A 444,886-nucleotide genomic window follows, 5' to 3' on the forward strand; every position below is an offset into this window, starting at 1 on the left:
CGGCAAGGTTCATCAGGGCGATAGCCACTCGCAGATCACGCGGCCGGCGCCCATGCTTCCAATTGTGCGAAACGGCGATGATCCAGTCATACTTGGTCATCTCCGCTAGCGTCTTCTGCCAGGCTCGCTTGCGCTCAGGATTGGCCATTGGCACCGCCCAGCCGTTCGACAAGGTTGGCAAGTAGCGACCGCTCGCTTTCCTCAGCCGCCTGCAGAACCTTGAACTGTTCAGGCGGCAGGTGCAGTTGGATGACGCTTTCAATAAGATCGCGAAGGCGCTGGGGCTCGATCGCATCCAGTTCGACAGAAATGTCGCCGAACCCCTTGGAACGGCTGTCTGTGGTCTTTGTCGGCCGACTGGGCAGGCTCCAGGCGACGATCTGCTCCATGGTGACGGCGATACGCTCGAAATGGATTTCGGCCGCCGGCGCCAACTCCCTCAGCGTCTGCTCGATCTTCTCCCCGGCATTGACGCCGCTGGGGTCGAAGTCCCCGCAATGGTAGATAAACGTAGGGACGTCCAGACTGGCGATGTACTCGGCCGCACTGTGAAGAAACGACAGGCTGGCATAGCCGCGGGCGACCATAAGCGGCACGTCGTAGAGGGCGGTTATGGGCTGCACGACGCCGGCAAGCGCATCCTTCTCCAGCCATACCTCGACATATGAGCCGGCATCGGTCCACAGCGACTTGCGGTAAAACCTTGCCGTATCGTTGAGGGCCTGCTCGATGTTGTCGAAGGTGCGCGGCTTACGTTGCCATCGCGTGTTGTCGGCCAGCCAGTCGTAAGGCAGCATTCCCGACTTACGCATCTGCACCAGGTCTGTTTGGACCTTGTTGTAACCAGCCTCGCTTTTCTCGACGATGTTGCGGACCGTTGCCTGGTAGAAGACTTGGCGCACCGTCATGGGCTTCATCTCCCAGACGATATTCCACAGGCAGCGGCGGCGCTCTGCCATATCGGCGCGCGTGGCGCGGCCTCGTTTTATCTGGCTAGCCGGATAAACTCGTTTCGAGGAGGTTTTGCGGGCCGACATGAAAATGTCCTCGAAAATATCGGCAACAGCGCCCACTACCGCAATACGCGGTACCGATGGTTTTCCTTGAAAATCGGTAGGATTACCGCTATTTTCCGAAACATTGCCTGCTTCGAAATCTGCCCGGTTGCCGCCTGCCAGCGGCGCCGGGTTTTCCACATCAGGCGGCTGCATCGGCGCCTCCCGATCGGATCTTGTTGGCCAGGGCAAGCGCTCGGCAAGCGCCTTGCGGCCCGACCTGCGGGAAGCGCTCCCGGATCTCAACTACTGCCGCGCGTGGCCGCTTCTGTTTGGGCGTTTCGAGTACCCATCGGGCAATTTCCTGAGTCAGGAAATCAGGTTCACGATCTTGCTGTTCCATCACGCCGCCTCCGAAGTGGAGCGACGCGGCGCCGACAGCTTCCTCTCGACATAGGCATCAAGAGCCTGGTCGGTGTAGACGGCGCGGTTCCCAAATATCTGATATTCCGGGCCGCCTCCGGTTGTTGCCATTTTCTGAAGGGTCTTCCAGCTCGTCTTCAGACCGCGCTCCGTCAAGAGGCGGGCAGCCTCCCGACGGTCGCGATAAGTTGGAGTGTTCATTGCTTTTCCCTCGCTAGGGCTGGTTAAGTTTGCGAGGGAAAGCGATGCCCCAAATGAGGACGTGCTTTTAGGGCGACAATGGCCGAGGAATTGTCGCGGCAAATTGAGAAATGCGGCCCTAGTCGAGCCCCATGCTCTCCAGAGTGGTGTGTAGTTTTGCACCGAGATGGGGAAGGTAATCTTCCACCACGAACCGGCCGCTCTCGGCCTTCATGTCATCGCTATGCCCGCGATCTGCTACCTTGTTGAGGCGATTCATGCGTTTCCAGTCTCGGTAAAACCGATTGGCAATTTCCGCTGCTTCGGTCGACGCCGACGGTTTCCGGCCTCGCTTAACTCGATCCCGGAGCTTACCTTCAAGACATAGAGCTAGAACCTCTCGATGCTCGGCGTTGATTTCATTTCCCGAGCGCAAATAGGCAATCATCAAGCCGGGGTTGCCCCGGCTCATCTGAATTACCGCCCAATGAAATGGAAGATCCCGGGCTACCATCTTCTCCTGCTCGAGAACCTGCGATTCGGCAGACTCCTGGAACTCGCGAAACACTTGCAGCCAATGCTGTTGCAGGCTTCTGCCCATCTCCTTCCAATCGACACTTTGCGCCTTCATGATTTGCCGCCCGCCAACGGCACCACTTCTGCCGGCTTCTTCTCGATATTTGAGGCCATGCCGGCGAGCGCGACGGATGCCGCGGACTCGGCAATCGCCTGCCGGGCTTCCTGCGCCCAATGAATGTACTTCTGCGAGGTCGCAAGGTTGCGGTGGCCGAGCGCCGTCATGATCGCTGACGCCTGCGCGCCCTGCATGGCCATGTGACTGGCAAGGCTGTGCCTGAGCCCATGAAGGCCAATGCCAGCCGGCAGTTTCGCCTCGGTTCGGATAGAGTGCCAGGGCTTATTCAAGGCGAGCGGGCCGTCTCCCTTGGCTGGCCGGAAAACGAAGTCGTCGGCCTCGCCCTTCGCTTGGCGCGCGATGATGGCCTGTGCGACCGCCGGAAGCCCGATGATACGATCCTCGCCGGTCTTGCGCCCCGTCTTGTGCGAAGCGGGAGGCAGCGTCACAAGGCCCCGCTGCAGGTCGACATGTTTCCACTGCATGCCGGTCACTTCGCCTCTACGGGCGCCGGTGAGCGCGATCAGGCGAACGGCGTCGGCCACAGGCTGGCGGACGCGCTTTTCGCCCTCCATGGTGTCCAGCGCCTTGAACAGCCGCCCATAGGCCTCAGCGTCGTCGAGAATGGTTTTGCGCTGGCCATCGCTTCCGACCTTGACCAGCGCCGCCGGGTTTTCGGTCGCAAGCTGCTCGGGAATGGCCCATTCGAAGATCGAGCGCAAAAGGCGAATCGACTTGCGCGCCGCGCCCTCGCCACCGGTGACGCGCGAGAGCTTCCTGAAACCGATCTTCTCACGCTTCGCTGTCTTGCCATCGCGGATCGAGGCAAAGGCCTTGCTGACATCGTTCGGTCTGACCGCGGGAACCGCCATATGGCCGAGCAGCGGCCGAAGGTGGCGATCGATCCGCCCGGTGTCGGTCATCCGGGTTTTCTCGGCCTTGCTCTTGAACGTCTCCGATTCGACGTATGTATCGAACAGGTCGTTCATTTTCGCTGCGTGGCGCTTGTCCTTCTTTTCGCCGGCAGGATCTCGACCGTTGAAAACCGCGTTACCATGAGCCTCAGCCATGGTCCTGGCCTGCTCGGCCGTCACCTTGCCGTGCTTGCCGATGGTGATCCGCCGCGATGCGCCGCCGGTTGTCCGGTATTGGTAAACGTAGCTTTTGACGCCGCTGGGAAGCACAAGCAGGCCGAAGCCTTTCAACTCATCGTCCCAGACGAAATAGGGCTTCTCTCCCTTGTCCGAGGCGTCCACAGTTCGCTTGCCGATCTTGGCCATGTAAGCACCATGTAAGCAGGAATGAGTAAGTCACGGTAAGAGAGATACTCGACTTCCGGCCACATGGTAAGGGGCTTATCGTTCAAAAACAGCAATTTAGTGTGGATAGGTAAGCGCATGTAAGCGAGGGAAACAGGACTGGACCTGCCCTGTCACGCCGGAGGTCGCGGGTTCGAGCCCCGTCACTCGCGCCATTTCCCTCAAGGATCGCAATCCTTGGCACAGGGAAATGCCGACATGAATTGTCAGAATCCACTTTCAGAAATGAAGGGCCAAGGCGCGGTCTTTCCCGCCCTATCGCCGGTTTTGTAGCCTGGCGGTCGATGAGCATTCGCCGTCGCTGCGCGAATCGTGCGCGGCCGAAAAATTCAGCCACGCCTGCGCGGCAATCTGGCAAACGCGAGGCCACTCCAATAGGCTGAAAAGCAGCTCCTGGAACGACTCGGGCTTGAGCCGCGTTTGACGTTGCGAATCCCACTTGCGGATTTGCCCACAAAGCGCTGGATTCATTTCGCAGGTAGCGGAGTTGCATTCGTAGGCTGCCTGAACGGCATGGAGGACTTATCGTGTCAAACGCACCAAACATTTCTATGCGCACATTATTCACGCTCATGTACCTGGGCGGCGCGACGACGGTCGCCACCGCCCTTTTCCCGGCGACCGCGTCGGCCGACCGATTGCAGCCATGCGCGCGCGAGGGCGGGCTCTGCCGTCTGCCGTATCCCGCCGAAGTGGTCTACGGCGCCCGGGGCCGCACGACCTCGCGCTATTTCGACCGAGACGCGGTGCCGTGTTCAAATCGCGTTTTTGGCGATCCGGCGCCGGGCATCCCAAAGTCGTGTTTCATCGTCATGCGCGGCCGGGACCAGTCGGATGACAATTACGACGAACCCCGCCGCGAGAGATGGGCAGCCTGTGCCGATGAAGGCGACTACTGCGATTTCTATGGCCGCAAGGTGGTCAGGTACGGGGCACGCGGCCAATTCACGCAGGACGTGTTCCGCAACGGCGTCCAATGCGACAATGATACGTTCGGCGATCCCGCTCCCGGTCGTGAAAAGCGCTGCTACGTCAGGCAATAGCTGATCGGGCTATCACTGGATGGACATCCAGGGCAGTTTGCCGTTTCATGGAAACAGCGAACTGCCCTAACACTTTGTTTTGGCGCAATTCCATTGGCGCAATTTCAAGGGGAAAGCGCTACGCACTTTTCATGGGTTTGCGCTGGGATTAGAACAGCCTGATGGCCCGGCTGCCCCGCATGCCTCAACCCTTCGCCAGCAGCGCCTCGACCTCTTGCAGCGTCGGCATTGACGGCGCGGTGCCGGGTCGCGTCACCGAGATGCCGGCGACGGCGCAGGCGAAGCGCACCGCCTGCAGCGGCTCCACGCCTCGCGACAGCGCCGCCGCGAAGCCGCCGTTGAAGGCGTCGCCCGCGCCGGTGGTTTCGACAACCGGCCCGGCGCTGATGGCTGCGACATGCTCGGAGCGTCCCTTCGAGTGCAGGAGCGCGCCCTTGTCGCCGAGTGTGACGATGACGGTCCCGACGCCCTTTTCGAGCAGCTTGCCGGCGGCGACCCGCGCCTCATCGACCGACGAGACCTTCAGTCCGGTCAATTCCTCCGTCTCGGTCTCGTTTGGCGTCAGATAGTCGCAGAGCGTGTAGATACGGTCGGGAAGCTTTGCCGCGGGGGCAGGGTTGAGGATGGTTGTCACCCCTGCCCCGCGCGCGATCTCCAGCGCCCGCATCGCGGCATCGATCGGCTGTTCGAGCTGGGTAACGAAGACGCCGGCGCCACGAATCAGGGCGGCATTGGCCTCAATATCGGCCGGCGAGATCAGCATGGCCGCACCCGGACTGACGATGATGGCGTTGTTGCCGCTGCCCTCCTCGACGAAGATGTAGGCGGCGCCCGTATAGCTGTCCGGCGTGTCGATGACGGCGCTTCTCACGCCGGCATCCTGCCAGGTCCGCTTGGCCATGTCGGCGAAGGCGTCGACGCCAAGGCGGGTCAGGAAGGTGGTGTCAGCGCCGAGCTTACCGGCGGCCACCGCCTGGTTCGACCCCTTGCCACCCGGGCCCAGCTTGAACGAATTGCCGAGGATCGTCTCGCCCATGCGCGGCTGGCGATCGGCGCGATAGGCGGTATCGGCGACGAAGACGCCCAATATGACGACAGGCTTTCCGGCTGCCATATCCCTACTCCGCATCCGGCGGTACGACGCCCTTGCGGAAGGCAAAGCAGCCGTAAAAACGGCGTTCGCCGGTCTGGATGACGCAATAGGCCTGCTTGGCGCGCTCGTAGAAGGCGTAGCGCTCGACCGGCAGCATCGGCCAGGACTTGCCTTCGGCCGCGTCGATTTCCTTTTGCACTTCCTTCTGGACCGGCGGGATCTCGTCCGGCTTGCTGACGATTTCCATACGCGCGGCCGCGTCGTCGACGAACGTATCCAGCGGATAAAGCGACAGCACTGCCTTGACCACCTCGGCGGCCGGCGCATCGATGCGCAGCAGCCGGCCGAGCGCCGTCTGACGCGCCACCGAATCGGAGGGGAAGTTGGTGTCGGCGATGATCAGGTCATCGCCATGGCCCATCGCCCGCAATGCCTGGAGCACGTCGGCATTGAGCAGCGGATTGATGCCTTTGAGCATGATAGTCCTCGTGATGTCCGTTGAAATCAGAGACGCTTGCCGGTCTCGGCATCGAAAAGATGAATGTGGTCGAGCCTGGGCTTCAGGGTCAGCGTGTCGCCGGGCTTGAAGTCGTGGCGCTCGCGAAACAGCGCCACCATCTCGCGGTCGCCAAAGCGCAGGAACACAAGCGTTTCCGAGCCGGTCGGTTCGACCACCGAAATCTTCGCCGGTACGCCATCGGGATGGATTTCCAGATGCTCCGGGCGCACGCCATAGACGACGGCCTGCCCGTCCTGCGCGGCATTGTCGGCAATCGGGAACAATGTGCCTGATATGTCGACGCCGGGCTTGTCGCCCTTTCGCACAACGCCCTTGAGCAGGTTCATCGACGGCGAGCCGATGAAGCCGGCGACGAAGAGATTGGCCGGCCGGTCGAACAGCTCCAGCGGCGCACCGACCTGCTCGATGCGGCCATCGCGCATGACGACGATCTTGTCGGCCATTGTCATGGCCTCGATCTGGTCGTGGGTGACGTAGATCGTGGTGGTCTTCAGTCGCTGGTGCAGTTCCTTGATCTCGGTGCGCATCTGCACGCGCAGCTTAGCGTCGAGGTTGGACAGAGGCTCGTCGAACAGGAACACCTGTGGATTGCGCACGATGGCGCGGCCCATCGCGACGCGCTGGCGCTGGCCGCCGGAGAGCTGCCGGGGATAGCGCTTCAGATAGGGGTTGAGGTCGAGGATATCGGCGGCGCGCTTGACCCGCTCGGCGACCACGGCCGGATCGGTTTTCCGCAATTTGAGGGCAAAGGCCATGTTCTGCTCGACCGTCTTGTGCGGGTAGAGCGCGTAGTTCTGGAACACCATGGCAATGTCGCGTTTTGCCGGCGGCAAATGGTTGACGACGCGGTCGCCGATGGCGATCGTGCCGCCGGAAACGGTCTCCAGCCCGGCCACCATCCTGAGCAGCGTGGACTTGCCGCAACCCGAGGGGCCGACCAGCACCACGAACTGTCCGTCAGCGATGTCGACGCTGACTTCGTGCAGAACCTTGACGGTTCCAAACGCCTTGGCGACCTTGCTGATTGCGACTTGAGCCATCTCTCCCCCATCGGCTCCAACTGGCCGTAGGCGCAGAAGCTAACCAACGCGCCCTGTCAGGGCAAGTCGGTCTCTTATAGATAAAAACCGTTCTCGTTGACACGGCGTTTGGTTGCGAGAATAGTGGCGGGTGCTGGTCCAAATGTCGGCACCGATCCGCAGGGAATTTCAATCGACGCAGGGTGGGGTCCTGCCTAATTCGTATCCGAGCCGGTAGCACAGTTGTGCTTCAGCGTCCGACAGGTGGCCACATCCATTCACACTGATTCTGGGAGGAATAGTCGATGAGAACAGGTCTTTACGATAGGCTGGTCCGGGCCGGCGCCACGCGGCGCGACGTCTTGAAGGGTGCGGCCAGCATGGCCGCGATCGCGGCGGCATCCGGCGCCGGGCTTGGCGCCTTGACGCGCCCCGCTGCCGCCGCAAGCGAACTGCGCTCGAAGATCCTGCAGATTCCCGGCGTTGGCAAAGGTCAGCCGACCGATGCCGATTTCCAGAAGGTCGGCGAACTCTGCCTCGAGGCCACCAAGGCCAATGTCAAGGAAGGCGAATTCGCCGGCGTCGAGCTGACCTTCATGGGCCTCAACAACCAGAACCTGCACAATGTGCTGTTCCGCGGCTTCCTGAAGCCGTGGGAGGCCTATACCGGCGCCAAGATCAGCTGGATCGACCTGGCGCAGGCCGACTACAATGCCCGCCTTCAGCAATCGATCGCCACCGGCACCGTCGACTTCGACATCATCGAGATGGGCGCGCCCTTCGAAGGCGATGTCTGCGGCAAGGGCCTGACCTCGGAGATGCCCGACTGGGTCAAGAAGCAGATCGATTTCGACGACCTGGTCAACTACCTGAAGCCGCCGGTCGGCACCTGGGACGGCAAGCAGTATCGCGTCACCATCGACGGCGACACGCACAATTTCAACTACCGCACCGACGTGTTCGCCGATGCCGACCTCGCCAAGCAGTGGAAGGATGGCGGCGGTGAAGGCGAATGGGGCGTGCCGAAGACCTGGCAGCAGGTGCAGGCCGTCACCAAGTTCCTCAAGGGCAAGAAATTCAAGGGCCAGGACGTTTACGGCTATCTCGACGCGCCCAAGCCATGGGGCGGTTTCGGCTTCTACTTCCTGGGCAGCCGCGCCACCGCCTACGCCAAGCATCCCGACGACAAGGCCTGGCTGTTCGACGCCGACACGATGAAGCCGCGCATCAACAATCCGGCCTGGGTGCGCGCCATCCAGGACGTGATCGACGCGCTGCCGTCGGAACCGGCGGACCAGATCAACGCCGACCCGAACACTACCGGGTTCCAGCAGTTCCTGGCCGGCACCGGTTCGATGATCCCCTGGTGGGGCGACATCGGCTCCAACGTCAAGACCAACGATTCCTCGGTCATCGGCGATGTCACCGGCTTCTCGATCCTGCCGGGTTCGGACGATGTCTACAATTCCAAGACCGGCAAATGGGAGAAGCTCGCCAGCGGGCCGAACTATTCGCCGAACTGCGCCTATCTCGGCTGGGGCGTCTATGTCATGGCTCGCGTCGACAAGGACGAGAAGAAGAAAAAGGCGGCATGGTCCGCCGCCGCTCATCTCGGCGGCAAGGACCTGTCGATCTGGACGGCGATGTATCCGTCCGGCTTCCAGCCCTACCGCAATTCGCATTTCGACATTCCGGAATGGGTGGCGGCCGGCTACGACGAGGCCTTCATCACCTCGTATCTGAAGTCGGAAGGCGACAGCTACAACCATCCGAACGCGGCGATCGAGCCACGCATCCCCGGCATCTTCCAGTATTATTCCGCCGCCGAGGACATTCTGGCCAACACCTTCGCCGGCAAGATGAAGGCACAGGAAGGCGCCGATGCCATCGCCGCCGCCTGGGAAAAGCTCACCGACCAGATCGGCCGCGAAAAGCAGATCAAGCTCTACAAGGCCTCGCTCGGCCTGGCCTGATCGTAGCGTGAACCGGGGGTCCGGCGACGAAAGCCGCCGGACCCTGTCTTGACCGGCATCGCCGGTCGCGAAGTGCCTTCTGCAACTGGATGAGACGCGTGGCTGACCAGATTTTGCCCACCAATGATTGGCCGGCAAACGCCGTCCCATCCGACCTGATACCGCCAGGCCGCAAACGCTTGGGCTGGGCGGTGATGGCCGCCGCAACGCTCGGCCTGCTGGCAACGATCCTCGTCCAGATCCTCTACAAGAGCGAAGTCGACACGATCGGCTTCGAGACATGGCGTCCGGTGGTCTATGCCTATGTGCTGTGGGGCGTGGCACTCGGCATCGGCCAGGTGCTGACGCGCGGCGAGGACGGCCAGCGCGCGCTGTTCCTGCTGCCGGCGCTGCTGTTCACCATCGCCATGGTGATCTTCCCGACGCTGTTCGGCTTCTACATCGCACTCACCGACTGGAACCTCTCCTCCTTCAGCGGCCGCAGGTTCAACGGGCTCGACAATTTCTGGCAGATGCTGGGCGATCCCTACTATCGCAACGCGCTGTTCAACATGGTGCTCTACGTGCTCGCCGTGCTGGTCGAATATGTCATCGCCTTCGGGCTGGCGCTGCTGCTCAACGCGCAGATCCGGGCGCGCAAATTCTTCCGCGTCGTCTTCCTGATGCCGCTGATGCTGTCCCCGGTCGCGGTGTCATGGATGATCGGCAAATCGCTGATGGAGTACCGGTTCGGACCGGCGGCAACACTGGCGCGCCATCTCGGCTGGGACAATCCCGCCTTCTTTTCCGATCCCATCATCGCCCGCATATCGATCATGATACTAGATGCCTGGACCTTCATCCCGTTCATGATGATCATGCTGCTCGCCGGCCTGCAGGCGATGTCGCGCGAGGTGCTGGAGGCCGCGCGCGTCGACGGCGCGACCACCTGGCAGACCTTCTGGCAGGTCACTTTCCCGCTGATGTTGCCGGTTTCGGTGACGGCGGTGATCCTGCGCATCATCTTCAAGCTGAAGCTGGCCGACATCATCATCACGGTGACCTCGGGCGGCCCCGGCGGCGCCACCGATTCCGTCTCCAGCTTCATCTACCGCGAATACCGCGACCGCTCCAATGTCGGCTACGGCACCATGCTGGCGATGGCCTATCTGGTCATCATCGTCGTGTTCGTGACCTGGCTGTTGAAGCTTGCCAACCGCTTCGTGCGCAACGTCAATTGAGTGGCCGGATCATGAGCGTTCAGACCACCGAATACACCGTCTCCGAAATCCGCTCTCCGGCGAGCTTCATCACCAGCCGCGTCTTCATCTATGGCGCGCTGGTGTTCTGGGCCTTGATCTGCCTGTTCCCGATCTACTGGACGATAACGACCTCGTTCAAATCGGCGGTCGACGTCACCCAAGGCCATCTGATCCCCTTCGTCGACTTCCAGCCGGACTGGAAAGGCTGGCGCTCGCTCGGCCTGTCGCCGGATTCGATCTTCCAGACCTCCACGGTGCGCGATGAGTTCTTCAAGCGCTTCATGAACTCGGTCATCACCTCGGTCGGCGCGTCGAGCCTCGCCATCGTCATCGGCAGCCTCGCCGCCTACGGCCTCACGCGCTACCGCTACAAGTTCGCCTGGTTCAAGAACGAGGACATCTCCTTCTTCTTCCTGTCGCAGCTGATCCTGCCGCCCGTGGTGCTCGCTCTGCCCTTCCTGGTGCTCTACCGCGAAGTCGGCCTGCTCGACACGCGCATCGGGCTGATCCTGCTCTACACGCTGATGGTGCTGCCGATCGTCATCTGGATCATGCGCGACCAGTTCAACTCCATCCCGGTCGAGCTGGAAGAAGCAGCGCTCGTCGACGGCCTGTCGATCTGGGGGGCGTTCTTCCGCATCGTCATGCCGATCGCGCTGCCGGGCATGGTCGCCGCCTTCATCCTGGCAATGGTGCTGTGCTGGAACGAATATTTCTTCGCTGCCCTTCTGACCTCGACCGATGCCAAGACCATCCCGGTCATGGTGGCGAGCCAGACCGGCTCGCAAGGCATCAACTGGTGGTCGATGGCAGCCCTTGCCACCGCCGCGATCGCGCCGCTGGCGGTCATCGGCATCGCGCTGGAACGCTATCTCATCATGGGCATGACGGCGGGAGCTGTGAAGTGACGAACCAATACTGGTTCGCACGCAACATCCGTGTCGGCTACAAGGGCTACGACCGCTACGGCAAGGGCGTCATGCCGATCGCCTGGCAAGGTCGAGCCGTCATCGCCGGCTTCGTGCCATGCTGTGCGGCGGCCTGGTCATGGCCCTGGAGGGATTCTACGGCTTGGCATAGCCCTCTATGTCGGCCTGGCGATAGCCGGCGCCGGGACGTTCATCTGGGCCGTTGCCACCAAGAGCGATCCGGGGACAGGTCGATTGCCGATTACCGGGCGGAGCGGCTGAAAAAACCTTTAGGCCTTCAGGATAGCGCGCAGGTGATCCATGATCATGGCGACGCCCTTGTCCCCAAGCTCAGCCGACGCATCCTTGGCGCTCGCCGTATACCAGCCGGTATTGTCGGCGAAGCGAGCGGCATCGACAACCTCCGGGCATAGCGCCAGCATCAGTGATGTCTCGCCGATGCCGGCATGGTCGAACGGATATTTGCCATTCATGGCGGCCGGCATCAGCGGATGCACCTGCACCCAGTTGAAGAAATTTTCACCGGCGGCATGTCCGGCATAATAGTCGGCCATGTCCTTTGAGCCCCACCACCCCTCGCCGCGCTGCTTCTCGAGGAAACGGAAGATCGCCTGGCGGCCGGCGGTCTTGAAGGCGAGATCCGTCGGCATGCCGGCGGCGAAATTCTCGGTCTGGTGGTGGATGATGGCGTGGATGTTGCGGAAACCGATGCGCAACAGGCTGTAGAACAATTCCTCGCCGAACGGCGCCAGCTGATTGCCGCCGACCTGGACCGAGCCAGTGCCTTCCGGCGGCGCCACCGCGTAGCTCGCCGCACCGTAGTAGAAGGGCGGCAGGATGACGAAATCCCTCTCCTTCTCGAACAGTTCCAGCGTCTTGATGACGGCCAGCGTGTCCATGCCGACTGCCATGTGCTCGCCATGGTATTCGAGCACGCCGAGCGGCAGGGCGACCGGCCAATTCTCGGCGATCGCCTTGCGGATCTGGTGCGGCAGCATCAGTTCATAGCGCATGATCTATTCCATATTGGTGTGGCGTGCGCGCATGGCTTCGGGCGACGCGCCGGTCAGGGATTTGAGCTTCAGCACCATCACCTCGAACAGCAGGAACAGCGCCCCTTCGAACAGCGAGCCCATCGGCAGGACCGAAGTCTTTTGCGGCCCCTGGTCATTGGCCATGGTCTGGGCCGGGATCAGCAGCGTGGCGTCGGCAAACCCCGCCGCGCTGCCGCCGGGCTGGGCGGTCAGCAACAGATTGGTCGCGCCGGCATCGCGCGCGACGCGCATCAAGGCCAGCACCGTCGAGGTTTCTCCCGGTCCGGAACTGGCCAGGAAGACGTCACCAGGCCGCAAGGGCGGCGTGGTCATGTCGCCGACCACCGAGACCGGCAGGCCGAGATGATAGAGCCGCATGGCGAAACCCTTGACCTGCAAGGCCTCGCGGCCGCAGCCATAGACGACGATCTGCCTGGCTTCGGCCAGCAGCTTGCAGGCGGCGTCGATCTGGCTGTCATCCACGCGCGCCAACACGCCGCCGAGTTCGTCGAGCGCGGTCTTGAACAGATTTTCGTCCTGGTCGCTCACGACAAACCCACCCCAAAAATCCTCCTCGGATTTTTTACGAACAGCTTGATTTCATTCATGCTAGCAACCGCGAAAATGCGTGTCCAACGCCGCGCGGCGCTTTTGCCTAATCACAGGCGTGATAGTGTCATGTCAGACAAATCAACCCCGGGAAAATTGCAAGACATGAAGACACGGCATTTCGACCGCATCGGCAATGGCGGCCTCACCTTTACGGAGCTCGGCTTCGGCACGGCACCGCTCGGCAATCTCTACCGCGCCGTTTCGGACGAGGATGCCAAGGCCACGCTCGACGCCGCCTGGGAGACCGGCTGCCGCTACTACGACACCGCGCCGCTCTACGGGCTTGGCCTGTCTGAAACACGCCTCAACCCCTTCCTGCGCGGCAAGAAGCGCGACGACTATGTGCTGTCGAGCAAGGTCGGCCGCCTCATGCGCGCCTGCCCGCCGGAGCAGCGCACCGGCATCGGCAAGTTCTTCGACACGCCATCACGCCAGGAGGTCTACGACTACAGCTATGACGGCGTCATGCGTTCGTTCGAGGCCTCGCTCGAGCGGCTTGGCGTCGACAGGATCGACATACTGTTCGTGCACGATGTCGACATCTTCACCCATGGCAGCAAGGAGGCGTCCGACCGGCGCATCGAAGAATTCATGCGCTCGGGCTACTATGGACTGCTGTCGCTGCGCGACCAGGGCGCGATCAAGGCGTTCGGCGGCGGCATCAACGAATGGCAGGTTGCCCAGACATTGGCCGAGCGCGGCGATTTCGACCTGTTCCTGCTTGCCGGGCGCTACACGCTGCTGGAACAGGAGGCGCTGACGTCCTTCCTGCCGCTCTGCCAGAAGCGCGGCATCGGTATCGTCCTTGGCGGCCCCTACAATTCCGGCATCCTGGCGACAGGACCCAAGCCCGGCGCCTATTACAACTATTCCGAGGCGCCGAAGGACATTCTCGAGCGGGTCGCCGGCATCGAGGCTGTCTGCAAACGCCATGACGTCAGGCTGATCGAGGCGGCGCTGCAGTTTCCGCTGCTGCATCCCTCTGTCGTCTCGGTGATCCCAGGCGGCCAGCGGCCGAGCGAAGTGGAAGGCAACCGGGCACTGCTCGACGCGAAATTGCCGGCTGCGCTGTGGGCCGACCTCAAGAAGGAGGGCTTGATGCGCGACGACGCGCCGACCGCATAGGAGCGTTGCCGCCCCCAATTCGGGCCAAAAAATGAAAAGCCGGGTACCGGCGTCGGGCACAAAAAATGAAAAGCCGGGCAAGCCCGGCTTTTCTGTCTCTGAAAAGAAAAAACGCTTAGTTGACTGCGTCCTTCAGGCCTTTGCCGGCCGAGAACTTCGGCACGGTGCGTGCCGGGATCTTCACTTCGGCGCCGGTCTGCGGGTTGCGGCCGGTCGAGGCCGCACGCTTTGACACGGTGAAATTGCCAAAGCCGACAAGCCGGACATCGCCGCCCTTCTTCAGTTCGCCGGTGATGACGGAAAACACCGCATCGACCGCCGACTGCGCGTCACCCTTCGAAATGCTCGCGGCGTCGGCGACAGCGGACACCAGTTCGTTCTTGTTCATAAAAATTCCCTTCCATGAGAACACCGGAACTAACGACTCATCCGGCAGGAAACGGACTTTAGAAAGAAGCGCTGCCGCAACCAAGTCGAAAAGCCCGGAAAAAGTGGAAAAAAGCCCGGAAATCCGGGGTTTTTCACATGAAAAAGCCGGGCGCGAGGCCCGGCTTTCCGTTTGTGCACTGCAACCTTAGAAAGAATCTAATGTGCAAGCGACTTTCCAGCGTCATCGGCACTGTCGGTCGTGGCCGGCGGATTGACCGGTTCGACCCATTCGATCGGCTCCGGCATACGCACCAGCGCATGGCGCAACACCTCACCGACGCGCGAGACCGGAATGATCTCCATGCCGTTCTTCACATTGTCCGGAATCTCCGCCAGATCCTTGGCGTTGTCTTCCGGGATCAGCACCTTCTTGATGCCGCCGCGCAGCGCGGCGAGCAGTTTCTCCTTGAGGCCGCCGATCGGCAAGATGCGGCCGCGAAGCGTTATCTCGCCAGTCATCGCCACATCGGCCCGGACCGGAATGCCCGTCAGCACCGACACAATGGCTGTCGCCATGGCAGCACCAGCGGACGGACCATCCTTCGGCGTGGCGCCTTCCGGCAAGTGCACGTGGATGTCGCGCTTGTCGAACAGCGGAGGCTCGATGCCGAAATCGAGGGCTCTTGAGCGGACATAGGAGGCCGCCGCCGAGATCGATTCCTTCATCACATCGCGCAGATTGCCGGTCACCGTCATGCGGCCCTTGCCGGGCATCATGACGCCTTCGACCGTCAGCAGTTCACCGCCGACTTCCGTCCAGGCAAGACCGGTGACGACACCGACCTGATCGTCAGCCTCGACCTGACCGAAACGATAGCGCTGGACACCAAGGTAATCGGCGAGGTTCGCCGCCGTGATGCTCACCGTCTTCTTCTTCGTCTTCAGGATCTCGGTCACGGCCTTGCGCCCGAGCTTCATCAGCTCGCGCTCCAGGCTTCTGACACCCGCTTCACGGGTGTAGGTCTGGATGATGGCACGGATCGCATCCTCGCCGACGGAGAATTCCTTCGGCTGCAGCGCGTGATCGCGGATCACCTTCGGCATCAGGTGCCGCTTGGCGATTTCGATCTTCTCGTCCTCGGTGTAGCCGGCGATACGGATGATCTCCATGCGGTCCATCAAGGGCGCAGGGATGTTCAGCGTATTGGCCGTCGTCACGAACATCACGCTCGACAGGTCGTATTCGACCTCGAGGTAATGGTCCATGAACGTCGAGTTCTGCTCGGGATCGAGCACCTCGAGCAGCGCCGACGACGGATCGCCACGGAAGTCCTGGCCCATCTTGTCGATCTCGTCGAGCAGGAAGAGCGGGTTGGACTTCTTCGCCTTCTTCATCGACTGGATGACCTTGCCGGGCATCGAACCGATATAGGTGCGCCGATGGCCACGGATCTCGGCTTCGTCACGCACGCCGCCGAGCGCCATGCGGATGAATTCGCGGCCGGTCGCCTTGGCGATCGACTTGCCAAGCGAAGTCTTGCCGACGCCGGGAGGGCCGACGAGGCACAGGATCGGCCCCTTCAGCTTCTTCTGGCGGCTCTGGACGGCCAGATACTCGACGATGCGGTCCTTGACCTTGTCGAGGCCGAAGTGATCGGTGTCGAGCACGTTCTGGGCGTAGGCCAGGTCCTGCTTGACCTTGGAGTTCTTGCCCCACGGGATCGACAGCAGCCAATCGAGATAGTTGCGCACGACGGTCGATTCCGCCGACATCGGCGACATCGTCCTCAGCTTCTTCAACTCGGCTTCCGCCTTTTCGCGGGCCTCCTTGGAAAGCTTGGTCTTCTTGATGCGCGCCTCGATCTCGGCGGCCTCATCGCGGCCGTCCTCGCCCTCGCCGAGCTCCTTCTGGATCGCCTTCATCTGCTCGTTGAGGTAGTATTCGCGCTGCGTCTTCTCCATCTGGCGCTTGACGCGCGAGCGGATGCGCTTCTCCACCTGCAGGACGGAGATTTCGGCTTCCATGAAGCCCATCGCCTTTTCCAGCCGCTCCTTGACCGAGAGCGTGGCCAGCATTTCCTGCTTTTCAGGGATCTTGATGGCGAGATGCGAGGCGACCGTATCGGCGAGCTTGGAATAGTCGTCGATCTGGCTGGCGGCACCCACCACTTCAGGCGAGATCTTCTTGTTCAGCTTGACGTAGTTCTCGAAGTCGGTGACGACCGAGCGGGCCAGCGCCTCAACCTCGACCTCCTCCTCTTCCGGCTCGACCAACGCGGTGGCGCGGGCCTCGTGGAAATCGGGACGGTCGGTGAACGAAACGATCTTGGCACGCGAAGCGCCCTCGACCAGGACCTTGACGGTGCCGTCGGGCAGCTTCAGCAATTGCAGCACATTGGCGAGCGTGCCGATGTCGAAGATGGCATCGGGCTCGGGATCGTCATCGGCAGCATTCATCTGGGTGGCAAGCAGGATCTGCTTTTCCTGACCCATCACCTCTTCCAGCGCCTTGATCGACTTTTCGCGCCCGACAAAGAGCGGAACGATCATGTGCGGGAACACCACGATGTCGCGCAGTGGGAGAACTGCGAAGACGCCGTCGCTGGGAGCCTTGGATATTTTGGCCATTGTCCAACCTTTCATGTCGCGGTCGCCATCAGGCCAACCGCGAATCTTATATTAACGACCGGGGATCGTTCCGCCTACCACCGTTTGTGACGGGAGTTTTACAGCACAGAAATCGGGCACCTCGGCCTTCTCGTGTTAGGTGGATGCAAGCAGGGCAAAGATCAAGAGTTAACATCGCCTGCAATCCACTCCATCGCCGAGGTCGCGTGCTCTACACAGCAAAACGGCGCCGCGACGGCGCCGTTCCACAAAAATATGCGGTGAAGTGCCATTTCAGGCACTGACGTTGCCCTTCTTTTCCTTCTGTTCGGAATAGATGTAGAGCGGCCGGGCGCTGCCGGTCACCACTTCTTCCGAAATCACCACTTCGCGCACGCCTTCGAGCGCCGGCAGTTCGAACATGGTGTCGAGCAGGATCGCTTCCATGATCGAGCGCAGGCCGCGCGCGCCGGTCTTGCGCTCGATGGCGCGCTTGGCGATAGCTGACAGGGCGTTCTCGTGGAAGGTCAGGTCGACATTTTCCATCTCGAACAGCCGCTGGTACTGCTTGACCAGCGCGTTCTTCGGCTCGGTCAGGATCTGGATCAGCGCCGGTTCGTCGAGGTCCTCCAGCGTCGCCAGGACAGGCAGACGGCCGACGAACTCCGGAATGAGGCCGAACTTCAGGAGGTCCTCGGGCTCGACCTGGCGGAAGATGTCACCGGTGCGGCGGTCCTCCGGCGAGGCGACCGTGGCGCCGAAACCGATCGAGGTCTTGCGGCCGCGATCCGAGATGATCTTGTCCAGGCCGGCAAAGGCGCCGCCGCAGATGAACAGGATGTTGGCGGTGTCGACCTGCAGGAATTCCTGCTGCGGATGCTTCCTGCCGCCCTGCGGCGGCACGGAAGCGACTGTGCCTTCCATGATCTTCAGCAGCGCCTGCTGCACGCCCTCGCCGGACACGTCGCGGGTGATCGAGGGATTGTCGGACTTGCGCGAAATCTTGTCGATCTCGTCGATGTAGACGATGCCGCGCTGGGCGCGCTCGACATTGTAGTCGGCCGACTGCAGGAGCTTCAGGATGATGTTCTCGACGTCCTCGCCGACATAACCGGCTTCGGTCAGCGTCGTGGCGTCGGCCATCGTGAAGGGCACGTCGATGATGCGGGCCAGCGTCTGCGCGAGCAGCGTCTTGCCGCAACCGGTCGGGCCGATCAGCAAAATGTTGGACTTGGCCAACTCGACATCGTTGTTCTTGCCGGCATGCGCGAGACGCTTGTAGTGGTTGTGGACGGCCACCGACAGCACGCGCTTGGCGTAGGGCTGGCCGATGACATAGTCGTCGAGAACCTTGAGGATCTCCTGCGGTGTCGGCACGCCCTCGCGCGACTTCACCATCGAGGTCTTGTTCTCCTCGCGGATGATGTCCATGCAGAGTTCGACGCATTCGTCGCAGATGAAGACCGTCGGACCTGCGATCAGCTTGCGCACCTCATGCTGGCTTTTGCCGCAAAACGAGCAATAAAGCGTGTTCTTCGAGTCACCGCTGTTGTTGCCGACCTTGCTCATTTCCCTGTCCTTTCATCGCCGCCCGCCGATGGTCTGGCTGAAAGGGCGCATACTCTATTTATCGCGGGAATCCGCCGCCGCCAGTGTCCCGGCTCCCGCAACGTATTCCGTACGAAACACAAATCAGAAAACGTGGCAATGATTCGCAGCAACCCCACACAAAGCTAAGCCGTCGAAAATCAACATAGCCTTAACGTAGGCAATCCCGACCGTCGAGGGAACAGCCAATTGTGGCCGAAATGCCGCAAGACGCGCCAAAAGCGCGTGATGGTGTCATCCAACTGCCACCAAGCCCTTATGCCACGGCGCTCTCAGCCGGCTCGCGCGACGAAATGACCTTGTCGATGAGGCCGAAATCCTTGGCTTCGTCGGCGGTCATGAAATGGTCGCGGTCGAGCGTGCGTTCGATCTCCTCGTAGCTCTTGCCGGTGTGCTTGACATAGACCTCGTTGAGACGGCGCTTCAGCTTGACGATATCCATGGCGTGGCGCTCGATGTCGGAGGCCTGGCCCTGGAAGCCGCCGGACGGCTGGTGAACCATGATGCGGGCGTTCGGCGTGGCGAAACGCATGTCCTTGTGGCCGGCGGTCAGAAGCAGCGAGCCCATCGAGGCCGCCTGGCCGATGCAGAGCGTCGATACAGCCGGCTTGATGAACTGCATGGTGTCGTAGATCGCCATGCCCGAAGTGACCACGCCGCCCGGCGAATTGATGTAGAGGTTGATTTCCTTCTTCGGATTCTCGGCTTCCAGGAAAAGAAGCTGCGCGCAGACCAGCGTCGCCATGCCGTCCTCGACCGGACCGGTGATGAAAATGATGCGCTCCTTGAGGAGGCGCGAGAAGATGTCGTAGGCCCGCTCGCCGCGATTGGTCTGTTCGACCACCATCGGAACGAGGTTCATGTAGGTTTCGACGGGGTTTTTCATCGGTTATCTCTTATCTCGCGGTGGGATTCCGGCGCCGGGAATGCTGGCAGATCGGGCAGAATCGGTTCTGGATCGTTGTTCCGTAGATAGGATGCCGGCTCATCCTTGTGCAAGGCCGACCCGTCCTAGCCATCTGGGTAAGTCGAATCAAGCTTTACGGCCAAGGATTCGCATCGCTGACGCCTGCACCGGTTCCGGAGCAGACGGTACCGGGCCGCAACGTAGCAGTTTCTTAACCGCGTCACTTAACGAAATGCGCCGAAACCGCTTTTCTCAGCGGCGTCTTCCCCTACAATTCAACGTTGAACTTGTGCGTACGGTTCAAACAGGGGGAGTGTCATGTTCAGGAGAAGCGCATCCTTCGCCATTGCCGGGCTGGCCATGCTTGGCACGACTTCGCAGACGGCGGCCGGCGGCCGCGCCGTGGAATGCTACGAACCGGTCCACACGCCTGACGTCTACGACACGGTCTATGAAGACGTGATGGTCAGTCCGCCCGGCCAGCAGGTCGACTACACCCCGCCGATCTACGGCACACGCGAACGCGTGGTGATGACGGTTCCGGCACAAGTGACCTACGAGGTCGTGCCTGCCGTTACCCGCACCGTCTACCACACGGTGAGGGTCGATGGCGCCGGCTATTCCTGGGAATGGCGCGTCATCCATGGTCGCAGGGTTCTGTGCAAGATCTGGCACAAGGCGCGCTACGAACGCGTCGCCGAGACGGTGGTGATCCAGCCGGAGCGCACAAGGCGCGTCGTCATTCCGGCGCAATACGACCAGATCGCCGAGGAAGTGCTGGTGCGGCCGGAGCGAAGGCGCATCATCGATGTCCCCGCCTCCTACCTGACCGTCGCGCGGCGCGTGGTGGTCAGAGAAGGGTCGTCTGGCTGGCGGCGCGTGCATATTCCGAGGCACTGCCAGGACTAGGCCACCTCCGCCCGCAGCCACGCCTTCAGGCCGTCGCTATCGCCATCGCCGACAGCCGCCGCAACGCGCCTGCCGACCGCCGCGCCGAACTTGTAGCCATGGCCTGAGCAGGCCGAGACAACAAGGCACTTACCTTTCGCATGCGCCATGAATTTTTCGTCGGCGGTGAAGGTGTAGGCGCAGGTGACCACCTCGGTCACCTCATACTCCTGGATGCGGGCGATTGGTGGCGAAAAGAGGTTGCGGATCGCCTCCCCCTCGCCCGGCACAGGCTGACGGTTCCAGTCGGCGTCGCTGGTCGACACCCTGTGCAGACCTGAGCCGAATTTCATGCCGGCGCCGCCGGAAGGCGGGATCACGTAGCCATCGACCGCGCCGCCGACGTCGAGGACGACCGGTGCCGCCTCCCAGGCCGCCTTCAGGTCGGCCGGCGGTTCGGCATAGGCAAGGGCTGTCCGATAGGTCTTCAGTTCACCGTCCAGTTCCGGAAACAGTTTCAGCACCCAGGCGCCAGCAGCGACGACGATGCGGTCGGCCTGCATGGTTTCGCCGCTTTCGAGCACGATGCGGCCAGTTTCGGAGTCGATCGCGGTCACCTTGCTGTGTTCGTAGACATTGGCGCCATTGGTACGCAGCCAGGCGGCAAGGCCGGAAGCGATCTTGCGGCAATGGAGCGCGCCGCCTTCCGGCGAATAATAGGCATAGCGGAACGTGCCCGGCTCGATGAAAGGCCAGCGTTTGACGGCGGCGTCTGGTTCGAACAGTTCGAAGGGAAAATTCCCCTCTTCCAGGCCCTCGCGGTATTCCTCGGCCTCGTCGCCCGGTTCGCGCGAAATGCAGACGAATCCGCGCGCATCAAGGTGGCTTTCGCCGAGATCGGCCCACATCTCGTCCCAGGCCTCGTAGGCTTCGGTGATCAGCCGGCCATAGCCGCTTCGGGCGCGGTAGGCGCGGCGGATGATGCGGTGATGATCGCCGGACGCGGCCAGCGGATTGGGGATCGGCCCCTGCTCGACGATCGACACGCTGTGGCCGGCCTTGACCAGCGACCACGCCGTGGAAAGACCGGCAATCCCCGCGCCGACAACGATCACGTTCATCGTTCACGCCTTCCGCAGCCGCATTGGCTGGCTCAATTCATTGGAGTGCGGGCGCCAACATACGGTCTGGAATGAGGCTGGCAAGCCGCGCTATGGGTCTGGCATGACCAATTCGACGCTCCCCTATCTTGCCTTTGATCCAGCCACTCGCCAGTTGCGGCTCGACCCGCACGAGCCGGCTTTCTTCCTGAACCCGTACGAGGCTTACGCCTTCCTGCACGGCGTCTCGAACGCCTTCTTCTGGGAGGAATTCGGCTTCTGGTGCTTGGGCGGCTTCGACGATGTCAACCGGCTGCTGCGCGACCGCCGCTTCGGCCGCCAGAACCCGGCCGGCATTCCCGACAGCCGTGGTGTTGGCCAGGACCGCAGCCATCTCAAGGCGTTCGACGGCATTGAAGCCAACTCCATGCTCGAATTGGAACCGCCGGTGCACACGCGGCTGAGAACGCTGGTCAACCGGGCCTTCGTCTCGCGCCAGGTCGAGCGGCTGCGGCCGCGTGTCGAGGCGCTCGCCAACGAGCTGATCGACCGCTTTGACCCGGCCGGGCCGGTCGACCTGCTTCCCGCCTTCGCCTCCCCCCTGCCGATCACCATCATCGCCGAAATGCTCGGCGTGCCGGTCGAGATGGGGCCGCAACTGCTCGACTGGTCGCATCAAATGGTCGCCATGTACGTTCATGGCCGCACGCGCGAGACCGAGGAGACGGCCAATCGCGCCGCGGGCGAATTCACCGATTTCCTGCGCGGCTACATTATCGAGCGACGCAAGAACCCCGGCGACGATCTGCTGTCGCTGCTGATCTCGGCACAGGAGGACGGCCAGAGGCTGTCGGAGGACGAAATGGTGTCCTCGGCCATACTGCTGCTCAATGCCGGCCATGAAGCGACCGTGCATCAGGCCGGCAACGCGGTGCGCTCGATCCTGGCGCAAGGCGGCGATCCCAGCCGCTTCTTCACCTCGGCGGAAGCGACAGCCGCAACCGTCGAGGAATGCCTGCGCTTCGACGCCCCGCTGCACATGTTCACGCGCTACGCCTACCAGGAAATCGAGATTGCGCCCGGCATCGTCGTGCAGCCGGGCCAGACCATCGGGCTTTTGCTCGGCATGGCCAATCATGATCCGCGCGCCTTTGCCGAACCGCAGGCCTTCCGGCCGGACCGGAGCGACCAGAAGAACGTGTCCTTCGGCGCCGGCATCCATTTCTGCATCGGCGCGCCGCTGGCGCGGCTCGAATTGCAGGTGTCGCTGAAGACTTTGTTCGAGCGGCATCCGCGGCTGCATCTTGCCGAACAGCCCCGCTTCCGCGACACTTACCACTTCCATGGGCTGGAAATGCTCGCCGTCGACTTCTGAACGATCGCGGGCCTGGGGCTGCGCGATGAGACTGTTCTGGAGACCGGCGACGGCGTTCGCATTGGCGTTTCTATGCGCCAGCCTGGGCACGGCGCGTGCCCAGCAACAGCCGGAGAACATCCCGTGGGAGAACAGCATGGCCATCGCGCAGAAGATGGCGATAGGCCTCCTGGAGCGGCAGACCGGATCGAAGGGCCTGCCGCTGGCATCCTTCGCCATCGAGGTCGATCTCAATCTTGACGGCTTGCCTGAGATCTTCGCCTACCGCTATGCGCCGGGCTGCGACGGCGTCAATTGCGGCAACTTCCTGTTCGTCCTGGAAGGCGACAGCTATCAGGAGGTTCTCGGCGACATTCCCGGCGCGCGGCTGGTGCCGCAGGACAAGATCGCGCTCAGCCCCTTCAAACGGAACGGCTTTTTCGACATCCAATCCGACACGATGACTATCGGCTGGGGCGGAAAGCGCTATGTCGACGCTTCCACCCTTCCCGCTTCGACGCTTGATGGCACCGCTTTCGTGGCGGCCTGCCAGAAAAACAAGTTGAGCGAACAGCCGTCGCAGGGTGAAACGGAGCAGGTGAGCGCCGCTTGCCAATGCCAGTTCAACCGATTCCAGAAGGTCGGCTTCACGCAGGCCGACCTTGACGCCTATGCGGCCTCACTCATGGGCGAAGATTTCGACTATCCGATAGGCGACAAGGAGGATGCCTGGCTCGCTCTATCGAAAAGCGCCCAGGACGTCGCCACGGGCTGCGAGGTCGCGAGCGGCAAAAGCCAATGGCCGCCGGCCTATTTCGACCATGGCGACCAGCCGCAGCAGAAGCTGAATTTCGGCGCCTTTCTCGACGCCTGCCCGGCGCAGGATTTCATCATGACCAACCACAAGATTGGCTCGCCCGATCGCGCGCTCGCACTATGCGGCTGCGTCGCCCGCGAAATCCCGACCTATGGCGTCAGCCAGCAGGGGCTCGACCTCCTGGCGCAATATTATCGAGACGAGATCACGGACGCCGATATCGAAGCCCAGGACGCCGATCTGCTGACCGCGCATGACAAGGCGTCGGAAGCCTGCCTAAGCCAGTTTCCGGCGAAGTGATCACAGCTTGATCACATACTCCTTGCGGGTGGTTTCAAGCACTTCCCAGCTGCCCTTGAAGCCCGGCCTCAGCACGAAACTGTCACCCGACTTGACCGTGCGCGCTTGCCCACCGTCTTGCGCGATCACCGAAACGCCGGACAGGATGTGGCAGAATTCCCACTCGTCATAAACGATGCGCCATTTGCCGGGAGTCGATTCCCAGATGCCGGCATAGAGGCCGCCGTCCCGCTCCTCGACGTTCCAGGTGCGGAATTTTGGATCGCCCGAGATCAGGCGATCCGGCGCGGGCGCGCCGGATTCGGGTTCGACGCTCTTGGTGTCGACGGAAAGAAAAGCGGCCATCAGCAATCAAACCTTGGCGAGTGCCTGTTCGAGGTCGGCGACAATATCGGTGACGTCCTCGATGCCGATCGAAAGCCGCACGGTGTCCGGGCCGGCGCCGGCCTTGACCTTCTGCTCGTCGGAGAGCTGGCGGTGCGTGGTTGACGCTGGATGGATGACCAGCGACTTGGTGTCGCCGACATTGGCCAGATGCGAGAACAGTTCCAGCGCCTCGACGAATTTGACGCCGGCCTCGTAGCCGCCCTTGAGGCCGAAGGTGAAGACGGCGCCGGCGCCCAGCGGTGAGTATTTCTTCTGCAGCGCGTTGTTCTTGTCGCTGGGCAGGCCGGGGTAGTTCACCCAGGCGACCTTGGGGTGGTTGGACAGCCAGCCGGCGACCGTGACGGCGTTGTCGCAGTGACGCTGCATGCGCAGCGGCAAGGTTTCCAGGCCAGTCAGGATGAGGAAGGCGTTGAAGGGCGAGATCGCCGGGCCGAGATCGCGCAGGCCAAGCACGCGCGCAGCGATGGCGAAAGCGAAATTGCCGAAGGTTTCGTGCAGGACGAGGCCGCCATATTCGGGGCGCGGTTCCGACAGCATCGGGTACTTGCCCGACTTCGACCAGTCGAAGGTGCCACCATCGACAATGACGCCGCCGATCGAATTGCCATGGCCGCCGATGAACTTGGTCAGCGAATGCACGACGATATCGGCGCCGTGCTCGATCGGACGGATCAGATAGGGCGAGGCCAGCGTGTTGTCGACGATCAGCGGCAAGCCATGCTTGCGGGCGATGTCGCCGATCTTCTCGATGTCGACGAAAGTGCCGCCCGGATTGGCCAGGCTCTCGATGAAGATCGCCTTGGTCCTGTCGTCGATCTGGCTCTCGAAGGTCGAGATGTCGTTGGTGTCGGCCCAGCGCACTTCCCAGCCATAATTCTTGAAGGCATGACCGAACTGGTTGATCGAGCCGCCATAGAGCCTTGTCGCGGCGACGAAATTGTCGCCCGGCTGCATCAGATTGTGGAAGACGATGACCTGCGCGGCGTGGCCGGATGCGACCGCGAGGGCAGCCGTGCCGCCTTCGAGTGCGGCGACGCGCTCCTCGAGCACGGCCTGCGTCGGGTTCATGATACGGGTGTAGATGTTGCCAAACGCCTTCAGGCCGAACAGGGACGCGGCGTGGTCGGCATCATCGAAGACGAAGGAGGTCGTCTGGTAGATCGGCGTGGCGCGCGCGCCGGTGGCCGGATCGGGCTTGGCGCCGGCATGGACGGCGAGCGTGTTGAAACCGGGCGTACGGGTCACTTAAAACCTCCCTCGAGAACCTTCTGAAAATCGCCGAGCATTCTTGGCGAAGCCGGGCATGGAATGCAAAGAAGAAAATACCCTTCGGCGTGGGACCTTCGACCAAGCTGCAGGAAAATACGGCGCTAGCCGGAATAATTTTGCGCTTCTCGCTCGCGGCCTATTTCTGACGCACGCCGAAACTCTGGAAGCCCTGGCGCATCAGCGGCTTCTTGGACGACAGCACCCCGGAATTGACACCGGTCCAGCCGATCTCGCCGGAGAGCTTGCCGTATTCGATCTTGGGGCAGCGGTTCATCACCACCTTGATGCCGGCGGCCTCGGCGCGAGCGGCGGCCTCGTCATGGCGCACACCGAGCTGCATCCAGATGACTTTCGGCAAGGGATCGAGCCGCAATACCTCGTCGACGATGCCCGGCACCGCGGTCGCGGCGCGGAAGATGTCGACCATATCGATCGGCTCCGGAATATCGGCCAGACTGGCATAGGTCATCCGGCCGAGGATTTCCTTGCCGGCCTGGCCCGGATTGACCGGAAACACCGAAAAGCCCTTGGCCAGCAGGTATTTCAGCACGAAATAGCTCGGCCTGACGTCATTGGCCGACGCGCCGACCATGGCGATGGTCTTCACCGAATTGAGGATGCCGGCGATGTAGGTGTTGTCGTAGCTATCGTGATTCATGCCTCGTCCTCATACAACGCCTCGGCGAGAAAACCATCCGGGTCGTTGCTGAAATCGCGCAACATGCGGAAGTGGTCCGTATCACGAAAGTCGGCGGGCTCGAGCCCGAAGCGGCTGATGCGGAACAGCCGCGCGCCGGGACAGGCCATCAACAATGGCGAGTGCGTCGCCATGATCACCTGCGCGGTGCCGGACTGGTCCATGCGCCGCAGCATCTTCAGCAGCTCGATCTGGCGCGACGGCGAAAGCGCGCTCTCGGGCTCGTCGAGGATGTAGATGCCTTGCCTGCGGCAGCGCTCCTCGAAGAAGCGGATGAAACCCTCGCCATGCGACCAGGACAGGAAATCCGGCGGCGTCCCGCCCGATTCCCTAGCTGCCTCGTCGAGGTAACGGGCAACGGAATAGAAGGATTCGGCGCGGAAGAACCAACCCGCGGTAACCTTCGGCAGCCAGTGGCAACGAAAATTGTCGGCCAGTGCGGCACCGCTCTTGTCGATGGCACGAGAGTGGTCGACCGGGCGGTAACCCTTGCCGCCGCCGGCCTCGTCATAGCCGGCCAAAGCACCAATCGCTTCCAGCAGCGTCGATTTGCCGGTGCCGTTCTCACCGACGATAATGGTGATCGGCGTGGTGAATTCGAGTTCGAAGTCACGGCCGCGAAACAGCGGCAGGTTCCAGGGATATTTTTCCCAGTCCGCGACCCGCGCTGGGTCAAGCAGGACGCGCTTGAGGTATGGTGCCTTGAGCCGCGTCAGCTGTTTGCGGTAAGCCATCACCCGGGCAACGAAATCGTGCCGTCTTGCGCGATCGGAAAGGCCGGATTGTGCGCCACTTCCCAGACGTGCCCGTCCGCATCGGCGAAATAGCCGTACCAGCCACCCCAGAAGGCGCGGCCGGCCGGCTTGACGATACGGCCGCCGGCTTTCTCGGCCATGGCGAGCACCTCGTCGACCTCGGCGTCGGAGCGGGTGTTGTAGGCGAGATAGACGGCGGACGGCGCTCCGGCGAATGTAATGCCGGAATCCGCCTCGGCACTGGCGCGCGGGAACAGCCCGAGAATGACCCCGCCCATCTGGAAGAAGGCGACGCCGTCCGTTATCGCGGCATGCCGTTGCAGACCCATGGCTTCGTAGAAGCGCACGGCGCGATCGAGATCGTCCGTGGCGATGGTGACGATGGAGATGCGCGGCTCCACGGCTACTCGTCCGTCCATTCCGGCTTGCGCTTGCCGATGAAGGCGCCGATGCCTTCCTCGGCGTCCCGCGCCAACATGTTCTCCACCATGACGCGGCCGGTATGGGCATAGGCGTCCGCCAGGCCCATTTCGGCTTGCGCGTAAAAGGCCTCCTTGCCGGTCTTGACCACCAAAGATGATTTGGAAGCAATGGTTTGCGCGTATTTGGTGACGATCTGATTCAGGTATTCGCGCGGCACGACGCGGTTGACCAAGCCGAACTCCTTGGCGGTTGCCGCGTCGATCGTCTCGCCGGTCAGCAGCATCTCCATCGCCTGCTTGCGCGAGACGTTGCGCGACAGCGCCACCAACGGCGTCGAGCAGAACAGGCCGATATTGACGCCCGGCGTGCAGAAGGTCGCCTCATGCGAGGCGATCGCCAGGTCGCAGCTGGCGACAAGCTGGAGGCCGGCGGCCGTCGCCAGGCCGTCGACTTCTGCGATGACCGGCACGGGATGGCGCACGATCGCCTGCATCAGCTGGGCGCAAGCGGCGAATGTCTCTTCGAAGAAAGCCTTGCCGCGATCGGCGTCGGCGCGGCGCGCGGTCATTTCCTTGAGATCATGGCCGGCACAGAACACTTTCCCGGCCGCCGACAGGATGATGACACGAACCGCCTTGTCAGCCCCGGCGCGGTCGAGTTCCGCCGTCAGCGCCGCCATTACCGCTAGCGACAGAGCATTGGCCGGGGGATTGGCGAGGGTGAGCCGCAGCACGCCCTTGTCCAGCCTGGTCGTGACCGGCCCCTCGGCAGCAACAGGCTTGATGGCAAGTATTTCGGCCATGGCTAAGGTCTCCGCGATTCCGGTCGGGCTTACGGACTATCTAATATCGGATCGGCTTTCATCCAACACCCATCGCTTGCGCCAGAAGGCCGAAGATGTTGCCAGCAACGCCCTGCCGCGTTCATACAGGCTTGGCGTAAAAGCGAGATACCGACATGCCCGCCCAGACCAACCTCAAGCCGATGCTGACCGCAGCACAAGTCAATGTGCTGATGGAAACCGTCTATCCCCAGCTCAACGAGCAGTTCAAATATTATGAGGCCATCGACGTTTTCCCAGGCGGCTGCACCGTGCGGCTCAATGCCGGCGAGCGGCATTTGCGTCCGGGCGGCACGGTGTCCGGTCCATCGCTGTTCACGCTGGCCGACATTGGCGGCTATGTCTGCGTGCTTTCCCATGCCGGGCCGGATGCGCTGTCCGTGACGGTTAACCTCGACATCAACTTCGTGCGCAAGGCCGAGGCCGGGCCGATCGATGGCCATTGCCGCATCCTGAAGCTGGGAAAGAGCCTGATGGTGTTCGACATCGACATCGTCGCCGGCCCGCAAGCACACACGATCGCGCACGCCACCGGCACCTATTCGATCCCACCGAAGCGCACCGGTGATGTGGTAAAATAATACCTTTTTACTAAGCTATTGTTTTTACTTCCGTTTCTTCGCTAGATGGCTTTTTGATCGGCTTGACGCGCAATTCCCCGTCGCCTATAAGCCCTCACGAAGCAGCGGCCCGCAAAGGCCGCCGTTTTGTTATTGGCGGCGGGCAAGCGTCTCATCGCCAATCCAAGCAACAAGAAACGCCTTCTCTTTGAAGGTCAAAACCGAGAGCAGAAAACATGACAACCTTTTCGCAGAAGCCTGCGGATGTGGTGAAGAAGTGGATCCTGATCGACGCCGAGGGTCTCGTCGTCGGCCGTCTCGCCACTGTCATCGCCAATCATCTTCGCGGCAAGCACAAGCCGACCTTCACCCCGCATGTCGACGACGGCGACAATGTCATCGTCATCAATGCCGACAAGGTGGTGTTCACCGGCAAGAAGTTCACCGACAAGGTCTATTACTGGCATACCGGCCACCCCGGCGGCATCAAGGAGCGCACCGCGCGCCAGCTGCTCGAGGGTCGCTTCCCCGAGCGCGTCGTCGAGAAGGCCGTTGAGCGCATGGTCCCGCGTGGTCCGCTCGGCCGTCGCCAGATGAAGAACCTGCGCGTCTATGCAGGCGCCGAGCATCCGCATGTCGCCCAGCAGCCAGAAGTCCTCGACGTGGCCAAGCTGAATTCCAAGAACAAGAAGGTCGCATAAGATGGCTGAGCTTTCCTCGCTCGCAGAACTGGGCGCCGCCACCGGCAACACCAATACGCAGGCCGCGGCACCCGTCCACGTCCAGAAGCTCGACAAGTCGGGCCGCGCCTATGCCACCGGCAAGCGCAAGAACGCCATTGCGCGCGTCTGGGTGAAGCCGGGTTCCGGCAAGATCGTCGTCAACGACAAGGAATTCGCGACCTATTTCGCGCGTCCGGTCCTGCAGATGATCCTCAACCAGCCGATCATCGCCTCCAACCGTTCGGGCCAGTATGACATCGTCGCCACCGTCGTCGGCGGCGGCCTCTCCGGCCAGGCCGGCGCGGTGCGTCACGGCATCTCCAAGGCGCTGACCTACTACGAGCCGGCGCTGCGCGCCGTGCTCAAGAAGGGCGGCTTCCTGACCCGCGACAGCCGCGTCGTCGAGCGCAAGAAGTACGGCAAGGCGAAGGCCCGCCGCTCCTTCCAGTTCTCGAAGCGCTAAGCGCTCCGCAGTTTGGGCAATCGAAAGGCCGCCTCCGGGCGGCCTTTTTGCATTGCGAATCCCTATCCTGCGGAATGATCCGCGTCGCGGATGAACAGGAAGGCGCAGAGCGCCGAGAACGCCACGGCGAGCGCGGAGGCGAGGAAAGCAAGCTGCATGCCCTGGATCGTGCCCAGCGCCAAAGCGGAGCCGAACAGCGCGACGCCGATCGCCCCACCCGACTGGCGCACCGTGTTGAGCACGCCCGAGGCTGTTCCCGAGATTGCCGTCGGCACGGACGACAGCAACGCCGTGGTCATGGCGGGCACCGCAAGACCGATGCCGACCGGCAGAAACAGCAGCCGCCACAGCAGCGACAGATAAGAGGTGTCGGCCTGGATCAGCGCCATCAGGCCGAAACCGGCCGCGCCGATAAGCAGGCCGATCGCCATCGGCGACCGAGGGCCATACGTCGCGGCGATGCGTCCGGCGGCAATGTTCGACACGGTGACCGCCGCCATGAACGGCAGGAAGGCGAGCCCGGTCATTTCAGGCGAAAAATGCCTTTCCTGCTGGAAATAGAGGCTGAGCATGAAAATCGTGCCGTAGAGCGTCAGATTGACCGCCAGTCCAACGAGGCTGGTCGCCGCCGGCACGCGGCTGGCAAATAGCTTCAGTGGAAACATCGGCGCCTTGGTCCGGCTCTCGACCAGCAGGAACAGGCTTCCGGCCACTGCAGCCACGGCCAGTCCGCCGATAACCGGCAATGAAGCCCAACCGGACGAGCCGGTTTCGATGAAGGCGCCGGTCAGCGAAAACAGCGTCAGCACGACAAGCCCCTGCCCGGCCCAGTCGATCGGCGGCTTTTCAGCCTTCAGCGGCGTTTCGCGTAGAAACCGGTAGGCCATCCAGATGGCAAGAGCGCCGATGGGCAGGTTGACCAGGAAGATGCTTGCCCAGCCGAGCGACCCGACCATGAAGCCGCCGAGCACCGGCCCGGCCGAAAGTGCAACACCGCCAGCCGCCGTCCACAGGCCGACGGCCCGCGCGCGGCGCGCCTTGTCCGAAGCGTAGGCACGGTTGAGCAGCGCCAGCGAACACGGCATCAGCAAAGCCGCACCCGCGCCTTGCACGGCGCGCGCCGCGATCAGCACCCAAGGGCTCCCTGCCAGGCCACAAACCAGCGAGGCGATGCTGAACAGCGCCATGCCGCCGACGAACACCCGGCGGGCGCCGATCCTGTCGCCGAGCGCACCGCCGGCGAGCAGCAACGAGGCGAAGGCAAGCGTGTAGGCATCGACCACCCATTGCAGGCCGCCTATGCCCATCGAAAGTGCAGCGCCGATCCTGTTGAGGGCGACATTGACGATGGAGACATCGAGCTGCACCACCACGAACCCGAGACTGGTCGCGGCGACAGTGGCGGCATAGGTGGCGCGGGGCTTGGAAACGATGGTGTCGGTCATGCCTTGGCATAACGGCTTCTCGCTGACACCGTTCCGTCAGGAGAGGCCAGCCTGCGACAACCAGTCAGGGATGCCGATCCCGGCAAATCAATTGATGCTGGCGGTCGCGGCGGGTTCGATGCGTTCGCCCGTCCCGGCATAGGGCACGCGGTAACCGTTCGCCGCCAGCCAATCGATGGCCGCCTTCGGTTCGTCGGTCTGGATGATGGTGGCGCCGCGATCGGCCCAGAAACCCCAGGCTTCGCGCGGCAGGCTGGCCTGGACCGCCAATTCGTCGCCACGGCCGCCTGCGAGAAACCCGCCGGGCTTGTTGACGATGGCATAAGTGTCGGCCCAGATGTGCCAGTTGCCCCGCACCGCGGCCGCGCGCATGCGCGTGCTGAACAGCGGTCCGCCGGTTTCGGTCAGCGTCTCGGCGCCAGCCCGCCAGTTGATCAGCTCGATCGCGCGCGGCGAGAAGGCGTGGTCGACCGTTTCGGCGAAACCGGCATCATGCACCGCGTCATCGGCGATGATCGGCTTGAACTGGACGCCGCCGCCGATCGCGGCCATGGCGGCCTTCACCGTGGCAATCCTGGTCTGGTTCCAGAGGTTCTCCTTGACGATGACCTGGTCGGCCATGCCGAGATCGCGCGCCACCGCGATCATGCCCGGCAGGTCGCCGACTTCGAGCTTGTTGTCGAGATTGATCAGGATCCGGTCCCTGGTCGCCAGCAGCATCTCGCGCAGCGTCGAAACCCTCTCGTCGGTGACGGCGCGGGTGCCCTCGATCACCAAGCGGCAGGTCTTCAGTTCGGCCAGCGTGTATTTTGCCACCTCGCCGTTGCAGGTCGTGGTGCGGTCGAGCCAGCTGTCATGCATGACGACGAACGCGCCGTCCTTCGAGCGCCTGATGTCGACCTCGACGATCTCGGCGCCCATGGCGATCGAGCCTTTGACGGCGGCGAGCGAATTTTCCGCATAAAGCGTCTTGCCGGCCTGCATACTGCCTGCGCGATGGGCGGCCACCATGACATGGTCGCGCCACTGGTTGGCATGCTCGAAGCGGTCGAGGATCTGCCTGGCGCGGCTTTCGTCCGCAAAGGCCTGACCAGAGACGGCCGCAAGGGTCGTGCAAAGCAGAAGGCTCAGCCAGATCGTCCGCATTCGAGAATCGCTCCTTGCCGGATCGAAGCCGGGATAGGCGATGCCCGTGACATCTGGGTGAACGAAGCCGGCTAGCGGATGGTCGCGATATCTGGCGTCAAATGCGCTTCGAGAGCCGGCGGAACCAGGCCATCGCCGGCATTTCAATGAAACGCCAGGTGATCCACGATGCGGCGATGGTGGCGACGAGCATGATGACGATTGCAACCGTTCCGGCCCAGCCGGTGCCGAAGCCCGTCGCCGGCGAGCCGCGCAGCACGATGTCGCCGACCAGGCCGAGGCCAAGCTTGTGCTCGACGAGCCCGGCAACGTTGATCAGGCGCGCCTGCACGAAGATGTGGACCATGTAAATCGAGTAGGACAGCGCGCCGAGCGTCAGCATGACCGGCGCCCGTAGCAAGGCGGAAATCCAGCCGCCTTCATGGGCGAAGAGAAACAGCGCCAGCGCGAACACCAGGGGTGCCGCGATGCCGAAATCATTGCTGCCCGCCAGCGACACGAAAAACACGATGGCCGCCACCATGACGATTTCGGCAAGGGTCCAGCTCAGCCGCGGGCCGCTTCTGGCGAGGAGCTGTCGTGCCCCTGCAATGGAATCATGCTGAAACCAAGCCAGCAGGGCGCCGAGCGAGAAGCCGTAGAGGCAGCGGATGAAGCCGAAATCGTAGGATACGTCCATATGATGCGTGGAGAAACCAAACAGGAACAGCGGCGCGGTGACGGCGGCGGCGAAAAGCCATATCCAGGCACGCGCGCCGGCGATGAAGACCACGCCGGCAAACAGGAGATAGGCGAAGAACTCCGCCGAAATGCTCCAGCTTGGCGCATTCCAGGTCAGATGATCCTCGAAGCCCATCCCTTGCAGCAGGAGCAGATTGGCAAGCAGGCTCTTCAAATCGAAACCGCCGGTGAAGGGGGCAGCGCCGGTGCCATGCAATTGCGGCAGCATCAGCCGCAGCAGTTCGAAGCCCGCAAAGGCCGCGAGCATGATGACATGCAGCGGATAGATGCGGCCGAACCGCACCAGCGCGAAGCGGGCGACCTCTATCGGCTGACTCAGCCGATCCGCATAGCTGCTGGCGATGACGAAGCCGGAAAGGACGAAGAAGAAATCGACGAAAAGATAGGACGAACCGATGAAGGCGCTCTGCGAGATCGCGGAAGCGGTCGGGAAATGAAACAGCGCCACAAGCAGCGCGCAGATGCCGCGCCACGAATCGAGAACCTGGAAGCGCTCGCCGGCTATCGTGCCGGCATGGGTCGACACCACGCCATCGGACGGATTAAGAAACGCGGCCTGCGTCATGATGGGACAAATCCTGTCTTGCCGTGGCACCCGGGCGGCGCCGTTTCGTCTCCCCAAGCTGTGACTGGCATCTTCCATGCCGGTTCTGTAGTTGTTGCACCCCGATGAAAACGAGGACCAGTAATGGCGACCAAGAACATCGACCATGCCTTCACCGCCCGCTCCAAAACGGGCGGCGCCCTTGAGCCGACCTATTCCGGCGCGCTGTCGTTCATGCGGCGCAAATACACCAAGGACGTGAAGGGCGCGGATGCGGTGGTGTGGGGCATTCCCTTCGACGCCGCCGTCACGAACCGGCCCGGCGCCCGTTTCGGGCCGCAGGCGATTCGCCGCGCCTCGGCGATCCTCGACAATGACCCTCAGTATCCATTCTCGCGCGATCTGTTCGAACATCTCGCGGTGGTCGACTATGGCGACTGCCTGCTCGACTCCGGCAACCACCAGAAAACCCCCGGCACGATCGAGCGCGAAGCGGCGAAGATCCTGAAATCAGGCGCCTTCCTTTTGACGCTGGGCGGCGACCATTTCGTCACATGGCCGCTGCTCAAGGCACATGCCGCCATCCACGGACCGCTCGCTTTGGTGCAGTTCGACGCGCATCAGGATACCTGGGAGGATGACGGCAAGCGCATCGACCACGGATCCTTTGTCGGCCGTGCGGTCAAGGAAGGCATCATCGATCCGGACCGTTCGATCCAGATCGGCATCCGCACCCACGCCCCTGATACGTTCGGCATCAAGATCCTCTACGGCCACGAAATCGAGGAGATGCGTGCCTCCGACATCGCCTACGCCATCGTCGACCGCACCGGCGGCAAGAAGACCTACCTGACCTTCGACATCGACTGCCTCGACCCGGCCTATGCGCCCGGAACCGGCACGCCGGTGGCCGGCGGCCCGTCCTCGGCGAAGATCCTGTCGACGCTGCGCCAGCTCAACCAGGTCGATATTGTCGGCGCCGATGTCGTGGAGGTTGCGCCGGCCTATGATCACGCCGATATAACGGCGATCGCCGGCTCGATGGTGGCCATGCAGTATCTCGGCCTGCTGGCTGAACGAAAGGCACGGCAGGAAGAGATGAACAACGGCAATCACAACGGTGCCGCGGTGAATCACGGCAACGGTATATAGTCTCGGAATATCAGGGAATTTGATCAGGTCATGAAACCGAAAATCTTCATCGACGGCGAGCACGGCACCACCGGCCTGCAGATCCGGGCGCTGCTTGCCGAGCGTGGCGACCTGGAGATCATTTCCATCCCCACCGAGCGCCGCAAGGAGACGGCGGCGCGCGCCGAATTCCTCAATGCGGCCGATATCGCGATCCTGTGCCTGCCGGACGATGCGGCGAAGGAGAGCGTCTCGCTGATCGCCAACGACACCACCAAGGTCATCGATGCATCGACCGCGCATCGCGTCGCCGAAGGCTGGGCCTATGGCTTCGCCGAGATGGACAAGGACCAGGCCAGGACGATCGCCACGGCCAAGCGCGTCGCCAATCCCGGCTGCTGGCCGCAGGGACCGATCGCCACGCTGAGGCCACTGGTCACGACAGGCCTGTTGCCGGCGGATTTCCCCATCACCGTCAACGGCATTTCGGGCTATTCGGGCGGCGGACGCCCGATGATCGAGGACTACGTCGCCAAGGGCGAGGACGCCTCGGAGTTCCTGCCCTATGGCCTCACCCTGCAGCACAAGCATGTGCCGGAACTGCGGGCCTATGCAAAACTGTCACATGACCCGATCATGCAGCCGGCGGTCGGCAATTTCGCCCAAGGCATGATCACAGTGGTGCCGCTGCAGCTCGGCGGCCTCGAGCATGTGCCGACAGGCGCGGAGCTTCATGCAGCCATTGCCGACCATTTCGCTGCCATCAAGGGCGGCGTGGTCGAGGTGGCGCCCTATGCGCACCTGGAGCGCATGCCGGAGATCGATCCCGAGATCTACAACGGCACCAACCGCATGAAGGTCTATGTCTTCGCCAACGACAAACGCGCGCAAGCGCTGCTGCTGGCGGTCTACGACAATCTCGGCAAGGGTGCCTCGGGCGCAGCCGTCCAGAACATGGACCTGATGCTCGGGCTTTGATGGACGCACCAGTTTTCCCGGCGCGCTGGAAAATCAGCGCGCCCGAACTCATTGCCGAGACCTTTTCGAGCCGCATCTGGAAGGTTGTTCGCGGCGACGGCTCGCCGGCCGTCGTCAAGGCGCTCAAGCCTTTCGACGATGTCGCCGACGAATTGCGCGGCGAGCATTTCCTCGCCTGGCGGCGCGGTGAAGGCGCGGTGCGCCTGCTTGGCCGCGACGGCCACAGCATGCTGCTGGAATATGGCGGCGACACCTTGCTTACCCAGGTTCTCGATGAACAGGGCGACAATGCCGCAACCGGAATCGCGGCTGAGGTGATGGCGAAACTGTTTTCGCCGTCGCATCACCCCTTTCCGCCCGAGCTGCAGCCGCTCAGAGAGCGGTACGCCAGCCTGTTCAGGAAAGCCGCAACCGACCGAGACGCGGGTCATGCCAGCATCTATGTCGAGGCAGCGTCGATCGCCGGACGGCTGCTGGATAATCCGCACGATATCAGGCCCTTGCATGGCGACCTGCACCACGACAACATCCTGCACGGACCGCGCGGCTGGCTGGTGATCGATCCGAAGGGCGTGCTCGGCGATCCCGGCTTCGACGCCGCCAACATGTTCTACAACCCGCTCGACCGCGACGCGCTTTGCCTCGATCCCCAGCGGATCGCACACATGGCCGAAGTCTTTGGCAAGACGCTGGGGCAGTCGCCGCCGGCAATACTGGACCATGCCATCGCCTATGGCTGCCTGTCCGCGGCCTGGCACCACGAGGATGACAATACGGTCGAGGAAAACCGCGAACTGTCGATCGCCAAGGCGATCCGGGCGGTGCGGGCGAATTTCTGACCTGAGGGACGGGCCGAGCGGCTCGGGATCAACTCCTGAGCACGATCTCCTGCGGCAAGGGATAGGCGCCCTTGGTGCCGCGCCAGTGCGCGGCAGCGAAACCCAGCACGATCAGCGCAAACCCCTGATGTGTCAGCGCCATATGCAGCGGCACCTGCATCAGCAGTGTGCCGATGCCGATCGAGGCCTGCACCAGCACCAGCACAAACAACAGCGTCGCGCGGCGGGCATGGGTTGAGCCGGGCAGTCGACGACGCGTGGCGATCATGTGCCAGAGCGCGACGGCGAAGACCGTATAGGCGCCGAGCCGATGGATGAACTGCACCGTCTTCGGGCTTTCGAAGAAGTTGCGCCATGCCGGCTCGAGGATCAGCAGATCGCCGGGGATGATCTTGCCGTCCATCAGCGGCCAGGTGTTGTAGCTCAGGCCGGCGTCGAGCCCGGCGACCAGGCCGCCGAGATAGATCTGGATCAGCGCCAGGAACACGATGAAGCCGGCCAGGCGCTGCGTCGAGCGATCGGCGGCGGGCTCCGAATGCGGCGCCAACCCACGCGCGACGACCATGGTGGCGGTGAAGATCAGCGCCGCCAGCGTCAGATGCGTCGCCAGCCGGTACTGACTCACGGACACACGGTCGACCAGGCCTGAGGCCACCATCCACCAGCCGATGGCGCCCTGCAGGCCGCCGAGGAGAAGAATACCGACGAGTTTCGGCCCAAGGCCGCGCTCGATGCGGCGGCTCACCCAGAAGAACAGCAGCGGCAAGGCGAAGACCAGGCCGACGCTGCGCGCCAGCAGACGGTGCGCCCATTCCCACCAGAAGATCGACTTGAACGCCTCGATGCTCATGCCCTTGTTGAGCTCGGTGTATTGCGGGATCTGCTGGTAGCGCTGGAATTCCTCCTGCCACTCGGCGTCGTTGAGCGGCGGGATGACGCCATGGATCGGCTGCCATTCGGTGATCGACAGGCCGGACTCCGTAAGCCGCGTGGCGCCGCCGACCAGCACCAGTGCAAACAGCACCAGAAGCACGACATAAAGCCAGCCGCGCACAAGCGCGCGGTTGTGCAGGTCGCGGTCGCGGGCGACGTATGGGTGGGCGGCTGATATGGCAGCCATGATCTGTCCAGTCCGGTTGAATGTCGCGGATTGGTGAACCATAGCATCCGTGCTGGCAAGACCATGCAGCGCGGCACGCCGTCGCGCCCGATGTCGCGGGTTGCGCGTGTCCTGCGTTCGGCCTAAGCGGTAGCGATCAACGAGGCCAAGCCATGCCCATTCGCCTGAAAAAGCTGATCGGAATGTTCCTGCTGGTGGCACTGGTCATCATCTATGCGCTGGTCGCATCGATCTTCGCCGTCGCCCGGCTGTCGGAGTCCAGCGCGTTGGTGCAATTCCTGTTCTTCCTGCTCAGCGGCCTGCTCTGGGTGCTGCCGGCGATGGGCATCATCAAGTGGCTGATGCTGGAGCCGCGCTCGAAAGGCTGAAACGGGCTGCCTTGGCTCGCAGCTCATACGCTGCTGGATCAACGCGCAAGGCGGATTGACGGCAAACCCGGTCAGATGGTGACGACCATCTTGCCAGCATTGGCGAGCGGCGTCGTCACGCCCGACAGCATGGTGCGGATATGGGCAAGGCTCTGGTAGCGGCCATTGATCGAAATGCGCGGCAAGGCATGCAGGAAGCCGGCATGTTCGGCGCGCAGCACGCCATGGCGGGTCGTCACGGCGGAGACATAGCCGGCGTCAGCGACAAAGCCGACTTCGCGGCAGCCGACGGCGCTTGCATAGCCATAGGGATAGGCGAAATGGAGTGGTTCGCTGCCAAGCTCTGCTCGCAACATGCCCTTCACGGCGTCGATCTCGCGCCGTGCATCGGCCTCGGAAAGCCGCTTCAGATTGCTGTGGTTGATCGTATGGGCGCCGATCGTAACCAGCGGATGCGCGGCGACGGTGCGGATCTCATCCCAGTTCATCAGCGTCCGCAGGCGCGAGGCGTCCGCGTCGACGCCGTTTGAACTGGCGAGATCGCGCAGCACGGTGCGCAGATCTTCCTCACGAACCTCGGTGGCCAAGTAGGCGTGCAGCCGGGTTATGGCCTGGCTTTTCCTGGCCGGGGTCGCGCAATCGATCACCGCCGGACCATTCGAGGTCGACAGAGTCAGGCGGTCCGACGCGTTGACGATATCCTCGGCCACATCCCACCATAGATCGGCGGTGCCGTCGATCAGCCCCGGCGCCACATAGATGGTGATCGGCGCGCGGTGCTTCTCCAGCACCGGCAGGGCCTCGGTCATGTTGTCACGATAGGCATCGTCTGCGGTGATGGTGGCGAACCGGCCGCCCTTGCCGCCTGCCTTGATGCGCTGCACGGCCTCGTCCATCGAGACGAAAACATAGCCGTCCGCCTTCATGTCGGCGATCACCGCATCAAGGAAACTCGGCGCGATGTTGAGGTGGCGGTTGACGCTGTCGGGTTTTTCCGGTGTCGCAGTCACGCGGTGCAGCATCAGGATGGCACCGATGCCGCCGACAAATGGCCTGGCCAGTGGTGCGAGGCCGGTATAGCGAGCGACGTTGAGCGCCAGTTTCCGGATTGCCTCCCCACCGTCGATCATTCATTCACCTTTTGCGCCTAGGCTGATCCAAGCACGGAATACGCCTGCGCGCCCCCCAAATCGGGATCAATACGCCTTAAGGATTGAGGTATGGTTGACGCAATGGCGTCATTTGACGGCAATCGGCTTGCGGCGACCGAGGCTTCGCCACGCGCCCTGCCGAAGGATGCCGCCGGGCCATCGGTCTCCGTCGTGGGTGCGGACGGGCTGGCGGCCTATGCGGAATTCTGCCGGTCGGCGCTTTATGCGCCGGCCCAGGGCGCAACATGGATCCTGAACTGGGCCGCGCAGCTCGAGCCCGATCTGTTGGTGGCGACGCTCACTCTCGGAGGCAAGCCGGTCATCGCACTGGCGCTGGAGGTTGTCAGCCAGCGCCCGTTCCGGGTCGCCCGTTTCATGGGCGGCCGCCATGCCAATGGCAATTTCGCGGCCGCTGACCCGCAATGGCTGGCCAGGGCGGAGAGCGCGGTCGTCGGCTCAGTGTTTGGGGCCATTGCCAAGGCTAGGCCCGACATCGATCTCATCGCGCTGGAACGATTGCTGCCCGATCTCGACGGCATCGCCAATCCGCTCGCATCGCTCGATCATTTCTCCAGCCCCAATCTTTCGCTGGCCGTCGACCTTGGCGGGGGCTTCGATGCGCTGCTGCTGCGCGCCAGCGGCAAGCGCAAACGCAAGAAACATCGGTCGCAGATGCGCAAATTCGACGCCGTCGGCAGCCATCGGCGCATCGAGGCGTGCAGCCCGGACGAGGTGGAGAGATTGCTCGACGCCTTCTTCGAGATGAAGGAGCTCCGCTTTCGCAAGATGGGCATTGCCAATGTCTTCGGCGGCGACCAGACACGCGCCTTCTTCAGGGCGCTGTTCACGCAGGCCCTGGCCGAGGACACGCCCTCTTTCGTGCTGCATGGCTTGGAAGTCGCCGGCAAGCTACGCGCCGTCACCGGGTCGAGCCGCTCCGGGAAACGCCTGATCTGCGAGTTCGGAGCGATCGCCGAGGATGATCTCGCATCCAGCAGTCCCGGCGATTTCCTGTTCTTCGACAACATCCAGGAAGCCTGCGAGACGGGTTTTACCGTCTACGATTTCTCCGTCGGCGACGAACCCTACAAGCGGCAGTGGTGCGATATCGAAACCCGGCATTTCGAGGTGCTGGTCCCGCTGACGCTGAAGGGCCGTGCGCTGGCGCAGACGCTTCGCCAGGGCGCGCGGCTGAAGGCCTTCGTCAAGAACAGCCCGACGATCTGGAAGCTGACCAAGATGCTGCGCCGCAAGGCAGCCGGACAGGCAGCGCCAGCTGCCACCGACGACGAAAACTAGCCGTCAGAAATTGAGAGCCTCGCGAAGCGCCGGGCCCGCCCTGACGCGCAGATCGAGATCGGCCTCGATATGGTCGATGTGGTGCAGCATCAGCCGGCTGGCCCGTTCGCAATCGCTGCTCTCCAGCGCACCGACAATTTCCGTGTGCTCGCTGTGCCCGCAGGCCGACACGCCAGACCGCCCGTAAAGCGCGATGACAAGCGAGGAGCGCGCGACCAGTTCCTCCATGAAGCGCTGCAGGATGGCGTTGCCGGCGACCGAAGCAAGCAGCAGATGAAAATCGCCGGACGCCTTGATCTCGGAACGCCGCGCGGTCGGACCGCGCTCGGCGATGAAGCGGCCCTCCTCGTCGAGTTGCGCCCTGAAGGCGGCGATGTCGGCTGATGTGACGCGCCCGCAGGCGGCAATGGCAATGCCGGGCTCGATCAGCCGGCGCGAGGCGAACACCTGGCGCGCCTCCTCGGGCGAGGGGTTGGCGACGAACGCGCCGCGGTTGCGCTCCGTGCGCACCAGGCCTTCGAAGGACAACATCTGCAGTGCCGCGCGCGCCACGGTGCGCGACACGTCAAACAGCGTGCCGACCTCGCCCTCCGACAGCTTGGTGCCCGGCGCCAGCCGGCGGTCGACGATGGCGTCGCGCAGATTGTCGCGGATCGCCTGCGCGCGATCCTGGTTGGCGCTGTCGGCGGAATAGATGTGATCGGCAATATTCATGGCGATGATGTTCCCGCACCCTTCTAACGCGACTCGCCGTCTGCGCACGAGAGGCAAAGTGAACACAAAGCCAAAAAATATTGCATACGATTTTTGTGCAGATCGCGCACAATCGCCCATAATTTGTGCAATGCACAAAGCCGCCCGCCAGATAGGCAACGGCCGACAGGCCTGATTTTCTAGACAATTCAAATGTTTGGCCAGTCACCCCGATATTGGCACGCATGATGCATTGGTTAATGCGACCAAACGGGGAAGCCTGAATGTCCAAAGCCGCCGAGATCGACATCGTGTCCGTTTCGAAAGTCTATGGAACGACGACCGCCGTCGAGGATATCAGCCTGAAGATTCCGGCGGGCACCTATTGCTGCCTGCTCGGTCCCTCCGGCTGCGGCAAGACCTCGACGCTGCGCATGATCGCCGGCCACGAAAGCATTTCGTCGGGTGACGTCCGGCTCGGCAACACCGTCGTCACCGACCTGCCGCCGGCCAAACGCGGCACGGCGATGATGTTCCAGTCCTATGCGCTGTTCCCGCATCTCGACCTCATCGACAATGTCGCCTTCAGCCTGAAGATGAAGGGCGTCGACAAGGAGAAGCGCCGCGCCAAGGCGCTCGACATGCTGAAGCTGATGCAGATGGAGGCCTATGCGACGCGCCGCCCGGCGCAGCTTTCCGGCGGCCAGCAGCAGCGTGTCGCGCTCGCCCGCGCTCTGATCACCGATCCCGAAGCGCTGCTGCTCGACGAGCCGCTTTCGGCGCTCGATCCGTTCCTGAAGATCCGCATGCGGGCCGAGCTGAAGAAATTGCAGACGTCGCTCGGTATCACCTTCGTCCACGTCACCCACAGCCAGGAGGAGGCGATGGCGCTTGCCGACCTGATCGTGGTGATGAATGACGGCCGCATCGAACAGGCAGCGCCGCCGCGCGACGTGTTCGAGCGGCCGGCCACGGCCTTCGTCGCGCGCTTCATGGGCGACCACAATGTCATCTCCGGCCGGGTCACCGGCAGCCGAGACGGCATGGTCGTCTTCGACGTCAACGGCGGCGGTTCGCTCGCCACCAGCGGCGCAGCACAGGAAGTGGGCGCGCCGATCGACATCGCCATCCGTACCGACCATGTGCGCATCGGCGAGGCCCCCGCGCCCGGGCTCGGCTTCACCGGCATCGTCGCCAACATCGAATATCGCGGCGCCACGGTGAAGCTCTCCGTCACCGGTGCCGGCATCGACGACTTCACTGTCATCATCGACGATTCCGACTTCTTCGCCAAACCCGTCGCCATTGGCGATGCCGTACCGCTCGCCTGGGATGCCGAGGATGCGATCGTCCTCGGCCACCTTCATTCATGACATCAACCAAGCAAAAGAAGACAGGGGAATAGACATGACAGACACAATACAATCCAAGACTGGCATCTCCCGCCGCTCGCTGCTCAAGACGGGTGCGGCCGCCGTCGGCCTCGCCGCCGGCTCGGGCGTCATCACGGGCTTCCCGACCATCTGGGCGCAGTCCAACATCACGCTGCGCCAGTTTGGCACCGGCGTGTCGAACCTCAACGCCATTGCCGACAAGTGCAAGGCTGACCTCGGCATCACGCTGGAGATGACGGCAACCGATTCCGACGCCGCCGCCCAGCGCGCTGTGACCCAGCCCGACAGCTACGACATCGCCGATATCGAATACTGGATCTGCAAGAAGGTGTTCCCCACCGGCGTGCTGCAGCCGATGGATGTCAGCAAGCTGAAATATTACGACGAGCTGGTGCCGCTGTTCAAAACCGGCAAACTCACCCCCGACAGCGTGATCGCCCAGGGCACGGCGCCGCACACGGTGGGCTATGTCGAGGCGCAGGACTCCAAGACCTTCGCCAAGGCGCCGACCAACTGGTTCACCATGGTGCCCACCATCTACAACGCCGACACGCTGGGCATCCGCCCCGACCTCGTCGGCCGCGACATCACTACCTGGGCCGACATCATGGACCCGGCCTTCAAGGGCAAGACCGCCATCCTCAACATCCCCTCCATCGGCATCATGGACGCAGCCATGATCATGGAAGCCATGGGCAACATTAAATATGCCGACAAGGGCAACATGACCAAGGACGAGATCGACAAGACGATCGACTTCCTGATCAAGGCCAAGCAGGGCGGCCAGTTCCGCGCCTTCTGGAAGTCCTTCGACGAGAGCGTCAATCTGATGGCATCGGGCGAAGTGGTCATCCAGTCCATGTGGTCGCCGGCGGTGGCCGCCGTGCGCTCCAAGGGCATCCCTTGCCGCTTCCAGCCGCTCAAGGAAGGCTACCGCTCATGGGGCGGCGGTCTTGGCCTTGCCGCCCACCTCAAGGGCGCGGAGCTCGACGCTGCCTACGAATACATCAACTGGTACACGTCGGGCTGGGTTGGCGGCTACCTCAACCGCCAGGGCTACTACTCGGCCAACATGGTCTCGGCCAAGAAGTTCATGACCGAGGACGAGTGGGGCTACTGGATCGAGGGCAAGCCGGCCAAGGGCGAGATCAAGGCACCGGACGGCACCGTCATGGAGAAGGCCGGCGCCGTTCGCGATGGCGGCTCTTTCGAGGAGCGCATGGGCAAGGTCGCCTGCTGGAACTCGGTGATGGACGAGGACCGCTACATGGTGAAGCGCTGGAACGAGTTCATCGCGGCGTAAGGAACAAGCGCCTCTCCTCTTCCCCTTCTCCCCCTGGGGAAGGGGAAGGCAGCTCCGCCCGGACAGCAAACCCGCACCGAGAGCCTAGATGACAGTCGCCCTCGAACGCCCCACCATAGCCGCCAGTCCCACCGGGCGTCGCCGCCGCTTTTCGCTCGGTGCCGTCACGCCCTATCTGCAGTCGGCTCCGCTCGCGCTGATCCTCGGCGCGTTCCTGCTTTTGCCCATCATCATGATCGTCGTCGTGTCCTTCTGGGATTACGACTTCGCAGCCATGTATCCGGATTTCCTGACAACCAACTATTCCGACGTGCTGGGCTCCTGGGTCACCTGGAAGACCTATCTCAATACCATCAAATTCGCGGCCATCGTCTGGGCGCTGACCTTGTTCATCGGCTTCTGGGTCGCCTATTTCCTCGCCTTCCACATCCGCACCACGGCCATGCAGATGGTGCTGTTCCTGGTCTGCACCGTGCCGTTCCTGACCTCCAACATCATCCGCATGATCTCGTGGATCCCGGTGCTCGGCCGCAACGGGCTGATCAACTCGACGCTGGTGCATATGGGTCTGGTGCCAAAGCCCATCGAATGGCTGCTCTATTCCGAATTCGCGGTCGTGCTGGCCATGGTGCATCTCTACACGCTGTTCATGGTGACGCCGATCTTCAACACGCTGATGCGCATCGACCGCTCGCTGGTCGAGGCCGCGCGCGATGCCGGCGCCTCCGGCTGGCAGGTGCTTTGGAACGTCATCATTCCACTGGCCAAGCCCGGCATGGCGATCGGCACCATCTTCGTCGTCACGCTGGTGATGGCGGATTTCTCCACCGTGCAAGTGATGTCGGGCGGCCAGAGCGCTTCCGTGGCGCTGATGATGAAGAACCAGATGTCGCTGCTGCAATATCCGGCCGCCGCCGCCAACGCCGTGGTGCTTTTGGTGCTGGTGCTCTTGATGGTCGCCGGCATTCTGCGCATCGTCGATATCCGCCGGGAGCTTTGACGTGAGCCACGAAAAACGCACCCTCGAATTCTACGTGCTGGCGGCCTTCTTCGCGCTGTTCGTGCTGTTCCTCTACGGTCCGCTGTCGGCGATCCTGATCCTGTCGTTCCAGGGCGAGACCGGTGGCCTCACCTTCCCGCTCAACGGTGTGTCGCTGCACTGGTTCGCCAATCTGTTCGAGCGCCAGTCGGTCGGCGATTTCGGCGGCAGCTTCAAGCGCTCGCTGGTGCTCGGCTTGATGGTGATGATCGTTACCGTCGTCGTGTCGCTGCTGGCAGGCCTTGCCTTCCGCCGGAAGTTTCGCGGTGCCACCGCCCTGTTCTATCTGGCGGTCGCCAGTCTCGTCGTGCCCTCCATCATCATTTCGCTGGGCATCGGCGTGGTCTTCCAGCAGGTCGGCTTGCGCCCGGCCTGGTATACATCGGCCTTCGGCGCGCATCTGACCTGGACCCTGCCGTTCGGCGTGCTCATCATGTTCGCCGTCTTCAACCGCTTCTCGCCGGCCTATGAGGAGGCCGCGCGCGATCTCGGTGCCACCTCCTGGCAGACCTTCGTCCATGTCGTGCTGCCGATGATCGCGCCGAGCCTGATCGGCGTCGGCCTGTTCGGCTTCACGCTCTCCTATGACGAGTTCGCCCGCACGTTGATGACATCGGGAACCTTCAACACGCTGCCGCTCGAGATCTACGGCATGACCACCAATGTCACGACGCCGGTGCTCTACGCGCTGGGCACGGTGACCACGGTGTTCTCCTTCCTGGTGATCCTGGCGACGCTGGGCGCCATACTCTATGTCGGCCGCCGCCGGGCGAGAGCATGACCGTGCAGATCCTGGTGGTGAACCCCAACACGACGGCGAGCATGACCGAGACGATCGCGGCGACCGCACGCGGCGTCGCCGGCGCATGGACCGAAATCATCGCTGTCACCTCGTCCACGGGGCCGGCCTCGATCGAAGGCTATTATGACGAGGCGCTGGCCGTGCCCGGCCTTTTGATGGAGATCGCCGCCGGCGAACGCCGTGGCGTGCAGGCGGCGGTCATCGCCTGCTTCGACGACACCGGGCTCGACGCCGCGCGGGCCATGGCCGCCATTCCGGTCATCGGCATCTGCGAGGCGGCACTCAGCATGGCCTCCTTCATCGCCCAGCGCTTCACCGTCGTCACCACCACCGAACGCTCGCGCGTGCCGGTAGAGGGGCTGGTTCAACGCTACGGCATGGCGGGACGAGCGCGCGTTCGGGCCGCCGACATTCCGGTACTGGCGCTCGAGGATCCGGCATCGGGAGCGGTTGGCAAGCTGCGCGACGAGATCGCCCGGGCCGTGGAGGAGGATCGTGCCGAGGCGATCGTGCTTGGCTGCGCCGGCATGGCAGACCTTGCGCACCAGTTGCAGGCGGATTTCGGACTGCCTGTCATCGACGGTGTCGGCGCCGCGATCAAGCAGGCCGAAGCGCTCATCGCGCTCGGCCTTTCGACATCGAAGCGCGGCGCCTACGCCAGCCCGCTGGCCAAGCCTTATCGCGGTATGCTGAAATCGTTCTCGCCCGGAGCAGTCGCCGCGGAGTGAGCACCATGTATCGAACCATCCGCACGCTGTCGCTGGGGGAATTGTCCGGCCTCATCGACTGGGCGGCTGCGGAGGGCTGGAATCCCGGCCTTGAAGATGCGGCGATGTTTCAGGCGGCGGACCAGGAGGGCTTCATCGGTGCCTTTGTCGGGGACGAAATGGTCGCCGCGATCTCGGCGGTGGCCTACGGGCAGGATTTCGGTTTCATCGGCCTTTACATCTGCCGCCCGGACATGCGCGGCAAGGGCTACGGCAAGGCGGTCTGGACTGCGGGCATGGACAGGCTGGCCGGGCGCACCATCGGCCTCGATGGCGTCCAGGAACAGCAGGCCAACTACCGGAGCAAGCGGTTCATGCCGGTCTACGAGACCATCCGCTACAGCGGGCGCCCTGCTTCCCTGCCCGCCGCCGCCGAGCGGCCTCGTATCGTGACCGCGCAGCCGGTGCCCGACATCATAGCCTACGATGCGCATTGCTTTCCTGCGCCCCGGCGCTCATTCCTGCAGCGATGGCTGCTGCCGCCACATCATGCCGTGGCGGCGATCACGTCGCGGGGAACGGCCGGCTATGCGGTGGCGCGAGCCTGCCGAAGCGGCTTCAAGATCGGCCCGCTTTTCGCCGACAACGTGCAGACCGCGCTTGAATTGCTCGGGGAGCTGGCGGGCGCATGCGAGGGTGGCGAATTGAACATCGACGTGCCGACTACCCAGGTGGATTTCATCGCGGCGCTCGAGGCGGCCGGTTTCTCACCGACCTTCAGCACCACCCGCATGTACAGGGGCTCGCCGCCGAAGCTCGATGCCAAGAGGGTGTTCGGCGTGACGACTCTGGAGCTGGGATAGGCCGAGCGCGCGGGTTTCAGGCCGCGGAGCGCCGTCCCGGAGTGCCCGGCGGCTCGTGGCCAAGCGGCGTCACCAGCGTCAGGTCGGGATAACCGCTTTCGATCAGCTTGACCGCGGCCTTGGTGACCTCGTCATCCGGTTCAAGCATGGACAGGAACACCTCGGTGGCTTCGGCTCCCAGACGACTGATGCCTTGCGCGTCGGCCGGCCCGCATTCGACCACCACCAGATCATAGGCGGTGGTCAACGACTGCATGATGATCGGCAGCCGGTCGGCGGCGCGCATGGCGCGGACCGGATCGGCGGTGCCGACGGGAATGACGTGGCAATCAGAATAGAGATCGGCATGGATCACGTCGCTGAACTGCGCCTGCGAGGCGAGCAGGTCGGTGATCCCCGGGAAAAGCCCGCTGTCCAGCATCGGCCGCGAAGCAGCGCCCGAGGCGGTGAGGTCGAGCAGCAGGACGCGCAGGCCGGCGTCGGACACTTCGCGCGCCACCAGGATCGCCGAAGCGGCTGCCTCGTCGCCTTCGGGCGAAACGAATATGGCGCGGGCGGCTCCGCTGGCGATCAGCTTTTCCGCAGCCTTCTCGATGTCGATCTCACCTAGCACCGAGCGCGGCCTCTGGGCCTCGACAACCGGCTCCGGCTCGGCGACCGATTCGACTTCGGCGACAGACTCTGCCTTGGCGGCAGGCTCGGGCTCGGCAACGGGCCGCGGCTGCATCACCATCTGCGGTTCCGTGACCGCTTCGGGCCATTGCGCCTCGGCGCCACGATCGACGAACCCGCTGGCGACAGCCGGCTCCAGGCGGGATGGCTCAGGGGCGTCCGGCTGCTGGCGCGCCGTTGCCGGCATAGCCACTTCGTCGATCGGCGCAAAACGGGCGCCTGGGGCCGGGCGCATGGCGCGGCCCGAGAAGAGTTCCCTGAGCAACGTGAATATGGCCGCCAGCAGAAGCGAAGCCGCAGCAGCCGCGCCAACGATCGGCCCAACCTTGGGGAAGTATGGCTCGGAGGGCACCGAAGCCGGTGAGGCGACGCGGGCGTCGACCGGCACATAATTGCGGTCCTGACGCGAAGCTGCCTCGCGGTAATTGGTCAAATAGAGCTCGAGCTGCTGGCGCTTGGCGGCGGCGTCGCGCTGCAGCGCGTCGAGATCGACCTGCTGCTCACCGGCTTGCGCCGAAGCCGCCTTCAGTTGGTTGACGTCGGAGACGAGCTGGCTTTCGCGCGCCTTGGCGGCATCCGCCTGCATCACCAGGCCCTTCATGATCTTCTGGGCTTCGTTGCGTATCTGCGCGTCGAGATCGGCGAGCTGTGATTTGGCGGCGCGAACGCGCGGATGATTGTCGAGCATCGTCGTCGACAGATCGGCGATGGTGGCGCGCAGCTCGGCCTGCCGTTCCCGCAAACGCTGGATCAGGTCGGACGACAGCACTTCGGGTAGCGAATCCAGCGAGCCGCCATTCTGCAGCGCCTTGCGCACGCTGTCGGCGGTGCCTTCGGCCGCGGCGCGATTGGCCCGCACCCGCGACAATTCGGTCGACAGCTCGGCCAACTGCTGGGTGGCCAGGGTGGCATTGTTGCCGCCCATCAGCAGGTCGGACTGCGCGCGGTAGGCCGCGACCTTGGCCTCGGCATCCCTGACCTGCTTCGACAGGTCGGCGATCTCGGGCGCCAGAAAGTCCGCGGCGGCGGTGTTCGATTCGCTCTTGGCCGCGCCCTGCCCCGCAATATAGGCAGCGGCAATGGCGTCGGGGATGGCGGCGGCGAGCTTGGGATCCTCGGAGGAGAACTCGATGGCGATGATGCGGGTCTTTTCAACGCCGAAGACGTTGAGCTTCTCGCGCATCTTCTTCAACACGCGTTCGTCGGCCGGAACATCCATCGGATCGTTCTTCAGCCCAAGCAGGATCAGCACGCGGCTGAGCGCCGACATGTTGACCGTTTCGTCGAACTCACGCAGCCGCGCCAGGCCGAGTTTCTGCGCCACCTGCTTGAGGATTTCGTTGGACGAAATGATCTGGACCTGGGTGGCGACGCCTTGTTCATCCAGGATCGGCTTGTCGCCATCATTGTTGCTGCCGGCCGGACGGGTATAGATGGATTCGCGCGGGGCGATTTCCACCTGCGTCTGGGCCTTGTAATGCTTGGTCGCGAATGAAGCGAACGCAAACGCCAGACCGGTCACCACCAGAACGAAGAGCAATATGCGCAGCCAGTTCCTCGCCAGGCTGGCGAAGAGCTGCCTGAGGTCAACGTCGACATCTGCGGCCGCGGACTGAACGGACATGCATCCCTACTCCGAAACTGGGTCAGGACGCACCGTAAACAACTATGGTAACTCAGCCGTTAAGATCACGGTAATCCTCCATTAGGGATTACTGGCGGCGCCCCAAGAAAAACGATAAAAATGGCAAGACCCCTGCTTCGTGCAGCGCTATCGGCCGGCTCCTTTACCGGCCATTAACCCTAACAGGATGATAACGGACCCGATCCCAGATGTTTGCTGCGACGCCGCAGCGGCCAGTCGAAGGTACGTATCCGATCATGAAAAGCACTGCTTCCCTCTTTCACGCTCTGCTTGCCGTATCGATGCTTGCCGGCTGCTCCAGCTACCGCCCGACGCCGGCAGCCTTCCACGAGGTCCTCGACCAGCCTTACCGTCTCGGTGCCGGCGACCGTGTCCGCGTCACCGTGTTCGAGCAGGATGGCCTGACCAACACCTACAGCGTCGACCAATCCGGCTACCTCTCCTTCCCGCTTGTCGGCGCCATTCCGGCGCGTGGCCACACCGCGCAGCAGATGGAAAAGGAGATCGCCGACAAATTGCAGCAAGGCTATCTGCGCGACCCCGACGTCTCGGTCGAGATCGATCGCTACCGGCCGATCTTCGTCATGGGCGAAGTGGGTGCCGCCGGCCAGTATTCCTACGTGCCCGGCCTGACCGTGCAGAAGGCCATCGCCATTGCCGGTGGCTTCTCGCCGCGCGCCAACCAGGAAAGCGTCGACATCACCCGCGACATCAACGGCAAGGTGATGACCGGCCGCGTGGTGACATCCGATCCGCTGCTGCCCGGAGATACCGTCTACGTCCGCGAACGCCTGTTCTGACAGACACCACGTGGCGGACAAGCTCAGGATCGTCCACTGCTTTCGTTCACCGGTCGGAGGAATTTTCCGGCATGTGCGCGACCTGACCGAAGCACAGGTCGCCGCTGGCCATGTGGTCGGCATCGTCTGCGATTCGACCACAGGCGGGGAATTCGAAGAGCGCCTGTTCGAGCAGATGAAGGACATGCTGGCGCTCGGCATCCATCGCACGCCAATGCAGCGCCATGTCGGCCCGGGCGATCTCGCCTCGGCCCGGCGCACCTACAGGATCATCAAGGAATTGCGGCCGGACGTGTTGCATGGGCACGGCGCCAAGGGTGGCGCCTATGCCCGTCTGTTCGGCTCCTTGTTGCGGGTATCAAGGTCTCGCGTAGCCCGCCTTTATTCGCCGCATGGCGGCTCCCTCCACTATGACGAAACGACAGCCACGGGGAAGCTATTCTTCGCGCTGGAGCGCTCCATGGCGCATTTCACCGATTGCCTGCTGTTCGTCTCGGACTACGAGCGGCGAACCTATCGCAGGAAGGTGGGCGAGCCGCCGATCCCCAACACACTGGTCTACAACGGACTGCGCGCCGCCGAATTCGAGCCGGTACTCATCGGACCCGATGCGGCGGATCTGCTCTATATCGGCATGATGCGCGACCTGAAGGGACCCGACATCTTCATCGACGCTTTGGCCGCCGCCGGCCCGCGGCTTGGCCGCGCACTGAGCGCGGTGATGGTCGGCGACGGCGACGACCTGCCGCGCTACCACGCGCAGGTAAAGCGCCTGGGACTTCAAGGCCATGTCCGCTTCCTGTCGCCGATGCCGGCCAGGGAAGCCTTCGCACTTGCCGAGCTCGTCGTCGTTCCATCCCGTGCGGAAGCCATGCCCTATATCGTGCTGGAAACACTTGCCGCGGCAAGACCGATGATCGCCACCTCCGTCGGCGGCATACCGGAGATCTTCGGTTCCGGCTCCCCTGCCCTGATCCGCCCCGATCCGGCCGAACTGGCCGGCAAGATGAGCGAGGCGCTGGCCGACCTTGCCGCCTATGGCGCCCTGATGCCCGATGGCCCTGGCCTCAGGGCGCGCTTCGGTGCCGACGTGATGGCCGCAGAAATCGAGAAGGCCTATTTCGCCGCGCTCGGCAGGTAACGCCTGAGCGTTTCCAAAGCCACGCGTTGTTTCAAGGGTTTCTTAGCTCTCTTTTGCTATTCACCCTGGGGAAGCTTGCGGACTGTTCCATGAATGAGATCGATCCCGCGCGCCGCTTTTCACCCGAAGCGGTGCGTAAATTCGACGGCCCGACCGATGGCGATGCGCCCGGCGGCATGAACGATGTCGCCCGGCAGGTCGCGTCGCAATACCGGCGCGATACGATGTCGCCGATCATGGTCAGCGGCGTCCTGCGCATGGTCGAATTCGGGCTGCTGTTCCTTTCGGGGCTCTGCGTCTATTTCTACTTTGTCGGTTTCTTCAACTATCTCGCCTGGCAATATCCGGTGACCATCGCCACCGCGTCGTTCCTCGCCGTGGTGCTGCTCGACGTTACCGACTGCTACCAGGTGGTCTCGCTGATGCGGCCGATCGCCAATTTCGGCCGCATCCTGCTGGTCTGGGCCGGCGCCTTCGCCCTGATGGCATTGACGGCCTTCGCCACGAAGATGTCAGAAGACTATTCGCGGCTTTTGTTCGGCACCTGGTTCGTCGTCGGCTTCGTTCTCTTGTTCGGCCTCAGACTGGTGATGTCGAGGCTGATCCGGCGCTGGGCGCGCGACGGCCGCATGGAGCGGCGCGCCGTCATCGTCGGCGGCGGCAAGGCGGCGGAAATCCTGATTCGCTCTGTCGAAAAGCAGCCCTACAACGACATCCGCATCTGCGGCATCTTCGATGACCGCTCCGACAAGCGCTCGCCGCCGATCGTTGCCGGTTATCCCAAGCTCGGCACAATTTCGGAATTGATCGAGTTCGCCCGCATCGCCCGCATCGACATGCTGATCGTGTCGCTGCCGCTGACCGCCGAGACGCGCGTGCTGCAGCTGTTGAAGAAGCTGTGGGTGCTGCCGGTCGACATCCGGCTTTCGGCGCATTCCAACGCGCTGCAGTTCCGTCCGCGCGCCTATTCCTTCATCGGCTCGGTGCCGATGCTCGATATTTTCGACAAGCCGATCAACGATTGGGATTCGGTCGCCAAGCGCGCCTTCGACATCGTCTTCTCGCTGATCGGCATCATCGTCTTCTCGCCGGTGATGCTGGCGACCGCGATCGCCATCAAGCTCGACAGCAAGGGACCGGTGCTGTTCAAGCAAAAGCGCCACGGCTTCAACAATGAGATCATCGAGGTCTACAAGTTCCGCTCGATGTACACGGACCGGTCGGATCCGACCGCCAAGCAGACGGTGACCAAGAACGATCCGCGCGTCACCCGCGTCGGCCGTTTCATCCGCAAGACCTCGATCGACGAACTGCCGCAGTTCGTCAATTCGCTGCTGGGTACGCTGTCGCTGATCGGCCCGCGCCCGCATGCGATCGCCGCGCAGTCGCACAACCTTCTCTACAACGAGGTGGTCGACGGCTATTTCGCTCGCCACAAGGTCAAGCCCGGCGTCACCGGCTGGGCGCAGATCAATGGCTGGCGCGGCGAGATGGACACCAATGAAAAGATCCGCATGCGGACGGAGTACGACCTCTACTACATCGAGAACTGGTCGCTGCTGTTCGATCTCAGAATCCTGTTCCTGACGCCCATCCGGCTGCTCAACACGGAAAACGCCTATTGAGCGCGATTTCCCCTGAGCTGCCGCAGGCCGCGGTCAACGCCAAGCTGATCGCCCTGATTTCCTCCAGTGCGGTGGTGGTCGGCATCCTTCTGTCCGGCTTCGTCATCAGCGAGCCGGCGCCCTACGAAATCTACATGGCCGGGCTGATCGCCATCTGGGCGCTCTTCGGCCTGCGGATTTCGCGCGCGGCCATGCCGCTTCTGGTGCTGCTGGTGACGATGAACATCGGCGGGATGATCTCCATGACGCAGATGACGGACCTCGCCTTCACGCCGCTCTATCTCTCCGTGTCATTGTTTCTCGCCTTCAGCGCGGTGTTCTTCGCCTCGGTCACCGCCACGCAGCCAGGCCTCTACCGGCCGATCTTCAATGCCTATGTCGTCTCGGCGGTGGCGACCTCGCTGCTTGGCATAGCAGGCTATTTCCATGCCTTCCCCGGCGCCGAAATGTTCACCAAATACGACCGCGCCGCCGGCGCCTTCCAGGATCCCAACGTCTTTGGGCCGTTCCTGGTGCTGCCCGGCATCTATCTGCTCTATCTGATCCTGACAGGATCGATCGCGCGCATGCCGCTGCTGGCGGTGCCGCTGCTGATCATCGCATTGGGCATCTTCTTCTCCTTCTCACGCGGCGCCTGGGGCATGTTCGCCGTCTCTGCCGTGCTGCTCACCGGCTGCCTGTTCCTGCAGAGCGCTAGCGGCAAGTTCCGGCTGCGCGTGGTGATCATGACCATCGCCGCGCTGGCACTGCTGACGGTCGCCATCATCGTCATCCTGCAATTGCCCGGTGTGTCGGAGATGTTCTCCAGCCGCGCGCATCTTGAACAGAGCTATGACACCGCCCGCCTCGGCCGCTTCGCCCGCTACGGAATCGGCTTCCAGATGGCGATGGAGCATCCGTTCGGCATCGGGCCGCTGGTCTTCGGCAAGATGTTCGGCGAGGACACGCACGACATCTGGCTGAAAATGCTGATGGACTATGGCTGGCTCGGCTTCGTGTCGTTCCTGACGCTCGTCGTCTGGACCATGGTGGCCGGGTTCCGCATCCTGCTGCGCGACCGGCCGTGGCAGCCCTATCTGTTGTGCGCCTATGTCGCCTTCATCGGCAATATCGGCCTCGGCACCTTCATCGACATCGACCACTGGCGCCATATGTATCTGCTGCTCGGGCTGGTGTGGGGCGCCATCGCGCTCGAATACCGCCATCAGCGGCTGTCGCGGCCGGCATATCGAGGCGCGCCGGCGATCGCATCCACATCCGCGTAATAAACGCCGAATTTCGGTTGACCCGGGCAGGGTTATCACGATACATCGCGCTCGGTCCGGAGTGTAGCGCAGCCCGGTAGCGCACTTGACTGGGGGTCAAGGGGTCGTCGGTTCGAATCCGGCCACTCCGACCATTTTAAGACAAGGACTTGTCCCCAAAAGTCCACCTTCATTTTCCATCTCTAGGGTAACGCAGGGGGTAACACTCTCCCTTTCGGTGACGTCCAGCGAGCTGGCGGCGCATCGTTCGCGTCTGCCGGTCGGTCAGGACTTCTTATCCCCGTTTGGATTTGGCACCGGTGCCTCTCGCACATCTCGCGGTGGTGGATCGACATGTTCAAGCTCCGATGGCGCTTGATTGTCACGATGAGGGACTGGTGTCTTCTTCCGGTCGGGCTCCTTCGGTGGAGGATCTTCGATTTTGTTTTGCATATCCAGTTTCCTCCAGCCCCCACCGGCCGCGGGAGTAGCTGCGGCGCTGCAACAGGGAAACCGAATCGTCAGCCTCTTGTTCCCGTTGTGCCCGTTAAAGGCCCGCCACCGTGAGGCAGCGGTTGCTGGCGCGGAATGAGGCTGAGGAATGACGCTGAAATTCGTCAGGCGCACCTTGCGCTTGTGGCACTACACCTGTCGGCGGTAGCCCTTCATGCGGATGTGCTCTGGCTCTACATCGGAGTGAGCAGACGCTTCGGGTCAGCCAGCGCAGCGCTTCCTCGAGCCAGACTGGTCAGGCCCAGCGGCCACTGCTGCTAGTCCCCGCTACGACCAAGCCGCTGGGCCGCTCCATAGAAGAAAACCTCACCGGTATGCGGGCCCTTTGTCCGGTCATTGCCCGCCCCCCTTCGAGAGGTTGCCTGCGCGTCGGGGCCGACCGATCGCAAGTTTCACCAAGGTCGCGTCGGACGCACGGCCAGAGCCGAGCGGAGCTTTACCCAGAGCCGCCTGGGCTCAGGGAGCAGGTGCGCCTTCGTGAATAGATTTCCTGACCTCGGAACGGAACTCAGGCGTATCGTGTTCCCCATGAACAGACACAGCGTGTTGTACCGCAGCCTCGATCAGTTCATCCTCCCGATCCGCGGAGATAGCAACGGTGCATTTCATTTCGCTCGGGAATTCTCGGCAGTCAATGTATTTGCGTGCCATCGGTTCCTCCTGGAAATCTCGCCGTTTTCGGCGACCAAACAGCATACTCCTGCCCGCTGAGGCAAACAATCTACGTCTATGGGGTGGGGTCGTCAGCTTTTCGGCCATGCGGAGCATCGCTCGATCGCTATTGACAGACATCGATCCATTCGGCGCCGGTGAGGTCGACCATGCGCTGCGGGCTGAGCCGCACGGCCGCATTGGTGGCTCCGGCGGCAGGCACCACTTCTTCGAATTCGCGCAGCGACATGTCACAATAGACAGGCAGCGGCGACGGCAGGCCGAAGGGGCAGACACCGCCGACCGGATGGCTGGTGGCGGCAACCACTTCGTCCGCGTCCAGCATGCGCGGCTTGCCGCCGAACTGGTCCTTGAACTTGCGGTTGTCCAACCTGGCGATGCCGCTGGTCACCACCAGCATGGTGCGCTCGCCGACGCGCAGGCAGATCGTCTTGGCAATCTGCGCCGGCAGGACGCCATGCGCCTGCGCCGCCAGCGTCACCGTCGCCGAGCTTGCTTGCGTGACAATGACCTCGATGTCAGCTGCATGAGCGGCGAAGAAGGCACGAACGGAGTCCAGGCTCATATCGAAAAAACCACGGTTCAACCTCGGTACATGGCAGGCGCGATTGGCGCGGATTTGGATGCCGCAGGTATAAACACGCGCGATCTGTAGATCGGCAAGCCCGGTCTGATGGAGAACGCCGTCACATCAACAAGAAACCCGCCAGGCGGGCCTTGACGGGTTCTTTTGTATGGCTGGTCCAGGCCTATGGCAGGGGTCGGCCTTGCGCGGCCGGTATCGGCGCGGCGGCAGCGATGAGGGCGTCCTGAGGCAGGCGAAGCGCGGACGCAATACGACGCAGCTTCGACGGATCGGCCGCCCGGCCGTTCTCGATGTCCTCGATCTCGCCGACCGAGAGGCCGCAGGTCAGGGAAAGCTCTTCCACACTGTATCCGCGGGTTTCCCGCATGGCTCTGAGGGTGGTGTAATTCGGCCCGATCTCACTGGCTAACGGTTCGGAGAGGGCGTGGCTTTTTGCATTGTTGGGCATTGGCAACTCCGCTGGCTGAAAGAGTTTGATCAAAATGGAGCGTTGCCTGAGACGAGCAGGAACATGCCCGCTCGCCAGCGATTTGCCAAGAGCCAAACAGGCCGTCACGCTATCGTGAACCGGACCCCGCAAGGCGATCCACGCACGTCGACGCCCATCAAGTTCTTTTGAACGGCCCGGCACCTTTTTGCCCGGAGGTTTAGGCCCACCTGTTCGTTGTTCTGATGCGCCGGCGTGAAAACCATCCGGTTTCAGCCGGCCCGTTCCCAGAAGGATCCCCAATATGAACTTCAAGACGTCCCTCCTCGTGCTCGGCACGATTTCCAGCCTTTTCATCGCCGGAGCGGCGACCGCCCAGGCGGCTGACACGCTACGCGTGCGCGGCACGGTGGTCAGTTTCGAGCCGTCGCTGCTGACCGTCAAAACCCGCCAGGGCGACACCTCCGCGATCAAGCTCAATACCGGGTGGAAGATCTCCGGCGTCGCCAGCGCCTCGCAAAAGGACATCAAGCAGGGCGACTTCCTCGGCATCGCCTCCGTCTCGAAGGCGGATGGCGGCAGCGGCGCGCTGGAGGTGGTGATTTTCCCAGCCGCCCTGAAAGGCACCGGCGAAGGCGACCGTCCCTGGGATCTGCAGCCGAACAGCCGCATGACCAACGGCACCGTGGCCGACGTCACCGACATAAGCGGGCGCGCCGTGACGCTGACCTACGACAACGGGCAGACCAAGAAGATTTCGATCCCCGACGACACGCCCGTCGTGACCTTCGCCCCAGCCACGCCGGCCGATCTCAAGCCGGGCGCAACGGTCTTCGCCACCGCCCAGCGCGAGGCTGACGGGACGCTGAGTTCCAGCCGCGTCGTGGTGGGAAACAATGGCGTGATCCCGCCGATGTAGCCAAAATCAGCGGCAAGAGCCGGCTTTTCGGCCCTCACAATAAAGTGTCGGGAAGCCGGTTCCCCAGAAACACGCCGGAAACAAAATTCTACAATCGGGAAATACTGACGAAAAAAATCAGGAGCGTAATTCCATTCGCGGCGATCGGGCCATCGACCCGATTTTAAGATCTGCCGGCGAAAGAAGGAAACGATCCATGAAGAAGTCCCTCCTCTCGGCCCTCGGGCTTGCAGTTGCACTCGCTTTCACGGCGCCGGTCATCGGTGCGACGAGCGCCGATGCGGCCCCGATGGCAAAGCATCATCGTCATCACCGCGTCCATCATCACCATGTTCGTCATCACCGCGTTCACCACTACGTTCATCACCGCCACCATGTGAAGAAGGCCTACTAAATACAGACTGCCAACGAGAAGACCGGCCTCGGTTTCTTGTTCAAGGCTGGTCTTCTCCTGGTCATGCAATGCCAAGCCCGAGACCGGGCTTTCGCGAACAGGGCCAGGCATCCCGATGATGGCCAGGCCGATATCTCCTGGACAGACAGCATCGTTCTGCCGGTCGCGCGATTGCAGCTCACGCTTCGCCAACCCGCCCTTGTGACGCGATTTTTCCTGAAGCAGAGCTATCTGCCCAATCCCGCCGCGTCCGTGCGCTCGCCATGAGCCGCGATACCTGCCCCGAGACCGCCATGCCGACGCGTGCTGGGGCGGCTGCCGCTCTGATCACATCCCCGCACGCCCATGCCGATGACATCCCCCGCGCGTCCATGCCGACGCGCTCCGTACGGGATGCCAAAGCACGGCTGATCACTGGCGCGCAAAGCCCCTGCCGAGGGCGGCGCGCATTTTTATCCACGCCCGCATGAACCTTTCCTTCGAGGGCGGCACTAAGCCTGCATGGACGCCGGCAAGGCGATCCCCAACCAGACGGACGCCGGAAAGGCGATCCCCAATCAAACGGAAGGAAATGCAGAAATGACCAACATCTCGAGCTTCAAGCGCCTCTCGCTCGCTGCCGCCATCGCCATTTCGGCAATCGGCTCGATGTCGATGACGAATTCGGCTTTCGCCAACGGCACGCACCCCACCGGCGACGGCGGCGCGGTTTGCAAGGGCGCCGGCCACTGTCTGGTGCTCTCGATCGAGTGCAAGGGCACCTATACCGACGCCACCGATAAGAATGGCACGGTCTATGGCAAATGCAGCCAGACCGCGCAGGTTTCGCCCCAGGCCAAGATCAAGCTCGCGAAGTAACCACTGACAGCGAAGAGAATGGCGGCTCACCCTCCAAGGCCCGCCGCCATTTTCTTGTTTGAATTCCTTGTCTTATGACCGAGAGCGCCCCTTAGCGCCGGCTGAACAGCAGGCTGGCGACCAGACCGAGCACCACAAGCCCAACCGCGGCGGCCGCAGCCGGATGGTCACGAGCCGATTTCTCGACCACCCTGCCCTGTTTGCGGATTGCCGGCATCGCATCGCGCAGGCGGCCCGCGAGATCCGAATACGTGTCGAAAGCGGCATCGCGGCCATCTTCATAGTAGGCGCCACCCCGCTTTGACACCGCCTTGCGCAACGCCGCGAGTTCCCTCGAGAGGGCCGCGACCTGCTTTTCGAGGTCGATGTCCGAAAGGGTCGAAAAAGATGCCATCATGCGTTTCCTTGTCTTGCCATGCGACGTCGTCTTGCTGAACGACGTCTTGCAGAAGGAAACGTAACGCCTCACCCCGAGGCGGGTTCCGGTATCGAGGCTTCAATGCGCTTCGCGCTGATGTCAGCGCACCTGGTCAAGCAGGCGCTTGCATTCCAGGAGGTCGAACAGCGCCTCCTGCAGCAGCGCGCGATTGTCGCGCGAGAGTTTCGACGAGTCCGGCTGAACCGGGCCTTCCTCATCGCTCTTGCCCAGGCCGAAAAAGCGGCGGCTCGGCTTGACCCTTGGCTGACCTACCAGCTCGTCATCGCCGCCGCGCGGCTGTGCCGCCGGCGTCAGAGGCACCTGATCGGCCTGCTTTCGTTGCGAGATCGCCTCGACGGCGGCCATGTCCCCATTGCCGATTGCAACCAGGAAATGATTGCCGTTCTCGCGCAGCAGCTTCTGCACGCCCTTGATGGTGTAGCCTTGGTCGTAGAGCATGTGGCGGATGCCCTTGATCAGTTCGACATCCTGCGGCCGGTAATAGCGACGGCCGCCGCCGCGCTTCATCGGCTTGATCTGGTTGAAGCGTGTCTCCCAGAAGCGGAGCACATGCTGTGGCAGGTCGAGATCTTCGGCGACCTCGCTGATGGTACGGAAGGCGTCAGGGCTCTTGTCCATGGGCGAAATCCTCACGCTGGAGCGTGATCCGGAACGGTCTTCAGCGAGATCAGGCTCAACAAAGAGAAGCTCATTCCGTTTGCGCGGAATGGATCATACGCGGAACACCAATCCGGCCATGCTGCCGAATCGGGCCTTATTTCAGCGGTTTGTGAAGCAATATTCAAGCCCGGCGTGATCGCGGGGCAGGTTTTCAACCGTACAATGAAGGCTATTTGCCGCCCTTTGCCTTGCTGTTCTGGTGAGAGCGCAAGATGCGGTTCTTCAGCACGTTGGACGATTTGAACGTCATCACCCGGCGTGGCAGGATCGGCACCTCTTCGCCGGTCTTGGGATTGCGCCCGATGCGCTCGTTCTTGGAGCGGACATGGAACGTCGCGAAAGACGACAGCTTGACCGTCTCGCCACGCACAATGGCTTCGCAGATTTCGTCCAGCACGGCTTCGACCAGTTCGGCGGATTCAGTGCGCGACAGGCCGACCTTTCGGTAGACGGCCTCCGCCAGGTCGGCACGCGTAAGTGTCTTTCCCCCCATGCGACCGTCCCATCAGTTCAAAACGTAAAATCGGCACAACAACGGCAGAGCCTAAGTAATTGATCCGGCAAGGTCAAGGACCGAAACCGAGCCGTTCGGCACTTACCAGCGAACCAGAACGGCGCCCCAGGTGAAGCCGCCACCCATCGCTTCCAGGAGGACGAGGTCGCCCTTCTTGATGCGGCCATCGGCAACGGCCACCGCCAGCGCCAGCGGCACGGAGGCCGCCGAGGTGTTACCGTGCAAATCGACCGTAACCACCACTTTTTGCTCTGCTATCCCGAGCTTCTTGGCGGATGCGTCAATAATTCGTTTATTGGCCTGGTGCGGCACGAACCAGTCGAGATCGTCGGCCGATATGCCGGCGGCCGAGAAGGTTGCCTCGATGACGTCGGTGATCATGCCGACCGCATGCTTGAAGACTTCGCGGCCTTCCATCCTGAGGTGACCGACCGTTCCCGTGGTCGACGGTCCGCCGTCGACGAAAAGCTTGTCCTTGTGCACGCCGTCGGAGCGCAGGCTGGCCGCCAGGACACCGTGGTCGGCAATCGTGCCAGCTCCCTCGCCCGCCTCCAGGACAAGTGCCCCTGCGCCATCGCCGAACAGCACGCAGGTCGAGCGGTCGCTCCAGTCGAGGATGCGTGAGAACGTTTCCGAGCCGATCACCAGCACACGTTTGGCGAGCCCCCCACGGATGTAGAGGTCGGCTGTCGTCATCGCATAGACGAAGCCCGAACACACCGCCTGCATGTCGAAAGCGAAGCCGTGATGCATGCCGAGCCGGTTCTGGATCTCGACCGCGGTGGCCGGGAATGTGTTGTTGGGCGTCGACGTTGCCAGCACGATCAGGTCGATGTCATCAGGCGTCAGCCCGGCATTGGCAAGGGCGGCACGTGCCGCGGCCTCTCCCAGGGAAGCCGTCGTCTCGTCGTCGGCCGCGATATGACGCTGGCGGATGCCGGTACGCTGGGCGATCCACTCGTCCGAGGTTTCAACCATGCCCTCGAAATCGGCATTCTTCATGATGCGGCGGGGCAGCGCGGCGCCCGTGCCGCGCACGACTGATCTGATCAAAGTTCTTTCCTATTCCTTCGCGTCGGTAACGACGTCGGATTTCCGGGATGACAGGGCACGCGGGTTGCGCGCATGAAACAGGTCCAGGTCGGCTTCGATGCGGTCGAGCAGATTGTTGCGCACCATGTCATAGCCGAGCTCGATCGCCGCGGCGAACCCGTCCGAATCGGCACCGCCATGGCTTTTGACGACAATGCCGCTCAGCCCCAGGAAGACGCCGCCATTGGAGCGGCCGACATCCATCTTTTCGCGCAGGCGATCGAAGGCGCCCTTGGCGAAGACATAGCCGATCTTGGCCATCAGGGTGCGGCTCATCGCGGCGCGCAGATAGCCTGCGATCTGGCGAGCGGTGCCCTCCGCGGTCTTCAGCGCGATGTTGCCGGCGAAGCCCTCCGTCACCACAACATCGACCGTACCCTTGCCGATATCGTCGCCTTCGACAAAGCCATGATAGTTCATCGAGGCCATGTTGGCCTCGCGCAGCATGCGCCCTGCCTCCTTGACCTCTTCCTGGCCCTTGATCTCTTCGACGCCGACGTTGAGCAGGCCGACGGTGGGCCTAGCAATGCCGAATACGGCGCGCGCCATGCCGGTGCCGAGAATGGCAAAATCAATGAGCTGTTGCGCATCGGCGCCAATGGTGGCGCCGACGTCCAGAACCACGCTTTCGCCGCGCAATGTCGGCCACAATGCCGCGATCGCCGGGCGATCGATGGTGGCCATGGTGCGCAGGCAGAATTTCGACATCGCCATCAGCGCGCCGGTGTTGCCGGCGGAGATACAGGCGTCAGCGGCGCCCGACTTGACCGCTTCGACCGCCTTCCACATCGACGACTTCCAGCGCCCATGGCGCAACGCCTGGCTGGGCTTGTCGTCCATCCTGACCGCGATCTCGCAATGGAAGAATTCGCTCACCTCGGCCAATTTGGGGAACTTGGCCAGTTCGGGGCGCACAAGTTCCTCACGTCCGTAGATGACGAAGCGGATGTCGGGACGGCGAGTCGCGACCGTCATGAGCGCCGGAATGACCACGGCTGGTCCGTGATCGCCGCCCATGGCATCGATGGAAATCCTGATCACGCGGTATTTATCTCACGGTTATGCGGCAGGTCGCTTTAGTGATCGCGAAGGTTCGGCGAAAATAGCGGTTTTGGGTTTTCACACAACCGACTTTTCCATCGCGGGCGAGGTTTTCAGGATTTTCCCAGCAAGGATCGCAGTTTTTGCTGAAATTCATTCTCCACCGCTTCGGTCTCGCCGCCGGCATCCAGCGACGCGCCCGACTTGCGCGGATAGGGGTTGATCGCCAGTCCGAAGAACTGCTCGGCGAGAGCGCCGACATCGATCGTGTCGCCGGAGAATGTTTCGGGGCTGTCGGGACCATCCGCATCGAGCAGGATCTCGCCACCGCCCTCGAACCGCTGCCGCCCAAGCTTGGAATCCTCGGGCAGCAGCAGCGCCTCGACCGGCTCGTCGATATGCGCTTCAACGGGATCGAGCGTGACGATGCAGGCCTGGGTGATATCGGCCTCGACACGGCCGCTGACCTTGATGCCATTGCGTTTCCAGGAAGCGACGAGGAGTTCGGCGCGATAGGCTTCGACCGACAGCAGCCCGTGCTCCTCGGCAAGCGCGGCGCGCTGGGCGGCATCGGCCTCGATCACCACCGGCAGGCCCTTCTGCGGCAGCCGGGCGACATTCGCGAAAAAGGAAACCGGGCTAGGCGGATCAGCATGTTTCATCAAGCACCTCCCTTGGCGAGCGGAAACACCGCCGTGCCGGAAACGATCGATTGCGACGGCTGCGCGGCCAGTTGCCGGCAGGCGTCGGCGACATAGTCGGCCAGTTGCGACGCCTCCGGCCATGGACCGGTATCGGGCCGGACATTGCGGGCAAGCGCCGCGGTCAGCCCGTCACGATCGCTTCTTTCCAGCGCATCATCATAGGCGGCGGTGCGGCCATAGAACATCTTCGCCAGTTTCTTCATGCGCTTGGGCACGCCGACATCGCCAATGCCGAGTTCCCGCAGCGAATGATCGACGTCGAGAAAGAACTCGTCGATCAGCACCTGGGCGATCTCCTGCGCCACGCCGCCCTCGCCACGCAAGCGATGCTGGAACAGGAACATATGCAGCGAAAGCATCTCGAAACGGCCGAGCGGTGTGTCCGGCACATTCCAGTGGGAATAAAATACAGTCTGCCGCGCCGCCGCCACGATTTGTGCGTAAAGCGCGTCCGTTATGGCGCGGTTGGCGTGGCGTTCGCGACCAAAAAGGCGCTGGAACATGGGGATGGTCTCCCGGGGACCGTTTGTTGAATTGGCCTTGTTGCATCGGCAGGCAAGCTGGTTTACCGGTTTTGCGGCCCAGCGCAAGTTGCGGCGATATAATGGAGAATTGTTGTTGCGCGCGCTGAATTTCAAGTCGACCTTCTCGTCCAGGCCTGCCGGCGCAATCTCGCTGCTGCTCGTCGTTTCGGCGCTTTCGGCGTGTCACACCAACAAGATGATCGGCGACCTCAATCCGAGCGAGACGTTCACGCAAGGTTACGTCTACGATCAGCAGGCCGTCGATTCGGTGCCCGTCGGTTCCAGCCGTGAGCAGGTGCTTCTGGCGCTTGGCACGCCGTCGACCACGGCGACTTTCGACAACGAGGCCTTTTATTACATTTCGCAGACGCGCAAGCGCTATGTCGCCTTCGATAAGCCCAGGCTCGTCGACCAGAAAGTTCTGGCGGTCTATTTCGGCGCCGATGGCCGCGTCACCCAGATCGCCAATTACGGCATGAAGGACGGCAAGATCTTCGACTTCATCTCGCGCACCACGCCGACTGGCGGCAAGGACCAGAACTTCCTCAGCCAGATCATCAACGGCGCCAGCAAGCTGGCGCCCGGCATCCCCGGCGGCGGCACTCCCTGATCATCAGATCCTGCTTCCCTCTGGAAGGCAGCAACATCTCAGGCGACCAAAAGCCCGTGGGAGCGATCTCACGGGTTTTTGTTTGGCCAAGGTGAGCCAGGACGGCCAGCACGGGGCAAGCCGGCGTCAAAAACCAGCGGGTCTTGGGGTTTGAAGTGAGCAACGGGCCTGATCCGGGCCAAACAAAAAACCCGCGGGGATCGCTCCCCGCGGGTTTTATCTAACGGCCAGGCTCCGTTCAGCCGTGCGCGAGCACGGCCAGAAGCAGGAGCGCGACGATGTTGGTGATCTTGATCGCCGGGTTGACCGCGGGGCCGGCGGTGTCCTTGTAGGGGTCACCGACCGTATCGCCGGTCACCGAAGCCTTGTGCGCTTCGGAACCCTTGAGATGCTTGACGCCGTCCTTGTCGACAAAGCCGTCCTCGAACGACTTTTTCGCGTTGTCCCAGGCGCCACCGCCCGAAGTCATCGAGATGGCGACGAACAGGCCGTTGACGATGACGCCGAGCAGCGAGGCGCCGAGGGCGGCAAAGGCCGAGGCCTTCGACCCCGAGATCAAGAGCACGCCGAAATAGACGACGAGCGGCGCCAGCACCGGGAGCAGCGACGGGATGATCATTTCCCGGATCGCCGCCTTGGTCAGAAGGTCGACGGCTCGTGCGTAGTTCGGCTTGGAGGTGCCGGCCATGATGCCGGGATCCTCGCGGAACTGCTTGCGCACCTCCTCGACGATGGCGCCCGCCGCGCGGCCGACGGCCGTCATGGCGATGCCGCCGAACAGATAGGGGATCAGGCCGCCGAAGATCAGGCCGGCGACAACGTAAGGGTTGGAGAGATCGAAGGAAATCTCGCCCATGCCCTGGAAGTAGGGATATTTGTCGCCGTTGGCGGCAAAGAACTTCAGGTCGTTCGAGTAGGCGGCGAACAGCACCAATGCGCCGAGGCCGGCCGAGCCGATGGCATAGCCCTTGGTCACGGCCTTCGTAGTGTTGCCCACGGCGTCGAGCGCGTCGGTGGAGTGGCGCACTTCCTTGGGCAGACCGGCCATTTCGGCAATGCCGCCGGCATTGTCGGTGACCGGGCCGAAAGCGTCGAGCGCAACGATCATGCCGGCGAGGCCGAGCATGGTGGTGACGGCGATCGCCGTGCCGTAGAGGCCGGCGAGCTGGTAGGTCGAGATGATGCCGCCGACGATGACGATGGCCGGCAGCGCCGTCGATTCCAGCGAGACCGCGAGGCCCTGGATGACGTTGGTGCCGTGGCCGGTGACCGACGCCTGGGCAATCGAGTTGACCGGGCGCTTGTTGGTGCCGGTGTAGTATTCGGTGATCACCACGATCAAACCCGTCACCGCAAGCCCGATCAGGCCGCAGATGAAAAGGTTCTTGCCGGTGATGACCATGCCGGCGACCGTGCCGATCTCGCCCCAGCCAAGGCATACCGAGGTGGCGACGCCGAGGCCGACGATCGACAACAGGCCGGTCACGATCAGGCCCTTGTAGAGCGCGCCCATGATCGAACCGTTGGCCCCGAGCTTGACGAAGAAGGTGCCGACGATCGAGGTCAGGATGCAGGCGCCGCATATGGCGAGCGGATAGAGCATCGCGGCGCCGAGAATGGCGGTGCCGCCGAAGAAGATGGCGCCGAGAACCATGGTGGCAACGACCGTCACCGCATAGGTTTCGAACAGGTCGGCGGCCATGCCGGCGCAGTCGCCGACATTGTCGCCGACATTGTCGGCGATGGTGGCCGGATTGCGCGGATCGTCCTCGGGAATGCCGGCTTCGACCTTGCCGACGAGATCGCCGCCGACATCGGCGCCCTTAGTGAAGATGCCGCCGCCGAGACGGGCGAAGATGGAGATCAGCGAGGCGCCGAAGCCGAGCGAGACAAGCGAGTCAATGACGATGCGGTCATTGGGCTGCAGGCCCATGAAATGAGTCAGGATGAGGTAGTAGATCGAGACGCCGAGCAGCGCCAGGCCCGCCACCAGCATGCCGGTGATGGCCCCCGACTTGAAGGCGATGTCGAGACCGGCGGCCAGACTGTTGGAGGCCGCCTGTGCGGTGCGCACGTTGGCACGCACCGAAACATGCATGCCGATGAAGCCGGCAGCGCCCGACAGGACGGCGCCGATCAGGAAGCCGATCGCGGCGGTGATCGAAAGCAGCCACCAGGCGAGCAAGAGCACGACCACGCCAACGATGGCGATGGTGGTGTACTGGCGCGCCAGATAGGCTTGCGCGCCTTCGCGGATGGCGGCGGAGATTTCCTGCATGCGTGCGTTGCCCTGGTCGGACGCAAGGACCGAACGTGTCGCCCAGATAGCGTATAGGACAGAAAGCAAGCCGCAGGCGATGACGGCGGAAATAATGGTCATTGCCGATTTTTCCTCGATTGTTGGCCCAAATGAACCCCTCCCTGGGCCGATGAGACAAAGATGGAATCCCGCGCACGGAATCCGCCTCTTCGCATCGGTGTATGCGAAACAGTGCCGCGAACGTCAAGATATTGTTCAGTTTTTGCCCGGCTTTCGCCCAAAAGACAAAAGTCGCGACGACCCTGCCTGGCGCGGTCCTCATTTAGATCGATTGAAATGACCCAAATGATCATGTCGACAGGCCGTCAGCATCCCGAAGGACTACTCCGCCTCACGTCCCATGCGCCGCGCCGCATAGCGCTCGATCGCCGACAATCCGTCATAGATCAGCACGGCAAGGGCCGCCACGATCAGGCCGCCCTGCAGGATGAAAGCAAGATTGTTGGACAGAAGGCCAGCGATGATCACCTCGCCCAGCGTCTTGGCGGCAACCGTCGAGCCTATGGTGGCGGTGGCCAGGCTGATCACCACCGAGAGTCTGATGCCGCCCAGGATGATCGGCGCGCTGAGCGGCAGCTCGACCTTGGTGAGCCTTTGCCAGCCGGTCATGCCCGCGCCGCGCGCCGCCTCGACGACATTGGCCGGCAGCGTCGTCAGCCCGGTCAGAGCATTCTCGAAGATCGGCAGCAGGCCATAGAGAAACAGCGCGATCAAAGTCGGCTTCTCGCCGAAGCCGACAGCCGGCACGGCGAGCGCCAGGACCGCCACCGGTGGGAAAGTCTGGCCGATATTGACCAGGCTGCGCGACAGCGGCAGGAATTCGGCGCCCGCCGGCCTGGTGACAAGGATGGCCAGAGCCACCGCAACGATGGTCGCGGCGACGGTGGCGATCAGCACCGTGCGCAAATGCAGCAGCGTCAGCGTCAGCAGGCTGCCCTGATTGTAGATCACCGGCGCGTTGTTCTCGGTCAGCGGCTTGAGCATCGGCTCAAACCAGCCCGGACTGGTGACGAACGCCACAAGCAACACCACCAGCGCAAGCCTGAGCAGCAAAGGCAGCCAGGCTTTCATGCCGGCCTCGCCGCCCGCTTGACCAGCCCATCCACAGTAACGCGGCCGAGCGGCTTGCCGTCGGCGCCTTTGACCGGCAGCGCCGGCCGGCCTGTCCATAGGAGTTCAGCCAGCGCATCGCGCTGGCTGGCATCGCCGGGGATGGCTTCGCCCTCGGCGGCGCCGTTTTCCACCGCGTCACGCACCCGTCCGAGCGACAGCAGCCTGAATGGCCTTTCGCTGGCGCCGACCAGGGTCTCGACGAAGCTGCTGGCCGGGTTTGCCAGGATCTCGGCGGGTTTGGCGTATTGCACGAGCTTGCCGGCATCCATGACGGCGATCTTGTCGCCCATATGCACGGCCTCTTCCATGTCGTGGGTGACGAGGATGATGGTGGTGCCGAAGCGCTTCTGGATCGCCAACAGATCCTCCTGCGCCTTGGTGCGGATGATCGGATCGAGCGCGCCGAACGGCTCGTCCATCAACAGCACGTTGGGTTCGGCGGCGAGCGCGCGGGCCACGCCGACCCGCTGCTGCTGGCCACCGGACAGTTCGTGCGGGTAGCGCGGTCCGAATTCCTGGGGGTCGAGCTGATAGAGTGTCATCAGCTCATCGACGCGCGCCCTGATGCGATCCTTTTCCCAGCCAAGCAGGACCGGCACGGTGGCGATGTTCTGCGCCACGGTGCGATGTGGAAACAGGCCGTGGCCTTGGATTGCATAGCCGATGCTTCGGCGCAGTTCGTAGCCCGGCACCGAACGATTGTCGGCGCCGTCGAGCTTGATAATGCCAGCGGTCGGTTCGACCAGCCGGTTGATCATGCGCAGCAGCGTCGTCTTGCCCGAGCCCGAGGTGCCGACAATGACGGCGATGGTACGTGGTTCGATGACCATCGAGACGTCGTCGACGACGGTGGTCGTGTCATAGCGCTTGGTGATGCCTTCGATCTCGATCATGCCGTTTCAACCCTGCGCTTGGTGGCGGTCATTTCGATCACTGCGTCGAGGATGATGGCGGCGGCGAAGGCGAGCGCCACGGTCGGCACCGCGCCGAGCAGCACCAGGTCCATCGCGGTCTGGCCAACGCCCTGGAAGACGAAGACGCCAAAGCCGCCGCCACCGATCAGCGCTGCGATTGTGGCGAGGCCGATGTTCTGCACCAGCACGATGCGGATGCCGGTGAGGATCACCGGAAAGGCCAGCGGGAATTCGACGCCGAACAGGCGCTGGCGGTCGGTCATGCCCATGCCGCGCGCCGCGTCGTTGGCGGCGCGCGGCACGCCAGCGAGGCCGACCACGGTGTTGGCCACAACCGGCAGCAGCGAATAGAGGAACAAGGCGACGAAGGCCGGCGCGGTGCCGATGCCGCGAATGCCGAGCGCGGCCGCTCCCGGCACATGCGTGGCGATCCAGCCGAGCGGCGCGATCAGCAGGCCAAACAGCGCGATCGAAGGAATGGTCTGGATGATGTTGAGCACGTTGAGCACTCCGGCCCGCAGCCTTTCGACACGATGACAGAGTATGCCGAGCGGTAGGCCGACGACGACCGCCGCAAGCAGCGAGCCAAGCGCCAGCGTCACATGCTTGGAACCTTCGGCCCAGAAACTGTCGGCGCGGTTGGCGTATTCCTTCAGGATGGAAAGGTCGTTCCAGGCTCCCGACACTAGCAGCAGCCCGATGGCCACGGCGGCGGCGACCAGTACAGCGACGCGGGCCCAAGGCGACAAGTTCAGGCGCGTCAGCACGTCCGCCAGCAAAAGCGTGAAGGCGAAGATGAGTACCCAGAACCCGGAGGCCGGCGATACCCTGGCAAGGGTGTTGCCGGCCGGCGTCAAGAATGTGCCGGCAACTCCGACGAGCAGCGCGAGCGCGGCAAGCGCCACGACACTGGCCGCAAGGCGCAGCATAAGCGGTGTCCTGAAGAGCGCCATGAGCGCCGCGACGATCACGATAGCCATCAGCAATGGCCCGGCGGTTGCTGGCAGCGCCTCGAGAATCGAGCGCGCCTGGCCCGGAACGATCCGATTGGCGCGGAACGTGGCGAAGGGAGCGAGGAACGCCGCATAGGCCGCGATCGCGGCAATGACCACGCCGAGCTTGTCGAAACGGATCTTCACGCCCTTCCCCGTCGATCGTTCCGGCGCGCCACGCGAGCGGCGCGCCGGAATCGTCCTACTTCAGAAAGCCGTTTTTCTTCAGGAAGTCCTCGGCGACGCCCTTGACCGGTTCGCCGCCAACCTGCACGCGGCCGTTTAGCTCCTGTAGCGTGACCAGGTCGAGCTTGGCGAAGACCGGCTTCAGCAGCGTCTCGATCTCGGGATGTTGCTTGAGTACGGATTCACGGATGATCGGCGCCGGCTGGTAGACCGGCTGAACGCCCTTGTCGTCCTCAAGCACGACAAGGCCGGATGGCGCGATGCCGCCATCGGTGCCGTAGACCATGGCGGCGTTGGCGCCACTGGTCTGGTTGGCGGCCGCGGCGATGGTCGCCGCCGTGTCACCGCCCGAAAGCGTGATCAGCTGGTCCGGCTTCAGCGTGAAGCCGTAGGTGGTCTGGAAGGCCGGAAGGGCGGCCGCCGAATTGACGAACTCGGCGGAAGCCGCGAGCACCACCTTGCCGCCGCCGGCGACGTATTTGCCGAAGTCCGAAAGCGTGACGAGCTTGTTCTGGTCCGTCACTTCCTTGCGCAGGGCGATCGCCCAGGTGTTGTTGGCCGGCGCCGGCGACAGCCAGACGATCTTGTTGGCGTCGTAGTCGAGCTTCTTGGCCGTCTCATAGGCCTTGGCGGCGTCCTTCCAGACCGGGTCATCGGCCTTCTCGAAGAAGAAGGCGGCGTTGCCGGTGTATTCGGGATAGATGTCGATCTCGCCGGCGGTGATCGCCTTGCGCACCACCGGCGTGCCGCCGAGCTGAATGCGGTCCGATGTCTTGATGTTGTTGGCGTTGAGAACGAGCTGGATGATGTTGCCGAGCACGCCACCCTCGGTATCGATCTTCGAAGAGACGACCACCTGAGCACTGGCGGAAGTTGCCGTGATGGCCAGCGCCAATGCCGCGCCGGCGAAACCCTTGACTGAAAACATTGTGAAAACCCTTTGCTGTGAACCGGAATGCGGCGGCCGCATATGAGCATGGCTTCAACGGCCAGTCGGGGCACACGGTTTCATAACAATAGGCACAGACGCAATAATTTTGTTTCAGATCGGCAAATTCAACCGAAGCAATCCTGACAGCATCATGTCAGCTCGACAGCAGTTCAGGGATCAGGTGCGCGCGTTGCGCGGGGCCGTCAACTTGAGCGCGCCGAGGGCCACGAAGCACAGAACTGTGACCGGAAAGATCATCCAGTTCAGCATCTCCCAACCCCAAGCGTTGTAGACCATGCCCGACAGCAGCGACGCGCAGGCGACGGAGCCGAACAGGACGAAGTCGTGGAACCCCTGCACCTTGCCCTTTTCCGACGGCCGGTAGCTGGCCGCGACCATGGCGGTGGCGCCGATGAAGCCGAAATTCCAGCCAAGGCCGAGCAGGATCAGCGACGTCCAGAATTGCCACAGCGCCAGGCCCGACAAGGCAACGGCAGCACAGCCGATGAGCAGGATCAGGCCGATGGCGACGATGCGCTCGGCGCCGAAGCGATGGATCAGCGAGCCGGTGAAGAAGCTCGGCGCGAACATCGCCATGACGTGCCAGGAAATGCCAAGCGTCGCATCGTCCTCCGACAGGCCGCAGCCGACCATGGCCAGCGGCGCGCCGGTCATCACGAAGCTCATCAGCGCATAACTGCCGACGGCGCAGAACAGTGCGGCGACGAAGCGCGGCTTGGTGACGATTTCGGACAGGGGCCTGGCATCGCCGCCGGAAACGTCAACCTTGCTCGCCGCCTTCGCCGGCAGGCGCAGAAACGACAGGATAATCGCGCCCACGGCTGCCAGCGGCAGGATGGAGGCGAACGATCCGGCAAACATCACCGGTGCGAACAGTTCCCGGGTGAAGATGACGATCTGTGGCCCGAGGATGGCGGTGATAATGCCGCCGGCCAGCACAAAGGAGATGGCGCGCGCCTTGAACTGCGGCGGCGCATTGTCGGCGGCAGCGAAGCGGAATTGCTGGACGAAGGCTCCACCGATGCCGATCACCAGCAACGCGAACGCGAACAACCAGAAACTACCGTGGAAAAGCGCCAGCGTGGCAATCAGACCGCCAAGCGCGGTGACGACAGTCCCGGTCATGAAGCCGCCCCGCTGGCCCAGGTGGCGGATAATGGCCGCGGCGGGTAAGGCGCCGAGAGCGACACCGACATTGAAGCCGGTGATCGGCGCCGTCGCCAGCGATTTGTCGGCACCGAGCAGGTATTGGCCAGCCAGCGCGCCCATCGAAATGGCGATGGGCGCCGCCGAGCCGATGATCGCCTGTGAGGCGGCGAGAATCAGCGCGGTGCGCCGCGCCTCCCTGCCCGTCTCAATGGCGATAGCCGTCACGATGCGTCCTTGCCGCGCCCCTCGCCGCGCACCCGGCGTGACACGCGGTCGAGCACGGCATTGACCAGCTTCGGCTCGTCTTCCTCGTAGAAGGCCTTGGCTATGTCGACATATTCCGAAACGATGACCGCCACCGGCACGTCTTCGCGCTTCATCAATTCATAGACGCCAGCGCGCATAATGGCGCGCAGCGTCGAATCGAGCCTCGACAGCGGCCAATCATCGGTCAGCGCCTGGCGGATGACTGGATCGATGGTTTTCTGGTTCTCGACGACGCCGGTCAGGATGGCGCGGAACCATTGGGCGTCCGCCTCGCGATAAAGCGCGCCGTCGACTTCCTTGCCAAGCCGGAACGCCTCATATTCGGCGGTGATCTCGAAGACGCCGCTGCCGGCGACATCCATCTGATAGAGCGCCTGCACGGCGGCCAGACGGGCCGCGCCACGCTTGTTGGCATGGCGCACAGTGGGCTGTCCGGGCGAAGCGGGTTCGCTCACGATCGCGCTCCCAATTGTTCCTTGAGCGCGATCATGGTCAGCGCCGCACGCGCGGCAAAGCCACCCTTGTCGCCTTCCGAGCGCTTGGCCCGCGTCCATGCCTGCGCATCGTTCTCGGTGGTCAGGATGCCGTTGCCGACGCAGACCGAGTCCTGCACGGACAGGTCCATCAGCGCGCGGCTGGATTCATTGGCGACGATATCGAAGTGATAGGTGTCGCCACGGATGATCGTGCCGAGCGCGACAAAACCATCGTAATTTGTGCCGCCTTCCGCCGCGCCATCCAGCGCGAAGGTGATCACTGCGGGAATTTCGAGCGAACCTGGAACGGTGACGACGTCGTAAGTCGCGCCCGCTTCCTCGAGCGCGCTCGTCGCGCCGTCGAGCAGCGCGTCGGCAAGGTCGTCGTGAAAGCGCGCTTCGACAATCAGCAGATGCGCCTTCGCCTTCGGACGAATGAAGGCTTTGCCGTGTTGGGATGTACCAGCCATAAAAGTCTCCGGGGGGTTGCCGGTGACTTAGGCCGAAGCCAGATTGATCGCAAGCAGAAGATTGCTGGAGGGTGCCAGACGCGTTGGACCGGCCGGTTCGGCAGACTTGCTAGAGCCCCTCTTTCGCCGCCTCGATCAGCCGCGCGGCGTAGCGGGCCATGGTGTCGATCTCGAGATTGACGCGGTCGCCGAGCTTGCGCTCGCCCCAGGTGGTCACGGTCAGCGAGTGGTGGATCAACAGCACGTCGAAGCGGGTGCCCTCGACCTTGTTGACGGTGAGCGACGTGCCGTCGAGTGCGAGGGAGCCCTTTGGCGCGATGAATTTGGCCAGATGGCGCGGCGCCTCGAGCGTGAAGCGCACCGCGTCGCCCTCGTCCTTGCGCTCGACGATCTCGGCGGTGCCGTCGACATGGCCCGACACGATATGGCCGCCGAGCTCATCGCCGATCTTCAGCGCCCGTTCGAGATTGACCTTGCTGCCGGATTTCCAGCTCGAAGCCGTGGTCAGCCGCAAGGCCTCTTCCCAGGCCTCGACCTCGAACCAGCGCGCGTTCGAGCCATGTTCGGGCAGCGCCGTGACCGTCAGGCATACGCCGCCGCAGGAAATCGAGGCGCCGATGGCGATGGTTTCGGGGTCATAGGCGGTATCGATGCGCAAGCCGACGCCTTCGCTGAGCGGATTGATAGCCGCGACGGTGCCGATATCGGTGACAATTCCGGTAAACATCGATGCTGATCCCTAGAGCATGATGCCGAAAAGTGTGAAGCGGTTTTCGGACGACATCATGCTCTATCTCTTTGATTTAGAGCCGGATTCAGATTTCAGGTCGAACAGACCTGAAATCATCCGGCTCTAGAGGTCCCTTACCCATTCGGCGTAGCTGTCCTCGCCGAAGCGCATCTCGCGCAGTTTGCGGAAGCCTGCCGGGATATGGTCTGAATCAACGGGCGATGCAATGCCATCCTCGCCGATCGCCTCCGGCCCCTGGAACAACAAGATGCGGTCGACCAGATCCTCGTCGAGGAATGCCTTGGCGACCTGGGCGCCGCCCTCGACCAGCACGCTGGCCATGCCAAGCGCCGCCAGGTCTTCGAGCAGTTCCGGCAAGGCGACGACGCCGTCATGGGTTTCCGTGCCGATGAAGCGTACGCCGGCGCGTTCGAGTGCAGCGCGACGGTGCGGATCGGCCTCAAGACACGCAGCGACATAGAGCGGCACGCGGTCGACACCGGAAACCAGCTTCGAGGCTTCCGGCAGCCGGATCTGGCGATCGAGGATGATGCGCGCCGGCGAACGGTTTTCCAGCCCCGGCAGTCGCACAGTCAGCGCCGGATCGTCTTCCAGCGCCGTGCCTATGCCAATCAGGATGGCGTCGGACTCCGCGCGCATCAGATAGACATCGCGACGCGCGATCTCGCCGGTGATCGCAACCTGGCCGGCGCCTTTCCTGCCGATCTTGCCGTCGCTCGAAAGCGCAAGCTTCAGCGTCACTTCCGGGCGTTTTCGCAGAGATCGAATCAAATAGCCTGCCATCTGCTCGGCGGCTTCCGTGGCCAGCACCTTCTCCACCACCTCGATGCCGGCGGCGCGCAGGATGGCATAGCCCTTGCCGGAGACACGCGGATCCGGATCGCTGGCAGCCCCTACGACGCGCGCAATGCCGGCATTGACCAGGGCATTGGCGCAAGGCGGCGTGCGGCCGTGATGGGCGCAAGGTTCCAGCGTGACATAGGCGGTGGCACCACGCGCGAGCTCGCCGGCCTCGGCCAACGCCTCGGTCTCGGCATGCGGCCGGCCCCCAATGGCGGTGACACCGGTACCGACGATCATCGGCCCCTCGCCGTCATCGCGCACGATCAGCGTGCCGACAGAAGGGTTGGTGGAGGTGCGGCCGGCATTCCTGCGCGAAAGCCGCAAGGCGGCGGCCATGAAACGACGATCAAGGGCCGCTTGTTCGGCCTCGCTCAGTTGCGATGCTGCCATGCTCAGCCGGCGTCCTCTTCACTCTTGTCTTCGTCGCCCTTCAACTCGCCCAGGAGTTCATGGAAATCCTTGGCCTCACGGAAATTGCGGTAGACCGAGGCAAAACGCACATAGGCAACGTCGTCGAGCGACTTCAGCGCCTCCATGACCAGCCGGCCGACCTCGCCGGAGGCCACTTCCGTCTCGCCGGAGCTTTCGAGCTGGCGCACGATGCCGGTCACCGCGCGGTCGATGCGTTCGGGATCGACATTGCGCTTGCGCACCGCGATCTCGACCGAGCGCAGCAGCTTGTCGCGGTCGAACGGCACTTTCCGGCCCGACTTCTTGACCACGACCAGATCGCGCAACTGGACGCGCTCGAAGGTGGTGAACCGGCCACCGCAATCGGGGCAGATACGCCGCCTGCGGATCGCCGCGCCATCTTCGGCGGGGCGCGAGTCCTTCACCTGCGTATCTTCGGACTGGCAATAGGGACAGCGCATGGAGAGCCTTGGGTTCGCGAATCTGGTGAGGCGAAAGGCTTAGAGCCTTTCCGACCGGGATTGAAGCCGTTGCGTCTCTTCAACGGACTGCAGCATCAGAGATAGCGAGGCGCGAGGAAGATTGCCAGCGCGGCAACCAGCCAGACGGCGATGCCGCCGGCAACAGCCAGGCGATAGTCGACCTTGTCTATGAACAACCAGCAGGCGCCGAGGAAGGCAAGATAGGCGGGAATTGTCTTCATTCCGGCAAGGCAGGCATCGCGAAAACCGCCCGGATCGCCTTTGGCGCCGACGGCGAGCAAGGCAATGACGGCAAAGGTCGGCGCCAGCGGCAGGATACCTGGCAGGACATTGCCCCGTTTGGACGCCCAGACGATCAGCGCCGTCACCAGCCCGCCGACCACACCCTTCCAGACGATGTCCATCCGCGGTCCCTACCGCGACCAGGCCGTCACGGCGCGACGTCCTTGGTCGGGAAGCCGCAAGACGTCCCGAGGTTGCGGTAGGCCTTGGTGAAGCCGTCCATAGGGATGCTGGCGAAGGCCTGCTTGCCGAAAGTCACGTCGAGCGAGACGACCTGACGCATGGCTCGCAGTAGCGCGAGACTGGTCTTGGCCTGATTGTCGACCGTCCAGCTCGGACGGCCGATGCCGGCATCGTTGGAATAGACCGTTGCCGAAACCTTGACCCCGGGATCGCCGAACGTCGCCGCGATCTTCTTGCCGGTCGGCAGTTGCTTGTTGTCGACGGTGAGCATGATGGCCGGATAGGCATTAGGCGGCAGCGCATCGCCGGTCGAGATCGACAAGGTCAGCGTACCCGAATTGCCGCTCGCATCGTAGAACGCCGTCGAAGCCGCGCAGGTCTTGTGCGCATCCTGGCCGGTATCGAGTGTATCGACCATGGTTGTCCATCGGCCGAAGGTGCTTGTGAAAGGCATGTCCGGAGCGGGCTGTGTCTGCGCCGAAGCAGGTCCACAGACGGCCAGCCATCCCACAGCGCCGAGCAAGGCGATACGAAAATTGCGCATCATCGTTTCTCCAGTTCCATGCGCCACCCGATCAGGGGTGGCGCACCGCCGGCGGATAAAAGATGACGCTTCGCGCCTGGTCAATCGATAAGGATGTCAGCCGAGATAGGGATAGAGCGGAAACCGATCGGTCAGCGCCACGACCTTGGCCTTGACCGCCGCCTCGACCGCGGCATTGCCCTCGTCCGAATTGGCGACCTTGAGACCATCCAGCACTTCGGCGATCAGCTTGCCGATCTCGCGGAATTCGGCCTGGCCGAAGCCGCGCGTGGTGCCGGCCGGGGTGCCGAGACGCACGCCCGAGGTGACGAAGGGCTTTTCCGGGTCGAAGGGAATGCCGTTCTTGTTGCATGTGATGTTGGCGCGGCCAAGGGCTGCCTCGGCGCGCTTGCCGGTGGCGTTCTTGGGGCGCAAATCGACCAGCATCAGATGGTTGTCGGTGCCGCCGGAGACGATGTCGAGGCCCGTCTCCTTGAGGCTCGAAGCCAGCGCCTTGGCGTTGGCGGCCACACTCTCGGCATAGACCTTGAAGCTCGGCTTCAACGCCTCGCCGAAGGCTACCGCCTTGGCGGCGATGACATGCATCAGCGGGCCGCCCTGCAGGCCGGGGAACACCGCCGAGTTCATCTTCTTGGCGATGTCTTCGTCGTTGCACAGGATCATGCCGCCGCGCGGGCCGCGCAGCGACTTGTGCGTGGTGGTCGTCACCACATGGGCGTGCGGCAATGGCGAGGGATGCACGCCGCCGGCGACCAGGCCCGCAATATGCGCCATGTCGACCATCAGGTAGGCGCCGACCGCATCCGCGATCTCGCGAAAGCGCTTCCAGTCCCAGATGCGCGAATAGGCGGTGCCGCCAGCCAGGATCAGCTTCGGCTTGGTCTCATGCGCGGTCTTCTCGATCGCGTCCATGTCGAGCAGATGGTCTTCCTTGCGCACGCCGTAGGAGACAACCTTGAACCACTTGCCGCTCATGTTGACCGGCGAGCCGTGGGTGAGATGGCCACCGGAATTGAGGTCGAGGCCCATGAAGGTGTCGCCGGGCTGCAGCAGCGCCAGGAACACCGCCTGGTTCATCTGGCTGCCGGAGTTCGGCTGGACGTTGGCGAAATTGCAGCCGAACAGCTTCTTCGCCCGCTCGATGGCCAGTTCCTCGGCCACGTCGACGAACTGGCAGCCGCCATAGTAGCGCTTGCCCGGATAGCCCTCGGCGTATTTGTTGGTCATGATCGACCCCTGCGCCTCGAGCACCGCACGGGAAACGATGTTTTCCGAGGCGATCAGCTCGATCTCATGACGCTGGCGGCCAAGCTCGTTACGGATGGCGCCGAAAATCTCCGGATCGGCGTCTTCCAGCGTGGTTTCGAAGAAGGATTCGAATTTGTTCGACGCTGCCGCTGCTGTTGCCATGGCCTGAAATCCTCCGGTTCGGGGCAATTTGCTTATGCTTATCGTTGCCCCAAAACCGCTGCACACTTTTGGGCGACACGCATTGCCGCGCCATTAACACAGTTGTTTTCGACCCGCCACGTTTGCGGCGCGAAATTTGCTGGCCGGTTTGCGGCAGAGACTGCAAATCCGCGGCCGCTGAGCACCGCCGGTGCTATTTCCGTGTCTGCCTGCCGTTCAAAAGGGCTTCTGTCAGGGTGATCTCGGTGAACAGCGCCCGCGCTGTGTGGTCGTTGATCTCGCCCCGGCGAAGCATGGCGCGCAAGGCGTCACGCTCGGCGGCGATGCCGGCGAGCCTCAGATCGATCTCCAGCCTTCCCGCCTCGCGCACCTCGGCGCGCGCCTCATCGGCCTCGTCGGACGCCGCGATGCGGCGCCGGTAGGCAGCGACAATGCCGTTGGCGGCAGCGAGCTTGAGGCCTGGCACATCGCCCTCCTCTTCATCGGTCTGCGCGATGCTTTCGAGGTGGGCGATCGCCGCCTTCGCCGCGCCGACACGCGCCATGCGTTCCTCGGCGGCGCCGGCGTCTTCGCCGGGCTCGACCAGGCCGCGCGCGATCACCGGCAACGCCAGGCTGGCGATGACCAAGGAACAGATGATGACGCCGGCGGCGAGGAAGATGACCAGGTCGCGCGCGGGGAATGGCGAACCGTCCTGGAGGGCCAGCGGCAGCGACAATATGCCGGCCAGCGTGATGGCGCCGCGCACGCCCGCAACCGATCCGGCGAGCCGCACCCGCAGGCCGAACGGTTCGGCCTGCCGCTTGCCGAGCCGCGCCGCATAACCCGCTGTGATGTCGCCAATCCAGATCCAGACGAAGCGGAGCGCGATCAGGCAAAGGGTCAGCAGCAGAACCGTCAGGACCGGCTCCAGAAGCCAATGGCGGCTGGACAGTTCGGGCGGCACCTTGCGAATGATTTCGGGAAGCTGCAGGCCAAGCACGATGAACAGCGCGCCGTTGAAGACGAAGGAAAACGTCGTCCAGAGCGAGATCGTCTGCATGCGCGCCGAGACGCCGAGAAAGCGGAATATCCCGGTGCTCCCGGTCAAGAGACCGGCGGTCACCGCGGCCAGGATGCCCGAGGCCCCGAAATGCTCGGCGCCGAGATAGGCGACGAAGGGCAGCAGAATGGTGATCAGCACCTGCGCCTCGGCCGGCACGCCGCCTATGCGGTTCAACAGTTGCAGCGCCTTGGCGGCGACGAACAAGGCCGCCACGCCGGCGAGGATACCGACCGCCACGGCGTAGACAAAACTCAGCGAAGCGGCGGCAAAGGAAAAACTGCCGGTCAATGCCGCCGCGACGGCAAAGCGGAACATGACCAGGCCCGACGCATCGTTGAGCAGGGACTCGCCTTCCAGAATGTGCATCAGCCGCGCCGGGACGACGTTCCTGTCGACGATCGAGGAGACGGCCACCGCATCGGTCGGCGACAGCACGGCCGCGAGCGCGAAGGCAACGACCAGCGGAATGCTCGGCACGAGCCAGTGCAAGGCATAGCCGAAACCGACAATGGTGAAGAAGACGAGGCCGATGGCAAGGTCGAGTATCGGCCCGCGCAGTGCCATCAGCTCGCGCTTGGGCGCGCCGAAAGCATCGCTGAAGAGCAGCGGCGGAATGAACACCAGTAGGAACAGTTCCGGATCGATCTCGACATGGATGCCGCGCACCGGCCAGGCAAGGGCAGCACCTATGGCGATCTGCAGGACCGGCAGCGGCACCCGCACCAGGCGCACCAGCGCGCCTGAAACGGCGACGAAGACCAACACGACGAGGACGAAGATGGCGGCTTGCATGGCGCGATTCCGGCTGTTTAACGAACCATGCGCAATCGCCGGTCTCGCGTCCAGACAGCGCCGGGACGGCAGTGACCGATGGGGCAGCAGACCGTATGGCCGGCATCACAAAGGCGGTGGCGCGGCTGGTCAACCAGCAACTGATCTAACGATCCACAAACGAAAGGCCGCCCATTCGGGCGGCCTTTCGTCAGAATTATCAGTCTTTTAGAGCGAAGAGGTAATCTGCAGTTCGCTGGCGCCGTCCAAAGCGTAGACGTCGTCGCGGAACTGGACGACGCCGGGTCCGGTCGACCAGGCCGAGAGATAGAGGAAGTGCACCGGCACCGGGTTGGTGACCTGGATCGGCGTGTTCTGGCCGGTCTTGATCGCCGCCTCGAAATGCTGACGGTCCCAGCCGGGCGTGTCGCGCAGGATCCAGGTGACGAGATCGCGCACGTTCTGGACGCGCACGCAGCCCGAGGAATCGAAGCGCATCATCTTGCCGAACAGGCTCTGCTGCGGCGTGTCGTGCATGTAGACGCCGTCCGGGCTCGGGAAGTTGATCTTGACCGACGCCATGGCGTTTTCCGAACCGGGATCCTGGCGGAACCGGTACTTGGCCGCATCATCCGTCGACCAGTCGACATTCATCGGATCGACTTCGCTGCCATCCGGCGCGAACAGGCGGATATGGCTGTTCTTCAGATAGTTGGGATCCTTCCGCATCAGCGGAATGATGTCCTTGCGCACGATCGAGACCGGCGCGTTCCAGTATGGGTTGACGATGATCTCGTTGATCTTGGAATTGACGATCGGCGTCTGGCGATCGATCTTGCCGACGATAGCGGTGTGGCGGAGCACGACACGGTCATTCTCGACGGCTTCGATCTGTGCGGCCGGAATGTCGACCAGCACATAGCGGCTGCCGAGCGTGCCGGCCTTCTCCTTCAGCCGCTGCAAATTGGTCTGCAGCTGGCCAAGCCGGACCTGCGCCGAAACATTCATCGCCGCATAGGTGTATTTGCCCATGGAACCGTCAGCCGGCAAGCCATGGCGCAGTTGGAAGCGCTTGACGGCCGAGTCGACATAGGAATCGAAGGCCGTCGAAATGCCGGCGCTCTGCGACAGGTCGCCAGAGACGATAAGCCGCTTGCGCAGCGGGACGACATCCGGGTCATCGACGCCGAGTTCCAGTTTCTTGGTCGCGGGAACCTCTACCCAGCCGCCCTGCCCGACAATGTTCTGATACTGCGCGACCGCCTGCTCGGTAAACGCAACGGTCTGCGTGCTGAAGATCGGCAGTGTCGAGGCCACCTTGCCGCCTTCGCTGGCGCGGGCATCGAACTGGTCGTCCCAATTGCCGCGGGCCGAGGATTTCAGGATATCCCCGATCACGTCCTGCGCGCTCGCGCGGCCGGCCACCATGGTGGCGGCGAGCAACGAGGCTCCGGAAAGGAAAAAGCGGCGGCTGGTTCTCATGGACGTTCCAGACATTCTTGTAGCATTCGATCAGGGGCGATTTTGCCCGCACTCTAAAGTTGGCAATCTTAACAATTAGCCAACCATGTCCGCATCGGTTCGGCCACAAACGCGTGACGCACCGTCCGGTTCCAGGTGAACACATGGCCTTGACCGCAGCTTCACCGGCATCCTCGGTCCCATTGGAATATGGCGGCAACGTGGCCTTGGCCCGCAATTTGCGCCGCCCGGCATGGCGAAATGAAAGGGGCGTGGTTTTTCGGTATCGAAGCCGCCCTGTCGGGCATCGTCAGGGCCGGGGCGCCAAGCGCAGGAACCGCGACGTTTCATCCGCGCAGACGGCTAGGGCCCTGGGTTGGTCTTGGCTTCCAGTTCCGAACACCGTTGCAGCACCTGGTACTCGGGATACCGCAATATCTTGTTGTCATCGAGCTTGAGCAACAGCGCGCGTCGCTTCTCGACACTCTGCTCATCATCCGAGCAGGTCATGTCCAGGATGACGGCGTCCAGGCCCCTGAGCTTCTGGACCCTGTCGAGGGTGCACCCAACTTCCCACATGTCCGCCGATTTGTCGGTGAAGGTTACCCTGGAATCATTGTTCTCGCACGGGCTGCTGCCTTCGATGGCGAAGGAATCTTTCCACCATTCCTGCGCGAAAGCCATCGCCGATGCCGCCAAGAGCACCGCGGCAACCGAACAGATTTTGCAGCAGCTGCTCCGACCCATCATGCCCCCTTGTACGGCGACACTAGCATTGTGGAGGCGAAAGCAAAGTGCGCGGCGGAACTCGCCGCTCACGGCTCCAAGTGCTGCATCGGTCAAGCGACGGCCACGCCAACTGCTGGCCGGCTGTCCGTGATCAGAAAAAGGGCCGGTGCTTTCGGCACCGGCCCCTGACTGAAGGTCGCTGTTCGGGCCGTGCTTCTGCGGCACGGCTGCCGTTCGTGGATGGCTTACATCCGGTAGGCGATGGTGTCGTTCCAGAAGCGGTCGAGCCGCTGCAAGGCGCGGTTCATCTGCTTGAACTCGTCGGTGTTGATGCCGCCGACCTGCTCGATCGAGCCGACATGGCGCTCGTAGAGACCGGCGACGACGTCGGCCACCTCATTGCCCTTCGGGGTCAGCGAAACGCGGACCGAACGGCGGTCGATGCGCGAGCGCTGGTGGTTGATGAAGCCGAGATCGACCAGCTTCTTCAGATTGTAGGAGACGTTCGAGCCGAGATAGTAGCCGCGCGAGCGCAGTTCGCCGGCGGTCAGCTCGGAATTGCCGATGTTGAAGAGCAGCAGCGCCTGGATGGCATTGATGTCGGAACGGCCATTGCGGTCGAATTCGTCCTTGATGACATCAAGCAGACGGCGGTGCAGCCGCTCGACCAGCTGCAGCGATTCCATGTACAGCGAACGGATAGCCTCGCGGCGATCGTCGGAAACGTTGGCGGTCTTCGCCGCCGGACGCGAATTGATCATTGTCTTTGCCTCTCGTTTGTCGCCCTGGTGATTTTTTGTTTTTCACCTTGATCGCGACACTATCGAATACTCATAAAATTCGACTTAAACGCTAGGGCTAACAAGAGCTTACCGGTAAGAGGTTTCGGAAGAGGCTTAACGAACGGTCACCCGAGTAAGGATAATTAACCTAAAGGCTTAGGCACTTATCGCAGGGCTCAATCCGGTCGTTTGCCAAGTCGTCAACGGCCTCAATGGCTTAGTGCCGGACGGGGCGTTTCTGCAGCCAGATGACGACGCGAAAGACGATGTAGAGCAGCGCCACCGCCGCATGCGAGACGACGATCAGCGGCCGATGGCCAAAAAGCTCGGGAAAACCGGCATACATGACGGTCTCGGTGACCGCGCAGATGAACCAGATCACCGGGCCCCACGAGGCCAGCATCCACAACCCCGCCGCGGCAAAGGGGAAAAAAACGGCGAGCATCACCGCCGCCACCTGCCAATGCACCGGCATCAGGTCGAAGCGCCACAGCGGGCCGGGATAGAAGCCGATCAGCTTGATCCAGTACAGGATGCCGAACAGCAGGCAGTAGCCGGCGATGACGCGCTGGAACCAGGCGAAGATCACCTCGACCGTCGAGGGCTGCAGCACGACGCGTCTCGACGTCACCTCGCTCATAGCAGGAGTTCCCGTTCGCCGAGCGGGGCGAAATAGGCCTCGACATCCGCCTCGCCGACCGCGTCGAGCGTTGCCGGCCGCCATTGCGGCTTCGACCCCTTGTCGATGATGGCGGCGCGGATGCCTTCGTAGAAATCGTGGCCTGCAACCATGCGGTTGAGGATGCGGAACTCCATCTTCATGCACTCGTCCATCGACAAGGTCTGCCCGGCGCTGATCTGCCGCCAGGCGACGCGAAGGCTGGTGGGCGAGCGCGTGCGCATCGTCGCCAGCGTCTTTGCCGCGAATTCGTCGGTGCCCGCCGCGCGGTCAAGACTGTCGATGACATCCTGCAGCGACGGCTGAGCGAAATGGCGAGAGATCGCTTCCAGCGCCGCCCTGTCGGTCTCCCGCTTTGCCGGGACGAAGAAACCGCGCAGCACCGATTCCGGATCGCCGGTCAGCACCAGCCGATCAAGAAAGCTGGCCTGGTCCTCGGCCTTGATGGTGTGGGTGGCCAGCCCCGACCACAGCGCATCGCCATAGCGGATGCGGTTGCCGGTCAGGGCCAGGTACATGCCGAAGGAGCCACCAAGGTCGGGCAGCAAATGACTGGCGCCGACATCCGGGAAAAAGCCGATGCCGACCTCCGGCATGGCGAACTGGGCATTCTCGGTCATCACCCGGTGCGAGCCGTGAAAGGAAATGCCGACGCCGCCGCCCATGACGATGCCGTCGATGAGCGCCACATAGGGTTTCTTGAAGCTGTTGATGTGGGCGTTGAGCCTATACTCGTCGGCGAAGAACTCGACCGGCGGCTTTCCAGCCCGGCCGGCTTCATAAATGTGCAGGATGTCGCCTCCGGCCGAAAACGCCCTGCCCTCGGCCTTGACCAGGACGACGTCCACGCCATCGTCGCACTCCCAGGCATGCAGGGCCTTGCCCAGCGCCCTGACCATGCGATGGGTGACGGCATTGAGCGCCTGCGGCCGCGTCAGCGTGACGACACCGGCCCTGCCCGAGCGCTCGAAGCGAATTTCGTCGCCTCCATCAAAATCCATCGCCAGAGAATCCCTCCCCCGCGCCTGCGGGACTGAAGTGCTAAAGGCGCCGCATGGGTGCGTCAATGGCAGCAGCCTGTGCACCGTGGTCTTGGCGACTGGCGCCGGCCGATGCTACGAAGATCGCCGCCGTTGCAAGCGACGCGCCGATATCGCGCGCAGACGGCGTCGGAGAACAGTTGGCCATGCCCGGATTTCTTCGTGCCGTGCTTTTGACGGTCGTACTTGTGACAACCGGCTTTGCACCGCGTGCTGCATTCGCCATCACGACCGACGATCTCTACCAGTCTCGGACCATCGTCACCGGCCAGGGCGAGGTGAACCGCCGGATAGGCTTCAAGGATTGCCTGGACCGGGTCCTGGTCAGGGTTTCAGGCGATCAACGCCTGCTGGAGAAACCCGAAATGGCGGCTCTGCGCGACAAGGCCGGCGATTTTGTCGACGCCTTCCGCTACCACGACCGGCTGGAGGGCATTCCGATCCATGACGAGCAAGGCACGCATGACCGGCCGCATGATCTGACCTGTCTCTACAAGCCCACCACGGTCGACAAGCTGCTCGCACAGCTCGGCAGCAAGCCCTGGCTTGGCGAGCGGCCAACGCTCGCCGTCTTTCTCACCGTCGAACAGGGCGCGAGGCATTTCGCGCTCAGCGCCGAGGAAGAGCGTGGCAAGACGATGCGCGAGTCTTTCGTCAATGCCACCGATCCGCTGTTGATGCATGTCGTATTTCCGAAGGCGGTACAGCTGGCCGAGCTGGACGAAAAAGGGCTGCGCACCGACGACATGGCAAGGCTGGATCTGCTGGCCAAACAGGCCCGTGGCGCGCAAGCGCTCGCCGGCAGCATCGTCTGGAGCGACAAGGATCTCGGCTGGATCGCCGATTGGCGCCTCGCCGATCACGGCAAGACCTATCGCTGGCAGGTGCGTGGCGTCAGCTTCGACGAGGCGTTCCGCGTGGCAATCGGAGGCGCTGCGCAGATTCTTTCGGGTAATGGCCAGCCCTGACCGGATAGATATGGCGGGACGCGCCCATCTCTGCTTTGCCGAGCATCGGCCTACAAGGCGGAGATTGGCGACTTCGGCCTGGCACAATCGTGTCGCATTGGTCAGCGGCAAGGGCTCGTGGTAAAACCCGCTGATCCGGAGTATTGGCCATGAACAAATTCACCCCGACAAAGCCAGCCGGCGCGCGCAGCGTCGACGACGTGACCGGCAGCCGCCGTCTGCGCCGCATGCGCAAGGCCGACTGGTCGCGCCGCCTGGTACAGGAGAACCGGCTTTCGGTCGACGACCTGATCTGGCCGATCTTCGTTGTCGAGGGCAGGAACGTACGCGAGCCGATCGCCGCCATGCCGGGTGTCTTCCGCCTGTCGGTCGATCTTGCCGTCAAGGAGGCCGAACGCGCGGCCAAGCTCGGCATTCCGGCACTCGCCACCTTCCCCAATGTCGAACTGGCCCTGCGCGACCAGACCGGCTCGCACATTCTCGATCCGGAAAACATCATCAACCGCGCCACCCGTGCGATCAAGGACGCGGTGCCCGGGATCGGCATCATCACCGACGCCGCGCTCGACCCGTTCACTAGCCACGGCCATGACGGCATCCTGCGCGACGGCATCATCGTCAACGACGAAACGGTCGAACAGGTCGCGGCGGCGGCCGTCATCCAGGCAGCGGCCGGCGCCGACATCATCGCGCCATCCGACATGATGGACGGCCGCATCGGCGCCATCCGCGACGCGCTCGATGCCAACGGCTTTCAGGACGTCGCGATCATGTCCTATGCGACGAAGTTCGCCTCGGCCTTCTACGGCCCCTATCGCGAGGCGGTCGGCACCGCCGGCCTGCTCAAGGGCGACAAGAAGACCTATTATATCGACCACGCCAATTCGGACGAGGCGGTGCGCGAGGCCGAACAGGACATTGCCGAGGGCGCCGACATGCTGATGGTCAAGCCCGGCCTGCCCTATCTCGACATCATCCGCCGGCTGAAGGACGAGTTCCAGATGCCGACCTTCGCCTACCAGGTGTCGGGCGAATATTCGATGATCAAGGCGGCGGGCGCCAATGGCTGGATCGACGGCGAGAAGGCGATGCTGGAATCGCTGCTCGCCTTCAAGCGCGCCGGCTGTGACGGCATCCTGACCTATTTCGCGCCCGAAGTGGCCGAAATGCTGAAGGGGTAGACCGGCCTCCCCGGCAAAGCCTTTCAGTAGACGTCACCAGTCTTTCGACCGGTCGGCGGTTCTTTCGAATTCCAGCAGACAAAAACCGGCAGCCGCGGCTATGATAGCCGCACGGCCGGAGGCGGCCGGCAGCCGCACCTCGCCCGAAGGTATGGCGGACGCCTCCAGAGGATGCTTCTGATCCATTTCATGGTTGGGCGATCGGCGGCCGTCCCAGCGGCCGGTTGTCATCCGAACCGATCATCACGAAACAATAGGGACACCGCTTGGCGGCGAGATCCGGGTATGTGTCTTTTCGCCTTAGAAAATAGCGCTTGCAATTCGCAACCGGTTTGCTAAACAACAACCGATTGCAAAATACAACTGGTTATCGAGGAGGCTTTCATGTCCAAGCTGCGTGTCAACGCATTCACCCTATCGCTCGACGGCTATGGCGCCGGTCCCGATCAAGATCTGCAAAATCCGCTCGGCATCGGCGGGGAATCCTTGCACAAGTGGTTTGTCGACACCCGCACCTTCCGCAAGATGGTGCTCGGAAAAGATGGCGGCACCGCCGATGTAAACGATGGGTTCGCGGAGCGCAGTTTCGAAAATGTCGGCGCTTGGATTCTCGGCCGCAACATGTTCGGGCCGATCCGCGGCGAATGGCCTGACGACAACTGGAAAGGCTGGTGGGGCGACAACCCTCCCTACCACGTGCCGACTTTCGTGCTGACGCACCACGCGCGGGCACCCATCACGATGGAAGGCGGGACGACCTTTTATTTTGTGACCGACGGCATCCATTCGGCGCTCGAGCAGGCGAAGGCGGCGGCTGGCGGCAAGGATGTGCGGATCGGTGGCGGCGTCGCCACCATCCGGCAATATCTGCAGGAGAGCTTGATCGACGAGATGCATCTGGCAATCTCGCCGGTGCTGCTTGGCAAGGGCGAGCACCTCTTCGCCGGCCTGGATATGTTGAAGCTCGGCTATCAATGCACCGAGCAGGTGGCGACGGCGCTTGCCACGCATGTGGTGATCAAGCGGGGTTAGCCACTTTCTCCCCGTTCCACGGGGAGAAATGCCCGGCAGGGCAATGAGTGGCGGCGCCGACGTTTGGAGGTTAGAGCGTCCGATGGCAATAAATTCATCAACGCCAGCGCGGCCCTTCGGCGTTCGTTGTTCGAAAAGCCAAGCAGTTGGCTTTTCGTCTGCTGCGCAGACCACTCCTCACCTCCCCGTGACACGGGGAGAATGAAAAGGCGCTCAATACTTCTCCGGCACGTAAAGCTCGCGCGGCAGCGTCTGGCGCTCGTATTCGGGATTGAAGACGCGTTCCGGCAGCGTGATCTCCTCGTGCGGGACCTCTTCATACGGCATCTGCTTGAGCAGATGATCGATGCAGTTCAGCCGCGCCCGCTTCTTGTCATTGCCCTCGACGATGAACCAGGGCGCCTCGGGAATATTGGTGCGGGCGAAGGTCTCTTCCTTGGCCTTGGTGTACTGCTCCCAGCGCACGCGCGATTGCAGATCCATCGGCGACAGTTTCCACTGCTTCATCGGGTCATGGATGCGCATCAGGAAGCGCATCTGCTGCTCCTCGTCGGTGATCGAGAACCAATATTTGACCACTGTGATGCCCGAGCGCACCAGCATCCGCTCGAACTCGGGGACGTCGCGGAAAAATTCCTCGACCTGACCCGCATCGGCAAAGCCCATCACCCGCTCGACTCCGGAGCGGTTGTACCAGGAGCGGTCGAACAGCACGATCTCGCCGCCTGCCGGCAGATGCGGAACATAGCGCTGGAAGTACCATTGCGACTTCTCGCGTTCGGTCGGCGCCGGCAGCGCAACGACGCGGCAGATGCGCGGGTTGAGCCGCTGTGTTATGCGCTTGATGACGCCGCCCTTGCCGGCGGAGTCGCGGCCCTCGAAAATCACCACCAGCTTCTTCTTGTGGTAGGCGACCCAGGACTGCAGCTTGATCAATTCGGACTGCAGCGTGATCAGGTCGCGAAAATATTGCATGCGGTCGATCGAAGGCGGATGCGCGTTCTTGTAGATCTTGGCGATCTCCATCGACAGCGCCGGCTCCGACATTTCGAGCTCATAGTCTTCGTCGAGCGTGTCGGCGAGCTCGGCTTCGAGCCAGTCCTTGGCGGGAGAATTCTGTCTTAGCTCAGTCATTTGCACTGCTCCGCTTGCAAGCCCCGTCGGTTCCCGTACGGCGCCCAAATTGCTGGCTGGCGGCCTGGAAAGGGAACACCTGAGCCGACTTCAATATAGACCGGCAGTGACGGTTTTATTGCAGCCCGGGCGCGATAGCGACAGCCGGGGTGTCTACCATGTCCAATCGATCCATCACCATGGCATGGCGACAAGTCGGCCGAATTGTCCTACAAATCCCGGCTCGCATTCTGGGCTGCCCCTTGGCCCCGCCCCAATTCAACGCAATCGCGAGGGCTGACATGGAATACCGCACCCTTGGCCGTTCCGGCCTGAAGGTTTCGACACTGACTTTGGGTACCATGACCTTCGGCGGCACCGGGTCCTTCGCCGCGGTCGGCAACAGCGATCTTGCCGAAGCCAGGCGCATGATCGACATGTGCATCGACGCCGGCATCAACCTCATCGACACCGCCAATGTCTATTCGAACGGCCTGTCGGAGGAGATCATCGGCGAAGCGCTCGGCGGCAAGCGCAGGAACGACGTGCTCATCGCCTCCAAGGCGCGCATGCGGATCGGCAGCGGACCGAACGACGAAGGCCTGTCGCGCCACCATCTGATCCGCGAATGCGAGAAGAGCCTGAAGCGGCTGAGGACCGACGTCATCGACATCTATTTCGTCCACCAGTGGGACGGGCTTACCCCGGTCGAGGAAACGGTCGCGGCGCTCGACACTTTGGTCAACCAGGGCAAGGTGCGCTATATCGGCTGCTCCAACTGGTCCGGCTGGCAGGTGATGAAGGCGCTCTCGATCAGCGACAGCCGCCACCAGCAGCGCTTCGTCACCCAGCAAATCCACTACACGCTGGAGGCGCGAGAGGCGGAATATGAACTGCTGCCGATCTCGGTCGACCAGGGACTGGGCGCGCTGGTCTGGAGCCCGCTCGCCGGCGGCCTGCTGTCCGGCAAATACCACCGCGACAGCCCGACCGCACGGCAACTCGCTGGCTGGTCCGAGCCGCCGATCCGCGACGAGGACCGGCTCTGGCGGATCGTCGATGTGCTGGTCGAGATCGGCAAGGCTCGCGGCGTATCGGCCGCTCAGGTGGCGCTGGCCTGGCTGCTCGGCCGCCCCGCCGTCTCCTCGCTGGTGATCGGCGCCCGCAACGATGCCCAGCTCAAGGACAATCTCGCTGCCGCAAGCCTGGCGCTCAGCCCTGAGGAACGCCAGCGCCTCGACGCGGTCAGCCGGCCGCCCGTGCTCTACCCCTATTGGCACCAGCAACTGACGGCAAAGGATCGCTTCGGCCCCGCCGACATGGTTCTCGACCGTAGCGTGATCTGACCACCAGGCGGAGGCGCTAGCCCTGGATGAAGCGCCACAGTTCGGGATCGGGTTCGATCTGGCCGCTGAGCACGAAATATTTGTAGAGCACGAGCAGGGAGATCGCCTGCTCGTCCCGCTCATTGGAGAATTTCCGGCAATAGGCGTTGGCTGCGGCGATGATGCGCTCGGCCTGCGCCGGATGCCGTTCGAAATAGCGCACCTTTTCGCTGAGATCGGCAAAATCCGGATCGAGCGGCACATAGTGGACATTGGCCTCGAGCTGCCGCTCCGCAAACCATGTCTCGTATGTCGGTGGCGGCATCAGGCAAAGCGACTTCGAGTTCAAGATCCATTTGAGGTTGGTCGCCACGTCATTGCCCTCCAGCGAGACGATGTAGCGGTAGCGCTGGTGCTGGCTGATGCTGAGAAAGGGCTTGGCGTATTCGGCCGGTGCGTTCGGCTTGTGCGAGCCGGCATCGCAGAATGGCAGGTCGCGCACCGCTTGCAGAAACCGTGTCCTGATCGGATTGTTGAGATCACCACGCCAGACCACCATAGGCAACTTGTCGGCGAACGAGATGGCGTCAGCCGGCATCTGGAAGTGGCGGAACTTGTCGAGCTTCATGATGACCGCGTTCTGGTCGTCATCACGGATCGGCCGATCCTTGACGATCGTCGGCACCTTCGGTACGTCCCTGACGTCGCCGAATTCGACGTCGATGAGGAATCCGGGATCGAAATAGCGGGCGAATTCCTTCAGGTCGTAATAGTACATGGTAGGCGTGAAGGGCAGTTTGCTGATGCGCACCGCATTGGCGCTTGGCGCGAAACCATCCTGCAGCTTGTTGTAGTCATTCAGCCGCCGCCGCGCCGCCTCGTCGGAAAGCATGGCCTGTTCGAGGCGAGCAGCCAGCCTGCGGCGGAACAGGGCTTGTGGAATGACATCGCGCACGACGTTTCGCGCATAGTAGAAAACCCGTGCCGACGTCCGCGCAATTGTGGCCATGATTCACTTGGTCAAAACAAACGGGCAGCTCTCAAATACGCTGGCGCCCCGCGTTTCCTACATCATTATGGCGCCGATCTGGCAAGCCCCCACGGATCTCCGGGGCCGTGCACGCGCACTGTCGTTTCAGCTGTTGTGTTTGACGGCTAATGCTCCTAGGCAGGATCAGAGCCGCAAGGCAGGTCAAAAGGAGCCGATATGGCGCGAGCACCAAACTACGATCAGGAACGCAAGGAACGCGACCGGCAGAAGGCGGCGAAGAAGGCAGAAAAGCTGGCGGCCAAGGTTGCCGCGCGCGAACGTTCCAAGCCCGAGGCAGAGATCGAAAACGAAACGGCGGAATGACGGCAAAAGGCCCGCATATGCGGGCCTTGCCTCAATCCAGCCAATGGCTCTGCGTCAGGCAGGAGCCTTGTCGCTGACAAAAACGTCCACTTCGCGCGCCGCGGCGATAAAGGCACGCCGCGCGTTCATGGCCGGCTTGTCGCCGGCCAGCGCATCGTGGCAGGCCTGCAGCGCCGCGCGATGCTTGGGACTGCGCTTGCCGGGCCAGCTGTTGAGGAGGTATTCGGATGCCTCGCGGGCCGTTCGCAAGAGCTGAGTGCTTCCCGCCGTGACGGACTTGACGGTCACGGGTGTTTCAAATCGGTTGTTTTCCATCGCCGCTCTTACGCCATCGGCGTCCGTGAAGCGAGGCCGAAAGTGGGCTTGGCGTGAGGCGTCGCCTGTTTTTGCCGGCGAGCGCCCTGCCCTATAGCGGTGCTAAGCAGCCACGACGGCAAATCCCCTGGCGCGAAGGCCGCGTCGGTCGTTGGCGAGCGACGTCACAAGCCGGTCGCGGCTGCCGACGATGTGGGCAGAAAGCAGGCGGGCTGCCTGATCGGCATCGCCAAGGCGTGCCGCGGCCAGAATGGCTCGGTGTTCGGCCCAGGCGCGACCAAGGGCCGCTTCGTCACGCACTTCCAGCCAGCGAGCGCGCGACAGGCGCGTCATGGCATCGCGCACGGCCCTGAACAGAAATTCGTTGCCCGACAGGCGCGCCAGCTCGATGTGAAAATCCATGCCGACACGATGCCACTCCTCGCGCGGCGTATTGTCGTCGCAGGAATCGAGCATCCCCTCGATGACGTCGATGGCGCTGCTTTCGGCATGCATGCATGTCAGTCGGACAGCCGCGACCTCGACTGCTTCGCGATAGACCGCGATCTGCTCGAGCTCGGCAAGGTTGATGGGCGATACCGTCCAGCCGCGGCCATCCCTGCCCACCAGCCCCTCGGTCTCCAGCCGCAGAAGTGCTGCCCTAACGGGCGTGCGCGAGGCGCCGAAGCGGCCTTCGATCCAACGCTCGGTCAATTTCTCGCCTGGACCGATCTCGAGCCCCAGGATCATCTCGCGCAACTGCCGTTCGACATTCTGCATCTGCGACATAGCGCTTCCTTGTTCCGAAGCCGCATTGACAGCAGCTGGGTTGGAGTTCATGACGGATACCAGTTTGGTATCCCAAAATGGTATCCGCAACAAGCGCTGATATCGAGCAGGCAGGACATGACACAGGAAGACACGCAAAGCGGTTACAACATCCACTGGCGGCGCAATCTCGCCGTCTGTTTCGCTGGCTCGTTCAGCACGCTCATCGCCATGACCCTGCTGTTGCCCTTCCTGCCGCTTTATGTGGAACAGCTCGGCGCGCAGGCTCATGCCGCCATCGTGCAATGGTCCGGCGTCGCCTATGGCGCCACCTTCTTCGCCGCGGCCTTGGTCGCGCCATTGTGGGGGCGGCTGGGCGATCGCTATGGCCGCAAGGTGATGCTGGTGCGCGCCAGCTTCGGCATGGCGATCTGCATGTCGCTGACCGGCATGGTCGAGACGGTCTGGCAATTGGTGCTGCTGCGCCTGCTGATCGGCTTTGCCGGCGGCTATTCCTCGGGGTCGACCATACTGGTGGCCATGCAGACGCCCAAGGACCGTTCCGGCTGGGCGCTGGGCGTGCTGTCGGCAGGAATAACGGCGGGCTCGCTGGTCGGCCCCCTGCTTGGCGGTACGCTGCCGCCAGTGATCGGTATTCGCGCCACCTTCCTTCTGTCCGGAGGCGTCATCTTCCTTGCCTTCCTGGCAACGACCTTCCTCATCAAGGAGACACCGCGCCTGAAGCCGGTAAAGGCGGGATCGGCAGCCAGGTCGAAAAGCGGCTGGTCACGGATTCCGGACAAGCGCCCGGTCGTGGCCATGCTGATAACCGGCATGCTGCTGGCCTTCGCCAACATGTCGATCGAGCCGATCATCACCGTCTATGTGCAGCAGCTCATCGAGGATCCGAGCCGGGTGACGATGGTCGCCGGCGTGGTGATGTCGGCGGCGGCGCTGGGCACCATCCTGTCGGCGTCCTGGCTCGGCAAGCTCGCTGACCGCGTCGGCCACTGGAACGTCGTCGTCGGAGCGCTGGCCGTCTCAGCCCTGCTGCTCATTCCGCAAGCCTTCGTCACCGATGGCTGGCAACTGATCGGGTTGCGCTTCCTGATGGGTCTGGCGCTCGGCGGCTTGCTGCCTTGCATCACCAGCGTCATCCGACACAACATCCCAGACGGCGTCGGCGGCAATGTGCTTGGCCTGGCGATCTCGGCGCAGTATGTCGGGCAGGTTGCGGGACCATTGACCGGCGGCTTCGTCGGCGGTCATTTCGGCATGCGGGCGGTGTTCCTCGGGACATCGGCACTGATGGCCGGCGGCGCCGTCTACAACTGGATTGTCCAGTCGCGGCGCACACGGCGTATGGCGCTGGAAGCAAGTGAGTCCTGAGAGCGTTAGAGGGAGCTGGCCAACATGAATTCCGCCGAACCAACCGCCAGCCGTCTCCTTGTGCTTACCGGCGGTCTCGTCGGCGCGGCGGGCGTGGCGCTCTCGGCGGCGGCCGCGCACCGCGGCGGCGCCTTCACCGGCACGGCCGCGTCGTTCCTCTTGATGCACGCGCCGGTCTTCGTCGCTATCGGCCTCATCGGCGCGAATCGCTGCCTGCGCATCGCGAGCCTCGTCCTGCTTGTCGGGCTCCTGCTTTTCGCGGGCGATCTCCTCGCCCGCGATTTCCTCGGATCGAGACTGTTTCCGATGTCGGCGCCGATCGGAGGCACACTGCTCATCGCCGGCTGGCTGGGGATAGCGATTTCCGCCCTTGTACGCCCGCGTTCCTAGGCCAACCACGCAGGCATCAATCCCTGGGACGTTCGGTACGAAGCCAAAGATCGCGATTGCGCGCGGCCGGCTTCGTCAGGCGCCGCATCTTCGGCCGCTCCGCGGCCGGCGTGATGCCCCAGTAGTTGCGATAGATGTCCTCGAACAGATGTTTGATGGGATGCATGGTCTTTCTCCGTGGAATTGAATCGATCCAATCGGCGAACAAAAAAATCGCCGATCAGCTGTGCTTGCGCTCCACAAGGAATCGAAGGTCGCGAATCCATGGTCCGGCCCTGCCCCGGAGCCTGGAGCCGTTGGCGCCCGGCCCGATGCTCCAGTGGTTGCGATAGATGTCCTCGAACAGATAATTCACGGGATGCATGGCGCACCTCCCCTTGACATTCAGCAGCACAAATCTGCGACTTGGATCGATTCAAACATAGGTCTTCATGCATCTTCGGTCAAGCAAAATTTGAATCGATCCAACGAAAGTGCTAGATGCAGATCGGGAACGTGCTAAATGCATGTCAGGAGGCACGCACAATGGCGTCACTCACCGTAGGCAATCGAAGACCCGTCCGGCTGGCCGACATCGCCAAGGCCGCCGGTGTTTCGCACGGCACCGCATCCAATGTCTTCAGCCGCCCCGAGATCGTGCGCGAGGAAGTCCGCGAACGGGTCAAGGCGGCGGCCGAGGCGATGGGCTATGGCGGACCGGACCCCAAGGGCCGCCTGTTGCGTGCGGGCAAGGTCAACGCCATTGGCGTCGCCACGGCCGAACCCCTCTCCTACTTCTTCGACGATCCCTTCGCACGCGTCATGATGGCGGGCATCTCGCAGGCTTGCGACGCGACAGGCGCCGGCATCTCGCTGGTCTCGGCCGCCAACAACGAGCAGCTTGCCTGGAACATCCAGAGCGCCCTGGTCGACGGCTTCATCGTCTTTTGTATCGAAGGCGGTTCACGCCTGGTGCAGTTGGCACGCGAGCGCAAATTGCCTTTCGTGGCGCTCGACCTCGCTTCCGAGGATGGGTCGGTCGCGACAATCGGCATCGACAATGTCGCCGGCGCGGCCATGGCGGCGCGCCATCTCACCGGCCTCGGGCACCGCCGCTTTGCCGTGCTGGCGCTACAGTTTGTCGACGGCAGGACAGGCCCCGTTTCCCCCGAGCAGGTGCAGACCGCGGTTTATGCGGGGACGCGAGACAGGCTCACCGGCTATTTCCAGGAGCTGTCGCGGGTTGGCGTCGACACATCCAAAGTGCCCGTCTACGAGACCGCCAACGATGCGACCAGCACGATCGCGGCACTCGAGGCGATCTTCGGCGTCGCCGAACCGCCCACGGCGATCCTGGCAATGTCGGACAGGATGGCTTTGGTGGCGCTCGAATGGCTGAGCGCGCGCAAACTGAAGGTCCCCGACGATATTTCGATCGTCGGGTTCGATGGCGTTCCGGAAGCTGCGGTGTCCGAGCCGCCATTGACCACCGTCGCCCAACCGATTGCCGAAATCGGCCGTCTCGCCGTCAAGGCGATCCTGGAAAACGACGGCACGACAAATCGCAGGCAACTGCCGGTCGAGCTGATCGTGAGAGCCTCGTCGGCTCCTCCACGCGGCTGAACCACCCGCCACTCAACGATTGGCCCTCGCCACCGCCGAGATGCCGAAAGACGCACGCACCGGCGTGACATCTTTTCGCGACGTGCGGACCTTGCCCGAGCCGCCGATGGTCGACAGCCATTCGAGATAGAAGGCGAGCGCGAACTGCATGGCGATGCCGGCCGAAAGCAGCAGGGTGTCATAGGCAAGCCCGCCCGGATTGATCAGTTTCATCACCTGCGCGACCATGGCGATCACCGTGCCGGCGATGAAGACCGGCAGCGAGCGTTTTCCCAGTATCGCCAGTGGATGGTCGTGGCTGGTGCGGAACAGGTTCGACAGTGCCGGCAAGGCGACGATGAGGTAGCTGACCGCCAGTATATGCAACAGCCGCGGCAGCGACAGGAAGGTCTTGTCGAAGCCACCGATCACCACGGGAAGCTTGAACCACGTTATCTGCCCCCAAAGTGGGCTGTGCACCCAGACCAGCGCCGTCGCCACATAGGCCGCGGCCGCGCCGACCAGCCAGCGGTTGACCGGAATGACGCCGCCGCGCCTGACATGCAGCATGGCGGCAAGGCCGATATTGAACAGGAACTGCCAGGACAGCGGGTTCAGGAACCAGAAGCCGGGTTCGGGATAGTTGGGCGGAGCGATCTGCCAGATGCCGGCAATCAGCCACAGCGCACCGGACGCGGCAAGTGCCGCGGCAGGCCGGTAGCTGATGAGCAGGACGAAGGCCGGAGCCATCAAAAGCAGCGCGGCATAGACCGGCAGGATGTTGTTGTAGCCAAGCTGATGGCCGAGCGTGACGATGCCGACCAGCACTTCCGGCGTGTTTTTCATCAATGGTTCGATGTTGATCAGCTTCAGCAGCTCCGGGCGCCTGGTGAACACCGCCACGGCGCAGAACAAACCGATCACCACCATCGTGGTGACGATGTGGGCGACGTAGAGCACGCCTGCGCGCCGCCACATCTTCAACGTGGCCAGAAGCCGGTCACCCGGCCGGAACTTCGTGCCGTAGGCAAGCGCGACCGAGATGCCGGAAATCAGCACGAAAGCCTCCGCCGCGTCCGAGAAACCGAAATTCTTGTAGGTCAGGGTTTCGAAAGCCGTGCCGGGCACATGGTCGATGAAAATGATGATCAGGGCCAGCGCGCGCAGCACATCGATACGCGTATCGCGATCCGAGATACGCGTATCGCGTTCAGGGATACGCAAATTGCGATCCGACAAAACAGGGGTAGTCATCGACAAAAGGCCTCAAAGCTGGTTGTTCATGTCCAGCAATGCGACCCCCGGCGCACCGCTTCGATTCCTCCCACGCGGAGTATATCGGCGCATAAACGGGCCGGAATGCGCCCGGTTCAATCAACTTTCGCGGAGCATGAAAATATTGCGTTTTGAAGCCGGCAAATTGAGCGGAACCTCATATAATCAAGAGGATGAGGGATGATCGGCGACGGCATTGAAAACGCCCCCCTGGTCACGGATATGGCCTTTGCCTACCGCCTCCTGGGCGCTGGCAGAGACAGCCGTCAGTGCCTGTTCCTGCTGCATGGGTCGGGTGTCGACGAGACCACTTTGGTGCCGCTGGCAAGACGGATCGCGCCCACCGCCACGCTGGTCGCGGCGCGAGGCCGCATCCCCCAGGAAGACGGTTTCCGCTGGTTCGAGCGGATAGACCCGACGCGCTTCGAACAGAAGAGCATCCTTGCCGAAACGGCGGCTTTCGCGACATTCGCGAGCGAGGCCACCAGCCGCCATGGGCTTAATCTCGATCACGCAACTTTTCTCGGCTATTCGAACGGCGCCAATCTGGTTTCCAGCCTGATGCTGCTACATCCAGGCATCGTCCGCCGAGCGGCGCTGTTGCGGCCTATGCCCGTGCTCGACCATGTGCCCGCGACGGACCTGGCGGGAACAAGGACGCTGATCATCGCCGGTGCCACCGACGAAACCTACGGGCCCTTCGCGCCGGCGCTGGTGACGCTGCTCAGCCGGCACGGCGCCGAGATCGACGCCCGGATCATTCCCTCGGGCCATGAAATCGGCGATCCGGACGCCGCCATCGTCAGGCAATGGATGGTGGGGCCGGCTGCCGTGGCGTAGGCCCAATCACAGGCCGCGACCCGTGCCCGCGCTCCGGCAATCGTCAGGAGCGCCAGAGCCCTACCGCCCCATCCTGTTCCAGGCATCAAGCCCGGCGATCTTGTAGGCTTCCGCCAGCGTCGGATAGTTGAAGGTGTTGTTGACGAAGAAGTCGACGGTGCCGCCGAGATTGATGACGGCCTGGCCGATATGGATGAGCTCGGTGGCGCCCTCGCCGACAATGTGCGCGCCGAGCAGGCGGCGTGTTTCGATCGAGAACAACAGCTTGAGGAAGCCGGTGTTGACGCCCATGATGTGGCCGCGCGAGGTCTCGCGGAAACGCGCGACGCCGACCTCATAGGCGGCCCCACTTTCACGCACCTGTTCCTCGGACTGACCGACGGTCGAGATCTCCGGCACCGCATAGATGCCATAGGGGAACGTTTCCGGCGGCGGCGGCAGGGTCACGCCGAAAGCGTGGCAGGCGGCCACCCGGCCCTGCTCCATCGAGGTCGAGGCGAGGCTCGGAAAGCCGATGACGTCGCCAGCGGCGTAGATGTTGGGGACGCTGGTCTGGAAGGTCTGCGGATCGACCTTGATGCGGCCTCGGGAGTCGGCCTCGATGCCGACCACGTCGAGACCCAGGCTGCCGACATTGCCGGTGCGGCCAGCAGCGTAGAGCACGACCTCCGAGCGGATGGTGCGGCCATCGGCCAGTTCCACCTCGGCCGCCTCGGGCTTGGAGCGGATTTCCTTCACCGCGCTGCCAAGCCTTATCGTCATGCCGCGATCGCGCATCTGGTGGATGAAATCGTCGACGATCTCGCGGTCGACGAAATCGAGGATGGAATTGCGCGGCTCGACCAGCGTCACCGGCACGTCGAGCGCGGAAAAGATCGTGGCGTATTCGACGCCGATGACACCGCCTCCGATAACCGTCAGCGTGCGCGGCAAGTGGTCGAGTTCCAGCATCTCGTCGCTGTCGAAGATGCGGGTCTTGTCGAAAGGCACATCGCGCGGCCGGTGCGGCCTGGTGCCGACCGCGATCAGCGCATTGGCGAATCCGACTTCGCTGTAGTCGCCATTGTCCGATGTCAGGCTGACCTTGTTGGGGCCGAGAAATTTTACCGAGGCGCGTGCGCTCTTGACGGTATTGCGCATGAACTGGTGCTGTAGCACCTCAACCTCGTGGTCGAGCGTCTTGTGCAGGCGCTCGATGAGGTCGCCGACGGAAATGTCCTGCTTGACCCGATAGCCGCGTCCATAAAAACCGCGCTCGCGCCAGCCTGAGAGATTGAGCACGGTTTCGCGCAGCGTCTTCGAGGGAATCGTGCCGGTGTGCACGGAGACGCCGCCAAGACGCCGGCCGCGGTCGACCACCAGCACCGATTTGCCGAGCTTGGCCGACTGCACCGCGGCGCGGCGGCCGGAGGGGCCGCTGCCGATGACCAGCATGTCATAGTCCATAGTGCCCCGTCCCTCTGCCCTTGAGCGCTTTTGTTGCGCCGCAGCAAGCTAATGCTATCCGCACGGCAAATTCAACCGATTCGGATTGTGTCTCGCGTCGCTCTTGCCTTGCGCCCGGGCGAGAACCCCGACCTTGATTCCGACACAGGCCTTTACCATTTCATTTACGAGCGGCCCGCACCCTATGTCGGGCCCTGTTACGAGGAAATGACATGAACGCGCGCGTTCTCGACGGCGAAATCATCAACACCCGGCTTGACGATGTCAGGGCCTATGAAGGCGTGCGCACAAGGCGCATGCTGGCCTTCGTGGTCGACTACATCATCGTCGCCCTGCTCACCATTCCTTTTGCCATACTGGTGTTCTTCCTCGGGCTTTTGACCCTCGGTCTCGGCTGGATGCTGTTCGGCGTCCTCGTGCCGGCCGTCGCCATTCTCTACATCTGGAACACGCTGGGCAGCGCCGACCAGGCGACCACCGGCATGAAGATGATGGGTATCCGCCTCGATCGTCTTGACGGGCGGCCGATCGACGGGCTGACCGCGGTCGTCCATTCCGTGCTGTTCTGGGCGGGCAACGTCATCCTGTCGCCGCTGGTTCTGCTGGTGACCTTGTTCTCCGACCGCAAGCGCACGCTGCACGACCTTTTGCTCGGCACGGTGGTCAGCCGCACCGGCCGCTGAAGGCGTTTTCGGGAGCGCTTCCGCCTTGTCGGCGCAAATGTGAAGGCGTTCGCATGCCCGCATCTTCACAATCCTGTTGAATTTTTCGCTTTCCGCGCCAAAGGTAGAGCGACTCGAAGGAGTGTTTCCAAGACTTAAATGACGCAGCATCCGACCCAGTCGCCGCAGTTCTTCCTGACAGCGCCGTCGCCGTGCCCCTATCTCGACGGCCAGTTCGAGCGCAAGGTGTTCACGCATCTGGTTGGCGACAAGGCGTCGGAGATGAACGACCTCTTGACGCAAGGCGGCTTCCGGCGCTCGCAGAACATCGCCTACCGGCCGGCCTGCGAGACCTGCCGCGCCTGCGTTTCGGTGCGCATCCTCGCCCAGGAATTCACCGCCAGCCGCAACATGAAGCGCGTGCTGCAGCACAATTCCGACCTCGTCGGCGCCATGCACAATGCCGAGCCGTCGACCGAACAATATTCGCTGTTCCGCAGCTATCTCGATGCCCGCCACCGTCGCGGCGGCATGTCCGACATGACGGTGCTCGACTATGCCATGATGGTCGAGGATACCCATGTCGACACCAAGGTGATCGAATACCGGCGACGTGGGCCCGACACCTTCATCACCGGCAAGGGTCAGGGTGAACTCATCGCGGTGGCGCTCACCGACAAAATGGCCGACGGCCTATCGATGGTCTATTCCTACTTCAATCCCGATTTCGAGGAGCGTTCGCTCGGCACGTTCATGATCCTCGATCACATCGCCCGCGCCAGGGCGATGGGCCTGCCCCATGTCTACCTCGGCTACTGGGTCAACGGCTCGCGCAAGATGAATTATAAGATGCGCTTCATGCCGCAGGAGCATCTCGGCCCCAAGGGCTGGGAACGCTACACCAACGAAGCGGTTTCACGCTGAGTTTTTCCACGATCCACGCTTAAACAACTTCAAGGCAGGGATGCTGGTCTTTCAGCCGGTCGGCTGGGGAGAGTGCGCCATTGCAACGGTCAGCCCTCGGCCTGCATCTCATTGCGAAAGTTGCTGCATGTCCCCGCACCGCGATCACCAGAAGGGTCTCTTGATAACCGCCATCGGCGGGCTGACGCTGACCGTCGACATACCACTGATCCGCCTCGCCGATGGCGGCGCATGGACCATCATGCTGCTGCGCACCAGCACCACATTCGTCGCGGCGATGATCATCTGGTCGGTCTGGCGGGCACTCAGCCGAAATGCCCCGCCGCTCATCCCCGGCTGGGCCGGCATGATCGTGGCGACCTTGTATGGGCTGACAGGGATCAGCTTCGTCACCGCCGTCTATCACACCTCGACCGCCGACCTGGTGTTCATCCTGGCCTTCAACACTGTATTCGCAGGGCTATTGTCCTGGATATTCCTGCGGGAAAGACCTCGGCTGGTGACCATCGCGGCGATGCTGATCATGATCCTGGGCGTGCTGGTCATCGTCGGCGGCTCGGTCGGCACCGGCAAGCTGTTCGGTGATTTCATGGCGCTGTGCTCGGCCTTCTTCATCGCGGTCGCCATCACCATCTCGCGCGCCAGCGGCAAGGACATGGGCTTCACCTCACTCGTCGGCGTGCTTCTGCCGATGGCGCTCGCCGCCCTCATGGTGTCAGGCGAAGGCTTTCACGTGAACGCGCCCTGGTGGATCATCTTCAACGGCGCCGTCATCATGCCGATCTCGTTCTTCTGCCTCGCCGCCGGGCCGAAATACATTTCGGGGCCGGAAGTGGCGATGTTCTATCTGCTCGAAACCGTGCTGGCGCCGGTCTGGGTGTGGATGATCTTTGCCGAGACACCGACCCGCAACAGTCTGATCGGTGGCGCGATCCTTATCGTCACGCTGGTCGCCCATTCGCTCTGGCAACTGCATGACGGCCGTAGGCAGCGGGGTGACCTTGCGGTGCACCATCCGGTCTAACCTGTAATTGATGGGCCCAGCGCAAGTTGCGTTTCGGGATCAAGCGCTGGCCTTCTTCGCCACGCCGGGTTCCGGCAGGATTTCGATTTGCGGCGGCCCGCCTTCGATCTCGGCCGCCGAGTCGGCGGTCAACTCGTCGACCAGTTCCACCTCTCGCAGCCACTCGCGCCAGATGGCGACCAGCAGCGCCATCAGCACCGGGCCGATGAACAGGCCGAGGAACCCCATCGTCTTGACGCCGCCGATCAGACCGAAAAAGGTCGGCAGGAAGGGCAGCTTTATCGGCCCGCCGACGAGCTTCGGGCGCAGTGTCTTGTCGACGATGAACAGTTCGACCGCGCCCCACAGGAACAGCGCCAGACCGGCCATGGGCGAGCCGCTGGCGGCGAGATAGATCGAGACAAGGGTGAAGGACAAAGGCGCCCCGCCGGGGATGAGCGCCATGACGCCGGTCAGGGCGCCAAGCGTCACCGGCGACGGCACGCCGGCCAGCCAGTAGGCGATGCCCAGCACCAACCCCTCGCCTATGGCGATGACGGTCATGCCGGTCACAGTCGAGGAAATGGTCGCCGGGACGACGCGCGAAATCCGCTCCCATCGCGTCGGCAGGATGCGTTCTCCCAGGCGATCGACCTGACCGGCAAAATGCTCGCCGTCACGATAGGCGAAGAACAGGGCGATCATCATGAACAGCAGTGTCAGAAGCAACCCAAAGGCACTGCCGCCTGCGGCGAGCGCGCCGCGATAGATGCTGCCTATGTTTGCGCCGCTGATCAGCTGGATCAGTTCACCAATGCCGCCGGGATGACCAAAATTGGTGGTCCATTGCTCGTTCAGCCAGTCGCCTATGACAGGCATCGTCGCGATCCAGTGCGGCGTCACGGCACCATGCCGATTGGTCTCGATCGCCCAGCCGACCCACTCGCGCACCTCGTTGATGGCGTAGGTGCCGGCAAGCCCGATCGGTATCACCAGGAAGGCGAGGATGAACAGGATGGCCAGAGTGGCGGCGATGGTGCGGTTGCCACCGACGCCGGTCAGCAGCCGCTGGTAAAGCGGCCAGCTGGCGAAGGCGATGACGAGCGCGGCCAGCACCGGGAACAGGAAACCATGGAAGAAATAGACGCCGGCGGCGACGATCAGCACCAGCAGCCAGCGGGCCGCCGACAGCGGCGGAATGACAGCCGACCGCAGCGGCGTCGACAGGCCGAACAGGCGCTGCTGCCGTTCCGGTTTCTGCATCCTGGATTCCTTCAAACGCCCGTCTCTCCCAAACACCTTTCCCCGTTATGCACTGATATAGTGCAGCAATCGTGACGATACTCCAAATGATTGGGGTGCCTTTCTTCCTTCTCCCCCTGCGGGAGAAGGTGGATCGGCGCGATAGCGCCGAGACGGATGAGGGGGGTTCCAGCGGAGTGAGGCGTTGGCGTTCCCTGGAACACCCCTTGTATCTGCACGGAGGAGACTTTGTGCGATGGAAGCGACTGAGCCTCGAACCGGACGGCCATCCGATTCGAGGCTTGGCGAAGTCGCCCGACACCCCTGCGGCTACAACCGTGGATGAGCCTGGGATCTTCGTCTTCGTCACGCACGACCGAATAGTCGCTTGGCTCCAATCGCACGCACAAGGCAGGTTACCGTGAACACGACCCTCTGTGGAATAGATATTTCGAAAGACTGGCTCGACGCTCATATCGAGCCGATGGGAGCGGCAAACCGCTTCGCCAACGATGCGGCAGGCATCGCCGATCTGGCCGCCTGGTGTCAGAACCATGATGTCGAACTCGTCATCATGGAGGCCAGTGGCGGCTACGAACGGCTGGCCTTCCTGCTCTTGTGGGAGATGGGCCAACCCTGCGGCATGGCCAACGCGAGGAGCGTTCGCTACTTCGCCGAGGCAATGGGTTTCCTGGAGAAGACCGACAGAATCGATGCCGCCGTGATTGCCCGTTATGGTGCCGTCAAGCGGCTCAAGCCGACGCCGCCGCCGAGCGCGGCCCAGCAGCGGCTCAAGGCGCTGGTTGCGCGGCTTTCCCAGGTGGGAGGAGATCTCACCATTCAAAAGCAGCGCAAGAGCACCGCCGACGCCGAAACTATCGCCAGCCTCGATGAAGTGATCGCGCTGCTTGCGCGCCAGAGCCGCAGGCTCGAAGGTGAGATCGCCACGCTCATCGATGACGATCCGCTGTGGGCATGCCTCGACCGAGCCTTCCGCTCGCTCAAGGGTGTTGCCTCTCGCACCGTGGCGCGGCTGATGGCGCAGTTGCCGGAGATCGGCATCCTCTCCAACAAGGCCATCGCCAAGTTGGCCGGCCTGGCGCCGATCGCCAATGACAGTGGCAAGCGCAGCGGTCGAAGACCAGTGCGCGGCGGTCGGGCAGGGCCGCGCGGCGTCCTCTTTCTCGTTGCCAGCATCGTTGCCAAAGCTTTCAAGCAACGGTTGCAGACTGCCGGAAAGGAGAAAATGGTCATCCGCATTGCGCTCGCCCGCAAGCTGCTCGTCATTCTCAATGCAAAAGCACGCGACGCGCGTAACGAATTCGCAAATGCAACTTGACACCTCAGATAGTCGCTCATCCGACCTCGCTTCGCGAGGCCACCTTCCCCCACACAGGGGGAAGGAAGAGACGCTTAGCTACCCGAACTTGCCCGTCCTCGGAAAACCCTTCGGCACCATGCGGCCGGCCGACGCCCGGGCGCCGATCCATTCGGCGAGTTCCTCGCGCGACCTTGTGAAGGTGCGGTCGGCCGAGTCCTGCCAGGACAGGCCCGTCTCCAAGGTGAACGGTTTGAGATCGAGCAGGCCGCCATCCTTGTATTTCTGCAGCCGCACGCCCTTGCCGCGGCCCATCTCGGGAATTTCCGAAAGCGCGAACACCAGCATTTTCCGGTTCTCGCCGACGATGGCGAGGTGATCGCCGGTAACCGGTACGCAACGCTTGGCCTCGTCCGGCGCCTTGACGTTCATCACCTGCTTGCCCTTGCGGGTGTTGGCGACAACTTCCTCCTCCGACACGATGAAGCCGTTGGCGTCATAGGAGGCCAGCAGCAGCTTGCGCTTCGGATCGTGGACGAAGGCGGTGACGATGTCCTGGTCGTTGTCCATGTCGACGATGATGCGGATCGGCTCGCCATGGCCGCGCCCGCCCGGCAGCCGGTCGGCGCCGATGGTGTAGAACTTGCCCCCTGTCGTGAAGACCAGCACCTTGTCGGTGGTCTGCGCATGGAAGGCGAGCTTGAGGCTGTCGCCCTCCTTGAAGGTCAGCGTCGAAAGGTCGGCCAGATGCCCCTTCATCGCCCGCAGCCAGCCCTTTTCCGAAACCACCACGGTGACCGGCTCGCGCTCGATCATGGCGTGGGCGATGTCGGTCAGGTCGTGCTCGGGGGCATCGGCGAACTGGGTGCGGCGCTTGCCGAGTTCGGTCTCCGGGCCGAACTTGTCTCGGATGTTGGTGACTTCCCACTTGATCGTCGACCATTGCTTGGCATCGGACGCCAGCAGCGCCTCGATCTGCTTCTTCTCCGCGCTCAGGCCGTCGAACTCCTTGCGGATCTCGAACTCTTCCAGCTTGCGCAAGGCGCGCAGGCGCATGTTGAGGATGGCTTCTGCCTGGGTATCGGTGAGCGACCAGCGGGCCATCATCACCTGCTTGGGCTCATCCTCCTCGCGGATGATCTTGATCACCTCGTCGATGTTCAGATAGGCAATCAGGTAGCCGGCGAGGATCTCCAGCCGTCTTTCGATCTCGCCGAGGCGATGTTTCGAGCGGCGGATCAGAACGTCGCGGCGATGGTCGAGCCATTCCTGCAGCACGCCCTTCAGCGACAGGACGTTGGGCACCTTGCCGCGCGACAGCACGTTCATGTTGAGCGGGAAACGGCTTTCAAGCTCAGTGAGCTTGAACAGCGATTCCATCAGGATGCCCGGGTCGACGGAACGGCTCTTGGGCACCAGCACGACGCGGATGTCTTCCGCACTTTCGTCCCTGATGTCCTCGAGCAACGGCAGTTTGCGCGCCATCAACAGCTCGGCGATCTTCTCGATCAACCGCGCCTTCTGCACCCCATAGGGGATTTCGGTGACGACGATACTCCAGGTGCCCCTGCCTTGGTCCTCCTGGCTCCATTTCGAGCGGACACGGAAGCCGCCGCGGCCGGTCTCGTAGGCTTCGAGGATGGAAGCGCGGCTGTCGACGATGATACCGCCGGTCGGGAAATCCGGACCCTGGACGAAATCCATCAGCTTCGAGACCGGCGCATCGCGATGCTCGATCAGGTGCAATGCGGCGTTGCAAAGCTCGGCCGCGTTGTGCGGCGGGATCGATGTCGCCATGCCGACCGCGATGCCGGACGAGCCGTTGGCCAGCAGGTTCGGGAAGGCGCCGGGGAGCACCACGGGCTCCTCGTCTTCTTCATTGTAGGTCGGCCGATAGTCGACGGCATCCTCGGTGATGCCGGACAACAATTCGGTCGCCACATCGGTCATGCGCGCTTCGGTGTAGCGCATGGCGGCAGCGTTATCGCCGTCGATGTTGCCGAAATTACCCTGCCCGTCGACCAAGGGATAGCGCATGGAAAAATCCTGCGCCAACCGCACCAGCGCGTCGTAGATCGACTGGTCGCCATGCGGATGGAACTTGCCCATCACCTCGCCGACGATGCGGGCGCATTTGGCAAAACCCTGGTCGGGGTTGAGCCTGAGCAGCCGCATGGCGTGCATGATGCGGCGGTGGACCGGCTTCAGCCCGTCGCGAACGTCGGGCAGCGCCCGGTGCATGATGGTCGACAGCGCATAGGCGAGATAGCGCTCTTCCAGCGCCTTCTTCAGATCGACCGGTTCAATGTGATCACCACCGCCATTTTCAGGCGGCAAAAGCCTTTTTCCCATGGGCTGGGACTAGCTGAGCGGGTGATTCGCGGCAAGAGGCCGACAGACATACCCGCCGTTCTGCAACATGAAACCGCACGCCTGGGGATGTCGACCAACATCAGCCTGTTACATCAGGCCTCTATGGCCAAGCGTGATGATATCGGGCAACCGGCTCTTCATGACAAATTCACCGATTTGCGCCAAGACGGTGGGATCGAGTTTGCCTTTCACTGTGATTTTCGACCATGGTACCGGGATACGCCTTTTTCCCGTCCAGTTCGTCACGGAATGGTGATGGTGCAAAAAATTGAAAAACAATTTCAGGACACTCTCAGGGACCTTGCGATGACAATCAAACGCTCAACTCTCCAGAAACTGGCTTTTTCGACCTTCTTGCTCACGCTGCCGCTGAATGCGGCCCTTGCCCAGGATGCCGCAGTTGCCGACCGGCTGAAGGCGGCGCTGGCGGCACAGGGCGTCGACATCTCCTGGACCGGCGTGACCGGCGACAACACCAGCATGGTGCTGCAGGGTGTTGCCATCAAGCCGGCGGCGGAAAAGGAAGCCCTCACCATCGGCGACGTCAAGCTAGAGAACGTGACCGCGGCCAATGGCGGCTTCGATATCGGTACCGTCTCGACCTCGGCCTTCGAACACGCCAAGGACGGCGTCACCCTCAACCTCAGCCCCTTCGTCATCCATGACATGACGGTTCCGGCCGATGGCGCCACCGGCCCGCTGGGCTCGCTGATGATGTACAAGTCCGCCGAACTCTCCAACATGACGGTCAAGGTCGCCGACAAGACCGCCTTCTCGATGGACGGGCTTGCCGTCGAGATCACGCCGCCGGCGGACGGCAAGGCGATGGAATTCACCGCCAACACGGAAAAGTTCAACGCCGACCTGACACTGGTCGACGATCCCAAGTCCAAGGAAGTCATCAACGCGCTCGGCTACCAGAACATTTCGGGCAATCTCGAAATGGCCGGCACCTGGCAGCCCTCGGACGGCAAGATGGAACTGTCGAAATACGACATCTCCGTCGAGAATGCCGGCACGCTCGGCATGACCTTCGACCTCGGCGGCTACACGATCGACTTCATAAAGTCGCTGCAGGAAATGCAGAAGAAGATAGCCGCGCAGCCTCAAGGCGCCGACAATTCGGCACAAGGCATGGCCATGCTCGGCCTGTTGCAGCAGCTTTCGTTCAACAGCGCCTCGATCCGCTTCGACGACGATTCGCTGACCGGCAAGGTGCTGGAATATGTCGGCAAGCAGCAGGGCATGTCGGCCAAGGACGTCGCCAACCAGGCCAAGGCGATCGTGCCGTTCGGCATGGCGCAGCTCAACAATCCGGAACTGACGGCGCAGGTGACCGCGGCGGTCAGCAAATATCTCGACGATCCGAAGAGCCTCGAAATCTCGGCCGAGCCGCCGGCATCGGTGCCGTTCGCGCTGATCATGGCCGGCGCCATGTCCAACCCGCTCGACCTGCCGAAGACGCTCGGTGTCAGCGTCAAGGCCAACGAGGACTGATCTAAGCGGCCTCAGCATACAAAAATAGCCCGGCAGCGATGCCGGGCTATTTTTTTGAATTATCGAATCGAAAGAATCGGTTCTGGCTGGTTTTTAAAGTCTCGCCCGAAGCTGGCGATCAGGCGTCCTTCTTGGTCGGTGCGACACGCAGCGCCAACTCGCGAAGCTGCTGCGGGCTGGCTTCCGACGGCGCGTTCATCAACAGGTCGTAGGCCTGCTGGTTCATCGGGAACATGGTGATCTCGCGCAGGTTCTTGGCGCCAACCAGCAGCATGACGACGCGGTCGATGCCGAATGCCGCGCCGCCATGTGGCGGCGCACCATACTGGAAGGCACGATACAGGCCGCCGAAACGCTCCTCGACCGTCTGACGGTCCAGACCGACCATCTCGAAAGCCTTGACCATGGTTTCCGGCAGGTGGTTGCGGATGCCGCCCGAGGCAATCTCGAATCCGTTGCACACCGCGTCGTACTGGAACGCCTTGATGCTGAGCGGCTCCTGGTTATTCAGGGCGTCAATGCCACCTTGCGGCATCGAGAACGGATTGTGAGCGAAATCGATCTTCTTCTCGTCCTCGTTCCATTCGAAGAACGGGAAGTCGACGATCCAGCACAGTTCGAATCGGTCGCGATCGACCAGGTTCAATTCCTCGCCCGCGCGGGTGCGCGCGGCACCGGCAAAAGAAACGAATTTCTTCGGATCGCCGGCGACAAAGAAAGCGGCATCGCCGTCGGCAAGGCCGAGCTGCTGACGGATCGCCTCTGTGCGCTCTTCGCCGATGTTCTTGGCGAGCGGACCGGCGCCTTCGAGCTTGTCGCCCTCCTTGCGCCAGAAAATGTAGCCAAGGCCCGGCTGGCCCTCGCCTTGCGCCCAGGAGTTCATGCGGTCGCAGAAGGCACGGCTTCCGCCGGTCTTGGCCGGAATGGCCCACACTTCGGCCTTCGGGTCGTTGGCCAGAATGTTGGCGAAGACCTTGAAGCCGGAATCGCGGAAATGGTCGGAGACGGCCTGCATCACGATCGGGTTACGCAGGTCCGGCTTGTCGGAGCCGTATTTGCGCATGGCTGCATCATAGGGGATGCGCGGCCAGTCCTTGGTGACGGGCTTGCGGTCGGCGAAAGCCTCGAAAACGGAGGTCATCACTGGTTCCATCGTCGACAGCACGTCGTCCTGTTCGACGAAGCTCATTTCGAGGTCGAGCTGATAGAACTCGCCGGGCAGACGATCCGCGCGCGGATCCTCGTCCCGGAAGCAGGGCGCGATCTGGAAATAGCGGTCGAAGCCCGACACCATGATCAGCTGCTTGTACTGCTGCGGCGCCTGCGGCAGCGCGTAGAACGTGCCGGGATGGATGCGCGACGGCACCAGGAAGTCGCGCGCGCCTTCTGGCGACGAAGCCGTCAGGATCGGCGTCGAGAATTCGGTGAAACCGACCTCGCCCATGCGTTTGCGCATCTCGGCAATGATCTTGGTGCGCGCCACGATGTTCTTGTGCAGCGTGTCGCGGCGCAGGTCGAGGAAGCGGTACTTCAGCCTGATGTCCTCGGGATAGTCCGGCTCGCCAAACACCGGCAGCGGCAATTCCTTGGCAGCCGACAGCACCTCGATTTCGCGTGCGAAAATCTCGATCTCGCCGGTCGGCAGGTTGGCGTTGACCGTCTCCGGCAGGCGCGCCTTGACCTCGCCGTCGACACGGATGACCCATTCGCCGCGCACGGTCTCTGCGACCCTGAAGGCCGGCGAATCGGGGTCGGCGACGATCTGGGTCAGGCCGTAGTGGTCGCGCAAGTCGATGAACAGCAGGCCGCCATGGTCGCGCACGCGATGCACCCAGCCCGACAGGCGAACGGAAGAGCCGACGTCGCTCTTTCTCAACTGGGCACAGGTATGGCTGCGGTAACGGTGCATTGTCATTGGTAAAGTCCGGGGTGCTGGGTGGCAGGCCAAAGCATCAAAGCCCGGCCCAAAATTTGCGCGAAAAGCGCATGGGAGGCCGGATTTGTCAAGGCAAGGAGACATCGGGCCGTATCCAGGTTCGACCGCCAGGGACGAAGCAAGATATCGAAGTGTTCATCGCACATGCGGCGTCGTGGAAGTAGCTCGCCGCCTTCAAGCAAAGTGGATTTCGGCGCCCTGGCGTTCGAAATCGGCGAGGATCGCGGCCGGCGCGGTCTTTTCGACCACCAGATGGCGGATCGCTTCGGCGCCGGCGACGCGATAAGGCGCCGCGGTGGCCAGCTTGTCGTTGGTGACGGCGATGACGATGCCGGCGCTGTTCCTGGCCATGGCCCGCTTGACCTCGGCCTCGGCCGAATCGAATGCCGTCACACCGCGTGAGGCATCCAGGCCGCACGAGCCAAGGAAAAACAGGTCGGCGCCAAGCTGTGCAATGGCGGCCAGCGTGTCGGCGCCGACGCAGGTTCCGAGGTCGCGGACAAACCTGCCGCCAAGCACGGTCAGTTCGACCAGGGGATGGTCGGACAGCGCCGAGGCGACGCCGAGCGAATTGGTGGCGATGGTCAGTTCGAGGTCGCAGGGAATGGCCTTGGCGATGGCGGTGTTGGTGCTGCCGCCGTCGATGAACAGGGTCTGACCGCTGGAGAGCAACGCCATGGCCGTGCTCGCCAGCCGCGCCTTCTCCTCGACCGCATGGCCGCCGCGCAGACCGATGGGGGCCGCGGCAAAGGGCGCCGCCGCAACCGCGCCGCCATAGACCCGGCGACAGTGCCCGGCTTTCGCCAGTTCCCTGAGGTCACGGCGCACCGTGTCCTCCGAAACGCCGAAGCGGCTCGCCAGTTCGCCCGCCAGCACACTCCCCTCCGCCGCGAGGCGGTCACGGATAAGTTGGCGCCGTTGATCGGTCAGCATTGCCTGTTTCGCCTGATCTTATTTCTCTGTGCACGTTCTTGCATGTTCTGCACGTTTATGCAAGGAGTGGCCGACTGGGCTGTCGCACAAGCCAGCCTCCCTTCCTTTGAAAGCGCCGCCATGAGCTTTGGTCTCAACCTTGCCCCGCAACACCGCGTCTATGCCGGGTTCGCGATCTATTCCTTCGCGATGGGCAACATCTTTCCCCGGCTGCCCGACATCAAGCACGCCATGGGCATTGGGGACGGCACGCTCGGCCTCAGCCTGATCGGAACGCCGATCGGCACCTTGACGGCACTGACGCTCGCGACGCCGCTGCTCGAGCGCGTCGGCTTCCGCCGCGCGCAGCTCGTCCTGGTACCACTGCTGGCGCTTGCCTATGCCGTTGCGGTGCATGCGCCGGGGCCGCTCGCGCTTTTCCTCATGCTCTTTCCAGTCGGCCTGATGATCGGCAGCGTCGAGATCATGCTCAATGTCGAGGCCGACCGGACCGAATTCCTGGTCAAGCGTCGCATCATGAACCGCGCGCATTCGTTCTGGAGCATGGGCTTTTTCGGCGCCGGCCTGTTCGGCGGGGCTCTTGCGCATCTCGGCATATCGCCGCAACTGCATCTGGCGCTGATCGTGCCGATCGTCGCGATCTCGATGGCGCTGTTCCTCGGCGGCTATCAGCCGGCGCCGAGTCGCTTCGTCGGCACCGGCAAGAAGGCACCCATGCTGGCGCGGCCGACCCTGCCGATCCTTGTTCTCGTCGCGGTGACACTCTCGGCGATGCTGATGGAAGGCGCCAGCATCGACTGGTCGGCGATCTATATGCGCACCGTGTTCGAGTCCGGCCCCTTCGTCGCCGGTTTCACCGTGGCGCTGTTCGCCTTTTCCCAGGCAACCACGCGCTTCTTCGCCGACAGTTTCGTCGACCGCTATTCGCCAAGCGGCGTGGCGCGGGTGCTGCTGGCAATGATGGCGACCGGCGTGCTGGTTGTCTTTTTCTCGCCCGCGCCGTTCTTCTCCATACTGGGCTTTGCGCTTCTGGGGATCGGTACCAGCGCCCTCTTCCCGCTGGCGATCTCGGCTGCCGCCCAACGGACGGATCGACCGGCTGCGATCAATGTCGCGGCACTGTCGCAGATCTCCTTCGTCGCCTTCCTGCTCGGCCCGCCGCTGCTCGGCTTCGTCTCGGACCATTGGGGCATCCGCTCGGCCTTTGGTATCGGCATTCCGTTCATTATCCTCAGCCTGCTGACCGCGGGATCGCTTGGCCGGCGGCCGGCCGCCGACAAACCGGCCGCTTCGGTGGATGAGCCGCTCGAACCGACGCGTGACAAGATACTTGCGCGGGCAGCAGAGGGGTGACTGAAGGTTTCCCTCGCCGCGGACGGGACGGCCGGCCAGGTAAGATCGCGTCGCGAAACTGAGGTCGGCAGTTGGACCATACGGACCTGCGTCCGCTCCAAACCAGGCAATATAGTGGGGGCGCTGCAGAACCGCGATTGATCCTGCAAGCGGCAATTGCCGCTGGCATTGGTGGGAGGGATAGTTCAAGAAGGGATCACCGATACGTGATCGCCTTTTTCATGTCCTCCATCCGCCCGCTGATCCCGCTTCTTCTCGCCGCAGGCATCCTGCTCGGCGGCAATGGGTTGCAGAGCACGCTGATTGCGCTGCGCGGCGCGCAGGAGGGGTTTTCCGCTTCCGACATCGGCCTGATGGGCACGTTCTATTTCGCCGGCTTCCTGCTCGGCTGCCTGGCCATCACCCGCATCATGAAGGCGGTCGGCCATATCAGGGCGTTTTCGGCGCTGGCCGCGATTGCCTCGGTCGGCACTCTGCTTTTGGTGCTGGTGCTCGATCCAGTGATGTGGTGCGCGGTGCGCTTTGCCGGCGGCTTCTGTTTTGCCGGGCTGTTCACCATCGTCGAAAGCTGGCTGAATTCCGGCGTCACCAACAAGGACCGCGCCCGCGTGCTGGCGATCTACCGGATGGTCGATACCGGCTCGGTGACATCGGCCCAGTTCCTGATCCCCGTCTTCGGCGCCGGCGGCTTCACCATCTTCGCCATCATGTCGATCATGATCACGCTGTCGCTGGTGCCGGTCTCGCTCGGCGACCGTTCCAACCCGACGCCGCCGGAGGAGGTCAAGCTCGACCTGGCGCGCGTCTGGCGCATTTCGCCACTCGGCTGCTTCGGCTGTATCGCCGTCGGCGTCACCAACAGCGCCTTTCGCACGCTGTCGCCGGTCTATGCCGAGCAGATCGGCATGTCGGTCGCCGATGTCGTCACCTTCGTCAGCGTCGGCATCTTCGGCGGCGCCATCATCCAGTATCCGCTCGGCTACCTCTCCGACCGATGGGACCGGCGCCGGGTGCTGTTGCTGACGACCTGCTGCGCGATGCTTTCAGCCCTGGCGCTGGTGTTCATCGCCGGCAGCAATCCGCTGCTCAACTTCATCATCATCTTCATCTTCGGCTGTTTCGCCATGCCGCTTTATTCGCTGTCGGCGGCGCATTCCAACGACCGCGCCGACACGGGGGAGTTCGTGCTGATCAATGCGGCGCTGATGCTGTTCTATTCCTTCGGCGCCATCGGCGGCCCTTTCGCCGCCTCGACAGTGATGCAGCATTTCGGGCCGAGCGCGCTGTTCGTGTTCAGCGCCACCGTCTATGCGATCTTCATCGCCGTCATCCTCTACCGCATGCAGGCACGCTCCGGCGTGCCCGTGGGCAAGCGCGGCCGCTTCATCGCGCTGCTGCGCACGTCGACCGTTTTTGCGCGGCTGGCTAAGCGCAATGGCGATTCCGATGGTCCGGGAAGCCGATGATGGCTGCGCCAAAGCTTGACGAAAGCCTTTCCGGCTGAAATCTAGGAAGACCTTACTCCTGCCAAAAGCGATTTGATGCACGTCATCACCACCCAGAAAGAACTCGAGACCGTTCTCGCCGCTTTCGAAAAGTCGGATTTCGTTACCGTCGACACCGAGTTCATCCGCGAAACGACCTTCTGGCCGATCCTGTGCCTGATCCAGATGGCGGCGCCTGGCGTCACCGCGCTGATCGACCCGCTGTCGCCCGACATCAACCTCGCCCCGTTCTTCCGGCTGATGGCCAACGAGGCCGTGGTCAAGGTCTTCCACGCAGCGCGCCAGGACATCGAAATCATCGTCCATCTCGGCGATCTCGTGCCGCACCCGGTGTTCGACACGCAGGTCGCGGCCATGGTCTGCGGCTTCGGCGACAGCGTTTCCTACGACCAGCTCGTGCAGCGCATCACCGGCGCGCGGCTCGACAAGTCGTCGCGCTTCACCGACTGGCGCCACCGGCCGCTGTCCGACAAGCAGCTCGACTACGCGCTCGCCGACGTCACCCATCTGATCGAGGTCTATCAGCATTTGAGCGCCGAACTGGCGCGGGAGAACCGCGCCCACTGGCTGAACGAAGAGATGGACGTCCTGACCTCGCGCGAGACCTACGATCCGCATCCGGAGGACGCCTGGAAGCGGCTGAAAATGCGGCTGCGCAAGCCGCAGGAACTTGCGATCGTGCAGGCCGTGGCGGCATGGCGCGAGCGCGAGGCGCGCGAGCGCGACGTGCCGCGCGGCCGCGTGCTCAAGGACGACGCGATCTACGAGGTGGCGCAGCAGGCGCCGCGCGACGCGGCGGCCCTCGCCAAGCTGCGCACAACGCCCAAGGGCTGGGAGCGCTCCTCGACGGCGACGGCCCTGCTTGGAGCGGTCAACACCGCGCTGGCCTTGCCCAAGGAGCAGATGCCGAAACTGCCGAAGAATTTCCAGCCGCCGGAAGGCTCGAGCGCCGCGGCCGAACTGTTGAAAGTGCTGCTCAGGATCGTCGCCGAGAAGCAGGGCGTGGCCTCGAAAGTGCTGGCCTCCAGCGACGACATCGACCGCATCGCCGCCGAGGGCGAGGACGCCGACGTGCCGGCGCTGCAGGGCTGGCGGCGCGCCGTCTTCGGCGAAGCGGCACTGAAGCTGGTGCGCGGCGAGATCGGCATAAAGTTCGACAAGCGTAAAATAGCGGTGTTCGACCTCTAGAGGCTTCTGGCCGATGGGTTCGGATCAGGACGAGAACCGGCGATACGAGGCGATCGACGCATTGCGTGCGATCGCCGTGATGCTGGTGCTGATCTTCCACTATACGTCCCGCTTTCCCGCCGACTACATCGGGTTCGACCACCAGATGACGCTGCCATGGCAAGGGATAGTTGGCGTCTTTCTCTTTTTCATTATCAGTGGCTACTGCATCGCGATGACAGCCGAGCGGTCTGAGACCGTGTGGGTGTTCTGGCTGCAGAGATTTACGCGGCTGGAGTCCGCGCTCATCGCCTGTATCGCGACCACGCTTATTGTGGTTGCGGCTCTGGGTCTTCCGGGAAGAGAGGTTTCAGCGCTCGACGGCCTGAAAAACGCAAGCTGGGTAACCCTGTTTGTTCCAACGCCGCTGGTCGACGGCGCCGACTGGTCACTGCTTGCGGAAGCAAAATTCTACTTTGTGTTCGGCCTCATCTTCTACCTCTGGCCAAATCGCGTGCTCGTCCTTTTCACCAGCTTTACCGTTCTGGGCGCAATTGCATATTTTTCCGGGTTGTGGAGAGACCATCAGGCTCTGATTTTTCCCTTCAAGGGCATCGCCATGCCGTATTTTCTGTTCCCCTACAGCCTCTTCTTTTTGATGGGCATCGCGGCGAGGCGATCGACCCGAACCGTGCAGACGGTCGTGACAGCCGGGTGCCTGGTGGTTGTTGTCAAACTGTGGGGCGGTTCAGCATTCAGTGCCTGGGTCATCGCGCTTTCAATTGTTGGGGTCATCGGGGTCCAGCTGCGCGATATCAAGATCTGGCGAAGCGTGAGCTACATCGGCTTGATCAGCTATCCTCTGTATCTTCTGCACCAGAATGTCGGTGTCGCGATCATACGATGGCTGGCTCCATGGATCGGCTCCCCGTATCTTCGGATCGGCATAGCGTTCTGCACCGTGGTCGCCATTGCAGCATTCGTCGCGTGGACGGTCGAGCATAGATTTCGGCGGAGGATCGAAATCTATGCGTCGCGCTTGATGTCGAGGGCTGCAACCCCCGCGTGACCCTGCCTCAGACGAGGCCTAGCAGGTGCAGCGCGAACCAGATCCAGGCCAGCGCCAGCACCACCGCGCCAGCGAAGAAAGAACGGCTGCGCAGCCGCAGATTGTTGCTGGTCAGGTGAACCCAGGCATGAAAATAGCGCGTCAGGACGAAAATCCACGCCAGCGTCAAGGTCAGATAGTTGACGCCGTTGGTGACGTGCAGCGTAAGGCACAGCACATAGAAAAGCACCGGCAGTTCGAACTGGTTGCAGAGATTGGCGGCAACGGTGACGCTGGACGCCGGCTCGGTCGAGCGGGCCTTGTACTGTCCGACCTTGGCCTCACCTGATTTGATTGCGCCATATCTGCGGCGCCCCAACACGCCGTAGACGATGTAGACCAGAGCCACATGCGCCAGAACGGGCCAGAAGATCGTGGTCTGGTTCATGACATTCCCCTGCCCTGTCCGGCATCATGCTTAGAGTGTTCCACCGTCTTCACGGAAACGGCAAACCACTCTAACTCTTTGTTTTGTCGCAATTCCCCAGGGAAAGCGCTACGCGCTTTTCCTGGAATTGCTCTAGCGTCTCTGACCCACCAGCCAGAAAGCGGCGATGACGACCACCGGGATGGCGAGAAGCGCGAATTTGGTGACGATCAGAGCCGAAGCGAAAGACAGCGAATCCGGATTGGCCGACAGGAAATCGGACAGAAGCCGCGCCACGGCGATGTTCTGGGCATAGTCGGCCAGCGTGTAGGGCAGCACCAGCACCAGCGCGAAGATCGACTGCACCTGCCCGGGAAGCTCGCGGAAGTTCTGCAGGCGCCGGCCAGTGGCCAGGACCAGGCTCACCAAGGTCAGCGACAGCAGCGCGGGGAACAACAGATCGAAGGTCAGATAGTGCCAGACCAGAATGATCTCGCCGCCGCGCCGGCCGAGCGCCGTCAGCCAGGCCATGCCTTCGTCGGGTGTGAAACCGAAATAGCGCATGTCGAGCGACGGCAGGCCGCCGCTCAACTGGCGGAAATAGAAGAACTCCATCACCGTCATGGCGATGAAAACCGCCGCCGACAGGAAACACAGTGCGGCCGCGTGGCGTGGCAGCCGCAGGACCGTCGCGGTCAGGCTCCGCCCGAGCCCGTATTGTTCAGGCTCCGCCGGGATAGTTCGGGCTTTCGCGGGTAATCGTGACGTCATGGGCGTGGCTTTCACGAAGTCCGGCGTTGGATATGCGCACAAAAGTGGCGCGCTCGCGGAAATCGGCAAGGTCGCGGCCACCGACATAACCCATAGCGGCTTTTAGGCCGCCCGCAAGCTGGTGCAGCACGCCAGACACAGGTCCTTTGTATGGAACCTGGCCTTCAATGCCTTCCGGCACCAGTTTGAGGGTATCGCGCACCTCGGCCTGGAAGTAGCGATCGGCCGAGCCGCGCGCCATGGCGCCGACCGAGCCCATGCCGCGATAGGCTTTGAAGGAGCGGCCCTGGTGCAGATAGACCTCGCCTGGGCTTTCGTCGGTGCCGGCCAGCAGCGAGCCGATCATGGCGGCGCTGGCGCCGGCGGCGAGCGCCTTGGCGAGATCGCCGGAATATTTGATGCCGCCATCGGCAATCACCGACACACCCGATTTGTGCGCCGTCTCGACCGCCGACATGATGGCTGAAAGCTGCGGCACGCCGACACCGGCAACGATGCGAGTGGTGCAGATGGAGCCCGGGCCGATGCCGACCTTCACGGCGTCGGCGCCAGCATCGATCAGCGCCTGCGTGCCTTCGGCGGTGGCGACGTTGCCGGCCAGGATGCGAACCGAGTTCGAAAGCTTCTTGGCGCGCGTGACGGCGTCGAGCACGCGCTGCGAGTGGCCATGCGCGGTGTCGATGACCAGAAGGTCGACGCCGGCGTCGATCAGGCGCTCGGCGCGCTCAAAGCCATCGTCACCGACACTAGTGGCGGCCGCCGCGCGCAGGCGGCCCTGCGCATCCTTGGTGGCGTGCGGGTTGAGCTGCGACTTCTCGATGTCCTTGACGGTGATCAGGCCGACGCAATTGCCCTGCTTGTCGACGACGACAAGTTTTTCGATGCGGTGCTGGTGCAGAAGCCGTTTGGCTTCGTCCTGGTCGACATTTTCCTTGACCGTGATGAGGTTCTCACGGGTCATCAACTCATAGACCTTCTGCGCCGGGTCGGAGGCAAAGCGCACGTCGCGGTTGGTCAGGATGCCGACCAGCCGGCCGGTCTTGTGGCCGCCCGTGCCGCCATTCTCGACCACCGGAATGCCCGAGATCGAATAGGTGCGCATCAGCGACAGCGCATCGGCGAGCGTGGCGTCCGGACCGATGGTGACCGGATTGACCACCATGCCGGATTCGAATTTCTTCACCTGCCGTACCTGCTCGGCCTGTTCGGCCGGCGAGAAATTGCGGTGGATGACGCCGATGCCGCCGGCCTGGGCCATGGCGATGGCAAGGCGCGCCTCGGTGACGGTGTCCATCGCGGCGGAGAGGATCGGCACGTTGAGGTCGATGTCGCCTGCGATGCGGGTGCGGACATCGGTTTCGCCGGGCATGACCTCGGAGTGACCGGGCTGCAAAAGCACATCGTCAAAGGTCAGCGCCAGTGCGCCTGTGGACGTTTCGATGATTTTTGCCATGGCCAGCCCTTTAGAATGCGGAAAAAGCGCTGGACCGGAATGGACAGCGCCGACTCTCATCTTCCCTTTCAGGATTGGCGCTGGCTGGTAACACGTCGCGACGCGGATGAAAAGCCGATCGTTGCATTGCACAACAGCGTCTTCGACCATTTGATTGCGCCACCCGTGGTTGCGGTCGCACAAAAGTGACAGCAATTTAACACGACATCGGTGTCCAGCCATGATAACCGCCCCCTGTATCGGTTCGCCCCCGGCCGAATAGAAAATTTGAAAACGGTCACGCTTGTGAATCGCACCATTCCGCTGATCCTGGCGGTCGCACTTTTCATGGAAAACATGGATTCGACCGTCATCGCGACATCGCTGCCGGCGATCGCCATCGATATCCATACCAGCCCGATCGCGCTCAAGCTGGCGCTGACGGCCTATCTTGTGTCGCTGGCGATCTTCATTCCAATCAGCGGCTGGATGGCCGACCGCTTCGGCGCCAAGAACATTTTTCGCGCCGCGATTGCGGTGTTTATCGTCGGCTCGGTCGCCTGCGCCTTGTCCGGTTCGCTGCCGGCCTTCGTGGTGTCGCGCTTCCTGCAAGGCATTGGCGGCGCCATGATGACGCCGGTCGGGCGCCTGGTGCTGGTGCGCGCCACGCCCAAGAGCGACCTGGTCGCCGCCATGTCGTGGCTGACCGTTCCCGCACTGGTCGGACCGCTGGTCGGTCCCCCGATCGGCGGCTTCATCACCACCTATTTCACCTGGCACTGGATCTTCCTGATCAATGTGCCGATCGGCCTGGTCGGCATCTGGCTGGCGACGCGCTTCCTGCCGGAAACCGAATCGATGGAGACGCCGCCGCTCGATTTCATCGGCTTCGTGCTGAGCGGGCTTGCGGCATCCGGCGTGGTCTTCGGCCTGTCCGTGGTCAGCCTGCCCTATCTGCCGCCGGCCACCGGCTTCATCACCGTGGGGGTCGGGCTGCTGTCGGGCGCGCTCTACCTCATGCATGCGCGGCGCGCCAAAAATCCGCTGCTGGCGCTCGAACTGTTCCGCAACCAGGTGTTCCGCTCATCGGTGCTTGGCGGCTCGCTGTTTCGCATCGGCATCGGAGCAGTGCCGTTCCTGCTGCCGCTGATGTTCCAGATCGGCTTCGGGCTGACGCCGTTCCAGTCTGGCATGATCACCTTCGTCTCGGCGATCGGCGCCATCGGCATGAAATTCGTCACCGCGCTGATTTTTCGCGTTGCCGGCTTCCGCCGCGTGCTGATCGTCGGCTCGCTGGTCGCCGCCGCATCGATCGCCATCTACGGCCTCTTCACCCCCGAAACGCCTTACGTGCTGATGCTGGCCATATTGCTGGTCGGCGGCTTCATCCGCTCGATGTTCTTCACCGGCGTCAACGCGCTCTCCTATGCCGAAGTGTCGGCCGAAGACACCAGCAAGGCAACACCGATCACGGCGGTGTTCCAGCAATTGTCGATCGCGCTCGGCGTGGCGCTGGCCGGCGGCATTCTGGAAGTCTCGACCTCGATCCATGGCGGACCGCTGACGCTGGGCGATTTCCACATCGCCTTCTTCATCGTGGCGGCGGTATCGGCGGCGGCGTCGCTGTCCTTCATGCGGCTGGCGCCCGACGCCGGCAATGCCGTCTCCGGCCATGGCCGCCTGACGACGCCCAAGCCGCTGGAACCCGTGAGATCGCCGGGGGAGTGAAGGCCGGCTCAGCGGTCAGCGTCCCCCGGCCCTTCGCTATGGCTCCGGGCGCTCGAGTCCTTCGGAACGTCCACTGGACGTTCCGATCCGCCTGACGGCGGACCGGACTCTCGCCCCTTAAAATCTTTGGCCAACAGATAAAGCTCGACCGATTCATCGCGCGAGGCCGGCGGCTTGACGTGGTGGACGGAGCGGAAATTCTTCTTGAGCATGGAGAGCAGTTCGTTCTCGGCGCCGCCCTGAAAAGTCTTGGCGAGGAAATGGCCGCCCGGTTTCAGGACGGACAGCGCGAAATCGGCCGCCACCTCGCACAGATGCATGGTGCGGATGTGGTCGGTGCGCTTATGGCCGGTGGTTGGCGCCGCCATGTCGGACAGCACGACATCCGGGTCCCCACCCAGCGCTTCGGCGAGCTTGCGCGGCGCATCCGGATCCAGGAAATCCATCAACAGCACCGGCGCGCCGGGCACGGCGTCCATCTCCAGATAGTCGATGCCGACGACATGCGGTTTTTCCGCCGTCGATTTCGTGCGTGCGGCCGCGACCTGGCACCAGCCGCCGGGGGCGGCACCGAGGTCGATCACCTTCATGCCGGGCTTCAGCAGATGGTGCTTGTCGTCGATCTCGATCAGCTTGTAGGCCGCGCGCGAGCGATAGCCGTCGGCCTTCGAGCGCTGGACATAGGGATCGTTGATGTGGCGCTGCAGCCAACGTCGCGACGATTCCTTCAGGCCGCTCTTCTTCTTGATCCGCGTCTTCAGCACGCGAATGCTGGCCGATCCTGGATTTTCCGGTTTCTTGGTCATTGTCGGCCACGCCCATCGTTGCGCCAGACGCCGTCATCGGCCATCAGCTCGCTCAATATGCCTTCGCGCAGGCCACGGTCGGCGACGCGCAGCCGCTCCGAGGGCCAGACGGCGCGGATCGCTTCGAGGATAGCGCAGCCGGCCAGCACCAGATCGGCGCGGTCGGCGCCGATGCAAGGGTTGGCGCAGCGCTGCTGGAAATCCCAGCCGACCAGTCGTTCCACCATGCGGTCGACGCTGTCGCGGTCCATCCACAGCCCGTCGACCCGACGACGGTCGTAACGCTCGAGATCTAGGTGGACGCCGGCCAGCGTCGTCACCGTGCCGGACGTGCCGAGCAGATGGAAATTCGGGCTGGCCTTGAGGTGGCTCAGCCGGTCGCGACCGTCGAAGCTCGCCAACCGGCCGGCGACATCGTCGACCATGGCGTTGAAGATCTCGCGCGTGACGGTACGGCCACCAAAGCGCTCGGCCAGAGAGACGACGCCGACCGGCAGCGACGTCCACGAGACGATATGGTTGGCGAGCCGCGGCGAGCGGCGGCCGGTGAGATCGATCAGCGCGATCTCCGAAGAGCCGCCGCCGATGTCGAACAGGACGACGCCCTGCGTGTCGCGCTCGACCAGCGAGCCGCAGCCGGACACCGCCAGCCGCGCCTCGGTCTGGCGGTCGATGATCTCGAGCTTCAGGCCGGCCTCGCGCTCGACGCGTTCGAGGAATTCGACGCCGTTCTCCGCGGAGCGGCAGGCTTCCGTGGCGATCAGCCTGGCCTTCCTGATCTTGCGGCTGCGCAATTTGTCACCGCAGATCTTCAGCGCCTCGACGGCGCGATCCATCGCCGGCTGGCCGAGCCGGCCATTGGCGGTGAGCCCCTCGCCCAGCCTGACGATGCGCGAGAAGGCGTCGATGACGCGGAACTGGCCATGCCGTGTGGGAACGGCGACCAGCAGCCGGCAATTGTTGGTGCCGAGGTCGAGGGCCGCAAAGACCGGCAGCTCATGCACCGGCGGCCGGCGCGTGCCCTGTTCGGGGCGCGGCGCTTGAGCGACGGGGGAGATTGCCGGCGCCGTCGGCTGCCTCGCTTCCAAAGCCGGGGCGGCCTGGCCTGGCACCGGCGATCGATTGCCCTGCGTTTCGTCGCGCGCAAAAACCTTGCGCCCGCGCCTTCGCTTGCGCCGCTTCTTGGGATTGCCCTTCTGGTGATGGGGCGCGTCGCCCGCCTGCCCAGCGGCGGAGCGCGGCTCCGTCGAGCGGCGTTGCTGCCAGCCGGCAGTCCCCGAGCCCGATGGCCCTGGGGAAGCGCTGGACGCGCCCAGCTCCGACGCGCCTGCGCCGGTGTCGCGGTCTTCCACTGTCGTTCCTTCCGGCGCCGCGCGAACCGGTGAAGGACGCAGCAGGCGCTTTGGCATGTTTCAAGTTGCCGCCAGACTAACAGTGCCGTGGCCGATCACCAAGAGCCGCATGCCGAATTTTGCCGGCTGGGCGAGACGGCCCTTTTGCGCCACCGCGTAATGTACCTGCAAGGCTGGATTGGTAGCGCGGATGCCGGCGAAGACAACGCTGGCCGCAGCCGATGCCTTGTCGCCTGCCGTTTGCGGTGCTTTCGCTGCGGGCAGATCTTGCCGGCGGCCGGCGCGACATGTGTTCGCGGTTGAATAGCCGGCTTCAATGAGGCATTTCTGAAATGAATGGAAGTCACCGGGCGGCCGGGCTCCCACCATCAAGCGAAAAGGAAGCGGGCACGCAGCGCATGGCAGTCAGGCAATGAACTGGAAACGCTATTTCTGGCCGGTCGTCGGCATCGCCGCGGTGATCTTCTCGCTGCTGCTGCTCTGGCATGAACTGCGCGGCATTTCGCTCGACGATGTCTGGGATGGGCTCGCCGCCATCCCAACCCGCGGCTGGCTGCTGGCGGCGCTGAGTTCCGTCATCGCCTATGCCGCGCTCGCCGGCTACGACCACATCGCGCTGCTGCATATCGGCAAGCGTGTGTCGTGGCTGTTCGTGACGCTGTGCTCCTTCACCACCTATGCGCTGTCGCACAATATCGGCGGATCGGTCTTTTCCGGCGCCGTCATCCGCTACCGTGCCTATGGCACAAGGGGCCTGACCGGCCAGGATGTCGGCGTGCTGGTGGCGATCTGCTGGATCACCTTCGTGCTGTCGACGATTCTCGCCTCCGGCCTCGTTCTGGTGTTCGAGCCTCAGATCATCGATCGGTTCTCGGGCGTCGCCCATCATGGCCTGTCGGAAGCGGCGGGCATCGCGATGCTGCTCCTCGTCGCCGCCTATATCTTCGGCAGCTGGCTGCATCTGCGCCCGCTGAAGATCGCCAGCTTCCAACTGCACTATCCGGCACTGCCGATCGTCGCCAGGCAATTGCTGATCGGCCCGATCGAACTGATTGCCGCCGCGGCGATCATCTTCTTCGCCCTGCCCGAGGTGCACAATCCCGGCTATTTCGTCGTGCTTGGCGTCTTCCTCGTCTCCTTCTCGATCGCCCAGATCTCGCACGCGCCGGGCGGACTCGGCGTGTTCGAGGTGGTCTTCCTCACCGGCCTTTCCGACATGGAGCCGGTCGGCGTGCTGGCGGCGCTGCTGGTGTTCCGGCTGTTTTACCTGATCATCCCGCTGATTCTGGGCCTGGGCGTGGTGCTGTTCTTCGAGCGTTCGCAGTTCAGCCGGACAGAGAGCTGAGGCGCGGATGGGATTTTGTGCCCGCCCGCGCACCTGAACCCCGGCGTCTGAAACCAGCTGTCAAAACGGAGCGATTGATCCACACAGCAGGCTTGACTATTTTCCGCTGGCGGCTACAAGGCAGCGCTCAAGCGGCTCAGCCGTTCGGCCCGCGCGGTCCATGACCGCGCTTGCTGGGGAATAGGTTAACGGTAGACCCACGGACTCTGACTCCGTTAGTCCTGGTTCGAATCCAGGTTCCCCAGCCACTCTTTATTCATAATTTGAATCAGCAGCTTACACAGAACTTTGTGTCCTGATGCAGGCCATTCCAGGTCACCCGTTCAGGTGGTGAGCGCGGCTGTGGTCGACCTTCGCAGATATAAAAGCAATTGCTAATATAATGGAAAGGTGCCAGCATTGGACTCCGCGTCGCGTATGGGAGGATGCCATGGCCGATGGTGGAATGAATGTCACCAAGTTTGAATCCAAATCTCACGACAACCCGGATGAGGTTCGCTCGCCCGCCAAGACACGCGTCGAGGTGGTGCGGCTTCCAGGCTTTACGCTCGGGCGGCTCAATATGGAGCCGGGATGGAAATGGTCCGAATGCGTGAAGCCGGTCGTCAAGACGGATAGCTGTCAGGTATCGCATGTCGGCTACGTCGTGTCCGGAACCATCACCATCAAGATGAATGACGGGACTCAGAAGACGTTCACGAAGGGTACGTCGTATACCATCCCGCCCGGCCACGACGCCTGGGTGGAAGGCAACGAACGCTTCGTCTGCATCGAAGTCATGAGCGCCGAGCAATACGCCAAGCCGGCGTAGGGCAGGCTGCAAACCTGCTGGCTAAAAGGCTCGCGTCGGGCCGCGAGACTGTTGGCGCGGCATGAATATGTAGCGAACAACCGCCGCGCCCATCAGCGCGGTGACATTGTCGTGGTTGCGCGCCGGTCGCCTCATCCCTTCCACATTGTCGATCGAAGAACAGCCTGCATATGCTCCGGGAGGTCGAGTTCGCCGTGCGCCTCTATCTCCAGAAGATATCGGGCCTTGGCCAGGCGATCGCCTTCCTCGACCGCGGCATGGCCGCAGATGGCGAGCAGCGCCCTCTCCTCCTCCCGGCTGGCTCCGCCGGAGTCGCCGCCTAAATCGTGCAGCGCCTTGCCGAACGCCGCATATGCAATCCTGTGCGCCTCAATCAGCTCTCGCAATCTATCTGACGGTTCCTGGTCTCGGCCCGGCGACCCTGTGGCGCGTGCGGTTGCCGCAACCGTCGAGGCGACGGCTGCGCTGCCGGAGTGGAAAAGCAAGGCGCGGCGGTTGATCCTGGACGTGGCGAACTCTCCCATTGCTTCGATGGCTATCAGATCGATGACATGACAGACCGTAACACGACGGCTTGCACATTCTTGTCAGGATGGAAGGCCTCAAGGCAGCCGACAGCAAGCGCGGGCTGGCTGATGCCGCCGCACCTGAAACAAGCTTCCCGTCCGAGAACACGCACGGCGCGTCACTTTGGGCGGCTTGAGGCAGGTGAGATTTCCGGAGTGAAAAAGATTGATGGTGGCAGGTGCGTTCCAATGGCTAAGTTGCGTAGAAGTTTCCAGCACGAGGCCGGATAATGGTCACTGACACCGAGTTCATTCACGAAAGCATCCGCCAAGGCTGCGTGACGCTTGCCGATGGTGAATTCCTCATCGACAGGCTGGTGAAGTATGTCGGCAACGGAAGGATCCGTTGGCATGTCGAGTTTCGTGGGCATCGCGTCGAGTTCACGACCGGCCAGATCAAGAAGCAGCCGACCTTCCGCAGGAAGATGCTCGAACAGGCCGGTGTGCTGCCGCCGCAGCGCGCGGGTTTCGATTATAGGCGATGGGCACTCGATCTGAGAAAGAATGCCATCGAGCTTCCTTGGCGGGATCGACCGGTCGATGCCGGTTTCTCGATCGACAGCCTTGTCAGTCTTGGAGGCGACCGCTGGACGGTCGACTATCAAGGCAAGGTCATCAAGTTCACGACGACCAAACTGCGCAGGCAAACCAGTTTCCGCAAACGCATGCTGGCCAAGGCCAAGGTGCTGCCACCCCAACTGGATCCGGTCGCCTATCGGAAGTGGATGGACTGGCTGATTCAAAACGCCACGGAGGCCGCACCGCAGGCCAGCGATGCTTTGATGAGCGAGAAAAGCTGGCTCGACGACCTGCCGGAGCTGGCCGGCTGGCAAAGCGAGGCGCCGCGCGAAGAGACCAACTAAGGGCGGCGCGCCACCGACAATCCCTTCACCCAAACCGCGCAGGGGGGAGCGCCTGCAGCAAGGTTGACGCGCGTTGGTGGTATGACCATAACACCAGCACGGTCTGATGGCGGGACGGTGACGCATCGGTCTGCAAAACCGACGTAATGGATTCAATTCCCATTCAGACCTCCATTTTCAAAGCCGCCCACGCCACGCACAAGCAGGGTGGCTTTCTTGTCAGAGACGCCAGCCTACCCTCTTAAACAGCGGCGGTGCCACCATGGCGCTTGCAACGCTTGGAGGCACACATTGATGGCGAGGGAATCCAGCCGCGGCCGGCTCACCGTGGCAACGCGGCTCCTCCGCGAACTCGAAGATCGGGGCGACAATCGTTTGGAAACAGGCCAAATGGCCCTCCAAAACGCCTTTTTGTTGCGCTGTAGCAACATGCTTTGGGGAAAGCGTGCGCTTCAACCATGCAATTGCGTTCCGTAAGGGAATTCCTGTGATACTGATACATAGAGCTCGGGTCAGGCATAGCTCCAGGCGGGGACAGACTATGAAATACATTTTGGCAGCAGCATTTTTTGGCGCCACCCTTTCCTCGGCCATGGCGGCCGATGTTGTGAATGAACTTCCGGTCGCTTCCACGTATGATTGGACAGGCGCCTATATCGGCGGCCAGATCGGTTACGCTTGGGGCAAGGACCATATCCAGGACGAGAACATCGCCAGCGGCGATTCAGATTATTCGGATAGCTTCAGGCTCCGTGGGGTCACCGGCGGTATTTTTGCCGGCTATAACATGCAATGGGGCAATATCGTCGGCGGCGTCGAAGGCGATATCGAGGCCTCCGGAATTGTCGGCCACAACCCGGACTGGCCGTTCGGAACTGACGACAATACCCATATCGACGCCCAGGGCTCATTGCGCGGGCGCCTGGGTTATGCCTTTGACAACTGGATGCCCTATGTCACCGGCGGTTTGGCGCTGGGAGACATTCACACGAAGTTCGAAGACGGGCCGGCAACGGATTCCAAGTCGACAATCAAGGCCGGCTGGACGGTCGGCGCGGGCCTCGCTTACGCTTTCAACAAAAACTGGGTCGGCCAGGCCGAATATCGCTATACAGATTTCGGCAAGGTCACGACTGCAACCGATAACACTGACTCGGGTTGGGAAGAGCACGAACACCTCAAGACCAACGAGGTCCGAATCGGGATCGCCTATAAATTCTGATTTGCAGATCCTGTATCAGGTCGCCCGCACAGCAGTTCCAAATATCGGTGCGTGTCCCGTATAATGGCGCCATTATATGGTGATGCGGATATGCGGGTGAAAATAGCCAAAGTGCAAGTTAGTCCGGATCGTGCCGAAGGTCAGAAAGCTTTGGGCACACCGACTGCGCTTGTCTGACGAAGGCAATGAGTCAGACGAGCCGGGAAATGGACCACTTCAACCTCGGCACCTATCGCCGCTCGATCTCCACCCGCTCCACTGAGACCCAGCGCTGGTTCGATATCGGGCTCAACTGGTGTTACGGCTTCAACCACGAGGAAGGCATCAAGTGTTTTGAGAAGGCGTTGCAGACCGATCCCGGCTGCGCGATGGTGCATTGGGGCATCGCCTATGCCGCCGGGCCTTTCTACAATCTGACCTGGAAGGAACATGGCGAGGCCGAGGCCAACAGCGCGACCAGGCGCTGCTTCCAGCATGTCCAGTTGGCGCGCGCCCATGCGGCTGGCGCCAGCGAGATCGAACGGCGATTGATCGAGGCGCTGGCCTCTCGCTTTCAGAAGCCGCACAAGGTGAGACCACAGGATTTCGAACGATGGGATGATGCCTATGCCGCCGCGATGCGGCGGGTTTACCACGATTTTCCCGACGATCATGATGTGATGGCGCTGCTGGTCGAGGCGCTGATGATGCGCACGGTGCGGCGGCTGTGGAACCTCAAGACGGGGGAACCGGCACCGAATTCGGACGTGCTGGAAGCCCTGGAGGTTTGCGAGCGGTCGATCCGGCTTGCCGACGAGGCAGGTGCCTCACAACACCCGGCGATCCTGCACCTGCACATCCATCTCCTGGAAATGTCGACCATGCCGGAACGCGGCTTGCGCTCGGCCGACCGGCTCGGCGAAATGTGCCCGGATGCCGGGCACATGAACCATATGCCTGGGCATATCTACGTGCTGTGCGGCGACTATGAGAAGGCGAGGATCGCCAGCGAAAAGGCGGTCCGCGCCAACGACCTCTATCTCGCCTATGCCGATGAGCCGACCTATTATCTGCTCGGCTGCTGTCACGATCTGCATCTGATGATGTTCACATGCATGTTCCTTGCCCAGTATCGGCCAGCGCTGTGGGCCGCCGACAAGGTGCGCAGCCTAGTGACGCGAGACGTGGTCGGCATCCAAGACCGCCCAAAACTCACCCAGACCGTGGAAGGCTATCATGCGATGAAATCGCATGTGCAGGTGCGCTTCGGCCGCTGGCAGGAGATCATCGACGAACCGGCGGTCGAAGAGCCCGGCCTGTATGTGCTGACGGCGGCCATGCAGCACTATGCCAAGGGTGTCGCGCATGCGACGCTGAGGCAATTCACGGAAGCCGAGCGCGAGCGCGACCGGTTCCACCGGCATATGGAGACCATTCCGACCGAACGGCGTTTCCTCAGCAACCCGACCCGCGCCTCGCTCGCTGTCGGTGCCGCCTTGCTCGACGGCGAGCTTGCCTACCATCAGGGCCGGCACGAGGAGGCCTATGGCCATTTGCGCCAGGCAGTCGAGCTGGATGACAACCTCTCCTACACCGAGCCATGGGCGTGGATGCACCCGCCCCGCCATGCGCTGGCGGCACTGCTTCTCGACCAGGGCCACATGCAAGAGGCCGAGCAGGTCTATCGCGACGATCTCGGCCTCACCGGCAAGGTGCAGCGCTGCGCCCAGCACCCGGACAATGTCTGGGCGCTGCACGGGCTGGTGGAATGTTTGCGGCGGCGTGGCGAGAGCGAGGAGTTGCTGGCCCTGCAGGCAAGACTCGCCACGGCGCTGGTCAAGGCGGATGTGGCGATCAGCTCGTCATGCCTGTGCCGAACGAGCGTGCAGCGCGGCTGCTGTCACTGAGATTCCGATCTGACGATGTTCCTATTCGAAGCCAACCTTCAGGAGATGGAAGCCCGAGCCGCCACCGCACAGACCGAGCCTTGGATCACGATCTTATGGCCGCGGCGCGGCGGCATCAGCCGATCAGGCCAGGCTGAATGAACGGCTTTCCTCAATTAGCGCAGAGCAGTCGATCTCATCATGAAATTGGGCGTATGCATCAGGTGCAAGCCAGGAAGCGTAGGACCGAAGCCGCTTGAGCCTGGCCGTTTTCTCGAGCCGCGCCAGCCGCTCATCTTCGGCTGGTTGGGTGCGAGCCGGCCTCTTGTTCCTCTCGGCAGGATCATACATATCGACTATCCTCGGTCGGAGCCTATGAAGAGGCCGCTCAATGAGGGAGTTGGCCCACTCACCGGAATATGGACCTGTTGCTCCGGCGGTCCGCTCTCCAATTGGGCTGGATGCCACCACAAGCGCGGATGAAAGTCGCCATCCATTTTGATGAAGCTGCCGCAATTGGCCGGGCTCGGCAGAGCCATCCTCAAGCGTGATCACCCCCGACCCAGTTCGTCAGGCATGTGTCGGACGAGCGCGCAAACCATTCCGTCGTTGAAGTGGGCTGTCGCCCTCATGTGAATGGCGCCGTCCGCTACGAGAATATCTGCGCCAGTTCGTCGATGCTTGCGCCTTCCTTGACCTGGCGCAGTTCGACATAACTGACCGCGGCGGCGATCGACAGCACCATGGAGATCACGGTCTGCACCAGCGCGGCGCCCAGCTGCGCCAGAATCCCGCCAAACAGGACGAAAACCAGCAATATCCCCCACTGGATGACCATCGCGATGATCATCAATATGAGAAACAGGCCAAACAGCGACCAGCGGTTTCCCTTGGTCAGGGCACGGCTGCGTGACATCGAGCCGAAAACGCCACGCCGCTCCTGGATCAGGACCGGCACCGACATCGACCATCCGAGCCACAAGATGATGCCGGGCACGATCAGGGCCAGCATGGCAAGGACCGAGCCAAAGGCGACGAGGAAGCCAATCGCCAGCGTCGGCAGCAGGAAGCGGATCGCAATCTGAATACAGTCGCCGAAGGAGGGCCGCCTGCCGTTCAGGTCCTCGATCGTCGCCCGGACCAGTGACGACTGAAGCAGCATGGTGAAAACGAAGGAAACCAGCCCGGCGACGAGGCTGAGATAGGAATTGCGGAACATCGCATGGGGATCCGCCATCGCACCCGGATCACCACGCAACATCGCGTCGACCTGCGGCTGGCTCCACAACCGGACAAGCAGCGTCGGCACGCCGGCGAACAGCGCGGCAAGGCCAAGGCAAAGCCCGATGTTGCGGCCTAAGACGGCAAAGGTGTTGTTGAACACCCTGCCGATCTCGAACCGGCCGGGTTGTCCCAATGTCGCAGTGGTCATGATATTCCCCCGAGCCGCCGCAACATCCAAACAACCAACCTCGAAAGTAAATCTGCCAAGATTAAAAGGCTTCGTCCAGTGGACTTGCAATTGTCCAGGCGTATTGCCAGTGTCGACACCGAACCGCAGGTGCAGAGGGGCGAGCGGGTGACAGTCGCACAGCCGCAGGACGCCGAATGGCTGGCAAAGATACACAAGCAGTTGCTTGCGGACGATTCCATCCAGTTTGACTTGCCGACACTGGTGCAGCCCGAGCCGCCGGAATGGCTGCGGCCTTTTCTGGAGGCATTGGCGAAGATCGGCCCTTACATGATCTACCTGTTCTGGGGCGCGGTGATCGTCGGCGTCGCGGTCATCGCGCTTCTCGTTGCCCTCGAAGCCAAGGGCGTGGCATGGCGCCTGCCGTGGCGGCGCGCCCGTAAGGAGGCAGAGGCGGAGGAGGCGTGGCGCCCGAATGCGAGTGCCGCGCAGATCCTGCTGTCCGAGGCCGACGCACTCGCCGCGCGCGGCGAGTATGACGAGGCGGTGCATCTTCTGCTTCGCCGCAGCGTCGCCGACATTGCCGGGCGGCTGCCCGACTTTCTGCGCCCGTCGCTCACTTCACGCGACATCGCCAGCGCCACATCGTTGCCGGCGCGGGCACGCAGCGCCTTCAGTGAGATCGCGCGCATTGTCGAGGCAGCGCTGTTTGCCCGCCGGCCGGTCGGAGCGGAAGGCTGGCAGCAGGCGCGTGGCGCCTATGAACGCTTCGTCTTCAGGGATGCCTGGACATGAGCGCGCCAGCGGTCGACGCCGCGCAGGAACCGTTCAGCCGCAAAACCCTGTTCTGGGGCATCTTTGCCAGCTTGCTGGCCGCGGCGGGGTTCTTCCTGCTGTCGACCTACGCGCCGGACTTTCGCCAGCCAGAAGGCGGCGGCACGCCGCTCTCCAAGGGCGGCTCCGGCTATGCCGGGCTCGTCGAATGGCTGAAACTCGCCAATGGACAGGCGCCACTCATGGCGCGCAGCGAGGAATCGCTCGGCTCCGGCCTGGCGTCCGAATTCCTGCTGATCGTCACCATCGCGCCAAACAGCGACCCGGCCGCGCTGGCAAGGATCATCAAGCTTCGCTCGGGCAAGACCACGCTGTTCGTGTTGCCCAAATGGATCATCTTGCCGCTGCAAGACCATGAAGGCTGGGAGATGAAGCTCGAACGGCTGCCCGATACGGTCGTCAACGACTGGCTCGGGCGCATCGCCAAGGCCAAGCTCGGCGAAGGCAAGAGTTCGGTCGGGCAGATCGACGTCGCAGGCCGCATGGTCACCGCGCCGGAAGACCTGCAATGGGTGGCGGATGACCACCCCTTGATCGCGGCGGGCAACGGCAAGGCCATTCTCACCGAGCTCGACGACGAGCCGTTCTACATCCTGACCGACCCCGATCTGATCAACAACGCGGCGCTGAAGGATCCGCAAAAGGCGGCGGCGGCACTGGACATGATCGCCATGCTGGAGCCCGGAAAGGGCGCCGTGATGTTCGACCTGACGCTGCATGGCGTCGGGCAGAAATACGATCTCGCCAAGCTTTTGGTCGAGCCACCCTTCCTGGCGCTGACGCTGTCGGTGCTGGCGGCGGCCGCCCTTGCCTTCCTGCATGGGCTCGGCAGGTTCGGACCGCCGCGCTCCGAGGCCCGGGCGATTGCCTTCGGCAAGCGGGCGCTGGTCGACACCACCGCGATGCTCCTGAAGCGCGCCGGGCGGCTCGGGCAGCTCGGCGATCGGTATGCGACGCTGATGCGCGCGCGTGCCGGCGCATTGCTAGGCGCGCCGCAAGGCTTGCCGGGCGAAGCGCTCGACCGCTGGCTCGATTCCCGCGACCGAAGCGAAACGCAGGGCTTCAGCCGCCGCTTCAAAGCCGCGAGCGAAGCCAGGACCCTGGTGCAAATGCATGAGGCAGCGGAAGCGCTGCATGAATGGACGACAAGGAGGCTCGGTGAACGTCGATGATGTGAAGGCCCTGGCGACCGCGATCAGGGAAGAAGTGGCGAAAGCGATCACCGGGCAGCGCGACACGGTCGATCTGATGCTGACGGCATTGTTTGCCGGCGGCCACATATTGCTGGAAGGCCCGCCGGGAACCGCCAAGACCATGACCGCGCGATGCTTCGCGCAAGCACTTGGCGTCGCCTATGGCCGCATCCAGTTCACGCCCGACCTGATGCCTGGCGATATCGTCGGCTCCAACATCTACAATTTCCAGAGCGGGCAGTTCACGCTGACGCGCGGGCCGATCTTCTGCGACCTTTTGCTCGCCGACGAGATCAACCGCACGCCGCCGAAGACGCAGGCCGCCCTTCTGGAGGCCATGCAGGAACACGCCGTCACTTTCGACGGCACCACGCATGCGCTCAGCCAGAACTTCATGGTGGTGGCGACGCAGAACCCGATCGAGCATCAGGGTGTCTACCCCCTGCCCGAGGCGCAACTCGACCGCTTCCTGTTCAAGCACCGGGTGAGCTATCCCGATCTCAAGGAGGAACAGGCTATCATCGTGCATCACGGTGGCGGCACCGCCTCGCATGATATCGCGCAATACGGCATCAAGGCGCAGACGGACCGCAAGACGCTGGAGGCGGCACTTGCCACGGTTGGTGAGGTGACGCTGGTTGACGATGTCGTCGGCTATATCGCTGCCCTTGTGCGCCGCACGCGCGAAAGCCCGGACCTCGAGGTTGGCGCCAGCCCACGGGCGGGCGCCATGCTGGCGCGCGCGGCACGCGCCAGGGCGGCTCTCGACGGCCGCGCCTATGTCATCCCCGACGACGTCAAGGCGCTCGCCATACCCGCGCTGCGCCACCGCGTCATCCTGTCGCCGGCGGCGCAGATCGATGGGCGGCTTGTCGAGCAGATCGTGTCCGATCTCGTCGACCAGACGGAGGCGCCGCGTTGATCTACCCGACCGGCAGAGCGGTGTGGGCTGCGGCGGCCGGGGCGATCCCTGCCTTCCTGATCGCGCTTGCGCTGCCGCATGTCTGGTATCTGGGCCTGCTGTGGATCTGCGCGCTGCTGGCATTTCTCGCTGTCGACGCGGCGGCCGGGCGTGGGCGTGCCTCGCTCAGCGCCAGTCTCTCGGCGCCGCCGCAGGTCGGCGTCGGCGGACGCTTTACCGTGCACGTCGCGGCCAGCCTCGGTCAGCGGGCGCGCAGGCTGCAAGCGCGTGTCGGCCACGATCAGCGTGTGGAGCCGGTCGGCCGCACAGGCGGCGCGTTGCCGGCGAACGGCGGCACGCTCGATCTCGAATTCACGGCGCGCCGCCGCGGCATCGCCAGTTTCGACCGAGTCTGGCTGCGCTGGAAAGGCCCGTTCGGACTGACCTGGAACCAAGTGGTCCTGCCGATGGACCGCAAGGTGGCGGTGCTGCCCGACGTCAGCAGCGCGCGCGATGAGGCCATCACCTTGCTGCAGCGCTCCGCGCTGGCCGACGGCCACGCGCAGAGGCGAGCCGGCCAGGGCCGCGAGTTCGAGGCGCTGAAGGACTATCAGCCAGGCATGGGCCGGCGGATGATCGACTGGAAGCGCAGCGCACGCCACGGCAAGCTTCTGGCGCGTGAGTTCAGGGTCGAGGAGAACAACAACATCGTGCTGGCGATCGACAGCGGCCGGCTGATGTGCGAGCCGGTCGACGGCGTGCCGAAAGTCGACCGGGCGGTAACGGCAGCACTTCTGTCGGCCTTCATTGCGCTCAAGGGCGGCGACCTCGTCAGCCTGTTCTCCTTCGATGCCACGCCCCGCGTTTCGAGCGGCGCGGTGCGCGGCTCGCCGAGTTTCACGATGATCCAGAAGCGCGCGGCCGAGATCGACTATTCCAGCGAGGAGACCAATTTCACGCTCGCGCTGACGACATTGGCGGCCAAGCTCGACCGTCGCTCGCTGGTCATCGTCTTCACCGATTTCGTCGACCCGATCAGCGCCGAACTGATGCTGCGCACCGTCGGCCGGCTGACCGAGCGGCATCTGGTGCTGTTCATGCTGATGAAGGATGTCGAACTGGAGACGCTGGCCGACATGCAGCCCACGAAACCCGAGGATGTGGCCCGCGCGGTCACCGCCGGCGGCCTGCTTCGGGAGCGGCAAGTGGTGATCGGGCGACTGCGGCTGCTTGGCGCGCATGTGATCGAGGCCGACCATCAGCGGCTCGGTCCGGCCCTGGTCGAGCGTTATATCCAGCTCAAGGAGGAAAACCTCCTATGACGCTGCCCGCAGGCACCGATGCCGTACGCCAGTCGCTGGCAAGCTTCCGCCACGAGCGCGAGGCCGACTGGAAGGCGTTCGAGGCGCTGCTGGCCCGCGTCGAAAACCGTGCGCCGCGCACGCTTTCGGAAGACGAGTTGCTGTCGCTGCCCTTGCTCTATCGTTCGGCGCTGTCCTCGCTCTCGGTGGCCCGCGCGACGTCGCTCGACAGCGCGTTGATCGCCTATCTGGAGGCGCTCAGCCTACGCGGGTACTTCTATCTCTATGGCGCGCGACGCAGCTTGAGGCAGCGCGTCGGCGATTTCTTCCTGCGTGACTGGCCGGCGGCGATCCGCGACCTGTGGCGCGAGACCTGGGTGTCGGTCGGACTGACGGTGATCGGCGCCATTGCCGGCTACTGGCTGGTCGCCTCCGACAAACGTTGGTACGACGCCATTATCGCGCCCAGCCTTGCCGGCGGGCGCAACCCGGATTCGTCTGCCGAAGTGCTGCGCAGCGTGCTGTACGATGGCGGCAGCAGCCACTTCCTGTCCGGATTTGCCGCCTATCTGTTCACCCACAACACGCAGGTGGCGATCCTGGCCTTTGCTCTCGGCTTCGTCTTCGCGGTGCCGAGCGTGCTGATCATCCTTATGAACGGATGCATGCTGGGCGCGCTGTTCCAGGTCTATGCGGCCAAGGGGCTGGGCTTGGAGCTCGGCGGCTGGCTGTCGATCCATGGCACGACGGAACTGTTCGCCATTGCGCTGGCGGGCGCGGCCGGCATGCGCATCGGCACGCGCATCGCCTTCCCCGGCGAACTGACCCGGATGGCCGCCGCCGCCCAGGCCGGGCGGGTGGCGGCGACCGTGATGGTCGGCGTGATGATGATGCTTCTGTTTGCCGGCCTGCTAGAGGGCATCGGCCGGCAGACGATCACCAGCGATGCGGCGCGCTACGCCATTGGCGGCGGCATGCTGGCCTTGTGGATCGCCTATTTCTACCTGTTCCGGATGGTGCGGCATGGCAACGGCTAGGAACCCTGCCGAGCTGATAAGGCCGCTGATCACGCCGGAAGGTGTCGACCTCAGGGTCAAGCTGGCGGACGCCGGTACGCGGGCTTCAGCCTTCCTGCTCGATGTGGTGATCATCGTCGCTGCCGCCATTGCGGTCACCCTCGTCGTCATCTTCGGCCTCGGCGGCCTTGGTGTGAAGGAGGCAGAGCCGCTCTTCATCGTCTGGATCATCTTCATCTTCCTGCTGCGCAACGTCTATTTCATCGCCTTCGAGGCGGGACGGCGGGCCGCGACGCCCGGCAAGCGGATCGTCGGCGTGCGGGTCGCCTCGCGCAGCGGCGCGGGTCTCACCATCGATCAGGTCATCGCACGCAACCTGATGCGCGAGATCGAGGTTTTCCTGCCGCTGTCGATCATCGCCGCGCGCGGCGGCGCCGGCGTCGCCGACACGCTGTCGACGGTTTTCGGCCTGGTGTGGGCGTTGCTGTTTTCGCTGTTTCTATTGTTCAACCGCGACCGGCTGCGCATTGGCGACCTGCTTGCCGGAACCTGGGTGGTGGAGACGCCGAAATTCAAGCTGGTCGAGGACCTTTCGCAGCGAAAGGACCCGGTCGACAAGCGCTTCCATTTCAGCCCGGAGCAGCTCGACGCCTATGGCATCGCGGAATTGCACAAGCTGGAAGAAGTGCTGCGCCGCGACGACTATTCCGCGATGAAGGCAGTTGCCGAGACCATCGGCCGCAAGATCGGCGCGAAGGTCGAACCGTTCGATTCAAAGGCCTTTTTGACCGCCTACTACGGTGATCTGCGGGCGCATCTCGAGCGCAAGCTGCTGCTCGGCAACCGCAAGGCGGACAAACACGCGCGGTAGCGCGGGGCCAAGCCGAGTTTGGCCTGCCCTACCTCAGCCACTTCTCATAGTCGGCCACCAGCAGGTGCACCGGGGCGACATCCTCGTCGATGTTGGAGAAGCGGCCGATCGGCTCGCGGAAGACATTGTCGGTGAGATCGTCGTTGACGGTCGACACCTCGCCGATCAGCACGTCCTTGCCCTCGGCCCAGAAGGCATGCCAGACGCCAGGCAGGAGCGTGACGCTCTGGCCCGGGTCGAGCTTCAGCAAACCGCCCGCCGGCAGCCTATGGATGGTTCCATCGACCGGCACCGACACCTCGGCCTTCGGGTCGATGCCGCCGTCGCGATCGTGCATGAACAGTTCCAGCACCAGCTTGCCGCCGCCACGGTTGATGATGTCCTCGGCCTTGATGTTGTGGCGGTGCATCGGCGACAGCTGGTCCTTGCGCGAGATCATGATCTTCTCGGCATAGAGCATGCCCATGCCCTTCTTCATATCCTCGTAGCGGCCGTTGCGCACGGTAAACAGGAACAGGCCGAGTTCGTTGAATTTTTCCTGGCCGTAATCGGTGATGTCCCAGCCGAGACGCGAGGTGTAGATGGCCGAAGAATCGACCTGGCGCGCCTTCATCTCCTCGGGCGACCAATAGGCGAAGGGGGGCATGATGTAGCCGAACGAGCGGATGAAAGCGTCGGCTTCGCGGATGATTTCGTTGATGGCGGAACGTTTCATGATCGTGACCCTTCGTGTCTACACGCTTTAGGTTGTTGCATGTCGTCATCCCAAAACCGCTGGGCACTTTTGGGCGTCATGCATTGCAAATCGCATAGCCGAACGCCGCTGCGGTGTCGATCCATCTCACTGCCTGCCGTGCCCTTCGCCATGCAGGGATGGCCCAGCGATCCGGTCCGCTGGCCGCGTGACATCAAGCACTTTCAGGCTCATAAACCCTGCGAATTCTCACAGGAATAGAAGATGCCGACCGTCCACGACCTTGATACGCCGTCGATCCTGATCGACGGCGCGCGCGCCGAAGCCAACATCGCCCGCGCACAGGCCCATGCCGACAAAAACGGACTGAAGCTCAGGCCGCATATCAAGACGCACAAGCTGCCCTATTGGGCGAAGAAGCAGGTGGCGGCGGGTGCCGTCGGCATAACCTGCCAGAAGATCGGTGAGGCCGAGGTGATGGCCGATGCCGGATTGTCCGATATTTTTCTGCCCTACAACATTCTCGGCCGCGCCAAGCTGGAACGGCTGAAGGCGCTGCACGGCCGCGTAACCCTGTCGATCACAGCGGACAGCACGGAAACGCTGGAAGGGCTGGCGGCGGCTTTCACCGATACCGGCCATCCTCTCCAGGTTCTGGTCGAATGCGACACCGGCATGGGCCGCTGCGGCGTGCAAACGGCTGATGAGGCGGTTGCGCTGGCAAGGCTGATCGACAAGGCCGGTGGCCTCGCCTTCGGCGGGCTGATGACCTATCCTGCCGCTGGCCGCGCGGCCGAGGCCGAAGCCTGGCTTGCGAAAGCCAAGCAGGCGCTGGCCGCTTCGGGCCTCGCTTGCGAACGTATCTCCAGCGGCGGCACCCCGGACATGTGGCGCTCCAGCGATACATCAGTCGTCACCGAATATCGCCCTGGCACCTACATCTATCTCGACCGCTATCAGGTCGCCAAAGGCGTCGGCACCCTCGACGATTGCGCGCTGACGGTGCTCGCCACCGTCGTCAGCCACCCAACGGCAACACGCGCCATCCTCGATGCTGGCAGCAAGGCGCTGTCGAGCGACACGCTCGGGCTAAAGGATTTTGGCGAACTGCTCGGCGCTCCCGATGCAAGGGTCACCGGACTCAGTGAAGAACATGGCACTGTCACGCTTTCCGGTGATGCGAAGCTGCGCATCGGCGAGCGCGTGCGCGTGGTGCCCGACCATTGCTGCGTCGTCACCAATCTGTTCAACGAGGTCAACCTGATCGACGGCGAGCAGGTGCTCGAAACGCTGCCGGTGGCAGCGCGGGGGAAAATGGGTTGAGTGGCCTTCCCTTCTCCCCCTGTGGGAGAAGGTTAAGCCCGCTCCGCCTGCCGAGCCGCTACCCGCCGCATGGCGATCACCCGGCGGCGGCGGATTTCGGTGCGCATCGCCATCAGGTGCAGCGTGAAGAACAACGCCGTGAAACCGACGGCCATGACTAGCAGCGGCCAGAGCAGGCTGGGGTCGATGGTCGGGCCGTCCATCCGGAACACCGAGGCTGGCTGGTGCAGCGTGTTCCACCAATCGACCGAGAATTTGATGATCGGGATGTTGATGAAGCCGACCAGCGTGATGATGGCGGCGGCCCAGGCGGCGCGGCTTGCATCGTCGAGCGCACGGGTCAGCGCGATGATGCCGAGATACATCAGGAACAGCACGAAGACCGAAGTCAGGCGGGCATCCCAGACCCACCAGGTGCCCCACATCGGCTTGCCCCAGATCGAACCGGTGATCAGCGCAAGTGCGGTGAAGACCGCACCGATGGGAGCCGCCGATTTCAGCGCGACATCGGCCAGCGGATGCCGCCAGACCAGCGTGCCAAGGGCTGAGACCGCCATCAGCGAGTAACACATCATGGCGAGCCAGGCGAAGGGCACATGGATGTACATGATGCGCACGGTGATGCCTTGCTGGAAATCCTCAGGTGCGGCGAAGCTCATATAGAGGCCGACCGCAAGGATGAGCGCGGCGATCGTCGCCAGCCATGGCACGACCTTGTCGGCCAGCCCAACGAAGCGCGTCGGGTTGGCAAGGTCCATCCAGCCGCTCAGGCGTGAAGTCGTATCGCTCATGCGGCATTACATAGACCGACAGCGCGATCGGGGCAATCGAGCGGTGGTGTCGCAGGCTTGGTTACCCTCCCCCTTGTGGGAAGGGTCGCTGCGAAGCAGCGGGTTGGGGGCGGCGCTGCCCCCACCCGGATCTTCGGTCCGGCCTCCCCACGAGGGAGGTAAAAGATGATGCTTACGCGGCCTCGCCCTGCACGGAGCGGCTGAGGCGGCGGACTTCCTCGTCGTTGAGCAGGCCGCCGGCACGCAGCAGGCTGGCGAAGCGGCCGTTCCGCAGCGACAGCTCGGCGAAGCCACCCATTTCGACCACCCTGCCCTTGTCCATGAACACGACCAGATCGGCGTCGCGAACGGTGGTCAGGCGGTGGGCGATGATGAAGGTGGTGCGGTCGCGCCGCAATTCGTCGATCGCTTCCTTGACGCGGTCCTCAGTCTCGACGTCGAGCGCGCTGGTCGCCTCGTCGAGCACCAGGATCGGGGCGTCCTTCAATACCGCGCGAGCGATGGCGATGCGCTGGCGCTCGCCGCCGGAGAGCTGGCCGCCACGTTCGCCGACCACCGTGTCGTAGCCATTGCTCTTGGCCAGGATGAAGTCCTGCGCCGCAGCCGCGACGGCGGCGGCGTGAATCTCGTCGTTGCTGGCTTCGGCACGGCCGACGCGGATGTTGTCCTCGATCGAGCGGTTGAGCAGTCCGGCATCCTGGAACACCGTGGCGATCGAATGGCGCAGCGACTTGCGGGTCACGGTGCGGGTGTCGATGCCGTCGATCAGGATGCGGCCGCTCGACGGCGAGAAGACGCGCTGCAGCAAATTGATCAGCGTGGTCTTGCCGGCACCCGTCGGTCCGACGATGGCGACGGTCTGGCCGGCCTGAACCTCGAAGGACACATCGCTGACGCCCTGCCCCGAATTGGCGAATTCGAAGTTGACATCCTCGAAGCGGACATGGCCGGTGACATTGGTAAGGTCGCGCAGGCCATCCGGTTCGGCGGCATCGGCGGCCGAGTCCTCGAGCTTGTAGAACTCCTCGAGCTTGGCGCGAGCTTCCGAAATCTGGTTGGCGAAAGCCGACATCTGGTCGAGCCGCGAGATCAGCAGCGTGGCGAAGCCGGTGAAGGCGATGACATCACCGACGCGCAACTGGCCATGGGTCACCAGATAAGCGCCGATCAGAAGCACCACCATCATCGAGATGGTCGACGACAGACGATTGAGCGCATTGGCGATGGCCCACCAGTCGAGCACCGGGTTCTGGGCGTCGAGCAGGTTCTTGACATAGCGGCGCAGAGTCTCGGCCTCATGGCCAAGGCGGTTGTAGCTCTGGAGAACGGCGACGTTGCTCACGGAGTCCGTCACATGGGCGAACACCTTGTGGTAATGGCGCTCGACGGCTGCCTGGCCCGCCTTGGTGCGCTTCATCACCAGACGGCCGATGCCGACATAGAGCACGCCAAGCGCGAGCAGGACCATCGACATGCGGACATCCATGCTGAGCGCCGTCGGCACGAGAAGGACGAGCGCGACAGCCGTGGACAGATGCTGGCGCATGAATTCGAGCCATAGGCTGAACAGCGTCTCAACAGCACGCAGCAGCGTGTGCAGGGCGTTGGACGTGCCGCGCTGATGATGCCAGGCAAGCGGCATGGTGATGACGCGCTCGAAGGACTGGCACAGCACTTCGCTACGCCGGGCGTGAGCAAAGCGGTCGGCGCCGCGCGCAACCAGGACGAAAGCGATGACGTTGAAGGCGCCCAAACCGGCCCACACGGCAAGCGTGGAGAATACAGAGCCATGCGCGGAGATGGCATCGATCACCCGGCCAAACATGATCGGCTCCAGGATGGCGATAGCGGCAAGTGCGACATTGGCGCCGCAAATCAGCGCGACGCGCCTCTTGTCGGCGGCCAGATAGCCCAGCGCTCTCCAATAGATCTGCAGAAGTGACACTTCAGCTACTCCGCCAATTCTCTACTGTGCTCAATGCGGTATTGTGCACTGCACCATTGCTTGACACGTAACGGTTGACGCGTCGCAAAACAATGCCCGTCTATCGCTTCCGTTCCCATTTTGCGAACAAAAGATGACGACGATGCGAAATCTGACGTGATCACCTAACGGTTTGAGATAAAAGGTGAAATGCCAGCCTTGCGGCAAAATCATGGCAGTGGCCGAGCGCTGCCACATTTTTAATCACCGCAGGCTTGCATGAAGTGTCAGGCAATGCCTAGCGGATGCCGTCGCCGATCGCACGCAAGTAAACATTCGCGGCGTCGCGCGCCCCGAAGGACGCGCGACCTATTGACTTAAGGTATTGATTTTACGCCGGTATCTTTACCACGACCTCGGTCTTGGTACCAGCTTTGGGTTCGAAGGAGGCGGACTTTGTTTTCGAGCCGTCGACTTCAAGCGAGATCGTCTTGGTCTTTTTGTCGCGAACGACATGAACCTTGATCTCGGCGCCCAGCATCTTGAGCGAAGCCTGGTAGCCATCCCAATGGCTGGGCAGCTTCGGCCGGAACGTGATCTGCTTGCCGCGCCGTTCGATGCCGAGAATGCCTTCGACCGCCGCCCGGTAGAGCCAGCCCGCCGAGCCGGTGTACCAGGTCCAGCCGCCGCGCCCGCCCTTGTCGTCTCCGGCATAGATATCGGCCGCTACCACATAGGGTTCGACGCGGTATTGCTCGGCCGAGGCCTCGTCGGATGCGTGGTTGACCGGGTTCAGCATGGAGAAGCAGCGATAGGCCTCGTCCGTCTGCCCCATCTCGGCCAGCGCGATGACGAACCACGTCGCCGCATGCGTGTACTGGCCGCCATTCTCGCGCACACCAGGCGGATAGCTCTTGATGTAGCCGGGGTCCTTCTGCGTCTTCGAGAAGGGTGGCGTGAACAGTTTGACGATCTTGAGCTTGTCGTCGACGAGCAGGCTGGTCGCCTGCTGCATAGCCGTCGTCGACCGCGCCGGGTCGCCCTCGCCCGAAAGCACGCTCCACGACTGGGCGATGGAGTCGATCCTGCACTCTTCGGAGGTACGCGACCCCAAGGGCGTGCCGTCGTCAAAACTACCGCGCCGGTACCACTCGCCGTCCCATGCCGTGCTCTCAAGCGCCCGCTTGAGCGCCTCGGCATGCTTCGCCCAGGCCTGCGCGCGCTTGCTGTCGCCCTCGCTCTTGGCGACGAGGGCGAAGTCGCCTAGCGTCTTCAGCAGGAACCAGCCTAGCCACACGCTCTCGCCCTTGCCGTGCTCGCCGACACGGTTCATGCCGTCGTTCCAGTCGCCGCCAAGGATCAGCGGCAGGCCGGCAGGACTGCTGCGCTTGATGGCAAGGTCGAGCGCACGCGCGCAATGGTCGTAAAGCGACACCGTCTTCTTCGAGATTTCCGGGGTGAAGAAGGCATCGTGTTCGCCCTCGCCCAGCGCCTGCCCGTCGATGAAGGGCAGTTGCTCCTTGAGGATGGCGGCGTCGCCGGTCACACTGAGATAGCGCGCCGTGGCGTGGGCCAGCCAGACCACATCGTCGGAGATCATGGTACGCACGCCGGCTCCGGTGCGCGGCAGCCACCAATGCTGCACGTCGCCCTCCGGGAACTGCCGCCGCGCGGCGTTGAGGATCTGGTCGCGCGCCAGCGTCGGATCATGCGCCAGCAGCGCCAGCGTGTCCTGCAGCTGGTCGCGGAAGCCGAAAGCGCCGCTTGCCTGGTAGAAGGCCGAGCGGGCGCGGATACGGCAGGCAAGGCTCTGATAGGGCAGCCAGTGATTGACCATGGCATCGAGCGCCTTGTCTGGCGTCTCGACCTGGATGGTGTCGAGGAAACCGCGCCACTCGCGCTCATTGTCGGCCAGGCGCTGGTCGAAATCCTTGCCACGGTGCGCCTGCACCAGCGCGCTCGCCTGCGCGGGGGTGTCGGCATCGCCGAGCAGCCAGAGCAGCGTGACGTCGCCGCCGGCCGGGATCTCGACGTCGCGGGCGATCGCCGCGCAGGGGTCATCCCCGGCTTCGACACGGCCCGACAGGGCCGCGCCGGTCAGCACCGCCTGCGGCAGCTCGCTGGACCCGTGCCGGCCGAGGAATTCGGAGCGATCCGCCGTCACCGAATGAGCAGCGGCATCGGCGGCGAGGAAAGCCACCCGCTCGCTGAAATCGAGCCCATAGGGGTTTTGCGCCAGCAACGCGCCCGTCGCCCCGTCGCGGGACGGGACGATGGTGGCGGCCGTCCGCGACCGATGCCCGCCAAGCACCCATTCGGCGTAGGCATAGACGCGCAGCCGCGCCGGCACCGCGCCTGAATTCTGGATGCGCAGCCGCGTGATCTTCACCGGATCGACGGGGTCGACCACATGGGTCAGGTCCATCGACAAAGGCCCACGCTTCGAGCGGAAGGTGGAGAAGCCCTGGCCATGCCAGGCCTCGTAGGTCATCGAGGGATCGCGCACCACGGCGGCGATCGGCGAGAACGCCCTGCCGCTAGCCTGATCGTAGATATAGATGCCCTCTCCCGGCCGGTTCGAGACCGGATCGTTGGACCACGGCGTCAACTGGTAATCGCGGCTGTTGCGGCTCCAGGTGAAGGCAGCACCCTCGGCCGACGTATGGAAACCGAACGAGGCGTTGGAAACGACATTGATCCAGGGCTGCGGCGTGGTGCGCCGGCCAGCCAGACGCACCACATAGTGCCGTCCGTCGCCGTCGAAACCGCCAAAGCCGTTCCATTGGCTGAGGCCAGAGCCATCGGCGCTGACATCCGCCACTGACTGCGAGGCAAAGGCATGCGCCGCCGGGATTTCGCGCGGAGCCGGCAATCCGGTGGACGGCAGGCCGTCGCGCGCCTGCAAGGCAGCCGCCTCGGCCCGTTCGATCTGATCGAAGATGGTGCCGTTGCGCGTATGCAGCACCACCCGGGCGACGGCGAGCAGCGTCTTGTAGGTGGTCTCTTCCATCAGGTCGCGGCGCACCGCGAAAATGTGCTGGCGGGGACCGAGTTCCTTGCCGCGCAGACGGCTGTTTTCGCACAGCGTCTCGACCGCGCGCTGCAGGTCCTGGACATAGGACGAAGCCTGCTCGTTGACGACGACGAAGTCGATCATCATGCCGCGGGTGCGCATATATTCCTGGAAGCGCAGCGCCTGGGCGACGATTTCCAGATCGGCGACGTCGCCGATCCTGACCAGGAAGATCGGGAAATCGCCCGAGATGCTGGTCGGCCACAGGCTCGACTGTTTGCCCAGGCCCGAAGCGAGGGATTCGGCCGGCAAGCGCAGGAACGCGTCGGGGTATATCAGATAGCGCGCCAGTTTCTGCACATTGGCGGCATCGGTCAGGCTGAGGCCCATATGGCGGGTCTGCACCTGGCTGCGCGTCCAGGCAAGCATGGCCTGGCGGGCAAAGCTCTCCTGATGGTCGAGGCGGTTTATCGCTTCTTCCAGCTCGGTGCGGTTGGCCCCGACCACGGTCCAGAAGGTCAGCGATATCTTCTTGTTGGCGGGCACGCGCACCTGGCGGCGCAGCGAGGCGATGGGATCGAGCGTAAAGCCGGAATGGCCGCCGAGCCTGGCGCCCGGATCGAAAGCCGCGGCATCGACGATCGAGCGGCCACGGCCGATGAAGGCGCGCCTGTCGGTCTCGGCCTCGGCATCGCGCGCCGGTCCTGACGGATCGGTGACGAAATGCGCCAGCGTGATATCGGGCTCGCTGGTCTCGCGCTTGCGGCGCGTGGCGAAGATCGCTCCTTTATTGGCGGCGATTTCAGTCTCCACGAACATCTTGGAGAAGGCCGGATGCGCGTTATCGGAGGCCTCCAAACCCAGTACCAGTTCGGCAAAGGACGTCACCTCGATGAAACGATCGGACGTGCTTTCATTGTAGAGCGTGATACGACGGCCTTCGCCATTGCCTTCGGAAACGACGATGCATTCGACCTCGGAGCGCAATGTGCCGACCAGTTTGACGAAGCTCGCCTTGTCGTCGGAGAACAGGGTCTGCACCTTCTCCTCTGCCGCGCGCTTTGGCTCCGCCGTTGCCGACCACCAGTCGCCGGTGCTGACGTCACGCAGGAAGATGTAGGAACCGAGACGGTCCTCGACCGGGTCCGGTTGCCAGCGCGTAACGGAAAGATCGCCCCAGCGGCTGTAGCCGGAGCCGGTTGCCGTCACCATCACCGAATAACGGCCGTTCGACATCACATTGGTCGAGCGGAGCGACCGCAGCGGATCGAGCACGATGCGGGTGTCGGGGCTCTCGGTTTCGGTCTCGTCCTTGGCGCGCTCGTCCGCCTCGGTCCTGACGGTCGCGGTCGGGATGTCGCGCGGGGCCCTTTCCTGCAGCAGGAGTTCAGCCGATTCAATGACCGGGTCGCTGTGGAAACGGTCGCGCAGGCGACCCTCGAAGATCGCGTCGGCGACCGCCGCGATCGACATGCCCGAATGGTGCGCATAGTAGTTCAGCACGACCGCGTGGTTGGTCCCTTCAGGCACCCGCTGCGGCGTGAAATCGACCGCATCGTAAAAACCATGCGGGCCAAGCGCACCGATGTCGCGCAGACGCGCCAGATTGTGCACGGCTTCGCGCGGGTTGAACTGCGCCGCCAATATGGTGGCGTAGGGGGCTATCACCGTGTTCTGGCCAAGGCCGCGCTTCAGCCCAAGCCCGGGCACGCCGAAATTGGTGTACTGGTAGGTCAGTTCGCGGTCGCGGGCGTTGTAGGCCGCTTCCGAGATGCCCCAGGGCACGTTTTTCTGGCGACCGTACTGGATCTGACGCTTGATGATCAGCTTGCTGGTCTGGTTGAGGATCGAGCCCTGCGCCTCCTTCATCACCAGCGGCGGCATCAGATACTCGAACATCGAGCCCGACCAGGACATCAGCGCGCCCTGGAAGCCGATCTCGACGATCGGACGGCCGAGCCGGAACCAGTGCTCGGTCGGCAGGTCGCCCTTGGCGATGGCGAACAGGCTGGTCAGCCGCGCCTCGGAGGCGAGAAGGTCGTAGCAGCTTTCGTCGAGCTGGTGTTCTTCGACCCGGTAGCCGATCGACAGCAGCTTGCGTTCCGGCCGCATCAGGAAGGCGAATTCCATCTCGAAGGCGAAACGACGGGTGCGCTCGCGCAAGGTCAGAAGTTTGGCGCGCAGCGCTTCGACGGCGTTGTCGTCGCTATGGGCATCATGGACATGCGCCTCGCAAGTGGCTTCCAGCCTCGCCGCCCAGTCGACGATGACGTCGCTCTGGGCCGACGCCGCCTCGGTGTGGATGGCGGTGGCCAGCTTGCGGATCTCGCCCGCCAGCACGGCGAGGTTGATGGTGCGGATCGAGGCCATTTCCGGCTGCGCCTTGATCGTCTCGACGGCGCGCCGCATGCCGTCCAGGCGATCGACGAGGCGCTGGCGCAGAGGCCTGAGCTGACGGCGGTCGTCGGGCAATTCATCAAGGCTCTCGCTCAGGATGGTCACTGTGTCGAGAATGCCTTCGAAATCACCCTGCAGGTGAACGGACGGCGCTTCCGCCCATTCGGCACAGGCCGCCGCCACGGCCACCAGGTGGCCGGCGAGATTGCCACTGTCGACAGCCGAAATGTAGAGCGGGTACAGCGGCTTCAGCGTCGTAGTGTCGTACCAGTTGAAGAGATGGCCGCGGTGGCGCGGCATGCTCTCTATGGTCGTCATGGTCGCGTCGATGCGGGTGATGGCATCCGACAGGCTGATCCAGCCGAAATCGCGCGCCGAGACCACCGACAGGAGATAGACGCCGACATTGGTCGGCGACGTGCGCGGCGCCACGACCGGTGCCGGGCTTTCCTGGAAATTGTCCGGCGGCAGATTGTGATGCTCCGCCGTGACGAAGCTCTCGAAATAGTGCCAGGTGCGCCGCGCAATAGTGCGCAGCGTATGGATATCGGCCTGCGATATGCGCAGCCGGTCCTCGGTTTCGGCCGAGCGGCTGATCCAGCTGGCAATCGCCGGCGAGCCGATCCAGAACAGGGCGAAGAAGAAGGCGACGAAGGCGCCAGTGGAATCGGCCAGCACCGGAATGGCCAGGCCGACGAAACCGATGATCACGGCGCCGTACATCATGCCGTAATAGGAGCCGACATCGTTGTCGCCGGCCTTGTGCGCTTGGGAGGCGGTGCGCCATTCCAAAAGATTCTGGCGGCTGACGAACAACCGGTAGAGCGTGCGCACGATGGCGTCGCCCATCATCCAGGCATTGTGCGCCATCAGCACGATCTTCAGCGCCACCATGGCGGTGCCGAACGCGACGTCGCGCGCCAGCGCCGAGAAATGGCCGCGCGGCGTCTGGTCGCCGCTCTTGGGCAGGATGGCGTTGACGACATCGAAGGTCGGCGCCATGAACAGGCTGAGGATCAGCAAGGCCTGCCATTGCGCGGCCTGCGTGAAGGGCAGCAAGGTCCAGCCTGCGATCGCCGCCATCACCCAGAAGATCGGCGTCAGCGAGCGGCGCAGATTGTCGACCATCTTCCAGCGCGACAGGGCCGGAACGCCGGAGCGCGGATCGAGGATGAAGCCCAGAAGCTGCCAGTCGCCGCGTGCCCAGCGATGGTGACGCGAGGCGTCGACCGAGTAGCGGGTCGGATAGTCCTCGACCAGTTCGACGTCGGTGACCAGTGCAGCGCGCGCCAGCGCGCCTTCGAGCAGATCGTGGCTGAGGACGGTGTTTTCCTCGATGTGGCCTTGCAGGGCGGCCTCGAAGGCATCGACATGGTAGAGGCCCTTACCGGTGAAGGACCCGTCGCTGAAGACATCCTGATAGAGGTCGGAAACGGCGAAGACATAGGGGTCGAGGCCGCGATTGGCCGAGAACACACGCTGGAAGAACGAGGCCTCGTCGCCTGATGTCAGCGAAGCGGTGATGCGCGGCTGCAGGATCGTGTAACCGGCGGTGACGACGCGCCTGGCGGCGTCGAAATGCGGGCGGTTGAGCGGGTGGCAGAGCTTGCCGACGAGGCTCGCCACCGCGTCGCGGGTGGTGCGCGTGTCGGCGTCGAGCGTCATAACATGGACGACTTTTTCCGGCAGCGGCACGTCGAGCGGCAGGAAAGTCGTGTCGCTGTCGCCGCGCAGCAGAAGGTCAAGCTCATGCAGCTTGCCGCGCTTGCGCTCCCAGCCCATCCAGGCCCCTTGAGCCGCGTTGAAGAGGCGGCGACGGTGCAGGATGTAGAAGCGCGGCGCGCCTTCCGAGGGATAGCGGGCGTTGAGACGGGCGATCTCGGCGCGGGCATATTCGAGGATCTCGGTGTCGGCCGCATCGATCTCGATCTTGCTGTCGGGCCAGTCCGACAGCAGCGCGAAATGGATCTCGTCCACCAGATTGGCAAGGTAATGGACTTCGAGGTTGCGGATGTTTTCCTCGACATCGTCGCGCGAGCCGATCAGCGACGGCACAACCACCAGCGTGCGCGCCTCGGGCGGCACACCGTGCCTGTAATCGTAACCGATCAGGCGTGTCGGCTTGAGGAAGAGCGAGACCACCGTGTTGAAGAAGGCCAGCGCGCCCTCGCTCGCCGGCACGGCAAACAGTGCCAGCATCAGGACGATCGAGGTCACCGACAGGCCGAGATTGGCCAACGCATTGCCGGTGAGGACGAGAAGCAGGGCCGTCAGCGCGAAGACCGGCAGGACAATGCCCAACCATCCGGTCTTGGTGAACGTCCGCTTGACCGTCTGGCTGATGGTGGGCCGATAGCCGATCGCTTTTTCCAGCTCCAGACGGCGCGGACCGACGAGGAAGAAGCCGACATCGGTATGCGCGGACGGAGCCGGCGCGGAATCGTCGCCATCGCCGGCCGATACATGTTCGCCGGCGGCGTGTTCGCTAGCGGCCTGGCCGGCCAGTTCGATCGCCTTTTCGGCGACGCGGTATTCCGACAGGTTCGAGCGGCGGGCAAGTTCCTCGATCGCGGTGCGGTATTGGTCGCGCGAGAAGAAATCGAGCGCGGCAAAATCGGTGCGCTCGCGCAGCACTGTGTCGATGCGGCTGACGCCTTCGAACCACACCGTCCAGTCGACGTCGTTGATGAGGCGCAGGCCGCGGATGATGTTGCCGGTCGTCACATTGCCGCTGGACAGGGTGTGATGCTCGGAGATGATGATCTCCTCGGCATCGGAGCCGGTCTTTTCGAGCTCGCCTTCCAGCCATTCCAGGGCCTTGCCGGCATTCTGCGAACCATCGCGCAAGCGATAGAGAAGCTGCGTGGCAAAGGTGGTGTCCTGTGCGTGAGCGCTGAAATTGGCCAGGATCGCCTGGCGGTCGGCACTTTCGTCGGTCGCCAGCACCTTGTCGGCCACATCGTTGGCGATCTGGCGCATCTGGCGGGTGCGATTGACCCTGACGGCCAGCCGGCGGAGATTTTCGATAAGCACGAAGCGCAAAAGCGACGGCAGCGCCCAGAGTTCACCGATCTTCAGCGGCTCGACTGACTGAAAACCCTGGACGATGGACTTGAACATGGTCGCCGAGACGGAACTGTCCGAATGCGCCACATAGGTCCAGGCCAGCGCCAGCGCACGCGGCACGGTGCCGCCGTCAGGCAGTTTCAGCGTCGGCAGCTGACGATAGAAGCGGCGCGGCAGATCGCGCTTGACCTGGAAAATGGTCTCTTCGACCAGATAATTGTTGTCGAGCAGCCATTGCGCGGCCGGCGTGATCGTCTCACCCTTGGCCTGCGCCGCATTGGTCGAACGGTAGACTTCGAGGATCTTCTTGGCGCTGTCGCGGATGCGGGCCTGGAAATCAAATGGGATCAGGCCGAAAAGATCGGTGAGATCGCCTTTGGCCAGGCTTTCGCCAAGCAGCCGAAGGCGCTCCTCCGGCAGGAATGTCGACCTTATCGGCTCTTCCGTAATGGCCGGAAAGCTCGCGCTTGTCTTCTCGATCTGGGCAGGATTCGTCTGAATATTCATTGAAAATTCCGTAAGCGGGCACTCAGCGGCGTCACCGCCACGGCAATGGCCCTAAAACCGGTTCAAATGCAATTGGTTGCATCAACCCCTATGCCGAAAGTTTGTTTCCGCACCACGACAGAGCGTCATCTTTCGACCAAACTCAAAGACGAGCGCCCCTCGCTCACGTCGGGTTCGATCGGCGGAGAGGATTCGGGCTTTTTCGTGATGCCGGCAGGAGCTTACGCTATATTTCGCCGGCATTGCGATCATGTTTGGAAACAGGCGGTAACCGTTGGCGCGAAAGCATCAGGCGGCGGCGGTTATCCGGACCACGAACAGCGTCGTATCCCGCGCCGGCTCGACCTTCATGATGGGAGCATCCGGCCCGATCAGCAACGTGTCGAGCGGCCCGAGGCGAATTGACCCAGCCTCGGGGAAAACAGCTTCGCCCTTGTGACAAAGGATGAGGGTCGAACCGGCCCGCGTCGCGATGTCCACAGGCTGCGAAATCGCGAGCCGCTCGACCGAATGCAACGTGCGGCCGCGGCGCGTCATGACGTTGAGGTCGGTGATCGGGCCGGCGATCAACGAGGCGCTGGTCGGCAGGTCGGCTGGAAAGGAAAACGGCGCGGAAGTCGGCGTCAGCCGCACCGCTGGCTGATCGGCGACATCGAGCACGATGCCCTCGCCTTCCAGCACCGACAGCGTGCGGTCGATGCCGGCAAAGCTGGAGAACGGCCCGCTGCCCTCGACGCGGGCCATCGACACGCGCCAGTCGAACTCGTCAAGGCCGGCGCCGTCAGGCGAGACGGCGATCTCTGTCGTCGTGCCGCCGCCGTTCTTCCACGGCATGACGCGGTAGTCGGCGGCACGAAGAATGCACATGATTTCAGCCCAGAATGCCGGGCAGGTTGAGCTGGTGCTCCTTGGCGCACTCAATGGCGATGTCGTAGCCGGCATCGGCATGACGCATGACGCCGGTCGCCGGATCGTTCCACAGCACGCGCTCCAGGCGCCTGGCGGCATCCTGCGTACCGTCGGCGACGATGACCATGCCGGCATGCTGGGAAAAACCCATGCCGACGCCGCCGCCATGATGCAGCGACACCCAGGTGGCGCCCGACGCGGTGTTGAGCAATGCATTGAGCAGAGGCCAGTCGGAGACGGCATCGGAGCCGTCCTTCATCGCTTCCGTCTCGCGGTTCGGCGAGGCGACCGAGCCGGAATCGAGGTGATCGCGGCCGATGACGACCGGCGCCTTGAGTTCGCCCTTGGCGACCATCTCGTTGAAGGCGAGGCCAAGCCGGTGACGATCGCCGAGACCGACCCAGCAAATGCGCGCCGGCAGCCCCTGGAAGGCGATGCGCTCGCGCGCCATGTCCAACCAGTTGTGCAGATGGGTGTTGCCGGGCGTCAGTTCGCGCACCTTGGCGTCGGTCTTGTAGATATCCTCCGGATCGCCAGAGAGTGCGGCCCAACGGAACGGACCGATGCCGCGGCAGAACAGCGGCCGGATATAGGCCGGCACGAAGCCGGGGAAGGCAAAGGCATTCTCAAAACCTTCGTCCTTGGCGACCTGGCGGATGTTGTTGCCATAGTCGAGCGTTGGCACACCGGCGTTCCAGAAGGCTACCATCGCCTCGACATGTTCACGCATGGAAGCGCGAGCCGCCTTCTCGACCGCCTTCGGGTCGCTGACGCGCTTCTCGCGCCACTCGGCCATCGTCCAGCCTTTCGGCAGATAGCCGTTGATCGGGTCGTGGGCCGAGGTCTGGTCGGTGACCATATCGGGGCGGATGCCGCGCCTGAACATTTCGGGCACGATCTCGGCGGCATTGCCGAGCAGGCCGACCGACTTCGCCTCGCCGGCCTTGGTCCAGCGCTCGATCATTTCCATCGCTTCGTCGAGCGTCTCGGCTTTCTCGTCGACGTAGCGGGTGCGCAGGCGGAAATCGATCGAGTCCGGGTTGCATTCGATGGCCAGGCAGCAGGCGCCGGCCATGACGGCGGCAAGCGGCTGGGCGCCGCCCATGCCGCCGAGACCGCCGGTTAGGATCCATTTGCCCTTGAGATTGCCGCCATAGTGCTGGCGGCCCGCCTCGACGAAGGTCTCGTAAGTGCCCTGCACGATGCCTTGCGTGCCGATGTAGATCCACGAGCCGGCCGTCATCTGGCCGTACATCATCAGGCCTTTTCTATCGAGATCGTTGAATTTCTCCCAGGTCGCCCAGTGCGGCACGAGGTTGGAATTGGCGATCAGCACACGCGGCGCATCGGTGTGGGTGCGGAACACGCCGACCGGCTTGCCGGACTGCACCAGCAGCGTCTCGTCCTCGCCAAGCGTCTTCAGCGAGGCGACGATGCTGTCGAAATCGTTCCAGGTGCGTGCCGCCCGACCGATGCCGCCATAAACGACCAGCTCGTTGGGGTTCTCGGCGACATCGGGGTCGAGATTGTTCATCAGCATGCGCAGCGGCGCTTCGGTCGTCCAATAGCGGGCGTTGAGCTTGTCGCCGCGGGGGCTGCGCACTTCACGGATGTTGTGGCGAGGATTGTTCATCATTGTCCCTTTCGAATGAGATGCGCGGTGCTGCGGGAGCCGTCGGCGCTAATCCAGGTGATCCGCTCGTTGGCAGGATTGGAGGAATCGATCGTCATGGTGTAGCAGGCCCAAACATCAGAGGGCGGCCACAGCGAGCAGTACTGGTCACCCCGCACGTCCCAGCGGCCTATCTGGTGACTGTCGCCTCTGGCATAGCTTGTTGCGCCGCCGTCATCGAAGTCTTGGGACCAGCCGTCGCCCTGGACCTGCGCGCCCTTCAGATCGGCAAGGATTTCCGGCCCTTTCATCGCCACTTCGGCGGCGAATGCCGAAACGATTGCAGCTAGAACCAGCCCCCCCGCGAGAAGGAATCTCCTGACATGTCCGGTCACTGCGTTCCTCCGAGGAATTGCCGATCAGCCCTGCGCCCAGGCAATCGCGGTTTTCAGAATGTTCTCCAACGTTACGCGGATCGGCGCCGCAAATCCGGCTTCGTAAGGCACCGGCCAATTGTCAGGCGAGCCCTTCTCCTCGGGCTCGCGCATGTAGCCACGGTTGGAGAGCTCCATCTGCAGCGCGTGCACGCCGCTTTGTGGCTGGCCGAAATGGCGCGTGATCCAGCCGCCCTTGAAGCGACCATTGACGACCCATGTCTCGCCAGTTCCGACCAGGATTGCGGCGACCCTTTCCTGCAGGATGGGATCGGCGCTCTTGCCGTCGTTGGTGCCGAGGTTGAAGACCGGCAGCGTGCCTTCGAACAGACGCGGCAATACCGAACGGATCGAATGGCAATCGTAGAGGACGATGTTGTCATGCAGGCCACGCAAGCGGTCGATTTCGGCCTGCAAGGCAGCATGGTAAGGCACGAAGAATTTTTCGCGACGCTCGTCGACCTCCGACGGTCCCGGCTCCTCGCCCTCGCGGTAGAGCGGGTCACCGTCGAAGGTCTCGGTCGGGCACAGGCTGGTGGTCGCCTGGCCGGGGTAGAGCGAGGCGCCGGATGGGTCGCGATTGACATCGATGACGGTGCGCGAGATCGCGGTGTGGACGACCGTGGCGCCGAGGCTTCCGGCGAAGTCGTAGAGATTGTCGATCCACCAATCGCAATCGCGGCGGCCGAGCCAGGGCGACACCAGCCGGGGTTCGAGGCCGGCAAGGTCGATGCCAGTGTGCGGGATCGACACCAGCAGCGGTGCTGTGCCTCGGCTGACGGTAAGCCAGGGTGTGGCGGTCATCATGCCGCTCCCGCGATGGACGGCAGCGCCACCGCGCCGGCAGCCCTGACGGTCGCACCACTGCGCACCATGGCGATTGCCTTTTCCATGTCGGGGTGGAAGTGGCGGTCATTGTCGAGATGCGGCACTTCGGCCCGGACCAACTTGCGCACTGCCTCCAGCGCATCGCTCGACGCCAGCGGCTGGTGGAAGTCACAGCCTTGCGCGGCGGCCAGCAATTCGATGCCGATCACCGCCGTGGCATTCTCGACCATGCCGATCAGCCGGCGCGCACCGTGCGCGGCCATCGAGACGTGGTCTTCCTGGTTGGCCGAGGTCGGGATCGAATCGACGCTGGCCGGATAGGCCTTCTGCTTGTTTTCCGAAACGAGTGCGGCCGCCGTCACCTGCGGGATCATGAAGCCGGAGTTGAGGCCCGGCTTGGGCGTCAGGAAGGCCGGCATGCCTGACAGCGCCGGATCGACCAGCATGGCGACGCGGCGTTCCGACAGCGAGCCGATCTCGCAGACGGCCAGTGCGATCATGTCGGCGGCGAAAGCCACCGGCTCGGCGTGGAAATTGCCGCCGGAAAGGGCCGTGTCATCCTCGGCGAAGATCAGCGGATTGTCGGTGACGCCATTGGCCTCGGTGCCGAGCGTATCGGCCGCCTTGCGCAACACGTCGAGCGCGGCGCCCATCACCTGCGGCTGGCAGCGCAGGCAATAGGGATCCTGCACGCGCTCGTCGCCGACACGATGCGATTCACGGATGGCGCTGCCGGCCATCAGGTTGCGCAGTGCCTCCGCCGTCTCGATCTGGCCACGGTGCTTTCTCAGGAGATGAATGCGCGGGTCGAACGGCGCGTCGGACCCCTTGGCGGCATCGGTCGACAGCGCCCCAGCAACCAGCGCCGACTGGTAGAGCACTTCGGCGTCGAACAAAGCGGCGAGCGCATAGGCGGTGGAAAACTGCGTGCCGTTGAGCAGCGCCAGGCCTTCCTTGGCGCCCAATGTCACCGGCTCGAGGCCATGCGAGACGAAAGCGACCTTGGCCGGGAAACGACCATGCGGGGTAAAGCATTCGCCGACGCCGATCATCACCGCCGTCATGTGCGACAGCGGTGCAAGATCGCCGGACGCGCCAACGGAACCTTGCGCCGGCACCACCGGGATGACGTCGTTGGCGAGCATCGCTTCCAGCAAATCGATGGTTTCGGGTCGCACCCCGGACGCACCCTGCGCCAGGCTGGCAAGTTTCAACGCCATCATCAGCCGGGCAATTGCGACTGGCATCGGCTCACCGACGCCGGCGGCGTGCGACAGCACGATATTGCGCTGCAAGGTTTCGAGATCGCCGGCCGGGATGCGCACGCTGGCCAGTTTGCCGAAGCCGGTGTTGATGCCGTAGACCGGCTCGCCCTTGGCGACGATCCGGGCGACGGCCTCGGCGCTCGCCTTGATTTTTGGACGGCAGGCCTCATCCAGCTTCGGCACGGCGCCACGGTAGATGGCGCGCCAGTCGGCCAGCGTCGCATTGCCAGGCTTCAGGGTCAGTTCGGTCATTGTCCTCTCCAGATGCGGGCATGGAGCGGGTTGAAGCCCATGCGGTAAACGAGTTCGGCAGGGCGCTCGATGTCCCAAATCGCCAGGTCGGCGGATTTGCCGGCCTCCAGCGTGCCGGCGTTGTCGAGAAGGCCAAGTGCACGCGCGGCCTCGCGCGTGACGCCGGCAAGGCATTCATCGACGGTCAAGCCAAAAAGCGTCGCGGCCATATTCATGGTGAGCAACAGCGAGGTGAGCGGCGAGGTGCCGGGATTGCTGTCCGTCGCCACCGCCATCTTCACGCCATGACGGCGGAACAGGTCGACAGGCGGCTTCTTGGTTTCGCGGATGAAGTAATAGGCGCCGGGCAGGATGGTCGCCACCGTGCCGGCCTTCGCCATCGCGGCAGCGCCTGCCTCATCGGTGTATTCGAGATGATCCGCCGACAACGCGCCATAGCTGGCGGCAAGTGCTGCGCCGTGCAGATTCGAAAGCTGGTCGGCATGGAGTTTTACCGGCAGCCCGAGCGCTCTCGCCTTGTCGAAGACGCGCGCGATCTGCTCCGGCGAGAAGGCGATGCCCTCGCAAAAACCGTCGACGGCGTCGGCAAGTCTCTCAGCGGCGACGTCCGGCAGGATCGTGCCGGCGACGAGATCGATGAAGGCGTCCTTGTCGCCCTTGGCTTCGGGCGGCAGCGCATGCGCGGCGAGGCAGGTCGTGCGGATTGTGACGGGGCGCTCATTGGCCAGCCGACGGGCGGCACGCAACGACTTCTTCTCATTGTCGAGATCGAGGCCATAGCCCGATTTGACCTCGACCGTCGTGACACCCTCGGCCATCAGCGCATCGAGGCGCGGCAGCGTCTGGGCAACAAGGTCATCCTCGTTTGCCGCGCGCAGCGACTTGACCGAAGACACAATGCCGCCGCCGGCCCGGGCGACTTCCTCATAGGTGGCGCCGGCCAGCCGCATCTCGAATTCGTTGGCGCGGTTGCCCGCATAGACAAGATGCGTATGGCAGTCGATCAGGCCCGGCGTGATCCAGCGGCCGTCGCAATCGACCGTGTCCGCGCCCTGCCCCGCCGAAGCCGGCATCGAGGCCTCCGCGCCGGCATAAACAATGAGACCATCGCGCGCGGCGATCGCGCCTTTCTCGACAATGCCGAGGCCCGCCACACCGTCGGCCATGGTCGCGAGGCGCGCATTGCGCCAGACACGAAGGCCGCTCTTCCCGTTTGCTCCACCCATCATCTTTTCCATTTGAAAGGATGACGATTATGTATATACATATTGAAACGCGACGCAAGTGGTCTCGTCGCTTAGGCATGCAGATTTGGAGACGGACGTGACGGCGATCTTTGCGGAACAGGCGCTGCTGCCCGAGGGCTGGCAAGGCAATGTCAGGATCGCGCTCGATGATGGCCGCATCGCCTCAGTCGAGGCGGACACGGCACCGCAGGCCGGCGACGAGCGCCACACAATTGTCGTCCCCGGCATGCCCAACCTGCACAGCCACGCCTTCCAGCGCGGCATGGCCGGCCTGGCTGAGCTTCGCGGCCCCTCCGCCGACAGTTTCTGGAGCTGGCGCGAGGTGATGTACCGCTTCGCGCTGTCGATGACGCCCGATCAGGTCGAGGCGGTCGCCGCGCAGCTCTATGTCGAGATGCTGGAGGCCGGTTTTTCCCGCGTCGGCGAATTTCACTATCTGCACCACGACCGCGACGGAAACCCCTACGCCAATCTTGCCGAGATGGCCGAGCGCATCGCCGCCGCCGCCGGCGAAACCGGTATCGGCCTGACGCTGCTGCCGGTGTTTTACGCGCACTCCTCGTTCGGCGGAGCGGCTCCGAACGAAGGTCAAAGGCGATTCATCAACGATGTGAATCGGTTCTCCCGGCTTGTTGAGAAGTCTGGCGAATCGGTTCGCGCGTTGAATCAGGCTGTCGTCGGCGTCGCCCCGCACAGTCTGCGCGCCGCGGCGCCGGAGGAATTGACCCAAATTGCTGCTTTGGCGCCGAATGGGCCGGTCCACATCCACGTCGCCGAACAGGTGAAGGAGGTCGAGGACTGCCTCGCCTGGTCCGGCGCGCGCCCGGTCGAATTTCTGCTGGCCAATGCCGAGGTCGACCAGCGCTGGTGCCTGATCCACGCCACCCATATGACCGATGCCGAAACCATCGGCATGGCCAGGAGCGGCGCCATCGCCGGCCTTTGCCCGATCACCGAGGCCAATCTCGGCGACGGGACGTTTGCCGCGCCGCTCTTCAGGGAGCATGGCGGCCGCTTCGGTATCGGCTCCGATTCCAACGTGCTGATCGGCCTGCCCGACGAATTGCGCCAACTCGAATATTCGCAGCGCCTCGCCCACCGCGCCCGCAATGTGCTGGCGGTGGCCGGCGGCTCGACCGGGCGGGCACTGTTCGACGCAGCACTCGACGGCGGCAGCCAGGCGCTCGGCGCCGGTGCCTCGCAGATCGCCGCCGGCGCCGCGGCAGATCTCGTCTCGCTCGACGCCGGCCATCCTTCTCTGGCCGGCAAGGCAGGCGACGCCATCCTCGACGCCTGGATCTTCGCCAATGGCAGCACGATCGATTGCGTCTGGGTGCACGGCAAGAAGCAGGTCAGCGGCGGCAGGCATGCCAGGCGCGAAGCTATCGCCGAGCGTTTTCGCGCCGTGATGAGGGCGCTTTCGGCATGAGCACGGTCGAGACGGCGGATGCGGACAGCGGCGGTTCCCTGCACCAACGCATCCTGTCCGACATCAGCGAAAAGATCCTGTCGGGCGCCTGGGCGCCCGGACATCGCATTCCGTTCGAGCACGAACTGACGACCGAGTACAATTGCTCGCGCATGACGGTGAACAAGGCGCTGTCGCAGTTGGCCAAGGCCGGGCTGATCGAACGCCGCCGCCGCTCGGGCAGCTTCGTCCGCCGGCCGCAGTCGCAGGCAGCAGTGCTGGAACTTCACGACATCAGGATCGAGGTCGAGGCGCTTGGCCTGCCCTATCGCTACGAGCGGCTGGAACAGCTGAAGCGCCGCAGCAACGCGGCAGACAGGGCGCTGCTCGGGCTGCCCGCCGCAGGCTCGGTGCTATGGATCGAAGGCCTGCATTTTGCCGGCGAACGGCCCTTCGCACTCGAGCAGCGCCTGATCAATCTTTCCGCGGTTCCGGAAGCCGGGGATGAAGAGTTTCTGGAGATCGCCGCCGGCCCCTGGCTGATCGGCCGCGTACCCTGGAGCGAGGCCGAGCACCGCATCCGTGCCATGGCCGCCGATGAGGCTATCGCCGACGCGCTCGACATCGATCCGGGCGCGCCCTGCCTTGTGGTCGAGCGCCGCACCTGGAGCGCCGAACACCCGGTTACCCATGTGCGGTTTATCTATCCGGCGGAAAGCCATACGCTGGTGGCGAGATTCACGCCGTCGCAGGGGTGAGGCGTGTCCAGCCGACGGCTGGCGAAAAGCCAACGATCTGGCTTTTCGAACGCCGAACGCCCGGAGCCATAGCGAAGGGCAGTTGCGCAGTCCGGGACAAGACCCGATCTCCCCCTTGTGGGGGAGATTGGCAGTTTCAGCGCCGTGCCTTAAATCGCCGCCGTAACGATAATCTCGACCAGATATTCCGGGCCAGCCAACTTGGCTTCGCCGGTGGCGCGGGCGGGGGTGTGGCCCTGCGGCACCCACTTGTCCCATTCCGAATTCATCTCGGCGAAGGTACCCATGTCCGCCAGCCAGATGATCGCCTGAACGATCTTGGTCTTGTCGGTGCCGGCCTTGGCCAGCAATTCGTCGATGGCCGCCAGAATGTCGCGGGTCTGCGAGGCGACGTTGCCGCCGGGCTCGCCGACCTGGCCGGCCAGATAGACGGTGTTGCCGTGGATGACGATCTGACTCATGCGCGGGCCAACATCGATGCGACGAATGCTCATGGGAGGTTCCTTCCTGTTATGGGTGGCGACTGTTTAGAGTTGCGGTTCGCTTCGGGCAAGGCCGCCGGGGCCAAATCCCCTTGGACCAGTGCGCAAACGACTCACGGCAAGCTGAGCCGCCGGTCGCAATTCCGCCTGATTGGCTTGTTGACTAATGTAATAACATCACATATCCAATCGGCCCTGCCCGCGGCCCGGTTTCGCTGCTCCACGGAACGACATGACCCAGACCTGCCTGACATTCCGTGACCTGACGCTGGGCTACAACAGCCACCCGGCGATCCACCATCTCGACGGCACGATCCGCAAGGGCTCGCTGACCGCCGTTGTCGGCGCCAACGGCTCCGGCAAGTCGACGCTGATGAAGGGCATTGTCGGCGTGCTGAAGCCTATGGCCGGTGAGGTTGCTCGCGCACCCGGCGTGCGCGCCGCCTACCTGCCGCAGCAATCGGAGCTCGATCGCTCCTTTCCCGCCCGCGTCGTCGACCTGGTCTCGCTCGGTCTCTGGCCGAAGCGCGGCATGCTCGGCCGCTACACATCAGAGGATCGCGCGGCGGTCAGCCAGGCGCTGATGGCGGTCGGCCTCGGCGGCTTCGAGAAGCGGCCGATCGACACGCTGTCGGGTGGCCAGCTGCAGCGCACGCTGTTTGCCCGCGTGCTGCTGCAGGACGCCGACCTGATCCTGCTCGACGAGCCATTCAACGCCGTCGATGCCAAGACGGTCGGCGATCTGATCGCCCTGATCAAGCGTTGGCACGGCGAGGAACGGACCATCATGGTCGTCGTCCATGATCTCGATCTGGTGCGGCAGAATTTTCCGGAGACGCTGCTTTTGGCCCGCCAGCCGATCGCCTGGGGCGAAACGCGCGAGACGCTGAAGCCGGAAAACCTTCTGCGCGCCCGTCGCTTCCATGAAGCCTGGGAGGAGAACGCGCCCTGGTGCGAGCCGGACGGGCACGGTCATGATCATGCCCATGGCCACGATCATCATGGCCACGATCACGACCATGACGCCGGGCCGAGGGCTGCCTGATGGACGCGCTCTACGGTCTGTTCATCGCACCGTTCGCCGATTTCGGCTTCATGCAGCGGGCGCTGTTCGGCTCGCTGATGCTGTCGTTGGGCGCCTGCCCGATCGGCGTCTTCCTGATGCTGCGGCGCATGAGCCTGTCGGGCGACGCCATGGCGCATGCCATCCTGCCGGGCGCGGCCGCCGGCTTCCTGTTCTATGGTTTGGAAATCCTGCCGATGACCATTGGCGGGCTGATCGCCGGTATTATCGTGGCGCTCGGCGCCGGTGCTGTCTCGCGTTTCACCATCCAGCGCGAGGACGCCTCGATGGCGGCCTTCTATCTGATTTCGCTGGCCATCGGCGTGCTGATGGTGTCGATCCGCGGCTCAAGCGTCGATCTCATGCATGTGCTGTTCGGCACGGTGCTGGCGCTCAACAATGAGGCGCTGACGCTGATCGGCGGCATCGTCGCGGTGACGCTGGTCAGCCTCGCCATCTTCTGGCGGGCTCTGGTCGCCGAATGCCTCGATCCGCTGTTCCTGCGTTCGGTCAGCCGCATGGGCAGCCCGGTGCACTTCATCTTCCTTGGTCTCGTCGTGCTCAACCTCGTCGGCGGATTTCAGGCGCTCGGCACGCTTCTGTCGGTCGGACTGATGATGCTGCCGGCGGCAGCCGCCCGCTTCTGGACGGTGCGCGTCGAGCCGATGTGCGTGCTGGCCGTGCTGATCGGCTTTGCCTCCTGCATCGCCGGGCTGCTGTTGTCCTATCACGCCTCGCTGCCGTCCGGACCTGCCATCATCCTGTCGGCCGGTGTCGTCTACTTCGCCTCGATCCTGTTCGGCACGCGCGGCATTCTGCGCGCCCGCATCATCCATCACCGTCACAGAACGGCCTGATCCCTCGCCCCTCGAAAGGAGACCCCGCCTATGCTGAGATCCATCCGTGCCGCTCTGGCGATGAGTGTTATAACATTAACTGCCTTTGGCGCATCGTCGGCGTTCGCGGCGCCGCTGAAAGTCGTCGCCAGCTTCACCGTCATTGCCGATTTTGCCAAAAATGTCGGCGGCGATCGTGTCGACATCACCACCATCGTCGGCCCGGATGGCGATGCCCATGTCTATGAGCCGAGCCCGGCCGACGCGGTCGCCATGGCCAAGGCCGATATCGTGCTGGTCAATGGCCTGCATTTCGAAGGCTTTTTGCAGCGGCTGGTCGATGCCAGCGCCACCAAGGCCTCGATCGTCACCTTGACCAAAGGCGTGACGCCGATCGACTTCAAACCTGAATTCGCCGACGCCGACGCGGCCGAAGGTGCCGGCACCGGTGGCGGCAAGACCGTTACCGATCCGCACGCCTTCCAGTCGATCGCCAACGCCAAGATCTATGTGAAGAACATCGCCGAGGCTTTCTGCGCGGCCGACAGCGACGGCTGCGTCGGCTACCAGACCAATGCCGCCGCCTACACCAAGAAGCTCGATGCGCTGGAAGGCGAAGTGAAGGCCGCGATCCAGTCGATCCCCGAGGCCAAGCGCGTCGTCATCACCTCGCACGACGCCTTCGGCTATTTCGAACACGAATACGGCCTGACCTTCCTCGCCCCGCAGGGCATTTCTACCGATTCCGAACCGTCGGCCGCCGATGTCGCCAAGCTGGTCGAGCAGGTGAAGCAGGACAAGGCGGCGGCGATCTTCGTGGAAAACATCACCAACCCGCGCCTGATCGAACAGATCGCCAGCGAAACCGGCATCAAGGTGGGCGGCACGCTCTACTCGGATGCGCTGTCGCAGCCCGATGGCCCAGGATCGACCTATATCGACATGATGCACAACAACATCCGCCAGATCAAAGGCGCGATCCTCGGCAGCTGAGGAGCGCCGTTCCCGGAAAAGGCGGAGGCCTTCCAGCCCGAACTGTGGCGATGCCTGCCCGTTGGAATCCTCGCCGGAAACGTCTATCTCTGCAGAACGATTTCCGCTGGCGGATTGCCGGCCACGTCGGGGAGTGGCAAGACTCCCTGCAAATCAGATTGCGAGGATGCTGCGATGGAATACCGCGAAATCAGCGACGACTATTCGGTCTCTGGCCAGATCCAGCCCGAAGACGTCGCCGCCATCAAGGAAGCCGGTTTCAAGAGCGTCATCTGCAACCGGCCGGATGACGAGCAACCCGGCCAGCCTTCGGCCAAAAGCATCGGATCGGCGGTCGAAGCCGCCGGCCTCGCCTTCCGCTATATCCCCGTCATCAGCGGCCAGATCACCGCCGAGAATGTCGAGGACCAGGCCGAGGCGCTGGACGAAATGGAGGGCCCGGTGTTCGCCTATTGCCGCTCCGGCGCGCGCTGCACGAATCTGTACGGGCTGATCCAGCAGTCGAAGGGTTAGATCGGCAGCGCGCCGGTTTCCTTCAGCGTTTCCAGCACGATCGCCGTCTTCACATGCTGCACGGATTCGTGCGGCAGGAGCACGCCGTTGACGAACTCCGACAGCGACTTCAGGTCGGGCGTCACCACCTTCAGGATATAGTCCATCTCGCCGGTCAGCGCGTGCGCCTCCTGCACCTCGGGCAGCCGCGCCACCAGTTCGCCGAAGCGCTGGGCGTTGTCGCGATTGTGGGTGGCCAGGGTCACCGAGATGACGTTGACCAGCGAGAAGCCGAGCTTGTCGCGGTCGAGCACCGCCCGATAACCCTTGATGTAGCCGTCCTCTTCGAGCCGCTGGCGGCGGCGCGAGCATTGCGACGCCGACAGGTTCACCCGCTCCGAGAGATCGTTGTTGGTCAGCCGCGCATCGCCTTGCAAGAACGCCATTATCTTGCGGTCAAATTGGTCAACGCGCGTCTCATCCATGGTTTTGTCTCTCAACATGCATGCTTCACGCATGACATCATCATTTCAAGCGTTTGAATGCAAGCACCATGCGCCTCCTCCGCGCTATGATGGCGTCAGATGGCCTTTTCGGGCCAAGCCAGCTTTGGAGGAACACCATGGGTCCCTTCCCACACGACGCCCCGCCCGCCAAAATCAGCAAGGACAACCCGGCCGGTACCGATGGTTTCGAGTTCGTCGAATTCGCGCATCCGGAGCCGCAGAAGCTGGCCGAACTGTTCACCCGCATGGGCTATGTGGCGGTCGCCAAGCATCGCAGCAAGGACATCACCGTCTGGCGCCAGGGCGACATCAACTATGTCGTCAATGCCGAGCCGGGCTCGCATGCCATGGAGTTCGCCGACAAGCACGGCCCGTGTGCCGCCTCGATGGCATGGCGCGTAGTCGATGCCAAGCACGCGTTCGACCATGCCGTCTCTAAGGGCGCCACGCCTTACGAAGGCAACGACAAGGCGCTCGACGTGCCGGCCATTGTCGGTATCGGCGGTTCGCTGCTCTATTTCATCGATGCCTACGGCAAGAAGGGCTCGGCCTACGACGCCGAATTCGAATGGCTCGGCGCGCGCGATCCTCGGCCGCAAGGCGTCGGTTTCTATTATCTCGACCACCTCACCCACAATGTCTATCGCGGCCAGATGGACAAATGGTGGGATTTCTACCGCGAACTGTTCGGCTTCAAGCAGATCCATTTCTTCGACATCGACGGCAAGATCACCGGCCTGGTCAGCCGCGCCATCACCTCGCCCTGCGGCAAGATCCGCATTCCGCTCAATGAATCCAAGGACGAGACCAGCCAGATCGCCGAGTATCTGAAGAAGTACAATGGCGAGGGCATCCAGCACATCGCGGTCGGCACCGACGAGATCTATACCGCCACCGACAAGCTCGCCGCCAACGGGCTGAAATTCATGCCCGGTCCGCCGGAAACCTATTACGACATGTCCTATGACCGCGTGAACGGCCATGACGAGCCGATCGAGCGGATGAAGAAGCACGGCATCCTGATCGACGGCGAAGGCGTAGTCGACGGCGGCATGACCAAGATCCTTTTGCAGATCTTCTCGAAAACCGTGATCGGGCCGATATTCTTCGAGTTCATCCAGCGCAAGGGAGACGAAGGCTTTGGCGAAGGCAATTTCCGCGCGCTGTTCGAATCGATCGAGCAGGACCAGATCAAGCGCGGCGTGATCAAGGTGGATGGCAAGGCGGCCTGAAGCCAAACAAGTCGCTTACGGCTCGACCGGTTATGACGTATTTTGGGTTATAACCGGTCCTAGTCATGAACGTATCCATCTCGGAAGCGAAAGCCAAACTATCGGAGCTCGTTAGGCGCGCGGAGGCCGGTGAGGATATTGCGCTCACGCGCCATGGGAAAATTGTTGCAAGGCTCGTATCACCGGCCACGAAGGGCTTGTTGCGCCGCATTGGCGCCTTCAAAGGCAGCGTCAGTATCGCTGAAGATTTTGACAAGCTCGGCCCCGAGTGGGCTGAATATCAGAAATAATGGGTCACAATCCCAGTCGCTCGACCTCCGCCTTCCTCAGCTTGATGTCATAGTCTAGCAAAAACTCGTCCAACTGTGGCGGCGCGACCGATGTGCCGGAGAGCATGGCATGCACCTGCCCGCGGTGATGGATGTCGTGCAGGAAGACATGGGCGAGGATGTCGCCGATCTTTTCGGGAATCATGCCGTCCTCGCGCCGGTCAGTGATAACGCGGCGGTCGAGATCGGCTTCCGTCAACCCATCGCAGAAGGCGATCAGCCGCCGGTCGGCCGCGACCTGCGCGGCAAAAAGCGGCTGCGGTTCGTCGAAGGGCACGAAATCATCATGGGCCGCGGCACCGACGCCGCCCTCTTCGAGAAAATCGAGATAGAGATAGTCGACCGCGAGAATGTGGTTGAGCGTCGCCTTGATCGACGGGAAGAAACTGGTGCGCTCGGCCTCGAACTCACCCGGCTTGAGCGCGAGCACGGCGCGATAGAGCCGGTCGTTCGACCAGAGATTGTTGCCGGCCATGCGGCGCAGATGGTCAAGCAGGGTCATGGTTCATCCTGCGGAGCGGGTCAGATGCAAGCCTGCCGCCATAATCGCGAAGCCGGCAAGAACGATCAGCAGCAACCCGTTCATGCGCCGACGCATGGCTTGCGTTTCCGGATCCCGTGCCACTTTCATGTTGGTGATCGTGTGAAACATCATCGCCTTGCGCGGGAAGCCGCTGCGGTTGGTCAGATCCGGCGAGCGCGCCTCGATGCAGTAGCTCAGCCGGATCGCCAGGATGAAAACCACCAGAAGCCCAAGCGCCCAGACGCCGGCCAGAAGATAGAACGCCTCCCCCGCCATTCCACACCCCCTATCCCTGGTATTTCTCGACCTTCTGCTCGATGGCGCCGAAGATCGAATGGCCCGTACTGTCCTTCATCTCGATGCGCACCGTGTCGCCAAAGCGCAGGAACGGCGTGCTCGGCTCGCCTGACACAATGGTCTCGATCATGCGCAATTCGGCGATGCAGGAATAGCCGGCGCCGCCTGCCGAGACCGGCTTGCCCGGGCCGCCGTCGAGCTTGTTGGAGACCGTGCCCGAGCCGATGATGGTGCCTGCCACCAGCGGCCTTGTGCGGGCGGCATGGACAATCAGCGCCGGAAAATCGAAGGTCATGTCGACACCGGCATTGGCGCGGCCGAACGGCTTGCTATTGAGGTCGGCAAGCAGCGGCAGGCTGACCTTGCCGCCATCCCAGGCATCGCCCAGTTCGTCCGGTGTCACCGCGACCGGCGAAAAGGCCGAGGACGGTTTAGACTGGAAGAAGCCGAACCCCTTGGCCAGTTCCGGCCCGGTGAGCGCGCGCAGCGTCACATCGTTGACCAACATGACCAGCCGGATCGCGGCGCGCGCCTCTTCGAGGCTAGCGCCCATCGGCACGTCGTCGACGATGACGGCGACTTCCGCTTCCATGTCGATGCCGAAAGCTTCGTCGGCCACGCGGATCGGATCGCGCGGTGGAATGAAGGAGTCCGAGCCACCCTGGTAGATCAGCGGATCGGTCCAGAAACTTGCCGGCATCTCGACGCCACGCGCTTTGCGCACCAGTTCAACATGGTTCACATAGGCGGACCCGTCAGCCCATTGATAGGCGCGCGGCAGCGGCGAATGCGCATCGTGCTCGTGAAAGCGGGCTGACGGCACCGCATTGTTCTCCAGCGATTCCGCTATTGTGCCGAGATGCGGCGAGACCCTGCGCCAGTCGTCGAGTGCCGCCTGCAGCGTGCGCGCCAGGAATGAGGCATCGGTGTACTGCGTCAGGTCGCGCGAGACGACGACGAGTTTCCCGTCGCGCGTCCCGTCCTTCAATGTGGCAAGCTTCATGCGGTTTCCTCTCCTTGCGCAGCTTTGGCGCCGCTTAATTCCACAACAAGGCCGTCGCGGGCGATCGTCAAGTCGCCGGCCCATGTTTTCCTGACAGCAGCAAGCCAGTCGACCTCGCCGATCTCCGCATCGTCAGCGGGAATGAGGTGGTTGAGCACCAGCCTCTTCACGCCGGCATCGCTGGCGATGCGTCCCGCGTCCTCGGCAAAGCTGTGGCTGGCGAGCAGATGTTCCCTGAGCCGTGCGCCGTTGCCGGTTCTGGCAACCAGCCGCTCGATGCCCTCTTCCAACATGGCTTCATGGACGAGAATGTCGGCATCCTTGGCGAAATCGGCGAGCGGTGGAAAGAAAGCCGTATCGGCGGAGAACACCACGCTTTTGCCGCCCTGCTCGAAGCGCAGGGCAAAACAGTCGGTCACCGGCGGATGATCGACGCGCAACGCCGTCACCTTGAGGCCGTGTTGATCGAGCACATGGCCCTCAGCGAATTCGCTGATCGAAACCAGTTCGCGAATGTCAGGCCGGCCCTCATCAACGATGCGGATTTCGATGTCGAACTCCATCGCCTGGCAGAAGCGCCGCCAGTAATGGCCGGTGCCGGGCGGGCCGAACACATTGACCGGTGTCGCCAGCCCCGCCGTCCAGGCGGTGTGGACCAGCGGCCCGAGTTCCAGCAAATGGTCGGAATGCAGATGGGTGATGAAGATCAGGTCGAGCGCCTTCAGGCTGATCCCGGCATCGACCAGACCGCGCGTCACGCCGAGCCCGCAATCGACGACGATGGTCCGCCCACCGATCTCAAGCAGCGAGGAACTCGGCCACGGTCCGCCTGGCCGCAGCGCCGGGCCGCCCTTCGAGCCCAGCAGCACCAGCCGGTCCGGCATTGGCTTGCCGCTCAAGACCAGTCGCCCTCGGGCGTGCCATTGAAGCGCTTCTTTAGGTCGGCCCAGCAGTCGATGTAATTGTCCTGCCGGGTTTCCAGTTCGGCGCCGTAGCGGGTCAGCATCTGCGGGAAACGGGTCTCGAACATGAAGGCCATGGTGTTGTCGAGCTTGACCGGTTTCAGCTCCGCGCGCGAGGCCTTTTCGAAGCCAGGCGCATCCGGGCCATGGGCCAGCATCAGATTGTGCAGGCTGATGCCGCCGGGAACGAAGCCTTCCTCCTTGGCATCGTACTGACCATGGATCAGCCCCATGAACTCGCTCATGATGTTGCGGTGATACCAGGGCGGACGGAACGTATCTTCCGCCACCAGCCAGCGCGGCGGGAAGATGACGAAGTCGATGTTGGCGGTGCCTTCCTCGCCGCTCGGCGCCGTCAGCACGGTGAAGATCGATGGATCGGGGTGATCGAACAGGATGGCGCCGACCGGCGAAAACGTCGCCAGATCATATTTGTAGGGCGCGTAGTTGCCATGCCAGGCGACGACGTCGAGCGGCGAATGGCCGATCTCGGTGACGTGGAAATTGCCGCACCATTTTACGATCAGCCGGCACGGCGTCTCCTTTTCCTCGAACCAGGCGCAGGGCGTCTTGAAGTCGCGCGGGTTGGCCAGGCAATTGGCGCCGATCGGGCCGCGGTCAGGTAAGGTCAGCTTGGCGCCGTAGTTTTCGCAGACATAGCCGCGCACTTCAGCGTCGACGAGCTCGACCTTGAAGACGAGGCCGCGCGGCAGCACGGCGATCTCGCCGGGCCGCAGTTCAATGACGCCCATCTCGGTGACGAAGCGCAAGGCGCCGACCTGCGGCACGACCAGCAACTCGCCGTCAGCGTTGAAGAAATGATCGTCGACCATCGATGTGTTTGCGACATAGACATGGGCTGCCATGCCGGTCTGCCCGAGCACGTCACCGGCCGTGGTGATGCTACGCATGCCCTGAATGAAATCGGTTGGCTCCTTCGGCATCGGCACCGGGTTCCAGCGATACTGGCCAAGCGCTAGTTCGTGATCGCCGACATTCGGCGCCGTCTTCCACAAGGGATAGCTCGCTGCCTTGAAACGGCCGGTGTGCTTGACGCTCGGCCGGATGCGATAGAGCCAGGAGCGCTCATTGGTGCCGCGCGGTGCGGTGAAGGGCGAGCCGGAAAGCTGCTCGGCATAGAGGCCGTAGGCCGGCCGCTGCGGCGAGTTCCGGCCTTGCGGCAGTGAGCCGGGGAGTGTCTCGGTCTCAAAATCGTTGCCGAAACCCGGCATGTAGGAAAAGGCCATCCGATCCTCCCTGATCCCGGCTCCAAGCTTCAAAATGCCAAGTCTGCCGGTGATATTGACCAAACTGGTTTCATCTGTAACCATCGAAAATGTAACTATCAACGGCCACGGCGCGCGTCATGGAACCCGACATTCTGGAGCTGGAAAGCTTCCTGCCCTACCGCCTCTACCGGCTTGCCGATGCCGTCAGCCGCGAATTCTCCAGGATCTACCGGGATCGCCACGGCCTGACGCGACCGGAATGGCGCACGCTTTCAGGCCTCGGCCAGCGCGGCACGATGACGGCGACCGAGCTCGGCGAGCAATCGGCCATGCACAAGACCAAGGTCTCGCGCGCGGTGGCCGAGCTGGAACGGCGGCGCTGGCTGACGCGCACGCCCGATGAAAGCGACCGGCGCGTCGAGCACCTGGCGCTGACCAAAGCGGGGCTTGCCGCCTATCGCGAGATGGTGCCGCTGGCGAAGGCGTTTGAAAGGCAGTTGCTGGAGAGGTTGAGCCACCAGGAGCGGGCTGCGATTGTCAGCGGAGTAGCCGCGCTGGAGGGCGCCCTGGAAGGAAAGTAGCTGATAGGCTGGCGCGAGGCGCCCCCCTCTCCTATCGGCAACTACCAATCCATCACCACCTTGCCCGAGCTGCCGCTCCTCATCGCGTCAAACCCCTCCTGGAAATCGTCGATGCCAATCCGGTGCGTGATCAACCCGGTCACATCGAGCGGGCCCTGCACCAGCGCGATCATCTTGTACCAGGTCTCGAACATCTCGCGGCCATAGATGCCCTTGAGATGCAGCATCTTGAAGATGACCTTGTTCCAGTCGATCTCGAAGCCGGTGGGCGCGATGCCGAGGATGGCGATCTTGCCGCCATTGTTCATGGTGTCGATCATGTCGCGGAAGGCGGGTGCCGCGCCCGACATTTCGAGACCAACATCAAAACCCTCGGTCATGCCTAGCGCCGGCATGACGTCGCGCAGCTTTTCCTTGGAGGCGTCGACGACATGCTGGACGCCGAGCTTTTTCGCCAGCGCCAGCCGCACCGGGTTGATGTCGGTAATCACCACTTTGCGCGCACCGACGCATTGCGCCACCAGCGCACCCATGATGCCGATCGGCCCGGCGCCGGTGACCAGCACGTCCTCGCCGACAAGATCGAAGGACAGAGCGGTGTGGACCGCATTGCCGAGGGGATCGAAGATCGCGGCGATCTCGTCCGGCACGTCGTCCGGGATCGGCACGACATTGTGCTGCGGGATCGCCAGATATTCGCCGAAGGCGCCGGGCCGGTTGACGCCGACGCCGAGTGTGTTGCGGCACAGATGCCCTCGCCCCGCGCGGCAGTTGCGGCAGTGGCCGCAGACGATGTGGCCCTCGCCCGAGACACGCTGGCCGACCTTGTATTCGGTGACCGCGGCGCCGAAATCGGCCACCGTGCCGACAAACTCATGGCCGGTCACCATCGGCACCGGCACGGTCTTCTGCGCCCACTGGTCCCAATTGTAGATGTGCACGTCGGTGCCGCAGATCGCAGTCTTCCTGATCTTGATCAGCACGTCGTTGGGGCCGATCTCCGGCACCGGCACCTCTTCCATCCAGATGCCTGGCTCGGCCTTGGCCTTCACCAGCGCCTTCATCATGTTCGACATTCTTTTGTCCCTTGAATCTCTTGATCCGGAATCGCTTTTCGGCGCCAGCCGCTCAGGCAATCACGCCCAGCTCCCTGCCGACCGCGCCGAAGGCCTCGACCGCCCTGTCGATATCGGCGCTGGAATGCGCCGCCGACATCTGCGTGCGGATGCGCGCCTGGCCCTTCGGCACCACCGGGAAGGAAAAGCCGATGACATAGATGCCGCGCTTCAGCATGCGCGCCGCCATCTCCTGCGCCAGCGTCGCATCGCCCAGCATCACCGGAATGATCGGATGGTCGGCCCCGGCCAGCGTGAAGCCGAGCTTGCCCATCTGCGACCTGAATCGCGCCGCATTGGCATAGAGGCGCTCGCGCAAGGCGTCGCCATTGCGGATCAGCTCGAACACCTTGATCGAGGCGCCGGCGATCGCCGGCATCAGCGTGTTGGAGAACAGATAGGGCCGCGAGCGCTGGCGCAGCCAGTCGACCACTTGCCTCTTGCCCGATGTGTAGCCGCCCGAGGCGCCGCCGAGCGCCTTGCCGAGCGTGCCGGTGATGATGTCGACCCTGCCCTCGACGCCGCAATGCTCGGCCGAGCCACGGCCATGTCTGCCGACGAAGCCGACCGCATGGCTGTCGTCGACCATGACCATGGCATCGTATTTGTCGGCAAGGTCGCAGACGCCCTCCAGGTTGGCGATGATGCCGTCCATCGAAAACACGCCGTCGGTGGCGATCAGCCGGAAGCGGCAATCCCTGGCTTCCTTGAGACGTGCCTCGAGATCGGCCATGTCGTTGTTGGCGTAGCGGAAGCGCTTAGCCTTCGACAGTCTGACGCCATCGATGATCGAGGCGTGGTTCAGCGCATCCGAGATGATCGCGTCTTCCTCGCCAAGCAGCGTCTCGAACAAGCCACCATTGGCGTCGAAGCAGGAGCCATAGAGGATGGTGTCTTCCATGCCAAGGAAGGATGAGATCGTCGCTTCGAGCTCCTTGTGTTCCTCCTGCGTGCCGCAGATGAAGCGCACCGACGCCATGCCGTAGCCATAGCGGTCCAGAGCCTGCGTGGCCGCCTTTCGCAGGTCGATGCTGTCGGCGAGGCCGAGATAGTTGTTGGCGCAGAAGTTCAGCACCTTCTCGCCACCGACTTCGATCTGTGCCGACTGCATCGAGGAAATTACCCGCTCGGACTTGTAGAGGCCGGCCGATTTGAGCCCGGCAAGCTCGCTGTCGATATGGGAGAGAAATGCTGCGGTCATGATCGGGCCTCGTTTGACGTGGCCAGACTGTCGTCCCGCCTGCGCAAAAAATCCATCGCAAAAGCGACCGGATGGGGTGGCCGGGCAGCATCAGATGAAACGCACGGGCACAGCCCAGGCCACCAGTTGGGAACACTTGCGCCAACCAATGTTCAAATGCAGCCCGGCGGCGAAACGAGCCGATAACCATTTCGCGATCTTTCCGCGTCATCCCCTTGCCGTCCGGCCGTCGGTTTCCGGTCCTGTTAACGTTTGCGGTTCAATGGTGCTCATACAGGAATCCGTTGGCGAGAGGGCCGCCCCCGAACATGTCGCAGCAGCCGGTGCAAACCGTTTCAGGCAAGCTCATATTGCTGATCAAGGCCGGCTATTGGCTGGCGCTGCTGATCATTGCCGCCATGGTGGCGGCCTCCTTCGTCCTGCTGCAGCAGACGATGGCCACGCAGCAGCACAACAACAACTTGCTCGACATTGTCGGCACGCAGAAGACCTTGTCGCAGCGTATCGTCTTCCTGGCCAGTGCAACGGGCGCCGCCTCGCGCGACAAGCGGCCGGCATTGGTCAGCGCGCTGAAGCAGGCCACCGCTGAATTCGAGACCAACTACGATCTGTTGCTCGAGCAGACCGGCGCGGATCCGCAATCGCCGGCCAAGCTCGATCCGAAGTCGATCGAGAGCGTGCTTTTCGCCAAACCCTTCCATCTCGATTATTTCTCGGTTGGGCTGATCGCCAATGGCGACCGTCTGATCTCAGCCCTTGAATCGCAACTCAATCTCGACAATGACGGCTACAAAGGCGGCGCCGAACGCGTCAACCTCGATGCCTCGGTCGCCAACGCCACCCTGTCGGGCTATGCCGCGCTTGGACAGCGCATCAGTGCCGATGCCGACGAGCGCTCCGAAAAGCTGCTCGCGCTTCACCGCACGCTGTTCTACGCCACCCTCGGCGTCATCCTGCTGGTGGCGCTGTTTATCTTCAGGCCGATGTCCAACGCGATCCTGCGCAAGACGCGTGAGCTGGTCGATGCGCGCAATTCGATGGCCTTCATCGCGGTTCATGACGGCCTGACCGGCCTGCACAACCGTACCTTCCTGACCGATCATTTCGACACGCTGATCAAGGGCGCACAACGCCGGCGCGAACGGCTGGCGGTGGTCCAGCTCGACCTCGACCGCTTCAAGCAGATCAACGATACGCTCGGCCACGCCGCCGGCGACTATGTCCTGGTCGTCACGGCCCAGCGCATGCGCGATTCCTGCCGGGCATCGGATCTGTGCGCGCGGCTCGGTGGCGACGAATTCGTGATGATCCTCAACGGAGCCGGCAGCACCGAAGACATCAACATGCTCGCGCGACGCATCCTGGCGCACATCAACGAGCCGATCGTCTTCCAGGGCACCACCATCCTTCCGGGCGCCAGCGGCGGCATCGCCGTCTATCCGATCGACGCCGACAACGCGCAGGACCTGCTCGTCCATGCCGATCTGGCGCTATACTCCGCCAAGAAAATGGGCGGCGGCAACTTCTCGTTCTTCTCGGAGGAGTTGCGCCGCGAGCTCGACTACCGCAAGCAGCTCGAACACGACATCAAGGTCGCCATCTCCGAGCGGGCATTCCAGGTCTATTTCCAGCCGCAGGTCTCCTTGACCGACGGCACGATCAGCGGCATCGAGGCCTTGGTGCGATGGAACCATCACGAGCGCGGCATGATCTCGCCGGGCGAGTTCATTCCGGTCGCCGAGAAATGCGGTTTCATGCCGGAGATCGGCCGCATCGTCATCAGCAAGGCGATCAACGAAGCCGCCGAATGGAACCGCGCCGGGATTGCCTTCGGGCGGCTTGCCGTCAATGTCTCCGGCACCGAGTTGCGCGAGCACGATTTCGATGCGTTCCTGTTCGAGACGCTGGAAAAGGCCGGACTGCCGCCGCAGAAACTGTCGCTGGAAATCGTCGAATCCGTCATTCTCGACGATGAGAAGACAGGCATCGCGGCGAAGCTGCGTCACATCAGGGCCGCCGGCGTCCATCTGGAGCTCGATGATTTCGGCACCGGCTATGCGTCGCTCAGTCACGTCAATCCCAATGAGATCGACCGGCTCAAGATCGATCGCCGCTTCGTCCAGAACATCCATGAGAATGGCGACAACTCGAAGATCGTGCGCGCCATCACCGAGCTTGCCCGCGGCCTCGGCATATCCATCGTCGCCGAGGGTGCTGAAACCGAGGCCGAACTCGACTCGCTGATGGCGATCGGCTGCGACCAGGTACAGGGCTATTCCATCGCCTTCCCGATGCCGCAGGACAAGGCGCTGGAATGGCTGACCGCCCGCATGCCGAAGAAGGCCAAACTGCGGGTCTTGCAGGGCAGCCTGGCGTAACGGCCCGCCTTGACAACCAGCCGCCGAAATGGCGGCCTGTCGCAAGTGCAAGCGGATCGCTGGAACTTATGACATTCTTTCGGTTTGTCCTGGCGGCCGTTCTGATGTCCGCGCTGCCGGCCCATGGGGCTGATCGCACCATCTATCTCACCTTCGACGACGGCCCGCTGAACGGCACCAGTAACATCCTCGACGTGCTGCAGGCAGAGCAGGTTCCGGCAACACTGTTCATGGTCGGCATGCATGCCGAGGCCAGTGCGTCCAACAAGGCGCTGGTGCGGCGCGCCAAGGCGATGCCGCTGGTGACGATCGGCAACCACAGCTACAGCCACGCCTATAATCATTACCGGCACTTCTATGGCGATACGGAAGGGGTGGTTGCCGACATGCTCATGGCGAATGCCGTGCTGGGCCTGAAGCCCGCGGTGCATGCACGACTGCCGGGGCGCGATGTATTCCGGTTGCCTTCCATGTCAAAGGACGACAACTCGCTCGGACCCGCGCAAGCCGGCCGCGAGGACCCCGACTACGAGTTCGTCGCCGCTTCCGGCTTCTATCTCTATGGCTGGGATCATGAATGGGTGCACAAGGACAGCGGCGAGCCGGTACAGAGCGTCGATCATCTGGTCAGCGAGATCGATCATCTGTTCGGCTATGGCCACTTCGCCAAGCCGGGCAAGCTGATCCTCTTGATGCATGACGAGATGTTCCAGGACGGTTTTGACGGCAAGACGAAGCTTACCGACCTGATCACCGCGCTGAAGCTGCGCCACTACGCCTTCGGAGCGATCCCGAATTATGACAACTGAGCCAATGGTTCGGTATTCCTAGCTTTCGACATTGTCGCGCAGCGCCGCCAGTACCTGCGCAAACTCCGCCAGGCGCTCGTCGGGCAGTCCTGTGCGAAGCCGCTTGTCGAAGGCAAGCGCGGCCTGCCGCAACGTCTCGAACAGCGCTTCTCCCGCTTGTGTCAATTCGACCAGATGGACCCGGCGGTTGACGGGATCGCGGCGGCGCGTCAGCAGACCCTGTGCTTCCATCGCATTGAGGTGGTGAGTCAGAGTCGCGCCCTGGATGCCGATCATGCCGGCGAGTTCGCGCTGATTGGCGAGTTCGCTGGACTTGACCGACAGCAGCGTGAGCCAGACCGGCAAGGTCCCGCCCGCTTCGACTAAAGCGGCGTCGAAGGCCTGGGCGACAAGCTTGGCGGTGCGGCCGAGATTCATGCCGACTGGCGGGCGTTCAAAGGGCGTCATTGCCGGACACTAGACGGTGTTTTTCCCAGATGGAACTGACTCTCGCTTTATACATTGACATCTAACTGTTAGATATCTAATTGTTAGATGCCCTGCAGATGAGAGGAGAGCCGTCATGCAATACATCTACATCGTCGTCATCGGTCTTCACGTCATGGCAGGCGTGTTCTGGGCCGGCACCACCGTCACGCTTGCCCGCGATCCCGAGATCAAGGCAGAACGCTTCATCCAGCCGCAGCTGGGCGCGGCCGGCATGGTTTTCCTGACCGGGGCGCTGCTGTGGTATTTCTTCCATGGCGCCTATTTCGGCTCGATGGAAATGGTGCTTGCACTCGGCATCCTCGCGGCTTTCGCCGCCGCCGGCGTGCTCGGCGCGATGGTCAAAGCGCCCAGCCGGCGGCTTGCCGGCGCCAATGCGGAAATCGAAACGCAACTGCGCGCCAGAATGGCCATGGGCGAACGCATCGCTGCCTGGCTGCTGGTGGTCACGGTGCTGTGCATGGCGATCGCCCGGATGGTCTGAGCATCGTCCGCGCCACAAAGCTTTGAGATCGCACGTTGCCGGCGGTGAGCCAATGACGTGCGGGCGCGCGGCCGGGCCGGCGTACATGGGCTCTCGTATGCAGGTCCGACCGCGCGCCACCGACGCCAACAATTGCGCCGGCCTGAGCAGGCCGTGCATCAAATCCGCAAGCCGAACCTGATGCCGTCATAGATGGCGGCATGGATGTTGCGCGAAGCGACCGCATCGCCGATGCGCAACAGCACGAAGCCTGCTTCGGGGTTGCGTGCCGGGAAAATGTCGCCGCCGCCGACCAGACTTTCATAGTCGATCGCGCCGCCATTCTTCGAAAGCGGCTTCAGGCTGAGGTAGAGATCGTCGAGCGGCGCCGTGCCGTGCTCGACCACCACCTGGTCGACCCTGCGTTCCCCGCGCCAGCCATCGGCAAAATCCGAAGCGAGTTCGGCGACCAGTTGGTTGCCCTCGCGCCGCACCGAGCGCAGGCGCGTGTTGATGGTGATGGTGACGCCTTTCTCCTGAAAAGCGCGCATATACGGCACATGGTTCATGCCGCCCATTTCGGGGGCAAAGAAACGCTCCGGCGAAACCAGTTCCAGCCTCGCACCGCTGTTGGCGATCAGTTCGGCCGCACCCATGCCCTGATGGCCGCCATTGTCGTCAAAGAGCAGCACGTTCTCGGCGGGCTTGACGCTACCGGCCATGATGTCCCAGCTCGACGTGACGAGATTGTCGCCGGCCGTCAACGGCGGGTTTTGCGGCAGGCCGCCGGTGGCGACGACCACCACATCGGGCGCCAGTGCCAGAACATCATCCTTTTCCGCCCAGGTGTCGTAGCGGATCTCGACGCCGAGCCGGTCGAGTTCGGCCAGCCGCCAGTCGATGATGCCGATCAGCTCCTTGCGGCGCGGATTCTGCGTTGCCAGACGTACCTGCCCACCCGCTTGCGAGGATGCCTCCAGGATCGTGACCTGGTGGCCGCGCTCGGCTGCGACACGCGCCGCCTCCAGTCCCCCGGCCCCGGCACCGACGACGACGACTTTCCGCTTCGGCCCTTCGGTCTTGACGATGATATGCGGAATCTCAGCCTCGCGGCCGGTCGCCGCGTTGTGGACGCAGAGGGCCTCGCCGCCTTCATAGATGCGATCGAGACAGTAGGTGGCGCCGACGCAGGGGCGGATCTCGTGCTCGCGGCCTTCCATCACCTTCCTGATGATGTGCGGATCGGCAATATGCGCACGGGTCATGCCAACCATGTCGAGCTTGCCGGTGGCGATCGCATGGCGCGCGGTGGCGACATCGGAGATGCGCGCCGCATGAAAGGTCGGGAACTTCGTCGCCGCCCTCACCTCTCCGGCAAAATCGAGATGTGGCGAAGACCGCATGCCGGTAACCGGAATGACCTTGGTCAATGCCGTGTCGCTCTCGATCGAACCGCGGATGATGTTGAGGAAATCGACCTTGCCGGAGCCGGCCAGCCGCCTGGCGATCTCGACGCCTTCCTCCTTCGACAGGCCATGCGGAAAGTCCTCGTCGGCGACCATGCGGATGCCGACGACGAATTTCTCGCCAACCGCTCCCCGCACCGCATCCAGCACCATGTTGGTGAAGCGCAGGCGATTTTCGAGCGAGCCGCCATACTCGTCGTCGCGATGATTGGTGGCCGGCGACCAGAAGCCATCCATCAAATGGCCGTAAGCCTCGAACTCGATGCCATCGAGGCCGGCGGCCTGACAGCGCTGCGCGGCCGACGCATAGTCGGTAACGATGCGTTCGATGTCCCACTCCTCGATGGTTTTTGGGAAAGCGCGGTGCGCCGGTTCGCGCACCGGCGAGGCCGAGAGCACCGGCAGCCAGTCGGCCTTGTTCCAGCCGGTGCGGCGACCAAGATGGGTGATCTGGATCATCACCTTGCAGTCATGCTCGTGGCAGGCCTCGGCGAGTTCGGCCAGCCAAGGCACGATGCGGTCATCATAGACATGCAGATTGCCGAAGGCCGCGGGACTGTCGCGTGAAACGATCGCCGAGCCGGCGGTCATGGTCAGCGCCATGCCACCTTTGGCCTTCTCGGCATGGTAGAGCCGGTAGCGTTGTTTCGGCATGCCGTCCTCGGAATAGGCCGGCTCGTGGCTGGTCGACATCACCCGGTTCTTCAGCGTCAAATGCTTGAGCTGGTAGGGCTGGAGAAGCGGATCGTTGCTGGTCATCGTCTTCCTGCGGTTTCAAATTGCGCTGGAGCAGCAGGGAGCTGCCGCATTTCCTATTTAAGCATCGGATTCGTCTGAAAACCGCTGCGCACGTTTCGGTCCGATGCTAATGAGCGGCAAATTCGAAGGAACCCCGCCCATGATCGACACCAAAACCCTTACCCAGCTCGGCGCGCACGTCGAGACGCCACAGAGCCCCGAAGCAGCGGTCCTGGAAACCGTGCCGTTTTCGCGCGGCGACGGCCCGCCGGCGATCGTGCGCTTCACCTGCCCCGAGTTCACCTCGCTGTGCCCGGTGACCGGCCAGCCGGATTTCGCCCATATCGTCATCGACTACGCACCCGATGCGGCTTTGGTGGAATCGAAGTCGTTGAAGCTGTTCATGACCTCGTTTCGCAACCACGGCGCCTTCCATGAGGATTGTACCGTCATGATCGGCCGTCGCATCGTGGCAGCAACCAAGCCGCTGTGGTTGCGCATAGGCGGCTATTGGTATCCGCGCGGCGGCATTCCGATCGACGTTTTCTGGCAGACCGGCGCTCCACCTGAAGGCGCCTGGCTGCCGGACACCGGCGTCGCCCCCTATCGCGGGCGCGGCTGAGCCCCCTCATTCGCACTGATACTGGCTGAGCGCCCATTCGCCGGTCACCGACAGAAGATCAGAAATCTTCCAGTCACCGCCAACCTTCTTGAGCTTCCATTCGAGACGGTGCTGGTGACCTTCGACAACGAACGCCACGACCACCTTGGCTTCGTCGTCGTTGGCGGCCTCGACCGTGCGCAAGCTCCGGTCGATGGCGAGCTTGTCGTAGTCGGCGTTGTCGAGTGCCATGTTGGGGTCGAGGCATTCGCCCTCACCCGAAGCGCGCAGCGCGTCACTCTTGTCGAGCACGGTTTTCGCTGGATCGATGAAGTTCTTGCGTTGGGCTGGATCGAGTTCCAGCCCGGGATGTTCGTAAAAGGGCTTCACCACCGCCGTCGGCGATCCCGGCAGAACGGGCGCCGCCGGCGGCAACTCGACCGGCTTTTCCTGCGGCGCCGGCGTTGCGGCAGGAGGCGTAGCGTTGTTGTCTGGAGGCTGGCCGCCGGCGGACGGCGCGTTCGGCGGTGGTGAGCCGAACAGACCTTGAGCGGCGGCGGCGCAGGACCCAGTCAAAACGCACACGATCACCAGGGCCATAAGACGGGCCATCGCATCACTCCAGGCTTCTAACGGTCATGCGGTCAGGCCGGCGGAATGTCCAGCCTTTGGTCGTCGAAACCTGGTCACAAAGATGCAGAATTTGAGGAAGCCAACAAGCACGTCGAGGCGCACGGTTCGCGCGGCTGCCCGCGCGAAGCGTTCAAAAACAATCATTTCAGCGGAACCATCGGCGAATCAGGATCATCGGCAACGCAAACGACCCCAAAGCCTGCCGGCACCAAGAAACTTACAGCCATGTCTGGCTGGCGGGTTTGCGTATATTGTGCCAGTACCCTGGCCGGTTCCGTCAACAAGGAAGACCGTCTCTTGAACTATCTAGACGCCTTGGGGCTAACCCATGAAACGCTTCGGCCGGCCAACTATTGCGAGATCGGCTGCAGACTGGGCTATAGCCTGGCTCTGTCAAGAGTCCCGGCCATCGGCATCGATCCCGACTATGAGATCAAGGTCGCGTTGACCGCCCCCACGCGGTTGTTCAACACCACGAGCGACAGTTTCTTCGCACGCGACGACGTGGCGCAAATTCTCGGGGCACCCATCGATTTGGCGTTCATCGACGGGTTGCATCTTGTCGAATTCGCACTGCGCGATTTCATGAATCTGGAGAAGCATGCCAGCCCAGACAGCGTCATTGTCATTGATGACCTGCTGCCCCAGCACATGGATTACGCATCACGGCAACGCAACACAACTATCTGGACTGGTGATGTCTATCGCCTAATACCTATTCTTCGCCACTACCGGCCCGATCTGGACATCCGAGTTTATGATGTCGACATGAAGGGTTTCGGCCTGGTGACCCGGCTCGATCCGTCGTCGAACGTGCTGACCGCCAACTATGGCGCCATCGAAGCCGACATACTGGCTGGGAAGTGGTCATTTCCAACCGTCGCAGCCATCCGGGACCACATGCAACCACGCGCCACGGATCTGTTGGTTAACGATCTTGGGATCGTCGCGGCACAGCGCGCGGCCAAGGCTTCGATGCAATCGGACCGGCGCGTGGCGCCGGCATTGTTGCAGTGCAGGCCGCGCCTCTCGGTCATCATCTGTGCCTACGAGATGGCGCGCGAGGCACCCCGCACGATCCTGTCCACGACCGCTCCCTATCAGAAGGGACTGAGGTCGGATGAATACGAAGTCATCGTTGTCGACAACGGTTCAAGCACGCCGCTCACATACGACAATCTGCCGCCAAATGTGCAAATCGTAAGAGCACCAGACCCCAGGCAATCCCCGGTGTTTGCTCTGAATTGGGCTGCCCGCGAAATCGCCAAAGGGGAGATTTTGTTGTTTGCCATCGATGGCGCCCGCATATTCTCCGAACGGCTGATCGAGGAGACTGTAAAAGCTCATGACCGGATGGAGGATGCCTTTGTGTTCTCTCTGGCCTGGCATATTGGTCCCAAGGTGCAAATGGAGTCGGTGCCGGAAGGATATGGGGCAGAGATCGAAGACGGATTGATCCGTGCGGCGCGCTGGCCTGACGAGGCGGACGGGCTGTTCGGGATTTCGGTACTCGCCGGATCCTCAAGCAATGGTTTCTTCGGCGACATCACGGAAAGCAATTCTTTCTCGATAAGCCGCAGGTCGTTCGACCGACATGGTGGCTTCGACGAACGTTTCACGTCCCCAGGCGGCGGCTTGGCAAATCTCGAGATATTTCGTCGCTACGTGACGCGCCCTGACGCGCGCAATGTCTGCCTGCTCAGCGAGGGGACGTTTCACCAGGTCCATGATTCGGTGGCGACCTCGGGCAAAAACAGGTGGGAGGCCTTTGCCAGCGAATACGAGGCAATCTTTGGCGGTCCCTATCTCAGACCTTCATATCATTGCTTTTATCAGGGAAAGCCCCGCGCCGGTATGGTTCCATTTATCCTGCAATCGCTTCAGGGTTGATTGCCGGTCGCCTGCGAAACGCGATGGAGCGGGTTTCAAGATGTTCCGTGCGGCTAAGCAGCCTGAAGGCTGCCAGCGCGGCGCCATGCAGCACCGAAACAAAGTGGCTAGATCTTTTCACCGTTTCACGGAAACGGCGAACTACTCGAACCCTCTGTTTTGAGCAGTTCCCAAGGGAAAGTGCTGCGCGTTTTTTCGGGAAAGCCGCACACACTTTTCCTGGAACTGCTCTTGCTGAAGCACACCCAAAGTCCGTGGAAGGCTTGGTCTTAAGGTCTTACTGCATTCCACCGGACAGCGAGCACGGCCCGGTGGAATGATCTGTCATGCAACAAGAACGCTTATTGCAGCGGCGCGCCTCCAGGTCCAGGGAATGCCGTCAGCGGCGTGCCATCCGAGACATTTCCGGAAATCATGTTGTTCTTGAACGACTGCACCACACCCGATCCGCTAGCGCCGACACCGGTTAAGTTGGCGAACACGGTCGATCCGCCAAGAGTGACGATCGAACTGCCGGCGCCGCTGGCAGCCGCACCATTGGCATTCACGCCCACGCCGGCATTGGATGACACCGTCGTATTTGTTACCGTGGCGCGGACCGGGGAGGCTGCGGCAACCGTCTTCACGGTCACGCCGTTGCCGCCGTTCCCGCTGACCAGGCTAGCCGTCAACGCGATATTTATGGCCAAGGTGTTACCCGTCCCATCGACGGTGATACCGGTGCCGTTGTTTGTGACCTCCGTTCGTGTGAACGCAGCGTTTATCCCAACGGCGCCAGTCGTCTTGATCAGAATGCCATTCGTGGCTGCCTCGGATATCCGGGTATTGCTGATATAGACTTCGGTAGGTCCGTTCGGCGCGACTTCCACGCCCTGGCCGGTGACCCGCTGGATGATCGAATCCTCGATATGCAGTTGGCCCTGGCCAAGAAAGCGCACGCCATTTACGCCCGTGCCCACGCCATCGATATCCAGCCCCCTGAGATGCACAACGCTTCCAGCCGGAGCGTTGACAACGACACCATTGGTTCCGGCGGAGAGAACCCCGCCTTCCGTATATACACAGTCGATCGTAATCGACTTGGTGATTGTCACCACACCGAAGCCACCTGGATCGAGGCAGTTGATCTCCCCGCTGACAGCCGTCTTCGAGATCGCGCCGGCAAAGGTCTTGCAAGGCGCCGTGCGGCTGCACGGATTGGCGTCGTCGCCGACGCCGGAAACCCAGGTCCGGGTCGCTTGAGCGGAAGCCGGCGTGGCGATCACCGCCATCGCCAAAGCGAGAAACAGCGATGATAATAGGTAGCCTAGAATTTTCGTGATCATTCCCCCTAAATTGAACAAGAGATTCGTCCACAACCAAGCGGAGGAAGTCTAGCGCTTCGCCTTGTCAAAAGCAACGTGACGTCAAAACCGGATCGCTGATTTGAATTTCTCGTGTGCGTGGCAATCCGCCAAGCTACGCAACCGCCATCATGCCATTGTTACATCGCCTTCACACTACATTCGAAGCGCTTGGCATTCCATGAAATTTAGAAACTTCACGCGTCGGAGATGCCGAGCGCGACATGATTCCGCCGTTTCGACGCCCCCCGGCCGGAACGGCCAAGGCTCATGGCATCACTCCGGATCTTGGCCCGCCATGCATTCGAGCTGGCTCAGCGTCCAGCCGCTGGTCTTCGAAGCAATGTCCGATACCTTCCATTTGCCGTCGACCTGCTTCAGCGACCAGCGCATTTCGCGTTGCGAATCGTCTCCGTCCGAAAACAGCTTGAAGCTTGCCACCACTTGTGCCGCGTCGCCATCCACCGTCTCGGACAATTTCAGGGTTTTGGAGACGGTCTTCTGGTCGAAATCCTGCGCATCAAGACCGGGATCGAAGTCGATGCAGGCGACCTGGTCGGGATTCTTCTTGGTCGCCTGGTCGTTGAGATCGAACAGTTTCGTCACCGGCTCGACGAAACGATCCCGGTATTGTGCGTCGGCCTCGAATTTGACCGCCGGAACATAGAAGAACTTCACGGCGTCGGACGCCGGTCCGGCGAAGGCGGCCGCGGGCAAGGCTGTCGCGAGGGCGGCAAGGAGCACTGTCCGTCTCATGCAGGATCTCCGGCTTTTGATGGCTTGAAGCAATCAACACCACGCATCCTGCATACCGGCTTTTTTGCCGCTCATGAAGCCCCTGCCCGGCTCCTTTCAGCCGTCGAGCCAGACGTTCTGGAGGTCCATCTCGAAGGTCTGGTGGACGCCGTAGTTCTTCACCTTCTTGCTGGTGTGGCTATACAGCTTCTGCCAGAACGGCTGGATGATGACTCCGGAGTCCTGCAGGATCTGCTCGACGTCCTTCATCACCTCCTTGCGCTTGGCGACGTCGATCAGCGAGAGCGCCTGTTTGAGCTTGGCGTCGAAATCGGGATTGGAATAGGCTGACTCATTCCACGCCTCGCCGCTGCGATAACCCAGCGCCAGCACCTGGACGCCAAGCGGACGCATGTACCAGATGGTCATCGAATAAGGATATTTCGTCCAGTCGTTCCAGAAGGTCGACCCCGGCAGCACCGTGCGCTTCACCTTGATGCCGGCATCGCGCAATTGACCGGCGATCGCGTCGCCGGTGTTCTTCTGCCAATCGTCCTCGATGGTGATCAGCTCGTGCTCGAAGTCGGCCTGACCGGCTTCCGCCATCAGTTTCTTGGCGCCGGCGGCGTCACGCTCCTTCTTGGGCAGGGGATAATATTCCGGATGGATCGGGCTGACATGATGGTTCTCGCCGACCGTGCCGCGCCCGGCATAGCCGAGCTGCAAGACGGCATTGTTGTCGACGGCCATCTGCAGCGCGTTGCGCACCCTCTTGTCGTCATAGGGCTTGTGCGTGATGTTGGTGCGGGCAACCAGTGTCGTTGCCGTCGCGACCTCGGATTTCTGCAGGCCCATCTTGTCGAGAATGTCGATGAAGTCGGCCGGGCTCTCGAAATTGAGGTCGATCTCGCCGGAATCAAAAGCGTTCACCGTGGCATTGAAGTCGGTGCCGTAGTCGACGAATTCGACGCCGTCGAGCGGCGTCTCGCCACCCCACCATTTGCCGTTCTCGCGGCGCTTCACCACCGCCTTCTGGCCGACATCGTAAGAGACGAGTTCGAACGGACCCGTCCCGATCGGCTTCTTGACCGGATCGGCGCCGTCGGCATCGAAGTTGCGGTGGACGACGAGCGCGGGATAATCGGTTAAGTTCGGGATCAGCGAAATGTCGGGTTCGCTGAGCTTCAGCTTGACGGTGTGGTCGTCGACCTTGGTGATCGCGCCGTCCCGCGCCTTGCCGGTTTTTGCGTCGATCAGCGCGCCGACGCGTGCGGCCATCGAATTGCCGGCGACGCCTTTTTCGCACCAGCGCGCCAGATTGTAGGCGATGTCATCGGCATTGAAGGCATCGCCATTGTTCCAGGTGATGCCCTTGCGCACATGCAGGACATATTCGGTGGCGTCGTCGTTGATATCCCAGCTTTCGAGCAGCACCGGCTCGAAGGTGAATTGCCTGGTGTAGCGCACCAGCGGCTCCAGCCAGCTGCGCGAAATGTTGGCCAGTTCCACCCAGTCGTAGGTGCGCGGGTCCTTCTGCGCCTTGACCGACATCGAGACGCGCAGTGTGCCGCCCTTCTTCGGCTCCTCGGCCAGGGCCTGTCGCGGCGCGGCAAGGCCGATCATGCCATAGGCAAGAGCCGTCGATGCACCGAAGGCGCTCGCCAGCGCCAGGAACTCACGCCGGTCCATGCGGCCGGCGCGTGCCTCTTGCGCCATGGCCTCGATAGCGCTCGGGACGCGGTCGCCATTGCTTGTGAAAAATGTCATTTTCTTCCTCCCTTATGGTTCCCGTCGGGTCTTCGCCCTTTGGTCAACTCACCGTATCCGGCAGCTTCTCCTCGCGCCGCGCTATCAAATCCCTGAGACCTTCGGCAATACCCACGTCGAGCTTCGGTTCCTCGTAATCGGCAAGCATGTTGCGTGCTTTCTCGCGGCCGCGCGTGTCATGGTCCTTCGCCCCTTCGGCATTCCACTGTTCGTAGGAGTTGAAATCCATGATCGAGGGCATGAAGAAGGCGGACTCGAAATGTTCGAGCGTGTGCTGGGTGCCGAGGAAATGGCCCTGCGGTCCGACCTCGCGGATCGCCGCCATGGCCTCCTTGAAATCGTCGAAGGACACCCCGCCGGCGTATTTGTACCAGCCGACAAGCTGCTCGCAGTCCGTTGCGAATTTCGAATAGCCGCAAGTCAGGCCGGCTTCCAACCAGCCGGCGGAATGCCAGATGTAATTGGCGCCGGACAGGATGGCGGCATGCATGAGCATGTTCGATTCGTATCCCGCCTGGGCGTCATTCAGCTTCGAGCCGACATGGAAGCCGGACGTGCGCCAGGGCAGCCGGTATTTCCGCGCCAGCGCGCCCATTAGATACATCATCTGGGCGGCCTCCGGTGTGCCGCCCATCGGCGCGCCGGTCTTCATGTCGACCGTGACCATGAACTGGCCGTAGATTTGCGGCGAGCCTGGGCGGATAAGCTGGGTCAGCGCCACGCCGGCAAGCGCCTCGGCGTTGACCTGCGCCACCGCGCCGACGGCGGAAGCCGAGGTCGAAGCGCCGCACAGCGCGAAAGGCGCCAGGATCAGCGGCTGGTTGTGGCTCGCGTAGACCCGCATGGCGTCGATCATAGTGGCGTCCCATACCAGCGGCGAATTGCAGTTGGTGATTGCCACCAGCACAGGGTTGTCGCGGACGAACGCCTCGCCGAAGACGATGCCGGCCATTGCCATCGTGTCCTCGGCACGCTCCTTCGACGTCACGATACCCATGAACGGCTTGTCGGAATGCTTGAGCGCCGAGTGGATGATGTGCAGATGCCGTTTCGGCACCGCGATTTCCATCGGCTCGCAGATGACCGAACTCGAGGAATGCAGCGCCGGCGCCATATAGGCCATTTTGTGGAAATTGTTGAGGTCGGCGAGCGTGCCGTAGCGCCTGACATTGTCGAGGTCGCGGACGTAGGGCGCGCCATACATCGGCACGAAAATCGAGTTCTTGCCGCCGACGCGCACCGTGCGCTCGGGGTTGCGCGCATTGAGCGTGAACTCCGACGGAACCTTCGAGACGAGTTCCATCAACAGCGCGCGATCGATGCGGACGCGCGTCTCCCTGACATCGGCACCGGCCGCCTTCCAGAGCTCGATCGCGCCGTCGTCGCGGAATTCGCAGCCCACCTCCTCGAGGATCTTGAGCGATTCCTCGTGGATCAGTTCCACCGCCTCGTCAGGCACGATCTCATAGACGGGGATGTTGCGCACCAAGGTCGGAAAGGAAGCGATCGGCGCGCTTCTGAGCGCCTTGCGGCCAAGACGGCCACCGCCGCGGCGGTGGATCTGTTCGGTCAATTCGACGGCCGGTACGTTCATGGAGCCTCCTTCTTCCCGCCACCACGTTAACGACCCGAAATATGGCTGTGACGCTGGAAAATCCTGATCTTCTGTATAAGCTGTGCTTATGCGAAGCCTGCGCCACCTTCTGCCCTCCGCCGGCAGCCTGATCGTCTTCGAGGCGGCCGGCCGGCTGTCGAGCTTCACCGCCGCCGGGCGCGAGCTCGGCATGACGCAGGCCGCCGTCTCCTACGCGGTGCGCGGGCTGGAGGAGCAGCTCGGCGCCAAGCTGTTCCAGCGCCGCCATCGGCAGGTCAGCCTGACCGAAGCCGGCGAACGCTTCCACGCCGATGTCTCGCTGGGGCTATCGCATATCCGCAAGTCGGCCGAGGATCTCCGCCTGCAGGCGACCGGTGGCCATGTGACGCTTGCCGCGTCGACCGCCTTCGGCTCGTTCTGGATGATGCCGCGCCTGCAGCAGTTCCGTGACGAATTGCCGGGCATCGATCTGCGCATCCAGACCGCCGACCGCGACCTCGACATCATCGCCGAAGGCATCCCGCTGGCGGTGCGCGGCGGCGAGCCCCGGGACTGGCCGGACTACCATTCGCTGCCGCTTGCCGATGAGGAGATTTTCCCCGTCGCCGGCACCAGCTACCTGGCCAAGTTCGGCATGCCGAAGACCGTGGGGGAATTGGCGACGCACCGTCTCATCCATCTCGAGGAGCCGTATCGCGAGGCGGCGAGCTGGGACGAATGGTTCCAGTCGGCCGGCGGCAGCCTCGGCGACACCGCACGCGGCCTGCGCATCAATGATTATGGCCTGGTCATCCAGGGCGTGATGGAGGGGCAAGGAATCGCGCTCGGCTGGCGGCACCTTGCCGAGCGGCTGCTGGCGACGGGACTTCTGGTGCAGGTGACGGACCACGTGCTCAAGACCGGCAAAGCCTTCTATATCGTCTGGCCGAAGAACCGGGAACTCAGCGACAATGCCCGCAAGGTCAGGGATTGGCTGGCCGCGCAGGCATAAGACCGTTTCACGGTCCCACGCAGTTCGCCCTCGCCCGCACCACACGAATCCGCCTATACTGTCGCCATGCCCATTCGCCAGCTTTCCGAAACGATGATCAACCAGATCGCCGCCGGCGAAGTCATCGAGCGTCCGGCGAGCGTGGTCAAGGAACTGGTCGAGAATGCACTTGATGCTGGCGCCTCGCGCGTCGAAATCGTCACCTCAGGTGGCGGGCTGAACCTGATCCGCGTCACCGATGACGGCTCCGGCATCCCCCAACAGGAGTTGGCGCTGGCGATTGCGCGCCACTGCACCTCCAAGCTCGCCGAGGATATCAACGACATCCGCTCGCTCGGCTTTCGCGGCGAAGCGTTGCCCTCGATCGGCTCGGTGTCGCGGCTGTCGATTCGGTCGCGCACGGCGTTAGGCGACAGCGCCGCCGAAATCGGCATCGAGGGCGGCCGCGTCCTGCCCGTAAGGCCTGCGGCGGCCAATCGCGGGACCACGGTCGAGGTGCGCGACCTGTTCTTCGCCACGCCGGCGCGGCTCAAATTCATGAAGGGCGAGCGGGCTGAAAGCTCGGCGACCAGCGATGTCGTCAAACGCATCGCCATCGCCTTTCCGGCCGTGCGGTTCACGCTCGCCGGCTCTGACCGCTCGACCCTGGAATTGCCGGCGACCCATGACAGTCCGGAAGGCAGCCTGCGCCGCGTTGCCCAGGTGATGGGGGCGGAATTTCCCGACAATTCCATCGCCATCGACGCGATGCGCGAAGGCGTGCATCTGACCGGCCATGTGTCGATCCCGTCCTTCACCCGCGCCAACGCGCTGCAGCAATATGCCTATGTCAATGGCAGGCCGGTGCGCGACAAGCTGATCGCCGGCGCCATCCGCGGCGCCTTCGCCGATGTGCTGCCGCGCGACCGCCACGCGGTGACGGTGCTGTTTCTTTCGCTCGATCCGGCCATCGTCGACGTCAATGTCCACCCGGCCAAGGCCGATGTGCGCTTCCGCGATCCGGGCCTGGTGCGCGGGCTGATCGTCGGCGCCATACGCCAGGCATTGGCCGATGCCGGCATTCGCTCGGCCACGACGGGAGCCGCAGGCATGATGGCGGCATTCCGGCCGGGTGCCGCACCCTACAGTCATGGCGGCCCGGCCAATGGCCATCGCAGCTACGAAGCAGCATTCCATGCATCCGGCTCCACCGGTTTCGATCCCTCACGCTCACCGCAGCGGCCGCTCGACATGCAATTCGAGGGTGCGGGCTTCGAACGCGCCAGCGCAAAGAATGGCGGTTTTGGCGAACCCGACCAGGCGGCTTTCGATACCGGTCCGCTTGCCAGCGCCGATGCGCGCGCCGGGCAGAGCGAGGCGGCGGAGACGCTGCTCGGCACGGTGCTCGGTGCGGCCCGCGCCCAGGTGCATGAGAACTACATCGTTGCCCAGACCAGGGATTCGCTCGTCATCGTCGACCAGCACGCCGCGCATGAGCGGCTGGTGTACGAAGCGCTGAAGAACGCGCTGCATTCGCGCCCCGTGCCCTCGCAGATGCTGCTTCTGCCTGAGATTATCGACCTGCCGGAAGAGGATGCCGAGCGGCTCGCCATGCATTCCGAAACGCTCGCCCGCTTCGGCCTCGGCATCGAGCGTTTCGGCCCGGGCGCCGTTGCCGTGCGCGAGACGCCGTCGATGCTGGGCGAAACCAATGTCCAGCAATTGGTGCGCGACCTCGCCGACGAGATCGCCGACAACGACACGGTCGAGACGCTCAAGGAGAGGCTGGACAAGATCGCCGCCACCATGGCCTGCCACGGCTCGGTTCGTTCCGGCCGGCTGCTCAAGGCCGAGGAGATGAACGCGCTGCTGCGCCAGATGGAGGCGACGCCCGGTTCCGGCACCTGCAACCACGGGCGGCCGACCTATATCGAGCTGAAGCTCGCCGATATCGAGCGGCTGTTCGGGCGGCGGTGAGCCTGTGGGCGGCGAACAGACGGTCCGGTTCCGGTTCGAAGCCGAGGTGATCCACTGGAGGGGCCCTTCGCCATACTTCTTCGCGCCGATACCCGAGCAGCATGGCGACGAGATCAAGAAAGTCGCGAAGTTCGCGACCTATGGCTGGGGGGTGATACCTGTCGAGGCGACTATTGATGGCTTTATGTTCGCCACATCCCTGTTTCCCAAGGGCGGAAGCTACCTTTTGCCCCTGAAGGACGACGTCCGGCGCCAGTGCAATCTAACGGCAGGCGATTCGATTTCCGCTTCCATCGCGATACACCTTCGCGGGCCGATAACGCGGCCCGCGGGCGATCCTCTTGATCGATGGTCTGGCGCGGCTCTTGTCTTGATTCGGGAAAGGCAGCCAACCCTTTGGTCTAACGCTTCAAATTCACTACGATGACGCCGCCGAGTGCCAGCGCGCCGCCGAGGATGCCGAGTAGCGTCGGCACTTCGCCCAGCCAGAAGAAGCCGATCAGGGCAGACATAGGCGAAACCAGATAGAGGAAGTTGGAGGCACGGGCGGCCGGCAGACGCGACAGCGCGGTTGCCCAGGCGGCATAAGCGATCAGGCTGGGCACGATGCCAAGAAAGATGACGGCGCCGAGACCGGCGGTGTTGGCCACGGCTGCCTGCGCGAAACCGCTCGGCAGAAAGGGGGACAGGCAAAGTGCGCCAAGAATCATATTCGAGGCCGAGATGGTCAGCGGGTGATGGCGGGCAAACAGGGGCTTCTGGACGATAGTGTTGACGGCCGAACAGAGCGCGGAGCCAAGCACGAGCAGTGCACCAGCATTGAAATGTAAGCCTTGTCCGTCTGACATTGCTATGACGCCGATGCCGGCGAAGGATATCGCCGTGCCAGCCCAGGCCCACCTTGAAAAGCGCTCGCCGAGCAGCGCCATCGCCATGATGGCGGTGAAGATCGGGCTGACATTGATGATGAAGCCGGCGGCTCCCGCCGAGACGGTCAGCTCGCCGAAATTGAGCATGACAGTGTAGAGCGCGACGAAAATTGCCCCGCCAAAGACGAGGCGCCACACCTCGTCGAGCCTGGGCAGTGCGGGGCGCTTGATGGCAAGGAAGATCGCCGCCGGCACCGCGGCGATGGCAAAGCGCAGGGAGCCCAGTTCCAGCGGCCCGAAGGCGGCAAGGCCGGCGCGGATGGCCGGAAAAGCGGAGGCCCAGCCGACCACCGTCAGCGCCACGGCGATGGCGGCCGTGGTGTCCATCCGCTGTGTCTGATTCAACGTGCCCGTCATCGCGCTCATCTCACCGTCCTCATGCTGTTCCCGTCCTGGAGGCCACAAAACGCCTTTTCCCGCCTGTTGACAAACGACCAAATCGAGGATCACCTGTGACTATGGATCACAGCTCAGACACAATGGTGCCGCTGGAAACCCTGCGTGCCTTCGACGCGGCGGCGCGAACCGGCAGTTTTTCGGCGGCCGCTGAAAAGCTCAACATCACCCATGGAGCCATCAGCCGGCAGATTGCCAAGCTCGAGGACTGGCTGGGCCTGAAAGTGTTCGATCGCGGTGCGCGCGGCGTAACGCTGACGATCGAAGGCAACCGGCTGCATCTGCGCACGTCGGAGGCTTTCGCGCTGATTTCGAGCCATTCCGACCGCTGGGTCGAGCCGCGCGGCACGGCGGTGGTGCGGCTGACCTCGATCCCCTCGGTGAGCGGGCTGTGGCTGATGCCGCGCATGGCGGCACTGGAAAACAATCCCACCAAGCTGCGCATCGTGCTCGATGTCGACATCCGCCAGGCCGACCTTGCCGATGAAGGCATCGATCTGTCGATCCGCTGCGGCCGCGGCGGCATTCCCGGCCGCGTCTCGGTGCAGCTGTTCGAGGAGCATGTCTTTCCTGTCGCGTCACCGGAACTGGCTCGCGAGATCGGTCGCGGCGACCCGGCCCGGTTGCTCAAATTCCCGCTGATCAACGATTCCGACGCCTCCGGCTGGCGCGCCTGGTTCGCCGCGCAAGGCATGGATTATCGCCCACGTCCGCAAGATCGCCGCTTCGAGGACTACAATCTGGTGCTCGACGCTGCCGCCTACGGGCTCGGCATTGCGCTGGCGCGTCCGCCGCTGACCGGGCATCAGTTGCAGTCAGGCCGAATCACCGCGGTCGACGAGCGCACCGCGCTCAATCCAGTGTCCTATTGGCTCGACCGGCCGCTGGGGCGGCCACGCACCGCAGCGGCCGACCTTGCCCGCCGTATCGCGCAGCAGGCCGGATTGGCGCCGGACAAGATCGAGGCGTTCATCGAAGCCGAGCGATAGGTCTGCCGGCCTATCTCCGATTCGTTCAGCGAAGCAGCAGCAGAACGAATCCGAACATCATTGCCAACAAACCGGTTATGATCGAAACAAAGCCGATCCTCACCAGCAGGCCCTCGGGATTGGGTGTCGCGGCGGCGTGAGATTGATTGGCTGGCCTTCGCCGTCCCGACGGCATCCCCATGGCGGCGGCGTTTTGCGGCACCGGAACCTGCTGCGGGATAAGCGACAGCAAGGACACCCCGGCGGCCCTGGCGGGTGCGTTGTCATTGGCCGTTACCGAAGGCGGCACGGCGCCGCGCTGCGTTTCGGCTTCGGGCGCTGTTCTCCTCGCCACGGTCGTTGCCAACACCGCCTCGTCGCGTGTGTCGAGCTGGGCCTGATAGGCCTCCACGATGCCGGGAGAAGCAATCTGCTGCGATTTGACAGCCATCAGGGCCGCCGGCATCGCCAACAAAGCGGGCGCCGTGCGTTGGGCGAACAAAGAGGGCGCGGCGGGCTGGACCAGTTCCCTGACCAGCGCCGTCCTGACCGGATCGGCTTTCGCCGACGGCACGGGTTGCGGCGTCATCGCCTCCTTGAGCAAGGAAGCCAGGCGGGCGGAAGAAATATCCATCATGCCCCCGATAAAAGCGCTTTTCGCACCTGTCCTAGCGCCTCAGCATTGTCCGAGGCTTGTCGCAAGCTTGACCTTGGCGGCGATTTGTGGCGATGAAATCTGTATGAACCTCGGCACCACCGCATGATGAACCGTTTCGAAGGCCCGGGCGGCAAGGAAGCCCGCATCCGCTACCTGGATGGCGATTTCCAGGTCACCAGCCCCGGCTCGTTCGTGCGTTGCGCGGTGACCGGGGAAAACATTCCCTTGGATGAGCTGAAATACTGGAGCGTCGCCAGGCAGGAGCCCTACGTCAACGCCACCGCTTCGCTGCGCCGCGAGATCGAGGTGCATCCTGAGCTGCGCAAGCGCAGCTAACCCCTCAGCTTGCGCTGCCGCCAGGCATCGAGCGTTTCCTCGATGATGCGTTCGGGCACATGGTCGAGCTCGAAAACCGTGTCGATTTCCAGCACATCGAGCCTGTCGAGAAAGTCCTGTGAGGCGCCGTGGCGCAACCGGGCGGCGTCCTTGGCCGTGGTAATGAGCCCCAGCCCTTCGGCGCGCGCCGTGATTGCCAATTCGGCGAGTTCGTCCTCGGCGTAGAAATGATGGTCCGGAAAGGGTTTTGAGAGAACCACCTCACCGCCGGCCTCGCGCACCGTGTCGAAGAATTTGTCGGGATGGCCGATGCCGGCGAAGGCGAGGAACCGTTTGCCGGCAAGCCCGGCCTTGCTGCTGGGCTCGGTATGCGCCTCGAAGATCGGCCGGCCGGCGCGCGCCGCCTGGCGCACCACGGCGTCTGCGGCGGTGCCCTCGCCCATCTTCAACAGCCCGCTGGTGAAGACCAGCTGGTCAACGATCTTTGCCCTCAGCGGACCGCCCGGAATGACGCGGCCATTGCCGATGCCGTAGCGGGCGTCGACCACGATCAGCGCGTAGTCGATATGGATGCGCGCGCTCTGAAAGCCGTCATCCATGATCAGGAAATCGCAGCCGTGCTTCGCCATGAGCAGCCTGGCGCCGGCGGCGCGGTTCGGCGTCACCGCGACCGGCGCGTGTTCGGCCAGAAGCAGCGGCTCGTCGCCGACATGCTTGGCGGCATCGTGATGGGCATCGACGACATGCGGCTCAGCGAAGGAGCCGCCATGGCCGCGCGACAGGAAACCAGGCTTCAGCCGCATGCGCTTGGCCTGTTGGGCGAGCGCGATGGCGACCGGCGTCTTGCCGGTGCCGCCGACGGTGAAATTGCCGACGCACAGGACCGGCGCCTCGATCTTCTCGCGCCTGGCCCGCCGCATGCCGCGCCCGGCGACGAGCGCATAGACGGCCGACAGCGGCGACAGCGCCAGGACTTTCCAGTCCGGCTCTTCCCACCAGAATGGTGGTGCTTCGGAGGCCACGCTAGCGCCCGTTGGCGCCCTTCAGGCGCGACTTGACGACCAGCGGCTGGATGTAGGGTTCGAGCGATTTCAGCGTGCGTGCCAGCGCGCCGCGCATCTCGTCGACGGTCGCCACCCCTGCCGCCATCATCTCGTGGCGCGCCACTTCGTTGGTCAAAAGGAAGTTGACGGCGCCGGCCAGCATGTCGCGATCACGCACCAGCTTGGCGCCGCCGCTGTCGATCAGCCGCTGATAGGCCTCGCGGAAATTCTGCACATTGCGGCCCGCCAGAACCGCTGTGTCGAGCATGGCCGGTTCGAGCGGATTCTGCCCGCCCTCGGAGGTCAGCGAGCGGCCGACGAAGGCGATTTCGGTCAACCGCAGATAGAGCCCCATCTCGCCGATCGTGTCGCCGAGCAGGATATCGGTGTCGGGCCCGATACGGTCGCCCTTGCTGCGCCGCGCGACCTTCAGCCCCATGCCGGAAATCTGCGCGGCAAGGCTTTCCGCGCGATCGGGATGGCGCGGAACGACGATCGTCAGCAGGCCGTGGTGACGCTTGTGCAGCGTCGCATGGACTTCCGCCGCGACCACTTCCTCGCCGTCATGGGTCGAGATTGCCGCCCAGGTCGGGCGGCCGCCGATCTGCCGCTGCAAGGAGGCCAATACCCGTTCGTCGACCGGCGGCGGGTTGGTGTCGACCTTGAGGTTGCCGGAAACGGTGACCGGCCGGGCGCCAAGCGCGCGAAAACGCTCGCCGTCGACATCGGACTGGGCAACGACATGGGCGAGATTCTCGAACAGCGCCTCGGCGATGTTGGCGCGTTTCTTCCACGAAGTGAAAGAGCGGTCGGACAGCCTGCCATTGACCAGCACCTGCGGCACGTGGCGCGCGCCAAGCTCGAGGATGGTCATCGGCCAGATCTCGGATTCAGCGATAATCGCCAGGTCCGGCTGCCAGTGATCGAGAAACCGGCTGACCGCCGGCTTAAGATCCAGCGGCACATATTGGTGGATGATGCGGTCGCCGAGCCGTTCGTCGGCGACCTGGGCCGATGTCACCGTGCCGGTTGTCAGCACGATGTTGACGCCGTAGTCGAGAATGCTTTCGACCAGCGGCACCACGGCTATGGTCTCGCCGACGCTCGCGGCATGGATCCAGATCACGGGCCCTTCGGGACGCGGGCGGCCGGCGACGCCGTAGCGCTCGCGGCGACGGTGGCGGTCTTCCTTGCCACGCGAGGTGCGCCAGGCGACATAGGGCCCGACCAGCGGATAGGCTGCGGCACCGGCGAAACGGTATGCCGTCAGCATGGCGCGCGCCCAGCGACCGCTCATCGCCGGCCATCCACGAGACGGTAGGCCTCGGCCGTCGCGGCATTGAGAGCGGTGGTGATTTCCTGGCGCTTGCGCTCCATTTCGGCGTCATCGGCGTCGGCCGCGACAAAGATCGGCGCGCCGATGGTCACGGCGGAACGGCCGAAAGGCAGGTTGATGGTCGTCTTGTCCCAGCTCTTTTCCAGCACCTTGCGACGGCTGGTGGCGATGGCGACAGGCAGTAGTGGCCGGCCAGAGAGGCGCGCCAGGAGAACGATACCGAGCCCTGCGTCGCGCGGCGTGCCATGCGGAATGTCTGCGATCATGGCGACGTTCTTGCCGGCGGTGAGCGACTTTTTGAGGGCAATCAAGGCCTTGGCCCCACCCTTGTCGAGATGCCGGGCATTGTCGCGCCCACCGGAACCGCGCACCGCCTCGATGCCGAATTTCTCCAGCATCAGCGCATTGAGCTCGGCATCGGCGCTGCGCGACACCATGGCGACCAGCGGCTTGCGCTTGGGGTAATAGGCCGGCGTCAAAAGATGCTGGCCGTGCCACAGGGCGATGATGCCTGGCTCGAATTCGGCATAGGCGCCGCCCGAAAAGCGCGCCGAGCCGGCGACCAGGGGACTGGTCAGGCGAACCAGGCGGACGAACTGTGCGAGCAGGCTGGCAATGGCGTTCTTGACGAATCGCGACTGCGCGAGCGGCTCGCGCACCTTGCGCCAGAACGTCTTGGTCGCGCGGCTGCCGCCCCTGCCAGTCGGCGCGGCGTCGCTGGCTGGCCCTTTCGCCAGGTCATGCTCCATCGAAGTCAACCGGCAGCCTTGTTGTCGGGGTCCAGCAGACGGTGCAGATGAACGACGAAATAACGCATATGGGCATTGTCCACGCTGGCTTGCGCCTTGGCCTTCCACGCCGTGTGCGCGGATTGATAATCGGGATAGATACCGACAATGTCGAGCCCGTCGAGATCGCGGAACTCGGTGGTCCCAAGCTTCTTCAGTTCGCCGCCGAACACCAGATGCAAAAGCTGTTTCTTCCCGTCTTCCGCGGTCATGTCGGTCCTTCACATATTGTGAGTTTGTGACAGGTCTAGACCAAAGCCGCCGACTTTGGAACCTGCGAATGTGCTTTCACGCGTCCAGCCCGGCGATCACATCGACGAGCACCGCCAGCAACTCACCGCTGCCGGCCGCGAGCGCGCCGTGGCGGGTCACCTCGCCGGCATAGAGCGGCGCGCGGCCATGCGGGTCGAGCAACTGGCCGCCGGCCTCGCGCAGGATCAGATCGGCGGCGGCGATGTCCCAGTCATGCGCATTCGGCTTGACGAAGGTGGCGTCGAGCGTGCCGTTGGCGATCATCGCCAGGCGATAGGCAAGCGAGGGGCTGTAGGGCGCCCGTACCAGCCGCTTCTGCCAGCCGGCCGGCATCAGGTCGATCAGCTGCTTCAACCCTGAAATCTCGGCCTTGTCGCCAAGCGTACGCACGCCGATGCGCTTGCCGTTGCGGAATGCGCCCTGGCCGGGCAGCGCCCAGTAGGTCTCGTCCATTGCCGGGCATTCGAGCACGCCGGCAAGCGTGCGGCCCTCTTCGACCACGGCAACGCTGACGCACCAGGTGCGCTGTCCCTCGAGGAAGCCGCGCGTGCCGTCGATCGGATCGACGACGAAGGTGCGGCGTGCTGAAAGCCGCGCCGGATCGTCGACTGTCTCTTCCGACAGCCAGCCATAATCCGGCCGCGCCGCCAGCAGCGTGCCGCGCAGATAGGCGTCCGCTGCATGATCGGCTTCGCTGACCGGCGAGGTGCCGCCCTTCATCCAGACCTGTGGGCTGTTGCCGAAGTACTGCATGGCGATCAGGCCCGCCTCGCGGGCGGCATCGCGCAACAGCGGCAGATCCCCAATGGTGCCGGAGGGGGCAGCGGTCAGTTCAGGCTCCGGCAAGGGTCATGCCTTCGATCAGGAGCGTCGGCGCGGCGGTGCCGAAATTGCGGTCGAGGTCATTGGCCGGCACCATGTTGAGGAACATCGTCTTCAGGTTCGAGGCAATGGTGACTTCGGCGACCGGATAGGCCAGTTCACCGTTCTCGATCCAGAAACCGGAAGCGCCACGGCTGTATTCGCCGGTCACCATGTCGACGCCCTGGCCGAACACTTCGGTGACGTAGAAGCCGCTCTTGAGCGACTTGATCAAATCCTCCGGCGAGCGTTCGCCCGGCTCGATGGCGAGATTGGTGGAGGACGGCGAGACGGAAGAGCCGCTGCGTGAGCCGCGGCCGTTGGTGATCAATCCCAGTTCCCGCGCCGCCGAGGTCGACAGGAACCAGTGGTTGAGCACGCCCTTTTCGACCATGAGAAGCTTCTCGCCCTCGACGCCCTCGCCATCGAACGGGCGCGAGGCCTGGCCACGCGGCCTGAGCGGCTCGTCGGTGACGGTGATGGCCGATGCGGCCACCTGCTTGCCCATCATGTCGCGCAGGAACGAGGTCTTGCGCGCAACGGACGCGCCGTTGATGGCGCCGGCAAGATGGCCGGCGATGCCACGCGCCACGCGCGGGTCGAACACCACGTCGACCGGCCCGGTCGTCGCCTTGCGCGCGCCGATGCGGCGCACGGCGCGTTCCCCGGCCTTGCGGCCGATATCTTCCGGCGCGTCGAGATCGGCAAAATGCTGGCGCGAGGAAAATTCATAGTCGCGCTCCATGCCGGTGCCCTCGCCGGCGATGACGCTGGCCGAGCGCGAGAAGCGCGAGCCGACATAGTGGCCGATGAAGCCGTGCGAGGTGGCCAGCACGATACCGCCCAGCCCGGCACTGGCGCCGCTGCCGGCCGAATTGGTTACGCCCTTGACGGCAAGTGCCGCCGCTTCGGCCGCAAGGGCTGCTTCCTTCAACTGGTCGGCCGACACTTCGGTGGCGTCGAACAGGTCGAGATCGCGCATTTGCCTCGCCAGCAGCGCCGGATCGGCCAGACCCTGATAGGGATCCTCGGGCGAGACCTTCGCCATGGCAACGGCGCGCTCGGCCAGTGCGCGCGGGTCGGATGCGGCAGTGGCCGAGACGCTCGCCACTTTCTGGCCGACGAAGACGCGCAGCGAGACATCCTCGGCCTCCGACGATTCGGTGGCCTCGACCTTGCCGAGCCGTACCGACACGCCGGTGGAGCGGCCGCGCACGGCAACCGCATCGGCGGCATCGGCGCCGGCCTTCTTGGCGGCCTCGACCAGCGACGCGACGCGGTCGGTCAGTTTTTTAGCGTCTGATGTATCGGCCATGCCTGTGATCCTGCTTGTCGCGGCCAGCTTGCGGCCGCGCCCACCCATCTATTGTTCCGGTCCGGCTTGTGCAATGGCACAGGCTTCAATCAAAATGCATCGCCACATGGTTCCCGTCGCGAACCCTGTGACGCAAAATCAGCCCGCAGCCCGCAGGGAGCATCCTTCATGACGCCTTTCCATCTCGCCTTCCCGGTCCGTGATCTCGATGAAACCCGCGCTTTCTATGGCGAAGTGCTGGGCTGCGCGATCGGCCGCTCGTCGGCGACCTGGGTGGACTTCGATCTTTACGGCCATCAGATGTCGGCGCATCTGCGGCCGCAGGCCGCGCAAGCCGCCAGCGACGGCAAGGTCGACGGCATTCTGGTGCCGATCCCGCATTTCGGCGCCGTGCTGCTGATGGATGACTGGCGGCGCCTGGCGACCGGGCTGGAAGCGCGCGACGACATAGACTGGCTGGAACGGCCAATGGTCCGCTTCAAGGGCGAGCCCGGCGAACAGGCGACCCTGTTCATCCGCGATCCCTCCGGCAACGCCCTGGAATTCAAGGGTATTCGCTCGTTGGAGCAGGTTTTCGCGCACTGAGGTTGGGCACACGCTGCCTCTGGCTCAAGAGCCGGCGACCGGCGTCCAGATCACGTCCTCTACTTTCTGGGCGCCGGTGGCCAGCATCGCCAGGCGGTCGAAGCCGAGGGCGATGCCGCTGGCCTGCGGCATGATGGCAAGGGCGGCGAGAAAATCCTCGTCCAGCGGATAACGCTCGCCATAGATGCGCTCTTTCTCGTCCATTTCGAGGATGAAGCGACGTCGCTGCTCCTCGGCATCGGTCAGTTCGCCGAAGCCGTTGGCGAGTTCGACGCCGCAGCAATAGAGCTCGAAGCGCTCGGCGACGCGCGGGTCGCGCGGGCTCGGCCGGGCAAGCGCCGCCTCGGCGACCGGGTATTCGCACAGGATGGTGGCGCGGCCGAGGCCGAGATTAGGCTCGATCTTTTCCACCATCACGCGGCTGAACAGGTCGGCCCAGCTGTCGTCGGGCGCCGTGCGCAGGCCGGCCTTGGTCAAGGCGGCGTACAGCGCGTCCCGGTCGGTGCCGACATCGGCGGCGACAGTGGCCAGGAGATCGATGCCGGCGTGGCGAGAAAAGGCGTCCGCCACCGTCAGCCGTTCCGGCTCGGCGAACGGATCGCAGTCGCGGCCCCGGAAGGAAAAGCGCGCCGCCCCTGCCCGCGTCGCGGCCAGCGCCAGCAGATCGGCGCAATCGCGCATCAGGCTCTCATAGGTCTCGCCCACCCGGTACCATTCGAGCATGGTGAATTCGGGATGATGCAAGGGGCCGCGCTCGCGGTTGCGGTAGACCGGACCGAGGCTGAAAATCCTGACTTCGCCGGCGGCGAGCAGCTTCTTGCAGGCGAATTCCGGCGAGGTGTGGAGATAGAGCGGCGCGCGCGCGCCATCCGGCCCGACCGCTTCGGTGGCGAAAGCCGCCAGATGCGCCTCATTGCCGGGCGAGACCTGCAGCGCCGCCGTTTCCACCTCGATGAAATCGTTGCGGGCAAACCAGTCGCGCAGAGCGGCCGTGAGGCCGTTGCGCAGCATCAGGCGCGGGCGCCGGTCGGCGTGAACGTCAGGCGTCCACCAGGGCGAAGCGGCGGTCATGGGCGATTTGAAGGCGTGCAGGCGCGCGCCATGTCAGTTTGCAGTGAGGGCTGGCGGTTCGCGCCAAGATGCGCTACCAGCGCCGCACAAGCCGGCAAACGCCCGTCAACTCTCGCAGGATTTAAAACCGTGGTGAAAGTCATCGCCAGTTCGCTCCGCAAAGGCAATGTCGTCGACAAGGACGGCAAGCTTTATGTGATCCTCTTTGCCGAAAACATCCACCCAGGCAAGGGCACGCCCGTGACACAGCTCGACATGCGCCGCATCGGCGACGGGGTGAAGGTTTCGGAGCGCTACCGCACCACCGAGCAGGTGGAGCGCGCCTATGTCGAGGAGCGCGAGCACACCTTCCTCTACGCCGACGGCGAAGGCTTCCACTTCATGAACCCGGAAACCTACGACCAGGTGGCGGTGAGCGAAGCCGTGGTCGGCGACGCAGCACCCTATCTGCAGGAAGGCATGCCTGTGCAGGTCTCGCAATTCAACGGCATCGCGATTTCCCTGGTCCTGCCGCAGCGCGCCACCTTCGAAGTGGTCGAAACCGAGCCGACGACCAAGGGCCAGACGGCATCGTCCTCCTACAAGCCCGCCGTGCTTTCGAATGGCGTGCGCACCGCAGTGCCGCCGCATATCGCGCCGGGTACCCGCGTGGTGGTGATGACGGCGGATGGGTCCTATGTGGAGCGAGCGAAAGACTGAGGGTTACTCGGCATCACGAAACCTCGGCAGCGCCTGTTTCGGCCTGTTGACCGACCACACATCATCGATTGGCGCCGAGCATCAAGGTCGGCTGAGGTCGGCGCTTGCCTCTGACGTCTGCTAAAACAACACAGCACAGCGCTATTTCTCGCGGAGCCTGTAGCAAAAGGTCCATGTGGTTCGTCCTTTGAGTGAGAGGAGAACGCCATGAGAAAACTCATCGTCACCGAATTCATCAGCGTCGACGGCATTGCCGAGGTCGAGAAATTGCCTGGCGTGACCTGGAATGACGAGATGAACAGGTTCAAGGAGGATGAACTTGCCGACAGCGGCGCCATGCTTCTGGGGCGCACGACCTATGAGATCTTTGCCGGCTCATGGCCTCAGGAAACCGGGGATTTTGCCGACCGGTTCAACGCGCTGCCGAAATATGTCGCCTCAACCAGCCTGAAGGCGCTCGACTGGAAGCCGGCCGAGCTCCTCAGGGGTGCGTTACCGGAAGCGGTGAGGACGCTGAAGCAAGGCAGCGGCGGCAACATCTATGTGCATGGCAGCCTCAGCGTCGCGCAGGAATTGCTGCGCCACGGGCTGGTCGACCGCGTCAGGCTGCTCAGCTATCCCGGCGCCGTCGGCCAGGGCAAGCCGCTGTTCCCGCCGGGCGAACAAGTGCCGCTCGAGCTGATCTTGGCCACGCCGTTCAGCAACGGCGTTGTTGCGTTGGAGTATGCGCCGGCGAAGTCTTAGCCGGCCTCACCACTCACCCGGCCTTCTTCCCTCGCCTCCCCTTGATGGCGGCGCCATTGCGCGCCTCCACCACCCGCTCCACCTCGCGCTTCAGCTGATCCTTGATGTCAGCCGTCTCGTTCATCAGCGCATCGATCTTCAGGAAATCCAGCACGCGGTATTTCGACACCGCCGGGCGGACCAGAATGTCGGGGCGGCACTGTTTCAGCTTGTTGGCGATAATCGACTGCATCATCAGCTGCGTGGCGCCGAACATCAGGTCGACGGACGTGGGGTGCTTGCGGTCGGCCTCTTCCGGCGCACCGACCACGTCGACGCCGATGATGATGTCGGCGTCGTTCTCGATGAGATCGAAGGGCACGGGGTTGTAGATGCCGCCGTCGATCAGCAGCCTGCCGTCGCGCGTCACCGGGCGGAACACGGCGGGAATGGCGGCAGAGGCTGCAAGCGCGGAATGCAGGTCGCCTTCGTCGAACACGGCGAGCTTGTGGCCGAAATAGTCGGTCGCGGTCACCTTCAGCGGGATTTTCAGTTCGGCGAACGTTTCGGGAATGGCCTCGGGCAGGAATGCCTTGAGGATACGCTCGACATTGAACTGGCTGACCCGGATGCCATTCTGCATGGCCTCCGCGATGGTGCCTGGCCGCGCGCGCCACATGCGGCTCGCCACTTCGGCGCGGCGGCCGAGTATCGAGCGGGCATAGTCGTGGATCTCTTTGCCGGTCATGCCCGCGGCCATGCCGGCGCCCATGATGGCGCCGATCGACGAGCCGGCGATCGCCACCGGCTTGATGCCGAGCTCGTCCAGCGCCTCGATGACATGGATATGCGCCAGGCCGCGCGCGCCGCCGCCGCCGAAGGCTATGCCGAATGTCGGGCTCATCCCTTGCCGGCTCCGGCCAGCGGCGGCCCGACCACCATGATGGTCGGGTCGGCCGTCAGCAGCTTTTTCGCCGCCGCCTTGACCTGGTCGAGGGTCACCGCGTTGATGTAGCCGGCGCGACGCTGCATGTAGTCGATGCCGAGATCGTCGAGCTGCAATTCGACCAGCGTCGCGGCGATGGAACTCGAAGAGTCCAGATTGGTGATGGCATAGGCGCCGATGAGATATTTCTTGGTCGCCGCCAGTTCAGCTTCGGTCGGGCCTTCCTCAGCCAACTGCCTGGCGACGTCGCGCACGATGCCGAGCGTCTCGGACGCGCGGTCCGAACGCGTGCCGGTGGTGACGATCAGCGCGTTGGCATGGTCCTGGTTGACCAGCGAGGAATTGACGCTGTAGGCCAGCCCGCGCTTTTCGCGCACCTCCTCGAACAGGCGCGAGGTGAAGGTGCCGCCGCCCAGGATCTCGTTCATCAGCACGGCGGGGAAGAAATCGGCCGACTTGCGCTTCACGCCCGGCCAGGCGAGCTGCAGCGAGGTCTGCGGCAGGTCGTAATTGACCTCGACGCGCTGCGCCAGCTTCGGCTCGACATCGGAGACCGGGGCGAGCGCCTGGTCCTTCGGCAGATCGCCGAACACCATGTCCAGCTTCTTCTTCAGCGTCTCGGCATCGATGGCGCCGACCACGGCGACATGCAGGCCGCCGCGCGCGAACACCGCCTTGTGCAGGGCCTTCAGATCGTCCTTGGTGATGGCGGCGATGCTCTGCCTGGTGCCTTGGTCGGAGCGCGAATAGGGATGGTCGCCATAGACGGCGCGCGCCCATTTGTTCTGCGCCACCGTGTCGGGATCATTCTCGTTGGCGATGATGCCGGACAGGATCTGGGCGCGGATGCGGTCGATCGGCGCCTGGTCGAAGCGCGGCTCGTTGACCGCCAGCCGCAACAGGTCGAAGGCCTCGTCGCGCTGCTCGGCCAGCATGCGCATGGAGCCATAGACGCCGTCGCGGGTCTCCTCGAAGCTCATCTCGGCGCCGGCATCGTCGAGCCTGACCTGGAAGGCTTCCGAATCGAGGGATCCGGCGCCCTCGTCGAACAGGCCGGTCATCAGATTGGCCAAGCCCTCCTTGCCCACCGGATCCTGCGTCGAGCCGCCGCCGAAGACGAAACGGACGGCGACGATCGGTACGGAATAGTCCTCAACCAGCCATGCGGTGATGCCTTTTGGGGAGGTGACCTGCTGGATATCCATCGCGCGCGCGGCAAGCGCGGGCAGGATCAGGAAGAGGATGGAAAGGAAGAGGGTTGCGAGGGCGGTGGCCACGCGCGGTCTTCCCTTCTCCCCTTGTGGGAGAAGGTGGCCTCGCGAAGCGAGGTCAGATGAGGGGTGTTCCAGCTTGGCAATGACGGCGATCCGGCACGCACCCCTCCTCCGTCTCGGCGCTGCGCGCCGATCCACCTTCTCCCACAAGGGGAGAAGGGAAGGCGCCGTCACCGCCTCGCGCATATGTGTCGAGTTCATCATCAATTCCCCGCCTGTTGCTGCGGCAAGAGATAGCCTGATGTCGAGCGGGCCAGCACCAGATAGCGCGCGGCGACGGCCTTGACCTCGTCCGCAGTGACCTTGCGGATGCGGTCCGGCCATTGCTGAACATCCTGCACGTTGCCGCCGGTGGCCAGCGTCGAGCCATAGATTTCGGCCATGGAGTCCTGCTTGTCGCGGGCAAAGACCATCGACCTGATATAGCGGTCCTTGGCCTTTTCCAGCTCATCCGGCGTGACGCCGCCGCTGGCGATGCGCGCCACCTCCGCATCGACCGCGGCCTCGACGTCGGCCAGCTTGGCGTCGCCGCGCGGCGCGCCATAGACGGTGAAATTGGTGTCGTCGAGCATGGTGCCCTGGAAATACGCGCCGGCATTGGAAGCGATGCCTTGCTTGACCACCAGCGCCTGGTAGAGCCGGCTGCGGTTGCCGCCGCCGAGGATCTCGGCCAAGAGGTCGAGCGCCTCGGCCTCGCCCGGCTTGGCGGTGTGGTAGGACGGCACCACCCATTGCGTCGAGAAACTCGGCACGCTGACGCGGGCGTCGGTGAGCGTGACCGTGCGCTTGGTGTTCTGCTCCGGCTCGACCGGGCGGATGCGCGGCGGCAGGTCCGGCCCGCGCGCCACCTTGCCATAGGTCTTTTCGGCCAACGCCTTGACCGTCTCCGGCTCGACATCGCCGGCCACGATCAGGACGGCGTTGTTGGGCCGGTAGTATTTGTCATAGAAAGCGACGGCGTCGGTGCGGTTGAGCTGCTCCATCTCCTGCATCCAGCCGATGACCGGAATGCGATAGGGCTGGTTCTGCCACAGCGTGGCATCGACTTCCTCGTCGAGCACCGCCTGCGGATTGTTGTCGATGCGCGAGCGGCGCTCTTCCAGGATGACGTCGCGCTCGGTCTTGATGACGTCGTCGGTGAGGATGAGGTTGCGCATGCGGTCGGCCTCGAAACCCATCATCTGCTCAAGCGCCGAGGGCGCCACCGTCTCGTGGAAAGCGGTGTAGTCGTAGGAGGTGAAGGCGTTGTTGGAGCCGCCAATGTCGGAGACGGCGCGGTCGAACTCGCCGGAGGCGTGATTTGTCGTCGCCTTGAACATCAGATGCTCGAAGAAATGGGCGATGCCGGATTTGCCGGGCGGCTCGTCGGCGCTGCCGATCTTGTACCAGACCATATGGGTGACGATCGGCGCGCGATGGTCGGGAATGACGACCACCTCCATGCCGTTATCGAGCAGGAAATCCGTCACCTTGAATTCGGCCGGCGTCTTGTCGGGCGACGCGCTGCTGTCGGCCAGCACGGGGCCGGTGAGCGTGAAGGCCAGCGAGGTTGCCAGCAGTGTCGTCCGCAGCCATTCAGCCCTGGATGTCATCAATGGCTCCGGTTTTCTCTTCAAGACGATAGGCAAGGTGCTGGCGACAAGCAAAGTGATTTGTTGTTGCCGGCAAAGGCGGCGGCAAAGAGGCCACCGCTCGATGCAGGCGTGTCACGCAGCCTCGATGAAGCGGATGATGGTCTCGCCATAGTTGCGCTCGTCCAGCACCGAAAAGCCGGGACCCGGCTCGAAGGGAGCCGCCGCCGTCTCCTCGACCACGCAGAGCGCGCCGGGGCGCAGCCAGCCGCCGGCTCTGGCAGACTGCAGCGCGCGCTCGCCCAGCCCCTTGCCGTAGGGCGGGTCGGCGAAGACCAGGCCGAACGGCGCCAGCGTGCCCGCCTCGCCAAGGCCGGTGGCGTCGCGGCGAAAGATCTTGGTGCGTCCGGTCAGGCCGAAGGCCTCGACATTGTCGCGGATCAGGCCGCGGCCTTCGGCCGATTCCTCGATGAAGACGCCATAGGATGCGCCGCGCGACAGCGCTTCCAGACCAAGCGCCCCGGTGCCGGCGAACAGGTCCAGGACGCGCGCGCCGTCCAGCTGTTCGGCAAAGCGATGCGCCAGCACGTTGAAGACGGCCTCGCGGGTGCGGTCGGTCGTCGGACGGATGGCGCTGCTGCGGGGCGTCGCCAGCGGACGCCCACGAAACTCACCGCCGACGATCCTCATCTTGTGCGGGGACCCTTGGGACCGCCACGCGGCCGTTCACCGCCAGCCGGACGCTCGCCACGCGGCTTGACGAACGGCTTTGCGCCGCCTGGTTTGCCAGCGGGCTTGCCATAGGACGGCTTGAACGAGGCCTTGCGCGCCTTGGCCTCCGCCGCCTTGGCGGCGTCGGCTTCCGCCCTGCCCTTGCCGATCGGCCGGGCCCCTGGCGCCATCCAGACATTGGCCTTGCGCTGGCCGGGCGGCTCTATCGGCCGCTGCTCGCGCTCGGATTTCTTGCCGCCAAAACCGCCACGAGGCTTGTCGCCGAAGCCACCGCGCGGTTTGTCGCCGAAACTGCCACGTGGCTTGTCGCCAAAGCCGCCGCGTTCGGGCCGGGACCCGCGTTCGCCAAAGCTCTTTTCCGGCCTCTCGCCTCTGTCGGGACTGGTCGACAGCTTGCCGAGCGCCTCGTCGCGGCTGCCTTCGCGGCGCTTGCGGTTCTTGATCAACCCGCCCTCGCCGATCGGCCGGCGCTCGCCGTCGCGCGTGAATTTCGGCCGCTCGGGTTCCGGCTCGCGAACTTCAGTGCGCCGCACCGGCTTGTTGGAGAACGGTTTTGCTATCTCTGCGTCGAAATTGGCGCCGGACTCCTCCACCAGGCGCTCGCCAAGCTGGTCGCGCAGCACGCGGCCCTTGATCTCCAGCACATGGCCCTCGGGAAGATCCTCGAGCTGGAACGGCCCATAGGAAATGCGGATCAGCCGAGTCACGTCGAGACCGAGCGCGCCGAGGATGTTCTTCACTTCGCGGTTCTTGCCTTCGCGCAGGCCGATCGTCAGCCAGGCATTGGAGCCCTGCTCGCGGTCGAGGCTGGCTTCGATGGCACCGTAGAAGACGCCATCGACGGCAATGCCTTCGCGCAGACCGGCAAGCGCGCTTTCCTCGACCTTGCCGTGGACGCGCACGCGGTAGCGGCGCAGCCAGCCTGTGGCCGGCAGTTCGAGCACGCGCGACAGGCCGCCATCATTGGTCAGCAGCAGCAGGCCTTCGGTGTTGATGTCGAGGCGGCCAATGGTCATCAGCCGCGGCAATTCGGCCGGCAGCACGTCGAAAACGGTCTTGCGGCCTTCGGGGTCACGGTTGGTGGTGACGACGCCGGCCGGCTTGTGGAACAGGAACAGGCGCGTGCGTTCGATCGGCGGGATCTCCATGCCGTCGAGATGGATGATATCGCCAGGCATCACATTGAAGGCCGGCGAAGTCAGAGCGCGGCCGTTGACCTTGACGCGGCCGGCGGCGATCAATTCCTCGGCGTCGCGGCGCGAAGCAAGCCCAGCGCGCGCCAGCCGCTTGGCGATGCGCTCGCCGGCCTCTTCCGTGGCCTCCGCGGGACGCGGGCGCGGCTTGAAGCCGGCCGATGCCCCTTGGGGCCGATCGCTGAAATCACGCTTGGGGCGGTCACCGCCAAAGTCACGCTTGGGGCGGTCGGCAAAGTCACGCTTCGGGCGATCGCCGAAATCACGCTTGGGACGGTCGAAACGCTTTTCGCCGCCCTCCGCCGATGCGGCAACCGGACGATCGCCGCGCGGCGCATATGGCTTGCGCGGCCCTTCGCGCTTCTCGTAGGGCTTGCGCTCGCCTTCAGCCGCCATGGGACGGTCGCCGCGCGGCGCATAGGGTTTGCGCGGGCCTTCGCGCTTCTCATACGGCTTGCGCTCGCCTTCAGCCGCCATGGGCCGATCGCCGCGCGGCGCATAGGGTTTGCGCGATCCTTCGCGCTTTTCATAGGGCTTGCGTTCGCCTTCGGCCGCCGTCGGACGGTCGCCGCGCGGCGCATAGGGTTTGCGCGGTCCTTCGCGCTTCTCGTAGGGCTTGCGCTCGCCCTCAGCCGCCGTCGATCGATCGCCACGCGGTGCGTAAGGCTTACGTGGGCCTTTGCTGAATGGCTTGTCGCCGCCCTTGAAGTCGCGCTTCGGCCGTTCGCCCTCGACGGCCATCGGCCGATCGCCGCGCGGCGCATAGGGTTTCTTGGCGCCGAAGGATGGCTTCCTGTCGCCTCGCGGAGCCGCAGGTTTCTTGCCCGGGCCTTTTTGGCGCGGAGATTTCTTGTCGTTGTCGTCCATGTGGCCTTTGTCCGTTTGCGCTGCTACAGCGTGGCGCATCCTTTCGGGCGCGCAACGAACGCTGTAGCACTTTGATTTGGCGCATGATCTTTTCCGAAAATCGAGTCCGATTTTCGGGTTGATGCGCTCCATAACAGGATCGCGGGAGTTTGTCAGGGAAAAGTGGGAACCGGTTTTCCCGGGAAGACAAACGAAAACCAAAAGCCAGGAGTGGCGAGGAGATAATCGGAATGGAAACCGCGTGAAGCGGCCGGATTTCATGGCGCTGGCGCTTGAGGAGGCCGAAGCGGCAGCCTTGCGCGGCGAAGTGCCGGTCGGCGCCGTCGTCGCCAACGGCAGCACCGTCGTTGCAAAAGCCGGCAACCGCACCCGCGAGCTTGCCGACCCGACTGCGCATGCCGAGATGCTGGTCATCCGCGAAGCCTGCGGCAAACTCTCAAGCGAGCGGCTCACCGGCCACGATCTCTATGTGACGCTGGAACCTTGTGCCATGTGCGCCGGCGCCATCGCCTTCGCCAGGCTACGCCGTCTCTACTTCGGCGCCGCCGACGAAAAGGGCGGTGCGGTGGTCAATGGCGTGCGCTTCTTCGCCTCGCCGACCTGCCACCACACGCCCGACATCTATCCGGGTATGGGCGAGACCGAGGCTGCCCTGCTGCTAAAGGATTTTTTCAAGGAACGTCGCGACTGAACCGCGCCGTTCCGCCCGAAAGGGCAGCGTGGCCGTTCTCAGGCTCTTTGTCTTGACGCAACTCCGTAGTGAAAGCGCTACGCGCTTTTCCCGGGAAAACCGCTTCACACTTTTCCTGGAATTGCTCTTACAGGGACGGCAACCAGTCGAACCAGCCGGACTTCTTGCCTTCCGCCTCTTTCTTCAGGCGGCGTTCCTTCTTGTATTCGTCCTCGCCGAGTTCGTTCTGCGGCGCGGTGCCGGCCGCGACACGATAGGCCAATGGCGGCTCGCTCAGATATCTGCGGGTATTGGGGTCGCCCTGCTTGCTCGCGGCAAGACGACGCTGGATCTCGGCGGCGCGGCCCTTGTCGGAATCAGCGGGTGTCCAGGCCGGCGGGTGGCTGGAGCCTGAATCCGCCATCGCCTTCTTGACCGAGGCCGGATCGGTCTGCACATCGTCGACGATCTCAGCCTGATAGTTCGGATCATTCTGGTGGGCGGTGGCGTCGGCGCGCAGGCGCGCGCGGCGCTGCTCGGGCGATTCGGGCCATTCGGCGCTTGCCGTCTCGATGCTTTCCTGAGGCGCAGGCAGCGCTTCCTTCTGTCCGGGAGCGGGCTTCACCAAGGTGGGGCGTGGCTTGTAGTCGATCGGATCCTTGCGCTTCGGCGCGAAGGAAACGGCGCCGGTGAGATCGCCGGCCAGCTGTTCGGCAGCGGTCTTGTCGGTGCCATAGGTCGGAGAACCCATGCAGCCGGATAGAGCGAGGCCCGATGCGACAAGCGGCGCCAGCAGCGCAAGGCGCGCCTTATATCTCTCGGTCATGCCAAAAAGTCCCACTCTAGACAGCCTCTCGATCGCCACCAGTCTTGTGACCGGTCCCCATCGTCCAAGCACTTGCGACGGAAATCCGGCGACAATTTGTCTTCCGGAGTTTCGCGTGTTTACCTCAACCGCTCGTTAAGGGCAACGCACGGGCGGATTTGCACCGCCCGGCGTGGCATTTGTGCACTATTGATCGCGCGGCAAAGTTTCGGGCGACATGCACCTAGAGCCGGCCGAGCGCCTTCAGCTCATGCAGCACGGCGGCATCACGCGCGGAGACATCGGGAAAGGCAGGATCCTGCCCGACATCGGCCGTGTAGCGCCAGGAACGCGCGCATTTGACCAGGCCGCGGTCCTCGGCTTTCTCGACCACCACGGCGACGCCCTTGACATCGTCGAGGGTGAAGGCGCCTTCCGGCGCCTGGCCATGGGCAATGACGAGATCGCTGGTGATCGCCATCTCGGCCATGTCGATGTCCGATATCGCCGCTTCGAGCGCTGCGTCGTTGATGGTGACGACCGGCACCGCTTCCAGTGAGGAGCCGATCACCTTCTGGGCACGCGCGATCTCGAGCGCGCCGGTGACGACGCGGCGCACCTGCCGCACCTTGCGCCACTTTTCCGCCAGCGCCTCATTCTTCCAATCCGCCGGAATTTCCGGGAACTGGTCGAGATGCACCGAAACGGCATCGGGATGACGGTCGAGCCAGGCCTCTTCCATGGTGAAGGGCAGCATCGGCGCCAGCCATTTCACCAGGCAGTCGAAAAGATTGCGCACTACCTGCACCGAGGCCTTGCGCTTCACGCTTGACGGTCCGTCGCAGTAGAGCGCGTCCTTGCGGATGTCGAAATACAAGGCCGACAGCTCGACCACCATGAAATCGATGAGCGCGCGGGTGATGCGCTTGAACTCGAAGGCGTCGTAGCCCTGGCGCACCACCTCGTCGAGTTCGGCCAGCCGATGCAGCATCAGCCGCTCAAGCTCCGGCATCGCTTCCAGCGGCACGGTCTCGCCATCGTCATGGGCGAGCGTGCCCAGCATCCAGCGAATGGTGTTGCGCAGCTTGCGGTAGGCGTCGATATTGGTCTGCAGCACGTTCTTGCCGAGCCGCTGGTCTTCCCAATAATCCGTCGTCACCACCCATAGGCGCAATATGTCGGCGCCCGACTGCTTGATGACGTCCTGCGGCACCACCGTGTTGCCGAGCGATTTCGACATCTTGCGTCCGTCCTCGTCCATGGTGAAGCCATGGGTGACGACGGTGTCATAAGGCGCCCTGCCCCTGGTGCCGCAGCTTTCGAGCAGCGAAGAGTGGAACCAGCCGCGATGCTGGTCGGACCCTTCGAGATAGACGTCGGCCGGCCATTTCAGGTCAGGGCGATCCTCCAGCGTGAAAACATGCGTCGAGCCCGAATCGAACCAGACGTCGAGGATGTCCATCACCTGCTTCCATTTGGACGCATCGTGATTACCGAGGAAGCGTTCGTTGGCGCCGGCGGCGAACCAGGCGTCGGCGCCCTCTTCCTCGAAGGCGTCCATGATGCGCTGGTTGACCGCCGCGTCCTTCAGAACGTTGCCGTCCTCATCGGCGAAGACGGCGATCGGCACGCCCCAGGCGCGCTGGCGCGACAGCACCCAGTCGGGGCGCTCCTCGATCATGGCGCGGATGCGGTTCTGGCCCGCAGCCGGCACGAAGCGCGTGTCGTCGATGGCCTTCAAGGCGCGGCTGCGCAGTGTCGTGCCGTCGCCGAGGTCCTTGTCCATGTAGACGAACCATTGCGGCGTGTTGCGGAAAATCACCGGCTTCTTCGACCGCCAGGAATGCGGGTAGCTGTGCTTCAGGCGGCCGCGCGCGAAGAGCGCGTTGCGCTTGATCAGCTCGTCGATCACGGCCTGGTTGGCGTTGCCCTTCTTGCCATTGTCGTCGATGACACGCGCGGCCCCGCCCTCGCGATCCGGGCCGAAGCCTGGCGCGTCCCTGGTGAAGAAGCCGGCATCGTCGACAGTAAAGGGGATCACGGTGTCGATGCCACGAGTGCGCAGTTGGGGTGCGGCGTCCATCCAGGCGTCAAAATCCTCGCGCCCATGGCCAGGCGCGGTGTGGACGAAGCCGGTGCCGACATCGTCGGTCACATGATCGCCCGCAACCATCGGCACCGGGAACTCGTAACCGCCGCCGAGACCCTTGAACGGGTGTGAAAGCACAAGATTTCCAAGCTGTTCGGCGCTGACATCGTGAAGGCGCTTCAAGGTGACCTTGGCCTTGGCCTGGCTTTCCTCGGCCAGCGCGTCGGCGAAGATCAGCTTCTCACCCGGCTGCGGGCCAAAGGCATTCTCGGCCGCCGTCACCTCATAGAGCCCGTAGGCGACGCGCGGCGAATAGCTGACGGCGCGGTTGCCCGGGATGGTCCAGGGCGTCGTGGTCCAGATGACGACATGGGCGTCCAGCAGATCCAGCGACCGTCCGCTCAGGTCTGGATTGAGCTCCGCCGGCTGCCCGTCCACGACATTGGCGACGACAAGATTGGCCACCGGAAACTTCGCCCAGACCGTGTCTGACTCATAGTCCTGATACTCGATCTCGGCTTCGGCCAATGCGGTGCGCTCGACGACGCTCCACATCACCGGCTTCGAGCCGCGATAGAGCTGGCCCGACAGGGCGAATTTCAACAGTTCGCCGGCGATGCGCGCCTCGGCATGGAAAGCCATCGTCGTATAGGGATTCTTGAAGTCGCCGATGACGCCAAGCCGCTGGAACTCGCCACCCTGCACCGTGATCCAGTGCGCGGCGAACTCGCGGCATTCCTTGCGGAATTCGTTGACCGGCACCTCGTCCTTGTTCTTGCCCTTGGCGCGGTACTGCTCCTCTATCTTCCACTCGATCGGCAGGCCGTGGCAGTCCCAGCCAGGCACGTAGTTCGAATCATAGCCGCGCATCTGGAAAGAGCGGGTGATGACGTCCTTTAGGATCTTGTTCAGCGCATGGCCGATGTGGATATTGCCGTTGGCGTAGGGCGGGCCGTCATGCAGCACATATTTCGTGCGGCCGGCGGCACTCTCACGCAGCTTGGCGTAGAGGTCCATGTCCTGCCAGCGCTTGACCAGCACCGGCTCCTTCTCAGGCAGGCCGGCGCGCATCGGGAAATCCGTCTGCGGCAAATAAAGCGTCTTGGAATAGTCGATCGTTTCAACAGTGTCGGTCATTGATCTGCCATCTGCGTAGCCCGTCGGCACAAAGCCGGGCGTTGAAGTCTTTGATTGACGCACATCGTTCCCAAAACCGGACCCACTTTTGGGCGATATGCGTCGATGTTCTGAAAAAGCGCGAGGGCGCGCGCGAAACTCCCGGCGGTTCCGGCGGCGCTCAGGCCACCTGGAACACCGGGCCAGTAATTCGTATCGCGATCGCGAAAAGGCGCGAAAAGCTCATCATGGCGTGGCTTTTAGCGGAGATGGACGCAGGAATAAAGCGTCTCGTTCGATTCGCCTACATCTTGAAGTCGAAGCGATAGGTGGTCGACACACCGACCATGAACTGGTTGCGGTCGCCGCGCTCCCTGACCAGGCTGGAATCGGCTGCCGGCCCCTCCAGGCGCGAATATTCGCCGAACAGGCTGGCTGTCATCGGATCGGTTACCTTCCAGGTCACCGCGCCGCCCAGGCCGACGGATTTCAGGCCGCCACCGGGATTATACTGGCTCAGGCCCGAGGCCACGGCTTCCTGCGCGTTGACGCCATAATAGGCGTCGAAATAGTTCGCCGAAGCAAAGGACACGCGCGGGCCGCCCGAAATCCTGACCGTTGGCGTCACATCGTAGAAGGCGTCGGCGGCGATATCGGCGACAAAGCCGTTATGGGCACGGATGCCATGACGCAATTCGGCGCGCGCACGCATCCAGTCCGTCGGATAGAATTCGAAGAAGCCGCCGACTTCGCCGCCCCAGCGCACCGGATCGAGTCCCTCGAGTTCGTCGTCGCTGCTGCGCGAAAACAGGAACTTGCCGGTCAGGCCGGCGCGGACCCCGCCATCATCGACCAGCGCCAGCGAAATATTGTCGTTGCGCGAGGTGAAGCGAGCCTGGGGACCGGCCTTGCCCAGGGAGATAATGGGCTGGGCGCTGAGCATGTATTTCTTGCCGCCCTCGAAATTCGGCGCGACCATGCCCGTGGCGCCAAGCGTCAGATACCAGTCGCCGGACACCCAGCCGAAGGGGCCGTCGCCGGCCTCGGCGGCGGAAGCGCCCAGCAAAGAGGCGGTCAGAAGCAGCGGAATCGCCCGGACAATACGCATCGATACCCCATACGCGAAACACGCCGGAACAAACACCCGGCATCGCTCAAGCCATGGCGCCAGTTCGGTAAAATTTGACTTAACATCCGTAACAGTTGCGTCGGCCAACCGTGTGTCCGGCCGCACCGGATCAGACGCGGCGCGGCGCGGTCGGCAGGTCCAGCAGCCCTCTCACGGCCTTGCTGCCCTTGCCGGCAATGCGGGCCGATCCGTCGTCACCCACCTCCACCGTTGCACCGTTGGCAAAGCTTAGCGACCAGCCGTCGCCCTCGGCGTTACGGCGGCGGTCGGTAAGCTCGATGCCGGCAGCGGTGACAAGGGCGACGATCCCGTCAGCGTTCATCGTTTTCCTACCGACACGGGCCTTCACTTGAGGTCGAGCCCGGCGGTAAGATCGCCGAGCGGCGGTTCGCCATGCGCGGCGACGGCCCTGTCGCGAACCACGATGCCGTGCAGCACCGGCAGTTCGAAGCGCTCGGTGATGAAGCGCAGGATCGAAGTCGTGTCATAGGGCGTCTGATCGACATAGCCGTGCTTGGCGAAGGGCGAAACGATGATGGCGGGGACGCGTGTGCCCGGCCCCCAGCGGTCGCCCTTGGGCGGAGGGACGTGATCCCAGATGCCGCCATTCTCGTCATAGGTGACGACGACCAGCATATGCGGCCATTGCGGGCTTTTCTCCAGATGGGCGACGACGTCGGCGATATGGCGATCTCCGGCCTCGATGTCGGCATAGCCGGAATGCTCGTTGAGATTGCCCTGCGGCTTGTAGAAGGAGACTTGTGGCAGGGCGCCGTCGTCGATCGCCTGGATGAAGCTAACGCCGCCCAGCCCACCGTCGCGCAAATGTTCGCGCCTGGCTTCGGTACCCGGCGCGTAATTGGCATAATAGTTGAACGGTTGGTGGTGGTACTGGAAATTCGGAACCGGCGACTTGTTGCCATGGTCGAGCGTGTACTGCCAGGCGCCCGAATACCATGCCCAGGTGATGTGCTTTAGGCTAAGCATGTCGCCGATGGTCGGCTCCGTCTGGGGCGGCAGCGTGGTGGGCTTGGCCGGATCCGCAAGGAGCGGATCGCCGCCAGGCGCCGGATCGGTGCCGCTCGGCTGGTAAGGCGGCTGCATCGTGTTCACCGCATGGAAGTCCGGCGTCAGATTGCCATCGGAGACAAATTTCGGAATGCCGTCGCGCGCCGATTTCGGCGAATTGTCGGCGATCTTCAGCGCAGTGCCGCTATCATCCGTCACCGAAATCGACGGTTTGGCCGGGCTCTTGTCGGCATCGGCGTAGTAAGGCGCGCAAGCGCAGATCAGCCATTGGTGGTTGAAAAACGAGCCGCCGAACCCACCCATGAAGAAATGATCGGCCAGCACGTATTTCTGCGCGACCGCCCACATGTCGGTCTTGGAGGCGTCCCAGTTGCTCATCGGCATGGCGCCTGAATCGGCCCAGGCAACGAACATGTCGTTCTTGCCGCCGTCGATCTGCATCTGGTTCTGGTAGTAGCGATGCCAGAGATCGTGCGTTGTGACGCTGAGCGGCACGTTGAAACCCTTCGCGTCGTTCACGGTGAACGGCGCGTTTGGAAGGTGCTCGGTCATCGCCTGCGTCACCGGCGGCGTGACGCCCTTGGCGGTCAGCCCGTCCCACACCGGCGGCAGTTCGGACAGCACCGAGCCGTCACGGTCGCGCTGCTGCAGGCTTTCCTGGCTGGCTTTGTCGATGCCTTCGGCACCGGGAAAATGGCCATAGAGATTGTCGAAGGCGCGGTTCTCGGCGAAGATGACGACCACCGTTTCTATCTTGGTGATGCCATCCGGCGGATCGCCGGGCTGCGCTGCGAATGCGGAAGCCGCATTGGCAGCGAACAGGGCGAGAGTTGAGGAAAACAGGGCGAGCCCATGGGATCGCTTCATTGTCATACCTCCCTGATGCAAAGCGGGATGACACCAGCTTCGCCGCGCCTTTGCAATAGCCACCGCGCTGGACGGGTAGTGCCATTGGGATTACCTTCCTTCAACCGCAGGATGCGCGGCCAGATGTGGAGGGAGATGGATCATGACCTTGCACGGCGATACACTGAAGAACGCGATCGGCCAGACGCGGGAAAAGTGGGGGTGGTTTGTTGGTCTGGGCGTGGTGCTGCTGATCCTCGGCGGCATTGCTTTCGGCAATCTGTTCATCGCCACAGTTGCTTCCGTCTATGTCGTCGGCTGGCTGATGCTGGTGGCCGGCATCATCGAGATTATGCATGCTTTCGGGGTCAAGACCTGGGGCCGCTTCTTCTACTGGCTGCTCAGCGGGCTGCTTTATGCGGTCGCCGGATTTTTCGCTTTCGACAATCCGCTGCTGGCCTCGGCGGTGCTGACCTTCCTGCTGGCCGTTGCGCTCGTCGCTTCCGGCGCGCTGCGCGCCTGGGTCGGCTACAGCCACCGTCCGGAACAGGGCTGGGGCTGGATCGTCGCGGCAGGCCTCATCAGCGTGCTTGCCGGCCTGATCATCGCCATGGGGTGGCCGGTCAACAGCCTGTGGGTGCTCGGACTGTTCCTGGCGATCGACCTGATCTTCCAGGGCTGGACCTTCATCGCGGTCGGCCTGGCGTTGAAAAAGTAAGTCAGAAGGCAATCGCCGCGTCGAGCTGCGAAAGCGGCTTGACGCCGGCAAGCAGCGCCCGGGCCTCGGCTTCATCGCGCTTCATCTGCACCACCAATGCATCGAGGCCGTCGAATTTGATCTCGCTGCGCAGGAAGCCGAAGAACGAGACCTCGCAGGTCTCGCCGTAGAGATCGCCGGAAAAATCGAAGACGAAGGTTTCCAGAAGCGGTGCGCCGTTGTCGTCAACGGTCGGGCGGCGGCCGAAGCTGGCGACGCCGTCATGCAGCGTGCCGTCGGCGCGGCGGAAGCGGACGGCATAAATCCCTTCCTTCAGAGTCGCTTCCGGTGAAAGCCTCATGTTGGCGGTGGGAAAGCCCAGCGTGCGGCCGAGCTGCTGCCCGCCGATCACTTCGGCCTCGACCGTGAACCGATAACCCAGCAGACCGGCGGCCTCGACTACCTCGCCATCGCAGAGCAGGGCCCGGATCCGGCTCGACGAAACTACCTCGGCGCCCTCGTCGCGAAAAGCGTCGACGAGCGTGACGCCAAAGCCATGGCGCTCGCCGGCTGCCATCAGATAGGCCGGTCCGCCCTGGCGGTCCTTGCCGAAATGGAAATCGAAGCCGGTCACGGCGTGGGTGATGCCGAGCGTCCTCTCCAGTACGTCGGTGACGAAGGCTTCCGCCGAAAGCGCCGCGAAGTCGCGCGTGAACGGCTGCTCGACGAGCGCGGCAAAACCCAGCAAGGACAAGAGGCGCGCCTTCATCGGCGGCGGCGTCAGCACGAACAGCGGCATGTCGGGTCTGAAGACCTTTCGCGGGTGCGGTTCGAAGCTCAGCACCAGGGCCGGCACGTCACGCCGCACAGCCTCGGCCAGCGCCCGTTCGAGCACCGCCTGATGACCACGGTGGACGCCATCGAAATTGCCGATCGCGACAACACCGTCACGCAGATCGGCGGGCAGCGGCGCGGTCGCGGTGAGATGCTGGAAGCCTACCATTGCCACCTACTGCAGTCTGACCATGACGGCCACGGGACGATAGCCGTGCCGCTCCAGGAAGAGCCCGAGCTTGGCCGGATCCGGCCGGGATGCATCGCCATAGTCGCGGGCATGGATGCCGCCGGAAACATAGAGAACGTCGAAACCATTGTCGGCCGCCCCCTTCACATCGGTCATCACCCCATCGCCGATGGCCAATACCCGAGAACGCTCGACCTGCCGGCCAAGCACCTCCGCCACCTCCTTCATCGCAAGGTCGTAGATCGGCGCGTAGGGCTTTCCGGCGATCAGCGTGCGGCCGCCAAGCTGGGCATAGTCGCGCGCCAGCGCGCCGGCGCACCAGATGATGCGTTCGCCGCGCTCCACCATGATATCGGGATTGGCGCAGATGAATGGCAGGTTCCTGGCACGCAACCGGCGCAGAAGATCGGTATAATCCTCAGGCTTCTCGACCTCGTCATCGAACAGGCCGGTGCACACGACACCGGCCGCCTCGAATTCCTCGACAAGGTCGACATCGAGGCCGTCATAGAGCGTCAGATCGCGGTCGGCGCCGATATGGAAGATCTTGCGTGGGCCTTCCGCGATCAGGTCGCGGGTCACGTCGCCCGAGGTCACCACACGGTCGTACGCTGACGGCGGAACGCCGATCGCACTCATCTGAGCCACGACATCGGCGCTGCGGCGGGGCGAATTGGTGATGAGAACAACGGGAATGCCGGCTGCCCTTGCCCTGGCCAGCGCCACCGCAGCCGCCGGGAAATGCCATTCGCCATTGTGCACCACGCCCCAGACATCGCAAAGAATTGCCGAATAGGCTTTTGAGACGTCTTCAAGCGAGCCGACGATGTCAGGCGAATCCGCCATGCCGTTTCCTTCGATATGAGCGTTGCGAGTGCGGCGGCCGACGGTTCGCCGCAGCGGGTTCGAATTATCCGAACCGATCCATGCTGTCACCAGCTTTCACCCGGAGATCGACGCGAAGGGCGAACTGTGCGCCCGATCGGGCTATCCGTTGGCACCCAAAGCCACCACTGGACAGCATATGGTTAACGCGCGTTGAAAGGGCGGCTCGACCTTGGACATATTACGGCAACGTGAAATTTAACGATTTATGACACGATCCCCACCGATTATCGATTTGGCGGGGGTATTTTGGAACAATGATCCGGAGATTCGGAAGCGATCGGCGTGGCAATTACGCGCTCATGACTGTCGTCGCCATGGTACCGCTCATGGGTGGCCTGGCAATCGGCGTCGACTATACGGAAATGACGCGGCAGCGACAAAACGCCTTGAACGCCCTGGACGCGGCCGGCGTCGCCACTGCCCAGCAGATCGTTGCCGGCGCCAGCGACACCGATGCCAAGGCCTACGCCAAGAATTTCTTCGAAGCCAATCTCGCGCATATCGATCCAGCCAACACCACGCTCGCCGTGACGCTGCCCAATAACAACGCAGGCGGCGGCACCTTGAAGCTCTGCAGCACCTTGACCTACAAGCCCTACTTCCTGCCGACTGCAAAAGTGCTGGTGGGTGGCAGCGCCGCCAACAGCGACATCAGCTTCGGCGCATGCTCCGAAGTCCGACTGAAGAATACGCTGGAAGTGTCGCTGGTGCTCGACAATTCCGGCTCGATGACGGAACTCGGCAAAGGATCAAACAAGGTACGCTTCGACCTTCTCAAGGATGCCGCCAAGCAGCTGGTCGACCAGTTGGCTGGCCAGGCGCAGATGATGAAGCAGGTCACCAACCCGGTCCAGTTCAGCCTCGTTCCCTTCGCCGCATCGGTCAATGTCGGCCCGGGCAACGCTTCGGCATCCTGGATGGACACCACCGGGATTTCGCCGATCCATCACGAGAATTTCGACTGGGCGAGCATGAGTTCGACCTATTCGTCCACCAAGTATGCCCAGAACATCGCCGGCGTCTGGTACGCCAAAGGCAGCGGTTGGGACGCAACCCAGAAGGACCTGCCCCTGACCCGCTTCTCCATCTACAACCAGATGAAGCGCACCGCCACTGCCACCTATGTCGCGCAGTTCAAATGCACCGCCACCTACTCCAATGGCTCATGCAAGACTTGGCAAAGCGGCTACAACTATACCTATGGAAGCGTCGCTTCCTGGGGCGGCTGCGTCGAATCTCGACCGTATCCTTACAATGTCAACGACACCGAGGGGGCGACCGGGACGCCAGCGACGCTGTTCGTGCCCATGTTCGCGCCCGATGAAACCGATCTCACCGACAGCAACAACCCACCTCGCCCCGCCAACAACAATTGGCTTGCCGACGGGTCGACGGGCACGAGCGCGGTACGTCAGCGCTACATGCCGAAATATTTTACCGACCCGGGCACCACGGTTACTCCAGCCTACGGCATGGATGCCGGCCCCAACACGAGTTGCAGCACGACCGCGATCACGCCTCTGACCGACGTTTCCACGACAACCGGAGCGAACACAGTCAAGGCGGCCATCGACGCCATGGCCGCCGACGGCGCCACCAATGTTCCGGAAGGCATGGCCTGGGGCTGGCGGACCCTTTCCAGCACTGCCCCGTTCACCGAAGGCAGACCCGAGACAGAAAGAGGCAACGACAAGGTTCTGATCGTCCTGACCGATGGTGCGAACACCTATTACACACCAACGTCGGTGACGGCTCAGAGCTACTCTGGAACCAACTGGAACTATGGCGGCAACGATCTGGCGGGCAGCAAGGCCATCTATTCGGCGCTCGGCTACATCGTACCCTTCAGCAACGCCTACACCTATGGTCGGATGTTCCTTGGCACCAGCAACAGCGTCAGCAAGACCGACTATTCCAACGCCAACTACACCAAGGCGATGAACGAGTACTTCACCACGCTGTGCAGCAACGCCAAGGCCGCCAACATCATGGTCATGACCATTGCGCTCGACCTCGATGCCACCAAGACGGCGGAAAAAACACAGATGGATGCGCTGAAAGCCTGTTCGTCGGATTCCCGCTTCAGCAAGGATCCGACCGATCCGAGCAAGCCGATGAAACTGTTCTGGAATTCGACCGGAGCGACACTCTCCGACGATTTCAAGGCGATCGGCAATGAACTGTCCAACCTGCGCATCGTCAGCTGATCGCCAAACTGCGAACGCCCTGCCCCGACAGGGCGTTTGCCTTAGACCGGATCGGGGCCGCAGGCTTGCATTGGTTAGCGGTTGGTGAAGCGTCGACCAAGCAATTGAGCGGTTTCCCAAACCCGGCCTTCAGCGTTTTGTGGAAGGCTGGCGTCAATCGAGAATCCGCCGGCGGGGGCCGCTGCAAGTCATGCATGAACTTTGGCGTCAGTTCGGCCGCGACCGGCGCGGCAACTATGCTCTTATGACTGTCGTGGCGATGGTACCGCTGATGGGCGGCCTGGCGATCGCGGTCGACTTCACGGAAATGAACCGCGAAAAGCAGATGGTGACGAATGCGCTCGACGCCGCCAACTTCGCCACGGCGCGCCGGCTGACGGAAGGCGCGACCGACGACCAGTTGAAAGCCTATGCGCTCGACTTCTTCAACGCCAACCTGAACGATGTCGATCCGGCCAGCGCGACGCTCAACGTCACCTTGCCCAGCAACACCAGGGGCGGCGGCCTGCTCACGATGACGGCGCAGCTTGCCTACAAGCCTTATTTCTATCCTGCCTTCGCCCAGCTCGTCGGCAAATCGGCAACCGATGCGAATCAAAGGATCAACTTCAACGTCACTTCCCAGGTGCGGCTGAAGAACACGCTGGAAGTTGCTCTGGTGCTCGACAATTCCGGATCGATGACCACGCTCGGCACGGGCTCAGGCCAGAAGCGCATCGATCTTCTCAAGACCGCGTCCAAGCAGCTGGTCGACACGCTGGCCCAGCAGGCGGTCATGATCAAGCAGGTCGACAAGCCGGTGCAGTTTGGCCTCGTGCCCTTTGCCGCTTCGGTCAATGTCGGCCCCGCCAATGGCAACGCTTCGTGGATGGACACGGAGGGCCTGTCGCCGGTGTCGAACGAGAATTTCGACTGGTCGACACTGAACGCGGCCAACAAATACGCCCAGCAGACCAACGGCATCTGGTACAAACGCGGCACTGGCTGGGGCAGCGAGGAAGGGCAGATGCTGACCCGATTTTCACTCTACCGGGACATGAAGGTCGTCACCAACCACGAGCGTGTCGTCAACAGCAAGCGGGTGGTTTGCGACGAATACAATTCGAACAACACCTGCAAACGCAGCCACGACGAATATGACTACATCGATTCCTACGGTCCGTTCGCCAGCTGGCAAGGCTGCGTGGAGGCCCGGCCCTATCCCTACAATGTCAACGACGCATCGCCGTCCGGCGGCTCGGCCAACACAGGCATAGGCGTCGGCGATCCGGCAACGATGTTCGTGCCGATGTTCGCTCCGGACGAACCCGGCAATCACTGGAAGCTCACGCAGGATCCCGACGAGGCCGCCCCGGTGACCTACGGCGCGGGGAATAGCTGGTGGAATGACGATCCTACAAGCAGCACCGGTCAAGCGCGGCAGCGAAACATGGCCAAATATTTCCAGCCACGGCCGATCGATGCGCCGGCGCTGCCCGCCGGCAACGGCCCGAACTACAGTTGCACCACCAATCCGATCACACCACTGACCGATGTGAGCGTCGCCGATGGGGCCACCGCGATCAAGGCGGCGATCGACCTGATGCAGCCGAATGGCGGCACCAATGTTCCCGAGGGCATGGCGTGGGGCTGGCGGGTGGTCTCAAGCGGCGAACCGTTCACGCAAGGGCGCCGGGAAACGGAAAAAGGCAATGACAAGGTGGTGATCGTGCTGACCGACGGCGCCAACACCTACTACACGCCGTCCTCGCTTGGCTATTCGGACCCCGCCAACTCGAAATCGACTTACGCGTCCTACGGCTATCTCAACCCCGGCTACAACGGCACCTCGATCGGCCGCATGTTCATGGGCACATCGGGCGCCATCGGTCAGTTCGACTATTCGAACGGCAACTACACCAATGCGCTCAACGAACAGATGGCAACGCTTTGCAACAACGCCAAGGCGGCCAACATCATGGTGATGACGGTGGCGCTCGACCTATCGACAAGCCAGGCCAGCGACAAGCTGGCGATCAATGCGCTGAAATCCTGCTCATCGGACTCGCGCTTCCGCAAGGACCCGACGGATCCGAGCAAACCGGCGAAGCTGTTCTGGAATGCGACCGGCGCCAGCCTGTCGAACGACTTCAAGGAAATCGGCAACGAACTGTCGAACCTGCGGGTGGTCGGCTAAGGCACGCCGCGTCGAAACGGCGCTTTGGGTCCTTCTTATGCATGTCGTTGTCCCGAAACCGGAGGCGCTTTGGAGCGACATGCCGTAACCGCTCCTCTGGCGCAACGCCTGGTGCCGGCAAGCCCTTGCGGGCGCCTGCCGTGACAGGCAGATATTGGCGGCTCGCGGGATCGCATCGCGGGCGTGCTTGGGGACGAACAATGCCCGATACCGCCAACCATATCGCCTTCGCGCTGGTCTGCCTCGGCATGGTGCTGACGCCAGGCCCGAACATGATCTACCTGATCTCGCGCTCGCTGTCGCAAGGGCCGAAGGCGGGACTGATCTCGCTTGGTGGGGTCGCGGTCGGCTTCCTGTTCTATGTGCTGTCGGCGGCGTTCGGCATCACGGCGCTGCTGCTTGCCGTGCCCTATGCCTACGACGCGCTGCGCTTTGCCGGCGTGCTCTATCTGCTGTGGCTTGCCTGGCAAGCGGTGAAGCCGGGCGGACGTTCGCCGTTCCAGGTGCGAGACCTGCCGAAGGACAGGCCGCGCAAGCTGTTCGCCATGGGGCTGATGACCAATCTGCTCAACCCCAAGGTGGCCGTTCTCTATCTGTCGCTGCTGCCGCAATTCATCAGCATCGGCAAAGGCCATGTGCTGTCGCAGCTGTTGGTTCTGGGTGCGACGCAGATCTCGATCAGCCTGACCGTCAATGCCATCATCGCGGTGACGGCCGGTTCGATCGCCACCTTCCTTGCCGGACGGCCATTGTGGCTGGTTATCCAGCGCTGGATGATGGGGGGCGTGCTGACGGCGCTGGCGCTGAAGATGGCGACCGACGCGCAGCGCTGAGTCCCTCCAGCCGGGCATGATCTTTCCCAAAACCGGTTCCGACTTTTGGAGATCATGCTCTAGTCTAGCTACATCGGCCGGCGGATCGGCCGGATCTGTGCCGGCTCGATCACCTTGCGGTAGAGGTGCCAGGTGGCATGGCCCAGGATCGGCATGACCACGGCCAGCCCGGCAAACAGCGGGATCGAGCCGATCACCAGAAGCACGGCAACCAGCAGGCCCCAGAGCGCCATCTGCAACGGGTTTGCCATCACCGCCCGGGCCGAGGTTTCGATTGCGGAGACGGCACCGACATCACGGTCGAGCAGCAACGGAAAGGCGATCACCGTTGTGGCCAGCACCACCACGGCAAAGACAAAACCGGCCGCGTTACCAAGCAGGATCAGGGTCCAGCCCTTGCCCGTCGTCAGCACGTCGCGGACAAAGGCGCCGATCGAGGCCGGCGGCTGGTCTCCGAACAGGCTGGTGTAGATCGATTGCGCGGTGAACAGCCACAACAGGAACAGTGCAAACAGCATGATGCCGATGACCGCGATCGACGGCAATGCCGGGGAACGGCGCACGTCCAGTGCATGGCGCCAATTCGTGTTCATGCCGAGCTCGCGCCGGCGGCTGATTTCGTAGAGCCCGATCGCGGCAAAAGGCCCGACCAGGGCAAAGCCCGACATCAAGGGATAGACGAGCTGAATGGCGTTGGAACCCGAGCTCCACTGGGTAAGGATCAGACCGACGATCGGGTAGATCAAACACAGGAACACGTAGTGGGACGGTTTTGCCCAGAAATCCTCGGCGCCGAGCCTGAGCGCATCCCAGAGATCCGCCGTGGTGATGCGGCGCACCGCGGGCTGCACATGCATCCCGTAGGCGTCCGCCATGACATGAAAGCCGGCCATAACCATCCTCCCGTGTGTCGGGGGCGGTCACCGCCGTGATGGCCGCCCGCAGCTGCCACTAGTAGATGTGGCAGCATAGCCGATTTGCCAGGGGTTGTCGCCGAATCGATGGCCTTGGTCAGGTCCTCACGGGATTGTCATCGCCTGCCGGCATAAGCCGGCCGCGCGGAATCTACTGCCGCGCGTTGAAGACCGCCTCGATATGGGCCGTCCGGATCGACGACGAAGGGGGCATAATAATTTGGACCTATGGCGATCAATTGCCGCTGCGCACCCAGAAGACATTGACCTCTACGAAGTTAGTATCTGCGGATAGCCAGCGTACAAGACGACATCAGCCTCACTGTCAGGCGCCGAACGCAACGGCGGCAGCCGACGCAGCCCGGCGTTCGCGCGGGATCCGCTGAAGTCTATTCGGTCTTCGGCGGTACTTCCTTTTTCACGACTGTCTGAGCGTCCGTAGCCTTGGACATGTCAGCCTTCTCGACGCTCGCTGTCGTCGTCTGTGTGTCGACTGACGCCGATACCTTCGAGTGATGATAGGCGCAGTCTGCCGAAGCGGCGGACACGGAGAGGCCCAGTGCGGCAGCGATAGCGAGGAACGTTTTCATCGTCTTTCTCCTCTTTCATTGCTGACGCAGCGTAACCCGCTTGGCCCTGTCCGCAAAATCACATTTGGCCATTCGTCCATTCCGCGGCCGTTGTTCTGTCGGCCATATTGTCAGCCAATGCTTTGGCGTTTCTACGGGTCACGGCGTTCCCGTGGGTGACGTCGGCTGTAGTCGGGCCCCAGGCCCGGGGCGTCACTATCACGAGCCGCCTCGCCTCATTTTTAGAACCTATGCATTTTAGCGATTGCTTACATTTCTCTTAGATATCCCGGGCGTATCACCTGGGCATTGCAAACCTTGGCGGCGGACGATGTTCACATTGAGAGGCTTCTGGTCTTCGAAGCGCGGCAACTTTGCCATGGCGACCGCCATAGCGATGCTGCCGATAATGGTTGTGGTGGCCGGCGCGATCGATCTGACGGGCACGAGTGACGACGCCGCGCAATTGCAGAACTCGCTGGACGCGGCTGGACTTGCCGTCGGCACGAAGTACCTGCCCAGTATGGCCGCGAGTGATGTAGAGGCACTTGGGTTGACATTCTTTTCTGCCAATTTGAGCCTCGCCGACCAGCAGGAATATGCAGACAGCGTCTCGGCTTTTTCGGCAACCGCCAGCGGCGACCCGAGCGCCTATTACATCTCGCTTTCGTCCAGCATCAACCGTCCGAGCTTCATCAATGGCGCGGCCCCATGGCCAGCTCACCGCTCGGCCACGGTCAAGATGAATCCCGGTGCGCAGGCCTGCGTTCTGGCGCTCGATCCACATGCGTCGGCCGCAATAAGCCTGCAGGGCTCGACCGATGTCTCCATGAGCAGTTGCGTCATCGCGGCAAACTCGGATGCGTCCGATGCTGTCAGCAGGGGCGGTTCCGCGCAGATTTCGGCGGGCTGCGTCTCAACTGTCGGCGGCACTTACGGGCTTTCGCCGCCAAGCGCCAATCTCACCTGCGGAGCCCCACTCGAACATCAATATGCATCTTTCGATCCTCTGGGGGACGTCGTTCCTCCCCCTTACACATTGTGCCTGCCGATCCCGAACGGCAGAACCTATACGCTGTCGCCTGGAACCTATTGCGACAAGACGTTGTCGGGAAACATCACGCTCAATCCGGGCGTCTACATCTTCCGTGGCGTCACCCTAAAACCCGGCGGCAACGGCAGCCTGACCGGTCAGGGCGTGACCTTATTCCTCGTGGAGGGCTCACAGATCACTATAAATGCCAATGAACAGGTGAATCTATCACCACCCACCAGCGGTCCCTACGCCGGCATCACCATTTTCGAGAACCGCGGCAACACCTCGGCCCTGACGCTGAATGGCGGTGCAAATTCCGCGATCAGCGGGTTCGTCTATGCGCCGGACGCGGCGATATCCTTTGCCGGCAACTCAGATATGAGCGGTCAGGGCGACTGTCTGAGACTTGTTGGCTCGACCGTGCAGATGACCGGAAACTCATCCATCAAAACCGACTGCACGGCCGTGTTTGGAAATCGCGAGATGTATGCCAGCCGCCTCATCACGCTTGTGAAATGAGCGACTAACCCGCATTTCCATCTCAGATCTTACCGCCCTGCCCGGCAAAAGCCATGATCGCCACTATGTCAGTTGGGCATGACAATCGCGAAAACTGCAAACTCGCCAATCCCGAATCCGAACAGGCGCACGTTGCTCAAGGTCGCCGGCCTTGCAGCCATTGCCGCGCTTTCCGCCTGCAGCACCGTCTCTGTACCGACGGGCGAAGGCGCAGGCGTCTCTTCCTCCGCCACGGCTACTCTGTCGGGCTTGCGCGCCTCAGCCGGGCTCGGCCCGCTGGCGCCGGACGCCCAGCTCGAACAGGCGGCGCTGCAACAGGCCGGCTATATGGCAGCGCGCGAGCGCATGAGCCACACCACGGGCTGGGGCAAGGATTTCGCATCGCGCATGAAGGACAATGGCGTGCGGGGCGCCGCGGCCGAGAACATCGCCGAAGGCCGCTTCGACCAGCAAAAACTGTTCGACATCTGGATGCATTCGCAGGGCCACCGGCGCAACATACTCGATCAGGATTTCAGCCGCTTCGGCCTCGCCTATGTCCGCGACGGGCGTGATCCCAACCTGCGCTATTGGTCGCTGGTGCTCGGCAGGTAGCGTCTTGCTGGGGCCGTTTCGGCTATTCGCCAGCACCAACCGGCACGCCAATCCCAATCCATATTGACGGCAGGCGGACCGCCCGCCGCCGGCTCAGTCCATATGTGCCGCAGGTGCGCCGCCGCCGGCCGGACCAGCCTTTGGCTTGCGCAGCAGGAAGACGAACGGAATGGCGGCCAGCGTCATCACCATCAGTATTTTGAAGTCGTTGACGTAGGAGATCATCATCGCCTGGAGATTGACCATGCGATCGACCTCCGACAGCGCCATCGGATCGCCGCCCGCGGCCGCCGGCGAGACGGCCCAGAGATTGGGATTGAACGGGTTGATGAAGGCCGAAAGCTCGGCGTGGTTGATTTGCGTGTTGCGCACCAAGAGCACCGTCACGACCGAGACGCCTATCGATGAGCCGAGATTGCGCACCAGGCTGAAGAGCGCGGTTGCGTCGGTGCGGTAGCGTGCGTCAAGCGTGGCGAAGGCGACCGTCGACAGCGGCACGAACACCATTCCCATGCCCAGGCCCTGGATCACGCCGGAGCTGATGATCAGCCAGTTATCCATCTGCGGGGTGAAGCTCGCCATGGTGTAGAGCGACTGCGCGGTCAGCAGAAAACCGATGACGACGAGAATCCTGGCGTCGATCTTTCCCATGATCCGCCCGACGACGAGCATCGAGATCATCGTGCCGATACCACGCGGACCGATGACGATGCCGATGGTGATGGTCGGATAGCCGAAGATGGTCGACAGCATCGGTGGCAGCAGCGACATCGAGGCCAGGATGAGCACACCCATGACGAAGATGAACGCCAGCCCGGTCACGAAATTCTGGTCGAGAAAAATCTTCGGATCGATGAAAGGATGCTCCGCGCTCATCGTGTGAATGATGAACACCCAGAAGCCGGTGATGGCCAAGCCGAGTTCGATCCATATCTCGACCGAGGAAAACCAGTCCACTTCGCCGCCGCGATCCAGCATCAGCTGCAGCGCGCCGACGCCGAGCGATATCATGGCAAAGCCGAAGAAGTCGAAGCTGCGCACCCGCCGGGCAACGGCCGGCAGATAGGCCGCCATGCCGAGGAAGGCGACGATGCCGACCGGCAGATTTATGAAGAACACCCAGCGCCAGTTGAAATTCTCGGTCAGCCAGCCGCCCAGCGTCGGCCCCAGGATCGGTCCCAGCATGATGCCGGCGCCCCAGATGGCCATGGCCTGGCCGTGGCGCTCCTTGGGATTGATGTCGAGAAGGAATGTCTGCGACAGCGGCACGATGGCGGCGCCGAACACGCCTTGCAGCAGCCGGAACAGCACAATGGTTTCAAGGCTCCATGCCAGGCCGCACAGCATGGAGAAGATGGTGAAGCCGACCACCGCCGTCAGGAACAATTCCTTGCGGCCGAAGCGGTCGGCGAGCCAGCCGGTGACCGGCGTCATGATGGCGGCGGCGACGATATAGGAGGTCAGCACCCAGTTGATGTTGTCCGGGGAAGCGCCGAGGTCGCCCGTCATGGTCGGCAGGGCGACATTGGCGATGGTGGTGTCGAGCGCCTGCATGATCGTCGCCAGCATGAGCGCAACCGTGATCAGGCCGCGATGCGGCACTTCTCGAAATGGTTCTGGCGTGCTCATGATGCGGAACTTCCAGCCGGTAACAAAAACGTGTACACAGGGGTTTCCGGGCGGCAAAGCCTTCCGTTGAGAGACCTTCATCGCGGTGGGACGCGGTTATCGATGTGGGGGTTACATCGACCGAAAGTCTCTGATGAGCGGATGCCTGCCGCCCGGAAACATGAGGACCGAAGGGTCCGTGTCGAAGATTTCAGATTTCAGCCGGGCCGCGACGCGGCTTGAACCAAACGCTGATCCTTCTCACTCCTCCCCTCAGACCAATCCTTGGCTGTCCGCTGCCACCTGCCAGGCGCCGCGGACTTCCGCCGACTTACTGCACGACCTCGCCAGCCGTGGCGTGGCCGAATATGGCGGGAAAGCCGCGGGCAACGCCGGTATCGACGGTGACCGAGGCGCTCATGCCGGTCCGCAGCGCCATCTTGGCGTCGGGATCGGTCAGTTCCAGTCGCACCGGGATGCGTTGCGTGACCTTGACCCAGTTGCCGGTGGCGTTCTGGGCGGGCAGCAGCGAGAATTCTGCGCCCGTTCCCGCACCGATCGCCTTGACCGTCGCCTCGAAGGTCTTGCCCGGATAGGTATCGACGACGATCTCAGCCTTCTGGCCCGGCTTCATGTTGGTGAGCTGGGTTTCCTTGAAATTGGCATCGATCCAGGTGTCGTCGGTCTCGACCAGCGAAAACAGCGGCGTGCCGGAGCCGACGAACTGGCCGACCTTGAAGGACGAGGCCTGGGAGATGACGCCATCCGCGGGCGCCTTCACCGTGGTCCGCGCCAGGTCGTAGGCGGCCTTGTCGCGCGCGGCGAGCGCGGCCATCACGGTCGGATGCTTGTCGGTTTCGATATCGGGATTACCGCCGAGCGCGGCCTTGGCGCTGATGATGCCCTGCTGGGCGACGGCGACCTGCTGCTTTGCCTTGTCGAGATCGTTGCGGGCCTCGTCCAGAGACGATTTGGCGTTGATGCCCTTCTGCGCGAGATCGGCGGCGCGGTCATACTGCGACTGGGCATAGTCGACCTCGCTGCTGGCGGACTTCTCCTGCGCCATCGACTGGCTGTAGGCGGCGCGCAGCTGCTCGACATTGAGGCGCGCGGCGGCAACCGCGGCGTCGGCCTGGGCAAGCGCGATCCGGTAAGGCTCGGGATCGATGGTGAACAGAAGGTCGCCCTGCTTGACCATCTGATGGTCTGTTATGGCAACCTGGACGATGCGGCCGGCCGTGTCGGAGGCGATCGACACCTTGGCCTGCTGCAGATTGGCGTTCTCCGTCTCCTGATAGCGGCCGCCGGTCACCCAGACATAGCCGCCACCGATAACCAGCGCCGCCGGCAAGACAAGCATCAGGAAGAAGCGGCCCATGCGGCGCTTCTTCTTCGGCGCCGGGACCGGCTGCACGGGAGGAGCGACCGCGACAGGAGCGGCGGCCGGCTGGGCCGGCGCTTCCATCTCCACCTTGGCGGCGTTTTCGTCGACTTTGGCTACCGCGTTCATGCTGCTGCGCCTTTCGTAGGCTCGACTTTTTCCGAGGTATCGCCGTCGGCGAGATTCTGCGCCATCGCATCGAGCGCCCTGATCAGGACGCGACGGTCCTCCGGCGAAACGCCGACGAGCGATTCCTCATAGACTTCGCCGGCCAGGCTCTTGACCTCCGCATAGGCGGCGCTCGCCTTGGCCGTCGGGAAGATCATGCGCACGCGGCGGTCGGCAGCGTCGGCGCGGCGCTCGATCCAGCCGCCCTCCTCCATCCGGTCGACGAGGCGCGAGACACTGATCGGCTCGATTTCGAGCAATTCCGCGAGCCGGGCCTGGGTGACGCCCTCCTCCTTTGCGACACGCACCATCAGGCGCCATTGCGCCGACGACAGGCCGAGCCCGCTGGCGCGCGTCTCGAAACGCTTGCGCATCAGGCGCTGCACGTCGTGGATCAAAAATCCCAATCTGTCGATGCCATCAGAAACCATGAGCGATATATATAATAAGCGTGCTCACTATTCAAGCACCGTGTCGTTCAGAAGCCGGCAAATGTGCATGCCCACACCGACCGTCGACGATTGGTCGACGCCTCAGCAACCGATGCGCGGCAGCCGGGCAGTGAGAGTCGCCGTTTTGGGCGCTGCAGCCGCTGGTCGCGTATGACATATTCATGTACAGCGCAGGTCAGGATCGGGGGATCGACGCCATGCCGACGCTTTACGCGCTCAAGCCGGCTTTCCAGGGAAGACTGCGGCCGCTGGTCAGCCAGCTGGCGGCGAACGGCGTCACCGCAAACAGCATCACCATCCTGGCGGCCCTGATGTCGATCGTGGCTGGAGCGGCCATCGCGATCCTGCACGAATGGCGCTGGCTGCTGCTACTCATTCCCGTGGTGCTGTTCGTGCGCATGGCGCTCAATGCGGTGGATGGCATGCTGGCACGCGAACATGGCCAGGCTTCGACGCTCGGCATGTATCTGAACGAGATTTGCGATGTCGTTTCGGACCTGGCACTCACCCTGCCTTTCGCGGTCTTTCCGCTGTTCAGCGCATGGGGCGTCATCGCCTTCGCCATCGCCGCGGTGCTGGCCGAGTTCGCCGGCGTGCTCGGCATCGCCGCCGGGATCGGGCGCAACTATGCCGGTCCGTTCGGCAAGAGCGACAGGGCGCTGGCACTGAGCGTGGTGGCGGTCCTGTGCGCTGCCGGGCTGTGGCCGGTATCCATCGCGCCTTTTGTGTTTCCGGCCATGGCAACGCTTTCGCTGCTGACCGCCATAAACCGGATACGCGCCGGTCTTATTGGCAGCGCCAGCTGAGCACCGGGCTCGCCATGCCGCCAGAGGGGAAGACGATGATGCACGGACCAATTGCAGCGGTTGCGGAAAGCCCTGGGCGGCAGGCACAAGAACGTGTCTTCCACAGCCATGACGGAACGGAAATCTTTTACCGGTTCTGGCCGGCGGCCTCCGCTGATGCCGAGGGCGCTGTGGTGCTCTTCCATCGCGGCCATGAGCATGGCGGCCGCATGGCCCATCTCGTCGACGAACTGCAGATGCCGGATCATGCCTTCTATGCCTGGGATGCCCGCGGCAATGGCCGTTCGTCCGGTGAACGCGGCTATGCCCCGTCCTTCTCGGCGCTGGTGCGCGACATCGACTGCTTCATGCGCGAGATCGCCGCCAAGGATGGCTTCGCAACGCAGGACATCGCGCTGATCGCGCAGTCCTTCGGCGCCGTGCTTGCCGCCGCCTGGGTGCACGACTATGCGCCGAAACTGCGCGCCATGGTGCTGGCCTCGCCGGCCTTTTCGGTCAAGCTCTACGTGCCCTTCGCCAAGGAGGGCATCGCGCTCTGGCAGAAGCTCAAGGGCCGTTTTTTCGTCAACTCCTACGTCAAGGCGAAATTCCTGACCCACGATCCCGTGCGCATCGCTACCTTCGAGAGCGACCCGCTGATCACGCGGCCGATCGCCTCCAACATCCTGGTCGAACTCTACCAGCACGCCGCTCGCATCGTTTCGGACGCCCGCGCCATGACCGTGCCGACGCAACTTCTGCTTTCGGGAAGCGACTGGGTGGTGCGCCACGCCCCGCAGCACGAATTCTTCGTCAATCTCGGCAGCCGGACCAAGGAACGCCACGTGTTGCCGGGCTTCTTCCACGACACGCTGGGCGAGCGCGACCGGGCACAGGCCCTCGACCTGATCCGGCCGTTCCTGACCAGGCAGTTCACGACGCCGGACGCGCCCGTTGACCTCAAGCAGGCGGATATTGCCGGATACACGCGCGATGAGGCCGACCGGCTTGCCTCGCCACTGGATCTGTTGTCGCCCAGGGGCCTTTATTGGGCATTCAGCCGCGCCTCCATCCGCATGGGCGCCTGGGCTTCGTCGGGCATGAAGGCCGGTGTCACCACCGGCTTCGATTCCGGCTCGACGCTGGACTATGTCTAAGAAAACGAGGCACGAGGGCTGACGCCGCTTGGCCGCTTCGTGGACCGCATCTTCCTGGAGGCCATAGGCTGGCGCGGCATCCGCCAGCGCAAGCTGCATGTGGAAGAACTGATCGGCACCGCGCTATCGACACTCAAGGCCGCCGGCCGCGCCGCCCACATTCTCGACATCGCCGCCGGCCACGGTCGCTATGTTCTCGATGCGATCGTCAAGAGCCCCGATCAGCCGGCAAGCGTGCGCCTGCAGGATTATTCCGACCTCAATGTCGGGCTTGGCCGCAAGCTGATCGCCGAGCGGCAATTGCCGGCCAGCGTCTCGTTCCGGCGCGCCGACGCTTTCGATGCCGACATGCTCGCCGCTATCGATCCGGCGCCGGACCTCGCCATCGTTTCCGGCCTCTACGAACTGTTCTCGGACAATGCGATGATCGCCCGCTCGCTTGGCGGACTGGCCCGCGCCATGCAGCCGGGCAGTCTGCTCATCTACACCAACCAGCCCTGGCATCCGCAGCTCGAGATGATCGCGCGCAGCCTGACGTCCCATCGCGGCGGCCAGGCATGGGTCATGCGCCGGCGCACGCAAGGTGAGATGGACCAGCTCGTCGAAGCCGCCGGTTTCGAGAAGCTCGATCAACGCATCGACCAATGGGGCATCTTCACCGTCTCGGTCGCACGACGCCTGTAGGACCCGCCGAGGCATGCCGACTGACCCTGAAGCTTCGCAATCCGCAGCCATCGTCGCCGCCGAACCCTATGGCCGTGTGATCGTCAGGGCCGCATTGTGGCTGGCGTTCCTGGCGCCGTTCTTCTACCTGACCTATGGCTTGGCCAACTGGCTGGCGTCGCGGCGCGACGACGTCGGCAGCATCGTGTTCTCCTGGGAACACAGCATCCCGTTTCGTCGCCTGGACCATCGTGCCCTACTGGTCGATCAACCTGTTCTACGGCCTGTCGCTGCTGCTTAACGACAACCGGCAAGGGGTCGACCGCCTGGCCGGCCGCTATCTCACAGCGCAACTCGTCGCCGTCACCTGCTTCATCCTGTTCCCGCTGACCGCGACGTTCGTGCGGCCGGAAACGACCGGCCTGCCGGGCTTCATGTTTGCCGTGCTTGGCGGCTTCGACAAACCGTTCAACCAGGCGCCCTCGCTGCACATCGCCCTGCTGGTGATCATCTGGGACCATTGGCGCCACCGCCTCGGTCGCCTTCTCCTGCCGCTCTGGCACGGCTGGTGCTTCCTGATCGGCGCCTCGGTGCTGACGACCTGGCAGCATCATTTCATCGACATCCCGACCGGCGCGCTGCTCGGTTTTTTCGCGCTCTGGCTGTTTCCGCGCAACGGCGAATTGCCGTTTTCAGGTGCCCTGCCGACCAGCGATGCGAAAGCCCGCCGGCTGGCACTGTTCTATGCACTGGGCGCCGTCCTTGCGCTGGCCGCCGCCGCGTTCGGCGCGTTCTTTTCAGCCGTCGCGCTCTTCCTGCTTTGGCCAGCCTTGGCGCTGGCCATCGTCGCGCTTGCCTATGCCGGGGCCGGTTCGAAAGTGTTCCAGAAATCCGCGGATGGCAGCATCACGCTTGCATGCCGCCTCCTGCTCCTGCCGTACCGTCTTGGCGCCAGGACAAACATATGGGCCTGGACGCGAAATCTTGCTCCGCAGGTGGCGGTTGCCGACAGCGTCTTTCTCGGGCGTTTTCCCACCGCAAGCGAGGCCAACGGCTTCGGCACGGTCATCGACCTCGCCGCCGAACTTGAGAGGCCGGCGGGAGCGACTTGCCGCTGGATCGCCTTTCCGATGGTCGACCTGTTGCCGCCGCCGTTGATGGTGCAGCAACAGGCAGCCGGCGCGCTGGAGAAAGCGCGCCGCGACGGCACGGTGCTTGTCTGCTGCGCGCTCGGTTTCCAGCGCAGCGCCAGCGTCGTCGCCGAATGGCTGGTGGTGACCGGCAGAGCCAGGACGCCGGCCCGGGCTCGCGAGATGCTGAGCGCCGCCGGCCGGCCTGTTCATCTTGTCGAGGCAACGGAGCGGGCGGCATCATGACCGGCAATGCCTATCAGCAAAGCACCGATCGCTTCGCCGGCATGCTGATGCGGCAGGCCGCGTGGCCGGCCGCAATCGTTCTGGCCGCAAACATGCTGGCGCCCTTGGCCGCCCGGGCGCGCGGCGCCTTCGAGACCTTGCCCGCCGCCGTGGCGCTGTCGCTCGCTGCCGTCAGCGCGGTTGCCGTGCTGGCGCTGTCGGCGCTGCTGGCATTCGACGCGCTGCTGTTCCGGCTGATGGCCAGCCATGACGACATGTCTTCCGCCGGCGCCGCGGTGGACGACATGCTGGCGCGCATGCGCCTGAAGCTGCTGCCACCTTCCCCACGTTCGCTCGACGAACGCATGGCCGGCACGCGCCGGCTGCTGACCAGCCAACGCATAGCCCTTGGCCTGTTCGTCGCGATGCTTCTGGCGGCCGGATTTTGGGCGCCGCGATGAACAAGCTCTCGCTCACGACCTTCACCCTGCTGCAGACTGTGACCTCCGTCGGCCTCTCGGCGCTGGCCTGGGCGGTAACCGGCGTGCGTCCGATCTGGAATGGCAGTCTGCCGTCGGACAAGCAGCGCATCTATTTCGCCAATCACACGAGCCATGGCGACTTCATCCTTTTGTCGGCGTGCCTCAACGAAAAGGAGCGCGCGATCACCCATGCCGTGGCTGCCGGCGAATATTGGGGAAAATCGCGGCTGCGCCGCTTCATCGCAGAAGACATGCTGTCATCCGTGCTCATCAGCCGGCAATGGACGAAGCCCGAAGAAAACCCGATCGAGATCATGCTGTCGGTTCTCGACCAGGGACACTCGCTGATCCTGTTTCCCGAAGGCACCCGCAACATGACGGATGAGCCGCTGCTGCCTTTCCGCTCCGGGCTCTACAATTTGTCGATGGCACGGCCTCAGGTCGAGCTGATCCCGTGCTGGATCGAGAACATGTCGCGCGTATTGCCCAAGGGCCAGTTCCTGCCGGTCCCGCTTTTGTGCCGCGTCGTCTTCGGCGCGCCGGTGGCGGTGGCCCCCGGCGAAGAGCGGCGCGCCTTTCTCGACCGAGCCCACGCCACGCTTCTGGCGCTCAACCCGCGTCCCGAACGAGACGATTGATGCGCCACGACATCTCGATCCTGATCATCGGCCTGCTGGCGGTGCTGACGACCGCCAGCATCGTGGCCGCTATACTTTCGGCACGGGCGCCGAAACCACTCAGTTCGACTCTGGTCAATCTCACCCAACGCATCAATGCCTGGTGGGTGATGGTCGCGCTGATGACGGTCGCCTTCTTCTTCGGCCGGTACGGCCTGACCATCCTGTTCGCGCTGATTTCCTTCGCCTCGCTGCGCGAATTCGTGACGCTGACGCACACGAGCCGGAGCGACCATTGGGTGCTGCTCGGCATGTTCGGCATCATCATCCCGTTTCAGTACTGGCTGGTCTGGACCGCCTGGTACGGGCTCTTCGTCATCTTCATTCCGGTCTACTGCTTCCTGCTGATGCCGGCCATCACTGCGTTGCATGGCGACACCGAACGCTTTCTCGAGCGGATCGCCGCGCAGCAATGGGCGGTGATGATCTCCGTCTATTGCGTCAGCCATGTTCCAGCACTGCTGACGCTCGACGTGCCGGGCTTCGAAGGCCGCAATTTGCTGCTGATCGCCTTCCTGATCATCGTCGTGCAAGGCAGCGACGTGCTGCAATACATCTTCGGCAAGCTGTTCGGAAAACACCGGTTTTCGCCGACCGTATCGCCGTCGAAAACCTGGGAGGGCCTGATCGGCGGAGTGGTATCGGCGAGCCTGCTCGGCGCTCTGCTGTCGTTCGTGACGCCATTCACGCCCCTGCAGGCGGCGTGTGTCGCCTTCGTCGTCTGTTCGATGGGGTTTCTGGGTGGGCTGGTCGCCTCGGCCATCAAGCGCGACCAGGGTGTCAAGGATTGGGGCCATCTCATCGAAGGCCATGGTGGCATGATGGACCGTACCGACAGCCTGGTCTTCGCTGCCCCGATCTTCTTTCACATCGTGCGCTACTTCTGGACAGTCTGAGACGGCAAGCTCTGAGCCGTCAGAGCCGGTTTCGCACGACCAGCGTGACGACGAAGAAGGCGCCGAGCGAACTGGTGATGATGCCGATCGGCAGTTCCTGCGGCGGCAGCAGGGTTCGCGCCAGAAGATCGCTTGCCAGCAACAGCACCGCCCCGAACAGCGCACAGCTGGCGATCAGCCGCAGATGCAAGGGACCGGCCAGCGGCCGCGACAAATGCGGGATCATAAGCCCGACAAAGCCGATGACGCCGGCGACCGAGACGAGAATTGCCGTCGAAAAGGCGGCAACGAGAAACGTCGTCCTGCACATCCGCGCCACCGGCACGCCAAGGCTTTCGGCGGCACTTTCACCCGCCAGGAAGGCGTCCAGCCTGCGATGGTTCCACAGCCCGTAGGCCGCGATCGTGCCGGCGCCCAATGCGCCCAGCCAGACATTGTCCCAGCGCGCCAGCCCGAGCCCACCCATCGTCCAGAACAGCACCGAATGGGCGGCGCGCTGGTCGCCGGCAAAAACCAGATAGTTGGTCAAGGCCGTGAACAGGAAGGAAACGGCAAGGCCGGCGAGGATCAGCCGTTCCGGCCCCTGACCCCGCACCCGCGCGACCAGCAGCAGGACGATGCAGGCGGCCAGTATGCCGCCGGTGAAGGCCGCGACCGGCAAGGTCCAGATGCCAAAACTGTCACCAAAGACGGTTATGACGGAAACAGCACCGGCCGCCGCCCCCGACGACAGGCCGAACAGGAAGGGATCGGCAAGATCGTTGCGGGTCACCGTCTGCAGCAAGGCGCCTGTTATGCCGAGGCCGCCGCCGACACAGACCGCCAGGATCGTGCGCGGCAGCCTGAGATCGACGACGATCTTGCCGACCGGGCCAGACACCTGGTGCTCGTTCAATCCGACGGCATGGCCAAGCGAGGCGATGACGTCGGTCAGCGGGATCAGTGTCGAACCATAGGCGATCGACAGCAGCACGAGGGCGACGACCGCTACCGTGCCCGCCACTATCGCCAGCGCGAACGCCTTGTGCCCTGAAAGCGCTCCGGATTTATGCCCAGGGGCAAGAAGCATCAGAACGCTTCCGGATGCATCGCCTTGGCGATCTTGCCGATCGCCTCGATGTTTGCCGGGCCGGGCGTCAGTTCGGCATAGCGGAGCGCCACGAAGCGCTCGTTCTTGACCGCGTCCGTCTCCTTCATCGCCGGGTGCGCCTTGAGGAAGTCGAGCAGTTTCTTGTAGCCGCCGCCATCCTGGTAATCGAGCAGGATGAGGAATTGCGGATTGCGCGACGCCACGGTTTCCCAATCCGTGTTGCCCCAGCTGGTGTCCATGTCGGCCATGATGTTGTCGCCGCCCGCCGCCGTGATCATGGCGCTCGGAATGGCGAATTTTCCGGCGGTGAACGGCTTGTCCTCACCTGAATCATAAAGGAACACCCGCGTCCCCTTTGCGCCGCCGACCTTGGCAGTGATATCAGCGAGCTGCGCCTTCCAGCCGGCAACAAGTTTTTTGGCTTCGGCAAGGCGATCGCCTGTGGCCACCGACAGGCTGACGGCGTGGACCAGGTCGCGGCCATTCGCCGTCGCGCAGAGTTCGCGGGCTTCGAGAAGCGGCGTTGTCATCGGCTGTTGCCCTCAAACTTGGCCGGTCCGGGAATACGAGCCAGCGTCTTGCCCGCCAGCCGCGGCGGACGCTGTCCGGAATTGCACCAGCCGTCGGCGAGCGAGGCGTAAAGCCTGGCAAATCGCACGAGATCGCCGGCGTCGGCCTCGGCGTCGATGGAGCCGAAGAGATAGGAAGCCTTGCCTGGCGCCTGGAAGGCCACGGTCAGCGGCCGCGCACAGCCCGCCATGCATTCGACGCCTTCGATCGTGAAGCCATGCGCCACAGTGGGTTCCTGGCAGGCCGCGAGCCGGGAGCGCAGATCGGCACACAGGCTTTCGCCCGACCTGATGCCGGTCGGGATGTCACGGCAAAGCGTGCACACGATGATGCGATGATCGATGGCGCCGTCCAACTTTCCGTCACTTTCCAAAACTAGCGACGGAAGGATGCTGGCGAGCCGGACGACAAGACCGACGTCCACGTCTCCTCCCGGCACACCCCGTCCGGTCAACTCGGTGATGGCAGGTCTCCTGGCTCGCGGGTCTCAGCGCAATCCTGCCTTCCCAGCCTTGCCGGCCAGTGGCACGTCGGATCTTGCTCACCGCTTACAGTTGCGGGGGCAGCCACGGTCTCGACCTCTGCGGGTCTCACCGTGTTCCCTTTTCACCCCTTGCCTTTCGGCGCGGGGACCATCACGCACCCACCGTAGATTTCCATCGATCGCATCGCAATGGGTTTTTTGCGATGTCGCTGCGCTTCGTAGAATATGTAATAACATTACGTTGAAGCGATATTTCTCGACGATGTCAACCCCTGTCCTCGCGCAATAAATCTTCGGCGGTACCTCGGTTTTCAGCCGCCCGAGCGGTCACCAGGCAGGAGGCATGACACCTGGCCGCGGTCGCCGAGGGAAACCGGCGCTACAGCTTTCTAAAAAAGCCTGACAGAATATTTGGACCCGCTTCGCCTGGCCGCAGTCTGATCCCGTCTTCAAAGCAATTCAGCGTCACGCATTCGAAGCCGTAGTGCGCGAGAAGCGCCACCAGCGAGTCACGGTCGAAATGGTGCAGGTGCTCGTTGGGCAGACGCATGCGCCACGTCCGGAACCATGCATCGCCATCGGCGCCGAGTTCACGCCAGCGGCAGTAAGGGACGGCGATGGCCAGGTGGCGGGTCTGAAGGCGGGCGAGGAAACCCAGATCCGGAATGTGCTCGAGCACGTCGAACATGGCGACGAGATCCCACGAGCCGGCGAGCGCCTCGTCCCAATCGACAAAGCGGACGCCCTCGGGCAGCGGAAATTTGGTGATGTCGCAGCCGGCACAGTCGGCAACCCCGGTAATCTTGGCGGCCTCAATGAAGGTGCCGGTGCCATAGCCAATCTCCAACACGGACCGCGGTATCTCACCGGTGATCCCCAGCACCCAGCCAAGCCGCTGATAGCCGAGCTTGATGGTCCGGTCGCTCAGATCCTCGTAATAGGAAATGTATTGCTTGTCGTATGTGATCGGCGTGGCGTCGATCTGGTGGATCACGCCGAAGCGGTCGAGGTTGTAGTTGTCTAGCATTCGCGGCGCCCCCGGGATTTCGAATGCTTATATGGCGGAGTTGAACGCAAGGTAAGCGGTTGGGGCGGGATGCCAAATCCTGGCAGGAGCGCGACCAGAACTAAATGTCACATTTGGGTCGACTGCCAACCGCCACTGCCAGGCTATGCAACGCGAAAAGCTGACACGCGACCTCCCGATACCAAAGTAAAAGCGTACGCGACCTCACCCTTCAAAACGGATGCACGACCCAACGACGCAGGCTATGTTACCCCGTCGGCAGACGTCATCGAAGGGGAGGACATGACATGCAGGCAATGCCGATAGCGCATCAAGCCGCGCAACCCGCGGTCGGGCCCATATCCTCCTTGACCGGCTATCCGGCCGCCATCCTGTGCTGGCTGCTTTCGGCTGGTGTCTATATCGCGGCCAAATGGGTGGCGCCTGAAATGCCGCCCTGGGGCCTCTGCTTTTGGCGGCTGACGCTTGCCTGCGCCATCCTACTGCCGATTGTGCACCGTCATCACGACGCCATGATTGGGCTTTTGCGAACTCGCGCCTTGGAGGTCGTCGCCGTGGGGGCGATCGGCCTCACCCTATGCCAGGGTATGATCTACCATGGCCTCAACGACACCAACGCCACCACGGCCGGCATCATCATGGCGCTTTCGCCTGTCATGACGATGGTGCTCGCGCGTTTCGTGCTTGGCGAACCGCTCGGACTGTGGAAGTCGCTTGGCGCGCTGGTTGCGCTCGCCGGAATGATTTTCATCGTTGCCCACGGTAACCTGACGGCGCTGCTGCAACTCGAGTTCAACGCCGGCGAGTTGTGGATCGTCGGCAGCGCGTTCTGCTGGGGCCTCTACACCGTGCTTTTGCGCCGTGCCAAATTCGGCATCGAACTCCTGCCGATGGTCGTGCTGCTGCTCGGCGCCGGTGCGCTGGTCGCGTTGCCTTTCCATTTGTGGGAATTGTTCAACGACGCACGCTCCGCCATGGACGTCCACAGCATTCTCGCGCTCGCCTATCTGGCAGGACCCGGCGGCGCCTTGATGTACTATCTCTACAACAAGAGCGTGGAAACACTCGGCGCGAGTCGGGCGAGCATGCTGCTCTACCTGCAGACGGTGTTCGTCGCCATGCTTGCTTATCTGCTGCTCGGCGAGGAATTGCACGATTACGATCTGGTCGGTGCGGCCTTCATTGTCGCCGGCATCATACTCGCCACCGTGGTCAAACCCAGGCCAGCTCAACCACGCGTGGCGTAGAAATCTATAGCCGCGCGAATGACCGAAGTGCGCCATGAAGTTGCCATTCTTCGGCAGGCCCCCCCAAAACGAACAAGGCCCCTTCCGGGGCCTTGCGCATCAAGTTCAGTGCCGGGCTCTCCGGCCCTCACTTCCCCATCAGTTGCTTGGCGTTCTCCGCCGTGATCGCGGTCGTTTCCACCGTCACCGTTGGTTCCACCGAAGTCGCGCAGTCGAGCAGGATCTTCTTCGACATCTCGATCGCTTCCTTGGCGCCCGTCGGATAGGTGAAGGTCGCCGCCCAGTCGCCTTTTGCGACGGCCTCGATGCCGCCGGCCGGTCCGGGCAGGCCGTCGGTGCCGATGATCTTGACGTCCTTGCCAGCTCCCTTGGCGGCAAGCAGCGCGCCGGCCGCCATCATGTCGTTGGAGGCATAGAGCACCTTGATGTCGGGATGCGCCTGCAGCATGGCGGCAAAGGCGGTCTGGGCTTTGTCCGGCACCCAGTCGGCGGCCTGCTCGGCGACGACCTGGATCTTGGCATTCTCCTTGACGCCGTCCTTGAAGCCGTTCAGCCGCTCAACCGCCGGCGTCGAGCTCGGCAAGCCTTCCAGCACCGCCGCCTCGCCGCCATCCGGCAGCAAGGTCTTGGCGGTGTATTTGCCGGCCTCGAGCGCGATCTTGTAATTGTCGCCGCCGATGAAGGCGGTGTAGTCCTTGCCGGGATCGCCGACCGTCTTGCGGTCGAGCTCGATGACCGGGATGCCGGCATCCATGGCGCGTTTCACCGCCGGCGTCAGCGGTGCCGCCTCGAAGGGCGAGATCAGCAGCAGATCGACCTTCTGGGTGATGAAATTGTCGACCTGCGAGGTCTGCGTGTTGACGTTGCCGGCGCCGTCGGCGATCTGCAGCGTGAAGCCCGGCACGGTCTTGGCCGCCGCGGTCAGCTCGTCATTGACGTGCTGACGATAGGGCTCGGCATTGTTGGCCTGCGAAAAGCCGATGATGAACTGGCCGTCCTTGGCGCAGGCCTTGACCATCGGGTCTGCAGCCTGGGCGGATCCCGCAATGCACAGGCCCGCGCCTGCCAGAAGCACGGCGTGAAGCGTGCGCCTCGTTCCTTGTCTTGTGGTCTTCATACTCACTCTCCTCCTCGTCGGGCCGGGGGCCAGACCTTGGTTGACTTCGACTTTGTTGCCGCCTTCCTCCTAACGACCCAAACCCTCGCGGCGGCGAACGAGGGATTGAAGCACTGCCGCCAGCACGATGATCGCGGCGGTCGCGAGTAACTGCATTGCCGGCGTGATGTTGTTGAGCTGCAGGATGTTGGCGAGCGCGCCCAGCATGATGGTGCCGGCCACGGTGCCGACCATCGAGCCGGCGCCGCCAAACAGGCTTGTGCCGCCGATGACCACGGCGGCGATGGCTGTCAGTTCGTAGCCCATGCCGTCATTGGCGCTGCCGAAATTGAACTGGCCGGCGTGCACGATGCCGGCCAGAGCCGAAGCAAAACCGGTGATGGCATAGACCGAGATCTTCACCATCGAAACGGGCACGCCGGAAATGCGCGCCGCGCGCTCGTTGCCGCCAACGGCAAAGACATAGCGGCCGAAGCGCGTCGTGTTGAGCACGATCGTTGCGATCGCGGCAAAGACGATGAAGACGATGGTGGCGACCGGCACGGTGTTGTTGAACAGCCGCTCTCCGAGGATCGCAAACACAGGCGGTGCCAGCCCCGGCCCGTCGCCATAGGAAATGTTGATGTACTGGTTGCCCGAGACGACCAGCGCCAGGCCGCGCGCCGCCTGCAAGCCAGCAAGCGTGACGATGAACGGCTCCAGCCGAAAGCGGGTGGAGATAGTGCCCTGGATGGCGCCGAAGACGATGCCCATGACGAGCACGGCGAGGATGGTGGGAATGAGCCCGAATCCACCCGAGATCATCATCGACGCGGTGACGACGCTGGACAGGCCGAGCACCGCGCCAACCGACAGGTCGATGCCGGCGGTGATGATGACGAAGGTCATGCCAATGGCGATGATGCCGGTTTCCGACACGGCGCGCACGATGTTGGCGATGTTGTCGGGATCGAGGAACAGGATCTGGCCGTGCCGGCGCGGCGAGAAGATGATGCCGCCGATCGCCACCACCACCAGGCCGATCAGGCTCTGGAAGCGCACCACAAGGGCGAGCGGATCGCGATGCTTGGGCGCTGCCGCCGGCACAGCGGGGCTCGCTGTCACCGAAATCTTCTGTTCAGACATCAGGCCTCCCTGCCATTTGCCGCGTCAAGCACCGTGTGCTCGTCGACGCCGCCGATGAATTCCGCCACGTTGCGCCCTTGGCGCAGCACCACGATCCGGTCGCACAGGCCGATGAGCTCCGGCATCTCGCTGGACGCAACCAATATGCCGAGCCCCTGCGCCGCCAACTGCCTCAGCCGCGCGTAGATCTCGCCCTTGGCACCGACATCGACGCCGCGGGTCGGTTCGTCGAGCAGCAGCAGCCGGGGATTGCCGAGAATCTCCTTGGCCAGCACCACCTTCTGCTGGTTGCCGCCGGACAGCGCGCCGACGGCGATGTCGGGATTCTTCGGCCTGATATCGAACTGGCCGAAGGACTGCTTCACCGCATCCGCCTGGCGGCGCTGCGACATCAGGCCGAAGGGCGAGATGCGGCGGATCACCGACATGACCAGGTTGAGGCCCACCGCCATTCTGAGCATCAGCCCGCTGCCGCGCCGATCGTCGGTGACGAAGGCGATGCCGGCCGCGCGGGCCGCCCTGATCGAATCCAGCCTTACAGGCCGGCCATTTATAGCAACCTCGCCTTCCCAACGGCCGGACAGGCCGGTGCCATAGAGCGCGCTGAGCAGTTCGGTGCGCCCTGCCCCCATGATGCCGGCCAACCCGACGATCTCGCCCGCCTTGACGTCGAGCGAGACGCCGCTCGGCGGCTGCCAGCCGGCGCTTTCATGGGCGAGCCTGAAGCTGGCATCACGCAAGCTGAGCAGTGTCTTGCCGGCCTTCGTCGACCGTTCGGGATAAAGCTCATCCAGCGGCCGGCCGACCAGAAGCCGGACCAGTTCGGCCTGCGGCGCGTGCGGCTCGGTGACGCCCGCGACGCGACCGTCGCGCATGACCGTCACCCGGTCGGCGATCTGCGGTACCTCCTCGAGGCGATGCGAGATGTAGACGATGCCGACGCCGCTGGCGGCGAGCTTGCGCATGATGTCGAACAGCCTGTCGACCTCACCTACCGTGAGTGCGGCCGTCGGCTCGTCCATGATCAGCACGCGCGAGGCGTAGGACAGCGCCTTGACGATGGCCACGACCTGGCGCTGGCCGATCGACAGGTTCGCCACCATGCTGGCCGGATCGATGGCCAATTCGATGGCTTCGAGACGCTTGCGCGCCTCGCTGCGCATTGCCGGCACGTCGAGGAAACCACCGGGCCGCATCAACTCGCGGCCAAGGAAAAGGTTGGCGGCGACGTCGAGTGTCGGCACCAGGTCGAGTTCCTGGAAGATGGTGGCGATGCCGGCCGCCTGCGCCTCGCGCGGGTTGTTGAAGGTGATCGGCTTGCCGTCGATGTGGATGGTGCCCTCGTCCGGCGTGTAGACGCCCGACAACAGGTTCATCAGCGTCGATTTACCGGCGCCGTTTTCGCCAAGCAAGGCATGGATCTCGCCCGCCTTGAGGTCGAAGTCGACGCCGCGCAGCGCCTGGACGCCGCCGAAGCGCTTGACCGCACCGGTGACGGAAAGCAGCGGCGCGCTCATGCCGACCTCATGGGGCTGACCTCATGGGGGGCCGGCCTCGCGCAGGACTCCCGCACCTGCAGCGCCGCCCGCAGCCGCACCGCCTGCGGCTCCAGGTCGGTCGATGCAATGCGAGCGCACAGCAGGGCGGCCGCCTGCCGTCCGATCTCGGTGCATGGTTGCGCGACCAGTGTCAGCCGCGGCTCGAAGCAATCGGCCCATTCGAAGTCGTCGAAGCCGGCGAGCGACAGGTCGCCGGGGATAGAGAGCCCCCTCTCGCGGATGGCGCGAACTGCCCCGATGGTCGTCATGTTGTTGCCCGTGACCAATGCGGTGGGCGGCGACGGCAGAGACAGGATCGCATGGGTCGCTGCGGTCGCGCTCGCCGTGTCGACATTCTCCGGCGAGACATAGTGCGGCAGGCATTCAAGTCCATTGGCGACCAGCGAGGCGCGAAAGGCCTCGACGCGTTCGCGGGTCGTCGCCAGACCCGGCTGGCCGGCGATGTAGCCGATGCGCTTGTGGCCGAAGGCGGCGACATGATCGATCAGCGCGCGCATCGATGACTGGTTCTCGACACCGATCTGGTCGAAACGCTCGTCGGCGAAACGATCGATGAGCACGCAGGGCAGCTTCTTCTCGGCCAGGTAATCGATGGCGCGCTGCGGCGCGCCCGACGGCGCCAGGATTACGCCGTCGACGCGACGCTGGTGGAAGGCGCGCACCACCGAAAGCTCGCGGTCGGGGTCCTCCTGCGTGTCGGAGAGGAAGACCATGAGGCCGAGGCGCGCGCATTCGGCCTCCACCGCACAGATGATATCGGTGAAATAAGGGTTGGAAATCGCCGAGATCGCCAGGCCGACGCTGTTGGTCGAGGCGACTTTCAGCGACCGTGCCAGCTCGTTGGGCTGGTAGCCCATCGCGGCGATTGCGTCGTTGATGAGCCGGGCCTTCTCCGGCGAGACGAAGCGGGTGCGGTTGATGACATGCGAGACGGTCGAAACCGATACGCCGGCGCGGCGCGCGACCTCAGCCATTGTCGGCATGGCGACTCAAATGGAGTGCTGGCAAGCGCTCCTCCCTGATGATGCGTTCCAGTCCGCTCTCATTGGCTTTGGCGGATTTCGATGGACCATAATGTCATCGAAACGTTTGCGCAATCGATTCGATGACTTTGTTCGACCAAATTCGCGCGCTGCGCAATTTCGATCAAATTGCCACGCAAGAAAGCGGCAAGATGGTCCGGCCAAATGCGAGAAGCCATGAACCCGACCGAGAAAGCGCTGTGGTTTGTCGAGAGCCATCTGCCGGAGGCGATCTCGCTCGACGATGTCGCGGCAAGCAGCGGCGTCTCGCGCTTTCATGTGACGCGCGCCTTCGGCGCCGCCACCGGCCGCTCCGTCATGGGTTATGCGCGCGCACGGCGCTTGACCGAGGCGGCGCGCAGGCTGGCCGACGGGGCGCCCGACATCCTCTCGGTGGCGCTCGATGCCGGCTACAACTCGCATGAGGCCTTCACCCGGGCCTTCCGCGACCAGTTCGGCACGACGCCGGAGCTGGTGCGCGCGCAAGGCTCGACCAAGACCCTCGACCTCGTGGAGCCGATCCTGATGGACCAGTCCTTTCTTGCCAAGCTCGAGCCACCGCGCTTCGAGACCAGCCGGCCGTTCCTGATCGCGGGGCTGGGCGAACGCTACAGCTGCGAGACCAGCGCCGCCATTCCCATGCAATGGCAGCGCTTCGGCCCCTATATCGGCAACATTCCGGGCGAGACCGGTGACGTCGCCTATGGCGTCTGCGTCAACGGCGACGATGCCGGCAATTTCGACTACATCGCCGGTGTCGAGGTCACAGACTTTTCCGACCTTCCCAGGGAATTCAGCCGCGTGCGCATACCGGCGCAGAAATATGCGGTGTTTTCGCATCGCGAGCACATTTCGACCATCCGCCGCACCGTCAACACGATCTGGAACAAATGGCTGCCGGCCTCCGGGCACGAGATAGCGGACGCGCCGGAATTCGAACGCTATGGCTCGGAGTTCGATCCGCGCAGCGGCAATGGCGGGTTGGAGATCTGGATACCGGTCAAGTCCTAAAGCGTTTCACCGTTTCACGGAAACGGCGAACCGCTCTAACTCTTGTTTTGGAGCAATTCCGGACGGAAAACCGCTTCACACTTTTCCTGGAATTGCTCTGGTATCGAGCAGATCTTACCTTGGCATGGGCCAAGGTACGATCCGCCGCTTCGCCTACTCCACGGTGAGAGCGACCTCGTAGAGGCCGGGATGAGCCTGACCCAAGGCCCGGTTGCGGTCGAGAAAACCGTTCTACGCAGATGCTCGAAGACCCGCTGCATGGCCGCCTGATCCCGCGCCTGGGCGTAGTTGACGACCCGCGTGCCGTCGAGACTTCGGTGCAGGCTGGCGGACATCCAGCCGGGAATGCCTCGGCAACTCATTGCCGTCTCCCGCAGCAAGTCGATCAGCGCCTGCTGTCCGCCTTCAGGCACGGTGAAGACATTGATCTGGCTGATGACGCCGGTGTCGGCGCGAATGATGGGCATTTTGCTTCTCCTTCGTTGGCGCCAGGCAAACGAAGGAACGCCGATCAGCGAAGACCCCGAACGCCAAGCCCGGCGTAAAGCACGCGGTGGGCTTGCCGCGGGTTCCCATATTGGATGGGAACGGCGCTTCCAGCTTGTGGAAGGGAGCGGGCTTACCATATGCCGCTCAAGGGTCCTTTTCGACCCGCGCCTCATATCATCGACGCAAGGCGCCAACAACCGCGCATCGTGGGATGCCGGACAGCGTTCGCTAGAGGTCGAGATCCCACGTCTGCCCGACCAGATCCTTGCCGAAGGAATGGTGGCGCTCTTCGTCGATCAGCTTGAAGCCCGCCGCCTGATAGATGCGGCGCGCCGAGCCCAGTATATCGTTGGTCCAAAGCGTCAGCGTCTTGTAACCCTTGGCCCGCGCGAAGGCGATGCACTCATCGACCAGACGCGCGCCGATGCCAAGGCCGCGTGTCGAAGGCTCGACATAAAGCAATCTGAGCTTCGCCACCTCGGGCGACTTGCGCACGACGAAGACCGAACCGACGACCTCGCCATCGCGCTCGGCGATCCAGCTGCGCTCCCATTTCGGGTCGAAGGATTTGACGAACGCCGCGAGGATTTCGGCGACCAGCGCCTCGTAGGTTTCATCCCAGCCATAATCCTGAGCGTAGAGCAGGCCTTGCCGGCGGGTGATCCAGCCGATGTCACCGATCTGCAGCGGCCGCAGCAGATAGGGGATTTTCGGCTCGGCGCTTTCGTCCAGCAGCGCCTGGACCGTCCGCATCGACTTCACCAGCCGGTCCTGCTCCGAAGCGGGCAGCCGATCGAGCAAGGCGGCCACCTGGTCATGCGAACCCTTGTTCAGCGGCGCGAAGGCATTCCTGCCCGCCGGCGTCAGCGCAATCGAGGATTGCCTGGCATCCGAAACCAGCGTCGACCTGGAGATGAGGTCATCGCGTTCGAACTTCTTCAGCAAACGGCTGACATAGCCGGCGTCGAGACCGAGATCGCGCCCCAGGTCGGTCGCGGTCAAACCGTCGCGATGCGCCAGCTCGTAAAGCACACGCGCCTCGGTCAGCGAGAAGGCGCTTTGCAGCAGCCCTTCGTCGAGCAGGCCGATCTGGCGGGTGTAGAAGCGGTTGAAAGCCCGCACCGCATCGATCAGGTGCTTGTTGGGCGCTTCGTTGTTGGCCTGATGGTGAATCGTCATGGTCATCTCCTGCCTTCACAGGATCAATCGTTTACTTGACGGAGTCAACTATATGATGTGATCACATCATCGGCAAGACCGGCCAGCGATCGACGATCCTGCCCTGGGAAAGCACCGCGATCGGCCCGAATTGCTGCAGCACGGCCTCGCTCTGCGTCGGCCGCAGGAACGCATAATCGCCGGGCATCACAGTGGTGTCAGCCGGCAGACCCATGAATTGCTGGTTGGACGACAGGCCGAGCAGGCCATTCGTCCTCATGCCGTCGGGAAAGACCGGCTCAGCCATCCACTTGCCGCCATAGAGGTAGCAGCCCTTGCGCGGGAACCGGCCGAGTGCCTGCAGCAGGCGGGTAACGGCCGGCGGGCCCGGCAGCATCGGCTCGACAATTTTCAGGATCGGCGTCGCGATGAAGGCGGCCGGCTGGAAGCCGTCGAGGCCGGCTGTGTCGAAATCGCCGGGCAGCACGAAGGCCGACCCCATCGACACTTCATTGGCCATGACGCCATGATGAAGCAGCGCGGTCTTGCTGCCGCCAATGTTCAGGATGCGGCGCTGGTCCGGACCGAGGCGCGCCACGAAAGCCGAGGCCCGCTCCGAAGCCTGCGCCAACGCCTTGGCCGGCCCGCCGAACAGGCCGGGAATGCGCGGCGCATGCGCCTCATAGGCCATGACGCCTTCGCAGCGCAGCTTTTTGTGGACCGACACCTGCTTCAGCGCCCGCGACAAGGCCTCCGGTTCGGCGAAGCCGCCGCGATGCAGTCCGACATCGATCTCGAAGGCAATGTGGAGCTCGATATCGAGTTCGATCGCGAGAGCGCCATATTCCGCCAGTCTTTCATCACTGTCGATCAGCCAGCAGACACGTGACCAGTCGGCGCCACCCTTCACCAGTGCCGCCCTTGCCGTCCCGACTGGCATCGGTTTGCCGTACAGGAGACCTGCGTCCGGAAACGCCTTCAGCACCGCCTCACTGATCGGCGGATGGAAAGTCATGAAGCGGTCGGTTCCAAGCGCCTTGCGGATATGCGCAAGCAGCGGCAGGCAAGCGAGCGACTTGTCGACCAGCCGCACGGCAAGGCCGGGCGCCAGTCTCTCTCCCACCAGCGCAATGTTGCCGTCCAGCCGGTCGCGGTCGAGCAACAGGCAGGGTTGGAAGATGCCGGCTTGCTTCAGCGCCTGCGAAAGCGTCGCGAAATAGGCGCTCATGGCTCGATGCCGAACAGGCCGGCCATGTAAGGCGAGACGAAGCGGTTTTGCGGATCGATGTCGCGGCGCACCGCCATGGCGTCGTCCCAGCGCGGATAGAGCTTCTTGAAGTCCGCCGCCTTCAGGCTGTGCATCTTGCCCCAATGCGGCCTGCCGCCATATCTGCGGAAGATCGGCTCGGCCGCCTGCATGAAGGGCAGCGGATCGCTCGCGGCGTCATGGTGGATGGCGATCGAGCAGGTCGGCCTGTTGTAGAAGGGCGATAGCCAGAACGGATCAGCCGCGACGCTGCGCACCTCCATCGGGAAATAGACTTCGGGGAAGCGTTTTTCGGTCAGCTCGATGATTTCGGCCAGCGCCTTCGGCCCCTCCTCGAACGGAAGGTGATATTCCATCTCGTTGAACTTGGTCTGGCGGTCACTGGCATAGACGTTGAGCCAGTCCTGCACATAATCCTCGGACGGCACTTTCGCGACCGCGCCAAGGATCAGCCGGCGGCGCAGTGACGGCAGCCAGGCAAGCCCGGTGCGCAGCCGGCGCAGCGTGCGCAAGGAGCCTTCGTCATCGTCGGTCGGGCGCGCGGTGGTCGCCTCGGTGCTGAAGTCGCTGGCGATAAACTGCGCGTAGCCAGAGAACGGAATGTAGTAGAATTCGGCCGAGCGATGCGCGGTCATCGTCTTTTCGAAGTCGCGCAGCATGTCGCCGATCGGCAGCACCCATTTGCGGCGCCGCAGCCGGTAGGTCGCGATGTTGTTCAGCGTCACTTCGCTCAAGACACCGAACGCACCGAGCGCGACGCCTATGGCGTGGATCATATCCTGATCCCCTGCCCTGGTGACGTCGCGAACCTTGCCAAGCCCGTCGACGATCTGCACCGTCTCCAATTGCGTATGATAGGCGCCGAGCGTCGGCCCCGAGCCATGGGTAGCGGTCCCCAGCGCGCCGCCGATCGCCTGGCGGTCGATGTCGCCCATATTGGGCAGGCCCTGGCCGATGCCCTGCAGTATGTGCATGAGCGGACCAAGCCGCGTCCCTGCCTTCACGCGTGCCCGATGCCTTTGCGCGTCATGCGAGACCAGCCCCTCCAGCCTCTCCAGGGACAGGATGGTGCCTTGCGACTTGACCAGCGGCGTGAAGGAATGTCCCGCGCCAGCGACGCGGATTGGGCCGGGCGCGGTGCGAACGAGATCGCCGAGTTCGCCCGCATCGGCGGGACTGGCGATCAGCCGGGGTTCAGCGGTGACAAAGCCCGACCAGTTGCTCCAGGTGTTCGACATGCTGCCCTCCGCTCAGGCAACGGCGCGGCGACGCCGCGACACGAGGATGAACAGGCCGAGCAAGGCGACACTGGCAACGGCGCTGGCGGCGGCGAATTCCGGAACCGGGCGGAAATCCTTGCCGTCGATGAGCAAGGATGCCGCGATCGGCCCGATCGCCAGGCCAAAAAGCTGTGCCGCCGGCACCAAGAGCACGGCGGTGCGCGTCTCGTCGGCGGTGATCGCCAGCCGGATCTGGTAGGGCACGATGAACAGGAGGATGAAGCCCATGGCCAAGGCGGCCATCCAGAATGTGATAAGGTCGGGTCCGCTGGCGAGAACCAGCGAGCAGACCAGCGCGACCACACCGATCGCAGCAACGGCAAGGCGGTAGTCGATGCGCGCTTCGAACGCGGTCGCCATCATCGCCCCCGAGACCTGCGCCGCGAGGCTCGCCGAGACGATCAGGCCGACGGTGCGGCCATCGATGCCGAATTGGGTGCCAAGCGGTTCCAGAAACGCCCAGACCGCGCCGAAGAACATGAAATAGCAGAAGACGCACAACAGCGCGGTGATCGAGGGAGCCGTCAGCACATTGGTCAGGTTCTCGTCCTTGGGCAGGTCGGCGTAGTCAGCGGGGACGACGAAGGCGACGATGAGCGACAGGACGCAGACGACCGCGAGAATGAGGAAGCCGCCGGCCGATCCGGCGGCCGGGATGACATAGAGCGCCAGCAGCAGGGCAAGCGCGCATTGCGCCAGCGTCTGCATGGTGACGAAAAAGCCGCCGATGCGTTCGGCGCGCCGCGAACGGGCGATCAATTCGGTGGCGACCGCGACCAGCCCGCCTTCCGCAAGCCCGGCCAAGGCGCGTGCCGCCATCAACGCATTGGCGCCGGCGGCATAGGCCGTCCAGACATTCGCCAGCGCCAGCAGGAGCAGCAGCACCGCACTTTTCCAGCGCATGTTGCGGGCCGACAGCAGCATCGCGACGATCGCCGAACCGATGGCGATGGCGATCATCTCGGCGGTGGCGACCAGCGCCAGTTCGTCGCCGCTGACATGTCCCTCGGTGTATAGGGCGCCGAGCAGCACTGGCTGCAGGCCTAGGATGAGCAGACCGACCGAGCCGATCCACAGGGCCGACGCGAGTTGTCCGCCGGTCGGATTGCCGACCAGCCAGTCGCCATTGCCAGTGTGCCCGGCATTTGTCGAAGTCAAAGGCGCCTCCCAACGTCCTTGCCGCGCGGCAAAAAAGCTGACAATCTGTCAGCATTTCAGAAACTGATACTTGATCATATTTTTTGTCAACCAGAATTTGGCAATTCGTGCGAAAGACCGGTGCATGGTGGAAGTAAGGCGAACAGCGACCGAACCGAGGCGCAAGCCCAAGCAGGAGCGCAGCCGCGAGCGCATCGACGCCATCCTGTCGACGACGATGCGGCTAATCGGCGAGAAGGGCATCGACGCCGTCACCATGAAGGAAGTCGGCGCGTTGGCAGGCGGGCCGATCGCCACAGTCTATCACTACTTTCCCAACAAGTCGGCGATCCTGGCGATGCTCTATGAGCGATTTTCAGAGGTGAGCCGTGCGCGATTGACTGATATCCTCGCCGATGTCCGCGAAGCCAAGGACGTCATCGCCGCCGCCGACCGGTTGCTCGACGACTACCTCGGCCGCGTCGCCGGAGATCCGGCCATCCAGGACCTGCAGAACGCCATCCAGGCCGACAAGGCGCTCAAGAATCTAGACATCGCCGAAACCCGGCATCAGGCCAAGATGTTCTGCGACCATGTCACCGCCTTGATCGAGCCGGGCAAGCATGAACAGTTCGAACGCATGGTTCTCTTGATCTTCCAGCTCGCCGGCGGTGTGGTGCGCCTGGCGCTCGCTCAGGGCGAAGCGGAAAGCCGCCAAACCGTCGAGGATTACCGGTCGATCATCCACACGCAGTTGCGGTTGTTTCTCTAAGCCCCAATCCATGGAAAAAATTACCGCCTTTCGAGGCTGCCGCGCGCCTTGACTCTCGCAGGACGGCGGCCTATTTCAGCCCCACGTTAGCACTCGCCCTTGGTGAGTGCTAACTATACGTCCGGCTTCGCCGGACGGAGGAACTGTTTCTCACCGTTCTCACTCGAGGAAGAAAAAATGGCAAAGTCGAAGTTCCGCCCGCTTCATGACCGCGTGGTCGTTCGCCGGGTCGAATCCGAATCCAAGACCGCCGGCGGGATCATCATCCCGGATACGGCGAAGGAAAAGCCGCAGGAAGGCGAAATCATCGCCGTCGGCTCCGGCGCGCGCGACGAAAGCGGCAAGCTGGTCCCCCTGGACGTCAAGGCTGGCGACCGCATCCTGTTCGGCAAGTGGTCGGGCACCGAAGTCAAGCTCAATGGCGAAGACCTTCTGATCATGAAGGAATCCGACATTATGGGCATCATCGGCTGATCATCGGCCTCACCGTCAACTGAATTCCGGGCTTTATCCCAAGCCCCTGCCAGGAGCTAAAAATGGCTGCTAAAGACGTAAAATTCTCCCGTGATGCCCGTGAGCGCATGCTGCGCGGCGTCAACATCCTCGCCGACGCGGTGAAGGTCACGCTCGGCCCCAAGGGCCGCAACGTCGTCATCGACAAGTCGTTCGGCGCCCCGCGCATCACCAAGGACGGCGTCACCGTCGCCAAGGAAATCGAGCTTGAGGACAAGTTCGAGAACATGGGCGCTCAGATGGTCCGCGAAGTTGCTTCGAAGACCAACGACATCGCCGGCGACGGCACCACGACCGCGACCGTTCTGGCGCAGTCGATCGTCCAGGAAGGCCACAAGGCGGTTGCCGCCGGCATGAACCCGATGGACCTGAAGCGCGGCATCGACCTCGCCGTCACCGAAGTCGTCACGGCGCTCGGCAAGGCTGCCAAGAAGATCAAGACCTCCGAGGAAGTTGCCCAGGTCGGCACGATCTCCGCCAATGGCGACGAGTCGGTCGGCAAGATGATCGCAGAAGCGATGCAGAAGGTCGGCAACGAAGGCGTCATCACGGTTGAGGAAGCCAAGACCGCCGAGACCGAACTCGAAGTCGTCGAAGGCATGCAGTTCGACCGCGGCTACCTCTCGCCCTACTTCGTCACCAACGCCGACAAGATGGTTGCCGATCTCGAGGACGCCTACATCCTGCTCCACGAGAAGAAGCTCTCCAACCTGCAGGCGATGCTGCCGGTTCTCGAAGCCGTCGTGCAGACCTCCAAGCCGCTGCTCATCATCTCGGAAGACGTCGAAGGCGAGGCCCTGGCCACGCTGGTCGTCAACAAGCTGCGTGGCGGCCTGAAGATCGCCGCCGTCAAGGCTCCGGGCTTCGGTGATCGCCGCAAGGCCATGCTGGAAGACATCGCCATCCTTACCGGTGGCCAGGTCATCTCGGAAGACCTCGGCATCAAGCTCGAGAATGTCGGCCTCAACATGCTCGGCCGCGCCAAGAAGGTGTCGATCTCCAAGGAGAACACCACCATCGTCGACGGCGCCGGCAAGAAGGCCGAGATCCAGGGCCGCGTTGCTCAGATCAAGCAGCAGATCGAAGAGACCACTTCGGACTACGACAAGGAGAAGCTGCAGGAACGTCTCGCGAAGCTCGCGGGCGGCGTTGCGGTGATCCGCGTCGGCGGCGCGACGGAAGTCGAAGTCAAGGAAAAGAAGGACCGCGTTGACGATGCGCTGAACGCGACCCGCGCGGCCGTGGAAGAAGGCATTGTTGCCGGCGGTGGCGTGGCCCTGCTGCGCGCTTCGGCCAACATCAAGGCTACCGGCGCCAATGCCGACCAGGCTGCTGGCATCAACATCGTGCGTCGCGCTCTGCAGGCTCCGGCTCGCCAGATCGCCTCGAACGCCGGTGCGGAAGCATCGATCGTTGCCGGCAAGATCCTTGAGAACAAGGGCGCGACCTTCGGCTACAACGCCCAGACCGGCGAATATGGCGACATGATCGCCATGGGTATCGTCGATCCGGTCAAGGTCGTGCGCACGGCTCTCCAGGACGCGGCCTCGGTCGCCGGCCTGCTCGTCACCACCGAAGCCATGATCGCGGAGGCTCCGAAGAAGGAGTCGGCTGGCGGCGGCATGCCTGGCGGCATGGGCGGCGGCGGCATGGGCGGCATGGGCGGCATGGATTTCTAAGAAGCCCATAAAGGCACGCCCATGAACTAACATTGCTCAAGCCCGCAAGCGGGCTTGAGTGGCGGCATGGATTTCTAATCCAGGCCACCTGGCTTATTATGCATACGGAAAGGGCGGCAGCGATGCCGCCCTTTTTTCATTGCTTCCTGCAACGATAGCGACCATCGAGGTCCGCACCGCTAGACGGCGCAACCCTCTCATTCTCGAGCAATTTTCCAGCAAAATCAAAGGCTTAACTACGCTTTGACGGCGCTAGGTAAATTTGTCAGACAATATTCTTTAACACATTCGCGATTACTAAAGGGCGGGAGCACGGCGAGGTTGCTCCTGAGTGTGGCGTGTCGGGTACCCATCGATGCAAATTTTCCGGCGATTTTTGCGGAACCGCGACGGCAACGTGCTGATCATCTCGGCACTGGTGATGCCGGTCCTGATCGGCATGGCCGCCCTGGTGACCGAATATGGCGCAGCACTCGTCGAGCGGGCCGATAATCAGCGAGTCGCCGACCTGTCGGCCTATGCGGGCGCCCTCGCCTATAACGTGAACAAGTCCACCTCGCAGATGACGGCCACCGCCGTCGGCGTCGCGGTGCTCAACGGCGTTCCTGCCGCCAATGTACAGGTCAACCTGGTCGCCTCCCCGAAGACGACCGGTGTCAACGCCGTTTCGGTGTCGATCAACACCTACAGGACGCTGTTCCTGGCACGCGTTCTCAACGATCGCCAGCAGTTGCAGATCTATGCCAATTCGGTGGTCGAGCTTGGCGCGCAGCCGCAAACGCCCGGATGCATGCTCGCGCTCGACGGCACACAGACCGGTCTGACGCTGAGCGGCGGCACTTCGATCTCGGCGCAGAAGTGTACCGTCTCTTCCAACAACACGGTGACCGTCCCCTGCGGCACCAGCATTTCGGCGCTCGGCGTCAACTACAATTCCGCCGCCGCACCGAGCCAGCCGTGCAGCGGCATTACCGGCCCAGGCGGGGCGACCGCGGTGATCACCAAGAAATCCACCCCCGACCCGCTCGCCGGCAATGCCGCGGTCACGGCCGCCGTGGCCCGTATTGCAACGGTTGCCGCGCTTTCGGCGACGGCCGCGCCAACAGCGCCCACCACTCCCAACGGCAACAACATCGACTTCGGCTGGAACACAGGCTCGACCCAAGGCCAGGCGAACGCGCTCGGCTGCACCGCCAGTTGGGCATCGTCGTCGTCGACATGGACGCTGAACTGCGGCAGCAAGACCACGGTCAACCTGGGCACCATCACCATCGGCGGCGGCATCAACCTCAACTTCGCCACAAGCGGCGCGGCAACGACGGTTTACAATATCGCCGGCGATCTCACGACCAGCGCCACCACCAATTTCGGGCCAGGCACCTACAACTTCGCCAAGACCCTCACCACGGCCGGAACCACCACGTTCGGGACCGGCACTTACAATTTCGGCAAGCAGGTGACAACAGGCGGAACAACCACCTTCGGCGCCGGCAGTTTCAACTTCGCGAAGGGGCTGACAACCGGCGGCGGTGCCACCACGACATTCGCCGCCGGCACCTTCAAGATCGGCCGCAGCGACAACACCTGCAATGGCTCGGGGCAAGTCAGCATCTGCAACACCTCCACCTTGACCTTCGGCGGACCGAGCACCTTCGAGCTCCCCGGCGGCTATACCAACACCGGAACGCTCACCTTCGGCTCGGGCACGACCAATTCCTACAAGATCGGGCCAGGCAGCAATGGCGACGCGATCACGCTCGGCGGCGGTTCGACAACGATCATGGCCGATGCGACTGGCGCCAGCAGCGTTTTCCAGGTCGTCGGCAATGTGAATGGCGGCGGCGGCGGCAGTTGCTTTGTGGTGCCGGCCGCGGCGCAGCATGACATCGCCGGCAACTTCATCGGCTCGGGCGCCATCCTGCTCGGCGCCGGTGTCTACACCGTGGATGGCTATTTCGCACTGGGCGGCAATGGCGGCGGCAGCGCCAACTGCAACGGCAGCACGATCAGCGTCAGCGGCGCCAATGTGACGCTTGTCCTGTCGGGCAAGGCCAAATCCAGTTCGGGAAGTTGCAACGGCTATGTCTTCTGCGTGGCCGCCGGCTACAGCAACATCGTGCTCACCGCACCTCAGTCGGGAGCGACGGCGAAGCTGGCGGTGATCGGCCCCACCGGCAGTTCCAACACTGGCGGCGCGACCTTCGCCGAAGGCGGCTCCAACGCCCAGATATCGGGCGCATTCTATTTTCCCTACGGCCCGATCATCATGAATGGCGGATCGAGCGTGCTGGGGTCGAACACCGACCCGAGCAAGTGTCTGCAGATGATCGGCTCACGCATCACGCTGTCGGGCGGCACTACGGCTGCATCGGAATGCATTGCCGCCTCGAGTGCCGGTGGCAGCAGCAAGGTGAGCCTCGTGCAATGAGACAGCAGTCACGCCCCGACCCCGGCTTGTTGGCCAGCTGGCGCTTCGCGTTCACTGACTTCCTGCGGCGCCAGAAAGCCGGCGTGTCGGCGGTCGAGTTCGCTTTGGTCAGCCCCGTGCTGCTGGTCATCCTGGCCGGAACCGTCGACATCGGCGGCTCATTGAAGGCCAAATTCGAACTGAGCTCGGCGCTTTCGGCTGGTTCGAACTATGCGCTGCTCAATGGCGACAAGGTCAATTCCACCGGCGGCGGCGCGCTGGCCGGCAACATTGCGACGGTGGTCACCAGCGGCCTGAGCGGCAATGGCGGCAGCATTCAGGTCGTCATCAACAACGGTGCGGCACTTGCCTATAACGCCACCACGTCCACGGCCACCCAGAGCGGCACGGCCGCCAATGCCGATCTCTGCTATTGCCCAGGCAGCTCAGGGGCCGTGGCCTGGAGCACCCCGATGGCATGCGGCAGCATCTGCAGTGGCGGCGGCATTGCCGGGAAATTCGTAACGATCACGGCCAGCAAGCCCTATACGCCGCTTTTCGGCGGCTTCGGCATCGTCAGCAACGGCAACATCACCGTCAAGGCCGTGGTGCAACCGCAATGAGCCGTCGCCGATCCTTCCTGCGCGACAAATCCGGTGCCAACGCCGTTGAGTTCGCCTTGCTGTCTGTACCGTTGCTGATGGTGCTGATGGGCACGTTCGAGTTCGGCCGCATGTACTGGGCCCAGCATGTGCTGAATGAGATCGCCGCGGCAGGGGCGCGTTGCGTCGGCGTGCTGCAGAGCGGATGCACGCAGAACGGCGTCTACAACGCCGCCAGCGCCATCAGCTATATCAGCAGCAGGGCGGCAACCGACGGCATCGTGCTCAGCAACGCCAACATCGCCGTCAGCAACAACACCACCTGCTCGGGCCTGTCCGGCTTTTCGAGCGTCCAGGTTTCCTACAACTTCACGACCGTGCTACCGGCCTTCCTGACGTCGCTGGCGAACGGCCCGAACCTCAGCGCCAGCGCCTGCTTCCCGAACCAGGGGGCTTGACTTCAGACACCGGCCTCCGCGCGCTGCCGTGCCTCGCCGGCAAGCACAGCGGCTTCGATCAGCGCCGCGACCTCGTCCGCCACCGCCTGTAGCGGGGCGCGGTCTCGGGTGGCGCGGGCGATCACCATCAGCCCTTCCAGCGACGATTCAACCAGCAGCGCCAGAGCGTGGGCGCGGCGTTGGGGCACTCCGGCCCTGACGAAGGCCTCACGCAACAGGCCTATCCACTGCTCGAAGGCCGCGCGGCACAAATCCGCCAGCTCCGGCACGTCGGTCGGTGAGTCCAGCACGACAGGCGCGATCGGACAGCCGAGCGAAAACTGGTTGTCTTCCAGCATGCGCCCCACCGCCTGGTAGATATGATGGACCGCCACCGCCGGATGCCTTTCGGCCGCCAGCGCTTCCCCCAGCCTCGCCGTCACCCCGGCAACACTGTCGCGCGTCACCTCGATCACCAGTTGGTCCTTGCCGCCCGGAAAATGGAAGTAGAGCGAACCACGCGGCGCGCCGCTGGCGCTCAATATGTCGTTGAGCGAGGTGCCGTGATAGCCGCGCTGCCGGAGCAGCAGCGCGGTCGTGTCGAGTATGCGGGTGCGGGTGTCGTTCGCCATGTCAACCTCTGTCAGCAGCGATCATTATAGGCCTTGCGTCGAATATGACAATCGGTCTACATAATATGTAGATCAGTCTACATATTGGGGGCAACACCATGCGCAGCTATCGTCTTGACGGGGCGGGCGGAACCGAATGCCTGGTGATGCGCGACGAGCCAGAGCCTCGGCCGAAACCGCATGAAATCGTGGTGCGCGTCCGTGCCGCATCGCTGAACCGCCGCGACACGATGATCCTCAACGGCACCTATCCGCTTACGCCGCGCCAGGGCATCGTCCCCCTGAGCGACGGGGCTGGTGACGTTGTCGCCATCGGCGATGCCGTCACCCGCTTCGCCGTCGGTGACCGTGTCACCGGCAGCTATTTCGCCCGCTGGATCGACGGCCACATCAACGCCGGTCTCATCGACCAGCTCGGCTGCACGCTGGACGGCATGTTGGCGGAATACGCGGTTCTCGACGAACAATGGGCGGCGCGCCTGCCCGATCATCTCGACTGGCATGAGGCGGCTACGCTGAGCTGCGCCGGCGTGACCGCCTGGAACGCGGTGACGAGTGCCGGAATTCCAAAGCCAGGCCAATGGGTACTGGTCATCGGTTCGGGTGGCGTCTCGCTGTTTGCACTGCAGTTCGCCAAGCTGCTCGGCTGCCGCGTCGCCGCCGTCACCTCGCGCGCAGAGAAAGCCGACAGGCTACGGGCGCTGGGCGCCGACCTTGTGATCTCGACGTCGGATATGGCCGAATGGGGCGGGGCAGTCCGTGACCAGACCGGCGGCATCGATCTCGTCGTCGAGACCGGTGGCCCGGCGACCTTCGCGCAGTCGCTGATCGCCAGCACGCTTTACGGACACATCGTGCTTCTCACGCTGCAGGATGCGAAAGGCGGATCGATCCAAATCCCGGCGGCACTCTACCAGCGCAGCCTCGCCACCATCAGCCGCCTCTTCGTCGGCAACCGGAGCAATCTCGAAGCCATGCTGCGCGCTGTTTCGCAGCACCGCCTGCGGCCCGTCATCGACAAGGTCTTTGCCTTCACAGAGGCCCGCGATGCCTATCGCTATTTCCAGCAGGGCGACGTCTTCGGGAAGGTGGTCGTCGACGGCGCCTGACCCGTCAATGTCTCAAACCTAAGGAGAACGGCAATGACAATTCGCGAAGCCTCGGCGAAGTGGCAAGGGACGCTGAAAGAGGGTTCAGGCAGGGTGAGGCTCGGCAGCGGCGTCTTCGAAGGCGCCTATTCCTTCCCGTCGCGTTTCGAGAACGGTCCAGGCACCAACCCGGAAGAGCTGATCGCCGCGGCGCATGCCGGCTGCTTCTCGATGGCCCTAAGCGCCATACTGGGCACAGCCCAGCATATACCGACGAGCATCAGCACCGTCGCCAAGGTGCATCTCGGCGCAACCGCCGCGGGACCGACGATCACCCGCATCGAGCTTGAGGCGCAAGCCGAGATTCCGGGTCTTGCTCCGGATGAATTCCAGAACCTCGCGGAGAGGGCGAAAACGACATGCCTTGTTTCGCGCGCCCTGGCTGGCGTGGCCTCCATCACGCTCAAGGCCGAGCTCATCGCGACCACGGCACAGTAACATCAGGAGGACGAGATGAAGGACAGCATTATCACCCCCCATCCAGACGACCGCTCCGGACAGACGGCCGAGATCATACGGCGCTTCAACGATGTGTTTCAGCTGCACGACCCGTCCGCACTTCCCGAACTGATTGCCGAAGAGTGCGTCATCGAAAACACCGCGCCGGCGCCGGATGGCGCCCGTCATGCGGGACGGCAAGCCTGCGTCCAGCTGTGGTCGGCGATCGCCACCCAGCCGTACACGCGCTTCGACCTCGAGGAGACCTTTGTCGCCGGCGACCGGGCGACCATCCGCTGGCGCTACTGGATGGCCGACGGCAACTCCGTCCGCGGCGTCAATCTGATGCGTGTAGAGGACGGACGCATCGTCGAGGCGATGGGCTATGTGAAGGGATAGTTGGCCGGTCGCCGCTACCGATCAGCCAATGCCAGCTTGGCGCCGAGCATGACAAACGCACCGGCGAAGGTTCGCCGCATCCAGGTCAGCACCATTGGCCGCGAGGCGACATGGCTCCGGATCGAAGCGGCGAAGATGCCGTAGCCGACGAAAACCACGAAGGTCAAAAGCATGAAGACGGAGCTGAGCTCCAGCATCTTCGACAGCGCATTGGGCTCGGTGGTGCTGACGAATTGCGGCAGGAAGGCGAAGAAGAAGATCGACAGTTTCGGGTTGAGCACGTTGACGAGGATGCCGGTGGCAATCACCTTGCCGGCCGAGCGCGGCGCGACATTGTCCTCGACGCTGAGGCCGCCCTTCTCCTTCAGCGTGTTCCAGGCCATATAGAGCAAATAGGCGACGCCGAGATATTTCAGCGTCTCGAAGGCGACCGCGCTGGTGTGCAGCAGCGCCGCAAGGCCGGTGATGGCGGCGGCCATGTGCGGGATGATGCCAAGCGTGCAGCCGAAGGCGGCAATGATCGAAGCCCGCGCACCGCGCGAAAGTCCGGCGCTCAGCGTGTAGAGAACGCCGGTCCCGGGCGAGGCCACGACGATCAGCGACGTCAACAGAAACTCGATGCTCACGATGGTTTCTCCATGGCCTGCCCGACATGGAAGCTATCGGGTGGCGCAAGGTGAGGCAAGCGGCGGTGATTGGCGTTTCCTTGCGCCGCAAAGCGGGGGATGGAACTACCCCACCGCCAGCCCGTGCGCGGCCCTTGCCATCAGGCACTCCTCGTCGCCAGGCATGCAGGCACGGCACACATCCGGCCGCGTTTCATAGATGCCGCAAGCGGTCGACTTGCCGACTTCGCCGGTCAGGGCCGAACAGCGCACGCCCTCACAGCGCATGCCGGACAGGTCGAGGGCTACATATTTTTCAGGGATGCGGTCGAGCTGCGCATCGTCCTCGGTGGAGAAGCGCGGCCACTCGGCCGAATAGGAACAGCACGCGCCGCAGCTCTGGCAGTCGAAGAGCGGTGCGGCGTCGCGTTGTGAGGAAAGGCTTGCGGCAGCGACGAGGGCGAGCAGGCCCGGCGCGGCAGGATTGCGATCGGCGTCCCGCGGCAAGGCGCTATTTCTTCTTGCCTGTCTTGCGCGCCGGCGATTCGACCGTTGACTTGAACAGATCGGTCGCGGGGTCGGCGGCTTCGCTGGCTTTCGCGGCCGCCGGCTTGGCCGGCTTTGCTGCGGGAGCCGGTGCTACCGGCTGGTCCTTGGCGGAGAATTTGATGGCCATGTCAGTCCTCGTCGGCGAAACGCGATGATGGGGCGCGCGGATTGCGCAAGCGGCCGATCAGCGCCGAAACCGCCGTGATGTTCATTTCCTCGGGCGACCAGTTCCTGGCTTCCGCGATGTGATGCGGCGCCAGTTCGCGATGCGTGCTGCCGCTATAGGCGGCATCCTGATAGGTGACCCGCTCCAGGGTCTTCTTGTCCTCGCGAACGTATTCGATCAGGTAGTTCGGGGCCTCGGCGCGGCCGCGCACGCCGACGCGCACCTGGGCATCGCCATGGGCACGCTTGCAGCGTTCGAGCTTCTCCAGCACACGGCGAACATATTCGACCGGCTTGTCCAGGGTTTCGACCATGTCGGCGATGGTCGCATCGGCTGCGATCGGCGTTGGCGGTACGCGCTTGGTGGCCATCAGCGTTTTCCGGCTCGTTTCGGCTGCGCCGCGAGTGCAGCGGCTGCCGCCATCTCTTCTGCTTCCTTTTCCAGGCGCAGTTCGCGCAAACGGGCGGTCTTGGCTTCCCGCGCCTCGCTGACGGCATCGCGCTCGGATAGGATGCGATTGAGCGACATCGACTGGGTTTGCGTCTTGCTGAACAGCGACACCGCCGGATCGGCGGCGGTCTTCGAATGGGCGGTCAAAATCTTTCTCCTGTCAGGAGCCTGGTGCCGATAGGGCGAGACCGGGTCTTCGGTCGGGACCACGCACAAAGCAACACGGCATCGGGTTCAAAATTGCTAAGGCGTCCCTTAGCACGTTCGGCCCGATGCGCAGCGCATTTTCGGTGGCAGCAAGCGTAAAATGAAAAAGGCCAGGCACCGCCTGACCTTCCCTGGAGCGCCGCGCACCCTTTTTGGATGCACAAGGCAAACCCCTCATGCGCATGATGTGTCTTGGAAACTCAGGTTTCCAAGACCACGCGCCAGAATTCGCCCTTCACCAGTGCCAGTACATCCGTGGTCACCGGGAGGGCTGAATTCGTTCTTCAGGCCGCCTTCAACTGGTCGGCGGACATCTTGCCCGACTTGTTGTCGCGGACCATCTCGTAACCGAGCTTCTGGCCCTCGACGATGTCGCGCATGCCGGCACGCTCTACAGCCGAGATGTGGACGAAAACGTCGGCCGAGCCGTCGTCAGGCTGAATAAAACCAAAACCTTTGGTGGCGTTGAACCATTTAACTGTGCCGGTGCTCATAAACGAACCCTTTCCATGGCAAATATTCGGTAATCGCGGTGCGACTGCACAGCGATTTTTGTCTCGATTTTTGATGGGGAAGTTCGTCAAAGGCGCGCATGCGTGCGCGGATAACAAAAGTCAGTCAAACAAATATCGACATAGTTCTTCTAGACTGCTTTTGCCGCCGAGTCAATTTCTGGTTTTCCAAAAGCCCAGATTCAATTTCAGGCTGTCACGCGAATAGAGCCTCAACTGATGAACGGCAGAAAGATCAGCCTCCCGCAAAAAACCACACAACCCTGGAACCAATCCCACGCCAGCGCATTTCTTTGGGTCAGCAATTTCAGAGAGCAATCTCAGGGATGCTGACAAAAGGACGCCTCCCGCACAATAACCGGTGCGAGGGGCGTTCTTATTTGTGCCTGAGATGCTCGAGGCGCTATGGCCGGGGCCGGGCCGTTAGCTCGCGGTGTTGCCTACATAATCGTGCTGATCATCGGCAGAATCTCGTATCGGAAGCCGCGGCCTGACCTTGCCACTGGATCGCCATCGGTCACCGCCTTTGCCTCGGCCTCGCTGCCGGCACGCAGGATCAGCAGGCCCCAAGGGCCGGCCGGATCGGCGACCGGGCCAGCCAAGATCATGGTGCCCTCGCACAGCTTGGCGCGCAAATAGTCGGCATGCCGGCTCATCAGTTCCCTCTCCTCGTCCGTCATGGTGAAGGCGAAGTCTGGCCGCGGTGGGATCAGCCGGCAATGGAAAATCCTTGTCGTCGCGGCTTCACGTGGTGCTTCGTTGCTGGCCATCGATCCTCCTCCAGAGCGAAATCTTATTGCCGACCTTTGTTCGGTCTATTCGTCCGGCCCCGGCTCCGGCCATGGCTCCTCCGCCGCCTCTGCATACCAGTGCCGCATCGCCGGCATTGCCAGCACGGCGTCGACATAGGCCCTGGTGTCGGGCGCGAGTTCGCCGCCATACGTGTCGAAGCGGGTGACGACCGGCGCGTACATGGCATCGGCCGCGGTAAAGTGGCCAAACAGGAATGGACCGCCCTTGCCGTATTTCTCGCGGCACTCACGCCACAGCGCCTCGATGCGTGCCCGCTGCACCTCCCCTTCGGCGTCGAGCGGCTTGTGCCCCTTCGGCCGCCGCAAATTCATCGGCCAGCCATAGCGCACCTCGCGAAAACCGGAATGCATCTCGGTTGCCGCCGCGCGCGCCAGGGCACGGGCGCCGATATCGGTCGGCCAGAGCTTTTTCTCGGGAAACAGGTCAGCGAGATATTCAAGGATGGCAAGGGTTTCCCAGACGATCCTGCGTCCTCCCTGCAACGGCTTGTGATTCAGGACTGGCACCTGACCGGTCGGCGACACTTTCGCCAGATTGGCAAAGGTCTCAGGCGTACGCAGCCGCACAAAACCTTCCTCGAACGGGATCTCCAGATGCCTCATCGCCACCCATGGCCGCAGCGACCACGAGGAGAAGCATTTGTTGCCTATGTAGAGCGTGAATTCCGCCATTTTTCTCCCCATGCGCGCGGTGCGTCCGCGCAACCTATCCTGCCAGCCTTGCCACCGGAAGCGGGTCCGCGCAGCCATCTTGTTCCACGACCACACCTGGAACTTAACCGACACCGGTCCGTTTGTTCCCGGCGGACGAATTGCCCCGAATTCAAACTCCCGGGAGATGCGGAACATGGTGAACAAGGATCAGGTCGCCGGTCTGGCCAAGCAGGTCAAGGGCTCGGTCAAACAGGCTGCCGGCAAGGCGACCGGCAACAGGCGGACCCAAGCCGAGGGCATGGCCGACAAGGTCGCCGGCAAGGTGCAGAAGGCCTATGGCGACGTGAAGGACAAGGTCAAGAAGGCGTTCTGATCCCGCATCGAGACATGTCGTGGCCTTTCGGAAAGGCGGCCGCCAAGGGCCGCCTTTTTCACGTGCTCCAGCCCTTGCTGAAGGCGTTGGTGAAGTTGACCCCGCCTTGGTCGTCGGTCGCCTCGCCCAGCGCCACGTCCATGCCATCGCTGGTCACCCGGGCCACGGCGAACCCTCCCATATAAGCGGCCTTCGGCTTGAACAGGTCGAGCCCGTCACGGCGGTAGATCAGCGGTGTGTCATGCTGGTGGCCGTGGAAAATGCCGACGACATTGTAGCCCTTCAGCACCGCCAGCAGCGCCTGTCTGTCGGCCTCGCCCCACCAGTGCGGCGTACCGGCGCCCTTATCGTCGTAGGTGCGCTTGGCGGGATCCCATCGCTCCGTCGAAAACGTGTCCCAGCCGTAGTGCTGGAACAGGATGACGGGGCGGCCATCCGACGCATAGGTCGCCAGATCCTGCTTGAGCCAAGGCAGGCTCGAGTCGGCGCCGTGACCGGTGTCGCCGGTGAAACGATGCGTCTGGACGAGGTGCAGGCCGCCCCAGTCCCATGAATAGCAGTCAGTGTCGACATCGTAGCTGGTGGCCGGCACCGGTGGCTTGAAGAACACGCCGGGGCGGTGGTTGACCTCGACATAGTCGCGCAATTCACGCCGGTACCAGTCGACATGGTGCGGCGGACCGTTCTGGTCGAGATCATGGTTGCCGAGCCCGACATAGACCGGCATGTGGACGCGATCCGGGCCAACGCCTTGGCTATAGCGCTGGCTGAACTGAAGCAGTTGCGTGCCCTCGCTCGGCTGGGTGATCTGGCCACCGCCATCGTCGGTGATGTCGCCGCCGACGACAAGACCGAGCGGCATGCCGATCCGGTTGCCGGCCGAACGCAAGCCGGTGGCGACGCCGTTGATCTCGGCCGGCCAGTGCTTGTCATTGATGGCGTTCAGCGCCGCGACATTGCGCAGCAGCGCGACGTCGGTCTTGCCCTCCTGCTGGCAGTTGGGGCTGAGGCCGCTTGCCATGCGGCAGGCATGGACATCGGCGATGAACAGGAAGGTGGCGTCGATGGGCTGGATGCGCTGCCCGGTCTGGCCGAACGCCGGGCGTGAAAGCGCGCCGGCCGCGGCAAGACCCGCAGCCTGCATCAGAAAGCTGCGACGTGAAAGCAATTTTGGCGACCGGTGATTCATCATCGGCGGAATTTCAGCACAAGCGACGTCCGTCCGTCCAGTTTCGGCAATATCGCGGCTGCCTTGACCATCGACATCGCTATGAACGTCTGCCACTTCTACCTGCGCTTGTATTCGCAAGAAACGGGGAAAGCCATGAAGAGCGCGCTTATCGGCATGGCATTGGCGGTTTTGCTGCCGGCAGGTGTTACGTTTGCCGGTCCATGTGTCGATGCGAAGTCCGCGAAAAACGGGTTCATCCTGGCACGGCCAGGCATTCAAAGCGAGTTTCGGCCCGTCGCCGGCGGGATGATCTCCGTCGCCAACACCTATGAGTCGCAGTCACCGCAAAAGCAGTTCCTGTTCGCTGGCCTGATCGAGGTTTTTCGCGACAGCGACACCGGCCGGCTGGCAGTGATCCCGTTTTTTCCGACCTGCGAAAACTGTTTCCGCTGAAGGCGGGAACCAAGAGCACGATCGAGTTCTTCGAGCTGTCGCCGGACAAGCAGCCGAAGGCCACCAAGACGCTGACCCTGGTCGTCAAGGGCAAGGAAACCTTCGGCCTGGGCGGCTGCAAATACAACGTTCTGGCTGTCAAGGAGACCTTCAAGAACGGAGCCGGCGAGACGCTCGATACGTTCACTGCGCTCTATGCGCCCGATCTGCAGGCGTCCCTTGCCCGGCGCTATGATGAAGGCACCAGCGCGGAATCGGTCAACGGCTACGAGACGATCAAGCCGCTGGCCGAGTAGAGGGTCCATGGCGCGCAGAAAGCCTTTGGACTGGTCTGATCAAAAGCGGCTTGGACGGAAGTTCGCAAGCAGCGGATGCTCAATGCCGCTTGCGATCTCGCCGGCAAGCAGCTCGCCCGCGATCAGGCCAAGCGTTGCGCCGCTGTGGCTGAAGGCAACATAATATCCCTGGATATCCTTCAACTGGCCAAAGACCGGCTCGCCGTCTCCGGGGATCGGCTTGGGTCCGACACCGTAGCTTTGCAATTCCAACTTCGGATGTCCCTCGATAACATTCGAGGCTTCGTTGAGAAGCCCCTGAATGGTCGAAGCCTTTACGCTATAGGTGCCGTCCGAATTGACCACCACCTCTTCTTCAGACCAGGCGGAATCGAGCGCGAGGGCTCCGTCCGGCGTCGGCCGGATGGCGACGCGCGGCGTGTTGAGCACGGCCCGAAGGGGCAAGTCGACCGGCTTGGTCCTGACGAGCAGCGCGATCGGCGTCCCATCGGCGATATACTGGCGGGAGTCCGCAACCATTCGCGGCACATCGCCGCCGGTCGCCAGGAGTACCGCGTCGGCAGCAAGGCTGACGCCGCTTGTCGTAGTGACGCCGGTGGCACGACCGTCGACGACCGTGACCGCGGCGCTTCCGGCATCGGTGACCAGTTGCCCGCCACGCTCCACGAACTCCGCAATCAATATCTCGATCAGCGACGGCAGGTCGACCCAGCCCTCGCCGGGATTGAAGATCGCGCCTTGAGGTGTGACGGCGCTTGCTGCGACACCTGGCGTGACTGAGGCTATGGCGTCCGCGGACAGATGTTGCGCGTCATAGCCGAGGTCTTTTTCGTGGGCGAAGACATCGTCGATCTCGTTCGAGGCGTCATCCGCGTCCCATGTCAGGCCACCGTCGAAACGCAGCCAGGCGGCATCCGGGTATCTCGCCGACAGCGTCCGGTAGCGGTCGATACCGATCATGCGCAGGCGATGATATTCAGCCGATCGCTTGCGCGCGGAATTGAGCCAGGCGAGCGAACGGCCGGAGGCTCCCTTGGCGAGCGGTCCATCATTGACCAGGACGGTTTGGATGCCGAGTCTTGCAAGATGAACGGCCGAGGAGACGCCGAAAATGCCGCCCCCGACAACAACGACCTTTGAGACCGAACGTGGTGTAGCCATGGGATGTTCTTTCACTGGTGAGGTTGGATTGGAGCCGTCTCGGGGCTCATGCGCGATCAAAGCACTTCGGCAAGGAAGTGCTTCAGACGCGTACTTTTCGGCGTGTCAAAGATCGCGGCAGGCGTGCCGACCTCGATGACGCGGCCTTCATCCATGAAGGCGACCTGATCGGCGACTTTGCGGGCAAAGCCCATTTCATGCGTCACCACGACCATTGTCATGCCGCGCCGGCCGAGGTCCGCCATCAGGTTGAGAACGCCCTTCACCAGTTCGGGATCGAGAGCGCTCGTCACCTCGTCAAACAGGATGACCTCCGGGTCCATTGCCAGCGCACGGGCGATTGCCACACGCTGCTGCTGTCCGCCGGAAAGACCGCCGGGACGATGGTGTTTGCGGGCGGCAAGGCCAACATCAGCCAGGCGCGCCTCGGCGATGCGCTCGGCCTCCTGCACCGGAATGCCCTTGATCTTGGTCAGCGACAGCATGACGTTTTCCAAGGCCGTGTGATCGGGAAACAGATTGAAATGCTGGAAAACCATGCCGACACGCCGGCGCAGTTTTTCAGGCTTCATTGCCAGTATGCTCGCGCCGTCGAGCAGCACGTCCCCGCCTTTGGGTTCGACCAGGCGATTGAGGCAGCGCAGCAGGGTCGACTTGCCCGACCCTGAGGGGCCGATGACACAGGTGACCGTCCCCGGTTTGACCTTCAGGCTGACCCCCTTGAGGACATCGAGATTGCCATAGGCCATGTCGAGACCGGTGATGGTGAGACTGCCGCCCTTGAAGCGGGGAAGCGCAGCGTTGCCTTCAGGGCCGGCCTCGGAGCGCGGGCGGCTGATGGCGCTCTCCAGTTCGCTCACTTCGGCGAGGCCGCTGGTGACGAGGCCGGCCTTTTGCTTTCCGACGCGCAGCGAATTGTCGATGTAATTGACCACATGGGTCAGCGGCACGGTGATGACGAGATAGAAAACACCGGCCAGAAGCAATGGAGAGAGGTTTCCGGTGACCACCGCCTGGTCCTGACCGACGCGGAAAATCTCGCGCTCCGACGCGAGCAGACCGAGGAAGTAGACAAGGCTCGAATCCTTGACGTTGCCGATGAACTGGTTGACCAGGGCCGGCAAGACGCGGCGGATGCCTTGCGGTATCACGATCAGGCGCATGCCTTGGCCGTAGCTCATGCTGAGCGCCCGGCAGGCCTCCATCTGCCCGCGCTCGACGCTCTGGATGCCCGAGCGGAAGATTTCGCCGATATAGGCGCCGGCGATCAGGCTGAGGGCGAGAATGCCAAGCGGATAGGGCGAAGGGCCAAAGATTTCACGGCCGATGCGGGCAAAGCCCTGGCCTATCAGCAGAATCGTGACGATGGCCGGAAGGCCACGGAAAATATCCGTGTAGACCCGGGCGGGAATGCGCAGCCAACGCGATTGCGAGATGCCCATGACTGCCAGGATCATGCCAAGAATGACACCCAGCACCGTGGACGCGGCCGCAAGGATCAAGGTGTTCTTCAATCCGATGGTGATCATGCTGGGCAGCACGTCCGCCATGGCCTGCCAGTCGAGGAAACTGCGCCGCAAGTTTTCAAGCCAGTCCATTCGCCCGCCTTTCGGTTGCGCTGTCCGCATCGTCCGCCATCAAGCGCGGAAGCGTAGGGTCCGGCCGCCGGCTTTTTCGCCGGCGGCCGCGTGCGGTTACTTCTTCGGGAGATACTGGTCAGGCATCGGCGAACCGGGGAACCACTTCTCGTAGAGCGTCTTCCAGGTTCCGTCCTGCATGGCCGCGTGAAGGGCGGTGTTCAAGGCGCCACGGAACTTGTCATTGCCTTTGCGCACCACGAAGCCGGCCGGGGCATCGAAGGACGGGATGTTGATTGCGATCTTGAGGCCGGGATAACGCTCGCCATACTGCTTGGCGGCCTCATAATCGAGGAAATGCGCGTCGACGGTTCCGTTGTTGAGTGCTGAAACGGCGGAGTTGTTGTCGGGGAATTTGACAAGGTCGGTTCCGACAAAGTTCTTCGCCGCGTAGATTTCCTGGAGCGTCCCCTGCACGACGCCGAGGCGCTTGCCCTTGAGCCCGTCGGCCGACGTGATCGCCTTGTCCGAGGTAAGCACAGAGAGATAGCCCGCAAGATACCCGTCGGAAAAATCGACGGTCTTCTTGCGCGCTTCCGTCGTGCCGATCGCCGCGACCGCGACGTCGAAGCGTCCGTTCGCAACCGAAGGCATCAGCGCCGAGAATTCCTGACCGGTGAAGATCACCTGGTCCGGCTTGAATCCAAGGCGGCTGGCGACGTTGCGGAACAATTCGATGTCGAAGCCGGTGAACGTGCCATCCGCCTGGGTGAAAGCGTAGGGTTTGGCATCGCCCATCGTCCCAACGGAAATGACTTTCGCATCAATAAGACCATAGGGATTGTCATCCGCGGCGGCTCCCGAAGCCAATCCGGCGCCGATGCCCATGGCCAAAAGAGCCACCACACCAATCCGGATCGGTGACATCAACGACTTGAGAATTCCTGTCCTGCTCATGTCTTCTCTCCACTCTGAAGGTCTGTTCTTGTTGGTATTTATGTCGAGCCCGCGCTTGACATCGCCCGCCACCGCGACCGCTGCATGTGCAAGACGTCCCGTTACGCGTACCGGCTCGCAATTTTCTTCAAAGAGACCGGTCTCTTATTGATTGAGACCGGTCTCTTTGATAATCGTTATCGCCAGATTGACCTTCCGTCAACAACTCTTGTAGTCGTTCATCCGATGAAAAGAACCGCGCCCAAGACCCCGTCGATAACGGTGAGCGATGTCGCCCGGGCGGCAAACGTATCAAAAGCGACAGCCGCGCGCGTGCTCGGCGGATACGGCGTCGTCAGCGATACGATCCGCGCGGACGTCATGGCCGCGGCCAAGGCGCTGGACTACCGTCCGAACGAGTTGGCTCGCAGCATGACGACCGGCCGGTCCGGCATCATCGGGGTGGTTGTCGGCGACATCGAGAACCCGTTCTTCAGCCTCGCGGTGCGCGGCATCAGCGATGCGGCAAGGGCAGCCGGGTTCAACGTCATTCTGGCCAATTCCGGCGAGAGAATCGACGTTGAGAAGGCAGCCGTGCGGCTGTTGATCGGCAAGCGCGTCGACGGGCTGATCGTCACGCCATCGGAATCGCGTGACATCTCGCACTTGCGCGACATCCATCGTTCAGGCCGGCCGCTTGCCTTGCTTGACAGGGCGCTGCCCGATCTGGACGTCGATACAGTCACGGTCGACGATCGCGGCATCGCCATGCGGGCGACCCGCATTCTTGTGGATGCCGGACACCGCAACATCGCCTATGTGACCGCGGTCGACGCCGAAGGGCATGAGTACCGCGATCTCGGACAGATCTACACCTCGTCGGTTCGCGAGCGCATCGACGGGTTCCTCACAGTGTGCCGGGATGCCGGGATCGATCGGCCAGAACGCTATGTTCGGCTTGGTGCAACAAGCCCCGCCGAAACGCGCAGGGTGGCCGACGCGGTGCTGACCGGGCCAGATCGGCCGACGGCAATCCTTGCATCCGACAGCGTCATAGCGCTGGAGATATTCAAGGTGATCCGCCAACGCGGCTTGCGGGTTCCCGAGGACATTTCGCTGATCACCTTCCATGATGCGGACTGGACGAGCGTGACAACGCCACCCATTACCGTCATCGACCAGCCCGTCTACGCGCTTGGCAAGAGTGTCGCGGAATTGCTCATCCGGCGGTTGAAGGGAGATCCGCGCCCTGCGGAAAGGCTCATTCTGCCAACATCGATCTTCGAGCGCGGGTCGGTTGGCCCGCCCTCGAACGCCATCGTCAAGCGCGCGTAGCTGCGGCTCAGGCTTGGCCGAGTGCCGCCAGACAGTCGCGCAATGGGCCTGCGTCCTGCGCCGTCTTGGCCATTGACATGGCGCCGGAATAGCTGGCGACGGCAAGTGCCGCAAAATGCTGGGGATCGATGCCTTGCTCCCTGCCCTCCTGCTGGTCGGCTTTGATCTTGTCGGCGATCGCCTGGCGCCAGGCCGCGAAGATGCCGGCAAGGGCAGCGCGGAAATCCGGATCGGCGAGCGACAGTTCATGCGCCAGATTGTTGAGCGGGCAGCCGCGCACGAAACCCTGCTGCTCGAGTTCCGCCGCGACAGCCTCGAACACGGCCCGCACCCCTTCGCGCGCCGAAGCCGCCGTCTTTACCGGCGCGATCCATGTCGCCTCGACCGCTGCCGCCACGCGCTCTTCGATCACCGCCATCGCCAGCGCCTTCTTGGTCGGGAAGTGATGATGCAGCGCGCCGCCGCTGACCTTAGCCGCCGCCATCAGGTCGCCGAGGCTGGACGCGTGATAGCCGCGCGCCTGAAACGCGGCCTCGGCCACATCGAGCACTTTCCGGCGCATACCTTCGGGGTCGTTGACGCGGTTTCTTGGCCTTGGGCCTGGTCGATTGGTCATCTCTGCTGACATTGCGCGACAATAGCAAGTTGACAAAACAGGACAACCGGTTTGTTTATAAACAGGATGATCACCCTGTTTTTGGAGACTGCCGATGAACCTGCCCCGGAACGCCGCTCCGCAGGCCGCAATGCTTGCCTCACCCGTCGTCGAGTTGAGGCAGTACACCTTGAACCCAGGGCAGCGCGAAACGCTGATTGCCCTCTTTGACCGGGAATTCATCGAGAGCCAGGAGGCGACTGGAATGACTGTCATCGGCCAGTTCAGCGATCTGGACCGTCCGGACATGTTCGTCTGGCTGCGCGGCTTCGACAGCATGGATGTCCGCAAGGAGGCGCTGGCCGCCTTCTACGACGGCCGGGTCTGGACAGCGCACCGCGACGCGGCCAATGCGACGATGATCGATTCCGACGATGTGCTGTTGCTGAAGCCGGCATGGCCGGGCGCAGGCTTCGACCTGTCAAGGCTTCAGCGGCCGGCTTCTGCCGAGCAGGAAAACTCCAGCAATGAGAACCGTTTGGGCGGTATTGTTGTCATCCGGATTCATCATTTGCGATCGGAAGCAGAGACCGAATTCGCCAGTCGCTTCGCGGTGGAGGCGGCACCCATGATGAAGGCGCACGGCGTACGCCTGCTCGCCGCCTTTGTCACGGAACATGCTCAAAACAGTTTTCCGCGGCTGCCGGTGCGGGCCAGCGAAAACGTCTTCCTTTCCATCGCCCGGTTCGACGGCACCGAGGCGCATGCAAGCCAGGAAGCCGCCCTCGCCGCCGCGCCGGCATGGCAGGCCTTCTGGCAAACCGCTCATCTTGATCTGGCCAAACCAATCGAGACCTTGCGGCTGTCGCCCACGTCGCGATCCCTGGTCGGGCGTTAGAGCAATTCCAGGAAACGTGTGAACGGTTTTCCGTCCGGAATTGCGTCAAAACGAAGATTTAGAGCAGTCCGCCGTTTCCGCGAAACGGTGAACTGCTCTAGGCTTCGAATGCCTCGATGATGGCCCGAGCGACAAAGGCCGGGTTCTCCCAATGCGGGTTGTGGCCACATGCCTCGGCACGCAAGAGGCGTGCCCCCGCCAGGCAACGCGACAGCGCCTGCTGGTGCGCCTCGCCAAACAGCGGGTCGCAGGCGCCGGCGATGATCAGCGTTGGGGTCCGCACCCCCTGCGCCGCACTCGTCAGGTCGGCGCGGCGGATCTCTTCCAGGATGGCGTGCCAGCGCGCCGCGGGCATAGCCGACGCGTCTTTCGCCAGGCCGGCGAGAAATGGCTGGGGCACGCCGGGCCGGCAGTCATGCCACCAGTCATAGAACGGGTCGGTCGGCGATATCGGGTCGCGCAAGGCCTGCACGCCCGCGACCAGCGGATGATCCGATGCGAAATCGGGCTTCAACGTGCCGGCCATGACCACCAGTCCGCCGATGAGTTCCTTGTACCGCGCAGCCAAGGCGATGGCCACCATGGCGCCCAACGAATGGCCGACGACAACAGGCTGATCGAGTTGCAAATGCCGGATCAGGGCCGCAATGTCATCGGCGAAGTCGGCGATGCCGAAGCCCTTGCCCGGCGACGACGCGCCATGGCCGCGCAGGTCGGGCATGATCAGCCGGCGGCCGGCCAGATGCGGCGCCAGGAGCGAAAAGCTGCGGCTGGTGTCGGTGAAGCCGTGCACCAGAACCAGCGCCGGCTCGGCGCCCGAGATCTCGACATAGGCGATCTCCAGGCCGGCTGGATTGATGAATTGCTTGCGATCGGCCCAGGCGTCCTGCTCCGCCCAGGCATCCGGGGCCGCTTCCAGCGTGACCGATGTCACAGGCCGAGCTTCTCCTTGACCGCGGCAAGGCCGGGCTTGCCGTCGAAGGTGGTGACGCCGGCGAGCCAGGCGTCGAGGCGGCCCTTGTTCGCCGTGATCGCCTTCAGCGCCCCGTCCTCCGGCTTCATGCCGTCATTGATGAGGTAACCCATGCCGACATTCTCGAAATCGATGTCGAAGGCGAGGTTTTTGAGGAACTGCGCGACATTGGGGCATTGCTGCAGATAGCCCTTGCGCACCTGCGTCGTCACCGTCGCGGCGCCGAAATTCGGGCCGAAGAACTTGTCGCCGCCGGTCAGATATTTGAAATCATACATGGTGTTCATCGGATGCGGGGCCCAGCCCTGGAAGACGATGAACTGCTTTTCCTTGATCTCATAGCCGACCTCGGAAAGCATGCCGGCCTCGCTCGACTCGACCACGTGCCAGCCATCGAGACCGAGCGATGGATCGGCGATGGCGTCCATCATCAACTGGTTGGAACCGGGCTCGATGCCGTACATCTTCTTGCCGAACTTGTCGGCGAATTTGTGCAGGTCGGCGAAGTCCTTGACACCGGCATCCCAGACATAGGTCGGAACGGCGAAGGTGTATTTTGCGCCCTCGAGATTGACGCGGACATTCTCGACCGAGCCATCCTTCTTGTAGGGCTCGTAATAGGTGACCATGGCCGGATCCCAGTAGCCGAGGAACAGGTCCAGATCGTTGTTCTTCATGCCTTCGTAGATGACGTTGATGCCGAGCACCGAGCTTTGCGGCTGGTAGCCGAGCGCATCGAGCAGGACGTTGGCGACGCCGGTGGTGAAGGCAAGATCGTTCCAGCCCGGTTCGGCCATGCGGACCGCCCTGCACTGCTCGGCCTCGGCTGCCTGAGCCGCATGAACACCCAGCGTCAGGGCTGCAATACAGACGCCATTTGCAAGCATGCGGACCATTTAGATTCTCCTCGTCATCAGTCATTTTGACCAATCGGTCTTTTTATTGTCCCGCCGGTCAATTCTTGATCTGCGCGGACGAAAATGTCAACGTGGATTTGCAATGCCTGGATGGAAGCCGTGAAACTCAAGCGTCTCAGCGACATACGCCGCAAGGAGTTGCGGCAGGCCGCCTTCGCGGTGCTGGAGCGCGAAGGCATTGCGGGTGCTACCCTGGAAAAGGTGGCCGCCCATGCCGGCGCCTCCAAGGGCATCGTGCTGCACTATTTCCGCAACAAGCAGGAACTGTTCGAGCATGCGATGCGCGAGGCCAACGCCGTGCTGCGCGACGCCGTCGTCGCCCGGCTTCGCCAGGCGCGCACGCCGATGGAACGGCTCGACGCGGTGATCGACGGTAATTTCGAGGAACATCTGTTCCTGCCGCCTCTTTGCCATGCCTGGCTTTCGCTGTGCGCCGAGGTGCCGCGCGACGAGAAGCTGGCGCGTATCCAGAAGGTGCTGCACGCGCGTATGCGTTCGAACTTGTTGTCCGGCCTGCACGGCCTTGCCTTGCCCGGCGAAGCCGACGAAATCGCGCTTGGCGTCACCGCGCTGATCGACGGGCTTTGGCTGCGGCTCGGCCTGGAACCAGGCAGCGTCTCGCGCGAACAGGCGATCCGCCAGGTCAAGGATTTCGTCGCCGCGCGCCTGGCCATGCACCAGCCTGCGACCGTCGGCGCGTAGACCTGCCCTGGCTGCCAGCTGGCCGTACTTGTCCCATCCGAGCACCGGCAGCCGGAGAAGTTCATACCGTGGGATAGGCCGGCTGCTTGACCAGGCCCGCGACTATGCAGTGCTCTGGCATTAGCCAAGGCGATTTCGGAGTGCCCGATGAGACTTCTGGACAAGCGCACACTGGTGACCGGCGGCTCGGACGGCATCGGCCTGGCAATCGCCGAGGCGTTCCTGCGAGAGGGCGCCAATGTCCTGATCGTCGGCCGCGACATCGGCAAGCTCGAAGCCGCGCGTCAGAAGCTGGCCGCCCTTGGCTCGCCCGGCGCGGTGGAGACGTTATCCGCCGATCTTGCCGCCGGCCCCGGCATCGCGGCCGTCGTCGAGCGGGTGAAAGCATCCGGCCGGCCGCTTGACGTTCTCGTCAACAATGCCGCTGTCGCCTACCTCGTGCCGTTCGAGAGCGTTAGCGAGGCGCAGTTTCAGCACTCCTTCGCGCTCAATGTAACGGCACCGTTCTTCCTTGCCCAAGGGCTGCTACCGCATTTCGGCGCCGGTGCATCCATCATCAACATCTCCTCCTATTTCGCCAGCAAGATGATCCCGAAGCGGCCATCGAGCCTCTATTCCCTGTCCAAGGGCGCGTTGAACTCGCTGACCAGATCGCTGGCCTTCGAGCTCGGCCCGCGCGGCATCCGCGTCAACGCCATCGCGCCCGGCACGCTCGACACCGCCATGCGGCGCAAGACCGTCGACAACCTGCCGGTCGAGGCAAAGGCCGAGCTGAAGGCCTATGTCGAACGCAGCTATCCGCTGGGCCGCATCGGCCGCCCGGACGACCTCGCCGGCATGGCGGTTTATCTCGCCAGCGACGAGGCGGCCTGGACGAGCGGTGGCATTTTCGCGATCGACGGCGGGTACACGGCGGGGTGAGCTACCCGGCCGCTAGGCGCCGACAATTTCAGTGGCGACGCTTTCCAGAAATCCAAGAGCCCCTATCGCCTCCAGGATCTGGTTGCGAACCCAGCGATGAGGCGGCTCGTCGTCGTGGCGCGCGTGCCAGTACATCCTGACTTCAGGAACAGCAATGGGAAGTGGCGGTTCAAAGATGACGAGGGGCAAAGTCTTCGCGGCCCAAACCGCGAACTGCCTAGGAACCGCGGCGAGGTAGTTTCCGTTTGCCACTGCCAATGCGACAGCCTGAAAGTGCGGCAGTGCCAGGCTTACACGACGCGTTCGCCCGATCTTGCGAAGCGCCTCGTCGGTGGAGCCCGACATCGAGCCATCGATAGAGCGAAGGACGTGCGGCAACTCGCAGAAAAGCTCGATCGGCAGAGGCTCGCCTTCCGCGATCCCCGCCTGCCTGATCGCAGCGTTGTCGTCCGCGGCGATGACAGCGAATGGTGAATGGAACAGGGGCGTGCTTGAGACCCAGTCGGAGACCTCCAGCGGACGCTCGAGCGCTGCGTCGATTTCATCGTCCTGAAGCAGCCGCGAAACGTCGCCGCGAGCACTGTCCAGAAAGCGGAACGACACGCGAGGCGCTATCACAGCGATGCGTGCCGCCAGAAACGGCATCAGCAGCATGGAGAAGAAGTCTGCCCCCATGAGCGTGAAGGTTCGGTCGAGTTCCGCCGGTTCGAAGTTTCTTGACGACTGGAAGACACGTTCGATTTCGCGAAGTGCCGCGCGCAACGGCTCCGCAAGGCTCTCGGCGCGCGGCGTCGGCATCATTTCATTGCCGCGTCGCACGAACAACTGGTCGTTGAGGATATACCGCAAGCGATTGAGCGCAGCGCTGACGGCTGGCTGGCTGAGGCCGATCTGCTCGCCGGCACGCGTGACGCTTCTTTCCCGCAGGAGTGCGTCGAACACCTTGACGAGATTGAGGTCGAGCGCGTTCAAATTCATCAGATCAATTCGCCCCATACGATCATTCGATTTCCGTTGCCGGCATGTCTTTGGTTAGGTCGTCGTCGGCACAGCCCAGTCGGCACAGGCAACAGAAGGATCAGACAGCCATGACAATGACCCCCGGGACCATCACAGGCAAGGAACTCCTCTGGTTCAACAACACGCTTGTCGCGATCCACGTCTCATCGACCGCAGGAGAAGACGGCATCTGCGTCGTCGAGCATCGCATGCCTTACGGCGACTCTCCGCCGCTGCATGTGCATCGTCGGGAAGACGAAGTGTTTCACATCCTGGACGGAAGATTGCGCTTTCAGATCGACGGCCGCGAACGCATCGCGGACGCCGGCGAAACCGTCATTGCACCGAAAGGCCTGCCGCACACCTACCGGGTTGAGTCGCGCGAAGGGGCGAACACCCTGACCATCACACGCGGTGCGGATTTCGAAACGCTTCTGCGTCAGGCGGGCCGCCCCGCCAAACAGCCGGAGTTGCCGCCGCAAATGGAACCGACGCCGGAACTCATCGCGGCACTGGTGCAGCTCTGCGCAAAGAATGGCATCGACGTTGTTGGTCCGCCGCTAGAGCAGGATGATTTCAGGTCGAATCGACCTGAAATCTGAATCTGCCTCTAACTCAAAGAGATAGAGGCGGATGTCATCCGAAAACCGCTTCACACTTTTCGGCATCATGCGCTGGCCTGATTGGTCGTTCAGGACATTCACCTCGGCAAGCCGACGCGCGCCTCCGCACTCTTTCCTTACGGGAGAAGGCGGAGGCGTTCCTTCAACCGATTTGCATCCGTCTCGCGCGCAATCTCCGCTTGAAGCCATTTGTGCAACGCGATACGCCGTTGCCGACTTCGACAAGGAGAGACCCGTGACCGCTGCAAAGACCAGAACCGAAACCGATACGTTCGGCCCCATCGAGGTTGCCGCCGACCGTTATTGGGGCGCCCAGGCGCAGCGTTCCCTGGGTAATTTCAAGATCGGCTGGGAAAAGCAGCCGGCTTCGATCGTGCGTGCGCTGGGAGTGGTCAAGCGCGCCGCGGCCGAAGTGAACATGGAGATGAAGCGGCTCGATCCGGTCGTCGGCAAGGCGATCGTCGACGCCGCCCAGGAAGTGATCGACGGCAAGCTCAATGATCATTTCCCGCTGGTGGTCTGGCAGACCGGCTCGGGCACGCAGTCCAACATGAACGCCAATGAGGTGATCTCCAACCGGGCGATCGAGATGCTGGGCGGGGCGATGGGCTCGAAGAAGCCGGTGCACCCAAACGACCACGTCAATATGAGCCAGTCGTCGAACGACACCTATCCGACGGCCATGCATATCGCCTGCGCAGAGCAGGTCGTCCATCATCTCATCCCGGCGCTGCATCATCTGCACAAGGCGCTGGACGCCAAGGCCCGGGCCTACAATCACATCATCAAGATCGGCCGCACCCATACGCAGGATGCCACGCCGCTGACGCTGGGCCAGGAATTTTCCGGCTATGCGGCGCAGGTCGCCTCGTCGATCAAGCGCATCGAAATGACGCTGCCCGGCCTGCAGGAACTGGCGCAAGGCGGCACCGCCGTCGGCACCGGCCTTAACGCGCCAGTCGGTTTTGCTGAAAAGGTGGCCGATCGCATCGCCGCCATCACCGGCATCGCTTTCGTCACCGCGCCGAACAAGTTCGAGGCGCTCGCGGCACATGATTCCATGGTGTTCTCGCACGGCGCCATCAGCGCGGCGGCGGCAGCACTCTTCAAGATCGCCAACGACATCCGCTTCCTCGGTTCAGGCCCGCGCTCGGGCCTCGGCGAATTGTCGCTGCCGGAAAACGAACCCGGCTCCTCGATCATGCCGGGCAAGGTCAATCCGACCCAGTGCGAGGCGATGACGCAGGTCTGCGTACAGGTGTTCGGCAACAATGCGGGGCTGACCTTCGCGGGCAGCCAGGGCCATTTCGAGCTCAATGTCTACAATCCGCTGATGGCCTACAACTTCCTGCAGTCGGTGCAGTTGCTTGCCGATGCATCGGTCTCCTTCACCGACAATTGCGTCGTCGGCATCGTCGCGCGGGAGGACAATATACGGGAATCACTGAACCGCTCGCTGATGCTGGTGACGGCGCTGGCGCCTACCATCGGCTACGACAACGCCGCCAAGATCGCCAAGACGGCGCATAAGAACGGCACCACGCTGCGCGAGGAAGCGCTGGCCACGGGGCTGGTCAGCGAGGCCGATTATGACCGGCTGGTGCGCCCGGAGGACATGACGCATCCGGGGTAAGGTGCTTTTCGGCGGGAGAATTTACTCCCGCCCCCGCATCACCCGATACGAATTTCGCGCTGTTTCGCCGTTCACGGAAACGGATAACCTGTGAACAATGTGTCGCCGCATCAGCGGCTTTGGTGAACAGTCGGCATCGTCTATCTCAGGGTCATTCAACCCATTCGGAGAGACACCATGTCCATCAACACTTCCGCCGCAGGCGCCGGCACCGCGTCCAACAGCTCTGTCACCATCCTGCTTGGCCGCATCCTGCTCGCGGTCATTTTCCTGCTTTCCGGTTTCGGCAAGCTCACCGCCATTTCCGGCACCGCTGCCTACTTTGGCGGCCTCGGCCTGCCCGCTCCGACCGCAACGGCTGTGGTCGTTGGCCTGATTGAACTGCTCGGCGGCCTCGCCATCCTCGTCGGTTTCCAGACCCGTGTCGCTGCCTGGGTGCTCGCGATCTTCACCGTCGCCACCGGGCTGGTCGCCCATACCGGCTGGGCCGACCAGATGCAGATGATCCAGTTCCTCAAGAACCTCGCCATCACCGGCGGCTTCCTGCTGCTGGCCTCATCGGGCGCCGGCGCCTATTCGATCGACGCCAAGCGCGGCTGAACCTTCCCTCCCAAGCCTCGACAAAGCGGCGCGGAATTTTCCGCGCCGCTTTTTCGTTGTCTGGAATAGCCGGTCCGGTTTCGGCGGAGGCCTCACAGGCGTAGACTTCGGGCAGCCGGCTCGAGCCCAGAGGGCGCCGGCAAGGGAGGTGGCCATGACCCGCGATGCATTGCTTCTGGTTTCGCGACTGCTGTTTGCCGTGCTGTTCGTACCATCCGGCTTCCAGGCGCTCGCCAACATTGCCGGCACATCCGATTATTTTGCCGGCCTCGGCCTGCCGCTGCCGACGCTCGCCGCCTGGGGCACGGGCCTGTTCGAGCTGATCGCCGGCTTGCTGATCCTCATCGGGTTTCAGACACGGATCGTGGCGCTGCTGTTGGCGGCCTTCTGCGTCGTTGCCGGCTTCATCGGCCATCACGGCCAAGGGGCCGGCGATGCGATGCTCGCCTTCCTGCACCAGCAGATGCTGATGAAGGACATTGCGATATCAGGCGGCTTCCTGGCGCTGGCCATGGCCGGCGCCGGCGCCTGGTCGGCGGACGGGCGCGGTTTCGCTATCGGTGCTGACGTAACCTGAGCCTCAGTCAGCAAGAACGCCCTATTTGACCGACACGCTCGGTCCACCCTCCACCGCCAGCACGAGCCTGCGGTTGGTGATCCGAGCCAACTGCGCCAGGCGGCCGGCCGGCCGCTCGCCATAGAGATCGGAGAGCGATGCCGGCAACACCAGCGCCAGCACGCCGTTGGCGCGCTGCTCCCATTTCAGCCTAGGCATGATGCCGGGCATCGAGGCCGTCAGCAGGTAGACCACCCGCATCATCGCCGCCAGCACGCGAGCCCGCTCGAGATAGCGCGGCGTAGCCAGCGCCTTGATTTCAGGTGCGATGGATTCGTTGAAGATGCCGTCGTGACGATAGGCGTTGGCCAAAGCCAGGAAGGCCCGGCCGGGATGGTCGACGCCGAAGAAAGAGGCGTGCGCTATGATGTTGAGCGATTGCCTGCCCCGATATTCCGGGTGCGCGCGCCAGCCGATGTCGGCCAGCAATGCGGCAGCGTGGCGGTAGCGCGCCTCGTCCTCGGTCTCGTCGATGCCGAAGGCCGCGAAGGATTTGGCCGTCCAGTCGACCAATTCATGCGCATGGGTGAACGAGCGCGAGCGCAAACGGGCGAGTTCCTCGGACGCCGAGATCAACGGATCGGCCTTCTGCTCGGCCTCGTCGAGCAGCGAATAGAGGAAGCCTTCGCGCACGCCGAGCGCCGAGACGATGATCTTCGACGGCTGCATCGCCGCCATGATCTCCTGCAGCACGATGGCGCCATAGGGCAGCAGCGAGCGGCGGTTCTTCGAGACGCCCTCGATCCCCTTGACCTTCTCGATCTCGGCCTTGGCCACCTGCTTGAGAAAATTCGTCGCGCTGTCGGCCGACATCTCGTAGTGGTGCATGACGCCAAGCGGGTAGTTGGTCATCTCCATGTGCAGGCGGGCGAGGTTTCGCCAGGTGCCGCCGACGGCGTAGAAGGGCCGGCCCTGCCCGCCTTTCAACAGCTTCGCGCGCGCCAGTTCGTCGCGCGCGATCTTCTGTGCCTGGGCAAGCGAGTTCTTCGCCATGTCCTGCAGGCGCAGGCCGCCGAGCGGCAGCGTTATGCCGTCGCCGATCGCCTCGCCATTGACGTCGACCAGTTCGAGACTGCCGCCGCCCAGATCGCCGGCGATGCCATTGGCCGGGTGGAAGCCGGAGATGACGCCGAGCGCCGAATAGTAGGCTTCCTGGCGGCCGCTGATCACGCGGATCTCGGTCTTGAGGACCTCTTCGGCGCGATGGATGAAATCGGGACCGTTGATCGCCTCGCGCGCGGCTGCCGTGGCCAAGACATACATATGCTCGGCGCCCGCCTGATCGGACAGCGCGCGAAAGCGGCGGAACTCTTCCATCGAGCGGGTCACCGCCTCGGGGTCGAGCTTTCCGGTCGAAACGATGCCACGGCCAAGACCGGCGAGCATCTTTTCGTTGAACAGCATGGTCGGCGAGCGCGCCAGCCCCTCATAGACGACGAGGCGGATCGAATTCGACCCGATGTCGATGATGGATAGCGGTCGGCGGTCCTGCAGCCGGCCCTGGGAATCAGACAGCATCAGGTGGACGCTGCAGCGTTCTTCTTGCGGCGCTTGAACTGCGCAATGCGCTTGGGCGCGTGCGACTTCAGCGCGTCACCCCGTCCCGACAGGCTCGGATTGGTCATGAAATATTCCTGCGCGTTGAACGGTTCCTCGCCCTCCTCAAGCACCACGCGCCGGGAGGTTCCATCAGCCAATACGTCGAAACTTTGCTGATTGTCCATGATATTGCCCAGCATGATCTGGCCCAAAACCTGTTCATGCACAGTTGGATTGGTGATCGGCACCATGGTCTCGACGCGACGGTCGAGATTGCGCGGCATCAGGTCGGCGGAGGAGATATAGACGATCGCCTCGTCTGAGGGCAGGCCATAGCCATTGCCAAAACAATAGATGCGGCTGTGTTCGAGGAAGCGGCCGACGATCGACTTGACCCTGATGTTTTCCGACAGGCCCGGCACCTGCGGCCGCAGGCAGCATATGCCGCGCACGACGAGGTCGATCTCAACCCCGGCGCGGCTGGCATCATAGAGCGCGTCGATGATGATCGGGTCGACCAGCGCGTTCATCTTCATCCAGATGCGCGCCGGCTTTCCCTCCAGCGCATGGGCGACTTCGTCGGAAATGTGCTGCAGGATGCGGTTGCGCAGCGTGAATGGCGAGATAGCCAGCCGCATTTCGGCGGTCGGCTCGGCATAGCCGGTGATGAAATTGAACAGCTGGGCAACGTCGCGGGCGATCGTCGGATCGGTGGTGAAGAAGGACAGGTCGGTGTAGATACGCGCGGTGACCGGATGGTAGTTGCCGGTGCCCAGATGCACGTAGTTGCGCAGCTTGCCGTCCTCGCGCCGCACCACCAGCGACATTTTCGCGTGGGTCTTCAATTCGAGGAATCCGAACACGACCTGCACGCCTGCGCGCTCGAGGTCGCGCGCCCAGCGGATGTTGGCCTCCTCGTCGAAGCGCGCTTTTAGCTCGACCAACGCGGTCACCGACTTGCCGGCTTCGGCCGCGTCGACCAGCGCGCGCACGATCGGGCTGTCGTTGGAGGTTCGGTAAAGGGTCTGCTTGATCGCCACCACTTCGGGATCGGCCATGGCCTGGCGCAGGAACTGCACGACGACGTCGAAGGATTCGTAGGGGTGGTGGACGATGATGTCCTTCTCGCGGATAGCGGCAAAGCAGTCACCGCCATGCTCGCGGATGCGTTCGGGAAAGCGGGGATTGTAGGGCGTGAATTTCAGGTCGTCGCGGGGAACAGCGACGATCTCGGAGATCTGGCTGAGCGCCAGCGGACCGGTCAAGACGCTGATGCGGCTCGACGAGACGCCGAGCTCGCCGGCCACGAAATCGCGCAATTCCCCAGGCATCAGCCTGTCGAACTCGATGCGGATCACCGAGCCACGGCGCCGCCGCTTAAGCGCCGTCTCGAACAGGCGCACCAGATCTTCCGACTCTTCCTCGACCTCGATATCGCTGTCGCGGATGATACGGAATGTGCCGGAGCCCTTGACCTCGTAGCCGGGGAACAGCTTACCGATATAGAGACCGACCGCCTCCTCCAGCGGGATGAAGCGAACATGGTGCTTGCGATCGGGAAGCCGGATGAAGCGCTTCAGCGCCACCGGCAGGCGCAGAAGCGCGCTCATCTCCTCGCCATTCTTGCGGTGGCGCAGCTGCAGCGCCATCGAGAAGCCGAGGTTGGGAATGAACGGGAACGGATGCGCCGGGTCGATCGACAGCGGGGTCAGCACCGGAAACACCTGGTCCTGGAAATGCTCTTCCAGCCAGACCTTCTCGTCCTTGGTCAGCGCATCGCGCGTAATGCTCTCGATGCCTTCCTTGTTGAGCAGCACCGTCAGAGCCGAAAGGCTCTTCTGCTGATCTTCCTGCAGCCGCTCGACCTCGCGCAGCAGCTGTTCGAGCTGCTGTTCGGGGGTGCGGCCGTCGGGGCTTTTCAGCGTGATTCCTTCGCGCACCTGGCCGGCGAGGCCGGCAACGCGCACCATGAAGAATTCGTCGAGATTGGCCGCCGAGATCGACAGGAAGCGAACGCGCTCCAGCAGCGGATGGTGGGTGTTCAGCGATTCCTCGAGAACGCGACGATTGAATTGCAGCCAGGAAAACTCACGGTTGACGAAGCGATCCGGGTTGCCGCCCTCTGAACTGGCCACCTCGACATTGACGAATTCGCTCTGCACCGGCTTCAGTTCGTTCATTGTCCCTGCCCACAACCGTTCCCTTGGAGCGCCGCCAGATGGCGATGAACGCTCTAACATGCCTTCGTAAAGCGTTATCAGTCGCGGAATCGCTTGGCATCCGCGGTCACACGCTTAACCGGCTCAACTTATCCTCTGACAGGCTTTTGCGACAGTTTCATTTCATCGATCTTGCAAAGAGACCTGTTATGATCCAGATGCATGCGAGACTGCGTTAAGGAGACGACGATGGCAGGCGGTTCCATTCCCCATTTCCAGAACGATGCCGGCCATCCGGCGATCGACATCGGGGTCAAGGAATTCATGTGCACGGGCGCCAATCCGCCTTTCGACCACCCGCATGTGTTTCTCGACATGGGCGACGACAATGAAAAAGTCTGCCCCTATTGCTCGACGCTCTATCGCTACTCGCCGAAGCTGAAGGCAACGGAAACGCTGCCGGCAGGCTGCCTCTACATCGACCAGGCCGCTTGATTCTTTCCCGACGGACCTGATGGACGACCAGCGCTCCCGGCAAATCGTCATCGCCGGAGCGGGCGTCGCCGGGCTGACCGCGGCACTTGCTTTTGCCAGACGCGGCTATCCCGTGCAGGTGTTCGAGCAAGCGCCGCGCCTGGAAGCCGTAGGCGCCGGCCTCCAGCTTTCTCCCAACGCGACACGCATCCTGCGTGACCTCGGCGTGCTCGACCGGCTGCTGCCGGCGGCGGTGCGGCCGGAGGCCGTGATGCTCAAGGATGCCAGGACGTTACGCCAATTGGCGCGTGTGCCGTTGGGACAATCGGGTGAAAGCCGCTGGGGCGCTCCCTATCTCGTCGCGCACCGGGCAGATCTGCAGAGTGCGCTGATGGCGTGTGCGGCAGAGATGCCTGATATCCATCTCACGCTCGGGGCGCGCGTCGAAAAAATTGCGACTGGCAGCCGTGGTGTGACGGCGACCGTCGAGATCGGCGGCAAGACGGCAGAGGAACAGGGCTCCTTGCTGGTCGGCGCCGATGGCGTCTGGTCGTCGGTACGCGGGCTTGTCGATGCAAAAAGGATGGCATCGCCAAGAAGCCGTTTTTCGGGAGAGCTGGCCTGGCGCACCACCGTCGCGGCCGACAGCGGTGCCGGGCAAGCCTTTGCCGCGATCGGCGCGGCCGATTGCGTCACGACTTTCCTGCATCCGGGTTTCCATATGGTCGCCTATCCCGTCAGCAAGGGCGACGCCTTCAATCTCGTCGCGTTCACCAAAGGCGAGCGCATCGCCGAGGGGTGGTCCGGCCGTGCCGATCCCGGCATCCTCGCCGCCGCCATGCGCGGCACCGCGCCAGGACTCGTGAAGCTGGTGGAACAGGCCGGCCCGTGGCTGACCTGGCCGCTGCATACCGTGGAGCAGAAGCAGCCCTGGACAATGCCAGCCGGCATCGCGCTGATCGGCGATGCCGCGCATGCGATGACGCCGTTCGCTGCACAGGGCGCGGCAATGGCGATCGAGGATGCAGCGACGCTCGCCACTCTGGTCACCGACTTTCCCGCCGATCCGCGACAGAGCCTCACCATCTGGGAAAATCTGCGGCGGCCGCGCGTGGAGAGGGTCCTCAAGCGCGGTGCGCTCAACCGGCTTGCCTGGCACGCCCGAGGTCCGGTGGCACTGGCCCGCAATGTGGTGCTGGCGGCACGGCCTGCGGAGAAGCTCGCCGCCGACCTCGACTGGCTTTATGGCTGGGAGGAGCAGAGGGTCGTCAGGCGGTAGGACGTCGACTCTGATCTAGTCGCATGGTTCAAGGGGCGCGAGCCCGATGGTCGCGGTTATCAAAGCGCGATCAATAAGGCATTGCGCGAATATGTGATGAAGCAGGACCGTAAAGCCGATTAGCTAATTATACAGCCGCAACGACCATCCCAGCGACACCGGCAACGGGTTCCACCAGCCGGTCCGCAGGCCGGCGGTGCGCAACGCGGCGGCGGTCCAAGTGTTGCAGCCGACCAGTGCGTTGAAATGACCGTTCGCCTCGTAGAAGCGGTCGAAGCTGGAGTAGGCCGCATTCTCGATGACGATCGGGCCGCCAGGCCCCTGCTGAAAACTGGCTGCGATAAAATCAAGCAAGGCCGTGAACTGATCATCACCAATGTCGAAGCCGGCGACATCGGGATGCGGTTCGACGATAGCGCCGGCGACATCGACATGCATGACCGAGGCGTCGAGGGTCAGCGCCTTCATCACCGGAACGGCCTTGAGCTGCGACCACGTCGGTGTTTCCAGATAGAAGGCGCGGCCGCCCCAGCCGAAGACGATGTAGCGCACCTCGGGCGCATCTGACGGCAGCCCGGCGTCCACCAGGAAGTGGAAGCGCTTGCGTACGGCGTCGTCCACTGGAATGGCGATATCGGTATGGATCGGGTTCTTCAGCACCAGTATATGCCGCGTGCCCTCGCCCGCCGACGCCGCCGGCCAGAGCGGGCGCGGCACCAGCGTGCCGAGGGTCGCCGCAAGCACGATCGCGGCCAGCACCATGGAGAGGAAACGCAGGACTTTTCTCATCGATGACGCCCCCGCCGCCAATCGCATCACCCGTTCCACAAGCAAAGAGCCCGGCCGCGTTGCGGCCGGGCTCTTGCGCTCAGTTTGGAACCGCTCAGTGCAGGATCTGGCTGAGGAACAATTTCGTGCGCTCGTGGCGCGGGTGGTCGAAGAACTCGGCCGGCGTGTTCTGCTCGACGATCTGGCCCTGATCCATGAAGATCACCCGGTTGGCGACCTTGCGGGCAAAGCCCATTTCGTGGGTGACGCACAGCATGGTCATGCCTTCCTCGGCCAGACCAACCATGGTCTCCAGCACTTCCTTGATCATTTCCGGGTCGAGCGCCGAGGTCGGCTCATCGAACAGCATGATGCGAGGGTTCATGCACAGCGAACGCGCGATGGCCACGCGCTGCTGCTGGCCGCCGGACAGCTGGCCCGGATATTTGTTGGCCTGCTCCGGGATTTTCACGCGCTTGAGGAAATGCATGGCGATTTCCTCGGCCTGTTTCTTCGGTGTCTTGCGCACCCAGATCGGCGCAAGCGTGCAGTTCTCCAGGATGGTCAGATGCGGGAACAGGTTGAAGTGCTGGAACACCATGCCGACCTCGCGGCGCACCTCGTCGATCTTTTTCAGATCGTTGGTCAACTCCTTGCCATCGACGATGATCTTGCCCTTCTGATGCTCTTCCAGCCGGTTGATGCAGCGGATCATCGTCGATTTGCCGGAGCCCGACGGGCCGCAGATGACGATGCGTTCGCCGCGCATCACTTTGAGGTTGATGTCCTTCAGCACATGGAACTCGCCATACCATTTGTGCATGGCGATGATGTCGATGGCGACATCGGTGGTCGAGATGTGCATCTTGGCGGCGTTGACCTTGATCTCTTCGGCGCTGACGGCGTTTTCGGTGGCCATGACGGGTCCCCTTATTCTTTTGTTAGCGTTTGTGGCCGGTGTCGAGCCGGCGTTCGGTGTACATTGAATAGCGCGACATGCCGAAGCAGAACAGCCAAAAGACAAAGGCGGCGAAGACGAGACCGGATTTTGCGGTCTGCGCCGTTGCCCAGTTGGCGTCGGAAAAATTCTGCTTCACGATACCGAGCAGGTCGAACATCGAGATGATGAGGACCAGGCTGGTGTCCTTGAACATGCCGATGAAGGTGTTGACGATGCCGGGAATGACAAGCTTCAGCGCCTGCGGCAGCACGATCAGTCCCATCTTCTGCCAGTAACCGAGGCCGAGCGAATCGGCGCCCTCATACTGGCCTTTCGGAATAGCCTGCAGCCCGCCGCGCACCACTTCGGCCATGTAGGCGGCGGCAAACAGCGACACGCCAATCAGCGCCCGCAAATATTTGTCGAAGGTGACGCCGGCCGGCAGGAACAGCGGCAGCATGACGCTGACGAAGAACAGAACGGTGATCAGCGGGATGCCGCGCACGGCTTCGATGAAGACCACGCACAACATCTTGACGATGGGCATCTTGGAGCGCCGGCCGAGCGCCAGCACGGTTCCCAGCGGCAGCGACACCGCGATGCCGACGAAGGAAAGGCTCAGCGTGATCAGCAGCCCGCCCCAGCGCGAGGTTTCGACATGCGGCAGGCCGAATACGCCGCCGACCAGCAGGAAGAACGAGACGATCGGCAGTACCAGGAACAGCAGGATGGCGTTCAATCCCTTGCGCGGCACACGCGGGATCAGCATCGGCACCAGCAGCGCGGTGAACAGGATGGCGACCAAGATCGGCCGCCAGCGCTCCTCGACCGGATAGGTTCCGAACATGAACTGGCCGAACTTGGCATTGACGAAGGCCCAGCAGGCGCCGCTCCAGCCATCCGGCTGAATGCCGCCTTGCGCGACGGTCGCGCAGACGGTGCGGTCCGGCCCTGTCCACACGGCGTTGATGAACGCCCAGTTGATGATCTGCGGCAGAACCCAGGCGACGATGACGATGCCGAGGATCGTGAGGATGGTGTCGCCAACCGAACCGATCAGGTTCCTGCGCACCCAGGCGCCGGGGCCGCTGACGCTGGCCGGTGCAGGCTGCGCCAAGGCCATTTCGGTGCGCACCCAGGACATATCGTGTTCCTGCATGGCTCTACCTCTCCACCAGCGCCATTCTGGCGTTGACCACGTTCATGACGGCGGAGGTCACCAGGCTGAGTATGAGATAGGCGATCATCATGATCAGCACGCCTTCGACCGCCTGTCCGGTCTGGTTCAGCACCGTGCCGGCGGTCGCCGTCAGGTCGGGATAGCCGATGGCGATCGCCAGCGAGGAGTTCTTGGTCAGGTTGAGATACTGGCTGGTCAGCGGCGGGATGACGATACGCATGGCCTGCGGCACCACAACCAGCCGCAAGATCGACCCGGACCGCAGCCCAAGTGCCGCGGCCGCCTCGGTCTGGCCCTTGCTGACGCCCCTGATGCCGGCGCGCACGATTTCGGCGATGAAGGCGGCCGTGTAGCAGGACAGCGCCAGATAGAGCGACAGGAACTCCGGCTTGACCTGAAAGCCGCCGGTCAGATTGAAGGTCGATTGTTTGGGAAGATCAAAGCTGAGCGGAAAGCCGCTCAGCACATAGGCGAGCACCGGCAGGCCGACGATCAGCGCCACCGAGGTCCAGAACACCGGAAATTGCTGGCCGGTCGCCATCTGCCGCTGACGCGCCGTGCGGGCGACGAACCAGGCCATGGCGATGCCGACAAGGAGGGCGACGAAGATCAGCCAGGAACCCTCGCCCCAGACTGCGCGGGGAAAGTAGAAGCCGCGCTGGTTGAGGAAGGAGCCGAAGGGCAGATGATAGCTGTCACGCGGCGCCGGCAGCACGGCAAGCACGCCGGAATACCAGAAGAAGATGACCAGCAGCGGCGGGATGTTGCGGAAGATCTCGACATAGACCGTGCAGATCTTCTGGATCAGCCAGTTCTGCGACAGGCGGCCGATGCCGATGACGAAGCCGATGATTGTGGCGGTGATGATGCCGGCCACGGCGACGATGATGGTGTTGATCAGGCCGACGACGATGGCGCGGCCATAGGTCGAGTCCGACGTATAGGCGATCGGCGTATCCGAAATGTCGAACCCGGCTCTGCCCCTCAGAAAACCGAAGCCGGAAGCGATGTGCAGGCGCTGCAGATTGTCGATGACGTTCTGCACGATCCACCAGACGGAGCCGAACAGAACGATGACGACCAGCGTCTGGAAGAAGAGACTGCGTATCTTCGGGTCATTGATGAAGGAAGCCCTGCTGGACTCCTCGCGAAGAACTTCCTGCGATGCCATGTGCCCGTCCCCTGAAAAGAGAAACCGGAAGGCAGATATCTGCCTTCCGGATCACATTTCGGTCAGCGGATCGGCGGAGCGTATTGCAGGCCGCCCTTGGTCCACAGCGCATTGATGCCGCGCGCGATCTTGAGCGGGCTGCCCGAGCCGACATTGCGATCGAACATTTCGCCGTAATTGCCGACGGCCTTGACGATATTGACGACCCAGTCATTGGAGACGCCGAGATCGGTGCCGATCTTGGTGTCGGCTTCCTGGCCGAGAACGCGCTTGATCTCCGGGCTGGCCGAGTTCTTCATTTCATCGACATTGGCCTTTGTGATGCCGAGTTCCTCGGCGTCAAGCAGCGCGAAATACGTCCACTTGACGATGTGGTACCACTGGTCGTCGCCTTGGCGCACCGCCGGTCCGAGCGGCTCCTTGGAGATGATCTCGGGCAGCACGACGTGATCGGCCGGCGAGCCCAGCGTCAGGCGGATACCGTAAAGGCCCGACTGGTCCGTGGTGTAGACATCGCAGCGGCCGGCGTCATAGGCGGCGTTGACCTCTTCGAGCTTCTCGAAGACGACCGGATTGTACTCCATCTTGTTCGCCTTGAAGTAGTCGGCGAGGTTGAGCTCGGTGGTGGTGCCGCTCTGCACGCACACGGCCGCGCCCGAGAGCTGGAGCGCCGAATTGACGCCAGGCAGCTTCTTGGCGTTGATCATGAAGCCCTGGCCGTCATAGTAGGTCGTGCCGATAAAATTCAGGCCAAGCGCCGTGTCGCGATTGATGGTCCAGGTGGTGTTGCGCGACAGGATGTCGACCTCGCCGGACTGCAGCGCGGTGAAGCGCTCCTTGGCGCTGAGCGGGGTGAACTTGACCTTGGTGCCGTCACCGAAGACGGCGGCCGCGACAGCGCGGCAGAAATCCGCGTCGATGCCCTGCCAGTCACCCTTGTCGTCGGGCGCCGAGAAACCGGCCAGACCCGTCGAGACACCGCATTGGATGAAGCCCTTCGCCTTGACGGTGTCGAGCGTCGTCGCCGACGCGGCCGACCCCATAAACCCGAGCGTAGCGGCGCCAAGGATGCCGATAGCAATATGTTTCATGACCCACAGACCCTTTTCTGTTTTCAGGCAAAACCTGATCTTTTTTCCCGTGTGAACGCAGCTCCCATTCCAGCCCATTCCCGGAATCCCGCATCGTAAGCGACGCGCCGCCTCCCATTCACGAACAGCATCGAAGGCGATAATTCCTGTGAGGTCAAGGGAAATGACCGAATCCGAACGTCTTTGAAAATCGATTGCCTGAAATGCCCGAATTGCAGACAAACGCAGCCGCAATTTAGTCACGGCGCTAATAAAGTCGGCAAAGCGCATTCATCGCAAATGCGGGTCAGCGGCGAAATCCATAACTGGCACGAGCTTGGCGTCCCTGATCTGGATACCGGATGAATTGGCAAGTCCGAAGACTGTCATCGGATCTGCGCCGTCAAAGTGCGCGAGACATCAACCACACGCCGGCGGCCACCATCAGCGCGCCCGAAATGCGCGAGATCAACGGCCCGCTCGTAGCCATCTTTTCCAGGAGAACGAGGATGGCGATACCGGCAATCCACAGGATGTTCATGACGCCGCCGACGAACAGCAGGGCCATCAGCGCCCAGCAGCAGCCCAGACAATAGAGGCCGTGGTCGACACCTAGCCGAATCGCGCCGACCGGCGCGGAACGGAACCCGCCATGGCTCATCAGGAACCCGATCGGCCCCTGACATTGGCGCAAGCAGACGCCCTTGATCGGCGTCCATTGATAGAGGCCGGCGGCGATCAGGACGAGGCCGCCGAGGATCGTGCTGTCGGTCGCCATCGAGGGGTCGAGCAGGGCCAGGCGGCCGAGCAGCCATTGCGCGACGGTCGCGGCGATGCTGAAGACGATCCAGACGGTGAGATAGCCGGTAAAAAACCATCCGGTCGAAGCGATGGGGCGGCCATCCGCCTGCGCCTTGCGGCCGATGCCGGCATAGAGCAGCAGCAGCGGCGCGACCGAAGGCGTCATCATGCCGACCATCATCACCGCCCACATGGTGAAGATGAAGGCGAAATCGGCGGGTGCCCAGGCCCGGAAACCGGGCGCCACGGCGGCGCCCATATCCATGCCACCCATGTCGATATTCGACATGTCCATTGCGGCCATATCGCCGCTCGCTCCAGCCGGCATCGGGGATGTGGGCATGGCCATGTCGATGGCGAGCCACAGCACATAGGCCCAGGCGAGCACCGCAATCACGACGATCGCGGTCATCACGACCGTGCGGTCGCGCCGCAGCACCGCCTCTAAGGCCGTGTCGCCCATTGGATCAGCTCAATGGACGACGCCGCTCTGCGTGAGATGCAGATTGGCAAAATGACTGTGCGTATCGGCCACCTCGAACTTGATCGGGCCTGTCGCCTTGGTCCAGCCGCGCCCGATCTCGGCCATTGCGTATTCGGAGCCGTGCGGCAGGTCGATGCGTGCCCGATGCTCGGCGCCGGTGACCGGATTCTTGATCGGCTCGCCATGACCGTCGGCTACGCCCTCGACATGCAGGCGTCCGGTTCGCGCGTCGACGTCGACCTCGAAGTCGATCGGGGCAAAGATCGGGTCATGGAATTTCTCCAGCGTGGTCGAGAAGACCTCGAATATAGTCGCGCCTGGTTCGGTGTCCTGTCCGCCGAGTATGCGAAGCAGCGCTTCACGCTGGGCCTCGCTCGCCCTCTCGTCGACAACCACCGCTGCTTCGCCGCCGCCCTGATGGATGGCGCCGGGCCAGCGGAAAATCCCGACGAGCCGCAATCCATCAAGTTTGGTGGCTCCGTGATGCCCGCTCTCGATTTCGATGCCGGTAACCGCCTGACAGAAGCCGTGTGTGGGCATGGCGTTGAACTGGCATGGGCAGCCATAGGCGCAATTGCAGTTGACGAATTCGCGCGCCTTCATTGTCCATTTGACTTTGGCCATGGCATTCCTCCCCTTGCCGCGCTCTGTGAGCGCGATACCCGGACCGGGGGGATCAGGAGGTAACCGGCCAAAAACCGTCCGGCAGCATCTGATCGAGGCAATCCGGCGATTAATATTAGAAATCTATTATATATGTTTCATAGCAGCCTACAATAGGTTGACCGGGGCACGATCGGCTCCGCCGACAATCATTGCCGCCCCTTGGCCGGCCCGTTTCAGGGCCTCGCCACAATGCCGTTCAGCCGGAGAATTGGCATATTCGAAGTCTATCCTTGGCGAAGGCTGGGCTGTTGCGCGGTCCACGACGCCGCACTATGGCTAGCGCCTTGTCAAACAAGGCGAAGACGAAGAATGGCTAAGGACGGCAACGAGCAGGGTTTCGGCAAAATGGGCATCAACACGCGGTTGGCCCATTCGGGCAACAACCCTCACGACTATTTCGGCTTCGTCAATCCGCCTGTCGTGCACGCCTCGACCGTGCTGTTCCGCAACGCCGCCGCAATGGCTGGCCGCAGCCAGAAATACACCTACGGCACGCGCGGCACGCCGACGACGGACGCCCTTGCCCAGGCCATCGACGCCCTGGAGGGATCCGCCGGCACGATCGTGGTGCCGTCGGGCCTTGCGGCGGTGACCATTCCGCTGCTCGCCTTCGTATCGGCCGGCGATCACCTGCTGATTGTCGACAGCGTCTACCATCCGACCCGTAATTTCGCCGACACGATGCTGAAGCGGCTCGGCGTCGAGGTGGAGTACTATGATCCTCGTATCGGCGCTGGCATCGCCGCCTTGATCAAGCCCAACACCAAGGTGGTGTTCACGGAATCGCCGGCCTCCAATACGTTCGAGGTGCAGGACATCCCGGCGATCGCCAAGGCGGTGCACGCGGCCGGCGCTATCGTGATGATGGACAACACCTGGGCGACGCCGCTCTATTTCCGGCCGCTCGACCACGGCGTCGACATCTCTATCCACGCGGCGACGAAGTATCCGGCCGGCCATTCCGACGTGCTGCTGGGCACGGTCTCGGCCAATGAGAGCCACTGGGAGCAGCTCTACGAGAGCTTCTGCACGCTCGGCTGCTGCGCGGGACCCGACGATGTCTACCAGGTGCTGCGCGGTCTGCGCACCATGGGCGTGCGCCTTGAGCATCACCAGCGCAGCGCGCTGGCCATCGCGTCGTGGCTCGAAGGCCAGAAGGGCGTGGCGCGCGTGCTCCACCCTGCCCTTCCCAGCCACCGGGACCACGATCTGTGGAAGCGCGACTTTTGCGGTTCGAGCGGCATCTTTTCCATCGTGCTCGCCGGCGGCGGCCAGAAGGAGCAGCACGCTTTCCTCGACGCGCTCAGGATATTCGGCCTCGGCTATTCCTGGGGCGGCTATGAGAGCCTTGCGGTGCCGGTCTGGCTTGGCGACCGCGTCGTTGCAAAGGGCCCTTATGAAGGCCCGTTGATCCGCCTGCAGATCGGTCTCGAGGATGTAGACGACCTGAAAGCCGACATTTTGCGCGGTCTGGCCGCAGCGACGGCCTAACCGGCGCACGGACCGACTGCCGGGCAGAATCAGCAGACAGCCGCAAGGCCTTGGCGCTGATGACAAAGCGCGAGCCGCTCGCGGCATCCCATTGCTGCGCGTCGCGCAATACTATTCTCCCGGGCCGCTGCTTTCGGGATTTGTTTGACTTTCAAATCCGCGGGTTCTGCCGCATTGCGTGCTGCACTGGTACCCTCGTCCAATCCCATTTGGTCACAACCCTGCCATGGCCTTTCGTCTTTTTGTCCCCATCCTTGCCGGCGCGACGCTGCGAGAGCGGCTGCTGGCCTGTATCGGCGCCACGATCGGCATCGCGCTGACCGGCGTGATCAGCGGGCTGGCAATGGGCGGCGGCCCGCATGTGGCCCTGCTGGTGGCGCCGATGGGCGCCTCGGCCGTACTTCTCTTCGCCGTGCCCGCGAGCCCGTTGGCGCAGCCCTGGTCGATCATCGGCGGCAATTCCATATCGGCGCTGGTGGGCGTGACGGTGGCGCATTTCATCCATGATCCGGTCATGGCCTCGGGCCTTGCCGTGGCGCTCGCCATCGCGGCCATGTCGTTCACGCGCTGCCTGCATCCGCCGGGCGGCGCGGCGGCGCTGACGGCGGTGCTCGGCGGGCCGGCCGTAGTCAGCGCCGGCTTCCTGTTTCCGTTCGTGCCGGTGGCCCTGAATTCGATCATCCTGGTCACGCTCGGCCTGCTTTTCCACAGGCTGGCGCGGCGCAACTACCCGCATGTCGCCGCCCCCGCAGCCAACAGCCACGGGACGGCCGATCCGCCGGCGCAGCAGCGCGTCGGCTTCCAGCCCGAGGATATCGACGCGGCGCTGACCACGCTCGACGAAACCTTCGACATCGACCGCAACGACCTCGAACGGCTCCTGAGGCAAGTCGAGCTGCAGGCCATGGTGCGCTCATACCGGACGCTGCTTTGCCAGGACATCATGTCCCGCGACGTGGTTTCGGTGCCCGAGCAGGCCACCGCCGACGAGGCGCGCCAGCAACTGCTCGATCACAACATCCGCACCTTGCCGGTGGTCGGCGCGGATGCAAGGCTGGTTGGCGCCGTCGGCCTGCGGGAGCTGACGAAGGCGACCGATACGGTGAAGGGCGTGATGTCGAAGGCCGGCACGGCTTCGCCCGAGACACCGGCGATGAGCCTGCTTCCCTTATTGACCGACGGCCGCAGCCACGCCGTGGTCATCGTCGACGGTGAGCGGCGCATTCTCGGCCTGATCACCCAGACCGACCTTCTGGCGGCGGCAGCGCGCGTGCAGGCCGCAGACAAAGGACTGGCGGCGGCTTAAAATAGCGGAGCCAGGTTGCCGAAATTCGGGAACCTTTTTTCGGCGGGCGCGTCCAACGTGCAGTCAAGCGTCTGCTCGGGGAGATCCGGTCGCGATGAGCAAGCTCGCAATACCCGTCAAAATGCCCGGGGTGGCGGAGGCTCTTTCCGGCGACTTGATGCTTGTACAGCGAGCCCTGGCGCGCGACGCGGGCGCCTTCCGCACGATCATCAAGACATACAACCAGCGGCTCTACCGCATCGCGCGCGGAATACTGCGCAACGACGCCGAAGCCGAGGACGTCGTCCAGGAGGCCTATGTCCGCGCCTTCGCCAATCTGGCGACATTTCGCGGCGACTCTTCGCTCGCCACCTGGCTGTCGCGCATCGTCATCAACGAAGCGCTCGGCCGCCTGCGCAAGAGGCGCCGCACCGTGGCGATGCCCGAAAATCCGGAAGCGCAAATCATCCGCTTTCCCCTCAACCCCAGCGACGACCCGGAGCGGACGATGGCGCAGCGGCAGATTCTCGCACTTGTCGAACGGGCGACCGACAGCCTTCCCGACATCTACCGCATGGTCTTCGTGGCCCGCGTCATCGAGGGCCTGAGCATGGAGGAAACCGCCGATCTGCTCGGCGTGCGGCCGGAGACCGTCAAGACAAGGCTGCACCGGGCGCGTAGCCTGTTGCGCAAGGCGCTGGACGACGAGATCGGCCCGGTCCTGCTCGACGCCTTCCCCTTCGCCGGCCGCCGCTGCGAGCGGTTGACCAAGGCCGTGATGGGGCGGCTGGGCCTGGAATGATCCCGTCGCGATTTTGCGGGAACGTTTTTCCCGGCCGCGCATCCAATCGACGTCAACTGGAAATGTAAGCCCGGCGCTTCCTCGCGGCCGGGCGAAGGAGGATGCCATGTTCACCCGATATACCGCCGCCCTTGCCGCCCTGCTTTTCGTCAGCGCTGCTCCGTTCGCGCAGGCCGCGGACAAGCCGACCGACCCGCAGATCGCCCATATCGCCTACACAGCCGGCGTCCTCGACATCGAGGCGGCCAAGCAGGCGATCAAGACATCGAAGAACAAGGAGGTCGTCGCCTTCGCCAAGGACATGGAGCGCGACCATGAGGCGGTGAACAAGCAGGCGCTCGATCTGGTCAAAAAGCTCAAGGTGAAGCCCGAGGACAACGCCACCAGCCAGGCGCTGACCAAGGCGGCGGAAGAAGAACACGCCAAACTCGCCAAGCTGAAGGGCGCGGCTTTCGACAAGGCCTATATCGAGAATGAAGTCGCCTATCACAAGCAGGTCAATGGCGCGCTCGAAACGCTGCTCATCCCTTCGGCCAGCAATGCCGAATTGAAGAGCCTGCTCGAGACCGGCCTCAAGATCTTCCAGGGGCATGAGCAGCACGCCGAACATGTCGCCGGCATGCTGAAATGAAAGCGGGCGCCTTGATCCATCTGCCATGGGTGGCCGCTCTGACGCTTATGGCGGCGCCGGCGGCGGCCGCAACCATAGAGGTCACCATCGACAAGCTCGTCTTTTCGCCGGCGACCGTCGAGGCGAAGGTCGGCGACACGATCGAGTGGGTCAACATGGACGTGTTTGCCCATACGGCCACCGTCAAGGGCGGCTGGGAGGTGATGATCCCGCCGAAGAAATCGGCGAGCCTGACACTGAAGGCGGCGGGAGCGGTCGACTATTTCTGCCGCTTCCACCCCAACATGAAGGGTCATGTGAACGTGGCGCCGTGATGCCATCGAGGGCTGGCGGCGCAGAGCCGCCAGCTTCACGGCGTCGGTCCAATTTTTGCAGAAGCCGTCGCTGCTAATCGTGATGCGCCTTGACGCGGTGACGATGCGCGGCCTGCTTTGCCCGGTTGCCGCACTGCGCCATGCTGCACCAGCGGCGCCGATGGCCGCGGGTGTGGTCGACGAACAGCAGCGTGCAGGCCGGACCCTCGCAGGCTTTCACATGTGAGAAATCCTCGCTGCAGACGAACCGCGCCAGCGCTTCGCCGATCGGCAGCAGAAGCGCCTCGGGCGAGCGCCATTTGCGGGCCATCTGAAGCCGATAAGGAATCTCGCTACCCGCAGGCATGTCCTTATCGGCTAGGACGACGATCCGGGTAAAGCTCTCGTCGCGCTCGAGCAGGCGGTTGAGCGGCTCCAATTGCGCAAGATCCTGCGCGGCCAGCGGACGCCCCTTATGTTCGCGCACGAACCCGCGAAACCATTCCCTTAGGCGGCGTGCCTGGTCGGCGACCTTGTCGAGTTCGCCCGGGAGAGCTTGCTTGCGCATGTCTCCAAGCGCTTCGGACGGCGCCAGCCGCGCCTGTTCGACCCAATCCAGCAACCCCTCGCCATCCTTGATCCAGTCGACAGGGGTATCGAGCGGCGTCGCGATCGAATTGAGGAAATCCAGGCCGAGCGCGTCACCGACAAAGATCGCAGGGGTCATCGTAACTCCAATCGCGCATCGGTCCCGCCGAGCGCCCTGAACACAAATCAGTGATAACCCCTTCAAGGCCAATTGACAAGTTACGTTCATATCCCGTAACCGTTCTATATGTGTTTATCAGGTTACTCAACAACTCGACCCAAAAAGAGCCAGCGCGTCCCCGCGAGATGCGAACCTGAGCCCCATAAGGGGGCTTGCCAACCTCAATCGCGATAACCTTCCCAATGCCGATTTTTCGGTTACAGCAATGGAGAGAACCATGACCGCCTACCGCAATGCCGATGTCGACGGCTTCAACATCTTCTATCGCGAAGCCGGCACACCAGGCGCACCGAAACTGTTGCTGCTGCATGGCTTCCCGAGCTCGAGCCACATGTTCCGCGACCTCATTCCGCTGCTTGCCGACCGCTTCCATATCGTAGCGCCCGACCTGCCGGGATTCGGCCGCTCCGACATGCCGGCGCGCAGAACATTTGCTTATACGTTCGACCACATTGCCGAAATCATCGACCGCTTCACCGAAGTGGTCGGCTTCGACCGTTATGCGCTCTACGTGTTCGACTATGGCGCGCCGACGGGCTTCCGGCTGGCGGTGAAGCACCCCGAGCGCATCGCCGCGATCATCTCGCAGAACGGCAACGCCTATGAGGAAGGCCTGAGCGGTGGCTGGAACCCCATCCGCGCCTATTGGCACGACCCGTCGCCGGCCAACCGCGAGGCGTTGCGCCCTACCTTCAAGCCGGACGCGATCGCCTGGCAGTACACGCATGGCGCGCCGGCGGATCTGATCTCGCCCGACGGTCATTCGCTCGACAGCTTCTATTTCAGCCGGCCGGACGCCGAGGAAGTGCAGCTCGACCTGTTCGGCGACTACAAGAGCAATGTCGCCCTTTACCCCGCCTTCCAGGCCTATTTCCGCACCCACAAGCCACCGTTCCTGGCGGTGTGGGGCAAGAACGATCCATTCTTCCTGCCGCCCGGCGCCGAAGCGTTCAAGCGCGACATGCCGGACGCGGTGGTGCGTTTGCTCGACACCGGCCATTTCGCACTGGAAACGCATGCCAGCGAGATCGCCAAAGCGATCCTCGATTTCCTGCATTGACCTGAAAAGAGGAGACTTGCCATGTCGAATTCCGTCGCCATCGTCACCGGTGCCAGCCAGGGCATCGGCCAGGCCATCGCCATCCGGCTGGCGCGGGATTTCTCAGGCCTTGTGTTGGTCGCGCGCAGCCGCTCAAAGCTCGAAGAAACCGCCGAGGCCGTTAGGGTAGCGGGCGCGAAAACGCTGGTCATCGATGCCGATCTTGCCCGGCCCGAAGCCGCCAAGGCGGTGGTCGATCAGGCGCTCGCCGCCTTCGGCCGCATCGATGCGCTGCTCAACATCGCCGGTGCCGTGCCGCAGATTGACCTGTTCGACATGTGCGACGAGCAGTGGGATGCCGGCCTGGCGCTGAAACTGCACGGCGCCCGCCGGCTTACCGTCGCGGCGTGGCCGGCGCTGAAAGCCGCCAAGGGCGCCGTGGTGCTGATGTCGGGCAATTCGGCACTGTTTCCCAAGGCGCCCTATGCCGCCGTCGGCACGATCAATGCGGCCATCGTCGCGCTGGCCAAGGCCTTCTCCGACCGCGGCATCGCCGACGGCGTGCAGGTCAACAGTGTGTTGCCCGGTCCGGTGATGACCGGCCGCCGGCGCTCCTATCTCGAACACTGGGCGCAGCTGCACAAGGTGAGCGTCGAGGAGGCGACGGCCAACTTCCCGAGAGAAGCCGGCATTGCCCGCTACGGCGAGCCGGAAGAGATCGCCGAGCTGATGGCCTTCCTGGTGTCACCCGCCGCGCGCTGGATGACCGGCTCGACGCTGCGCATGGATGGCGGCGAAGTGAAATCGATCTGAGGAGGATGGCATGATTGCCTGGAACAGCGTGACCCGCGCCCATGTCATGCGGGCGATGGAAGAGTATGACCGGCTGGGGCCTGAGCGCTTCTTCGCCGAGCATGGCTTTGCCCCGACCACGACCTACGAGCTGGTGGCAGACAACCGCCTCTATCCACCTAAGGCGATCCTCGGCACTGCCTACGAATTCGCCACCGGCAAGAGGCTGGCATCGGGTGACTTCGAGGGCGGCAAGAGCGGCGCGGTGAAAGTGCTGGGGCAGTTGGGGTTCATCGTCAGGGCGAAGTGACGGCCGTCAGGCAGCGACGCTGCACCTCGACATGACGCCTCATCTCGACGCTTTGGCCTGCCCCGCAACCTGGTCGAGCCGCAGCGAGGCGCGCCTTGCCTCGTCCGGCCTTGTGATATGCGTCCAGGAGCCGTCGTAGCTGGGCCTGCGCCGCTCGATCCAGGCGGCAAGGCCTTCCCTGAGATCGGCGGTCGGGGCCATGCGGGCGAATTGCTCGGCCTCGATCAACAGCCCTTCGGCGATGCTGACGTTGATGCCGCGGGCCACCGCGGTGAGAATGCCGGCGAGCGCTGCCGGCGAATGCGTGACGATGCGACGGGCAAGATCGTGCGCTGCCGGCATCAGCTCGGCATGCGGCACAATCTTGTTGACGAGGCCGAGTTCGGCCGCTCGTTCAGCCGAAAAGGCTGCGCCCGTCAAAAGCAGTTCCAAAGCGCGCTTGCGCCCGGCGAGCCGCGGCAGGCGCTGCGTGCCGCCGAAGGTCGGCGGCATTGCGAGGTTGATCTCCGGCTTGGCGAACAGGGCGCGGTCGCTGGCGATGGCCAGCGGCACGGCCTCGGTGATCTCGCAGCCTCCGCCGAAGGCAATCCCGTTGACGGCGGCGATGATGGGTTTGCGGAAGGCTTCGAGCCTTGCCGTCAGTCGCTGGCCGCGCAGGACGAAGTCGCGCAACGCCACATCCGTGCCTGCGGCGACACTCGATGAGAATTCGTTGATATCGCCGCCGGCGGAGAAGGCACGTTCCCCTGCCCCGGTCAGGATGACAGCGCGGACCGCATTGTCGGTCTCTATCGTGTCGAGAACCGCGAGCAGGCGATCGATCAGGGCATAATTCAGCGCGTTGAGCTTTTCCGGGCGGTTGAGGGTGAGAACGCTCACCCCGTCGCGGGCATCGTTCAGGATAAGATCGGCCATTGTTCTTCCTTTCCAGATACCACGGAAAGGGATCACGCTTTCGATTGCGTGTATATTCACTAGTCGGTATACATGCCTGATGCCTGAAGCCATCATCCCGACCCGCAAACGCATCGTCGATGCCGCCACAAAACTGTTCTATGCCGAAGGAATCGGTCGCGTCAGCGTCGACGCCGTCGCCGAAAAGGCAGGCCTCACCAAGCGGACGCTCTACTACCACTTCAAGAGCAAGGACGACCTGATCGCCGCCTATCTCGACGGGCGCGACCAGCCCAATCTGCGGCAGATGGCCGGCTGGTTCGATGTCGCGGAAGGCGGCGCGGACCGCAAGGTCGAGGCGATCTTCAGCAATCTGGCGCGGGTTGCGCGCCACCCGAAATGGAAGGGATGCGGCTTTCTGCGCACGGCCGCGGAACTCGCTTCGATGCCCGGCCATCCGGCGGTCAAGGTGGGGTCGCGCCACAAGTCGAATTTCGAGGCATGGCTGGCCGGCGCATTGTCCGACCACGGCGTCGAGGAGCCGCAGGCCGTGGCACGCGAGATCGTGCTTTTGATAGACGGCTCGTTCTCGATCATGCTGGTCCACCGCAATCCCGATTACATCGCGGCAGCCGGCCACGCCGCGGCGACGCTTGTTCGGGCGAGATCGCAGAACAAGGACTGACCAACCGTGGCTTGGAACGCAGCCGGCAAGCATGGTATCGCAATGCCAGGGAGGCGGTAATGCGTATCATCTTTCGATGTGATCCAATGTTGATCGAGCATTTGCCGCGCCCGATCCCGGCGCGCGGCGCTCTGCCGGAATGGCTGCGCGCCATGCCCGCCACCGCCTATTCGGCGATCCACGGCCGCGACATTCGCACGCTCAAGCAATGCCCACCCGTTGTCGATGCGATGACCTATGGCTTCATGGTCCTGCTGCCGTGCGACGTCGTCGTCGACAAGGGCACCTTTTCGTGGGACTGGCAAATTCCAGAACCGGTCACGCAGAACCACCCCAGAGCGCCATTGAGCTTCCACACGCCGGGGCAGCTCGCTGGCAGCCCGTTTGCTACGCCCGGCCAAGCCGCCCTCAAATTCAACAGCTTCTGGACCATCGAGGTCGAGGACGGCTGGTCGCTGTTCGCGACGCATCCAGTCAATCGCGAGGATCTTCCTTTCAGGCTGGTGACCGGCTTGGTGGATTCCGACCGGTTCAGCGATGGCGGTATCAATTTCCCGGCGGTCTGGACGGAACCTGGGTTCTCCGGTGTGCTCGCGAAAGGAACCCCGGTCGCACAGTGCTTTGCGGTTCCGCGGGCGGCGCCGCAGCTGGAATACGAGGTGTTCGACGAAGAACGGCAGGCGTCTTATGCGCGCACGGTCGCTAGTGTCCTGTCAACGCCTGGTGTCTACCGTAAGCGGTTCCGCGCCCGGCGGGGGCGCTCCACTGGCGAGTGAGCGACGCAGTGCTTCCTCATCAAGCCACAGCCGACCACTCGGTGCCGATGTAAGCGCCATGGCGATGACGCCGACCGTGGATGGGCGCAGACGATAGGCCGTTGAATACGCCAGCATCGCCCCATCGAGATCGCCAGTTTCCTGCAAGACGACGCCCAGATTGAAGGCAGCCTCCGGGGTATCGGGGCTCATTTCCAGCACGCGTCGATAGGCCTGGGCGGCGGCGCCGAACTTGCGCATGTCCTGACGCACCAAGCCGAGATCAAACCAGGCAGAAGGATGCCCGCCGCCGGCGACGGCGCGTTCGAGGAAGCCCTCTGCCTCGACAGACGCACCGCGTTGCCAGGCAAGGCGTCCGAGGCGCGCCGTAGCCTCCTCGGATTTCGGATCCCGTTGCAAGACAAGTGTCCACCATTCGCCCGCGGCCAAAGCATTGCCTGCCTGATCGAGGGTGCGTGCCCGCTCGATCAGTATTTCCGCCTGTGATGACAGCTTTGCCGCGCGATCCAGCTGTTGCAACGCTGCTTCGAACCGGCCGTCGGCCCGGGCAATCCTGCATGCGAGAATCAAGGCGGGCACATTATCCGCATGAGCAGCCAGACTCGTCTCGATGCGCGTGCGAGCCCCCGACAAATCCGCCCTGGCGAACAGGACCGCCGCCAGAAGATGGCAAAGCGCCGGATCGTTCGGGTGTTGCTTCAGGCCTAACTCGCACAGCCGCATTGCCTGGCCGTGATTGCCGGAATTGAAAGCGGCCACCGCACGTCGGATCAGATCGCCGCTTTCGGCTTGATTCGTATTCGTCACCGCTTTGCCACTCCCGCTAGAACCCCAGCGCCAGCCATGCCGTGCCGGCGACGAGCGTGACCAGCGTCAGCGGCAGGCCGACCTTGAAGAAGGCACCGAAGGACAAGGGGGTGCCGGCAGCCTTGGACTGCTCGGCGACGATCAGGTTGGCGACCGAGCCGAGCAGCGTGAAATTGCCGGCGAGCGTTGAACTCATCGCCACCACCAGCCATGCCCGCTCGGGGTTTTCCAGCCCAGGTATGAACGGTCGCAGCGCCAGCACCGCCGGAACATTGCTCATGATGTTGGAGAGCACCGCGGTGAAGCCTGACAGGCGCCAGACATCGTCGAGGCCGAGATTCTTGGCCGAGGCGATGAGATCCGGCGTCAGCAACGTCCTTTCGGCGCCGGCGACCACCACGAACAGACCGGCGAACATGAACAGCAGCGGGCCATCGATCTCACGGTAGATGCGGTCGGGCTTGATGGCGCGGGTGAGCAGGAGAATGGCGCCGCCGATCAATGCCGCCTTGGCAACGGGGACGCCGGCGAAGAAGGCGATGGCCAGCCCGATGCAGACGATCACGGCCTTCAGCACCTGCCCGCGATGCATGCGGCCGCGCGAGATATGCGGCGCCAATTCGGCGGTGCGGGTGAATTCGGCGCGATAGACAATGCGCACGATGACGATGACCGCGATGAGGCCGAACAGGGCGACCGGCGCCAGCGCCGCCGAAAAAGCGGGATAGGAAATGCCCGACAGCGCGCCGATAACCATGTTCTGCGGATTGCCGGTGATGGTGGCGACGCTGCCGCAGTTCGACGCGGTGGCGGTGGCGATCAGATAGGGGATCGGGTTGCGATTGATGACGCGAGTGACGTGCACGACGATCGGCGCCATGACCAGGCAGATGGCGTCGTTGACCAGGAAGGCCGACAGCACGCCGGTCAGCAGCGTCACCATCACCAGGAGCATGAAGGGCGCGTGCGCGTGTTCGATGGCGATGGCGCCCAGGCCACGAAAGGCGCCGGAGACCTTCAGATGCGCCACCACGATCATCATGCCGAGCAGAAGCGTGATCGTGTCGAAATTGATGGCGCGGTAGGCGTCCTCCATGCTGATCGCGCCAATGGCGATCATCGCGGCGCCGCCAAGCAGCGCGATACCCGCCCGGTCGAGACGCAGGCCGGGGATGCGGCCGATGGCGACGCCGGCATAGGTCAGGACCAGGATCAGCAGTGCCGCCGCGCCCATCAATGTCATTGGTAAGAAGCCCCGCTCGATCTGGTGGCGCCGATGCGGTCCGCCCGGTGATTCTTTTGCATGCCAACTTTGGCGATGTCGAGATTGATGACAAACGGAGTGGCAAGCTGTCGCCGCGGGCGGTACCGCTAACGCCGATAGAAATCCAGCCGCTGTTGCAACGCCTGCGGAGAAAACAGTCGCTGGACGGTCTGCCGCGCCTTGTGGCCCACGTCAGTCCGCAGCGCCGGATCGGCCTTGAGCTCGGCCAGGATTTGCGCCGCCTGCTGCGTCGTCTCGAAGAGAAAACCGTTTTCACCATGGTTGATATGGTCGGCATAGCCGCCATGCGAATGGCATACCACGGGTAAACCGCAGGCCATCGCCTCGAACACCACGCGGCCGAATGTCTCCACATGCGAGCCGGTGCGATAGTAGAAGACGTCGAGCGTCGGCAAAAACTGCTCGGCGGCAAACTGGCCCTGCGGCAGGAGTTCGAGTTGCGGATGCGGCGCGAGCCTGCCCTTGAGCGGCATGCCGCCCTGGATCCGCAACGCAACGCCGTCGGCCAGCAATGCCTCGTAGAGCACCACATCGTCGGCATGATGCTTGTCGTCCGTGTCGCGGCTTAGCCGTCCCACCGTGAACGGACCGTCCGGTCTTGCCGGTCGTGGTGAAAAACGCTCGATATCGATCGGCGACGGATGCACGACGCCTTCGACCTGCAGCATGCGCTTCTGGAATTCCGAGATCAGCACCAATTCGGCGCCGGGCCAGCCCAGCAGGCCCGGCATGCCGGTCGTCAGCCCGATGATCTTCGGGTGAAAGGTGTTGAAGACATAGATCAGCCGGCGTGGCCGTCGGATCAGGTAAGGCCACACCTTGTTACGCCAATGCGCACCGAGGAAGACATAGGTGCCGCCGTCCGGCACCTCGCGCCTTGCCGGCGAGACGCGACGAATCGGAAATTGCCGCATCAGTTCACCGGACACGCGCGAAGAGGTTGCCCAAAGACGCACCTGCTGGTCGGCGCTCAACAGCCGATACAGGTCCAGGGTTTCGCGCTCGCTGCCGCCAAACGGGTTCTGAAAGCCGTTGAACAAGTGGATCATGATCGCCGCGCTTGCCTGGCCCGGGCCGTCCCGTCACTCGTTGCCGGCACCGAAACAGGTCGTGACTGCGCCGGCGGCCCGGAAGACCGAGGAGATCAAGAAAGCAGAAATGTCTCTGGCGATGCCCAATACATCACCTTAGCCGGAGGAAGCACACCGGCAAGACGGCGTCAAGGAAGCGGCGACCCCAGCCTTCACGCGCAGCAAGGCTGCGGTCAATGCACCGTGGCGACGCTGGACTGAGACACCAGGGTGGCTTCCGCCGGGTCGAAACTCACCTGATCGCGGCCATTCGACTTGGCGGCATAGAGCCGTCTGTCAGCGGCGGAAAATATGGCCTCGTAAGTCGTCGGCCCGCTGAAGCTGGTGCCGCCGATGCTGACGGAAAGCGGACAGGCGCGGCCGCCGGGCGAAAAGTCCATTTCACGAATCCGCCGGCGGATGCCTTCGGCAACCAGCCAGGATTGCGAGGGGTCGACACCGGGAAGAAACACGCCAAACTCCTCGCCGCCGATGCGGCCGACGATATCGCTGCCGCGCAACTGTCCCTTGATCGCCTGCGCGATCAACTTGAGCGCCTGGTCGCCACAGTCATGACCGAGGCGGTCGTTGATAGACTTGAAGTGGTCGGCGTCGATGATCAGCAGCGCGCCGGAACGGGTCTGTTCCTGCTTGCGGGTCTCCTCGAGATAGGCCTCGACCAGCATCGAGAAGGCGCCGCGATTCAGCACCGCCGTCAGGCTATCGGTGGCGGCGATGACGCTGAGGTCGCGCTGAGCTATCGCCAGCTGGCGGATCTTCCACATGAGAAAAAACAGAAACGACCCGCCCAGTACCAGGGGCAGCATAAGGTCCGTCATTTGGGCGCGCCAGACGGCCTCGGGCGAGAGATAGGGGAAATTGAAAGAATCGACGAAAAACGCCACGGCGATGAAGAATGCCGTGCCGGCGGCGGTGACAGCGATCACCCTGCCCCAGCTGGTCGGCGACAGGTCGAGCTTCATCCCATTCTACTCCGTTAGCCGTCGCTACTATGACGCACCAACGCAAACAAATTGATAAGACTTCCCTTCAATTCGAGATCAGGGAGCCGGAGCATGCTCGCCCAATGAACAGCCGTGCTCCGGCGGTGAACGCAAGCCCGCTAACTAAATTTCGCGCGATGCGGGGAATTTATAACGTCAACGATTCGGCGCCGGTCCACTTGCTTCGACAACGAAGGATGCCGCGATCAGGTCGTCGGCATCCAGCTGTAGCGACCCGTCGCCCGGCCCCATGATGGCAGCGACCTTATGGAAGGTCTTCATCTCATGCTCGGAAATTTCGGCATCCTGCATTCTGGCTCTGAGTTGAGCGATACGCCGTCCCAAGGCAGGGGACGTTCCAATTTCACGTTTCGACATGGCCTTGTTTTCTCCTCCCCCAACCCGCGCTTGTTTTGCCCCGCCCGTTCGCCGGCCCACACATTGCGTTTTATGAGGCCCCGCGAATACAAGGCCCCGAACGCCTGATATGGGCTAAGGTTCCAGCCTCGGCGGATCACGAAATAATTCCGGGTCGCCCCACGCAGCTTTGCTCTATTGTCCGGCCGTCAGCACCATGGTTACGGTGGAGCTGCGCGCCTCAACCCGCTCCAGACAACGACCCGGAATGTTCGGCCACCTCGCGGCGGCGCATTCCTTGTCGGTGACGGCAACGGGTTCGCTGCGCTGTACGTCGGCGGCTTGGGTCGCCGTCGATGCGAAAAGAACAGTCTGCGTTATCAGAGCCGAGAAAACGGCAACCTGGAACAGCACGGCGGCGAAGGCGATCTTCTTGAGCATGCGACGAAACGCGCTGGCAAGCGTCAGGTTCCCGCCGGTCATTTCTTACGGCGAGCCTGCACCGTGCCGGCGCGGCAGAAAGCGAACCGACATACCTTTGACAGGAAGGAAATAACCTCGCAAAATCATCGATTTATTGGCGATCCCGACAGGATTCGAACCTGTGACCATCGGCTTAGAAGGCCGGTGCTCTATCCAGCTGAGCTACGGGACCGCTGGCCGGCCGAAGGGGCCGGCTGGATATCTGGCGCTGGCGCCGTTCAATGCGTCCAGGGCGTCCTGCGGTCATAGCGGAAATTCTCCGCATAGGAAATCTGGCGGCGCTTGGTCTCTTTCGGCTCCTCGACACGGAAGGCAAGACCTTCCTTTTCGGCGTAGGCCACGGCCTCTTCGCGGGTGTCGAAGGTCAGCCTGATCTGGCTTCTCATGTCTCCCGACGTCGTATAGCCCATCAGGGGATCGATCTTCTTGCGCATCTCGGGGTCGAACTCCAGCACCCAGTGGCCGGTCTTGGCCTTGCCGGACTGCATCGCGGTTTTGGCTGGGCTGAAAATGCGCGCGGACATGGCCACCTCATGGTTGTGCAAGGCAGCATCGCTGCCCCTTCGCCCGTCATTACTGCGCAATGCGCATGGCGGCAAGGTTTTTGCACTTGCCATGTAACACCGAAATGAATAGGCAACAGACCGTTCGGAGTGTAGCGCAGGCTGGTAGCGCATCTGGTTTGGGACCAGAGGGTCGGGAGTTCGAATCTCTCCACTCCGACCATCTTCTTCGTATCCGCCGCGCCAAGGCGCCGTCGCCCGCCACGAGAGCCGGCAGATTTGTCGTGCCTTTGGTCGGATACACGCTCCAGGCCCCGCCTACGCGACGATAGGCGTGCCGGTCCAGTTCTGCCGGATGACCGCCGCCACTCCACCCGACTTCAAGTCTGGAGCGCGCCTCCTATGTCGGTCGTGGATAGATCGAGCCCGGTATACAGGAGCGGCTGGAAGGCAAGCTCGCCGGGCGAGAACCCCAAACTCATTCCCGGCGAGCCTACAACCTGATTTGGAACGCAATCAGGACCGGGGTCAGCCGGCAAACTTTGTGCAGCAAGATAGATGCCAGCTGCTCTGTCCCGAAATGGGACATGCCCAGCGTCTGCTGGTGGTCGAGGCATCGCGATCGGCTAAATCTCGAACTCGCGCTGCCCCTCGTCCATGGCGTTGATCGTTTCAGCGGCGAGCGCGCGGGTGATCGGCATCTTGCGCTCGAGCGCGGTGCGGTCCAGCCGCTCCACTACGCGCATGGCTGTCGCCAGCGAGCGCTCGATGCGCCGCACCAGATATTGCACGACATGCGGTTCGACCTCGACCTGGCGGTCGGCGAACAGTTTGGTGATGACACCGGCCAGCAGCAGGTCGTCGGGCTCGTGGATCTCGACCGTCGCCGCCGCCTTCAGCCGCGAGGCCAGATCGGGCAGCGACACACCCCAGGCCGAGGGAAAACGCCGCGCGGTCAACAGCAGCGTCGAGCCGGCGCCGCGCACCGCATTGATCAGATGGAACAGGCCTTGTTCGTCGACCGCGCCGGCATCGACATCGTCGATCAGCGCCGGCCGGGCGCCGAGACTGGTGATGCTGTCGCCGATGCGCCGGGCGTCGACGGCGACCGCATTGGCGCGCACACGCCAGATGGCGGCCAGATGCGTCTTGCCGGAGCCGGCGGGGCCTGCCAGCACCACCACCGGCGAGGGCCAGTCCGGCCAGCGATCGACCAGTGCCGCCGCCTGGTTGTTGGTGCCGGAGACGACGAGTTCGTCGCGCGAATAGCCAGTGCCGTGGCCGAGATCGAGCGGCAGCTGGCGCGGCGGATCGGTTCGCTGGGCGGTCACTTCGAGCGACGTGGTTGGGTGCGGTGGCCGCCGCCACGATCGGCCGGCAGCGGCGGCGCGGCCTCTGTCGCGTGGCCCTTGTAAAGCGGCGATTCGAGATAGCGGGCGATAGCGAAGCGCACCAGAACGGCGACGGCGGCGGAAGCCGGCACGGCAATCAGCAGACCGACAAAACCGAACAGCGCGCCGAAGGCAAACAGGGCGAACATCAGCCACACCGGATGCAGGCCGACGCTTTTGCCGACCAGCCTGGGCTGCAGGATGTTGCCTTCGATGAACTGGCCGATGAAGAAGACCACGGCGACGGCGACGATCATCGTCCAGTCCGGCCAGAACTGGACGAAAGCGACGCCGACGGCCAGCACCAGCCCGGTCAGCGAGCCGACATAGGGGATGAAGGAGATGAGCCCGGCGAACAGGCCGATGAGGATGGCGAAATTCAGCCCGGTCAGCGTCAGACCGGTGGCGTACATGGCGCCCAGCACCAGGCATAGCGTGCCCTGCCCGCGCACGAAGCCAGCGGTCGCGGTGTTGATGTCGCGCGCAATGGCGCGCACGGTCGCGACGTTGTCGCGCGGCACCCAGCTGTCGATGACCGCCACCATGCGGTCCCAGTCGAGCAGCATGTAGAAAGCGACGACCGGCGTCACCACGAACAGGCTGACCACCGAGACCAGCGCCACGCCCGAACTCCAGATCGAGGTGAAGACCGTGGTGAGCAGGCCGAAACCCGACGTCAGCAGCGAATTCAGCCCATCGCGCAAGCCATTGGCGTTGACGCCGAATTTCTGCTCGAGCCATTTCGGATCAAAGGAGGTGATCAGGCTCTGCAGCCGGGTCAGGTATTCCGGCAGTTTGCCGGCGAAATCGGCCATCTGCGTCGCCAGGACCGGGATGAGGATGACAAAGGCCAGCACAAGCACGATGAGGAAGGTGATGAGAATGACCACCGTCGCCATGAAACGCGACAGGCCAAGCCGCTGCAGCCGGTCGGCGACCGGATCGAGGAAATAGGCAAGCACCATGCCGGCGACGAAGGGCAGCAGAATGTTGCTGAACATATAGAGGAACAGCGCAAGGGCGGCGACGCCGGCCACCCAGAAGGAGATCTGCCGGCGGAACGCGGAGACCGCGGCAAGATCGGCAGCCGCGGCCTCGATCACCGCCGCTTCTTCCTCAGATGTCCGGATTGGAGCCTTCGCCATAGCCGCTCATATGCCTCAGCCAAGCCACGAGATAGGCTGCGGCCGAAGCCACGGTCAAGACCCCGGACAGCAATATGAGGGCTGGCCGCAGCGGGTCGAGGTGCATGGCAAAGGCAAGCTCGCCCAGCACAACCGCCGCCAGCACGATCTGGATGGCTGTATTGGCCTTCGACACCAGGAACGGCTTTATCTCGACCGGATGCGCCATCACCGTGGACAACAGGACCGCGCAGACGATCAGCGCATCGCGCGACACCATGGTGACGACCAGCCACAGCGGCAACTGCCCGATGAAGCCCATGACGACGAACACCGAAACCAGAAGCAGCTTGTCGGCCACCGGATCCAGATAGGCGCCGAGTTCGGACTGCTGGTTGAAACGGCGGGCAATGAAGCCGTCGACGCCATCCGAGACGCCGGCGATGACGAAGCCGGCAAAGGCCCAGTCCCAGCGGGCCTGCAGCATGGCCAGCACCACGGCAGGCACCAGGAGAAGGCGCAGGATGGTAATCAGATTGGGGATGGTCAACTCATTGTCCCGCCATGCGCTGTTTGGAGATAGATGAAGGAGATGGAGAGCCGCCACAAGGGACAGTTCGTTCCAGGCGCGAGCGCCAAACCCGATGCCATTCTATCCACGCTTTTGTCAGGTCAAATGGCGCTCGGCTCCGCCGTTATCCTTGCGGACCGAAACCGTTCATGCGAAGAGCCCGCAAACGAGCAGGAAAATTGCGATGAGCAAGCGCGACACAAGCCAGCGCAAAACGGGCCAGCCCAAAACGGGCCAGCCCAAAACGAGCAAGCGCAGGAACGGGCTCACTTATGCCGAGGCCGGCGTCGATATCGATGCCGGCAATCTCATGGTCGAGAAGATCAAGCCGCTGGTGCGTGCCACGCGCCGGCCCGGTGCGGATGGCGAGATCGGCGGTTTCGGCGGGTTGTTCGACCTCAAGGCGGCCGGCTTCACCGATCCGGTGCTGGTCGCCGCCAATGACGGCGTCGGCACCAAGCTCAAGATTGCCATCGATGCCGGCAAGCACGACACGATCGGCATCGACCTTGTCGCCATGTGCGTCAACGACATCGTCGTGCAGGGTGCGGAACCGCTATTCTTCCTCGACTATTTCGCCACCGGCAAGCTCGACCCCGACCAGGGTGCGGCGATCGTCGGCGGCATCGCCGAAGGCTGCCGGCAGGCCGGCTGCGCGCTGATCGGCGGCGAGACGGCGGAAATGCCCGGCATGTATCACGGCAACGACTATGATCTCGCCGGCTTTGCCGTGGGAGCGGCCGAACGCGGCCAGCTTCTCCCCACCGACGACATCGTCGAAGGCGACGTGCTTTTGGGTCTCGCGTCCTCGGGCCTGCATTCGAACGGTTTTTCGCTGGTGCGCCGCATCGTCGCCGCCAGCGGCCTGGCGTGGAGCGATCCGGCGCCGTTCAACGACGAGGCGACGCTGGCCGAGGCGCTGCTCGAACCGACCCGCATCTACGTCAAGTCGATCCTCAAGGCGATCCGCAACACGCATGGCATCAAGGCGCTGGCGCACATCACCGGCGGCGGTTTCCCGGAGAACATTCCGCGCGTGCTGCCCAAGGATTTCTCAGCCGAGCTCGACCTGGAAGCCATAGACGTGCCGGCGGTGTTCTCTTGGCTGGCCAAGAGCGGCGGCGTGGCGCCGGAAGAAATGATGCGCACCTTCAATTGCGGCGTCGGCATGATCCTGGCGGTCGCCTCCGGCCAGGCGGCGCAGGTCGCCGCCGTGCTGCAGGAAGCCGGCGAGACGGTGACGCCGATCGGCCGCATCGTGCCGCGCCGCGATGCCGGCGTCATCTATCGGGGCTCGATCGGCCTATGAGCACGCAGAGAAAACGCACTGTCGTCCTGATATCGGGACGCGGCTCCAACATGACCGCGCTGATCGCGGCGGCCAGCGACCCGGCCTTCCCGGCCGAGATCGTCGGCGTGATTTCCGACAAGGCCGACGCCGCAGGCCTCGGCATCGCCAAGGCGCGCGGCATCGCCACGCAGGTCATTGCCCGCGCCAACCATGGCAGCAAGCAGGCGCATGACGCGGCGATCGACGCCGCGCTCACCGCCTTAAATGCCGAGATCGTGGCACTGGCCGGCTACATGCGCATCCTCTCCTCCGGCTTCGTCCAGAAATGGCAAGGCCGGATGATCAACATCCACCCTGCCCTGCTGCCGGCGTTCAAGGGCCTCGACACCCATGCTCGCGCGCTGGCCGCGGGCCTGCGCATCCATGGCTGCACCGTGCATTTCGTCACATCAGAGATGGACGACGGGCCGATCATCGCCCAGGCGGCCGTGCCGGTGATGGTCGGCGACAATGCCGATACGCTGGCTGCCCGGGTGCTGAAGGCCGAGCACCGGCTCTATCCGCTGGCGCTGGGGCTGGTCGCCGAAGGCAAGGCGCGCATGGAGGCCGGGCGCACGGTGCTCGCCCACTTTGCCGACGATGCCGACAACGGCACCTCGGTGGTGATGGCGCCCGATCCGCTGCGCGAGGAGGCCGATCTGGAACATCTGGCGCGGATTACGCCCTGAGGGCCGAGGCCAATGGGCGTTTTCGACAGTGCGATCCGGACGAGAGGCGACCTGGCCGGCGTTTTCGAATATGACGAGGCGGGAGACCCGCAAAACGCCACCGCATATTTTTACCTCTATCGAGCCCAAGGAGACGAGTCAGGCTCCGTCGTTGATACAATTCACATACGATCGGGCTCTTGGGCCATCAGCGGATCGGATATCGTCGTCCGGTGGGATAAGGATGAGCGGCGCGTCGGGTTGTTTATCTTCGGTGCCCTTGCCGCAGCTTTCGACACTGAAGCCGGCACCAAGCACGGCGGCGGATATGGCAGAGACTTTCATGCCGATATTCCCTGGTCGGGCTCAAAATGATGAAACAGCTACTCCTTCTGCGCCACGCCAAATCGAGCTGGGACGACCCTGCTCTCGATGATGTCGACCGGCCGCTGGCCGAACGCGGGTTGAAGGCGGCCAAATTGATAGGGCGGGAGCTTGCGGCGCGCGACTGGCTGCCGGATCTGGTGCTGGTGTCGTCGGCTCTGCGCACCCGTGATACATGGCGGCTGATCGCCGCGGAACTGCCGGCGTATCCCAAGGTCGTGTTTGCCGAAGCGCTCTACGAGGCTTCTGCGGCGGATATTCTGAGCCAGATTCGTCAAGTCGACCCATCAAGCGGCTGCCTGGTGGTGGTCGGCCACAATCCGGGTCTGGAGTATTTGGCGAAACAGCTTGCCGGATCAGGCTCGGAGGCCAAGGCCCACAAGAGGCTCGAGGAAAAGTTCCCCACGGCAGCCACCGCGCGCTTTGTCTTCGACGGCGACTGGTCTGGCTTGTCGGTCGCCCGACTGACGCATTGCCTGCGCCCCAAGGATCTGAGCTAGAAGTCCTGCGGGGCATGCGGCGGGCAAGCCCGCCGCGCCCGAAACCTCAGTTGCCCCAGATACCCTGGCCGGGTTCCGGCCAGTCGGTGGTGGTCTTCATCCTGGTATCGCCCGCCTTGTGCCCGGCCATATCAGTGTTCTTGACCGCGCTGGTGGCGGCGTGATCCACGCCGGCAATCGAGGCAACCGGCTGGTTGGCATTGTCGGAGCCGTAGTGGTCACTGCCGGCAAGGGCGCCGCCGGTCGCAATGAAGATAGCGGCGGCAGCGAGAGCAATCTTGTTCATTTCAATCTCCTGGTTTCTCCGTTAGGCGGCGTCTTGGGAGGACGGTTCCGCTGGGAATAAGACCCGAGGCCATCCGGTTTTATTCCCGGACGCGGAGCTTTCCCTCTGCTGCTCAAACCGATGCCAGCCCGTGCCTGCCCTGCTGCGCAAAAAACAAGAGCGGCGGGCCGAACCCACCGCTCTTTGTCATCGAGGCCTGCTTGAGCATTGGCTTAGTTGCCCCAGATCCCCTGGCCGGATTCCGGCTGGACAGAATCAGGCGTCAGCTTGAAGCCGTGATGCTCGACCGGCTTGCGGATCGAGGCCGTGTGGCTGTGGTCGATGTTGCCCGCAGGCGCTGTGATGGCCGGCTGGTTGACGTTGTCCGAGCCATAATGGTCGCTACTGGCAAAGGCGCTGCCCGTGGCAACGAGGATGGCAGCAGCGGTAAGTGCAATCTTGGTCATTTTCTTTACTCCAGTATTCCTAGTTCTGTCCGTCTAGTGGCGTGCCCTTGGGAGGAATTTCGCGTCGCTCGGACAGGCTGGAAGTGGGTTTTTCGTTCGCCGACTTCCAATCACGAAGATGTTCCATCACGCGCGAGATCCGGACCTTGAATTTTGGCCAAGGGTCAGGTGTAAGAAAATTTATTAATCAATATCATATGGTTATCGGAAGGCGCCCGTGCACATTGTGGCGATTTGTCGAGTCGGCGTTGACCGTCCGCTCACGGTTCGTCAACATTATTTGAACCGATCGGTTCGATTTCAGATCGGTACAATCGCATGCATAAAGAACAAGAGCGGCGGGCCAGGCCCACCGCTCTTTGTCGTCTTCCGGGGATTGAAGGAATTAACGGCCCCAGATGCCCTGACCCGACTGAGCCGGGACGTCGGCATTGGCGTCGCCCTGTGCCTTCAAAGACTTCACGATCGAACCGGTATGCGTGGTGTCGATGTTAGAGGACGACTGGCTGACAGCCGGCTGGTTGACATTGTTGGATCCATAATTGTCGCTGCCGGCAAAAGCGGCGCCCGTGGCGACGAGGATGGCAGCGGCGGTGAGAGCGATCTTGGTCATTTTAAGTACTCCTGAATTGAAGTTCGGGTTGATATCGGCAGTCGCGATTTAGCGGCCGAAGAGGTTGCGGTCGGCGCCCTGCGGAGCCTGGGCCTGGACGGTCGCGGTCGACTTCGAGGTCGAAGCGGTGACCGAATGGTCGACAGCGGCGGCGGGCTGGTTGACGTTGTTGGAGCCGTAGTTGTCGCTGCCGGCGAAAGCGGTGCCCGTGGCGACGAGGATGGCGGCGGCGGTAAGAGCGATCTTGGTCATTTTAAGTACTCCTGAATTCAAATTAGGTTGATCTCGGCAGTCGCGATTAGCGGCCGAAGAGGTTGCGGTCAGCGCCCTGCGGAGCCTGGGCCTGGACGGTCGCGGTCGACTTCGAGGTCGAAGCGGTGACCGAATGGTCGACAGCGGCGGCGGGCTGATTGACGTTGTTGGAGCCGTAGTTGTCGCTGCCGGCAAAAGCGGTGCCCGTGGCGACGAGGATGGCGGCGGCGGTGAGAGCGATCTTGGTCATTTTCTTTACTCCAGTATTTATCTGTCCTGTCCGTCTAGTGGCGTGCCCTTGGGAGGATTTTCGCGTCGCTCGGACCACCCCGAAGTAGGGAATGCCTTTTGGGATTACCAGTCGCGTCGACTTTGCAGGATTTGCTTATATTATAGACAATGCATATTGCATTGCAGCAATTTCTGCGCGATTTACGCAATGATTTCAGCTCATTAGGCTCGGCGCCCCCAGCCAAACCGGAGTGTTTTCGGAGGCCATTGTTCACCGTTTGCGGTACAATCTGTCAATCAGAACCGAACCGTTCGGTTCGATTTGCGGGTATGGACTGACCGATTTGAAGCTGCAAGGGTCTGCAGTTATCCCTCGCCAAGACCGCATTTGTCTTGCGTTGAGATCGATACTGTCGCTCATTCAGGAGAGATCAGGGTGCCGCGGTCATCAAGCCAAGGCGACCCGCTGGAAGGCCGCAAATGGGATTGGGACTGTCATAGATATGCGACTGCTGCTCGTTGAGGACAATCGCGAACTGGCCGACTGGCTGGGCAAGACCTTGCGCCAGGCGAATTATGTAGTCGACATCGTCCATGACGGCGAGGATGTCGAGCACGCGCTGGCGGCGGGCGACCATGCGCTCGTCATCCTCGACCTGGCGCTGCCGCGCATGAGCGGCCTGGAGGTGCTGCGCTTGCTGCGGGCGCGCGGCAACCGGGTGCCGGTGATCGTGCTGACCGCCAATGCCAGCCTCGACGGCAGGGTCAAGGGCCTCAATGAAGGCGCCGACGACTATCTGGCCAAGCCATTCCAGATCGAGGAGCTCGAGGCCCGTATCCGGGCGCAGTTGCGCCGCGCCAATGACCGCACCGCGCCTGTCGTTGCCTGCGGCGATCTCGTCTTCGACACCAACACAAGGCTGTTTTCGCTCGCCGGCGAAGCACTGGCGCTCACACCCCGCGAGCATGCGGTGCTGGAGCAATTGATGGTGAAGGCCGGGCGCACGGTGAGCAAGGCAGCACTTTCGGCGGCGATCTATGACTTCGAGACCGATGCCGACCCCAGCGCCATCGAGATCTATGTGCATCGCGTGCGCAAGAAGCTCGAAGGGTCGCGGGTCCAGATCGCCACCTTGCGTGGCCTCGGCTATCTCTTGCGACATGAAGATCAATAGCCTCCGCCTGCAATTGTTGGCATGGGTGGTGCTGCCGCTGGCCGGACTCGCCACCATCAATCTGTGGACCAGCCATGGCAGCGCGCTGGCCACCGCCAACCTGGTCACCGACCGAATGCTGCTCGGCTCGGCTCGGACCATCGCCGAGCAGGTCGCCATGACCGACGGTGTGCTCGATGCCACGATACCGCCGGCAGCGATCGAGATGTTCGATACGGGCGACCGCGACAGCGTCTACTACCATGTCAAGACTGCCAGAGGGCGGCTGCTGACCGGCTATCCCAATCTGCCGGAGGCATTGACGCCGTCCAGCACCGAGGCAACCTATCGCGATCACCGGCTGCGGCTGCTTACCTTCAGCCAGGGTGTGGTCGGCGCCGCCGAGGATTCGCCGATATCGGTTACCGTCGGCGTCACCCTTGCCGGACATGACGCGATGGTGCGGCGACTCTGGTTTGGCGCCTTTGCCCAGCAGTTGGCGCTGGTGGCGATCGCCGGCTTGTTCGTGCTGCTTGGCCTGCATCGCGGCCTGGCGCCGCTCATCAGGCTGCGCGACGCGGTGCGTTCGCCGAACCGCAGCGACCTCGATCCGATTGAAGTGCGGGGCGCGCAGAGTGAAATCCGCCCGCTGATCGATGCGCTAAACGCCTATATGGCACGCGTGCGGGCACAGATGGCGTCGCAACGCCGCTTCGTCGCCAATGCCGCGCACCAGTTGCGCACGCCGCTGGCGCTGCTGTCGACGCAGGCGAGCTACGCGCTGCGAGAGACAGTCCCCGATGCCCGCCACGAGGCACTGGTGGCCTTGCAGGCAAGCTCCGGCCGCCTGGCACGGCTTGCCGAACAACTGCTGACATTGTCGAGAGCCGAGCCGGGCAGCCGACGGCCGCGCGCCGACCGTGTCGACCTGACCGAAGCGGCTCGCCAGGTTCTGGAAACCCATGCGTCGATCGCCGTCAGCCGCAACGTCGATCTCGGCCTTGAGGAGGCCGGTCCCGTGCCGGTCATCGGCGACGGCACCATGCTGCGTGAGATGATCGTCAACCTCGTCGACAATGCGCTGCGCTACTCCTCGTCAGGTGGCAGCGTCACTGTGAGGCTGGCGGCCCTCGATGGCGAAGCCGTACTGACGGTCACCGACGACGGGCCTGGCATCCCGGTGGAAGAGCGGGATCACGTGTTCGAGCGCTTCTATCGCATCGCCGGCTCGACCGAGGAAGGCAGCGGGCTGGGGCTCGCCATCGTGCGCGAGGTTATCGAAAACGCCGGCGGCCGCGTCACCCTGCGGGATGGCGCGGCCGGCGGTCTGGTTGTTGACGTGAGGTTGCCACTGGCAAGCAGCTAGCCCATGTCGCCGCTCACTGCGTCTCATGCAACGGCTGGGGACGCCATTTCGCCAGGCGATCCTCGACCATCGTCATCAGATATTCGGCGCCAAGCGCCACCACCATGACAATGACGATGGCCGCATACATGCCGGCGGCGTCGAAGGATCCCTTGGCGATATTGATCAGCAGGCCGATGCCATAGCGCGAGCCGACGAATTCGCCGACGATCGCACCGATGATGGCAAAGCCGAAGCTGACATGCAGGCTGGCGAAGATCCAGCTCATCGCCGAAGGGACGATGACCGAGCGCGTCAACTGCCAGTTGGAGGCTCCGAGGATACGGGCATTGGCAATCATTGCCCTGTCGGCCTCCCGCACGCCCTGGAATGCATTGTGGAAGACAACGAAGAAAACCATGACGAAGGCAAGCGCCACTTTCGAAGCGAGGCCAAGGCCGAGAATCATGATGAAGATCGGTGCCAGGACCACGCGGGGGATTGAGTTGATCACCTTGATGTAGATGGAGAAAATGTCGGCGGCCATCCGGTTGCGGCCGAGCGCGACGCCGATGATGATGCCAGCTACCGAGCCGGTCACAAAGCCAATGACCGACTCTTCCATGGTAACATAGAGATGATACCAGAGCGGCCCCTCGGACGTTCCTTCCGTCGTCCATTCATAGAGCCGCTGCGCGATCGCGCTCGGCATCGCGTAGAAGAACGGATCGATCCACGCCAGGCGCGCGGCAATCTCCCACAAGCCGAGAAAGGCGACCAGGATGGCGACCCGCCAGAATATGACGGTGCGGCGGCGGCGCTGCGACGCCTTTGCCGCGGCCGCTTCGATTTCCGCGTCGGAAGTGCCAGGCTTGAATGCCCCTGCCCTGATGTCGATAGCGGCATCTGTCATGGCGTTCCTCCTCAGGCCGCCGCGCGTGCATAGCTGGTCTCGACCTCTTCCTTGAGGTCGGCCCAGATGGTGCGCGAGTAATCGATGAAGCTTTGTTCGTAGCGGATGTCGGCGACGACGCGCGGGCGCGGCAGGTCGATCGTGTAGACCGACTTCACGGTGGCCGGCCCGGCGGTCAGGACATAGACCTTGTCGGCCAAGGCAATCGCCTCTTCCAGGTCATGGGTTACGAAGACCACGGAAGCCTTTGCTTCGGACCAAAGGCGCAGCAACTCCTCATGCATCAGCACGCGGGTCTGCACGTCAAGCGCCGAAAACGGCTCGTCCATGAGCAGGATCTCCGGACCGTTTATGAAAGTCTGCGCCAGCGCCACGCGCTTGCGCATACCGCCCGAAAGCTGGTGCGGATAATGCTGCTCGAATCGCGACAGGCCGACGCGCGCTAGCCAGTCTCGCGCCGCGGCCATGGCTTCGGACTTGGCCTTGCCGCGAAAGAGCGGACCAGCCATCACGTTGTCGATCACGGTTCGCCACGGAAACAGGGCATCGCTTTGGAAAACAAAGCCGATGCGCGGGTCTATCCCTTTGACCGGCGCGCCCATGACACGAACTTCGCCAGCACTTGGGCTTGCCAGTCCGGTCACCAAGTTGAGGGTGGTGGATTTTCCGCAGCCGGTCGGGCCGACAACGGCGACGAATTCGCCGCGCTGTACGGTCATGGTGAAGTCGCGCAGTGCCGTCAGCGATTTGCCGGTGGGTGAAAGGAAACGCCGGCTGACGTTGATCAGCTCGATCGCCGGTGCATTTTTTTCAATAGCCATGGTGGAACTCCTGGATAAGAGCAGACGCCCGCCGTCGGCCCCAAGGCCGCCGGACGTGAAAAACTGACGGGTGCCGGCGCGATGGCTTCATCGCGCCGGCACGGCCTGCTACTTGGCGTTCTTGACGAATTCCGAGGTGTAGGTCTTGGCAAGGTCGATCTGCTTGCCCTGCAGTTCCTTCTTGAAGGCTGAAAGAACCGTCAGCACTGTCTCAGGTCCACCCTCGGGCATGATCCCGTCGGGGGTGAACATCGCCTTGCCGGCATCGAGGGCCTTCACATAGCCTTCCTTGTCGCCGACATAATAGTCCTTCGGCATCTTGTCGGCGATCTCGGCGCCGCTATGCGAATTGATGAACTTCTGCGTCTTGACGAAAGCGTTGGCCAGCTTCTGCACGATGTCCTTGTGCGCTTCGACCCAATCTGTCTGCATATAGAGGGAGGCGGCCGGGTAGGTGCCGCCGAGCGCGGCCTTGGTGCCTTCCATCGTGCGCATGTCGATAAGGACTTTGGCCTCACCAGTCTTCAGCAGCCGCGTGATCGTCGGTTCGGTCGTCATGCCCGCCTGGATCTTGTCCTGCTGCATGGCGGCAATGAAGGTGTTGCCGGCGCCGACCGGAACCGAAGTGAATTCGCCGAGCTTCAAGCCGTTCTTGACGGCAAGATATTCGGTAAGAAAATTCGTCGATGAGCCTAGACCGGTCACGCCCAGGCTCATGCCCTTGAAGTCGGCGGGCGACTTGATCTCGGGATGCTTGGTCGAAACGAGCTCGACCTCGCCCGGCGCCTGGCTGAACTGGACGATGGATTCGACGAATTTGCCCTTGGCCTGCAGATCGATGCAGTGATCATAAAAGCCGACAACTCCTTGCACGGCACCGGCAAGCATCTCGTTTTCGGCGTCGACCCCGGCCGGCTCATTCAGCAACTCGACGTCGAGACCCTCGTCCTTGAAGTAGCCCAGTGCTTCGGTCAGTTTGGCTGGCAGGTAAATCTGCTTCTCGTAGCCGCCGACCATGATGGAAACTTTGTCGGCGGCGTGTACGGACGGCGCTGACAAGGCCATGGTGGCGACGAGTGCGGTTGTGGCGGCTGAATCAAGCAGAATTCGCGCGAGCGACATGGCCTCTTCCCTTTGTTCGTTTCCCGCGCCCCTCTCTCTCCCATCGCGTTTGCGCGACAATATGGGGGCGCCGGACAAGAGTTATGGCACCAACCTTTCATCCAGCTTTCAGGGTAAAGCCGAAAATGACGGCAAAGCTTACGGATCAGTAAGCCGTGGCCAGCAGGCCGTCGCGGCGTCGTGAAAATGCCCGCCGTGCCAAGTTCAGCGGTCAAACCCAAGCACGTCGCGCATATCATATTCGCCGGGCGAGCGTCCCGACACCCAAAGTGCCGCGGCGATGGCGCCACGGGCGAACATGGTGCGGTCGCCGGCAGCGTGCGACAAGGTAACAAGCTCGCCTTCGGCACAGAAGCTGACGCTGTGTTCGCCGATGATGCTGCCGCCGCGAACCACCGCAAAACCGATCTCGCCGGCTGGCCGCGCGCCGGTGACGCCGTCGCGGACGCGCCTGGCGACCGCGTCCAGTTCGACGCCGCGTCCACCGGCGACAGCCTGTCCCAGCATCAGTGCGGTGCCTGACGGCGCGTCGATCTTGTGGCGATGATGCGCCTCGAAAATCTCGGCGTCCCAATCTTCGGGGGCGAGCGCTCTCGCCGCCCGCTCGACCAACCCGACCAGCATGTTGAGCCCGAGCGAAAAACTGCCGGAGCGCACAATGGGAATCGTTTTCGCGGCATCGGCTATATCAGCCAGTTCGCCCGCATCGAAACCGGTCGAGCCGATCACCAAAGCGGGCCCGCTCCGGTCCGCGCAAACCTTCGCCAGATCGGCGGAGGCGGCGGGCGTGGTGAAATCGATCACCACATCGGCCATGGCAAGCGCCTCGTCGCGGCTCGCCAGCCCATCGCCGACACTGCTTGGGCGATGGAAGCGGGCAGCAAGCGCGAGCCGCGGATCGGCAAGCGCGGCCTCTGCCATCTGGCGGCCCATGCGGCCCAGCGCGCCGGCGATGGCGATCCGGATCGGCGGTTGCACCATGATCTCAGCTATTTCCACATGCCGCGCATGCGCGCGCCGATATCGACGCGCACCTCCGGCCGGGGCGCCCTGCCCTGTGCCGCCTGTGCGCTCGGCCACGACATCTGCTGGAACGCTCCAAGGATCGAGGCGGGGATGAAGCGGGTGCGTGAGGCGTAGAGGTGACGGTCGCCGCGCGCGGCCTGGCCATGGGGAAAGAAGCGCTGCGGCATGACCAGGTTGAGGCTATCCTTGGCGCGCGTCATCGCCACATAGAGCAGCCGGCGCTCCTCCTCGATATCCTCCTTGGTGCCGACGCCGAGATCAGCCGGAATGCAACCATCGACGGTGTTGAGCACGAAGACGTTCTTCCACTCCTGGCCCTTGGCCGAGTGGATGGTCGACAGGATCAGATAGTCCTCGTCGCGATGCGGCGGCCCCGCCTGGTCGCTGGTCGCGTCCGGCGGATCGAGCGTGAGTTCGGTCAGGAAGCGTTCGCGCGAAGCGTAGCCAGAGCCGATCTGCTCGAGCTGCAACAGGTCGGCGCGACGTGTGACGGCATCCTCATGGATGCGTTCCAGATGTGGCTCGTACCAGAGCCTGACCTGTTCGAGATCGGCCGGCCATTTGGCGCCGGCCCGCAGGCCGGAATAGAGCGAGACGAAACCCGGCCAGTCATCTGCAGCGCGTTGCGGCGGCCGCCAGCCGGCCAGCCCCATCGCCTCGTCCAGAGCCGATGTCATCGTCTCGACAATCTGCGCGGCAGCCGAAGGGCCAATGCCCGGCATCAGTTGCAGGACGCGAAAGCCGGCGACGCGGTCGCGCGGGTTTTCGGCAAAACGCAGCACCGCCAGCACATCCTTGACATGGGCGGCATCGAGGAATTTCAGGCCGCCGAACTTGACGAAGGGAATGTTGCGCCGCGTCAGCTCGATCTCCAGCGGCCCGCTGTGATGCGAGGCGCGAAACAGCACTGCCTGCGATTTCAGCGCCGTGCCAGCTTCTCGTTCGGCCAGAATGGTATCGCAGACGAAGTTGGCCTGCTCGACCTCGTCGCGGACGCTCACCAGCCTTGGCTTGTCGGTGGATTTGCGCTCCGACCAAAGGTTCTTGGTGAAGCGCTCCGAGGCCTCGCCGATCACCGCATTGGCGGCGGCCAGAATGGTTTCTGTCGAGCGGTAATTGCGCTCCAGCATCACCACATCGGCGGCCTGCGCGAACTGTTTTGGAAAATCGAGGATGTTGCGCACCTCGGCGGCGCGGAACGAATAGATCGACTGCGCATCGTCGCCGACCACCGTCAGCCCGGCGCCGTCGGGTTTCAGCGCCATCAGGATCGAGGCCTGCAGCCGGTTGGTGTCCTGGTATTCGTCGACCAGAACGTGGTCGAAACGCCCGCCCAGATGCGCCCCTATTTCCGGCTCGGCCGCCATCTGCGCCCAATAGAGCAGCAGATCGTCGTAATCGAGCACGTTCTGCGCCTGCTTGGCCTCGACATAGCCGGCGAACAGTTGCTTGAGCTGATCGGCCCAACCGGCGCACCAGGGGAAAGCAGAACCCAGCACTTCGCCGAGCGGCACCTGCGCGTTGACGGCGCGCGAATAGATGGCAAGGCAGGTGCCCTTGGTTGGGAAACGTGCCTCCGTTTTCGAGAAGCCAAGTTCGTGGCGCACGAGGTTCATCAGGTCGGCGGAATCCTCGCGATCATGGATGGTGAAGGCCGGGTCGAGGCCGATCTCCAGCGCATAGTCGCGCAACAGCCGGGCGCCGATGCCGTGAAAAGTGCCTGCCCAGGTCAGCGCATCGGTGATGACCGCGGCGTCGCGGCCGAGCACCTCGCCAGCGATGCGCTCGACGCGCTTGGCCATTTCGGACGCGGCGCGCCGCGAAAAGGTCATCAGCAGGATACGGCGCGGGTCGGCACCCCTGACGATCAGATGGGCGACGCGATGCGCTAGCGTGTTGGTCTTGCCCGAGCCGGCGCCGGCAATGACCAGCAAGGGCCCGGCGATCTTGCCGTCGCCATGCTCGACGGCCTGGCGTTGGGCGTCGTTCAGCCGCGCGAGATAGGCGGGCTGGGGAGTCGGTTCCACAAATGTCGAATCATGGGCGGCGAGGTTCATCGCCCATCAAGCATCGTTTCCGCTTTGTTCGCAACATGCAAGCGGCGCGACGGACCCTTGATTTTGATGCAATTCCCAACGCAAAGCGCTGTGCGCTTTTCCTGGAATTGCCCTACCGCCGGGGATCGACACCCATGGCCGCCGATTGGCGGCGCAGAACGTCTCGGTCACTTCTCGACGCGGGCAGCAACAGGGGATCGATGTCGCCGGGCACGTCATCGATCATCTTTCGCGCGAGGCGATAGGCGAGAAAGGCGAATGTACCTGCTAGAAGCAAACGGATCATGCCGCGGTTCTCCTCTGATGAGAGTCAACCGGAAACATGACGGTTTGTTCCATCACGCGAAGTTCGCAACCAAAACCGATGGCGCGTCGTTGATAGGGTGGAGGCGACAGCGATGAAGAAGCTAGGATTAGCCCTCATTCTGGTGGTTTTGGCTGTCTCGGCCTGCGACAACAAATTGCCACCGACCAAGGCCCCTGGTGCCGAACAAAGCTCTCACGCCAGCGATCCTGTCATGGACACGGAGACTGTCAGCAACTGAGATAGTTCCGGTGCAATGAGGACCGCAAAACCTCAATGCATTGCAGCGATGCATTCTTCAAGCAGCTCAAGGCGGAACTTGGCATTGCGCAGTTCGTGGCCGGCGTCCTGCTGCAACTGACGGCCTCGGGCCGGCGATGCCACTGTGAGGGTTCTTTCGAGTTCGGCGATGCGCGCACGCACCTGCCGCGCCTCGTCCTGACGCAACGCCTTTATCCAGCTCCGCCCGCGCATCCGTCTTCCCGCAACAGCCCAAATACCGGCGCCTTCCATGCCATAAAGACGCTAACGCCCTGCAAGTGCGAATATTCTAAATTTAATGGATGCTAATTTAGAAGGAGATCGGCGCGGGAAGAAGGCCGGCGCCGCTTGGGAGGAGAAGGCGCCGGCCAAGCGGATAAATCAGGTCCGCCGCACCATACAAGGTAGCTGAGTCTTGCCCCTGCGTCATGCGGGATCGCGGATTTCGGCCTTTTCAGGCGTTTTCCACCGGCAAAGGCGTGCCGACGAGGGTCCGCAGCCGATCAAAATCCGAGCCGTTGCCTGACGATGGCGGCATGGAAACTGGCGCCGAACACCAGCCCTTCATCATTGAAGTCATAGCTGGAATTGTGCAGCGGCGCCGAAGCCTCGCCATTGCCGAGGAAGACGAAGCAGCCCGGCACGTGATCGAGGAAACGGGCAAAATCCTCCGACGCCGTCACGGGCTCGCGGGCAATCGCGATATTGCCGGGCTCGAAGACATTTTTGGCGGCGGCGAAGGCCGCCTCGACCAGTTCGGTATCGTTGTGCAAGGGCACGAATTCCCTGGTGTAATTGACCTCGGCGGCAACGTTGTAGGCGGCCGCGGTGCCCTCGGCGATGATGCGCATCTGGCGTTCGATCTCCGCGCTGACTTCGGGGCGAAAACTGCGCGCATCGCCGAGGATGCGGGCAAGACCAGGCAGCGCATTGCGGGTGCCGTCGGTGATCAGTTCGGTCACAGAAACCACGGCTATGTCGGTCGGGCTCAGGCGGCGCGAAACGATGGTCTGTAGATTGGTGACCAGCGCGCAGGCGGCGACCAGCGTTTCGTTGCCCGAATGCGGCCGTGCCGCGTGGCCGCCGAGCCCCTTGAGCACGATCTCGAAATTATCCTCGGCCGACATGACCGGGCCGGCACGGGTCTCGAAGTGCCCAACGGGAAGGCCGGGCATGTTGTGCAGGCCAAAGATCTCGGCGAAGGGGAAGCGCTGCATCAGGCCGTCGTCGAGCATGGCCAGCGCGCCCCTGCCCCACTCCTCGGCCGGCTGGAAGATGAAGCGCACGGTGCCGTCGAAACCACCCTCGCCCGCCAGCAGCTTTGCCGCGCCAAGCAGCATGGCAGTGTGGCCATCATGGCCGCAGGCGTGCATGATACCGGGATTGCCGGAGCGGTAGGGCGCGCTTGATTGCTCCGCGATGCGCAGCGCATCCATGTCGGCCCGCAACGCAATGGCGCGGTTGCCGCTGCCGCGCTTCAGCGTGCCGACGACGCCGGTGCCGCCGACGCCCTCGGCGACATCGTACAGGCCGAATTCCCGCAGCTTGGCCGCGACGAAGGCCGCGGTGCGTTTCTCCTCGAAGCCGAATTCGGGGTGCGCGTGCAGGTCGCGCCGCCAGGCGGTCATCTCGCGCTTCAGCGTTTCTGGATCGAGTTTAGCCATGTCTTCAGCCCTCGAGTTCGGCAAGTTCAGCGACCACATCAAGCAGGATGTTGGCGCCGGCAACAAGCTCGGCATCCTCGGTGTGTTCATGCGGGCTGTGGCTGATGCCTCCGGCGCTCGGCACGAAGATCATCGCCGCCGGCGCGATGCGCGCGATCATCTGCGCGTCATGGCCGGCGCCAGAGGTCATGCGCCGCGAGGCAAGCCCGCGCTTCCTGGCAGCAGCCTCGATCAACTCGACGACCTGCCCATCGAAAACAACCGGCTCGAAGCGGGCCAGCCGTTCGACCGACACGGTGATGCCCTCGGCGGCGAGCTGTTCGAGAAAGGCGGCCAGCGACGCCTCCTGTGCTTGCAGGCTCTGCTCGTCGGGATCGCGCAGGTCGACCGTCAAGACGGCGCGCGATGGGATGACATTGATGGCGTTCGGCTCGAAGCGCATCGTGCCGACGGTGGCAACGGTCGGCGCGTTGGAGGCCGCGGCAAGGTCATGCAGAAAGGTGACCACGCGTGCCGCGGCATATCCGGCGTCGCAGCGCATCGACATCGGCGTGGTGCCGGCATGGTTGGCGACGCCATCGAGGGTGATGCGCTGCCAGGAGATGCCCTGCAGGGTTTCCACCGCGCCGATCGGAATGCCTTCGCGCTCCAGGACCGGCCCCTGTTCGATGTGCAGTTCGACATAGAGGTGCGGCTTGAGAAAGCCAGGTTCGCGCTCGCCGGCGTAGCCGATGCGGACGAGTTCCTGCCCGAGCGTGCTGCCGTCGGTGCCGACAGCGGCGAGTGCCGCCTCGACATCGACGCCGCCGGCATGGACCAGCGACCCCATCATGTCGGGGGAGAAGCGCACGCCCTCCTCATTGGTGAAGGCCGCGACGGCGAGCGGGCGCAACGGCGAGAGACCCGATGCCTTCAGCGTCTCGATCACCTCCAGCCCGGCAAGCACGCCGTAGCAGCCATCATAGATGCCGGCGTCGATGACGGTATCGATGTGGGAGCCGATGAGCAGCGGCGCCTCGCCTACATTGTCGGCACTTTGCCAGTTGCCGAAAATGTTGCCGATGCGGTCGATGGCGACATCGAGCCCGGCCTGGCGCAGCCAGCCGACAAAGAGGTCACGGCCCTGCCTGTCGGTGTCGGAGGCGGCCAGCCGGGTCAGCCTGCCCTCGCCGTCGCGGCCAACAGCGCCAAGTTCGCGGATGCGGCCAAGCAGGCGCTGCGCGTCGACCGCGATCATGGCGTTGCCTCGGCAACGAGCTTGCCGGCCAACACATCAGCAGGGCTCATGCCAACCAGTTCGGCATAGCGATGCGGGTCGGTGGCGCCTTCGGTGTTGATCACCAGCACGCGGGATTTGCCGTCGAGGCCAAGATCGGCCCTGTTTTCGGCCATCGCCCGGATCAGTCCGGCAAGACCGACCCCGCCGCTCTCGCCGGCAACGATGACCGGATCGCTGCCGGCAGGCAGGGCCAGCCGCCGCATCGCGCCGACCGCGTCGCCCTCGTCCACGGCCATGAAGGCATCGGCGGCGCGCGCCAGCACGCGCCAGGCGACCTGAGAGGCCTCATAGCATTCAAGCATGGCCATGACCGTCGGCTGGTCGTGCGCCACCTTGACCACATGCCCTGCCCGGGCAGCCGCGACAACGCAGGCCGCGCGCGCTGGCTCGACAACGATGAAGGTCGGCCTGGCGTCGCCGAGCACGATGGCGAGATGGCCGGCCACCGCCGCGGCAATGCCGCCAACGCCGGCCTGGACGAAGACATGGGTTGGCGGTTCGCAGAGCTGGCGCAGCGCTTCGCGCACGATCGCCGTATAGCCTTGCATCACCAGGCCGGGAATCCGCTCATAACCCGGCCACGACGTATCCGACACCACGCTCCAGCCCTTCTCGGCCGCGACCTGTGCCGCTTGCCTGACAGAATCGTCATAATTGCCATCGACGCGAACCATCTCAGCGCCGTAGCGGGCTATGGCAGCAATGCGTCCGTCGCTGACGCCGGCATGGACAAAGATCACGGCCCTGGCGCCGGCAAGCTCGGCGCCTTGCGCGACCGAGCGGCCGTGATTGCCGTCGGTGGCGCAGGCAAATGTCATCTTCGCGGCGACCGAGCGAACATCGGCACGATCGAGATCCTCGATATCGACGGGGCGGCCAAGGCGCTTGCCTGCCTCTTCCAACACCAGGCGGAAGACAGCATAGGCGCCGCCCAGCGCCTTGAAGCTGCCCAGGCCGAGACGAAAGCCCTCATCCTTGACATGCAGCGCAGCGAGGCCAAGTTCGCCCGCCAGCGCCGGCAGCGCGTGCAGCGGCGTCATCGCGTGATTGTCGCGATGGGCAAGAAAGCGCTCGACCGTGTCCGCGCCCGCGATCCCGAGGGTTTCGGCATCGGTCGCATCAAGCGGCTCACCGTGCAAGGCATTGCGATTGGGCAGGAACACTGGCGCCTCCTTGGCAGTCAGCGACAACATATTGCAGGACAGGCGCAAAGAGCGCTGTAATTGAGCCTGCGAAATGCAAGTTTGTTTCACCGGGATACCGCATTGCCTCCATCATCGCCTCCGCTCGACAGTTTCGATCTCGCCATCCTTGCCATCCTCCAGCGCGACAACACGACGCCGCAGCGGCTGATCGGCGAAGTGGTGAACCTGTCGGCACCGGCGGTGCAGCGCCGCATCAAGCGCATGGAGCAGGCCGGCGTCATTGCAAGCAATGTCGCAATCATCGAACCCGCGGCGGTCGGCCAGCCCATCACCATCTTCGTCGAGGTGGAGCTGGAGAGCGAGCGAACCGAGCTGATCGACGCGGCCAAGCGGCAATTCTCGCAAACGCCCGAAGTGCAGCAGTGCTATTACGTCACCGGCGAGGCCGACTTCATCCTCGTCATCACGGTGGCCGACATGGGCGCCTATGAGGCGCTGACTCGAAAGCTGTTCTTCGGCAACAACAATGTCCGGAAATTCCGCACCTTCGTGGCCATGGACCGCGTCAAGGTCGGGCTGACGGTGCCGTTGCCGGATTGAGCCTTGCCGGCAGGCAGGCTCCACCGCCATGCTTTTGACATTCTCAGGACGCGAATTGAGCTGGGAGGCGTGCTTGGACCGCACCACGACAGTAGCGATCATCGGGGCCGGGCCGGCGGGCCTGGCGGTTGCCGCATGCCTGCGGCAGGCCGGCGTCGACTTCATCATCATCGAAAAAGAGCAGCAGGCCGCCCCTGCCTGGCGGCGCCATTACGAGCGCGTCCATCTGCATACGACCAAGCGCTATTCGTCGCTGCCCTTCGTGCCCTTTCCTAAACACTATCCGCGTTATGTGCCGCGCGCTCTCTTCGTCGACTATCTCGATGCCTACGCGCAACGCTTCGACCTCAGGCCCCAGTTCGGAGAAACGGTGAAAGCGGTCACCCGGGACGGTCGCGGCTGGCGTGTGGCCGCGCCATCCGGACCGTTGCGCGCCAAACATGTGGTGATCGCGTCAGGCTACAATGCCGAGCCCTTGCGGCCCGGGTTTGCCGGTATCGACACTTTCACGGGCAAGACATTGCACAGCGCGGACTATCGCAATGCCAAACCGTTCGCCGGTCAGTCGGTGCTGGTCATCGGCATGGGCAACACCGGCGCGGAGATTGCGCTCGATCTGGCGGAAAACGGTGCACAGCCGACCATTTCCGTACGCGGCGGCGTTCATATCGTGCCGCGCGAACTGTTCGGCGTGCCCATCCAGATGGTCGGCATGGCTGCGCGCCTGGGGCCGCAACGCTTCAACGATGTTCTTTTCCCGGTCATTCTCGACGTGGTGCTGGGCAGGCTGGAAAAATACGGGCTCAAACGGCCGGGACAAGGACTGCTAGAACAGATTGCGATTGCATCGCGCATTCCGGTGATCGATGTAGGCACCATCGGCAAGATCCGCGAAGGCGCGATCAAGGTCGCGCCCGATATCGCCGAGATTTCGCAACGCGGCGCCCGTTTTGCCGACGGCAAACACAGCAAATTCGACGCGATCATCTTCGCCACCGGCTACCGGCCGGGCTATGCCAGATTTCTCGAGCCCGGCATCCAGCCGGACCGCAGTGGCGTTACCCCCAAAGCCTCGGATCTCGGTCTCTACCTCATTGGTTTCCACAATGCAGTCACCGGATTGCTGCGCGAGATCGGGATCGAGGCGCAGGCGATCGCCGACGATATAAGGCACCGGCTGAACAGGAAAAAGGCTTCCGAAATCCTGCCGGTGTGATCTGCGGCCTGCCCTATCCCAGTGCAGTCTTCAGCATCATGCCGGCGATCTCCTTCGTCAGCTTGGCGGCGACAAGCGCCGTCATGTTGGAGAGATCCTGGCTTGGATTGTATTCGACAATATCGGCGGCCACGATCGGCTGGTCGATGCCTTGAATGAGGTTGATGACCTGCCGGGTCGACAGCCCGCCGGGCTCGCGGTGCGAGACGCCGGGTGCAAAGGCGGGGTCGAGCCCGTCGAGATCCATCGAGACATAGACTGGTGTTGTGAGGTCGAGCCGCAGGCCCTCGCTGACATGGCGCGCCTCGACCACCTCGATGCCGAAGCGCCCGATCTGGCCGCGAAGGTCGTCGTTGAGCGTGCGCAGGCCGATCTGAATCAGCCGGTCGGCCAACCGCTCCTCCATGATGCGGGCGAAGGACGAGGTGTGGGAGCGCAAATTGCCCTGATAGGCAGGATAGATATCGGGGTGTGCATCGATTTGGACGATCGTCAGGCTAGGGTGGCGCCGCCGCACGGCACGCAGAACCGGCCAGGCAATGGCGTGATCGCCACCCAGGCTGATCAGCGGATGGCCGGCATTCAGCGCGCGTCCGACCTCGCTTTCGATGCGTTCCCAGGGGTCGCCGGCGCCGGCAAAGTCGATGTCGCCATGGTCGAGGAAGCGATCCGTCAGATCGAAGCCGGTTTCGCTCCACGAACTGTGGGCGTCGCTATGCAGCTCCCGCCTGATCAGCGCTGGGGCGTCGGCCGAGCCGCGCAGATGGGACGAGTTCTCGTCATGCGGTATTCTCAGAAGCGAAATCGCGCCTGTCATCGACGTCCTCCCCGATGCAGAGAGAGCCTCTATACCGGTACGAGTTGGCCGTTGCGACGAGAGCTGGTTGGGCCAGGTCCGTGCCAGGGATTGAGATCGGCTAGGCTGCCGGCTCGTTCGCCTTGCGCAGCCAGACCTTGTTGTCGTGGAAGGCGGCGCCGCCATAGGGCGCCGGCGCATCGGCTCCGGTCAGCACGTTGATGCCCTCGCCGCGCTCATGCGCGCTGTTCGGCCAGATGCCTTCGGCGATCACCACGCCGCGCTTGATGCCGTCGAAGAACTTCGCGTGCAGCACCAACTCGCCGCGCGGGTTGCCGACCTCGACACGGTCGCCGTCGGCAAGCCCAAGATCCGCCGCGTCGTCGGGATGGAGGAGCAATGCCGGCCTGCCTTCCTTTTCCTTCGACACCGGCGTTTCGGCAAAGGTCGAGTTGAGGAAGTTGCGCGCCGGCGAGGTCGTCAGCCGGAACGGATGCGCCTCGTCGGCCACTTCGATCAGGTCGACATGGTCGGGAAACTCTGGCAGGCGCTCCACCGGTCCGAACAGGCCCATGCTCTTCGGCGGCCGGTTGGGAGCCGCCTGGCCGGTCCAGTCGGCGCGGAAGCGAAATTTACCATCCGCATGGCCAAACCCGTTGATAAAATGTGCGGCCTCGAAATCCGGCTGCAGATCGACCCATTTCTGCTCTTTCAAGCTGTCGAAACTGCCCAGCCCACGCTTGCCGAGAATGATGTCGATGTGCTGCTGTTCTGTCAGGCCGAAGCCCGGGCGGTCGGCGACGCCGAGGCGCTCGGCCAGTTGCTCGATGACGAAATGGTTGGTGCGCGGCCCTTCCGGTGGCTCGATCAGCTTTGGCCCGAGCGTGATGTGCTGGTTGCCGCCGCCCTTGTAGACGTCGTCATGCTCCAGAAACATCGTCGCCGGCAGCACCACATCGGCCAGCCTGGCGGTGTCGGTCATGAACTGCTCGTGCACGCAAGTGAACAGGTCGTCGCGCAGAAAGCCCTGCTTCACCAGCCGCTGCTCAGGCGCGACATTCACCGGGTTGGTGTTCTGGATCAGCATCGCCGTCACTGGCGGTCCGCCGTAGAGCGCGTCGCCGGCGCCGGTCAGCACCGGACCGATGCGCGAATGGTCGAGATAGCGGATGGACGGATCGCGCATCCTGGTGCCTTCCAGCACCTCCTGGTTGAGCTTGAAGATGCCGGAATTCGAATGGAAGGCGCCGCCGCCCTCATACTGCCAGCTTCCTGTGACCGCGGCGATGCAGGAGGCGGCATGCATGTTGACGGCGCCGTTACGCTGGCGGGCAAAGCCGTAGCCGAGACGGAAATAGGTTTTCCTGGTCGTGCCAACGAGGCGGGCAAAGGCTTCGATCTCGGCGACCGATAAGCCCGTGATCTGGGCCGCCCATTCAGGGGTTCGCGTCCTAAGATGCTCTTCCAAACCCTTCGGATCGTCGGTGTATTTTTCGAGATAGGCACGGTCGGCCAGGCCTTCCCTGAACAGCACATGCATGACCGCGCAGGCCAGCGCGCCGTCGGTGCCGGGTTTCAGCGCCAGGCCCATGTCGGCCTGCTTCATCGTCGCGTTTTCATAGACGTCGATGACGACGATTTTAGCGCCGCGTTCCTTGCGCGCCTTGATGGCATGGGTCATCACATTGACCTGCGTGACCACGGCATTGGTGCCCCAGATCACCACGCAGTCGGATTTCGCCATTTCGCGCGGGTCGGGCCCACGCAAGGCGCCCGCCCCCATCATCCAGCCAGTCCAGGCGAGATTGGTGCAGATCGACCCGAAGAAGCCCGAATACTTCTTGGCATGACGCAGCCTGTCGATGCCGTCGCGCTGCACCAGCCCCATCGTGCCGGCATAGAAGTAAGGCCAGACCGTCTCCGAGCCGTATTTGTCTTCGGCCGCGATGAACCTTTCGGCGACGAGGTCGAGCGCGGCCTCCCAGCTCGCTTCCTGCCAGACGCCGTCGCCTTTTGCGCCGGCGCGGATCAGCGGCTTCAGCAAGCGGTCGGGGTGGTGGACGCGGTCGGCATAGCGCGCGACCTTGGCGCAGACGACGCCGGATGTGTAGGTGTTGGCCTTGGCGCCATGGACACGGCCGATGCGGTTGCCGTCGAGCAACTCGACCTCGAGCGCGCAGGTGGACGGGCAATCATGCGGACAGGCCGAATGGCCGATGCGAAGCTTGGCGTGCTGGTTCATGGGGGATGTTTAGCTGGTTCCGAACGTGGCGTGTAGGGCCAGATTTGCCCATAGACTGCCTTTCGGGGATGCCTTTCTACCCGATATGTGGCGACTTCCACCCGATGTGTGGAGACGCATTGCAAGCACCGCATCCCGCACAGCGTATGTGGCCGGACATGCGCTGCCTACTTCGATCCATAGTTCCATCGACATCGATGGCCTCCGGTATCGATTACAACCCAACGGCAATCTCCTGGATAAAATCCAGGAATGCCCTGACCTTGGCCGGCGGCAGATGGCGTGATGGGTGGTAGGCGTAGAGTGGGTAAAGTTCTTCCGACCACTCCGGCAGGATCGGCACGAGGTCTCCCCGTGCCAGGAACGGCGCTAGGCCGATGGCGAGGCTTTGGAAAATGCCTTGGCCCGCGACGCAGGCCGTGACCGCGACGGAAGGATCATCCAGCACCAGACGGCTTGGGATCTTGACCTCGACGATCTCTCCGCCTCGGTGAAACTCCCATGGAAAAGGAAGGCCGGTCTGGGGATCGCGGAAGAGAAGCGCTTCGTGGTGGACGAGGTCGTGCGGCGATCGCGGCTCGCCGTGCCGTTCGAGATAGGCCGGCGCCGCAACCGTCAGAATCTGGGCTTCCAGGAGTTTGCGCACGATAAGGGACGATGCATCGGGCGGCCCGAAGCGTATCGCCACGTCTACGCCGCTCATCATCTCCTCGCGATAGTTGCTGGTCAATAAATCCAGCACGAGCAGTGGATAGCGAGCGAGGAACCGCTGCAGCCCGCCTGCGAGCACCGTGCGTGCGAACCACGGGTCCACCGATACGCGCAGCCGGCCGCGCACCACCGCCGCCGCGCCCGCGGCCTCGGCCGCAGCCTCATCCAAGCCTGCGAGCAGCGGCATCACCTGCGCATGGAAGCGCCGGCCTTCCTCGGTCAGGCTGACCTCGCGTGGATTGCGATCGAAGAGCCGCACGCCGACCCTGGCCTCCAGACGCGCGACGGCCCGACTTACCCCCGATGGCGTCAGGCCCAGCATCTCCGCGGCACGGGCGAAGTTCCCGGCCTCCGTGACCGCTGCCAGGACCCCAATGCCGGTGAGAAGCCGCGTGTCGAAAACCATTCGATCTCCCTTCGCCTACACCCCGATGACGAGGATCGGTGATTTCTAGTCATCATAACACTGATCTTAATGCGCGTGAATCACTGGATAGCGAGACGTACAAGCATGGCGTCACCGCAGTGCCGGCCGAAAGAGGCTGAGCAGGTCGGATTTCCTTCGATCCGGAAAGGAGTTAGCCATGAATCACCTCACACGCAGAACGATGCTTCAGCGCGGCGGAATGCTCGGGGCCATCCTGGCTCTCGATGCGGTCAGCCCCGCTCTGGCCAAGACAACGCCAGCCGGTTCGTCGATGCGGTTCAAGGCGATCGACGCCGCCCTGCGCGAAGGCGTTTCGAAGAACGACGTGGCCGGCGTCATCGCCGTCGCGGCGACGCCGAAAGGCATGGTCTATGGGGGTGCCTTCGGCAAGGCGAACACTGCAACGGGGGCGCCGATGACGCTCGACACGGTGTTCTGGCTGCTGTCGATGACCAAGGCTTTCACGGCTACGGCCTGCATGCAGCTGATCGAGCAGGGCCGCCTCAATCTGGACGACGACGCGGCGAAATACCTGCCTGAGCTGGCCTCGCCGCAGGTTCTTGACGGCTTTGCCGAGGATGGAACGCCGCGACTGCGGCCGGCCAAGCGCGCGATCAAGGTGCGCCATCTGCTGACGCATACTTCCGGCTACACCTACTCGATCTGGAGCGAGGCTCTGACCCGCTACGAGAAGGTGACGGGCATGCCCGACATCGCGACCTGCAAGAACGCAGCTTTCACCGCCCCGCTCGAATTCGAACCCGGCGAACGGTGGGAATACGGCATCAGCATGGACTGGATCGGCAAGCTCGTCGAAGCGGTGTCCGATCAGTCGCTCGAAATCTACTTCCGCGAGAACATCTTCGCGCCGCTCGGCATGAGGGATTCAGGCTTCCTGATCGGCACCAAGCAGAAGCGGCGCGTCGCCACCTTCCACAACCGCGGGGCCGATGGCGGGCTGGAGCCGGCGCCCTTCGAAATGCCGCAACGGCCGGAGTTCTTCATGGGCGGCGGCGGTGCCTTCTCGACACCGCGGGACTATATGGCCTTCCTGCAGGCACTGCTGAATGGCGGCGCGCTGCATGGCGCGCGAATCCTGCGTCCGGAGACGGTCGCCATGATGATGCAGAACCAGATCGGCGAGCTAAGCGTCCAGGAGATGCGCTCGGCGCAGCCGTCCTATTCCCGCAGCTTCGACCAGTTCCCGCAACAGCCGCATAAATGGGGCCTGTCCTTCGACATCAACACGCAGCCAGGACCGAATGGGCGCTCCGCCGGCAGCATCTCCTGGGCAGGTCTGCTCAACTGCTACTTCTGGCTCGACCCGGTGAAGCACGTCACCGGCGCGCTCTTCACCCAGGTCCTGCCCTTCTACGACGAGCGTGTCGTCGCGCTCTACGGCGCGTTCGAGCGCGGCCTCTATGCCGGGCTCGCCTGAACCCCTGACGATCGACACCAACCTTTTGGAGAACCACCATGTATGCAATCACCGGAGTAACCGGCAAGGTCGGCGGCGCGCTTGCGCGCAGCCTGCTAGCCGAGGGATTGCCTGTCCGCGCCGTCCTGCGCGACGCGGCCAAGGCAGCGGAGTGGAGACGTCGCGGCTGTGATGTCGCCCTGGCCGAGATGGACGATGCGGCAAGCCTGGCCTCGGCCTTCAGGGAGGCTGTGGGCGTCTTCATCCTGCCGCCCTCCGAGTTCGATCCGGAACCCGGCTTTCCCGAGGCTAAGCGCGTCATCGCGGCCGTGACCGCTGCCTTGGCCGAGGCGCGTCCCGGCAAGGTGGTCTGCCTGTCGACCATCGGCGCGGACGCGCCGCACGAGAACCTGCTGACCCAGCGCACGCTGATGGAACAGGCGCTGGACGGGATCGGGCTTCCGGTCACCTTCCTAAGGCCCGGCTGGTTCTTGGAGAATGCGCTCTGGGACATTCCCTCGGCGAGCGACGAAGGCGTGCTGCGCAGCTTCCTGCAGCCGGCCGACAGGCCGTTGCCGATGGTCGCGACGCAAGATGTCGGGCGCCTGGCCGCCGTGCTGCTTCAGGAGAATTGGATCGGGACGCGGGTCATCGAACTGGAGGGGCCCGTCCGCGTCTCGCCCAACGATCTCGCCCGCGCCTTCGCCACGGTGCTGGAGCGCCCGGTCAAGGTCGAGACGGTGCCGCGCGAGAGCTGGGAGCAGATCTTCCGTTCCCAGGGTACGCAAAATCCGTTGCCGCGGATCCGGATGCTTGACGGCTTCAACGAGGGCTGGATCGAGTTCAGCGACCAAGGCCGGTCGGCGATCAAAGGGACAACGACGCTCGATAGCGTTATCACCAACCTCGTCGCGGCGAGCCGGTCAGCCACCTGACACGGTCACGATTTGGCGCATGGACTTGCGAACCAGTCGCTGGCGCGAAGCGGTGGCGGTCGCCCGTGCCCTGCCATCGCCACAGTTTCGAAAGGAAATCATCATGGAATCGATCATCACGCAGGGCATTGCGATCCCGCGCCTCGGTTTCGGTACGTTCCGCATGCCAGGGGACGACGCCCAGCCGGTCGTCGAGAGCGCCATTGCGCTCGGCTACCGACATATCGACACCGCGGCGATGTACGAGAACGAAGCCGCCGTCGGCGCCGCCATAGCAGCGTCCGGCGTGAACCGGAACGAGCTCTTCGTCACGACGAAGGTATGGCACGACCAACTTGCGCCGGATGCGTTGCGCCGGGCCTTTGACATCAGCCTGGGCAAGCTGAGGCTCGACCATGTCGATCTTTACATGATCCACTGGCCGTCCAAAGACTTGGACATCAAGGCGACGCTGGAAGCGTTGATGTCGCTGCGGGAGCAAGGCCTCACGCGTGCGATCGGCGTGTGCAACTTCAACCTGCCGATGATCCGCCGCGCCGTGGAGGAGATCGGTGCGCCGATCGCGAGCGTCCAGCTCGAATACCACCCATTCCTGTCGCAGGACCGGATGCTGTCCTACCTGCGGGGCAACGGCATCCCCTTGACGGCCTACGCGCCGCTCGCCCAGGGCCGGGCCGCCAGTGACGCAACGCTCGCCGGCCTCGGGCGCAAGCATGGCTGCAGCGCAGCGCAGATGGCCATCGCCTGGCTTCTGGACCAGGAGGGCGTCATCGTGATCCCGAAAGCCGCGCGCCCCGAAAGCCAGAAGTCCAATCTCGATGCGCTCGGCATTCGGCTCGACGATGAGGATCGCGCGACGATTGCTGCTCTGCCGAAGGACCAGCGCTTCGTCCGGCCACCCTTCGCACCCGATTGGAATGCCGCTGCATGAAATCGCGGCATGGGGCTGGCGCTGTGATCGGTCCCAATCGCGGTTTGCGACGAGGTCGGCCGCCCTACTCCGCCGTGCCTTCCTCATACTCGGCCGACATGGTCAGCCATTTTTCCTCGTGGCCGGCCAGCGTCTGGGCGAGCTGCGAGCGCTCCTTGGCCAGGCGCGTCGCCGTCGAGGGATCCTTTTCGTAGATCGCCGGATTGGCCAGTTCGTCCTCGATGCCGTCGATGCGTTTGCGGATGCGGTCCATCAGCGCTTCTGTGGCGCGGATTTCCTTGGCCAGCGGTTCGAAGGCGGCGCGGCGCGCCGCCGCATCGCGGCGGCGGTCGGCTTTTGACGCCTTGTCGGCCTCGCGCCTGCCGCGGCGGTCGCCGGACACGCCGGTGACCAGCGTCTTGTAGTCCTCCAGGTCGCCCTCATACGGATTGACCGCCCCGTCCTTGACCAGCCAGAGCCGGTCGGCGGTCGCCTCAAGCAAATGGCGGTCGTGCGAGATCAGGATGACAGCCCCGGGAAATTCGTTGAGCGCATGGATCAGCGATTCACGGCTGTCGATGTCGAGATGGTTGGTCGGCTCGTCGAGGATGAACAGGTTCGGCCCCTCGAAGGCCGACAAGCCCATCAAAAGCCGCGCCTTCTCGCCGCCGGACAAGTCCTTGGCTGGCGTATTCATCTTCTCGGTCGTCAGACCGAACTGGGCAACACGACCGCGCACCTTGGACTCCGGCGCCTCCGGCATCAGCCGGCGGACATGCTCATAGGCGTTTTCCTCCGGACGCAGATCGTCGAGCTGATGCTGGGCGAAGATCGCCACCTTCAGCCCGGGCGCCACCGTCATCGTGCCGCTCTCCTGCTTGAGCCGGCCCGACAGCAGCTTGGCGAAGGTCGACTTGCCGTTGCCGTTGGCGCCAAGCAGCGCGATGCGGTCGTCGGCGTCTATGCGCAACGTCATCTTCTTCAGGATCGGCTGGCCTTCGGTGTAGCCGACATTGACGTTGTTCAGCGCCACGATCGGCGAGGCCACGGTCTTCACCGGTTCGGGAAAAGAGAACGGCCGCACCGAATCGTTCACGATCGCCGCGATCGGCTTCATCTTTTCCAGGGCCTTGATGCGTGACTGCGCCTGTCTGGCCTTGGACGCCTTGGCGCGGAACCGCTCGACGAAGGATTCCATGTGCTTGCGGGCGGCCTCCTGTTTGACGCGACCTTTTTCCTGCAATTCCTTCTGCTCGGTGTATTGGCGCTCGAACTGATCGTAGCCGCCGCGCCAGAAGGTCAGCTTCTTCTGGTCGAGATGAACGATCGAGTTGACGGCACGGTTGAGCAGGTCGCGATCGTGCGAAATCAGAAGCACGGTGTGCGGGTATTTCGACACGTAGTTTTCCAGCCACAGCGTGCCTTCGAGGTCGAGATAGTTGGTCGGCTCGTCGAGCAGGAGCAGATCAGGCTCTGAAAACAGCACGGCAGCCAATGCCACGCGCATGCGCCAGCCGCCGGAGAAGGACGAGGCCGGCCGGCGCTGCGCCGCGTCGTCGAAGCCGAGGCCGGCGAGGATGGTGGCGGCGCGGGACTCGGCCGAATGCGCGTCGATGTCGGCCAGCCGCATGTGGATGTCGGCGATGCGGTGCGGATCGGTCGCCGTCTTTTCCTCTTCGAGCAGCGCCGTGCGTTCGAGGTCGGCCTTGAGCACGATCTCGATCAGCGGCTCCTCGGTTCCCGGCGCTTCCTGCGCCACCTGGCCGATGCGCGTGTTCTTCGGCAGGCTGATCGAGCCGGTCTCGGAGGGAAAATCGCCGGTGATGGCCTTGAACAGCGTCGTCTTGCCGGTACCGTTGCGGCCGACAAGGCCGGCCTTGGTGCCGGCCGGCAAGGTCAGCGAGGCATGGTCGAGAAGCAGGCGCCCGGCCATGCGGAGCGAAAGGTCGTTGATGATCAGCATGGCCGCGCTTTTGCACTGGACATCAACGCTTCGCAAGACCTTCCGGGCCAGTTGGCCGCACAAGGCCTGAAACACAGGCGGGAGCGCGAGGCGAATTGGTGGCCTTGTCCGTGAAATTCGTGCCTGTCCTCGACGACCGCCGAAGGCCTGATCGCAAAACGCGCCTGCGCTCATCACCGGAAAATCCTCGAAGGCTAAAGGCAAAGTCTATCGGCACACTGTCCGCGCCGTGGTGGTCAATATTGAACAGACGGGCGCCCGACGCGCGTCCTACGCTTCACGAGCTGACGAAACCGGACTGCCCCCCAACCACGTTTGGTTACGACAGCAGGAACCCCGGCCGGGGATTTTTCAGCATGGCAAAGGAAACGGCTCGGCATCAATCGGAAAACCGGGTCCGATGAAACTCCCATCAGGGCCCGAATGAACCAAGGCGGCATGGAGATTCGAGGATGCCCACGCTTCCGTTGGCGCTCAAGATCGCAGACGCCGTTTCCGATGCCCAGCGGCGTCGGGGCAGGCTGGACATAGCAGCCGTTGCCAGTCAGTTGCTCGACGCCCATCCCGAGGCTGGGCATAGTTTGATGGAAATTGCCGACACATTGCGGGATGAAGTTGCATCCCAAGGAACCTTGGCACAGGGAACTGCAGCGACGTCTTGTTAGCATCGACATCGCAGGCCGACTTCCCAACCATTCCGAACACTGCGGCGGGCGTGCCTTACGTGACGAAGCCCCGGCCAGGGACTCGTCAAGACGCCAGGAGATCGGGGGAGGAAGACCCGGAATGACGCCGACCGCATTTGGATAGTCTTCGCAGCGGGCCGCATCTGGTCAATATTGACCGGTTCCGCGAGATATCGGATTCTGTTTCATCAAGGCTGAAGCCTCGTCAGCATCGTGATAAAATCCAATCTGGTCAGTGGATGGGGTCATTGATGGAAGGAAGATCAGATCAGCCGTTCGACCCGAAGGTTTTTCTGGCGAAAGCAGATCTCGGGCGCACCATCACACGCTATGGACCCAACCAGAAGATATTCTCGCAAGGCGATGTCGCGGCTTCGGTCTTCTACATCAATGAGGGCCAGGTCAAAATCAGTGTCCTGTCCGAACAGGGAAAGGAAGCTGTCGTCGCCATAATGGGGACCGACGATTTCTTCGGCGAAGGTTGCTTGGCCGGCCAGACCCGGCGCATGGCAACGGCGGTTGCGATGACTGATTGCGAGATCATGCAGTTGGACAAGAAGGCGATCATGCGCGTCATTCATGATGAGCCGGCCTTTTCGGAAATGTTCATCGCGCATCTTCTGACACGAACCATCCGTGTCGAAGAGGACCTGGTCGATCAGCTTTTCAATTCGAGCGAAAAGCGCCTGGCACGGGCACTTCTGCTGCTTGCAAATTTCGGCAAGGAAGGAAAGCCAGAACCCATTCTCGGCAAGGTCAACCAGGAGACGCTTGCCGAAATGATCGGCACAACGCGACCGAGAGTCAGCTACTTCATGAACAAGTTCCGCGACCTCGGATTCATCGAGTACAATGGGAAACTCGTGGTGCACAGTTCGCTGCTGAACGTGGTTCTGCACGATCAACCACAAATCAGACGGTGAACCCGGAAGGGCAAAGCCGCCTTCCGGGTTCCATTGGCTGTCGCGTCTAGGCCAACTGGCCGGGGCGCTTCCCGCTTAGCCAGCCGCCTTGCGCTTGGCTCCCTTTGCCACGGCGGCCGGTGCGGCTGCCGGTTTGCGGCCAAGTCCCGTCGACTTTGCTAGCGCCGACCGGGTCGCCGAGTAATTGGGAGCGACCATCGGATAGTCCGGCGGCAAGCTCCATTTGGCCCGATAGTCGTCCGGGCTCAGACCATAGTCTGTCCTGAGATGTCGCTTGAGCGACTTGAACTTCTTTCCGTCTTCCAGGCAGATGATGTAGTCGGGAAACACCGACTTTTTCGGGTTTACGGCCGGAACCAGGCTCGGGCTTTCTACGACGACCGCGCCAGCCAACTTTCGAACCGAGGCGCTGACGCTGGCAATCAGGTCAGGCAGGCCGGAAGCTGGTAGCGGATTGTTGCCTACATAGGCCGAGACAATATCGGCCGTTAGCTCTATAACGGTCTTATCCTCGATATTTGACAATTCTTTCATCCTATTTGCGAGAAAGTCATCCACCCCAGCGAAGACTTCGTCGACGTATCTCTTTAACCGCGTCCCCCCAACGGCCCGCCAAGTGCCAAAACGAATCAAGACTTGGCGTCAACTATTTTTATGGGAAATGCACGCTGCGCAATTTAGAAAATCTAATACTTGGAAGCAGCAGACTTGGTCGTCCGGGTATCGGCCAATATCTCAAGAATACGCCGCCAACGGGCACAGCGCCCGAAATCCTTCTGCTCAATTGCCTTTTCGGCCTTCATCGCCGCGTAGAGCGGTGCTTCGGCACCAAATTCCTTGATCAGCCAATGCGCTTCCTGCCTGGCGAGACGTTCATTGTCGTCAAACATAGTCTTGCGCCTCCGAGCGCTCCAGTCCGACCGCGATACAACTGCCGATGACGAGGACGGCCCCGGCAATGGCGGTTGTCGTCAACCGTTCGCCGGACAGGGTCAGCAGCAACGTCGAGGCAATCGGCGTGAGATAGGCGACGACCGCGACCTTGCCACTGCCTTCGAGCTTCAAGGCCCGCGACCAAAAGTAATAACCCAGCCCCATCGGACCGGCGCCGAGATAGAGTCCCAGGGCGAGATCGACGCCGGAGGGCCAGGCGACGCCTTCGCCAGAGGACCAAAAAAGCGTCAAGGCGACACCGACCAGCGACGAAGGCAGCAGCAGGCGATCGGGCGAAGTGGCGAGCCGTCCCACCATCACCGAATAGAAAGCCATGCACAGCGCAGATCCAAATGCGGCGAAATAGCCGACGATATCGCCCTGGAACCAGCTGCTCTCACGCCCTCCCGAAATCACTAGCGCAACACCCACGAAGCCAAGGGCCGCGGCAAGACCCAGCAAGACCGGGCGCCGGGGATTGTCGAAGGCGATCACTGCCGCGGCGACCATCAAGGGCCAGGTGTAGGCCACGAGATTGGCTTCGATCACCGGCATCGAGGCGAAGGCGATGTATTGCAGCACCATGGTGCCGACCAGACCGATGAATCCGACCGCGAGAGGTGCGAGTGCCGCCCTTGGCGCCATTGGCGGCGCTTCCTCGCGGCTCATGAACCGGATCAAGGCGAAGACCAATGCAGCTCCCGCAAATTGCAGGAACTGCACTTGCGATACCGGATGGGTTGCCAGTAGGGATTTGCCGACCAAAGCATTGGTCGACCACAAAGCCACCGCGCCGGCAGCAAAGACCAGCGCGGGTATCGAGCCTGATCCATGCCAAAACAATCGGCCTGGGGCTCTATCCCTGTGTTGGACCATGATCTCGTCCGAAGACCGGCTCCCACTTTTCGGGATTATGGTTGATTACCATGATTCCCTGGCTCCGCCCGAAACCTGTGCTTCGGCGGCCGGGGTGGGCGTCGGATGTTCCGCCTCGAACCGGCGATAGGCCGGCAACTGGTTGGTCCAGACGTCTTCAGCCAGTTCGTTGACCCATTCACGGTCGTGATCATTGTCGGCGGCGAGATAGAACATGCGGTTGTCGTCGACATAGGGCTTGGCCACCGAACGCTGGTTGAGCACTAGGGTGACGCGCTCGCCATACTGGATCGGGGCGGTGCGATGCAGGACGCCAAGGAACTGCCCGAGCGTCGCGTAGTTCATCTTGTGATCGATGCGCATGATGCGGTTGCGCGGGATCTCGCGGCCGGATTCGAGGACGGCGCGGCCGGTCTCGGAATCGTCGCAATAGATTTCGAGATGGCCGCCGACGAGCGGATCGCTGATCGACAGCGGAATGAGTTCGGTAACCGGAACGCCGTCGCAATGCCATTCGACGGCGCCATCCCTGGGATTCATGAAGGTGACGGTCGAACCAACGATCGACAGCGGATAGGGCTCAAGTTTCGTGCCCATCATGTCGGACAGCCGCTCGAGGCGCAGCTTGTCGTGCAGCAACTCCTTGATTTCGGGAATGAAACGGTCGGCGCCGGTGATGAAGGTCAGGTCGAGGTGCTTGTGCACGGCGTGGCTGTCCTTGAGCTTCAAGGCGGCCTCCTCGATTGCCGCGAGCAGCGCCGGGTCATAGCCATGCAGATACTGTGCAACGCCGAAACTCGACACTTTCCAGGCGGTTTCGTGGCCGATAATGGCCTCGCGGCTCATCGCATAGCGCAGATCGGGTATGGTATGTGCGTTCATTGTACTTCTCCAAGTGAGGGGCAAACACTTGGTTAACAGTCGATTAAATTAGCACCCCCTGTAAAATTAGGAATGCTGGTGCTAGTGTAAGCCCAGCTTAAGGTCGAAGCCGGTGCGTTTGCTCAGTCAGGTCAACCTCAATTCGCTGAAAATCGTGGAGAGTGCTGCGCGCCACGGGAATTTCACGCGAGCCGGAGAGGAGCAGTTCATCACTGCGTCAGCGGTCAGCCAGCGCGTCAAGAGCCTGGAGGATCAGCTGCGCTTCAAGATTTTCCAGCGCGGTGGCAATGCGGTGTCGCTGACGCCGGAAGGCGAGACCTATGTCTCGCGCGTTCGCGAGGCGCTGGAGCGGATCGTCGCCGCCAGCATGGAAGCGACCGGGCAATCGCAGGAACATGTGCTGAAGATATCCGTGCTGCCGACCTTCGCAGCACGCTGGCTGTTTCCGCGCCTGCCGGAGTTCCAGCGGCGACATCCCGATATCGTGATGCGGGTTTCGACCTCCTACGCGACGCATGAGTTCTCGACCTCGGATTTCGATCTCGAAATCCGCTATGGCGACGGCCATTTCAACGGGCTGCCATCCGATCTGCTGTTTCGGGAGGACCTGACACCGGTGTGCAGCCGCAAACTGTTCCATGAGGTTCTCGGCGACAAGCCGGTGTCCAAGGTGGAGCCGGACGATCTCAGGCACTTCACACTTCTGCATTCCGACACCTGCACCCAGAACTGGCAGTCCTGGCTTGGCTTTGCCAGTGCCAGCTTCGTGCTCAGCGAGACCAAAAGCATCTATTTCGACTCGTGCATGATGTCCTATGAGGCCGCCAATGCCGGAATGGGCTTTGCCGTGGCCAACCGTGCCTATATGGCCAGCGACATCCGCGCCGAAAGGCTGGTCGCTCCCTTTGCCGTCCACCATCCGAATACCGCCGGCTGGTATTTCGTCTCCCCCCAGAAGTGCTTTGCCGCACGTAAGGTGCTGCTGTTCAAACAATGGGTCATGGCGGAAGCGGCTTCGACGCAACGTCAATTGGACAGTGAAATCCGCGACCTGGCTACCGAAGCTGTCTGAAATTCGTATCAGCGCCCAATTGTCCCCCGATGACCGCCGGTCAGAAAATTGAGGACCATCGGTTAATGGACGTCCAATCCATGCAACCTGTCCTGGCCGGCAAGATTGTGGAACTTAAGCCGCTTCAGCCGGGGCATTCGCAGGGCCTTCTGTGTGCGGCCGCGGACGGTGAGCTGTGGAACCTCGCGGCCACCGTGGTTCCCGGGCCAGCCACGATCGATGACTATGTAGCCTGCGCCCTGGCTGGACGACGGGCCGGGACCGTCATGCCCTATACAATCGTGCTGCGCGGCACGGGAGCGATCTGCGGGAGTACGCGGTTCTGGAAGATCGATCGCATGAACAGAAAATTGGAGATTGGGCACACGTGGCTCAGCGCTTCGGTTCAGCGATCAGGGGTCAATACCGAGGCAAAGTACCTTCTCCTGGCCCATGCCTTCGAGGTCATGGCGTGTGTGCGAGTGCAGTTCACCACCGATGAACTCAATGACGCATCGAGAGCGGCCATTCTGCGGATAGGGGCAAAGCAGGAAGGGATCGTTCGCAACGAGCGGATCATGCCAGACGGCAGGAAACGCAATTCCGTGCGGTTCAGCATCATCGATTCCGAATGGCCTGACGTGAAGGCCATGCTTCTGCAGAAGATGCGGCGGTAGTCGGCGCAGGCCGTTCGCCCGGATCAGGCGAAAGCCCTGCCCTCTTCGGTACGCTGGAAATGCGCCAGATCGAGCGGCACGGAAGGACGGCCGAGGACAGTCAGGATCATATGCGCCTGGCCGCGATGATGGGTCTGGTGGTTGAAGACATGCGCCAGCGCGGGCGCAAGACGCTGCGAGACGGTGCGCATGTCCGACAGGGTCATATAGGTGAAGCGGCCCGACAGCGCCTTGTCGCTCAAGCCGGAGAGCCAGTCGATGATCCGCCGGTCCTCGGCCTCGCGCGCCGTCCTCAGCTTGGGCAAGGCCCGATGCAGTATGGCATCCAGCGCCGTCGGCGCGTCGCCCTCGCCGGTGAAGCGCTTCATCCAGATGCGATCGGCGGCGAGCAGATGGTTGAGGGTGCCCATCAGCGAGCCGAAGAAGGCGCCGACGTCGCGATTGAATTCCTCTTCATCAAGGTCCGCGGCGGCATCATAGATGCGGCCATTGGCCCATTGATTATACGCCGCAAACATCATGAAGTGCTGTTTCATCTTTTCTCCCGCCGCCCCGTTTCGGGGTGTCGCGAGCGATACCTAGACCGCAAAGAGACCCGCGCCAATGACCATTCTGCTTTATGAGCTCGTCGGGCGTGACGAGAGCCGTCCGTTCAGTCCGCATTGCTGGAAGGCGACAATGGCGCTGGCCCACAAGGGGCTCGATATCTCGACCGCGCCGACGCGTTTTCTCGAGGTGCCCGCCATCGAGGGCGGCGCCTCGAAAACCGTTCCGGTGATCCGCGACGGCGACAAGGTCGTCATCGATTCCTTCGACATCGCGCTCTATCTCGAGGAAGCCTATCCGGACCGGCCGACGCTGTTTGGCGGCGACGGTGGCAAGGCGATGGCGCGCTTCATCGAGCGCTGGTCGCAATTGACCATCCATCCCTACGTCACCACTGCGGCGCTCGTGGACCTCCATGCCATGCAGGACGAAGAAAACGCCGTGTATTTCCGGCAGAGCCGGGAGCAGCGCTTCGGCAGGCAGCTGGAAGATGTCGTCGCGGCGCGCGATGCCGGCCTGGCGGCGTTTCGGACTTCGCTCGAACCGCTGCGCTCGATGCTGGGCTACCAGCCTTTCATCGGCGGCGCCTCACCGCTGTTTGCGGATTACATCGTCTTCGGCGCGCTGCAATGGGCGCGCATCGCCACGCCCTACCAGCTGCTTGAAGACAGCGATGCCGTGGCGCAATGGTTCGCGCGTTGCCTCGACCTGCATGGCGGGCTGGGACGAAAGGTTGCGGCAGCGGCCTGACGGCCGCAAGCGCTTGCCCTGCCCGCAAGGCAGATTGGACGCGCCGTCTATCCGTGGCGAGAATCAGCGGCAGGACAGCGGGCCTACTTGGCCGCCTTCTTTGGCTTGCTGGTCTTCGGCTTGCTGGCTTTCGCGACAGCTTTCTCTTCCTTTGGAGCGGCTTTGGCCTTGCTGGCGCCAGATGCCTTCTTGGCCGGCGTCTTGGCTGCCGACGGCTTGCCCGCATCTTCCCGATCGATATCGGCTGCCGCCTGGTGCCAATGGCGTTCGTGGTGACCGGCCGGTTGCCCCTCTTCCTGCCAGATCTGATGTGCGCGGTTGCGAATGCGCTCCTGACGATCGTCTGCCATGGTCATGTTGTCTCCATTCGGGCCGACTTCAGCGCGGCGCCGACGCGTGACTATAGCAAGCAAAGCGTTGCTGTGCAGCCGTCTGATGTCGCCTGACGGCTTGCCGGCCTGACATAGATGTGCGTAGCGTTGCGGCCCTTCAATCCCCGCTTTGGGCACTCGTCATTCTGAAAGCCAGGCAATCGGCTTTCCGTCCGCTTCGCGGACCGCTCCTCACCCCTTGGCAATGGGCCGGGCGGCTTGTATAGAGCCCGCCACTCTCAATTCCATTTCTCAGACAAGGAAACCCCATGGCGCTCGAACGCACCTTTTCCATGATCAAGCCGGACGCGACCCGGCGCAACCTCACCGGCGCCATCACCCAGATGCTCGAAGACGCCGGCCTGCGCGTCATCGCATCGCGCCGCGTCTGGATGAGCCGCCGCGAGGCGGAAGGTTTCTACGCCGTCCACAAGGACCGTCCCTTCTTCGGCGAACTGGTCGAGTTCATGTCGTCGGCTCCGACGATCGTCCAGGTGCTGGAAGGCGAGAATGCCATTGCCAGGAACCGCGAAGTGATGGGCGCCACCAACCCGGCCAACGCCGCCGAAGGCACCATCCGCAAGGTCCACGCGCTGTCGATCGGCGAGAATTCGGTGCACGGCTCCGACGCGCCGGAAACCGCCGCGCAGGAGATCAAGTACTGGTTCTCGGACACCGAGATCGTCGGCTGAGCCGATACTGCAAAATCTCATGCAAAAGGCCGGCGCTTCGCCGGCCTTTTCATTTGGCGATCAGCTCGCGGCGCTGAAGCGCAGGATTTCGCGGCCGTCCTTGTCCGATATGGCGAGCTTGCCGGCATCGACCTTGTAGGACGCCGCCTTGGCCAAGGCATCGAACAACGCCTTTTCCTCGGCCATCACCTCCGGCGCGCAGGCCTTGTAGGTCGAGCCGATGTCGCTGATGGCGATCGCCTGGCCATCGACCTTGGCGGTGGCGAAATAGGTGTTGCAGGGGCCGCTGCCGCCCGCCTTGCCAGCCTCGCTGACCCTGAGCGTCGCCTGCGGCGCGGTGATGGCGCCAATGCCATCGACGTAGTCGAGCACCCAGATCTGGCCAAAGACGGAAGCCGCCGGCTCGGCGCCTGACGCCACCATTTTCAGCATGATGGTCTGCGGCGCGTCAGTCAGCGGGTCCAGCTGATGGCGCACATCGGAAATGAACATCAACTTGCCGTCAACGGTGATCCGCGCCTGCAGCGCATAGGTCATCTGCGACCGGACCACCGAAGGATCGAACTTGATCTCGAAGCTGATCGGCACCTGGCCGGCCGGCTTGACCGTCTGCTCGCCGATGATCTTGCCCGGTGCATCTGCCAGTGAAACATCGGCAAGCTGGACGGAAAGCACGGCGCTGGGCGGCAGGGCGATGCGTTCGCGATAGATCACCTCGCCCCTCACCGCCTTTTCGGCGGCCACGGACAGTTCCGGTACCGCCAGGATGCCGACGACCAGAGGCACGAAACCGAAGACGAAGAACTCCGCGAGCCTGTCCAGCATGACCACCTCCCTTGCCCGGACTGCCAATCCCCGGGGCTGATCAACCTCACGCAATTGGCCAAAGGATTGCGGTCAATACATGGCTGCGACTGGATTTATTCGGACGGTGACTTCCAGCGCTTTGCCGCCTGGGCGTCGGTTTCCTTGGCCTCGACCCAGCCACCTTCGGAACCATCGGCGCGATGCTCCTTCTTCCAGAAGGGCGCGCGCGATTTGAGGTAATCCATGAGAAAGTTCGCCGCTTCGAACGCGGCCTGGCGATGGCCGGAGGCGGCCACCACCAGCACGATATTCTCGCCCGGACGAACCTTGCCATGGCGGTGGATGACGGTGAGGCCCTGCAGCGGCCAGCGCTCAACCGCCTCGGTGGCGATAAGGCCGATCTCGGCCTCCGCCATGCCGGGATAATGTTCGAGCTCCAGCGCTGAGAGCGCGCCCTGCTCATCGCGGCAGAGGCCGGAGAAAGAAACCACCGCGCCAATGTCGCTGCGGCCTTGCGTCAGTCCGGCGATCTCGGCGGCGACGTCGAAATCCTCGCGCTGGATGCGCACGGTCGGCGCCAGGACGGCCGACATGGGTGTCAACCTCCGGTCATCGGCGGGAACAGCGCGATCTCGCGCGCGCCCGATATCTTTTCGCGGTGGTCGACATGTTCCTGGTTGATGGCAACGCGGATCACGTCGGGATATTGCAGCGCGTGTTCGTAGCCCTCGCCGCGCGATTGCAGCCAGCGCAAAAGGTCGGCGACGGTCTCGATGCCGGCGGGCAATTCGACATCCTCTTGAGGCATGCCGATCCGTTCGCGCACCCAGGCAAAATAGATAAGGCGGGTCGTCATCTCACTCGTCCATGATGTGCTTGAGGCCGGCGCGGAAATAGTCGTAGCCGGTGTAGAGCGTGACGAGTGCGGCGATCCACAGCAGCACAAGGCCGGTCTGCGTCGTCAGCGGGAAGATCTTGTCACCGGCCGGTCCTGCCAGCAGGAATGCGATGGCGACCATCTGGATGGTGGTCTTCCACTTGGCAAGCTGCGTCACCGGCACCGAGACCTTGAGTGCCGCCAGATATTCGCGCAGGCCGGAAACCAGGATTTCGCGGCACAGGATGATGATGGCCGCCCACAGCGACCAGCCGGCGATGCCGGCATGGCGATCGGTGTCGGCCGCCAGCAGCAAAAGGCAGGTCGCGACCAGCAGCTTGTCGGCGATCGGGTCGAGCATCTTGCCGATATTGGAGGTCTGCTGCCAGGCGCGCGCAAAATAGCCGTCGAAATAATCGGTGACGGATGCCAGCAGAAAAATGACCAGCGCCGACCAGCGGGCGAAGTCGCTCGATTTCAGATGGCCTTCGAGAAAAAAGCACAGCACCACCAGCGGCACCGCGATGATGCGGGCGTAGGTCAGCATGTTGGGCAGGTTGAACGCGCGCTGGGCCATATCTGGTGGACTCTTTCTGCCTGCGTACTCAAATCAGAAGCGAATGTAGGGGGTCAACAGGCCAGATTCGACTGGCCAGCTGAAAGTGCCGAATTTTTCAACTTTCGTGAAAATGATTGTAGACCAGTTTGGCGACCTGTTCGGAAATACCGTCGACTTTCCTCAGATCCTCGATCGCGGCACGGCTGACGGCCTTGGCGGTGCCGAATGCCAGCAGCAGCGCGCGCTTGCGGCCGGGGCCGATGCCGGCGATCTCGTCGAGCGGGCTTTTGACCATCTCCTTCTTGCGCCGCGCCCGGTGAGAGCCGATGGCGAAGCGATGGACCTCGTCGCGCAGCCGCTGGACGAAATAGAGCACGGGGTCGCGCACCGGCAGCGAAAAAGAATCCCTGCCCTTGACGAAAAAGCGCTCGCGGCCGGCATCGCGGTCCTGCCCCTTGGCGATGCCGATCGCCACGACGCGGTCCTCGATGCCGAGATCGGCGAGAATCTTGCGCACGGCCGTCATCTGGCCCTGGCCGCCATCGATCAGGATGACGTCGGGCCAGGCCGGGAAGCTGCCGGAGATGTCGTCTTCGACATCATCGCCCGCTTCCACCGAAGCCGTGTCGTCGGGCGCGACATCGCCATGCTCCTTGAGCAGTCGCGAAAAGCGCCGCTCCATCACCTCGCGCATCATGCCGAAATCGTCGCCCGGAGTGATCTCGGTCGAGCGGATGTTGAATTTCCGGTACTGGTTTTTCACGAACCCTTCCGGTCCCGCGACAACCATGGCGCCGACGGCATTGGTGCCCATGATGTGCGAGTTGTCGTATACCTCGATGCGCACCGGCGGCTTGGCCAGGCCGAAGGTCTCGGCGAAACCGGCAAGCAACCGTCCTTGCGTCGAGGTTTCGGCCAGCCTGCGGCCCAACGCCTCCCGCGCATTCTGCAGGGCGTTGTCGGTCAGGTCCTTCTTCTCTCCGCGCTGCGGCACAGAGATCGCAACCTTGCGGCCGGCGCGGGTCGAGAGCGCCTCGGCCAGCAATTCCTGGTCCTCGACGCCGTGCGACAGAAGGATTGCGCGCGGCGTCGGCTTGTCGTCGTAGAACTGCGCCAGGAACGAGCCCAATACCTCGGCCGCTTCCAGGGCAGGATCGGCCTTCGGGAAATAGGCGCGGTTGCCCCAGTTCTGGCCGGTGCGGAAGAAGAACACCTGGATGCAGACCTGCCCGCCTTCCTGATGGATGGCGAAGACATCGGCCTCGTCGACGGTCGCCGGGTTGATGCCCTGATGGCTCTGCACATGCGACAGGGCGGCCAGCCGGTCGCGATAGATGGCGGCCCGTTCGAAATCGAGGTCTTCAGATGCCTGCTGCATGGCGGCCGAAATCTCGGTCTTCACCTTCTGGCTGCGGCCGGACAGAAAATCCTTCGCCTCGGCGACCAGTTCGGCATAGCCGTCATGCGAGATTTCGCCGGTGCAGGGGCCGGCGCAGCGCTTGATCTGATACAGCAGGCACGGCCGCGTGCGGTTCTCGTAGAACGAGTTGGTGCAACTGCGCAGCAGGAAGGCGCGCTGCAGCGAATTGATGGTGCGGCCGACGGCGCCGGCCGAAGCAAAGGGGCCGAAATAGTCGCCTTTCCGCGACCGCGCGCCACGATGCTTGTAGATGCCGGGCGAGACATGGTCGCCGGTCAAAAGGATATAGGGAAACGACTTGTCGTCGCGCATCAGCACGTTGAATCGCGGCCGCAAGCGCTTGATAAGATTGGCTTCGAGCAGCAGCGCCTCGATCTCGGTGCGGGTGACGACGAATTCCATCGTCGACGTCTCGCGCACCATGCGGCCGATGCGGTTGGTGTGGAACCGGCCTTGCGCGTAGTTGGTGACGCGCTTCTTCAGGCTGCGCGCCTTGCCGACATAGAGCACGTCGCCTGCGGCGTTCATCATGCGGTAGACGCCGGGTGCGTTGGGCAGCCGTTTGACCAAGGTCTGGATCACCTCGGCGCCGACCATGCCTTCGGCATCGCCGGCATGCGGCGTCCAGTCGATGGCGGTGAAGGCGACATCCGGGCCTGTCGGTTCGACGATCTCCTCGAGCGCCTCGTCCTCGAGGTCGATTTCGGGAGGCAGGTCATCGGCGCCGCCACGCGCCTTGTTTTTGTGATCCAAAGGACTCATTCCGTCATGCCTGTCACATCGGGCGTCTGCCATGCAAGATGCTGGCCGCCATCGAGCGCGATCATCTGACCGGTGACCGAGCGCGCATCCCAGAGATAGCGGATGGTGGCGCCGAATTCCGGCAATTCCGGGCCGCGCTTCAGGATCAGGCCAGCGAGCTGTGCGCCAAAATCGGTATCGTCCTGGCGCACATTCTTCAGTGTCGGGCCAGGCCCGATCGCGTTGACGCGAATGCGCGGGCCGAGCGCCTGCGCCAGCATCTGGGTCTGGGTCCACAAAGCCGACTTCGACAACGCGTAGGAGAAGTAGCGTGGCGTCGGCCTCCAGACGCGCTGATCGATGATATTGACGATCAGCCCCTCGCGCCCTTCAGGCAAGGCGCGGGCGAAATTCTGCGCCAACAGCGCCGGCGTTTTCACGTGGATGGCAAAGTGGCGGTCCCAGGCCTGCCAATCGAAATCCTCGATGGAATCGTCGACGAAAAGCGAAGCATTGTTGACCAGCAGAGAGATTGGACCCAGCGCGGCCTCCGCCTTGCCGACGAGGCCGCTGACCGCGCTCATGTCGGTCAGATCCGCCCCAACCACGGTGGCGCGGCCGCCGGACTGATTGATCCCCGCGGCCAAGGCATCCGCCTCGTCGTGCGAGCGATTGGCGTGGATGGCGACGGCAAAGCCATGGCCGGCGAGGTCTTCGACAATTGCCTTGCCGATCCGTTTCGCCCCGCCCGTCACCAGGGCCGCGGGAGTGGCTTTGCTCATCTGCTGTCAATCCTCGATTTCGGGCCGAAAACACGACGCCGACGAAATATGGCCCGGCATGCGTTAAACGGCATTCGCACTTGGGGCAGCATTGTGGCGAAACGCCCGGTTCGGCATGCCGACTCGTCTTGGAGTCGGAACCGCCGGAACGCAATATAGGATGCTGGACTCCTTGCACCAAGCGGTGTGCAGCGCAGCATGAAATGGCTGCTGACATTTCGCTGTTGCGAAGATGCAACGTCAAGGTTCCGCCTCATTCGCGCCGGGTAATGACCCAAGTTCAGGTTCGCTTCAGCCGCATTTTGACACGACATTTGGAACCGACGAACGCCAGATCCGTTTCACCCCCCGGACGGGTTGATGGCGATCGTGAGAAACAAGCCTGTGTCCTGTGGCTTAAGGAGTAAAGAACAATGCAAGCCAATCTCAAATTCGCACGGCCGCTGGCCGTCGCGCTCGGGCTCTTCGCCCTCGGTGGTACTGCCTATGCCGCAGACGTCGTTCAGGAAGAGCCCCCGGCACCCGCTCCGGTTGCCGAACTGCCTGTCGCATCCTGGGCTGGCCCGTATGCTGGTCTTAACATTGGCTACGGCTTCAGCGGCCGTACCAAGGAGAAGGATTTCGACGTTTCGACCGGCACAAAGGGTTTCGTCGGTAGCGTCTTCGGCGGCTATCAGTGGCAGCAGGAGAACTTCGTGTACGGCGGTGAAGCCGAACTCGGCTACAACGGCGTCAAGGGTGACGACAACGGCATCAATTCGAAGGGCGGCTTCGAAGGCTCGCTGCGTGCCCGTCTCGGCTACGCCGTGACCCCGGAAATCCTGCTCTATGGCACCGGCGGTCTCGCCGGCAGGAGCCTGAAGGTGGAAGACTCGGTCATTCCGGCCAGCGACACCGCCACGATGATCGGCTGGACCGCCGGCGTCGGCACCGACATCAAGCTGACCGACAACGTCTTCGGCCGTGTCGAGTACCGCTACACGGACTTCGGCTCGAAGAGCTTCGATGGTATCGGCAAGGTCAAGGCGACCGACAACCGCGTCACTTTCGGCCTCGGTATGAAGTTCTAAGTCGTTCAAGCCACGACACGAAAAAGCCGGGCCTCGCGCCCGGCTTTTTTATTGCCGGTGCTCAGGCCGGAACCGCCGACTTCAGCTCCGGAAATTTTTCGTCGAAACGCGCTGCCCAGCGGGTCAACCGGCCACGGCCTTTTTCCCATTTGCCGGCGAAACGCAGCGCGAGATAGCCGAGGCAGGCACGCAACGCCATCTGACCGGCAGTGATCTTCTTCGGCAGTTTCGGCGGATTGGCATTGAGCAGATCGAGCGCGGCGGTGATCTTCGTCCACTGCCGGTCGAGCCAGGGCTGATAGACCATCTCTTCGGGCCGGGTGCGGCGCTCATAGACCATCGACAGCGCGCAATCGCAGATGCCGTCGGCCAGCGCCTCCAGCACCTCCGCCTCCAGCCGCTTGTCGGGATTGCGCGGAAACAAAGCGTTCTTCGAAATCCGGTTGAGGTGCTGGATGATGGCGCGGCTGTCGTGAACAGAACGGCCATCGTCGAGCACGAGCGCCGGGATCTTGCCGAGCGGATTGGCGCCGATCAGTTCGGCTGGTTTGTCCTCGGTCTTGACCGGCACCAGATCGATCGCGACCCCGGCATAGGCCGCGGCCATCCTTACCTTGGAGCTGTAAGGAGAGGTGGACGCATAGAGCAGCTTCGGCATGATCGGTTTCCTGTTTGCAGGCGCCCAGTGTTGACTGGACAGGCACTTGCGATCAACCGCCAGAGCGCGAAAAAACAGCAGCCAGAAACCCATGGCGGTTTCCGCTCCAGACATCACGGACTGGTACGCCGAAACACGCGCAAACGATGACGGCAGGTTGACGGGATTCAAACCTGCATTCATCCCCCGAACCCGAAGCATCGCACCCGGGCCTTCGCCGACCGCGGCAAGGAGACGATCCAAAGAGCGAGCGAGGCAGCCAACCGGCGCCTCGCTTTGCTTGCCCCTCGATCCCATCCCGATGTTCAGCCCTCAAGGCTGAACCCCGCTGCCGGACAGCTTCGATCCAGAGCGTCAGAGCGTCCTTGCGAACCCCGAAGGGATACGCGACGCCCCAACGACTGGTCTACTTCTTGGCCGGAGCCTTCGCCTTCGCAGGCGCTGCCTTGGCCTTCGGCGCGGCGGCTTTCTTCACCGCGGGCTTTGTCGCGGCCGCCGCTGCTTTCGCGGCCGGTTTTGCCGCCGCCTTCGCGGCGGGCTTTGCCGCTGCCTTGGCGGGCGCTGCCTTCTTGGCTGCGGGCTTGGCCGCGGGCTTCGCCGCTGCCTTGGCCGCCGGCTTCTTCGCCGGTGCTGCCTTCGCTGCCGGCTTTGCCGCTGCCTTGGCGGGCGCTGCCTTCTTCACTGCCGGCTTTGCCACAGCCTTGGCCGCCGCCGGCTTCTTGGCCGGTGCTGCCTTCGCCGCAGGCTTTGCCGCCGCCTTCGCAGGCGCTGCTTTCTTCACTGCTGTTGCGGCCTTCGCCGCGACTGCTTTTGCGGGTGCTTTCTTTGCCGGTGCCTTGGATGCCGGCGCTTTAGATGACTGCTTAGCCATGTCATGCCCCTTCACGTTATGCCGTTGGCCGTGAATGACCCCGGCGCGCAATGCATATCTGACTCGCGGCTCGCTAGCCAGCGAAGCAATGGTATGATTTTCTCAGCTTAAATTTTGGTTGAGATCGACACACGATCGCACTCGTCATCGCAAAAATCCGCTGCTGATCTTCCGATACCGCCAGCAATTTCACTCCGGCATTCTCGATGCGAACCCACCATGAAGCCGCGAAGATTAGCGAGCAGCTTCACGCATGATCTTTGGCCGCGAATATCACGACCTGCCACCTCATCGAAGCAATCATCTTCTACCAGCGAGCGATCCATGCGGATCACGAGCGCGATGCGACGACCGATCTGAAGATCACCTTGTCAAGCGTAGTTCCATCGCCATCGGCTGATTGACAGATAACTCTGCAAGGCAGAGTATTCTGCGTAAAGTCAGGAGCTGGCGATTTGATTTCGATCACACAAAGGCAACAGACAGGACCGCAGCCCGTAATCGCCGAGCCACGTTGCGACGGTCCTGGGCTTTGCCGCAGTAGAGCCTATCGGTGAGCGCCGACGACATCATCCATCAAAGCATACGGCTCAGGATCATGGCCATCCTGAACACGTTGGAAAGGCGCGAGGCGCTGGAGTTCACCCAGTTGAAGGCCATGATCGAAACGACCGACGGAAATCTCGGAGCGCACATCGATACGCTGGCCAGAGCAGGCTATGTCGATGTCGAGAAGCTTTTCGTCGGGCGACGGCCGCAGACCCGGGTCAAGGCAACGACGATTGGGCGGCGAGCCTTTCGCGGCCACATTGCTTTTCTTCGCAAGATCATCGATCAGGCCGAAGCGACGCAACGCAGGAAATAAGCGCTGCGACCGAGCGATCTCCAACTCTATGCGTTGACGCAATTGCCAAGGGGAAAGCGCTATGCGCTTTTCCCGGGAAAACCGTTTCACACTTTTCCAGGAATTGCTTTAGCGCGTGGCGACCACGGCAACGCCGGCGCCGATCATGACGCCGCCTGCCGCGCGGTTGACCCGGCGCACGATCCTGGGCGTGCGCAACAGACTGCGGGCACGGCCGGCGAGGAGGACATGCCCGCCGATCACCACAATCTCGACAGCCAGGATCACCACGATCAGGATGCCGAGATGCGCTGATGTGAGCGAGGCACCGACGACGTTGGGCAACAGCGCCACGTAGAACAGCGGCATTTTCGGATTGCCGAGATTGAGCGCGACACCCGTGGCGAAGATCGTCAGCAGCCCGCGCCGCCCTGAGACGGGCTGCAGCTCCGGCACGACGGGCACGGCCGTCCACAGCTTGATGCCCATCCAGATCAGATAGGCCGCTCCGCCGTAGCGAAGCACCGTCATGACGATTGCCATCTTGGCGGCAATGATCGACAGGCCGAAGGCTGCGAGCATCAGGAAGATAAGGATGCCGACCACCGTGCCGGCGCCATACGCGATGCCCGACGCGGCGCCGCTGGAGATCGTGCGGGCGACGATGGTCATGTTGTCGGGGCCAGGGCTGGCGGCGAACACGAAGAAGGCTCCCGCAAAGGCAATGATGGTGGCAAGGTCCATGACGGTTCCCGAAAGTGACGTGTTGCTCTCGGGTGTTCAGGTTAGCCGATTTGCCTGCCGGCGACAGCCCGAAAGTTCAAGGCCTTCGTGACGCCAGCAGCGCGGCCGCGGCGGATGCCGCGCCGAACAGGCAGGTGCCGCTCCAGCCCCACACCGCATAGGCAAGTCCTGCGAGACCTGAGCCGCAGGCACCGCCGAGAATCATCGTCGCGCGTGCCGGCAGGCGATTTGATTGTCGTTACGATTGATAAGCGAGGCAGATGGCGCCGAGCGCGACTACGGCGCAGGCGCCTACACGGCGGGGCGTCAGCGTCTCGCCAAGAAACAGCCGGCCGATGAAGGCCGCGAAGACGACGCTGGTCTCGCGAATCGCGGTGATCGGGCCGGCCGGCCCGAGCGCGAAGGCCGCCACCACGACGCCATAGGCGAGAAGCGCGAACAGGCCGCCGCCCAGTGCCTTCCAGGTTTCCGGCGCCCGCGGGTCGACAGCAAGCCGGCCGCGGCAAGCAACGAAGGTCGCCGGCAGCAACGCACCATAGGCCAGCAGCACCCAGGCCGTGTAGGCGCCGACATTGCCCGCCGCACGGACGCCGATCGCATCGACCGTCGCATAGGCGGCGATGATTGCTCCCGTTGCCAGCGCGTAGAGGATCGATATCGTGGCGGCCCTTCCGCGTCCAAGCGACAGACCCATGATGCCGCCACCGACCAGGGCAACGCCGACGGTCTCCAGAACGGTGAGCTGCTGGCCGGCGAGCAGGAAGCCGCCAAGGGTGACGAGCAGAGGCACGCTGCCGCGAACAATCGGATAGACCTGTCCCAATTCGCCATATCTGTAGGCAGCCACCAGGAACACACTGTAGCCGACCTGCAGGCAGGCCGAGAGGGCGACATAGAGCCAGGCCGATGTGGCTGGAAAACCGTTGAAGATGGCCAGCGGAACGGCCAGCGCCGTGCTGGAGAAGCTCATGACGGTGACGGTCCACAACCTGTCGGCGCCGGTTCGCAGGAAAGCGTTCCAGCTCGCGTGCAGGATCGCCGCGAAGAGCGCGAGCCCGATGACCAGCGGGCTCATTGCTTCCTGCGCGAGGCGGCGACGACGTCCAGGGCGGTCTTGCGGGCTTCACGCAAGGCGGTGTCCGTCTGCCCCATCTGCGCCATCAGGGTGGCGCCTTCGATCAGCATCAAAAGCGTCGCTGCCACGTTCTCGGCCCGGCCGCGCGGCAGCACCTCCGACAGGATCGACCGCATGCGCTGCCTCAAGCCATTCTTCTGCCTGGCGACAGCCTCGAACACCGGGTGACCGGGATCGCCGAACTCGGCCAGCGCATGCGCGAACAGACAGCCGTGGAAATCCGGGCTGCGGAACCAGCGCCCATGCCAGTCGAATATCTCTGCGATCTTCTGCTCCGGCGTGATGCTCTTCTGGGCAAGCTGGTTGAGCTGATCGTCAAAACGCCTGGCGCGATAGTCGAGCACGGCGACGATCAGCTCGTCCTTGCTGGGGAAATGCCGGTACATCGTCATCTTGGCCACGTCGGCCTCGGCGATGATCCGGTCGATGCCGGTGGCATGGAAGCCGGCGCGCTTGAACAGCGCATAGGCGGTTTCGACAACATGCTGGCGTTTGTCGGAGACAGGCGACAGTGTCATGATGCGCACCATGTGATGAGACAGGTCTGTCTCATACTCATGTGACGAATCTCACTTTCTGTCAACACGGCACAAAAAACGCCTGCGGCTGATCGAGCCGCAGGCGCCAAAGCAGTCGGGAATGGAAGGCTGCGTCTAGCGCAGGACGCGGCAGCGGCCGTTATAGACCATCCAGCGGTCGAAGCCCGAGACGCAGAACTCGACATTGTCGCCGATCGAGGCGAAGCCCTGGCCTTCCTCGATCAGGTACCAGATGGTGCGGTCGCGTCCGTCGGAGAGACTGACGGTGGCGCCGCAATAGCGGCGGCCGATCGGCCAGGTGTCGTTGGCCGGCAGATAGCGATGCTGGTGGATGCGCCGGAAATCGGTGATCTGCACATCAGGCAGATGCGGCACGTGATGCACCTGATGGGAGAAGCGGCTGGTGATCTTGCTCAGCACCCAGGGCTGGCCGCAGACGCCGCCATCGTCATCGGAATAGACGGCAAGGTCGGCCGCCTGCGCCGCCTGGGTGATACCGAGAGGCGCGGCAAGCGGGGTGCAGAGCGAAATCAGGGCGGCAAGTGCGGATTTGGCGAAGCGAGTCATGGCAGCCTCTCAAGGTCGATTGCACGCACTGTGCGGATTCGCTCGGCGGCGGTCAAGCGGTTGCCGAAACAATGGTTTCCAGAACAAGACTAGACGGTTGCCGCAAGCAGCAATCCGCCAATAACGGCGAAATTGACCAGAAAGGCGGATCGCGACGTTTGCCGTTCCAGGCCCTCACAGGCCCAGAACCGCAGCAGGAGCATGTTCGCCGCCAGCGTAAACACGACCAGTGCGCCGGCGGCGAAAGGCACCGCAATGCCCATAGCAAGCAAGGAGCCGGCGACGATCTCCAACGCCGAACCCGCGGCGAGCAGGAAGGCCGGGGCCGGAAAGTGCCGGCCGGCCAGATACTCGGTCATTGCCTTGAACTTCACGAAATGTTCGACGCCGGCCCATACAAACACGCCGCCGATCAGAAGCGCGCCCAGCGCCTGAACCGTTTGAGCGAACATGCCAACCTCCTGCCAGATGCCTGCCAGGGTTCAGTCCTCGGGAAGAAAGGCAGGGTTGAAGACGACTTCCCAGAGATGGTCATCCGGATCCTGAAAATAGCCGGCATAGCCACCCCAGAACGTGTCCTGGGCGGGCTTGACGGCGCGCGCGCCGGCGCTGATGGCCTGCGCCATCACGGCATCGACCTCGGCCTTGCTCGTGACATTGTGACCGATGGTGAATTCGGTCGGGCTGCGGCCGGTTTGAGCGACGCCGGCGTCATGGGCGATGTTGGGGCGTTCGAAGATCGCGAACTTCAAGCCGTTCCGCAGATCGAAGAAGGCGACAGCACCGTGCTCGAACTCCTTGCCGATGATGCCTTCGGTCGGAAACCCCAGTCCGTTTCGGTAGAATTCGAGCGACGCCTCCAGATTATCGACACCAAGCGTGATGACACTGATGCGAGCTTTCATTTTGGTTTCTCCTTTCTATATTCTGGGCTTGAATGGTATCGGTGACCTCGGCGCCGATGTGGCCGCGATGACACCGAAAAGCTTCGTGCAGGTTTGCCATGGCGAGAGCGGCCCGCATTGAAGATTTCGGCCAAAATGGCCCCGGACCCGAATGGCGAGCGAACGAGAAGACCAAGGGCCGAGCAGACTGACGAAAGCTTAAGGGATGGAAGCTGTACTGGCGCAGACCACCGGCTTTTTCCAGGAACGCCCCGCAGACAGGCGGCTGGCTGCCACTTTCGCGTCCGTCTGGGTTCACCGCATGCGGGACCGGGACGCTCCACCTGTCTTGATAACGCCGGACGCCACGATCGACCTGCAGTGGATCGACGGCCGGTTCCGGATCGCGGGACCGGACCGGGAGCCGCAGATCGAGACACTGCCGTCAGGAGCAACGATTGTCGGATTGAGATTCCGGCCAGGGGCGGCCGCCGGCTGGCTAGGCGTGCCGGCCAACCGGATCTTGGGAGAGCGCCTCGACCTCGGTGACCTCTGGGGTGTGCGGGCGCGCCATCTGGCAGGCAACGTCCGCGCCACGCCCGATCTCGCGAGCATGGTGGGACAATTGGAGAAGGCAATCGGCGCGTACACGCAAAACCAGCATGCGCCCGATACGGTCATGGGCTTTGCCTTTGACGTCATCGACCGGGGTCTGCCAGCCGACAAGCCGCTGGTGCCGTTCCTGCTGCGCACCTTGCATATGAGCGAGCGGACGCTGCGTCGCCGTTTCGAAGAGAGTTTCGGCTACGGCCCAAAGACGCTCGACCGCATCCTGCGCTTTCATCGCTACCGGCGCTTGAGGCAAACGTCAGGCGGCGCTTCAACCGCGGTGCTGGCGGTCGAAGCCGGCTATTCGGATCAGGCTCATCTGATACGCGAGAGCAGGCGATTGTCCGGCGTCACGCCATCTGCGCTCGCAGACGCCTCTTCGAGACGATAGCAGCGCCGCCCGACGAGGCCGAAGCCGAGGCCGCCTACTCTCCCGCCAGCCATTCCAGCGACCAGTGCGCCGGCTTTTCCACGGCGAGCAGTTTGTGCAGGGTCGGCAGCACGGTTCGCAATTCGCCTTCCAGCGTGAAGGGCGGGTTGACCACCACCATGCCGCTGCCATCGAGGCTGGGTTCCAAAGAGGCCGGCCTGATCTCGAATTCTATGTCGAGGATTTTCGGGATGCCGGATTGCTTCAGTGCCTTCCTGAAGGCGATCACCGCCTTGCGGTCCTTGATCGGATACCACAGCGCATAGATGCCGCCGGGCCAGCGCTTATGTGCCCTTATGAGGCCGTCGACGAGGCGGCCGAACTCGCCCTCCTCCTCGAAGGGCGGATCGATGAGCACCAGGCCGCGCTTCTCCTTCGGCGGCAGATGCGCTCCGAGCGCCAGCCAGCCATCGAGTTCCATCACCCGCACCTGGAAGTCGCCGACGAATTCCGCCTTCAGCTTGGCGGCGTCTTTCGGGTGCAATTCGATCGCCGACAACCGGTCCTGCTTGCGCAGGAGATGGCGCGCGAGCAGCGGCGAGCCCGGATATTTCTTCACACCGTCCCCGGGATTGAGCGACCGCACCGCGTCCAGATAGGGCGCCAGCAGCGCGCCCGCCCTGGTATCGAACGACGCATCGATCAGCCTGCCGATGCCGCCCAGCCACTCGCCGGTCTTCTGTGCCTCGACCGAGGACAGATCGTAGCGGCCAATGCCGGCATGGGTGTCGACGACGCGAAATGCCTTGTCCTTCTGCTTGAGATATTCAAGCAGAAGCGTCAGCACGACGTGCTTGACGACATCGGCGAAATTTCCGGCGTGGTACGCGTGGCGGTAATTCATGATCTGCTGCCGTTACGCATGTCGTTGCCCCAAAACCGCTGCACATTTTTGGGCGACATGCGTCAACCCCTGCCCCAGCGCGGTGGCGGCGGCTGCGAGTTCGGATTGTCCGGCCGGCCGCCACCCGAACGCCGGGACAGCAGGAAGCCGATCAAGCCGACCGCCATCAGGGCGAAGCCGATCGGCCGCGCACGCCCGTCGGTTTCGCCGACACCGGAGCGCAAGATGAGATCGACCGCTCGCATCGGGATGTCCTCGGCGTCGCCCGGACCGACAGTGAAGACATAGGGACCGGAATTGACACTTGCGATGACGCCTGCGTCGTCGCGAAAGATCTTGTCGGGCAGCTGCGGGCTGGCCTGGCGCGGATTGTCGACATGGTTGAACTGCAACGTCGAGGCAAGCACCGTGCGGCCATTGGTGGCGGCGGTCAGCGTCAACACAGTGCGCTGCTGCGAGACGATGCGTTCGGCCCTCGCGGTGAGGTCGACCAGGACGCGGACCGGGGCGTCGCGGCTTGAGAGCGACACGGTCAACGGCTTGAAGCGGCCTTGCTCATAGACCCGCCAGGTGCCGATCTCGCGGCCGGAAAAATTGGTCATCGCCCAGGGATAGATGAAGCCGATGCCGGTGCCGGCAAGCAGGATCAGGACAAACAGAAAGCGCATTCAGACACTCACCTCGTATTCACACCTTGCCGGACAACTGGCCGGCGCCGACACCGTCGCGCAGGCGTTCCATCTCGTCCAGCAGCATGTCGAGGCCAAGCTCGAATGTCTTGTCGAATTCGGCGGTACCGAAAAAGCGCCCGGCGGCCATGACGTTGGGAAAATCCCGGGCCAGTTGCTCGTCGCTGACCGTGTTTACCGCCGACGGACCTTTGGCATAGCCCGCATTCTCATCCAGCACGGCACCCATCAGATAGTAGCCGACGGCGCGAAACAGCCGCGCGCTGAGTTCAGTGTCGAAACCGCCATCCCTGAACAGGCTCAGAATGCCGTTCAGCCAGGCAAGGCAGATCGGCGAGTTCATCCGGTAAGTGACAAAGAAGGTGGCATAAGCGGGATGGTCGCGGCCGATACGGCGAAAATCCTCGATGGCGATGCGCATTCTTTGCCGCCACGGAAGGCCGGCGTCGGGCATTTCAAGAGCACCGACCAGCCGGTCGACCAGCGCTTCGTGCAAATGCGCCACCGAAGGAAAATGGTGGTAGATGCTCATCGCCTCGCAGCCGAGCGCCGCCGCCAGCTTGCGCATCGAAAAGCCGGCGAGTCCCTCCTTCTCGATCACCTCGAAGGCCGCGTCCTCGATCATTTCGCGCGACAGGCGCCCGCGCATTCGCTTTTTTTTGATTGATGTGTCCATTGCGCCGCTTGACAACTTACACTGTAAGGTTCATTTTCCACATCACCTTACATCGTAAGGCTAACAAAGACCAGAGGAGAATGTCATGTCTAATTATCGCATTCTTTCATCCGTGCTTTCGTCGATACACCACGGTTGCCTGCTCGCCGCCACCGGCTGTGCGCTGGCCCTGGTCGCGGCACCTGCCTATGCCGACGACTATGATGCAACGCTAAAGGATATCCAGTCGACCATGGGCGGCGTACCGAGTTTTGTGAAGCAGTTTCCGAAGGCCGGTCTGCCCGGCGCCTGGGCCGAGGTCAAGGCCATCGAGCTCAGCGACAAGACGGCACTGCCGCCAAAGGTCAAGTCGCTGATCTCGCTTGCAGTGGCGGCGCAGATTCCGTGCAACTATTGCATCTGGTCGGATACGCAGGACGCCAAGCGCGCCGGCGCCACCGACGAGGAGATTCAGGAAGCCGTGGCGATGGCCGCGCTGACCCGCCATTGGAGCACCATCTTCAACGGCATGCAGGTCGATTTCGACACATTCAAGAAGGAGATGGGCGGGCAGTAGGCTATTCGGCCTGGAAGCGGTCGACCGCTTCCAGGTCGATCCATGCCCAACCGACAAAAGGACAATGCGACCGTTTTGTCGTGCCCCGCCAGGGGATGGCCCGCGGATGCGGACCATCCCCTGGCTCAGGCATTTTACGACCGGTTTTGCCGAGGTGCCGCTGCTTGCATACGCGATCGCGCAATGGACGGCGCTCTCTACCTATGCGCTCAATGCCATTGTGGAAATCATCGATGTTTCGGCATCGAATGGACGCTGGCGCCTTTCCCGACCAAAATGACCGTTGATCCCCGCCATGCGAATGAGAGGCCTTATGCACAAAGGCTTTGAGCAGTTCTATGGAACAAAATCGCGGTCCAAATCCGCCGTGATGCAGCGGTTTTCCATTCAGTTTTTGGCTCTCGGCTTTCTCTTGGCTATAAATGGCTGCGATGCCTCCGATTTTCGTAGAGAAATACTGGCAAAGTATTCACATCCCGACGTTTATGTTTGTAGCCCAAGCGGCTTTGGCCAGCAGTCTCATTGTGAACTGAAAATTTGACATCTGCGGGGATCGCCCAGGTCTGTTCTTCATGAGTATATTTCCTCGGACGCAGACCGATACGCGCGATGGAGTGGCGGCGTCGGCATATCAGCCCCGGCATTGTATCAGCCGCCAATCCAAACCATTGACTTGCAACGAGTATCTCCCCGAGCGCTTACGGTCCGACGTTGCGAAGCCGAGCCCAGCTGAGGGTTAACCATCCGCAAAATGTTATAGTTAAGAAAATACTAATTTAGTTGACTATGGTCTCCGCAGGTATATTTTTGATGCGTTGGGATGTGCAATTTGGGCGAGCAATCGACGATGATGGCACTGTACGTGTGATCGCGATTTTGGGGCGTGGAGACGGGTGAGCGGCAGCACTTAAAGCGTGCGGCGCCGACTTGGCGAGCCCAGAGGACAATTAGCGCACATCAATGAACAGCGAATCCGCTGATGCGGAGGGTTTGTCACGTTCTGAAGGCGTCGCCGGGCTGTCGTCCCGGCGCGGCGATAGCGTGCGGGTTGCGTAGGGGAAAAGCATGAGCAAGGTCTTCAAGGTTCTGAAGCTGGGATCCGGGATCGGTCAAAGGGAGCCGCACCAAAAACGACGTCGCGCCCTGGTTGCCGGGGGCGCAGGCTTCCTGGGGTCGCATCTGTGTGAACGCCTGTTGCGGGACGGATATGACGTCGTCGCGCTGGATAATTTCCACACCGGCAAGAGATACAATCTCAACACCCTTCTGCGCGATCCCAGATTCACCTGCATCGAGCACGACATCGTCGATCCGCTGCCGGCCGGCCTTGAGGTCGACGAGATCTACAATCTCGCCTGCCCGGCCTCTCCGCCGCACTACCAGGCTGATCCGATCCATACGTTCAAGACAAGCGTGCTCGGTTCTCTGAACCTTCTGGAACTCGCGCGCCGGAGCAATGCCAAGATATTCCAGGCCTCGACTTCGGAGGTATATGGCGACCCGTTCGTGCACCCACAGCCCGAGAGCTATTTCGGCAACGTCAACACGCATGGACCACGGTCCTGCTATGATGAAGGCAAGCGTTCGGCCGAAACCCTGTTCTTCGACTATTCGAGGACATATGGGCTCGACATCCGCGTTGCCCGCATTTTCAACACTTACGGCCGCCGCATGCAGCCCGATGACGGGCGCGTGGTCTCGAACTTCATCGTCCAGGCGTTGCGCGGCGAAGACCTGACGGTCTATGGCAGCGGCCTGCAAACCCGCTCCTTCTGCTACGCCGACGATCTCATCGAGGGTTTCATCCGGCTGATGAATGCGCCGCATGCGCCCGCCCATCCGGTCAATCTCGGCAACCCCGGTGAATTCACCATCATGGAACTCGCGACGCTGGTCGTCGGCTACACCAACTCCAGATCGAAGATCGTGCACCGACCGCTGCCGATCGACGATCCAAGGCAGCGCAAACCGGATATTTCCTTCGCCAGGGACAATCTCGGTTGGGAGCCGAGGATCAACCTGGCCCAGGGGCTCGCCCATACCGTCGACTATTTCGACACCCTGCTCTACGGCAGCCGGATGATCACCGGGGCCGCGGCTTCATGAGCCGACCGGCGATCCTGGTGACAGGTGGGGCGGGCTTCATCGGCAGTCACACCTGCAAGCTGCTGGCCGCCGCCGGCTATCTGCCCGTGGCTTTCGACAATCTTTGCCGCGGCAACCGGAAATCCGTCGCCTGGGGTCCGCTTGTCGTCGGCGATATCCGGGATCGGGATGCGTTGCGGGCGGCGATCGGGACGTACAGGCCGACATCGGTCATCCACTTCGCCGCGCTGGCCTATGTCGGGGAATCCGTTCAAGAGCCGGCCGACTATTATTCGACCAACGTGACCGGAACCATTGCCGTGCTCGACGCGGCACGTGCGCACGCCATCGACAACATCATCTTCTCCAGCAGTTGCGCTACCTACGGTGTGCCGGAGGCGCTGCCCGTTCGCGAGACCTCCTTGCAAAATCCAATCAGCCCTTACGGGCGCACCAAGCTGATGGGAGAGCAGATCATCGGCGACTATGCGTCCGCCTATGGGATGAAATTTGCGATCCTGCGCTATTTCAACGCCTGCGGCGCCGATCCCGACGGCGAGCTCGGCGAGTGGCATTCACCCGAAACGCATCTGGTTCCCAGAGTGCTGATGGCGGCGTCCGGCATCATCGACGCGATCGAGGTCTTCGGCACGGACTATGACACGCCGGACGGCACCTGCGTGCGCGACTATATCCACGTCAGCGACCTGGCCAGTGCCCATCTGAAAGCGCTCCAGCACCTCGAGGGCGGCGGACAAAGCCTGGCGGTCAACCTTGGCACAGGGCGCGGCGTATCCATCAGGGAGATCATACAGGCGGTCGGCCGGATAACCTCAAGACCGGTTCCGGCCGTCTTCAAAAACCGGCGCCCGGGAGATCCGGCAGAGCTCTATGCCGATCCGGGCAAGGCGCGCGCGCATCTTGGCTTTGTGCCGCAGCTTTCCGACATCGACACGATCGTCAAGACGGCGGCCCCGTTCTTCGGATTGCGGACAAAACCGGCGGACCTGCCGCCAAGCAAGGCTGCAGCATCCCTCGCTGCTGGCTAGATCAGAGATAGCGCGGGTGGCAACTGGCGCGCTGACCAAATCCGCTGGGGCTGCAGATATAGGGCGAATTGCCCGGAAACGACCCACCAATGACAGGGTTGTAAGCGATCTTCGCGGGTCCCGGCGGGCCGATTTTGATCGGCTGTGGTGATACGAAAGCGTAGTCAATTTCGGTCGACCCTGTCGTGCTCGTCATCAGAAGCTCAGGCTCGACTCTAAGCGAATGAACCGCGGTCATGGCGTAGAGCGGCAGGACCGCGGGTTTGCTGCGGACCGGATGAACCACAGGCTTGAAAGCGACCGCATCGGTTTTTGTCGCATCCAGGGCCTGGCAACCCGAGATCATCGCCACGGCCGCAACAATGCGTAGACTATATATGCCTGGACGAAATGCGCCCATTGCGGAATTGCTCATCACGTATCCCCTCTTATCAAGCCAAGGGCGAGGTGCGGCACTCTATGCTGTCGTTGCCTTCACGCCGCTGAGTAGCCACCTGCCACTTAGGAATCACGCCGAGTATTAGACAATGCTTATTAAACAACCCGTGCGATTGGGCGCAACCTCTCGCCGTTTTATAGGATTAAATGCAATTCATCGAAGAGTGCGCCAGCAACTCCGGTCGGACCCCACCCTCACCCTTCACGATAAGTGATTCGTAAGTTCCCGGACAGGCTCCCACCAGGCAGCCTGCCGTCGAACCAGAGACCGGTTTGACGGTCTGCCCAACCTGCCACAATGGGACGGAGCAGGATCGCGAAAATCGCCGGCCGCGACAAACTTTCATTCCGGCCACGCCGCAAGGCATCACCGGCTCAGTATGGCTGAAACATGACCTAATTCTTGGAATCGATCAGCTTGCGGGTCTCTTCGAACTGCGCGCCCTTAATGTCGCCCACTTCGAATTTCCGGTATTCATCGGAAAGGTCCTCGGGGGTTCGTTTGAAACTGTACCAGTCCCCGTCCGGATCCTTGCGCTGCTCAATGGCCCCGCCCCTGACGCGGTGGCTATAGCAGATCCGCTGCTGCTTGCCCTTGTAGCTCTTGGATCGCCAGGCGGCGTCCATGCACATCTTGCCGTCCTTCGTCACCAGCCACCTGCCCTCGGCGACAGAGGCTGAATCCTGCCCCGAAGTCCAGGCCCGGAAGGGGCGGCCGGTCTGTCCAAAATAGGCCGCTCCATCTTTCCACAGCCACGTGCGGTCGGTGTAGAGACGCTGCAGCTCGAAAGCCGTCGGCACGGTGGCGGCGGCTTCCGCGGGCTTGGCGTTCTTTTCGTTGGCCGCTTGAGCCGCTCCGGAAAGCGCCAACTGACCACAAACGACCAGCAGGGGCACAAGCCAGGCGTGTCTGGCAGACTGGCCGCCTTCCCGCTCACGACTTATGCAAGGCCAAGGCAATCCGGTCGAAACTGTCAGCGCAATCAGCAGTCGCATTTCGGTTTTTCGTACCCCGATCCAGCATAACGCCGACACGACCATGACTCAGAACACCCCGCCCGGAGCGTTCTCTCCATCGACACAACGCTGGATTTCCCAGGTCGCGCGGTCAGCAGTTGGCTTGCGAGCATTAACAGTCGGGCAAAGACCGATGTCAATCTTTTGCGCCGTGGCGAGGTGGCCAAGGTTCGAGGGATCGGCAAGCTCCGGTAAACCAGACCCGCCCGAGACTTCGACGTCAGGCCACGAGAGCCGATCGAAGACGCTTGTCGATTGGTATCGGCGCGAATGGAAATCCGGGCGCAGGAGGTGCTGGCGCGACCCGTGCCGCCTGACCTCTCACGCCCGGATTCCGGCCCCCAACTCAACTCTTGTTAGCGCGCGCGGCAAGTCGCGCGCTGGCCAAATCCGCTTGGACCGCAGATCCACGGCGAATGGCCCAGGAGCGGGCCGGCGCTACCCAGCCTGTAAGAAACCTTCACCGGCGCCGGCGTGACGATCCTGGCCGGCTGCGGCCGGACGAAGGCGGCGTAGGCCGTTTCAGTCGTGCGCGTCACACTGGTCATCTGCATGAGGCGCTTGTGGTGGAACACGCGAACCTGCTTCTTGCCGACGGTGTGAATTTTCTTGGCGGATGCATGCACCATGGGCGTGCCAGCGAGTGAGCCGGTCGTGGTCGCGTCCATGCTCTGGCAACCGGAAACGATCGAGATCAGTGCAATGGCGGCTATAGACCAGGCATTTTTTCTGCCCTTGGCAGCCAAATCCCTCATCAACTTGTTCATCACCTATCCCCTGCCGAGAAATGCAAGTCGATTGGACGCGGAGATATTTTTCTTTGGTGTCTTCCACGCCGCGTGAACAGCCAATCGCCATTCACATCATGTTCGAATATTAGAGGATACTTATTAAAATTCGCGCAAACGGCATGGTCAGTGCCGCCTTTCAGCGCTCGATCGGATATTATTAAAATTTGATCTTATTTGCTCGTGCCTGAAGCCGATCATGTCACCGGCCGGCAATCGAAGCCATCCATCAAGGTGAATGTAGTGCAGGAGAGCTCTTTGCGCGCGGATGAAGCTGGCGTCAGCGCCGCGTTTCCCAACCCGGATCGAAGTAGAAATTGCGGGTGCCGATGTTGCCCTGGCCGGCGCCGGAAACCACATAGGCGATGCGGACGATGCGGAAGCCGCCCGCTCCCTGCTGCAGCCCGTAGACGCCTTCCATGCCCCGATCGTAAAAACCCGCGGTCGGCACGGCAAGCGCCAGCATCGCCAGCGATGCCTGAAAGGCGAGTTTGGCGGCATTCGCGCGCAGCGGGATCCTGTTCTCGATGACATGCCTCACGACGATGACCAACACCAGAAGCCCGTAGAGGAAGGCGTTGAGGGCAGCGAACCAGTAGAAGCCGGTGGCGTCGAAGGGGTGGTCGACGAGCAGGACAGGCAGCGCCGCACCGACCGCCAGCACCACATAGGGAACGAAGGCGCGCAACGGAATCAGGCTCTTTGGGCCACTGCCCTTTGGCGTGACGCGGAAATCCACGAACGACTTGGTCAGATAGTCGCGCAGCGACGACACCGTGCCGGCCAGCACCCACGGCCAGCGCGCGAAGAAAAGGAACAGCGTGCCTTCCCAACTGATCGTCTTGGCCGTCATCGGTCGCGAGAGGCCGAATGCCTTCAGCATCATGACCAGGCCAACTAGGGCGCCGGCGTTGGGCAGGTAGTAGAAGAGGAAGTCGGCATACATGACATTGGCAAAGTTGCGCCCGGTGACCAGCGCATACATTGGCATTGCGTACATCAGCAGCGCAAAGACCGCGAACAGCGGATACCAGAGCTGGCAGAATAGAAACTGGAACCGCAGTCTCGGCGACAGCTTGGGAAAGTATGTGGGCGAATATTCGAGCAGGATCGTCATTAGGCTGCGCGACCACTGGAATTCCTGAGTGACAAGATCGGCAAAGGTTTGCGGGCCATCGCCATGGGCAATAGCGTCCATCGCATGCACGCCGCGCCATCCGGCCGCGTTGATCAGCATCGAGGTCGAATGGTCCTCCGCCAGTTCCGGGCCGAGACCGCCCGCCTGCTTCAGTGCCTTGGTCCGCACCGCATAGTGTGAGCCGATGCAGAGCGGCGCCCCGCCGCCGGTATGGCCGGATTGCAAGGGGCCGTGGAACATCCCTTCCGGAAACAGCCGGCCGCGCGCCGACCAGCTTTCGGCGGCATTGTTGTCGCAGATGCTCGGCGCCGAGACATAGCCGACCGCGGGATCGGCGAAGGGATAAAGGATTTCCCTGAGATAGGTCGGCGTCGGCACATGGTCGGCGTCCATCTGCGCGACGAAATCGTAACGCTCATAACCATAGTGGTCATAGAAGAAGGCCAGGTTGCCTTCCTTGCAGCGGGTGCGGCGCGGCCATGTCTTGCGGTGGTAGTCTTCCCTGCCGCGCCGCGTCGATATCAACACGCCGCGGGCATCGCACCAGCGGACCGTCTCCTCGGAAGGATCCTCGTCGGCCAGCCAGGTGTCATGCGGATAATCCTGCGCGAGCATTGCTTCCAGCGTGCGCGCGACCACGGCGAAGGGTTCGGATGGAGCCTTGGTCACCACCATGGCGACTCGCGAACTCTTTGGGACGCTGTAAAGCTTTGAAGGTTTCCGTGACGCGTGCACGTTGAGCAGGAAGTACATCGGCATCAAGGTCAGCCAGGCCAGCACGAGTGTGGCGAAGGTGAACGATCCGATGTGTTCGATATGTTCCGGCTTCAGCCACCAGGCCCAGAAAAAACCGAGGGTGGCGAACCAGAAAGCCAGGCCTGTCCGCAGGATCCATTGCTGGATCGGAGAGAGTACGGGCACGAGAAAAGGAGCCTTCTCAGCCGAGACGGCCGGAATTGACCCGGGCCGCTTTGCCCGTCTGCCCGTACGGCTGACGATGCCTACGTCTAAACTCATGTCCCTACACGCCGCCACTTAGGGCTGCAGCCAACGACCGCTGCAAGGCCCTTAAATCCCCACAGGCAGAATCGGCGGTCGCTCCGTTAGTGTCAACTAAATTAAATGCTGCTTAACCATTCTTCTTGAACGTTGGTTAACCTAACCCCTTGAATGGGAGCCCAAACTTTCGGCACGAGGCCAATGGCCGGCTCCGGAATAGACGTTCGGTGAAATTTTTCAGCGTTGGAAAATAGCTGATGGGGCCAAAGGCGCCCGGTGGGATTCCGGCAAGGTCGGCCCGTTAACCATGCCCAGCGAATCATGGTTAAGCAACCGTTAATTGTACTTGACTCTCTATGGCGACCGGCTCTTAAATTAGCCCGGGATGATATATCGGAATATGACGCGAATTTGTGAGTATCGCGGCGAACCTTTTCTCTTGAGCTCCTCGTGCCGGCGTCTTGAGAGATGATCTTCTTGGCGGGAATCCGTGCGCAGCACTCCCGCCAATCGTCGCTCCGAAATCCCGCAGATTCCGCCGATCAAGCCGATCGGGTTTGGATGGTTGCGTCGATCACGTGTCGACGCGTGGGCGAGGCTTCGACTTCCGCAGGATGTCGAAGCCATGGGAGATTATCATGAAACATATCGCAGCAAGTGCGCTTGCAATCGCGTTGGCCTTGGGCGGCAGCGCCGCGTTGCCGACTTCGGCGGACGCCGGCTCGGCACCCGCGACGGATCCCGTTCAGACGAGCAGCGCCGCGTCGGCGTTCGGATCCTATGACCCTTACGGCGACTTCAGCGCCGACAAGACCGCCAGCATCGAGGAGTTGTTCCTACCTTGGGAAGACGTCGATCTGACGACCCTACCCTTGGCCGATGCCTATGCCCTTCAGCGAAACCGGTCGCTCTTGATCACCATCGAGCCTTGGACCTGGTCGAAGGATTGGCGCATCACCCCGAACGAACTGCGCGACGGCATATTGAGCGGCAGATATGACGCCAACATGCAGGCGATCTGCAACCTGGTGGGGGCCATGAAGAGCCCCGTCACCATTCGTTGGGCGCAGGAAATGGAAGACAAGAACGGCCGCTTCACCTGGGCCAACTGGGCTCCCAAGGATTGGATCGCCGCCTACAAGCGCGAGGTCGATCTCTGCCGCAAGGCTGCTCCGGCCGCCAAATACATGTGGTCACCCAAAGGTGAAGAGGGTCTGGAGAAGTACTACCCCGGCGACGACTATGTCGACGTCATCGGCCTGTCGGTATTCGGCCTGCAGAAAAAGGACAATGACGAGGCCGGTCGTGACCGTACGTTCGCCGAGACGCTGAAGCCAGGATATGACCGCGTCGCGGGTTTCAACAAGCCGGTCGTGGTGGCGGAACTCGGTTATGTCGGCAAGCAGGAGTATGTCTCGCAGTGGGAGGCCGATTCCCGCAAATCCTATTCGGAGTTTCCGGCCCTGACCTCGGTGGTCTACTTCAACCAGAAGGAGGTGTGGCCATGGTTGGGTGGCTATGGGCTACCCGACTGGAGGGTTACTCAGCATGTCCTGCCCTAGGCGTACTCTGTCAGGGTCGAGTGCAACCGTAAAAACTGAGTGTACGTAAATTGTAGGGGTGGGGTCGTGAAACGAATATTGGGGAATTCCATTGGAACGGCACTTGCCTGTTCCATAGCCGTCCTGGCTTTCCAGCTTCCGGCAACAGCCAAGACGGCGTCGCAAACCGCCTACCTGGCCATGAAGGCCGAGGCGGTGCCCGACGAGGGCATCTATCAGATGTACCAGAACCGTTCATGGCTCTGGGGTCGAAATGGTGCGGGCTATTTTGCCGCGCAGCGCCGTCAATTCAGCGCCTGGACTTCGGACAAGGGCAAGCTGGGTTACGGTGACGGCATCTGGTTCATTCCCGGCGGCGGCAAGGTTTGCTTCCGGGCAAAATGGCATGGCGCGGGAGGCGACTCCAACGCCCTCACCTGCTTCGAGCATCGTCAGGCCGGACGGGTGATCTACCAGCGCAAATTACCGGATGGCGACTGGTACGTCTTCAGGAGTTCGCATCGCAACCTGGCGGACGAGTTCATGAAATTGAAACACGGCGACTACGTCAGCTGGAAACAGAAACGGATCAAGGCCCGCGACTAGAGCCTTATCATCCGCGGCACATCGCTGACCAAAGCGCATCGCGTTGATGCGCTTTGGGTCTTTCTTGCATGCATAGCGCTAGGCCTTGCGCTCCCAGCGGCGGTCCGATGTCTGCTGCCAGTAGGTCACGGCATGGCCCGCGTCCTTCATCGTCTTCCAATGCCCCCTCGCCGCCTCGACCTGGGCGGCGTCATGGCCATCGAACAGGAACACGGCACGCTCGTAGCCGGCAAGGTCGGACGGCACCGCGCCGTCGACCAGGAACCTTATCTTGGCTTCGTTGGGATTGCCGTCGCCGGTGGTCAACAGGATAGGCTGCTCGCCGGGATAAGCCTCGCGATCGGTCGCGTGCGCCAGGAAAGAATCATCGCGGAATGTCCAAAGATGCTGGTCGAGCGCGTCGCGCCGTTCCTCGGTGCCGGTCTGCACCACGGCGCGCCAGCCACGATCGACGCTGCGCTCGAGCAGGCCTGGCAGCGCCTCCTCCAGGGTCGATTCGGTCAGATGGTAGAACAGCACGTCGGCCATGGATCGTGGTCAGCTCTCGTAGTGATCGCGCACCAGCCGGTCGAGCAGCCGCACGCCGAAGCCTGAGCCCCAGGACTGGTTGATCTCATTCGACGGCGAGCCCATGGCGGTGCCGGCAATGTCGAGATGCGCCCAGGGCGTGTCCTTGACGAAACGCTGCAGGAATTGCGCCGCTATGATGGCGCCGCCATAGCGGCCGCCAATGTTCTTCATATCGGCGTTCTTGGAATCGATCAGCTTGTCGTATTCGGCGCCGAGCGGCATGCGCCACAGCCGCTCCTGCGTCGCCTGCCCTGCCGCCGCAAGCCTGTCCGCCAATTCGTCATTGTTGGAGAACAGGCCGGCATAGTGGAGGCCGAGCGCGACCATGATGGCGCCGGTCAGCGTCGCCAGATTGACCATGAATTTCGGCTGGAAGCGGTCGTTGCAGTACCACAGCGCATCGGCCAGCACGAGACGCCCCTCGGCGTCGGTGTTGAGCACCTCGATGGTCTGGCCCGACATCGAGGTGACGATGTCGCCGGGACGCTGGGCATGGCCATCGACGGCGTTTTCGACCAGGCCGATAATGCCGACGACATTGGCCTTTGCCTTGCGCGCAGCCAGCGCATGCATGAGGCCGGTCACGGCGGCAGCGCCACCCATATCGCCCTTCATGTCCTCCATGCCCGAAGCCGGCTTCATCGAATTGCCGCCGGTGTCGAAAGTGACGCCCTTGCCGACGAAAGCGATCGGGCCGTCCTTGGGCTTGCCGCCGTTCCACTGCATGACGGCCATGCGCGCGCCGCGGGGCGAGCCTTGCGCGACGCCGAGCAGCGAGCCCATGCCGAGCTTCTTCATCTCCTTCTCGGTCAGGATCTCGACGTTGACGCCGAGCGTCTCGAGTTCCTTGGCGCGAGCCGCGAACTCGACCGGTCCCAGTATATTTGCCGGTTCGTTGACAAGGTCGCGCGCCAGAAGCACGCCGTCGATCACCGCCTCGGCATCGGCGAAGGCTTTCTTGGCGCCTACCGGGTCGGCGGTGTGGATGGTTATCTTGGCCGGCTTCTTCGGATCAGCCTTTGTGTCATCCTTGTCCTTGCCGGTCTTGTATTTGTCGAAGGAATAGCTGCGCAGGAGGATGCCTGCCGCAAGGTTGGCGGCGTCCTTGCCATCAATCGAAGCGCCGGCAAGGTCGAGCACCACGGCGACGTCGGTTGCCTTGCGCAGCGACGCCGCAATGGTGCCACCAAGTTTCAGCCAGGCATATTCATCGAGCCCCGCCGCCTTGCCCGCGCCGATCGCGACCAACCTGTCGAGCGACGCTCCTTCCGGCGCCAGTATCTCGACGACGCCGGCGAACTTGCCGGTGAATTCGGCCACCGGGAAGGCCCGTTCCAGCGTCTTGCCAGGATCGTAAGCCCTGGCCGCATCGCTCAGGCCGCCGTCATCCGCCGACAGCACGAAGACCGTGCCCTTCCGGTTCGCCGCCGTCTGCGGCGCGGCGAATTTTGCAAAGGCGATCGATGGTCTCGGGTTCATCATGTCCTGCTTTCGGGGATGGCGTGCGAAGCGTTTGAAGCGATCCGCGACATTTGGTCGTTTTCCGGCATTTGGCAAGACTTTGCCAAAATGGCTACCCATATGACAGTTGGAATCGATGGCGATTCGTCGCGGCACGGCCCCGCTTCATGCCGCAACCTGTTGTTAACCATCGATGTTCGTCCTTTCTTATCCATTCCCTCCGACACTCCGATCCATTGCGGCGCGCGACGTGGGACGGGAACCGGATCGCCTGCCTGATCGAGCCTATCGGAGCCAGTTGTGCGGGCGTCGCCGGGCAGCTACCCTTAGCGTGGTGGCATGATGCCGTTCGAGAAAATCGAGTAAAGCCTTCATGAAGGTCGTTGAACGCTACATCATGCGCCGCGCTTTCGTGGTCTTTCTGGCAGCGCTGGTCTGGACGCTGGCCATCGTGTGGACCACGCAGGTGCTGGCCAAGATCGACCTGGTTACCGACAGCGGCCAGTCGTCGCTGACCTTCTTCGAGGTCGCCGCGCTTATTCTTCCCTCGATCATTCCGATCGTCGTGCCTTTCGCGCTGGTGGTGGCGGTCGCACAGACACTCAGTGTCATGAATTCGGATTCCGAACTTGCCGTCGTCAACGCCGCCGGCGCATCGCGCTGGACGATCGTGCGGCCAATCATGCTTCTGGCCCTTGCGGCGAGCGTATTTTCCTTTGCGGTCGACAACGGCATCGACCCCTATGCGCGGCAGAAGAACCGCGCTTTGGTGGCGCAATCGCGCGCCGATCTGTTGTCGCTGATCATCCAGGAGGGCACATTCCGCAAGATTGAGGATGGGCTGTTCCTGCAGATTGGCGAGCGGCTTCCGGACAATCGGCTGGGCGGCATCTTCGTCGCCGATTCGCGCGAGGAAGGCGTCAATCTCGTCTACTATGCCAAGACCGGCAGCGTCGTCGAACGCGGCGGCGAAAAGGTGCTGATGATGAATGACGGCGTCATCCACCGCAAAACGCTGACCGGCGACCTCAGCGTCATCCGGTTCACCTCCTATGCTTTCGACATGTCGGCCTTCATGGCGGCGGCCTCCGAGGTGACGCTGCTGCCGAAGGACCAGACCACCCAGTACCTGCTCAATCCCAACGTCAACGACAAGCTTTATCAGCAGGCCCCTCAGCAATACCGGGCCGAGATCGACCAACGATTTTCGGAATGGCTGTATTCCATGGTGTTCGCGCTGATCGCGCTGGCGGTCGCAGGGGACGCGCGCTCGCATCGCGAGGCTCGCGTCAATCCTTTGATCACGGCCATCACCATATCCCTCTTCGTGCGCTGGCTGGGTTTCTTTGCCGCAAGCAAGGCCGATGAAGTGCCGCAATATGCCTACATGGTCTATGGCGTGCCCATAGTGGCCTCCGCGGTGGCGATCTGGTTCATCGTCTCCAACCGGACCATGGAACTGCCGGTGGCCTGGGCGGACTGGATGACAAATCTGGCCAGCCGAGTCGGCGACAGCTGGAACGCCCTCAAACTGCGCTGGTCCAGGCGCGGCACCTCAGGTCAGGGGATCGGCTGATGGGCTGGACGCTGGGTCGCTATTTCTTCTTCCGTTACGTGACGATCACGATCTGGTTCTTCCTTGGCCTGCTGGCGCTGGTGTTCCTGATCGATTTCACCGAGCTGTCCGGCCGCACCACCGGTCTGCCCGGCTTCACCTACGGAACGGCGGTGGCCATTTCAGGCCTTCGCATGCCGATGATCATGCTGCAGACCGTACCGTTTGTCGGCCTGTTCTCGGCGATGGCAACACTGGTTTCGCTCAACCGCCGCTACGAACTGGTCATCGCGCGGTCCGCCGGCGTTTCCGCCTGGCAATTCCTTTTGCCATGCTGCATCGGCGCGTTGCTGTTCGGCTTTGTGTCGGTCGGGCTCATCAACCCGCTTGCCGCGCATGCTTTCTCCTTGTCCGAACAGATCGAAACCCAGTTGCGCTCCGGCAAATCAAATACGGTTTCGGCCGACGCCGCCCCCTGGATTCGTCAGAAAACCAGCACCGGCGACACCATCATCGGCGCGCGGGCCATCCTCGACCAGGGCCTGGAGATGGCCGACGCAGTCTTTTTCGTCCTCGACCAGCAAGGCAACATCGTCGAGCGCAAGGACGCCGCGCGCGCTTACCTGCGGGACGGCTATTGGGAATTGCAGGATGTGAAGACCTTCAGGAACGGCACCATCCAGCCCGCGGCAAGCGATCGTGTGCCGACCAATCTGAAGCCTGAATTCGTGCAGGAGCGGCTGGCGCGCCCGGAGACCATCCCGTTCTACGACCTGCCCGGAAAAATCGAGGTTGCCCGTTCCTTCGGCCTCAAGGCAAATGCGTTTGCCATGCAGTTTGATTCGCTGGTGGCGTTGCCGTTCCTCCTCGTCGCCATGACGCTGATTGCGGCAACAGTTTCAATGCGATTTGCGAGGATGGGACAATCGGCAACGATGATTCTGGGTGGCGTCGTTGCCGGGTTTCTGCTTTATGTCGTTTCGGTGCTGGTGAAGGCATTCGGCGTGGCGGGGTTCGTGCCGACTGCCATAGCCGCCTCGGTGCCAGTCGTGGTAGCTATGTTCTTCGGGGTGACTTTCCTGCTATACAAGGAAGACGGCTAGTGAGGGAGGCGTTTTTGCCCAGCAGCAGGCAGGCCCATTTGGCGCGCCTTTATGCGGCGAGCGCCTTGGCGTGCCTGCTTGCCTGCGCCGTGCCGTTGCCTGCGTTTGCGCAGGAAGTCGGCAAGATGGCGACCAATGTTCCGTCCGGCTCGCAGATGCTGCTGGCGGCCGACACGCTGGTCTACAACAACGACAACCAGACGGTGACCGCCGTCGGTGGTGTGCAGATCGACTATGGCGGCAACCGCCTCGTCGCCCAGAAGGTCATATACGACCGCAACACCAAGCGGATGGTTGCCACCGGCAATGTTGAAATCGTCAACAGCGACGGCACCAAGATCAATTCGCAGCATATCGATATCACCGACGATTTCGCCGACGGTTTCGTCAATGCGCTGCGCGTCGAAACCATCGACAAGGCCTATTTCGCCGCTGAGAGCGCCGAGCGCATGGGCGGCGTGCTGACCACCTTCCACAATGGTGTCTACACCGCCTGCGAGCCGTGCGAAGACAAGCCAGACAAGGCTCCGACCTGGCGCGTGAAAGCCAGGAAGATCATCTGGAATGGCGAGAAGAAGACGGTTCGCTTCGAGAATGCGAATTTCGAATTCTTCGGCTTTCCGCTCGCCTATCTGCCGGCTTTCGAGATCGCCGACCCGACGGTGAAGCGCAAGAGCGGCTTCCTGATCCCGGGCATCAGCTACAACAGCCATCTGGGATACAGCGTCAAGGTTCCCTACTATTTCGCGCTTTCGCCGACATATGACCTGACGGTGTCGGGAAGCGGCTATACCAAACAGGGTTTCCTCGGTGAGGCCGAGTGGCGCCAGCGCTTCAACAATGGCGAATACAGTTTGAAGATCGCCGGAATTCAGCAGCGCGATCCGGACGCCTTCATCGACCGCGCCGGGCGCAACGTCGATTCGGGCACGGCGGGCGATCCCAACAAACTCCGCGGCATGATGGGCACGCAAGGGCAGTTCGCTATCAACGAACGCTGGAATTTCGGCTGGGATGTGCTGCTGCAGACCGACAAGAACTTCTCGAGCACCTACAACATCGACAAGTACAACGGCAGCACCCATCAGTCGACCGTCTACCTGACCGGGCTCAATGGCCGCAACTACTTCGATGTGCGCGCCATGCACTTCGATGTGCAGGAAAATACACTCAACAGCAATATTGCCGCGCGCAGCAACCAGCAGCCCTGGGTGCTGCCGTCGCTTGACTACGCCTATATCCCCGACGCGCCGGTGGCCGGCGGCCAGCTGTCGTTCAACGTCAACACGCGGGTCCTCCGCCGCGATGAACTCGACCAGACTTTCAACGTTCCTTACAATGCCGGCACGCCCGTGCAGCGCGTGCGCGGCATCGAAGGCGAATCCGGCCGCCTCACCACCGAGGCCGAATGGAAGCGGACTTTCGTAACCGACGACGGGCTGGTGCTGACACCGCTGCTGGCGCTGCAAGGAGACGTCGACTACGTCAACGCGTCATCGGGTTCGCTCGCGGCCGTCAACCAGATGGCGACCAATCCGCTGATAAATGCCAACGACGATATGCGCTCGTCGTTCGCCCGCTACATGGCAACCGCCGGGCTCGAGATGCGTTGGCCGCTGCTGTTTTCCATGGCCAGCGGCTCCAGCCACGTCGTCGAGCCGATGGCGCAGCTGTTCCTGCGTCCGAACGAACAATATGTCGGCGGCCTCGCCATTCCGAATGAAGACGCCCAGAGCATGGTGTTCGACGCGACCACCCTGTTCGAGCGCGACAAATTCTCCGGTTATGACCGCATCGAAGGCGGCTCGCGCGCCAATGTCGGCTTCCGCTACTCGGGCTCCTATATCAACGGCTGGGGCACCAATGCGATTTTCGGCCAATCCTACCAGATCGGCGGCGAGAACTCCTTCGCCGCGCCGGATCTGGTCAATGTCGGCGCCTATTCGGGCCTTCAGGACACCAAGTCCGACTATGTCGGCCTGTTTGGCATCAGCAGCCCGAACGGGTTCGCGGCTTCCGTCAGCGGCCGCTTCGACGAACAGACTTTCGAGGTTCGCCGCGCCGAGGTGAAGGCAGCCTATTCAGGTCTGCCGGTGTCGCTCAGCGCCAAGTACGCTTTCATCCAGGCCCAGCCGCTCTACGGTTTCACGACCGACAGACATGAGGTGACACTCGGTGCGTCCACGCATCTTGCCGAAAACTGGCGCGTGTTCGGGACAGGAACCTATGATCTGCAGCAAAGCCTGCTGGTCAAGGACGGGGTCGGTTTCGCCTACAACGATTCCTGCTTCACCTATCTGATGACGTACTCGCAGTCGCGCGACTTGAATACCAGGGAAGTGACGCAGAGCATCGGCTTCAACCTGTCGTTCCGCACCCTTGGCGACTTCGGCTCGTCGACCAGCGCTATCGACACCATCCAGTAGCCGGCGAGACATCGTTTCGCCGCATAGGGCTGGCACGGATTCGCGCACCCGGAAGAGGACGAAATTGGGCGGAACCGGGATAGAATTGGGATGCTAACGATGAGGAAATACCTCTTTTCAGCAGGGTTCGCGCTGCTTGTGGCGGCGACATCCGTGTCGATGGCGGTCATGACGCCGCCGGCTTTCGCCAGCGCGATCAAATACGTCGTCAACGACGTACCAATCACGTCGGGCGATATCGCGCATCGCGCCGCCTTCCTGAAGCTGCAGCGCAAGAAGGGCGATGCCGCCCAGGAAATGATCGACCAGACGCTGCGCCTTGCCGAAGCCAAGCGACTTGGCATACGCATCAGCGACGCTCAGGTCGAGGCGGCCTACCAGCGCTTTGCCACCAACAACAAGATGCAGCTCAGCCAGCTTGATGGCGTGATGGAAAAATCCGGCGTCGGCAAGGATCATTTCAAGGAATTCATCCGTGCCCAGATGGCCTGGAACCAGGCTTTGAGCGCGCGTTACCGTTCCGGTGAAGGCGGCAGCGTGACCGAGCAGGATGCGGTCAGGCGCATGCTCGACAAGGGCGGGGCCAAACCGAGCGCCACCGAGTACATGCTGCAGCAGGTCATCTTCGTCGTCCCGGCATCTGAACGCAGCGCGACGCTGGCCAAGCGCAAGCGCGAGGCCGATGCCATGCGCGCCCGCTTCAACGGCTGCAACACGACGCGCGAATTCGCCAAGGGCCTGCTCGACGTCACCGTTCGCGATCTGGGCCGGGTGCTGGCGCCGCAGCTGCCGCCGGACTGGGCCGAGCAGATCAAGGCGACCAAGGTCGGTGGCGCGACCACCACGCGCGAGACCGAGCGTGGCGTCGAGTTCATCGGCATCTGCTCGTCGCGCGAAGTGTCCGACGACAAGACGGCCCAGATGGTGTTCCAGAGCGAAGGCTCCAGCGACAAGGCCGCCGACGAACTCAGCAAGAAATATGTCGACGAGCTGAAGGCGAAAGCCCGCATCGTCAAGCGCTGACGTGAAGAGCGCAATGACCGCGCTGGCGCTAAGCGTCGGCGATCCGTCCGGCATCGGCCCCGAAATCGCCATCGCCGCCTTCCTGGCGCGCGAGGCGGTCGCCCTGCCCGCCTTTTATCTTTTGGCCGATCCGGCGCTGATCGCCTCACGGGCAAGCCGGCTGGGCGTGTCGTTGCCGATCGTCGAGACGACACCGGCACAGGCGGCGCAGGCTTTCGCCCGCACCTTGCCGATCGTTCCACTGGCGGCCCGGTTCATCGACAGCCCCGGCCGGCCGGATCCGGCCAACGCGGCCGGAACCATCGAGGCGATCGATCGCGCTGTCGCCGCCTGCCTTGCCGGCGACGCCGCCGCCGTGGTCACCTGTCCGATCGCCAAGAAGCCGCTCTATGATGCCGGTTTCCGCTTTCCCGGCCATACCGAATATCTGGCGCATCTGGCGGCCCGGCACAGTGGTGTCCAGGCAATGCCGGTCATGATGCTGGCAGGCCCGGACCTGCGCACGGTTCCCGTCACCATCCACATCGCCCTGGCCGAGGTGCCGAAGGCCCTGACCACAGAACTGATCGTCGCGACAGCTCGCATCACCGCGGCCGACCTCGCCGGCCGCTTTGGCATCGCCAGGCCGAGGCTGGCCATTGCCGGCCTCAATCCGCATGCCGGCGAAGGCGGTTCGATGGGCCTGGAGGACGAGCATATCGTGCGGCCGGCGGTCGACATCCTGCGCGCCGAGGGCATCGATGCTTTCGGCCCCCTGGCGGCCGACACGCTGTTCCATGCGCGGGCGCGGGCAGGCTACGATGCTGCACTTTGCATGTATCACGACCAGGCGTTGATCCCGGCCAAGACGCTGGCCTTCGACGATGCGGTCAACGTCACGCTCGGCCTGCCTTTCATCCGCACGTCGCCAGACCATGGCACCGCCTTCGATATCGCCGGCAAGGGCATTGCACGGCCGGACAGCCTGATCGCCGCATTGAAGCTCGCCAGAACGCTCGCCGACACCGACAAAAAGGCCGCGGCCGCATGAGCGCCTCCGTTTGGGGTCCTAACGCATGAGCATCGACGGGCTGCCGCCGTTGCGCGATGTCATCGAGCGCCATGGGCTGCAGGCGAAAAAGGCGCTCGGCCAGAACTTCCTGCTCGACCTCAATTTGACCGGCAAGATCGCCCGCAGCGCGGGCGACCTGACAAACACCACGGTGATCGAGGTTGGTCCTGGCCCCGGCGGCCTGACAAGAGCGCTGCTTTCCAACGGCGCCCTCCGGGTTGTCGCCATCGAGCGCGACGAGCGCTGCCTGGCGGCATTGGCCGAAGTCTCCGCTCACTATCCCGGCCGGCTGGAGGTGGTTTCCGGCGATGCGCTGAAAACCGACTTCGCCGCCCTCGTCTCCGCGGCCGCCGGAGCCAGCGGTCAGGTACGGATCGTGGCCAATCTGCCCTACAACATCGGCACTGAATTGCTCGTGCGGTGGCTGACGGTCGTGGACTGGCCACCCTTCTACGCCTCGATGACGCTGATGTTCCAGCGTGAGGTTGCCCAGCGCATCGTCGCCGAGCCGGGCAGCGACGCCTATGGCAGGCTTGGGGTGCTGGCCGGCTGGCGCACTAAGGCCAGGATCGCCTTCGACGTGCCTCCCCAGGCCTTCACGCCGCCGCCCAAGGTGACCTCTTCGGTGGTGCATCTGGAGCCGCGCGTGACGCCCCTGCCCGCTGACGTCAAGAAACTCGGCCGCGTCACCGAAGCCGCCTTCGGCCAACGCCGCAAGATGCTGCGGCAGAGTGTGAAGAGCCTCGGCGGCGAGGCCTTGCTGGAGCGTGCGGGCATAGATCCGACCCGCCGCGCCGAAACGCTCAGCGTCGAGGAATTCGTCAGGCTGACCAATTCTGTTTAGCGCCGGTCTGGAATTGCGACGATGCAGGAATAGATAGTCCGGCGAGCATGCCGGAGACACCTAAATGCCTGCCTATATCATTTCCGATGTCACCATCCGCGACCAAGACGCATTCCAGACATACCGCTTGCGTGCCGCGGCTTCCATTGCCCATTATGGCGGGCGCTATCTCGTACGCGGCGGCCAAGTGGATACGCTGGAGGGCGAGTGGCATCCCACACCGCTGATCGTTGTCGAATTTCCTGACATTGAGCAGGCACGGCGCTGGTACGCATCCGCCGAGTATGCTGCAGCGCTGGATGTGCGCGACGCCGCGCTCAGCCGCCATCTGATCCTGGTCGACGGCATGGCGCCCTGACGCCAATCAGACGGTTTTCTCGTCCAGCAGCCCTGAGACGAAATCGAAGAGACCTGGCCGACGGTCGCGCCGCAATCGTTCGGCGACAACGATGCCGCGCACCTCGGCGAAGGCGCGGTCGAGATCGTCATTGACGATGACGAAATCATATTCCTTCCAGTGCTCGATCTCGTTGCGGGCATTCTTCAGCCGCGTCTCGATCACCGCTTCCTGGTCCTCGGCGCGTCGCTTCAGGCGGGCCTTCAATTCCTTCATCGATGGCGGCAGGATGAAGATCGAGACGATGTCGGCGCGCATCTTCTCCTTCAGCTGCTGTGCGCCTTGCCAGTCGATGTCGAACAGCATATCGCGGCCCTGCGCCAGCGCCAGTTCCGCGGGCTCGCGCGGCGTCGCATAGCAATTGCCGTGCACCTCCGCCCACTCGAGCAGCGCATCGGAATCACGCAACCGTTCGAACTCGCGCATGGTGCGGAAATGATAATGGACACCCTCGATCTCTGAGCCGCGGCGCGGTCTGGTGGTGACCGAGACCGACAATTCGAGGCTGGAATCGCTTTCCAGGAGGTTGCGCGCGATCGTCGACTTGCCGGCACCGGATGGCGACGACAGGACGAGCATCAGCCCCCGGCGGCGGATGCGGGATCCCAAATCCCTGGGAACCATCGGTTCCTTGGCGACCATCGGCTACTCCAGATTCTGGACCTGTTCACGAAACTGGTCGACCACCGCCTTCAGCTCCAGCCCGATCGCGGTGACGGCTGCGGCGTTCGACTTCGAACACAGCGTATTCGATTCGCGGTTAAATTCCTGTGCCAGAAAATCGAGCTTCCGGCCGACGGCGCCGCCGCCCTCAAGCAGCGCCCGGCCAGATGCGACATGCGTCTTCAGCCGATCGATCTCTTCGCGAATATCAGCCTTGGTGGCGAGGAATGCCGCCTCCATGTGCAGCCGGCTCGCATCCAGATTGACGGACGCGTCGATCAGCAGCCTGACCTGCTCGGCTATGCGTTCACGGATCGCCGCCGTCTCGCGGGACGGATCCGCCTCCGCGCGCAGCGTCAGCGCCTCGATGGCGTCGATTTGGCCAGACAGCAGCAAAGCCAGGGCCGCACCCTCGCTTTGCCGTGCCTGCTCGAGTCCTTTCAGCGCCACGTCGAGCGCAGCCATGATGGCGCTGTCGAGCGCGGCGCGCGCCTCTTCGGTTTCCACGGTTTCGGGAATGTCGAGCACGCCACGCAGCGACAGCAACCCGTCAGCCGTCGCGGGAGCAACGCCGAACTGTTCCTGCAGCCGCTTGGCGAGACCCGCAAGGTCCTTCAGGAACGCCTCGTTGACGACGGGTTGCGCCTGCGTGCCGGCGGCGCGGCCAATGGTCAGCGTCGCCTGGAAATTGCCGCGGGCAAAACGCTTCTGCAGCGTTTGCCTGACCGCCGGTTCCAGCCGCTCGAAACCTTGCGGCAGCCGCAGCCGCACCTCGACGCTCTTGCCGTTGACGGACTTGACCTCCCAGGCGATCGAGGTCCCGTCATGCTCGGCGACCGCACGCGCAAATCCGGTCATGCTCTGTAAATTCATGTCGCCTGCACATCCCTGGCGCATCACCCCGAAACCAGTTTCCGGACAGGGCAAGTGCTGCTTGAAAATAACCCCGCCGTAGGTGCGTCGAAATCGGACGCGTGGCGTTCCTTCAAATGTCAGGCTGTCGCCTTTCGGGCAATGCCTTTCTTCGCCTATTGGGCATCGCCCGCATCGCCGCCGGCGTCGCCATTGTCGCCACCAGTGCTGCCGTCGGCAGGTTTGTCGGTAGCAGGCTTGTCGGCGTTGCCGTTTGCACCAGCGGGAGCGGCGGCCTTGGCCGCGTCATCGGCCTGCTTCTTCTGCAACGCACGATATCGGGCGACGTTCTCATTGTGCTCGTCGAGCGTCGCCGCAAAGACGTGACCGCCCGTGCCGTCGGCGACAAAATAGAGATCGTCGGTCTTCGATGGATTGGCCACGGCCTCAAGCGCTGCGCGGCCCGGATTGGCAATGGGCGTCGGCGGCAGGCCGTTGATCATATAGGTATTGTAAGGCGTCTGCTTCTGGATGTCCGACTGGTAGATCGGGCGGTCAGCGGGCTTTCCCTTGCCGCCGAACAGACCATATATGATGGTCGGGTCGGATTGCAGGCGCATGCCCTTGGCCAAGCGGTTGAGGAAGACGGCGGCGACGCGCGAACGCTCGTCACCCTTACCGGTTTCCTTCTCGACGATCGAGGCCAGCGTGACGAAGTCCTCGATATTGGCCAGGGGCAGGTCCGGCGCGCGCCGCTGCCAGACTTCGTCGACCAGTTTCTTCTGGTCGGCCACCAGCTTGTCGATCATCTGCTGACGCGTCGCACCGCGCGTGAAGCGCAGCGTGTCGGTGGCAACGCTGCCCTCGGGAGGCGTTGTCGCCGGCATGTCGCCGCTCAAGGCGGGTTCATCGGCGATACGCTGCAGAGCCTGCTCAACCGTCAGCCCTTCCGGAATGGTCAGCGAGTACATCACCGACTTGCCGCTTTTCAAAAGCTCCATGATGTCGCGCATGGATGCCCGGGGCTTGATTTCGTATTCGCCGGCCTTGAGCGCGGAATCGTTGCCGAAAGCACGCACGCCAAGGCGGAAGACGCGGGCGTCACTGATCAGTCCACGGCGCTCAAGCTGGTCGGCGATGTCCTGGACGCCGGTGTTCGGCTTGACCAGGAAGGTGTCGCCATTGGCCGATGGACCGGGTTCAGTGAATTCCTGCTTGCCGAAGTAAAGTGCCGCGCCCGCGGCCAGAACCATCAGCATCACCAGGGAGATGACGAAGTTCATGAACACCACGACCTGGCTGCGCGAAGCGCGCGAGCGCTTCGGCGGCGGCGTTCCGGCTTCCGGCCGCAAGGCCTCGCTGGCTGTCTTCGGCACGATCGGTCCGGTATTGTTCGCCGGCCGTTGCCCGACTTCTCCATTGCCCGCCGGATTTGTGGTCATCTCGCCCTACCGTTTGATCTCTCAACGAATCCCCTGCGGCAGAGTAGGGGCGAATATGGCAAAATTGACGACATGCCGAAGCATCGCCCGGCAGCCGGACGATCAGCCATTGTAGCGCTGGAACACAAGCGAAGCGTTTGTACCGCCGAAGCCGAAGGAATTGGAGAGCGCCACGTCGATCTGGCGGGAGCGAGGCTTGTTCGGCACCAGGTCGATCGCGGTTTCGCGCTCCGGGTTGTCGAGATTGATGGTCGCGGGCGCGACATTGTCCCTGATCGCAAGGATTGAAAAGATCGCTTCGGCGGCACCCGCCGCTCCCAGGAGATGGCCGATCGACGACTTGGTCGACGACATCGAGATCTTCGACGCGGCATTACCGACAAGCCGCTCGACTGCGCCGAGTTCGATCGTGTCGGCCATGGTCGAGGTGCCATGCGCGTTGATGTAGTCGACATCGGCGGGCGCAAGCCTGGCCCGGTTCAGCGCCGCGGTCATGCAACGGAAAGCGCCATCGCCGTCTTCAGCCGGTGCGGTGATGTGATAGGCATCGCCGGTAAGGCCGTAGCCGGTCACCTCGGCATAGATCTTGGCGCCACGCGCCTTGGCATGCTCGAGTTCTTCCAGCACCACAACGCCGGCGCCCTCGCCCATGACGAAGCCGTCGCGGTCACGGTCATAGGGACGCGATGCCGTTTGCGGCGTGTCATTTCGCTCGGTCGACAGCGCCCGGCAAGCAGCGAAACCGGCGATTGACAGCCTTGTCACCGGCGCCTCGGCACCGCCGGCGACCATGACGTCGGCATCGCCCCACATGATCAGGCGGGCCGCATCGCCAATGGCGTGCGCACCGGTCGAGCAGGCCGTGACCACGGCATGGTTCGGGCCTTTCAGCCCGTGCCGGATCGAAACCTGGCCGGAGACGAGATTGATGATCTGGCCGGGGATGAAGAAGGGGCTGATGCGGCGCGGACCGCGCTCCTTGAGGATTATCGCGTTCTCGGCAATGCCCTCGATGCCGCCGATGCCGGAACCGATGAGCACGCCTGTGGCGCATTGTTCTTCGTGGGTCTTGGGCTCCCAGCCGGAGTCCTTCAGCGCTTCGTCGGCGGCCGCAATCCCGTACAGGATGAAGTCGCCGATCTTGCGCAATTCCTTCGGCTCGAGCACGGCCTCGGGATTGAAGGTGGCATTGCTGCCGTCACCACGCGGAATGACGTGGGCGATCTTGCAGGCAAGATCCTCCACCTCGAACTCGGTGATGCGCTTGGCCGCACTGCGGCCGGTCAGAAGTTCCTTCCAGCTGTGCTCGAAGCCCATGCCGAATGGCGACAACAACCCAAGGCCCGTGACGACGACACGCCTCATCGCAGGTCCTCCCCAGTGATGACTGCGGAAAGCGTCAGGCCGAAGCCTTGTCGATGTACTTCACCGCATCGCCGACGGTCAGGATGGTCTCGGCTGCGTCGTCGGGAATTTCCACGCCGAACTCTTCTTCGAACGCCATGACGAGTTCGACCGTGTCGAGGCTGTCAGCGCCCAGATCATCGATGAAGCTCGCCTGCTCCGTCACTTTGTCGGCATCGACGCCAAGGTGCTCGATGACGATCTTCTTGACGCGCTCTGCGGTGTCACTCATTTGGGGCATCCTCGTCTTTTGTTTGTCTGTCTTCGTTAGCGGGCAGAATGCCGCTAATCAAGCTGAAAGATGGTCCTGCCGGAAACGCAACGGCCACGAACCGGTTTTTGCCCGAACCGCCGGGTTGCGGGCCGCATTACACGAAAAATGGCTGAGGTCCAAGGTGAAATGGTCTCTTTTCACAGGCCCGCCATATCCGTCAAATCATGGCCATGCCGCCATTGACATGAATGGTCTGGCCGGTGACGTAGGCGGCTTCGTTGGAGGCGAGGTAGGCGACGGCGGACGCCACTTCAGCACCCGTGCCCATGCGGCGCGTCGGGATCGCTGCCATGATCGCCTCTTTCTGCTTGTCGTTGAGCTTGTCGGTCATGGCCGATTCGATGAAGCCCGGAGCAACGCAGTTGACGGTGATGTTGCGGGTAGCGATCTCCTGCGCCAGCGATTTGGAGAAGCCGATCATGCCGGCCTTTGAGGCGCAATAGTTGGCCTGGCCGGGATTGCCGGTCACGCCGACCACGGAGGTGATGTTGATGATGCGGCCATGGCGGCGGCGCATCATCGGATGGGTGAGTTCGCGCGTCAGCCGGAAAACGGCGGTCAGGTTGACCTCGAGCACTGAGTCCCAATCGGCGTCCGACATGCGCACGAACAGGCCGTCCTTGGTGATGCCGGCATTGTTGACCAGTATGTCGACGCCTTCGAGTTCGGCCTCCGCCTTCTGGCCGAGCGCCTTGACTTCGTCGCGGTTCGACAGATTGGCCGGAAACAGCTTGACCCGGTCGCCGAGTTCGCCTGCCAAGGCCTCCAGTTTCTCGATGCGGGTGCCGTGCAGGCCGACAATGGCGCCTTGCGCATGCAGCACGCGGGCAATCGCCTCACCGATGCCTCCGGATGCGCCGGTGACGAGCGCCTTGCGGCCGGTCAGTTCGAACATTTTCGTCTCCTGATCTGAGAAAACACCCTTCACACGGGTGGGGTCAAATCGCCAGTGGATTATGCGAATGTGGCCAGGGCGGCCTCGACATCGGCCGGCGTGCCGACGGCAGATGTCGCGATGTCGCGGTTGATGCGCCGTGCCAGGCCCGACAGCACCTTGCCGGCGCCGATCTCGTAAAGCGTGGTGACGCCGTTGGCGCCGAACCATTCTACCGTTTCGCGCCAGCGCACGCGGCCGGTGATCTGCTCGACGAGGCGCCGGGCGATCTCTTCGGGATCGCTGGTCGGGGTCACCGTGACGTTGGACAGCACAGGCACCGCCGGCGCATGCTTCGTCACACCGGCGAGCGCGTCGCGCATGACATTGGCCGCCGGCGCCATCAGCGCCGAATGGAAGGGTGCCGAGACCTGCAGCATCAGCGCCCGCTTGGCGCCCTTTTCGGTGCACAATTTGGCGGCCAGTTCGACCGCGGCCTTGGCGCCGGAAATGACCAGCTGGCCGCCGCCATTGTCGTTGGCGATCTGGCAGACCTTGCCGGAGCCTTGCGCAGCCTCGGTGCAAGTGGCTTCGACATCCGCCTGCTCCAGTCCGATGATGGCCGCCATGGCGCCTTCGCCGGCTGGCACAGCCGCCTGCATGGCATTGCCGCGAGTGCGCAGCAACCGAGCCGCATCGGCGACGGAAACGAAACCGGCGGCGGCAAGGGCCGAATATTCGCCTAGCGAATGGCCGGCGACATAGGCGACCTTGTCCTTCAGCGAGAAACCGCGCGCTTCCAGCGCCCTGATTGCCGCCAGCGAAACCGCCATCAGCGCCGGCTGCGCGTTGGCCGTCAGCGTCAAGGTCTCTTCCGGACCTTCCCATATCAGCTTCGACAGGTTTTCGCCGAGCGCGTCGTCGACTTCCTGAAAGACCCTGCGCGCCTCGGGAAAGGCGTCGGCGAGATCCTTGCCCATGCCGACAGCCTGGCTGCCTTGTCCCGGAAAGGTGAATGCGACGGCCATGCGTGGGCTCCCGAAGACTGGTTTTACTTGACCTGATAACACGAATTTTCCCTGCCTGTGGCGCAAGGCAGGCCGCCAAGTCAAGCCCGGTTTAACCCGGCCCCAGTTCCGAACCGTATGCCGAGTGCCTGTTCCGAAAGGGCTTTTTGGCGATCACTCCTGATGAAAACCGCTCACGAATCGTTCGCTGGCTCTTCTTATTTCCGCCACAGGCGCTAGCTTTGCGTGACAATTATATGACAATCGCGTGACTTGGGTTGTCGCCGGGTGGGAAGTTAAAGTGGCAAAGAGTTCAAAACGCGCCAGCAAAGCTGCGCCTCAATTCCTGGAAGACGATCCGTCCACCGGCTATTTGCCGGGCCGGAGATGGCCGGTCGTCCGTTACGGGCTGATAAGCTTGGCGATCTCCGCCATCCTGGTGTTCGCCATCGAATTGATCGTGCGCGGTGACGTCGCCGGCACCGTTTTATTCTTCCTGCAGCCGCTCAAGCCGGGCTGGACCACCATCGTCGTGTTCGCGCTGATCCTCATCGGTCTCGACGCCGTTCTGGGACGCAGCCATCAGAGCCTGATGATCGTCGCGCCCTTGACGCTGGCGCTGGCCTTTGTCGGCCATCAGAAATCGCATTATCTCGGCGATCCGCTCTACCCGACTGACTTTCTCTACGCTCGCCAGATCTTCGCGCTGCTGCCGCTTCTGGTGCGTGACCGGCCGATGACCGCGCTCGCCATGGTCGCTGGCATCATCGCCGGCCTGTCGCTGCTCGTCTATGGCTGGCGGCTGTGGCGCCGCAAGGTTCCAGCGCTCAGCCACAAGGGCCGCCTTGCCCGGCTGACGCTGGCGGTGCCGCTGCTCGCCTTCTTCGTCTCGATCATGGACTATGCCACCTTCTCCTGGACCAGGGATCGGCTGCAGATCATCCCGATCATGTGGGACCAGAAAGAAAACTACGCCTCCAACGGCTTTGCGCTCGCCTTCGCGCTCAACGTGCCGATGGCGCATGTCTCGGCGCCGCCGGGCTACTCGGACAAGGCGATCGCGGCGATCGACCGGCCGCAGACGACGGCCTCGGTGCCCGATGAAAAGCCCGACATCATTATCGTCATGAGCGAATCCTTCTGGGATCCGACCAGGCTGCCCGGCGTCACCATCACGCCGGATCCCATTCCCACCGTGCGGGCATTGCGTTCCGGTTCGATGTTCTCGCCTGAATTCGGCGGCATGACCGCCAACATCGAATTCGAGGCGCTGACCGGCTTTTCCAACGCTTTCCTGCCGGCTGGCAGCATCCCCTACCAGCAATATGTGCGCACGCCGACGCCTTCCATGGCGACCTTCCTGAAAAGCGAGGGCTACAGCGCGCGTGCCATCCATCCCGGCACCAACTGGTTCTGGAACCGTGGCGCGGTGTACGCCGATTTCGGCTTCACCGATTTCAAGTCGGAAGAGACGCTGCCGCCCATGGAAAAGCGCGGACCGCTGGCATCCGACGCGGCGATGACGGACGAGATCATCCGCGAAGCCGACGCCAGCAACGACCCGGTGTTCTTCTTCGCGGTCAGCCTGCAAAACCATGGCCCCTATGAACCGAACCGCTATTACAACCCGACCCACGCGGTGCAGGCGCCGATCAGCCAGTGGGCGCGCGACTCGCTGTTGAGCTATGCGGAGGGTTCAGCCGACGCGGACCGGGGCCTTGAACGGCTGATCGAATGGGCCAAGAAGCGGGAGCGGCCGACGATTGTCGCCTTCTTCGGCGACCATCTGCCGCCGCTCGGGCCGGTCTATGTCGAGACCGGCTTCCTCAAGGACAATGTCGCGCCGCGCAAGGAGCCGACGCCGCAGGCCGCCCTTGACCATCACGAAACGCCACTGATCATCTGGTCGAACCGGTCCGGTCCGGTCGCGAACCTCGGCACGGTGAGCCCGGCATTCCTGCCCTATCATATCCTGACTGCCGCCGGCATCACCCATCCCTACTATACGGGCTTCCTGGGCGAGATGCGGGAGCGCTACCGCGTCGTCGACCGCAACCTGCTTCTTACCCCGGCCGGCGAGGCCACGCCCGACTGGTCGCGCCAGAAGGAGATCGACCCGGCGATCCGCGATTTCCGGCTCATCCAGTACGACATGATGTTCGGCAAGCGCCACGCGGCGCCCGACTTCTTCCCCGAGACGGTCGACAAGGTTGTCGCCCACACGAGTTGATCAGCCGACCCATCGGGTTCAGCCTGGACCTGGCGGGGCGAACACTCAATTCGTCAGTTGCAGCCTTGAGAACTTGTTGGCGATCTGCTGGAAAACGTCCGGCAGCTTGGCCGGGTCGTTGACGGCATAGTAGCCGCTCGGGTCCGAGGCACACGCACTGTAAAGCGCGCGGTTGGCGGCAGTGTCGGATTGCAGCACCATGGTGTAGATTTGCACGCCCTCGTTCTTCAATTGCGTGCAAACGCTTTTGGTCCAGCCGTCGACATTGCGCGCCGCGGCGGCCTGGTCGTCCGATCCGAAACGGCCACCCGCCAGATAACCATAGGATGTGTAGTCGGACTTCGTCGGCTGTTCGCTGGCGCCATAGACGACGTTCTCGCCGTCGGTGAGCAACAGCACGATCTTGCTGATGCCGCTTGTCTTCCACGGCGCTCCATCGGTGTAGGGCGCGGCGGGCGACAGCACCCGCATGCCCCACGACAGGCCTTCGGAGACATTGGTGCCCGAACCGTTCCACTCGGTCATCTCGCTTGCTGCCTTGCGCAGCTTGTCGAAATCGTCGGTCAGGGGGACGATGGGTGTCGGGCAAGCGCGGTTCGGGCCGACGGTGATGGCGGAACCCGTCTCGGTGATGAGCTCCTTGGTCGGCACAACGTATTTGGCCACCTTTTCCTTGGCACCCTTGTCGGCCGGTGGCACCGGGTCGGCCAGACTGCTGAGATCGATACCGAGACGGTTGCCTTTCAGCTTGGCGACCTTGGTGTTGTCGCTGACGTCGTCGAGATAGGAATTGTTGTAGTATTTGGCCGCATTGCCATAGGAGCTAGATGGCTTTTGGGCACCTTCCGGATCGTCCGGCGCAAAATACGGAACGAACAGCGTGTCGGGCTTGTCCGGGTCGGGTGGGGTATCGGAAATGTTATAAGCGCCCGGCCGCGCCTCGACACAGCCCTTCCATCCGGTGCCGTTCCATCCGGCCGCGGTCCATCCGGTGTCCTTGAGCTGCTTGAAAAGCGCCATATGATTGGGACGCTTGCCGTCGATGACGGGGAAATTGACGCCGTTGGTGGAAGACTTGCCGTCCATGTCGATCCAGGACGGGTCGAATTCATCGCCATTGACGTTGACGGCCGTGACGAACGGAACCAGGGAGGCGCGAATCTGGCGCGTCGGCGATTTTGTCGCCTCGAGTGTGTCCAGCAGGGACTTCGTTGCTGTCCTCAACGCCGTCATGCGGGCACCGGCCATCGAGCCGGTATTGTCCAGCACCAGCACGACTTCGAGCTGATTGTTCGATTCGACCGCCGAGGCATCGACGGCGATGTGTCTGTTCCGGCCGAACAGGAAACCGAAGTTCAAATTGACGTCGGCCGACGCAACCGCCTTGGTCTTGATGAAGTTGACGCCCCTGTCGACGGTCAGCGTCGCCTGCGCGTTGGCGAGTTCGCCATGCCCGGCGATGTTGGCCTGAAAATAGCGATCGAAGGCATCGGTGCGGCTAATGTCGAGGTCGCCGAGATGCGAGGAGGCAAGATTTGCGGCGTCGAGCGCGTTCTGCAGGTTGCTCTTGGCCCGCATGACGGTGGACACGTCGACCGCGAAGGCCACGGCCGACAGGATGGCCGGCAGCCCGAGCCCCATCAGCAGCGCGAAATTGCCGCTCTTCGAGCGCCAGAACCTGTTGAGAAGCATCCTTACCCCCGAAAATGCTTACCGCTTGATCTGCGCGGATCGCCCGGGTTTTTGCGCCTTCCATGATGAATCGACCGTTGACGGCGAGGGCGCAACCTGCACAACCTGACATTGTGGTTAAGGGCCGGTTGCCGGAAATCACCAGGCCATTCCGGCGCTGCCGCCTGATTTTCCGGCGCCCTGCGACATCGGGATCGCCGCCTGCCCTTGCCTTATCAGTGGATTGCTGTATAGACGCCGCCAATCTGCCGGTCCCAGCTGGGGGCTGAACGGAGGGCCGGAGGTTTTATCAAAGCCTTCGTGTGAAGCCAGAAGGGCTTCCGCCTCCCGTGTCTCCGCTCTCGACCGTCTCGTCATGCTCCTTTCTTCCCCGCCCCGTTAACCGGGACAAGCGGGTCAGAGAAGTTGCAGAGGCTTTTGCCGCCGGGAACCGGGAGAGAAACGAAGAAAGGCACGAAGACATAATGGCTCTTTACGAACATGTGTTTCTTGCCCGGCAGGACCTCTCGCAGCAGCAGGTCGATGCGCTTGTCGAACAGTACAAGGGCGTCATCTCCGCGAATGGCGGGTCCGTCGGCCGGGTCGAGAACTGGGGACTGAAGTCCCTCACCTACCGGGTCAACAAGAACCGGAAGGCCTACTACACGCTCATGGACCTCAACTGCCCGCCGGCAGCGCTCAACGAAATGGAGCGCCAGATGGGTCTGTCCGAGGACGTCCTGCGTTTCCTGACCATCAAGGTCGAGGCGCATGAGGAAGGTCCGTCGGCCATGATGCAGAAGCGCGAAGAGCGCTCCGAGCGCGGCAGCTTCGGCGACCGCGACCGTGGCGATCGTGGCCCGCGTTCGTTCGGCGACCGTGATCGCGGCGACCGTGGCGATCGTCCGCCGCGTTCGTTCGGCGACGCCGGTGGCGATCGTGGTCCGCGCCGTCCGCGCGAAGGCTTTGAAGGGGGTGCAGAATAATGGTCGACATCAACCAGATCCCGACCCGGCGCCCGTTCCATCGTCGCCGCAAGACCTGCCCGTTCTCCGGCGCCAACGCGCCCAAGATCGACTACAAGGACGTGCGTCTGCTGCAGCGCTACATTTCCGAGCGCGGCAAGATCGTGCCGTCGCGCATCACCGCCGTCAGCCAGAAGAAGCAGCGTGAACTCGCCAAGGCGATCAAGCGCGCCCGTTTCCTCGGCCTGCTGCCCTACGTGGTCCGCTAATTCTCCCGAACGGGCGGTTCGCCGCCCGTTCCTCTCACCGGCCATGACGGGCATGACCGGTTCAGCCATCAAATCCCGAGTTGAGGTCAAGGCCTCTAACTGCCGCGACAGGCAGGACAGCGACACCGGCGCTCAAGGCGCTCAAGCTTCCTGACCTGTTCCCAGAGAATTCGGCGCCTGCCTTCATGGACGGACGCCAACCAAAAGGAACAAAACCATGGAAGTCATTCTTCTCGAACGCGTTTCCCGCCTCGGCCAGATGGGCGATACCGTCAAGGTCAAGGACGGCTTTGCCCGTAATTTCCTGCTGCCGCAAGGCAAGGCGCTGCGCGCCAACGAAGCCAACAAGAAGAAGTTCGAGGGCCAGCGCGCCCAGCTCGAGGCCCGCAATCTCGAGCGCAAGTCGGAAGCCAGCCAGGTCGCCGAAAAGCTCGACGGCAAGAGCTTCATCGCCGTGCGCTCCGCCGGTGAAACCGGCCAGCTCTACGGTTCGGTGTCGACGCGCGACATCGCCGAGCTGCTGACGGCGGAAGGTTTTTCGGTCAACCGCAACCAGATCCTGCTCAACCAGCCGATCAAGACCATCGGTCTCACCAATGTGGCGATCGCGCTGCATCCGGAAGTCGAAGTCACCGTCACGCTCAACATCGCCCGCACGGCCGACGAAGCCGAGCGCCAGGCCAAGGGCGAGACGCTGACCACCGCCGAAGCCATCTATGGCGACGACATCAACGACAATGCGCGGCCGGAAAACTTCTTCGATCCGAATGCCGAATTCGACGGCGGCGAAGACAACGCCTGATCGCGTACGGCAAGCGAGGGAGCAGCGCTCCGATCACTTTGTCTTAATCCAGCCGATCTGGACCAATGCCCGGGCCTCTCGCCCGGGCATTTTTGTGCCAAAAGGAACTTTCCGAACCCCCATATATTGTTGCAGAATTAAGGCAGCCAGTCTGACCGTGAGGGGACATTTGGTTATGAACATTCTGCTGAAGCGCGTTCTCGACCGCCTGGTGCGCACGGGCAATCTCAAGGTAACCGGGCCAAAAGGCTTGACAGTCATCTTCGGCGACGGCACCGGCGAGCCGGTGCACATGCACATCAAGACCCGGCATGCCGAACGCGCCATCACCTTCGATCCGATGCTGGCGGTGCCTGAATCCTACATGGACGGCGAGCTCGACATTCTCGAAGGCGGCGTGCTCGGACTGATGCGCATCGCCTTCCAGAACATGGGCAGCGGCGGCATCGACGCGACCTGGTCGAAGGCCATCGAAGGCCTGCGCCACGCCTTCCGCCGCCTGCAGCAGATCAACACTGCCTCGCGCTCGCGCCGCAACGTGCAGCGTCACTACGATCTGTCGGGCGATCTCTACCGGCTCTTCCTCGACGAGGACATGCAGTATTCCTGCGCCTATTTCGAACAGCCAGATATGACGCTGGACGAAGCGCAGGCCGCCAAGAAGCGCCATATCGCCGCCAAGCTCAGGCTGAAGGCCGGCCAGACCGTGCTCGACATCGGCTCCGGCTGGGGCGGGCTCGGCCTCTATCTGGCCAAGGCGTTCGACGTCGACGTCCAGGGCGTGACGCTGTCGACCGAACAGCATGGCGTGGCCACCGATCGGGCGCATGCGCAAGGCCTGGAAAGCCACGTCCATTTCGAGCTGAAGGATTATCGCGAACTCAACGAACGCTTCGACCGCATCGTTTCGGTCGGCATGTTCGAACATGTCGGCGTCAACCACTTCCGCACCTTCTTCGACAAGGCGTCGACGCTGCTGAAGCCCGATGGCGTCATGCTGCTGCACACGATCGGCCGCTCCGGCGTGCCGTGGGCAACCAGCGCCTTCATCCGCAAGTATATTTTCCCGGGCGGCTACATACCCGCCATGTCGGAAGTGCTGCCGGCGATCGAGAAGTCCGGCCTCGTGGTTACCGACGTGGAGATTCTGCGGCTGCACTATGCCGACACGCTGAAGCACTGGGGCCAGCGCTTCGCCGCCAACCGCGACAAAGCCAAGGCCATCTACGACGAACGCTTCTGCCGCATGTGGGAATTCTATCTGGCCGCTTCGGAAGCCGCCTTCCGCTGGCAGGACCTGGTCATCTTCCAGTTCCAGATCGCCAAGAAGAACGACACGCTGCCGATGACCCGCGACTACATGGCCAAATGCGAAAAGGCCTTGGAGATGCGTGACTTGGGCCGCCGCGAGGCGGCTCCCGTCGAGAAGCCAGTCAAGCCCGCCCGCCGCCGCAAGGTGGCGGAGTAGACACGCCGTTCGCCATTGGCGCTTGCCATTCCCGGCCCATGCCCTGAAAAAGGCGTCGTGATCGTCGCGAGGCCTTTTTCATGACTTATCTCCTCTATGCCGCTGCGGCGCTCGCCGAGATCGCCGGCTGTTTTTCGGTATGGGCCTGGTGGCGGCTGGAAAGATCGCCCTTGTGGCTGGCTCCAGGCTTCGTCTCGCTGCTTTTGTTCGCCTGGCTTCTGGCGCTGGTCGACACCAATGCGGCGGGCCGCGCCTATGCCGCTTATGGCGGCATCTACATCGCCGCCTCGCTGGCTTGGCTGTGGCTGGTGGAAGGCGTGCGGCCCGACCGCTGGGATCTTGCTGGCGCCGCACTGTGCATAGCCGGCGCGTCGCTCATCGTGCTCGCTCCGCGAGGAGCATAGCGTGGAACTGCCGGCCCCTCTTCGACAAGCCGTCGATCGCATCCTGGAAAAAATCCCGCTGCCTGAGCTGAAGCAAGCGGCGAAAACCCTGTCGGACCGCTACCGCGCTGAACTGCGCGACGGCCGCCTGCACATGGCGCAGGACATGGCGGTCAAAGCCTATCTGGCGACGCGGCTGCCGGCGACCTATGCCGCGGTCCGCGCCAGTCTCGACGCACTGAACGCGACCCGGCCGGACTTCGAGCCGAAAGCCCTGCTCGATGTCGGCGCCGGTCCTGGTACGGTGCTTTGGGCCACCAACGATCTCTGGCCCGATCTCGAACAGGCTGTCCTGTTGGAAGCGAGTGCCGCGGTGCGCAAGGTCGGCGAGATGCTTGCCGCCGATGCCATCACAACCCGAACCATCTGGCGTGCCGGCGACGTCACGATAGACCTTGCCGATCTTCGGCCGGCGGACCTCGTCACTTGCGCCTATGTGCTGGACGAGATCGTGCCGGCATCGTTGCCCAAAATGGTCGACCGGCTGTGGCAGCTGACGACAGACACGCTGCTGATCGTCGAGCCGGGCACGCCGGCGGGCTGGCAGCGCATTCTGGCGGTGCGCGCGCAGTTGATCGCCGCCGGGGCGCATCTGCTGGCGCCTTGTCCGCACGAGGCGCCCTGCCCGCTTACCCCACCCGACTGGTGCCACTTTTCCCGTCGCGTCGCCCGCTCGCGCCTGCACCGGCTGGCCAAGGACGCCGATGTTCCGTGGGAAGATGAGAAATTCATCTTTGTCGCCGCGTCGCGCCAGCCGGCCGCCTTGCACGCCGCGCGGGTCATCGCACCGCCGAAATCCGGTTCGGGCAAGGTTCTGCTCAAGCTTTGCCAGGAAGACGGCACGGCCACGGAGCAACTGTTCACCAAGCGTGACGGCGCCGACTTCAAGCTGGCTCGGCGGCTCGACTGGGGCGATAGGCTGGTATCCGACTAGAGCGCCACGGCACTCAGACAGCGGCGCCCAAGAAAAATCTCGCGGCCATGTCGAATCCAGGCTGGGCCGTTCGACCATTGGCGTTCTCGGAGCTTCCGGGAAGCCAAAGCGTCAAGCAGCATCAGCCAACAGGAGAACGACAGTGAACTATATCGCAGGATTTGTCGCCGCCGTGCCCGCCGCCAGCAAGGAAGCCTATCGCAGGCATGTCACCGAGGCGGCATCGGTGCTGAAGGAATTCGGCACGACCCGGATGGTTGAAGCCTGGGGTGACGACGTGCCCGGCGGCAAGACCACCGACTTCAGGCGCGCCGTGAAGGCAACGCCGGACGAGGTCGTCATCTTTTCGTGGCACGAATATCCCGACAAGGCAGCGGCGGACGCCGCCTACCACACGATGATGAGCGATCCGCGTCTGGCGAAGATCGTCGCAACGATGCCCTTCGACGGCCAGCGCATGATGATAGGCGGCTTCGCATCGATCATCGACGAGGGCGCTTCCGGCAAGCCCGGGTATATTGATGGCTCTCTGGTGCCAGTTCCCATCGCCAACAAGGCCGCCTACCTTGCCGTGGCGTCAAAGCATGCCGCCGTGATCAGGGAATTCGGCGCCACCCGCATCGTCGAAGCCTGGGGCGACGACATCTCCGACGGCGAGGTCACCGACTACAGGACAGCGGTGAAGGCGACGGACGGGGAAGCCATCGTCTATTCCTGGGTGGAATGGCCGTCGAAGCAGGTTCGTGACGAAGGCTGGAAGAAGGTGATTGCCGATCCGCGCATGTATGCCGACATCATGCCCTACGACAACCATCGAAGGGTCCATGGCGGCTTCGCGCCGATCCTCGACGCCTGACATCGCAAATCAAGACCAGGAAACCATCATGCGCTATGCCTGTCTCATCTACTACCATCCTCAGACACTCTTCGGCGGAAGTCCGCAGGCCAATGCGGCGCTTGCCGAGTGCGCCGGATATGACGAGGTGCTCAAGGCCAGCGGCCATTTCGTCGCCGCCGAGGCCCTGGTGCTGCCAGAAGAAGCGATGACCCTGCAGGTCCGCGACGGCAAGATGTCGGCGGTCGACGGCCCGTTCATGGAGACCAAGGAAATGCTGGGCGGGATCATCGTCATCGAGGCCCGCGACCTCAACGAGGCCGTGCGAGTGGCAAGCGGACATCCTTTGGCCACGATCGGCCACATTGAAGTCCGTCCGGTCGTCGACTTCAGCCAGCCCCGGCCGGTGCTGTGAGCGTCGCCGGCACGCATGCCTGCCTGGAGACGGTGTATCGCACCGAGGCGCGGCGCGTGCTGGCGACCTTGATCCGCCTGCTCGGCGGGTTCGACGCGGCGGAGGAGGCCCTACATGAGGCCTTTGCCGCCGCCGCCGAGCAATGGCCGCGCCAAGGCCTGCCGGCCAATCCCTATTCCTGGCTGGTCTCGGCCGGCCGCTTCAGAACCATCGATTGCTGGCGTCGGGAAGCGCGGCTGGCCGGCACTTTGCCGGAACTGTTGGCCTTGAGCGAACAGACAGCGGAACCGATCACGCCTGAAGACATAGCGGACGATGAACTGCGGCTCATCTTCGTCTGCTGCCATGCGGCGCTGGCGCCGGACGCACGCATTGCCTTGACCCTGCGCGAGGTGGGCGGCTTGACCACCGAAGAGATCGCCCGTGCCTATCTGACGCCGGCGCCGACCATCGCCCAGCGTATCGTTCGGGCCAAGGCAAAGATCCGCGACGAGGCCATCCCCTACGAAGTCCCCGACCGCAACCAGTTGCCGGCGCGCCTCGAAAGTGCGTTGCAGGTGATCTACCTGATCTTCAACGAGGGTTACGCGGCAACCCAGGGACCAAGCCTGACGCGGGCCGATCTGTGCGCCGAGGCGATCCGCCTCGGCCGGCTGGTGGTGGATTTGCTCGACCAGCCCGAAGCACATGGGCTGCTGGCGTTGATGTTGCTGCATGAGGCAAGGCGTGCGACGCGGGTCGATGCGAATGGCGACCTCGTCCTGCTCGAAGATCAGGACCGGTCGCTATGGGACCGCGGGCTGATCGGCGAAGCCAACGGCCTCATTGGGCGGGCGCTCGCTTCGCGACAGGTTGGACCCTACATCCTCCAGGCGGCCATTGCCTCCATCCACGCGGAAGCGGCGAGTACAGCGGACACCGACTGGACCCAGATCGTTGCACTTTATGATGTGCTGGGGCGCGTCGCCGCCTCCCCGGTGGTGACGCTGAACCGTGCCGCGGCCATTGGCATGCGCGACGGGCCACAAGCCGGTCTAACGGCGATCGAAGACGTGATAGCACAAGGCAGCCTCGATGGCTACCATCTGGCACACGCGGCGCGGGCCGATATGTTGCGCAGGTTAGGCCTAGCCGAAGCTGCACGCGTCTCCTACCAGCGGGCGCTGGACCTGACCCGCCAGCCGGCAGAACGACGTTTCCTAGAGACTCGTCTCGATCAACTCTCCGAACATCGCACCCTGCGCGACTAGACTCGTCCGACCTTGTTGCAGTGTATTTTCCTGTTTTGTTCCTGATGCAGATTCGCTACGGTCGGCCGCCTGATTCGAGTCAATCGGGATTCTTTCCACCGATTTTTTTGTGCTGTGAACAAGCAGGAGAGGACGACGAATCTTCACCCGCCCTTAACGTGGTCTGCTACGGCAAGGTGGGATTGAAATCGGGGATGTCATGGCAGAGGCAGCGCGGAAATTCGGCGTGGCGGAGCAACCGCTCTATCGCGAGGCACCGAACAATATCGAGGCCGAGCAGGCGCTGCTCGGCGCGATCCTCGTCAACAACGATGCCTTCTACCGCGTCTCCGACTTCCTGAAGCCAGGCCACTTCTACGAACCCCTGCATCGCAGGATCTTCGAGATCGCCGCCGAGCTCATCCGCATGGGCAAGGTGGCGACGCCGATCACCCTGAAGACCTTCCTGCCGGCCGACGAAAAGGTCGGCGACATGACGGTGGCGCAATATATCGTGCGCCTGGCGGTCGAAGCCGTCACCGTCGTCAACGCCACCGACTACGGCCGCGCCATCTATGATTTGGCGACGCGCCGCGCGCTGATCACGGTCGGCGAGGACATGGTCAACATCGCCTATGACGCGCCGGTCGACATGTCGCCCTCCGAGCAGATCGAGGACGCCGAGCGCCGCCTGTTCGAACTGGCCGAAACCGGCCGCTACGATGGCGGCTTCGAGAGCTTCACCGACGCGGTCAAGACGGCCGTCGACATGGCCAACGCGGCCTATATGCGCGACGGCCATCTGTCGGGTCTTGCCACCGGCATGCGCGATCTCGACCGCCGCATGGGCGGCCTGCAATCGTCCGATTTGATCGTGCTCGCCGGACGCCCGGGCATGGGCAAGACGTCGCTCGCCACCAACATCGCCTTCAACATCGCCGAGGCCTATGTGCCGGCGCAGCAGGCCGACGGATCGTTCAAGGCGGCCAATGGCGGCGTGGTCGGCTTCTTCTCGCTCGAAATGTCGTCGGAGCAGCTGGCGACCCGTATCATTTCCGAGCAGACGGAAATCTCGTCGTCGAAAATCCGCCGCGGCGAAATCAGCGAAATGGATTTCGAAAAGCTGGTCGCCTGTTCGCAGACCATGCAGAAGATCCCGCTTTTCATCGACCAGACCGGTGGTATTTCCATTGCCCAGCTGTCCGCCCGCGCGCGTCGCCTGAAGCGGCAGCGCGGCCTCGACCTGATCGTCATCGACTATATCCAGCTGATGCAGGGTTCATCCGCCAGGGCCTCGCAGAACCGCGTGCAGGAAATCACCGAGATCACCACGGGCCTGAAGGCGCTGGCCAAGGAACTCGCCGTGCCGATCATCGCCCTGTCGCAGCTGTCGCGTCAGGTCGAAAGCCGTGAGGACAAACGTCCACAGCTCTCCGACTTGCGTGAATCCGGCTCGATCGAGCAGGACGCCGACGTCGTGATGTTCGTCTATCGCGAGGAGTATTACCTCAAGAACCGCGAGCCGAAGCTTGGCACCGAGGAATACGTCAAGTGGGAAAACGAGATGAACGAGATGCGCGGCAAGGCCGAGGTGATCGTCGCCAAGCAGCGCCACGGCCCGACAGGCTCGGTAACGCTCGCCTTCCACGGCGAATTCACCCGCTTCTCCGATCTGGCGGAAGAGCATCATATTGCGGAGAGGTTTGAATAGCTTGGTCGCGGAGCAACCGATTGGACTTTAGCGATATTTATCAGAGAATGAAGTTTGAAGCGTACGAAATCTCCGAGGACGAACGCACTCAACTGGCTAATTATTTGAAATCTGCCCAGTCAATTTCTAGCCCGAAATCGCACGCCGGTTTGCTGGTGTTTTGCTATTCGAGCGAACCGACGTCCGAGAACATCGAATTGGTGCGGAAATTCCTTGCCAAAAATGTCGACGACTACACAAGAAGCGCGGCAGTGACTGGTCTCTATCGAATATGGAAGCTTGGAAGGGCCGCCGACATCGATGATCTTCTGAGCTTTTTGGCTCTTTCGCTGCAAGAATCCCGGCACGATACGTCCGTGTCTGCGATCGGATGTTCATTCCTTCTGATGCAACGGCTCAAGGAACGCCGCCTTTCGACCGCACTTATGAAATTACTTGAGACGCTCCACGAGGAAGTCAGACGAGAGAACAACTTCGCCGTCAATTTATTCACCTATGCGTGTTGGTCGGCATATGACAATTGGGCCCAAAGCAACGGTCAGCGCCGCATCCATTTCGATATGATCGAAGAGGCGTTGCCGATCTATTGGGATCGCCAGAAATATCTTTTGGAATCGATAAACTGATGGCCAAATCGCGCGTCCAGTTCATCTGCCAGAATTGCGGATCGGTGCATCAGCGCTGGGCCGGCAAATGCGATGCCTGCGGCGAATGGAACACGCTGGTCGAGGAAGGCACCTCCGGTGGCATCGGCTCGGGGCCTGCCAATACGCGCAACGCCCGCAAGGGCCGAGCGGTGGTGCTGACCACGCTTTCGGGCGACATCGAGGACGCGCCGCGCATCATCTCGGGCATCGGCGAACTCGACCGTGCCACCGGCGGCGGCTTCGTGCGTGGCTCCGCACTTCTGGTCGGCGGCGATCCCGGCATCGGCAAGTCGACGCTGCTCACCCAGGCTGCCGCCGCGCTGGCGTCGCGAGGCCATCGCATCGTCTATGTCTCGGGCGAAGAAGCCGTCGCGCAGATCAGGCTGAGGGCGCAGCGGCTCGGCGTCGCCGACACACCGGTCGAGCTGGCGGCGGAGACCAATGTCGAGGACATTCTTGCCACGATCGCCGACGGCAAGCGGCCGGATCTGGTCATTCTCGATTCCATCCAGACGCTGTGGACCGACCTTGCCGATTCGGCGCCGGGTACGGTCACCCAGGTGCGCGCCTCCGCCCAGGCGATGATCCGCTATGCGAAATCCACGGGTGCCGCGATCGTGCTGGTCGGCCATGTCACCAAGGAAGGCCAGATCGCCGGCCCGCGCGTGGTCGAGCACATGGTCGACGGCGTGCTCTATTTCGAGGGCGAAGGCGGCCACCATTACCGCATCCTGCGCACGGTGAAGAACCGCTTCGGACCGACCGACGAAATCGGCGTCTTCGAAATGTCGGACAAGGGTTTGCGCGAAGTCTCCAACCCGTCGGAGCTGTTTCTCGGCGAGCGACACGCCAAATCGCCGGGTGCCGCCGTTTTCGCCGGTATGGAAGGCACGAGGCCGGTTCTGGTCGAGATCCAGGCGCTGGTAGCGCAATCCTCGCTCGGCACGCCGCGCCGGGCAGTGGTCGGCTGGGACGGCGCTCGACTGTCGATGGTGCTGGCGGTGCTGGAGGCGCATTGCGGCGTTCGCTTCGGCCAGCACGACGTCTATCTCAACGTCGCCGGCGGCTATCGCATCAGCGAGCCGGCGGCCGATCTCGCGGTCGCAGCCGCACTGGTTTCCTCGCTCACCGGTCTTGCCCTTCCCGCCGATTGCGTCTATTTCGGCGAAATCAGCCTGTCGGGTGCTGTGAGGCCGGTCGCGCATGCGCAGCAGCGCCTCAAGGAAGCCGAAAAGCTGGGTTTTGGTAGCGCGGTTCTGCCCTTGGGCAGCGAGGAACTTGCCGGAGGGATCGGGGCCGGTGCTTTCCAGCCCACCGAGCTTGCCGACCTCGTGGCACGCATAGCCGGCTCACGTCGAAGCCGCGTGGACGACGAAGAATGACGCGGCTCGCCGAGCCGTGAAAAAGAGATCGGAGTGGGGCGAAAGACATGCCGATTACGCTGCTTGACGGAATCCTGGTCGGCTTCACCCTGGTCTCGGCGATGCTCGCCATGGTTCGCGGCTTTTCGCGCGAGGTCCTGTCGGTCGTCTCATGGGCGGCAGCGGCGGCGGCGGCTTTCTTCTTCTACAAGCCCGTCCTGCCCTATCTGAAGCCCTACATCGAGAATGAGAAGATCGCCATGGCGGCCTCCGCCGGCGTCGTCTTCGTCGTCGCGCTGATTGTCGTCTCCGTCATCACCATGAAGCTCGCCGACTGGATCATCGATTCGCGGATAGGCGCACTCGACCGCACGCTCGGTTTCCTCTATGGCGCCGCGCGCGGCATCCTGGTCGTCGCGGTGGCGCTTTTGTTCTTCAACTGGCTGGCCGGCGCCAAGGCCCCGGCCTGGGTGACCGACGCCAAATCACGGCCATTGCTGGAATCGATCGGCGCCAAGATCGAGAACCTGCTGCCCGCCGACACCGAAAACGCAATCCTCAAGAAGCTCAGCCCGAAAGCGGGTGGCGAGACTCCGGCCGCCCCGGATGCGCCAGCGGCGGATGTGCCGGCAACAGGTGACGATGCAAATGCGCCGGCCCCGGACGACAATGACGCTGGCCCCGCGGACAACACAGCCAAGCCAGCACCGGCCGCACCAGCAGCACCGGCAAACTGACCCCCGAAAGGGCGCCCGAGCAGACGATGGTGTGAACGACTTTACGGCGCGCGTTGCTTTCGACGCGAACCCGCATTATATGGCGATTTTAGCGGAGCTTAAGATGGCAGACGCAGACGACGTGCTTTCCGCCGAGGCCGACGACCATTTCCACGACGAATGCGGTGTCTTCGGCATTTTCGGCCGGCAGGACGCAGCGGCAATCGTCACACTCGGCCTGCATGCGCTGCAGCATCGAGGCCAGGAAGCGGCAGGCATCGTCTCCTATGACGGCAGCCAATTCCATGTCGAACGCCATGTCGGCCTGATCGGCGACACTTTCACCAAGCAGCGCGTCATTGACAGCCTGCAAGGCAACCGCGCCATCGGCCATACGCGCTACGCCACGACAGGCGGCGCCGGCATGCGCAACATCCAGCCCTTCTTCGCCGAGTTGGCCGATGGCGGCTTCGCCGTCGCCCACAATGGCAATTTGACCAACGCCATGACGGTGCAGCGCGCGCTGCAGAAACAGGGCGCGATCTTCTCCTCGACCTCCGACACCGAGACGCTTCTGCATCTGGTTGCGACCAGCAAGGAACGCGACCTCAACTCGCGCTTCATCGACGCCGTGCGGCAGGTTGAAGGCGCCTTCTCGCTGGTGGCGATGACGGCCAAGAAGATGATCGGCTGCCGCGATCCGCTCGGCATCCGCCCGCTGGTGCTGGGCGACCTCGACGGTGCCTGGATCCTCGCTTCCGAGACCTGCGCGCTCGATATCATCGGTGCGCGCTTCGTGCGCGACCTGAAGCCCGGCGAGATGGTCGTCGTCACCTCCAAGGGCATTGAAAGCCTGTTCCCGTTCGAGCCGCAGAAAACGCGCTTCTGCATCTTCGAATATGTTTATTTCGCCCGGCCGGATTCTTCGGTCGAGGGCCGCAACGTCTACGAGGTGCGCAAGCGCATCGGCGCAGAGCTGGCACAGGAAAACCCCGTCGAGGCCGACATCGTCGTGCCGGTGCCGGATTCGGGCACGCCCGCTGCGATCGGCTTCAGCCAGGCGGCCGGCATTCCCTTCGAGCTCGGCATCATCCGCAACCACTATGTCGGCCGTACCTTCATCCAGCCCGGCGATTCGATCCGCCACATGGGCGTCAAGCTGAAGCACAACGCCAACCGCCGTATGATCGAGGGCAAGCGTGTCGTGCTGGTCGACGATTCGATCGTGCGCGGCACCACCAGCCAGAAGATCGTGCAGATGGTGCGCGATGCCGGCGCCCGGGAAGTGCATATGCGCATTGCTTCGCCGCCGACCAGCGCCTCCTGCTTCTACGGCGTCGACACGCCGGAGAAATCGAAGCTCCTGGCTTCGCGCATGTCGGTGGAAGAGATGGCCGAATTCATCCGTGTCGATTCGCTGGGCTTCCTCTCCATCAACGGCCTCTACCGCGCGGTCGGCGAGGCCAGCCGCAACGATGAGCAACCGCAGTTCTGCGACGCCTGCTTCACCGGCCAGTATCCGACCCGCCTGCTCGACTTCGAAGGCCACGACAATGTGCGCACGCTGTCGCTGCTGGCGAACAGTGGGGCGTAGGCCAGACCTTACGGAAATTCTCGCATGACCCTCGACCTTACCGGCCGCGTCGCGGTCGTCACCGGCGCCTCGCGCGGCATCGGCTATTTCATCGCCAAGGAATTAGCCTCCGCCGGGGCTCATGTCATCGCGGTCGCGCGCACGGTCGGCGGGCTGGAGGAACTCGACGACCAGATCAAGGCGGCCGGCGGCCAGGCGACGCTGGTGCCGCTCGATCTCGCCGACATGGCCGGCATCGACCGGCTGGGCGGCGCCATCCATGAACGCTGGGGCAAGCTCGACATCCTCGTTGCCAATGCCGGTGTGCTCGGCGTCATCTCGCCGATCGGCCATGTCGAGGCCAAGACCTTCGAAAAGGTGATGACCATCAACGTCACCTCGACCTGGCGGCTGATCCGCTCGGTCGACCCGCTGCTCAGGCTTTCGGATGCCGGCCGGGCCATCATCCTGTCGTCCAACGCGGCGCATTCGGCACGCGCTTTCTGGGCACCTTACGCGGCTTCGAAGGCGGCGGTCGAGACCATGATGCGCTCCTGGGCGCATGAGACGCAAAGCCTGCCGCTGCGCGTCAATGCCGCCGACCCGGGCGCCACCCGCACCGCCATGCGGGCCCAGGCCGTGCCAGGCGAGGATCCGGAGACGCTGCCGCACCCTTCCGAGATCGCCAAGCGTATCGTGCCGTTGGCCAGCCCGGAGCTGAAAGAGACCGGGTTGATCTTCCAGGCCAAGCACAATCGCTTCGTCGCCTACAGGCAGCCCGAATAGATTCACACCTAGGTTTTGACGGCTCCCGGAACCGCTGCCCGCATTTGGGTGGCCTATGTCAGGGATTAAAAGAGCCTCCGGCTACGTTCTTCGAACGTAGGACATTCGAAACCGGAGGATCGATATGCGCAGACTTCTTTTCGTTGCCGCCACCGCCTTTGCAGCCGCTCTCGGCGCGACATCAGGTGTGGCCGTCTCGCAAGATGCCAAGATGAGTTTCTTCGTCACCAGTGTCGGCTCCGGCAAGGGCGCCGATCTCGGCGGCCTGAAGGGAGCCGACGCGCATTGCACTTCGCTGGCCGAAGCAGCCGGCGTCACCGGCAAGAGCTGGCATGCCTATCTCTCAACAAGCGCCGAGGATGCCCGCGACCGCATCGGCAAAGGCCCTTGGTTCAACGCCAACGGTGAGAAAATCGCCGACGATGTCGCCTCGCTGCACGGCGACGCCAACGGCATCACCAAGCAGACGGCGCTGAATGAAAAGGGCGAAGTGGTGAATGGCCGCGGCGACACACCGAACCGGCATGACATGCTGACAGGGTCGAAACCCGACGGCACCAGGATTGCCGACCAGACCTGCGGCGACTGGACGATGAGCGGCGCCGAAGGGGCGGCAATGATGGGTCATCATGACCGCACCGGGCTCGACGATTCGGCGGCGGCAAAATCGTGGAATTCCTCGCATGCCTCACGCGGCGGCTGCAGCCAGGAAGCCCTGAAGGGCACCGGTGGCGACGGGTTGTTTTACTGCTTTGCAACCAACTGAGCAGTGTAGCTCGCAAACCCTACTCAGAGACCCGCCACATCATCACGCGGCTGTGATCTGAGGGGGAAAAGCTGCGCGGCGGTCATGCTTTCGTCATTTCCCCGGAGTTGTTAGGATCGTAGCAACTCCCACAACAGCGAGAGCCCAAACTGGGCAGAACAAGGAAACTCCCATGGCTACGACCGCAGCATTGGTCTGGTATCTGGTAATCGCCGGTCCACAGGGCGGCATGGTGGTGCTGCCCAGCACCTTCGACAAGCGCGAACAGTGCACCGCAGCCATCACCGAATATCAGAAGCAGCCGACCCCCGCTGGCTGGTCCGTGCAGTGCGTGCCGAGCGCCTCGCCCTTCACCGATGAGGGCGATGCCGAGGAACCGGCCGCGCAGTAAGCATCCGTCGCAACAAGGCCCGCAGCCGTTGGCTGCGGGCCTTGTTGTTTTCAGTGCCGGGCACTCACCGTCAATTCCGGCTTCTGGCTGATGGTCTGGAACACCACGCAATAGCGTTCGGTCAGCTTCAGCAGTGAATCAATGCGCTCCTGCGGTTCATCCGTGCCGAGAGCGAAATTGAGCCGGATGGCACGAAAACCGACCGGTGCATCCTTGGCGACACCAAGGGTGCCGCGAAAATCGAGATCGCCTTCGGCTTCCACCGTTGCGGCGCCGAGCTTGAACTCGAGCGCCGTCGCCACTGCCTTCAACGTCACCCCGGCGCAAGCCACGAGTGCTTCCAAGAGCATGTCGCCGGAGCAGAGCTCGAGGCCTGAGCCGCCGGTTGCCGGATGCAGACCAGCGACAGCGATCGCCCTGCCCGTCTCCACCTTGCAGGCCACCGACTGGTCGTCGATAGAGCCCTTCGCTCTCAGCGTGATCAGCGCCTGCGAGGCATCCTCGCGATAGGCCTGCTTCAGCGGCGCCTGCATCGCCTTAAGTTCGGTGGCGTCCATTTCGTTGCCTCTTTCGTCTGTTTGCTTAGCGTCGTGATCGAGACAGTTCCGGCAGATCTGCAGAATAGGATTTCTGCCACAACCCGAAGCTATGGTTGTCGCGTTCGGTCGGTTTGAGGGAGCTCGGCATTGGTTGGGAAATGTCTGATGCACGCGCTGGCGATGGGGTTTGGCGCCCTGGTGGTCTTTGCCCCGACCGACCAAGCGGCCTCATTCGTCCTCATGTCCTGTTCACCCGGCCAGTTTGCAGGAAAGCCGGCAGAGCCAAATGGCTTGACGGTCGCCTGTGGTGGCAGTTTCAACCTGTGCGGCTACGTTGACCAGTCAAAAAATCAGGTCATCCCATGGCGGTTCGAAGTCGCACTGCCTTTTTCCGACGGATTCGCCAGCGTCAGAATCAACGGAAAGTTTGGCTTCATCGACCGTGCGGGCAAGCTCGTGGTTCCCGCCAAATTCGACGTGGTTGCGGGCTTCACAAAAGGCCTTGCCGAGGTCGTGCTTGATGGCAAGGCGGGCGTCATAGATCGCTCGGGCAACTTCGTCGTCGAACCCAACTATGCGCGCGCGATGCCGTTCGGAGAAGATACGGTTCTTGTCAGCGAAGGTGCCTGGCAGGCGGCTGGTTTCAATGGCTGCGAAAGCCTGAGGGACGCTAAACGGACTTTGCAGCTCGACTTTGTCAAAAACCCCTCGCCGCAATATCGCCTCTGGCACGTTCGGACCCGATCCCTGAGTTCGGAAATCTACAGACTTCGATACTTCGACGACCCGGACCATCTGTTGCTTTGGGCCAGCACCGAAGACAACAATTTGGGCGAGTTCGGGCTCCTGCGATCGGATGGAACCTGGCAAATCACTCCCCGACATGAGGACGTGTCCCCACTCACCGTTGGGTTCGCCACCGTGTGCAATCTAAAGCCGACCCCGTCCGATCCGTCGAAGCGGAAGGTATGCGGCGCGGTAGACTCCAAAGGAGATCTCGTCGTGCCGATCAAGTTCGATGGCACCTTCTATTGGCGAAATGGCCTCAAGCTGGTTCGAAACGATGACAAAAAGGGAATCGTCGACATAAGCGGCCAACTCCTTGGCAGCCGTTATTTCGACGACGCCAGATTGGCTGAGAAAGGCGATGTCAGTATAGTTCGCATCGGCGATCAATGGGTTGGGCTCGACCGGCGCGGCCAGATTGTCGCGAACCCGGAAGACGGAGAAATCCTTTCCCAATGCCCTTCCGGCATCAAGGTGGAAAAACGGTCAGGCAAGTTTCGCTTCGTCGATGCGAATGGCAAGCCCACCGAATCCTATCTGTTTGAGCAGGCTTTTCTCAAGCTGGACTGCGACCGGCCAACCCCGGTCACCCTCAACGGCCAGTGGGGATTTGTCGACACAGGCGGCCATTCGCTGATGTCGAAGCCAAGCTTCGACAACGTCTACAATTTTCAGGACGGATATGCCGCTGTCGAGGAAGGTGGAAAGTGGGGCGTGATCGATGCCAAGGGCAGATACTCGGCAGCTCCGCAGTTTGACAATCTCCGGCCCGATGATGATGGCGTTTTCGCAATAGACGTCGATGGTCGGAAGTCATGGGTCAATGCTCAGGGACAGCAGGTACCCGAACCGACCCGCAAGAAGGATCGAGCAGCGGTACTTGCCTGCGACGAGGATGGCGGTCACTTCTTCAGCACCGACACCATCGGCCAAACATTGTGGGGACTTGCCGCAGCCGACGGGACCGTTTTCGTTCCGCCAAAATATCGGGCGCTGCGGTGCTACGCGAACGGTCTTGCCTGGGTCGCTGACGACATGCGTCGGATGTGGTGCCAGATCGATACCCAAGGCGTCATCCGCAATCCGGCTGAATGCAGCCCAAATTTCAACGGCAGAATCATCTTTGACGCCAGTTTTGAGAAATTTTCCGATGATCGATACGAGAGCAGCGTGCTTTGGGAGCGCGCGCTTCTCGACTATGGCCGCGGGGTTCGCAAGGCACCGCCCAAGATTGTTGGCTCAGGGTTTTAAGTGACTTGTCAGCCGCTGCTGCAAGACCATGGCGGATGCGTCAGGCCGGCTCGCACTCATAAGGACGGTCGCGGTGGCCCCTGCGCCAATGCAAGCTCAGGGCTGGCGTAGCGCGGTGTCGGCTTTCACCCGTATAGCTGGGAGCCGAGGCATGATTTCGCAGAGTCCTCAAGCTATCCCTGTCGCTTCCCGCACCTTTGGTCCGCGCCTATGGCCGATGTCGCCATTCTCGAAACACGCGAAAGGGTTCTCGCTGGTATCCTGCTGACCGGTGCCGCCTATCTCTTGTTTTCGACACAGGACGCCTCGATCAAGCTGCTGGTCACCGGGATGACGGTCTGGCAGATCATGTTCTTCCGCAGCATCACTATTCTTGGCGCCTGCGCGGCAATTGGCGGGCGGCAGCTGTTTGACGACACGGTGCGCTCGCCAATCGTGCGGCCCATGCTGGTGCGCAGCGCGTTCACGCTTGCCGCCTGGCTCTGCTACTACAACGCCGCGCGCAGCCTGCAGCTCGCCGAACTGACCACCGTCTACTATGCAGCGCCGATCATCGTCACCGTGTTTTCGGTGTTCCTGCTCGGCGAAAAGGTGCCGATGTTGCGCTGGCTGGCGGTTTTGATCGGTTTTGCCGGCGTCTTCGTCGCTTGCGACCCGACCCATCTCGGCCTGTCCGTGCCGGTGCTGCTGGTGCTTGCGGCCGCCCTCTTGTGGGCCATTGCCATCGTGCTCCTGCGCAAGACAGCGCTTGCCGAACGCTCGATGATCCAGCTTCTCCTCAATAACTTCTATTTCCTGCTGTTTTCGGCGGTGCCGGCGCTGTTGTGGTGGCATACGCCTGGTCTGGCCCAGTTGCTGCTTCTTGCCAGCGTAGGCGCGCTTGGCGGCCTGGCGCAATACCTCCTCTTCGAAGGCATGAAGCGTACGCCGGCATCGATCCTCGCGCCTCTCGAATACAGCTCGCTGTTGTGGGCGTTCGCGCTCGGCTTCGCGATCTGGGGCGACGTGCCGCGCCGCGAAGTGTTCCTGGGTGCCGCCCTGATCATCGCCGCCGGGCTGCTGATTGTCGGCGGCGAGCATTTCCGCAAGCGGCTGTGATGCGGATGGCGCTCACTGCTGACTCTACGATGTCAGCACCGGACGGGGTAGGTTGCCGGCATGACTGACGTCGCAGCCGCCACAACCGAAACCACCGAGCGCACGCTTGGCATCATATTGGTGTCGTCATCAGCGGCGGTGTTCGGCCTGACCGGTGTCTCGACCAAGTCGATCCATGCCGATCCGCTGACCATCACATGTTGGCGCGGCTTTGTCGGCTCGATCCTGATCAGCCTCTATGTGCTGTGGCGCCGCCATCGCTCGCGCAACCGCGGCACGCTGCGACTTGGCTGGCGGGGCTGGCTGCTGGCGGTGGAAGGCGCGCTGGCGAGCATCGCCTTCATCTCGGCGTTCAAATTCACCTATGTCGCCAATGTCGCGGTCATCTACGCCACGTCGCCCTTCATTGCCGCCCTGCTGGCCTGGGTGCTGGTGCGCGAGCCTTTCCGCCTGCAGACGATGCTCGCGGCGGCCGTGTCGCTGTGCGGCGTAGGCATCATGGTCTGGTCGGGCTTCGGCACCGGCCATCTGTTCGGCGACGGGCTGGCGCTGCTGATGACGGCCGGCAGCGCGCTCTACATGATCATGGTGCGCGCCTTCCGCGACACGCCGGTGGTGTGGGCCGGCGCGGTTTCAGCCTTCCTGCTGTTCATTCTCGGCTGGTTCATCACCGATCCCCTGGCGGTGTCGGCAAGGGATGCCGTTCTGCTCGTCACCTTCGGCGCGTCCTTCGCATTGTCGTCGATCCTGTGGACGGAAGGGGCGCGGCTTATTCCGGCGCCCGAATCCGGCCTGCTCGGCTCGGCGGAAGTGCCGTTCGCGATCCTGTTTGCCTTCCTTTTCCTGGCCGAGATACCGCCTGTCGCCAGCATGGTCGGCGGCGCTATCGTGCTCTGCGCGGTGTTCGCCCATGCAGGCCGCGACTGGCTGGCAGCCCGCTCGCAGCGGGCAGCGTCAAAAATTTCTTAAAAAAGTGACTCAGTCACGGAACCATCATCGGACTCAGACATTATTGGTGTGACGGGCCACCCCCCGAGTCCCCCCAAACCCCTCGGCCCGTCCTACTCCCAAGCCGACCGCAAGGTCGGCTTTTTCTTTCTAAATAGGCCCGACCGCAAGGTCGGCTATTTCTTTGCCAAGGAGCCCGACCGCAGGTCGGGGTTTCTTGCGATAGGCTGGCGCCAAATCAGCCGGGCGGCTGGGACAGGGCCAGGTTGCCGCTGAGCAGCGCCGCCAGATCGCCCGCGGAAGCATCAGCACCGGCACGCAGCCGGATCGCGAATTCCGCCATCGGAACCGGCGGCAGGCCCAACTCGCGCGGCGCTTCGACAATGCCGGAATGGGCAAAGCGCGGGGTTCGCAAGGTCAGCGCAACGCCGGCATTCACCGCAGTGCGCAGGCCAGCCAGGCTGGCGCTGCCGGCGGCGATGCGGTAGCGGCGGCCGGCAGCATCGAGCGCCGCCAGTGCGGCCTCGCGAAACCCGCAATAGGGATCGAGCAGCGCCAGTGGCAATTCTTCCTGCCGCGAGGCCAGCCCTTTCCTTGAACACAGCCACATCATCGGCTCACGCAGGACGCCGACCTCGTCCGGCGCGGCCGCCTGGCGCATGACAATCGCCAGATCGAGGCTGCCGGCCTGCAGTGCCTGCGCCAGTTCGGCGGAGCGGCCAACCCGCAATTCGATCCTGACGCGCGGATGGCTGGTGGCGAAGGCACGCAAAAGGTCCGGCAGGCCGCTGTCGGCGAAATCCTGTGTCGTGCCGATGGCGACACGCCCGGCAGCCCGCGCGCCCTTCAGCGCCAGCCACGCCTCACGGTGCGCGGCAAGAATGCGCCTGGCGTGGCCGACGAGGTCCTCGCCGGCCGGCGTCAGGCCGCGCCCCCTGCCTTGCGGCGCCAACAGCGGCTCGCCGACGATCTCCTCCAGCCGCTGCATCTGGGCGGTCACGGCCGAAGGCGAACGGCCGACGCTGATGGCCGCCTGCGCCAGCGAACCGCTGTCGACAAAAGCGAGGAAGGTTTTGAGCAGATCCGGATCGAACGCTTCCATAGTTCGATAATATCGAATCTTTATTTCAAAACAATTCGATTTTTTTGACTAAATGACAGTGACATGATCTCTCCAACGGCGGTCAGATGCCGCCAGAAACCAAGGAGATGAAAAATGCCCATCATCAATATCAGCGTCACCGGCAAGCCAGATGCCGCTTTGTCCGCCAGCATCGCCAGGGAAATAACCGAGATCACCGCCACGCAATTGCGCAAGGATCCGACGATCACCGCCGTTGCCGTATCCTATATCGATCCGCAGCACTGGTTCGCCGGCGGCAAATCATTGGCCGAGCATGGCACCAACACGTTCTGGCTGGATATCAAGGTGGTCGACGGCACCAACACCAAACTCGAGCTGGAAGCCTATCTCAAGGCTCTCTTCGATGCCTTCGGTCGCCTGCTGGGCGGCGTGCACGAGGAAAGTTATGCCTTCGTGCATGAAGTGCCGGCAGCCGCCTATGGCTATGGCGGCAAGACGCAGGAGTTCCGCTTCATCAGCGGGCGGTTGAAGGCGGCGTAGGGGTCGTTCCTTCTCCCTCCGGAGGGAGAAGGAACACCGTCTCTTCCCACATTGACCTAGCGCCCACTTGCGCTAGGCTCTGCGCCGACGCGGCCGCGTAAGAGCCGCGATGACAAAAATCGTTGGGAGAGAAGCGGCATGATCCTGACACTGGCGCTGCTTGCGGGTCTCGTTCTGGCCTGGCTGCTGATTGGCGTGGTGGAAAAATTCCGCCTCGGCCTGCGTTTCAGCCAGGCGATGCTCTACGTGCCTTTCAAGCTCGCCTACCGGATCAGCGACAACCGCATCAGGATCGCGCGCAAGGCGCAGGCTCCTGTCATCTACGTCATCTCGCACCAGTCGCGCTTCGAACCGGCGCTGATGCTGTCGCTGCTGCCGGATGACACGCTGCACATTCTGGACGAGGTCTCGGCGCGCTCGCCGTGGCTAGAACCCTGGCGTGAGGTTGGCCGCACGATCGCCTTCAATGCCGAACATCTTTTCGTCAGCCGCCGGCTGGTGCGTGTGCTGAAGGGCAAGGGCCGGCTCGCCGTCTATCTGCCGGATGCGGTCGAGCCTGACGTCAAGACGTTTCGGCTGTTTCGCGCCGTCACTCGCATTGCCATGCAGGCCGACGCCCGCATCGTGCCGATCTTTGTCGCCGGTGCACGGAGCCTGCCGGTTTCCCTGGCTCCGGCGGCCAAGGCCCCGCGGCACTGGTTTCCGCAGCTCGCGATGAGCGTGCTGGAGCCGATGACCATCGCCGAACTGGTGGCGCGCAATCCGGACCAGGCCTCGAACACCAATGCGCTGTTCGACCGCGTCGCAGAGGCCCGGCTTTTCGGCAACGACCTCGACCGCGGCCTGTTCCTGGCCATGCGCGATGCCGCGGCCAGGGTCGGCGCCTCGCATCCGATCATCGAGGACGTCATCTCGGGCGCGCTGAGCTACCGCAAGATGTTCATCGGCGCCCGCGTGCTGGGCAGGCGCTTCGAGGCGGTGACGGCGCCAGGCGAGGCGGTGGGAATAATGCTGCCCAACGCCAATGGCGTCGTGCTGTCATTCGTCGGTCTTCTCTCGGCGGGCCGGGTGGCGGCGATGATCAACTACACCGCCGGGCCGGCGAGCGTCACCGCCGCCGTGCGCACGGCCGTCATCCGCACCGTCATCTCCTCGCGCGCCTTCGTCGAGAAGGCCGATCTTGCCGATATCGTCGCCGCGGTCGAGAAGGGCGGCGCCAGGCTGCTGTGGCTGGAAGATGTTCGGGCCAGCGTCACCGCGCTGGACAAGCTTGCCGCCGCCTTGCTATGGCGCTTGCCGCTGCAGAGGCAGGATGCGGCCAAGCCGGGCGTCATCCTGTTCACCTCGGGCTCGGAAGGTACGCCGAAGGCGGTTGTCCTGTCACAGAAGAACCTTCTCGCCAATGCCATGCAGGCCGAGGCGCGCATCACCATCTCGCCGGCCGATATTCTGCTCAACGTGCTGCCGGTGTTCCATTCCTTCGGCCTGACGGGCGGCACCATCCTGCCGCTGGTCACCGGCGTAAAACTGTTCCTCTACCCCTCGCCGCTCCACTACAAGATCATCCCCGAGATCGCCCGCAAGGTGAAGCCGACGATCATGTTCGGCACCGACACCTTCCTCGCCAACTATGTGCGCACCGCCAAGGATGGCGACTTCTCCAGCCTGCGCTTCGTCGTCGCCGGCGCCGAGGCGGTGAAGCCGGAAACCCGCCGCGTCTATCGCGAGCGCTTCCAGGCCGAGATCATCGAAGGTTTCGGGCTGACCGAGGCGGCACCCGTGGTCGCGGTCAACACCGCCATCCACGGCCGCGATGGTACGGTCGGCCGTCTGTTGCCGGCCATGCGCATGAAGCTGGAGCCGGTCGAGGGCATCTCGGATGCCGGCCAGTTGTGGCTCGACGGACCCAATCTGATGATGGGCTACATGACCTCGGACCGCCCCGGCGAGCTACAGCCGCTGAGCGGCTGGCATGACACCGGCGACATCGTCGCCGTCGACCGCGAAGGCTTCATCACCATTCGCGGCCGCGCCAAGCGCTTCGCCAAGATCGCCGGCGAGATGGTGTCACTGGGCGCGGTCGAGATGCTGGTGCAGTCGCTGTGGCCGGAAGAACGCCATGCGGCGGTGGCAGTGCCCGACAAGAGGCGCGGCGAGCGCATCGTGCTGGTCACCACCGCCGACGATGCCAATCCCGAAGAGCTGCGCCAGTTCGGCAAGAAGGCCGGGGCCGCCGAACTCATGGTGCCCAACGACATCGTCAAGGTGGAGGAAATCCCGGTGCTGGGCTCCGGCAAGACCGATTATGTCTCGACCAGAAAGCTGGCGATCGACAGGCTGGGGCGGGGCATTGCGGCCTGAGTCAGATCAAGGACTTCGGCGAACCTTCTAACCTATGTCCGAAGGCGGCACCTTCTCGCCTTCGAGCTTGGCGCGCTTGGAATAGGCGCGCACGGAAAACGGCAGGAAGATCAGATAACCCGCGACCGATGCGGTCAGCGTGTACCAGGGATAGGTCATCAGCAAGAGAATGTAGAGCACGACGGCCAGAATGACCGGCAGCACCCTGTCGCCCGGGATCTTGATGCTCTTGCCGGAATAGACCGGTAGCCGGCTGACCAGCAGGAAAGCGACCAGGACGGTAAAACCGGTGGCGACGAAGGCGACCGGCCGGCTTGGCTCCAGCCCGAGCCTCAGAAAAAACAGATAGAGCGGGAGCATCACCAGCACCGCGCCCGCCGGCGCCGGCACGCCGACGAAATATTCCGACTGCCACAGCGGACGCTCGGCCTTCTCGTCGTCGAGCACGTTGAAGCGGGCGAGCCTGAGCCCGCAGGCGATGGCGAACAGAAGGGCGGCGATCCACCCGGGCGAGCCGGCGCGGTCGAGCAGAAAGGCATAAAGCACCAAGGCCGGCGCGACTCCGAAATTGACGATGTCGGCGAGCGAATCCATCTGCGCGCCGAATTTGGAGGTCGCCTTCAGCATCCGCGCCAGGCGGCCGTCGATGCCATCGAGAAAGGCGGCCAGCAGCACCATCACAACCGCCGTCTCGAAGCGGTCCTCGAAGGCAAAACGGATGCCGGACAGGCCGGCGCAGATGGCCAGAACGGTGACCAGATTGGGCAGCACCATGCGCATCGGGATCTCGCGGATGCGCGGACCGCCGCTGGCATGGGCCTCGAACTTCTTGAACGGCGCGCCCAAGGCTCAGGAAATCCTGACCAGCGGGGTGCCAGCGACGCCGCCGAATTCGGCGAGCACGGTTTCACCGCCGACGGCCGTCTGGCCAACGGCGACGCGTGGCGTCGCGGTCAAAGGCAGGAACACGTCGACACGCGAGCCGAAGCGGATCAGGCCGAAACGCTCGCCAGTGCCGATCGAGCCGCCGGCCTCGGCCCAGCAGACGATGCGGCGCGCCACCAGGCCGGCGATCTGGACGGCCGCCACCGTGCCGTTGGGGCTTTCGATGACCAGGCCGTTGCGTTCGTTCTCGGTGCTGGCCTTGTCGAGTTCGGCGTTGAGGAATTTTCCCGGCCGATGCTCGATCTTGGCGATGCGGCCGCGCACGGGCGAGCGGTTCACATGGCAGGAAAAGACGTTCATGAACACCGAGATGCGGGTCATCTCGACATTGCCGAGGCCAAGCTCGCGCGGCGGCACGGCCGGCCCTACAGCCGAGATAATGCCATCGGCGGGGCTCACGACCAAGCGGTCATCGACCGGCGTGACGCGTTCGGGATCGCGGAAGAAATAGACGCACCAGGCGGTCAGGATCAGGCCGATCCAGAACAGGACCGAGGAGAAATAGCCAAGGAAAAGTGTGCCCGCGCCAAAGGCCGCGATGAAGGGATAGCCCTCGCGATGGATCGGTACGAACGCGTTCTTGACCGTATCGACAAGGCTCATCGGGCTGGGCCGGGCTCCGTTTCAGGTCGGGCCTCAATAGCTGAAAGCCCCCTTCGCCGCAACGCAACAATCGGCGACGCCGCATTCGTTGCGGCTGGCGGACGTGACGATGGGCTACAGTACCTGCAAAATGCTGGCGGCGCGGTCAACACCCGCCGGCGCCGATACCGATGACAACGAACAAGCCACCGTGATGCGGTGCCAGCGCCCTATCGGCAACTTTTCCTAAACGAAATAACAAAGCGGCTGTCGGAAAGAAGCCCCCTCGCCCGTCCTTGGTGAGACATCCAAGGCTTTCAGCCATGATGACGCGCAACAAGGAGTTCCATAATGCGGATACAATCGGTCACCCCGGCGCGTCTCGTTAGTGCTGGCCTCGCCTTCGGGGAATCGCCGCGCTGGCATGACGGACGCCTGTGGGTCTGCAACTGGGGCACCGGCGAGATCATAGCGATCGATGCCGACGGCAATCGCGAAATCATGCTCACTGTGCCGGCCGTCCTGCCCTATTCCATCGACTGGCTGCCGGATGGGCGGCTGCTGGTCGTCTCAGGCCGGGAAGGCTTGCTGCTGCGACAGGAGGTCGATGGCAGGCTCGTCACCCATGCCGATCTGCGCGGCCTGTCGAAAAGCCCGTGGAACGAGATCGTCGTCGATGGGCGCGGCAACATCTATGTCAATGGCGGCGGGCCGGCGCCGGCTGCCGGTGAGTATTTCGGCCCGGGCACCATCGTGCTGATCATGCCGGACGGCGCGGTCCGGCAAGTGGCTGACAACATCGCCTTTGCCAACGGCATGGCGGTGACGCCGGACAACAAGACGCTGATCCTTGCCGAATCCCATGGCAACCGGCTGACCGCCTTCGATATCGCCGCCGACGGCAGCCTGTCCAACCGGCGCGTGTGGGCCGACCTCGACGGCTATCCCGACGGCATCTGCCTCGATGCCGAAGGCGCGGTCTGGTACGCGGATGTTCCCAACAAGCACTGCGTACGGGTGCGCGAAGGCGGCGAGGTGCTGCAGACCGTCACCGTCGATCGCGGCTGCTTTGCCTGCATGCTGGGCGGCGCGGACAGGAGGACGCTGTTCATCGTCGCCGCCGAGTGGCGCGGCTTCGAGCACATGGTCAGCGACGCCCGCACCGGCCAGGTGCTGAGCTTGGAGGCGCCGGCACCTGGCGTGGGCTGGCCGGGCTAGAGCCCGGGAATCCGCTGATAGTTGGCGATGTCGGCCCGCACGCCGAGGCGCGCGATCGTCTCCTGCGGACTGAAGGCGATGCGCTCATGCGCGGCCTTGACGATCGGAACGACCTTGTCGACGGCCGCCTGGCTTTCCCATTCGACGATCGTCACCAGGTTGAATTCGCCTGGCCCCGAAAATTGCTCGAGCAGGAAATCCTGCACGAACCCCTGCTGCTGGCGCAGCAATTCATGCGTCGTCTTGACCTTGACGAGGATCTCCTTGCGGGCGGCGGCCGGGACGACGAACTTGTCCACCCTGAACACGCTGCCGCCGTTAACGTTCTGATTTATGCCGTTCATTTCGATTGTTCCGTTCCTGGATAATGGCGTTTTCGGGCTCCACGAAAGGCGTACAATCTCAACTTAAGTTGAGGTCAAGCGAAAAAATCAATTGACCTCCGACGTCCGCCGGCGAACGACAACACCGAGCTCGTCGCCCTCGCGGGCAAGGCGCAGGCGCTCCTCGGCTTCGGTCGCCTCGCGCTGGCGGTCCCACATCGAGGCATAGAGGCCATGCTTGCGCATCAGCTCGACATGGGTGCCGCGTTCGGCGATCTGGCCGTCCTTGAGCACGATGATCTCATCGGCGGAAATCACCGTCGACAGGCGGTGGGCAATGACAATGGTGGTGCGGCCCTTGCTGACAAGATCGAGCGCGGCCTGGATCTCCTGCTCGGTGTGGCTGTCCAACGCCGAAGTCGCTTCGTCGAGCATCAGGATCGGCGGCGCCTTCAGGATGGTGCGGGCGATCGCCACGCGCTGCTTTTCGCCGCCGGAAAGCTTCAGCCCGCGTTCGCCGACCATCGATTTGTAGCCGTCTGGCAGCTTTTCGATGAACGGCCCGATCTGGGCGAGTTCGGCGGCCTTGCGCACTTCCTCCTCGCTCGCGCCGACGCGGCCGTAGCGGATGTTGTAGGCGATGGTGTCGTTGAACAGCACCGTGTCCTGCGGCACCATGCCGAGCACCGCGCGCAGGCTGTCCTGGGTGACATCCCGGATGTCCTGGCCGTCGATCAGCACCTGGCCGGCCTGCACGTCGTAGAAACGGAACAGCAGTCGCGAGATGGTCGACTTGCCGGCGCCCGAAGGCCCGACAATGGCGACCGTCTTGCCGGCCGGCACCTCGAAGGAAACACCCTTCAGGATCTTGCGGTTCGGATCATAGGAAAAATGCACGTCGCGGAACTCGACCTTGCCCGCGCCGACGGTGAGCGGCTTGGCGTCCGGCTTGTCGACGATCTCCTGCGGCACGTCGAGCAGGTCGAATATGTGCTCGATATCGGTAAGGCCCTGGCGAATTTCACGGTAGATGAAGCCGATGAAGTTGAGCGGCACGGAAAGCTGCACCAGCATGGCGTTGATGAAGACGAAATCGCCGACGGTTTGCGTATGGGCCTGCACCTCCAGCGCCGACATGCACATGACGACGACCGTGCCGAGGCCGAAGATGACGCCCTGGCCAAAATTCAGCCAGCCGAGCGAGGTCCAGGTCTTGGTGGCGGCGACCTCGTAGCGCGCCATCGAACGGTCGAAGCGGTCGGCTTCCATGCGCTCATTGGTGAAGTACTTGACCGTCTCGAAATTGAGCAGAGAGTCGATCGCCTTGGTGTTGGCGTCGGTGTCGCTGTCATTCATGTCGCGGCGAATCGAGATGCGCCAGTCGCTGGCCTTGACCGTGAACCAGACGTAGAGCCAGACGGTGATTGCCACGACGGCCACATATTTCCAGCCATAGGTGAAACCGAATATGCCTGCGGTCAGCGCGAATTCGAGGATGGTCGGCGCGGTGTTGAGCATGATGAAGCGCACGATCGTCTCGATGCCCTTGGTGCCGCGCTCGATGATGCGCGACAGACCGCCGGTGCGGCGCTCCAGATGGAAGCGAAGCGACAGCTGGTGCATGTGAACGAAGGTGCGGAACGCAAGCTGGCGCACCGCATGCTGGCCGACGCGGGCAAACAGCGCGTCGCGCAACTGGTTGAAGCCAAGCTGAACCAGCCTCAGCACATTGTAGGCGACGACCAGCATCACCGGGGCAAGCATGAAAGATGGCAGCGGCGGCGGCGTCTTGAAGCCGCCCGCCAGCGCATCGGTTGCCCATTTAAAGAAATAGGGACCGGCGACCAGCGTTAGCTTGGCGACGACCAGCAGCAGCGTCGCCCAAGTCACGCGCGCCCTGAGATCGGCGCGCTCGGCTGGCCACATATAGGGCCACAAATTGCGCAATGTCGTCAGCGTTGAGGTGTCGGCGGAGACGGTTTTTTCGACCACTTTTCTTGCCTTTTGGGTGAGAGGGTCAGCGGCCGGAGCAGCAGGAATTGACGAGGGCGTTCAACGATGCCGATACATCGGCAAGGGCTGCGCGATCAACGGCATAGCGCGAGCGCTGACGGTCGGACTCGAAGCGGACCAGACCGGCCTCGACCAGAATTTTCAGATGCTGGGACACGGTGGACTGCGCCAGATCGAAACGGTCGACGACCTCGCGGCAGCAGCAGGAATTGCTGGCCGAGAGATGTTTCAGTATCTCGATCCGGGCCGGATGCGACAACGCCGCAAATCGCGCCGCGACGGCGTGGCTATCCGAGCCGCGGTTGGGTAGAGCGCCGGCAGCGCGGTCTGTTTCAAGTGCGGATTCGGTCATCGTTCATCGGCGATAAACGATGGACGGCACCGCCGCAAGCTACTCTTCCGGGCAGATCGGACGGCAGCTAATGCTCCGGGAGGGATTTCTCGATCCCTGGAATAGCGGCAATCTGTTCAACCAGAAACTCAACCAGCAAGCGGACCCTTGCGACGCCTGCGCGCTCCGGGACGATCAACATGTTCAGCGGAACGGACGGCAGCGAATAATCCGCCAGTATCGTCTCGAGCAAGCCCGCAGCCAGAAGATCGTCCACAAGCCATCGATGCGCCGGCGCGATCCCCCGAGCGGCGATCATGGCCTGCCGCGCGGCAAGTCCATGATCGATCCGCAGCCGCCCGGCGAAAGGCACCGTGTGGCGTTCGCCGCCGGCGCCTTGCAAAACAAGCGTTTCGCTGCCCGCCACGTTCGACATCCGGATGCCCTCATGGCGGGACAGATCCGAAGGGACGGTCGGTCTTCCCCGCGCCGCCAGATAGTCAGGAGAGGCCACGAGCAGACGCCGCGACTGGCCGAGGGTCCTCAGCTTCAACGAACTGTCCGTGAGCGGCCCCAGCCGAAGTGCGATATCGACACCCTCGCGGACGAGGTCCACCCGTTCATCGGTGAGGCTGAGGTCCACTCCAATGTCGGGATGACGGTCCTGAAAAGCGAAGATCAGGCGGCTGACGTGCAAGACACCGAAAGCCGCCGTACAGCTTATCCGGATCGTGCCGGCGGGCGCGCCGCGCGTGCCCCGGGCCTCATCGCTGGCCTGTTCGACGAGGCGCAGGATCTGAACGCTATTGGCATAATAGCGGCTGCCTTCGGCGGTCATCGTGACCCGCCGGGTCGTTCGGCTGAGCAAAGGCACGCCGACCGCTTCTTCGAGCTCCCGAACGTGCCGCGTGATCGTTGACTGCCCGACACCAAGCTCCCGCGCGACGGCCGACAGGCTGCCACGCTCGGCGACGCGAACGAAGCTGCGCATGCGCTCGAATGTAATGTCTGATTTATCCATTATTCGGCACAATGTTATGCATTACCTGCATATAGTGGATCGTATCACCGTTGGCTACGTTTGCGTCAGTTTCCTCAATACCGGATCTGACCCATGAAAGTTCTGCTTGTCTTCGCCCATCCTGAATCACGCTCGCTGAGCGGCGCCCTTCGTGATGTCGCTATCAGGGAACTCGAGGCTCAAGGGCATGAGGTTCGCGTATCGGACCTGTACGCCGAAGGCTGGAAATCCGAAATCGATCGCGCCGACTTCCCGTCGCTGGAACCCGATGCGCGGCTCATCCCGGTCGTGGCTTCCAAGAAGGGTTTCGAGGCCAACACGCTAACCGCAGATGTAAAGGCGGAGATCGAGAAGCTGCTGTGGGCCGACACCTTGATCCTGCAGTTCCCGCTCTGGTGGTTCGCCATGCCGGCAATCCTCAAGGGTTGGGTCGACCGTGTGTTCGCCTATGGATTCGCCTATGGCGTTGGTGAGCATAGCGATCGGCGCTGGGGCGATCGCTATGGCGAGGGCACCCTTGTCGGGAAACGCGCCATGTTGATCGTGACCGCAGGAGGCTGGGAGGAGCACTACACGCCACGCGGGATCAACGGCCCCATCGACGATCTGCTGTTCCCGATCAATCACGGGATCCTCTACTACCCCGGATACGACGTACTTCCGCCGTTCGTCGTCTACCAGGTCGATCGTCTCGACGAGACCGGCTTCGAACCCGTGGCTGAACGGCTGCGTGAGAGGATGCGGACGCTGGCGACGACGGCGCCCATCCCATACCGTCGGCAAAATGGCGGAGATTATCTCATTCCGAGCATGAATCTCCGCCCTGAACTGGGCGATCCCGGGGCAAACGGTTTCGCGCTTCACTCCAACCAAGCAGGCGATGTCAGCTGATCGATGCGGGCTCCTACTGCTTCTTAGTCGGCGCCGTCGTCGCCTGCTCGCCCATTGCCTTGAGGTCGGCGGCTTCGCCTTCCTTGGACTTTTCCGGGACCTTGAACACCTGGCCGGGCCAGATGTGGTCGGGATCCCTGATCTGGTCCTGGTTGGCGAGATAGATGGTGGAATAGCGCACGCCGTGGCCGTAGACGCGTCGCGAAATCCGCCACAGCGTGTCGTTGCGGCGGATAATCACGGCGCCGTCGGCATGTTCGAGCTTGGGCGCTACGGCCTCCGGCACGTCGCTTGGCGGCGTGGTGGCAGCGACAACGGCCGGAGCCTCCGCAGCGGGCGCTGCCGGTGCGGCAGGTGCTTCGGCGGCTGCCGGTGCGGCTGGCTTGGTCTCAGCTGGCTTGGCATCCGCCGGCTTGGTCCCGGCAGGCGCCACGGCGGCAACCGCTTCGCCCGGCTCGCGCTCGAACGGCACCGCGGCGCGGGCCACGACCTTTACGCCGTCGGCATCGAGGCCGTCGACATGGATGGTGTAGCTGCCGACTGGAATGTCGCGCGTCGCTTCGATGAGGAAATGACCGTCCGGCGATGTCAGCGCGTCACCGAGCAGGATGTCGTTGGCATAGGCGCGCACCTTGCGGCCCGGATCGGCGAGACCGGCGACGAAGATCTTGTTGCCGTCGATCTCGACCGCCTCGACGACGATCTTGGGTCCGGCCACGGCGGCGGGCGGTGTCGCCGGCGCGGCGGGCGCCGGAGCGGCAGTTGCGGGCGCTTGAGCGGCCGGAGCTGGCGCCGGTGCAGCCGGAGCGGCAGCCTGGTCGCCGGTGGCAGGTGCTGCCGGTTTGGTCTCGGGCGCGGGAACCGTCAGCAGTTCGGCCGGCTTGCCCGGCTCCTCGACCATGGCCAGCACCTGGCCGGCGGCATTCTTGGGAACCGAAACGACAGCGGTCTGCACCGAGACGGTTACGACCGTGCCGACGGTCGAATGCAGGGTAATCGTATAGTCGCCAGGCTTCAGCGGATCGTCGAGCACGATGACAAAGGCGCCATCGGGACCCGCCATAGTCGAGCCAAGCACCGTCGTGCCGCTCAGGATCTCGACCTTTGAATTGGGCGCTGCATTGCCGGCAATGACGATCGAGCCATTGCCCTCGACGCGCACGACATCGAAAGTCGGCGCGGTCGGGCCGGCCGCTGCGGGTGCGGCCGGTGCAGGCGCTGCCGGAGCTGTAGTCTCTGTCGCGGGCGCGGCTGGAGCAGTCGCCTGAGGCGCCGCGGCGGGAGCGGCCGGCACAGCCGGCGCCGGCAGTCGCCCTTCCGTGCCGGTATCAGCCGGTTTCGGCGCCTCGGGCGGCGTCGAGGCCGCGACCTTCGCCGGCGGCGTTGGATGAAGATACGGGTCGAGTGCGCCCGATATGTAGGCAGTTCCCGCGGCCGCGACGGTCCCACCCGCCGCGAACAGGAACGCCTTCAATGGATTAATTGCCATATTTCCCTACCCCTTAGCCACCTAATGCCGGTCTAGCGTGTTTTGCCAATGCCGACAAGAAAAACGGGCAGTCAAGAAAAAGCTCGGCTTGTCAACCCTTAGGGCTTGACCACGCTTTCAGACCCAATCACCAATCATCAGCATGAACACGATTCGATCCGTCTGCGTCTATTGCGGCTCGTCTCCGGGCCGCAATGAAATCTATGCCAAGGCCGGGCACCTGCTTGGACGCTCGATTGCCAAAGCGGGCCTGCGGCTGATCTATGGCGGCGGCACCAAAGGCATTATGGGCGCCGTCGCAGAAGGCGCGCTCAAGGCCGGCGGCAAGGTGACCGGCATCATTCCCCGCTTCCTGATCAACAGAGAAGCAACCGAAACCGCGCTCGACCGGCTCGACGAGTTGCTGGTCACCGACAACATGCACGAGCGCAAGCATAAGATGTTCGAGAAATCCGACGCCTTTGTGGCGCTGCCTGGCGGCATCGGCACAGTCGAGGAAATCGTCGAGATCATGACCTGGGCGCAACTCGGCCATCACCGCAAGCCGATCGTCTTCGCCAATGTCAACGGATTCTGGGATCCGATGACGGCGTTGCTTGAACACATGACGGCAGAGGGCTTCATCCACACCGCGCAACGGGTCAAGCCGCTGGTCGTCAACGATCCGGAGGCCATCGTCGCCGCCATCATGGTGGCAGGCTCCTCCGTCGACGCCCCGACCGAGGGTGTGCAGTCGGTGATAGACAAGATGTAGGGAATGGGCAGTGGGGAATAGGGCCTGCCTACTGCCTACTGCCTACTGCCTACTGCCTTCCGCAAATCCCCAATCACCGGGCGCTCATCCTGCCGGCGCCAGGCGAGGTAAATCGCCACGCTGCGCTTGAACCAGGGAAGGTCGCGGAAGACTATTCCCGGCGGCGCGGCGCTTCGCAGGCTTTCTTGCACCGTCGCCAGGCCCAGTCCGGCGCTGACCAGGCCGAGCGAGGTCAAGGGATCGGCGGTCTCATAGGCGATGTCGGGCACGAAGCCGGCCTCGATGCAAGCGGCCAGGAACTGGCCGCGGTTGGTGTCGGCGGGCTGGCGCACCACCGTGATCCACGGGCGTCCGTCGAGATGATGCGGGCCGATGTCGGCGACATCCGTAAGCGCATCGCCCTCGGGTATCGCCAGCACCAGCGGCTCGCGGCGGACCAGCATCGAGGCAATTTCAGGATAGTCGGCCGGCGGCGGTGAATAGACCAGGCCGAGATCGAGCGTGCGCTGGCGCAGCCCTTCCAGTTGCGCGGCAGAGCGCAGGCTCATCAGGCTGAGATGCAATTGCGGCCGCTCGCGGCGGAATTGGCTGAGCATGTCGGCGACCAGCCCGGCATGCACTGCGCCCTCGACATAGCCGATGGCGAGACGGCCGACCGCGCCGCTGGCAAGGCTGCGGCCGAACTCCTCCACGCGCCGCGCATTGGCAATCAGAGCGCGGGCCTCGGCGAGGAAGGCTCGGCCCTCGGCGTTGAGATGAACCCGCTGCTTTGCCCGTTCGAACAGAGTGACGCCCAGTTGCTCCTCGAGCTGCATGATCCGCCGGCTGAGTGGCGATTGCGAGATGCGCAGGATCTCGGCGGCGCGACCGACATTGCCGGTTTCGGCGACGGTGATGAAGTAGCGGAGCTGGCGCAGGTCGAACACGTTTTCTCCGACGATTTAGTCCTTTCAGGTCTGAACTCTATCCTAATCAGTCTTGGACAGTCTGACGAGCCGCAGGGATAGTCGGCCACCCAACCAAAGGAGACCCACATGCAGTTCTTCGCCCTTCTCACCCGCAACACCGCAAAGTTCAGTGACGCTGACTTTGCACCGCTTCTGCCCGGCGAAGCCGAACAGCGCCGCTCGCTCTACGCCGAAGGTGCCGTGCGCCAGGTCTGGAACCGTGGCGACATCCCCGGCAGCGGCATGATGTTCGAGGCGGCCGACGACACCGAAGTGCGCGGCCACCTCGCCACCTTGCCGCTGATCAAGGCCGGCATGATGGACGTCACCGCGATCGTGCCCCTCAACCCCTATCCCGGGTTTGGGCCGAAGCGCTGAGTTACCCCCAATCGCAATGCGGTGGCGGTGAAGGTGCCGCCACCGCGCGTCCCTGCTCGACACACTGTGATCGACTGTCAAGAAACTGTCACACGAAACCGGCTTCCCGCATGCTAAGACCTTGCAGTGAGCCGGTTGCGCGGTTCGTTGCTTGGACCATCTGGAGAAGCGACAGTGAACATCGCCCTCCCCGCCGAAGGCACCGACCTTTCGCCCTATTTGCCCGATGAGCACGGGCTGTTCTTCATCTACCATTTCACCGCTGAAGGCGTGCGCACCAAGGATCCCGCGCAAGCCCACTGGACCTGGCGCAGCTACCAGATCACCGACCTCCACGCGCGCCAGGAGATCGGCGCCGAGCAGGCCCTGCCGGCCCCGGCGCGTGACGCATTCCTCGCCCCCAGCCATGGCTGCCACATCGATTATGAGGATGGTTGGCTCTATGGCGATCTGCCGGACCTCAAGCACGATTTCTCGGAGGCGCGCGGGCTCGTCCATTTCCGCTTCGCTTTCAACGACACGATGCTGATCGGCGCCCGCAAACAGCCGCTGGAGTCGGTCGACGCCATCCGCAAGGCGGTGGAGAATGGATCGCGGAAATTCCGCTCGCCGTCGGACCTGATCGAGGCGGTCATGGGCCAGTCGCTCGATGGCATGTCGGGTGAACTCGGCAAGCTTGGCGATGCGCTTGACGGCATAGAGGACCGCGTCGTGCGCGATGCATGGCACAATGAACGCCAGGCGCTGGTCGAGGCGCGCCGGCAACTGGTGGTGATTCACCGGCAGATGGCGACGCTCACCAACCTGTTCCGGCATCTCGACCATTCGCATCGCGACGAGCTGCCTGATCTGATCAATGATATGGCGGCCAGACTCTCGCACCGGGCACTCACCCTCTATAATGACGGCGAGCAGTTGCAGGCACGCACGAGGTTGTTGCAGGACGAGCTGATGGCGAAACTGACCATGCAGTCGAACCAGCTTCTCTACGTTCTCTCCGTCATGACGGCGGTGCTGTTGCCGATGACCATCATCTCGGGCCTGTTCGGCATGAATGTCGGCGGTTTGCCCCTGGTCGACACGCCGATGGGTTTCTGGGTGGTGACCGCGGTCTCGCTGCTGATCGCCGGCGTGACCTATCTCTTCGTCAGGCGGCTCGGACAGATGTAGCCGCCGCCCGTCGCGCGGTGATCAGCATCGACCAGGAATACATCGCCAGCGCCGTCCAGATCAGGGCAAAGGCTATGGCTTGTGCCGTGCCGAACGGCTCGTCGAAGATCAGAACCGCGATCAGGAAAACCATGGTCGGCGCGATGTACTGCATGATGCCGATGGTGGAGAGGCGCAAAAGCTTGGCGCCGAACGCGAACAAAAGCAGCGGCACCGACGTGACCGGACCGCAGCCGATCAGCAGCGCCGTGTCGGTGCCGGTGCTCGACACGATGTGGTCCTGTCCGGTCGCGATCAGGTAGACGATATAGCTAAGAGCCGGCACGGACAGCAAAAGCACTTCGAGCAGAAAGCCCTGGCTTGGCCCGATCGGCAGCGTCTTGCGGAAGAAGCCGTAGGCGGCGAAGGAAAACGCCAGCGCCAGCGACACCCAGGGCAGCTTGCCGCCCTCGATTGTCAGCACCGTGACGGCAACCGTCGCCAACGCGACCGCCGCGATCTGCAACCGGTCGAGCTTTTCGCCCAGCAGCACGGCTCCGACCACGACCACCACCAGCGGGTTGATGTAATAGCCAAGCGCGGTCTCGACGGTGCGATCGACGGCGATCGCCCAGACATAGATGCCCCAGTTGACCGAGATCAGCGCCGCCGTCAGCGCCGCCATGGCGATGGTGCGAGGCGAACGAATGGCCGCCTTGAAGTCCGCCGTGCGGCCGGCCCAGACCAGGACCGCCGCGGCGATCGGCACGGACCAGACGATGCGGTGGGCGATCACCTCGGCAAGAGGCAGATGCGCCACCGCTTTCATGTAGAAAGGCAGCACACCCCACAAGAGATAGGCGCCCAGCGCCAGCAGGAAGCCGCGACGGGCCTTTGACTCTGCGTCCAGGGCAATTGCTTCAGTGACCATGGCCCAACCCTATGGCCCAGTAACCTTGGCAAGACCATCACAAAGTTCTGATGGATCAATGGACTTCCGCTGATGGTTCAACCTTATTCGGCAGCAACAAGTCCGGCCATCTCGCGGTTCTTCATCAGCTTGTAGATGATCGAATCCATCAGCGCCTGGAACGAAGCGTCGATGATGTTTTCGGAAACCCCGACCGTCCACCAGCGCGCACCAGTGCCGTCATGCGATTCGATCAGGACGCGAGTGATGGCCTCGGTGCCGCCATTGAGGATACGCACCTTGAAGTCGGCGAGCTCGAGGTCGACGATCTCGCTCTGGTACTTGCCGAGATCCTTGCGCAGCGCGATGTCAAGCGCGTTGACCGGGCCATGCCCTTCCGCCACCGACATCTTCTCCTCGCCGTCGACAAGTACTTTCACGATCGCCTCGGACACCGTCTTCAACTGACCATTGGCGTCGAAGCGGCGCTCGACCATGCAGCGGAATGAGGTGACATTGAAGAATTCCGGCAGGCCGTGCAGCATCTTGCGCGCCAGGAGCTCGAAGGATGCATCGGCGCCCTCATAGGCATAGCCCTCGGCCTCGCGCTCCTTGACGACTGATATCAGCGCGTCGAGCCGATGATCGTCCCTGGGCACCTCGATGCCGCGCCGCTTCAGCTCGGCGAGGAAATTGGCCTTGCCGCCCTGGTCGGAGACCATGACGCGGCGGCGGTTGCCGACGGATTCCGGCGGCACATGCTCATAGGTCGCCGGTTCCTTGGCCAGGGCGGAGGCATGGATGCCGGCCTTGGTGGCGAAAGCCGAGGCACCGACATAGGGCGCCTGCGCTTCCGGCGCGCGGTTCAGCAATTCATCGAATGCACGCGACAGACGCGAAATCCCGGTCAGCGCTTCGGCCGAAATGCCTGATACAAAGCGATCCGCGAAGGCCGGCTTCAGCGCCAGCGTCGGCACGATCGAGATCAGATTGGCGTTGCCGCAGCGCTCGCCTATGCCATTCAGCGTGCCCTGGATCTGGCGCACACCGGCCTCGACCGCGGCCAGCGAATTGGCGACCGCCTGGCCCGTGTCGTCATGGGCGTGGATGCCCAGATGATCACCGGGAATGCCTGATGCGATGACCTTGGCGACGATGGTACGCACTTCCGAAGGCTGCGTGCCGCCATTGGTGTCGCACAACACCACCCAGCGTGCGCCGGCATCGTAGGCCGTCCTGGCGCAGGCCAGCGCATAGTCCGGATTGGCCTTGAAGCCGTCGAAGAAGTGCTCGCAATCGACCATCGCCTCCTTGCCCGAAGCCACAGCGGTTTCGACCGAAGTCTTGATCGACTCCAGATTCTCCTCGTTGGTGCAGCCGAGCGCTACGCGGACATGATAGTCCCAGCTCTTGGCGACGAAGCAGATGGCGTCGGATTTCGATTGCACAAGCGCTGCAAGGCCGGGGTCGTTGGATGCCGACACCCCTGCCCGCTTGGTCATGCCGAAGGCAACGAATTTGGCGCTTGCCGTGCGTTTCTGCTGAAAGAACGCCGTGTCGGTCGGATTGGCGCCAGGATAGCCGCCCTCGACATAGTCCATGCCGAAATCGTCGAGCAGTTTTGCAATCGCGATCTTGTCCTCGACGGAAAAGTCGATGCCCGGCGTCTGCTGGCCATCGCGCAATGTGGTGTCGAAGAGATAGAGACGCTCGCGGGTCATGGTCATTTGCCTGCAAATTTGTCCGTCGCGCGGATCAGCCGATCGAGGATGCCCGGCTCCGAATAGGCATGGCCGGCGCCCTCGATCAGGTGAAAGTCGGCCTTCGGCCAGACCTTGTGCAGCGCCCAGGCATAACGCGCCGGACACGGCATGTCGTAACGGCCATGGACGATGGTGCCGGGGATATCCTTGAGCTTCCAGGCATCGCGCAGCAGCTGCCCCTCGTCGAGCCAGCCGGCATGGACGAAATAATGGTTCTCGATGCGGGCGAAGGCGATGGCATAGTCGTCCTCGCCAAACTTGTCGCTGGTTTCCGGCTCGGGCAGCAGCGTGATGGTTTCGCCTTCCCACAGGCTCCACGCGCGGGCTGCTTCCAGCTGCGCCTTGCGGTCCGAGCCGACCAGCCGCTTGCGGTAGGCCGCCATCATGTCGCCGCGCTCGGCTTCGGGGATCGGCGCGACGAAACGCTCCCATTTGTCGGGGAACATCTCGGAGACGCCGAACTGATAGTACCATTCGAGCTCGGCGCGGGTCAGCGTGTAAATGCCGCGCACCACCAGTTCGCTGACACGATCGGGATGCGTCTCGGCATAGGCGAGCGCCAGGGTCGAGCCCCAGGAGCCGCCGAACACCAGCCATGTGTCGAAGCCGGCCATCTCGCGCAGCCGCTCGATGTCGGCGACGAGATGCCAGGTGGTGTTGGCCTCCAGTGAGGCGTTCGGCGCCGACTTTCCGCAGCCGCGCTGATCGAACAGGATGACGTCGTAGAGTTTTGGGTCGAACAGCCGCCGGTGTTTGGGCGAGATGGTGCCGCCAGGTCCGCCATGCAGGAACACGGCCGGTTTGGCGCCCTTGGTGCCGGAACGCTCCCAATAGACCTCATGGCCATCGCCGACATCGAGCATGCCGCTGTCGAACGGTTCGATCTCCGGGTAGAGGGTGCGCAAGCTCATAGTTTCAGGCCCTGTTGCGGCCAGTTGGCCGTTTCGTGATCGGGATGCTGGAAGGAGATGATCTGCTCCTGCCTTGCGTAAAAGTCGGGATCGTCATGAACCGGCGTCTCGAAGATTTTTTCCACCCAGGGCAGCCGGGACGCGTAATTGACCTGAATTTGCGGCGCCAGGTCCGAGCGGTCGTCGAAGGCGCCGATGGCGATCTCCAGCCCGCCGGGCTGGCGGTAGGTCAGCGGCGTGCCGCAACGGGCGCAGAAGCCGCGATCGATGTTGACCGAAGACTGGAAATAGCTCGGTTCCTCATGGGTCCATTCGATACCGTCCCTGGGCGCCGTCACCAGCGCGCCGAAGAACGAGCCGAACTGTTTCTGGCACATGCGGCAATGGCAGATGGACGGGCGCCCAAGCGCCCCCTTGATGCGGAAGCGCACGGCGCCGCACTGGCAACCGCCGGTTCGGACAGTCTCGGTCATGGTCTTTCCTCCGGCGGCCATTGGTCGGTGTCGTGATCGGGATGCTGGTAGGACACAAGCTCGGCGAGATAGGGAGCCGAACCCATGTCCGCCATCGTATCCTCGCCCGGCAGTTGCGGGATCGAATCCACATAAGGCAGTTTTGCCTCGGTGCCCCACTGGATGGTCGGCGCGATGTCAGCCGGATCGTCGAAGGCGGCGATCGCCAGCGCCATGCCGTCGGGCGCCTCGAAGGTCAGCGGCGTGCCGCATTCGGCGCAGAAGCCGCGCCAGGCAGCATTGGAGGAACGAAAGCGCTTGGGCTCGCCGCGCGTCCAGTCAACCCTGGCGCCGCGCACCGAGACCAACGGCAGGTAGAAATTGCCGCTCGCCTTCTGGCACATGCGGCAGTGGCAGATCGAGGCGTCGCCAAGCGTGCCTTCGACGCGGAAGCGCACCGCGCCGCATTGGCAGCCGCCTGTGTAGACCGGCCGGTTGTCAAGGCTCATGGCTCACTCCGGCTCATGGCAGACGGCCTCGACATTGTTGCCGTCGGGGTCGAAGACGAAGGCGCCATAATAGTTCGGATGATAGTGTGGGCGCAGGCCCGGCGCGCCATTGTCCTTGCCGCCGGCTGCCAGGGCCGCGGCATGGAAGGCATCGACCTCGGCGCGACTGCGCGCGGTGAAGGCAACGTGTTGATGGGCCTTTTGACCACCCTTGCCTTCCTGCAGCCAGAACACGGGCCGATCACGGCCATAGCCACCGACCTTGGCACCGCCGGTGTATTCCAGCGGCACCATATAGAGCAGCGAAGCGCCAAGCGGCGCCATCGCCTTGTCGAAGAAAGCCTTCGAAGCCTCGAAGTCGGCAACATCGATGCCGAGATGGTCGATCATGGAAATGCCTCCCTTGCTGGCTCACGTGCTGGCACTTCGGCACCGGCCAAACCGGCCTCGATCACGATGTGCTGGCAGACATTGTCGATATCGCGAATGACGTCGTCGTTCCAGAAACGCAGGATGGTCCAGCCGCTGGCCTTCAGATAGACGCTTCGCGCCTCGTCGTACTGGAGATGTTCCTCGTCAGCATGCTGGCTGCCATCGACCTCGACAATGAGGCGATGAGCCGAACACGCAAAGTCCACGATATAGGGCCCAATCGGCACTTGCCGCCGAAAGCTCATCTCCATCAGCCGGTGAGCACGTAACTCGTTCCAGAGTTTCAACTCTGCATCGGTCATGACGCGACGCATGGATTTGGCGTTTCTTCGCTGACGGGATGGAACGAGGTCGTGCCCCATCAAACACTCCTTCGCCGGCAACTAGCGAAATCGGCCACGAGGGCTGATCTCCCCCCTTGCGGGGGAGATGCCCGGCAGGGCAGAGGGGGGTGCTGTCCCGCCGGCCTGTCAGCTTGCGACCGCTGCCTTCTCAAGAAGTGATTGGAATAAGGGGGGACAAACGGAAACCTTGGCGTTCCTTCACACCCCCCTCTGTCCTGCCGGACATCTCCCCCGCAAGGGGGGAGATCGGCTGTCACCGGCGCCTCCGCCAAACTTGCAAAGGTGCTTGGCGCTACCCTCACCGCTTGACCTCCCAAGTCGTCACACGTTCGCCGGTGGCCGGATCCTTGCCGTCCTTCAACTGTACACCCTGCGCCAAAAGCTCGTCGCGGATGCGGTCGGCTTCGGCCCAGTTCTTCGCCGCGATAAAGGCGAGGCGATCGGCGATCGCCTTGGCAACCTTGTCCTCATCCACCTTTGCCGAGGCAACATCGAAGCCGAGGAACAGCAGTGACGCCTTCAGCGCGGCGGCGGCTTCGTTGCCTTCCGCGGCCTCGCTGGCCAACTGCGTCAGCACCTGGAAGGCGGCATAGGTGGCGAGATCGTCCGACAAGGCACTGATGACCTCCACCGGCACCTGCCCGGCCGCGGGCACCAGATCCGCGGCGCGTTTCCATTTGCGCAGCGTGTTCTCCGCCTCCTCCAGCTTGCGCACGGAGAAGTCGATCGGCTCGCGGTAGTGCGTCATCAGCATCGCCAGCCGCAGCACCTCGCCCGACCAGCTGCGGCCGCCGAAGGTCTCCGTCTCCAGCAGTTCGTGGATCGAGTAGAAATTGCCGAGGCTCTTCGACATCTTCTGCCCCTCGACCTGCAGGAAGCCGTTGTGCATCCAGACATTGGCCATGACTGACGTGCCGTGGGCGCAGCGCGACTGGGCGATTTCGTTCTCATGATGCGGGAAGATGAGATCGAGGCCGCCGCCATGGATGTCGAACACCTCGCCGAGATAAGCCGCCGACATCGCCGAGCATTCGATGTGCCAGCCGGGCCGACCCCTGCCCCATGGGCTCTGCCAGCCCGGCTCTTCCGGTGAGGACAGCTTCCACAGCACGAAATCGCCGGGGTTCTTCTTGTGCGCATCGACGGCGACGCGGGCGCCGGCCTGCTGTTCGTCGAGATTGCGCTTCGACAGTTGGCCGTAGTCCGGCATCGACGCCGTGTCGAACAGAACTTCACCTGCCGCGACATAGGCATGGCCGCGTTTGATCAGGCTTTGAATCAAGGTGATCATGTCGGCCTTGCCATCGGCGCGGGGCTCGACGAATTCGGTGGCGCGCGGTTCGACCGTTGGCTCCAGGCAGCCAAGCGTGGCGACATCCCTGTGGAACTGGTCGGCGGTCTTTTCGGTCACCCGCCGGATGGCTTCGTTGAGCGACAGCTTTCCGGCCGATATCTCGCTGCCGAAATCGCGCAGTGCACGCGCGTTGATCTTGTCGTCGACGTCGGTGATGTTGCGCACATAGGTGACATGCGCCTCGCCATAGAGATAGCGCAGCAGGCGAAACAGCACGTCGAAGACGATGACCGGCCTGGCATTGCCGATATGGGCGAAGTCGTAGACGGTCGGGCCGCAGACATACATGCGCACGTTGAGCGCATCGATCGGAACGAAATTCTCTTTCGTTCGCGTCAGCGTGTTGTAGAGGCGCAGGCCCTGCGATGCGTCGGACATTCCATGCCTTCCCGGTTCAGAACTTTTTATCTGGATGGAGCCAGTCCCGCGCCGAGGCGCAAATCAGACTCCAGCCTGCTGGCCGGGGCGTTTGTCCAATCTGGGGAAAGATGAGGCGAAAACGTCCGGACCAGCGCGAGGCTAGCCAATAATGCAAATGCCACAAATGGCGAAAGACGTTTTCATGGGCGGCTTTATCGCCTTGGTCAGTGTTGCCGTCAAGCCGCTGCTTCCAAGAAAAACGCCGTAAAGATTGGCAAACGCGTCGCCCGATCACGCGGAATCAGGCAGTGAAACATTTTATTAAACATGTCGGCACAGTCATGAAACATTCGCCGGCTAGATCACCAAACGTCACGATTTGGTCGGATTCAACGGTCAAACGCGAACACGAAAACGTTACCTGGGAAGAGAAACATGCCTCGAAGCAAGCAGGAAGCCAACCGCGCCAAGCAACCGGCGCTGGCCAGCCACTATCGCGCCATCGGCCCGGCCGCGATCGTCGCCGCCCTTCTTCATACCGCGAAGAAAAAGAAGCCGGCGCCGAAGATCGTATCACCCCGCGCTGCCTGAAGGAGTGTGCGGCCGGCGCCAAAGGCGCCGGGCATGAGGCGCTCACATACGCCTCGAAATAGCGGTATCCCTTAGAACAACGTCATCTGACTGTCGTCCGCGCCAGGCTTCTGGCGCCTGGTCTTCTCGGGCTCCGGCCCGACCTCGCCCCTCTGCTGAATCTCCGGGCCGGTGTTGGCGACCTTGTTGACGAGGTCGGAGACAGGGATAGCCTCGAAGAAATCGGGCTGCGCCGGCCGCAGCAGGTCGGCAACATCGCGCGGCTCCAACGTGCGGCAATCCAGCCAGCGGGCGAAATCCCCGGGATCGATCACCACCGGCATCCGGTCGTGGATATGAGCGATGTCGGCATTGGCATTGACCGTCAGGATGGCGCCGGTGTCCATTTCCGAGCCCCCAGGCTCGGCATAGGTCTCGATCAGGCCGGCAAAGGCGACCAGGCCGCCATGCCTGGGCCGGATCCAGTAGGGTTGCCCCTTCTTGCCCCCGCTCTGCCGCCATTCGTAGAAGCCAGACGCCGGCACCAGCGCGCGGCGATGACGCATGGCGGCCTTGAACGAGGCCTTTTCGATTGCGCCTTCCGAGCGCGCGTTGAACAGCAGCGGAAACTCACTTGTGTCCTTGACCCAGGTGGGAATGAGGCCCCAGCGCACCAGCATCGGTTGCCGATCCGGCAAATTGGAGCCCGGTGCACGCGGCGCGCCGGCGGTCGCCATCAGCACGGGTTGCGTCGGCGCGATGTTGTAGCGCGCCGGGAAATCCTCCAGCTCGGCCAGGCCGAGAAAGGCGGCGGTCTGATTCGGTGTGGCGGCCAAGGCAAAACGTCCGCACATGATCGATTGCTCCTGCCTTCGAATGGTTCCAGAAAGTGGCGATGGAACAGCCGCACTGCAACCGCTAAAGCTGTCCGGCGCTGACCCGTCCACAGCGGGCTGCGGCGGTCGAACGGTTGGGAAGCCATGAGCGATACACGAAAGATACTGCCGGCGGTCTCGGTAGCCGTGGTGCGTGGCGACACCGTGCTCTTGGTCAAGCGGGCGCGGCAACCTTCGCAGGGTCTCTATGCCTTTCCCGGCGGCAAGGCCGAGGCCGGCGAGACGCTGGAGGATGCCGCCAAGCGCGAGTTGCACGAAGAGACCGGTTTGCGTGCCACCGGTTTTCGCCCGCTTCGGGTAATTCATATCGACGGCAGGGACGATTCTCACCCGGTCGATTACCGCCTCACGGTCTTCGGCGCCGCCTATGCCGGCGGCGAGGCCGTGGCGAGCGACGATGCCGAGACAGCAGCCTTCTACACACTCCGCGAGATGGCGGCGCTGCCGCTTGCCGGCTCGGTGTTCGCGGTGGCGGAAGATCTGCTTGGCCGACTTGCTGGTTCCCCCTGAAAGCCGCTGAATTCCCCAACCGCCGGGCCGGAAACGCCTTGCAGGCGACAAATTGTTTGGTCACATAGACTTATGAGCCGTGCTCGTTTTCTTGTCGCTTTATGCCTTGCCGTCAGTACGGCCGTGGCCGTGCGGCCGGCGTTCAGCGTCGAGTCGCCGTTCGAGCCGGGGCTGATGCGGTTGGCGGAGGTGCTGGGGTCGCTGCATTTCCTGCGCAATCTGTGCGGCGAGAAGGGCGACCAGTGGCGTGGCGAAATGGAAAAACTGCTCGAATCGGAAAATCCGGATCCGGAGCGTCGCGCCCGCTTCATCGCCAGCTTCAATCGCGGCTATCGTTCCTTCGGCGGCACCTATACGCAGTGCACCGCTTCAGCCACGGAAGCCATTAGCCGTTACATGAAGGAAGGCGAGACGCTGTCGCGCGATATCGCCTCGCGCTATGGCAATTAGGCGTCCATCAACAGATATCCGAGCCGTCGCCGGTCCTATCAGACAAATCTGGCTTGTAGCGGTCTGTGTCTTGGTGCAATCCTGATGTTGCACTTCTGCAACAGCGTTAATCAAACGTTACCGCAAGAATGCGAAATTAACTCAAACTGAAGGTTTTCACCCCGCAGGCAGGCCTAATCGGCTAAGTTTGATCCGGGTTGAAACGCAGCTTCGCCAAACACAGCCGTCTGCTGTAAAGACGATCAAAAAAATGTCGTATTTACAGATACTTACTTAGGGCTGCGTGTAAACGGAACAGATCAAGCCTGATCCGCACTGATGGATCGCAGCTTGAAAGGGTGGACATCGCTATGGAACATGGTGTCAACGACATCGATGCGCTGGTCAGGGAAGAAAAACGCCTGACGGCGGTGGAAAGCCACAGCGAAGCCTGGGCCGAGGGCCTTTCGGCCGGCATCGAGCCCGAGATCATTGCCGAGGCGGCGCTTGAGACCGCGTTCGGTGAAATGCTGCGCGCCAACGGCGAGACATCGGCCCTTGCCCTGCTCGACCGCATGCGTGAAAAGGTGATTGCTGGCGCCTTCGAACCCGAGCGGCTGCGGCACTGAACCGACATCCGGTTCTTTGACGATCGAGTGCCGTTTGGGCATCATGCCCGGGAGCCAAGGAGATACGGGCAGTGAATTTTCCGATGTCAGGCGGGCCGAAGGGCTTGGTCCTCTACATCCGTCTCGCCGCTTGCTGTGCCGCGATTGCCTTTGTGACGTGCCTGGCAAGCAGCCCGGCCTATGCGCTGAGCGAGATCCAACGCGAAGACCTTCCCTCACCTGTCACCCCGTCAGCGGATGAT

General features: G+C 63.1%; 452 protein-coding genes, 5 tRNA genes, 4 pseudogenes and 1 riboswitch (2 of these 462 running past the window's edge). Of the genes and pseudogenes, 202 read left to right on the forward strand and 259 right to left on the reverse strand.

What is annotated here, in order from left to right:
- The 6 genes from JG747_RS23615 to JG747_RS23640 form a co-directional block, all read right to left on the reverse strand.
- Positions 1-100, reverse strand: the 5' portion of a protein-coding gene (locus tag JG747_RS23615; RefSeq protein WP_202360157.1) for a helix-turn-helix domain-containing protein. It extends 512 nt beyond the left edge of the window; the window shows 100 of its 612 coding nt (coding positions 1-100); its start codon is at positions 98-100; its stop codon lies beyond the left edge, outside the window.
- A gap of 34 nt (positions 101-134) precedes the next feature.
- Positions 135-1,211 carry a hypothetical protein gene (locus tag JG747_RS23620; RefSeq protein ID WP_244748205.1) on the reverse strand — a complete coding sequence of 359 codons (1,077 nt, stop codon included), beginning with the start codon at positions 1,209-1,211 and terminating at the stop codon, positions 135-137.
- Positions 1,198-1,398, reverse strand: coding sequence for a hypothetical protein (locus tag JG747_RS23625; protein WP_202360158.1), 201 nt, complete (start codon positions 1,396-1,398; stop codon positions 1,198-1,200). The genes JG747_RS23620 and JG747_RS23625 overlap by 14 nt, the downstream gene beginning before the upstream one ends.
- A complete protein-coding gene (locus JG747_RS23630; protein ID WP_202360159.1) occupies positions 1,398-1,619 on the reverse strand; it encodes a DNA-binding protein in 222 nt (73 codons plus the stop codon). Before JG747_RS23630 ends, JG747_RS23625 begins: the two co-directional genes overlap by 1 nt.
- A gap of 118 nt (positions 1,620-1,737) precedes the next feature.
- On the reverse strand, positions 1,738-2,229 hold the full coding sequence (locus JG747_RS23635) for a hypothetical protein (RefSeq protein ID WP_202360160.1): 492 nt from the start codon (positions 2,227-2,229) through the stop codon (positions 1,738-1,740).
- Positions 2,226-3,512: a site-specific integrase gene (locus tag JG747_RS23640; protein WP_202360161.1), complete on the reverse strand. Its 1,287-nt coding sequence runs from the start codon at positions 3,510-3,512 to the stop codon at positions 2,226-2,228. The genes JG747_RS23635 and JG747_RS23640 overlap by 4 nt, the downstream gene beginning before the upstream one ends.
- 566 nt (positions 3,513-4,078) lie before the next feature.
- On the opposite strand from JG747_RS23640, the gene JG747_RS23645 reads away from it, so the two are divergent.
- Entirely contained in the window at positions 4,079-4,594 is a 516-nt protein-coding gene (locus tag JG747_RS23645) for a hypothetical protein (RefSeq protein ID WP_027046753.1), read from the forward strand.
- A gap of 184 nt (positions 4,595-4,778) precedes the next feature.
- Here JG747_RS23645 and rbsK read toward each other — a convergent pair whose 3' ends face one another.
- The 3 genes from rbsK to JG747_RS23660 are packed head-to-tail and all read right to left on the reverse strand — an operon-like array spanning position 4,779 to position 7,247.
- Positions 4,779-5,708: a ribokinase gene (rbsK, locus tag JG747_RS23650; protein ID WP_064982613.1), complete on the reverse strand. Its 930-nt coding sequence runs from the start codon at positions 5,706-5,708 to the stop codon at positions 4,779-4,781.
- A gap of 4 nt (positions 5,709-5,712) precedes the next feature.
- Complete coding sequence (locus JG747_RS23655) at positions 5,713-6,165, reverse strand: RbsD/FucU family protein (protein ID WP_064982612.1); 453 nt, start codon at positions 6,163-6,165, stop codon at positions 5,713-5,715.
- Positions 6,166-6,191: 26 nt separating this feature from the next.
- Complete coding sequence (locus JG747_RS23660) at positions 6,192-7,247, reverse strand: ABC transporter ATP-binding protein (RefSeq protein ID WP_019857678.1); 1,056 nt, start codon at positions 7,245-7,247, stop codon at positions 6,192-6,194.
- A 284-nt stretch (positions 7,248-7,531) separates the two neighbouring features.
- On the opposite strand from JG747_RS23660, the gene JG747_RS23665 reads away from it, so the two are divergent.
- The 3 genes from JG747_RS23665 (at position 7,532) to JG747_RS23675 (ending at position 11,348) form a co-directional block, all read left to right on the forward strand.
- Positions 7,532-9,199 (forward strand): ABC transporter substrate-binding protein, encoded by a 1,668-nt coding sequence (locus tag JG747_RS23665; protein ID WP_064982608.1) that lies wholly within the window; start codon positions 7,532-7,534, stop codon positions 9,197-9,199.
- An 89-nt stretch (positions 9,200-9,288) separates the two neighbouring features.
- A complete protein-coding gene (locus tag JG747_RS23670; RefSeq protein WP_019857676.1) occupies positions 9,289-10,419 on the forward strand; it encodes a carbohydrate ABC transporter permease in 1,131 nt (376 codons plus the stop codon).
- 11 nt (positions 10,420-10,430) lie between these two features.
- Entirely contained in the window at positions 10,431-11,348 is a 918-nt protein-coding gene (locus JG747_RS23675) for a carbohydrate ABC transporter permease (RefSeq protein WP_019857675.1), read from the forward strand.
- A 290-nt stretch (positions 11,349-11,638) separates the two neighbouring features.
- On the opposite strand, the gene JG747_RS23680 is transcribed toward JG747_RS23675, so the two are convergent.
- Positions 11,639-12,382, reverse strand: a complete 744-nt coding sequence (locus JG747_RS23680) for a creatininase family protein (RefSeq protein WP_202360162.1) — start codon at positions 12,380-12,382, stop codon at positions 11,639-11,641.
- A gap of 3 nt (positions 12,383-12,385) precedes the next feature.
- Complete coding sequence (locus JG747_RS23685; protein WP_202360163.1) at positions 12,386-12,952, reverse strand: SIS domain-containing protein; 567 nt, start codon at positions 12,950-12,952, stop codon at positions 12,386-12,388.
- A 165-nt stretch (positions 12,953-13,117) separates the two neighbouring features.
- On the opposite strand from JG747_RS23685, the gene JG747_RS23690 reads away from it, so the two are divergent.
- Positions 13,118-14,140, forward strand: coding sequence for an aldo/keto reductase (locus tag JG747_RS23690; protein ID WP_202360164.1), 1,023 nt, complete (start codon positions 13,118-13,120; stop codon positions 14,138-14,140).
- A gap of 115 nt (positions 14,141-14,255) precedes the next feature.
- Here the strand turns inward: JG747_RS23690 and JG747_RS23695 are convergent, their stop codons facing one another.
- The 4 genes from JG747_RS23695 to clpP form a co-directional block, all read right to left on the reverse strand.
- Complete coding sequence (locus JG747_RS23695) at positions 14,256-14,528, reverse strand: HU family DNA-binding protein (protein ID WP_006201846.1); 273 nt, start codon at positions 14,526-14,528, stop codon at positions 14,256-14,258.
- Positions 14,529-14,725: 197 nt separating this feature from the next.
- On the reverse strand, positions 14,726-17,137 hold the full coding sequence (gene lon, locus JG747_RS23700) for an endopeptidase La (RefSeq protein ID WP_027046751.1): 2,412 nt from the start codon (positions 17,135-17,137) through the stop codon (positions 14,726-14,728).
- A gap of 273 nt (positions 17,138-17,410) precedes the next feature.
- Complete coding sequence (gene clpX / locus JG747_RS23705; RefSeq protein ID WP_010915651.1) at positions 17,411-18,685, reverse strand: ATP-dependent Clp protease ATP-binding subunit ClpX; 1,275 nt, start codon at positions 18,683-18,685, stop codon at positions 17,411-17,413.
- A gap of 295 nt (positions 18,686-18,980) precedes the next feature.
- Positions 18,981-19,610 carry an ATP-dependent Clp endopeptidase proteolytic subunit ClpP gene (gene clpP, locus JG747_RS23710; RefSeq protein WP_010915650.1) on the reverse strand — a complete coding sequence of 210 codons (630 nt, stop codon included), beginning with the start codon at positions 19,608-19,610 and terminating at the stop codon, positions 18,981-18,983.
- Positions 19,611-19,949: 339 nt separating this feature from the next.
- Here clpP and JG747_RS23715 point away from each other — a divergent pair, with 339 nt between their 5' ends.
- Positions 19,950-20,540, forward strand: coding sequence for a hypothetical protein (locus JG747_RS23715; RefSeq protein WP_202360165.1), 591 nt, complete (start codon positions 19,950-19,952; stop codon positions 20,538-20,540).
- Here JG747_RS23715 and JG747_RS23720 read toward each other — a convergent pair.
- Positions 20,537-21,640, reverse strand: a complete 1,104-nt coding sequence (locus tag JG747_RS23720; RefSeq protein ID WP_202360166.1) for an NAD(P)/FAD-dependent oxidoreductase — start codon at positions 21,638-21,640, stop codon at positions 20,537-20,539. The genes JG747_RS23715 and JG747_RS23720 overlap by 4 nt on opposite strands.
- A gap of 103 nt (positions 21,641-21,743) precedes the next feature.
- Here JG747_RS23720 and JG747_RS23725 point away from each other — a divergent pair, with 103 nt between their 5' ends.
- Positions 21,744-22,994, forward strand: a complete 1,251-nt coding sequence (locus JG747_RS23725; protein WP_202360167.1) for a cytochrome P450 — start codon at positions 21,744-21,746, stop codon at positions 22,992-22,994.
- Positions 22,995-23,019: 25 nt separating this feature from the next.
- Positions 23,020-24,090 (forward strand): hypothetical protein, encoded by a 1,071-nt coding sequence (locus tag JG747_RS23730; protein WP_244748206.1) that lies wholly within the window; start codon positions 23,020-23,022, stop codon positions 24,088-24,090.
- On the opposite strand, the gene JG747_RS23735 is transcribed toward JG747_RS23730, so the two are convergent.
- From JG747_RS23735 to JG747_RS23760, 6 genes are all read right to left on the reverse strand, one after another.
- Positions 24,091-24,435 carry a cupin domain-containing protein gene (locus JG747_RS23735; RefSeq protein WP_027046750.1) on the reverse strand — a complete coding sequence of 115 codons (345 nt, stop codon included), beginning with the start codon at positions 24,433-24,435 and terminating at the stop codon, positions 24,091-24,093.
- Between the two features lie 6 nt (positions 24,436-24,441).
- A complete protein-coding gene (locus JG747_RS23740; protein WP_019857664.1) occupies positions 24,442-25,722 on the reverse strand; it encodes an O-acetylhomoserine aminocarboxypropyltransferase in 1,281 nt (426 codons plus the stop codon).
- Between the two features lie 160 nt (positions 25,723-25,882).
- Positions 25,883-26,404: a CoA-binding protein gene (locus JG747_RS23745; protein WP_032929940.1), complete on the reverse strand. Its 522-nt coding sequence runs from the start codon at positions 26,402-26,404 to the stop codon at positions 25,883-25,885.
- Positions 26,401-27,177, reverse strand: coding sequence for an AAA family ATPase (locus JG747_RS23750; RefSeq protein ID WP_019857662.1), 777 nt, complete (start codon positions 27,175-27,177; stop codon positions 26,401-26,403). The genes JG747_RS23745 and JG747_RS23750 overlap by 4 nt, the downstream gene beginning before the upstream one ends.
- Positions 27,177-27,599, reverse strand: coding sequence for a VOC family protein (locus JG747_RS23755; RefSeq protein WP_027046749.1), 423 nt, complete (start codon positions 27,597-27,599; stop codon positions 27,177-27,179). Before JG747_RS23755 ends, JG747_RS23750 begins: the two co-directional genes overlap by 1 nt.
- Before the next feature lie 2 nt (positions 27,600-27,601).
- Positions 27,602-28,423, reverse strand: a complete 822-nt coding sequence (locus JG747_RS23760) for an enoyl-CoA hydratase (protein WP_202360168.1) — start codon at positions 28,421-28,423, stop codon at positions 27,602-27,604.
- 155 nt (positions 28,424-28,578) lie between these two features.
- Here JG747_RS23760 and JG747_RS23765 point away from each other — a divergent pair, with 155 nt between their 5' ends.
- From JG747_RS23765 to rpsI, 3 genes are all read left to right on the forward strand, one after another.
- The gene (locus JG747_RS23765) at positions 28,579-29,043 is read left to right on the forward strand and encodes a PaaI family thioesterase (protein ID WP_064982595.1); all 465 of its coding nucleotides are present in this window, start codon (positions 28,579-28,581) and stop codon (positions 29,041-29,043) included.
- Between the two features lie 215 nt (positions 29,044-29,258).
- Entirely contained in the window at positions 29,259-29,723 is a 465-nt protein-coding gene (gene rplM / locus JG747_RS23770; protein ID WP_010915638.1) for a 50S ribosomal protein L13, read from the forward strand.
- A gap of 1 nt (position 29,724) precedes the next feature.
- On the forward strand, positions 29,725-30,207 hold the full coding sequence (rpsI, locus tag JG747_RS23775) for a 30S ribosomal protein S9 (protein ID WP_010915637.1): 483 nt from the start codon (positions 29,725-29,727) through the stop codon (positions 30,205-30,207).
- Positions 30,208-30,269: 62 nt separating this feature from the next.
- Here rpsI and JG747_RS23780 read toward each other — a convergent pair whose 3' ends face one another.
- From JG747_RS23780 to JG747_RS23790, 3 genes are all read right to left on the reverse strand, one after another.
- The gene (locus tag JG747_RS23780; RefSeq protein WP_202360169.1) at positions 30,270-31,652 is read right to left on the reverse strand and encodes an MFS transporter; all 1,383 of its coding nucleotides are present in this window, start codon (positions 31,650-31,652) and stop codon (positions 30,270-30,272) included.
- An 87-nt stretch (positions 31,653-31,739) separates the two neighbouring features.
- Positions 31,740-32,798, reverse strand: a complete 1,059-nt coding sequence (locus JG747_RS23785) for a glycerophosphodiester phosphodiesterase family protein (RefSeq protein WP_202360170.1) — start codon at positions 32,796-32,798, stop codon at positions 31,740-31,742.
- A gap of 97 nt (positions 32,799-32,895) precedes the next feature.
- Positions 32,896-34,104 carry an acyltransferase family protein gene (locus JG747_RS23790; protein WP_202360171.1) on the reverse strand — a complete coding sequence of 403 codons (1,209 nt, stop codon included), beginning with the start codon at positions 34,102-34,104 and terminating at the stop codon, positions 32,896-32,898.
- A gap of 123 nt (positions 34,105-34,227) precedes the next feature.
- On the opposite strand from JG747_RS23790, the gene speB reads away from it, so the two are divergent.
- From speB to JG747_RS23805, 3 genes are read left to right on the forward strand one after another with little or no spacing between them, the layout of a single operon-like run.
- Positions 34,228-35,235, forward strand: coding sequence for an agmatinase (gene speB / locus JG747_RS23795; protein ID WP_010915634.1), 1,008 nt, complete (start codon positions 34,228-34,230; stop codon positions 35,233-35,235).
- Between the two features lie 30 nt (positions 35,236-35,265).
- The gene (gene argC, locus JG747_RS23800; protein ID WP_202360172.1) at positions 35,266-36,192 is read left to right on the forward strand and encodes an N-acetyl-gamma-glutamyl-phosphate reductase; all 927 of its coding nucleotides are present in this window, start codon (positions 35,266-35,268) and stop codon (positions 36,190-36,192) included.
- A complete protein-coding gene (locus JG747_RS23805) occupies positions 36,192-37,031 on the forward strand; it encodes an aminoglycoside phosphotransferase family protein (protein WP_446720598.1) in 840 nt (279 codons plus the stop codon). The genes argC and JG747_RS23805 overlap by 1 nt, the downstream gene beginning before the upstream one ends.
- A 28-nt stretch (positions 37,032-37,059) precedes the next feature.
- On the opposite strand, the gene JG747_RS23810 is transcribed toward JG747_RS23805, so the two are convergent.
- A complete protein-coding gene (locus tag JG747_RS23810; RefSeq protein ID WP_083246722.1) occupies positions 37,060-38,151 on the reverse strand; it encodes a COX15/CtaA family protein in 1,092 nt (363 codons plus the stop codon).
- A 152-nt stretch (positions 38,152-38,303) separates the two neighbouring features.
- On the opposite strand from JG747_RS23810, the gene JG747_RS23815 reads away from it, so the two are divergent.
- Positions 38,304-38,519 carry a DUF2842 domain-containing protein gene (locus tag JG747_RS23815; protein WP_019857652.1) on the forward strand — a complete coding sequence of 72 codons (216 nt, stop codon included), beginning with the start codon at positions 38,304-38,306 and terminating at the stop codon, positions 38,517-38,519.
- 71 nt (positions 38,520-38,590) lie between these two features.
- Here JG747_RS23815 and JG747_RS23820 read toward each other — a convergent pair whose 3' ends face one another.
- Positions 38,591-39,649: a polysaccharide deacetylase family protein gene (locus tag JG747_RS23820; protein WP_019857651.1), complete on the reverse strand. Its 1,059-nt coding sequence runs from the start codon at positions 39,647-39,649 to the stop codon at positions 38,591-38,593.
- Between the two features lie 90 nt (positions 39,650-39,739).
- On the opposite strand from JG747_RS23820, the gene JG747_RS23825 reads away from it, so the two are divergent.
- On the forward strand, positions 39,740-40,969 hold the full coding sequence (locus tag JG747_RS23825) for a GNAT family N-acetyltransferase (protein ID WP_202360174.1): 1,230 nt from the start codon (positions 39,740-39,742) through the stop codon (positions 40,967-40,969).
- A 3-nt stretch (positions 40,970-40,972) separates the two neighbouring features.
- Here JG747_RS23825 and JG747_RS23830 read toward each other — a convergent pair whose 3' ends face one another.
- On the reverse strand, positions 40,973-41,683 hold the full coding sequence (locus JG747_RS23830; RefSeq protein ID WP_202360175.1) for a GntR family transcriptional regulator: 711 nt from the start codon (positions 41,681-41,683) through the stop codon (positions 40,973-40,975).
- A gap of 263 nt (positions 41,684-41,946) precedes the next feature.
- Here JG747_RS23830 and JG747_RS23835 point away from each other — a divergent pair, with 263 nt between their 5' ends.
- The 6 genes from JG747_RS23835 (at position 41,947) to JG747_RS23860 (ending at position 47,770) form a co-directional block, all read left to right on the forward strand.
- Positions 41,947-43,035, forward strand: coding sequence for an ABC transporter ATP-binding protein (locus JG747_RS23835; RefSeq protein WP_019857647.1), 1,089 nt, complete (start codon positions 41,947-41,949; stop codon positions 43,033-43,035).
- 34 nt (positions 43,036-43,069) lie between these two features.
- On the forward strand, positions 43,070-44,359 hold the full coding sequence (locus JG747_RS23840; RefSeq protein WP_202360176.1) for an ABC transporter substrate-binding protein: 1,290 nt from the start codon (positions 43,070-43,072) through the stop codon (positions 44,357-44,359).
- Positions 44,360-44,447: 88 nt separating this feature from the next.
- Positions 44,448-45,359: an ABC transporter permease gene (locus JG747_RS23845; protein WP_064982560.1), complete on the forward strand. Its 912-nt coding sequence runs from the start codon at positions 44,448-44,450 to the stop codon at positions 45,357-45,359.
- A gap of 1 nt (position 45,360) precedes the next feature.
- Positions 45,361-46,179 (forward strand): ABC transporter permease, encoded by an 819-nt coding sequence (locus JG747_RS23850; protein WP_038646306.1) that lies wholly within the window; start codon positions 45,361-45,363, stop codon positions 46,177-46,179.
- Positions 46,176-46,928: an aspartate/glutamate racemase family protein gene (locus JG747_RS23855; protein ID WP_202360177.1), complete on the forward strand. Its 753-nt coding sequence runs from the start codon at positions 46,176-46,178 to the stop codon at positions 46,926-46,928. Before JG747_RS23850 ends, JG747_RS23855 begins: the two co-directional genes overlap by 4 nt.
- 5 nt (positions 46,929-46,933) lie before the next feature.
- Entirely contained in the window at positions 46,934-47,770 is an 837-nt protein-coding gene (locus JG747_RS23860; RefSeq protein WP_202360178.1) for a GNAT family N-acetyltransferase, read from the forward strand.
- Positions 47,771-47,786: 16 nt separating this feature from the next.
- On the opposite strand, the gene JG747_RS23865 is transcribed toward JG747_RS23860, so the two are convergent.
- Positions 47,787-50,066, reverse strand: coding sequence for a GumC family protein (locus JG747_RS23865; RefSeq protein WP_202360179.1), 2,280 nt, complete (start codon positions 50,064-50,066; stop codon positions 47,787-47,789).
- Between the two features lie 257 nt (positions 50,067-50,323).
- Here JG747_RS23865 and JG747_RS23870 point away from each other — a divergent pair, with 257 nt between their 5' ends.
- From JG747_RS23870 to JG747_RS23890, 5 genes are all read left to right on the forward strand, one after another.
- Positions 50,324-50,887 carry a polysaccharide biosynthesis/export family protein gene (locus JG747_RS23870; protein WP_202360180.1) on the forward strand — a complete coding sequence of 188 codons (564 nt, stop codon included), beginning with the start codon at positions 50,324-50,326 and terminating at the stop codon, positions 50,885-50,887.
- Positions 50,888-50,897: 10 nt separating this feature from the next.
- On the forward strand, positions 50,898-52,028 hold the full coding sequence (locus tag JG747_RS23875) for a glycosyltransferase family 4 protein (protein WP_038646304.1): 1,131 nt from the start codon (positions 50,898-50,900) through the stop codon (positions 52,026-52,028).
- Positions 52,029-52,117: 89 nt separating this feature from the next.
- The gene (locus JG747_RS23880) at positions 52,118-53,653 is read left to right on the forward strand and encodes an undecaprenyl-phosphate glucose phosphotransferase (RefSeq protein ID WP_202360181.1); all 1,536 of its coding nucleotides are present in this window, start codon (positions 52,118-52,120) and stop codon (positions 53,651-53,653) included.
- On the forward strand, positions 53,650-54,918 hold the full coding sequence (locus JG747_RS23885) for an O-antigen ligase family protein (RefSeq protein ID WP_202360182.1): 1,269 nt from the start codon (positions 53,650-53,652) through the stop codon (positions 54,916-54,918). Before JG747_RS23880 ends, JG747_RS23885 begins: the two co-directional genes overlap by 4 nt.
- Before the next feature lie 57 nt (positions 54,919-54,975).
- Positions 54,976-55,052, forward strand: a tRNA-Pro gene (locus JG747_RS23890).
- An 814-nt stretch (positions 55,053-55,866) separates the two neighbouring features.
- On the opposite strand, the gene JG747_RS23895 is transcribed toward JG747_RS23890, so the two are convergent.
- The 3 genes from JG747_RS23895 to JG747_RS23905 form a co-directional block, all read right to left on the reverse strand.
- Complete coding sequence (locus JG747_RS23895; protein WP_080643723.1) at positions 55,867-56,061, reverse strand: DUF1059 domain-containing protein; 195 nt, start codon at positions 56,059-56,061, stop codon at positions 55,867-55,869.
- 127 nt (positions 56,062-56,188) lie between these two features.
- Positions 56,189-56,647 (reverse strand): YbaK/EbsC family protein, encoded by a 459-nt coding sequence (locus JG747_RS23900; RefSeq protein ID WP_202360183.1) that lies wholly within the window; start codon positions 56,645-56,647, stop codon positions 56,189-56,191.
- 184 nt (positions 56,648-56,831) lie between these two features.
- Positions 56,832-57,116, reverse strand: coding sequence for a helix-turn-helix domain-containing protein (locus JG747_RS23905; protein WP_202362348.1), 285 nt, complete (start codon positions 57,114-57,116; stop codon positions 56,832-56,834).
- A gap of 283 nt (positions 57,117-57,399) precedes the next feature.
- Between JG747_RS23905 and JG747_RS23910 the strand changes: the two genes are divergently transcribed.
- Positions 57,400-58,014 (forward strand): hypothetical protein, encoded by a 615-nt coding sequence (locus JG747_RS23910; protein ID WP_019857634.1) that lies wholly within the window; start codon positions 57,400-57,402, stop codon positions 58,012-58,014.
- A 163-nt stretch (positions 58,015-58,177) separates the two neighbouring features.
- On the opposite strand, the gene JG747_RS23915 is transcribed toward JG747_RS23910, so the two are convergent.
- The gene (locus JG747_RS23915; protein WP_202360184.1) at positions 58,178-58,600 is read right to left on the reverse strand and encodes a hypothetical protein; all 423 of its coding nucleotides are present in this window, start codon (positions 58,598-58,600) and stop codon (positions 58,178-58,180) included.
- Positions 58,601-58,987: 387 nt separating this feature from the next.
- Between JG747_RS23915 and JG747_RS23920 the strand changes: the two genes are divergently transcribed.
- Positions 58,988-59,266, forward strand: a complete 279-nt coding sequence (locus tag JG747_RS23920; RefSeq protein ID WP_032921057.1) for a hypothetical protein — start codon at positions 58,988-58,990, stop codon at positions 59,264-59,266.
- Between the two features lie 91 nt (positions 59,267-59,357).
- Here the strand turns inward: JG747_RS23920 and JG747_RS23925 are convergent, their stop codons facing one another.
- The 7 genes from JG747_RS23925 to JG747_RS23955 all read right to left on the reverse strand — a co-directional run bounded on the left by JG747_RS23925 (position 59,358) and on the right by JG747_RS23955 (position 64,219).
- A complete protein-coding gene (locus tag JG747_RS23925) occupies positions 59,358-59,660 on the reverse strand; it encodes a hypothetical protein (protein WP_027046742.1) in 303 nt (100 codons plus the stop codon).
- 123 nt (positions 59,661-59,783) lie between these two features.
- Positions 59,784-60,323 carry a MerR family transcriptional regulator gene (locus JG747_RS23930; RefSeq protein WP_027046741.1) on the reverse strand — a complete coding sequence of 180 codons (540 nt, stop codon included), beginning with the start codon at positions 60,321-60,323 and terminating at the stop codon, positions 59,784-59,786.
- Positions 60,324-60,534: 211 nt separating this feature from the next.
- On the reverse strand, positions 60,535-60,858 hold the full coding sequence (locus JG747_RS23935) for an integration host factor subunit alpha (RefSeq protein ID WP_010915609.1): 324 nt from the start codon (positions 60,856-60,858) through the stop codon (positions 60,535-60,537).
- Between the two features lie 102 nt (positions 60,859-60,960).
- The gene (locus JG747_RS23940; protein ID WP_202360185.1) at positions 60,961-61,932 is read right to left on the reverse strand and encodes a beta-ketoacyl-ACP synthase III; all 972 of its coding nucleotides are present in this window, start codon (positions 61,930-61,932) and stop codon (positions 60,961-60,963) included.
- 9 nt (positions 61,933-61,941) lie between these two features.
- The gene (plsX, locus tag JG747_RS23945; RefSeq protein ID WP_019857626.1) at positions 61,942-63,012 is read right to left on the reverse strand and encodes a phosphate acyltransferase PlsX; all 1,071 of its coding nucleotides are present in this window, start codon (positions 63,010-63,012) and stop codon (positions 61,942-61,944) included.
- 113 nt (positions 63,013-63,125) lie between these two features.
- Positions 63,126-63,674, reverse strand: coding sequence for a YceD family protein (locus tag JG747_RS23950; RefSeq protein WP_202360186.1), 549 nt, complete (start codon positions 63,672-63,674; stop codon positions 63,126-63,128).
- Positions 63,674-64,219, reverse strand: a complete 546-nt coding sequence (locus JG747_RS23955; RefSeq protein WP_027046740.1) for a ubiquinol-cytochrome C chaperone family protein — start codon at positions 64,217-64,219, stop codon at positions 63,674-63,676. Before JG747_RS23955 ends, JG747_RS23950 begins: the two co-directional genes overlap by 1 nt.
- Before the next feature lie 115 nt (positions 64,220-64,334).
- Between JG747_RS23955 and JG747_RS23960 the strand changes: the two genes are divergently transcribed.
- On the forward strand, positions 64,335-64,850 hold the full coding sequence (locus tag JG747_RS23960) for an outer membrane protein assembly factor BamE (protein WP_027046739.1): 516 nt from the start codon (positions 64,335-64,337) through the stop codon (positions 64,848-64,850).
- 238 nt (positions 64,851-65,088) lie between these two features.
- Here JG747_RS23960 and JG747_RS23965 read toward each other — a convergent pair whose 3' ends face one another.
- The 20 genes from JG747_RS23965 to JG747_RS24060 form a co-directional block, all read right to left on the reverse strand.
- Positions 65,089-67,230 carry a sodium-translocating pyrophosphatase gene (locus tag JG747_RS23965; RefSeq protein ID WP_038646275.1) on the reverse strand — a complete coding sequence of 714 codons (2,142 nt, stop codon included), beginning with the start codon at positions 67,228-67,230 and terminating at the stop codon, positions 65,089-65,091.
- A 261-nt stretch (positions 67,231-67,491) separates the two neighbouring features.
- Positions 67,492-68,241 carry an ABC transporter permease gene (locus JG747_RS23970; RefSeq protein WP_064982552.1) on the reverse strand — a complete coding sequence of 250 codons (750 nt, stop codon included), beginning with the start codon at positions 68,239-68,241 and terminating at the stop codon, positions 67,492-67,494.
- Positions 68,238-69,176, reverse strand: a complete 939-nt coding sequence (locus tag JG747_RS23975; protein WP_202360187.1) for an ABC transporter ATP-binding protein — start codon at positions 69,174-69,176, stop codon at positions 68,238-68,240. Before JG747_RS23975 ends, JG747_RS23970 begins: the two co-directional genes overlap by 4 nt.
- Positions 69,173-70,336, reverse strand: a complete 1,164-nt coding sequence (locus JG747_RS23980) for an ABC transporter permease (protein WP_064982548.1) — start codon at positions 70,334-70,336, stop codon at positions 69,173-69,175. Before JG747_RS23980 ends, JG747_RS23975 begins: the two co-directional genes overlap by 4 nt.
- Positions 70,337-70,391: 55 nt before the next feature.
- The gene (gene osmF, locus JG747_RS23985; protein ID WP_027046738.1) at positions 70,392-71,303 is read right to left on the reverse strand and encodes a glycine betaine ABC transporter substrate-binding protein OsmF; all 912 of its coding nucleotides are present in this window, start codon (positions 71,301-71,303) and stop codon (positions 70,392-70,394) included.
- A 180-nt stretch (positions 71,304-71,483) separates the two neighbouring features.
- Positions 71,484-72,701 (reverse strand): MFS transporter, encoded by a 1,218-nt coding sequence (locus JG747_RS23990; protein WP_202360188.1) that lies wholly within the window; start codon positions 72,699-72,701, stop codon positions 71,484-71,486.
- On the reverse strand, positions 72,698-73,198 hold the full coding sequence (gene nusB / locus JG747_RS23995; protein ID WP_202360189.1) for a transcription antitermination factor NusB: 501 nt from the start codon (positions 73,196-73,198) through the stop codon (positions 72,698-72,700). Before nusB ends, JG747_RS23990 begins: the two co-directional genes overlap by 4 nt.
- Complete coding sequence (gene ribH, locus JG747_RS24000) at positions 73,195-73,689, reverse strand: 6,7-dimethyl-8-ribityllumazine synthase (protein ID WP_019857615.1); 495 nt, start codon at positions 73,687-73,689, stop codon at positions 73,195-73,197. The genes nusB and ribH overlap by 4 nt, the downstream gene beginning before the upstream one ends.
- A gap of 109 nt (positions 73,690-73,798) precedes the next feature.
- Positions 73,799-74,416 (reverse strand): riboflavin synthase, encoded by a 618-nt coding sequence (locus JG747_RS24005; protein ID WP_202360190.1) that lies wholly within the window; start codon positions 74,414-74,416, stop codon positions 73,799-73,801.
- A 126-nt stretch (positions 74,417-74,542) separates the two neighbouring features.
- Positions 74,543-75,673: a bifunctional diaminohydroxyphosphoribosylaminopyrimidine deaminase/5-amino-6-(5-phosphoribosylamino)uracil reductase RibD gene (gene ribD, locus JG747_RS24010; protein WP_202360191.1), complete on the reverse strand. Its 1,131-nt coding sequence runs from the start codon at positions 75,671-75,673 to the stop codon at positions 74,543-74,545.
- A gap of 2 nt (positions 75,674-75,675) precedes the next feature.
- Entirely contained in the window at positions 75,676-76,155 is a 480-nt protein-coding gene (nrdR, locus tag JG747_RS24015; RefSeq protein WP_019857611.1) for a transcriptional regulator NrdR, read from the reverse strand.
- 95 nt (positions 76,156-76,250) lie between these two features.
- Positions 76,251-76,580: a GlpM family protein gene (locus JG747_RS24020; protein WP_019857610.1), complete on the reverse strand. Its 330-nt coding sequence runs from the start codon at positions 76,578-76,580 to the stop codon at positions 76,251-76,253.
- Between the two features lie 26 nt (positions 76,581-76,606).
- A complete protein-coding gene (locus JG747_RS24025; protein WP_202360192.1) occupies positions 76,607-77,185 on the reverse strand; it encodes a hypothetical protein in 579 nt (192 codons plus the stop codon).
- A gap of 96 nt (positions 77,186-77,281) precedes the next feature.
- Positions 77,282-78,595, reverse strand: a complete 1,314-nt coding sequence (glyA, locus tag JG747_RS24030; protein WP_019857608.1) for a serine hydroxymethyltransferase — start codon at positions 78,593-78,595, stop codon at positions 77,282-77,284.
- Positions 78,596-78,788: 193 nt separating this feature from the next.
- A complete protein-coding gene (locus JG747_RS24035) occupies positions 78,789-80,432 on the reverse strand; it encodes a Na+/H+ antiporter (RefSeq protein WP_027046736.1) in 1,644 nt (547 codons plus the stop codon).
- Between the two features lie 207 nt (positions 80,433-80,639).
- Positions 80,640-81,893, reverse strand: a complete 1,254-nt coding sequence (locus JG747_RS24040) for a L,D-transpeptidase family protein (RefSeq protein ID WP_027046735.1) — start codon at positions 81,891-81,893, stop codon at positions 80,640-80,642.
- A 342-nt stretch (positions 81,894-82,235) separates the two neighbouring features.
- Entirely contained in the window at positions 82,236-82,715 is a 480-nt protein-coding gene (locus JG747_RS24045; protein ID WP_244748208.1) for a hypothetical protein, read from the reverse strand.
- Positions 82,716-82,846: 131 nt separating this feature from the next.
- Positions 82,847-83,362 (reverse strand): transcriptional regulator LdtR, encoded by a 516-nt coding sequence (gene ldtR, locus JG747_RS24050; protein WP_013896002.1) that lies wholly within the window; start codon positions 83,360-83,362, stop codon positions 82,847-82,849.
- 238 nt (positions 83,363-83,600) lie between these two features.
- Positions 83,601-84,023, reverse strand: coding sequence for a DUF6163 family protein (locus JG747_RS24055; RefSeq protein WP_019857605.1), 423 nt, complete (start codon positions 84,021-84,023; stop codon positions 83,601-83,603).
- Positions 84,020-85,063, reverse strand: coding sequence for an enoyl-CoA hydratase/isomerase family protein (locus JG747_RS24060; RefSeq protein ID WP_202360193.1), 1,044 nt, complete (start codon positions 85,061-85,063; stop codon positions 84,020-84,022). The genes JG747_RS24055 and JG747_RS24060 overlap by 4 nt, the downstream gene beginning before the upstream one ends.
- 185 nt (positions 85,064-85,248) lie before the next feature.
- On the opposite strand from JG747_RS24060, the gene JG747_RS24065 reads away from it, so the two are divergent.
- The 3 genes from JG747_RS24065 to JG747_RS24075 all read left to right on the forward strand — a co-directional run bounded on the left by JG747_RS24065 (position 85,249) and on the right by JG747_RS24075 (position 88,283).
- Positions 85,249-86,070, forward strand: a complete 822-nt coding sequence (locus JG747_RS24065) for a DUF2066 domain-containing protein (RefSeq protein ID WP_202360194.1) — start codon at positions 85,249-85,251, stop codon at positions 86,068-86,070.
- A gap of 149 nt (positions 86,071-86,219) precedes the next feature.
- Positions 86,220-87,251 (forward strand): porphobilinogen synthase, encoded by a 1,032-nt coding sequence (hemB, locus tag JG747_RS24070; RefSeq protein ID WP_019857603.1) that lies wholly within the window; start codon positions 86,220-86,222, stop codon positions 87,249-87,251.
- Positions 87,252-87,635: 384 nt separating this feature from the next.
- A complete protein-coding gene (locus JG747_RS24075) occupies positions 87,636-88,283 on the forward strand; it encodes a dihydrofolate reductase family protein (protein WP_064982525.1) in 648 nt (215 codons plus the stop codon).
- A 213-nt stretch (positions 88,284-88,496) separates the two neighbouring features.
- Here the strand turns inward: JG747_RS24075 and ppk2 are convergent, their stop codons facing one another.
- Complete coding sequence (ppk2, locus tag JG747_RS24080; RefSeq protein WP_044550210.1) at positions 88,497-89,417, reverse strand: polyphosphate kinase 2; 921 nt, start codon at positions 89,415-89,417, stop codon at positions 88,497-88,499.
- 281 nt (positions 89,418-89,698) lie between these two features.
- Between ppk2 and JG747_RS24085 the strand changes: the two genes are divergently transcribed.
- Positions 89,699-90,742: an aldo/keto reductase gene (locus JG747_RS24085; protein WP_202360195.1), complete on the forward strand. Its 1,044-nt coding sequence runs from the start codon at positions 89,699-89,701 to the stop codon at positions 90,740-90,742.
- 16 nt (positions 90,743-90,758) lie between these two features.
- Here the strand turns inward: JG747_RS24085 and JG747_RS24090 are convergent, their stop codons facing one another.
- A complete protein-coding gene (locus tag JG747_RS24090; RefSeq protein WP_202360196.1) occupies positions 90,759-91,730 on the reverse strand; it encodes a glycosyl transferase family 90 in 972 nt (323 codons plus the stop codon).
- 198 nt (positions 91,731-91,928) lie between these two features.
- Here JG747_RS24090 and JG747_RS24095 point away from each other — a divergent pair, with 198 nt between their 5' ends.
- Positions 91,929-92,075 carry a hypothetical protein gene (locus tag JG747_RS24095; protein WP_019857598.1) on the forward strand — a complete coding sequence of 49 codons (147 nt, stop codon included), beginning with the start codon at positions 91,929-91,931 and terminating at the stop codon, positions 92,073-92,075.
- 54 nt (positions 92,076-92,129) lie between these two features.
- On the opposite strand, the gene JG747_RS24100 is transcribed toward JG747_RS24095, so the two are convergent.
- On the reverse strand, positions 92,130-92,390 hold the full coding sequence (locus JG747_RS24100; protein ID WP_010915577.1) for a DUF982 domain-containing protein: 261 nt from the start codon (positions 92,388-92,390) through the stop codon (positions 92,130-92,132).
- 102 nt (positions 92,391-92,492) lie between these two features.
- Positions 92,493-93,158 (reverse strand): GntR family transcriptional regulator, encoded by a 666-nt coding sequence (locus JG747_RS24105; RefSeq protein ID WP_038646236.1) that lies wholly within the window; start codon positions 93,156-93,158, stop codon positions 92,493-92,495.
- 117 nt (positions 93,159-93,275) lie between these two features.
- Here JG747_RS24105 and JG747_RS24110 point away from each other — a divergent pair, with 117 nt between their 5' ends.
- Both JG747_RS24110 and JG747_RS24115 read left to right on the forward strand, forming a co-directional pair.
- Positions 93,276-94,526 carry a multidrug efflux MFS transporter gene (locus JG747_RS24110; RefSeq protein WP_202360197.1) on the forward strand — a complete coding sequence of 417 codons (1,251 nt, stop codon included), beginning with the start codon at positions 93,276-93,278 and terminating at the stop codon, positions 94,524-94,526.
- Between the two features lie 24 nt (positions 94,527-94,550).
- Positions 94,551-94,916, forward strand: a complete 366-nt coding sequence (locus tag JG747_RS24115) for a DUF423 domain-containing protein (RefSeq protein ID WP_202360198.1) — start codon at positions 94,551-94,553, stop codon at positions 94,914-94,916.
- A 16-nt stretch (positions 94,917-94,932) separates the two neighbouring features.
- On the opposite strand, the gene JG747_RS24120 is transcribed toward JG747_RS24115, so the two are convergent.
- Together JG747_RS24120 and JG747_RS24125 are read right to left on the reverse strand one after the other, a co-directional pair.
- Complete coding sequence (locus JG747_RS24120; RefSeq protein WP_202360199.1) at positions 94,933-95,082, reverse strand: hypothetical protein; 150 nt, start codon at positions 95,080-95,082, stop codon at positions 94,933-94,935.
- A 54-nt stretch (positions 95,083-95,136) separates the two neighbouring features.
- On the reverse strand, positions 95,137-95,280 hold the full coding sequence (locus JG747_RS24125; protein WP_202360200.1) for a hypothetical protein: 144 nt from the start codon (positions 95,278-95,280) through the stop codon (positions 95,137-95,139).
- A 161-nt stretch (positions 95,281-95,441) separates the two neighbouring features.
- Here JG747_RS24125 and JG747_RS24130 point away from each other — a divergent pair, with 161 nt between their 5' ends.
- A complete protein-coding gene (locus JG747_RS24130; RefSeq protein ID WP_064982515.1) occupies positions 95,442-96,518 on the forward strand; it encodes a LacI family DNA-binding transcriptional regulator in 1,077 nt (358 codons plus the stop codon).
- A 12-nt stretch (positions 96,519-96,530) separates the two neighbouring features.
- Here the strand turns inward: JG747_RS24130 and JG747_RS24135 are convergent, their stop codons facing one another.
- A complete protein-coding gene (locus JG747_RS24135; protein WP_202360201.1) occupies positions 96,531-97,751 on the reverse strand; it encodes an OpgC family protein in 1,221 nt (406 codons plus the stop codon).
- A 201-nt stretch (positions 97,752-97,952) separates the two neighbouring features.
- On the opposite strand from JG747_RS24135, the gene JG747_RS24140 reads away from it, so the two are divergent.
- Positions 97,953-98,612 carry an alpha/beta hydrolase gene (locus tag JG747_RS24140; RefSeq protein WP_202360202.1) on the forward strand — a complete coding sequence of 220 codons (660 nt, stop codon included), beginning with the start codon at positions 97,953-97,955 and terminating at the stop codon, positions 98,610-98,612.
- Positions 98,613-98,672: 60 nt separating this feature from the next.
- Here the strand turns inward: JG747_RS24140 and sthA are convergent, their stop codons facing one another.
- Complete coding sequence (sthA, locus tag JG747_RS24145) at positions 98,673-100,058, reverse strand: Si-specific NAD(P)(+) transhydrogenase (protein WP_027046731.1); 1,386 nt, start codon at positions 100,056-100,058, stop codon at positions 98,673-98,675.
- A gap of 212 nt (positions 100,059-100,270) precedes the next feature.
- Here sthA and JG747_RS24150 point away from each other — a divergent pair, with 212 nt between their 5' ends.
- From JG747_RS24150 to JG747_RS24160, 3 genes are all read left to right on the forward strand, one after another.
- Positions 100,271-100,741: an RDD family protein gene (locus JG747_RS24150; RefSeq protein WP_019857588.1), complete on the forward strand. Its 471-nt coding sequence runs from the start codon at positions 100,271-100,273 to the stop codon at positions 100,739-100,741.
- Between the two features lie 138 nt (positions 100,742-100,879).
- Complete coding sequence (locus tag JG747_RS24155; RefSeq protein WP_019857587.1) at positions 100,880-101,644, forward strand: arginyltransferase; 765 nt, start codon at positions 100,880-100,882, stop codon at positions 101,642-101,644.
- Between the two features lie 127 nt (positions 101,645-101,771).
- Positions 101,772-102,668, forward strand: coding sequence for a DMT family transporter (locus tag JG747_RS24160; protein ID WP_019857586.1), 897 nt, complete (start codon positions 101,772-101,774; stop codon positions 102,666-102,668).
- Positions 102,669-102,707: 39 nt separating this feature from the next.
- On the opposite strand, the gene JG747_RS24165 is transcribed toward JG747_RS24160, so the two are convergent.
- Positions 102,708-103,910 (reverse strand): AI-2E family transporter, encoded by a 1,203-nt coding sequence (locus tag JG747_RS24165; protein WP_167470449.1) that lies wholly within the window; start codon positions 103,908-103,910, stop codon positions 102,708-102,710.
- A gap of 400 nt (positions 103,911-104,310) precedes the next feature.
- On the opposite strand from JG747_RS24165, the gene JG747_RS24170 reads away from it, so the two are divergent.
- The gene (locus tag JG747_RS24170; protein WP_202360203.1) at positions 104,311-105,228 is read left to right on the forward strand and encodes an IS110 family transposase; all 918 of its coding nucleotides are present in this window, start codon (positions 104,311-104,313) and stop codon (positions 105,226-105,228) included.
- Positions 105,229-105,306: 78 nt separating this feature from the next.
- Here the strand turns inward: JG747_RS24170 and parC are convergent, their stop codons facing one another.
- Positions 105,307-107,559 (reverse strand): DNA topoisomerase IV subunit A, encoded by a 2,253-nt coding sequence (parC, locus tag JG747_RS24175; protein WP_038646224.1) that lies wholly within the window; start codon positions 107,557-107,559, stop codon positions 105,307-105,309.
- A gap of 327 nt (positions 107,560-107,886) precedes the next feature.
- Here parC and JG747_RS24180 point away from each other — a divergent pair, with 327 nt between their 5' ends.
- On the forward strand, positions 107,887-109,077 hold the full coding sequence (locus tag JG747_RS24180; protein ID WP_202360204.1) for a hypothetical protein: 1,191 nt from the start codon (positions 107,887-107,889) through the stop codon (positions 109,075-109,077).
- 118 nt (positions 109,078-109,195) lie between these two features.
- Here JG747_RS24180 and aspS read toward each other — a convergent pair whose 3' ends face one another.
- Positions 109,196-110,986 carry an aspartate--tRNA ligase gene (gene aspS / locus JG747_RS24185; protein WP_202362350.1) on the reverse strand — a complete coding sequence of 597 codons (1,791 nt, stop codon included), beginning with the start codon at positions 110,984-110,986 and terminating at the stop codon, positions 109,196-109,198.
- 201 nt (positions 110,987-111,187) lie between these two features.
- Positions 111,188-111,946 (reverse strand): DeoR/GlpR family DNA-binding transcription regulator, encoded by a 759-nt coding sequence (locus JG747_RS24190; RefSeq protein WP_038646220.1) that lies wholly within the window; start codon positions 111,944-111,946, stop codon positions 111,188-111,190.
- A gap of 120 nt (positions 111,947-112,066) precedes the next feature.
- Between JG747_RS24190 and JG747_RS24195 the strand changes: the two genes are divergently transcribed.
- The 4 genes from JG747_RS24195 (at position 112,067) to JG747_RS24210 (ending at position 117,040) form a co-directional block, all read left to right on the forward strand.
- Positions 112,067-113,299 (forward strand): MFS transporter, encoded by a 1,233-nt coding sequence (locus JG747_RS24195; protein WP_202360205.1) that lies wholly within the window; start codon positions 112,067-112,069, stop codon positions 113,297-113,299.
- 221 nt (positions 113,300-113,520) lie between these two features.
- Positions 113,521-114,765, forward strand: coding sequence for an MFS transporter (locus JG747_RS24200; RefSeq protein ID WP_064985063.1), 1,245 nt, complete (start codon positions 113,521-113,523; stop codon positions 114,763-114,765).
- 75 nt (positions 114,766-114,840) lie between these two features.
- On the forward strand, positions 114,841-115,992 hold the full coding sequence (rnd, locus tag JG747_RS24205) for a ribonuclease D (RefSeq protein WP_010915555.1): 1,152 nt from the start codon (positions 114,841-114,843) through the stop codon (positions 115,990-115,992).
- A gap of 13 nt (positions 115,993-116,005) precedes the next feature.
- Positions 116,006-117,040 carry an acyltransferase family protein gene (locus JG747_RS24210; RefSeq protein ID WP_202360206.1) on the forward strand — a complete coding sequence of 345 codons (1,035 nt, stop codon included), beginning with the start codon at positions 116,006-116,008 and terminating at the stop codon, positions 117,038-117,040.
- Positions 117,041-117,047: 7 nt separating this feature from the next.
- Here the strand turns inward: JG747_RS24210 and JG747_RS24215 are convergent, their stop codons facing one another.
- The 3 genes from JG747_RS24215 to guaB form a co-directional block, all read right to left on the reverse strand.
- Positions 117,048-117,467 carry an MAPEG family protein gene (locus JG747_RS24215; protein WP_019857573.1) on the reverse strand — a complete coding sequence of 140 codons (420 nt, stop codon included), beginning with the start codon at positions 117,465-117,467 and terminating at the stop codon, positions 117,048-117,050.
- 132 nt (positions 117,468-117,599) lie between these two features.
- Complete coding sequence (locus tag JG747_RS24220) at positions 117,600-118,217, reverse strand: hypothetical protein (protein WP_080643722.1); 618 nt, start codon at positions 118,215-118,217, stop codon at positions 117,600-117,602.
- Positions 118,168-119,670 (reverse strand): IMP dehydrogenase, encoded by a 1,503-nt coding sequence (gene guaB, locus JG747_RS24225; RefSeq protein ID WP_010915551.1) that lies wholly within the window; start codon positions 119,668-119,670, stop codon positions 118,168-118,170. Before guaB ends, JG747_RS24220 begins: the two co-directional genes overlap by 50 nt.
- Positions 119,671-119,709: 39 nt before the next feature.
- Here guaB and JG747_RS24230 point away from each other — a divergent pair, with 39 nt between their 5' ends.
- Both JG747_RS24230 and JG747_RS24235 read left to right on the forward strand, forming a co-directional pair.
- The gene (locus JG747_RS24230) at positions 119,710-119,859 is read left to right on the forward strand and encodes a hypothetical protein (protein WP_155772703.1); all 150 of its coding nucleotides are present in this window, start codon (positions 119,710-119,712) and stop codon (positions 119,857-119,859) included.
- Positions 119,860-119,955: 96 nt separating this feature from the next.
- The gene (locus tag JG747_RS24235; RefSeq protein WP_027046726.1) at positions 119,956-121,377 is read left to right on the forward strand and encodes an MFS transporter; all 1,422 of its coding nucleotides are present in this window, start codon (positions 119,956-119,958) and stop codon (positions 121,375-121,377) included.
- Between the two features lie 8 nt (positions 121,378-121,385).
- Here JG747_RS24235 and JG747_RS24240 read toward each other — a convergent pair whose 3' ends face one another.
- From JG747_RS24240 to JG747_RS24250, 3 genes are read right to left on the reverse strand one after another with little or no spacing between them, the layout of a single operon-like run.
- Entirely contained in the window at positions 121,386-122,183 is a 798-nt protein-coding gene (locus tag JG747_RS24240) for an RlmE family RNA methyltransferase (protein ID WP_202360207.1), read from the reverse strand.
- Positions 122,180-123,535 carry a Ppx/GppA phosphatase family protein gene (locus JG747_RS24245; protein ID WP_202360208.1) on the reverse strand — a complete coding sequence of 452 codons (1,356 nt, stop codon included), beginning with the start codon at positions 123,533-123,535 and terminating at the stop codon, positions 122,180-122,182. Before JG747_RS24245 ends, JG747_RS24240 begins: the two co-directional genes overlap by 4 nt.
- Positions 123,536-123,595: 60 nt before the next feature.
- Positions 123,596-123,907 carry a hypothetical protein gene (locus tag JG747_RS24250; protein ID WP_202360209.1) on the reverse strand — a complete coding sequence of 104 codons (312 nt, stop codon included), beginning with the start codon at positions 123,905-123,907 and terminating at the stop codon, positions 123,596-123,598.
- A 40-nt stretch (positions 123,908-123,947) separates the two neighbouring features.
- Here JG747_RS24250 and JG747_RS24255 point away from each other — a divergent pair, with 40 nt between their 5' ends.
- The 3 genes from JG747_RS24255 to JG747_RS24265 all read left to right on the forward strand — a co-directional run bounded on the left by JG747_RS24255 (position 123,948) and on the right by JG747_RS24265 (position 125,691).
- Entirely contained in the window at positions 123,948-124,880 is a 933-nt protein-coding gene (locus tag JG747_RS24255; RefSeq protein ID WP_202360210.1) for a lysylphosphatidylglycerol synthase domain-containing protein, read from the forward strand.
- A gap of 174 nt (positions 124,881-125,054) precedes the next feature.
- Positions 125,055-125,128, forward strand: a tRNA-Gln gene (locus tag JG747_RS24260).
- Between the two features lie 182 nt (positions 125,129-125,310).
- Entirely contained in the window at positions 125,311-125,691 is a 381-nt protein-coding gene (locus JG747_RS24265) for a cupin domain-containing protein (protein ID WP_019857555.1), read from the forward strand.
- A gap of 131 nt (positions 125,692-125,822) precedes the next feature.
- On the opposite strand, the gene JG747_RS37140 is transcribed toward JG747_RS24265, so the two are convergent.
- Entirely contained in the window at positions 125,823-126,077 is a 255-nt protein-coding gene (locus JG747_RS37140; protein WP_240565146.1) for a hypothetical protein, read from the reverse strand.
- A 410-nt stretch (positions 126,078-126,487) separates the two neighbouring features.
- Between JG747_RS37140 and JG747_RS24275 the strand changes: the two genes are divergently transcribed.
- From JG747_RS24275 to JG747_RS24290, 4 genes are all read left to right on the forward strand, one after another.
- The gene (locus JG747_RS24275; protein WP_064984755.1) at positions 126,488-127,120 is read left to right on the forward strand and encodes a hypothetical protein; all 633 of its coding nucleotides are present in this window, start codon (positions 126,488-126,490) and stop codon (positions 127,118-127,120) included.
- A 100-nt stretch (positions 127,121-127,220) separates the two neighbouring features.
- Positions 127,221-127,294, forward strand: a tRNA-Cys gene (locus JG747_RS24280).
- 367 nt (positions 127,295-127,661) lie between these two features.
- The gene (locus tag JG747_RS24285; RefSeq protein WP_019857552.1) at positions 127,662-128,342 is read left to right on the forward strand and encodes an outer membrane protein; all 681 of its coding nucleotides are present in this window, start codon (positions 127,662-127,664) and stop codon (positions 128,340-128,342) included.
- 206 nt (positions 128,343-128,548) lie between these two features.
- Complete coding sequence (locus JG747_RS24290) at positions 128,549-130,228, forward strand: hypothetical protein (RefSeq protein WP_202360211.1); 1,680 nt, start codon at positions 128,549-128,551, stop codon at positions 130,226-130,228.
- A 628-nt stretch (positions 130,229-130,856) separates the two neighbouring features.
- Here the strand turns inward: JG747_RS24290 and JG747_RS24295 are convergent.
- The gene (locus tag JG747_RS24295; RefSeq protein ID WP_202360212.1) at positions 130,857-131,639 is read right to left on the reverse strand and encodes a hypothetical protein; all 783 of its coding nucleotides are present in this window, start codon (positions 131,637-131,639) and stop codon (positions 130,857-130,859) included.
- A gap of 90 nt (positions 131,640-131,729) precedes the next feature.
- On the opposite strand from JG747_RS24295, the gene JG747_RS24300 reads away from it, so the two are divergent.
- Genes JG747_RS24300 through JG747_RS24325 form a run of 6 tightly spaced genes read left to right on the forward strand, consistent with a single transcriptional unit; the run spans position 131,730 to position 137,734 of the window.
- Positions 131,730-132,413 carry a DUF4129 domain-containing protein gene (locus JG747_RS24300; RefSeq protein ID WP_081296134.1) on the forward strand — a complete coding sequence of 228 codons (684 nt, stop codon included), beginning with the start codon at positions 131,730-131,732 and terminating at the stop codon, positions 132,411-132,413.
- Positions 132,410-133,624, forward strand: a complete 1,215-nt coding sequence (locus tag JG747_RS24305) for a DUF4350 domain-containing protein (RefSeq protein ID WP_202360213.1) — start codon at positions 132,410-132,412, stop codon at positions 133,622-133,624. Before JG747_RS24300 ends, JG747_RS24305 begins: the two co-directional genes overlap by 4 nt.
- Positions 133,611-134,567: an AAA family ATPase gene (locus JG747_RS24310; protein WP_069091925.1), complete on the forward strand. Its 957-nt coding sequence runs from the start codon at positions 133,611-133,613 to the stop codon at positions 134,565-134,567. Before JG747_RS24305 ends, JG747_RS24310 begins: the two co-directional genes overlap by 14 nt.
- Positions 134,564-135,868: a DUF58 domain-containing protein gene (locus JG747_RS24315; protein WP_202360214.1), complete on the forward strand. Its 1,305-nt coding sequence runs from the start codon at positions 134,564-134,566 to the stop codon at positions 135,866-135,868. The genes JG747_RS24310 and JG747_RS24315 overlap by 4 nt, the downstream gene beginning before the upstream one ends.
- Entirely contained in the window at positions 135,865-136,884 is a 1,020-nt protein-coding gene (locus JG747_RS24320; RefSeq protein ID WP_064984767.1) for a stage II sporulation protein M, read from the forward strand. Before JG747_RS24315 ends, JG747_RS24320 begins: the two co-directional genes overlap by 4 nt.
- Positions 136,871-137,734 (forward strand): RDD family protein, encoded by an 864-nt coding sequence (locus JG747_RS24325; RefSeq protein ID WP_202360215.1) that lies wholly within the window; start codon positions 136,871-136,873, stop codon positions 137,732-137,734. Before JG747_RS24320 ends, JG747_RS24325 begins: the two co-directional genes overlap by 14 nt.
- Positions 137,735-137,762: 28 nt before the next feature.
- On the opposite strand, the gene JG747_RS24330 is transcribed toward JG747_RS24325, so the two are convergent.
- Positions 137,763-138,449 (reverse strand): D-lyxose/D-mannose family sugar isomerase, encoded by a 687-nt coding sequence (locus JG747_RS24330; RefSeq protein WP_027046725.1) that lies wholly within the window; start codon positions 138,447-138,449, stop codon positions 137,763-137,765.
- A 243-nt stretch (positions 138,450-138,692) separates the two neighbouring features.
- Between JG747_RS24330 and JG747_RS24335 the strand changes: the two genes are divergently transcribed.
- Entirely contained in the window at positions 138,693-139,751 is a 1,059-nt protein-coding gene (locus JG747_RS24335; protein WP_019857542.1) for a D-TA family PLP-dependent enzyme, read from the forward strand.
- 32 nt (positions 139,752-139,783) lie between these two features.
- Here the strand turns inward: JG747_RS24335 and JG747_RS24340 are convergent, their stop codons facing one another.
- The 9 genes from JG747_RS24340 to hutI all read right to left on the reverse strand — a co-directional run bounded on the left by JG747_RS24340 (position 139,784) and on the right by hutI (position 157,975).
- Positions 139,784-140,542 carry a heme ABC transporter permease gene (locus JG747_RS24340; RefSeq protein WP_019857541.1) on the reverse strand — a complete coding sequence of 253 codons (759 nt, stop codon included), beginning with the start codon at positions 140,540-140,542 and terminating at the stop codon, positions 139,784-139,786.
- 172 nt (positions 140,543-140,714) lie between these two features.
- Positions 140,715-142,487, reverse strand: a complete 1,773-nt coding sequence (locus tag JG747_RS24345; protein ID WP_019857540.1) for a glucan ABC transporter ATP-binding protein/ permease — start codon at positions 142,485-142,487, stop codon at positions 140,715-140,717.
- A 370-nt stretch (positions 142,488-142,857) separates the two neighbouring features.
- Positions 142,858-151,449, reverse strand: a complete 8,592-nt coding sequence (locus JG747_RS24350) for a GH36-type glycosyl hydrolase domain-containing protein (RefSeq protein ID WP_202360216.1) — start codon at positions 151,447-151,449, stop codon at positions 142,858-142,860.
- 288 nt (positions 151,450-151,737) lie between these two features.
- Complete coding sequence (locus JG747_RS24355; protein ID WP_202360217.1) at positions 151,738-152,316, reverse strand: HutD/Ves family protein; 579 nt, start codon at positions 152,314-152,316, stop codon at positions 151,738-151,740.
- 4 nt (positions 152,317-152,320) lie between these two features.
- Positions 152,321-153,994 (reverse strand): urocanate hydratase, encoded by a 1,674-nt coding sequence (gene hutU, locus JG747_RS24360; RefSeq protein WP_019857537.1) that lies wholly within the window; start codon positions 153,992-153,994, stop codon positions 152,321-152,323.
- Positions 153,991-154,365, reverse strand: coding sequence for a hypothetical protein (locus JG747_RS24365; protein ID WP_202360218.1), 375 nt, complete (start codon positions 154,363-154,365; stop codon positions 153,991-153,993). Before JG747_RS24365 ends, hutU begins: the two co-directional genes overlap by 4 nt.
- A 24-nt stretch (positions 154,366-154,389) precedes the next feature.
- Positions 154,390-155,208, reverse strand: a complete 819-nt coding sequence (gene hutG / locus JG747_RS24370) for an N-formylglutamate deformylase (RefSeq protein ID WP_032921049.1) — start codon at positions 155,206-155,208, stop codon at positions 154,390-154,392.
- Positions 155,208-156,749, reverse strand: a complete 1,542-nt coding sequence (gene hutH, locus JG747_RS24375) for a histidine ammonia-lyase (protein WP_019857534.1) — start codon at positions 156,747-156,749, stop codon at positions 155,208-155,210. The genes hutG and hutH overlap by 1 nt, the downstream gene beginning before the upstream one ends.
- On the reverse strand, positions 156,746-157,975 hold the full coding sequence (gene hutI / locus JG747_RS24380; RefSeq protein ID WP_167626450.1) for an imidazolonepropionase: 1,230 nt from the start codon (positions 157,973-157,975) through the stop codon (positions 156,746-156,748). The genes hutH and hutI overlap by 4 nt, the downstream gene beginning before the upstream one ends.
- Positions 157,976-158,072: 97 nt before the next feature.
- Between hutI and JG747_RS24385 the strand changes: the two genes are divergently transcribed.
- Positions 158,073-159,425 (forward strand): formimidoylglutamate deiminase, encoded by a 1,353-nt coding sequence (locus JG747_RS24385; RefSeq protein ID WP_202360219.1) that lies wholly within the window; start codon positions 158,073-158,075, stop codon positions 159,423-159,425.
- A complete protein-coding gene (hutC, locus tag JG747_RS24390) occupies positions 159,422-160,162 on the forward strand; it encodes a histidine utilization repressor (protein ID WP_202360220.1) in 741 nt (246 codons plus the stop codon). Before JG747_RS24385 ends, hutC begins: the two co-directional genes overlap by 4 nt.
- 149 nt (positions 160,163-160,311) lie before the next feature.
- On the opposite strand, the gene JG747_RS24395 is transcribed toward hutC, so the two are convergent.
- Positions 160,312-160,656 carry a RidA family protein gene (locus JG747_RS24395; protein WP_019857529.1) on the reverse strand — a complete coding sequence of 115 codons (345 nt, stop codon included), beginning with the start codon at positions 160,654-160,656 and terminating at the stop codon, positions 160,312-160,314.
- Between the two features lie 220 nt (positions 160,657-160,876).
- On the opposite strand from JG747_RS24395, the gene aztA reads away from it, so the two are divergent.
- The 4 genes from aztA to JG747_RS24415 all read left to right on the forward strand — a co-directional run bounded on the left by aztA (position 160,877) and on the right by JG747_RS24415 (position 164,049).
- Positions 160,877-161,689, forward strand: coding sequence for a zinc ABC transporter ATP-binding protein AztA (gene aztA / locus JG747_RS24400; RefSeq protein ID WP_019857528.1), 813 nt, complete (start codon positions 160,877-160,879; stop codon positions 161,687-161,689).
- The gene (gene aztB, locus JG747_RS24405) at positions 161,689-162,564 is read left to right on the forward strand and encodes a zinc ABC transporter permease AztB (protein ID WP_019857527.1); all 876 of its coding nucleotides are present in this window, start codon (positions 161,689-161,691) and stop codon (positions 162,562-162,564) included. Before aztA ends, aztB begins: the two co-directional genes overlap by 1 nt.
- A 30-nt stretch (positions 162,565-162,594) precedes the next feature.
- Entirely contained in the window at positions 162,595-163,536 is a 942-nt protein-coding gene (aztC, locus tag JG747_RS24410; protein ID WP_064984786.1) for a zinc ABC transporter substrate-binding protein AztC, read from the forward strand.
- Positions 163,537-163,710: 174 nt separating this feature from the next.
- On the forward strand, positions 163,711-164,049 hold the full coding sequence (locus tag JG747_RS24415) for a TIGR01244 family sulfur transferase (protein WP_019857525.1): 339 nt from the start codon (positions 163,711-163,713) through the stop codon (positions 164,047-164,049).
- On the opposite strand, the gene JG747_RS24420 is transcribed toward JG747_RS24415, so the two are convergent.
- Positions 164,046-164,513, reverse strand: coding sequence for an Lrp/AsnC family transcriptional regulator (locus JG747_RS24420; protein WP_202360221.1), 468 nt, complete (start codon positions 164,511-164,513; stop codon positions 164,046-164,048). The two genes, JG747_RS24415 and JG747_RS24420, sit on opposite strands and share 4 nt — an antisense overlap.
- Before the next feature lie 137 nt (positions 164,514-164,650).
- Here JG747_RS24420 and hppD point away from each other — a divergent pair, with 137 nt between their 5' ends.
- Together hppD and JG747_RS24430 are read left to right on the forward strand one after the other, a co-directional pair.
- Entirely contained in the window at positions 164,651-165,766 is a 1,116-nt protein-coding gene (hppD, locus tag JG747_RS24425) for a 4-hydroxyphenylpyruvate dioxygenase (RefSeq protein WP_202360222.1), read from the forward strand.
- Between the two features lie 65 nt (positions 165,767-165,831).
- Positions 165,832-166,056 carry a type II toxin-antitoxin system Phd/YefM family antitoxin gene (locus JG747_RS24430; protein WP_202360223.1) on the forward strand — a complete coding sequence of 75 codons (225 nt, stop codon included), beginning with the start codon at positions 165,832-165,834 and terminating at the stop codon, positions 166,054-166,056.
- A 4-nt stretch (positions 166,057-166,060) separates the two neighbouring features.
- On the opposite strand, the gene JG747_RS24435 is transcribed toward JG747_RS24430, so the two are convergent.
- From JG747_RS24435 to hmgA, 5 genes are read right to left on the reverse strand one after another with little or no spacing between them, the layout of a single operon-like run.
- Positions 166,061-166,597 carry a DinB family protein gene (locus JG747_RS24435; protein WP_202360224.1) on the reverse strand — a complete coding sequence of 179 codons (537 nt, stop codon included), beginning with the start codon at positions 166,595-166,597 and terminating at the stop codon, positions 166,061-166,063.
- A gap of 3 nt (positions 166,598-166,600) precedes the next feature.
- On the reverse strand, positions 166,601-166,894 hold the full coding sequence (locus tag JG747_RS24440; protein ID WP_202360225.1) for a hypothetical protein: 294 nt from the start codon (positions 166,892-166,894) through the stop codon (positions 166,601-166,603).
- A 10-nt stretch (positions 166,895-166,904) separates the two neighbouring features.
- Positions 166,905-167,918 (reverse strand): fumarylacetoacetate hydrolase family protein, encoded by a 1,014-nt coding sequence (locus JG747_RS24445; protein WP_202360226.1) that lies wholly within the window; start codon positions 167,916-167,918, stop codon positions 166,905-166,907.
- On the reverse strand, positions 167,915-168,802 hold the full coding sequence (locus JG747_RS24450) for an MBL fold metallo-hydrolase (protein ID WP_202362351.1): 888 nt from the start codon (positions 168,800-168,802) through the stop codon (positions 167,915-167,917). The genes JG747_RS24445 and JG747_RS24450 overlap by 4 nt, the downstream gene beginning before the upstream one ends.
- A gap of 11 nt (positions 168,803-168,813) precedes the next feature.
- Positions 168,814-170,127 carry a homogentisate 1,2-dioxygenase gene (gene hmgA, locus JG747_RS24455; RefSeq protein ID WP_038652518.1) on the reverse strand — a complete coding sequence of 438 codons (1,314 nt, stop codon included), beginning with the start codon at positions 170,125-170,127 and terminating at the stop codon, positions 168,814-168,816.
- Between the two features lie 119 nt (positions 170,128-170,246).
- Here hmgA and JG747_RS24460 point away from each other — a divergent pair, with 119 nt between their 5' ends.
- Positions 170,247-170,690, forward strand: a complete 444-nt coding sequence (locus JG747_RS24460) for a MarR family winged helix-turn-helix transcriptional regulator (RefSeq protein WP_019857516.1) — start codon at positions 170,247-170,249, stop codon at positions 170,688-170,690.
- 41 nt (positions 170,691-170,731) lie between these two features.
- Here the strand turns inward: JG747_RS24460 and tdh are convergent, their stop codons facing one another.
- Positions 170,732-171,766: an L-threonine 3-dehydrogenase gene (gene tdh / locus JG747_RS24465; RefSeq protein WP_019857515.1), complete on the reverse strand. Its 1,035-nt coding sequence runs from the start codon at positions 171,764-171,766 to the stop codon at positions 170,732-170,734.
- A 52-nt stretch (positions 171,767-171,818) separates the two neighbouring features.
- Complete coding sequence (locus tag JG747_RS24470; RefSeq protein WP_202360227.1) at positions 171,819-173,006, reverse strand: glycine C-acetyltransferase; 1,188 nt, start codon at positions 173,004-173,006, stop codon at positions 171,819-171,821.
- A 308-nt stretch (positions 173,007-173,314) separates the two neighbouring features.
- Here JG747_RS24470 and JG747_RS24475 point away from each other — a divergent pair, with 308 nt between their 5' ends.
- Positions 173,315-175,384: a putative bifunctional diguanylate cyclase/phosphodiesterase gene (locus JG747_RS24475; protein WP_202360228.1), complete on the forward strand. Its 2,070-nt coding sequence runs from the start codon at positions 173,315-173,317 to the stop codon at positions 175,382-175,384.
- Between the two features lie 104 nt (positions 175,385-175,488).
- A complete protein-coding gene (locus JG747_RS24480) occupies positions 175,489-176,193 on the forward strand; it encodes a polysaccharide deacetylase family protein (protein ID WP_240564722.1) in 705 nt (234 codons plus the stop codon).
- 18 nt (positions 176,194-176,211) lie between these two features.
- Here the strand turns inward: JG747_RS24480 and JG747_RS24485 are convergent, their stop codons facing one another.
- Positions 176,212-176,640, reverse strand: a complete 429-nt coding sequence (locus JG747_RS24485; protein WP_019857512.1) for a MarR family winged helix-turn-helix transcriptional regulator — start codon at positions 176,638-176,640, stop codon at positions 176,212-176,214.
- 115 nt (positions 176,641-176,755) lie between these two features.
- Between JG747_RS24485 and JG747_RS24490 the strand changes: the two genes are divergently transcribed.
- A complete protein-coding gene (locus JG747_RS24490; protein WP_202360230.1) occupies positions 176,756-177,163 on the forward strand; it encodes a hypothetical protein in 408 nt (135 codons plus the stop codon).
- 158 nt (positions 177,164-177,321) lie between these two features.
- Here the strand turns inward: JG747_RS24490 and JG747_RS24495 are convergent, their stop codons facing one another.
- On the reverse strand, positions 177,322-179,367 hold the full coding sequence (locus JG747_RS24495; RefSeq protein ID WP_202360231.1) for an oxidoreductase: 2,046 nt from the start codon (positions 179,365-179,367) through the stop codon (positions 177,322-177,324).
- Between the two features lie 139 nt (positions 179,368-179,506).
- Here JG747_RS24495 and queF point away from each other — a divergent pair, with 139 nt between their 5' ends.
- Complete coding sequence (queF, locus tag JG747_RS24500) at positions 179,507-179,968, forward strand: preQ(1) synthase (protein ID WP_010915503.1); 462 nt, start codon at positions 179,507-179,509, stop codon at positions 179,966-179,968.
- 6 nt (positions 179,969-179,974) lie between these two features.
- Here the strand turns inward: queF and JG747_RS24505 are convergent, their stop codons facing one another.
- On the reverse strand, positions 179,975-180,559 hold the full coding sequence (locus JG747_RS24505) for a hypothetical protein (protein ID WP_019857507.1): 585 nt from the start codon (positions 180,557-180,559) through the stop codon (positions 179,975-179,977).
- A 45-nt stretch (positions 180,560-180,604) separates the two neighbouring features.
- Here JG747_RS24505 and JG747_RS24510 point away from each other — a divergent pair, with 45 nt between their 5' ends.
- On the forward strand, positions 180,605-182,470 hold the full coding sequence (locus JG747_RS24510) for a class I SAM-dependent methyltransferase (protein ID WP_019857506.1): 1,866 nt from the start codon (positions 180,605-180,607) through the stop codon (positions 182,468-182,470).
- Positions 182,471-182,811: 341 nt separating this feature from the next.
- On the opposite strand, the gene JG747_RS24515 is transcribed toward JG747_RS24510, so the two are convergent.
- The 4 genes from JG747_RS24515 to JG747_RS24530 all read right to left on the reverse strand — a co-directional run bounded on the left by JG747_RS24515 (position 182,812) and on the right by JG747_RS24530 (position 187,909).
- A complete protein-coding gene (locus tag JG747_RS24515) occupies positions 182,812-183,795 on the reverse strand; it encodes a right-handed parallel beta-helix repeat-containing protein (protein ID WP_019857505.1) in 984 nt (327 codons plus the stop codon).
- Positions 183,796-184,089: 294 nt separating this feature from the next.
- Complete coding sequence (locus JG747_RS24520) at positions 184,090-184,569, reverse strand: DUF3828 domain-containing protein (RefSeq protein WP_019857504.1); 480 nt, start codon at positions 184,567-184,569, stop codon at positions 184,090-184,092.
- A 96-nt stretch (positions 184,570-184,665) separates the two neighbouring features.
- Complete coding sequence (locus JG747_RS24525) at positions 184,666-186,315, reverse strand: ABC transporter substrate-binding protein (protein WP_019857503.1); 1,650 nt, start codon at positions 186,313-186,315, stop codon at positions 184,666-184,668.
- Between the two features lie 43 nt (positions 186,316-186,358).
- Entirely contained in the window at positions 186,359-187,909 is a 1,551-nt protein-coding gene (locus tag JG747_RS24530; RefSeq protein ID WP_202360232.1) for a trimethylamine methyltransferase family protein, read from the reverse strand.
- Positions 187,910-187,997: 88 nt separating this feature from the next.
- On the opposite strand from JG747_RS24530, the gene JG747_RS24535 reads away from it, so the two are divergent.
- From JG747_RS24535 to JG747_RS24545, 3 genes are all read left to right on the forward strand, one after another.
- Positions 187,998-188,900: a LysR substrate-binding domain-containing protein gene (locus JG747_RS24535; protein ID WP_019857500.1), complete on the forward strand. Its 903-nt coding sequence runs from the start codon at positions 187,998-188,000 to the stop codon at positions 188,898-188,900.
- Between the two features lie 66 nt (positions 188,901-188,966).
- Positions 188,967-190,856, forward strand: a complete 1,890-nt coding sequence (mutL, locus tag JG747_RS24540; RefSeq protein ID WP_069091905.1) for a DNA mismatch repair endonuclease MutL — start codon at positions 188,967-188,969, stop codon at positions 190,854-190,856.
- Positions 190,857-190,902: 46 nt separating this feature from the next.
- Complete coding sequence (locus tag JG747_RS24545; RefSeq protein WP_244748443.1) at positions 190,903-191,283, forward strand: DUF1905 domain-containing protein; 381 nt, start codon at positions 190,903-190,905, stop codon at positions 191,281-191,283.
- On the opposite strand, the gene JG747_RS24550 is transcribed toward JG747_RS24545, so the two are convergent.
- Positions 191,258-192,151 (reverse strand): DMT family transporter, encoded by an 894-nt coding sequence (locus tag JG747_RS24550; protein WP_202360234.1) that lies wholly within the window; start codon positions 192,149-192,151, stop codon positions 191,258-191,260. The genes JG747_RS24545 and JG747_RS24550 overlap by 26 nt on opposite strands.
- A 92-nt stretch (positions 192,152-192,243) precedes the next feature.
- On the opposite strand from JG747_RS24550, the gene JG747_RS24555 reads away from it, so the two are divergent.
- Positions 192,244-193,170, forward strand: coding sequence for a LysR substrate-binding domain-containing protein (locus tag JG747_RS24555; RefSeq protein WP_038646136.1), 927 nt, complete (start codon positions 192,244-192,246; stop codon positions 193,168-193,170).
- Positions 193,171-193,195: 25 nt separating this feature from the next.
- On the opposite strand, the gene JG747_RS24560 is transcribed toward JG747_RS24555, so the two are convergent.
- Complete coding sequence (locus tag JG747_RS24560; protein WP_202360235.1) at positions 193,196-193,783, reverse strand: hypothetical protein; 588 nt, start codon at positions 193,781-193,783, stop codon at positions 193,196-193,198.
- A gap of 126 nt (positions 193,784-193,909) precedes the next feature.
- Between JG747_RS24560 and JG747_RS24565 the strand changes: the two genes are divergently transcribed.
- Positions 193,910-194,143 (forward strand): DUF2093 domain-containing protein, encoded by a 234-nt coding sequence (locus tag JG747_RS24565; RefSeq protein ID WP_010915490.1) that lies wholly within the window; start codon positions 193,910-193,912, stop codon positions 194,141-194,143.
- Here the strand turns inward: JG747_RS24565 and lpxK are convergent.
- The 6 genes from lpxK to JG747_RS24595 all read right to left on the reverse strand — a co-directional run bounded on the left by lpxK (position 194,140) and on the right by JG747_RS24595 (position 199,738).
- The gene (gene lpxK, locus JG747_RS24570) at positions 194,140-195,165 is read right to left on the reverse strand and encodes a tetraacyldisaccharide 4'-kinase (RefSeq protein ID WP_064984816.1); all 1,026 of its coding nucleotides are present in this window, start codon (positions 195,163-195,165) and stop codon (positions 194,140-194,142) included. The genes JG747_RS24565 and lpxK overlap by 4 nt on opposite strands.
- Position 195,166: 1 nt before the next feature.
- Positions 195,167-196,483, reverse strand: coding sequence for a lipid IV(A) 3-deoxy-D-manno-octulosonic acid transferase (gene waaA / locus JG747_RS24575; RefSeq protein WP_019857494.1), 1,317 nt, complete (start codon positions 196,481-196,483; stop codon positions 195,167-195,169).
- Positions 196,480-197,271, reverse strand: coding sequence for a lysophospholipid acyltransferase family protein (locus JG747_RS24580; protein WP_019857493.1), 792 nt, complete (start codon positions 197,269-197,271; stop codon positions 196,480-196,482). Before JG747_RS24580 ends, waaA begins: the two co-directional genes overlap by 4 nt.
- Before the next feature lie 5 nt (positions 197,272-197,276).
- Positions 197,277-197,522, reverse strand: coding sequence for a DUF4170 domain-containing protein (locus JG747_RS24585; protein WP_019857491.1), 246 nt, complete (start codon positions 197,520-197,522; stop codon positions 197,277-197,279).
- Between the two features lie 76 nt (positions 197,523-197,598).
- Positions 197,599-198,408, reverse strand: a complete 810-nt coding sequence (locus JG747_RS24590) for a 3'(2'),5'-bisphosphate nucleotidase CysQ (RefSeq protein WP_019857490.1) — start codon at positions 198,406-198,408, stop codon at positions 197,599-197,601.
- Positions 198,395-199,738 (reverse strand): TldD/PmbA family protein, encoded by a 1,344-nt coding sequence (locus JG747_RS24595; RefSeq protein ID WP_027046716.1) that lies wholly within the window; start codon positions 199,736-199,738, stop codon positions 198,395-198,397. Before JG747_RS24595 ends, JG747_RS24590 begins: the two co-directional genes overlap by 14 nt.
- Before the next feature lie 168 nt (positions 199,739-199,906).
- Here JG747_RS24595 and JG747_RS24600 point away from each other — a divergent pair, with 168 nt between their 5' ends.
- Entirely contained in the window at positions 199,907-200,323 is a 417-nt protein-coding gene (locus JG747_RS24600; RefSeq protein WP_019857488.1) for a VOC family protein, read from the forward strand.
- A gap of 24 nt (positions 200,324-200,347) precedes the next feature.
- On the opposite strand, the gene epmA is transcribed toward JG747_RS24600, so the two are convergent.
- Positions 200,348-201,394 (reverse strand): EF-P lysine aminoacylase EpmA, encoded by a 1,047-nt coding sequence (gene epmA, locus JG747_RS24605; RefSeq protein ID WP_019857487.1) that lies wholly within the window; start codon positions 201,392-201,394, stop codon positions 200,348-200,350.
- Positions 201,395-201,523: 129 nt separating this feature from the next.
- Between epmA and efp the strand changes: the two genes are divergently transcribed.
- On the forward strand, positions 201,524-202,093 hold the full coding sequence (efp, locus tag JG747_RS24610; protein WP_010915481.1) for an elongation factor P: 570 nt from the start codon (positions 201,524-201,526) through the stop codon (positions 202,091-202,093).
- A gap of 207 nt (positions 202,094-202,300) precedes the next feature.
- Positions 202,301-202,837 carry a dihydrofolate reductase family protein gene (locus JG747_RS24615; protein WP_202360236.1) on the forward strand — a complete coding sequence of 179 codons (537 nt, stop codon included), beginning with the start codon at positions 202,301-202,303 and terminating at the stop codon, positions 202,835-202,837.
- 13 nt (positions 202,838-202,850) lie between these two features.
- Here JG747_RS24615 and JG747_RS24620 read toward each other — a convergent pair whose 3' ends face one another.
- The 5 genes from JG747_RS24620 to JG747_RS24640 form a co-directional block, all read right to left on the reverse strand.
- Entirely contained in the window at positions 202,851-203,720 is an 870-nt protein-coding gene (locus JG747_RS24620) for a patatin-like phospholipase family protein (RefSeq protein WP_019857485.1), read from the reverse strand.
- On the reverse strand, positions 203,717-205,039 hold the full coding sequence (locus JG747_RS24625; protein WP_027046715.1) for a M16 family metallopeptidase: 1,323 nt from the start codon (positions 205,037-205,039) through the stop codon (positions 203,717-203,719). Before JG747_RS24625 ends, JG747_RS24620 begins: the two co-directional genes overlap by 4 nt.
- 200 nt (positions 205,040-205,239) lie before the next feature.
- Positions 205,240-206,628, reverse strand: coding sequence for a M16 family metallopeptidase (locus tag JG747_RS24630; RefSeq protein WP_038646121.1), 1,389 nt, complete (start codon positions 206,626-206,628; stop codon positions 205,240-205,242).
- Positions 206,629-206,742: 114 nt separating this feature from the next.
- Positions 206,743-207,297: a 16S rRNA (guanine(966)-N(2))-methyltransferase RsmD gene (gene rsmD, locus JG747_RS24635; RefSeq protein ID WP_202360237.1), complete on the reverse strand. Its 555-nt coding sequence runs from the start codon at positions 207,295-207,297 to the stop codon at positions 206,743-206,745.
- Complete coding sequence (locus JG747_RS24640) at positions 207,294-209,399, reverse strand: pseudouridine synthase (RefSeq protein ID WP_202360238.1); 2,106 nt, start codon at positions 209,397-209,399, stop codon at positions 207,294-207,296. Before JG747_RS24640 ends, rsmD begins: the two co-directional genes overlap by 4 nt.
- A gap of 241 nt (positions 209,400-209,640) precedes the next feature.
- Between JG747_RS24640 and JG747_RS24645 the strand changes: the two genes are divergently transcribed.
- Positions 209,641-210,090, forward strand: a complete 450-nt coding sequence (locus JG747_RS24645) for a nucleoside deaminase (protein ID WP_019857481.1) — start codon at positions 209,641-209,643, stop codon at positions 210,088-210,090.
- Between the two features lie 127 nt (positions 210,091-210,217).
- Here JG747_RS24645 and JG747_RS24650 read toward each other — a convergent pair whose 3' ends face one another.
- The 5 genes from JG747_RS24650 to JG747_RS24670 form a co-directional block, all read right to left on the reverse strand.
- The gene (locus JG747_RS24650) at positions 210,218-210,895 is read right to left on the reverse strand and encodes a hypothetical protein (RefSeq protein WP_027046714.1); all 678 of its coding nucleotides are present in this window, start codon (positions 210,893-210,895) and stop codon (positions 210,218-210,220) included.
- 223 nt (positions 210,896-211,118) lie between these two features.
- Complete coding sequence (gene ileS, locus JG747_RS24655) at positions 211,119-214,100, reverse strand: isoleucine--tRNA ligase (RefSeq protein WP_202360239.1); 2,982 nt, start codon at positions 214,098-214,100, stop codon at positions 211,119-211,121.
- Between the two features lie 283 nt (positions 214,101-214,383).
- Complete coding sequence (locus JG747_RS24660; protein WP_064984830.1) at positions 214,384-215,187, reverse strand: MipA/OmpV family protein; 804 nt, start codon at positions 215,185-215,187, stop codon at positions 214,384-214,386.
- Positions 215,188-215,317: 130 nt separating this feature from the next.
- Positions 215,318-215,530: a hypothetical protein gene (locus JG747_RS24665; RefSeq protein WP_069091890.1), complete on the reverse strand. Its 213-nt coding sequence runs from the start codon at positions 215,528-215,530 to the stop codon at positions 215,318-215,320.
- A 23-nt stretch (positions 215,531-215,553) separates the two neighbouring features.
- Complete coding sequence (locus tag JG747_RS24670; protein WP_244748211.1) at positions 215,554-217,110, reverse strand: acid phosphatase; 1,557 nt, start codon at positions 217,108-217,110, stop codon at positions 215,554-215,556.
- Positions 217,111-217,246: 136 nt separating this feature from the next.
- Here JG747_RS24670 and JG747_RS24675 point away from each other — a divergent pair, with 136 nt between their 5' ends.
- Positions 217,247-217,801, forward strand: a complete 555-nt coding sequence (locus tag JG747_RS24675; RefSeq protein WP_019857473.1) for an HdeD family acid-resistance protein — start codon at positions 217,247-217,249, stop codon at positions 217,799-217,801.
- A gap of 1 nt (position 217,802) precedes the next feature.
- Here the strand turns inward: JG747_RS24675 and JG747_RS24680 are convergent, their stop codons facing one another.
- Together JG747_RS24680 and JG747_RS24685 are read right to left on the reverse strand one after the other, a co-directional pair.
- The gene (locus JG747_RS24680) at positions 217,803-218,783 is read right to left on the reverse strand and encodes a bifunctional riboflavin kinase/FAD synthetase (RefSeq protein WP_202360241.1); all 981 of its coding nucleotides are present in this window, start codon (positions 218,781-218,783) and stop codon (positions 217,803-217,805) included.
- A 6-nt stretch (positions 218,784-218,789) separates the two neighbouring features.
- On the reverse strand, positions 218,790-219,650 hold the full coding sequence (locus JG747_RS24685; RefSeq protein ID WP_038646111.1) for a TIGR01459 family HAD-type hydrolase: 861 nt from the start codon (positions 219,648-219,650) through the stop codon (positions 218,790-218,792).
- A gap of 296 nt (positions 219,651-219,946) precedes the next feature.
- On the opposite strand from JG747_RS24685, the gene JG747_RS24690 reads away from it, so the two are divergent.
- The 3 genes from JG747_RS24690 to JG747_RS24700 all read left to right on the forward strand — a co-directional run bounded on the left by JG747_RS24690 (position 219,947) and on the right by JG747_RS24700 (position 224,908).
- Positions 219,947-221,899: a TadE/TadG family type IV pilus assembly protein gene (locus JG747_RS24690; protein WP_019857470.1), complete on the forward strand. Its 1,953-nt coding sequence runs from the start codon at positions 219,947-219,949 to the stop codon at positions 221,897-221,899.
- Positions 221,900-222,089: 190 nt separating this feature from the next.
- Positions 222,090-224,075 carry a TadE/TadG family type IV pilus assembly protein gene (locus tag JG747_RS24695; RefSeq protein ID WP_202360242.1) on the forward strand — a complete coding sequence of 662 codons (1,986 nt, stop codon included), beginning with the start codon at positions 222,090-222,092 and terminating at the stop codon, positions 224,073-224,075.
- Positions 224,076-224,275: 200 nt separating this feature from the next.
- On the forward strand, positions 224,276-224,908 hold the full coding sequence (locus tag JG747_RS24700; protein WP_032929773.1) for a LysE family translocator: 633 nt from the start codon (positions 224,276-224,278) through the stop codon (positions 224,906-224,908).
- A 68-nt stretch (positions 224,909-224,976) separates the two neighbouring features.
- Here JG747_RS24700 and JG747_RS24705 read toward each other — a convergent pair whose 3' ends face one another.
- Positions 224,977-225,801 carry a DUF2189 domain-containing protein gene (locus JG747_RS24705; RefSeq protein ID WP_027046709.1) on the reverse strand — a complete coding sequence of 275 codons (825 nt, stop codon included), beginning with the start codon at positions 225,799-225,801 and terminating at the stop codon, positions 224,977-224,979.
- 410 nt (positions 225,802-226,211) lie between these two features.
- Positions 226,212-226,412: a hypothetical protein gene (locus tag JG747_RS24710; protein ID WP_019857465.1), complete on the reverse strand. Its 201-nt coding sequence runs from the start codon at positions 226,410-226,412 to the stop codon at positions 226,212-226,214.
- A 310-nt stretch (positions 226,413-226,722) separates the two neighbouring features.
- Between JG747_RS24710 and JG747_RS24715 the strand changes: the two genes are divergently transcribed.
- Together JG747_RS24715 and JG747_RS24720 are read left to right on the forward strand one after the other, a co-directional pair.
- Positions 226,723-227,946 (forward strand): TadE/TadG family type IV pilus assembly protein, encoded by a 1,224-nt coding sequence (locus JG747_RS24715; RefSeq protein ID WP_069091885.1) that lies wholly within the window; start codon positions 226,723-226,725, stop codon positions 227,944-227,946.
- Positions 227,947-228,024: 78 nt separating this feature from the next.
- Entirely contained in the window at positions 228,025-228,540 is a 516-nt protein-coding gene (locus tag JG747_RS24720; protein ID WP_019857462.1) for a CAP domain-containing protein, read from the forward strand.
- Between the two features lie 93 nt (positions 228,541-228,633).
- Here the strand turns inward: JG747_RS24720 and JG747_RS24725 are convergent, their stop codons facing one another.
- The 3 genes from JG747_RS24725 to JG747_RS24735 all read right to left on the reverse strand — a co-directional run bounded on the left by JG747_RS24725 (position 228,634) and on the right by JG747_RS24735 (position 232,128).
- Positions 228,634-230,169, reverse strand: coding sequence for a DHA2 family efflux MFS transporter permease subunit (locus JG747_RS24725; RefSeq protein ID WP_038646099.1), 1,536 nt, complete (start codon positions 230,167-230,169; stop codon positions 228,634-228,636).
- Between the two features lie 310 nt (positions 230,170-230,479).
- Positions 230,480-231,658, reverse strand: a complete 1,179-nt coding sequence (locus JG747_RS24730; RefSeq protein WP_064984846.1) for an HlyD family secretion protein — start codon at positions 231,656-231,658, stop codon at positions 230,480-230,482.
- Positions 231,655-232,128, reverse strand: a complete 474-nt coding sequence (locus tag JG747_RS24735; RefSeq protein ID WP_019857459.1) for a MarR family winged helix-turn-helix transcriptional regulator — start codon at positions 232,126-232,128, stop codon at positions 231,655-231,657. The genes JG747_RS24730 and JG747_RS24735 overlap by 4 nt, the downstream gene beginning before the upstream one ends.
- Positions 232,129-232,310: 182 nt before the next feature.
- Here JG747_RS24735 and JG747_RS24740 point away from each other — a divergent pair, with 182 nt between their 5' ends.
- The 6 genes and pseudogenes from JG747_RS24740 to JG747_RS24765 all read left to right on the forward strand — a co-directional run bounded on the left by JG747_RS24740 (position 232,311) and on the right by JG747_RS24765 (position 238,164).
- The gene (locus tag JG747_RS24740) at positions 232,311-232,955 is read left to right on the forward strand and encodes a CDP-alcohol phosphatidyltransferase family protein (protein ID WP_223217748.1); all 645 of its coding nucleotides are present in this window, start codon (positions 232,311-232,313) and stop codon (positions 232,953-232,955) included.
- Between the two features lie 38 nt (positions 232,956-232,993).
- Positions 232,994-234,775, forward strand: a pseudogene (locus JG747_RS24745) (bifunctional alpha/beta hydrolase/class I SAM-dependent methyltransferase).
- 13 nt (positions 234,776-234,788) lie between these two features.
- Positions 234,789-236,130: pseudogene (locus JG747_RS24750) on the forward strand (phosphatase PAP2/dual specificity phosphatase family protein).
- Positions 236,127-236,570: a hypothetical protein gene (locus JG747_RS24755; RefSeq protein ID WP_202360243.1), complete on the forward strand. Its 444-nt coding sequence runs from the start codon at positions 236,127-236,129 to the stop codon at positions 236,568-236,570. The pseudogene JG747_RS24750 and the gene JG747_RS24755 overlap by 4 nt, the downstream one beginning before the upstream one ends.
- A complete protein-coding gene (locus JG747_RS24760; RefSeq protein ID WP_202360244.1) occupies positions 236,567-237,229 on the forward strand; it encodes a lysophospholipid acyltransferase family protein in 663 nt (220 codons plus the stop codon). Before JG747_RS24755 ends, JG747_RS24760 begins: the two co-directional genes overlap by 4 nt.
- Positions 237,229-238,164: a phosphatidate cytidylyltransferase gene (locus tag JG747_RS24765; RefSeq protein WP_019857453.1), complete on the forward strand. Its 936-nt coding sequence runs from the start codon at positions 237,229-237,231 to the stop codon at positions 238,162-238,164. The genes JG747_RS24760 and JG747_RS24765 overlap by 1 nt, the downstream gene beginning before the upstream one ends.
- Before the next feature lie 19 nt (positions 238,165-238,183).
- Here the strand turns inward: JG747_RS24765 and JG747_RS24770 are convergent, their stop codons facing one another.
- The 4 genes and pseudogenes from JG747_RS24770 to JG747_RS24790 form a co-directional block, all read right to left on the reverse strand.
- The gene (locus tag JG747_RS24770; RefSeq protein WP_202360245.1) at positions 238,184-239,233 is read right to left on the reverse strand and encodes a FecCD family ABC transporter permease; all 1,050 of its coding nucleotides are present in this window, start codon (positions 239,231-239,233) and stop codon (positions 238,184-238,186) included.
- Positions 239,233-239,679 (reverse strand): annotated as a pseudogene (locus JG747_RS24775) (ABC transporter substrate-binding protein); the annotation flags it as partial. The pseudogene JG747_RS24775 and the gene JG747_RS24770, both read right to left, overlap by 1 nt.
- 101 nt (positions 239,680-239,780) lie before the next feature.
- Positions 239,781-240,179, reverse strand: coding sequence for a DUF1636 family protein (locus tag JG747_RS24785; protein WP_038652494.1), 399 nt, complete (start codon positions 240,177-240,179; stop codon positions 239,781-239,783).
- Between the two features lie 91 nt (positions 240,180-240,270).
- A riboswitch (cobalamin riboswitch) is annotated at positions 240,271-240,476 on the reverse strand.
- Positions 240,477-240,687: 211 nt separating this feature from the next.
- Entirely contained in the window at positions 240,688-241,302 is a 615-nt protein-coding gene (locus JG747_RS24790; RefSeq protein ID WP_240564730.1) for a class I SAM-dependent methyltransferase, read from the reverse strand.
- A 320-nt stretch (positions 241,303-241,622) separates the two neighbouring features.
- Between JG747_RS24790 and JG747_RS24795 the strand changes: the two genes are divergently transcribed.
- Positions 241,623-242,582, forward strand: a complete 960-nt coding sequence (locus JG747_RS24795) for a DMT family transporter (protein ID WP_038646060.1) — start codon at positions 241,623-241,625, stop codon at positions 242,580-242,582.
- A gap of 127 nt (positions 242,583-242,709) precedes the next feature.
- Here the strand turns inward: JG747_RS24795 and JG747_RS24800 are convergent, their stop codons facing one another.
- The 4 genes from JG747_RS24800 to JG747_RS24815 all read right to left on the reverse strand — a co-directional run bounded on the left by JG747_RS24800 (position 242,710) and on the right by JG747_RS24815 (position 247,366).
- Entirely contained in the window at positions 242,710-243,699 is a 990-nt protein-coding gene (locus tag JG747_RS24800; protein ID WP_038646057.1) for a substrate-binding domain-containing protein, read from the reverse strand.
- A 69-nt stretch (positions 243,700-243,768) separates the two neighbouring features.
- Positions 243,769-244,824: an ABC transporter permease gene (locus tag JG747_RS24805; protein WP_019857445.1), complete on the reverse strand. Its 1,056-nt coding sequence runs from the start codon at positions 244,822-244,824 to the stop codon at positions 243,769-243,771.
- Complete coding sequence (locus JG747_RS24810) at positions 244,824-246,341, reverse strand: sugar ABC transporter ATP-binding protein (protein ID WP_202360246.1); 1,518 nt, start codon at positions 246,339-246,341, stop codon at positions 244,824-244,826. The genes JG747_RS24805 and JG747_RS24810 overlap by 1 nt, the downstream gene beginning before the upstream one ends.
- Entirely contained in the window at positions 246,338-247,366 is a 1,029-nt protein-coding gene (locus JG747_RS24815; RefSeq protein WP_038646046.1) for a LacI family DNA-binding transcriptional regulator, read from the reverse strand. The genes JG747_RS24810 and JG747_RS24815 overlap by 4 nt, the downstream gene beginning before the upstream one ends.
- Positions 247,367-247,582: 216 nt before the next feature.
- Between JG747_RS24815 and JG747_RS24820 the strand changes: the two genes are divergently transcribed.
- Positions 247,583-248,416: an AraC family transcriptional regulator gene (locus JG747_RS24820; RefSeq protein ID WP_038646043.1), complete on the forward strand. Its 834-nt coding sequence runs from the start codon at positions 247,583-247,585 to the stop codon at positions 248,414-248,416.
- Between the two features lie 35 nt (positions 248,417-248,451).
- Here the strand turns inward: JG747_RS24820 and JG747_RS24825 are convergent, their stop codons facing one another.
- The 5 genes from JG747_RS24825 to JG747_RS24845 all read right to left on the reverse strand — a co-directional run bounded on the left by JG747_RS24825 (position 248,452) and on the right by JG747_RS24845 (position 253,768).
- On the reverse strand, positions 248,452-248,883 hold the full coding sequence (locus JG747_RS24825; RefSeq protein WP_244748214.1) for an antibiotic biosynthesis monooxygenase family protein: 432 nt from the start codon (positions 248,881-248,883) through the stop codon (positions 248,452-248,454).
- Positions 248,884-249,133: 250 nt separating this feature from the next.
- Entirely contained in the window at positions 249,134-250,084 is a 951-nt protein-coding gene (locus JG747_RS24830) for a bifunctional helix-turn-helix transcriptional regulator/GNAT family N-acetyltransferase (RefSeq protein ID WP_038652491.1), read from the reverse strand.
- A 61-nt stretch (positions 250,085-250,145) separates the two neighbouring features.
- Positions 250,146-251,291 carry a DSD1 family PLP-dependent enzyme gene (locus JG747_RS24835; protein WP_202360247.1) on the reverse strand — a complete coding sequence of 382 codons (1,146 nt, stop codon included), beginning with the start codon at positions 251,289-251,291 and terminating at the stop codon, positions 250,146-250,148.
- Positions 251,288-252,568 (reverse strand): D-arabinono-1,4-lactone oxidase, encoded by a 1,281-nt coding sequence (locus tag JG747_RS24840; RefSeq protein ID WP_202360248.1) that lies wholly within the window; start codon positions 252,566-252,568, stop codon positions 251,288-251,290. The genes JG747_RS24835 and JG747_RS24840 overlap by 4 nt, the downstream gene beginning before the upstream one ends.
- A 12-nt stretch (positions 252,569-252,580) precedes the next feature.
- Positions 252,581-253,768, reverse strand: coding sequence for an MFS transporter (locus JG747_RS24845; RefSeq protein WP_202360249.1), 1,188 nt, complete (start codon positions 253,766-253,768; stop codon positions 252,581-252,583).
- Positions 253,769-253,892: 124 nt separating this feature from the next.
- Here JG747_RS24845 and JG747_RS24850 point away from each other — a divergent pair, with 124 nt between their 5' ends.
- From JG747_RS24850 to JG747_RS24875, 6 genes are all read left to right on the forward strand, one after another.
- Complete coding sequence (locus JG747_RS24850) at positions 253,893-254,519, forward strand: TetR/AcrR family transcriptional regulator (RefSeq protein WP_069091871.1); 627 nt, start codon at positions 253,893-253,895, stop codon at positions 254,517-254,519.
- A 177-nt stretch (positions 254,520-254,696) separates the two neighbouring features.
- On the forward strand, positions 254,697-254,993 hold the full coding sequence (gene groES, locus JG747_RS24855) for a co-chaperone GroES (RefSeq protein ID WP_010915433.1): 297 nt from the start codon (positions 254,697-254,699) through the stop codon (positions 254,991-254,993).
- 62 nt (positions 254,994-255,055) lie between these two features.
- Complete coding sequence (groL, locus tag JG747_RS24860) at positions 255,056-256,711, forward strand: chaperonin GroEL (RefSeq protein ID WP_202354914.1); 1,656 nt, start codon at positions 255,056-255,058, stop codon at positions 256,709-256,711.
- A 355-nt stretch (positions 256,712-257,066) separates the two neighbouring features.
- On the forward strand, positions 257,067-259,139 hold the full coding sequence (locus tag JG747_RS24865; protein WP_244748215.1) for a TadE/TadG family type IV pilus assembly protein: 2,073 nt from the start codon (positions 257,067-257,069) through the stop codon (positions 259,137-259,139).
- Positions 259,136-259,741, forward strand: coding sequence for a TadE/TadG family type IV pilus assembly protein (locus JG747_RS24870; RefSeq protein WP_063827325.1), 606 nt, complete (start codon positions 259,136-259,138; stop codon positions 259,739-259,741). Before JG747_RS24865 ends, JG747_RS24870 begins: the two co-directional genes overlap by 4 nt.
- Positions 259,738-260,178, forward strand: coding sequence for a TadE/TadG family type IV pilus assembly protein (locus JG747_RS24875; protein WP_064984863.1), 441 nt, complete (start codon positions 259,738-259,740; stop codon positions 260,176-260,178). The genes JG747_RS24870 and JG747_RS24875 overlap by 4 nt, the downstream gene beginning before the upstream one ends.
- Positions 260,179-260,180: 2 nt before the next feature.
- Here JG747_RS24875 and JG747_RS24880 read toward each other — a convergent pair whose 3' ends face one another.
- Positions 260,181-260,789: a TetR/AcrR family transcriptional regulator gene (locus tag JG747_RS24880; protein ID WP_202360250.1), complete on the reverse strand. Its 609-nt coding sequence runs from the start codon at positions 260,787-260,789 to the stop codon at positions 260,181-260,183.
- Positions 260,790-260,887: 98 nt separating this feature from the next.
- Here JG747_RS24880 and JG747_RS24885 point away from each other — a divergent pair, with 98 nt between their 5' ends.
- Genes JG747_RS24885 through JG747_RS24895 form a run of 3 tightly spaced genes read left to right on the forward strand, consistent with a single transcriptional unit; the run spans position 260,888 to position 262,774 of the window.
- Positions 260,888-261,898, forward strand: coding sequence for a zinc-dependent alcohol dehydrogenase family protein (locus tag JG747_RS24885; RefSeq protein ID WP_202360251.1), 1,011 nt, complete (start codon positions 260,888-260,890; stop codon positions 261,896-261,898).
- Between the two features lie 33 nt (positions 261,899-261,931).
- Positions 261,932-262,375: an OsmC family protein gene (locus JG747_RS24890; RefSeq protein WP_202360252.1), complete on the forward strand. Its 444-nt coding sequence runs from the start codon at positions 261,932-261,934 to the stop codon at positions 262,373-262,375.
- 15 nt (positions 262,376-262,390) lie between these two features.
- A complete protein-coding gene (locus JG747_RS24895; RefSeq protein WP_202360253.1) occupies positions 262,391-262,774 on the forward strand; it encodes a nuclear transport factor 2 family protein in 384 nt (127 codons plus the stop codon).
- Between the two features lie 14 nt (positions 262,775-262,788).
- Here JG747_RS24895 and JG747_RS24900 read toward each other — a convergent pair whose 3' ends face one another.
- From JG747_RS24900 to JG747_RS24935, 8 genes are all read right to left on the reverse strand, one after another.
- Positions 262,789-263,400: a LysE family translocator gene (locus tag JG747_RS24900; RefSeq protein ID WP_019857424.1), complete on the reverse strand. Its 612-nt coding sequence runs from the start codon at positions 263,398-263,400 to the stop codon at positions 262,789-262,791.
- A 105-nt stretch (positions 263,401-263,505) separates the two neighbouring features.
- Complete coding sequence (locus JG747_RS24905; protein ID WP_019857423.1) at positions 263,506-263,886, reverse strand: YkgJ family cysteine cluster protein; 381 nt, start codon at positions 263,884-263,886, stop codon at positions 263,506-263,508.
- 4 nt (positions 263,887-263,890) lie between these two features.
- On the reverse strand, positions 263,891-264,055 hold the full coding sequence (locus JG747_RS24910) for a hypothetical protein (RefSeq protein WP_202360254.1): 165 nt from the start codon (positions 264,053-264,055) through the stop codon (positions 263,891-263,893).
- Position 264,056: 1 nt separating this feature from the next.
- A complete protein-coding gene (locus tag JG747_RS24915; RefSeq protein ID WP_010915422.1) occupies positions 264,057-264,464 on the reverse strand; it encodes a hypothetical protein in 408 nt (135 codons plus the stop codon).
- Complete coding sequence (locus JG747_RS24920) at positions 264,464-264,691, reverse strand: hypothetical protein (protein ID WP_027046702.1); 228 nt, start codon at positions 264,689-264,691, stop codon at positions 264,464-264,466. Before JG747_RS24920 ends, JG747_RS24915 begins: the two co-directional genes overlap by 1 nt.
- Before the next feature lie 344 nt (positions 264,692-265,035).
- Positions 265,036-265,245, reverse strand: a complete 210-nt coding sequence (locus tag JG747_RS24925; protein ID WP_010915421.1) for a cold-shock protein — start codon at positions 265,243-265,245, stop codon at positions 265,036-265,038.
- Positions 265,246-265,703: 458 nt separating this feature from the next.
- On the reverse strand, positions 265,704-266,033 hold the full coding sequence (locus tag JG747_RS24930) for a YciI family protein (RefSeq protein ID WP_019857420.1): 330 nt from the start codon (positions 266,031-266,033) through the stop codon (positions 265,704-265,706).
- 45 nt (positions 266,034-266,078) lie between these two features.
- On the reverse strand, positions 266,079-266,747 hold the full coding sequence (locus JG747_RS24935) for a glutathione S-transferase family protein (RefSeq protein ID WP_038646012.1): 669 nt from the start codon (positions 266,745-266,747) through the stop codon (positions 266,079-266,081).
- A gap of 166 nt (positions 266,748-266,913) precedes the next feature.
- Between JG747_RS24935 and JG747_RS24940 the strand changes: the two genes are divergently transcribed.
- A complete protein-coding gene (locus JG747_RS24940) occupies positions 266,914-267,102 on the forward strand; it encodes a CsbD family protein (RefSeq protein WP_019857418.1) in 189 nt (62 codons plus the stop codon).
- A gap of 58 nt (positions 267,103-267,160) precedes the next feature.
- On the opposite strand, the gene JG747_RS24945 is transcribed toward JG747_RS24940, so the two are convergent.
- The gene (locus tag JG747_RS24945) at positions 267,161-268,294 is read right to left on the reverse strand and encodes a metallophosphoesterase (protein ID WP_069091863.1); all 1,134 of its coding nucleotides are present in this window, start codon (positions 268,292-268,294) and stop codon (positions 267,161-267,163) included.
- 60 nt (positions 268,295-268,354) lie between these two features.
- Here JG747_RS24945 and JG747_RS37145 point away from each other — a divergent pair, with 60 nt between their 5' ends.
- Complete coding sequence (locus tag JG747_RS37145) at positions 268,355-268,726, forward strand: hypothetical protein (protein ID WP_244748216.1); 372 nt, start codon at positions 268,355-268,357, stop codon at positions 268,724-268,726.
- Positions 268,727-269,061: 335 nt separating this feature from the next.
- Here the strand turns inward: JG747_RS37145 and JG747_RS24955 are convergent, their stop codons facing one another.
- The 3 genes from JG747_RS24955 to JG747_RS24965 all read right to left on the reverse strand — a co-directional run bounded on the left by JG747_RS24955 (position 269,062) and on the right by JG747_RS24965 (position 272,717).
- The gene (locus JG747_RS24955) at positions 269,062-270,183 is read right to left on the reverse strand and encodes an NAD(P)/FAD-dependent oxidoreductase (RefSeq protein WP_069091860.1); all 1,122 of its coding nucleotides are present in this window, start codon (positions 270,181-270,183) and stop codon (positions 269,062-269,064) included.
- 56 nt (positions 270,184-270,239) lie between these two features.
- A complete protein-coding gene (locus JG747_RS37580; RefSeq protein ID WP_027046698.1) occupies positions 270,240-271,781 on the reverse strand; it encodes an amino acid ABC transporter permease/ATP-binding protein in 1,542 nt (513 codons plus the stop codon).
- A gap of 96 nt (positions 271,782-271,877) precedes the next feature.
- Positions 271,878-272,717 (reverse strand): ABC transporter substrate-binding protein, encoded by an 840-nt coding sequence (locus JG747_RS24965; protein WP_027046697.1) that lies wholly within the window; start codon positions 272,715-272,717, stop codon positions 271,878-271,880.
- A gap of 225 nt (positions 272,718-272,942) precedes the next feature.
- Here JG747_RS24965 and JG747_RS24970 point away from each other — a divergent pair, with 225 nt between their 5' ends.
- The gene (locus tag JG747_RS24970; protein ID WP_019857412.1) at positions 272,943-274,031 is read left to right on the forward strand and encodes a LacI family DNA-binding transcriptional regulator; all 1,089 of its coding nucleotides are present in this window, start codon (positions 272,943-272,945) and stop codon (positions 274,029-274,031) included.
- Between the two features lie 7 nt (positions 274,032-274,038).
- Here the strand turns inward: JG747_RS24970 and JG747_RS24975 are convergent, their stop codons facing one another.
- Positions 274,039-274,647, reverse strand: coding sequence for a TetR/AcrR family transcriptional regulator (locus tag JG747_RS24975; protein ID WP_019857411.1), 609 nt, complete (start codon positions 274,645-274,647; stop codon positions 274,039-274,041).
- Positions 274,648-274,741: 94 nt separating this feature from the next.
- Between JG747_RS24975 and JG747_RS24980 the strand changes: the two genes are divergently transcribed.
- Positions 274,742-275,524 carry an NIPSNAP family protein gene (locus JG747_RS24980; protein ID WP_019857410.1) on the forward strand — a complete coding sequence of 261 codons (783 nt, stop codon included), beginning with the start codon at positions 274,742-274,744 and terminating at the stop codon, positions 275,522-275,524.
- A 97-nt stretch (positions 275,525-275,621) separates the two neighbouring features.
- On the opposite strand, the gene JG747_RS24985 is transcribed toward JG747_RS24980, so the two are convergent.
- Both JG747_RS24985 and choX read right to left on the reverse strand, forming a co-directional pair.
- Complete coding sequence (locus JG747_RS24985; RefSeq protein WP_202360255.1) at positions 275,622-276,458, reverse strand: alpha/beta fold hydrolase; 837 nt, start codon at positions 276,456-276,458, stop codon at positions 275,622-275,624.
- A complete protein-coding gene (choX, locus tag JG747_RS24990; protein WP_019857408.1) occupies positions 276,455-277,393 on the reverse strand; it encodes a choline ABC transporter substrate-binding protein in 939 nt (312 codons plus the stop codon). Before choX ends, JG747_RS24985 begins: the two co-directional genes overlap by 4 nt.
- A gap of 84 nt (positions 277,394-277,477) precedes the next feature.
- Between choX and betI the strand changes: the two genes are divergently transcribed.
- Both betI and JG747_RS25000 read left to right on the forward strand, forming a co-directional pair.
- Positions 277,478-278,116: a choline-binding transcriptional repressor BetI gene (gene betI / locus JG747_RS24995; protein ID WP_202360256.1), complete on the forward strand. Its 639-nt coding sequence runs from the start codon at positions 277,478-277,480 to the stop codon at positions 278,114-278,116.
- 147 nt (positions 278,117-278,263) lie between these two features.
- On the forward strand, positions 278,264-279,037 hold the full coding sequence (locus tag JG747_RS25000) for an SDR family NAD(P)-dependent oxidoreductase (protein ID WP_202360257.1): 774 nt from the start codon (positions 278,264-278,266) through the stop codon (positions 279,035-279,037).
- A gap of 12 nt (positions 279,038-279,049) precedes the next feature.
- On the opposite strand, the gene JG747_RS25005 is transcribed toward JG747_RS25000, so the two are convergent.
- On the reverse strand, positions 279,050-280,015 hold the full coding sequence (locus JG747_RS25005; RefSeq protein ID WP_202360258.1) for a LysR family transcriptional regulator: 966 nt from the start codon (positions 280,013-280,015) through the stop codon (positions 279,050-279,052).
- A 110-nt stretch (positions 280,016-280,125) separates the two neighbouring features.
- Here JG747_RS25005 and JG747_RS25010 point away from each other — a divergent pair, with 110 nt between their 5' ends.
- From JG747_RS25010 to JG747_RS25025, 4 genes are all read left to right on the forward strand, one after another.
- Positions 280,126-280,638 (forward strand): cupin domain-containing protein, encoded by a 513-nt coding sequence (locus JG747_RS25010; RefSeq protein WP_202360259.1) that lies wholly within the window; start codon positions 280,126-280,128, stop codon positions 280,636-280,638.
- Positions 280,639-280,894: 256 nt separating this feature from the next.
- Positions 280,895-282,292: a class II fumarate hydratase gene (fumC, locus tag JG747_RS25015; RefSeq protein ID WP_202360260.1), complete on the forward strand. Its 1,398-nt coding sequence runs from the start codon at positions 280,895-280,897 to the stop codon at positions 282,290-282,292.
- A gap of 177 nt (positions 282,293-282,469) precedes the next feature.
- Positions 282,470-282,892 carry a DoxX family protein gene (locus JG747_RS25020; RefSeq protein WP_019857403.1) on the forward strand — a complete coding sequence of 141 codons (423 nt, stop codon included), beginning with the start codon at positions 282,470-282,472 and terminating at the stop codon, positions 282,890-282,892.
- A 154-nt stretch (positions 282,893-283,046) separates the two neighbouring features.
- Entirely contained in the window at positions 283,047-283,469 is a 423-nt protein-coding gene (locus JG747_RS25025; protein ID WP_038646000.1) for a DoxX family protein, read from the forward strand.
- A gap of 21 nt (positions 283,470-283,490) precedes the next feature.
- Here JG747_RS25025 and ppx read toward each other — a convergent pair whose 3' ends face one another.
- Complete coding sequence (gene ppx / locus JG747_RS25030; protein ID WP_038645997.1) at positions 283,491-285,026, reverse strand: exopolyphosphatase; 1,536 nt, start codon at positions 285,024-285,026, stop codon at positions 283,491-283,493.
- Positions 285,026-287,227, reverse strand: a complete 2,202-nt coding sequence (locus JG747_RS25035) for an RNA degradosome polyphosphate kinase (RefSeq protein ID WP_202360261.1) — start codon at positions 287,225-287,227, stop codon at positions 285,026-285,028. The genes ppx and JG747_RS25035 overlap by 1 nt, the downstream gene beginning before the upstream one ends.
- Positions 287,228-287,455: 228 nt before the next feature.
- Between JG747_RS25035 and JG747_RS25040 the strand changes: the two genes are divergently transcribed.
- The 3 genes and pseudogenes from JG747_RS25040 to JG747_RS37880 all read left to right on the forward strand — a co-directional run.
- Positions 287,456-287,701, forward strand: coding sequence for a zinc-finger domain-containing protein (locus JG747_RS25040; protein WP_015318409.1), 246 nt, complete (start codon positions 287,456-287,458; stop codon positions 287,699-287,701).
- A gap of 19 nt (positions 287,702-287,720) precedes the next feature.
- The gene (locus tag JG747_RS25045; RefSeq protein ID WP_038645993.1) at positions 287,721-288,959 is read left to right on the forward strand and encodes an FAD-dependent monooxygenase; all 1,239 of its coding nucleotides are present in this window, start codon (positions 287,721-287,723) and stop codon (positions 288,957-288,959) included.
- Positions 288,960-289,001: 42 nt separating this feature from the next.
- Positions 289,002-289,082, forward strand: a pseudogene (locus JG747_RS37880) (hypothetical protein); the annotation flags it as partial.
- Here the strand turns inward: JG747_RS37880 and JG747_RS25055 are convergent.
- The 7 genes from JG747_RS25055 to JG747_RS25085 form a co-directional block, all read right to left on the reverse strand.
- Complete coding sequence (locus tag JG747_RS25055; protein WP_202360262.1) at positions 289,083-289,748, reverse strand: TIGR02117 family protein; 666 nt, start codon at positions 289,746-289,748, stop codon at positions 289,083-289,085.
- 94 nt (positions 289,749-289,842) lie between these two features.
- Positions 289,843-290,592, reverse strand: a complete 750-nt coding sequence (locus tag JG747_RS25060) for an amino acid ABC transporter ATP-binding protein (RefSeq protein ID WP_031240865.1) — start codon at positions 290,590-290,592, stop codon at positions 289,843-289,845.
- A gap of 76 nt (positions 290,593-290,668) precedes the next feature.
- The gene (locus tag JG747_RS25065) at positions 290,669-291,826 is read right to left on the reverse strand and encodes an amino acid ABC transporter permease (RefSeq protein ID WP_019857397.1); all 1,158 of its coding nucleotides are present in this window, start codon (positions 291,824-291,826) and stop codon (positions 290,669-290,671) included.
- A gap of 4 nt (positions 291,827-291,830) precedes the next feature.
- Positions 291,831-293,018, reverse strand: coding sequence for an amino acid ABC transporter permease (locus tag JG747_RS25070; RefSeq protein ID WP_038645989.1), 1,188 nt, complete (start codon positions 293,016-293,018; stop codon positions 291,831-291,833).
- A gap of 62 nt (positions 293,019-293,080) precedes the next feature.
- On the reverse strand, positions 293,081-294,109 hold the full coding sequence (locus JG747_RS25075) for an amino acid ABC transporter substrate-binding protein (RefSeq protein WP_019857395.1): 1,029 nt from the start codon (positions 294,107-294,109) through the stop codon (positions 293,081-293,083).
- Positions 294,110-294,491: 382 nt separating this feature from the next.
- A complete protein-coding gene (locus tag JG747_RS25080) occupies positions 294,492-295,352 on the reverse strand; it encodes a DUF2182 domain-containing protein (protein ID WP_038645987.1) in 861 nt (286 codons plus the stop codon).
- 9 nt (positions 295,353-295,361) lie between these two features.
- Complete coding sequence (locus JG747_RS25085) at positions 295,362-295,997, reverse strand: DUF1326 domain-containing protein (RefSeq protein WP_019857393.1); 636 nt, start codon at positions 295,995-295,997, stop codon at positions 295,362-295,364.
- Between the two features lie 351 nt (positions 295,998-296,348).
- Here JG747_RS25085 and JG747_RS25090 point away from each other — a divergent pair, with 351 nt between their 5' ends.
- From JG747_RS25090 to JG747_RS25110, 5 genes are all read left to right on the forward strand, one after another.
- Complete coding sequence (locus tag JG747_RS25090) at positions 296,349-297,530, forward strand: cystathionine beta-lyase (RefSeq protein ID WP_202360263.1); 1,182 nt, start codon at positions 296,349-296,351, stop codon at positions 297,528-297,530.
- A 226-nt stretch (positions 297,531-297,756) separates the two neighbouring features.
- Positions 297,757-298,836 (forward strand): HPP family protein, encoded by a 1,080-nt coding sequence (locus tag JG747_RS25095; protein WP_202360264.1) that lies wholly within the window; start codon positions 297,757-297,759, stop codon positions 298,834-298,836.
- 94 nt (positions 298,837-298,930) lie between these two features.
- Complete coding sequence (locus tag JG747_RS25100) at positions 298,931-299,617, forward strand: RNA polymerase sigma factor (protein WP_202360265.1); 687 nt, start codon at positions 298,931-298,933, stop codon at positions 299,615-299,617.
- Positions 299,618-299,723: 106 nt separating this feature from the next.
- Positions 299,724-300,248: a DUF4142 domain-containing protein gene (locus JG747_RS25105; RefSeq protein ID WP_202360266.1), complete on the forward strand. Its 525-nt coding sequence runs from the start codon at positions 299,724-299,726 to the stop codon at positions 300,246-300,248.
- Complete coding sequence (locus JG747_RS25110) at positions 300,245-300,562, forward strand: cupredoxin domain-containing protein (RefSeq protein ID WP_038645980.1); 318 nt, start codon at positions 300,245-300,247, stop codon at positions 300,560-300,562. Before JG747_RS25105 ends, JG747_RS25110 begins: the two co-directional genes overlap by 4 nt.
- Positions 300,563-300,635: 73 nt before the next feature.
- Here the strand turns inward: JG747_RS25110 and JG747_RS25115 are convergent, their stop codons facing one another.
- Complete coding sequence (locus tag JG747_RS25115) at positions 300,636-301,268, reverse strand: CGNR zinc finger domain-containing protein (RefSeq protein WP_202360267.1); 633 nt, start codon at positions 301,266-301,268, stop codon at positions 300,636-300,638.
- A 259-nt stretch (positions 301,269-301,527) separates the two neighbouring features.
- On the opposite strand from JG747_RS25115, the gene JG747_RS25120 reads away from it, so the two are divergent.
- The 3 genes from JG747_RS25120 to JG747_RS25130 are packed head-to-tail and all read left to right on the forward strand — an operon-like array spanning position 301,528 to position 303,451.
- Entirely contained in the window at positions 301,528-302,370 is an 843-nt protein-coding gene (locus JG747_RS25120) for an alpha/beta fold hydrolase (RefSeq protein ID WP_202360268.1), read from the forward strand.
- 21 nt (positions 302,371-302,391) lie between these two features.
- Entirely contained in the window at positions 302,392-303,162 is a 771-nt protein-coding gene (locus tag JG747_RS25125; protein WP_202360269.1) for an SDR family oxidoreductase, read from the forward strand.
- 10 nt (positions 303,163-303,172) lie between these two features.
- Positions 303,173-303,451 (forward strand): hypothetical protein, encoded by a 279-nt coding sequence (locus JG747_RS25130; RefSeq protein ID WP_038645974.1) that lies wholly within the window; start codon positions 303,173-303,175, stop codon positions 303,449-303,451.
- 39 nt (positions 303,452-303,490) lie between these two features.
- On the opposite strand, the gene JG747_RS25135 is transcribed toward JG747_RS25130, so the two are convergent.
- On the reverse strand, positions 303,491-304,366 hold the full coding sequence (locus JG747_RS25135; RefSeq protein WP_202360270.1) for a crotonase/enoyl-CoA hydratase family protein: 876 nt from the start codon (positions 304,364-304,366) through the stop codon (positions 303,491-303,493).
- Positions 304,367-304,445: 79 nt separating this feature from the next.
- Here JG747_RS25135 and JG747_RS25140 point away from each other — a divergent pair, with 79 nt between their 5' ends.
- Positions 304,446-305,030, forward strand: a complete 585-nt coding sequence (locus tag JG747_RS25140; RefSeq protein ID WP_038645970.1) for a TetR/AcrR family transcriptional regulator — start codon at positions 304,446-304,448, stop codon at positions 305,028-305,030.
- Between the two features lie 59 nt (positions 305,031-305,089).
- Positions 305,090-305,806 (forward strand): hypothetical protein, encoded by a 717-nt coding sequence (locus tag JG747_RS25145; protein WP_027046692.1) that lies wholly within the window; start codon positions 305,090-305,092, stop codon positions 305,804-305,806.
- On the opposite strand, the gene JG747_RS25150 is transcribed toward JG747_RS25145, so the two are convergent.
- From JG747_RS25150 to JG747_RS25185, 8 genes are all read right to left on the reverse strand, one after another.
- Complete coding sequence (locus tag JG747_RS25150) at positions 305,744-306,613, reverse strand: tetratricopeptide repeat protein (RefSeq protein WP_202360271.1); 870 nt, start codon at positions 306,611-306,613, stop codon at positions 305,744-305,746. The two genes, JG747_RS25145 and JG747_RS25150, sit on opposite strands and share 63 nt — an antisense overlap.
- A 16-nt stretch (positions 306,614-306,629) precedes the next feature.
- Positions 306,630-307,856, reverse strand: a complete 1,227-nt coding sequence (locus JG747_RS25155; RefSeq protein WP_020628826.1) for an anion transporter — start codon at positions 307,854-307,856, stop codon at positions 306,630-306,632.
- Between the two features lie 128 nt (positions 307,857-307,984).
- Positions 307,985-308,947, reverse strand: a complete 963-nt coding sequence (locus JG747_RS25160; RefSeq protein WP_202360272.1) for a glycosyltransferase family 4 protein — start codon at positions 308,945-308,947, stop codon at positions 307,985-307,987.
- 215 nt (positions 308,948-309,162) lie between these two features.
- Entirely contained in the window at positions 309,163-309,951 is a 789-nt protein-coding gene (locus tag JG747_RS25165; RefSeq protein WP_019857376.1) for a GGDEF domain-containing protein, read from the reverse strand.
- A 177-nt stretch (positions 309,952-310,128) separates the two neighbouring features.
- On the reverse strand, positions 310,129-310,350 hold the full coding sequence (locus JG747_RS25170; protein ID WP_027046691.1) for a hypothetical protein: 222 nt from the start codon (positions 310,348-310,350) through the stop codon (positions 310,129-310,131).
- Positions 310,351-310,524: 174 nt separating this feature from the next.
- Positions 310,525-310,812, reverse strand: a complete 288-nt coding sequence (locus JG747_RS25175) for a hypothetical protein (protein ID WP_038645963.1) — start codon at positions 310,810-310,812, stop codon at positions 310,525-310,527.
- 95 nt (positions 310,813-310,907) lie between these two features.
- Positions 310,908-310,984: transfer RNA gene (locus JG747_RS25180), tRNA-Arg, on the reverse strand.
- A 46-nt stretch (positions 310,985-311,030) separates the two neighbouring features.
- Positions 311,031-311,336, reverse strand: coding sequence for an ETC complex I subunit (locus JG747_RS25185; RefSeq protein WP_015318428.1), 306 nt, complete (start codon positions 311,334-311,336; stop codon positions 311,031-311,033).
- A 125-nt stretch (positions 311,337-311,461) separates the two neighbouring features.
- Between JG747_RS25185 and JG747_RS25190 the strand changes: the two genes are divergently transcribed.
- A tRNA-Pro gene (locus JG747_RS25190) sits at positions 311,462-311,538 on the forward strand.
- Positions 311,539-311,941: 403 nt separating this feature from the next.
- Here JG747_RS25190 and hdaA read toward each other — a convergent pair.
- Genes hdaA through JG747_RS25205 form a run of 3 tightly spaced genes read right to left on the reverse strand, consistent with a single transcriptional unit; the run spans position 311,942 to position 314,380 of the window.
- Positions 311,942-312,646 carry a DnaA regulatory inactivator HdaA gene (gene hdaA, locus JG747_RS25195; protein ID WP_019857373.1) on the reverse strand — a complete coding sequence of 235 codons (705 nt, stop codon included), beginning with the start codon at positions 312,644-312,646 and terminating at the stop codon, positions 311,942-311,944.
- The gene (locus JG747_RS25200; protein ID WP_020628823.1) at positions 312,643-313,851 is read right to left on the reverse strand and encodes an AI-2E family transporter; all 1,209 of its coding nucleotides are present in this window, start codon (positions 313,849-313,851) and stop codon (positions 312,643-312,645) included. The genes hdaA and JG747_RS25200 overlap by 4 nt, the downstream gene beginning before the upstream one ends.
- Entirely contained in the window at positions 313,823-314,380 is a 558-nt protein-coding gene (locus JG747_RS25205; RefSeq protein ID WP_019857371.1) for a CDP-alcohol phosphatidyltransferase family protein, read from the reverse strand. Before JG747_RS25205 ends, JG747_RS25200 begins: the two co-directional genes overlap by 29 nt.
- A gap of 205 nt (positions 314,381-314,585) precedes the next feature.
- On the opposite strand from JG747_RS25205, the gene purM reads away from it, so the two are divergent.
- The 4 genes from purM to JG747_RS25225 are packed head-to-tail and all read left to right on the forward strand — an operon-like array spanning position 314,586 to position 317,283.
- On the forward strand, positions 314,586-315,710 hold the full coding sequence (purM, locus tag JG747_RS25210; protein WP_202360273.1) for a phosphoribosylformylglycinamidine cyclo-ligase: 1,125 nt from the start codon (positions 314,586-314,588) through the stop codon (positions 315,708-315,710).
- On the forward strand, positions 315,707-316,420 hold the full coding sequence (purN, locus tag JG747_RS25215; protein ID WP_019857369.1) for a phosphoribosylglycinamide formyltransferase: 714 nt from the start codon (positions 315,707-315,709) through the stop codon (positions 316,418-316,420). The genes purM and purN overlap by 4 nt, the downstream gene beginning before the upstream one ends.
- A gap of 12 nt (positions 316,421-316,432) precedes the next feature.
- Positions 316,433-316,774: a hypothetical protein gene (locus JG747_RS25220; RefSeq protein ID WP_019857368.1), complete on the forward strand. Its 342-nt coding sequence runs from the start codon at positions 316,433-316,435 to the stop codon at positions 316,772-316,774.
- Positions 316,774-317,283, forward strand: a complete 510-nt coding sequence (locus tag JG747_RS25225; protein ID WP_202360274.1) for a SixA phosphatase family protein — start codon at positions 316,774-316,776, stop codon at positions 317,281-317,283. The genes JG747_RS25220 and JG747_RS25225 overlap by 1 nt, the downstream gene beginning before the upstream one ends.
- A gap of 46 nt (positions 317,284-317,329) precedes the next feature.
- On the opposite strand, the gene JG747_RS25230 is transcribed toward JG747_RS25225, so the two are convergent.
- From JG747_RS25230 to JG747_RS25250, 5 genes are all read right to left on the reverse strand, one after another.
- Entirely contained in the window at positions 317,330-317,569 is a 240-nt protein-coding gene (locus JG747_RS25230) for a DUF680 domain-containing protein (RefSeq protein ID WP_019857366.1), read from the reverse strand.
- 212 nt (positions 317,570-317,781) lie between these two features.
- Complete coding sequence (locus JG747_RS25235; RefSeq protein ID WP_019857365.1) at positions 317,782-318,015, reverse strand: DUF680 domain-containing protein; 234 nt, start codon at positions 318,013-318,015, stop codon at positions 317,782-317,784.
- Between the two features lie 385 nt (positions 318,016-318,400).
- Positions 318,401-318,628, reverse strand: a complete 228-nt coding sequence (locus tag JG747_RS25240) for a DUF680 domain-containing protein (protein ID WP_019857364.1) — start codon at positions 318,626-318,628, stop codon at positions 318,401-318,403.
- Positions 318,629-318,676: 48 nt separating this feature from the next.
- Complete coding sequence (locus JG747_RS25245) at positions 318,677-318,880, reverse strand: DUF680 domain-containing protein (protein WP_019857363.1); 204 nt, start codon at positions 318,878-318,880, stop codon at positions 318,677-318,679.
- A gap of 46 nt (positions 318,881-318,926) precedes the next feature.
- A complete protein-coding gene (locus tag JG747_RS25250) occupies positions 318,927-319,130 on the reverse strand; it encodes a DUF680 domain-containing protein (RefSeq protein WP_019857363.1) in 204 nt (67 codons plus the stop codon).
- Positions 319,131-319,614: 484 nt separating this feature from the next.
- On the opposite strand from JG747_RS25250, the gene JG747_RS25255 reads away from it, so the two are divergent.
- A complete protein-coding gene (locus tag JG747_RS25255; RefSeq protein ID WP_019857362.1) occupies positions 319,615-320,286 on the forward strand; it encodes a response regulator in 672 nt (223 codons plus the stop codon).
- The gene (locus JG747_RS25260; RefSeq protein WP_202360275.1) at positions 320,273-321,631 is read left to right on the forward strand and encodes a sensor histidine kinase; all 1,359 of its coding nucleotides are present in this window, start codon (positions 320,273-320,275) and stop codon (positions 321,629-321,631) included. Before JG747_RS25255 ends, JG747_RS25260 begins: the two co-directional genes overlap by 14 nt.
- A gap of 13 nt (positions 321,632-321,644) precedes the next feature.
- Here JG747_RS25260 and JG747_RS25265 read toward each other — a convergent pair whose 3' ends face one another.
- From JG747_RS25265 to JG747_RS25290, 6 genes are all read right to left on the reverse strand, one after another.
- Positions 321,645-322,523, reverse strand: a complete 879-nt coding sequence (locus JG747_RS25265) for an ABC transporter permease (RefSeq protein WP_019857360.1) — start codon at positions 322,521-322,523, stop codon at positions 321,645-321,647.
- A gap of 11 nt (positions 322,524-322,534) precedes the next feature.
- Entirely contained in the window at positions 322,535-323,344 is an 810-nt protein-coding gene (locus JG747_RS25270; RefSeq protein WP_038645810.1) for an ABC transporter ATP-binding protein, read from the reverse strand.
- A 108-nt stretch (positions 323,345-323,452) separates the two neighbouring features.
- Positions 323,453-324,409 (reverse strand): ABC transporter substrate-binding protein, encoded by a 957-nt coding sequence (locus tag JG747_RS25275; protein ID WP_441939346.1) that lies wholly within the window; start codon positions 324,407-324,409, stop codon positions 323,453-323,455.
- A gap of 261 nt (positions 324,410-324,670) precedes the next feature.
- Positions 324,671-325,447, reverse strand: a complete 777-nt coding sequence (gene dapB, locus JG747_RS25280) for a 4-hydroxy-tetrahydrodipicolinate reductase (RefSeq protein ID WP_202360276.1) — start codon at positions 325,445-325,447, stop codon at positions 324,671-324,673.
- A gap of 8 nt (positions 325,448-325,455) precedes the next feature.
- Entirely contained in the window at positions 325,456-327,549 is a 2,094-nt protein-coding gene (locus JG747_RS25285) for an ATP-dependent helicase (protein WP_202360277.1), read from the reverse strand.
- Positions 327,550-327,661: 112 nt separating this feature from the next.
- On the reverse strand, positions 327,662-327,835 hold the full coding sequence (locus tag JG747_RS25290) for a hypothetical protein (protein ID WP_081296140.1): 174 nt from the start codon (positions 327,833-327,835) through the stop codon (positions 327,662-327,664).
- A gap of 112 nt (positions 327,836-327,947) precedes the next feature.
- Here JG747_RS25290 and JG747_RS25295 point away from each other — a divergent pair, with 112 nt between their 5' ends.
- Positions 327,948-328,094 carry a hypothetical protein gene (locus JG747_RS25295; RefSeq protein WP_167470438.1) on the forward strand — a complete coding sequence of 49 codons (147 nt, stop codon included), beginning with the start codon at positions 327,948-327,950 and terminating at the stop codon, positions 328,092-328,094.
- 32 nt (positions 328,095-328,126) lie between these two features.
- Here JG747_RS25295 and JG747_RS25300 read toward each other — a convergent pair whose 3' ends face one another.
- From JG747_RS25300 to JG747_RS25315, 4 genes are all read right to left on the reverse strand, one after another.
- Positions 328,127-328,300, reverse strand: a complete 174-nt coding sequence (locus JG747_RS25300; protein WP_244748218.1) for a hypothetical protein — start codon at positions 328,298-328,300, stop codon at positions 328,127-328,129.
- A gap of 317 nt (positions 328,301-328,617) precedes the next feature.
- Entirely contained in the window at positions 328,618-329,778 is a 1,161-nt protein-coding gene (locus tag JG747_RS25305; protein ID WP_202360279.1) for a M20 aminoacylase family protein, read from the reverse strand.
- A gap of 4 nt (positions 329,779-329,782) precedes the next feature.
- Complete coding sequence (locus tag JG747_RS25310; RefSeq protein ID WP_202360280.1) at positions 329,783-331,015, reverse strand: Zn-dependent hydrolase; 1,233 nt, start codon at positions 331,013-331,015, stop codon at positions 329,783-329,785.
- Positions 331,012-332,220 carry a diaminopropionate ammonia-lyase gene (locus JG747_RS25315; protein ID WP_032921036.1) on the reverse strand — a complete coding sequence of 403 codons (1,209 nt, stop codon included), beginning with the start codon at positions 332,218-332,220 and terminating at the stop codon, positions 331,012-331,014. The genes JG747_RS25310 and JG747_RS25315 overlap by 4 nt, the downstream gene beginning before the upstream one ends.
- Positions 332,221-332,322: 102 nt before the next feature.
- Between JG747_RS25315 and JG747_RS25320 the strand changes: the two genes are divergently transcribed.
- A complete protein-coding gene (locus JG747_RS25320) occupies positions 332,323-332,802 on the forward strand; it encodes an Lrp/AsnC family transcriptional regulator (protein ID WP_019857350.1) in 480 nt (159 codons plus the stop codon).
- A gap of 28 nt (positions 332,803-332,830) precedes the next feature.
- Positions 332,831-334,018: a flavin-containing monooxygenase gene (locus tag JG747_RS25325; RefSeq protein WP_019857349.1), complete on the forward strand. Its 1,188-nt coding sequence runs from the start codon at positions 332,831-332,833 to the stop codon at positions 334,016-334,018.
- A gap of 13 nt (positions 334,019-334,031) precedes the next feature.
- Here the strand turns inward: JG747_RS25325 and JG747_RS25330 are convergent, their stop codons facing one another.
- The 3 genes from JG747_RS25330 to JG747_RS25340 form a co-directional block, all read right to left on the reverse strand.
- Positions 334,032-334,835: an arginase family protein gene (locus JG747_RS25330; RefSeq protein ID WP_202360281.1), complete on the reverse strand. Its 804-nt coding sequence runs from the start codon at positions 334,833-334,835 to the stop codon at positions 334,032-334,034.
- Between the two features lie 100 nt (positions 334,836-334,935).
- Positions 334,936-337,056, reverse strand: a complete 2,121-nt coding sequence (locus JG747_RS25335; protein WP_202360282.1) for a molybdopterin-containing oxidoreductase family protein — start codon at positions 337,054-337,056, stop codon at positions 334,936-334,938.
- Positions 337,057-337,270: 214 nt separating this feature from the next.
- Positions 337,271-338,173, reverse strand: a complete 903-nt coding sequence (locus JG747_RS25340) for a LysR family transcriptional regulator (protein ID WP_038645795.1) — start codon at positions 338,171-338,173, stop codon at positions 337,271-337,273.
- Positions 338,174-338,351: 178 nt separating this feature from the next.
- Between JG747_RS25340 and JG747_RS25345 the strand changes: the two genes are divergently transcribed.
- The 3 genes from JG747_RS25345 to JG747_RS25355 all read left to right on the forward strand — a co-directional run bounded on the left by JG747_RS25345 (position 338,352) and on the right by JG747_RS25355 (position 341,477).
- Positions 338,352-339,632, forward strand: a complete 1,281-nt coding sequence (locus tag JG747_RS25345; protein ID WP_202360283.1) for a serine hydrolase domain-containing protein — start codon at positions 338,352-338,354, stop codon at positions 339,630-339,632.
- A gap of 38 nt (positions 339,633-339,670) precedes the next feature.
- Positions 339,671-340,546 (forward strand): NmrA family NAD(P)-binding protein, encoded by an 876-nt coding sequence (locus tag JG747_RS25350; protein WP_202360284.1) that lies wholly within the window; start codon positions 339,671-339,673, stop codon positions 340,544-340,546.
- Between the two features lie 103 nt (positions 340,547-340,649).
- Positions 340,650-341,477: an aldo/keto reductase gene (locus JG747_RS25355; RefSeq protein ID WP_202360285.1), complete on the forward strand. Its 828-nt coding sequence runs from the start codon at positions 340,650-340,652 to the stop codon at positions 341,475-341,477.
- 64 nt (positions 341,478-341,541) lie between these two features.
- Here the strand turns inward: JG747_RS25355 and JG747_RS25360 are convergent, their stop codons facing one another.
- Positions 341,542-343,419, reverse strand: a complete 1,878-nt coding sequence (locus tag JG747_RS25360; RefSeq protein WP_020628819.1) for an ABC-F family ATP-binding cassette domain-containing protein — start codon at positions 343,417-343,419, stop codon at positions 341,542-341,544.
- 937 nt (positions 343,420-344,356) lie between these two features.
- On the opposite strand from JG747_RS25360, the gene JG747_RS25365 reads away from it, so the two are divergent.
- Positions 344,357-345,028 carry a Crp/Fnr family transcriptional regulator gene (locus tag JG747_RS25365; protein WP_202362353.1) on the forward strand — a complete coding sequence of 224 codons (672 nt, stop codon included), beginning with the start codon at positions 344,357-344,359 and terminating at the stop codon, positions 345,026-345,028.
- Positions 345,029-345,103: 75 nt separating this feature from the next.
- On the opposite strand, the gene JG747_RS25370 is transcribed toward JG747_RS25365, so the two are convergent.
- The 4 genes from JG747_RS25370 to JG747_RS25385 all read right to left on the reverse strand — a co-directional run bounded on the left by JG747_RS25370 (position 345,104) and on the right by JG747_RS25385 (position 347,719).
- Positions 345,104-345,562 (reverse strand): MucR family transcriptional regulator, encoded by a 459-nt coding sequence (locus JG747_RS25370; protein WP_019857325.1) that lies wholly within the window; start codon positions 345,560-345,562, stop codon positions 345,104-345,106.
- Between the two features lie 152 nt (positions 345,563-345,714).
- Positions 345,715-345,918, reverse strand: a complete 204-nt coding sequence (locus tag JG747_RS25375) for a hypothetical protein (protein WP_019857323.1) — start codon at positions 345,916-345,918, stop codon at positions 345,715-345,717.
- On the reverse strand, positions 345,911-346,837 hold the full coding sequence (locus JG747_RS25380) for a DMT family transporter (RefSeq protein WP_202360286.1): 927 nt from the start codon (positions 346,835-346,837) through the stop codon (positions 345,911-345,913). The genes JG747_RS25375 and JG747_RS25380 overlap by 8 nt, the downstream gene beginning before the upstream one ends.
- A 45-nt stretch (positions 346,838-346,882) precedes the next feature.
- Positions 346,883-347,719: a hypothetical protein gene (locus JG747_RS25385; RefSeq protein ID WP_038645785.1), complete on the reverse strand. Its 837-nt coding sequence runs from the start codon at positions 347,717-347,719 to the stop codon at positions 346,883-346,885.
- Positions 347,720-347,831: 112 nt separating this feature from the next.
- On the opposite strand from JG747_RS25385, the gene JG747_RS25390 reads away from it, so the two are divergent.
- Positions 347,832-348,791: a LysR substrate-binding domain-containing protein gene (locus tag JG747_RS25390; protein ID WP_202360287.1), complete on the forward strand. Its 960-nt coding sequence runs from the start codon at positions 347,832-347,834 to the stop codon at positions 348,789-348,791.
- An 80-nt stretch (positions 348,792-348,871) separates the two neighbouring features.
- The gene (locus JG747_RS25395) at positions 348,872-349,447 is read left to right on the forward strand and encodes a GNAT family N-acetyltransferase (protein WP_027046687.1); all 576 of its coding nucleotides are present in this window, start codon (positions 348,872-348,874) and stop codon (positions 349,445-349,447) included.
- 23 nt (positions 349,448-349,470) lie between these two features.
- Here the strand turns inward: JG747_RS25395 and JG747_RS25400 are convergent, their stop codons facing one another.
- Positions 349,471-349,983, reverse strand: a complete 513-nt coding sequence (locus JG747_RS25400; RefSeq protein WP_019857317.1) for a DinB family protein — start codon at positions 349,981-349,983, stop codon at positions 349,471-349,473.
- A 67-nt stretch (positions 349,984-350,050) separates the two neighbouring features.
- Here JG747_RS25400 and JG747_RS25405 point away from each other — a divergent pair, with 67 nt between their 5' ends.
- The gene (locus JG747_RS25405; RefSeq protein ID WP_038645781.1) at positions 350,051-350,743 is read left to right on the forward strand and encodes a glutathione S-transferase family protein; all 693 of its coding nucleotides are present in this window, start codon (positions 350,051-350,053) and stop codon (positions 350,741-350,743) included.
- Between the two features lie 83 nt (positions 350,744-350,826).
- Here JG747_RS25405 and JG747_RS25410 read toward each other — a convergent pair whose 3' ends face one another.
- Complete coding sequence (locus JG747_RS25410) at positions 350,827-351,099, reverse strand: DUF2934 domain-containing protein (RefSeq protein WP_081296142.1); 273 nt, start codon at positions 351,097-351,099, stop codon at positions 350,827-350,829.
- A 284-nt stretch (positions 351,100-351,383) separates the two neighbouring features.
- Here JG747_RS25410 and ndk point away from each other — a divergent pair, with 284 nt between their 5' ends.
- Positions 351,384-351,806 (forward strand): nucleoside-diphosphate kinase, encoded by a 423-nt coding sequence (gene ndk, locus JG747_RS25415; protein ID WP_019857314.1) that lies wholly within the window; start codon positions 351,384-351,386, stop codon positions 351,804-351,806.
- A 60-nt stretch (positions 351,807-351,866) separates the two neighbouring features.
- On the opposite strand, the gene JG747_RS25420 is transcribed toward ndk, so the two are convergent.
- The 6 genes from JG747_RS25420 to JG747_RS25445 all read right to left on the reverse strand — a co-directional run bounded on the left by JG747_RS25420 (position 351,867) and on the right by JG747_RS25445 (position 356,992).
- A complete protein-coding gene (locus JG747_RS25420; RefSeq protein WP_202360288.1) occupies positions 351,867-352,631 on the reverse strand; it encodes a YbaY family lipoprotein in 765 nt (254 codons plus the stop codon).
- Positions 352,632-352,726: 95 nt separating this feature from the next.
- On the reverse strand, positions 352,727-353,206 hold the full coding sequence (locus JG747_RS25425) for a molybdenum cofactor biosynthesis protein MoaE (protein WP_038645777.1): 480 nt from the start codon (positions 353,204-353,206) through the stop codon (positions 352,727-352,729).
- Between the two features lie 5 nt (positions 353,207-353,211).
- Positions 353,212-353,469, reverse strand: a complete 258-nt coding sequence (gene moaD / locus JG747_RS25430) for a molybdopterin converting factor subunit 1 (protein ID WP_019857311.1) — start codon at positions 353,467-353,469, stop codon at positions 353,212-353,214.
- Position 353,470: 1 nt separating this feature from the next.
- Positions 353,471-354,067 (reverse strand): CDP-diacylglycerol--glycerol-3-phosphate 3-phosphatidyltransferase, encoded by a 597-nt coding sequence (gene pgsA / locus JG747_RS25435; RefSeq protein ID WP_010915213.1) that lies wholly within the window; start codon positions 354,065-354,067, stop codon positions 353,471-353,473.
- Between the two features lie 97 nt (positions 354,068-354,164).
- Positions 354,165-356,231: an excinuclease ABC subunit UvrC gene (uvrC, locus tag JG747_RS25440; RefSeq protein WP_202360289.1), complete on the reverse strand. Its 2,067-nt coding sequence runs from the start codon at positions 356,229-356,231 to the stop codon at positions 354,165-354,167.
- Positions 356,228-356,992, reverse strand: coding sequence for an SDR family oxidoreductase (locus JG747_RS25445; RefSeq protein WP_019857309.1), 765 nt, complete (start codon positions 356,990-356,992; stop codon positions 356,228-356,230). The genes uvrC and JG747_RS25445 overlap by 4 nt, the downstream gene beginning before the upstream one ends.
- A gap of 413 nt (positions 356,993-357,405) precedes the next feature.
- Here JG747_RS25445 and JG747_RS25450 point away from each other — a divergent pair, with 413 nt between their 5' ends.
- Positions 357,406-358,062 carry an outer membrane protein gene (locus JG747_RS25450; protein ID WP_019857308.1) on the forward strand — a complete coding sequence of 219 codons (657 nt, stop codon included), beginning with the start codon at positions 357,406-357,408 and terminating at the stop codon, positions 358,060-358,062.
- Between the two features lie 61 nt (positions 358,063-358,123).
- On the opposite strand, the gene JG747_RS25455 is transcribed toward JG747_RS25450, so the two are convergent.
- Complete coding sequence (locus JG747_RS25455) at positions 358,124-358,720, reverse strand: glutathione S-transferase family protein (protein ID WP_027046685.1); 597 nt, start codon at positions 358,718-358,720, stop codon at positions 358,124-358,126.
- A 446-nt stretch (positions 358,721-359,166) separates the two neighbouring features.
- Between JG747_RS25455 and JG747_RS25460 the strand changes: the two genes are divergently transcribed.
- On the forward strand, positions 359,167-359,625 hold the full coding sequence (locus JG747_RS25460; RefSeq protein WP_202360290.1) for a hypothetical protein: 459 nt from the start codon (positions 359,167-359,169) through the stop codon (positions 359,623-359,625).
- A gap of 73 nt (positions 359,626-359,698) precedes the next feature.
- On the opposite strand, the gene JG747_RS25465 is transcribed toward JG747_RS25460, so the two are convergent.
- Positions 359,699-359,917, reverse strand: a complete 219-nt coding sequence (locus JG747_RS25465) for a hypothetical protein (RefSeq protein WP_202360291.1) — start codon at positions 359,915-359,917, stop codon at positions 359,699-359,701.
- Between the two features lie 227 nt (positions 359,918-360,144).
- Between JG747_RS25465 and JG747_RS25470 the strand changes: the two genes are divergently transcribed.
- On the forward strand, positions 360,145-360,456 hold the full coding sequence (locus tag JG747_RS25470; RefSeq protein ID WP_081296144.1) for a transcriptional regulator: 312 nt from the start codon (positions 360,145-360,147) through the stop codon (positions 360,454-360,456).
- 108 nt (positions 360,457-360,564) lie between these two features.
- Here JG747_RS25470 and JG747_RS25475 read toward each other — a convergent pair whose 3' ends face one another.
- From JG747_RS25475 to JG747_RS25500, 6 genes are all read right to left on the reverse strand, one after another.
- Positions 360,565-361,179 carry a LysE family translocator gene (locus tag JG747_RS25475; protein ID WP_202360292.1) on the reverse strand — a complete coding sequence of 205 codons (615 nt, stop codon included), beginning with the start codon at positions 361,177-361,179 and terminating at the stop codon, positions 360,565-360,567.
- Between the two features lie 238 nt (positions 361,180-361,417).
- Positions 361,418-362,254 (reverse strand): DMT family transporter, encoded by an 837-nt coding sequence (locus JG747_RS25480; protein ID WP_202360293.1) that lies wholly within the window; start codon positions 362,252-362,254, stop codon positions 361,418-361,420.
- Complete coding sequence (locus JG747_RS25485) at positions 362,251-362,832, reverse strand: TetR/AcrR family transcriptional regulator (RefSeq protein WP_202360294.1); 582 nt, start codon at positions 362,830-362,832, stop codon at positions 362,251-362,253. The genes JG747_RS25480 and JG747_RS25485 overlap by 4 nt, the downstream gene beginning before the upstream one ends.
- 135 nt (positions 362,833-362,967) lie before the next feature.
- Positions 362,968-363,420, reverse strand: coding sequence for a hypothetical protein (locus tag JG747_RS25490; RefSeq protein WP_019857300.1), 453 nt, complete (start codon positions 363,418-363,420; stop codon positions 362,968-362,970).
- 89 nt (positions 363,421-363,509) lie between these two features.
- Positions 363,510-363,872 carry a DoxX family protein gene (locus JG747_RS25495; RefSeq protein WP_019857299.1) on the reverse strand — a complete coding sequence of 121 codons (363 nt, stop codon included), beginning with the start codon at positions 363,870-363,872 and terminating at the stop codon, positions 363,510-363,512.
- A 30-nt stretch (positions 363,873-363,902) separates the two neighbouring features.
- Complete coding sequence (locus tag JG747_RS25500) at positions 363,903-364,325, reverse strand: VOC family protein (protein ID WP_019857298.1); 423 nt, start codon at positions 364,323-364,325, stop codon at positions 363,903-363,905.
- A gap of 205 nt (positions 364,326-364,530) precedes the next feature.
- Between JG747_RS25500 and JG747_RS25505 the strand changes: the two genes are divergently transcribed.
- Positions 364,531-365,304 (forward strand): AraC family transcriptional regulator, encoded by a 774-nt coding sequence (locus tag JG747_RS25505; RefSeq protein ID WP_202360295.1) that lies wholly within the window; start codon positions 364,531-364,533, stop codon positions 365,302-365,304.
- Between the two features lie 34 nt (positions 365,305-365,338).
- On the opposite strand, the gene JG747_RS25510 is transcribed toward JG747_RS25505, so the two are convergent.
- The 3 genes from JG747_RS25510 to JG747_RS25520 all read right to left on the reverse strand — a co-directional run bounded on the left by JG747_RS25510 (position 365,339) and on the right by JG747_RS25520 (position 367,525).
- Entirely contained in the window at positions 365,339-366,187 is an 849-nt protein-coding gene (locus JG747_RS25510; protein WP_202360296.1) for a 23S rRNA (adenine(2030)-N(6))-methyltransferase RlmJ, read from the reverse strand.
- A gap of 62 nt (positions 366,188-366,249) precedes the next feature.
- Positions 366,250-366,855 carry a hypothetical protein gene (locus tag JG747_RS25515; protein ID WP_038645766.1) on the reverse strand — a complete coding sequence of 202 codons (606 nt, stop codon included), beginning with the start codon at positions 366,853-366,855 and terminating at the stop codon, positions 366,250-366,252.
- A gap of 19 nt (positions 366,856-366,874) precedes the next feature.
- A complete protein-coding gene (locus JG747_RS25520; RefSeq protein WP_223217755.1) occupies positions 366,875-367,525 on the reverse strand; it encodes a TetR/AcrR family transcriptional regulator in 651 nt (216 codons plus the stop codon).
- A 112-nt stretch (positions 367,526-367,637) separates the two neighbouring features.
- On the opposite strand from JG747_RS25520, the gene JG747_RS25525 reads away from it, so the two are divergent.
- The 4 genes from JG747_RS25525 to galE all read left to right on the forward strand — a co-directional run bounded on the left by JG747_RS25525 (position 367,638) and on the right by galE (position 371,242).
- Positions 367,638-368,108 (forward strand): carboxymuconolactone decarboxylase family protein, encoded by a 471-nt coding sequence (locus JG747_RS25525; RefSeq protein ID WP_064984947.1) that lies wholly within the window; start codon positions 367,638-367,640, stop codon positions 368,106-368,108.
- 106 nt (positions 368,109-368,214) lie between these two features.
- On the forward strand, positions 368,215-368,388 hold the full coding sequence (locus JG747_RS25530; protein WP_019857289.1) for a hypothetical protein: 174 nt from the start codon (positions 368,215-368,217) through the stop codon (positions 368,386-368,388).
- A 785-nt stretch (positions 368,389-369,173) separates the two neighbouring features.
- The gene (locus tag JG747_RS25535) at positions 369,174-370,214 is read left to right on the forward strand and encodes a UDP-glucuronic acid decarboxylase family protein (RefSeq protein WP_019857288.1); all 1,041 of its coding nucleotides are present in this window, start codon (positions 369,174-369,176) and stop codon (positions 370,212-370,214) included.
- A complete protein-coding gene (gene galE, locus JG747_RS25540; protein WP_202360297.1) occupies positions 370,211-371,242 on the forward strand; it encodes a UDP-glucose 4-epimerase GalE in 1,032 nt (343 codons plus the stop codon). Before JG747_RS25535 ends, galE begins: the two co-directional genes overlap by 4 nt.
- 1 nt (position 371,243) lies before the next feature.
- Here galE and JG747_RS25545 read toward each other — a convergent pair whose 3' ends face one another.
- The 4 genes from JG747_RS25545 to JG747_RS25560 all read right to left on the reverse strand — a co-directional run bounded on the left by JG747_RS25545 (position 371,244) and on the right by JG747_RS25560 (position 375,640).
- Positions 371,244-371,657, reverse strand: coding sequence for a hypothetical protein (locus JG747_RS25545; protein WP_244748220.1), 414 nt, complete (start codon positions 371,655-371,657; stop codon positions 371,244-371,246).
- A 419-nt stretch (positions 371,658-372,076) separates the two neighbouring features.
- On the reverse strand, positions 372,077-372,721 hold the full coding sequence (locus tag JG747_RS25550; RefSeq protein ID WP_244748221.1) for a DUF995 domain-containing protein: 645 nt from the start codon (positions 372,719-372,721) through the stop codon (positions 372,077-372,079).
- A 332-nt stretch (positions 372,722-373,053) separates the two neighbouring features.
- Positions 373,054-373,464, reverse strand: coding sequence for a hypothetical protein (locus tag JG747_RS25555; protein WP_223217757.1), 411 nt, complete (start codon positions 373,462-373,464; stop codon positions 373,054-373,056).
- A gap of 301 nt (positions 373,465-373,765) precedes the next feature.
- Positions 373,766-375,640, reverse strand: coding sequence for a glycosyltransferase family 2 protein (locus JG747_RS25560; protein WP_202360298.1), 1,875 nt, complete (start codon positions 375,638-375,640; stop codon positions 373,766-373,768).
- A gap of 620 nt (positions 375,641-376,260) precedes the next feature.
- Here JG747_RS25560 and JG747_RS25565 point away from each other — a divergent pair.
- Both JG747_RS25565 and JG747_RS25570 read left to right on the forward strand, forming a co-directional pair.
- Entirely contained in the window at positions 376,261-377,184 is a 924-nt protein-coding gene (locus JG747_RS25565) for a glycoside hydrolase family 26 protein (RefSeq protein WP_202360299.1), read from the forward strand.
- 66 nt (positions 377,185-377,250) lie between these two features.
- Positions 377,251-377,769: a DUF995 domain-containing protein gene (locus JG747_RS25570; RefSeq protein WP_202360300.1), complete on the forward strand. Its 519-nt coding sequence runs from the start codon at positions 377,251-377,253 to the stop codon at positions 377,767-377,769.
- 78 nt (positions 377,770-377,847) lie between these two features.
- Here the strand turns inward: JG747_RS25570 and JG747_RS25575 are convergent, their stop codons facing one another.
- Positions 377,848-378,297 (reverse strand): DNA polymerase III subunit chi, encoded by a 450-nt coding sequence (locus JG747_RS25575; protein ID WP_019857282.1) that lies wholly within the window; start codon positions 378,295-378,297, stop codon positions 377,848-377,850.
- Positions 378,298-378,306: 9 nt separating this feature from the next.
- Positions 378,307-379,818, reverse strand: coding sequence for a leucyl aminopeptidase (locus tag JG747_RS25580; protein WP_202360301.1), 1,512 nt, complete (start codon positions 379,816-379,818; stop codon positions 378,307-378,309).
- Positions 379,819-380,173: 355 nt separating this feature from the next.
- Here JG747_RS25580 and lptF point away from each other — a divergent pair, with 355 nt between their 5' ends.
- The 7 genes from lptF to JG747_RS25615 all read left to right on the forward strand — a co-directional run bounded on the left by lptF (position 380,174) and on the right by JG747_RS25615 (position 388,160).
- The gene (gene lptF, locus JG747_RS25585) at positions 380,174-381,376 is read left to right on the forward strand and encodes an LPS export ABC transporter permease LptF (RefSeq protein ID WP_019857280.1); all 1,203 of its coding nucleotides are present in this window, start codon (positions 380,174-380,176) and stop codon (positions 381,374-381,376) included.
- Complete coding sequence (gene lptG / locus JG747_RS25590; RefSeq protein WP_027046677.1) at positions 381,373-382,458, forward strand: LPS export ABC transporter permease LptG; 1,086 nt, start codon at positions 381,373-381,375, stop codon at positions 382,456-382,458. Before lptF ends, lptG begins: the two co-directional genes overlap by 4 nt.
- Positions 382,458-384,884 carry an LPS-assembly protein LptD gene (locus JG747_RS25595; RefSeq protein ID WP_202360302.1) on the forward strand — a complete coding sequence of 809 codons (2,427 nt, stop codon included), beginning with the start codon at positions 382,458-382,460 and terminating at the stop codon, positions 384,882-384,884. The genes lptG and JG747_RS25595 overlap by 1 nt, the downstream gene beginning before the upstream one ends.
- Before the next feature lie 90 nt (positions 384,885-384,974).
- A complete protein-coding gene (locus JG747_RS25600; protein ID WP_064984960.1) occupies positions 384,975-385,907 on the forward strand; it encodes a peptidylprolyl isomerase in 933 nt (310 codons plus the stop codon).
- Between the two features lie 13 nt (positions 385,908-385,920).
- Positions 385,921-386,937 carry a 4-hydroxythreonine-4-phosphate dehydrogenase PdxA gene (gene pdxA, locus JG747_RS25605; protein WP_171880394.1) on the forward strand — a complete coding sequence of 339 codons (1,017 nt, stop codon included), beginning with the start codon at positions 385,921-385,923 and terminating at the stop codon, positions 386,935-386,937.
- 25 nt (positions 386,938-386,962) lie between these two features.
- The gene (rsmA, locus tag JG747_RS25610; RefSeq protein WP_202360303.1) at positions 386,963-387,802 is read left to right on the forward strand and encodes a 16S rRNA (adenine(1518)-N(6)/adenine(1519)-N(6))-dimethyltransferase RsmA; all 840 of its coding nucleotides are present in this window, start codon (positions 386,963-386,965) and stop codon (positions 387,800-387,802) included.
- Between the two features lie 64 nt (positions 387,803-387,866).
- Positions 387,867-388,160, forward strand: a complete 294-nt coding sequence (locus tag JG747_RS25615; protein ID WP_202360304.1) for a DUF1330 domain-containing protein — start codon at positions 387,867-387,869, stop codon at positions 388,158-388,160.
- Positions 388,161-388,166: 6 nt separating this feature from the next.
- On the opposite strand, the gene gmk is transcribed toward JG747_RS25615, so the two are convergent.
- The 3 genes from gmk to mltG form a co-directional block, all read right to left on the reverse strand.
- Complete coding sequence (gene gmk, locus JG747_RS25620) at positions 388,167-388,823, reverse strand: guanylate kinase (protein WP_027053294.1); 657 nt, start codon at positions 388,821-388,823, stop codon at positions 388,167-388,169.
- Positions 388,824-388,844: 21 nt separating this feature from the next.
- Positions 388,845-389,735, reverse strand: coding sequence for a YicC/YloC family endoribonuclease (locus JG747_RS25625; RefSeq protein WP_019857271.1), 891 nt, complete (start codon positions 389,733-389,735; stop codon positions 388,845-388,847).
- Between the two features lie 155 nt (positions 389,736-389,890).
- Positions 389,891-390,997 (reverse strand): endolytic transglycosylase MltG, encoded by a 1,107-nt coding sequence (mltG, locus tag JG747_RS25630; protein WP_223217758.1) that lies wholly within the window; start codon positions 390,995-390,997, stop codon positions 389,891-389,893.
- Between mltG and JG747_RS37160 the strand changes: the two genes are divergently transcribed.
- Positions 390,996-391,271 carry a hypothetical protein gene (locus JG747_RS37160; protein ID WP_223217759.1) on the forward strand — a complete coding sequence of 92 codons (276 nt, stop codon included), beginning with the start codon at positions 390,996-390,998 and terminating at the stop codon, positions 391,269-391,271. The genes mltG and JG747_RS37160 overlap by 2 nt on opposite strands.
- Here JG747_RS37160 and fabF read toward each other — a convergent pair.
- The 4 genes from fabF to fabD form a co-directional block, all read right to left on the reverse strand.
- Positions 391,259-392,521, reverse strand: coding sequence for a beta-ketoacyl-ACP synthase II (gene fabF / locus JG747_RS25635; RefSeq protein ID WP_019857269.1), 1,263 nt, complete (start codon positions 392,519-392,521; stop codon positions 391,259-391,261). The genes JG747_RS37160 and fabF overlap by 13 nt on opposite strands.
- Positions 392,522-392,555: 34 nt before the next feature.
- Entirely contained in the window at positions 392,556-392,792 is a 237-nt protein-coding gene (locus tag JG747_RS25640; protein ID WP_006203723.1) for an acyl carrier protein, read from the reverse strand.
- 199 nt (positions 392,793-392,991) lie between these two features.
- The gene (fabG, locus tag JG747_RS25645; protein WP_019857268.1) at positions 392,992-393,729 is read right to left on the reverse strand and encodes a 3-oxoacyl-[acyl-carrier-protein] reductase; all 738 of its coding nucleotides are present in this window, start codon (positions 393,727-393,729) and stop codon (positions 392,992-392,994) included.
- 59 nt (positions 393,730-393,788) lie between these two features.
- Positions 393,789-394,736, reverse strand: coding sequence for an ACP S-malonyltransferase (gene fabD / locus JG747_RS25650; RefSeq protein WP_202360305.1), 948 nt, complete (start codon positions 394,734-394,736; stop codon positions 393,789-393,791).
- Positions 394,737-395,016: 280 nt separating this feature from the next.
- On the opposite strand from fabD, the gene JG747_RS25655 reads away from it, so the two are divergent.
- Positions 395,017-396,945, forward strand: a complete 1,929-nt coding sequence (locus tag JG747_RS25655) for an LTA synthase family protein (protein ID WP_244748223.1) — start codon at positions 395,017-395,019, stop codon at positions 396,943-396,945.
- Between the two features lie 45 nt (positions 396,946-396,990).
- Here the strand turns inward: JG747_RS25655 and JG747_RS25660 are convergent, their stop codons facing one another.
- The gene (locus tag JG747_RS25660; RefSeq protein ID WP_202360307.1) at positions 396,991-398,637 is read right to left on the reverse strand and encodes a pilus assembly protein; all 1,647 of its coding nucleotides are present in this window, start codon (positions 398,635-398,637) and stop codon (positions 396,991-396,993) included.
- Positions 398,638-399,101: 464 nt separating this feature from the next.
- Here JG747_RS25660 and rpsF point away from each other — a divergent pair, with 464 nt between their 5' ends.
- The 17 genes from rpsF to JG747_RS25745 all read left to right on the forward strand — a co-directional run bounded on the left by rpsF (position 399,102) and on the right by JG747_RS25745 (position 413,927).
- The gene (gene rpsF / locus JG747_RS25665) at positions 399,102-399,602 is read left to right on the forward strand and encodes a 30S ribosomal protein S6 (RefSeq protein WP_010915168.1); all 501 of its coding nucleotides are present in this window, start codon (positions 399,102-399,104) and stop codon (positions 399,600-399,602) included.
- Complete coding sequence (gene rpsR / locus JG747_RS25670) at positions 399,602-399,850, forward strand: 30S ribosomal protein S18 (protein WP_006203718.1); 249 nt, start codon at positions 399,602-399,604, stop codon at positions 399,848-399,850. Before rpsF ends, rpsR begins: the two co-directional genes overlap by 1 nt.
- A 217-nt stretch (positions 399,851-400,067) precedes the next feature.
- Positions 400,068-400,652 carry a 50S ribosomal protein L9 gene (gene rplI / locus JG747_RS25675; RefSeq protein ID WP_010915167.1) on the forward strand — a complete coding sequence of 195 codons (585 nt, stop codon included), beginning with the start codon at positions 400,068-400,070 and terminating at the stop codon, positions 400,650-400,652.
- Positions 400,653-400,827: 175 nt separating this feature from the next.
- Positions 400,828-402,120, forward strand: coding sequence for an SAM-dependent methyltransferase (locus tag JG747_RS25680; protein ID WP_038645716.1), 1,293 nt, complete (start codon positions 400,828-400,830; stop codon positions 402,118-402,120).
- A gap of 80 nt (positions 402,121-402,200) precedes the next feature.
- Positions 402,201-402,524, forward strand: coding sequence for a YnfA family protein (locus JG747_RS25685; protein WP_038645713.1), 324 nt, complete (start codon positions 402,201-402,203; stop codon positions 402,522-402,524).
- A 1-nt stretch (position 402,525) separates the two neighbouring features.
- Positions 402,526-403,497, forward strand: coding sequence for a small ribosomal subunit Rsm22 family protein (locus JG747_RS25690; RefSeq protein WP_202360308.1), 972 nt, complete (start codon positions 402,526-402,528; stop codon positions 403,495-403,497).
- A gap of 142 nt (positions 403,498-403,639) precedes the next feature.
- The gene (locus tag JG747_RS25695) at positions 403,640-404,353 is read left to right on the forward strand and encodes a DUF1428 domain-containing protein (protein WP_202360309.1); all 714 of its coding nucleotides are present in this window, start codon (positions 403,640-403,642) and stop codon (positions 404,351-404,353) included.
- Positions 404,354-404,381: 28 nt separating this feature from the next.
- Positions 404,382-404,747 carry a YciI family protein gene (locus JG747_RS25700; RefSeq protein ID WP_027046676.1) on the forward strand — a complete coding sequence of 122 codons (366 nt, stop codon included), beginning with the start codon at positions 404,382-404,384 and terminating at the stop codon, positions 404,745-404,747.
- Positions 404,744-405,997 (forward strand): RNA polymerase sigma factor, encoded by a 1,254-nt coding sequence (locus JG747_RS25705; RefSeq protein WP_202360310.1) that lies wholly within the window; start codon positions 404,744-404,746, stop codon positions 405,995-405,997. Before JG747_RS25700 ends, JG747_RS25705 begins: the two co-directional genes overlap by 4 nt.
- 199 nt (positions 405,998-406,196) lie before the next feature.
- Positions 406,197-407,687 carry a replicative DNA helicase gene (locus JG747_RS25710; RefSeq protein ID WP_019857258.1) on the forward strand — a complete coding sequence of 497 codons (1,491 nt, stop codon included), beginning with the start codon at positions 406,197-406,199 and terminating at the stop codon, positions 407,685-407,687.
- 20 nt (positions 407,688-407,707) lie between these two features.
- The gene (locus JG747_RS25715) at positions 407,708-408,313 is read left to right on the forward strand and encodes a hypothetical protein (protein ID WP_141700920.1); all 606 of its coding nucleotides are present in this window, start codon (positions 407,708-407,710) and stop codon (positions 408,311-408,313) included.
- Positions 408,313-409,716, forward strand: a complete 1,404-nt coding sequence (radA, locus tag JG747_RS25720; protein ID WP_019857257.1) for a DNA repair protein RadA — start codon at positions 408,313-408,315, stop codon at positions 409,714-409,716. Before JG747_RS25715 ends, radA begins: the two co-directional genes overlap by 1 nt.
- A gap of 47 nt (positions 409,717-409,763) precedes the next feature.
- A complete protein-coding gene (locus JG747_RS25725) occupies positions 409,764-410,432 on the forward strand; it encodes a CvpA family protein (RefSeq protein ID WP_019857256.1) in 669 nt (222 codons plus the stop codon).
- Positions 410,433-410,535: 103 nt separating this feature from the next.
- Entirely contained in the window at positions 410,536-412,005 is a 1,470-nt protein-coding gene (purF, locus tag JG747_RS25730) for an amidophosphoribosyltransferase (protein ID WP_019857255.1), read from the forward strand.
- Between the two features lie 24 nt (positions 412,006-412,029).
- Complete coding sequence (locus tag JG747_RS25735; RefSeq protein ID WP_202360311.1) at positions 412,030-412,770, forward strand: SDR family NAD(P)-dependent oxidoreductase; 741 nt, start codon at positions 412,030-412,032, stop codon at positions 412,768-412,770.
- Between the two features lie 124 nt (positions 412,771-412,894).
- Positions 412,895-413,536 (forward strand): hypothetical protein, encoded by a 642-nt coding sequence (locus tag JG747_RS25740; protein WP_202360312.1) that lies wholly within the window; start codon positions 412,895-412,897, stop codon positions 413,534-413,536.
- A 172-nt stretch (positions 413,537-413,708) separates the two neighbouring features.
- Complete coding sequence (locus JG747_RS25745; RefSeq protein ID WP_015318519.1) at positions 413,709-413,927, forward strand: hypothetical protein; 219 nt, start codon at positions 413,709-413,711, stop codon at positions 413,925-413,927.
- A gap of 50 nt (positions 413,928-413,977) precedes the next feature.
- On the opposite strand, the gene JG747_RS25750 is transcribed toward JG747_RS25745, so the two are convergent.
- Positions 413,978-414,484 (reverse strand): OsmC family protein, encoded by a 507-nt coding sequence (locus tag JG747_RS25750; protein ID WP_027046675.1) that lies wholly within the window; start codon positions 414,482-414,484, stop codon positions 413,978-413,980.
- A gap of 147 nt (positions 414,485-414,631) precedes the next feature.
- On the opposite strand from JG747_RS25750, the gene JG747_RS25755 reads away from it, so the two are divergent.
- The 3 genes from JG747_RS25755 (at position 414,632) to JG747_RS25765 (ending at position 418,570) form a co-directional block, all read left to right on the forward strand.
- A complete protein-coding gene (locus JG747_RS25755; RefSeq protein ID WP_202360313.1) occupies positions 414,632-416,503 on the forward strand; it encodes a WG repeat-containing protein in 1,872 nt (623 codons plus the stop codon).
- Between the two features lie 210 nt (positions 416,504-416,713).
- Positions 416,714-417,601 carry a DMT family transporter gene (locus tag JG747_RS25760; protein WP_202360314.1) on the forward strand — a complete coding sequence of 296 codons (888 nt, stop codon included), beginning with the start codon at positions 416,714-416,716 and terminating at the stop codon, positions 417,599-417,601.
- A gap of 60 nt (positions 417,602-417,661) precedes the next feature.
- Positions 417,662-418,570 (forward strand): DMT family transporter, encoded by a 909-nt coding sequence (locus JG747_RS25765; protein WP_202360315.1) that lies wholly within the window; start codon positions 417,662-417,664, stop codon positions 418,568-418,570.
- Between the two features lie 217 nt (positions 418,571-418,787).
- On the opposite strand, the gene JG747_RS25770 is transcribed toward JG747_RS25765, so the two are convergent.
- Complete coding sequence (locus JG747_RS25770; protein WP_202360316.1) at positions 418,788-419,651, reverse strand: LysR substrate-binding domain-containing protein; 864 nt, start codon at positions 419,649-419,651, stop codon at positions 418,788-418,790.
- A gap of 114 nt (positions 419,652-419,765) precedes the next feature.
- On the opposite strand from JG747_RS25770, the gene JG747_RS25775 reads away from it, so the two are divergent.
- Together JG747_RS25775 and JG747_RS25780 are read left to right on the forward strand one after the other, a co-directional pair.
- Positions 419,766-420,173 (forward strand): tautomerase family protein, encoded by a 408-nt coding sequence (locus JG747_RS25775; protein ID WP_019857248.1) that lies wholly within the window; start codon positions 419,766-419,768, stop codon positions 420,171-420,173.
- A gap of 138 nt (positions 420,174-420,311) precedes the next feature.
- Positions 420,312-422,534, forward strand: coding sequence for an AMP-binding protein (locus tag JG747_RS25780; protein ID WP_202360317.1), 2,223 nt, complete (start codon positions 420,312-420,314; stop codon positions 422,532-422,534).
- 27 nt (positions 422,535-422,561) lie between these two features.
- Here JG747_RS25780 and JG747_RS25785 read toward each other — a convergent pair whose 3' ends face one another.
- Together JG747_RS25785 and JG747_RS25790 are read right to left on the reverse strand one after the other, a co-directional pair.
- Entirely contained in the window at positions 422,562-423,380 is an 819-nt protein-coding gene (locus JG747_RS25785) for a CDP-alcohol phosphatidyltransferase family protein (protein WP_019857246.1), read from the reverse strand.
- Between the two features lie 3 nt (positions 423,381-423,383).
- Positions 423,384-424,082, reverse strand: coding sequence for a phosphatidylserine decarboxylase (locus JG747_RS25790; RefSeq protein WP_019857245.1), 699 nt, complete (start codon positions 424,080-424,082; stop codon positions 423,384-423,386).
- Between the two features lie 330 nt (positions 424,083-424,412).
- Between JG747_RS25790 and JG747_RS25795 the strand changes: the two genes are divergently transcribed.
- On the forward strand, positions 424,413-425,279 hold the full coding sequence (locus JG747_RS25795; RefSeq protein WP_202360318.1) for an SMP-30/gluconolactonase/LRE family protein: 867 nt from the start codon (positions 424,413-424,415) through the stop codon (positions 425,277-425,279).
- Here JG747_RS25795 and JG747_RS25800 read toward each other — a convergent pair.
- From JG747_RS25800 to JG747_RS25815, 4 genes are all read right to left on the reverse strand, one after another.
- Entirely contained in the window at positions 425,276-425,623 is a 348-nt protein-coding gene (locus JG747_RS25800; RefSeq protein WP_202360319.1) for an antibiotic biosynthesis monooxygenase, read from the reverse strand. The genes JG747_RS25795 and JG747_RS25800 overlap by 4 nt on opposite strands.
- Before the next feature lie 87 nt (positions 425,624-425,710).
- Positions 425,711-427,594 (reverse strand): ABCB family ABC transporter ATP-binding protein/permease, encoded by a 1,884-nt coding sequence (locus JG747_RS25805; RefSeq protein WP_202360320.1) that lies wholly within the window; start codon positions 427,592-427,594, stop codon positions 425,711-425,713.
- A 25-nt stretch (positions 427,595-427,619) separates the two neighbouring features.
- Positions 427,620-427,967, reverse strand: a complete 348-nt coding sequence (locus JG747_RS25810) for an ArsR/SmtB family transcription factor (protein WP_202360321.1) — start codon at positions 427,965-427,967, stop codon at positions 427,620-427,622.
- Positions 427,968-428,034: 67 nt separating this feature from the next.
- Positions 428,035-428,967: a LysR family transcriptional regulator gene (locus JG747_RS25815; RefSeq protein ID WP_038645683.1), complete on the reverse strand. Its 933-nt coding sequence runs from the start codon at positions 428,965-428,967 to the stop codon at positions 428,035-428,037.
- A 93-nt stretch (positions 428,968-429,060) separates the two neighbouring features.
- Between JG747_RS25815 and JG747_RS25820 the strand changes: the two genes are divergently transcribed.
- Complete coding sequence (locus JG747_RS25820; protein ID WP_038645681.1) at positions 429,061-429,858, forward strand: NAD(P)H-dependent oxidoreductase; 798 nt, start codon at positions 429,061-429,063, stop codon at positions 429,856-429,858.
- A 13-nt stretch (positions 429,859-429,871) separates the two neighbouring features.
- Here JG747_RS25820 and JG747_RS25825 read toward each other — a convergent pair whose 3' ends face one another.
- Positions 429,872-431,347, reverse strand: a complete 1,476-nt coding sequence (locus JG747_RS25825; RefSeq protein ID WP_202360322.1) for a LysM peptidoglycan-binding domain-containing protein — start codon at positions 431,345-431,347, stop codon at positions 429,872-429,874.
- A gap of 142 nt (positions 431,348-431,489) precedes the next feature.
- On the opposite strand from JG747_RS25825, the gene JG747_RS25830 reads away from it, so the two are divergent.
- Positions 431,490-432,101, forward strand: a complete 612-nt coding sequence (locus JG747_RS25830; protein WP_069091787.1) for an LOG family protein — start codon at positions 431,490-431,492, stop codon at positions 432,099-432,101.
- A gap of 35 nt (positions 432,102-432,136) precedes the next feature.
- Here JG747_RS25830 and JG747_RS25835 read toward each other — a convergent pair whose 3' ends face one another.
- A complete protein-coding gene (locus tag JG747_RS25835; protein WP_202360323.1) occupies positions 432,137-433,027 on the reverse strand; it encodes a LysR substrate-binding domain-containing protein in 891 nt (296 codons plus the stop codon).
- 108 nt (positions 433,028-433,135) lie between these two features.
- Between JG747_RS25835 and JG747_RS25840 the strand changes: the two genes are divergently transcribed.
- Together JG747_RS25840 and JG747_RS25845 are read left to right on the forward strand one after the other, a co-directional pair.
- Entirely contained in the window at positions 433,136-433,426 is a 291-nt protein-coding gene (locus JG747_RS25840) for a muconolactone Delta-isomerase family protein (protein WP_202360324.1), read from the forward strand.
- Positions 433,427-433,600: 174 nt separating this feature from the next.
- On the forward strand, positions 433,601-434,596 hold the full coding sequence (locus JG747_RS25845; RefSeq protein WP_038645676.1) for a transporter: 996 nt from the start codon (positions 433,601-433,603) through the stop codon (positions 434,594-434,596).
- Here JG747_RS25845 and rarD read toward each other — a convergent pair.
- The 8 genes from rarD to cysS all read right to left on the reverse strand — a co-directional run bounded on the left by rarD (position 434,574) and on the right by cysS (position 441,628).
- Positions 434,574-435,506 carry an EamA family transporter RarD gene (gene rarD / locus JG747_RS25850; RefSeq protein ID WP_202360325.1) on the reverse strand — a complete coding sequence of 311 codons (933 nt, stop codon included), beginning with the start codon at positions 435,504-435,506 and terminating at the stop codon, positions 434,574-434,576. The genes JG747_RS25845 and rarD overlap by 23 nt on opposite strands.
- Positions 435,507-435,589: 83 nt before the next feature.
- Positions 435,590-437,212, reverse strand: a complete 1,623-nt coding sequence (cimA, locus tag JG747_RS25855) for a citramalate synthase (RefSeq protein WP_202360326.1) — start codon at positions 437,210-437,212, stop codon at positions 435,590-435,592.
- Positions 437,209-438,159, reverse strand: coding sequence for a prolyl aminopeptidase (gene pip / locus JG747_RS25860; protein WP_202360327.1), 951 nt, complete (start codon positions 438,157-438,159; stop codon positions 437,209-437,211). The genes cimA and pip overlap by 4 nt, the downstream gene beginning before the upstream one ends.
- Positions 438,156-438,632 (reverse strand): GFA family protein, encoded by a 477-nt coding sequence (locus JG747_RS25865; RefSeq protein WP_202360328.1) that lies wholly within the window; start codon positions 438,630-438,632, stop codon positions 438,156-438,158. The genes pip and JG747_RS25865 overlap by 4 nt, the downstream gene beginning before the upstream one ends.
- On the reverse strand, positions 438,629-439,120 hold the full coding sequence (locus JG747_RS25870) for a GFA family protein (protein WP_019857226.1): 492 nt from the start codon (positions 439,118-439,120) through the stop codon (positions 438,629-438,631). The genes JG747_RS25865 and JG747_RS25870 overlap by 4 nt, the downstream gene beginning before the upstream one ends.
- Positions 439,121-439,123: 3 nt before the next feature.
- A complete protein-coding gene (locus JG747_RS25875) occupies positions 439,124-439,510 on the reverse strand; it encodes a VOC family protein (RefSeq protein ID WP_038645668.1) in 387 nt (128 codons plus the stop codon).
- On the reverse strand, positions 439,507-439,914 hold the full coding sequence (locus JG747_RS25880) for an endonuclease domain-containing protein (protein WP_202360329.1): 408 nt from the start codon (positions 439,912-439,914) through the stop codon (positions 439,507-439,509). Before JG747_RS25880 ends, JG747_RS25875 begins: the two co-directional genes overlap by 4 nt.
- A 280-nt stretch (positions 439,915-440,194) precedes the next feature.
- Positions 440,195-441,628, reverse strand: a complete 1,434-nt coding sequence (cysS, locus tag JG747_RS25885) for a cysteine--tRNA ligase (protein ID WP_202360330.1) — start codon at positions 441,626-441,628, stop codon at positions 440,195-440,197.
- A gap of 417 nt (positions 441,629-442,045) precedes the next feature.
- On the opposite strand from cysS, the gene JG747_RS25890 reads away from it, so the two are divergent.
- Positions 442,046-442,201 (forward strand): hypothetical protein, encoded by a 156-nt coding sequence (locus JG747_RS25890; RefSeq protein WP_019857222.1) that lies wholly within the window; start codon positions 442,046-442,048, stop codon positions 442,199-442,201.
- 71 nt (positions 442,202-442,272) lie between these two features.
- On the opposite strand, the gene JG747_RS25895 is transcribed toward JG747_RS25890, so the two are convergent.
- A complete protein-coding gene (locus JG747_RS25895; RefSeq protein WP_202360331.1) occupies positions 442,273-443,034 on the reverse strand; it encodes an SOS response-associated peptidase in 762 nt (253 codons plus the stop codon).
- A gap of 126 nt (positions 443,035-443,160) precedes the next feature.
- Here JG747_RS25895 and JG747_RS25900 point away from each other — a divergent pair, with 126 nt between their 5' ends.
- From JG747_RS25900 to JG747_RS25915, 4 genes are all read left to right on the forward strand, one after another.
- The gene (locus JG747_RS25900; protein WP_019857220.1) at positions 443,161-443,586 is read left to right on the forward strand and encodes an NUDIX hydrolase; all 426 of its coding nucleotides are present in this window, start codon (positions 443,161-443,163) and stop codon (positions 443,584-443,586) included.
- Between the two features lie 72 nt (positions 443,587-443,658).
- Complete coding sequence (locus JG747_RS25905) at positions 443,659-444,036, forward strand: TIGR02301 family protein (protein ID WP_019857219.1); 378 nt, start codon at positions 443,659-443,661, stop codon at positions 444,034-444,036.
- A 350-nt stretch (positions 444,037-444,386) separates the two neighbouring features.
- On the forward strand, positions 444,387-444,644 hold the full coding sequence (locus tag JG747_RS25910; RefSeq protein WP_008874920.1) for a hypothetical protein: 258 nt from the start codon (positions 444,387-444,389) through the stop codon (positions 444,642-444,644).
- Between the two features lie 71 nt (positions 444,645-444,715).
- Positions 444,716-444,886, forward strand: partial view of a hypothetical protein gene (locus JG747_RS25915; RefSeq protein ID WP_019857218.1) — the 5' portion only. It continues 621 nt past the right edge of the window; only the first 171 of its 792 coding nucleotides appear in the window; its start codon is at positions 444,716-444,718; the stop codon falls past the right edge of the window.

This window comes from Mesorhizobium sp. 131-3-5, assembly GCF_016756575.1.
GTDB classification, from domain to species: Bacteria; Pseudomonadota; Alphaproteobacteria; order Rhizobiales; family Rhizobiaceae; genus Mesorhizobium; species Mesorhizobium jarvisii.

Bases quoted from the DNA above. Each gene is read 5' to 3' on its own strand.
- JG747_RS23620 (WP_244748205.1), bottom strand. From the start codon at position 1,211: ATGCAGCCGCCTGATGTGGAAAACCCGGCGCCGCTGGCAGGCGGCAAC.
- JG747_RS23625 (WP_202360158.1), bottom strand. From the start codon at position 1,398: ATGGAACAGCAAGATCGTGAACCTGATTTCCTGACTCAGGAAATTGCC.
- JG747_RS23630 (WP_202360159.1), bottom strand. From the start codon at position 1,619: ATGAACACTCCAACTTATCGCGACCGTCGGGAGGCTGCCCGCCTCTTG.
- JG747_RS23635 (WP_202360160.1), bottom strand. From the start codon at position 2,229: ATGAAGGCGCAAAGTGTCGATTGGAAGGAGATGGGCAGAAGCCTGCAA.
- JG747_RS23640 (WP_202360161.1), bottom strand. From the start codon at position 3,512: ATGGCCAAGATCGGCAAGCGAACTGTGGACGCCTCGGACAAGGGAGAG.
- rbsK (WP_064982613.1), bottom strand. From the start codon at position 5,708: ATGGCAGCCGGAAAGCCTGTCGTCATATTGGGCGTCTTCGTCGCCGAT.
- JG747_RS23655 (WP_064982612.1), bottom strand. From the start codon at position 6,165: ATGCTCAAAGGCATCAATCCGCTGCTCAATGCCGACGTGCTCCAGGCA.
- JG747_RS23660 (WP_019857678.1), bottom strand. From the start codon at position 7,247: ATGGCTCAAGTCGCAATCAGCAAGGTCGCCAAGGCGTTTGGAACCGTC.
- JG747_RS23665 (WP_064982608.1), top strand. From the start codon at position 7,532: ATGAGAACAGGTCTTTACGATAGGCTGGTCCGGGCCGGCGCCACGCGG.
- JG747_RS23670 (WP_019857676.1), top strand. From the start codon at position 9,289: ATGAGACGCGTGGCTGACCAGATTTTGCCCACCAATGATTGGCCGGCA.
- JG747_RS23675 (WP_019857675.1), top strand. From the start codon at position 10,431: ATGAGCGTTCAGACCACCGAATACACCGTCTCCGAAATCCGCTCTCCG.
- JG747_RS23680 (WP_202360162.1), bottom strand. From the start codon at position 12,382: ATGCGCTATGAACTGATGCTGCCGCACCAGATCCGCAAGGCGATCGCC.
- JG747_RS23690 (WP_202360164.1), top strand. From the start codon at position 13,118: ATGAAGACACGGCATTTCGACCGCATCGGCAATGGCGGCCTCACCTTT.
- JG747_RS23695 (WP_006201846.1), bottom strand. From the start codon at position 14,528: ATGAACAAGAACGAACTGGTGTCCGCTGTCGCCGACGCCGCGAGCATT.
- lon (WP_027046751.1), bottom strand. From the start codon at position 17,137: ATGGCCAAAATATCCAAGGCTCCCAGCGACGGCGTCTTCGCAGTTCTC.
- clpX (WP_010915651.1), bottom strand. From the start codon at position 18,685: ATGAGCAAGGTCGGCAACAACAGCGGTGACTCGAAGAACACGCTTTAT.
- clpP (WP_010915650.1), bottom strand. From the start codon at position 19,610: ATGAAAAACCCCGTCGAAACCTACATGAACCTCGTTCCGATGGTGGTC.
- JG747_RS23715 (WP_202360165.1), top strand. From the start codon at position 19,950: ATGTTCAGGAGAAGCGCATCCTTCGCCATTGCCGGGCTGGCCATGCTT.
- JG747_RS23720 (WP_202360166.1), bottom strand. From the start codon at position 21,640: ATGAACGTGATCGTTGTCGGCGCGGGGATTGCCGGTCTTTCCACGGCG.
- JG747_RS23725 (WP_202360167.1), top strand. From the start codon at position 21,744: ATGACCAATTCGACGCTCCCCTATCTTGCCTTTGATCCAGCCACTCGC.
- JG747_RS23730 (WP_244748206.1), top strand. From the start codon at position 23,020: ATGAGACTGTTCTGGAGACCGGCGACGGCGTTCGCATTGGCGTTTCTA.
- JG747_RS23735 (WP_027046750.1), bottom strand. From the start codon at position 24,435: ATGGCCGCTTTTCTTTCCGTCGACACCAAGAGCGTCGAACCCGAATCC.
- JG747_RS23745 (WP_032929940.1), bottom strand. From the start codon at position 26,404: ATGAATCACGATAGCTACGACAACACCTACATCGCCGGCATCCTCAAT.
- JG747_RS23750 (WP_019857662.1), bottom strand. From the start codon at position 27,177: ATGGCTTACCGCAAACAGCTGACGCGGCTCAAGGCACCATACCTCAAG.
- JG747_RS23760 (WP_202360168.1), bottom strand. From the start codon at position 28,423: ATGGCCGAAATACTTGCCATCAAGCCTGTTGCTGCCGAGGGGCCGGTC.
- JG747_RS23765 (WP_064982595.1), top strand. From the start codon at position 28,579: ATGCCCGCCCAGACCAACCTCAAGCCGATGCTGACCGCAGCACAAGTC.
- rplM (WP_010915638.1), top strand. From the start codon at position 29,259: ATGACAACCTTTTCGCAGAAGCCTGCGGATGTGGTGAAGAAGTGGATC.
- rpsI (WP_010915637.1), top strand. From the start codon at position 29,725: ATGGCTGAGCTTTCCTCGCTCGCAGAACTGGGCGCCGCCACCGGCAAC.
- JG747_RS23780 (WP_202360169.1), bottom strand. From the start codon at position 31,652: ATGACCGACACCATCGTTTCCAAGCCCCGCGCCACCTATGCCGCCACT.
- JG747_RS23785 (WP_202360170.1), bottom strand. From the start codon at position 32,798: ATGCGGACGATCTGGCTGAGCCTTCTGCTTTGCACGACCCTTGCGGCC.
- JG747_RS23790 (WP_202360171.1), bottom strand. From the start codon at position 34,104: ATGACGCAGGCCGCGTTTCTTAATCCGTCCGATGGCGTGGTGTCGACC.
- speB (WP_010915634.1), top strand. From the start codon at position 34,228: ATGGCGACCAAGAACATCGACCATGCCTTCACCGCCCGCTCCAAAACG.
- argC (WP_202360172.1), top strand. From the start codon at position 35,266: ATGAAACCGAAAATCTTCATCGACGGCGAGCACGGCACCACCGGCCTG.
- JG747_RS23805 (WP_446720598.1), top strand. From the start codon at position 36,192: ATGGACGCACCAGTTTTCCCGGCGCGCTGGAAAATCAGCGCGCCCGAA.
- JG747_RS23810 (WP_083246722.1), bottom strand. From the start codon at position 38,151: ATGGCTGCCATATCAGCCGCCCACCCATACGTCGCCCGCGACCGCGAC.
- JG747_RS23815 (WP_019857652.1), top strand. From the start codon at position 38,304: ATGCCCATTCGCCTGAAAAAGCTGATCGGAATGTTCCTGCTGGTGGCA.
- JG747_RS23820 (WP_019857651.1), bottom strand. From the start codon at position 39,649: ATGATCGACGGTGGGGAGGCAATCCGGAAACTGGCGCTCAACGTCGCT.
- JG747_RS23825 (WP_202360174.1), top strand. From the start codon at position 39,740: ATGGTTGACGCAATGGCGTCATTTGACGGCAATCGGCTTGCGGCGACC.
- JG747_RS23830 (WP_202360175.1), bottom strand. From the start codon at position 41,683: ATGAATATTGCCGATCACATCTATTCCGCCGACAGCGCCAACCAGGAT.
- JG747_RS23835 (WP_019857647.1), top strand. From the start codon at position 41,947: ATGTCCAAAGCCGCCGAGATCGACATCGTGTCCGTTTCGAAAGTCTAT.
- JG747_RS23840 (WP_202360176.1), top strand. From the start codon at position 43,070: ATGACAGACACAATACAATCCAAGACTGGCATCTCCCGCCGCTCGCTG.
- JG747_RS23845 (WP_064982560.1), top strand. From the start codon at position 44,448: ATGACAGTCGCCCTCGAACGCCCCACCATAGCCGCCAGTCCCACCGGG.
- JG747_RS23855 (WP_202360177.1), top strand. From the start codon at position 46,176: ATGACCGTGCAGATCCTGGTGGTGAACCCCAACACGACGGCGAGCATG.
- JG747_RS23860 (WP_202360178.1), top strand. From the start codon at position 46,934: ATGTATCGAACCATCCGCACGCTGTCGCTGGGGGAATTGTCCGGCCTC.
- JG747_RS23865 (WP_202360179.1), bottom strand. From the start codon at position 50,066: ATGTCCGTTCAGTCCGCGGCCGCAGATGTCGACGTTGACCTCAGGCAG.
- JG747_RS23870 (WP_202360180.1), top strand. From the start codon at position 50,324: ATGAAAAGCACTGCTTCCCTCTTTCACGCTCTGCTTGCCGTATCGATG.
- JG747_RS23880 (WP_202360181.1), top strand. From the start codon at position 52,118: ATGAATGAGATCGATCCCGCGCGCCGCTTTTCACCCGAAGCGGTGCGT.
- JG747_RS23895 (WP_080643723.1), bottom strand. From the start codon at position 56,061: ATGGCACGCAAATACATTGACTGCCGAGAATTCCCGAGCGAAATGAAA.
- JG747_RS23900 (WP_202360183.1), bottom strand. From the start codon at position 56,647: ATGAGCCTGGACTCCGTTCGTGCCTTCTTCGCCGCTCATGCAGCTGAC.
- JG747_RS23905 (WP_202362348.1), bottom strand. From the start codon at position 57,116: ATGCCCAACAATGCAAAAAGCCACGCCCTCTCCGAACCGTTAGCCAGT.
- JG747_RS23910 (WP_019857634.1), top strand. From the start codon at position 57,400: ATGAACTTCAAGACGTCCCTCCTCGTGCTCGGCACGATTTCCAGCCTT.
- JG747_RS23920 (WP_032921057.1), top strand. From the start codon at position 58,988: ATGACCAACATCTCGAGCTTCAAGCGCCTCTCGCTCGCTGCCGCCATC.
- JG747_RS23925 (WP_027046742.1), bottom strand. From the start codon at position 59,660: ATGGCATCTTTTTCGACCCTTTCGGACATCGACCTCGAAAAGCAGGTC.
- JG747_RS23930 (WP_027046741.1), bottom strand. From the start codon at position 60,323: ATGGACAAGAGCCCTGACGCCTTCCGTACCATCAGCGAGGTCGCCGAA.
- JG747_RS23935 (WP_010915609.1), bottom strand. From the start codon at position 60,858: ATGGGGGGAAAGACACTTACGCGTGCCGACCTGGCGGAGGCCGTCTAC.
- JG747_RS23950 (WP_202360186.1), bottom strand. From the start codon at position 63,674: ATGAAACATGCTGATCCGCCTAGCCCGGTTTCCTTTTTCGCGAATGTC.
- JG747_RS23955 (WP_027046740.1), bottom strand. From the start codon at position 64,219: ATGTTCCAGCGCCTTTTTGGTCGCGAACGCCACGCCAACCGCGCCATA.
- JG747_RS23965 (WP_038646275.1), bottom strand. From the start codon at position 67,230: ATGACCATTATTTCCGCCGTCATCGCCTGCGGCTTGCTTTCTGTCCTA.
- JG747_RS23970 (WP_064982552.1), bottom strand. From the start codon at position 68,241: ATGAAAGCCTGGCTGCCTTTGCTGCTCAGGCTTGCGCTGGTGGTGTTG.
- JG747_RS23975 (WP_202360187.1), bottom strand. From the start codon at position 69,176: ATGATCGAGATCGAAGGCATCACCAAGCGCTATGACACGACCACCGTC.
- osmF (WP_027046738.1), bottom strand. From the start codon at position 71,303: ATGTTTTCAGTCAAGGGTTTCGCCGGCGCGGCATTGGCGCTGGCCATC.
- ribH (WP_019857615.1), bottom strand. From the start codon at position 73,689: ATGGCTGGTACATCCCAACACGGCAAAGCCTTCATTCGTCCGAAGGCG.
- JG747_RS24005 (WP_202360190.1), bottom strand. From the start codon at position 74,416: ATGTTTACCGGAATTGTCACCGATATCGGCACCGTCGCGGCTATCAAT.
- ribD (WP_202360191.1), bottom strand. From the start codon at position 75,673: ATGGCAGCATCGCAACTGAGCGAGGCCGAACAAGCGGCCCTTGATCGT.
- nrdR (WP_019857611.1), bottom strand. From the start codon at position 76,155: ATGCGCTGTCCCTATTGCCAGTCCGAAGATACGCAGGTGAAGGACTCG.
- JG747_RS24020 (WP_019857610.1), bottom strand. From the start codon at position 76,580: ATGGACATCGTCTGGAAGGGTGTGGTCGGCGGGCTGGTGACGGCGCTG.
- JG747_RS24025 (WP_202360192.1), bottom strand. From the start codon at position 77,185: ATGCGCAATTTTCGTATCGCCTTGCTCGGCGCTGTGGGATGGCTGGCC.
- glyA (WP_019857608.1), bottom strand. From the start codon at position 78,595: ATGGCAACAGCAGCGGCAGCGTCGAACAAATTCGAATCCTTCTTCGAA.
- JG747_RS24035 (WP_027046736.1), bottom strand. From the start codon at position 80,432: ATGCAAGCCGCCATCTTCGTCCTCGTCGTGTTGGTCTTCGTCGCCGTT.
- JG747_RS24040 (WP_027046735.1), bottom strand. From the start codon at position 81,893: ATGAGAACCAGCCGCCGCTTTTTCCTTTCCGGAGCCTCGTTGCTCGCC.
- ldtR (WP_013896002.1), bottom strand. From the start codon at position 83,362: ATGATCAATTCGCGTCCGGCGGCGAAGACCGCCAACGTTTCCGACGAT.
- JG747_RS24055 (WP_019857605.1), bottom strand. From the start codon at position 84,023: ATGAGCGAGGTGACGTCGAGACGCGTCGTGCTGCAGCCCTCGACGGTC.
- JG747_RS24060 (WP_202360193.1), bottom strand. From the start codon at position 85,063: ATGGATTTTGATGGAGGCGACGAAATTCGCTTCGAGCGCTCGGGCAGG.
- JG747_RS24065 (WP_202360194.1), top strand. From the start codon at position 85,249: ATGCCCGGATTTCTTCGTGCCGTGCTTTTGACGGTCGTACTTGTGACA.
- hemB (WP_019857603.1), top strand. From the start codon at position 86,220: ATGAACAAATTCACCCCGACAAAGCCAGCCGGCGCGCGCAGCGTCGAC.
- JG747_RS24075 (WP_064982525.1), top strand. From the start codon at position 87,636: ATGTCCAAGCTGCGTGTCAACGCATTCACCCTATCGCTCGACGGCTAT.
- ppk2 (WP_044550210.1), bottom strand. From the start codon at position 89,417: ATGACTGAGCTAAGACAGAATTCTCCCGCCAAGGACTGGCTCGAAGCC.
- JG747_RS24085 (WP_202360195.1), top strand. From the start codon at position 89,699: ATGGAATACCGCACCCTTGGCCGTTCCGGCCTGAAGGTTTCGACACTG.
- JG747_RS24090 (WP_202360196.1), bottom strand. From the start codon at position 91,730: ATGGCCACAATTGCGCGGACGTCGGCACGGGTTTTCTACTATGCGCGA.
- JG747_RS24095 (WP_019857598.1), top strand. From the start codon at position 91,929: ATGGCGCGAGCACCAAACTACGATCAGGAACGCAAGGAACGCGACCGG.
- JG747_RS24100 (WP_010915577.1), bottom strand. From the start codon at position 92,390: ATGGAAAACAACCGATTTGAAACACCCGTGACCGTCAAGTCCGTCACG.
- JG747_RS24105 (WP_038646236.1), bottom strand. From the start codon at position 93,158: ATGTCGCAGATGCAGAATGTCGAACGGCAGTTGCGCGAGATGATCCTG.
- JG747_RS24110 (WP_202360197.1), top strand. From the start codon at position 93,276: ATGACACAGGAAGACACGCAAAGCGGTTACAACATCCACTGGCGGCGC.
- JG747_RS24115 (WP_202360198.1), top strand. From the start codon at position 94,551: ATGAATTCCGCCGAACCAACCGCCAGCCGTCTCCTTGTGCTTACCGGC.
- JG747_RS24120 (WP_202360199.1), bottom strand. From the start codon at position 95,082: ATGCATCCCATCAAACATCTGTTCGAGGACATCTATCGCAACTACTGG.
- JG747_RS24125 (WP_202360200.1), bottom strand. From the start codon at position 95,280: ATGCATCCCGTGAATTATCTGTTCGAGGACATCTATCGCAACCACTGG.
- JG747_RS24130 (WP_064982515.1), top strand. From the start codon at position 95,442: ATGGCGTCACTCACCGTAGGCAATCGAAGACCCGTCCGGCTGGCCGAC.
- JG747_RS24135 (WP_202360201.1), bottom strand. From the start codon at position 97,751: ATGACTACCCCTGTTTTGTCGGATCGCAATTTGCGTATCCCTGAACGC.
- JG747_RS24140 (WP_202360202.1), top strand. From the start codon at position 97,953: ATGATCGGCGACGGCATTGAAAACGCCCCCCTGGTCACGGATATGGCC.
- sthA (WP_027046731.1), bottom strand. From the start codon at position 100,058: ATGGACTATGACATGCTGGTCATCGGCAGCGGCCCCTCCGGCCGCCGC.
- JG747_RS24150 (WP_019857588.1), top strand. From the start codon at position 100,271: ATGAACGCGCGCGTTCTCGACGGCGAAATCATCAACACCCGGCTTGAC.
- JG747_RS24155 (WP_019857587.1), top strand. From the start codon at position 100,880: ATGACGCAGCATCCGACCCAGTCGCCGCAGTTCTTCCTGACAGCGCCG.
- JG747_RS24160 (WP_019857586.1), top strand. From the start codon at position 101,772: ATGTCCCCGCACCGCGATCACCAGAAGGGTCTCTTGATAACCGCCATC.
- JG747_RS24165 (WP_167470449.1), bottom strand. From the start codon at position 103,910: ATGCAGAAACCGGAACGGCAGCAGCGCCTGTTCGGCCTGTCGACGCCG.
- parC (WP_038646224.1), bottom strand. From the start codon at position 107,559: ATGGGAAAAAGGCTTTTGCCGCCTGAAAATGGCGGTGGTGATCACATT.
- JG747_RS24180 (WP_202360204.1), top strand. From the start codon at position 107,887: ATGACAATCAAACGCTCAACTCTCCAGAAACTGGCTTTTTCGACCTTC.
- aspS (WP_202362350.1), bottom strand. From the start codon at position 110,986: ATGCACCGTTACCGCAGCCATACCTGTGCCCAGTTGAGAAAGAGCGAC.
- JG747_RS24190 (WP_038646220.1), bottom strand. From the start codon at position 111,946: ATGCTGACCGATCAACGGCGCCAACTTATCCGTGACCGCCTCGCGGCG.
- JG747_RS24195 (WP_202360205.1), top strand. From the start codon at position 112,067: ATGAGCTTTGGTCTCAACCTTGCCCCGCAACACCGCGTCTATGCCGGG.
- JG747_RS24200 (WP_064985063.1), top strand. From the start codon at position 113,521: ATGTCCTCCATCCGCCCGCTGATCCCGCTTCTTCTCGCCGCAGGCATC.
- rnd (WP_010915555.1), top strand. From the start codon at position 114,841: ATGCACGTCATCACCACCCAGAAAGAACTCGAGACCGTTCTCGCCGCT.
- JG747_RS24210 (WP_202360206.1), top strand. From the start codon at position 116,006: ATGGGTTCGGATCAGGACGAGAACCGGCGATACGAGGCGATCGACGCA.
- JG747_RS24215 (WP_019857573.1), bottom strand. From the start codon at position 117,467: ATGAACCAGACCACGATCTTCTGGCCCGTTCTGGCGCATGTGGCTCTG.
- JG747_RS24220 (WP_080643722.1), bottom strand. From the start codon at position 118,217: ATGACGTCACGATTACCCGCGAAAGCCCGAACTATCCCGGCGGAGCCT.
- guaB (WP_010915551.1), bottom strand. From the start codon at position 119,670: ATGGCAAAAATCATCGAAACGTCCACAGGCGCACTGGCGCTGACCTTT.
- JG747_RS24230 (WP_155772703.1), top strand. From the start codon at position 119,710: ATGGACAGCGCCGACTCTCATCTTCCCTTTCAGGATTGGCGCTGGCTG.
- JG747_RS24240 (WP_202360207.1), bottom strand. From the start codon at position 122,183: ATGACCAAGAAACCGGAAAATCCAGGATCGGCCAGCATTCGCGTGCTG.
- JG747_RS24255 (WP_202360210.1), top strand. From the start codon at position 123,948: ATGAACTGGAAACGCTATTTCTGGCCGGTCGTCGGCATCGCCGCGGTG.
- JG747_RS24265 (WP_019857555.1), top strand. From the start codon at position 125,311: ATGGCCGATGGTGGAATGAATGTCACCAAGTTTGAATCCAAATCTCAC.
- JG747_RS24275 (WP_064984755.1), top strand. From the start codon at position 126,488: ATGGTCACTGACACCGAGTTCATTCACGAAAGCATCCGCCAAGGCTGC.
- JG747_RS24285 (WP_019857552.1), top strand. From the start codon at position 127,662: ATGAAATACATTTTGGCAGCAGCATTTTTTGGCGCCACCCTTTCCTCG.
- JG747_RS24290 (WP_202360211.1), top strand. From the start codon at position 128,549: ATGGACCACTTCAACCTCGGCACCTATCGCCGCTCGATCTCCACCCGC.
- JG747_RS24295 (WP_202360212.1), bottom strand. From the start codon at position 131,639: ATGACCACTGCGACATTGGGACAACCCGGCCGGTTCGAGATCGGCAGG.
- JG747_RS24305 (WP_202360213.1), top strand. From the start codon at position 132,410: ATGAGCGCGCCAGCGGTCGACGCCGCGCAGGAACCGTTCAGCCGCAAA.
- JG747_RS24320 (WP_064984767.1), top strand. From the start codon at position 135,865: ATGACGCTGCCCGCAGGCACCGATGCCGTACGCCAGTCGCTGGCAAGC.
- JG747_RS24325 (WP_202360215.1), top strand. From the start codon at position 136,871: ATGGCAACGGCTAGGAACCCTGCCGAGCTGATAAGGCCGCTGATCACG.
- JG747_RS24330 (WP_027046725.1), bottom strand. From the start codon at position 138,449: ATGAAACGTTCCGCCATCAACGAAATCATCCGCGAAGCCGACGCTTTC.
- JG747_RS24335 (WP_019857542.1), top strand. From the start codon at position 138,693: ATGCCGACCGTCCACGACCTTGATACGCCGTCGATCCTGATCGACGGC.
- JG747_RS24340 (WP_019857541.1), bottom strand. From the start codon at position 140,542: ATGAGCGATACGACTTCACGCCTGAGCGGCTGGATGGACCTTGCCAAC.
- JG747_RS24350 (WP_202360216.1), bottom strand. From the start codon at position 151,449: ATGAATATTCAGACGAATCCTGCCCAGATCGAGAAGACAAGCGCGAGC.
- JG747_RS24355 (WP_202360217.1), bottom strand. From the start codon at position 152,316: ATGTGCATTCTTCGTGCCGCCGACTACCGCGTCATGCCGTGGAAGAAC.
- hutU (WP_019857537.1), bottom strand. From the start codon at position 153,994: ATGATGAACAATCCTCGCCACAACATCCGTGAAGTGCGCAGCCCCCGC.
- hutG (WP_032921049.1), bottom strand. From the start codon at position 155,208: ATGACCGCCACACCCTGGCTTACCGTCAGCCGAGGCACAGCACCGCTG.
- hutH (WP_019857534.1), bottom strand. From the start codon at position 156,749: ATGACCGAACTGACCCTGAAGCCTGGCAATGCGACGCTGGCCGACTGG.
- hutI (WP_167626450.1), bottom strand. From the start codon at position 157,975: ATGGGTGGAGCAAACGGGAAGAGCGGCCTTCGTGTCTGGCGCAATGCG.
- hutC (WP_202360220.1), top strand. From the start codon at position 159,422: ATGAGCACGGTCGAGACGGCGGATGCGGACAGCGGCGGTTCCCTGCAC.
- JG747_RS24395 (WP_019857529.1), bottom strand. From the start codon at position 160,656: ATGAGCATTCGTCGCATCGATGTTGGCCCGCGCATGAGTCAGATCGTC.
- aztA (WP_019857528.1), top strand. From the start codon at position 160,877: ATGACCCAGACCTGCCTGACATTCCGTGACCTGACGCTGGGCTACAAC.
- aztB (WP_019857527.1), top strand. From the start codon at position 161,689: ATGGACGCGCTCTACGGTCTGTTCATCGCACCGTTCGCCGATTTCGGC.
- aztC (WP_064984786.1), top strand. From the start codon at position 162,595: ATGCTGAGATCCATCCGTGCCGCTCTGGCGATGAGTGTTATAACATTA.
- JG747_RS24415 (WP_019857525.1), top strand. From the start codon at position 163,711: ATGGAATACCGCGAAATCAGCGACGACTATTCGGTCTCTGGCCAGATC.
- JG747_RS24420 (WP_202360221.1), bottom strand. From the start codon at position 164,513: ATGGATGAGACGCGCGTTGACCAATTTGACCGCAAGATAATGGCGTTC.
- hppD (WP_202360222.1), top strand. From the start codon at position 164,651: ATGGGTCCCTTCCCACACGACGCCCCGCCCGCCAAAATCAGCAAGGAC.
- JG747_RS24430 (WP_202360223.1), top strand. From the start codon at position 165,832: ATGAACGTATCCATCTCGGAAGCGAAAGCCAAACTATCGGAGCTCGTT.
- JG747_RS24435 (WP_202360224.1), bottom strand. From the start codon at position 166,597: ATGACCCTGCTTGACCATCTGCGCCGCATGGCCGGCAACAATCTCTGG.
- JG747_RS24440 (WP_202360225.1), bottom strand. From the start codon at position 166,894: ATGGCGGGGGAGGCGTTCTATCTTCTGGCCGGCGTCTGGGCGCTTGGG.
- JG747_RS24445 (WP_202360226.1), bottom strand. From the start codon at position 167,918: ATGAAGCTTGCCACATTGAAGGACGGGACGCGCGACGGGAAACTCGTC.
- JG747_RS24450 (WP_202362351.1), bottom strand. From the start codon at position 168,802: ATGCCGGACCGGCTGGTGCTGCTGGGCTCGAAGGGCGGCCCGGCGCTG.
- hmgA (WP_038652518.1), bottom strand. From the start codon at position 170,127: ATGGCCTTTTCCTACATGCCGGGTTTCGGCAACGATTTTGAGACCGAG.
- JG747_RS24460 (WP_019857516.1), top strand. From the start codon at position 170,247: ATGGAACCCGACATTCTGGAGCTGGAAAGCTTCCTGCCCTACCGCCTC.
- tdh (WP_019857515.1), bottom strand. From the start codon at position 171,766: ATGTCGAACATGATGAAGGCGCTGGTGAAGGCCAAGGCCGAGCCAGGC.
- JG747_RS24470 (WP_202360227.1), bottom strand. From the start codon at position 173,006: ATGACCGCAGCATTTCTCTCCCATATCGACAGCGAGCTTGCCGGGCTC.
- JG747_RS24475 (WP_202360228.1), top strand. From the start codon at position 173,315: ATGTCGCAGCAGCCGGTGCAAACCGTTTCAGGCAAGCTCATATTGCTG.
- JG747_RS24480 (WP_240564722.1), top strand. From the start codon at position 175,489: ATGTCCGCGCTGCCGGCCCATGGGGCTGATCGCACCATCTATCTCACC.
- JG747_RS24485 (WP_019857512.1), bottom strand. From the start codon at position 176,640: ATGACGCCCTTTGAACGCCCGCCAGTCGGCATGAATCTCGGCCGCACC.
- JG747_RS24490 (WP_202360230.1), top strand. From the start codon at position 176,756: ATGCAATACATCTACATCGTCGTCATCGGTCTTCACGTCATGGCAGGC.
- JG747_RS24495 (WP_202360231.1), bottom strand. From the start codon at position 179,367: ATGACCAGCAACGATCCGCTTCTCCAGCCCTACCAGCTCAAGCATTTG.
- queF (WP_010915503.1), top strand. From the start codon at position 179,507: ATGATCGACACCAAAACCCTTACCCAGCTCGGCGCGCACGTCGAGACG.
- JG747_RS24505 (WP_019857507.1), bottom strand. From the start codon at position 180,559: ATGGCCCGTCTTATGGCCCTGGTGATCGTGTGCGTTTTGACTGGGTCC.
- JG747_RS24510 (WP_019857506.1), top strand. From the start codon at position 180,605: ATGTCCAGCCTTTGGTCGTCGAAACCTGGTCACAAAGATGCAGAATTT.
- JG747_RS24515 (WP_019857505.1), bottom strand. From the start codon at position 183,795: ATGATCACGAAAATTCTAGGCTACCTATTATCATCGCTGTTTCTCGCT.
- JG747_RS24520 (WP_019857504.1), bottom strand. From the start codon at position 184,569: ATGAGACGGACAGTGCTCCTTGCCGCCCTCGCGACAGCCTTGCCCGCG.
- JG747_RS24525 (WP_019857503.1), bottom strand. From the start codon at position 186,315: ATGACATTTTTCACAAGCAATGGCGACCGCGTCCCGAGCGCTATCGAG.
- JG747_RS24530 (WP_202360232.1), bottom strand. From the start codon at position 187,909: ATGAACGTACCGGCCGTCGAATTGACCGAACAGATCCACCGCCGCGGC.
- JG747_RS24535 (WP_019857500.1), top strand. From the start codon at position 187,998: ATGCGAAGCCTGCGCCACCTTCTGCCCTCCGCCGGCAGCCTGATCGTC.
- mutL (WP_069091905.1), top strand. From the start codon at position 188,967: ATGCCCATTCGCCAGCTTTCCGAAACGATGATCAACCAGATCGCCGCC.
- JG747_RS24550 (WP_202360234.1), bottom strand. From the start codon at position 192,151: ATGAGCGCGATGACGGGCACGTTGAATCAGACACAGCGGATGGACACC.
- JG747_RS24555 (WP_038646136.1), top strand. From the start codon at position 192,244: ATGGATCACAGCTCAGACACAATGGTGCCGCTGGAAACCCTGCGTGCC.
- JG747_RS24560 (WP_202360235.1), bottom strand. From the start codon at position 193,783: ATGGATATTTCTTCCGCCCGCCTGGCTTCCTTGCTCAAGGAGGCGATG.
- JG747_RS24565 (WP_010915490.1), top strand. From the start codon at position 193,910: ATGATGAACCGTTTCGAAGGCCCGGGCGGCAAGGAAGCCCGCATCCGC.
- waaA (WP_019857494.1), bottom strand. From the start codon at position 196,483: ATGAGCGGTCGCTGGGCGCGCGCCATGCTGACGGCATACCGTTTCGCC.
- JG747_RS24580 (WP_019857493.1), bottom strand. From the start codon at position 197,271: ATGGAGCATGACCTGGCGAAAGGGCCAGCCAGCGACGCCGCGCCGACT.
- JG747_RS24585 (WP_019857491.1), bottom strand. From the start codon at position 197,522: ATGACCGCGGAAGACGGGAAGAAACAGCTTTTGCATCTGGTGTTCGGC.
- JG747_RS24595 (WP_027046716.1), bottom strand. From the start codon at position 199,738: ATGGCCGATACATCAGACGCTAAAAAACTGACCGACCGCGTCGCGTCG.
- JG747_RS24600 (WP_019857488.1), top strand. From the start codon at position 199,907: ATGACGCCTTTCCATCTCGCCTTCCCGGTCCGTGATCTCGATGAAACC.
- epmA (WP_019857487.1), bottom strand. From the start codon at position 201,394: ATGACCGCCGCTTCGCCCTGGTGGACGCCTGACGTTCACGCCGACCGG.
- JG747_RS24615 (WP_202360236.1), top strand. From the start codon at position 202,301: ATGAGAAAACTCATCGTCACCGAATTCATCAGCGTCGACGGCATTGCC.
- JG747_RS24620 (WP_019857485.1), bottom strand. From the start codon at position 203,720: ATGAGCCCGACATTCGGCATAGCCTTCGGCGGCGGCGGCGCGCGCGGC.
- JG747_RS24630 (WP_038646121.1), bottom strand. From the start codon at position 206,628: ATGACATCCAGGGCTGAATGGCTGCGGACGACACTGCTGGCAACCTCG.
- rsmD (WP_202360237.1), bottom strand. From the start codon at position 207,297: ATGAGGATCGTCGGCGGTGAGTTTCGTGGGCGTCCGCTGGCGACGCCC.
- JG747_RS24640 (WP_202360238.1), bottom strand. From the start codon at position 209,399: ATGGACGACAACGACAAGAAATCTCCGCGCCAAAAAGGCCCGGGCAAG.
- JG747_RS24650 (WP_027046714.1), bottom strand. From the start codon at position 210,895: ATGACCGAGAGATATAAGGCGCGCCTTGCGCTGCTGGCGCCGCTTGTC.
- ileS (WP_202360239.1), bottom strand. From the start codon at position 214,100: ATGACCGACACTGTTGAAACGATCGACTATTCCAAGACGCTTTATTTG.
- JG747_RS24660 (WP_064984830.1), bottom strand. From the start codon at position 215,187: ATGCGTATTGTCCGGGCGATTCCGCTGCTTCTGACCGCCTCTTTGCTG.
- JG747_RS24665 (WP_069091890.1), bottom strand. From the start codon at position 215,530: ATGAACGCTGACGGGATCGTCGCCCTTGTCACCGCTGCCGGCATCGAG.
- JG747_RS24670 (WP_244748211.1), bottom strand. From the start codon at position 217,110: ATGACAATGAAGCGATCCCATGGGCTCGCCCTGTTTTCCTCAACTCTC.
- JG747_RS24675 (WP_019857473.1), top strand. From the start codon at position 217,247: ATGACCTTGCACGGCGATACACTGAAGAACGCGATCGGCCAGACGCGG.
- JG747_RS24680 (WP_202360241.1), bottom strand. From the start codon at position 218,783: ATGGTAGGCTTCCAGCATCTCACCGCGACCGCGCCGCTGCCCGCCGAT.
- JG747_RS24685 (WP_038646111.1), bottom strand. From the start codon at position 219,650: ATGGCGGATTCGCCTGACATCGTCGGCTCGCTTGAAGACGTCTCAAAA.
- JG747_RS24690 (WP_019857470.1), top strand. From the start codon at position 219,947: ATGATCCGGAGATTCGGAAGCGATCGGCGTGGCAATTACGCGCTCATG.
- JG747_RS24695 (WP_202360242.1), top strand. From the start codon at position 222,090: ATGCATGAACTTTGGCGTCAGTTCGGCCGCGACCGGCGCGGCAACTAT.
- JG747_RS24700 (WP_032929773.1), top strand. From the start codon at position 224,276: ATGCCCGATACCGCCAACCATATCGCCTTCGCGCTGGTCTGCCTCGGC.
- JG747_RS24705 (WP_027046709.1), bottom strand. From the start codon at position 225,801: ATGGCCGGCTTTCATGTCATGGCGGACGCCTACGGGATGCATGTGCAG.
- JG747_RS24710 (WP_019857465.1), bottom strand. From the start codon at position 226,412: ATGAAAACGTTCCTCGCTATCGCTGCCGCACTGGGCCTCTCCGTGTCC.
- JG747_RS24715 (WP_069091885.1), top strand. From the start codon at position 226,723: ATGTTCACATTGAGAGGCTTCTGGTCTTCGAAGCGCGGCAACTTTGCC.
- JG747_RS24720 (WP_019857462.1), top strand. From the start codon at position 228,025: ATGACAATCGCGAAAACTGCAAACTCGCCAATCCCGAATCCGAACAGG.
- JG747_RS24725 (WP_038646099.1), bottom strand. From the start codon at position 230,169: ATGAGCACGCCAGAACCATTTCGAGAAGTGCCGCATCGCGGCCTGATC.
- JG747_RS24730 (WP_064984846.1), bottom strand. From the start codon at position 231,658: ATGAACGCGGTAGCCAAAGTCGACGAAAACGCCGCCAAGGTGGAGATG.
- JG747_RS24735 (WP_019857459.1), bottom strand. From the start codon at position 232,128: ATGGTTTCTGATGGCATCGACAGATTGGGATTTTTGATCCACGACGTG.
- JG747_RS24740 (WP_223217748.1), top strand. From the start codon at position 232,311: ATGTACAGCGCAGGTCAGGATCGGGGGATCGACGCCATGCCGACGCTT.
- JG747_RS24755 (WP_202360243.1), top strand. From the start codon at position 236,127: ATGACCGGCAATGCCTATCAGCAAAGCACCGATCGCTTCGCCGGCATG.
- JG747_RS24760 (WP_202360244.1), top strand. From the start codon at position 236,567: ATGAACAAGCTCTCGCTCACGACCTTCACCCTGCTGCAGACTGTGACC.
- JG747_RS24765 (WP_019857453.1), top strand. From the start codon at position 237,229: ATGCGCCACGACATCTCGATCCTGATCATCGGCCTGCTGGCGGTGCTG.
- JG747_RS24770 (WP_202360245.1), bottom strand. From the start codon at position 239,233: ATGCTTCTTGCCCCTGGGCATAAATCCGGAGCGCTTTCAGGGCACAAG.
- JG747_RS24795 (WP_038646060.1), top strand. From the start codon at position 241,623: ATGCAGGCAATGCCGATAGCGCATCAAGCCGCGCAACCCGCGGTCGGG.
- JG747_RS24800 (WP_038646057.1), bottom strand. From the start codon at position 243,699: ATGAAGACCACAAGACAAGGAACGAGGCGCACGCTTCACGCCGTGCTT.
- JG747_RS24805 (WP_019857445.1), bottom strand. From the start codon at position 244,824: ATGTCTGAACAGAAGATTTCGGTGACAGCGAGCCCCGCTGTGCCGGCG.
- JG747_RS24810 (WP_202360246.1), bottom strand. From the start codon at position 246,341: ATGAGCGCGCCGCTGCTTTCCGTCACCGGTGCGGTCAAGCGCTTCGGC.
- JG747_RS24815 (WP_038646046.1), bottom strand. From the start codon at position 247,366: ATGCCGACAATGGCTGAGGTCGCGCGCCGCGCCGGCGTATCGGTTTCG.
- JG747_RS24820 (WP_038646043.1), top strand. From the start codon at position 247,583: ATGAACCCGACCGAGAAAGCGCTGTGGTTTGTCGAGAGCCATCTGCCG.
- JG747_RS24825 (WP_244748214.1), bottom strand. From the start codon at position 248,883: ATGCCCATCATTCGCGCCGACACCGGCGTCATCAGCCAGATCAATGTC.
- JG747_RS24830 (WP_038652491.1), bottom strand. From the start codon at position 250,084: ATGACGATTCACCATCAGGCCAACAACGAAGCGCCCAACAAGCACCTG.
- JG747_RS24835 (WP_202360247.1), bottom strand. From the start codon at position 251,291: ATGAGCGCCTATTTCGCGACGCTTTCGCAGGCGCTGAAGCAAGCCGGC.
- JG747_RS24840 (WP_202360248.1), bottom strand. From the start codon at position 252,568: ATGTCGAACACCTGGAGCAACTGGTCGGGCTTTGTCACCGCTGAACCC.
- JG747_RS24850 (WP_069091871.1), top strand. From the start codon at position 253,893: ATGGTGGAAGTAAGGCGAACAGCGACCGAACCGAGGCGCAAGCCCAAG.
- groES (WP_010915433.1), top strand. From the start codon at position 254,697: ATGGCAAAGTCGAAGTTCCGCCCGCTTCATGACCGCGTGGTCGTTCGC.
- groL (WP_202354914.1), top strand. From the start codon at position 255,056: ATGGCTGCTAAAGACGTAAAATTCTCCCGTGATGCCCGTGAGCGCATG.
- JG747_RS24865 (WP_244748215.1), top strand. From the start codon at position 257,067: ATGCAAATTTTCCGGCGATTTTTGCGGAACCGCGACGGCAACGTGCTG.
- JG747_RS24870 (WP_063827325.1), top strand. From the start codon at position 259,136: ATGAGACAGCAGTCACGCCCCGACCCCGGCTTGTTGGCCAGCTGGCGC.
- JG747_RS24875 (WP_064984863.1), top strand. From the start codon at position 259,738: ATGAGCCGTCGCCGATCCTTCCTGCGCGACAAATCCGGTGCCAACGCC.
- JG747_RS24880 (WP_202360250.1), bottom strand. From the start codon at position 260,789: ATGGCGAACGACACCCGCACCCGCATACTCGACACGACCGCGCTGCTG.
- JG747_RS24885 (WP_202360251.1), top strand. From the start codon at position 260,888: ATGCGCAGCTATCGTCTTGACGGGGCGGGCGGAACCGAATGCCTGGTG.
- JG747_RS24890 (WP_202360252.1), top strand. From the start codon at position 261,932: ATGACAATTCGCGAAGCCTCGGCGAAGTGGCAAGGGACGCTGAAAGAG.
- JG747_RS24895 (WP_202360253.1), top strand. From the start codon at position 262,391: ATGAAGGACAGCATTATCACCCCCCATCCAGACGACCGCTCCGGACAG.
- JG747_RS24910 (WP_202360254.1), bottom strand. From the start codon at position 264,055: ATGGCCATCAAATTCTCCGCCAAGGACCAGCCGGTAGCACCGGCTCCC.
- JG747_RS24915 (WP_010915422.1), bottom strand. From the start codon at position 264,464: ATGGCCACCAAGCGCGTACCGCCAACGCCGATCGCAGCCGATGCGACC.
- JG747_RS24925 (WP_010915421.1), bottom strand. From the start codon at position 265,245: ATGAGCACCGGCACAGTTAAATGGTTCAACGCCACCAAAGGTTTTGGT.
- JG747_RS24930 (WP_019857420.1), bottom strand. From the start codon at position 266,033: ATGGCCAGCAACGAAGCACCACGTGAAGCCGCGACGACAAGGATTTTC.
- JG747_RS24935 (WP_038646012.1), bottom strand. From the start codon at position 266,747: ATGGCGGAATTCACGCTCTACATAGGCAACAAATGCTTCTCCTCGTGG.
- JG747_RS24940 (WP_019857418.1), top strand. From the start codon at position 266,914: ATGCGGAACATGGTGAACAAGGATCAGGTCGCCGGTCTGGCCAAGCAG.
- JG747_RS24945 (WP_069091863.1), bottom strand. From the start codon at position 268,294: ATGATGAATCACCGGTCGCCAAAATTGCTTTCACGTCGCAGCTTTCTG.
- JG747_RS24955 (WP_069091860.1), bottom strand. From the start codon at position 270,183: ATGGCTACACCACGTTCGGTCTCAAAGGTCGTTGTTGTCGGGGGCGGC.
- JG747_RS37580 (WP_027046698.1), bottom strand. From the start codon at position 271,781: ATGGACTGGCTTGAAAACTTGCGGCGCAGTTTCCTCGACTGGCAGGCC.
- JG747_RS24965 (WP_027046697.1), bottom strand. From the start codon at position 272,717: ATGAGCAGGACAGGAATTCTCAAGTCGTTGATGTCACCGATCCGGATT.
- JG747_RS24970 (WP_019857412.1), top strand. From the start codon at position 272,943: ATGAAAAGAACCGCGCCCAAGACCCCGTCGATAACGGTGAGCGATGTC.
- JG747_RS24975 (WP_019857411.1), bottom strand. From the start codon at position 274,647: ATGACCAATCGACCAGGCCCAAGGCCAAGAAACCGCGTCAACGACCCC.
- JG747_RS24980 (WP_019857410.1), top strand. From the start codon at position 274,742: ATGAACCTGCCCCGGAACGCCGCTCCGCAGGCCGCAATGCTTGCCTCA.
- choX (WP_019857408.1), bottom strand. From the start codon at position 277,393: ATGGTCCGCATGCTTGCAAATGGCGTCTGTATTGCAGCCCTGACGCTG.
- betI (WP_202360256.1), top strand. From the start codon at position 277,478: ATGTCAACGTGGATTTGCAATGCCTGGATGGAAGCCGTGAAACTCAAG.
- JG747_RS25000 (WP_202360257.1), top strand. From the start codon at position 278,264: ATGAGACTTCTGGACAAGCGCACACTGGTGACCGGCGGCTCGGACGGC.
- JG747_RS25005 (WP_202360258.1), bottom strand. From the start codon at position 280,015: ATGAATTTGAACGCGCTCGACCTCAATCTCGTCAAGGTGTTCGACGCA.
- JG747_RS25010 (WP_202360259.1), top strand. From the start codon at position 280,126: ATGACAATGACCCCCGGGACCATCACAGGCAAGGAACTCCTCTGGTTC.
- JG747_RS25020 (WP_019857403.1), top strand. From the start codon at position 282,470: ATGTCCATCAACACTTCCGCCGCAGGCGCCGGCACCGCGTCCAACAGC.
- JG747_RS25025 (WP_038646000.1), top strand. From the start codon at position 283,047: ATGACCCGCGATGCATTGCTTCTGGTTTCGCGACTGCTGTTTGCCGTG.
- ppx (WP_038645997.1), bottom strand. From the start codon at position 285,026: ATGCTGTCTGATTCCCAGGGCCGGCTGCAGGACCGCCGACCGCTATCC.
- JG747_RS25035 (WP_202360261.1), bottom strand. From the start codon at position 287,227: ATGAACGAACTGAAGCCGGTGCAGAGCGAATTCGTCAATGTCGAGGTG.
- JG747_RS25040 (WP_015318409.1), top strand. From the start codon at position 287,456: ATGGCAGGCGGTTCCATTCCCCATTTCCAGAACGATGCCGGCCATCCG.
- JG747_RS25045 (WP_038645993.1), top strand. From the start codon at position 287,721: ATGGACGACCAGCGCTCCCGGCAAATCGTCATCGCCGGAGCGGGCGTC.
- JG747_RS25055 (WP_202360262.1), bottom strand. From the start codon at position 289,748: ATGAGAAAAGTCCTGCGTTTCCTCTCCATGGTGCTGGCCGCGATCGTG.
- JG747_RS25060 (WP_031240865.1), bottom strand. From the start codon at position 290,592: ATGCACATCTCGACCACCGATGTCGCCATCGACATCATCGCCATGCAC.
- JG747_RS25065 (WP_019857397.1), bottom strand. From the start codon at position 291,826: ATGCAGGAACACGATATGTCCTGGGTGCGCACCGAAATGGCCTTGGCG.
- JG747_RS25070 (WP_038645989.1), bottom strand. From the start codon at position 293,018: ATGGCATCGCAGGAAGTTCTTCGCGAGGAGTCCAGCAGGGCTTCCTTC.
- JG747_RS25075 (WP_019857395.1), bottom strand. From the start codon at position 294,109: ATGAAACATATTGCTATCGGCATCCTTGGCGCCGCTACGCTCGGGTTT.
- JG747_RS25080 (WP_038645987.1), bottom strand. From the start codon at position 295,352: ATGGGCGACACGGCCTTAGAGGCGGTGCTGCGGCGCGACCGCACGGTC.
- JG747_RS25085 (WP_019857393.1), bottom strand. From the start codon at position 295,997: ATGGCCAAAGTCAAATGGACAATGAAGGCGCGCGAATTCGTCAACTGC.
- JG747_RS25090 (WP_202360263.1), top strand. From the start codon at position 296,349: ATGGCTAAGGACGGCAACGAGCAGGGTTTCGGCAAAATGGGCATCAAC.
- JG747_RS25095 (WP_202360264.1), top strand. From the start codon at position 297,757: ATGGCCTTTCGTCTTTTTGTCCCCATCCTTGCCGGCGCGACGCTGCGA.
- JG747_RS25100 (WP_202360265.1), top strand. From the start codon at position 298,931: ATGAGCAAGCTCGCAATACCCGTCAAAATGCCCGGGGTGGCGGAGGCT.
- JG747_RS25105 (WP_202360266.1), top strand. From the start codon at position 299,724: ATGTTCACCCGATATACCGCCGCCCTTGCCGCCCTGCTTTTCGTCAGC.
- JG747_RS25110 (WP_038645980.1), top strand. From the start codon at position 300,245: ATGAAAGCGGGCGCCTTGATCCATCTGCCATGGGTGGCCGCTCTGACG.
- JG747_RS25115 (WP_202360267.1), bottom strand. From the start codon at position 301,268: ATGACCCCTGCGATCTTTGTCGGTGACGCGCTCGGCCTGGATTTCCTC.
- JG747_RS25120 (WP_202360268.1), top strand. From the start codon at position 301,528: ATGACCGCCTACCGCAATGCCGATGTCGACGGCTTCAACATCTTCTAT.
- JG747_RS25125 (WP_202360269.1), top strand. From the start codon at position 302,392: ATGTCGAATTCCGTCGCCATCGTCACCGGTGCCAGCCAGGGCATCGGC.
- JG747_RS25130 (WP_038645974.1), top strand. From the start codon at position 303,173: ATGATTGCCTGGAACAGCGTGACCCGCGCCCATGTCATGCGGGCGATG.
- JG747_RS25135 (WP_202360270.1), bottom strand. From the start codon at position 304,366: ATGGCCGATCTTATCCTGAACGATGCCCGCGACGGGGTGAGCGTTCTC.
- JG747_RS25140 (WP_038645970.1), top strand. From the start codon at position 304,446: ATGCCTGAAGCCATCATCCCGACCCGCAAACGCATCGTCGATGCCGCC.
- JG747_RS25145 (WP_027046692.1), top strand. From the start codon at position 305,090: ATGCGTATCATCTTTCGATGTGATCCAATGTTGATCGAGCATTTGCCG.
- JG747_RS25155 (WP_020628826.1), bottom strand. From the start codon at position 307,856: ATGACATTGATGGGCGCGGCGGCACTGCTGATCCTGGTCCTGACCTAT.
- JG747_RS25160 (WP_202360272.1), bottom strand. From the start codon at position 308,947: ATGATCCACTTGTTCAACGGCTTTCAGAACCCGTTTGGCGGCAGCGAG.
- JG747_RS25165 (WP_019857376.1), bottom strand. From the start codon at position 309,951: ATGAAGCTCGACCTGTCGCCGACCAGCTGGGGCAGGGTGATCGCTGTC.
- JG747_RS25170 (WP_027046691.1), bottom strand. From the start codon at position 310,350: ATGTCGAAACGTGAAATTGGAACGTCCCCTGCCTTGGGACGGCGTATC.
- JG747_RS25175 (WP_038645963.1), bottom strand. From the start codon at position 310,812: ATGACCGGCGGGAACCTGACGCTTGCCAGCGCGTTTCGTCGCATGCTC.
- JG747_RS25185 (WP_015318428.1), bottom strand. From the start codon at position 311,336: ATGTCCGCGCGCATTTTCAGCCCAGCCAAAACCGCGATGCAGTCCGGC.
- JG747_RS25200 (WP_020628823.1), bottom strand. From the start codon at position 313,851: ATGGCGAAGGCTCCAATCCGGACATCTGAGGAAGAAGCGGCGGTGATC.
- purM (WP_202360273.1), top strand. From the start codon at position 314,586: ATGAGCAAGCGCGACACAAGCCAGCGCAAAACGGGCCAGCCCAAAACG.
- purN (WP_019857369.1), top strand. From the start codon at position 315,707: ATGAGCACGCAGAGAAAACGCACTGTCGTCCTGATATCGGGACGCGGC.
- JG747_RS25220 (WP_019857368.1), top strand. From the start codon at position 316,433: ATGGGCGTTTTCGACAGTGCGATCCGGACGAGAGGCGACCTGGCCGGC.
- JG747_RS25225 (WP_202360274.1), top strand. From the start codon at position 316,774: ATGAAACAGCTACTCCTTCTGCGCCACGCCAAATCGAGCTGGGACGAC.
- JG747_RS25230 (WP_019857366.1), bottom strand. From the start codon at position 317,569: ATGAACAAGATTGCTCTCGCTGCCGCCGCTATCTTCATTGCGACCGGC.
- JG747_RS25235 (WP_019857365.1), bottom strand. From the start codon at position 318,015: ATGACCAAGATTGCACTTACCGCTGCTGCCATCCTCGTTGCCACGGGC.
- JG747_RS25240 (WP_019857364.1), bottom strand. From the start codon at position 318,628: ATGACCAAGATCGCTCTCACCGCCGCTGCCATCCTCGTCGCCACGGGC.
- JG747_RS25245 (WP_019857363.1), bottom strand. From the start codon at position 318,880: ATGACCAAGATCGCTCTTACCGCCGCCGCCATCCTCGTCGCCACGGGC.
- JG747_RS25250 (WP_019857363.1), bottom strand. From the start codon at position 319,130: ATGACCAAGATCGCTCTCACCGCCGCCGCCATCCTCGTCGCCACGGGC.
- JG747_RS25255 (WP_019857362.1), top strand. From the start codon at position 319,615: ATGCGACTGCTGCTCGTTGAGGACAATCGCGAACTGGCCGACTGGCTG.
- JG747_RS25260 (WP_202360275.1), top strand. From the start codon at position 320,273: ATGAAGATCAATAGCCTCCGCCTGCAATTGTTGGCATGGGTGGTGCTG.
- JG747_RS25265 (WP_019857360.1), bottom strand. From the start codon at position 322,523: ATGACAGATGCCGCTATCGACATCAGGGCAGGGGCATTCAAGCCTGGC.
- JG747_RS25270 (WP_038645810.1), bottom strand. From the start codon at position 323,344: ATGGCTATTGAAAAAAATGCACCGGCGATCGAGCTGATCAACGTCAGC.
- JG747_RS25275 (WP_441939346.1), bottom strand. From the start codon at position 324,409: ATGGCCTTGTCAGCGCCGTCCGTACACGCCGCCGACAAAGTTTCCATC.
- dapB (WP_202360276.1), bottom strand. From the start codon at position 325,447: ATGGTGCAACCGCCGATCCGGATCGCCATCGCCGGCGCGCTGGGCCGC.
- JG747_RS25285 (WP_202360277.1), bottom strand. From the start codon at position 327,549: ATGAACCTCGCCGCCCATGATTCGACATTTGTGGAACCGACTCCCCAG.
- JG747_RS25290 (WP_081296140.1), bottom strand. From the start codon at position 327,835: ATGATCCGTTTGCTTCTAGCAGGTACATTCGCCTTTCTCGCCTATCGC.
- JG747_RS25295 (WP_167470438.1), top strand. From the start codon at position 327,948: ATGAAGAAGCTAGGATTAGCCCTCATTCTGGTGGTTTTGGCTGTCTCG.
- JG747_RS25305 (WP_202360279.1), bottom strand. From the start codon at position 329,778: ATGGCTAAACTCGATCCAGAAACGCTGAAGCGCGAGATGACCGCCTGG.
- JG747_RS25310 (WP_202360280.1), bottom strand. From the start codon at position 331,015: ATGATCGCGGTCGACGCGCAGCGCCTGCTTGGCCGCATCCGCGAACTT.
- JG747_RS25325 (WP_019857349.1), top strand. From the start codon at position 332,831: ATGCTTTTGACATTCTCAGGACGCGAATTGAGCTGGGAGGCGTGCTTG.
- JG747_RS25330 (WP_202360281.1), bottom strand. From the start codon at position 334,835: ATGACAGGCGCGATTTCGCTTCTGAGAATACCGCATGACGAGAACTCG.
- JG747_RS25335 (WP_202360282.1), bottom strand. From the start codon at position 337,056: ATGAACCAGCACGCCAAGCTTCGCATCGGCCATTCGGCCTGTCCGCAT.
- JG747_RS25340 (WP_038645795.1), bottom strand. From the start codon at position 338,173: ATGGTTTTCGACACGCGGCTTCTCACCGGCATTGGGGTCCTGGCAGCG.
- JG747_RS25345 (WP_202360283.1), top strand. From the start codon at position 338,352: ATGAATCACCTCACACGCAGAACGATGCTTCAGCGCGGCGGAATGCTC.
- JG747_RS25350 (WP_202360284.1), top strand. From the start codon at position 339,671: ATGTATGCAATCACCGGAGTAACCGGCAAGGTCGGCGGCGCGCTTGCG.
- JG747_RS25355 (WP_202360285.1), top strand. From the start codon at position 340,650: ATGGAATCGATCATCACGCAGGGCATTGCGATCCCGCGCCTCGGTTTC.
- JG747_RS25360 (WP_020628819.1), bottom strand. From the start codon at position 343,419: ATGCTGATCATCAACGACCTTTCGCTCCGCATGGCCGGGCGCCTGCTT.
- JG747_RS25365 (WP_202362353.1), top strand. From the start codon at position 344,357: ATGGAAGGAAGATCAGATCAGCCGTTCGACCCGAAGGTTTTTCTGGCG.
- JG747_RS25370 (WP_019857325.1), bottom strand. From the start codon at position 345,562: ATGAAAGAATTGTCAAATATCGAGGATAAGACCGTTATAGAGCTAACG.
- JG747_RS25375 (WP_019857323.1), bottom strand. From the start codon at position 345,918: ATGTTTGACGACAATGAACGTCTCGCCAGGCAGGAAGCGCATTGGCTG.
- JG747_RS25380 (WP_202360286.1), bottom strand. From the start codon at position 346,837: ATGGTCCAACACAGGGATAGAGCCCCAGGCCGATTGTTTTGGCATGGA.
- JG747_RS25385 (WP_038645785.1), bottom strand. From the start codon at position 347,719: ATGAACGCACATACCATACCCGATCTGCGCTATGCGATGAGCCGCGAG.
- JG747_RS25395 (WP_027046687.1), top strand. From the start codon at position 348,872: ATGCAACCTGTCCTGGCCGGCAAGATTGTGGAACTTAAGCCGCTTCAG.
- JG747_RS25400 (WP_019857317.1), bottom strand. From the start codon at position 349,983: ATGAAACAGCACTTCATGATGTTTGCGGCGTATAATCAATGGGCCAAT.
- JG747_RS25405 (WP_038645781.1), top strand. From the start codon at position 350,051: ATGACCATTCTGCTTTATGAGCTCGTCGGGCGTGACGAGAGCCGTCCG.
- JG747_RS25410 (WP_081296142.1), bottom strand. From the start codon at position 351,099: ATGACCATGGCAGACGATCGTCAGGAGCGCATTCGCAACCGCGCACAT.
- ndk (WP_019857314.1), top strand. From the start codon at position 351,384: ATGGCGCTCGAACGCACCTTTTCCATGATCAAGCCGGACGCGACCCGG.
- JG747_RS25420 (WP_202360288.1), bottom strand. From the start codon at position 352,631: ATGCTGGACAGGCTCGCGGAGTTCTTCGTCTTCGGTTTCGTGCCTCTG.
- JG747_RS25425 (WP_038645777.1), bottom strand. From the start codon at position 353,206: ATGTCGGCCGTCCTGGCGCCGACCGTGCGCATCCAGCGCGAGGATTTC.
- moaD (WP_019857311.1), bottom strand. From the start codon at position 353,469: ATGACGACCCGCCTTATCTATTTTGCCTGGGTGCGCGAACGGATCGGC.
- pgsA (WP_010915213.1), bottom strand. From the start codon at position 354,067: ATGGCCCAGCGCGCGTTCAACCTGCCCAACATGCTGACCTACGCCCGC.
- uvrC (WP_202360289.1), bottom strand. From the start codon at position 356,231: ATGAGTCCTTTGGATCACAAAAACAAGGCGCGTGGCGGCGCCGATGAC.
- JG747_RS25445 (WP_019857309.1), bottom strand. From the start codon at position 356,992: ATGAGCAAAGCCACTCCCGCGGCCCTGGTGACGGGCGGGGCGAAACGG.
- JG747_RS25450 (WP_019857308.1), top strand. From the start codon at position 357,406: ATGCAAGCCAATCTCAAATTCGCACGGCCGCTGGCCGTCGCGCTCGGG.
- JG747_RS25455 (WP_027046685.1), bottom strand. From the start codon at position 358,720: ATGCCGAAGCTGCTCTATGCGTCCACCTCTCCTTACAGCTCCAAGGTA.
- JG747_RS25465 (WP_202360291.1), bottom strand. From the start codon at position 359,917: ATGGATCGCTCGCTGGTAGAAGATGATTGCTTCGATGAGGTGGCAGGT.
- JG747_RS25475 (WP_202360292.1), bottom strand. From the start codon at position 361,179: ATGGACCTTGCCACCATCATTGCCTTTGCGGGAGCCTTCTTCGTGTTC.
- JG747_RS25480 (WP_202360293.1), bottom strand. From the start codon at position 362,254: ATGAGCCCGCTGGTCATCGGGCTCGCGCTCTTCGCGGCGATCCTGCAC.
- JG747_RS25485 (WP_202360294.1), bottom strand. From the start codon at position 362,832: ATGACACTGTCGCCTGTCTCCGACAAACGCCAGCATGTTGTCGAAACC.
- JG747_RS25490 (WP_019857300.1), bottom strand. From the start codon at position 363,420: ATGACTCGCTTCGCCAAATCCGCACTTGCCGCCCTGATTTCGCTCTGC.
- JG747_RS25495 (WP_019857299.1), bottom strand. From the start codon at position 363,872: ATGTTCGCTCAAACGGTTCAGGCGCTGGGCGCGCTTCTGATCGGCGGC.
- JG747_RS25500 (WP_019857298.1), bottom strand. From the start codon at position 364,325: ATGAAAGCTCGCATCAGTGTCATCACGCTTGGTGTCGATAATCTGGAG.
- JG747_RS25505 (WP_202360295.1), top strand. From the start codon at position 364,531: ATGGAAGCTGTACTGGCGCAGACCACCGGCTTTTTCCAGGAACGCCCC.
- JG747_RS25510 (WP_202360296.1), bottom strand. From the start codon at position 366,187: ATGAATTACCGCCACGCGTACCACGCCGGAAATTTCGCCGATGTCGTC.
- JG747_RS25515 (WP_038645766.1), bottom strand. From the start codon at position 366,855: ATGCGCTTTCTGTTTGTCCTGATCCTGCTTGCCGGCACCGGCATCGGC.
- JG747_RS25520 (WP_223217755.1), bottom strand. From the start codon at position 367,525: ATGCGCGGGCGCCTGTCGCGCGAAATGATCGAGGACGCGGCCTTCGAG.
- JG747_RS25525 (WP_064984947.1), top strand. From the start codon at position 367,638: ATGTCTAATTATCGCATTCTTTCATCCGTGCTTTCGTCGATACACCAC.
- JG747_RS25530 (WP_019857289.1), top strand. From the start codon at position 368,215: ATGCGGACCATCCCCTGGCTCAGGCATTTTACGACCGGTTTTGCCGAG.
- JG747_RS25535 (WP_019857288.1), top strand. From the start codon at position 369,174: ATGAGCAAGGTCTTCAAGGTTCTGAAGCTGGGATCCGGGATCGGTCAA.
- galE (WP_202360297.1), top strand. From the start codon at position 370,211: ATGAGCCGACCGGCGATCCTGGTGACAGGTGGGGCGGGCTTCATCGGC.
- JG747_RS25545 (WP_244748220.1), bottom strand. From the start codon at position 371,657: ATGAGCAATTCCGCAATGGGCGCATTTCGTCCAGGCATATATAGTCTA.
- JG747_RS25550 (WP_244748221.1), bottom strand. From the start codon at position 372,721: ATGGTCGTGTCGGCGTTATGCTGGATCGGGGTACGAAAAACCGAAATG.
- JG747_RS25555 (WP_223217757.1), bottom strand. From the start codon at position 373,464: ATGAACAAGTTGATGAGGGATTTGGCTGCCAAGGGCAGAAAAAATGCC.
- JG747_RS25560 (WP_202360298.1), bottom strand. From the start codon at position 375,640: ATGAGTTTAGACGTAGGCATCGTCAGCCGTACGGGCAGACGGGCAAAG.
- JG747_RS25565 (WP_202360299.1), top strand. From the start codon at position 376,261: ATGAAACATATCGCAGCAAGTGCGCTTGCAATCGCGTTGGCCTTGGGC.
- JG747_RS25575 (WP_019857282.1), bottom strand. From the start codon at position 378,297: ATGGCCGACGTGCTGTTCTACCATCTGACCGAATCGACCCTGGAGGAG.
- JG747_RS25580 (WP_202360301.1), bottom strand. From the start codon at position 379,818: ATGAACCCGAGACCATCGATCGCCTTTGCAAAATTCGCCGCGCCGCAG.
- lptF (WP_019857280.1), top strand. From the start codon at position 380,174: ATGAAGGTCGTTGAACGCTACATCATGCGCCGCGCTTTCGTGGTCTTT.
- JG747_RS25600 (WP_064984960.1), top strand. From the start codon at position 384,975: ATGCTAACGATGAGGAAATACCTCTTTTCAGCAGGGTTCGCGCTGCTT.
- pdxA (WP_171880394.1), top strand. From the start codon at position 385,921: ATGACCGCGCTGGCGCTAAGCGTCGGCGATCCGTCCGGCATCGGCCCC.
- rsmA (WP_202360303.1), top strand. From the start codon at position 386,963: ATGAGCATCGACGGGCTGCCGCCGTTGCGCGATGTCATCGAGCGCCAT.
- JG747_RS25615 (WP_202360304.1), top strand. From the start codon at position 387,867: ATGCCTGCCTATATCATTTCCGATGTCACCATCCGCGACCAAGACGCA.
- gmk (WP_027053294.1), bottom strand. From the start codon at position 388,823: ATGGTTCCCAGGGATTTGGGATCCCGCATCCGCCGCCGGGGGCTGATG.
- JG747_RS25625 (WP_019857271.1), bottom strand. From the start codon at position 389,735: ATGAATTTACAGAGCATGACCGGATTTGCGCGTGCGGTCGCCGAGCAT.
- JG747_RS37160 (WP_223217759.1), top strand. From the start codon at position 390,996: ATGAACACCACGACCTGGCTGCGCGAAGCGCGCGAGCGCTTCGGCGGC.
- mltG (WP_223217758.1), bottom strand. From the start codon at position 390,997: ATGAACTTCGTCATCTCCCTGGTGATGCTGATGGTTCTGGCCGCGGGC.
- fabF (WP_019857269.1), bottom strand. From the start codon at position 392,521: ATGAGGCGTGTCGTCGTCACGGGCCTTGGGTTGTTGTCGCCATTCGGC.
- JG747_RS25640 (WP_006203723.1), bottom strand. From the start codon at position 392,792: ATGAGTGACACCGCAGAGCGCGTCAAGAAGATCGTCATCGAGCACCTT.
- fabG (WP_019857268.1), bottom strand. From the start codon at position 393,729: ATGTTCGAACTGACCGGCCGCAAGGCGCTCGTCACCGGCGCATCCGGA.
- fabD (WP_202360305.1), bottom strand. From the start codon at position 394,736: ATGGCCGTCGCATTCACCTTTCCGGGACAAGGCAGCCAGGCTGTCGGC.
- JG747_RS25660 (WP_202360307.1), bottom strand. From the start codon at position 398,637: ATGCTTCTCAACAGGTTCTGGCGCTCGAAGAGCGGCAATTTCGCGCTG.
- rpsF (WP_010915168.1), top strand. From the start codon at position 399,102: ATGGCTCTTTACGAACATGTGTTTCTTGCCCGGCAGGACCTCTCGCAG.
- rpsR (WP_006203718.1), top strand. From the start codon at position 399,602: ATGGTCGACATCAACCAGATCCCGACCCGGCGCCCGTTCCATCGTCGC.
- rplI (WP_010915167.1), top strand. From the start codon at position 400,068: ATGGAAGTCATTCTTCTCGAACGCGTTTCCCGCCTCGGCCAGATGGGC.
- JG747_RS25680 (WP_038645716.1), top strand. From the start codon at position 400,828: ATGAACATTCTGCTGAAGCGCGTTCTCGACCGCCTGGTGCGCACGGGC.
- JG747_RS25685 (WP_038645713.1), top strand. From the start codon at position 402,201: ATGACTTATCTCCTCTATGCCGCTGCGGCGCTCGCCGAGATCGCCGGC.
- JG747_RS25700 (WP_027046676.1), top strand. From the start codon at position 404,382: ATGCGCTATGCCTGTCTCATCTACTACCATCCTCAGACACTCTTCGGC.
- JG747_RS25710 (WP_019857258.1), top strand. From the start codon at position 406,197: ATGGCAGAGGCAGCGCGGAAATTCGGCGTGGCGGAGCAACCGCTCTAT.
- radA (WP_019857257.1), top strand. From the start codon at position 408,313: ATGGCCAAATCGCGCGTCCAGTTCATCTGCCAGAATTGCGGATCGGTG.
- JG747_RS25725 (WP_019857256.1), top strand. From the start codon at position 409,764: ATGCCGATTACGCTGCTTGACGGAATCCTGGTCGGCTTCACCCTGGTC.
- purF (WP_019857255.1), top strand. From the start codon at position 410,536: ATGGCAGACGCAGACGACGTGCTTTCCGCCGAGGCCGACGACCATTTC.
- JG747_RS25735 (WP_202360311.1), top strand. From the start codon at position 412,030: ATGACCCTCGACCTTACCGGCCGCGTCGCGGTCGTCACCGGCGCCTCG.
- JG747_RS25740 (WP_202360312.1), top strand. From the start codon at position 412,895: ATGCGCAGACTTCTTTTCGTTGCCGCCACCGCCTTTGCAGCCGCTCTC.
- JG747_RS25745 (WP_015318519.1), top strand. From the start codon at position 413,709: ATGGCTACGACCGCAGCATTGGTCTGGTATCTGGTAATCGCCGGTCCA.
- JG747_RS25750 (WP_027046675.1), bottom strand. From the start codon at position 414,484: ATGGACGCCACCGAACTTAAGGCGATGCAGGCGCCGCTGAAGCAGGCC.
- JG747_RS25755 (WP_202360313.1), top strand. From the start codon at position 414,632: ATGCACGCGCTGGCGATGGGGTTTGGCGCCCTGGTGGTCTTTGCCCCG.
- JG747_RS25760 (WP_202360314.1), top strand. From the start codon at position 416,714: ATGGCCGATGTCGCCATTCTCGAAACACGCGAAAGGGTTCTCGCTGGT.
- JG747_RS25765 (WP_202360315.1), top strand. From the start codon at position 417,662: ATGACTGACGTCGCAGCCGCCACAACCGAAACCACCGAGCGCACGCTT.
- JG747_RS25770 (WP_202360316.1), bottom strand. From the start codon at position 419,651: ATGGAAGCGTTCGATCCGGATCTGCTCAAAACCTTCCTCGCTTTTGTC.
- JG747_RS25775 (WP_019857248.1), top strand. From the start codon at position 419,766: ATGCCCATCATCAATATCAGCGTCACCGGCAAGCCAGATGCCGCTTTG.
- JG747_RS25780 (WP_202360317.1), top strand. From the start codon at position 420,312: ATGATCCTGACACTGGCGCTGCTTGCGGGTCTCGTTCTGGCCTGGCTG.
- JG747_RS25790 (WP_019857245.1), bottom strand. From the start codon at position 424,082: ATGAGCCTTGTCGATACGGTCAAGAACGCGTTCGTACCGATCCATCGC.
- JG747_RS25795 (WP_202360318.1), top strand. From the start codon at position 424,413: ATGCGGATACAATCGGTCACCCCGGCGCGTCTCGTTAGTGCTGGCCTC.
- JG747_RS25800 (WP_202360319.1), bottom strand. From the start codon at position 425,623: ATGAACGGCATAAATCAGAACGTTAACGGCGGCAGCGTGTTCAGGGTG.
- JG747_RS25810 (WP_202360321.1), bottom strand. From the start codon at position 427,967: ATGACCGAATCCGCACTTGAAACAGACCGCGCTGCCGGCGCTCTACCC.
- JG747_RS25815 (WP_038645683.1), bottom strand. From the start codon at position 428,967: ATGGATAAATCAGACATTACATTCGAGCGCATGCGCAGCTTCGTTCGC.
- JG747_RS25820 (WP_038645681.1), top strand. From the start codon at position 429,061: ATGAAAGTTCTGCTTGTCTTCGCCCATCCTGAATCACGCTCGCTGAGC.
- JG747_RS25825 (WP_202360322.1), bottom strand. From the start codon at position 431,347: ATGGCAATTAATCCATTGAAGGCGTTCCTGTTCGCGGCGGGTGGGACC.
- JG747_RS25830 (WP_069091787.1), top strand. From the start codon at position 431,490: ATGAACACGATTCGATCCGTCTGCGTCTATTGCGGCTCGTCTCCGGGC.
- JG747_RS25840 (WP_202360324.1), top strand. From the start codon at position 433,136: ATGCAGTTCTTCGCCCTTCTCACCCGCAACACCGCAAAGTTCAGTGAC.
- rarD (WP_202360325.1), bottom strand. From the start codon at position 435,506: ATGGTCACTGAAGCAATTGCCCTGGACGCAGAGTCAAAGGCCCGTCGC.
- cimA (WP_202360326.1), bottom strand. From the start codon at position 437,212: ATGACCATGACCCGCGAGCGTCTCTATCTCTTCGACACCACATTGCGC.
- pip (WP_202360327.1), bottom strand. From the start codon at position 438,159: ATGAGCTTGCGCACCCTCTACCCGGAGATCGAACCGTTCGACAGCGGC.
- JG747_RS25865 (WP_202360328.1), bottom strand. From the start codon at position 438,632: ATGACCGAGACTGTCCGAACCGGCGGTTGCCAGTGCGGCGCCGTGCGC.
- JG747_RS25870 (WP_019857226.1), bottom strand. From the start codon at position 439,120: ATGAGCCTTGACAACCGGCCGGTCTACACAGGCGGCTGCCAATGCGGC.
- JG747_RS25875 (WP_038645668.1), bottom strand. From the start codon at position 439,510: ATGATCGACCATCTCGGCATCGATGTTGCCGACTTCGAGGCTTCGAAG.
- JG747_RS25880 (WP_202360329.1), bottom strand. From the start codon at position 439,914: ATGGGGCACGACCTCGTTCCATCCCGTCAGCGAAGAAACGCCAAATCC.
- cysS (WP_202360330.1), bottom strand. From the start codon at position 441,628: ATGTCCGACGCATCGCAGGGCCTGCGCCTCTACAACACGCTGACGCGA.
- JG747_RS25890 (WP_019857222.1), top strand. From the start codon at position 442,046: ATGCCTCGAAGCAAGCAGGAAGCCAACCGCGCCAAGCAACCGGCGCTG.
- JG747_RS25895 (WP_202360331.1), bottom strand. From the start codon at position 443,034: ATGTGCGGACGTTTTGCCTTGGCCGCCACACCGAATCAGACCGCCGCC.
- JG747_RS25900 (WP_019857220.1), top strand. From the start codon at position 443,161: ATGAGCGATACACGAAAGATACTGCCGGCGGTCTCGGTAGCCGTGGTG.
- JG747_RS25905 (WP_019857219.1), top strand. From the start codon at position 443,659: ATGAGCCGTGCTCGTTTTCTTGTCGCTTTATGCCTTGCCGTCAGTACG.
- JG747_RS25910 (WP_008874920.1), top strand. From the start codon at position 444,387: ATGGAACATGGTGTCAACGACATCGATGCGCTGGTCAGGGAAGAAAAA.